This is a genomic window from Citrobacter sp. RHBSTW-00570 (assembly GCF_013739755.1).
Taxonomy (GTDB): domain Bacteria; phylum Pseudomonadota; class Gammaproteobacteria; order Enterobacterales; family Enterobacteriaceae; genus Citrobacter; species Citrobacter braakii.
On record NZ_CP056399.1, the window covers coordinates 2,587,827 to 3,049,199 of the forward strand.

The 461,373-nt window shown below is 51.0% G+C and carries 434 protein-coding genes, 2 tRNA genes, 1 other RNA gene, 10 pseudogenes and 1 other annotated feature (2 of these 448 running past the window's edge); of the genes and pseudogenes, 239 read left to right on the forward strand and 208 right to left on the reverse strand.

Annotation, left to right across the window (positions count from 1 at the left end; all coding sequences use genetic code 11):
- Together HV237_RS12280 and HV237_RS12285 are read left to right on the forward strand one after the other, a co-directional pair.
- Positions 1-1,856 carry the 3' portion of a DEAD/DEAH box helicase gene (locus HV237_RS12280; RefSeq protein ID WP_181541555.1) on the forward strand. It extends 1,678 nt beyond the left edge of the window, so 1,856 of the gene's 3,534 nt are visible here — the last part of the coding sequence; its start codon lies off the left edge, out of view; its stop codon occupies positions 1,854-1,856.
- Between the two features lie 129 nt (positions 1,857-1,985).
- Positions 1,986-2,174 (forward strand): annotated as a pseudogene (locus HV237_RS12285) (IS3 family transposase); the annotation flags it as partial.
- A 261-nt stretch (positions 2,175-2,435) separates the two neighbouring features.
- Here HV237_RS12285 and HV237_RS12290 read toward each other — a convergent pair.
- On the reverse strand, positions 2,436-2,732 hold the full coding sequence (locus HV237_RS12290) for a helix-turn-helix transcriptional regulator (RefSeq protein WP_001542733.1): 297 nt from the start codon (positions 2,730-2,732) through the stop codon (positions 2,436-2,438).
- 370 nt (positions 2,733-3,102) lie between these two features.
- Between HV237_RS12290 and HV237_RS12295 the strand changes: the two genes are divergently transcribed.
- The 6 genes from HV237_RS12295 to HV237_RS12320 all read left to right on the forward strand — a co-directional run bounded on the left by HV237_RS12295 (position 3,103) and on the right by HV237_RS12320 (position 9,771).
- Positions 3,103-3,800 (forward strand): IS1-like element IS1B family transposase gene (locus tag HV237_RS12295; RefSeq protein ID WP_249415294.1). Its coding sequence is split into 2 segments (ribosomal slippage): positions 3,103-3,352 and positions 3,352-3,800, totalling 699 coding nucleotides; the frame shifts between segments, so codons are not numbered across the junction.
- A gap of 339 nt (positions 3,801-4,139) precedes the next feature.
- Positions 4,140-4,748: a type 3 fimbria major subunit MrkA gene (gene mrkA / locus HV237_RS12300; RefSeq protein ID WP_000756958.1), complete on the forward strand. Its 609-nt coding sequence runs from the start codon at positions 4,140-4,142 to the stop codon at positions 4,746-4,748.
- A gap of 193 nt (positions 4,749-4,941) precedes the next feature.
- Entirely contained in the window at positions 4,942-5,643 is a 702-nt protein-coding gene (locus HV237_RS12305; protein WP_000820820.1) for a molecular chaperone, read from the forward strand.
- An 11-nt stretch (positions 5,644-5,654) separates the two neighbouring features.
- Positions 5,655-8,141 (forward strand): fimbria/pilus outer membrane usher protein, encoded by a 2,487-nt coding sequence (locus tag HV237_RS12310; RefSeq protein ID WP_000813719.1) that lies wholly within the window; start codon positions 5,655-5,657, stop codon positions 8,139-8,141.
- Entirely contained in the window at positions 8,132-9,106 is a 975-nt protein-coding gene (locus HV237_RS12315; protein ID WP_000055502.1) for a fimbrial protein, read from the forward strand. The genes HV237_RS12310 and HV237_RS12315 overlap by 10 nt, the downstream gene beginning before the upstream one ends.
- 14 nt (positions 9,107-9,120) lie before the next feature.
- Entirely contained in the window at positions 9,121-9,771 is a 651-nt protein-coding gene (locus HV237_RS12320; protein WP_001283944.1) for a type 1 fimbrial protein, read from the forward strand.
- 61 nt (positions 9,772-9,832) lie between these two features.
- On the opposite strand, the gene HV237_RS12325 is transcribed toward HV237_RS12320, so the two are convergent.
- The 6 genes and pseudogenes from HV237_RS12325 to HV237_RS12350 form a co-directional block, all read right to left on the reverse strand.
- Positions 9,833-10,549, reverse strand: a complete 717-nt coding sequence (locus HV237_RS12325; protein ID WP_000994520.1) for an EAL domain-containing protein — start codon at positions 10,547-10,549, stop codon at positions 9,833-9,835.
- A gap of 141 nt (positions 10,550-10,690) precedes the next feature.
- Positions 10,691-11,275 (reverse strand): helix-turn-helix transcriptional regulator, encoded by a 585-nt coding sequence (locus HV237_RS12330; protein WP_000799244.1) that lies wholly within the window; start codon positions 11,273-11,275, stop codon positions 10,691-10,693.
- A gap of 117 nt (positions 11,276-11,392) precedes the next feature.
- On the reverse strand, positions 11,393-12,103 hold the full coding sequence (locus tag HV237_RS12335; protein WP_001289134.1) for a PilZ domain-containing protein: 711 nt from the start codon (positions 12,101-12,103) through the stop codon (positions 11,393-11,395).
- Between the two features lie 317 nt (positions 12,104-12,420).
- Entirely contained in the window at positions 12,421-13,344 is a 924-nt protein-coding gene (locus HV237_RS12340) for an IS5-like element IS903B family transposase (RefSeq protein WP_001118619.1), read from the reverse strand.
- A 342-nt stretch (positions 13,345-13,686) separates the two neighbouring features.
- Entirely contained in the window at positions 13,687-14,163 is a 477-nt protein-coding gene (locus tag HV237_RS12345; protein ID WP_000043177.1) for a Dps family protein, read from the reverse strand.
- A gap of 123 nt (positions 14,164-14,286) precedes the next feature.
- A pseudogene (locus HV237_RS12350) lies at positions 14,287-15,234 on the reverse strand (transposase); the annotation flags it as partial.
- Between the two features lie 65 nt (positions 15,235-15,299).
- Here HV237_RS12350 and HV237_RS12355 point away from each other — a divergent pair.
- Complete coding sequence (locus HV237_RS12355; protein ID WP_001067855.1) at positions 15,300-16,004, forward strand: IS6-like element IS26 family transposase; 705 nt, start codon at positions 15,300-15,302, stop codon at positions 16,002-16,004.
- Positions 16,005-16,330: 326 nt separating this feature from the next.
- Complete coding sequence (locus HV237_RS12360; protein ID WP_001752509.1) at positions 16,331-16,831, forward strand: non-heme ferritin-like protein; 501 nt, start codon at positions 16,331-16,333, stop codon at positions 16,829-16,831.
- Between the two features lie 316 nt (positions 16,832-17,147).
- Here HV237_RS12360 and HV237_RS12365 read toward each other — a convergent pair whose 3' ends face one another.
- From HV237_RS12365 to HV237_RS12395, 7 genes and pseudogenes are all read right to left on the reverse strand, one after another.
- Positions 17,148-18,128 (reverse strand): IS5-like element ISKpn26 family transposase, encoded by a 981-nt coding sequence (locus HV237_RS12365; protein WP_000019452.1) that lies wholly within the window; start codon positions 18,126-18,128, stop codon positions 17,148-17,150.
- A gap of 277 nt (positions 18,129-18,405) precedes the next feature.
- Positions 18,406-18,687, reverse strand: a complete 282-nt coding sequence (locus HV237_RS12370; protein WP_000780222.1) for a helix-turn-helix transcriptional regulator — start codon at positions 18,685-18,687, stop codon at positions 18,406-18,408.
- Entirely contained in the window at positions 18,668-18,997 is a 330-nt protein-coding gene (locus HV237_RS12375; RefSeq protein WP_000493286.1) for a type II toxin-antitoxin system RelE/ParE family toxin, read from the reverse strand. Before HV237_RS12375 ends, HV237_RS12370 begins: the two co-directional genes overlap by 20 nt.
- 1,045 nt (positions 18,998-20,042) lie before the next feature.
- Positions 20,043-21,064: pseudogene (locus HV237_RS12380) on the reverse strand (IS110 family transposase).
- Between the two features lie 221 nt (positions 21,065-21,285).
- Entirely contained in the window at positions 21,286-21,621 is a 336-nt protein-coding gene (locus HV237_RS12385) for a protein secretion chaperonin CsaA (protein ID WP_047359273.1), read from the reverse strand.
- A pseudogene (locus HV237_RS12390) lies at positions 21,618-21,833 on the reverse strand (EamA family transporter); the annotation flags it as partial. The gene HV237_RS12385 and the pseudogene HV237_RS12390, both read right to left, overlap by 4 nt.
- Before the next feature lie 277 nt (positions 21,834-22,110).
- On the reverse strand, positions 22,111-23,115 hold the full coding sequence (locus HV237_RS12395) for an IS110-like element IS4321 family transposase (protein ID WP_117273198.1): 1,005 nt from the start codon (positions 23,113-23,115) through the stop codon (positions 22,111-22,113).
- A gap of 187 nt (positions 23,116-23,302) precedes the next feature.
- Here HV237_RS12395 and HV237_RS12400 point away from each other — a divergent pair, with 187 nt between their 5' ends.
- The 13 genes and pseudogenes from HV237_RS12400 to HV237_RS12460 all read left to right on the forward strand — a co-directional run bounded on the left by HV237_RS12400 (position 23,303) and on the right by HV237_RS12460 (position 34,347).
- A complete protein-coding gene (locus tag HV237_RS12400; protein ID WP_004393990.1) occupies positions 23,303-23,911 on the forward strand; it encodes a TetR/AcrR family transcriptional regulator in 609 nt (202 codons plus the stop codon).
- Positions 23,908-25,059, forward strand: a complete 1,152-nt coding sequence (locus tag HV237_RS12405) for an efflux RND transporter periplasmic adaptor subunit (protein ID WP_022652304.1) — start codon at positions 23,908-23,910, stop codon at positions 25,057-25,059. Before HV237_RS12400 ends, HV237_RS12405 begins: the two co-directional genes overlap by 4 nt.
- Positions 25,056-26,261: an ABC transporter permease gene (locus tag HV237_RS12410; RefSeq protein ID WP_022652303.1), complete on the forward strand. Its 1,206-nt coding sequence runs from the start codon at positions 25,056-25,058 to the stop codon at positions 26,259-26,261. The genes HV237_RS12405 and HV237_RS12410 overlap by 4 nt, the downstream gene beginning before the upstream one ends.
- Before the next feature lies 1 nt (position 26,262).
- Positions 26,263-26,973, forward strand: coding sequence for an ABC transporter ATP-binding protein (locus tag HV237_RS12415; RefSeq protein ID WP_022652302.1), 711 nt, complete (start codon positions 26,263-26,265; stop codon positions 26,971-26,973).
- A gap of 28 nt (positions 26,974-27,001) precedes the next feature.
- Positions 27,002-27,475, forward strand: coding sequence for a cytochrome c (locus HV237_RS12420; RefSeq protein ID WP_016236502.1), 474 nt, complete (start codon positions 27,002-27,004; stop codon positions 27,473-27,475).
- Positions 27,462-28,949 (forward strand): efflux transporter outer membrane subunit, encoded by a 1,488-nt coding sequence (locus tag HV237_RS12425; protein ID WP_011784757.1) that lies wholly within the window; start codon positions 27,462-27,464, stop codon positions 28,947-28,949. The genes HV237_RS12420 and HV237_RS12425 overlap by 14 nt, the downstream gene beginning before the upstream one ends.
- Before the next feature lie 129 nt (positions 28,950-29,078).
- Positions 29,079-29,636 (forward strand): recombinase family protein, encoded by a 558-nt coding sequence (locus tag HV237_RS12430; RefSeq protein WP_001162010.1) that lies wholly within the window; start codon positions 29,079-29,081, stop codon positions 29,634-29,636.
- Between the two features lie 2 nt (positions 29,637-29,638).
- Positions 29,639-30,673 (forward strand): annotated as a pseudogene (locus HV237_RS12435) (DUF4158 domain-containing protein); the annotation flags it as partial.
- 264 nt (positions 30,674-30,937) lie between these two features.
- Positions 30,938-31,942 carry an IS110-like element IS4321 family transposase gene (locus HV237_RS12440; protein ID WP_117273198.1) on the forward strand — a complete coding sequence of 335 codons (1,005 nt, stop codon included), beginning with the start codon at positions 30,938-30,940 and terminating at the stop codon, positions 31,940-31,942.
- A 459-nt stretch (positions 31,943-32,401) separates the two neighbouring features.
- Complete coding sequence (locus HV237_RS12445) at positions 32,402-32,722, forward strand: DUF134 domain-containing protein (protein WP_047359284.1); 321 nt, start codon at positions 32,402-32,404, stop codon at positions 32,720-32,722.
- Positions 32,697-33,158, forward strand: a complete 462-nt coding sequence (locus HV237_RS12450; protein WP_000626969.1) for a NifB/NifX family molybdenum-iron cluster-binding protein — start codon at positions 32,697-32,699, stop codon at positions 33,156-33,158. Before HV237_RS12445 ends, HV237_RS12450 begins: the two co-directional genes overlap by 26 nt.
- A 337-nt stretch (positions 33,159-33,495) precedes the next feature.
- Positions 33,496-33,756 (forward strand): hotdog domain-containing protein, encoded by a 261-nt coding sequence (locus tag HV237_RS26035; RefSeq protein WP_017901299.1) that lies wholly within the window; start codon positions 33,496-33,498, stop codon positions 33,754-33,756.
- Between the two features lie 114 nt (positions 33,757-33,870).
- Positions 33,871-34,347 (forward strand): Dps family protein, encoded by a 477-nt coding sequence (locus tag HV237_RS12460; protein WP_000043177.1) that lies wholly within the window; start codon positions 33,871-33,873, stop codon positions 34,345-34,347.
- Between the two features lie 304 nt (positions 34,348-34,651).
- Here the strand turns inward: HV237_RS12460 and HV237_RS12465 are convergent, their stop codons facing one another.
- Positions 34,652-35,002: a metalloregulator ArsR/SmtB family transcription factor gene (locus tag HV237_RS12465; protein WP_000928911.1), complete on the reverse strand. Its 351-nt coding sequence runs from the start codon at positions 35,000-35,002 to the stop codon at positions 34,652-34,654.
- Positions 35,003-35,163: 161 nt separating this feature from the next.
- Between HV237_RS12465 and HV237_RS12470 the strand changes: the two genes are divergently transcribed.
- A complete protein-coding gene (locus HV237_RS12470; RefSeq protein ID WP_000706606.1) occupies positions 35,164-36,822 on the forward strand; it encodes an FAD-dependent oxidoreductase in 1,659 nt (552 codons plus the stop codon).
- 245 nt (positions 36,823-37,067) lie between these two features.
- Positions 37,068-37,532, forward strand: coding sequence for an isoprenylcysteine carboxylmethyltransferase family protein (locus HV237_RS12475; RefSeq protein ID WP_181541556.1), 465 nt, complete (start codon positions 37,068-37,070; stop codon positions 37,530-37,532).
- A 336-nt stretch (positions 37,533-37,868) separates the two neighbouring features.
- Here the strand turns inward: HV237_RS12475 and HV237_RS12480 are convergent, their stop codons facing one another.
- The 3 genes from HV237_RS12480 to HV237_RS12495 form a co-directional block, all read right to left on the reverse strand.
- Positions 37,869-39,404: an IS66 family transposase gene (locus HV237_RS12480; RefSeq protein ID WP_001000409.1), complete on the reverse strand. Its 1,536-nt coding sequence runs from the start codon at positions 39,402-39,404 to the stop codon at positions 37,869-37,871.
- A 49-nt stretch (positions 39,405-39,453) separates the two neighbouring features.
- Positions 39,454-39,801, reverse strand: a complete 348-nt coding sequence (tnpB, locus tag HV237_RS12485) for an IS66 family insertion sequence element accessory protein TnpB (protein ID WP_000609174.1) — start codon at positions 39,799-39,801, stop codon at positions 39,454-39,456.
- 410 nt (positions 39,802-40,211) lie between these two features.
- Positions 40,212-41,237 carry an IS5-like element ISKpn26 family transposase gene (locus HV237_RS12495; RefSeq protein WP_181541557.1) on the reverse strand — a complete coding sequence of 342 codons (1,026 nt, stop codon included), beginning with the start codon at positions 41,235-41,237 and terminating at the stop codon, positions 40,212-40,214.
- A gap of 53 nt (positions 41,238-41,290) precedes the next feature.
- Between HV237_RS12495 and HV237_RS12500 the strand changes: the two genes are divergently transcribed.
- From HV237_RS12500 to HV237_RS12535, 8 genes and pseudogenes are all read left to right on the forward strand, one after another.
- On the forward strand, positions 41,291-41,605 hold the full coding sequence (locus HV237_RS12500) for a succinylglutamate desuccinylase/aspartoacylase family protein (protein ID WP_044351355.1): 315 nt from the start codon (positions 41,291-41,293) through the stop codon (positions 41,603-41,605).
- Positions 41,602-42,543, forward strand: coding sequence for a pyridoxal-phosphate dependent enzyme (locus HV237_RS12505; protein ID WP_044351353.1), 942 nt, complete (start codon positions 41,602-41,604; stop codon positions 42,541-42,543). The genes HV237_RS12500 and HV237_RS12505 overlap by 4 nt, the downstream gene beginning before the upstream one ends.
- A gap of 422 nt (positions 42,544-42,965) precedes the next feature.
- The gene (locus tag HV237_RS12510) at positions 42,966-44,132 is read left to right on the forward strand and encodes an iron-containing alcohol dehydrogenase (protein ID WP_024223630.1); all 1,167 of its coding nucleotides are present in this window, start codon (positions 42,966-42,968) and stop codon (positions 44,130-44,132) included.
- A 552-nt stretch (positions 44,133-44,684) separates the two neighbouring features.
- Entirely contained in the window at positions 44,685-46,208 is a 1,524-nt protein-coding gene (locus HV237_RS12515) for a type I restriction-modification system subunit M (protein ID WP_000998254.1), read from the forward strand.
- Complete coding sequence (locus tag HV237_RS12520) at positions 46,198-47,382, forward strand: restriction endonuclease subunit S (RefSeq protein ID WP_000248952.1); 1,185 nt, start codon at positions 46,198-46,200, stop codon at positions 47,380-47,382. Before HV237_RS12515 ends, HV237_RS12520 begins: the two co-directional genes overlap by 11 nt.
- Entirely contained in the window at positions 47,379-48,062 is a 684-nt protein-coding gene (locus HV237_RS12525; RefSeq protein WP_000779017.1) for a YecA family protein, read from the forward strand. The genes HV237_RS12520 and HV237_RS12525 overlap by 4 nt, the downstream gene beginning before the upstream one ends.
- Before the next feature lie 52 nt (positions 48,063-48,114).
- Positions 48,115-51,399 (forward strand): annotated as a pseudogene (locus tag HV237_RS12530) (type I restriction endonuclease subunit R).
- Positions 51,396-52,151, forward strand: a complete 756-nt coding sequence (locus HV237_RS12535; protein WP_001291050.1) for a SprT family zinc-dependent metalloprotease — start codon at positions 51,396-51,398, stop codon at positions 52,149-52,151. The pseudogene HV237_RS12530 and the gene HV237_RS12535 overlap by 4 nt, the downstream one beginning before the upstream one ends.
- A gap of 308 nt (positions 52,152-52,459) precedes the next feature.
- On the opposite strand, the gene HV237_RS12540 is transcribed toward HV237_RS12535, so the two are convergent.
- Positions 52,460-53,020: a hypothetical protein gene (locus HV237_RS12540; protein ID WP_001088752.1), complete on the reverse strand. Its 561-nt coding sequence runs from the start codon at positions 53,018-53,020 to the stop codon at positions 52,460-52,462.
- 96 nt (positions 53,021-53,116) lie between these two features.
- On the opposite strand from HV237_RS12540, the gene HV237_RS12545 reads away from it, so the two are divergent.
- Positions 53,117-53,449, forward strand: a complete 333-nt coding sequence (locus HV237_RS12545) for a helix-turn-helix transcriptional regulator (protein WP_001542728.1) — start codon at positions 53,117-53,119, stop codon at positions 53,447-53,449.
- 173 nt (positions 53,450-53,622) lie between these two features.
- Here HV237_RS12545 and HV237_RS12550 read toward each other — a convergent pair whose 3' ends face one another.
- The 4 genes from HV237_RS12550 to HV237_RS12565 are packed head-to-tail and all read right to left on the reverse strand — an operon-like array spanning position 53,623 to position 59,707.
- Positions 53,623-54,126 (reverse strand): hypothetical protein, encoded by a 504-nt coding sequence (locus tag HV237_RS12550; RefSeq protein WP_001140767.1) that lies wholly within the window; start codon positions 54,124-54,126, stop codon positions 53,623-53,625.
- Entirely contained in the window at positions 54,119-56,656 is a 2,538-nt protein-coding gene (locus HV237_RS12555) for a hypothetical protein (protein ID WP_000211440.1), read from the reverse strand. The genes HV237_RS12550 and HV237_RS12555 overlap by 8 nt, the downstream gene beginning before the upstream one ends.
- The gene (locus tag HV237_RS12560) at positions 56,653-58,323 is read right to left on the reverse strand and encodes an integrase (protein WP_000169430.1); all 1,671 of its coding nucleotides are present in this window, start codon (positions 58,321-58,323) and stop codon (positions 56,653-56,655) included. Before HV237_RS12560 ends, HV237_RS12555 begins: the two co-directional genes overlap by 4 nt.
- The gene (locus HV237_RS12565) at positions 58,286-59,707 is read right to left on the reverse strand and encodes a site-specific integrase (protein ID WP_223438329.1); all 1,422 of its coding nucleotides are present in this window, start codon (positions 59,705-59,707) and stop codon (positions 58,286-58,288) included. Before HV237_RS12565 ends, HV237_RS12560 begins: the two co-directional genes overlap by 38 nt.
- 366 nt (positions 59,708-60,073) lie before the next feature.
- Between HV237_RS12565 and HV237_RS12570 the strand changes: the two genes are divergently transcribed.
- Positions 60,074-61,477: an ISNCY-like element ISKpn21 family transposase gene (locus HV237_RS12570; protein WP_001567368.1), complete on the forward strand. Its 1,404-nt coding sequence runs from the start codon at positions 60,074-60,076 to the stop codon at positions 61,475-61,477.
- A gap of 28 nt (positions 61,478-61,505) precedes the next feature.
- Here HV237_RS12570 and HV237_RS12575 read toward each other — a convergent pair whose 3' ends face one another.
- Entirely contained in the window at positions 61,506-62,138 is a 633-nt protein-coding gene (locus tag HV237_RS12575) for a hypothetical protein (protein WP_001567369.1), read from the reverse strand.
- A 266-nt stretch (positions 62,139-62,404) separates the two neighbouring features.
- On the opposite strand from HV237_RS12575, the gene HV237_RS12580 reads away from it, so the two are divergent.
- The 8 genes from HV237_RS12580 (at position 62,405) to HV237_RS12615 (ending at position 70,047) form a co-directional block, all read left to right on the forward strand.
- Positions 62,405-62,809: a hypothetical protein gene (locus tag HV237_RS12580; protein ID WP_045269655.1), complete on the forward strand. Its 405-nt coding sequence runs from the start codon at positions 62,405-62,407 to the stop codon at positions 62,807-62,809.
- Positions 62,806-63,141, forward strand: a complete 336-nt coding sequence (locus HV237_RS12585; RefSeq protein WP_071701183.1) for a hypothetical protein — start codon at positions 62,806-62,808, stop codon at positions 63,139-63,141. The genes HV237_RS12580 and HV237_RS12585 overlap by 4 nt, the downstream gene beginning before the upstream one ends.
- Before the next feature lie 16 nt (positions 63,142-63,157).
- A complete protein-coding gene (locus tag HV237_RS12590; RefSeq protein ID WP_045269654.1) occupies positions 63,158-63,517 on the forward strand; it encodes a hypothetical protein in 360 nt (119 codons plus the stop codon).
- Positions 63,518-64,299: 782 nt separating this feature from the next.
- Positions 64,300-65,232 (forward strand): hypothetical protein, encoded by a 933-nt coding sequence (locus HV237_RS12595; RefSeq protein ID WP_047359281.1) that lies wholly within the window; start codon positions 64,300-64,302, stop codon positions 65,230-65,232.
- A 336-nt stretch (positions 65,233-65,568) separates the two neighbouring features.
- Entirely contained in the window at positions 65,569-66,645 is a 1,077-nt protein-coding gene (locus HV237_RS12600; RefSeq protein ID WP_161799729.1) for a cell envelope integrity TolA C-terminal domain-containing protein, read from the forward strand.
- Between the two features lie 774 nt (positions 66,646-67,419).
- Positions 67,420-68,355 (forward strand): hypothetical protein, encoded by a 936-nt coding sequence (locus HV237_RS12605; protein WP_047359049.1) that lies wholly within the window; start codon positions 67,420-67,422, stop codon positions 68,353-68,355.
- 424 nt (positions 68,356-68,779) lie between these two features.
- Entirely contained in the window at positions 68,780-69,538 is a 759-nt protein-coding gene (tam, locus tag HV237_RS12610; RefSeq protein WP_016157955.1) for a trans-aconitate 2-methyltransferase, read from the forward strand.
- A 131-nt stretch (positions 69,539-69,669) separates the two neighbouring features.
- The gene (locus HV237_RS12615; RefSeq protein ID WP_016153082.1) at positions 69,670-70,047 is read left to right on the forward strand and encodes a GFA family protein; all 378 of its coding nucleotides are present in this window, start codon (positions 69,670-69,672) and stop codon (positions 70,045-70,047) included.
- Here the strand turns inward: HV237_RS12615 and HV237_RS12620 are convergent.
- The 6 genes from HV237_RS12620 to sad form a co-directional block, all read right to left on the reverse strand.
- Positions 70,044-70,958: a bestrophin family protein gene (locus tag HV237_RS12620; RefSeq protein ID WP_016153081.1), complete on the reverse strand. Its 915-nt coding sequence runs from the start codon at positions 70,956-70,958 to the stop codon at positions 70,044-70,046. The genes HV237_RS12615 and HV237_RS12620 overlap by 4 nt on opposite strands.
- 208 nt (positions 70,959-71,166) lie before the next feature.
- Positions 71,167-72,618 carry a tagaturonate reductase gene (locus HV237_RS12625; protein WP_016156489.1) on the reverse strand — a complete coding sequence of 484 codons (1,452 nt, stop codon included), beginning with the start codon at positions 72,616-72,618 and terminating at the stop codon, positions 71,167-71,169.
- 106 nt (positions 72,619-72,724) lie between these two features.
- A complete protein-coding gene (locus HV237_RS12630; protein WP_047359048.1) occupies positions 72,725-73,252 on the reverse strand; it encodes a GNAT family N-acetyltransferase in 528 nt (175 codons plus the stop codon).
- Positions 73,253-73,333: 81 nt separating this feature from the next.
- Complete coding sequence (locus HV237_RS12635) at positions 73,334-73,693, reverse strand: DUF4186 domain-containing protein (protein ID WP_047359047.1); 360 nt, start codon at positions 73,691-73,693, stop codon at positions 73,334-73,336.
- Positions 73,693-74,619: a glutaminase B gene (glsB, locus tag HV237_RS12640; RefSeq protein WP_016153077.1), complete on the reverse strand. Its 927-nt coding sequence runs from the start codon at positions 74,617-74,619 to the stop codon at positions 73,693-73,695. Before glsB ends, HV237_RS12635 begins: the two co-directional genes overlap by 1 nt.
- 176 nt (positions 74,620-74,795) lie before the next feature.
- Positions 74,796-76,184 (reverse strand): succinate-semialdehyde dehydrogenase, encoded by a 1,389-nt coding sequence (gene sad / locus HV237_RS12645; protein ID WP_047359046.1) that lies wholly within the window; start codon positions 76,182-76,184, stop codon positions 74,796-74,798.
- 102 nt (positions 76,185-76,286) lie between these two features.
- On the opposite strand from sad, the gene HV237_RS12650 reads away from it, so the two are divergent.
- Together HV237_RS12650 and HV237_RS12655 are read left to right on the forward strand one after the other, a co-directional pair.
- The gene (locus HV237_RS12650; RefSeq protein ID WP_047359045.1) at positions 76,287-77,162 is read left to right on the forward strand and encodes a LysR family transcriptional regulator; all 876 of its coding nucleotides are present in this window, start codon (positions 76,287-76,289) and stop codon (positions 77,160-77,162) included.
- Between the two features lie 221 nt (positions 77,163-77,383).
- Positions 77,384-78,580 (forward strand): sugar transporter, encoded by a 1,197-nt coding sequence (locus HV237_RS12655; RefSeq protein WP_047359044.1) that lies wholly within the window; start codon positions 77,384-77,386, stop codon positions 78,578-78,580.
- Positions 78,581-78,615: 35 nt separating this feature from the next.
- Here HV237_RS12655 and HV237_RS12660 read toward each other — a convergent pair whose 3' ends face one another.
- On the reverse strand, positions 78,616-79,281 hold the full coding sequence (locus HV237_RS12660) for a MarC family NAAT transporter (protein WP_016153073.1): 666 nt from the start codon (positions 79,279-79,281) through the stop codon (positions 78,616-78,618).
- Positions 79,282-79,538: 257 nt separating this feature from the next.
- Between HV237_RS12660 and marR the strand changes: the two genes are divergently transcribed.
- The 3 genes from marR to marB are packed head-to-tail and all read left to right on the forward strand — an operon-like array spanning position 79,539 to position 80,624.
- Positions 79,539-79,973, forward strand: a complete 435-nt coding sequence (gene marR, locus HV237_RS12665; protein ID WP_016153072.1) for a multiple antibiotic resistance transcriptional regulator MarR — start codon at positions 79,539-79,541, stop codon at positions 79,971-79,973.
- Positions 79,974-79,991: 18 nt separating this feature from the next.
- Positions 79,992-80,375 (forward strand): MDR efflux pump AcrAB transcriptional activator MarA, encoded by a 384-nt coding sequence (gene marA, locus HV237_RS12670; RefSeq protein WP_003032424.1) that lies wholly within the window; start codon positions 79,992-79,994, stop codon positions 80,373-80,375.
- A 30-nt stretch (positions 80,376-80,405) separates the two neighbouring features.
- Positions 80,406-80,624 (forward strand): multiple antibiotic resistance protein MarB, encoded by a 219-nt coding sequence (marB, locus tag HV237_RS12675; RefSeq protein WP_016153071.1) that lies wholly within the window; start codon positions 80,406-80,408, stop codon positions 80,622-80,624.
- Positions 80,625-80,655: 31 nt separating this feature from the next.
- Here marB and eamA read toward each other — a convergent pair whose 3' ends face one another.
- Positions 80,656-81,555, reverse strand: coding sequence for an O-acetylserine/cysteine exporter (eamA, locus tag HV237_RS12680; RefSeq protein ID WP_047359043.1), 900 nt, complete (start codon positions 81,553-81,555; stop codon positions 80,656-80,658).
- Positions 81,556-81,753: 198 nt separating this feature from the next.
- Between eamA and ydeE the strand changes: the two genes are divergently transcribed.
- Positions 81,754-82,941, forward strand: a complete 1,188-nt coding sequence (gene ydeE / locus HV237_RS12685; RefSeq protein ID WP_047359042.1) for an efflux MFS transporter YdeE — start codon at positions 81,754-81,756, stop codon at positions 82,939-82,941.
- Positions 82,942-82,981: 40 nt separating this feature from the next.
- Here the strand turns inward: ydeE and urtE are convergent, their stop codons facing one another.
- The 5 genes from urtE to urtA are packed head-to-tail and all read right to left on the reverse strand — an operon-like array spanning position 82,982 to position 88,449.
- Positions 82,982-83,680, reverse strand: coding sequence for an urea ABC transporter ATP-binding subunit UrtE (gene urtE, locus HV237_RS12690; RefSeq protein ID WP_047359041.1), 699 nt, complete (start codon positions 83,678-83,680; stop codon positions 82,982-82,984).
- 9 nt (positions 83,681-83,689) lie between these two features.
- Positions 83,690-84,487: an urea ABC transporter ATP-binding protein UrtD gene (urtD, locus tag HV237_RS12695; RefSeq protein ID WP_047359040.1), complete on the reverse strand. Its 798-nt coding sequence runs from the start codon at positions 84,485-84,487 to the stop codon at positions 83,690-83,692.
- On the reverse strand, positions 84,487-85,560 hold the full coding sequence (gene urtC, locus HV237_RS12700; RefSeq protein WP_016156480.1) for an urea ABC transporter permease subunit UrtC: 1,074 nt from the start codon (positions 85,558-85,560) through the stop codon (positions 84,487-84,489). The genes urtD and urtC overlap by 1 nt, the downstream gene beginning before the upstream one ends.
- Complete coding sequence (gene urtB, locus HV237_RS12705) at positions 85,560-87,134, reverse strand: urea ABC transporter permease subunit UrtB (protein WP_047359039.1); 1,575 nt, start codon at positions 87,132-87,134, stop codon at positions 85,560-85,562. Before urtB ends, urtC begins: the two co-directional genes overlap by 1 nt.
- Positions 87,135-87,177: 43 nt before the next feature.
- On the reverse strand, positions 87,178-88,449 hold the full coding sequence (gene urtA / locus HV237_RS12710; RefSeq protein ID WP_016156478.1) for an urea ABC transporter substrate-binding protein: 1,272 nt from the start codon (positions 88,447-88,449) through the stop codon (positions 87,178-87,180).
- Between the two features lie 486 nt (positions 88,450-88,935).
- Here urtA and mgtS point away from each other — a divergent pair, with 486 nt between their 5' ends.
- Entirely contained in the window at positions 88,936-89,031 is a 96-nt protein-coding gene (mgtS, locus tag HV237_RS12715; protein WP_003032406.1) for a protein MgtS, read from the forward strand.
- 740 nt (positions 89,032-89,771) lie between these two features.
- On the opposite strand, the gene dcp is transcribed toward mgtS, so the two are convergent.
- Complete coding sequence (dcp, locus tag HV237_RS12720) at positions 89,772-91,817, reverse strand: peptidyl-dipeptidase Dcp (RefSeq protein WP_047359038.1); 2,046 nt, start codon at positions 91,815-91,817, stop codon at positions 89,772-89,774.
- Between the two features lie 137 nt (positions 91,818-91,954).
- On the opposite strand from dcp, the gene ydfG reads away from it, so the two are divergent.
- The 3 genes from ydfG (at position 91,955) to ydfZ (ending at position 93,866) form a co-directional block, all read left to right on the forward strand.
- Complete coding sequence (gene ydfG / locus HV237_RS12725; RefSeq protein WP_016153061.1) at positions 91,955-92,701, forward strand: bifunctional NADP-dependent 3-hydroxy acid dehydrogenase/3-hydroxypropionate dehydrogenase YdfG; 747 nt, start codon at positions 91,955-91,957, stop codon at positions 92,699-92,701.
- A gap of 86 nt (positions 92,702-92,787) precedes the next feature.
- Complete coding sequence (locus HV237_RS12730) at positions 92,788-93,474, forward strand: GntR family transcriptional regulator (protein WP_016153060.1); 687 nt, start codon at positions 92,788-92,790, stop codon at positions 93,472-93,474.
- A gap of 188 nt (positions 93,475-93,662) precedes the next feature.
- Positions 93,663-93,866 (forward strand): putative selenium delivery protein YdfZ, encoded by a 204-nt coding sequence (gene ydfZ, locus HV237_RS12735; RefSeq protein WP_003032393.1) that lies wholly within the window; start codon positions 93,663-93,665, stop codon positions 93,864-93,866.
- Between the two features lie 74 nt (positions 93,867-93,940).
- Here the strand turns inward: ydfZ and HV237_RS12740 are convergent, their stop codons facing one another.
- The 5 genes from HV237_RS12740 to HV237_RS12760 form a co-directional block, all read right to left on the reverse strand.
- On the reverse strand, positions 93,941-95,407 hold the full coding sequence (locus HV237_RS12740; protein WP_047359037.1) for a fructuronate reductase: 1,467 nt from the start codon (positions 95,405-95,407) through the stop codon (positions 93,941-93,943).
- 165 nt (positions 95,408-95,572) lie between these two features.
- Positions 95,573-96,952 (reverse strand): MFS transporter, encoded by a 1,380-nt coding sequence (locus tag HV237_RS12745; protein ID WP_047359036.1) that lies wholly within the window; start codon positions 96,950-96,952, stop codon positions 95,573-95,575.
- Between the two features lie 53 nt (positions 96,953-97,005).
- Complete coding sequence (locus tag HV237_RS12750) at positions 97,006-98,025, reverse strand: Zn-dependent oxidoreductase (RefSeq protein WP_094761168.1); 1,020 nt, start codon at positions 98,023-98,025, stop codon at positions 97,006-97,008.
- Between the two features lie 13 nt (positions 98,026-98,038).
- Positions 98,039-99,253 carry a starvation-sensing protein RspA gene (gene rspA, locus HV237_RS12755; protein ID WP_047358404.1) on the reverse strand — a complete coding sequence of 405 codons (1,215 nt, stop codon included), beginning with the start codon at positions 99,251-99,253 and terminating at the stop codon, positions 98,039-98,041.
- 107 nt (positions 99,254-99,360) lie between these two features.
- On the reverse strand, positions 99,361-99,687 hold the full coding sequence (locus tag HV237_RS12760; RefSeq protein WP_016153055.1) for a YnfA family protein: 327 nt from the start codon (positions 99,685-99,687) through the stop codon (positions 99,361-99,363).
- Positions 99,688-99,840: 153 nt separating this feature from the next.
- On the opposite strand from HV237_RS12760, the gene HV237_RS12765 reads away from it, so the two are divergent.
- Together HV237_RS12765 and speG are read left to right on the forward strand one after the other, a co-directional pair.
- Positions 99,841-100,182: a DUF1283 family protein gene (locus tag HV237_RS12765; RefSeq protein WP_016153054.1), complete on the forward strand. Its 342-nt coding sequence runs from the start codon at positions 99,841-99,843 to the stop codon at positions 100,180-100,182.
- A gap of 35 nt (positions 100,183-100,217) precedes the next feature.
- Positions 100,218-100,778 carry a spermidine N1-acetyltransferase gene (gene speG / locus HV237_RS12770; RefSeq protein ID WP_006684613.1) on the forward strand — a complete coding sequence of 187 codons (561 nt, stop codon included), beginning with the start codon at positions 100,218-100,220 and terminating at the stop codon, positions 100,776-100,778.
- A 7-nt stretch (positions 100,779-100,785) separates the two neighbouring features.
- On the opposite strand, the gene HV237_RS12775 is transcribed toward speG, so the two are convergent.
- Complete coding sequence (locus tag HV237_RS12775; protein ID WP_029139534.1) at positions 100,786-101,496, reverse strand: YnfC family lipoprotein; 711 nt, start codon at positions 101,494-101,496, stop codon at positions 100,786-100,788.
- 102 nt (positions 101,497-101,598) lie between these two features.
- Between HV237_RS12775 and HV237_RS12780 the strand changes: the two genes are divergently transcribed.
- From HV237_RS12780 to clcB, 6 genes and pseudogenes are all read left to right on the forward strand, one after another.
- Positions 101,599-101,907, forward strand: coding sequence for a DUF1161 domain-containing protein (locus HV237_RS12780; protein WP_085951053.1), 309 nt, complete (start codon positions 101,599-101,601; stop codon positions 101,905-101,907).
- A gap of 148 nt (positions 101,908-102,055) precedes the next feature.
- Positions 102,056-104,493 (forward strand): annotated as a pseudogene (gene ynfE, locus HV237_RS12785) (selenate/tellurate reductase subunit YnfE).
- Between the two features lie 10 nt (positions 104,494-104,503).
- Positions 104,504-105,121: a DMSO/selenate family reductase complex B subunit gene (locus HV237_RS12790; RefSeq protein WP_047358406.1), complete on the forward strand. Its 618-nt coding sequence runs from the start codon at positions 104,504-104,506 to the stop codon at positions 105,119-105,121.
- Between the two features lies 1 nt (position 105,122).
- Complete coding sequence (locus HV237_RS12795; RefSeq protein WP_047358407.1) at positions 105,123-105,977, forward strand: dimethyl sulfoxide reductase anchor subunit family protein; 855 nt, start codon at positions 105,123-105,125, stop codon at positions 105,975-105,977.
- Between the two features lie 42 nt (positions 105,978-106,019).
- Positions 106,020-106,634, forward strand: coding sequence for a Tat proofreading chaperone DmsD (gene dmsD / locus HV237_RS12800; RefSeq protein ID WP_047358408.1), 615 nt, complete (start codon positions 106,020-106,022; stop codon positions 106,632-106,634).
- 119 nt (positions 106,635-106,753) lie between these two features.
- Positions 106,754-108,043 carry a voltage-gated ClC-type chloride channel ClcB gene (clcB, locus tag HV237_RS12805; RefSeq protein WP_047358409.1) on the forward strand — a complete coding sequence of 430 codons (1,290 nt, stop codon included), beginning with the start codon at positions 106,754-106,756 and terminating at the stop codon, positions 108,041-108,043.
- On the opposite strand, the gene bioD is transcribed toward clcB, so the two are convergent.
- From bioD to HV237_RS12820, 3 genes are all read right to left on the reverse strand, one after another.
- Positions 107,999-108,694 carry a dethiobiotin synthase gene (gene bioD / locus HV237_RS12810; RefSeq protein WP_016153046.1) on the reverse strand — a complete coding sequence of 232 codons (696 nt, stop codon included), beginning with the start codon at positions 108,692-108,694 and terminating at the stop codon, positions 107,999-108,001. The genes clcB and bioD overlap by 45 nt on opposite strands.
- 125 nt (positions 108,695-108,819) lie before the next feature.
- Positions 108,820-110,040 (reverse strand): sugar metabolism global transcriptional regulator Mlc, encoded by a 1,221-nt coding sequence (gene mlc / locus HV237_RS12815; RefSeq protein WP_016153045.1) that lies wholly within the window; start codon positions 110,038-110,040, stop codon positions 108,820-108,822.
- Between the two features lie 118 nt (positions 110,041-110,158).
- On the reverse strand, positions 110,159-111,067 hold the full coding sequence (locus HV237_RS12820) for a LysR family transcriptional regulator (protein ID WP_047358410.1): 909 nt from the start codon (positions 111,065-111,067) through the stop codon (positions 110,159-110,161).
- A 107-nt stretch (positions 111,068-111,174) separates the two neighbouring features.
- Here HV237_RS12820 and HV237_RS12825 point away from each other — a divergent pair, with 107 nt between their 5' ends.
- Positions 111,175-112,428, forward strand: a complete 1,254-nt coding sequence (locus HV237_RS12825; RefSeq protein WP_016153043.1) for an MFS transporter — start codon at positions 111,175-111,177, stop codon at positions 112,426-112,428.
- A gap of 33 nt (positions 112,429-112,461) precedes the next feature.
- On the opposite strand, the gene HV237_RS12830 is transcribed toward HV237_RS12825, so the two are convergent.
- From HV237_RS12830 to HV237_RS12840, 3 genes are all read right to left on the reverse strand, one after another.
- Positions 112,462-113,148: a CPBP family intramembrane glutamic endopeptidase gene (locus HV237_RS12830; protein WP_047358411.1), complete on the reverse strand. Its 687-nt coding sequence runs from the start codon at positions 113,146-113,148 to the stop codon at positions 112,462-112,464.
- A gap of 152 nt (positions 113,149-113,300) precedes the next feature.
- Complete coding sequence (locus HV237_RS12835; protein WP_047358412.1) at positions 113,301-114,791, reverse strand: ATP-binding protein; 1,491 nt, start codon at positions 114,789-114,791, stop codon at positions 113,301-113,303.
- Positions 114,788-115,510, reverse strand: coding sequence for a response regulator transcription factor (locus HV237_RS12840; protein WP_016153040.1), 723 nt, complete (start codon positions 115,508-115,510; stop codon positions 114,788-114,790). The genes HV237_RS12835 and HV237_RS12840 overlap by 4 nt, the downstream gene beginning before the upstream one ends.
- Positions 115,511-115,699: 189 nt before the next feature.
- Here HV237_RS12840 and msrP point away from each other — a divergent pair, with 189 nt between their 5' ends.
- From msrP to HV237_RS12865, 5 genes are all read left to right on the forward strand, one after another.
- A complete protein-coding gene (msrP, locus tag HV237_RS12845) occupies positions 115,700-116,704 on the forward strand; it encodes a protein-methionine-sulfoxide reductase catalytic subunit MsrP (RefSeq protein WP_019076759.1) in 1,005 nt (334 codons plus the stop codon).
- A complete protein-coding gene (msrQ, locus tag HV237_RS12850; RefSeq protein ID WP_047358413.1) occupies positions 116,705-117,331 on the forward strand; it encodes a protein-methionine-sulfoxide reductase heme-binding subunit MsrQ in 627 nt (208 codons plus the stop codon).
- Positions 117,332-117,377: 46 nt separating this feature from the next.
- Positions 117,378-118,865 carry a carboxypeptidase M32 gene (locus HV237_RS12855; protein WP_131379298.1) on the forward strand — a complete coding sequence of 496 codons (1,488 nt, stop codon included), beginning with the start codon at positions 117,378-117,380 and terminating at the stop codon, positions 118,863-118,865.
- Positions 118,866-119,002: 137 nt separating this feature from the next.
- Positions 119,003-119,323 carry an acid resistance repetitive basic protein Asr gene (gene asr / locus HV237_RS12860; protein ID WP_047358415.1) on the forward strand — a complete coding sequence of 107 codons (321 nt, stop codon included), beginning with the start codon at positions 119,003-119,005 and terminating at the stop codon, positions 119,321-119,323.
- 270 nt (positions 119,324-119,593) lie between these two features.
- Positions 119,594-120,415, forward strand: a complete 822-nt coding sequence (locus HV237_RS12865) for a serine protease (protein WP_047358416.1) — start codon at positions 119,594-119,596, stop codon at positions 120,413-120,415.
- Positions 120,416-120,449: 34 nt separating this feature from the next.
- Here HV237_RS12865 and mdtI read toward each other — a convergent pair whose 3' ends face one another.
- Entirely contained in the window at positions 120,450-120,779 is a 330-nt protein-coding gene (gene mdtI, locus HV237_RS12870) for a multidrug/spermidine efflux SMR transporter subunit MdtI (protein WP_016153035.1), read from the reverse strand.
- Positions 120,766-121,131 carry a multidrug/spermidine efflux SMR transporter subunit MdtJ gene (gene mdtJ, locus HV237_RS12875; RefSeq protein ID WP_161623250.1) on the reverse strand — a complete coding sequence of 122 codons (366 nt, stop codon included), beginning with the start codon at positions 121,129-121,131 and terminating at the stop codon, positions 120,766-120,768. The genes mdtI and mdtJ overlap by 14 nt, the downstream gene beginning before the upstream one ends.
- 416 nt (positions 121,132-121,547) lie before the next feature.
- On the opposite strand from mdtJ, the gene HV237_RS12880 reads away from it, so the two are divergent.
- Positions 121,548-122,582: an AI-2E family transporter gene (locus HV237_RS12880; RefSeq protein WP_047358417.1), complete on the forward strand. Its 1,035-nt coding sequence runs from the start codon at positions 121,548-121,550 to the stop codon at positions 122,580-122,582.
- A 25-nt stretch (positions 122,583-122,607) separates the two neighbouring features.
- Here the strand turns inward: HV237_RS12880 and HV237_RS12885 are convergent, their stop codons facing one another.
- The 3 genes from HV237_RS12885 to pntA form a co-directional block, all read right to left on the reverse strand.
- Positions 122,608-123,804: a multidrug effflux MFS transporter gene (locus HV237_RS12885; RefSeq protein WP_047358418.1), complete on the reverse strand. Its 1,197-nt coding sequence runs from the start codon at positions 123,802-123,804 to the stop codon at positions 122,608-122,610.
- 159 nt (positions 123,805-123,963) lie between these two features.
- A complete protein-coding gene (gene pntB / locus HV237_RS12890) occupies positions 123,964-125,352 on the reverse strand; it encodes a Re/Si-specific NAD(P)(+) transhydrogenase subunit beta (protein WP_016153031.1) in 1,389 nt (462 codons plus the stop codon).
- 10 nt (positions 125,353-125,362) lie between these two features.
- Positions 125,363-126,892, reverse strand: a complete 1,530-nt coding sequence (gene pntA, locus HV237_RS12895; protein ID WP_029139532.1) for a Re/Si-specific NAD(P)(+) transhydrogenase subunit alpha — start codon at positions 126,890-126,892, stop codon at positions 125,363-125,365.
- Between the two features lie 525 nt (positions 126,893-127,417).
- On the opposite strand from pntA, the gene ydgH reads away from it, so the two are divergent.
- The 3 genes from ydgH to folM all read left to right on the forward strand — a co-directional run bounded on the left by ydgH (position 127,418) and on the right by folM (position 130,748).
- Positions 127,418-128,362, forward strand: coding sequence for a DUF1471 family protein YdgH (gene ydgH, locus HV237_RS12900; protein WP_016156455.1), 945 nt, complete (start codon positions 127,418-127,420; stop codon positions 128,360-128,362).
- Positions 128,363-128,606: 244 nt separating this feature from the next.
- Positions 128,607-129,989, forward strand: a complete 1,383-nt coding sequence (locus tag HV237_RS12905) for an amino acid permease (RefSeq protein WP_016153028.1) — start codon at positions 128,607-128,609, stop codon at positions 129,987-129,989.
- Positions 129,990-130,025: 36 nt separating this feature from the next.
- Complete coding sequence (gene folM / locus HV237_RS12910; protein WP_047358419.1) at positions 130,026-130,748, forward strand: dihydromonapterin reductase; 723 nt, start codon at positions 130,026-130,028, stop codon at positions 130,746-130,748.
- Here the strand turns inward: folM and HV237_RS12915 are convergent.
- Positions 130,745-131,080: a GlpM family protein gene (locus HV237_RS12915; protein ID WP_016153026.1), complete on the reverse strand. Its 336-nt coding sequence runs from the start codon at positions 131,078-131,080 to the stop codon at positions 130,745-130,747. The two genes, folM and HV237_RS12915, sit on opposite strands and share 4 nt — an antisense overlap.
- 117 nt (positions 131,081-131,197) lie before the next feature.
- Here HV237_RS12915 and rstA point away from each other — a divergent pair, with 117 nt between their 5' ends.
- Positions 131,198-131,941 carry a two-component system response regulator RstA gene (rstA, locus tag HV237_RS12920; RefSeq protein ID WP_016153025.1) on the forward strand — a complete coding sequence of 248 codons (744 nt, stop codon included), beginning with the start codon at positions 131,198-131,200 and terminating at the stop codon, positions 131,939-131,941.
- Positions 131,942-132,089: 148 nt separating this feature from the next.
- Here the strand turns inward: rstA and HV237_RS12925 are convergent, their stop codons facing one another.
- Together HV237_RS12925 and HV237_RS12930 are read right to left on the reverse strand one after the other, a co-directional pair.
- Complete coding sequence (locus HV237_RS12925) at positions 132,090-133,118, reverse strand: HoxN/HupN/NixA family nickel/cobalt transporter (RefSeq protein ID WP_047358420.1); 1,029 nt, start codon at positions 133,116-133,118, stop codon at positions 132,090-132,092.
- Positions 133,119-133,238: 120 nt separating this feature from the next.
- Positions 133,239-134,078, reverse strand: coding sequence for an aminoglycoside phosphotransferase family protein (locus HV237_RS12930; protein WP_047358421.1), 840 nt, complete (start codon positions 134,076-134,078; stop codon positions 133,239-133,241).
- A 192-nt stretch (positions 134,079-134,270) separates the two neighbouring features.
- On the opposite strand from HV237_RS12930, the gene HV237_RS12935 reads away from it, so the two are divergent.
- Positions 134,271-135,062 carry an MBL fold metallo-hydrolase gene (locus tag HV237_RS12935; RefSeq protein ID WP_047358422.1) on the forward strand — a complete coding sequence of 264 codons (792 nt, stop codon included), beginning with the start codon at positions 134,271-134,273 and terminating at the stop codon, positions 135,060-135,062.
- A 22-nt stretch (positions 135,063-135,084) separates the two neighbouring features.
- Here HV237_RS12935 and HV237_RS12940 read toward each other — a convergent pair whose 3' ends face one another.
- A complete protein-coding gene (locus tag HV237_RS12940) occupies positions 135,085-135,429 on the reverse strand; it encodes a DUF1294 domain-containing protein (protein WP_049041453.1) in 345 nt (114 codons plus the stop codon).
- A 65-nt stretch (positions 135,430-135,494) separates the two neighbouring features.
- Here HV237_RS12940 and rstB point away from each other — a divergent pair, with 65 nt between their 5' ends.
- Both rstB and tus read left to right on the forward strand, forming a co-directional pair.
- The gene (gene rstB / locus HV237_RS12945) at positions 135,495-136,796 is read left to right on the forward strand and encodes a two-component system sensor histidine kinase RstB (protein ID WP_016153020.1); all 1,302 of its coding nucleotides are present in this window, start codon (positions 135,495-135,497) and stop codon (positions 136,794-136,796) included.
- Positions 136,797-136,869: 73 nt separating this feature from the next.
- Complete coding sequence (gene tus, locus HV237_RS12950) at positions 136,870-137,799, forward strand: DNA replication terminus site-binding protein (RefSeq protein ID WP_046276336.1); 930 nt, start codon at positions 136,870-136,872, stop codon at positions 137,797-137,799.
- Here the strand turns inward: tus and fumC are convergent.
- Entirely contained in the window at positions 137,796-139,199 is a 1,404-nt protein-coding gene (gene fumC / locus HV237_RS12955) for a class II fumarate hydratase (RefSeq protein WP_047358424.1), read from the reverse strand. The genes tus and fumC overlap by 4 nt on opposite strands.
- A gap of 142 nt (positions 139,200-139,341) precedes the next feature.
- On the reverse strand, positions 139,342-140,988 hold the full coding sequence (gene fumB / locus HV237_RS12960) for a class I fumarate hydratase (RefSeq protein ID WP_047358425.1): 1,647 nt from the start codon (positions 140,986-140,988) through the stop codon (positions 139,342-139,344).
- A 262-nt stretch (positions 140,989-141,250) separates the two neighbouring features.
- On the opposite strand from fumB, the gene manA reads away from it, so the two are divergent.
- Positions 141,251-142,426, forward strand: a complete 1,176-nt coding sequence (gene manA, locus HV237_RS12965; RefSeq protein ID WP_047358426.1) for a mannose-6-phosphate isomerase — start codon at positions 141,251-141,253, stop codon at positions 142,424-142,426.
- 106 nt (positions 142,427-142,532) lie between these two features.
- Positions 142,533-144,041: a YdgA family protein gene (locus tag HV237_RS12970; protein ID WP_047358447.1), complete on the forward strand. Its 1,509-nt coding sequence runs from the start codon at positions 142,533-142,535 to the stop codon at positions 144,039-144,041.
- A gap of 45 nt (positions 144,042-144,086) precedes the next feature.
- Here HV237_RS12970 and HV237_RS12975 read toward each other — a convergent pair whose 3' ends face one another.
- The gene (locus HV237_RS12975; protein WP_016153014.1) at positions 144,087-145,115 is read right to left on the reverse strand and encodes a Mal regulon transcriptional regulator MalI; all 1,029 of its coding nucleotides are present in this window, start codon (positions 145,113-145,115) and stop codon (positions 144,087-144,089) included.
- Between the two features lie 169 nt (positions 145,116-145,284).
- On the opposite strand from HV237_RS12975, the gene malX reads away from it, so the two are divergent.
- The 3 genes from malX (at position 145,285) to add (ending at position 149,162) form a co-directional block, all read left to right on the forward strand.
- Positions 145,285-146,877, forward strand: coding sequence for a maltose/glucose-specific PTS transporter subunit IIBC (gene malX / locus HV237_RS12980; protein WP_016153013.1), 1,593 nt, complete (start codon positions 145,285-145,287; stop codon positions 146,875-146,877).
- 10 nt (positions 146,878-146,887) lie between these two features.
- The gene (locus HV237_RS12985) at positions 146,888-148,060 is read left to right on the forward strand and encodes a MalY/PatB family protein (RefSeq protein ID WP_047358427.1); all 1,173 of its coding nucleotides are present in this window, start codon (positions 146,888-146,890) and stop codon (positions 148,058-148,060) included.
- A gap of 100 nt (positions 148,061-148,160) precedes the next feature.
- Positions 148,161-149,162 (forward strand): adenosine deaminase, encoded by a 1,002-nt coding sequence (gene add / locus HV237_RS12990; RefSeq protein WP_047358428.1) that lies wholly within the window; start codon positions 148,161-148,163, stop codon positions 149,160-149,162.
- Positions 149,163-149,214: 52 nt separating this feature from the next.
- Here the strand turns inward: add and HV237_RS12995 are convergent, their stop codons facing one another.
- On the reverse strand, positions 149,215-150,255 hold the full coding sequence (locus HV237_RS12995; RefSeq protein ID WP_016153010.1) for an oxidoreductase: 1,041 nt from the start codon (positions 150,253-150,255) through the stop codon (positions 149,215-149,217).
- 241 nt (positions 150,256-150,496) lie between these two features.
- On the opposite strand from HV237_RS12995, the gene blr reads away from it, so the two are divergent.
- The 12 genes from blr (at position 150,497) to gstA (ending at position 160,945) form a co-directional block, all read left to right on the forward strand.
- A complete protein-coding gene (blr, locus tag HV237_RS13000) occupies positions 150,497-150,622 on the forward strand; it encodes a division septum protein Blr (RefSeq protein WP_019076739.1) in 126 nt (41 codons plus the stop codon).
- A 293-nt stretch (positions 150,623-150,915) separates the two neighbouring features.
- A complete protein-coding gene (gene ydgT, locus HV237_RS13005; protein ID WP_003832804.1) occupies positions 150,916-151,131 on the forward strand; it encodes a transcription modulator YdgT in 216 nt (71 codons plus the stop codon).
- Between the two features lie 91 nt (positions 151,132-151,222).
- Complete coding sequence (locus tag HV237_RS13010; protein WP_016153009.1) at positions 151,223-151,663, forward strand: DUF2569 domain-containing protein; 441 nt, start codon at positions 151,223-151,225, stop codon at positions 151,661-151,663.
- A 76-nt stretch (positions 151,664-151,739) separates the two neighbouring features.
- The gene (gene rsxA / locus HV237_RS13015) at positions 151,740-152,321 is read left to right on the forward strand and encodes an electron transport complex subunit RsxA (protein WP_003029144.1); all 582 of its coding nucleotides are present in this window, start codon (positions 151,740-151,742) and stop codon (positions 152,319-152,321) included.
- Complete coding sequence (gene rsxB, locus HV237_RS13020) at positions 152,321-152,899, forward strand: electron transport complex subunit RsxB (RefSeq protein WP_006684670.1); 579 nt, start codon at positions 152,321-152,323, stop codon at positions 152,897-152,899. Before rsxA ends, rsxB begins: the two co-directional genes overlap by 1 nt.
- Positions 152,892-155,102 (forward strand): electron transport complex subunit RsxC, encoded by a 2,211-nt coding sequence (gene rsxC / locus HV237_RS13025; RefSeq protein ID WP_181541558.1) that lies wholly within the window; start codon positions 152,892-152,894, stop codon positions 155,100-155,102. Before rsxB ends, rsxC begins: the two co-directional genes overlap by 8 nt.
- Positions 155,103-156,155 (forward strand): electron transport complex subunit RsxD, encoded by a 1,053-nt coding sequence (rsxD, locus tag HV237_RS13030; protein WP_047358430.1) that lies wholly within the window; start codon positions 155,103-155,105, stop codon positions 156,153-156,155.
- Positions 156,156-156,164: 9 nt separating this feature from the next.
- Positions 156,165-156,785, forward strand: a complete 621-nt coding sequence (gene rsxG, locus HV237_RS13035) for an electron transport complex subunit RsxG (protein WP_047358431.1) — start codon at positions 156,165-156,167, stop codon at positions 156,783-156,785.
- A 3-nt stretch (positions 156,786-156,788) separates the two neighbouring features.
- Positions 156,789-157,481 (forward strand): electron transport complex subunit E, encoded by a 693-nt coding sequence (locus HV237_RS13040; protein ID WP_016153005.1) that lies wholly within the window; start codon positions 156,789-156,791, stop codon positions 157,479-157,481.
- On the forward strand, positions 157,481-158,116 hold the full coding sequence (nth, locus tag HV237_RS13045; RefSeq protein WP_016153004.1) for an endonuclease III: 636 nt from the start codon (positions 157,481-157,483) through the stop codon (positions 158,114-158,116). Before HV237_RS13040 ends, nth begins: the two co-directional genes overlap by 1 nt.
- A 613-nt stretch (positions 158,117-158,729) precedes the next feature.
- Positions 158,730-160,235 (forward strand): dipeptide/tripeptide permease DtpA, encoded by a 1,506-nt coding sequence (gene dtpA, locus HV237_RS13050; protein ID WP_016153003.1) that lies wholly within the window; start codon positions 158,730-158,732, stop codon positions 160,233-160,235.
- Positions 160,236-160,339: 104 nt separating this feature from the next.
- Positions 160,340-160,945, forward strand: coding sequence for a glutathione transferase GstA (gene gstA / locus HV237_RS13055; RefSeq protein ID WP_016153002.1), 606 nt, complete (start codon positions 160,340-160,342; stop codon positions 160,943-160,945).
- A gap of 83 nt (positions 160,946-161,028) precedes the next feature.
- Here gstA and pdxY read toward each other — a convergent pair whose 3' ends face one another.
- The 5 genes from pdxY to anmK all read right to left on the reverse strand — a co-directional run bounded on the left by pdxY (position 161,029) and on the right by anmK (position 165,608).
- Complete coding sequence (pdxY, locus tag HV237_RS13060) at positions 161,029-161,889, reverse strand: pyridoxal kinase PdxY (RefSeq protein ID WP_047358432.1); 861 nt, start codon at positions 161,887-161,889, stop codon at positions 161,029-161,031.
- A 64-nt stretch (positions 161,890-161,953) separates the two neighbouring features.
- Positions 161,954-163,228, reverse strand: coding sequence for a tyrosine--tRNA ligase (tyrS, locus tag HV237_RS13065; RefSeq protein ID WP_003836431.1), 1,275 nt, complete (start codon positions 163,226-163,228; stop codon positions 161,954-161,956).
- A gap of 126 nt (positions 163,229-163,354) precedes the next feature.
- The gene (gene pdxH / locus HV237_RS13070; RefSeq protein ID WP_047358433.1) at positions 163,355-164,011 is read right to left on the reverse strand and encodes a pyridoxamine 5'-phosphate oxidase; all 657 of its coding nucleotides are present in this window, start codon (positions 164,009-164,011) and stop codon (positions 163,355-163,357) included.
- Between the two features lie 58 nt (positions 164,012-164,069).
- Positions 164,070-164,399: a C-type lysozyme inhibitor gene (gene mliC, locus HV237_RS13075; protein WP_085951051.1), complete on the reverse strand. Its 330-nt coding sequence runs from the start codon at positions 164,397-164,399 to the stop codon at positions 164,070-164,072.
- An 87-nt stretch (positions 164,400-164,486) separates the two neighbouring features.
- Positions 164,487-165,608: an anhydro-N-acetylmuramic acid kinase gene (gene anmK, locus HV237_RS13080; RefSeq protein ID WP_016152999.1), complete on the reverse strand. Its 1,122-nt coding sequence runs from the start codon at positions 165,606-165,608 to the stop codon at positions 164,487-164,489.
- Positions 165,609-165,882: 274 nt separating this feature from the next.
- On the opposite strand from anmK, the gene slyB reads away from it, so the two are divergent.
- The gene (gene slyB, locus HV237_RS13085) at positions 165,883-166,350 is read left to right on the forward strand and encodes an outer membrane lipoprotein SlyB (protein ID WP_046276343.1); all 468 of its coding nucleotides are present in this window, start codon (positions 165,883-165,885) and stop codon (positions 166,348-166,350) included.
- 47 nt (positions 166,351-166,397) lie between these two features.
- On the opposite strand, the gene slyA is transcribed toward slyB, so the two are convergent.
- Positions 166,398-166,838: a transcriptional regulator SlyA gene (slyA, locus tag HV237_RS13090; protein ID WP_019076732.1), complete on the reverse strand. Its 441-nt coding sequence runs from the start codon at positions 166,836-166,838 to the stop codon at positions 166,398-166,400.
- A 192-nt stretch (positions 166,839-167,030) separates the two neighbouring features.
- On the opposite strand from slyA, the gene HV237_RS13095 reads away from it, so the two are divergent.
- The 3 genes and pseudogenes from HV237_RS13095 (at position 167,031) to HV237_RS13105 (ending at position 170,170) form a co-directional block, all read left to right on the forward strand.
- Positions 167,031-167,267 (forward strand): DUF1656 domain-containing protein, encoded by a 237-nt coding sequence (locus HV237_RS13095; protein ID WP_016152997.1) that lies wholly within the window; start codon positions 167,031-167,033, stop codon positions 167,265-167,267.
- 2 nt (positions 167,268-167,269) lie between these two features.
- Positions 167,270-168,133: an HlyD family secretion protein gene (locus HV237_RS13100; RefSeq protein ID WP_016156431.1), complete on the forward strand. Its 864-nt coding sequence runs from the start codon at positions 167,270-167,272 to the stop codon at positions 168,131-168,133.
- Positions 168,130-170,170 (forward strand): annotated as a pseudogene (locus tag HV237_RS13105) (FUSC family protein). Before HV237_RS13100 ends, HV237_RS13105 begins: the two are co-directional and overlap by 4 nt.
- Here HV237_RS13105 and sodC read toward each other — a convergent pair.
- The 3 genes from sodC to HV237_RS13120 all read right to left on the reverse strand — a co-directional run bounded on the left by sodC (position 170,146) and on the right by HV237_RS13120 (position 171,937).
- Entirely contained in the window at positions 170,146-170,670 is a 525-nt protein-coding gene (gene sodC, locus HV237_RS13110; RefSeq protein ID WP_016152994.1) for a superoxide dismutase [Cu-Zn] SodC, read from the reverse strand. The pseudogene HV237_RS13105 and the gene sodC overlap by 25 nt on opposite strands.
- An 81-nt stretch (positions 170,671-170,751) precedes the next feature.
- Positions 170,752-171,648 carry an aldo/keto reductase family oxidoreductase gene (locus HV237_RS13115; protein ID WP_047358435.1) on the reverse strand — a complete coding sequence of 299 codons (897 nt, stop codon included), beginning with the start codon at positions 171,646-171,648 and terminating at the stop codon, positions 170,752-170,754.
- A 49-nt stretch (positions 171,649-171,697) separates the two neighbouring features.
- A complete protein-coding gene (locus HV237_RS13120; RefSeq protein WP_016156428.1) occupies positions 171,698-171,937 on the reverse strand; it encodes a DUF1289 domain-containing protein in 240 nt (79 codons plus the stop codon).
- Positions 171,938-172,038: 101 nt separating this feature from the next.
- Between HV237_RS13120 and HV237_RS13125 the strand changes: the two genes are divergently transcribed.
- From HV237_RS13125 to rnt, 4 genes are all read left to right on the forward strand, one after another.
- Complete coding sequence (locus tag HV237_RS13125; RefSeq protein WP_047358436.1) at positions 172,039-172,638, forward strand: TetR/AcrR family transcriptional regulator; 600 nt, start codon at positions 172,039-172,041, stop codon at positions 172,636-172,638.
- Between the two features lie 54 nt (positions 172,639-172,692).
- The gene (locus HV237_RS13130) at positions 172,693-173,790 is read left to right on the forward strand and encodes an alkene reductase (protein ID WP_047358437.1); all 1,098 of its coding nucleotides are present in this window, start codon (positions 172,693-172,695) and stop codon (positions 173,788-173,790) included.
- 97 nt (positions 173,791-173,887) lie between these two features.
- Complete coding sequence (gloA, locus tag HV237_RS13135) at positions 173,888-174,295, forward strand: lactoylglutathione lyase (protein ID WP_003029198.1); 408 nt, start codon at positions 173,888-173,890, stop codon at positions 174,293-174,295.
- Positions 174,296-174,389: 94 nt separating this feature from the next.
- Positions 174,390-175,037, forward strand: coding sequence for a ribonuclease T (gene rnt, locus HV237_RS13140; protein WP_016152990.1), 648 nt, complete (start codon positions 174,390-174,392; stop codon positions 175,035-175,037).
- 54 nt (positions 175,038-175,091) lie between these two features.
- On the opposite strand, the gene grxD is transcribed toward rnt, so the two are convergent.
- Positions 175,092-175,439: a monothiol glutaredoxin 4 gene (gene grxD / locus HV237_RS13145; RefSeq protein WP_003832760.1), complete on the reverse strand. Its 348-nt coding sequence runs from the start codon at positions 175,437-175,439 to the stop codon at positions 175,092-175,094.
- 333 nt (positions 175,440-175,772) lie between these two features.
- On the opposite strand from grxD, the gene HV237_RS13150 reads away from it, so the two are divergent.
- Positions 175,773-176,603: a C40 family peptidase gene (locus tag HV237_RS13150; RefSeq protein WP_019076728.1), complete on the forward strand. Its 831-nt coding sequence runs from the start codon at positions 175,773-175,775 to the stop codon at positions 176,601-176,603.
- Positions 176,604-176,730: 127 nt separating this feature from the next.
- Positions 176,731-177,312, forward strand: coding sequence for a superoxide dismutase [Fe] (gene sodB / locus HV237_RS13155; protein WP_047358438.1), 582 nt, complete (start codon positions 176,731-176,733; stop codon positions 177,310-177,312).
- Positions 177,313-177,352: 40 nt separating this feature from the next.
- Here the strand turns inward: sodB and HV237_RS13160 are convergent, their stop codons facing one another.
- Both HV237_RS13160 and cydH read right to left on the reverse strand, forming a co-directional pair.
- A complete protein-coding gene (locus HV237_RS13160) occupies positions 177,353-178,522 on the reverse strand; it encodes an MFS transporter (RefSeq protein WP_046276347.1) in 1,170 nt (389 codons plus the stop codon).
- A 176-nt stretch (positions 178,523-178,698) separates the two neighbouring features.
- Complete coding sequence (gene cydH, locus HV237_RS13165) at positions 178,699-178,788, reverse strand: cytochrome bd-I accessory subunit CydH (protein ID WP_003029209.1); 90 nt, start codon at positions 178,786-178,788, stop codon at positions 178,699-178,701.
- A 297-nt stretch (positions 178,789-179,085) separates the two neighbouring features.
- Here cydH and purR point away from each other — a divergent pair, with 297 nt between their 5' ends.
- The gene (gene purR / locus HV237_RS13170; RefSeq protein ID WP_003832757.1) at positions 179,086-180,111 is read left to right on the forward strand and encodes an HTH-type transcriptional repressor PurR; all 1,026 of its coding nucleotides are present in this window, start codon (positions 179,086-179,088) and stop codon (positions 180,109-180,111) included.
- On the opposite strand, the gene punR is transcribed toward purR, so the two are convergent.
- Positions 180,108-181,040, reverse strand: coding sequence for a DNA-binding transcriptional activator PunR (gene punR, locus HV237_RS13175; RefSeq protein ID WP_046276348.1), 933 nt, complete (start codon positions 181,038-181,040; stop codon positions 180,108-180,110). The genes purR and punR overlap by 4 nt on opposite strands.
- 113 nt (positions 181,041-181,153) lie before the next feature.
- Between punR and punC the strand changes: the two genes are divergently transcribed.
- Positions 181,154-182,359, forward strand: a complete 1,206-nt coding sequence (punC, locus tag HV237_RS13180; protein WP_016156423.1) for a purine nucleoside transporter PunC — start codon at positions 181,154-181,156, stop codon at positions 182,357-182,359.
- A gap of 290 nt (positions 182,360-182,649) precedes the next feature.
- Positions 182,650-183,798 carry a cyclopropane fatty acyl phospholipid synthase gene (gene cfa / locus HV237_RS13185; protein ID WP_047358439.1) on the forward strand — a complete coding sequence of 383 codons (1,149 nt, stop codon included), beginning with the start codon at positions 182,650-182,652 and terminating at the stop codon, positions 183,796-183,798.
- A gap of 41 nt (positions 183,799-183,839) precedes the next feature.
- Here cfa and HV237_RS13190 read toward each other — a convergent pair whose 3' ends face one another.
- Positions 183,840-184,487: a riboflavin synthase gene (locus HV237_RS13190; RefSeq protein ID WP_016152982.1), complete on the reverse strand. Its 648-nt coding sequence runs from the start codon at positions 184,485-184,487 to the stop codon at positions 183,840-183,842.
- 217 nt (positions 184,488-184,704) lie between these two features.
- Between HV237_RS13190 and mdtK the strand changes: the two genes are divergently transcribed.
- Positions 184,705-186,078: a multidrug efflux MATE transporter MdtK gene (gene mdtK / locus HV237_RS13195; protein ID WP_016152981.1), complete on the forward strand. Its 1,374-nt coding sequence runs from the start codon at positions 184,705-184,707 to the stop codon at positions 186,076-186,078.
- Positions 186,079-186,116: 38 nt separating this feature from the next.
- On the opposite strand, the gene HV237_RS13200 is transcribed toward mdtK, so the two are convergent.
- On the reverse strand, positions 186,117-186,815 hold the full coding sequence (locus HV237_RS13200; RefSeq protein ID WP_047358440.1) for an RluA family pseudouridine synthase: 699 nt from the start codon (positions 186,813-186,815) through the stop codon (positions 186,117-186,119).
- Between the two features lie 133 nt (positions 186,816-186,948).
- On the opposite strand from HV237_RS13200, the gene HV237_RS13205 reads away from it, so the two are divergent.
- From HV237_RS13205 to HV237_RS13225, 5 genes are all read left to right on the forward strand, one after another.
- Complete coding sequence (locus HV237_RS13205; protein ID WP_047358441.1) at positions 186,949-187,740, forward strand: PhzF family phenazine biosynthesis protein; 792 nt, start codon at positions 186,949-186,951, stop codon at positions 187,738-187,740.
- A gap of 36 nt (positions 187,741-187,776) precedes the next feature.
- A complete protein-coding gene (locus HV237_RS13210; protein ID WP_016152978.1) occupies positions 187,777-188,085 on the forward strand; it encodes a monooxygenase in 309 nt (102 codons plus the stop codon).
- A gap of 245 nt (positions 188,086-188,330) precedes the next feature.
- Positions 188,331-188,726: a RidA family protein gene (locus tag HV237_RS13215; protein WP_047358442.1), complete on the forward strand. Its 396-nt coding sequence runs from the start codon at positions 188,331-188,333 to the stop codon at positions 188,724-188,726.
- A gap of 27 nt (positions 188,727-188,753) precedes the next feature.
- Positions 188,754-189,722, forward strand: a complete 969-nt coding sequence (locus tag HV237_RS13220) for a threo-3-hydroxy-L-aspartate ammonia-lyase (RefSeq protein WP_016156418.1) — start codon at positions 188,754-188,756, stop codon at positions 189,720-189,722.
- Between the two features lie 124 nt (positions 189,723-189,846).
- A complete protein-coding gene (locus tag HV237_RS13225; RefSeq protein WP_016152975.1) occupies positions 189,847-190,488 on the forward strand; it encodes a PAS domain-containing protein in 642 nt (213 codons plus the stop codon).
- Positions 190,489-190,494: 6 nt separating this feature from the next.
- Here HV237_RS13225 and HV237_RS26315 read toward each other — a convergent pair whose 3' ends face one another.
- Positions 190,495-190,626 carry a hypothetical protein gene (locus tag HV237_RS26315; protein ID WP_255467552.1) on the reverse strand — a complete coding sequence of 44 codons (132 nt, stop codon included), beginning with the start codon at positions 190,624-190,626 and terminating at the stop codon, positions 190,495-190,497.
- Positions 190,627-191,030: 404 nt separating this feature from the next.
- Here HV237_RS26315 and HV237_RS13235 point away from each other — a divergent pair, with 404 nt between their 5' ends.
- Positions 191,031-191,525 carry a molybdopterin-dependent oxidoreductase gene (locus tag HV237_RS13235; protein WP_181541559.1) on the forward strand — a complete coding sequence of 165 codons (495 nt, stop codon included), beginning with the start codon at positions 191,031-191,033 and terminating at the stop codon, positions 191,523-191,525.
- A gap of 17 nt (positions 191,526-191,542) precedes the next feature.
- A complete protein-coding gene (locus HV237_RS13240; protein ID WP_047358443.1) occupies positions 191,543-193,471 on the forward strand; it encodes a bifunctional diguanylate cyclase/phosphodiesterase in 1,929 nt (642 codons plus the stop codon).
- A 154-nt stretch (positions 193,472-193,625) separates the two neighbouring features.
- On the opposite strand, the gene HV237_RS13245 is transcribed toward HV237_RS13240, so the two are convergent.
- Positions 193,626-194,585: a DUF523 and DUF1722 domain-containing protein gene (locus HV237_RS13245; RefSeq protein ID WP_047358444.1), complete on the reverse strand. Its 960-nt coding sequence runs from the start codon at positions 194,583-194,585 to the stop codon at positions 193,626-193,628.
- 203 nt (positions 194,586-194,788) lie between these two features.
- Here HV237_RS13245 and HV237_RS13250 point away from each other — a divergent pair, with 203 nt between their 5' ends.
- From HV237_RS13250 to HV237_RS13270, 5 genes are all read left to right on the forward strand, one after another.
- Positions 194,789-195,898: an AI-2E family transporter gene (locus tag HV237_RS13250; RefSeq protein WP_016156415.1), complete on the forward strand. Its 1,110-nt coding sequence runs from the start codon at positions 194,789-194,791 to the stop codon at positions 195,896-195,898.
- Positions 195,899-196,017: 119 nt separating this feature from the next.
- Entirely contained in the window at positions 196,018-197,802 is a 1,785-nt protein-coding gene (locus HV237_RS13255) for a diguanylate cyclase (RefSeq protein WP_019076715.1), read from the forward strand.
- 218 nt (positions 197,803-198,020) lie between these two features.
- Positions 198,021-199,025, forward strand: a complete 1,005-nt coding sequence (gene trpS, locus HV237_RS13260; RefSeq protein WP_016156413.1) for a tryptophan--tRNA ligase — start codon at positions 198,021-198,023, stop codon at positions 199,023-199,025.
- 348 nt (positions 199,026-199,373) lie between these two features.
- Positions 199,374-199,535: a hypothetical protein gene (locus HV237_RS13265; RefSeq protein WP_016152967.1), complete on the forward strand. Its 162-nt coding sequence runs from the start codon at positions 199,374-199,376 to the stop codon at positions 199,533-199,535.
- Between the two features lie 290 nt (positions 199,536-199,825).
- The gene (locus HV237_RS13270; RefSeq protein ID WP_047358445.1) at positions 199,826-200,578 is read left to right on the forward strand and encodes an SDR family oxidoreductase; all 753 of its coding nucleotides are present in this window, start codon (positions 199,826-199,828) and stop codon (positions 200,576-200,578) included.
- A gap of 917 nt (positions 200,579-201,495) precedes the next feature.
- Here HV237_RS13270 and HV237_RS13280 read toward each other — a convergent pair.
- Positions 201,496-202,368: a LysR family transcriptional regulator gene (locus HV237_RS13280; RefSeq protein ID WP_016152964.1), complete on the reverse strand. Its 873-nt coding sequence runs from the start codon at positions 202,366-202,368 to the stop codon at positions 201,496-201,498.
- Between the two features lie 108 nt (positions 202,369-202,476).
- On the opposite strand from HV237_RS13280, the gene HV237_RS13285 reads away from it, so the two are divergent.
- The 12 genes from HV237_RS13285 to HV237_RS13340 all read left to right on the forward strand — a co-directional run bounded on the left by HV237_RS13285 (position 202,477) and on the right by HV237_RS13340 (position 214,856).
- Positions 202,477-203,667 carry an MFS transporter gene (locus HV237_RS13285; protein WP_046276354.1) on the forward strand — a complete coding sequence of 397 codons (1,191 nt, stop codon included), beginning with the start codon at positions 202,477-202,479 and terminating at the stop codon, positions 203,665-203,667.
- A complete protein-coding gene (locus tag HV237_RS13290) occupies positions 203,664-205,526 on the forward strand; it encodes an FAD/NAD(P)-binding domain-containing protein (protein ID WP_049040505.1) in 1,863 nt (620 codons plus the stop codon). The genes HV237_RS13285 and HV237_RS13290 overlap by 4 nt, the downstream gene beginning before the upstream one ends.
- The gene (locus HV237_RS13295; protein WP_047358839.1) at positions 205,516-206,856 is read left to right on the forward strand and encodes a hypothetical protein; all 1,341 of its coding nucleotides are present in this window, start codon (positions 205,516-205,518) and stop codon (positions 206,854-206,856) included. The genes HV237_RS13290 and HV237_RS13295 overlap by 11 nt, the downstream gene beginning before the upstream one ends.
- A 14-nt stretch (positions 206,857-206,870) precedes the next feature.
- Positions 206,871-207,074: a 4-oxalocrotonate tautomerase family protein gene (locus HV237_RS13300; RefSeq protein WP_047358840.1), complete on the forward strand. Its 204-nt coding sequence runs from the start codon at positions 206,871-206,873 to the stop codon at positions 207,072-207,074.
- A gap of 146 nt (positions 207,075-207,220) precedes the next feature.
- Positions 207,221-207,850, forward strand: a complete 630-nt coding sequence (locus HV237_RS13305) for a 2OG-Fe dioxygenase family protein (RefSeq protein WP_047358841.1) — start codon at positions 207,221-207,223, stop codon at positions 207,848-207,850.
- A gap of 8 nt (positions 207,851-207,858) precedes the next feature.
- The gene (locus HV237_RS13310; protein WP_047358842.1) at positions 207,859-209,091 is read left to right on the forward strand and encodes an ATP-grasp domain-containing protein; all 1,233 of its coding nucleotides are present in this window, start codon (positions 207,859-207,861) and stop codon (positions 209,089-209,091) included.
- A gap of 35 nt (positions 209,092-209,126) precedes the next feature.
- The gene (locus HV237_RS13315; RefSeq protein WP_016152957.1) at positions 209,127-210,182 is read left to right on the forward strand and encodes an AbrB family transcriptional regulator; all 1,056 of its coding nucleotides are present in this window, start codon (positions 209,127-209,129) and stop codon (positions 210,180-210,182) included.
- A gap of 822 nt (positions 210,183-211,004) precedes the next feature.
- Positions 211,005-211,355: a RidA family protein gene (locus HV237_RS13320; protein WP_047358843.1), complete on the forward strand. Its 351-nt coding sequence runs from the start codon at positions 211,005-211,007 to the stop codon at positions 211,353-211,355.
- Positions 211,356-211,380: 25 nt separating this feature from the next.
- Positions 211,381-212,037 carry a PAS domain-containing protein gene (locus tag HV237_RS13325; RefSeq protein ID WP_047358844.1) on the forward strand — a complete coding sequence of 219 codons (657 nt, stop codon included), beginning with the start codon at positions 211,381-211,383 and terminating at the stop codon, positions 212,035-212,037.
- Positions 212,024-212,830, forward strand: coding sequence for a PhzF family phenazine biosynthesis protein (locus tag HV237_RS13330; RefSeq protein WP_047358845.1), 807 nt, complete (start codon positions 212,024-212,026; stop codon positions 212,828-212,830). The genes HV237_RS13325 and HV237_RS13330 overlap by 14 nt, the downstream gene beginning before the upstream one ends.
- 85 nt (positions 212,831-212,915) lie before the next feature.
- Positions 212,916-214,085, forward strand: a complete 1,170-nt coding sequence (gene brnQ, locus HV237_RS13335) for a branched-chain amino acid transport system II carrier protein (RefSeq protein ID WP_047358846.1) — start codon at positions 212,916-212,918, stop codon at positions 214,083-214,085.
- Positions 214,086-214,343: 258 nt separating this feature from the next.
- Complete coding sequence (locus tag HV237_RS13340; RefSeq protein ID WP_047358847.1) at positions 214,344-214,856, forward strand: GNAT family N-acetyltransferase; 513 nt, start codon at positions 214,344-214,346, stop codon at positions 214,854-214,856.
- A 51-nt stretch (positions 214,857-214,907) separates the two neighbouring features.
- Here the strand turns inward: HV237_RS13340 and HV237_RS13345 are convergent, their stop codons facing one another.
- A complete protein-coding gene (locus HV237_RS13345) occupies positions 214,908-215,798 on the reverse strand; it encodes a LysR family transcriptional regulator (RefSeq protein ID WP_047358848.1) in 891 nt (296 codons plus the stop codon).
- 172 nt (positions 215,799-215,970) lie between these two features.
- On the opposite strand from HV237_RS13345, the gene HV237_RS13350 reads away from it, so the two are divergent.
- Both HV237_RS13350 and HV237_RS13355 read left to right on the forward strand, forming a co-directional pair.
- On the forward strand, positions 215,971-217,107 hold the full coding sequence (locus tag HV237_RS13350; protein ID WP_047358849.1) for an alpha/beta hydrolase: 1,137 nt from the start codon (positions 215,971-215,973) through the stop codon (positions 217,105-217,107).
- 141 nt (positions 217,108-217,248) lie between these two features.
- Positions 217,249-218,442, forward strand: coding sequence for an MFS transporter (locus tag HV237_RS13355; RefSeq protein ID WP_047358850.1), 1,194 nt, complete (start codon positions 217,249-217,251; stop codon positions 218,440-218,442).
- A 98-nt stretch (positions 218,443-218,540) separates the two neighbouring features.
- On the opposite strand, the gene HV237_RS13360 is transcribed toward HV237_RS13355, so the two are convergent.
- Complete coding sequence (locus HV237_RS13360) at positions 218,541-219,011, reverse strand: GNAT family N-acetyltransferase (RefSeq protein WP_019076706.1); 471 nt, start codon at positions 219,009-219,011, stop codon at positions 218,541-218,543.
- A gap of 248 nt (positions 219,012-219,259) precedes the next feature.
- Between HV237_RS13360 and HV237_RS13365 the strand changes: the two genes are divergently transcribed.
- From HV237_RS13365 to HV237_RS13390, 6 genes are all read left to right on the forward strand, one after another.
- On the forward strand, positions 219,260-220,240 hold the full coding sequence (locus tag HV237_RS13365; RefSeq protein WP_047358851.1) for a helix-turn-helix domain-containing protein: 981 nt from the start codon (positions 219,260-219,262) through the stop codon (positions 220,238-220,240).
- Positions 220,241-220,318: 78 nt separating this feature from the next.
- The gene (gene gap, locus HV237_RS13370) at positions 220,319-221,329 is read left to right on the forward strand and encodes a type I glyceraldehyde-3-phosphate dehydrogenase (protein WP_046274911.1); all 1,011 of its coding nucleotides are present in this window, start codon (positions 220,319-220,321) and stop codon (positions 221,327-221,329) included.
- A 267-nt stretch (positions 221,330-221,596) separates the two neighbouring features.
- Positions 221,597-222,079, forward strand: a complete 483-nt coding sequence (locus tag HV237_RS13375) for a glutathione peroxidase (RefSeq protein ID WP_016152944.1) — start codon at positions 221,597-221,599, stop codon at positions 222,077-222,079.
- Positions 222,080-222,278: 199 nt separating this feature from the next.
- A tRNA-Val gene (locus HV237_RS13380) sits at positions 222,279-222,355 on the forward strand.
- Between the two features lie 4 nt (positions 222,356-222,359).
- Positions 222,360-222,436, forward strand: a tRNA-Val gene (locus HV237_RS13385).
- A 201-nt stretch (positions 222,437-222,637) separates the two neighbouring features.
- The gene (locus HV237_RS13390) at positions 222,638-223,360 is read left to right on the forward strand and encodes a substrate-binding domain-containing protein (protein WP_047358852.1); all 723 of its coding nucleotides are present in this window, start codon (positions 222,638-222,640) and stop codon (positions 223,358-223,360) included.
- Here HV237_RS13390 and HV237_RS13395 read toward each other — a convergent pair.
- From HV237_RS13395 to puuE, 4 genes are all read right to left on the reverse strand, one after another.
- The gene (locus HV237_RS13395; RefSeq protein ID WP_047358853.1) at positions 223,347-224,099 is read right to left on the reverse strand and encodes an ABC transporter ATP-binding protein; all 753 of its coding nucleotides are present in this window, start codon (positions 224,097-224,099) and stop codon (positions 223,347-223,349) included. The two genes, HV237_RS13390 and HV237_RS13395, sit on opposite strands and share 14 nt — an antisense overlap.
- On the reverse strand, positions 224,096-225,100 hold the full coding sequence (locus tag HV237_RS13400; RefSeq protein ID WP_047358854.1) for an iron ABC transporter permease: 1,005 nt from the start codon (positions 225,098-225,100) through the stop codon (positions 224,096-224,098). Before HV237_RS13400 ends, HV237_RS13395 begins: the two co-directional genes overlap by 4 nt.
- Positions 225,087-226,142 carry an ABC transporter substrate-binding protein gene (locus HV237_RS13405; protein ID WP_047358855.1) on the reverse strand — a complete coding sequence of 352 codons (1,056 nt, stop codon included), beginning with the start codon at positions 226,140-226,142 and terminating at the stop codon, positions 225,087-225,089. The genes HV237_RS13400 and HV237_RS13405 overlap by 14 nt, the downstream gene beginning before the upstream one ends.
- A 175-nt stretch (positions 226,143-226,317) precedes the next feature.
- Positions 226,318-227,580, reverse strand: coding sequence for a 4-aminobutyrate transaminase (gene puuE / locus HV237_RS13410; protein ID WP_016152939.1), 1,263 nt, complete (start codon positions 227,578-227,580; stop codon positions 226,318-226,320).
- A gap of 106 nt (positions 227,581-227,686) precedes the next feature.
- Between puuE and HV237_RS13415 the strand changes: the two genes are divergently transcribed.
- Entirely contained in the window at positions 227,687-229,162 is a 1,476-nt protein-coding gene (locus HV237_RS13415) for a PLP-dependent aminotransferase family protein (protein ID WP_047358856.1), read from the forward strand.
- A gap of 47 nt (positions 229,163-229,209) precedes the next feature.
- Here the strand turns inward: HV237_RS13415 and HV237_RS13420 are convergent, their stop codons facing one another.
- The 4 genes from HV237_RS13420 to HV237_RS13435 all read right to left on the reverse strand — a co-directional run bounded on the left by HV237_RS13420 (position 229,210) and on the right by HV237_RS13435 (position 234,315).
- Positions 229,210-230,418, reverse strand: coding sequence for a cytochrome c (locus tag HV237_RS13420; protein ID WP_047358857.1), 1,209 nt, complete (start codon positions 230,416-230,418; stop codon positions 229,210-229,212).
- 3 nt (positions 230,419-230,421) lie between these two features.
- Entirely contained in the window at positions 230,422-232,314 is a 1,893-nt protein-coding gene (locus HV237_RS13425; protein ID WP_016156387.1) for an NAD(P)/FAD-dependent oxidoreductase, read from the reverse strand.
- 88 nt (positions 232,315-232,402) lie between these two features.
- On the reverse strand, positions 232,403-232,876 hold the full coding sequence (locus HV237_RS13430; protein WP_052733163.1) for an ester cyclase: 474 nt from the start codon (positions 232,874-232,876) through the stop codon (positions 232,403-232,405).
- Positions 232,877-232,887: 11 nt separating this feature from the next.
- Positions 232,888-234,315, reverse strand: a complete 1,428-nt coding sequence (locus HV237_RS13435) for a gamma-aminobutyraldehyde dehydrogenase (RefSeq protein ID WP_047358858.1) — start codon at positions 234,313-234,315, stop codon at positions 232,888-232,890.
- Positions 234,316-234,630: 315 nt separating this feature from the next.
- On the opposite strand from HV237_RS13435, the gene HV237_RS13440 reads away from it, so the two are divergent.
- Together HV237_RS13440 and HV237_RS13445 are read left to right on the forward strand one after the other, a co-directional pair.
- Entirely contained in the window at positions 234,631-235,356 is a 726-nt protein-coding gene (locus HV237_RS13440; protein WP_047358859.1) for a GntR family transcriptional regulator, read from the forward strand.
- Positions 235,357-235,380: 24 nt separating this feature from the next.
- Complete coding sequence (locus tag HV237_RS13445) at positions 235,381-236,079, forward strand: cache domain-containing protein (protein WP_047358860.1); 699 nt, start codon at positions 235,381-235,383, stop codon at positions 236,077-236,079.
- Positions 236,080-236,100: 21 nt separating this feature from the next.
- On the opposite strand, the gene HV237_RS13450 is transcribed toward HV237_RS13445, so the two are convergent.
- Positions 236,101-237,582, reverse strand: a complete 1,482-nt coding sequence (locus HV237_RS13450) for an APC family permease (protein WP_016152931.1) — start codon at positions 237,580-237,582, stop codon at positions 236,101-236,103.
- A 331-nt stretch (positions 237,583-237,913) separates the two neighbouring features.
- Between HV237_RS13450 and HV237_RS13455 the strand changes: the two genes are divergently transcribed.
- The 5 genes from HV237_RS13455 to HV237_RS13475 all read left to right on the forward strand — a co-directional run bounded on the left by HV237_RS13455 (position 237,914) and on the right by HV237_RS13475 (position 241,364).
- Positions 237,914-238,054 (forward strand): hypothetical protein, encoded by a 141-nt coding sequence (locus tag HV237_RS13455; protein ID WP_016152930.1) that lies wholly within the window; start codon positions 237,914-237,916, stop codon positions 238,052-238,054.
- Positions 238,055-238,258: 204 nt separating this feature from the next.
- Positions 238,259-239,092: an ABC transporter substrate-binding protein gene (locus HV237_RS13460; RefSeq protein ID WP_016156383.1), complete on the forward strand. Its 834-nt coding sequence runs from the start codon at positions 238,259-238,261 to the stop codon at positions 239,090-239,092.
- A gap of 1 nt (position 239,093) precedes the next feature.
- Complete coding sequence (locus tag HV237_RS13465; protein WP_016156382.1) at positions 239,094-239,912, forward strand: amino acid ABC transporter ATP-binding protein; 819 nt, start codon at positions 239,094-239,096, stop codon at positions 239,910-239,912.
- On the forward strand, positions 239,912-240,697 hold the full coding sequence (locus HV237_RS13470; RefSeq protein WP_016152927.1) for an amino acid ABC transporter permease: 786 nt from the start codon (positions 239,912-239,914) through the stop codon (positions 240,695-240,697). Before HV237_RS13465 ends, HV237_RS13470 begins: the two co-directional genes overlap by 1 nt.
- Complete coding sequence (locus HV237_RS13475; protein ID WP_016156380.1) at positions 240,687-241,364, forward strand: ABC transporter permease subunit; 678 nt, start codon at positions 240,687-240,689, stop codon at positions 241,362-241,364. Before HV237_RS13470 ends, HV237_RS13475 begins: the two co-directional genes overlap by 11 nt.
- Positions 241,365-241,373: 9 nt before the next feature.
- Here the strand turns inward: HV237_RS13475 and ydhT are convergent, their stop codons facing one another.
- From ydhT to ttrS, 9 genes are all read right to left on the reverse strand, one after another.
- On the reverse strand, positions 241,374-242,186 hold the full coding sequence (gene ydhT / locus HV237_RS13480) for a protein YdhT (protein WP_016156379.1): 813 nt from the start codon (positions 242,184-242,186) through the stop codon (positions 241,374-241,376).
- A gap of 3 nt (positions 242,187-242,189) precedes the next feature.
- Positions 242,190-242,975, reverse strand: a complete 786-nt coding sequence (gene phsC / locus HV237_RS13485) for a thiosulfate reductase cytochrome B subunit (protein WP_019076690.1) — start codon at positions 242,973-242,975, stop codon at positions 242,190-242,192.
- Entirely contained in the window at positions 242,972-243,640 is a 669-nt protein-coding gene (locus HV237_RS13490) for a 4Fe-4S dicluster domain-containing protein (protein WP_016152923.1), read from the reverse strand. Before HV237_RS13490 ends, phsC begins: the two co-directional genes overlap by 4 nt.
- A gap of 64 nt (positions 243,641-243,704) precedes the next feature.
- Complete coding sequence (locus HV237_RS13495) at positions 243,705-244,370, reverse strand: YdhW family putative oxidoreductase system protein (protein WP_016156378.1); 666 nt, start codon at positions 244,368-244,370, stop codon at positions 243,705-243,707.
- A gap of 10 nt (positions 244,371-244,380) precedes the next feature.
- Positions 244,381-246,483, reverse strand: a complete 2,103-nt coding sequence (locus HV237_RS13500) for an aldehyde ferredoxin oxidoreductase (protein WP_047358861.1) — start codon at positions 246,481-246,483, stop codon at positions 244,381-244,383.
- A 118-nt stretch (positions 246,484-246,601) separates the two neighbouring features.
- Complete coding sequence (locus tag HV237_RS13505) at positions 246,602-247,228, reverse strand: ferredoxin-like protein (RefSeq protein WP_016152920.1); 627 nt, start codon at positions 247,226-247,228, stop codon at positions 246,602-246,604.
- Positions 247,229-247,710: 482 nt separating this feature from the next.
- On the reverse strand, positions 247,711-247,920 hold the full coding sequence (gene fumD, locus HV237_RS13510) for a fumarate hydratase FumD (RefSeq protein WP_003029345.1): 210 nt from the start codon (positions 247,918-247,920) through the stop codon (positions 247,711-247,713).
- Between the two features lie 92 nt (positions 247,921-248,012).
- A complete protein-coding gene (gene ttrR / locus HV237_RS13515; RefSeq protein ID WP_016156376.1) occupies positions 248,013-248,597 on the reverse strand; it encodes a tetrathionate respiration response regulator TtrR in 585 nt (194 codons plus the stop codon).
- Positions 248,572-250,305: a tetrathionate respiration histidine kinase TtrS gene (ttrS, locus tag HV237_RS13520; protein WP_240489689.1), complete on the reverse strand. Its 1,734-nt coding sequence runs from the start codon at positions 250,303-250,305 to the stop codon at positions 248,572-248,574. Before ttrS ends, ttrR begins: the two co-directional genes overlap by 26 nt.
- 227 nt (positions 250,306-250,532) lie before the next feature.
- Here ttrS and ttrB point away from each other — a divergent pair, with 227 nt between their 5' ends.
- Genes ttrB through ttrA form a run of 3 tightly spaced genes read left to right on the forward strand, consistent with a single transcriptional unit; the run spans position 250,533 to position 255,354 of the window.
- Positions 250,533-251,267, forward strand: a complete 735-nt coding sequence (ttrB, locus tag HV237_RS13525; RefSeq protein WP_019076686.1) for a tetrathionate reductase subunit TtrB — start codon at positions 250,533-250,535, stop codon at positions 251,265-251,267.
- Positions 251,268-252,290: a tetrathionate reductase subunit TtrC gene (gene ttrC, locus HV237_RS13530; RefSeq protein ID WP_047358863.1), complete on the forward strand. Its 1,023-nt coding sequence runs from the start codon at positions 251,268-251,270 to the stop codon at positions 252,288-252,290. It abuts the gene before it with no gap.
- Positions 252,283-255,354, forward strand: coding sequence for a tetrathionate reductase subunit TtrA (gene ttrA / locus HV237_RS13535; protein WP_047358864.1), 3,072 nt, complete (start codon positions 252,283-252,285; stop codon positions 255,352-255,354). Before ttrC ends, ttrA begins: the two co-directional genes overlap by 8 nt.
- A gap of 74 nt (positions 255,355-255,428) precedes the next feature.
- On the opposite strand, the gene HV237_RS13540 is transcribed toward ttrA, so the two are convergent.
- From HV237_RS13540 to HV237_RS13550, 3 genes are read right to left on the reverse strand one after another with little or no spacing between them, the layout of a single operon-like run.
- Positions 255,429-256,241 carry a MetQ/NlpA family ABC transporter substrate-binding protein gene (locus HV237_RS13540; RefSeq protein ID WP_003029358.1) on the reverse strand — a complete coding sequence of 271 codons (813 nt, stop codon included), beginning with the start codon at positions 256,239-256,241 and terminating at the stop codon, positions 255,429-255,431.
- A 21-nt stretch (positions 256,242-256,262) separates the two neighbouring features.
- Entirely contained in the window at positions 256,263-256,931 is a 669-nt protein-coding gene (locus tag HV237_RS13545; protein WP_016152914.1) for a methionine ABC transporter permease, read from the reverse strand.
- Positions 256,924-257,946: an ATP-binding cassette domain-containing protein gene (locus tag HV237_RS13550; protein WP_016152913.1), complete on the reverse strand. Its 1,023-nt coding sequence runs from the start codon at positions 257,944-257,946 to the stop codon at positions 256,924-256,926. Before HV237_RS13550 ends, HV237_RS13545 begins: the two co-directional genes overlap by 8 nt.
- 986 nt (positions 257,947-258,932) lie before the next feature.
- On the opposite strand from HV237_RS13550, the gene HV237_RS26200 reads away from it, so the two are divergent.
- The 3 genes from HV237_RS26200 (at position 258,933) to lpp (ending at position 261,093) form a co-directional block, all read left to right on the forward strand.
- Positions 258,933-259,127: a hypothetical protein gene (locus HV237_RS26200; protein ID WP_242637968.1), complete on the forward strand. Its 195-nt coding sequence runs from the start codon at positions 258,933-258,935 to the stop codon at positions 259,125-259,127.
- A 7-nt stretch (positions 259,128-259,134) separates the two neighbouring features.
- Positions 259,135-260,547, forward strand: coding sequence for a pyruvate kinase PykF (gene pykF / locus HV237_RS13555; protein WP_016152912.1), 1,413 nt, complete (start codon positions 259,135-259,137; stop codon positions 260,545-260,547).
- Positions 260,548-260,856: 309 nt separating this feature from the next.
- Positions 260,857-261,093 carry a murein lipoprotein Lpp gene (lpp, locus tag HV237_RS13560; RefSeq protein ID WP_003029373.1) on the forward strand — a complete coding sequence of 79 codons (237 nt, stop codon included), beginning with the start codon at positions 260,857-260,859 and terminating at the stop codon, positions 261,091-261,093.
- Positions 261,094-261,160: 67 nt separating this feature from the next.
- Here the strand turns inward: lpp and HV237_RS13565 are convergent, their stop codons facing one another.
- The 8 genes from HV237_RS13565 to HV237_RS13600 form a co-directional block, all read right to left on the reverse strand.
- The gene (locus HV237_RS13565) at positions 261,161-262,165 is read right to left on the reverse strand and encodes a L,D-transpeptidase family protein (RefSeq protein WP_016152911.1); all 1,005 of its coding nucleotides are present in this window, start codon (positions 262,163-262,165) and stop codon (positions 261,161-261,163) included.
- A gap of 117 nt (positions 262,166-262,282) precedes the next feature.
- Entirely contained in the window at positions 262,283-262,699 is a 417-nt protein-coding gene (gene sufE / locus HV237_RS13570; RefSeq protein ID WP_016152910.1) for a cysteine desulfuration protein SufE, read from the reverse strand.
- A 12-nt stretch (positions 262,700-262,711) separates the two neighbouring features.
- A complete protein-coding gene (gene sufS / locus HV237_RS13575) occupies positions 262,712-263,932 on the reverse strand; it encodes a cysteine desulfurase SufS (protein ID WP_047358865.1) in 1,221 nt (406 codons plus the stop codon).
- Complete coding sequence (gene sufD / locus HV237_RS13580) at positions 263,929-265,200, reverse strand: Fe-S cluster assembly protein SufD (protein WP_047358866.1); 1,272 nt, start codon at positions 265,198-265,200, stop codon at positions 263,929-263,931. The genes sufS and sufD overlap by 4 nt, the downstream gene beginning before the upstream one ends.
- Positions 265,175-265,921 (reverse strand): Fe-S cluster assembly ATPase SufC, encoded by a 747-nt coding sequence (gene sufC, locus HV237_RS13585; protein ID WP_047358867.1) that lies wholly within the window; start codon positions 265,919-265,921, stop codon positions 265,175-265,177. The genes sufD and sufC overlap by 26 nt, the downstream gene beginning before the upstream one ends.
- Positions 265,922-265,937: 16 nt before the next feature.
- Complete coding sequence (gene sufB / locus HV237_RS13590) at positions 265,938-267,425, reverse strand: Fe-S cluster assembly protein SufB (RefSeq protein ID WP_016152906.1); 1,488 nt, start codon at positions 267,423-267,425, stop codon at positions 265,938-265,940.
- A gap of 8 nt (positions 267,426-267,433) precedes the next feature.
- A complete protein-coding gene (gene sufA / locus HV237_RS13595; RefSeq protein ID WP_016152905.1) occupies positions 267,434-267,802 on the reverse strand; it encodes a Fe-S cluster assembly scaffold SufA in 369 nt (122 codons plus the stop codon).
- Positions 267,803-268,571: 769 nt separating this feature from the next.
- Positions 268,572-269,459: a LysR family transcriptional regulator gene (locus HV237_RS13600; protein WP_029139523.1), complete on the reverse strand. Its 888-nt coding sequence runs from the start codon at positions 269,457-269,459 to the stop codon at positions 268,572-268,574.
- A gap of 122 nt (positions 269,460-269,581) precedes the next feature.
- On the opposite strand from HV237_RS13600, the gene HV237_RS13605 reads away from it, so the two are divergent.
- The gene (locus HV237_RS13605) at positions 269,582-270,433 is read left to right on the forward strand and encodes a Vmh family MBL fold metallo-hydrolase (protein WP_047358868.1); all 852 of its coding nucleotides are present in this window, start codon (positions 269,582-269,584) and stop codon (positions 270,431-270,433) included.
- Positions 270,434-270,500: 67 nt separating this feature from the next.
- Here the strand turns inward: HV237_RS13605 and HV237_RS13610 are convergent, their stop codons facing one another.
- The 3 genes from HV237_RS13610 to HV237_RS13620 form a co-directional block, all read right to left on the reverse strand.
- Positions 270,501-270,689 (reverse strand): YdiH family protein, encoded by a 189-nt coding sequence (locus HV237_RS13610; protein WP_029139522.1) that lies wholly within the window; start codon positions 270,687-270,689, stop codon positions 270,501-270,503.
- 77 nt (positions 270,690-270,766) lie between these two features.
- Positions 270,767-271,177: a 1,4-dihydroxy-2-naphthoyl-CoA hydrolase gene (menI, locus tag HV237_RS13615; protein WP_016152900.1), complete on the reverse strand. Its 411-nt coding sequence runs from the start codon at positions 271,175-271,177 to the stop codon at positions 270,767-270,769.
- Entirely contained in the window at positions 271,174-274,230 is a 3,057-nt protein-coding gene (locus tag HV237_RS13620) for an FAD-binding and (Fe-S)-binding domain-containing protein (RefSeq protein ID WP_047358869.1), read from the reverse strand. The genes menI and HV237_RS13620 overlap by 4 nt, the downstream gene beginning before the upstream one ends.
- Before the next feature lie 213 nt (positions 274,231-274,443).
- On the opposite strand from HV237_RS13620, the gene ydiK reads away from it, so the two are divergent.
- The 9 genes from ydiK to HV237_RS13665 all read left to right on the forward strand — a co-directional run bounded on the left by ydiK (position 274,444) and on the right by HV237_RS13665 (position 283,705).
- Positions 274,444-275,553, forward strand: a complete 1,110-nt coding sequence (gene ydiK, locus HV237_RS13625) for an AI-2E family transporter YdiK (protein WP_016156362.1) — start codon at positions 274,444-274,446, stop codon at positions 275,551-275,553.
- Between the two features lie 184 nt (positions 275,554-275,737).
- Positions 275,738-275,845, forward strand: an RNA gene (gene rprA, locus HV237_RS13630) — antisense sRNA RprA.
- A gap of 158 nt (positions 275,846-276,003) precedes the next feature.
- Positions 276,004-276,360 carry a YdiL family protein gene (locus HV237_RS13635; protein WP_019076677.1) on the forward strand — a complete coding sequence of 119 codons (357 nt, stop codon included), beginning with the start codon at positions 276,004-276,006 and terminating at the stop codon, positions 276,358-276,360.
- A gap of 48 nt (positions 276,361-276,408) precedes the next feature.
- A complete protein-coding gene (locus tag HV237_RS13640; protein ID WP_047358870.1) occupies positions 276,409-277,629 on the forward strand; it encodes an MFS transporter in 1,221 nt (406 codons plus the stop codon).
- Between the two features lie 240 nt (positions 277,630-277,869).
- Complete coding sequence (locus tag HV237_RS13645; RefSeq protein WP_047358871.1) at positions 277,870-279,105, forward strand: MFS transporter; 1,236 nt, start codon at positions 277,870-277,872, stop codon at positions 279,103-279,105.
- A gap of 21 nt (positions 279,106-279,126) precedes the next feature.
- Complete coding sequence (ydiB, locus tag HV237_RS13650) at positions 279,127-279,993, forward strand: quinate/shikimate dehydrogenase (protein ID WP_016156358.1); 867 nt, start codon at positions 279,127-279,129, stop codon at positions 279,991-279,993.
- A 36-nt stretch (positions 279,994-280,029) separates the two neighbouring features.
- On the forward strand, positions 280,030-280,788 hold the full coding sequence (gene aroD, locus HV237_RS13655) for a type I 3-dehydroquinate dehydratase (protein ID WP_047358872.1): 759 nt from the start codon (positions 280,030-280,032) through the stop codon (positions 280,786-280,788).
- Between the two features lie 156 nt (positions 280,789-280,944).
- Positions 280,945-282,540 carry an acyl CoA:acetate/3-ketoacid CoA transferase gene (locus HV237_RS13660; protein ID WP_047358873.1) on the forward strand — a complete coding sequence of 532 codons (1,596 nt, stop codon included), beginning with the start codon at positions 280,945-280,947 and terminating at the stop codon, positions 282,538-282,540.
- 13 nt (positions 282,541-282,553) lie between these two features.
- Positions 282,554-283,705, forward strand: coding sequence for an acyl-CoA dehydrogenase (locus tag HV237_RS13665; protein ID WP_003836610.1), 1,152 nt, complete (start codon positions 282,554-282,556; stop codon positions 283,703-283,705).
- A 54-nt stretch (positions 283,706-283,759) separates the two neighbouring features.
- Here the strand turns inward: HV237_RS13665 and HV237_RS13670 are convergent, their stop codons facing one another.
- On the reverse strand, positions 283,760-284,650 hold the full coding sequence (locus HV237_RS13670; RefSeq protein WP_016156354.1) for an AraC family transcriptional regulator: 891 nt from the start codon (positions 284,648-284,650) through the stop codon (positions 283,760-283,762).
- Positions 284,651-285,155: 505 nt separating this feature from the next.
- On the opposite strand from HV237_RS13670, the gene HV237_RS13675 reads away from it, so the two are divergent.
- The 5 genes from HV237_RS13675 to fadK all read left to right on the forward strand — a co-directional run bounded on the left by HV237_RS13675 (position 285,156) and on the right by fadK (position 290,239).
- Positions 285,156-285,920, forward strand: coding sequence for an electron transfer flavoprotein (locus HV237_RS13675; protein WP_047358874.1), 765 nt, complete (start codon positions 285,156-285,158; stop codon positions 285,918-285,920).
- A gap of 21 nt (positions 285,921-285,941) precedes the next feature.
- Positions 285,942-286,877 carry an electron transfer flavoprotein subunit alpha gene (locus tag HV237_RS13680; RefSeq protein WP_046275856.1) on the forward strand — a complete coding sequence of 312 codons (936 nt, stop codon included), beginning with the start codon at positions 285,942-285,944 and terminating at the stop codon, positions 286,875-286,877.
- Positions 286,878-286,930: 53 nt separating this feature from the next.
- Positions 286,931-288,220, forward strand: coding sequence for an FAD-dependent oxidoreductase (locus HV237_RS13685; protein ID WP_181541560.1), 1,290 nt, complete (start codon positions 286,931-286,933; stop codon positions 288,218-288,220).
- Positions 288,217-288,510 carry a ferredoxin gene (locus tag HV237_RS13690; RefSeq protein WP_016152887.1) on the forward strand — a complete coding sequence of 98 codons (294 nt, stop codon included), beginning with the start codon at positions 288,217-288,219 and terminating at the stop codon, positions 288,508-288,510. Before HV237_RS13685 ends, HV237_RS13690 begins: the two co-directional genes overlap by 4 nt.
- Positions 288,511-288,592: 82 nt before the next feature.
- Positions 288,593-290,239, forward strand: coding sequence for a medium-chain fatty-acid--CoA ligase (gene fadK, locus HV237_RS13695; RefSeq protein ID WP_047358876.1), 1,647 nt, complete (start codon positions 288,593-288,595; stop codon positions 290,237-290,239).
- Between the two features lie 94 nt (positions 290,240-290,333).
- On the opposite strand, the gene ppsA is transcribed toward fadK, so the two are convergent.
- On the reverse strand, positions 290,334-292,712 hold the full coding sequence (gene ppsA, locus HV237_RS13700) for a phosphoenolpyruvate synthase (protein ID WP_016152885.1): 2,379 nt from the start codon (positions 292,710-292,712) through the stop codon (positions 290,334-290,336).
- A 328-nt stretch (positions 292,713-293,040) separates the two neighbouring features.
- Here ppsA and ppsR point away from each other — a divergent pair, with 328 nt between their 5' ends.
- The 8 genes from ppsR to HV237_RS13740 all read left to right on the forward strand — a co-directional run bounded on the left by ppsR (position 293,041) and on the right by HV237_RS13740 (position 301,123).
- Positions 293,041-293,874, forward strand: coding sequence for a posphoenolpyruvate synthetase regulatory kinase/phosphorylase PpsR (gene ppsR / locus HV237_RS13705; RefSeq protein ID WP_016152884.1), 834 nt, complete (start codon positions 293,041-293,043; stop codon positions 293,872-293,874).
- Positions 293,875-294,000: 126 nt separating this feature from the next.
- Positions 294,001-295,047 (forward strand): 3-deoxy-7-phosphoheptulonate synthase AroH, encoded by a 1,047-nt coding sequence (gene aroH, locus HV237_RS13710; RefSeq protein WP_016152883.1) that lies wholly within the window; start codon positions 294,001-294,003, stop codon positions 295,045-295,047.
- Between the two features lie 124 nt (positions 295,048-295,171).
- Positions 295,172-295,402 (forward strand): hemin uptake protein HemP, encoded by a 231-nt coding sequence (gene hemP / locus HV237_RS13715; RefSeq protein WP_072034386.1) that lies wholly within the window; start codon positions 295,172-295,174, stop codon positions 295,400-295,402.
- A gap of 74 nt (positions 295,403-295,476) precedes the next feature.
- A complete protein-coding gene (locus tag HV237_RS13720) occupies positions 295,477-297,462 on the forward strand; it encodes a TonB-dependent hemoglobin/transferrin/lactoferrin family receptor (RefSeq protein ID WP_019076664.1) in 1,986 nt (661 codons plus the stop codon).
- A gap of 47 nt (positions 297,463-297,509) precedes the next feature.
- Positions 297,510-298,541 carry a hematinate-forming heme oxygenase ChuS gene (chuS, locus tag HV237_RS13725; RefSeq protein WP_016152880.1) on the forward strand — a complete coding sequence of 344 codons (1,032 nt, stop codon included), beginning with the start codon at positions 297,510-297,512 and terminating at the stop codon, positions 298,539-298,541.
- On the forward strand, positions 298,538-299,359 hold the full coding sequence (locus HV237_RS13730; protein ID WP_047358877.1) for a hemin ABC transporter substrate-binding protein: 822 nt from the start codon (positions 298,538-298,540) through the stop codon (positions 299,357-299,359). Before chuS ends, HV237_RS13730 begins: the two co-directional genes overlap by 4 nt.
- Positions 299,359-300,351 carry an iron ABC transporter permease gene (locus tag HV237_RS13735; RefSeq protein WP_032947022.1) on the forward strand — a complete coding sequence of 331 codons (993 nt, stop codon included), beginning with the start codon at positions 299,359-299,361 and terminating at the stop codon, positions 300,349-300,351. The genes HV237_RS13730 and HV237_RS13735 overlap by 1 nt, the downstream gene beginning before the upstream one ends.
- Positions 300,344-301,123, forward strand: coding sequence for a heme ABC transporter ATP-binding protein (locus HV237_RS13740; RefSeq protein WP_047358878.1), 780 nt, complete (start codon positions 300,344-300,346; stop codon positions 301,121-301,123). Before HV237_RS13735 ends, HV237_RS13740 begins: the two co-directional genes overlap by 8 nt.
- On the opposite strand, the gene selO is transcribed toward HV237_RS13740, so the two are convergent.
- The 6 genes from selO to btuC all read right to left on the reverse strand — a co-directional run bounded on the left by selO (position 301,120) and on the right by btuC (position 306,540).
- Positions 301,120-302,562 carry a protein adenylyltransferase SelO gene (gene selO / locus HV237_RS13745; RefSeq protein ID WP_047358879.1) on the reverse strand — a complete coding sequence of 481 codons (1,443 nt, stop codon included), beginning with the start codon at positions 302,560-302,562 and terminating at the stop codon, positions 301,120-301,122. The two genes, HV237_RS13740 and selO, sit on opposite strands and share 4 nt — an antisense overlap.
- Positions 302,563-302,623: 61 nt before the next feature.
- Complete coding sequence (locus HV237_RS13750) at positions 302,624-303,337, reverse strand: EAL domain-containing protein (protein ID WP_047358880.1); 714 nt, start codon at positions 303,335-303,337, stop codon at positions 302,624-302,626.
- A 319-nt stretch (positions 303,338-303,656) separates the two neighbouring features.
- A complete protein-coding gene (locus HV237_RS13755) occupies positions 303,657-304,121 on the reverse strand; it encodes an NlpC/P60 family protein (protein ID WP_003832591.1) in 465 nt (154 codons plus the stop codon).
- Positions 304,122-304,198: 77 nt separating this feature from the next.
- Positions 304,199-304,948, reverse strand: coding sequence for a vitamin B12 ABC transporter ATP-binding protein BtuD (gene btuD, locus HV237_RS13760; RefSeq protein WP_047358881.1), 750 nt, complete (start codon positions 304,946-304,948; stop codon positions 304,199-304,201).
- Positions 304,948-305,499, reverse strand: coding sequence for a glutathione peroxidase (locus HV237_RS13765; protein WP_016156341.1), 552 nt, complete (start codon positions 305,497-305,499; stop codon positions 304,948-304,950). Before HV237_RS13765 ends, btuD begins: the two co-directional genes overlap by 1 nt.
- Positions 305,500-305,559: 60 nt before the next feature.
- Positions 305,560-306,540, reverse strand: a complete 981-nt coding sequence (btuC, locus tag HV237_RS13770; RefSeq protein WP_032931198.1) for a vitamin B12 ABC transporter permease BtuC — start codon at positions 306,538-306,540, stop codon at positions 305,560-305,562.
- Positions 306,541-306,844: 304 nt separating this feature from the next.
- Between btuC and HV237_RS13775 the strand changes: the two genes are divergently transcribed.
- The 5 genes from HV237_RS13775 to HV237_RS13795 all read left to right on the forward strand — a co-directional run bounded on the left by HV237_RS13775 (position 306,845) and on the right by HV237_RS13795 (position 311,280).
- Entirely contained in the window at positions 306,845-307,003 is a 159-nt protein-coding gene (locus tag HV237_RS13775; protein WP_047358882.1) for a DUF1427 family protein, read from the forward strand.
- Between the two features lie 83 nt (positions 307,004-307,086).
- Complete coding sequence (locus tag HV237_RS13780) at positions 307,087-308,301, forward strand: PfkB family carbohydrate kinase (RefSeq protein ID WP_047358883.1); 1,215 nt, start codon at positions 307,087-307,089, stop codon at positions 308,299-308,301.
- 31 nt (positions 308,302-308,332) lie between these two features.
- Entirely contained in the window at positions 308,333-309,067 is a 735-nt protein-coding gene (locus HV237_RS13785; protein WP_016152869.1) for an outer membrane protein OmpK, read from the forward strand.
- Between the two features lie 17 nt (positions 309,068-309,084).
- Complete coding sequence (locus HV237_RS13790; RefSeq protein WP_016156339.1) at positions 309,085-310,047, forward strand: nucleoside hydrolase; 963 nt, start codon at positions 309,085-309,087, stop codon at positions 310,045-310,047.
- Between the two features lie 3 nt (positions 310,048-310,050).
- Entirely contained in the window at positions 310,051-311,280 is a 1,230-nt protein-coding gene (locus HV237_RS13795; RefSeq protein ID WP_047358884.1) for a NupC/NupG family nucleoside CNT transporter, read from the forward strand.
- Between the two features lie 40 nt (positions 311,281-311,320).
- Here the strand turns inward: HV237_RS13795 and ihfA are convergent, their stop codons facing one another.
- The 8 genes from ihfA to thrS form a co-directional block, all read right to left on the reverse strand.
- Complete coding sequence (gene ihfA / locus HV237_RS13800) at positions 311,321-311,620, reverse strand: integration host factor subunit alpha (protein ID WP_003030571.1); 300 nt, start codon at positions 311,618-311,620, stop codon at positions 311,321-311,323.
- Between the two features lie 4 nt (positions 311,621-311,624).
- Positions 311,625-314,012: a phenylalanine--tRNA ligase subunit beta gene (pheT, locus tag HV237_RS13805; protein WP_047358885.1), complete on the reverse strand. Its 2,388-nt coding sequence runs from the start codon at positions 314,010-314,012 to the stop codon at positions 311,625-311,627.
- 15 nt (positions 314,013-314,027) lie between these two features.
- Positions 314,028-315,011: a phenylalanine--tRNA ligase subunit alpha gene (gene pheS, locus HV237_RS13810; RefSeq protein WP_016152865.1), complete on the reverse strand. Its 984-nt coding sequence runs from the start codon at positions 315,009-315,011 to the stop codon at positions 314,028-314,030.
- Between the two features lie 167 nt (positions 315,012-315,178).
- Positions 315,179-315,303: a sequence feature (Phe leader region), on the reverse strand.
- Positions 315,254-315,298, reverse strand: a complete 45-nt coding sequence (pheM, locus tag HV237_RS26045) for a pheST operon leader peptide PheM (RefSeq protein ID WP_001386830.1) — start codon at positions 315,296-315,298, stop codon at positions 315,254-315,256. Its footprint overlaps the feature before it by 45 nt.
- A gap of 120 nt (positions 315,304-315,423) precedes the next feature.
- Positions 315,424-315,780, reverse strand: a complete 357-nt coding sequence (gene rplT, locus HV237_RS13820) for a 50S ribosomal protein L20 (protein WP_003030578.1) — start codon at positions 315,778-315,780, stop codon at positions 315,424-315,426.
- Positions 315,781-315,834: 54 nt separating this feature from the next.
- Positions 315,835-316,032, reverse strand: a complete 198-nt coding sequence (rpmI, locus tag HV237_RS13825) for a 50S ribosomal protein L35 (protein ID WP_003030583.1) — start codon at positions 316,030-316,032, stop codon at positions 315,835-315,837.
- 96 nt (positions 316,033-316,128) lie between these two features.
- On the reverse strand, positions 316,129-316,671 hold the full coding sequence (gene infC / locus HV237_RS13830) for a translation initiation factor IF-3 (RefSeq protein WP_048997935.1): 543 nt from the start codon (positions 316,669-316,671) through the stop codon (positions 316,129-316,131).
- Between the two features lie 3 nt (positions 316,672-316,674).
- Positions 316,675-318,603, reverse strand: a complete 1,929-nt coding sequence (thrS, locus tag HV237_RS13835) for a threonine--tRNA ligase (protein WP_016152864.1) — start codon at positions 318,601-318,603, stop codon at positions 316,675-316,677.
- Between the two features lie 304 nt (positions 318,604-318,907).
- On the opposite strand from thrS, the gene yniD reads away from it, so the two are divergent.
- Positions 318,908-319,015, forward strand: a complete 108-nt coding sequence (gene yniD, locus HV237_RS13840) for a small membrane protein YniD (protein WP_003030590.1) — start codon at positions 318,908-318,910, stop codon at positions 319,013-319,015.
- Positions 319,016-319,182: 167 nt separating this feature from the next.
- Here the strand turns inward: yniD and HV237_RS13845 are convergent, their stop codons facing one another.
- Positions 319,183-319,941, reverse strand: a complete 759-nt coding sequence (locus HV237_RS13845) for a YdiY family protein (RefSeq protein ID WP_016152863.1) — start codon at positions 319,939-319,941, stop codon at positions 319,183-319,185.
- A gap of 287 nt (positions 319,942-320,228) precedes the next feature.
- Here HV237_RS13845 and pfkB point away from each other — a divergent pair, with 287 nt between their 5' ends.
- The gene (pfkB, locus tag HV237_RS13850; protein WP_016156336.1) at positions 320,229-321,158 is read left to right on the forward strand and encodes a 6-phosphofructokinase II; all 930 of its coding nucleotides are present in this window, start codon (positions 320,229-320,231) and stop codon (positions 321,156-321,158) included.
- Positions 321,159-321,427: 269 nt separating this feature from the next.
- Complete coding sequence (locus HV237_RS13855; protein ID WP_016152861.1) at positions 321,428-322,288, forward strand: fructosamine kinase family protein; 861 nt, start codon at positions 321,428-321,430, stop codon at positions 322,286-322,288.
- Between the two features lie 64 nt (positions 322,289-322,352).
- Here HV237_RS13855 and HV237_RS13860 read toward each other — a convergent pair whose 3' ends face one another.
- The gene (locus HV237_RS13860; protein WP_019076635.1) at positions 322,353-322,889 is read right to left on the reverse strand and encodes a YniB family protein; all 537 of its coding nucleotides are present in this window, start codon (positions 322,887-322,889) and stop codon (positions 322,353-322,355) included.
- Between the two features lie 168 nt (positions 322,890-323,057).
- On the opposite strand from HV237_RS13860, the gene hxpB reads away from it, so the two are divergent.
- The 4 genes and pseudogenes from hxpB to tcyP all read left to right on the forward strand — a co-directional run bounded on the left by hxpB (position 323,058) and on the right by tcyP (position 326,089).
- Positions 323,058-323,726, forward strand: a complete 669-nt coding sequence (gene hxpB, locus HV237_RS13865; RefSeq protein WP_047358886.1) for a hexitol phosphatase HxpB — start codon at positions 323,058-323,060, stop codon at positions 323,724-323,726.
- 30 nt (positions 323,727-323,756) lie between these two features.
- Positions 323,757-323,879 (forward strand): annotated as a pseudogene (locus HV237_RS13870) (SDR family oxidoreductase); the annotation flags it as partial.
- 83 nt (positions 323,880-323,962) lie between these two features.
- Positions 323,963-324,562, forward strand: coding sequence for a metal-dependent hydrolase (locus HV237_RS13875; protein ID WP_087050648.1), 600 nt, complete (start codon positions 323,963-323,965; stop codon positions 324,560-324,562).
- A 135-nt stretch (positions 324,563-324,697) separates the two neighbouring features.
- Positions 324,698-326,089 carry a cystine/sulfocysteine:cation symporter gene (tcyP, locus tag HV237_RS13880; protein WP_019078417.1) on the forward strand — a complete coding sequence of 464 codons (1,392 nt, stop codon included), beginning with the start codon at positions 324,698-324,700 and terminating at the stop codon, positions 326,087-326,089.
- Positions 326,090-326,155: 66 nt separating this feature from the next.
- Here tcyP and cedA read toward each other — a convergent pair whose 3' ends face one another.
- Positions 326,156-326,398 carry a cell division activator CedA gene (gene cedA / locus HV237_RS13885; RefSeq protein ID WP_029139771.1) on the reverse strand — a complete coding sequence of 81 codons (243 nt, stop codon included), beginning with the start codon at positions 326,396-326,398 and terminating at the stop codon, positions 326,156-326,158.
- Between the two features lie 212 nt (positions 326,399-326,610).
- Here cedA and katE point away from each other — a divergent pair, with 212 nt between their 5' ends.
- Positions 326,611-328,869, forward strand: a complete 2,259-nt coding sequence (gene katE / locus HV237_RS13890) for a catalase HPII (RefSeq protein WP_047358887.1) — start codon at positions 326,611-326,613, stop codon at positions 328,867-328,869.
- A 108-nt stretch (positions 328,870-328,977) separates the two neighbouring features.
- Here katE and tnpA (HV237_RS13895) read toward each other — a convergent pair whose 3' ends face one another.
- From tnpA (HV237_RS13895) to osmE, 8 genes are all read right to left on the reverse strand, one after another.
- Complete coding sequence (gene tnpA, locus HV237_RS13895) at positions 328,978-329,436, reverse strand: IS200/IS605 family transposase (protein WP_079778750.1); 459 nt, start codon at positions 329,434-329,436, stop codon at positions 328,978-328,980.
- A gap of 180 nt (positions 329,437-329,616) precedes the next feature.
- Positions 329,617-330,375 (reverse strand): chitin disaccharide deacetylase, encoded by a 759-nt coding sequence (chbG, locus tag HV237_RS13900; RefSeq protein WP_047358618.1) that lies wholly within the window; start codon positions 330,373-330,375, stop codon positions 329,617-329,619.
- A gap of 12 nt (positions 330,376-330,387) precedes the next feature.
- Positions 330,388-331,743 (reverse strand): 6-phospho-beta-glucosidase, encoded by a 1,356-nt coding sequence (locus HV237_RS13905; protein ID WP_016152854.1) that lies wholly within the window; start codon positions 331,741-331,743, stop codon positions 330,388-330,390.
- A gap of 124 nt (positions 331,744-331,867) precedes the next feature.
- Complete coding sequence (gene chbR / locus HV237_RS13910) at positions 331,868-332,710, reverse strand: transcriptional regulator ChbR (protein ID WP_085951046.1); 843 nt, start codon at positions 332,708-332,710, stop codon at positions 331,868-331,870.
- A gap of 10 nt (positions 332,711-332,720) precedes the next feature.
- Positions 332,721-333,068 carry a PTS N,N'-diacetylchitobiose transporter subunit IIA gene (gene chbA / locus HV237_RS13915; RefSeq protein ID WP_003030618.1) on the reverse strand — a complete coding sequence of 116 codons (348 nt, stop codon included), beginning with the start codon at positions 333,066-333,068 and terminating at the stop codon, positions 332,721-332,723.
- Positions 333,069-333,123: 55 nt separating this feature from the next.
- Positions 333,124-334,482, reverse strand: coding sequence for a PTS N,N'-diacetylchitobiose transporter subunit IIC (chbC, locus tag HV237_RS13920; protein WP_003030619.1), 1,359 nt, complete (start codon positions 334,480-334,482; stop codon positions 333,124-333,126).
- 86 nt (positions 334,483-334,568) lie between these two features.
- Complete coding sequence (gene chbB, locus HV237_RS13925; RefSeq protein WP_003832547.1) at positions 334,569-334,889, reverse strand: PTS N,N'-diacetylchitobiose transporter subunit IIB; 321 nt, start codon at positions 334,887-334,889, stop codon at positions 334,569-334,571.
- Positions 334,890-335,186: 297 nt separating this feature from the next.
- Positions 335,187-335,528: an osmotically-inducible lipoprotein OsmE gene (gene osmE, locus HV237_RS13930; RefSeq protein WP_003030621.1), complete on the reverse strand. Its 342-nt coding sequence runs from the start codon at positions 335,526-335,528 to the stop codon at positions 335,187-335,189.
- A 210-nt stretch (positions 335,529-335,738) separates the two neighbouring features.
- On the opposite strand from osmE, the gene nadE reads away from it, so the two are divergent.
- Both nadE and cho read left to right on the forward strand, forming a co-directional pair.
- Positions 335,739-336,569 (forward strand): ammonia-dependent NAD(+) synthetase, encoded by an 831-nt coding sequence (gene nadE, locus HV237_RS13935; RefSeq protein ID WP_046275873.1) that lies wholly within the window; start codon positions 335,739-335,741, stop codon positions 336,567-336,569.
- A 133-nt stretch (positions 336,570-336,702) separates the two neighbouring features.
- Positions 336,703-337,590 carry an excinuclease Cho gene (cho, locus tag HV237_RS13940; protein WP_047358616.1) on the forward strand — a complete coding sequence of 296 codons (888 nt, stop codon included), beginning with the start codon at positions 336,703-336,705 and terminating at the stop codon, positions 337,588-337,590.
- On the opposite strand, the gene ves is transcribed toward cho, so the two are convergent.
- From ves to HV237_RS13975, 7 genes are all read right to left on the reverse strand, one after another.
- Entirely contained in the window at positions 337,550-338,125 is a 576-nt protein-coding gene (gene ves, locus HV237_RS13945; RefSeq protein WP_016152850.1) for an environmental stress-induced protein Ves, read from the reverse strand. The genes cho and ves overlap by 41 nt on opposite strands.
- Positions 338,126-338,476: 351 nt before the next feature.
- A complete protein-coding gene (gene spy / locus HV237_RS13950; RefSeq protein WP_003030629.1) occupies positions 338,477-338,962 on the reverse strand; it encodes an ATP-independent periplasmic protein-refolding chaperone Spy in 486 nt (161 codons plus the stop codon).
- Between the two features lie 349 nt (positions 338,963-339,311).
- On the reverse strand, positions 339,312-340,277 hold the full coding sequence (gene astE / locus HV237_RS13955; protein ID WP_047358615.1) for a succinylglutamate desuccinylase: 966 nt from the start codon (positions 340,275-340,277) through the stop codon (positions 339,312-339,314).
- Entirely contained in the window at positions 340,270-341,613 is a 1,344-nt protein-coding gene (astB, locus tag HV237_RS13960) for an N-succinylarginine dihydrolase (protein WP_047358614.1), read from the reverse strand. The genes astE and astB overlap by 8 nt, the downstream gene beginning before the upstream one ends.
- On the reverse strand, positions 341,610-343,088 hold the full coding sequence (gene astD, locus HV237_RS13965) for a succinylglutamate-semialdehyde dehydrogenase (RefSeq protein ID WP_047358613.1): 1,479 nt from the start codon (positions 343,086-343,088) through the stop codon (positions 341,610-341,612). Before astD ends, astB begins: the two co-directional genes overlap by 4 nt.
- Positions 343,085-344,119, reverse strand: coding sequence for an arginine N-succinyltransferase (gene astA, locus HV237_RS13970; protein ID WP_016152846.1), 1,035 nt, complete (start codon positions 344,117-344,119; stop codon positions 343,085-343,087). The genes astD and astA overlap by 4 nt, the downstream gene beginning before the upstream one ends.
- Positions 344,116-345,336, reverse strand: coding sequence for an aspartate aminotransferase family protein (locus tag HV237_RS13975; protein ID WP_047358612.1), 1,221 nt, complete (start codon positions 345,334-345,336; stop codon positions 344,116-344,118). The genes astA and HV237_RS13975 overlap by 4 nt, the downstream gene beginning before the upstream one ends.
- 444 nt (positions 345,337-345,780) lie before the next feature.
- Here HV237_RS13975 and xthA point away from each other — a divergent pair, with 444 nt between their 5' ends.
- From xthA to HV237_RS14010, 7 genes are all read left to right on the forward strand, one after another.
- The gene (gene xthA / locus HV237_RS13980; protein WP_016152844.1) at positions 345,781-346,587 is read left to right on the forward strand and encodes an exodeoxyribonuclease III; all 807 of its coding nucleotides are present in this window, start codon (positions 345,781-345,783) and stop codon (positions 346,585-346,587) included.
- A gap of 223 nt (positions 346,588-346,810) precedes the next feature.
- Positions 346,811-347,467: a TVP38/TMEM64 family protein gene (locus tag HV237_RS13985; RefSeq protein ID WP_167593144.1), complete on the forward strand. Its 657-nt coding sequence runs from the start codon at positions 346,811-346,813 to the stop codon at positions 347,465-347,467.
- A complete protein-coding gene (locus HV237_RS13990) occupies positions 347,467-348,174 on the forward strand; it encodes a TVP38/TMEM64 family protein (RefSeq protein ID WP_135107969.1) in 708 nt (235 codons plus the stop codon). The genes HV237_RS13985 and HV237_RS13990 overlap by 1 nt, the downstream gene beginning before the upstream one ends.
- Positions 348,175-348,207: 33 nt before the next feature.
- A complete protein-coding gene (locus tag HV237_RS13995; protein WP_047358610.1) occupies positions 348,208-349,377 on the forward strand; it encodes an ABC transporter substrate-binding protein in 1,170 nt (389 codons plus the stop codon).
- The gene (locus HV237_RS14000) at positions 349,350-350,885 is read left to right on the forward strand and encodes a thiamine ABC transporter permease (RefSeq protein WP_047358609.1); all 1,536 of its coding nucleotides are present in this window, start codon (positions 349,350-349,352) and stop codon (positions 350,883-350,885) included. Before HV237_RS13995 ends, HV237_RS14000 begins: the two co-directional genes overlap by 28 nt.
- Positions 350,885-351,517 carry an ATP-binding cassette domain-containing protein gene (locus HV237_RS14005; protein WP_047358608.1) on the forward strand — a complete coding sequence of 211 codons (633 nt, stop codon included), beginning with the start codon at positions 350,885-350,887 and terminating at the stop codon, positions 351,515-351,517. The genes HV237_RS14000 and HV237_RS14005 overlap by 1 nt, the downstream gene beginning before the upstream one ends.
- A gap of 86 nt (positions 351,518-351,603) precedes the next feature.
- On the forward strand, positions 351,604-352,911 hold the full coding sequence (locus HV237_RS14010) for a sulfurtransferase (RefSeq protein ID WP_181541561.1): 1,308 nt from the start codon (positions 351,604-351,606) through the stop codon (positions 352,909-352,911).
- 100 nt (positions 352,912-353,011) lie between these two features.
- On the opposite strand, the gene HV237_RS14015 is transcribed toward HV237_RS14010, so the two are convergent.
- Both HV237_RS14015 and HV237_RS14020 read right to left on the reverse strand, forming a co-directional pair.
- The gene (locus HV237_RS14015; protein WP_047358607.1) at positions 353,012-353,635 is read right to left on the reverse strand and encodes a CDP-alcohol phosphatidyltransferase family protein; all 624 of its coding nucleotides are present in this window, start codon (positions 353,633-353,635) and stop codon (positions 353,012-353,014) included.
- Positions 353,628-354,197 carry a carboxymuconolactone decarboxylase family protein gene (locus HV237_RS14020; protein ID WP_047358606.1) on the reverse strand — a complete coding sequence of 190 codons (570 nt, stop codon included), beginning with the start codon at positions 354,195-354,197 and terminating at the stop codon, positions 353,628-353,630. Before HV237_RS14020 ends, HV237_RS14015 begins: the two co-directional genes overlap by 8 nt.
- Before the next feature lie 79 nt (positions 354,198-354,276).
- Here HV237_RS14020 and HV237_RS14025 point away from each other — a divergent pair, with 79 nt between their 5' ends.
- On the forward strand, positions 354,277-354,690 hold the full coding sequence (locus HV237_RS14025; RefSeq protein ID WP_047358605.1) for a pyrimidine (deoxy)nucleoside triphosphate diphosphatase: 414 nt from the start codon (positions 354,277-354,279) through the stop codon (positions 354,688-354,690).
- Here the strand turns inward: HV237_RS14025 and HV237_RS14030 are convergent.
- Complete coding sequence (locus tag HV237_RS14030; protein ID WP_047358604.1) at positions 354,650-354,925, reverse strand: YnjH family protein; 276 nt, start codon at positions 354,923-354,925, stop codon at positions 354,650-354,652. The two genes, HV237_RS14025 and HV237_RS14030, sit on opposite strands and share 41 nt — an antisense overlap.
- A gap of 237 nt (positions 354,926-355,162) precedes the next feature.
- On the opposite strand from HV237_RS14030, the gene gdhA reads away from it, so the two are divergent.
- On the forward strand, positions 355,163-356,506 hold the full coding sequence (gdhA, locus tag HV237_RS14035; protein WP_016152833.1) for an NADP-specific glutamate dehydrogenase: 1,344 nt from the start codon (positions 355,163-355,165) through the stop codon (positions 356,504-356,506).
- A gap of 63 nt (positions 356,507-356,569) precedes the next feature.
- Here gdhA and topB read toward each other — a convergent pair whose 3' ends face one another.
- The 3 genes from topB to HV237_RS14050 all read right to left on the reverse strand — a co-directional run bounded on the left by topB (position 356,570) and on the right by HV237_RS14050 (position 360,232).
- Entirely contained in the window at positions 356,570-358,516 is a 1,947-nt protein-coding gene (gene topB / locus HV237_RS14040) for a DNA topoisomerase III (RefSeq protein ID WP_019076618.1), read from the reverse strand.
- 4 nt (positions 358,517-358,520) lie between these two features.
- Positions 358,521-359,564 (reverse strand): selenide, water dikinase SelD, encoded by a 1,044-nt coding sequence (gene selD, locus HV237_RS14045; protein WP_016152831.1) that lies wholly within the window; start codon positions 359,562-359,564, stop codon positions 358,521-358,523.
- A gap of 116 nt (positions 359,565-359,680) precedes the next feature.
- Positions 359,681-360,232, reverse strand: a complete 552-nt coding sequence (locus tag HV237_RS14050) for an NAD(P)H nitroreductase (protein WP_047358603.1) — start codon at positions 360,230-360,232, stop codon at positions 359,681-359,683.
- Between the two features lie 175 nt (positions 360,233-360,407).
- Here HV237_RS14050 and sppA point away from each other — a divergent pair, with 175 nt between their 5' ends.
- The 3 genes from sppA to pncA are packed head-to-tail and all read left to right on the forward strand — an operon-like array spanning position 360,408 to position 363,989.
- Entirely contained in the window at positions 360,408-362,264 is a 1,857-nt protein-coding gene (gene sppA, locus HV237_RS14055) for a signal peptide peptidase SppA (protein ID WP_016152829.1), read from the forward strand.
- Positions 362,265-362,319: 55 nt separating this feature from the next.
- Positions 362,320-363,336, forward strand: a complete 1,017-nt coding sequence (gene ansA / locus HV237_RS14060) for an asparaginase (RefSeq protein ID WP_016156311.1) — start codon at positions 362,320-362,322, stop codon at positions 363,334-363,336.
- Between the two features lie 8 nt (positions 363,337-363,344).
- Positions 363,345-363,989 (forward strand): bifunctional nicotinamidase/pyrazinamidase, encoded by a 645-nt coding sequence (gene pncA / locus HV237_RS14065; protein ID WP_135107967.1) that lies wholly within the window; start codon positions 363,345-363,347, stop codon positions 363,987-363,989.
- A gap of 38 nt (positions 363,990-364,027) precedes the next feature.
- On the opposite strand, the gene HV237_RS14070 is transcribed toward pncA, so the two are convergent.
- The 8 genes from HV237_RS14070 to HV237_RS14105 form a co-directional block, all read right to left on the reverse strand.
- The gene (locus tag HV237_RS14070) at positions 364,028-365,386 is read right to left on the reverse strand and encodes an MFS transporter (protein ID WP_016152826.1); all 1,359 of its coding nucleotides are present in this window, start codon (positions 365,384-365,386) and stop codon (positions 364,028-364,030) included.
- A gap of 140 nt (positions 365,387-365,526) precedes the next feature.
- Positions 365,527-366,285, reverse strand: a complete 759-nt coding sequence (locus HV237_RS14075; RefSeq protein WP_016152825.1) for a DeoR/GlpR family DNA-binding transcription regulator — start codon at positions 366,283-366,285, stop codon at positions 365,527-365,529.
- Between the two features lie 136 nt (positions 366,286-366,421).
- A complete protein-coding gene (locus HV237_RS14080) occupies positions 366,422-367,405 on the reverse strand; it encodes an aldo/keto reductase (RefSeq protein ID WP_016152824.1) in 984 nt (327 codons plus the stop codon).
- Between the two features lie 9 nt (positions 367,406-367,414).
- On the reverse strand, positions 367,415-368,362 hold the full coding sequence (locus HV237_RS14085; protein ID WP_047358601.1) for a sugar kinase: 948 nt from the start codon (positions 368,360-368,362) through the stop codon (positions 367,415-367,417).
- A 4-nt stretch (positions 368,363-368,366) separates the two neighbouring features.
- On the reverse strand, positions 368,367-369,203 hold the full coding sequence (locus HV237_RS14090) for a ketose-bisphosphate aldolase (RefSeq protein ID WP_016152822.1): 837 nt from the start codon (positions 369,201-369,203) through the stop codon (positions 368,367-368,369).
- A 24-nt stretch (positions 369,204-369,227) separates the two neighbouring features.
- On the reverse strand, positions 369,228-370,271 hold the full coding sequence (locus HV237_RS14095) for an NAD(P)-dependent alcohol dehydrogenase (protein WP_047358600.1): 1,044 nt from the start codon (positions 370,269-370,271) through the stop codon (positions 369,228-369,230).
- 17 nt (positions 370,272-370,288) lie between these two features.
- Positions 370,289-371,668, reverse strand: coding sequence for an MFS transporter (locus HV237_RS14100; protein ID WP_016152820.1), 1,380 nt, complete (start codon positions 371,666-371,668; stop codon positions 370,289-370,291).
- Positions 371,669-371,695: 27 nt separating this feature from the next.
- Complete coding sequence (locus tag HV237_RS14105) at positions 371,696-372,772, reverse strand: zinc-binding dehydrogenase (RefSeq protein WP_047358599.1); 1,077 nt, start codon at positions 372,770-372,772, stop codon at positions 371,696-371,698.
- 294 nt (positions 372,773-373,066) lie between these two features.
- Here HV237_RS14105 and HV237_RS14110 point away from each other — a divergent pair, with 294 nt between their 5' ends.
- Both HV237_RS14110 and yajD read left to right on the forward strand, forming a co-directional pair.
- Complete coding sequence (locus tag HV237_RS14110) at positions 373,067-374,320, forward strand: glycoside hydrolase family 18 protein (RefSeq protein ID WP_181541562.1); 1,254 nt, start codon at positions 373,067-373,069, stop codon at positions 374,318-374,320.
- Positions 374,321-374,413: 93 nt separating this feature from the next.
- A complete protein-coding gene (yajD, locus tag HV237_RS14115; protein ID WP_003832478.1) occupies positions 374,414-374,758 on the forward strand; it encodes an HNH nuclease YajD in 345 nt (114 codons plus the stop codon).
- Positions 374,759-374,802: 44 nt separating this feature from the next.
- Here yajD and HV237_RS14120 read toward each other — a convergent pair whose 3' ends face one another.
- Both HV237_RS14120 and msrB read right to left on the reverse strand, forming a co-directional pair.
- Positions 374,803-375,078 carry a YeaC family protein gene (locus HV237_RS14120; RefSeq protein ID WP_016152817.1) on the reverse strand — a complete coding sequence of 92 codons (276 nt, stop codon included), beginning with the start codon at positions 375,076-375,078 and terminating at the stop codon, positions 374,803-374,805.
- 42 nt (positions 375,079-375,120) lie between these two features.
- Entirely contained in the window at positions 375,121-375,534 is a 414-nt protein-coding gene (msrB, locus tag HV237_RS14125; RefSeq protein WP_016152816.1) for a peptide-methionine (R)-S-oxide reductase MsrB, read from the reverse strand.
- Positions 375,535-375,875: 341 nt separating this feature from the next.
- Here msrB and gapA point away from each other — a divergent pair, with 341 nt between their 5' ends.
- A complete protein-coding gene (gapA, locus tag HV237_RS14130) occupies positions 375,876-376,871 on the forward strand; it encodes a glyceraldehyde-3-phosphate dehydrogenase (protein ID WP_003030697.1) in 996 nt (331 codons plus the stop codon).
- Positions 376,872-377,070: 199 nt separating this feature from the next.
- Entirely contained in the window at positions 377,071-377,955 is an 885-nt protein-coding gene (locus HV237_RS14135; protein ID WP_047358597.1) for a D-hexose-6-phosphate mutarotase, read from the forward strand.
- A gap of 95 nt (positions 377,956-378,050) precedes the next feature.
- On the opposite strand, the gene HV237_RS14140 is transcribed toward HV237_RS14135, so the two are convergent.
- The 4 genes from HV237_RS14140 to HV237_RS14155 form a co-directional block, all read right to left on the reverse strand.
- On the reverse strand, positions 378,051-378,905 hold the full coding sequence (locus HV237_RS14140) for an aldo/keto reductase (RefSeq protein WP_047358596.1): 855 nt from the start codon (positions 378,903-378,905) through the stop codon (positions 378,051-378,053).
- 178 nt (positions 378,906-379,083) lie between these two features.
- Positions 379,084-379,437, reverse strand: coding sequence for a hypothetical protein (locus tag HV237_RS14145; RefSeq protein ID WP_047358595.1), 354 nt, complete (start codon positions 379,435-379,437; stop codon positions 379,084-379,086).
- A gap of 10 nt (positions 379,438-379,447) precedes the next feature.
- A complete protein-coding gene (locus HV237_RS14150; RefSeq protein ID WP_019076610.1) occupies positions 379,448-379,690 on the reverse strand; it encodes a hypothetical protein in 243 nt (80 codons plus the stop codon).
- A 578-nt stretch (positions 379,691-380,268) separates the two neighbouring features.
- The gene (locus HV237_RS14155; protein WP_016152811.1) at positions 380,269-381,015 is read right to left on the reverse strand and encodes a MipA/OmpV family protein; all 747 of its coding nucleotides are present in this window, start codon (positions 381,013-381,015) and stop codon (positions 380,269-380,271) included.
- Positions 381,016-381,449: 434 nt separating this feature from the next.
- Between HV237_RS14155 and yeaG the strand changes: the two genes are divergently transcribed.
- On the forward strand, positions 381,450-383,384 hold the full coding sequence (gene yeaG / locus HV237_RS14160; protein ID WP_016152810.1) for a protein kinase YeaG: 1,935 nt from the start codon (positions 381,450-381,452) through the stop codon (positions 383,382-383,384).
- 123 nt (positions 383,385-383,507) lie between these two features.
- Complete coding sequence (locus HV237_RS14165) at positions 383,508-384,791, forward strand: YeaH/YhbH family protein (RefSeq protein ID WP_016152809.1); 1,284 nt, start codon at positions 383,508-383,510, stop codon at positions 384,789-384,791.
- Between the two features lie 75 nt (positions 384,792-384,866).
- Here HV237_RS14165 and HV237_RS14170 read toward each other — a convergent pair whose 3' ends face one another.
- The 3 genes from HV237_RS14170 to HV237_RS14180 are packed head-to-tail and all read right to left on the reverse strand — an operon-like array spanning position 384,867 to position 386,736.
- Positions 384,867-385,505 carry a CatB-related O-acetyltransferase gene (locus tag HV237_RS14170; protein WP_016156305.1) on the reverse strand — a complete coding sequence of 213 codons (639 nt, stop codon included), beginning with the start codon at positions 385,503-385,505 and terminating at the stop codon, positions 384,867-384,869.
- 35 nt (positions 385,506-385,540) lie between these two features.
- Entirely contained in the window at positions 385,541-385,951 is a 411-nt protein-coding gene (locus HV237_RS14175) for a hemerythrin domain-containing protein (RefSeq protein WP_016156304.1), read from the reverse strand.
- Between the two features lie 14 nt (positions 385,952-385,965).
- Complete coding sequence (locus HV237_RS14180) at positions 385,966-386,736, reverse strand: class I SAM-dependent methyltransferase (protein ID WP_047358594.1); 771 nt, start codon at positions 386,734-386,736, stop codon at positions 385,966-385,968.
- A gap of 165 nt (positions 386,737-386,901) precedes the next feature.
- Here HV237_RS14180 and dgcJ point away from each other — a divergent pair, with 165 nt between their 5' ends.
- The 3 genes from dgcJ (at position 386,902) to HV237_RS14195 (ending at position 389,525) form a co-directional block, all read left to right on the forward strand.
- Positions 386,902-388,392: a diguanylate cyclase DgcJ gene (dgcJ, locus tag HV237_RS14185; RefSeq protein WP_047358593.1), complete on the forward strand. Its 1,491-nt coding sequence runs from the start codon at positions 386,902-386,904 to the stop codon at positions 388,390-388,392.
- A gap of 44 nt (positions 388,393-388,436) precedes the next feature.
- A complete protein-coding gene (locus HV237_RS14190) occupies positions 388,437-388,940 on the forward strand; it encodes a YbaK/prolyl-tRNA synthetase associated domain-containing protein (RefSeq protein WP_046275927.1) in 504 nt (167 codons plus the stop codon).
- Between the two features lie 138 nt (positions 388,941-389,078).
- Positions 389,079-389,525 carry a DUF441 domain-containing protein gene (locus HV237_RS14195; RefSeq protein ID WP_016152803.1) on the forward strand — a complete coding sequence of 149 codons (447 nt, stop codon included), beginning with the start codon at positions 389,079-389,081 and terminating at the stop codon, positions 389,523-389,525.
- On the opposite strand, the gene HV237_RS14200 is transcribed toward HV237_RS14195, so the two are convergent.
- Positions 389,482-390,300: a helix-turn-helix transcriptional regulator gene (locus HV237_RS14200; protein ID WP_047358592.1), complete on the reverse strand. Its 819-nt coding sequence runs from the start codon at positions 390,298-390,300 to the stop codon at positions 389,482-389,484. The two genes, HV237_RS14195 and HV237_RS14200, sit on opposite strands and share 44 nt — an antisense overlap.
- Positions 390,301-390,399: 99 nt before the next feature.
- Between HV237_RS14200 and HV237_RS14205 the strand changes: the two genes are divergently transcribed.
- A complete protein-coding gene (locus tag HV237_RS14205) occupies positions 390,400-391,587 on the forward strand; it encodes a CynX/NimT family MFS transporter (RefSeq protein ID WP_047358591.1) in 1,188 nt (395 codons plus the stop codon).
- 37 nt (positions 391,588-391,624) lie between these two features.
- On the opposite strand, the gene HV237_RS14210 is transcribed toward HV237_RS14205, so the two are convergent.
- The gene (locus tag HV237_RS14210) at positions 391,625-392,332 is read right to left on the reverse strand and encodes a CTP synthase (RefSeq protein WP_047358590.1); all 708 of its coding nucleotides are present in this window, start codon (positions 392,330-392,332) and stop codon (positions 391,625-391,627) included.
- A gap of 198 nt (positions 392,333-392,530) precedes the next feature.
- Between HV237_RS14210 and HV237_RS14215 the strand changes: the two genes are divergently transcribed.
- Positions 392,531-392,878, forward strand: a complete 348-nt coding sequence (locus HV237_RS14215; RefSeq protein WP_016152799.1) for a DUF488 domain-containing protein — start codon at positions 392,531-392,533, stop codon at positions 392,876-392,878.
- 7 nt (positions 392,879-392,885) lie between these two features.
- Here HV237_RS14215 and HV237_RS14220 read toward each other — a convergent pair whose 3' ends face one another.
- The gene (locus HV237_RS14220; protein ID WP_047358589.1) at positions 392,886-393,134 is read right to left on the reverse strand and encodes a DUF333 domain-containing protein; all 249 of its coding nucleotides are present in this window, start codon (positions 393,132-393,134) and stop codon (positions 392,886-392,888) included.
- A 186-nt stretch (positions 393,135-393,320) separates the two neighbouring features.
- Between HV237_RS14220 and HV237_RS14225 the strand changes: the two genes are divergently transcribed.
- Genes HV237_RS14225 through yoaJ form a run of 3 tightly spaced genes read left to right on the forward strand, consistent with a single transcriptional unit; the run spans position 393,321 to position 394,569 of the window.
- Entirely contained in the window at positions 393,321-394,346 is a 1,026-nt protein-coding gene (locus HV237_RS14225; RefSeq protein ID WP_047358588.1) for a sensor domain-containing diguanylate cyclase, read from the forward strand.
- 47 nt (positions 394,347-394,393) lie between these two features.
- The gene (locus tag HV237_RS14230; protein ID WP_032941789.1) at positions 394,394-394,492 is read left to right on the forward strand and encodes a YoaK family small membrane protein; all 99 of its coding nucleotides are present in this window, start codon (positions 394,394-394,396) and stop codon (positions 394,490-394,492) included.
- A gap of 2 nt (positions 394,493-394,494) precedes the next feature.
- The gene (gene yoaJ, locus HV237_RS14235; RefSeq protein WP_101700011.1) at positions 394,495-394,569 is read left to right on the forward strand and encodes a protein YoaJ; all 75 of its coding nucleotides are present in this window, start codon (positions 394,495-394,497) and stop codon (positions 394,567-394,569) included.
- Positions 394,570-394,618: 49 nt separating this feature from the next.
- Here the strand turns inward: yoaJ and HV237_RS14240 are convergent, their stop codons facing one another.
- Positions 394,619-394,867 carry a GlsB/YeaQ/YmgE family stress response membrane protein gene (locus HV237_RS14240; protein WP_016152796.1) on the reverse strand — a complete coding sequence of 83 codons (249 nt, stop codon included), beginning with the start codon at positions 394,865-394,867 and terminating at the stop codon, positions 394,619-394,621.
- 359 nt (positions 394,868-395,226) lie between these two features.
- On the opposite strand from HV237_RS14240, the gene fdhF reads away from it, so the two are divergent.
- Positions 395,227-397,374 (forward strand): formate dehydrogenase subunit alpha, encoded by a 2,148-nt coding sequence (gene fdhF / locus HV237_RS14245; protein WP_047358587.1) that lies wholly within the window; start codon positions 395,227-395,229, stop codon positions 397,372-397,374.
- A gap of 49 nt (positions 397,375-397,423) precedes the next feature.
- Here the strand turns inward: fdhF and HV237_RS14250 are convergent, their stop codons facing one another.
- From HV237_RS14250 to HV237_RS14295, 10 genes are all read right to left on the reverse strand, one after another.
- Positions 397,424-398,071 (reverse strand): hypothetical protein, encoded by a 648-nt coding sequence (locus tag HV237_RS14250; protein ID WP_016156293.1) that lies wholly within the window; start codon positions 398,069-398,071, stop codon positions 397,424-397,426.
- A gap of 215 nt (positions 398,072-398,286) precedes the next feature.
- Positions 398,287-398,469 (reverse strand): DUF1869 domain-containing protein, encoded by a 183-nt coding sequence (locus tag HV237_RS14255; RefSeq protein WP_003832433.1) that lies wholly within the window; start codon positions 398,467-398,469, stop codon positions 398,287-398,289.
- A 3-nt stretch (positions 398,470-398,472) separates the two neighbouring features.
- Positions 398,473-398,835 (reverse strand): DUF1971 domain-containing protein YeaR, encoded by a 363-nt coding sequence (gene yeaR / locus HV237_RS14260; protein WP_005120376.1) that lies wholly within the window; start codon positions 398,833-398,835, stop codon positions 398,473-398,475.
- A 173-nt stretch (positions 398,836-399,008) separates the two neighbouring features.
- Entirely contained in the window at positions 399,009-399,647 is a 639-nt protein-coding gene (gene leuE / locus HV237_RS14265) for a leucine efflux protein LeuE (protein WP_047358620.1), read from the reverse strand.
- Between the two features lie 140 nt (positions 399,648-399,787).
- Positions 399,788-400,399 carry a metal-binding protein ZinT gene (zinT, locus tag HV237_RS14270; RefSeq protein WP_230330239.1) on the reverse strand — a complete coding sequence of 204 codons (612 nt, stop codon included), beginning with the start codon at positions 400,397-400,399 and terminating at the stop codon, positions 399,788-399,790.
- 124 nt (positions 400,400-400,523) lie between these two features.
- On the reverse strand, positions 400,524-401,114 hold the full coding sequence (locus HV237_RS14275) for an ATP-binding cassette domain-containing protein (RefSeq protein WP_047358586.1): 591 nt from the start codon (positions 401,112-401,114) through the stop codon (positions 400,524-400,526).
- On the reverse strand, positions 401,098-401,892 hold the full coding sequence (locus HV237_RS14280; protein WP_047358585.1) for an ATP-binding cassette domain-containing protein: 795 nt from the start codon (positions 401,890-401,892) through the stop codon (positions 401,098-401,100). The genes HV237_RS14275 and HV237_RS14280 overlap by 17 nt, the downstream gene beginning before the upstream one ends.
- Positions 401,886-402,698 carry an ABC transporter permease gene (locus tag HV237_RS14285; RefSeq protein ID WP_047358584.1) on the reverse strand — a complete coding sequence of 271 codons (813 nt, stop codon included), beginning with the start codon at positions 402,696-402,698 and terminating at the stop codon, positions 401,886-401,888. The genes HV237_RS14280 and HV237_RS14285 overlap by 7 nt, the downstream gene beginning before the upstream one ends.
- Positions 402,688-403,662, reverse strand: a complete 975-nt coding sequence (locus HV237_RS14290) for an ABC transporter permease (protein ID WP_016156289.1) — start codon at positions 403,660-403,662, stop codon at positions 402,688-402,690. Before HV237_RS14290 ends, HV237_RS14285 begins: the two co-directional genes overlap by 11 nt.
- The gene (locus HV237_RS14295; protein ID WP_047358583.1) at positions 403,662-405,248 is read right to left on the reverse strand and encodes an ABC transporter substrate-binding protein; all 1,587 of its coding nucleotides are present in this window, start codon (positions 405,246-405,248) and stop codon (positions 403,662-403,664) included. The genes HV237_RS14290 and HV237_RS14295 overlap by 1 nt, the downstream gene beginning before the upstream one ends.
- Before the next feature lie 432 nt (positions 405,249-405,680).
- Between HV237_RS14295 and HV237_RS14300 the strand changes: the two genes are divergently transcribed.
- Positions 405,681-407,768, forward strand: coding sequence for a TonB-dependent receptor (locus HV237_RS14300; protein WP_181541563.1), 2,088 nt, complete (start codon positions 405,681-405,683; stop codon positions 407,766-407,768).
- A 285-nt stretch (positions 407,769-408,053) separates the two neighbouring features.
- Here the strand turns inward: HV237_RS14300 and htpX are convergent, their stop codons facing one another.
- The 4 genes from htpX to HV237_RS14320 all read right to left on the reverse strand — a co-directional run bounded on the left by htpX (position 408,054) and on the right by HV237_RS14320 (position 412,476).
- Complete coding sequence (htpX, locus tag HV237_RS14305) at positions 408,054-408,935, reverse strand: protease HtpX (protein ID WP_003034964.1); 882 nt, start codon at positions 408,933-408,935, stop codon at positions 408,054-408,056.
- 192 nt (positions 408,936-409,127) lie between these two features.
- The gene (gene prc, locus HV237_RS14310) at positions 409,128-411,176 is read right to left on the reverse strand and encodes a carboxy terminal-processing peptidase (protein WP_029139508.1); all 2,049 of its coding nucleotides are present in this window, start codon (positions 411,174-411,176) and stop codon (positions 409,128-409,130) included.
- Positions 411,177-411,195: 19 nt separating this feature from the next.
- The gene (gene proQ / locus HV237_RS14315) at positions 411,196-411,882 is read right to left on the reverse strand and encodes an RNA chaperone ProQ (protein WP_003833781.1); all 687 of its coding nucleotides are present in this window, start codon (positions 411,880-411,882) and stop codon (positions 411,196-411,198) included.
- Positions 411,883-411,978: 96 nt separating this feature from the next.
- On the reverse strand, positions 411,979-412,476 hold the full coding sequence (locus HV237_RS14320) for a GAF domain-containing protein (RefSeq protein WP_016152783.1): 498 nt from the start codon (positions 412,474-412,476) through the stop codon (positions 411,979-411,981).
- Positions 412,477-412,604: 128 nt separating this feature from the next.
- Between HV237_RS14320 and yebS the strand changes: the two genes are divergently transcribed.
- The 5 genes from yebS (at position 412,605) to HV237_RS14345 (ending at position 418,626) form a co-directional block, all read left to right on the forward strand.
- Positions 412,605-413,888 carry a membrane integrity lipid transport subunit YebS gene (yebS, locus tag HV237_RS14325; protein WP_016152782.1) on the forward strand — a complete coding sequence of 428 codons (1,284 nt, stop codon included), beginning with the start codon at positions 412,605-412,607 and terminating at the stop codon, positions 413,886-413,888.
- Positions 413,857-416,490 (forward strand): PqiB family protein, encoded by a 2,634-nt coding sequence (locus HV237_RS14330; RefSeq protein ID WP_019076590.1) that lies wholly within the window; start codon positions 413,857-413,859, stop codon positions 416,488-416,490. The genes yebS and HV237_RS14330 overlap by 32 nt, the downstream gene beginning before the upstream one ends.
- 116 nt (positions 416,491-416,606) lie before the next feature.
- A complete protein-coding gene (rsmF, locus tag HV237_RS14335) occupies positions 416,607-417,995 on the forward strand; it encodes a 16S rRNA (cytosine(1407)-C(5))-methyltransferase RsmF (RefSeq protein ID WP_047358619.1) in 1,389 nt (462 codons plus the stop codon).
- A 100-nt stretch (positions 417,996-418,095) separates the two neighbouring features.
- The gene (locus HV237_RS14340; protein ID WP_029139506.1) at positions 418,096-418,332 is read left to right on the forward strand and encodes a YebV family protein; all 237 of its coding nucleotides are present in this window, start codon (positions 418,096-418,098) and stop codon (positions 418,330-418,332) included.
- A 102-nt stretch (positions 418,333-418,434) separates the two neighbouring features.
- A complete protein-coding gene (locus tag HV237_RS14345) occupies positions 418,435-418,626 on the forward strand; it encodes a YebW family protein (protein WP_016152779.1) in 192 nt (63 codons plus the stop codon).
- Here HV237_RS14345 and pphA read toward each other — a convergent pair whose 3' ends face one another.
- The 5 genes from pphA to yobA form a co-directional block, all read right to left on the reverse strand.
- Positions 418,627-419,268: a protein-serine/threonine phosphatase gene (pphA, locus tag HV237_RS14350; protein WP_047358581.1), complete on the reverse strand. Its 642-nt coding sequence runs from the start codon at positions 419,266-419,268 to the stop codon at positions 418,627-418,629.
- 77 nt (positions 419,269-419,345) lie between these two features.
- The gene (locus HV237_RS14355; protein WP_047358580.1) at positions 419,346-420,626 is read right to left on the reverse strand and encodes a hypothetical protein; all 1,281 of its coding nucleotides are present in this window, start codon (positions 420,624-420,626) and stop codon (positions 419,346-419,348) included.
- A 581-nt stretch (positions 420,627-421,207) separates the two neighbouring features.
- The gene (locus HV237_RS14360; RefSeq protein ID WP_003833793.1) at positions 421,208-421,546 is read right to left on the reverse strand and encodes a YebY family protein; all 339 of its coding nucleotides are present in this window, start codon (positions 421,544-421,546) and stop codon (positions 421,208-421,210) included.
- A 20-nt stretch (positions 421,547-421,566) separates the two neighbouring features.
- The gene (copD, locus tag HV237_RS14365) at positions 421,567-422,439 is read right to left on the reverse strand and encodes a copper homeostasis membrane protein CopD (RefSeq protein ID WP_046276427.1); all 873 of its coding nucleotides are present in this window, start codon (positions 422,437-422,439) and stop codon (positions 421,567-421,569) included.
- A gap of 3 nt (positions 422,440-422,442) precedes the next feature.
- Complete coding sequence (gene yobA / locus HV237_RS14370) at positions 422,443-422,817, reverse strand: CopC domain-containing protein YobA (RefSeq protein ID WP_046276426.1); 375 nt, start codon at positions 422,815-422,817, stop codon at positions 422,443-422,445.
- Between the two features lie 143 nt (positions 422,818-422,960).
- Between yobA and HV237_RS14375 the strand changes: the two genes are divergently transcribed.
- The 3 genes from HV237_RS14375 to exoX all read left to right on the forward strand — a co-directional run bounded on the left by HV237_RS14375 (position 422,961) and on the right by exoX (position 424,640).
- Positions 422,961-423,191 carry a DNA polymerase III subunit theta gene (locus HV237_RS14375; protein WP_003034925.1) on the forward strand — a complete coding sequence of 77 codons (231 nt, stop codon included), beginning with the start codon at positions 422,961-422,963 and terminating at the stop codon, positions 423,189-423,191.
- Between the two features lie 106 nt (positions 423,192-423,297).
- Positions 423,298-423,954, forward strand: a complete 657-nt coding sequence (locus tag HV237_RS14380) for a carbon-nitrogen hydrolase family protein (protein WP_016156222.1) — start codon at positions 423,298-423,300, stop codon at positions 423,952-423,954.
- A gap of 23 nt (positions 423,955-423,977) precedes the next feature.
- Complete coding sequence (exoX, locus tag HV237_RS14385; protein ID WP_016152773.1) at positions 423,978-424,640, forward strand: exodeoxyribonuclease X; 663 nt, start codon at positions 423,978-423,980, stop codon at positions 424,638-424,640.
- Here the strand turns inward: exoX and ptrB are convergent.
- From ptrB to yebG, 4 genes are all read right to left on the reverse strand, one after another.
- Positions 424,622-426,697: an oligopeptidase B gene (gene ptrB / locus HV237_RS14390; RefSeq protein ID WP_181541564.1), complete on the reverse strand. Its 2,076-nt coding sequence runs from the start codon at positions 426,695-426,697 to the stop codon at positions 424,622-424,624. The genes exoX and ptrB overlap by 19 nt on opposite strands.
- 86 nt (positions 426,698-426,783) lie before the next feature.
- The gene (locus HV237_RS14395; RefSeq protein WP_016156220.1) at positions 426,784-427,443 is read right to left on the reverse strand and encodes a tellurite resistance TerB family protein; all 660 of its coding nucleotides are present in this window, start codon (positions 427,441-427,443) and stop codon (positions 426,784-426,786) included.
- Between the two features lie 100 nt (positions 427,444-427,543).
- Positions 427,544-427,897, reverse strand: coding sequence for a protein YebF (yebF, locus tag HV237_RS14400; RefSeq protein WP_016152770.1), 354 nt, complete (start codon positions 427,895-427,897; stop codon positions 427,544-427,546).
- A 121-nt stretch (positions 427,898-428,018) separates the two neighbouring features.
- A complete protein-coding gene (gene yebG / locus HV237_RS14405) occupies positions 428,019-428,309 on the reverse strand; it encodes a DNA damage-inducible protein YebG (RefSeq protein ID WP_003833810.1) in 291 nt (96 codons plus the stop codon).
- Positions 428,310-428,441: 132 nt separating this feature from the next.
- Here yebG and purT point away from each other — a divergent pair, with 132 nt between their 5' ends.
- Positions 428,442-429,620 carry a formate-dependent phosphoribosylglycinamide formyltransferase gene (gene purT, locus HV237_RS14410; protein ID WP_047358578.1) on the forward strand — a complete coding sequence of 393 codons (1,179 nt, stop codon included), beginning with the start codon at positions 428,442-428,444 and terminating at the stop codon, positions 429,618-429,620.
- Between the two features lie 66 nt (positions 429,621-429,686).
- Here purT and kdgA read toward each other — a convergent pair whose 3' ends face one another.
- From kdgA to zwf, 3 genes are all read right to left on the reverse strand, one after another.
- Entirely contained in the window at positions 429,687-430,328 is a 642-nt protein-coding gene (gene kdgA, locus HV237_RS14415; protein WP_047358577.1) for a bifunctional 4-hydroxy-2-oxoglutarate aldolase/2-dehydro-3-deoxy-phosphogluconate aldolase, read from the reverse strand.
- A gap of 34 nt (positions 430,329-430,362) precedes the next feature.
- Positions 430,363-432,174 carry a phosphogluconate dehydratase gene (edd, locus tag HV237_RS14420; RefSeq protein ID WP_047358576.1) on the reverse strand — a complete coding sequence of 604 codons (1,812 nt, stop codon included), beginning with the start codon at positions 432,172-432,174 and terminating at the stop codon, positions 430,363-430,365.
- A 232-nt stretch (positions 432,175-432,406) separates the two neighbouring features.
- Complete coding sequence (zwf, locus tag HV237_RS14425) at positions 432,407-433,882, reverse strand: glucose-6-phosphate dehydrogenase (RefSeq protein WP_003034896.1); 1,476 nt, start codon at positions 433,880-433,882, stop codon at positions 432,407-432,409.
- 368 nt (positions 433,883-434,250) lie between these two features.
- Between zwf and HV237_RS14430 the strand changes: the two genes are divergently transcribed.
- Together HV237_RS14430 and pyk are read left to right on the forward strand one after the other, a co-directional pair.
- Positions 434,251-435,120 (forward strand): MurR/RpiR family transcriptional regulator, encoded by an 870-nt coding sequence (locus HV237_RS14430; RefSeq protein WP_019076523.1) that lies wholly within the window; start codon positions 434,251-434,253, stop codon positions 435,118-435,120.
- A gap of 118 nt (positions 435,121-435,238) precedes the next feature.
- Entirely contained in the window at positions 435,239-436,681 is a 1,443-nt protein-coding gene (gene pyk, locus HV237_RS14435) for a pyruvate kinase (protein ID WP_016152765.1), read from the forward strand.
- 45 nt (positions 436,682-436,726) lie between these two features.
- Here pyk and lpxM read toward each other — a convergent pair whose 3' ends face one another.
- From lpxM to znuA, 4 genes are all read right to left on the reverse strand, one after another.
- Positions 436,727-437,698, reverse strand: coding sequence for a lauroyl-Kdo(2)-lipid IV(A) myristoyltransferase (lpxM, locus tag HV237_RS14440; RefSeq protein WP_047358574.1), 972 nt, complete (start codon positions 437,696-437,698; stop codon positions 436,727-436,729).
- Positions 437,699-437,882: 184 nt separating this feature from the next.
- Positions 437,883-438,341 carry an IS200/IS605 family transposase gene (gene tnpA / locus HV237_RS14445; RefSeq protein WP_079778750.1) on the reverse strand — a complete coding sequence of 153 codons (459 nt, stop codon included), beginning with the start codon at positions 438,339-438,341 and terminating at the stop codon, positions 437,883-437,885.
- 187 nt (positions 438,342-438,528) lie between these two features.
- Entirely contained in the window at positions 438,529-439,848 is a 1,320-nt protein-coding gene (gene mepM / locus HV237_RS14450) for a murein DD-endopeptidase MepM (protein ID WP_047359311.1), read from the reverse strand.
- A gap of 15 nt (positions 439,849-439,863) precedes the next feature.
- Complete coding sequence (znuA, locus tag HV237_RS14455; protein WP_019076521.1) at positions 439,864-440,808, reverse strand: zinc ABC transporter substrate-binding protein ZnuA; 945 nt, start codon at positions 440,806-440,808, stop codon at positions 439,864-439,866.
- A 78-nt stretch (positions 440,809-440,886) separates the two neighbouring features.
- Here znuA and znuC point away from each other — a divergent pair, with 78 nt between their 5' ends.
- The 7 genes and pseudogenes from znuC to roxA all read left to right on the forward strand — a co-directional run bounded on the left by znuC (position 440,887) and on the right by roxA (position 448,254).
- A complete protein-coding gene (znuC, locus tag HV237_RS14460) occupies positions 440,887-441,642 on the forward strand; it encodes a zinc ABC transporter ATP-binding protein ZnuC (protein WP_016152761.1) in 756 nt (251 codons plus the stop codon).
- Complete coding sequence (znuB, locus tag HV237_RS14465) at positions 441,639-442,424, forward strand: zinc ABC transporter permease subunit ZnuB (RefSeq protein WP_016152760.1); 786 nt, start codon at positions 441,639-441,641, stop codon at positions 442,422-442,424. Before znuC ends, znuB begins: the two co-directional genes overlap by 4 nt.
- 703 nt (positions 442,425-443,127) lie before the next feature.
- Positions 443,128-443,986 (forward strand): annotated as a pseudogene (yibB, locus tag HV237_RS14470) (protein YibB).
- Between the two features lie 213 nt (positions 443,987-444,199).
- Complete coding sequence (locus tag HV237_RS26205; protein ID WP_048338898.1) at positions 444,200-444,511, forward strand: DUF3596 domain-containing protein; 312 nt, start codon at positions 444,200-444,202, stop codon at positions 444,509-444,511.
- A gap of 394 nt (positions 444,512-444,905) precedes the next feature.
- On the forward strand, positions 444,906-445,580 hold the full coding sequence (gene phoP / locus HV237_RS14480) for a two-component system response regulator PhoP (protein WP_047359312.1): 675 nt from the start codon (positions 444,906-444,908) through the stop codon (positions 445,578-445,580).
- Positions 445,577-447,040: a two-component system sensor histidine kinase PhoQ gene (gene phoQ / locus HV237_RS14485; RefSeq protein WP_047359313.1), complete on the forward strand. Its 1,464-nt coding sequence runs from the start codon at positions 445,577-445,579 to the stop codon at positions 447,038-447,040. The genes phoP and phoQ overlap by 4 nt, the downstream gene beginning before the upstream one ends.
- Before the next feature lie 92 nt (positions 447,041-447,132).
- Positions 447,133-448,254 (forward strand): [50S ribosomal protein L16]-arginine 3-hydroxylase, encoded by a 1,122-nt coding sequence (gene roxA, locus HV237_RS14490; protein WP_016152697.1) that lies wholly within the window; start codon positions 447,133-447,135, stop codon positions 448,252-448,254.
- Positions 448,255-448,358: 104 nt separating this feature from the next.
- On the opposite strand, the gene pepT is transcribed toward roxA, so the two are convergent.
- The gene (pepT, locus tag HV237_RS14495; protein ID WP_016152696.1) at positions 448,359-449,585 is read right to left on the reverse strand and encodes a peptidase T; all 1,227 of its coding nucleotides are present in this window, start codon (positions 449,583-449,585) and stop codon (positions 448,359-448,361) included.
- A 250-nt stretch (positions 449,586-449,835) separates the two neighbouring features.
- Between pepT and potA the strand changes: the two genes are divergently transcribed.
- From potA to HV237_RS14510, 3 genes are all read left to right on the forward strand, one after another.
- Positions 449,836-450,972 (forward strand): spermidine/putrescine ABC transporter ATP-binding protein PotA, encoded by a 1,137-nt coding sequence (gene potA / locus HV237_RS14500; RefSeq protein WP_016152695.1) that lies wholly within the window; start codon positions 449,836-449,838, stop codon positions 450,970-450,972.
- Positions 450,956-451,819 (forward strand): spermidine/putrescine ABC transporter permease PotB, encoded by an 864-nt coding sequence (potB, locus tag HV237_RS14505; RefSeq protein WP_016150058.1) that lies wholly within the window; start codon positions 450,956-450,958, stop codon positions 451,817-451,819. Before potA ends, potB begins: the two co-directional genes overlap by 17 nt.
- A gap of 832 nt (positions 451,820-452,651) precedes the next feature.
- On the forward strand, positions 452,652-452,885 hold the full coding sequence (locus tag HV237_RS14510) for a hypothetical protein (protein ID WP_029139493.1): 234 nt from the start codon (positions 452,652-452,654) through the stop codon (positions 452,883-452,885).
- Positions 452,886-452,904: 19 nt separating this feature from the next.
- Here the strand turns inward: HV237_RS14510 and HV237_RS14515 are convergent, their stop codons facing one another.
- On the reverse strand, positions 452,905-461,373 hold the 3' portion of the coding sequence (locus tag HV237_RS14515) for a glucoamylase family protein (protein ID WP_181541565.1). Its footprint extends 114 nt past the window's final position; the window shows 8,469 of its 8,583 coding nt (coding positions 115-8,583); its start codon lies off the right edge, out of view; its stop codon occupies positions 452,905-452,907.

A 461,373-nucleotide genomic window follows, 5' to 3' on the forward strand; every position in this document is an offset into this window, starting at 1 on the left:
CCGCATGGCGTCTAGTCAGAGATGGTCAGACAGTGTTGATCTATTGCCCAGAGCGTCGCAGCGTCGAACCATTTGCCAAGGTCATCGTTGACTTGCACTCGCGCGGTGCACTCGAGTCTTTGCTAACAGTCGAATTGACCACTTTGCAGATCGCTATAGCACTCGGTGAGGAATGGCTTGGGACAGACAGCTATATTCTGAAATGCCTTCGGCTTGGTGTGGCTCTTCACCATGGTGCCTTGCCGACAGCTTATCGCAAGGAAATCGAGCGCCTTCTGCGAGAAGGTATACTCAAGGTCACGATCTCATCGCCGACTCTGGCGCAGGGACTCAATCTCTCGGCGACAGCGGTCGTCATGCACTCGCTCTACCGGCACGGTGAAATGATCAAGGTTTCGGAATTCAAGAATGTCATCGGCCGAGCAGGCCGTGCTTATATTGATGTAGAAGGCCTTGTTCTCTATCCCATCTTTGAAGATGTGAATAACAGGAAGCACAACAAATGGGTCAATCTGATAGAAGACCACGGTGCTCGTGAGATGGAAAGCGGGCTCATCCAGCTCATCTTCTCGCTGCTGAGCCGCATGCACTCTCACATTGGCGGTGATCTCGACCATTTGATCGACTATGTTGTCAATAATGCTGCTGCGTGGGTCTTCCCAGAGGTTGCCGGTGAAAAGGTTGATGAGCGAGAGCAGGCGCTGAAAGAGTGGGATCGCCATATGGCGACACTAGATACCGCCATTCTCAGTCTCATTGGTGAGGCCGATGTACCCGATGACCAGATCGAGACCGCTCTCGACAGTATTCTCCAATCTTCACTCTGGCAACGCCGCCTGCTGCGTGTTAACGACGAATCACGGGCTGCCTATCGCACCGCGCTGTTTACTCGGAGCCGTTATATCTGGGCGAATTCGACTGCCGTCACACGGCGTGGTTATTTTCTGGCTGGGCTTGGCCTTGAAGCTGGACGTGCGCTGGATGCAATTGCACCGGAGACGAACAATCTGCTCATGCAAGCTAATGCAGCCTTGGTTGTATCAGATCATGAGGCTGCAATCACTGCGATCACAGATATCGCCGAACGCGTGTTCACCTTTTATCCGTTTGAACCAGACACGCTCCCGGCGAATTGGCGTGAAATCCTCAGAGGTTGGCTGCTTGGGCATCCGTTGGCAATGATGATCGCCGGAGAGGAGGTAGACGCATTGCAATTTATTGAGGGCGGTCTGGGCTATCGTCTTCCTTGGGCTATGGAGGCGTTGCGGGTACGTGCCGCCGCCAACGGTGATACCGTTGGCATGCCAGCACTAGCGTTGGAAGATTATGAACTCGGCCTTGCTGTTCCAGCTGTCGAAACGGGGACGATGAACCGCTCAGCCTCAATACTGATCCAGGCGGGTTTTAATTCACGACAGGCGGCCATCAAAGCCGTCACCGATACGGCTGCTAACTTCACGAACGGGGCGGAATTGCGCGATTGGTTGCGTTCACCTGGTCTCGCTGTCTATTCGGCACAACCAAACTGGCCAACGGCCGAAGCTCGGACTATATGGCTCGAATTCATCCAGGAATTTGCTCCGTCAGACAACCTTTCTTGGGCGCGGCGAGATTATCTTGGAAACGTCAATTGGTTCGATGTTCCGGCGCCTTCCGGAACTCCAGTCGGTCTCTTTCATTGGAACGGACAACCGCTAGTGCTTGCACCAGATGGGCACGCGATTGGTCTGCTACAACACCCTCTTAACCTTAATCGGCGAGGACTTGTGCGAGCGACGGTCGCTATGAATAACGGCCAGATCAATCTGAGCTATCTCGGCCCTGATGATTTGTGGGTAGTTGCGAAGCCACATTAAGATATACTGCTATAAAGGAATTAGCTGGGGATCCCTGTGGTAGATCACTGTTTTCACCATATGTTCAAACACGTTAGGATTTAAATTTTAAACCACGCCACCCATAACCGCGCTATCATGCCATTTTGCGGCAACTGCTGGGATAATGCGGTGGCCGAATCGTTCTTCAGTTCGCTGAAAAAAGAACGGTTCAGGAAACACATATATATAACATGTGATATGGCCCGGGAGTATATCTTCGATTACATTGAAATGTTCTACAACTGGGCCCGACGCCACAGTCATCTCGGCGGCGTCAGTCCTGAGGCCTTCGAATAGGCCTCGTCGTGAAGACACAATTTATCTACGGGCGTGGGGGTAGCCCAATGGACCGAGAATTCTGAATACTGACGTGGCGGATAACAGCCATGTGGCGTTCCTTCGAAATTCACGAAAGTTGCATTTACATCGAAGTTACAGGAATTATGACACACACTTTCTGATTTAAATGTGATGCAATAGGTATCAAGGTTTGATTGAAGAAACATTTAGATGAGGTCCTAAAGCTTCTTCACCCATCGTTTTGCATACGCGCAACTATCACCAATCTTCACTCCTTGCCGGTAAATCAAACTCTTTTTCTACAAATTTTGAAGTTCTTGCATCCGTTAAAATAGGCGCAGAATTAAGGGACATCTCCACTCCTAAAATATTTAACACTTTGTAGAGTCGCTGAAAACTTGCCTTTGAAGGATTTGCCTCAAGACGAGCGTAAGTCTGCTGAGTCACACCCAATCTGGCAGATAATTCTCTTTGAGTTAATCCTTTCGATTTACGAAAACCAATTAAAAGCGGGCGTAACTGACTGAGAAGTTTAACTGGAAATGCAGTATCCATAAGTAGGTGACCATGTTGATTAGTTTAAAATATGTTCAATAATTGTAAAAAAACAGCCTGTAGGGAGTTTTTTTACTTTACAGCTTATAAGGTGTAATGATGAACTCGTTGTTTAATGAGTAGCAGTGCAGATTGAAAGGTTGCATATGGGGTCGGCTGGGATTATATTTATTACGGACTAGCATATAGTGGTACGTGCTGTTAATGATCATTTTTATGATGATTTATCAGTGCATGAGATGGAGAGGGCAAGGCTTTGCCCTCTCTTCTTCATGGTTCCATTTAGCTTCAAATAGTTATAAACACTCATTGCTTGGTGATGCTGCCAACTTACTGATTTAGTGTATGATGGTGTTTTTGAGGTGCTCCAGTGGCTTCTGTTTCTATCAGCTGTCCCTCCTGTTCAGCTACTGACGGGGTGGTGCGTAACGGCAAAAGCACTGCCGGACATCAGCGCTATCTCTGCTCTCACTGCCGTAAAACATGGCAACTGCAGTTCACTTACACCGCTTCTCAACCCGGTACGCACCAGAAAATCATTGATATGACCATGAATGGCGTTGGATGCCGGGCAACCGCCCGCATTATGGGCGTTGGCCTCAACACGATTTTCCGCCATTTAAAAAACTCAGGCCGCAGTCGGTAACCTCGCGCATACAGCCGGGCAGTGACGTCATCGTCTGCGCGGAAATGGACGAACAGTGGGGATACGTCGGGGCTAAATCGCGCCAGCGCTGGCTGTTTTACGCGTATGACAGGCTCCGGAAGACGGTTGTTGCGCACGTATTCGGTGAACGCACTATGGCGACGCTGGGGCGTCTTATGAGCCTGCTGTCACCCTTTGACGTGGTGATATGGATGACGGATGGCTGGCCACTGTATGAATCCCGCCTGAAGGGAAAGCTGCACGTAATCAGCAAGCGATATACGCAGCGAATTGAGCGGCATAACCTGAATCTGAGGCAGCACCTGGCACGGCTGGGACGGAAGTCGCTGTCGTTCTCAAAATCGGTGGAGCTGCATGACAAAGTCATCGGGCATTATCTGAACATAAAACACTATCAATAAGTTGGAGTCATTACCTATGTTATGTTTGACAAAAGTCAACATGTCTTTGATGGAATTGCTGATTGTTTTTTGTTTATTAATAGGCGCTAATCCATAAAACAGTCTCAATCAAGTTGTAAAAGAATGTATATTTAATTTCGAAATAGCATTCTTTGACGCCGACAGCCTCGACGAATTATTTCATTGAATTCGTTCCTGACGCCTTAAATATTGCGGCCTCCGGTCAGTCGAAGTTTCTATTAACAGTTGCACAAGTGAGCATCGCAAATCGCTTCTGACTTTTGTGCGTATTAACTGTTTGCTCATTGATACTTAATTCACTCTGACAAGGAAATGGCAATGAAAAAGGTTCTTCTCTCTGCTGCAATGGCAACTGCGTTTTTTGGTATGGCTGCGGCAAATGCTGCTGATACCAATGTAGGCGGCGGTCAGGTTAATTTCTTCGGTAAAGTTACCGACGTATCTTGTACTGTTTCCGTAAACGGCCAGGGCAGCGATGCGAACGTTTATCTGTCACCAGTGACTTTAACGGAAGTTAAAGCTGCCGCGGCGGATACCTATCTGAAACCGAAATCTTTCACCATCGATGTTTCTGACTGCCAGGCGGCTGATGGCACCAAACAGGATGATGTGAGCAAACTGGGTGTGAACTGGACCGGCGGTAACCTGCTGTCGGGCGCAACCGCTAAACAGCAGGGCTACCTGGCTAACACCGAAGCCGCCGGCGCGCAGAATATCCAGCTGGTTCTCTCCACCGATAACGCCACCGCGCTGACCAACAAAATCATCCCGGGCGACAGCACCCAGCCTAAAGCGGCCGGTGATGCCTCTGCCGTTCAGGATGGCGCGCGCTTCACTTACTACGTCGGCTATGCGACCAGCACCCCGACCACGGTTACCACCGGTGTGGTTAACAGCTACGCGACTTACGAAATTACTTATCAGTAATATCGACTGAGAGATAAAGCCGTCTCGCGCCGGGGCGGTCTATACCCGTCATACTTCGAATGGCACAGGCGTTGGCGACGTTTGCTCACCCCAGTCACTCTCTGGCCGCCTTTCTGCAATTCGAATTATTCAGGGTATACAACAATAATAAAGCGGCCACTGCTGCCGCTTATTTTTTTATTCTGAGGTCAGCATGAAGCGTATTGCCCTTTTTTTCTGTTTCATTTTTAGTTTTGCGGCCCATGCCAATAATATTATTGTTAACGGTACCCGCTTTATTTATCCAGGAAATGAAAAAGAAATAACGGTGCAGCTCTCTAACACCGCCGACCGTCCGGCGCTGGCGCAAGCCTGGCTGGATAACGGTAATGCCGACGCGACGCCGGATACCATTACGACCCCCTTTATTATCACGCCGCCTATTTCCCGCGTTGATGCGAAAAGCGGTCAAACCCTGCGTATTAAGCTCGGCAGTAATGCAGGGCTGGCTAAAGATAAAGAGACGCTGTGGTGGCTGAACCTTCTGGAAATACCGCCGGTTGAGGCCAGCCAGAAAAACGAAGGGCAAAATATTCTGCAGCTGGCGATTCGTTCGCGCTTTAAGTTTATTTATCGCCCTGCCGGGCTAGGCAATCGCGACGCTGCGGCAGAAAAACTGGCGCTCTCCGCTAACGGCAGCAGCCTGTCCGTCAGTAACCCAACGCCCTTTTATATCACCGTAAGCCGTATCTCCCGTAACGGCGGCAAAGCGCTCAACAGCAAAACGGTCATGTTTGCCCCGCAGTCCAGCCAGACCATCGCCCTCTCTTCAGCGGTGAGCAAAGGCGAGACCCTGACCGTTAACAACATTAATGATTATGGTGCAGATGTCGCAGTGAAAGTTACCGTCAAATAAGGGAAACGATCATGAAGCAGAGGTCAATCTGCCCGGGAAGATTAAGCACGGCTATTGCGGTTGCGCTGTGCTGCTTTCCGCCATTTTCCAGCGGACAGGAAAACCCGGGAACGATCTATCAATTTAACGATGGTTTTATCGTCGGCAGTCGCGAAAAGGTCGACCTGTCGCGCTTCTCGACCAGCGCTATCAGCGAGGGCGTCTACTCCCTTGATGTCTATACCAACGGCGAATGGAAAGGGCGCTACGACCTGAAAATCACCGCCGGTAAAGACGGCAAAATGGGCGTCTGCTATACCAAAGCGATGCTGATGCAGTATGGGATTTCGCCGGATAAATTAAATCCGCAGCTCAGCGAAAAAGAGGGCTTCTGCGGACGCCTGCAGGAGTGGCGTCACGAAGATAACGTCAAAGACACGCTGATTCAGTCCTCCCTGAGACTGGATATTGCCGTACCGCAAATCTACGAAGATCAGCGCCTGAAAAACTTTGTCAGCCCGCAATTCTGGGATAAAGGCGTTGCGGCGCTGAATTTAGGCTGGATGGCCAACGCCTGGAACAGCCATATCTCCTCGGCCAACGGTTCCGATAACAGCAGCGCGTATCTTGGCGTTAACGCGGGCCTGTCGTGGGACGGCTGGCTGCTCAAGCATATCGGTAATCTGAACTGGCAGCAGCAGCAGGGGAAAGCGCACTGGAACAGCAACCAGACCTATCTGCAGCGGCCGATTCCGCAGATTAACTCGATAGTCAGCGGCGGGCAGATTTTTACCAACGGCGAGTTCTTTGACACCATCGGCCTGCGCGGGGTTAACCTGGCGACCGATGACAATATGTTTCCCGACGGCATGCGCTCCTACGCCCCTGAAATTCGCGGCGTGGCGCAAAGCAACGCCCTGGTGACGGTGCGCCAGGGCAGCAATATTATCTATCAGACCACGGTGCCGCCGGGGCCGTTTACCCTGCAGGATGTCTATCCTTCCGGCTACGGTAGCGACCTTGAAGTGTCGGTTAAAGAGGGCGATGGTTCGGTCGAGGTATTCAGCGTACCTTACGCCTCGGTAGCGCAGCTGCTGCGTCCGGGGATGACCCGCTACGCGCTCTCCGCCGGTAAAGTCGACGATAGTTCGCTGCGTAATAAACCGATGCTCTACCAGGGAACCTGGCAGCATGGTTTAAATAACCTGTTTACCGGCTATACCGGCGTCACCGGATTTGATGACTATCAGGCGTTCCTGCTGGGGACCGGGATGAACACCGGCATCGGCGCGCTCTCCTTCGACGTGACTCACTCGCGGCTGAAGAGCGATACCCTTGACGAGCACGGTCAAAGCTATCGCGCCACCTTTAACCGCATGTTTACCGAAACCCAGACCAGCATCGTGCTGGCGGCGTATCGCTACTCCACCAATGGCTACTACAACCTGAACGACGCCCTCTACGCCGTCGATCAGGAGAAGAACTACAACAGCAACTACACCGTGTGGCGCCAGAAAAACGGGATGACCTTTACCGTCAACCAGAACCTGCCGGACGGCTGGGGCGGTTTTTATCTGAGCGGTCGGGTGGCGGATTACTGGAACCGTTCGGGGACGGAAAAGCAGTATCAGTTTAGTTACAACAACATGTACGGTCGGCTCTCGTGGTCGGTCAGCGCCCAGCGCGTCTATACCCCGGATAGTTCCGGCCACCGCCGCGACGATCGCGTGTCTCTCAACTTTAGCTACCCGCTGTGGTTCGGTGAAAACCGCACCGCTAACCTGACATCGAATACCGCGTTTAACAATTCGCGTTTCGCCAGCTCGCAGATTGGCGTCAACGGTTCGCTGGATAGCGAAAACAACCTTAACTACGGCGTGTCGACGACCACCGCCACTGGCGGCCAGCACGATGTGGCGCTGAACGGCAGTTACCGTACCCCGTGGACGACGCTGAACGGCAGCTATAGCCAGGGCGAAGGCTATCGCCAGAGCGGCGTGGGCGCCAGCGGGACGCTAATCGCGCATCAGCACGGCGTCGTATTCTCGCCGGAAACCGGCACTACTATGGCGCTGATCGAAGCGAAAGATGCCGCGGGCGCGATGTTGCCCGGTTCGCCGGGTACCCGCATCGACAGCAACGGCTACGCCATTCTGCCGTATCTGCGGCCTTACCGGATAAATTCCGTTGAAATTGACCCGAAAGGCAGCAATGACGATGTCGCCTTCGGCAGTACCGTGGCGCAGGTGGTGCCGTGGGAAGGGAGCGTGGTCAAGGTCTCCTTCGATACCACGCTGCAGAACAACATCACTCTGCGGGCGCGCCAGGCTAATGGCCTGCCGTTACCGTTTGCCGCCACGATATTCGGTCCGTCCGGGAAAGAGATCGGCGTGGTGGGGCAGGGCAGCATGATGTTTATCAGCGACGCCAGCGCGCCGAAGGCCACGGTTAAGTGGAGCGGCGGACAGTGCTCGGTGGAATTAAGTCAGGAAAAAACAAAGGAAACGCTATGTCGCTAATGAAAAAACTGACGCTTTTTATTGGCTTAATGGCGCTGGGGACAACGTCAGCATGGGCATCATGTTGGCAATCTAATAGTGCCTATGAAATTAATATGGCTATGGGGCGCGTGGTTGTTAGCCCGGACTTACCAGTAGGGAGTGTCATTGCAACTAAAACATGGACAATGCCGGATAATAATACGATTTATGTTACATGTGATAGAATTACTACTCTGAAATCAGATGCGAAAATTGTTGCTGCTGGTTTGGTTCAGGGGGCCAATAAAGTCTATTCAACTGCAATTCCTGGAATTGGTTTACGTTTCTCACGTAAAGGGGAGATCAGTATGATCTACCCTGATAGTTATACCACGACAGGTTCCTCCTTTAGACTCGCAGGTTCAACATTCACATTAGATATAATTAAGACCAGTACCACAACAGGGAGTGGAACCTTAGCCAGTGGGCCGTATACAGAGTACGGACCAGGATTTACAATCCTTAAAACCAGCCTTAATGCTGATGCCATTACAATTGTTTCACCTTCTTGTACCATTTTAGGTGGCAAAAATATGAATGTCGATATAGGCACGATTAAACGAGCTGATTTAAAAGGGGTGGGGACCTGGGCTGGCGGTACACCATTTGATATTAAACTGGAGTGTAGTGGGGGAGTCAGTGTCAGTGGTTATGCAAATATTAACACCTCATTTTCTGGAACATTAGCTACAAATACATCAGCGAATCAAGGTGTTCTACTAAACGAAAAGACCGGAAATTCTGCTGCTAAGGGCGTTGGTGTGCAGGTTATAAAGGACAACACTCCTCTGGAATTCAACAAAAAATATAATATTGGTACATTACAAAACCAGGAAACTCGTTATATCACCCTGCCTCTCCATGCGCGCTTCTATCAATATGCGCCGACTACCAGTACCGGTGAAGTGGAGTCGCACCTGGTCTTTAACCTGACGTACGATTAATGCGGGAGGCGGGTATGAGTGATTCAGCAAAGTATAAAAATAGCACACGACTCATTCAGTTGGCCCTGATAAGCGGGACGCTTATTGCCTCCTCGGCGTGGGGATTCGAGACGAATTACGATCGTGGGCGGGTTGATTTTGCCGGACGGGTGACAGACATCTCCTGTAGCGTGGCGCTTAACGGCGGCAATAATGCAGGGAGTGGAAGCGTCTGGCTGGCGCCGGTCAGCCTGGCAGAAGTACACGATCGCGGGGCGGGGGCATTTATGAAACCACAGCCTTTCACGCTGGAACTCTCAAACTGCCAGCTTCGTCATGATGGCGGCGCGGCGGATAAAGATGAAGTTCGGATGGTGAATGTGCGCTGGATTGATGGGTTTATGGTTAATTCCGTCAGCAATGAAAACGCTGGTTATCTGGCGAATACGCGCGCGGATGGGGCCAGCCATATTTTCCTGGCGCTGTCGACTAACGACAATAATACTCTGGACAAGAGCAATAAAATTGTCCCGGCTGACCCGCAGCAAAACCGGGTGCCTCTGGTCGAAAAGGCGGTGGATGGCGGGATATTTACTTATTACATTGGCTACGTTACGCCAGCGCCGGAAAAAGCGACCAGCGGTCCGTTGACCAGCTGGGCGACCTGGGAGTTAGTTTATAATTGAGTGATTGATTGACTTTATTGCGCGAATGTTAATATTGATGCCGGAATGCTCCGGCATTTTTTTAAACCTTGATATCTTCTTTGACCAGTTGTTCAATACTGACTTCCTTCCAGTAGTGTCCCTGAATAGCAAACCACTCCATGCCCTGTAACCATTTCTTGTGCGCTTCGCTTTCTACGCCTTCAATAATCACATTATGGTGGTTACGGGAAAGAAAGGTGATCAGCGCATCCATCAATGGTCGGCCAGAATCTTTTTGCATTAAATGCCAGAAGAAGTCTTTATCGATTTTGACATAATCAAAATGGTAGCCTCGAATCGCGCTAATACCCGCATTGCCTGAGCCAAAATCATCGAGCCAGAGCGTCGTACTTCGCGGATCGCTCCAGGTTGCAAGAGCATTGTTCAATAATTTATTCGAGTTTTCTGTTACCTCAAAGTGAACGCAGCCAATGTGGCCAACGAGGTTTTTAATCTCTGGTCTTAGCAATATGTTGAGTATATGGTCATCAACATTGATTGTTGCAGAGATGCCGTTTTTATTAAACCACTGTTTATGTTTTTCAATAAGCGCCAGTTGCTCCATGAATATGCTCTCGCGCAATCCCGTATTGGCATAGCGGAAGAAGTTTTCTGGAGAGATAGACAGGCTATCGAAACGACTCAGGCACTCTACGGCGACGAGCGTACCTTTTGGGGAAAACATCTTTTGAAAGACATAACGAACGGATATATCGCTACGTGATAAATTATGATTGGAAAACAGAGTCGCGTTCATTATCTCTCGTCAAAAATCAGGTCGGAGGTAAAGAGAAGATAACTTTATTATAGGTCAGGTTTATGTCTATGGGAATGATTATTAAAGGCAGATTACCAATGAATTATCGGTTTTTGATTAGTCGCCCACATATTTTTGGCTTTAGCACCGATACATATTGACTATCCTTTTATTCATTATCCGTGAGTTATTCATCCCCAGTTTCTTCATAATATGTACCTTATGACTGTGTACCGTTTTGTGATCAATATCGAGGAGTAATGCGATTCTTTTATTGTTGTTACAGGCAATGATTAGCTCCAGAACCTGAAGCTCCCTAGCGGTTAGCTTACGCCGGGTACATAACCGCTGGCAGCCATCGGCGGTCAAAGGTCTGTTGATGATGGCTGAGAAATCTGATAAAGAAGATTTTTCATTCAAAATCAATATATTATCAATATAAAGCAGCTCCCGGAACAGTCTGGAGAGGTCACTTTTTACAATTAAAACCAGCAAAGCGCAGTGCGTAAGACGCTTGCGCAGGGTATTAAGCAATGCGACCGTTGTGGCTGCAGAGATATCCTTATGGATAGTGTTGACAATAATGGTAGTGGTTGATGGCGCGCTGGTCCCCTTAACAATATCCTGGAAGTTAAGAGTGGTGATGTTTTTTTTGTTATCAATCATATAATCATGGATTGAGTGCCCGATGATATTGTCGTCAGTATAAAGTAATGTGTTTTTCAATGTGTTAAATTTTCCTGTTGACTATCGTTATCAAAAAATGTCTTGTGTGCTATTGAATTAATAGTGTTTTAGATTAAAGTGGTTGTGTTTTATTGAAATTATATTTCATCAAATGAATTAAACTAGGCTTCGCCTGTTTATTATTTTTCTATCAATTATCAATTTGACAATTATTTTTTCTATCTTCTCTTTTTTTTCTTCACTTTCGTAATAAAACATGCAAGATACTCTGAAGCTTGTTGCATCACATTGTTTGCGATTATTTTCCTCGGATATATGTTTTATCTTTAAATTAACAAGGATTTGTCCGTACTCCCCAAGATTTAACACTGAATTTTCAAGTTTATTTCCATTTCTAATAAAACTATGCAAAGGTTCCAGGGATATAAACGAGCAACCACCTTCAGATATATCATTCAAGTGATATTTATAAATAGTGCCACTTCTGTATCTTCCAGAGCAATAAAACTGGCTTTCGTACCCAACGTTAATTCTTGGTGATGTCCTTCGTTGTAGTATTGATAATGATTCAGGGATAATGAAGCATAGAAGATTGTTTGAATTGCTTTTGTCAGTGATTCGATTGTTGGTTGTGAATTCTATTTTTCCTAATGGGCTGTGGATGATAAAATAAAAAATGCTCTCTTTAGGAAGGCCTGGATGAGAGGTAGATGGTTTTATATAGAAAAAATTTCCTTCTATTTTTTTTAGGGTTGACTGGTGTTTTATATCATTACAATAGAAGTACAATTTAGATTGAATCCTGAGTTCATCTCTCAGAATTGCAATGATTTCATATCTGGAATTTTTAGAAACTCCTTCAGACATATTGACTCCCTAATCCAAAAATAGACAGAATTTTAATTTATTATCCCATGTTTGAATCGTATTTTTCTTAAAAAAAATGCCATTACAGCCTATTGTTTGATGTAAAAAAATAGGCTAATCCTATTGATCGATAGTTGACACTGTCGAATTTTCTTTATAGGTATTTGGAATGAATAATCTTTTAATATAAACATCCCTGGTCTACCAATAGTGATGATAGCGGACAGTGATGTAGTCCCTTAAACAGACAGTAGTTGTATCGGCTTTGTTGAATAAATCAGATTTCGGGTAAGTCTCCCCCGTAGCGGGTTGTGTTTTCAGGCAATACGCACGCTTTCAGGCATACCTGCTTTCGTCATTTTGTTCAGCGCTCGTACCAGGGCCATAGCCTCTGCAACCTGACCATCGTAGTCACGCAGTGTCAGTGAACCCCCGAACAGCTGTTTTACCCGGTACATCGCCGTTTCCGCTATCGAGCGACGGTTGTAATCTGTTGTCCATTTCCACCGCGCATTACTCCCGGTCATTCGCTGATTAGCCACTGCACGGTTACGGTCTGCATATTCACCGGGCCAGTAACCCGCACCTTTTCGGGGAGGGATAAGCGCGCTGATTTTCTTACGCCGCAGTTCATCGTGACATAGCCGGGTATCGTAAGCGCCATCGGCGGCGGCTGACCTGATTTTCCGGTGGGTTTGCCGGATTAACCCGGGGAAGGCCTCTGAGTCCGTAACGTTGTTCAGCGACAGGTCAGCGCAGATGATTTCATGTGTTTTACTGTCAACGGCGAGATGCAGCTTACGCCAGATACGGCGGCGTTCCTGGCCATGCTTTTTGACTTTCCACTCGCCTTCACCGAAGACCTTCAGCCCGGTGGAATCAATTACCAGGTGTGCGATTTCACCCCGGGTGGGCGTTTTGAAACTGACATTAACCGACTTTGCCCGCCTGCTGACACAGCTGTAATCCGGGCAGCGTAGCGGAACGTTCATCAGAGAAAAAATGGAATCAATAAAGCCCTGCGCAGCGCGCAGGGTCAGCCTGAATACGCGTTTAATGACCAGCACAGTCGTGATGGCAAGGTCAGAATAGCGCTGAGGTCTGCCTCGTGAAGAAGGTGTTGCTGACTCATACCAGGCCTGAATAGCTTCATCATCCAGCCAGAAAGTTATGGAGCCACGGTTGATGAGGGCTTTATTGTAGGTGGGCCAGTTGGTGATTTTGAACTTTTGCTTTGCCACGGAACGGTCTGCGTTGTCGGGAAGATACGTGATCTGATCCTTCAACTCAGCAAAAGTTCGATTTATTCAACAAAGCCTCATTAACCCTGTTCAGGCTGTGAAATGCCAGACCGGAACCTGCGATACCTTAACGGGAAAACAACAGTGGTCCGGATATACCAGCCGATGATGCCCGTCACGGACTGTATTTCTCGTTCACGCATTCACTGATTAACCCACTGATTCAATGGTGTTTAATACTGTGACGGTCAGAAAAAACAGCCACAGGAACACGGATGATTCTGCACTGTCAGTAATAGCCTGTGGCTGACAAACCGTTTTTTCTGCTGCCACGGGGTGACATTATTCAAGCAGGCTACGCAACATCCAGGCAGTTTTCTCATGTAACTGGATACGTTGTGTAAGCAGATCTGCTGTGGCTTCATCATTCGCATTATTAACGAGCGGGAACAGGGAGCGTGCAGTTTTAACCACGGTCTCCTGGCCCTGGACAAGATTTTCAATCATGTTTTTTGCTGCCGGAATATCCTTATCTTCATTAACCGCTGTTAAACGTGAAAATTCATGATATGTGCCGGGCGCGAAGCATCCGAGCGAGCGTATACGTTCAGCGATATCATCAACGGCAGTGGCCAGCTCATTGTATTGATTTTCAAACATTAAATGTAAGCTGTTAAACATGGGGCCAGTTACATTCCAGTGATAGTAATGTGTTTTTATATACAGGGTATAGGTGTCAGCAAGAAGCCGGGACAGGCCGTCTGCAATCTCCACCCGGGATGATTCAGCAATACCAATATCAATGATTTGTTTACTCATAACTACCTCTTACACGGTTTCAGTGGAATATACGATATGCGATTATTCTTTCCGGTCTGAGCAAAACACGCCTCAAATTTTTATAATAACGGGGTTTGAGGGCCAATGGAACGAAAACGTACGCTAAGAAGTTAATTCATTGTTTAAATTGAAATTTAGTTCTCTCAGTTCCCCCTTCAAAATATCCTCCGGTAGCGTAAACGTATAATGCCCCAGCATATTGATATGCCCGTGCATCAGTGGGGACAACCGGGCGATATCTTCAACCCCGATTTCTTCTCCATTACTGCGTATCCAGCTCAGGGCTTCCTGCATATAAAGTGTGTTCCACAGTACCACTGCGTTAGTGACCAGGCCCAGTGCCCCCAGCTGATCTTCCTGACCTTCACGATAGCGCTTTCTGATCTCACCGCGCTGCCCGTAGCAGATCGCCCTCGCCACAGCATGGCGGCCTTCCCCCCGGTTTAGCTGCGTCAGGATCCGCCGACGATAATCCTCATCATCAATATAATTAAGAAGGTACAGCGTCTTGTTGACGCGCCCCACTTCCATGATCGCCTGTGCCAGCCCTGATGGGCGCGAGCTTTTCAGCAAAGAGCGAATGAGTTCTGAAGCATGAATGGTGCCCAGTTTCAGCGAACCGGCGGTTCGCATCATCTCATCCCACTGATCCTCGGCTTTCGACAGATCGGCACAACCACGTGCCAGTTCGTCCAGTGCACCGTAATTTGCCGATTTATCCACTCGCCAGAATACCGCTTCACCGGCATCGGCAAGCCGGGGGGAAAACTGGTATCCCAGCAGCCAGAAGAGGCCAAAAATAATATCGCTGGTACCGGCTGTGTCTGTCATGATCCCAACCGGATTCAGCCCTGTCTGCTGCTCCAGAAGGCCTTCCAGCACAAAAATGGAATCTCGTAATGTGCCGGGGACAACGATGCCGTGGAATCCAGAGTACTGATCAGAGACGAAGTTGTACCAGGTGATGCCACGTCCGGAACCAAAATATTTTCTGTTAGGTCCTGAATTGACGGTTTTCACCGGCGTGACAAAGCGCATGCCATCAGCTGAAGGGCACTGTTGCAAATAGTCGGTGGTGATAAACTTATCATCCCCTTTTGCTGATGGAGCTGCACATGAACCCATTCAAAGGCCGGCATTTTCAGCGTGACATCATTCTGTGGGCCGTACGCTGGTACTGCAAATACGGCATCAGTTACCGTGAGCTGCAGGAGATGCTGGCTGAACGCGGAGTGAATGTCGATCACTCCACGATTTACCGCTGGGTTCAGCGTTATGCGCCTGAAATGGAAAAACGGCTGCGCTGGTACTGGCGTAACCCTTCCGATCTTTGCCCGTGGCACATGGATGAAACCTACGTGAAGGTCAATGGCCGCTGGGCGTATCTGTACCGGGCCGTCGACAGCCGGGGCCGCACTGTCGATTTTTATCTCTCCTCCCGTCGTAACAGCAAAGCTGCATACCGGTTTCTGGGTAAAATCCTCAACAACGTGAAGAAGTGGCAGATCCCGCGATTCATCAACACGGATAAAGCGCCCGCCTATGGTCGCGCGCTTGCTCTGCTCAAACGCGAAGGCCGGTGCCCGTCTGACGTTGAACACCGACAGATTAAGTACCGGAACAACGTGATTGAATGCGATCATGGCAAACTGAAACGGATAATCGGCGCCACGCTGGGATTTAAATCCATGAAGACGGCTTACGCCACCATCAAAGGTATTGAGGTGATGCGTGCACTACGCAAAGGCCAGGCCTCAGCATTTTATTATGGTGATCCCCTGGGCGAAATGCGCCTGGTAAGCAGAGTTTTTGAAATGTAAGGCCTTTGAATAAGACAAAACGCTGCCTCATCGCTAACTTTGCAACAGTGCCCCTAATCGTGTTCAGCAGAATAGCCGGAGGAAGTTTCCTACTGTCGATAAGAAAGGATTGGCACAGGGAGTGTGAATATCGAAACACCATCACAGAATAATGCCAGATAGAAATGCGATAGTAGGGTTGGATATTTAAATAAGGAGCATCCCGACTTAAAATGAATATGACTGCGTAACCAGGCGCAATAAAAAAAGCGAAAGAATCGCTTTTATTCTGGTTGTTTTTTCGAAGAGTGACCGTTTTCTGAGATGACAAGAAATAAGGAAGTCCTATGATCGCTAGCGGAATAGTTCAAAAACTGAATGCGCAAATGAATCAGGAGTTTTATACCTCAAATTTGTATCTTCAGCTCAGCCAGAGGTGCAGCGAGAATAGCCTTAATGGCACCGCACTATTTTTGCGTCATCAGGCGCAAAATACGGTGACGCAAATGATGCGCATGTACGAATACATCAAACAGAGCGGCGCCACGCCGGTGTTACAGGAGCAACACGCCCGGTGCGGTGAATTTTCCACGCTGGAAGATCTGTTTGAGCAGACGGTAAGCGATTACCAGAAGCGCATTAATGCGCTGACCTCTTTGACGGAAGACGCCCAGGCAGCAAACGATAAGTCAGCGATTAACTTCCTGAAGCGATACAGAAAAGAGGAAATCGTGGACGGGACGCTGTTGCAAATCATTCTGGATGAAGTCCGCAGCGCTAAAAAAGCGGGCATCAACATGCAGCAAACCGACCACTATCTGGTTGGCGTGATCGATCGCTATCACTAAATCAATTTCGCAGTACGAGGAGGTTTTACGCCTCCTCAGAAAATCTGTTTTACATCAGAAACAGAGGTTTATGCCAGTGAACATTTGATACCCAACACGTCATAGTGATTTTTTAACTTAGCGTTTTTATATCGTGCCAAAAATGTCTCTGCTTGTGTCTTTATATTAAGGAAGGTGCGAATAAGCAGGTCATTTCTTCCCAAGCTGACTCGCTGATTAAAATTTCGCGGATCTGGGCCGATTTTTTTCCCGCAAACACATCGAATCAGCCTATTTAGGCTATTTTTTCCACCATTTCTGGCGTTATTTCCGGTTTTTACTGAGATCTCTCCCACTGACGTATCATTTGGTCCACCCGAAACAGGTTGGCCAGGGTGAATAACATCGCCAGTTGGTTATCGTTTTTCAGCAGCCCCTTGTATCTGGCTTTCACGAAGCCGAACTGCCGCTTGATGATGCGAAACGGGTGCTCCACCCTGGCACGGATGCTGGCTTTCATGTATTCGATGTTGATGGCCGTTTTGTTCTTGCGCGGATGCTGCTTCAAGGTTTTTACCCTGCCGGGACGCTCGGCGATCAGCCAGTCCACATCCACCTCGGCCAGCTCCTCGCGCTGTGGCGCTCCTTGGTAGCCGGCATCGGCTGAGACAAATTGCTCCTCTCCATGAAGCAGATTACCCGGCTGATTGAGGTCATGCTCGTTGGCCGCGGTGGTGACCAGGCTGTGGGTCAGGCCACTCTTGGCATCGACACCAATGTGGGCCTTCATGCCAAAGTGCCACTGATTGCCTTTCTTGGTCTGATGCATCTCCGGATCGCGTTGCTGCTCATTGTTCTTGGTAGAGCTGGGTGCCTCAATGATGGTGGCATCCACCAAAGTGCCTTGGGTCATCATGACGCCTGCTTCGGCCAGCCAGCGATTGATGGTCTTGAACAATTGACGGGCCAGTTGATGCTGCTCGAGCAGGTGGCGGAAATTCATGATGGTGGTGCGATCCGGCAGGGCGCTATCCAGGGATAATCGGGCAAACAGGCGCATGGAGGCGATTTCGTACAGGGCATCTTCCATGGCACCGTCGCTCAGGTTGTACCAATGCTGCATGCAGTGAATACGCAGCATGGTCTCCAGCGGATAGGGCCGTCGGCCATTGCCCGCTTTGGGATAAAACGGCTCGATGACAGCGGTCATATTCTGCCATGGCAGAATCTGCTCCATGCGGGAGAGGAAAATCTCTTTTCGGGTCTGACGGCGCTTAGTGCTGAATTCACTATCGGCGAAGGTGAGTTGATGGCTCATGATGTCCCTCTGGGATGCGCTCCGGATGAATATGATGATCTCATATCAGGAACTTGTTCGCACCTTCCCTAAGTCACCGGCGGCTTGCCTGCCACACATTGAACATTACAGACCAATTAGCACTTTGTCACCGGGGAAAGATGTAAAGATTATGTATAAATAGATTGGCTTAGAAGTGACATTTCAACTTTGGAGAAACAGGTGACATTTTAAACTTGCTTTAACAAAATTTTGGGACTGACCGAAACAAAAAGGCCAGCCCCGGAGGGCTGGCTATTCAGTACAGGGCAATGACAGGTTTCTTGATGCCGCAGGCGTGAGCGTAGCGGGTCAGTGTGTCGATGCTGGCTTTGGTGATGTTGTTTTCCAGGCGAGAAATAACCGGAGGTGTAACCCCCATGCGTTCAGCAACCTGCGCTTTTGTCAGGTTGTCATGCTTGCGCCATTCAGCAAGCAGCTCCCTGAGCTTTTCCTTACGTTCTTCTTCCTGCCATGCAGCGCGATATTCATCGTCCTGCATCCACTCGTTATGCAGTTCTTTATGGCTTACCAGTTTCATTAAGTACCTCCGCTAACCGCTTTTTGGCGAGATCGATTTCTTTCGCTGGCGTTTTCTGTGACTTCTTGATGAAAACACGGAGCATGATGATGGTATTGCCTTTGTGGTATACCCAGATTCCCCTGGCTATGTCCGTCCCCATCGTGCGGATCTCAAAAAGTCCATCGCCCAGGGGCTTCGTGTCCGGCTCCCGCAGTAATCGGGCGTCATACTCCAGTTTGCCGATGAGACGGTCAAACTTCACCCTGATTTTTACGGGTAATGCTGTGGCTTCTTCCCTGGCTTCCGGGTGATAAACAACGCTAAACATGTGACCTCCCATTTCTATTAATATTAACCTATAGGCTAATTTCAGACAAGGTAGAATTAACCTATAAGCTAATTTTGTTGGCAGTTATCGTGGCTACCCGGTCACTACCCTGTTAGCGTGAGTTTTCGTTCCACTGAGGAACGGGGATTTATGCGCGTTAGCGCATGTAAGGCGGCAGGATGAAATGACAGGTAGCACCGAGGGTTAGCCGCCGATACCAGTGAGGGATCGAAAGGGATCGCCTATCCATCCCTTCACCTTGCAAAGCCATATTCCGCTAAAAGCGGCTCAGAGGCTTTTGTGCGCGGTCGGAGTGGTCACAACAAGGCGAAGCCGCAGTTGGGGCGTATCTCCGCGTTAGCGGGTCGTAAGAGCCGCTTACGAGCGTGTAAGCTAATTCTTCAGCGATATTTGCTGACGTATCCGGCGTGGCCGGATTTGTCCAATCCCTCGATGGCTAACAGGCGAGCTGTTAGCCATCGAGGGATTCCGTTCTGAATGCCCCGCGCTTTAGCGTGGGGAGCTACTTTTGAGGCGCTCGCGCCGATGCTGTTCGGTTATCCACTTTTTAAAGGGGATAACAGTAATGTCTTTTATTTTTTGGTTTATCTTTTAATACGTAAGTAATTAAAAGATAAACCAAAAGAGTATTTGCGCCATCTCGTTTGCACTTCATTATCACTTACCCACAAGCTATACAGCAGTTGTGGTGGGTCTACGCCGGAACCGCCGAAAAATCCGTCATTCCTGTAGGCGGGATGGGTTGGATTTCGAAAATTATTGTACTATAAGGGCTTCCCCGGCGTGTCAACGCCGGTGTTTATGGTTTCTGTCTGCTCTTCAGTAAAAATAAAGGGGAGAGACTGCGGTACTATAAACGGCCATGATGAATCGTCATCGATTCGGACCCTGATGAAAGACGCGCGTGAGGTTCTTGTTCGTTAAGCGGATACGTATATCCTGTACAATAGCCAGATAGGCCTCACGGGGTCTAACCCTTTATCATCAACGAATTGCAGGTCAGATGGTTATTTTGTTTCGTGCTTTAGCTGGCTGAGTACAGCCTGAAATCATCACCGTAATGCAATGATGCCAGCACAGCCTTGCGTTTTTGGCGGCGATGGCTACAACGGCACGCCAGTATCCTCTGCGATCGACCAGTGAACAGACCCAACGACTGAATAAATCAGTCCTTTTCTCGGCACCAATCAGAACCGAACGAGCCCCCTGAACCAGTAGCGTTCGCAGATACGAATCGCCAGCTTTAGTTATCCTGCCAAGCTTTGATTTCCCACCACTGCTGTACTGCGATGGCGTTAGTCCCAGCCAGGCTGCCAGTTGTCGCCCATTTTTAAAATCGTGTGCATTACCGATACTGGCGACCAGCGCACAGGCCGTTGTGGGACCAATCCCTTTCAGTTCCATCAATCGCTGGCTGCGGTGATCTGTTTTTGCCATGCGGGACAAAATCCGGTCATATTCAGTAATATTATCTTCAATACGATCAATGTGTTCCAGCAGGTCATTAACACATTGTTGAACCTGAAGTGGCAAAGAACTCTTCTGCTCAGAAACCATGTGACGCAGGGCATCTGTACTTTGTGGGGCGATGACACCGAATTCCGATATCAAACCTCTCAATCGGTTATATGTTGCTGTTTTCTCTTCGATAAAACCCTGTCTGATACGGTGTAGGCATTGCATCGCCTGCTGGCTCTCATCCTTCACTGGTACAAACCGCATATGCGGGCGACGAACTGCTTCACAGATAGCCTGAGCATCAGCTGCATCATTTTTGCCTGATTTACCGGCCATGCGGTAAGGAGATACAAATTTAGCAGCCATCAGCCGTGGTTCATGACCATATTGCCGAAACAACCTTGCCCAGTAGTGAGCCCCGGAGCATGCCTCCATCCCGATAACACAGGGAGGTAAACTGGCAATCAGCTCAGGAAGGGCAGCACGCGATACTTTGGGTTTAACCAGAACAGTTTTACCGTGTTGGTCAACGCAGTGAACAGCGAACACATTTTTAGCAAGATCGATACCGACAGTCGTGATGGTCATAACGAATCCCTCCGGGGCTATGTTTACCCCATGATTGCACAAGAGTTAATCAGGCGCATATCCAGGGGAAGTCCCTTCCATTCGTTAAGGTTATTTTTTGTACCTCTGAGCTATGTGAAGCTTGACCACTTTGACAGGCAGCTTTGAGCGATAAGCAGACATATTCACTGAAATTTTTAGGAAGCATTTTCTTGCCCATACGTGGCTTTATCTGCCGATTTTCAGAAAACGCATTCACCGTTATTGACGCGCTTTTCTGTCGTCAGCGGGATCGTCCCGCCTGAACCATCAGACACACCAAGTACCAGCACCTCTGACTTTTCAGGTCCCATCTTCATGGTACCCAGATTGACGATGCAGATTACCTGCGTTTCCTGCAGGTCTTCTGCTGCATAGTTAGTATACGCACCGCATGACACCCTTGTTCCCAGTTCTGGTCCTAGGTCAATAGTCATGCGCCAGGTGGGCTTTGATGTTTTACTCTCCTCAACCCTGATGATGGTACCGGCACGCATATCGAGAGCCGAAAATGAGTCAAATGACGCTTTATCTTTCATAATTCTTTCCTTTTTGCGATTTCAAAGTTTTCTTTCCGTTGCCGGAACAGACTGAAACGTAACTTTCCAGCCGGAACGGTGATGAGCCCCAGACACGCAACTATCAGTCCGACGCCTGCCCATCCGGAAGGCGGCAGCCTTTCACCGACGAGCACAACGGCCAGCAGTGCGGCTATAACCGGCTCCAGCAGACTGATCGTGGTTGCCATACTGGGGACGTCTCAGAAAACGGAATCTATGGTCACTCCCGTTTTTGCAACACCGATTTTGACGACAAGTTGGCTTGCTTGAATCTATCCGGCGTCTGAATGGGATTTTATTCCCGCGCCTTGATGAGTTCCGCGCCTGATGAACCTCCAGAAAATATACGGCTTCAATGAGCCTTTCCGTTTTACAGGTTCCTCAACAGGCCGGTGGGCCGTTAGTATCATCAATATCAGTATTCGCAAAACCAGATCAGTAATTCTTTAAACCGGTGTATTTCTGCCGTTATGCTACATAAGTTTGCTGTCGTGCCGTTAGGGCCCAGGCTATTCTGGCCAGCTTGTTTGCCAGAGCACAAGTGACGACAAAGTTGCTTTTCCGGCACAGTAAATCCCTGACCCAATCGGCCAATTTGCCAGACTGGTGTTCCAGTTTTTGTATGAATACCCTGGCACATTGAACCAACAAAGTTCGGATCTTTTTATTACCTCGCTTACTAATTCCCAGCAATGTCGTCCTACCTCCCGTGCTGTACTGCCGAGGTACAAGCCCTGTTGCCGCCGCAAAGTCACGGCTGCTGGCGTACTGCTTCCCGTCGCCAATCTCAGTTGAAATAGTACTCGCTGTCAGTGTTCCGACGCAGGGAATGCTCAGCAAGCGCTGTCCAACCTCATCTTCGTCCAACTTTCGTTTCAACTGGGATTCCAAATCTTTAATCTGCTCAACAAGATAGTGATAATGCTGTTGTAATTTCAGCAATAACTGGCTGAGGTAAAGAGGCAAACTATTATCCTCAAGAATGGTACTCAGTCGGCTAATAACGGCAGCTCCTCGGGGAACGCTAATGCCAAATTCCAGCAGAAAAGCATGCATTTGATTGGTTGTTTTTACCTTATCCTGAACCAGGGATTCACGGACACGATGCAGAGCCCGCATTGCCTGCTGAGATTCCGTTCTGGGCTGCACAAAACGCATAGACGGACGCGATGCAGCTTCACAAATAGCTTCGGCGTCGACAAAGTCGTTTTTATTGCTTTTAACGAACGGGCGGACAAATTGTGGTGATATCAGCTTTGGGGAATGCCCCAACTCTTCCAACCTGCGTGCCATAAAGTGAGAACCGCCACAGGCTTCCATTGCGATGGTTGTAGCGGGGCATGTCGCCAAAAATTCGATCAACTTTGGCCGGGTAAATTTTTTACGGTAAACAGCCTTCCCGCGACGATCCTGGCAATGAATATGGAAAGAGTTTTTACCCAGATCGATACCAATGAGCGCAATGTTTTCCATGATAGTTCTCCGAATGAAAGCCTGTCCTCAGCATAGTACCGGGAAGGAGGGAGTGACCATCTCATTAAATAAAGCACGTTAAGCCCATTGCAGACTCTAGATATTGACGAGTACGTCGGGTTTTCTCTTGTTTGAGTTGCCTCTTGTGGTAAGATAGTAATCAATTACTATCTTACAAGGAGTGCTCGTGGACACCCATCCAAAGCATCTGCCGGCCGATGAACGTCGTGCCGTAACTGTCGAGTCCGTCGTGGCGCTTGCCGGTTCACAAAACCCAAGCGAGATAACCACTGCGGCTATCGCTAAACACATGAACTTGACCCAGGGTGCGCTGTTTCGGCACTTCCCGAACAAGGAAGCCATTTGGCAGGCGGTCATGGAGTGGGTAGCAGAGCGCCTATTAGCCAGAATCGATCGATCCGCACAAGGAATCGAGTCGCCCTTGGCAGCCATGGAGGCGATGTTCATGAGTCATATCGAATTCGTAGCTGAGCACCCAGGCGTGCCAAGAATGATGTTTGGTGAGCTTCAGCGTGCCGAATCGACACCGGCCAAGCGCATGGTGCAAACCTTGATTCAGCGCTACGGCGAACGTTTGCATCGTCTCATCGAGAAAGGCAAGGCCAGCGGCGAGTTGTCTCCCTCGCTTGACAACGAGGCGGCGGCAACGCTGTTCATTGGCACGATCCAGGGCTTGGTCATGCAATCGCTGTTGGCGGGTGATGTGGGACGTATGCACCGCGATGCGCCGCGCGTCTTTGCAATTTATCGGCGTGGCATAAGGAGTGCGCAATGAAAAAGTTACCCTTGCAAGGCCGCACCCTGGCACTGCTTGCCGTCATCATTCCTTTGCTGGTGCTTTTTATTTATGTCGGTCTGCGATCAGGGCCGCTCGCCCCGGTCGCTGTGACGGTGGCAAGCGTGGAATCACAGGCTATCACACCGGCGCTGTTCGGCATCGGCACGGTGGAGGCGCGCTACACCTACAAGATCGGACCGACGTTTGCCGGGCGCGTCAAACGCCTGGAGGTGCATGTAGGCGACCAGGTCAAGGCCGGACAGGTGCTCGGCGAGATGGAGCCGGTCGACCTTGATGATCGGGTGCGCTCACAGGAGTCTGTATTCAAGCGGGCGGAAGCGGCTTTGCGCGAGGCAGAAGCCCGGCAAGCCTACGCGCAAACCCAGGCGCGCCGCTATGAGCAATTGTTTGCGGTGCGCTCGACCAGCGAGGAAATCGTCACCACCAAGCGGCAGGAACTGCAGATCGCCGATGCCGCCCTATCCGCCGCTCGGGAAGATATTGCCCGGGCACGCTCCGACCGCGAAGCACTCGTCGCGCAGCGGAGCAATCTGCGCCTGATCGCGCCGGTCGACGGTGTAGTCGCCGTGCGCGATGCCGATCCCGGCACGACCATCGTCGCGGGCCAGGCCGTGGTGGAAGTGATCGACCCCAAGAGTTTGTGGATCAATGTGCGCTTCGACCAGATCAGCGCATCGGGGCTGGCTGGGGGGCTGCCGGCTCATATCGTCCTGCGTTCGCGTGGTGGCCAGACCTTGAAAGGTCGCGTGCTGCGGGTGGAACCCAAGGCCGACGCGGTAACCGAGGAAACGCTTGCCAAGGTGACATTCGATAACAAACCAGAACCTTTGCCACCAGTGGGTGAACTGGCCGAAGTCACGGTTGACTTGCCGGCGCTTCCGGCCGCTCCACTGATCCCCAACGCTGCCGTCCAGCGTGAAGGCGATAAAGTTGGTGTCTGGCAAATCGTGGATGGTGATCTGCATTTCTCCCCGGTCAAGCTCGGCACTTCCGACCTCAATGGTTACGTGCAGGTGCGCGAAGGGCTCAAGAATGGGGACCAGGTTGTGACCTATAGCGAAAAGGCACTGACGGCGCGCAGCCGCATCCATGTGGTCGAGCATATCCCGGGAGTTTCACGATGATCAGCCTGGCCGGCCGCGACATTCTCCATGCCTGGGGGAAATTCGTCTTCACCGGCATCGGTCTGGGTCTGCTGATCGGCGTCACCCTAGTCATGGCTGGGGTGTACCGAGGCATGGTGGACGACGGCAAGGCGTTGCTCGACAACAGTGGCGCTGACCTTTGGGTGGTGCAAAAGGATACTCTGGGTCCTTATGCGGAGTCGTCCAGCCTCAACGATGACGTGTATCGCGCCATTCTCGCCATGCCGGGAGTCTCACAGGCAGCGAACGCGACCTACCTGACCATGCAGGTACGCAAGGGCGAGAGTGATGTACGCACCATGGTGGTCGGCATCGCGCCCGGTGCGTTGGGGGCTACACCCGGATGGCCTCCTTATCTCGTCGCTGGACGCCAGATCACGCGCGGTCACTACGAGGCTGTGGCCGACATCGCCACCGGCTTCAAACTGGGAGATCGTCTTGCCATTCGCCGCAATCATTACACCGTCGTGGGGCTGACACGGCGCATGGTGTCGTCCAGCGGCGACCCGATGGTATTCATTCCGCTCAAAGATGCCCAGGAGGCCCAGTTCCTCAAGGACAACGATGCCATCTGGCAAAGCCGGCGTCGCACCGAAGCCAACCCGGTCTTCAATCGACCCGGTGATCCAGGTTTGCTGGATGCCGTGATTGCTTCACAGAGCAGCAACGCGTTCGTCAATGCCGTGCTGGTCACTCTGAAACCTGGTCATGCGCCGGACGAGGTTGCCGAATCCATCCAGCGCTGGAAGCGTTTGACGGTCTACACCCGGGCACAGATGGAAGACATCCTCGTCGGCAAGCTGATCGCCACCTCGGCCAAGCAGATCGGCATGTTCCTTGTGATTCTGGCCATCGTTAGCGCGGCCATCGTTGCCTTCATCATCTATTCGCTGACGATGGACAAAATCCGTGAGATCGCGGTGTTGAAGCTCATCGGCACACGCAACCGAACCATCGCCGCGATGATCATGCAGCAGGCGCTCGCCCTGGGCGTGATTGGCTTCGTGGTCGGCAAGATCACAGCCACCTTTTCAGCACCGGCTTTTCCAAAATATGTCCTGCTCACGCCAATGGATTCTGTCGCCGGTTTTTTTGCCGTGCTCGTGATCTGCGTTCTAGCTAGCCTCGTCGCCATTCGCATAGCACTCAAGGTTGATCCGGCCGAAGCCATTGGAGGTTGAGATGAGTAGCAAAGGGATACACATCGAAAGTTTAAGCAAGCGGTATGGCGATGGTGACACCGCTGTCTTTGCCTTGAGAGACGTGAATATGCATGTTGCGCCTGGTGAAGTGGTGGGACTGATCGGCCCTTCCGGGTCCGGCAAGAGCACGCTGCTCAAGTGTCTGGGTGCGGTGATCGAACCGACCGCCGGTCGCATGACGCTGGGCGATGAAGTGATCTACGCCGATGGCTGGAAAGTCCGCGACCTGCGCGCCTTACGGCGTGACAAGATCGGTTTCGTTTTCCAGGCGCCGTACCTGATTCCGTTTCTCGATGTCACCGACAACGTGGCGCTGCTGCCGATGCTTGCAGGCGTCGCGAATGGAGAGTCGCGCGCGAAGGCACTGGAATTGCTCACAGCGCTTGATGTGCAACACCGAGCTCGCGCAATGCCCTCGCAACTCTCCGGTGGCGAGCAGCAACGGGTCGCCATCGCGCGCGGACTGGTCAATCGTCCGCCGGTGATCCTGGCCGATGAACCCACTGCGCCGCTGGATTCCGAGCGCGCCATGGCTGTAATCCGCATCCTCAACGACATGGCCCGGAAGTTCGAGACCGCCATCATCGTCGTCACCCATGACGAAAAGATCATCCCCACATTCAAGCGCATCTACCACATCCGCGACGGCGTGACCCATGAGGAAGCTGGCGAAGGGCGGGAGTTCGAATGAGAGAACGATTGAATTACAGGAGAATTTCATGACCCACCGCAAACACAGCCACGCATTTGGAACTATCACCCTGACCGTTACGGCCTGCCTGCTTTTATGGGGTTTTCAGTTGCCAGCTTGGGCTGGTGACGCTACCCAGGTTGAGCCACTGGCGCTACGCAAGATCATGCAGGAACTCGGGCGCAACATGCAGGCTATTACCGGTGCGATTTCGCAGGAGGAATGGGTTCAGGTCGTTCAGCTCGCCCCAAAAGTTGCTGCACACCCCGAGCCACCGCTTACTGAAAAAATGCGCATCCTTGCTTACCTCGGCGCTGATGCGACCAAGTTCAGAAACTTTGACGCGCAGACTCACGAGGCGGCGCTGGCCATGAAGCTGGCTGCTGCGAGCAGCGACGGCAAGGCGGTGACCCAATCATTCGCCCACGTGCAGGAAAGCTGCTTGGGCTGCCACCAAGCTTTCCGTAAACCTTTCGTGGAGCATTTTTATGGAGCACGCTAAAACATGCCAGCGCCCCATCAGCCTCGAAAGACGGCTTGCGGCAACTTACCTGGTAGCTGGTCTGGTCACCGCCGGTCTGGCCGGCTGCGCCGCCGGCCCTGATTTTCAGCGTCCCACCGCACCCGATGTGGCTCGCTACACTGCAACACCGGTAGCTGATAGAACCGTGTCCGCTCCCACGCAGTTCGGCGAAACACAACGTCTAGTCGAAGGGCTTCCGATCGAAACGCAATGGTGGCAAAGCTTGGGTTCATCCGCACTCGACGGACTGATAAACGAAGCTTTCCATGTCAGCCCGACGCTGGCGAGCATCAGCGCCAATTTGCGACAGGCGCAGGAGCTTCTTGCCGCACAGGCGGGCTCGACGCAATATCCACAGGTAGATGTCGCACTGGGATCTCAGCGCCAGCAAATGAGTCCCAGTAGCCAAGGGTTGAGCGGAGACGCACGTCAATTCAGCCTCTACAACGCCAGCGTTGGCGTGCATTACAACCTCGATCTGGCTGGCGGCAACCGGCGCGCACTCGAAGCCTTGGCTGCTCGCGCCGACTACCGTCGCTTCGAACTGAATGCTGCGCGCCTGGCCCTTGCCGGCAACATGGCAACCGCTGCCATTACCCGAGCACGCCTCGCCGCGCAACTAGAAGCCACTACTGCCATTTTGCGCGTGCAGGATGAGCAACTGCGCCTGGCCCATGAACGCGTGCGTATCGGTCAGGCCTCACCTGATGAAGCGTTGAGCCTACAAGCTCAGGCGGAGCAAACGCGGGCAGAACTGCCTGCGCTGCGTAAACAACTGCAACAAACCGAACATCTACTGGCGGTGCTAGCCGGTCGTGCCCCAGGCACGGGTGGCATCCCGGCCTTCACTCTGGCCGATTTCACTCTACCCGTCGAGATGCCGCTCGTCGTGCCCTCAGAACTGGTGCGCCGCCGACCGGATATCCAGGCGTCAGAGGCGCTGTTGCATGCGGCCAATGCAGACTATGGTGTGGCTGTCGCCAAGCTCTACCCACAGATCAACCTGAGCGCCAACCTTGGTTCTCAGGCGCTGACCACCGGTGCCCTGTTCGGTGGTGGCTCGGCAGTGTGGGGCCTGGTTGCGCAGCTCACCCAGCCTCTTTTTAATCCAGGGCTACCCGCTGAAAAAAGAGCGGCGCTCGCCGCTTTTGATGCCGCCGTAGCCAATTACCAGAGCGTCGTATTGGAGTCTTTGCGTAACGTCGCCGACACCCTGCGCGCGGTGGAAAGCGATGCACAAACTTTGACTGCCCTCGCTGCCGCTGATATGGCTGCACAGGCCTCCTTGCAGTCGGTCGAGCGGCAATACCGGCTGGGCGCGGCCAGCTACCTGCAACTGCTCATCGCGCAGCAACAGGCACAGTCAATCCGGATCAATATGGTTGCGGTCCAGGCACAACGCCTAGTCGATAGTGTTGCTTTATATCAGGCCCTGGGAGGTGGTGTCAGTTAAGACTAACCCTAACCTGATGTCAGATGTTGAGCACAAACAACGTCAGAGTAGGGTATTAATTTATATTTATTGACACATTCAGCCAAGGGTAATAGATTTCATCCTGACATTTTTACCTTTGGAGGCATCTTGCAAGGTCAACGTATCGGCTACGTTCGCGTCAGCAGCTTCGACCAGAATCCTGATCGACAACTGGAACAAATAGAAGTCGGCAAGGTATTCACCGATAAGGCTTCAGGCAAGGACACACAACGTCCCGAACTTGAAAGGCTGCTGGCCTTCGTCCGCGAGGGCGACACCGTGGTGGTGCATAGCATGGACAGGTTGGCACGCAACCTTGATGACCTGCGCCGCATCGTCCAAGGGCTGACACAACGGGGCGTGCGCATGGAGTTCGTCAAAGAAGGGCTAACGTTCACCGGCGAGGACTCACCGATGGCCAATCTGATGCTGTCGGTCATGGGAGCCTTTGCTGAGTTCGAGCGCGCTCTGATCCGCGAACGTCAGCGCGAGGGAATCGTGCTGGCTAAGCAGCGCGGGGCCTACCGGGGACGAAAGAAATCGCTGAACAGCGAACAAATTGCAGAGTTGAAACGGCGAGTTGCGGCAGGCGACCAGAAAACCTTGGTGGCCCGTGACTTCGGCATCAGCCGCGAAACCTTGTACCAGTACCTGCGGGAAGACTGACCATGCCACGCCGCTCAATCCTGTCCGCCACCGAGCGCGAAAGTCTGCTGACACTGCCAGATGCCAAAGACGAACTGATACGGCACTACACGTTCAACGAAACCGACCTGTCGGTGATCCGTCAGCGTCGCGGCGCCGCGAATCGATTGGGCTTCGCCGTGCAGCTTTGCTACTTGCGATTCCCTGGCATCTTCTTGGGCGTCGATGATCCTCCATTTCTGCCCCTGCTGCGCATGGTGGCCGCACAACTCAAGGTGCCGGTGGAAAGCTGGAACCATTACGGCCAGCGCGAGCAGACACGGCGGGAGCACTTGGTCGAGCTGCAAACGGTGTTTGGATTCAAGCCCTTCACCATGAGTCATTACCGGCAAGCCGTGCATACATTGACCGAACTGGCCTTGCAAACAGACAAAGGCATTGTGCTGGCCAGCACCCTTGTTGAAAACCTGCGGCGGCAGAGCATCATCCTACCCGCCATGAATGCCATCGAGCGCGCAAGCGCCGAGGCCATTACCCGTGCCAACCGAAGCATCCATGCGGCATTGGCCGATTCCTTGATACCTGTCCATCGCCAGTGCCTGGACGAACTGCTCAAGCGCAAGGATGGTAGCAAAATGACGTGGCTAGCGTGGCTGCGCCAATCGCCCGCCAAGCCAAACTCGCGCCACATGCTTGAACACATCGAACGCCTCAAAGCCTGGCAGGCGCTTGACCTACCTGCTGGCATCGAACGGCAGGTACACCAAAACCGCTTGCTCAAGATCGCCCGCGAAGGCGGCCAGATGACGCCCGCCGACCTGGCCAAGTTCGAGTCGCAGCGGCGTTACGCCACCTTGGTAGCACTGGCCATCGAGGGCATGGCCACCGTCACTGATGAAATCATCGACCTTCACGACCGTATCATCGGCAAGCTGTTCAATGCGGCCAAGAACAAGCATCAACAGCAGTTCCAGGCTTCCGGCAAGGCGATCAACGACAAGGTGCGGATGTATGGGCGCATCGAGCGCACGCTGTTCATTCTGGATTGGCTGCAAAGCGTGGAGCTGCGCCGCCGCGTCCATGCGGGGCTGAATAAGGGCGAGGCGCTGGACGACACGTTGCTGCAATATCTGTCCCCGCTGGGGTGGGAGCATATCAACCTGACCGGCGATTACCTATGGCGCAGCAGTGCCAAGGTCGGTGCGGGGAAGTTCAGGCCATTGCGACCGCTGCCACCGGCTTAGCGTGCTTTATTTAATGAGATGGTCACTCCCTCCTTCCCGGTACTATGCTGAGGACAGGCTTTCATTCGGAGAACTATCATGGAAAACATTGCGCTCATTGGTATCGATCTGGGTAAAAACTCTTTCCATATTCATTGCCAGGATCGTCGCGGGAAGGCTGTTTACCGTAAAAAATTTACCCGGCCAAAGTTGATCGAATTTTTGGCGACATGCCCCGCTACAACCATCGCAATGGAAGCCTGTGGCGGTTCTCACTTTATGGCACGCAGGTTGGAAGAGTTGGGGCATTCCCCAAAGCTGATATCACCACAATTTGTCCGCCCGTTCGTTAAAAGCAATAAAAACGACTTTGTCGACGCCGAAGCTATTTGTGAAGCTGCATCGCGTCCGTCTATGCGTTTTGTGCAGCCCAGAACGGAATCTCAGCAGGCAATGCGGGCTCTGCATCGTGTCCGTGAATCCCTGGTTCAGGATAAGGTAAAAACAACCAATCAAATGCATGCTTTTCTGCTGGAATTTGGCATTAGCGTTCCCCGAGGAGCTGCCGTTATTAGCCGACTGAGTACCATTCTTGAGGATAATAGTTTGCCTCTTTACCTCAGCCAGTTATTGCTGAAATTACAACAGCATTATCACTATCTTGTTGAGCAGATTAAAGATTTGGAATCCCAGTTGAAACGAAAGTTGGACGAAGATGAGGTTGGACAGCGCTTGCTGAGCATTCCCTGCGTCGGAACACTGACAGCGAGTACTATTTCAACTGAGATTGGCGACGGGAAGCAGTACGCCAGCAGCCGTGACTTTGCGGCGGCAACAGGGCTTGTACCTCGGCAGTACAGCACGGGAGGTAGGACGACATTGCTGGGAATTAGTAAGCGAGGTAATAAAAAGATCCGAACTTTGTTGGTTCAATGTGCCAGGGTATTCATACAAAAACTGGAACACCAGTCTGGCAAATTGGCCGATTGGGTCAGGGATTTACTGTGCCGGAAAAGCAACTTTGTCGTCACTTGTGCTCTGGCAAACAAGCTGGCCAGAATAGCCTGGGCCCTAACGGCACGACAGCAAACTTATGTAGCATAACGGCAGAAATACACCGGTTTAAAGAATTACTGATCTGGTTTTGCGAATACTGATATTGATGATACTAACGGCCCACCGGCCTGTTGAGGAACCTGTAAAACGGAAAGGCTCATTGAAGCCGTATATTTTCTGGAGGTTCATCAGGCGCGGAACTCATCAAGGCGCGGGAATAAAATCCCATTCAGACGCCGGATAGATTCAAGCAAGCCAACTTGTCGTCAAAATCGGTGTTGCAAAAACGGGAGTGACCATAGATTCCGTTTTCTGAGACGACCCCCTTATGGCAGCACTTTAAATTGAGTCTCATACAGTATCTGTTTTCTTTCTCTTCATCTCTCATGACCTGCTGCCCACTTACAGACTCCAGGGTAAAGCAAAAAATTCTCCACCGGTGAGCAGAGTATATTGCATATGCCAGTTTATGAGTGTATATATAGCATATGCCAATAAGGAGCCTTCATGCCAAGACCCAGAATTCCCCGTAACATCTGTGGCCGCCCTGCGGATACCTGTTTTAAGCCCAATGCGCTACCGATGAGCCAGCTTGAACATGTTCATTTAAAAGAAGATGAGTTTGAAGCGTTACGGCTGGTCGATTTACTGGGCATGCAACAGCAGGAAGCGGCTGTTGCAATGGGGGTTTCAAGGCAGACACTGGCCAATGTCCTGAAAGCAGCCCGTTTTAAGGTTGTGGACTGTCTCACTCAGGGCAAGGCCTTAATAATGCACTCTGAAAGGGAAGGAGTTACACAAGATGATCACAGCCATTCCAGTGAATGACGACCGGGTAGCAAATCATTTTACCAAAGCGAGTCACCTTGTCCTGGTGGATGAGCGCGGTGTGGAGCTCAGCCGGACAGAAAATCCCGCGCTGGGCGCAGATTGTTCAGGTAAACGGAAGCTGGTTGACCTGCTGGTTCAACAGCAAGTCAGCCGCGTTGTGGTCCGTAACATCGGGGAACGGATGCTGGGTAAATTACTGGGGCATCAGATCGCGGTGTACCAGACTGACTGTGGTCGTCGTTTGTTCACTGAACTGTGTGATCCGGATACCCGTGTTCTGACTGAACTGAATAAGCCGGAGCAGGGACGCCAGTCCTTTCATCATGAGGCGAAAGGGAAAAAATGCTGTCACTCTGACGGGAACACAGCAGAAAATGCGTGCCAGGGTGGGCGTCAGCATCATCACGGAAACGGGCGCTGTTGCCATTCATGAGTTTATTTCATCACGGGCGGTGATTTTTATCAGACCCGTATTGTGTATAAACCAGGAGCCGGAATGTGTGGAGGAGGCAGTAATGATGCCGGGGGAGCCCCTCAGCTGACTGAATTCCGGATGCCTCCCGTCAGTACAACCGGACGCTGAGCAGAAACAGATGAATTGTTATCTTGATGCCAGAAAGGCCCATACCTGTTGTATGGTCTGTAGTTCCCGCGACAACAACCCTGATACGGTGAACTTAATGTTTTCAGAGCACCCGGATGGCTCTGTATGTGCGGACTACACGGCCAATCACAGGCATCAGGGGTATACGGGTCTTTTACATGGCGGAATGACGAGTACCCTGCTGGATGCAGCAATGACTCATTGTTTGTTCATGCAGGGTGTGCAAGCCCTGACGGCTGAACTGACGGTAAGATTCATTTCACCCGTTTGTACCGGAGACAAACTGATGGTATGTGCCAGACTGCTTGGGCAACGCAGGGGGATTTACCTGCTTGAAGCATGGCTGACAAAAGGACAGCAGACAGTGGCACGTGCCACGGCGAAATTCATTGTTCCGTCGCAGGATATTGCTCTGGCGCATCGCTAGTGTGACAGACGACAGGTGTACCTGGTTATTATAAAAATTTGAGGCGTGTTTTGCTCAGACCGGAAAGAATAATCGCATATCGTATATTCCACTGAAACCGTGTAAGAGGTAGTTATGAGTAAACAAATCATTGATATTGGTATTGCTGAATCATCCCGGGTGGAGATTGCAGACGGCCTGTCCCGGCTTCTTGCTGACACCTATACCCTGTATATAAAAACACATTACTATCACTGGAATGTAACTGGCCCCATGTTTAACAGCTTACATTTAATGTTTGAAAATCAATACAATGAGCTGGCCACTGCCGTTGATGATATCGCTGAACGTATACGCTCGCTCGGATGCTTCGCGCCCGGCACATATCATGAATTTTCACGTTTAACAGCGGTTAATGAAGATAAGGATATTCCGGCAGCAAAAAACATGATTGAAAATCTTGTCCAGGGCCAGGAGACCGTGGTTAAAACTGCACGCTCCCTGTTCCCGCTCGTTAATAATGCGAATGATGAAGCCACAGCAGATCTGCTTACACAACGTATCCAGTTACATGAGAAAACTGCCTGGATGTTGCGTAGCCTGCTTGAATAATGTCACCCCGTGGCAGCAGAAAAAACGGTTTGTCAGCCACAGGCTATTACTGACAGTGCAGAATCATCCGTGTTCCTGTGGCTGTTTTTTCTGACCGTCACAGTATTAAACACCATTGAATCAGTGGGTTAATCAGTGAATGCGTGAACGAGAAATACAGTCCGTGACGGGCATCATCGGCTGGTATATCCGGACCACTGTTGTTTTCCCGTTAAGGTATCGCAGGTTCCGGTCTGGCATTTCACAGCCTGAACAGGGTTAATGATGCATGGATAAAACGGTTTACGGGGAAAGCAGGATCATATTATTCGTTGTTATGGCTTCCTTTACCGGTGCCTGCCTGCGGGCAGTAGAGATCATATAAGGTATTTAACAACGTCATGATACGGTTATCCTCAATACGGTAATATACCATTTTACCTGCCCGTCGGGTCTCGACCAGCTTCAGGCGGCGCATTACACCCAGCTGCTGGGACAGGGTCGGCTGAGTGATACCGACCGCCGCTTCCAGCCCGGCCACATTCGCTTCCCCCAGGCTTAACTGACACATCAACAGCAACCGGTCGCTGTTGGCCAGTCCCCGTAAGACATCTGCTGCCCTCAGGGCCGCATTCTTCATATCTGTCTGACGTTTTGTGTCTTCATTCATGAGCATTGCTGATTTCTCATACTATGTGTTTTTATATAATATAATTTAGTATACTAACGGTATCGTAATTTTGCCATCGTGTTCGTCAGGTCTGCAGCGTCCTGCCGGCCCGGGGAAACGATTATATCTGGCAGGCATTTTTGCCCCGGGTGAACAGAGAGGATGTAATGAAAATAGTGATTGTTGGTGGTGTTGCCGGCGGGGCATCCGCTGCAGCCAGAGCTCGTCGGTTATCAGAGGATGTCAGTATTGTTGTGTTTGAACGGGGAAGCGATGTCTCTTTCGCCAACTGTGGATTACCTTATCATATAGGCGGAAAAATTCCTTTAAGGCAGTCACTGATTCTGAAAACCCCGGAGGATTTTAAATCCCGCTTTAACATAGACGTCCGTATCTGTCATGAAGTGACGTCAGTGGATCCGGTTAATAAAACGGTGACGGTTAAAAATCTGACCTCAGGGGAGGTCTATAGCGAAGAATGGGATCGTCTGCTCCTCAGTACCGGCGCCGCTCCGGTTGTCCCTCCTTTGCCCGGGCTACAGGAAGAGGGTGTCTTTACGCTGCGAAATCTTACTGACATGGATGCTATCCTGGGGTGGATTGAGCAACATCACGTAGCTCACACCACGCTTGTCGGGGGGGGATTTATCGGACTTGAAGTGATGGAGGCTCTGAGCGAACGGGGGATCAGTGTGACCCTGCTGGAGATGGGGGAACAGGTTATGGCTCCGGTTGATCCTGAAATGGCATCTGCCCTGCATCAGGAAATCCGGAGTCATGGCGTGGATCTGCGTCTCAGAACGGCGCTCACCGAGGTACTGCGGACAGAGACGGGATTCCGCGTTGCACTGTCTGAGGGTGGGTTTCTGCAGACCGACATGGTTATTCTCGCCATCGGGGTAAAACCTGAGAACAGCCTTGCCACAGGAGCCGGGCTCGCAGTGGGTAAACGGGGAGGCATAAGCGTCAATGCCTGTATGCAGACCAGTATCCCTGACATCTACGCCGTGGGGGATGCCGTTGAAACTCCAGACTTTGTCTTTCAGGAACCCGCTAATTTTCCTCTGGCAGGGCCCGCCAACCGCCAGGGACGCATTGCTGCTGATAACATGCTAGATCGTCACAGCCTTTACCATGGCAGTCAGGGGACATCCATTTGTAAGGTATTTTCGCTGAGTATTGGCAGCGTCGGTGCGAATGAAAAGCAGCTGAAAGTTCATGGCACCCGATACGAGAAGGTTTACGTCCATGCCGCTGATCATGCCGGTTACTACCCGGGGGCAACGATGATCAGTCTGAAACTGCTGTTCAGCCCCGATACCGGTAAAATTCTCGGGGCTCAGGCATCAGGGAAAAAAGGGGTTGATAAACGCATCGATGTCCTGTCTGTCGCACAGCGCGCGGGGCTTACCGTCAACGATCTCGAACATCTTGAGCTGACTTATGCTCCACCTTTTAACAGTGCAAGGGACGTCGTTAACCAGGCTGGTATGGTGGCGACAAATGTAATGAAAGGAGATACGGTCATATGTCATGTCAGCGATGTGTTACAACGGGAACCGGGCAGTTATTGTTTACTTGATATTCGCTCTCCTGCCGAACTGAAACAATTTGGCGAATATCCTGACGCGCTATCCATTCCACTGGATTCCCTGCGGGAGAATCTTGAAAAAGTGCCTAAAGATAAAGAGATTTTTATAGGGTGCCAGAGTGGCCTGCGCGGGCATGTGGCATACCGTATTCTTCAGGCCCACGGCTTCAGGACATATAATCTGAGTGGTGGCTTTATAACCTGGCAGGCGGTAACGGAGTCAATAAGTAAATAAGAGATGAGGTGCCATACACATGGCACCCTGAATCGCCACAGGTTTAACAGTGAAGTGGTCTGCTGAATTTGTTCACCTGAACAGAGGTGTGGACTGACCCCGCACCGTTATAAGGACAGTTATGAAAAAAATAACTTTTCAGATCAGGCATATAATGTCAGATTCATGGTCACTATAGGAATGGCAAGGACTGGATTTTCATTTTGCAGCCATCAGGCTGCTTAGTTCAGAGATAGGTCTGTGTAATGCGTAACTTCGTGACTCGATTGAGAGTATGGTTTCCGCCCCCACTCATCTTATTGCTGTTTTTCGTCACTGATGTGTTGACTGCAATCCCGCGTTTTACCTTCGACATCGTGAATATAGTGCTAAGCGTGTTGCTGACCGGTGTTTGTATTACCATGATACTGCACACCGCTTGGCAGATGAGCACGAACGGCACGACGCTTAATCCGCTTCATCCGGATAGAACCACCAAGCTGGTAACTGTCAGTTGTTACGCATGGAGTCGAAACCCTATTTACCTTGGAATGAGCGGGCTCCAGTTATCCGTTGCTCTCTGCTTTGGCAGCCTGGTGGGGATACTTGCTGTACCGTTGTTTATGTTTGTAGTAGCCAGATTACATATCCATGTTGAAGAGGTACAGCTTCGAAAACGTTTCGGGTTGGAATGGGAACGCTATACCCAACGGGTTCGTCGCTGGTTATAGCAACCCCGTGGTGTTGCAGGAGACAAATAACGTCGAAATCATAAAGAAAAGAATTCATCATCCTTGAGCTTTTATATCGTAATCGTAAACCAAGTGCCGTATGTAGCCATTGAGCCAGTGCTGGTACCTTAGGGAAGGTGCGAATAAGCAGGTCATTTCTTCCCAAGCTGACTCGCTGATTAAAATTTCGCGGATCTGGGCCGATTTTTTTCCCGCAAACACATCGAATCAGCCTATTTAGGCTATTTTTTCCACCATTTCTGGCGTTATTTCCGGTTTTTACTGAGATCTCTCCGTAAGCGTGCAGTGAGAACCGTATTGACGAAGTGAAGCTGGTCAGGCAGGCAGAGTAACCCGCCACGGGAGCAGAGCACCCACCCGGTTCACAGGCCAGTCGGCGATGACATCAAGTACATAATGCAGATAGCGTTCCGGATCCACGCCGTTTAATTTGCACGTCCCGATAAGACTGTACAGTGACGCACCGCGCTCACCACCATGATCCGAGCCGAAGAACAGCCAGTTTTTTCTCCCCAGACTGACCCGTCGTAGGGCGTTTTCGGCAATGTTATTATCCACCTCCACCCAGCCATCTTCTGCATAGCGGATCAGCGCCGGCCACTGGTTCAGCGCATACCCGAACGCCTTCGCCAGTTCTGAGTGCCTTGAGAGGGTTTTCTGTTTCTCCCGCAGCCACCCCTCCAGTGACGCCAGCAGCGGCAGCACTTTTTGGTGCCGGACTGCCTGCCGTTCCTCTGCTCTTTTACCTCTGATCTCCGACTCGATGGCATACAGCTCGCCGATCCGTTTCAGCGCCTCCTCCGTCAGGACTGACGGGGTACGGACGTGAACATCGTGGATTTTTCGGCGGGCATGGGCCCAGCACGCGGCTTCCTTTATATGGCCGTCGCGGTAGAGCTCGTTGAACCCGGCGTAGGCATCAGCCTGCAGTACGCCACTGAAGCCTGCAAGATGGGTCTGAGGGTGGATACCTTTTCTGTCCGGGCTGTAAGCGAACCACACTGCGGGGGCCAGCGCTGATCCGGCGTTGCGGTCGTCTCGAACGTACGTCCATAAGCGCCCGGTCTTCGTCTTCTTATTGCCCGGCAACAGCACCGGGACAGGCGTATCGTCAGCATGGAGTTTGCCGTCGGTCAGGACATAGTGCTGAAGGGCTTCATCCAGCGGTGCCAGCAGACGACAACACGCATCCACCCAGCCCGACAGTACAGAACGACTCAACACTACACCCTGGCGGGCATAGATCTCCGACTGGCGATACAGCGGTGTGTGCTCTGCATACTTTGAGGTCAGCACTCGGGCCAGCAGCCCCGGTCCGGCGATCCCCCGTTCGATGGGGCGCGAAGGAGCCGGGGCCTGAACGATGCGATCGCACCGACGGCAGGCATGCTTTTCACGGACTGTCCGGATAACCCGGAAGGCGCTGCGCATCAGCTCCAGCTGTTCGGCGGCATCCTCACCCAGGTAACTCAGCGAACCACCGCACTCCGGGCAACACGGCTCAGTCGGCAGCAGCCGCTTCTCATCCCGTGGGAGTGACTCAGGGAACGGTTTGCGGGTGCGGGTCTGACGCAGCGGGCGCTGCACTGCCGGGTCATCCACCCGGCCGGTCAGCGTATCGCTTTCCTGCTGCAGCAGGTTCAGGTCAGCTTCCATTTGCGCGATACGGCGGGATACCTTTTCGGAACGACTGCCGAAGTTCATCCGGCGCAGCTTATCCAGTTGCGCCTGCAGATGGTCTATTTCGCGTTCCCGGTTGCTCAGCTTTTCCTGCAGGGCGTGGATCAACGCTTCCTGTTCGGCCAGGCGCTGTTTCAGCAGAAGGATGTCGTCAGAAGAGGTATCGTTCATAAGCCTGTATTTTACCAGGCTTATTCTGCGACAACCAGGATAAAGAGCGCTACAACATGGTCAGGGATGTCAGTAACCGCTTTGGCTGTCGCCAGTCGATACCTTCCATCAGCATCGCCAGTTGCGCCGGCGTCAGGAACACTTTGCCATCGCGGGCTGAGGGCCAGGCGAAGCGACCACGTTCCAGTCGCTTTGTCAGCAGGCACAGACCATCGCCGGTGGACCAGAGCAGTTTTACCTGACTGCCGCTGCGTCCCCGGAAGATGAAGACGTGGCCGGACATCGGGTCATCTTTCAGCGCGGTCTGCACCTTTGCGGCGAGGCCATTGAAGCCGTTGCGCATATCGGTGATACCGGCAACCAGCCAGATTTTTGTGCCTGCGGGAAGATTTATCATACCGGCCCCCGCATCAGTTCGCGCAGGACAGTGCTCATGAGTTCAGCAGAGGGATGAGTCAGTGTTATTTCTCCTCCCCGACATTTTATGTGGCAGGTAGCGGGAGGAGAGCAGGATGGTAGTTCGAAGGTTGGGAGAGAAGAGCCCGCCTGAAGCTGCACGGGTATCAGGGCAGGAAGCGACGATGAGTTTTTTCGGGGCCGACAGACCCGCCCTTCACGCTGCCAGAGCCTTATCCATTTAAAGAGCAGGTTATCATTGACGTCATGTTTCCGGGCCAGTGCGGCAATACTGCCTTCTTCTTCAAGAGCCAGCCTGACCAGTTCCATTTTGAATTCAGGGGAATAGTGTTTCCGGGGAAGTCTTTCTTTAGCGCGCATGAGGTGTCCACCTGCAAAATAAGTGGGTGCTTAAGTTACAGGATCCTGGATTCGGGACCAGACGGTACTCAGACGACGCTTACATCTCTCCCACTGACGTATCATTTGGTCCACCCGAAACAGGTTGGCCAGGGTGAATAACATCGCCAGTTGGTTATCGTTTTTCAGCAGCCCCTTGTATCTGGCTTTCACGAAGCCGAACTGCCGCTTGATGATGCGAAACGGGTGCTCCACCCTGGCACGGATGCTGGCTTTCATGTATTCGATGTTGATGGCCGTTTTGTTCTTGCGCGGATGCTGCTTCAAGGTTTTTACCTTGCCGGGACGCTCGGCGATCAGCCAGTCCACATCCACCTCGGCCAGCTCCTCGCGCTGTGGCGCTCCTTGGTAGCCGGCATCGGCTGAGACAAATTGCTCCTCTCCATGAAGCAGATTACCCGGCTGATTGAGGTCATGCTCGTTGGCCGCGGTGGTGACCAGGCTGTGGGTCAGGCCACTCTTGGCATCGACACCAATGTGGGCCTTCATGCCAAAGTGCCACTGATTGCCTTTCTTGGTCTGATGCATCTCCGGATCGCGTTGCTGCTCTTTGTTCTTGGTAGAGCTGGGTGCCTCAATGATGGTGGCATCCACCAAAGTGCCTTGGGTCATCATGACGCCTGCTTCGGCCAGCCAGCGATTGATGGTCTTGAACAATTGACGGGCCAGTTGATGCTGCTCGAGCAGGTGGCGGAAATTCATGATGGTGGTGCGATCCGGCAGGGCGCTATCCAGGGATAATCGGGCAAACAGGCGCATGGAGGCGATTTCGTACAGGGCATCTTCCATGGCACCGTCGCTCAGGTTGTACCAATGCTGCATGCAGTGAATACGCAGCATGGTCTCCAGCGGATAGGGCCGTCGGCCATTGCCCGCCTTGGGATAAAACGGCTCGATGACAGCGGTCATATTCTGCCATGGCAGAATCTGCTCCATGCGGGAGAGGAAAATCTCTTTTCGGGTCTGACGGCGCTTAGTGCTGAATTCACTATCGGCGAAGGTGAGTTGATGGCTCATGATGTCCCTCTGGGATGCGCTCCGGATGAATATGATGATCTCATATCAGGAACTTGTTCGCACCTTCCTTAATCAATACCGCGTCACAGCCTGCCGATCCTTCATTACAGGTCTTCATTCCTGCCGGTGGCAATCTTCTTTCGCCCGGCGATGGATGGTTTGAACCCGTGGTGGAAATCGGTGATGAAGTACAAGCAGGTGATCTGGCTGGATGGCTTCACCGCCTCTCAGAACCAGAAGCCATACCGCAGGCTATACATTTTAAGGTCAAGGGACGGGTCTATTCTCAGCGCACTTTTGGTGCTACGTCTCAGGGCAACAGTCTTGCGGTTTTGGTACAAAACCTGTCGAATAAGGAACGCTCATGAATCAGGATATCACCCTGTCGGACTATCAGGCTTCTCTGGATCGAGTACGACCGTGGGTGCGCAAAACGCCGCTTGTTGAAACGGCACCCTGGCAGCCCGTGCCGGGAATTGAGCTCAGACTGAAAGCTGAATGTTGTCAGGTAACCGGCTCGTTTAAAGCCCGAGGTGCATTTAACCGTGTCCTCAATCTCCCACTCTCAGTTCGTCAGCAGGGGTTAGCCACTGCGTCAGGGGGAAATTTCGGTGCGGCAGTCGCTTACGTAGGGCAGCAACTCAGCATACCCGCAGATGTCTTTGTGATGAATACCAGCACGGATCTGACGCGAAAGCGTATTGAAAGTTACGGAGCAAAACTGACTGTCGAAGGCGACTTCTGGGATCAAAGCTGGGATGCTGCCGGCGTTCGAGTAAAGGAAACGGGGGGCGCATTACTTCACCCCTATGCTGACAGAGATGTCGTCATTGGTCAGGGAACCATCGTGCTGGAAATTCTGGAGCAATGGCCAGAGGTTGACACACTGGTCGTTTCAATCGGCGGTGGCGGACTTATCGCTGGGGTGGCACAGGCAGCCAAGCTGCTTAAACCTGACATTCGTATCATTGGTGTTGAAGCAGCGGGATGCCCGATGATGTGGACCAGCCGTCAGCAGCAAAAAATCGTAAAACTGGAGAATGTAAAAACGATTGTTCCCATCCTTGCGGCACGTTCAACAGAAGCGATTAATTTTGCATTGACGGAGCAGTATGTAGACGAGATTGTCCTCGTCCCTGAAGACCAGGTAGAAGCGTCAGCACGGGAAGTATGGGCGTCGACAGGGCTGGCAATTGAATTGGGCGCGGCTACGGCTGTTGCGGCCGTAACAAGAAGATGCTTCGTCACAAACCCCGATGAGAAAATCGCTGTTGTTTTGTGTGGGAGTGGGACTAACGGTATGTGATCCGGGTCGTTAACGGATAAGACAGTTTTCTCATCTGTAGCGTAACAGGCGGTGTTGTAGGCAGGATGCCATACCGCCTTGGCGATGCGCATATGCAGTAACGGCCTCTCCATTTCAATACGTTGTAGCTTTTTATTTAACTCACGTACTCCACTCACCAAAAGCAACGTGATTGCGAATGCAACGCAGCCTAGTTGTGAATGCAATGTCACTTATTGTTAAAAAAGATCATTCTTTTTGTGTGGTTGATCACGGTTCTTTATGAGGTATCCCTTACACTGCCAGCAGATGTTCAGCCTGCGCTTTTGCTATTTTCGCCATGGCATCATTCTATTTTGCTGTGATGAAGCTGTTTCCATGACCAGGATTCAGGAGCCTAAATGGACATTCTTATAGCCATTATGACGAAATAGGGGAAAACGATGTCAACATATTATTTTTTGCCCACACGGAATGTCTTTGGTGAGGGAAGTGTGCAAGAAGCCGGTGTTCTTGCGAAAACATTAAATGTCAAAAAAATACTGATTGTGACGGATGCATTTCTCGCCAAAAGTGGTATGGCAGATAAAGTGGCGGCGATTTATCAGCAGGTAGGCATTGGGGTACATATATTTGGCGGCGCAGAACCTAACCCAACCGATAGAAATGTGGAAGAGGGGATTAAATCCTATCGTGAGAATGAGTGTAATGCCATTGTGTCTCTCGGCGGTGGTTCTTCTCATGACTGTGCGAAAGGGATTGGTTTGATCGCTGCCAACGGAGGGAGTATCCGTGATTTTGAAGGTATTGATAAATCAATCAACAACATGATCCCACTGATGGCCATTAATACCACCGCAGGCACCGCGTCTGAAATTACGCGCTTCTGTATTATTACCGATACCGAACGCAAGGTGAAAATGGCGATTGTTGATTGGCGCGTGACGCCACAAATCTCCATTAATGACCCCGAGTTGATGGTGGGTATGCCGCCGTCGCTTACTGCGGCGACAGGTATGGATGCATTAACCCATGCGATAGAAGCCTATGTTTCCACCATGGCGAATCCGTTGACAGATGCGGCGGCATTAAAAGCCATTAAAATGATCACGCAATATTTGCCGAAAGCAGTTGCTAACGGTGAATATATGAAGGCCAGAGATAATATGGCCTATGCGCAATATCTGGCCGGTATTGCCTTCAATAATGCGTCGTTAGGTTATGTGCACGCGATGGCGCACCAATTAGGCGGCTTTTATAATTTACCGCATGGCGTATGTAATGCCATTCTGCTGCCGTATGTAGAATCATTTAATTTAATTGGCAACTTAAATCGGTTCAGGGATATCGCTGAAGCAATGGGGGAAAATGTCGCGGGTCTATCGACAGATGAAGCGGCGCTCAAAGCGATTAGCGCTATCCAGCGTTTGGGTAAACAAGTCGGGATCCCGAAAGATCTCAAGAGCCTGGGCGTTAAACCGGAAGACTTTGCTGTGATGGCTGAAAATGCGAAGAAAGATGTGTGCCAACTGACGAATCCACGAAAAGCGACGAAAGAGCAGGTTATCGAACTCTATCGTCAGGCGTATGAAGGTGAGGCGATTGTGTAATCTGCCGCCATAACGTCGATTAGTGTGAGATGATGGTTGCAACAGGGGCATTTTGCCCCTGAGGTTGCTGACAAGGTGCAGCGCGCGGCGATAATGGATGGCTCTTATGTTGTGTAAGAGTTCAGTTCATAAACCATATGGTACATATTTCATTGCTTTGAAAGATATTTTTAATAGAAAGATGAAATCACTTCAAGAGTACTTCATGAACTAACAGGAAATGCACCTCTTATGAGTATTTCCTGACAGCTTAATCTTGGACCATTCCCAATGTAATAAAAGGTTGTAAAATGCGTTTTAGCGTCACTGGGGTAGGGTGTATTGATATCACGGGGAGCAGGTCAATCCAGTACCAAGCCGCGCGTTAGTGTTTGTTTCATCAACCAGTCCACCACATTACGGGAAAAAAGAGTCCTATTCCCCTCAGGAAAAATCCACTTCGAACGATGCGGCTTTGACGTGCCTGAAGACGCACCTTAAGGTATTATCTGCACCAAATTTTCTACGATGAATACAACACATCGTATGGTTTTCTTCATACCAGGATGATTCATGAACGACAAAATCAGTCAGGACACGATCAACAAAGCCCTGTGGGCCGCGTGCGATACGTTCCGTGGTACCATCAGTGCTGATACTTACAAAGACTTTATCCTTACCATGCTGTTCCTCAAGTACATTTCGGATGTCTGGCAGGATCACTATGACGAATACAAAGAACAGTATGGCGATGCGCCGGAGCTGATTGAAGCGATGATGGCTAACGAGCGTTTTGTGCTGCCGAAAAGTGCCAGCTTTTATACTCTTTACGAGCGTCGCTATGAGCCGGGAAACGGCGAGCGTATTGATCAGGCACTACACGCTATTGAAGAAGCCAACGGCACCAAACTGAAAGATGCCGGGAAAAGCGTCTTTCAGGATATTTCGTTTAACACTGACCGCTTGGGTGAAGAAAAACAGAAGAACACCATCCTGCGTCAGCTGCTGGAAGACTTTGCCGGTGAAGATCTTAACCTGAAGCCAAGCCGTGTAGGTACGCTGGACGTTATCGGTAATGCCTACGAATATCTGATTAAAAACTTTGCCGCCAGCGGTGGGCAGAAAGCCGGGGAATTTTATACCCCGCCGGAAGTCTCGGACCTGATTGCTGAACTACTTGATCCACAACCGGGTGATACCATCTGCGATCCGGCCTGTGGTTCTGGTTCGTTGTTAATGAAGTGCGGGCGTAAGATTGTATCCGGGCATGACAGCCGTAACTATGCTTTGTTCGGTCAGGAAGCGATTGGCTCCACGTGGTCGCTGGCGAAAATGAACATGTTCCTGCATGGCGAGGACAACCATAAAATCGAGTGGGGCGATACCATTCGTAACCCGAAGCTGCTCGATAAAAATGGCGATCTGATGCTGTTTGATATCGTGACCGCTAACCCGCCGTTTAGTCTGGATAAGTGGGGCCATGATGAGGCCGAGAACGATAAGTTTGGTCGCTTCCGTCGTGGTGTACCGCCGAAGACCAAAGGCGATTACGCCTTTATCTCACATATGATAGAAACCCTGAAACCGGGAACGGGTCGTATGGGGGTGGTCGTGCCACACGGTGTGCTGTTCCGTGGCTCCAGCGAAGGTAAGATTCGCCAGAAACTGATTGATGAAAATCTGCTGGATGCGGTGATTGGTTTGCCTGAAAAACTGTTCTACGGTACGGGGATTCCGGCCGCGATTCTGATTTTTAAGAAGCAGAAAGTGGATGACAAGGTGCTGTTTATCGATGCCAGCCGTGAATATAAGGCGGGCAAAAACCAGAACCAGCTCAGCGCAGAAAATATCCAGAAGATCGTTAACACCTATCGTGAAGGCGATAACGTCGAGAAATATGCCTATCTCGCCAGCCTGAAGGAGATTCAGGATAACGATTACAACCTCAATATTCCGCGCTATGTCGATACTTTTGAAGAAGAAGACGAGATTGATTTGCTGGCCGTGCGTTCTGAGCGTGAGCAATTGAAGGTGGAACTGGCGAAACTGGAAACGGAGATGGCGGGTTATCTGAAGGAGTTGGGTTATGGTGCCTAAGGGGTGGATGCTTCTCCAAGTGTCAGATATCTGTAAGTTACAAAATGGTAATAGTTTTAAGCCACATGAGTGGGATACAAAAGGTCTTCCTATCATTCGAATTCAAAATCTAAATGGAAGCGGTAATTATAACTATTTTTCAGGTGTTCCTCAGGATAAATGGTTAGTTGAACCAGGGCAGTTACTATTTTCTTGGGCAGGTACAAAAGGTGTATCCTTCGGTCCTTTCATTTGGAATGGGCCAAAAGGTGTTTTGAATCAGCATATCTACAAGGTATTTGCAAATGAAAATGTTCATGAACACTGGCTGTATTTAGCTTTATTGCATATAACTCAAAAAATTGAAGCGCAGGCTCATGGTTTCAAATCAACATTATTACATGTTCAAAAAAAAGACATTGATAATCAATTTGTGCTTACCCCGCCTGTTGCTGAACAAAAGAAAATATCCCAAATCCTGTCAACCTGGAATAAGGCGATTTCGGTGACGGAAAAGCTTCTCGCCAACAGCCAGCAGCAGAAAAAAGCCCTGATTCAGCAATTGCTTACCGGGAAGAAACGGTTGCTGGATGAGAATGGGGTGAGGTTTAGTGGGGAGTGGTGTACGTGCACTTTGTCTGAAGTAGCACATATTATTATGGGATCATCACCTAAATCCGAAGCCTACAACGATAATGGCTTAGGTTTGCCATTAATACAGGGTAATGCCGATATAAAGTGCCGAGTTTCATGTCCCAGAGTTTATACGTCTGACATTACGAAAGAATGTACTCCTGGAGATATTCTTCTAAGTGTCAGGGCACCTGTAGGTACTGTTGCACTTTCTCAACATAAAGCATGTATAGGGCGTGGTATATCGGCTATAAAATCCAAGAGAAAAATGAGTCAATCATTTCTTTATCAATGGTTTCTTTGGTTTGAACCAAAATGGTGTTACCTATCACAAGGTAGCACATTTGAATCAATTAATAGTGATGATATAAAGACATTAAAATTATCAGTGCCCAATTTTGAAGAACAACAAAAAATTGCCGCCGTTCTGTCCGCTGCCGACACCGAAATCTCCACACTTGAGAAAAAACTCGCCTGCCTGAAAAACGAGAAGAAAGCCTTGATGCAGCAACTGCTGACCGGGAAACGTCGGGTGAAAGTGGATGAGGCGGTTGCCGTATGAAACTGACGAAAAGCGGTCCACTGACTGACCGGGAAATCGACTGGCTGGAAGAAATATTAATGAAGTATGGAATGGATGATTCTGTACTCTGTTTCTCTGAGCTGGATGGATTGCTGACGGCGATTTTATCAGGTCCAAATATGGTTTCACCCAATATCTGGCTGAGTGCTATTTGGGGAAGAGGCGATTATCATCCGAAATGGTCATCTGAGAGAGAGATGGAGCGTTTTGTCAGTCTGTGTTTTCAGCATATGAACGATATCGCTGGTTGCCTTTATGACGCCCCTGAACTGTTTGAGCCGATTTTCAATGAGCGTGAGGTAAAGGGGGAAAAATATACCATTGTGGAAGAGTGGTGTTTTGGTTATATGAAAGGAAAGTCACTGGATGACTGGTCTGGTCTTCCCGGTGAGTTACGGCCTTCTCTGGAAGTGATCGCTCTTCATGGCGTGGAGAAGAATTTTCCTGTACTTGAGAAAATGACCGGAGAGCAGTTTGAGAAAAGTATTTCCCTTATTCAGCCTGCTGCACTGGCACTTTATCAGTACTGGTTGTCAGTGAGAATGTCAGAGGCATCATCCCGGCCTGTTCCAGTGAAGAGGGCAGAAAACATGCCCGGGCGAAATGACCCGTGTCCGTGTGGCAGCGGTAAAAAATTTAAGAAGTGCTGTCTGCATTGATGAATCTTCATGTGACCAGTAGCGAGTAGCGCCAGAAAGAAAAGGATTAATGATGAACCAGACGTACACGCCAAAATTCCAGGAAGAATACAGCGCCAAAATTCCGGCACTGACGTTACTGACCAGCCTCGGCTGGACGTTTTTATCCCCGAAACAGATTATGGATTACCGGGGCTATAAACAGGATGAGGTGGTGCTGCGTCCGGTTCTGCGTGAAGAGCTTTCGAAGCGTTCCTTTATGGCGGGTGGCAAAATCTGCCAGTTATCGGAAAAGGCGCTGGATAACCTGATATCGCAGGTCTGTTCTCCGGCGCTGAATGAAGGACTGCTGAAAGCCAATGAGCGGATGTATAACCATCTGCTCTACGGTATCGCCGTCACGGAGTTTGTCGATGGCAAGAAGGTGAACCCCACCATTGCGCTGATTGACTGGGAACATCCGGAAAATAACCAGTTTCACTTTACCGAAGAATTTACGGTATTGCGGTCAGGCGGTGTCGAAACCCGCAGACCGGATATTGTCTGCTTTGTGAATGGTATCCCGCTGGCAGTCATTGAAGCGAAAAGCCCGGCAGGTCACGGTAAGAAAGGGCCAACCATTGACGAAGGGATATCTCAGAGTATCCGCAACCAGTTCAACGATGAAATCCCGCAGCTGTTTGCCTATAGCCAGCTATTGCTTTCGATTAACGGGCATGACGGTCGCTACGGTACCTGCCATACGCCAATGAAATTCTGGGCGGCATGGCGGGAAGAAGATATTACGGATGCGCAGATGTATGCTCTGCGCAACCATCCGTTATCGACTGAACAGATTCATGCGTTATTTGATCATCGTCCGTCAGCCGATCTCAACTGGTATCAGCAGTTAATCGCCGGGGGTGAACTGGCCGTTAGTGGACAGGACAAACTGCTCATCAGTCTGCTTTCGCCGGAACGTCTGCTGGAGATGACGCGCTTTTTCACCCTGTTTGATAAAAAGACCGGGAAGATTGTCGCCCGCTATCAGCAGGTGTTCGGCATTAAAAGACTACTGGAACGCATCAGTACCCGTAGATCAGACGGCGGCAGGGAAGGTGGTGTCATCTGGCATACCACGGGTTCCGGTAAATCTTATACCATGGTGTTCCTCAGTAAGGCGCTGATTCTTCATGACAGCCTGAAGCAGTGTCGTATTGTGGTGGTGACGGACCGTATCGATCTTGAAGAACAGCTCAGCGGTACCTTTGCTTCCGGCGGCGAGTTGGTCGGGAAAAAAGACAAAGCCAATGCAATGGCGACATCCGGGCAGATGTTGGCGGAACAGATTGGCTCCGGTAAAGAACGTATTATCTTCACCCTGATCCAGAAATTTAATTCAGCGACAAAACTTCCTGAATGCGTCAATACCAGCCCCGACATCATCGTACTGATTGATGAAGGACACCGCAGCCAGGGTGGCGAAAACCATGTGCGTATGAAACTGGCCCTGCCGAATGCTGCTTTTGTGGCATTTACCGGTACACCTTTGCTGAAAGAAGATAAGACCACCAATAAATTCGGGCCGATTGTCCACGCTTATACCATGCAGCGAGCGGTAGAAGATCAGGCGGTGACGCCTCTGCTTTACGAGGAACGTATTCCTGATCTTGAGGTAAACGACCGGGCAATAGATGCATGGTTTGATCGTATTACCGATGGGTTAAGCGAAGCGCAAAAAGCCGACCTTAAGCGTAAATATGCCCGTAAGGGTGAGGTTTATAGTGCAGATGACCGCATCCGGCTGATTGCATTAGATATCGCCATGCACTTCTCGAAGAATATTGATGAGGGGCTGAAAGGCCAACTTGCCTGCGACAGCAAGATTTCCGCCATCAAATATAAAAAGTATCTTGATGAAGCCGGGTTGTTTGAGTCAGCTGTCGTTATCAGCCCGCCGGATACCCGGGAAGGGAACACCGAGGTGGATGAAAGCAAACTGCCGGAAGTGACGAAATGGTGAAAGGATAATGTCGGCACGCAGGATGAGTCTGTGTATACCCGTAATATCATTAGCCGCTTCGATACCGATGATAAGCTTAAATTGTTGATCGTCGTTGATAAATTGCTCACCGGGTTTGATGAACCGAAGAATACCGTGCTGTATATCGACAAACCTCTTAAGTCCCATAATCTTATCCAGGCGATTGCCCGGGTGAACCGACTGCATCCACTGAAAAAGTTTGGTCTGCTGATTGATTATCGCGGCATTTTGGCTGAACTGGACACGACTATCGGTAAATATCAGGATCTTGCCTCCCGAACTCAGGGAGGATATGACATCAAGGATATTGATGGGCTGTACAGCGCCATGAGCTCTGAATACAAGCGTCTGCCGCATCTGTATAACCAGTTGTGGGCCATATTTGCCGGTGTTAAAAACAAGAATGATACTGAGCAGTTACGTGCAGTTCTGGTGCCTAAAATGGAAGAACGTGACGGAGAGATGGTCGATATCCATCAGAAAACCCGTGATGATTTCTTCGAGGTGTTAACGGCCTTTGCCGGATGCCTGAAAGTAGCGCTGCAGTCCGCCACCTTCTTCACCGACAAGAGCTTTACGGAACAAGACCGAAATATCTATAAAGAAACCGTAAAACAGATGTCCAGCCTGCGCCAGTGGGCGATGCAGGTCAGTGGTGAGCAGGTCAATTATGACGACTACGCTGAACAGGTGAAAAAACTGCTGAATAAGCATGTTACTGGTGTCGCGGTTCGTGAACCGGATGGCGTATATGAAGTGGGCAAGATGGGTAAAACTGAAAAGCCGGAAGAGTGGGATAACAACAAAACCCGCAATGAGACCGACATCATTAAAACCCGCGTCACGAAGATGATTGAACATGAACTGTGCGACGATCCCTATGCTCAGGAGGCATTCTCAAAACTCCTGCGTATGGTTATTGAAGAGACTGAAAAACTGTTCGACCATCCGCTGAAGCAATATCTCCTTTTCCGCGAGTTTGAGGCGCAGGTGGAAGCCCGCAAACTCAGCGACATCCCGGATGCGCTGGCCGTAAACAAACATGCGCAGGCATACTACGGAGTATTTAAAAAAGAGCTACCTGAGGTTTTCGCGGTAAACGATGATCAGGTTCAGCATAAATGGACGAAGCTGGCTTTCGAAGTGGACACTATTATTGTCAAAGCGGTTGCGGAAAATTCCCTCAATCCTCAGGATATCGAGAAAGCCGTTAAGACAAGCCTGTTGCCGCGACTGTTTACTGCCTGTCGAGAGATCGGTGCTGGAATGAACCAGGTAAACCGTATCGTTGAAACCATCATACAGATCCTGCGCGTTGGTTTGATGAAATCATGAGTGAGAAAAAGTCACTATCTATGAATGCTGTACGTTTTGTTTATGGTGATGAAACCATCGTGGTTCAGTGTGTACCACGGCAGGTTGTTAAAGGCAGGATACTTATCAAGGTTCATCCGGACTGCCGGGTAGTCGCATCTGTACCACCCGGAACGCCGGAGCTGGATGTGATATCTGCGCTGAAAAAGCGAGGGCGCTGGATATACCAGCAACTACGCGACTTCAGGGAGCAACAAACGCATATCGTTCCGCGTCAGTATGTGAGTGGCGAAAGCCATTACTATCTTGGCAAACAATACCAGTTGAAAGTAACAGAAGATGCTGCTGTTACGCAAAAAGTGAAAATGTTGCGGGGCCGTCTGGAAGTCACCGTCAGACACAAATCCGCTGAACGCGTTAAGGCGGTGCTGGTTGAGTGGTATCGGGAACGCGCCAGAGATGTGTTTCAACGCAGACTGGATTTACTGATACCGCAAACCTTATGGGTAAGTGAGCGTCCTCCGATACGTTTACGAGCCATGCAGACGCAATGGGGAAACTGTTCTGCAAAAGGCTGCCTGACACTTAACCCGTGGCTGGTAAAGGCTTCCTCGGAATGCATCGACTATGTATTGCTCCATGAGTTATGCCATGTCGCTGAGCACAATCACAGCGAGAAATTTTACCGGCTGATGGGGCAGGTTATGCCGGGTTGGGAAAAGGTAAAAAAACGCCTGGACGGGATAGCCGGGATGCTGTTGGCTGATATGTAGTTATTCAGGACGGGTCACCGATAATAAAAAAGCCCTTTACCGAATGTTTGCTTTGCTTCATCCCGAGCGGAATTTTACAAACCTATAACCAACTATCATTTCGGTAACTAATAAACAGAGAGTACTGAACTTCATTAAGGAGTTGCATCCGGGACTGGCTGACATTATATTTATATACGTCTAGCATATAGGGGTGTCGCTGTTAATCTCATTTTAATGAGGCTTGTCAGTGCATGAAGGGAGAGGGCGGGCTCGGCTTTGCCCTCTCTTTTTCATGACTCCATTTATCTTCAAATACTTGTTAAAATTCATTGCGTTACTGCAAGAGATTGATTAATAATTCCAATTAATGTATTTATTTTTTCATTTATCTTGATGTGTTTTTTCTCTTGTTCAAGAGAAAGCTTCCTGAATTCATTTTCCCTGCTCGGCACAGCAACTATCAATTCTTCATAAATCTCCTTTGCTCCTGATACTTTCGCCAACTCACTGCTGTATTTTTCAATAAGAGACTTTATTTGGATATTTACATTTCTGTGTTCATGGTTGGTAGCACTTGAAACAAGTTGACAGGAAGACTTTGGGGTTGCCTCAATTAATTCCACGCATTCTGTTGCGATATTAAATTCTGATGTGACTGAGTATAAATATTGATACACGCCTGTTTTTCTTACTTTGTTTAATAATCCTTTTCTAACCAGGGATTGAATTTGGTTATAAGCAAAAGCTTTTGCCTTTAAATAATTTTTCGGAAGTGAAAATCGCTCGATAAGAATTTTTGCTACTTCGTTACTGGTGAAGTTATCTTTGCCAATTAAGATGATTGCAGAAAATATGTACGACTCAGGGTTGGTTACTCGACTATTCATATGACAAAACAAGGCTGTTAACTTAGGATTGCTAAGTATACAACAATGACAGATACTTAGACAATCTAAGCATTCGAGGCCAATGAAGATGAATCAGTGTCTGAAAAAAATCCAATACCAGAACGACTTAAGGAAGCGAGATGCAGGGCGGGTTTATCACAGCGCTCTCTGGGTCTCCTTGTTGGCTTTGATCCCGCATCGGCTAGCAGTCGTATGAATCATTATGAGAAAGGACGCCATGTCCCCGATATTGATACGCTTCGACGAATGGCGGCAGAGTTAAACGTACCGTTGAACTATTTTTTTTGTGATGATCAGACAACAGCAGAACTTGCATTACTCATCTCCCGAATGACAGAGGAAGAGCGAAGTAACCTTATCGAAGCACTCAAAACGTCTTCAGGTGTAAAACATGGTGGTAACAACTGATGTTCTACAAAAGGCTATTGATCTTTTAGAAGGTAATAAAGTGCAGCATTAAACTGGTGTAAAGAGCCAAATCGCCATTAGAATGGAAGACTCCCTTCGACATAAAGGACATAGAAGAGGGAGTATTGATAATTAGCGCGCTAATTTTACGAATAGAGTAGGGCGTTTACTCATTAGCTCATTCTTGAATTTCTTTTGCGCTCAGCAAGTTCTCGAATGAGATCGTCTGCAAGCATGTCCTCAACTTTGATAGGAGTTGCGTTGTCGATATACTCAATGATGTCGGCGAGCGCCAGTACATTTCGTTCATATTTAGCTTTCAATGCTATAATTTCAGCATCAAGACGATTTGCCTTACTTATATAAGCAGCGCCGGTTCGCCCCATAGCCAATTTAGCCTTTTCATCTGTTGTCAACTCTCGTTTACCATCTTCATAGTTGTTATGCTGGCGAAGCCTGTAATTATTGATGATAATTTTTCGAGAGGTGAGGGTACTAATGCCACCTTTAACTATTCCTTTGGCTTTAAGACGGGCATGTAACGTGGATGGCTGAATTGGGGATTTTTCCAGTCCCTCTTGCACCATGGCTTGTAGCTCGGCTTTGATGTAAGCATCAAGTTCCTTACCCTGAATGACTTTATCGTCTGCATTGCGACTGCGTGGGGTCTTAGCCATTATTATTTCTCTCTATACGTTTCTGTTCAATAAAGAAAAGATCAGCTAGGGTTTTTGGGGTTTTGCCAATTAGCATTTGTTTATTAATTCGCTCAATAACTTTATATAATGGGTTGTTCAGATCATCAGAAAACAGGGAAACCAGTTTTTTCTCGCCTTGAACCTTTATAGCATCAGCTTCAAGAGCCTCGAGCACGATGAGAGCTTCTTCCTGTTCTTTTAAAGCCAGCATGAAGCCTGGATTCACTATAGTCAACTTACGGAGTTGAATGATTTCTTTTCGCTTGTTTGATAAACGTCGTGATGCTTCTTCCGCTTCGCCAAGACGACCTGTAAGAGTGAAGTAGCCACAAGGTAGACCAGACTGACACTTAAGCGCATGAGGACAACCCCAGCGAGCTACATCTCTCGTACAGGCTCCAAATCCAAGAGGATGCAGTTTTGCATGGCGTTGAAGCAGTGATTTCGCCTTATCAGCCAAATTTTGTTGTACTAACTTGTCATGTGCACGTTTTAGTTCAGGCAGAAACTTATCGGACATTGTGCCAGTTATATAGTCCACAACCTCAGCAGTTGTTTCACCAAAAGTCTGCATGTTCTGCTTCAGATTATGCTCGGTATTGAGCTCAGGATTTATCATTAGTGAGGTTGTTAATTTAACGTTTCCAACACCTGTGTTTTTTACCGTCTTGGAAGACCGTGATAGAGCTGCCATTCTGCGGCTAACCTCAGTTCTGGGGGAGGGTAGGTTGACCGGAATGCAGGGCTTCTGCTGCGTAGTAAAGAGTGATAGCTGGAAACTCTTCGTGAGAGCTTGATTGTTCTCATCATAAGCCTTTTCCAGCATATTGATTGCTAGAGAAGCGGTCTGATAGGACTGTGATTCGGCCTGATGCTGATAGTGTTTATTCTGGGTGATATCAACACGCCCCATTAGGATGGCCTGAATATGATCCGTCACTCCAGCGATTGCCAAGAATGTATTTATGTTATGTCTCGGTACATGCTTTTTGATAATGACACGGGACCCATCATCTTCAAAAAGATTAAAGTGATCAAAGATAGATTTTCGGTTTTGTGTTCCGCCTAACCAAGCTTCTATTGAGTTTTCATCAAGTGGGAAAATATGTTGCAATGAAACAAAATCTTTACCAATTCCAAATGCACCTTCCGGCATGATGAACATCAGGTCTTCATAATTGAAGTGTTCCCAGTCACCATTGTTTTTGGCTGAAATTATGCACTGGTGCCCAGGCTCAAAGTTTTTTGCTTGAGCGTAACGCTGATAGACATAATCATTCAACTGTTCTTTAGTGAAGTACCAGCTGTTCTTCTGTTTATGAACGGGTATTACCTTAGGTTTATGTCCGCTAAAGTTCGCAATGGAATTCCGAATACTCTTTCCAAGATCATTCCTGGAGCCACCAGAACCACTAAACATGATGTCTTCAAGATAATTTTGCTCAATCCATTCATCAGGAAAATCAGCGATCTTACCTGGGAGCATATTAGTGAAATTAGAATCTCTGAAGCCCTGAATCGTTTTACGGAACCCAGAGGTCAATTCTCGAACAGATTTATAAATCATCTCAACGACAGAATAAGTGCTTGGCGCCAGCCAATGGATCCGCCATCCAGCCTTTTTTGCACCAAGATACTCAATACCCAACCTGTAAGTAGGCCAGTCTTGATCTATTGCGTGCTGACGTTTATCTTTATCCGTAATTTCTCGCTTAACCAAAGAAGTCATTTTCAGCAACATTATTTCCTGGAAACGGAAACCGCAAATAATTGTGAGTAACAACATATTGTAAAAGATACGCTGATAACTATTCTCAGCTAAAGCGATCAACTCAATAACACACATAAATGCACGGATTGATATGAGTCTTTCATCATCAGTTTGATCAGGGGTGGCTTCTTGCGCTTTCTTCCTTTCTTTAGTGCTGTTAGAACCATTTCGATAAGGATACTTATTTTTGACTTCAATATTAACTAAGAAAAGATCATATTGACGTAGTAAAGCAATGGCCTTTACTGCAATATCGCAATAGTCACTGACATTATCAGGACTGTCAGAATTCTCATGATGCCGCTCCATCGCTGCATGAATAATATCGGAAGTCAGATACATTGGATGCGTTTGACCTGTTTTATTTACCATTTCCCAATACCAGCGCTTCATGACCTGTAATGGTTTGTCTAGTGTAGAACCTGATGGTAATCCGCCAATGATACACACCAGATGCATGTGATAAGCTCGCATAAAATCCTGAAATTCCGAAGAAATATTCATTTGTGAGAGCCCCTTAATACGACTAGAAACTTCGTCCCACTTAAAGCCGCGATCTTTTGTTTCTTTAAGCCATGCAACACCTTTCTCACCAAAACGCCAGGAACCGGCATTCCACTCCAGTTGTCCAACAGCATTGTAGGCAACAAGACGCTCTTCAAATTTTGCTTTATATTTCTCTATATAAATAAGAAGATTATCCGCCTGTTTATTACGTATTGTTATTTGTGTAGTCATCGATTAAATAGTCCTCCGGCCTTTGCCATTTCAATGCGAGCCATAACCTGATTTACATGCTCTTTCCGCCGCACTAATTCCTTGAGAAGTGGATGATTTAAAATGCCAGCATCATCGGCAACATCACGAACATTTTGGATTTCATCATTCAGCGAAAGAAATACTTTTTTGTGGTTTCCATCTATAAATGGTTTGAAATACAGGCAACCGTAACATCCACGACCCTGTGCAAAGGGGCAAATGTCTTCTTCATAATTACATCCACCGAGATGGTAATGAAGTTGCCCACCAATTGACCCTGCAACATTGCGACCTTCCCATTCGCTGCTGTGAACTAAATTCCCAGTCAACATGAGTGCCATCATGTTCTTAAACACAGGGTTGCGACCCAAAGCTGCCTCACGAATATCAGCCAGCTCAGGGGTGGCTGCAATGTATCGATCTGCAACAACATAAGAGGATTGTCCCAATATATAAGCTATCTCAGGAGCACTGGCACCACTCATTGCCATTGAGTGACCAACGTTGTGACGAAAGAGGCTTGCGGTATATACAGGTAGTTGATAATCATCGTTTTTTACTGCCTCCTGAATCTCTTGTGGTGAAAATCTGAAAAGCATTTTCTTTAATGACGCTTCCACCATCTTCATTGAAGATACTATGATGGAAAACATCGGGTCGGTATCACCAATTCCAACTAGGTACTTATACAGTAAGATTAACTTTCCAAGTTCTTCCGGAATTGCAACTCGAACTCGATCGATAGTTAGTTTTGACTTTTTGGCATATGGCACAAGTACTGAATAACGCATCCCGTACTTATTCTCGGTATCAACGATAAAATCGCCTCCGGAAAGTTTACCGATCTGTACAGGTCTGGCCCCAATGTAATAAACTATGCCAATAATAATGCAGTCCCGTAATGTATCAATTTTAATGGTTTTCCTTACAGTTTCCAGATGAATGTTTTTATTTTCTTCAACATCAATTTTTGGACATAGCTTAGATGCCCAACGTTGAATGCCATTTTCTATCATTAGGCATACTTCTTCTGGTATAACGAGGTCTAGGTTTTGGTAGCGAGCCCAGTTATTGTTCCTAGGGCGTGGCACTTCCAGCAATAGATCTTCCAGCTCATCACTGTCATCCTTACTTTCGAAGAATCCATTACGATCAAGTTTTCGTAATGCATAGAGGGTGTAATAGAACTGACTGCTGTCTGAGTGATTTCGCTCAGTCTTCGCAACTAGCATTTGCATTTTTTCAATAAGGCTTTCGCGAGTGATAACCTCAATTTGTTTGAAAGTTGTTGCGACAAACTGAGCAAATTTATCAGCAACACTTGCCGAGTTCTCATTAATGTACGCGATCGTTAAGTATTTCAAGAGCTTGAGTGAAACTGGTGATAAATCACAAAAGTATTTACCAGTAGAGAATAATATAGCCAAATTATTACCTGAGAATCTGTAACGCCAATCATCATGTAGATATAAATATCGGTCATCAAATTCTGTTGCACTTATTAAAAACAATCGTTTAGGGAGCTGAATATTTTCAATCCATTCAAGCTGTTCTTTTGTAAAGTGAAGGGGATGGGTTTTAAAAAAACCACCCCCGGTGATACCGCTCTCAGTTGAATAGATCTTTGAATGTGAAGTCTTCGTCATAAACATTATCTTCTAGCAAGTTGGAGGTTTTTCTTTGCGAAATGTTTGTTTCTGGGGAAGCTAAATGCATATCTGAATGTTTCGTACGCTTATAGTTGCTCTGGTTACTCACCACTTCAATAAACCGCTTGGCATATCTTAATGGAACTTTACTGGTCAGTGACCAGCCGCCTAAAGCACGAAGTTGTTCAATAGCTGGTTCAAGTACTCCATTCATCCTTGCTCGAATACCATAGTCTTGCGCCAGTATTAGTGATTCACTCAGGAGACTATTGTAAATAAACTCAAGAGTGATATTAGCCCAAGTATGCCGCCCAACGTGTGGTGTTATATTAACCATATTATTAATATTTTTATTACTTTTCGTACGATAATGAGGGAATAGGGCAATGAATGCCGGATCAATTTTTTCCTTATAAAATGTTCGAATTGCATCGTAAGTTAATGGAGTTAACCTACCTGAGCCTTTAATAAAAACAAACTCATGGTCAACAATTTTTTTCTCTTCAAATAATGGGGACCGATATTGCTCCATATAAATGGTAAACATAATGAAGTCATCTTCGGTTAGTTCGATTTGTCGCTGTGAATGCTCAGTCTTGAGTGAAGGTTGTTGTTTCCTTGGGTCAACTACATCATCTGGTAGATTTTGTACAATCAGGATGAAACGAATGTTACCTCGTGAGTCTGGAAGGGTTGGCCCCACGCAATCCTTCATCAACAATTGAACTTCACCAACACGTAAGCCATAGTTAAACATTAACCGGTGAATAAGGTAGTTACGGTATTGTTGAAATCCTGAATCGAATGGGTTTTGGGGATTAACCACGGCCGTGAATAGTTCGCCGGTCTCGATATCTGAAAATTCAGGAGTGGAGGGGATTAACATGTTCGTTAGTTCGATACTTTGCTGGCTGGTGATACTTTTGTATCGGTGAGCTGGTTCGTTCCTGGATACTTCAACTCTATTGAAGACCTTAATTCTGGCAGCGAGATCTCTATGGTTCGCCTGGTTAATCTGGTGAGCTTCAGTAGGTGACATATCTTGGTATGCCAGATTCATATATCTATAGTTGAGATACTTAAGGAATCGGCCAACGTTTCTGACGTGGTTACCATAGGTGGACTTGTTGGTTCTGGAGAGTGCCGAATGTAAAAACCCGTTAGAGATTATGTCGGTCTCGTCACTCAGGTGCTGCTTCCCGAGCAGATAAGTAAAGAAGCCATCAAGCTCCCTGATAAAACAGGAGATATTGTAGCCAGACCGATAGAAATCGTAGTCAAATGTTTGTTTATGCTTCTTATAGTAATAGACGTAAAAGAAACGCAGCGAACACAAAATGTTTTCTTGAGTCCCTAGGCTTTTCTTGCTCAGTTCATTCATTCCATAAATTGTGGCGAACATGACCGGTAGGGTAGTCACATCATCAACTATGAGATGAGTTCTCTGGTTGTTCCTCGATAAATGTAAGATGGTATATGCCATGAACTTAGCGGATGCCCCGTAATTTTTGTGTTATGAAGTCATCGTAAGTCCACAACTAAACTTTGGCAACTGACTGATTCATCGGTAAGTTCCTGAAAGAGAGGGACTCATGAACTTAAGAGCAAACCCACCATATTTAACATAATATACATTATGCGCACCAATGTTGTAATGGCTCAATAGTAATGTCCGCCTGTGGCTCAATTCAGATGTCCGCGCTATGGTAAGCTTCACTGGTCCGTTTAAACTACCGGGAGGCATATCATGAGCGCAGAAAGCTCAGGAGTGTTTACTTTGAAAGAGATCAACCGGATCAAGATTATACAGGACGTCATTGAACGTCGCATCACAACGCGCCGTGCGGCCGAGCACCTCGGTATCAGCGACAGGCAATGCCGCAGACTTCTTGCCCGTTACCGTGAAGGCGGACCGCTTGGTATGGCCAGCAGACGATGTGGCATGCGTGGTAACCGCCAGTTGCCACCCGGGCTCGCAGATCAGGCTCTGGAACTGATCAAGACGCGTTATGCTGATTTCGGTCCGACTCTGGCGCGTGAAAAGCTCGAAGAACTCCACGGACTGTTTCTTGGCAAAGAAACTGTCCGGCGCATCATGGTGCGGGCTGGCTTATGGGTTCCCCGTAAACAACGTGCCGCAAGGATCCCTCAACCACGGTACCGGCGTCCGTGTACTGGTGAGCTGATACAAATAGATGGCTGTGATCACGACTGGTTTGAAGGCCGTGGCCCGGCCTGCACCGCGCTGGTCTATGTTGATGATGCAACCAGCAAACTGATGGAACTGTTGTTTGTTAAATCGGAGTCCACGTTTTCTTACTTCGAAGCCACGCGGCGCTATATCGATAAGCATGGTAAACCGCTGGCACTGTACAGCGATAAAGCCGGTGTTTTTCGTGTTAACAATAAACACGCCACAGGCGGAGACGGGCATACTCAGTTTGGGCGAGCCATGCATGAACTGAACATCCAGACTATCTGTGCAGAAACCAGTCCCGCCAAAGGGCGTGTAGAACGAGCTCACCTCACTTTACAGGATCGTCTGGTCAAAGAGCTGCGGTTACAGGGCATTTGTTCAATGGAGGCTGCAAATGACTTCGCTGAGGCCTATATGGCTGACTATAACCGCCGTTTTGGCAAAGTACCGCGACATGATTTTGACGTACACCGTGCTGTAGAACATGATGAGGACCTGGGGCTTATTTTCACTGTTCGTGAAAAACGTAAAGTCTCAAAATCGTTGACGATACAATATGATAAAATGTTGTACCTGATTGAAGACAGCGAACTGAGTCGCCGTGCAATAGGTAAATATATCGATGTGTATCACTATCCTGATGGCAGAAAAGAGCTGCGCCTGAACGGTACGCTACTTCCCTACTCTACCTACGACCGACTGTCAGAAATCGACCAGGGCGCGATTGTCGATAACAAGCGTCTTGGCCGAACCCTGGAGTTTATCAGTCTGGTGCAGAGCAAGCGGGATAACACGCGCTCTCAGTCAATTCCCGCTGGAGATGGCCCTTCCCGACGACGGCCAAAGCAGGAAGGGAAGAAATCCCAGCGCTCACTGGATAATGATGACATGCTCGAAGCACTCAAACAGCTTCAGTCACGTTCAGAGGACATTTTTGGTAAAAGAGCCCGCTGATGGTACTCACTGGCCGGACAGTGGTTGCTCACCAGTTGATATTGTCCGGCCAGACCCATGATGTATTATTCATTTCGTTCAGCATCTTTATGTCCTGCTTTTCACGGGCATACTTACCCCATAATGAATGAAAAGAACGAACAATACTGATTAACTGCTTTTTTCTTTGCTCCGGAGATAGGCTGATAAAATAGCAGCACCTGCTGTCAATATTATCCTCAATGAAATTAAAATCAGAGTCTGATGCATATTTTACTGTTAGCATAATATCATTCGACGTTGTTCTCTCAGACTCTGTTAATGCTGATTCTATCAGGTATTCAAAGGCATACATGACAGACAGCTGGTTTTTGTCTGTCTGAATATAACCCATTGAGTTTCTGAGTATTGAGGACTGTACCAGGACCAGAGGCCATAAAAGCTCAACACCATAAAGCTTATATGTATCATGTTGATCATACTGATGTTGCTCAACACGACGATTACCTTCCCGTGCTTTACGAATATCATAGGCAAGGGATAACATAAATCCGTCTTTAACTTTAATCAGTGGGCTTTCATCCACGATGTAATGAATGAGTTCATGTAATTCATTCAGGGCTTCTGAATCTCCCCACAGTATAAAACCTGCATTGTTCGGCGTTAACTCGTATCGAAGCATGGGCTCAATCATCCTGTTGTTTCAGTCGGAGGAAAGTCTATCAGTAAAGAGAATGAGAGATCAAAGTGGTCATTTTAATTGAGCTGGATAACGGACATTTCAATTGAGCCTTGACAAATGTGGAATCAGACAGAATCCAGCACTTTATGGTCATCCTTGGTCTGCTGTGTTGTATGTGCTCTCTGCTGCGCATAACGATTGAAATGTCTTGCGGCCTTCACTGGGATTATCGGGCGTCCTGATAATTTTCTTAGGACCTGATTCGAATGAAACGATTGATACCAATCCTTACCTTTGCCGCCAGTATGACCATTCCGGTTACTGCAATGGCAGACAATATTGTTTGTCATGATGGCTGGAGCATTGAGCGACACGTTACCGGTAGTGCCAGTAGTGGATTCATGAGCTACATGAAAGACGCTGGCGTCATAAAGTTACTGCATCACGGCAAGCTCATCTCACAAAAACGTATTCAGGATATTCAGCAATCGGTGTATCAGACCAGTGGCGCTCCACTTGTTAACTACGAGTTTGATGTTGATGAAAACAGTTTCTATATCCTTGCTCTGGATATGAGCACTCAGGGTGCATCAGGTGGTGAACCGGATATCAAGCTTTGGGGTACTGATGCAATGGGAATTGATTGTATTTTACAGGGAGGTGCTGAATGAAAAATTCAACCACCCTTCCCTTATTGATATCAATCGCCGGTTTGTTATTTGCAAATCAGTCACTGGCGATTACGCAATCACAGATGCAGATGAGAGTGACTGCTACATGTGATTCTTACGCAAATTTTTCCAGAATTGCCAACCCGGATGTTATTTATGGCGCATGTATAACCGGAGCCAGGGACGCAATACAGCATCGCAATTCCGCCTGTGAGAAGAAAATAAAGAAATTTAATAAACAGACGGAAAACTTACGAGGAATGGAACGAGCCGAGCATATTGAAGTTACTCAGGCATATCGCGCCGGATGCAACACTGGAAAACAAAACTAAAAAGGAATACAAAAAAATGAACAGTTCATTTTTGACAAAACATCTTTCAAAATTAACGCTCGCTATCAATCTTACAATAACCATACTGATTTGGCTCTATTTTATTGGAACTGACAACCCGTCATGGTATTCGATACTTCAGGGGTATGCTTTCATCAGCTTTGATACGGCAAAAATCATTATCACCGTTGTCTGTGCTGCATGGATAATCAAAAGCATTACATCCTATGAGCTAAAAACAGTTCTGTTTACTCAGGCGGACATTCAGAAGGAAATACTCAAAGAGCTTCAGTTATTAAGAAATGGAAAGCAAATGAATAATGCCGATGCCATGAAAGATGATTTCAGGATAGACTTTGATAAAGTAGATTGCTGATATTTCTCTGATGCTGACATGTAAGGGTCTTCATTTTGGTGGAGATTCTTATTTTTTTATTCTGATTCTTTGTTAACTCAAGCCGTATGGCTCTCCTGCGGAGGGCTTAATATTGGGATAATATTGAGAGGTTCAGAGTAAGTACAGAAAACCGATTAAGAATAAATATATCATAATAAGGGTTTAACCCCGGTTGGCGATTTGGCGATGGTAGCATGGATATTTGAATCTGTAAATTGATTATATTTATTTTTATTTTACCACCCTATCGGGTGATTCCGGCACAGCACATCAGCATAACCAGAAGCATATAACGCGCTACAGGCCATCAGGGGAATGCAGTCGGTGCAAAGCCATACTTCAGCCCTGAAACAGCCCACAATCACGCCAGTGCAACCTCCGGTCACAATCTGCACTAATTTCATTTAACTGTATAAATGAACAGTGGTGCATATGCCGGAATCCTGCCATCAGACAGACTCTGCACACCCTGCCCTGACCCGTATTTACAGTGCCTGTAGCGCATTCTGAGCGCACCAGTGCATGATAAGGCAGGGTGCTGAGCCTGCTTTGTGACAACCTCAGATTACTGCTGACAGAACGACACGATACCTGTCACATTGCATTGTCTGTATTATTTTAAATTTTATTTTTTTGAATGGATTCTTAAATTTAATTCCTGACCTCCACCCGGAGTGCTGGCCTGACAGAAGTTAAAGGGGAAAAACAGGACCCGACCCGATTCTTTTTCTCCCTCCAATTCTTTACTCAGGAAATATTAAATGACGCTTTTTCGAAACAAGAGATACCACCAGAACTACAACCATAACACGTTATTTCCCGGTGCTGTATTTACCACGAAGCATAATGGTGAATGCTCTGTTCTTGGTCGCTCCGAAGATAAATCAAGACGCGGATATTATGTTGTGCAATTTAAAGACAGCGGCATAATCAAAGAGGCCTACGGTACGCATATTAAATCAGGTGCAGTCTCAGATGACGCGTTCCCGTCCTCAGAAGATGAACGAATAACACTGTTGATGAAGCCCCGTTATTATGATGTGGGATATATTGGAAATGGAAAGCATTCCACAATTGAAAACACCCGAAGCCATCAGAGAACAAGAGCGTTCATTCTCTGGCATAATATGTTGGCAAGGTGCTACATGACAGTTAAAGGGAAACAATATTTTAAAGGATATAAGGGAGTGACGGTTTGCGAAAGATGGCATAACTTCCAGCATTTCTGCGATGACCTTCCAAAACTTAATGGCTATGCCCGCTGGAAAAATAACCCCGGAGAATATGAGTTGGATAAAGATTTTTCACATCGTCGTTTCTATTCCCCGGACACAGTTTCTTTCATCAGTACAATGGAGAATGCAAAGGAAGCAGCATTACGACGCTCAGCAATGAAGATACTGAGCCAGCATTATCACGAAGTGAATAAAATACGAAATGAAATAGTTATGGATACGGAGGATGAACTTAAGAAAAACAATATTGTTTATGAAATTGCATATAACGGGAATACTAAAATCATTATCTCAGAAACACCCTATGGTACGGTGGCATTCTATCCCCTGACCAGAAAGATTCAGCGAAACAGTTACATGACGGAGGGTGATACACAGATTTATGTATCCTACCTGAACTGGCTCAGGCTTCAGTGGGAAATCAGGAATCCCTTCATTAACTGCATTGCTGTAAAATGATGATAATGCTATAAATAGCTGCACTATATACTTAACAAATAAACATCAGGGCAATCTGTAAAATCTGAGTTTCAGTGATGTTGCTGCATCAGAGACGATATTAACTGTCTGAAAGTTCATCGCTGAAGGCTAAATGTCTGCACTTCATGCAGCCATTTAACATGTTCAATACATTATGCGCACTAACGTAGACAAAGGCTGAATCTGATGTTTTATGGTCATCCTTGTTCTGCTGTGTTGTATGTGCTCTCTGCTGCGCATAACGATTGAAATGTCTTGCGGCCTTCACTGGGATTATCGGACTCCCTGATAGTTTATCTGATGGACCAAATTCAAATGAAACGATTTCTTGTTTTTATTGCAGCAACAACGAGCTTAATGCTACTTACACCTGCATGTTGGGCGAAAGCTGATTCATTAGGTATCAACAAGGATTGTGAAAGTCACCCCGTTAGTGATTATGGCATGACATCAATTACCGCATTCAGTCAATATCAGGCTGAGTCGAAAAAAATTACCGACGCCATGACATCATTCTGCAACAAAGGAAAATCTATGGGTGATATGGGATTTGGGGCTGCATCTGACCAGTCAGAAACAGAATCAAGGCAATGGTCAAATGCTAATCTACCCGGCCAAAGTGATGAACAAAAAGCATTCAGAGATACCACTGCTCACCTGCTCTATTACGCCATGCTTAACGGTTTTTCCGGGTTTGATTATCCGAAGGCGCCAGAACAAAATAATGCACCACCTGTGACAGGTTTTTCGCCTTATGAAACCTGTAATGCAATATCTTCAGATGCAGCAGAATATTCAACATCCCAACTTCCTCCAAATGTAAAAATATCATTATCGGAATGGAAGCAAATTAAAAGTGAATTTGAAATGGTTTGTCTTGCCGGGGTCATGAATGGCAATGGTCAAAAACCTGTCGATAAAAAACTAATGGCTGGTCTTAATGATATTGCCAGAGATGTTTATCTACAGTCATATAAAATCGGTTCAACACATCCCAAACTTAGCTCACCTGAGCAAAATGATGCAGTAAGGGAGAAAAAGAACGCGACCGAGAGAGCGGTAAAAGAGAAAAGGAATGCAGCAATAATCCAACAAAATAGGAAAGACAGAGAAAAACAAATGGTGATGAATCATCAGGTGCAGCAGTCGGTAGCTTCTCTGCGCAATGCTGTAATGCAAAGAATGAATCATACAACCGACTTTTCCGGAAAGAAATGTTCGGTAAAGGTCTGGCTGTCTCAAAAAGGCGAAGTGCTGTCAGCAGAGGATGAATCTGGTGATGCAGGACTTTGCTCCGCAGCGTTGCAGGCAACTAAGGGGGTTAAGATAAATTCAATGAGCGATGATGTATATAACGTACTGCGCAATGTTACTCTGAACTTCGACCTGTAACATGCACCTTATTGGCCTTCACTTCCGTGGAGGCTCTTTATTCTTTTATATTTACTCTTTGTTAACTCAAGCCGTATGGCTCTCCTGCGGAGGGCTTAATATTGGAATAATATTGAGAGATTCAGAGTAAGTACAGAAAACCGATTAAGAATGAAGATATCAGAATAAGAGATTAACCCCGGTTGGCGATTTGGCGATGGTAGCATGGATATTGAATTACGTAAATATATTATATTTATTTTTTTATCTCTCCACCCTATCGGGTAATTCCGGCGCAGCACATCAGCATAATCTGATTCATATAACGCATCACGAGCCATTAAAGGGCTACAGCCAGTACAAAACCATGCTTTAGCCCTAAAACAGCCCATAATCGCCCCCACGCAACCTCTGGTCACAATTTATACCAATTTCATTTAACTGTATAAATGAACAGCGCCGTATATGCCGGAATCCTGCCATCAGACAGGCTCAGCACACCCTGCCCTGACCCGTATTTACAGTGCCTGTAGCGCATTCTGAGCGCACTGGTGCATGATAAGGCATGAATGCCACGCCCACTCAGTGACAGTCGCAGAGCGGCACTGGTAGAGTGCTACGATACCTGTCACATTGCATTGTCTGTATTATTTTTAATTTTTATTTTTTGAATGGATTCTTTAATTTAATTCCTGACCTCCACCCGGAGTGCTGGCCTGACAGAAGGTAAAGGAAAAAGCAGGACCCGACCCGATTCTTTTTTCTCCCTTCCCTTCGTCACTCAGGAAATGTCAAATGACTTACTTTCGAAATAAGAAATATCACCAGAACTACAGCCATAACACTTTGTTTCCCGGCGCTGTATTTACCACAAAGCATAATGGTGAATGCTCCATTCTTGGTCGTTCTGAAGATAAATCAAGGCGTGGATATTATGTTGTGGAATTTAAGGATAGTGGCATAGTTAAGGAGGTTTATGGTTCGCATATTAAATCGGGTGCAGTCTCAGATGATGTTTTTCCATCTTCAGAAGAAGAACGCACAACATTACTTATGAAACCTCGTTACTATAATGTGGGATATATTGGAAATGGAAAACATTCCACCATTGAGAACACCAGAAGTCACCAGAGAACAAGGAGGTTTATTCTCTGGCATAACATGCTGGCAAGATGTTATATGACGAACAAAGGAAAACAATATTTTAAAGGCTATAAAGGTGTGACTGTTTGTGAAAGATGGCATAATTTCCAGAACTTCTGCAATGACCTCCCTGCTCTTCATGGTTATGCCCTGTGGAAAAATAACCCCGGAGAATATGAACTGGATAAGGACTATTCCCATCGACGAATTTACTCTCCCGATACAGTTTCGTTTATCAGCACGTCTGATAATGCGCATGAGGCCAGATTAAGGGCGTCTGCAATGAGGATTCCCGGTGACAGATATCATGAAATAAATAAAATGCGAGATGAATTATTACAGGAGGCTGAAGATGTAATAAAGGAAAACAAAATAGAATATAGCGTTGTTCTTAACGGTAATATGCGGGTGATTATTGCTGAGACACCTTATGGAACGGTAGCATTCTACCCACTGACGTATAAAATCCAGCGAAATGGTTACATGACTGAAGGTGATGCTTCAGTTTACGTTTGTTACCTTCACTGGCTCAGGTGTCAGTGGGAAAGCAGGAACCCTTTCATAGACTGCATTGCCGTAATCTCATGAAGATGCTATAAAACACACGTATAACTAATGATTTATAATCATCTGATAGTTCCCGCGATGAAGGCTAAATGCCCGCACTTCGTGCAGTCATTTAACATGTTCAATACATTATGCGCACTAGTGTTGAGTAAGGTAGAATCTGATGCTTTATGGTAATCCTTGTGCTGCTCGATAATGATGGTCAAACCTCTTTTCAAATGCCGTTACCAGCGCTAACCATTTTCGACCTGTGCCACATCACTCACTGAACATCAAAACTGATAACTGTAGTTCACGCAGGCAAACCACAGACATGCCAATCTGTCTTCCTGGCATATTTCTGCCCTTATCCTTCATTATCATATAATCTTCTAAATGAAATGGCTCACCGGCAAGGACTTATGCGGTCCTTTCTGCCTTTTTCTCTCATACTGGAGATTCATTCATGGCTGACTGGAACCCTTCGCTTTATCTGCAATATGAAACTGAACGTTCAAGACCCGCAGCGGAATTACTCAACAGAGTGGCGTTAGAGAGTGTTCGTTCAGTTGTTGATCTTGGCTGTGGTCCGGGAAACAGCACGGCATTACTGCATCAGCGCTGGCCTTCGGCTGTAATAACCGGGGTTGATTCCTCACCCGCCATGCTGAATGAAGCGCGCAACGCATTACCGCAATGCCATTTTATTGAAGCGGATATCAGTCAGTTCCAGCCCGAGCATCCTGTGGATCTGCTTTACGCAAATGCGTCTTTACAATGGGTACCCGATCACTATGAACTATTGCCGAACCTGGTATCGCTGCTGGGTCGCAACGGCGTTCTGGCCGTACAAATGCCGGATAACTGGCTGGAACCCACGCATGTTCTGATGCGCGAAGTGGCTTATGAACAGGGTTTCCCGGACCGGGGTCGTGCGCCACTTCCTGGCGTACATGCCTACTATGATATTTTGACCGAAACTGGCTGTGAGGTGGATATCTGGCGCACCACGTATTATCACATTATGGATTCTCATCAAGCAATTATCGACTGGGTAAGTTCTACAGGCCTGCGCCCCTGGTTACAGGATTTGAGAGAAAGTGAGCAACGTCAGTATCTGGCGCGCTACCACGAACTACTTCAGGAGCAATATCCACTGCAGGAAAATGGCAAAATTTTACTGGCATTTCCCCGATTGTTTATTGTTGCGCGACGCAATAATTAAGCATTTATCATCAGATAGATCACAGGAATAGAGGATCGCCTATGAGCGCCCTCGCCTTTTTAACATAAGGATCTAGTGACAATGCGAGGCATCTGCTAGTGTCTTGCCACGTGTTTCCGACGGGAGTTGTTATGTCTAAAGTCTACATTGGTGGGTGTCTTTGTGGTTCGATCCGCTTCACGGCCAGCAGTCCTAATAATTCCCATACCTGTTCCTGCGATATATGCCGGAAACATACGGGCGCACCGACCGTCGTCTGGATTGAGTTTGATGCAGAAAATGTAGAATGGACGGGAAAAGCCGGAAAACCGACAACCTGGCGCTCATCAGAAACGAGTTGTCGAGCCTTTTGCCCTCAGTGCGGCAGTTCCGTGGGCGCTATTGATGATGCCCCGGTAATTGCACTTTTAGCCGGGGCTTTTGATGACCCTAACGATGAAGACCTGGCGCCAGAGTTTCATTCGTTTTCCGATATGCAGCCAGCCTGGTGGCAAAACGAACGTAACTAAGTTAGTTGGTAATGCTTATCAGGCATGTGTTTTGCTGGCACATTTGTTTCATCGTTCATCTGCAGCAAATCGATTTCGATCGCATTGCAAATCGCATCCAGCGGCAGGTCATTGTTCTCTGTGCCAAACGGATCTTCAAGCTCTTCTGCAAGCGTGTCGAGCGAGATAAAAGTATAGGAAATAAGCACCGAGATAAACGGTGTCATGTAGTGCAGATCCACCACTAACGCGAATGGCAGCATGATACAAAACAGGTATACCGTGCGATGAAGGATCAAAGTATAAGCAAACGGGACCGGCGTATTCGCAATCCGCTCACAACCAGCCAGTACCGCAGACATATCGTTTAACCTATTGTTTAAACTATGAAATAATATGTCTGACAGTTGACCATTACGCCTGCGCACGGCCAACCACTCTCCCATCAACAACAAAATGCGGTTTGCTGGAGATTGTGAGGCAAATACCGTCTGCAGATCTTTCTCGCTGAGGTACTTCGCCAACGGCTCTGCCTGTGGCTTTCGACGTAAAGTCATGCGTAAACAGTGGGCAAACGCGATTTGCAGACGAACAAACTGCCCTAATTCGGCGTCGTCCGGTAAGGTGGTTTTTACCTCACGCAGTAGCGATCGGGAAGCAATCATCAACTGCCCCCACAGGTGTCGGGCCTCAACGTAACGTGAGTAACAGGCGTTATTGCGAAAACCTAAAAAGATTGCAATCGCCACGCCGAGAATGCTGAATGGCGCCAGGGTGAATTTGATTCCCAGCATCGTATACCACGGAAGCATGATAATAACGGCGATGGAGAGCAGGAAGTTCAGCAGCAGTCGTGAAAAGATTTTGGATAATACCGACCCATGCCAGACAAATATCAGGCGTAGCCAGTGTTGTTGGGGGCGAACGATCATGGTTTTCTTCGGGAAAATGTGAAATCCATCACATTAGACGCGATCATGATCAATGTTGCAAGTTAATCGCAACATTAACTAAACAACTTTTGCTCTGCCAGAACCACCGCGCACCGGAGTTACAGAACGGTGTAGTTATTAATAAACAATAGTATGTTGTAACTAAGGAATGTTCTATAAAAAACCCGGCCTGAGCCGGGTTGTCTTCTTAGCATAATGGCTTAACGGCTTCACGCATGCCTTTTGCCAGAATGGTATCCAGATCGGCTGAAACCTGCTCCACGAGTCCGGAAACCTGAGTCAGGTCCTGTTCCCAGTGTTCTTTAACACCCAGTACCGACTTGACTAACTCTTCGGTGCTTATCTGGCGGTCATGATGCTGGGACCACAGCTGTTGAAAACGTGCCACCCAGTGCGCATCATCCTGGACCGGATAAGCCTCACCGTTACGCTCTCCACGATAGAAAGCAATCAGCGCGGCAAGCGCAAACGTCAGGCGCGCCGGCAGTTTACCGCTGGCCTGTTGTCCTGCCAGCAGCTGCGGCAAAATACGGGTACGGAATTTAGTCATGCCGTTCAGGGCAATCGACAGCAACTGATGCTTGATGTACGGATTGCAGAATCGACCGGTCACCGCACTGGCGAAAGACGCCAGCTCATCGCGGGGTAAATCCAGTACCGGAATGATCTCTTCATAAATCGCTTTTTCAACGAAGGCGCAAATCTCTGCGTCATTCATCGCCTCACCCACGGTGTCCAGCCCTGCCTGCCAGGCAACGGGAACCAGTGCGGTGTGTGCGCCGTTGAGAATCGCCACTTTCCGTTCTTTGTACGGTTTGATGTCATCAACAATCAGGACATTGAGCGGATACTTATCCAGACGCAGTTCTGCAGCTAATGACTTCGGTCCCTGAATAACGAACAGATAGAAGTGTTCTGCAGTGTCGAGGAAGGCATCGTGATAGCCCAACTCAGCTTCCAGTTTCTCCACTTCGTCACGCGGATAACCGGTAACAATGCGGTCCACCAGCGTGGAGCAAAATGCGTTGGCCTGATCCAGCCACTGAATAAATGCCTCCGGCAGCGCCCACTCCTGAGCGTAGCGCAGGACCAGTTCACGCAGCGCATCACCATTGTAATCAATCAGTTCGCAAGGAATGATAATCCAGCCTTTATCCGACGCGCCATTAAAATGGCTGAAGCGTTCGAACAACAGTCGGGTCAGTTTAGCCGGATAACTCACCGCCGGTGCATCCTCAAACTTATCGCCCGCGTGGTAGCTGATGCCCGCTTCAGTCGTGTTGGAGAACACAAAACGCATATCTGGGTTATGCGCCAACTTCAGGAACTCATCGTATTCGCTATAGACGCTGATTTCTCGGTTAACCGAACGGATCAAACGGGCATCGCTTACGGCCTCGCCCTTCTCATTCAAACCACGAATGATGGTGGTATAGAGACCATCCTGCGTACTCAGCGATGGCGGGAAGGTACTTTCGATGGGACGAACAATGACTACACCAGCGTTCAGATCGGTATGTTCGTTCAGCAAATCGACTTGCCAGTCAACAAAGGCGCGCAGGAAATTTCCTTCACCAAACTGAATAATGCGTTCAGGATACTGAGCACCGGGGAAATCGCGACGATTTAGTGTTTGCACAATGGGTTCCCTTTTTAATTAGTCATACAACCTGATTGAATTGGTCCAATAGGTTAGCAAACTTTAATACATTGAAACCCTGTTTTGATCAATCCCCGGCGACAAATTAGAGAGTTTTGTAGAAAAGTGTGGTCCCGGTCAGCTTCCCGTCAGGCATTTTTGCATAGTCCGGTATCACCCCTACTTTTTGCCATCCACAATTGTGGTAGAACAACTCAGCGCTGCTGCCCGTCGCTGTATCAAGCACCAGCAGCGTTTTCCCTTGCTGACGCGCGCAGTTTTCGAGTTCGTTCATCAACGTCCGGGCAACACCACCGCGCCGCGCTGAGGGGTGAACCAGCAGCTTGGCGACATCAGCACGATGAGGTTGGTTTTCGGGTTGATCGATAATGAGCTGGACGGTACCGACAAGCACCCCCTGTGCGTTCTGTGTACCCAGAACAATCCTTTCTCCACGGTCAACGCTTTGCGCGACGCTCATCCAGAAAGGCCGTGATTTATCACCACTAAAAGGGAGCATAAAGCTGACAGAGGCGCCATCATTGACGCATGTTTCAAGGATGTCGCTGAATTCATCGATTCTCGACAGAATCTGGGCCGCACTCAGCACAAAGCAGGGTTTACAGGAAGCCATTTTTTTCTCCTTAGAATGACCCCTTCATACTGCTTTTAACAATTGCACAACACAAGGAGTCATATCATAGGATTATGTTATCTATGGCTTGTTCATCTGGATCACTAGCCAGTGATAGATAACCGTGACAACGTAACGCTGCTGTTCATCGTTTAACGCCACACCCTGAGGGATATCATGCCATTTCGCCAGACATCCCCGACAACAGGTCGCCGTAGCATGTTGAGCGATAAATACCGGATGCCCGCGCATGGGTGTCTGCTTACCGTCATTGGCAGGAAACGCGGGCGCCAGCCGTTTGGCAATAAAATCCGTGGCATGTTGTTCGATAACCGGCGCGCCTTTATCCAGACAATACTGCCTTTCTTTCTGGCCAAGGCGAAACCGCGAGCGAAACGTTGATTTCGCCAGCCGGGCAAAAAGAGGATCGAGCGAGTTCATCAGTAAACCGAGCGCCCCAGTTGTTGCGTTAATTGCTCCAGCACGGCGATACCCGCCAGCGAATTTCCCGCCGCATCCAGTTCCGGACTCCAGACGGCAATCGCCATCTCGTGAGGCACGATAGCCACGATACCGCCCCCCACACCAGATTTCGCCGGTAAGCCCACTCGCCAGGCAAATTCCCCTGCGTTCTGATACATGCCACTGGTCGCCATCAGCGCGTTGATCTGCCGGGCCTGCATAGGCGTCACCACGGGCTCTGCAAGATGAAAAGCATGTCCCTGATTCGCCAGAAAGACGAACGTGCGGGCCAGCTCCACACAGCTCATTTTCAGTGCGCAGTAGTGAAAGTAATTTTGCAAAACGGTGGTCACGTCATGGTGAAAATTGCCAAAGGACTTCATTAACCAGGCAATAGCCGCGTTACGCGCCGAGTGCTCAAACTCAGAACGCGCCACCGTCGCATCATAGGCGATATCCGAAACGCCGCTTAACGCCCGTACCACTTCCAGCATCCGTTGACGCGGTGCGCTCAGACGTCCTTGCAGCATATCGCAAACCACCAGCGCCCCGGCGTTGATAAAGGGATTGCGTGGGATCCCTTGCTCCATTTCCAGCTGCACCAGGGAATTAAAAGGATGCCCGGAAGGATCCTTGCCGACGCGTTGCCAGATCTCATCTTCCTGATAGTGACGCATCGCCACGACCAGACTGAGCACCTTTGAAATTGACTGAATAGAAAAACGCTCTTGCGCATCCCCCGCCTGATAGTGCTGTCCATCGACGGTGCAAATAGCAATACCCAGTTTTGAACCGTCGACAGAAGCTAAGGCAGGAATGTAATCAGCGACTTTACCCTGACCAATCAGCGGACGAACCTGCTGCACAATGGTCTCTAAAATTGAATTGTCCATGGCCCTGGCCACAACATGCTCCTTGCTCGCAGGTATGAAAGGCCTGCGAGTATAACAGAGCTGAATACGCAGCGTCAGGCCGGAAGGCGGAATCTGGCCACGGTCTGCATGAGCGGGTGAGATTCATGACGTAGACAGAAACATTGCAGAATTTAAGGCCGGTGCCCCCGTCGGAGGCACCCACACCATCAGAGGCGGTTTTTCCAGACGGTCTGTACATTACAAAACTCATGCAGACCAAAGTGTGAAAGCTCGCGGCCAAAACCACTTTTCTTCACGCCGCCAAATGCAACGCGGGCATCGCTGGCGCTGTAACCATTGATAAATACCCCCCCACACTCCAGGCGTGACGCCATCTTCTGCGCCAGAGCGTCATCCGCGGTGAACACCGTGGCTGATAAGCCGAAATCACTGTCATTAGCCAGCGCTAAGGCATGTTCCGCATTCTTTGCAACGGTAATCGCTGCAACCGGGCCAAACAGCTCCTGACGAAAAGCCGTCATCTCCGGAGTGACATCACCCAGAACCGTCACGGCATAGTAATTGCCCTGACCCGCGATTTTTTCCCCGCCGAGAAGTAACCGCGCGCCTTCGGCAAGGGAGGCTTCGACCTGCTGATGCAGCTCATCGCGCAGATCAAATCTTGCCATCGGACCCAGATCGTTTTCTTCGTTCAGCGGGTCGCCCATTTTGAGCGCGCTCGCGGCCGCCACAAAACGAGCCGTAAATTCTGCCGCAATTCCTTCTTCGATAATAAAGCGCTTTGCTGCCGCACAAACCTGCCCGGTATTCTGATAACGACCGGCGACCGCCGCCTTAACGGCCAGATCGAGGTCAGCATCATTAAGAACAATAAACGGATCGGACCCCCCCAGTTCAAGCACGCATTTTTTCAGCGCCGCACCCGCCTGAGCACCAATCGCCGCACCGGCTCGAACGCTGCCCGTCACCGTTACCGCCGCGATACGCGGGTCATTGATCATCTGACTTACCCCGGCGTTATCGGCATTCACCCAACCATAAACACCCGCGGGAACGCCCGCATCAGCAAAAACCTGCGCGATAATCGCAGCACAGCCGGTTACGTTTGGTGCATGCTTTAACAGATAGACATTTCCGGCCAGCAGAATTGGAACGGCGCCGCGAAGTACCTGCCAGAGCGGGAAGTTCCACGGCATGATCGCCAGAATAGTTCCAACGGGGCGATACTCAATCACCGCCTGGTTGTTCTCCACCAGCGTAGGTTCCGGGTTGAGCATCGCCGGTCCATGTTCGGCGTACCAGTCACACAATGCGGCTGATTTGGCAACTTCACCACGCGCCTGCTTGATGGGTTTCCCCATTTCACGTGAGATACACTGCGCCATCTCTTCGGCGCGATGACGCAGAGCCTGCCCGATATGACGCAGCGTTTGCGCACGGTGCTCAACGGCAGTGTGTTTCCATTCGCGGTAGCCATTCGCGGCAAGGCTCAGCGCATGTGCAATCTCTTCAGTACTGGCCCACGGCATTGCCGCCAACCTTTCACCGTTGGTAGGGTTAACGGAAATCGCATGTGTTGCTGCTGTGATAGTCATAAGTGCCTCTCTTTATCGCAGGGTATGGTCATATCATGCGCATATTTACTCTTTCTGAAAAATGAATAATATTAACCACACCATTCACGAACAGAGAATATTATGGATCTGACGCAACTGGAAATGTTCAACGCCGTCGCGGAGACAGGCAGTATTACGCAGGCCGCCGCGAAGGTGCATCGCGTGCCATCCAATCTGACCACCCGTATTCGCCAGCTTGAAGCCGACCTTGGCGTCGATCTGTTTATTCGTGAAAATCAGCGTTTGCGGCTTTCCCCGTCCGGGCACAATTTTTTACGCTACAGCCAGCGGATCCTCGCCCTGGTTGACGAGGCGAGAATGGTCGTCGCCGGCGATGAACCGCAGGGGTTGTTCTCTCTTGGCTCGCTCGAGAGTACTGCCGCTGTGCGGATCCCTGCCACGCTGGCTGAATACAATCAGCGTTACCCCAAAATTCAGTTTGCGCTGGCGACAGGTCCTTCAGGCACGATGCTGGACGGCGTGCTCGACGGGACGCTGAACGCCGCCTTTGTCGACGGCCCAATTACTCATCCAGGTCTTGAAGGAATGCCGGTCTACCTTGAAGAGATGATGATAGTCACTCCGCACGGTCATCCCCCTATCCAGCGGGCCAGCGACGTTAACGGTTGCAGCATTTACGCCTTTCGCGCCAACTGTTCCTATCGTCGCCATTTTGAAAGCTGGTTTCATGCCGATCGCGCAATGCCTGGCACCATTCATGAAATGGAGTCGTATCACGGCATGCTGGCTTGCGTCATTGCCGGTGCGGGTATCGCGCTGATCCCGCGTTCGATGCTGGAGAGCATGCCAGGACACCATCAGGTCCACGCCTGGCCGCTAAGCGAAAACTGGCGCTGGCTGAATACGTGGCTGGTCTGGCGCAGAGGGGCAATGACGAGGCAACTGGAAGCGTTTATTGAGGTATTGAACCCTCAGTTGTCGAATAGCACGGAATAATTCGCGATTCTCAAACAACGCCATCAATAGCGTTCCGGGTGAATTCTCACGCCCGGAATTTCATTAATAATGAAACAGTTAAAATTACGCGAAATGTTCGGCAGTCAATTTTGCCACCCAGTCAATGAAATGAGATCTGTATCACGAAATGATTGTATTTTAGCCAGCAAAAGTTTTAAGATCGTGGCCTTACCTTTTCGCAGCTAATCCACCTAATTGATATGACAACAGACACTGTTTCCCGCAAGGTCGCGTGGCTTCGGGTAGTTACGCTTGCCATTGCCGGTTTTATTTTCAATACCACTGAGTTTGTCCCTGTCGGTTTGTTATCCGACATCGCACAAAGTTTTAATATGCAGACCGCTCAGGTCGGGATCATGCTGACGATCTACGCCTGGGTTGTCGCCCTGATGTCGCTGCCTTTCATGCTGCTTACCAGCCAGGTAGAACGCCGCAAACTTCTGATCTGCCTGTTTGTCGTTTTTATCGCCAGCCACGTTCTCTCTTTCCTGGCATGGAATTTTACCGTGCTGGTAATCAGTCGTATCGGTATTGCTTTTGCCCACGCTATTTTCTGGTCGATCACCGCATCTCTGGCGATTCGCCTGGCTCCAGCCGGGAAACGCGCGCAGGCTCTCAGCCTGATTGCGACCGGTACCGCGCTGGCGATGGTGTTGGGCCTGCCTATCGGGCGCATCGTTGGCCAGTATTTTGGCTGGCGTACTACCTTCTTCGCCATCGGTATGGGGGCGTTAGTCACCCTACTTTGCTTGATTAAGCTCCTACCAAAATTACCCAGTGAGCATTCCGGTTCATTAAAAAGCCTGCCGGTTTTATTCCGCCGTCCGGCATTGATGAGCTTGTATCTGCTGACGGTGATTGTGGTCACCGCGCATTACACGGCCTACAGCTATATCGAACCGTTTGTACAGACCGTCGCCGGACTGAGCGCAAACTTTGCCACCGTGCTGCTGCTGGTTCTGGGTGGCGCGGGGATTGTCGGTAGCGTCATTTTTGGCAAACTGGGTAATCAACATGCTTCCGTATTGATTAGTAGCGCCATTGCCCTGCTGACGGTGTGCCTGGTGCTGTTACTGCCCGCAGCGGACAGCGAAATGCATCTGGCCGTCCTGAGTATATTCTGGGGCATAGCCATTATGTTGATAGGCCTGGGTATGCAGGTGAAAGTGCTGGCGCTGGCCCCGGATGCCACCGACGTCGCAATGGCCCTTTTCTCAGGTATCTTTAATATCGGGATAGGCGCTGGCGCGCTGGTGGGAAATCAGGTGAGTCTGCACTGGTCAATGTCTACGATTGGTTACGTAGGTGCAGTGCCTGCGGTTGTGGCGTTCATATGGTCGGTGATTATCTTCCTTAAATGGCCAGTATCACTGGAAGAGCAGCCTCAGCATTCATAAAAGCGTGCCCGGTAGACAATACCGGGCACGTTGTTTTAAGCGTAAGTTTTAATGATTTCCAGCACGCCGTTAATAATAAACTGCACGCCCATACATACCAGCAGGAAGCCCATCAGACGGGAGATCGCCTCAATACCGCCTTTGCCGACCAGGCGCATAATTCCGCCAGAACTGCGTAAACAGCCCCACAGGATAACCCCGACCACCGCAAAAATAATCGGCGGTGCGACCATTATCACCCAGTCCGGAAACTCAGCCCCATGACGCACGGTGGACGCCGAGCTGATGATCATTGCAATCGTACCCGGACCCGCGGTGCTTGGCATGGCCAGCGGAACAAATGCAATATTGGCAGTCGGTTCATCTTCCAGTTCTTCTGATTTGCTTCTCGCTTCCGGAGAGTCATGTGCCTTCTGCTGTGGAAACAACATTCGAAAGCCGATAAACGCAACGATTAACCCACCCGCGATACGTAACCCGGGAATCGAAATCCCGAAGGTATTCATCACCAGTTGTCCGGCATAATACGCCACCATCATGATGGCAAACACGTAAACGGACGCCATGAGTGACTGACGGTTACGCTCTGCGCTGTTCATGTTGCCGGCAAGGCCGAGGAACAACGCCACGGTGGTTAACGGGTTTGCCAACGGTAACAGGACTACCAGCCCCAGTCCTATTGCTTTAAACAAGTCCATCATAATGTCATCTTTCCTGTGCGTTAATCGTCAACGGCAAGTATACGGTGAAATCCGGGAGATAAGCCATTTTCGCGGTGTAAGGATTCATTTTTCATCCGCACGTATAAGCCATAATTTTCAAACCGTTAAAATTCCACTCGCCAGAAATTGAGTCTGATGATTTAGCAAAACGTGGCATTTGCTGACCCATTCATTTGACTTATATTTGCCTAAGCAATAATATCAGCCGTGACTAACTACTTGCCAGGGCAACCATTGTGAAAAGCACCAGTGATCTGTTTAACGAAATCATCCCACTGGGTCGTTTGATCTACATGGTTAATCAGAAAAAAGATCGTTTACTAAACGACTATCTGTCACCGCTGGATATCACGGCATCGCAGTTCAAGGTGCTCTGCTCTATCCGTTGCGCGGTGTGTATTACCCCTGTCGAATTGAAAAAAGTGCTGTCTGTCGATCTCGGCGCCCTGACGCGGATGCTGGACAGGCTGGCCTGTAAAGGCTGGATAGAAAGGCTTCCGAATCCACATGACAAGCGAGGCGTGCTGGTGAAACTCACCGAGCATGGCGCGGCAATTTGCGAGCAGTGTCATCAATTAGTAGGGCAAGACCTGCACCAGGAACTAACAAAAAACTTAACGGTGGATGAAGTGACCACGCTTGAGCATTTGCTTAAGAAAATCCTGCCGTAAACAGAAAGAGGTATGACGATGTCCAGACGCAATACTGACACAATCACTATTCATAGCATTTTGGACTGGATCGAAAATAACCTTGAATCGCCGCTCTCGCTGGAAAAGGTGTCAGAGCGTTCAGGTTACTCCAAATGGCACCTGCAACGGATGTTTAAAAAAGAAACCGGTCATTCACTGGGTCAATACATCCGTAGCCGTAAAATGACTGAAATAGCGCAAAAATTAAAAGAGAGTAACGAGCCGATCCTTTATCTGGCGGAGCGTTACGGCTTTGAGTCCCAGCAAACGCTGACCCGGACATTCAAAAACTATTTTGATGTTCCGCCGCATAAATACCGTATGACGAATATGCACGGCGAATCACGCTATTTGCTGCCACTCAATCAATGTAATTGCTAATCGCCAGTTAACGACGTAACCGAGGAAATCATGAAACTTCTGTCTTATGCGATGCTGGCCCTGCTGTATGTTGTTTCGGGCCAGAGCATGGCGGAACAGACCGCGCAGCCTGCCACACAAAACAGTCGTGACGCGATGATTATGCCGCCTGCGCACGATCGGTCCCCGTTCGATTTTAATCATATGGGTGCAGGCAGCGACAAATCCGACGAATTAGGTGTGCCTTATTACAATATGCGCAACCTGTAATTTTTTTGCCCCGTCACTGCGGGGCTTTTTTTTACCCTCTCGCCTGCGCAGTCTTACGCAACCGAAAGCCAAACACATTGATGTACAATCCAGCCATGATCAGCAGCGCACCGAGCAGTTGTAATCCGGTAAGCATTTCATCCAGCAGCACGGCCGCGCTCGCCAGTCCAACAACCGGCACCAACAGCGACAACGGCGCGACACGCCAGGTTTCATAACGCCCGAGTAAAGATCCCCAGATGCCATAACCCACAATGGTCGCCACAAACGCCAGATAAACCAGTGACAGAATGGTGGTCATATCTATCGTCACCAGACTTTGGATAATTTGCGTTGGACCATCGAGAAGTATTGAGGCGAGAAAGAATGGGACAACAGGAATCAACGCACTCCATACCACCAATGACATCACCGCCGGGCGTGACGTATGCTGCATGATTTTTTTATTAAAGATATTACCGCTGGCCCAGCTTAGTGCCGCCGCCAGCGTCAGCATAAAACCGAGCATGCCGACATGCTGTCCGTTCAGACTGGCCTCAATCAGCACCAGCACGCCAAATATGGCCAGCGCAATCCCTACCCGTTGTTTACCTTGCAGACGTTCACCAAAGGCGAATGCCCCCAGAATGATGGTGAAAAACGCCTGAGCCTGTAATACCAGAGAAGCTAACCCGGCAGGCATACCGAATTTGATGGCGCTAAAGAGAAACGCGAACTGCCCAAAACTGATGGTCAGCCCATAGCCGAGCAGCAGTGAAAGCGGAATTTTCGGCCGGGCAACGAAGAAAATCGCCGGAAATGCCACCAGTAAAAAACGCAACCCAGCCAGCATTAAGGGTGGCATATTGTGTAGCCCCACTTTGATGACGACAAAGTTCAGCCCCCAAACCACAACGACCAGTAACGCTAATAACCCGTCTTTACGCGACATACCACCGCCCCTGCGAATATTAAATTTTTGTAAACAAATTAAAGTAACGGAAATCGTTGTGCCGTAACAGATCATTAATTCAGGTAGGCCACACAGGGCATTTTCGGACAACTTATTGAGTGTACATCACACTTTTAGCATGCTATTTGTTTCTGATATCTAAATAAAACATAACAACATGCATTGTCGGGCAGGAAAATGAATATCTCTCTGAGAAGGTCCACTCTCGCGTTACTCGCGTCATCATTGTTATTAACGATTGGGCGTGGCGCCACGCTGCCCTTTATGACGATCTACCTCAGCCGACAGTACAATCTGAGCGTCGACCTGATCGGTTATGCGATGACGGTCGCACTGACCATTGGCGTCGTGTTCAGCCTTGGCTTTGGTATTCTGGCCGACAAGTTTGATAAAAAACGCTATATGCTGCTGGCTATCTGCGGCTTTGCCTCTGGCTTTATTGCTATTCCACTGGTGCATAACGTAGTGGTAGTGGTTTTGCTCTTTGCCCTGATCAACTGCGCCTACTCCGTCTTCGCCACGGTGCTGAAAGCCTGGTTTGCCGATAATCTCTCGGCGACCAACAAGACTAAAATTTTCTCGCTTAACTATACCGTGCTGAACATCGGCTGGACCGTAGGCCCACCGCTGGGCACGCTACTGGTGATGCAAAGCATTAACCTGCCATTCTGGCTCGCTGCTGCATGTTCAGCACTCCCTCTGGTATTTATCCAGACCTGGGTAAAACGTTCACCAGCAGCATCAGAAGGTTTGAACGCCGCAGTTTGGTCCCCCTCGGTACTGCTGCGCGACAGAGCATTATTCTGGTTTACGCTGTCAGCATTTTTGGCGTCATTCGTTGGTGGTGCCTTTGCGTCCTGTATTTCGCAATACGTTATGGTGGTTGCAGACGGCGATTTTGCCGAGAAAGTGGTGGCAGTCGTCCTGCCTGTTAACGCCGCCATTGTGGTATCACTGCAATATGCCCTCGGGCGCAGGCTCACCGCCACCAATATCCGCCCGCTAATGACTGTAGGCACGCTGTTCTTTGTGGTCGGTCTGGTTGGCTTCACCTTCTCCGGCAACAACCTGGTGTTATGGGGCATTTCTGCGGCCTTTTTCACTATCGGTGAGGTCATTTACGCGCCGGGTGAATACATGCTCATCGACAACATCGCGCCTGCAGGAATGAAAGCCAGCTATTTTTCCGCCCAGTCGTTAGGCTGGTTGGGCGCAGCGGTAAACCCATTAGTCAGCGGCGTCATTTTAACCACATTGCCGCCGTGGTCGCTGTTTGTGGCGCTGATGGTGGCGATCGTTCTTGCCTGGGCGCTAATGATAAAAGGTATGCGCGCCAAACCCTGGGGCCAGACGGCGGTCTGCTAATGATGATCGCGACAGAGCCAAAGCCGCTCTGTCGCGAATCTCAAATGGCGACCAGCCCTCGAACGCCTTCGGATTCCATATTTTTACCGTCACCGCTTTGAATAATGCTGCCTCGCGACATGAGTAAGTATTTGTCGGCCAGTTGCTGCGCAAAATCATAGAACTGCTCCACCAGCAAAATGGCCATGTCACCCCGGTGCGCCAGTTGAGAAATCACCTGCCCAATTTCTTTAATCACTGACGGCTGGATCCCCTCCGTGGGCTCATCGAGGATCAACAACTGCGGGCGACTGGCCAGCGCTCGTCCAATCGCCAGTTGCTGCTGTTGCCCGCCGGACAAATCTCCGCCCCGCCGATGTTTCATCTCCTGTAGAACCGGAAAGAGCGCATAGATATCATCCGGCACACGTCTGGCCTCCTGTGCTGAAAAACGGGAAAGGCCGAGCAGCAGGTTCTCTTCTACCGTCAGACGCGGAAAAATATCGCGCCCCTGTGGTACATACGCCACCCCGGCCCTGACCCGCTGATGCGGCTTCCAGTGAGTGACATTTTTCTCCTGCCAGAGCACACTCCCGCTGCGGGCAGGAATAAGCCCCATCAGGCACTTCAGAAGCGTCGTTTTCCCCACGCCGTTACGCCCCAGCAGACATGTCACCTCGCCGATACGCGCCTCAAAGTTCACACTTCGCAGAATATGGCTGCCACCATAATATTGATTCAGTTCTTTCACCTGCAGCATCTGTGCTCCTTAACGCCCGAGATAAACTTCAATAACCTGCTCGTTGGCCTGCACTTCGCGCAGACTTCCCTGAGCCAGAACGCGTCCCTGGTGTAAGACCGTGACGCGATCGGCAATGGTTTCGACAAATCCCATATCGTGCTCAACAACCATCAGCGAGTGCTTCCCGGCAAGCTTACGAAACAGTTCCGCAGTGTATTCCGTCTCCGCATCCGTCATGCCCGCCGCGGGTTCATCCAGCAGCAGTAAATGCGGCTCCTGTACCAACAGCATGCCAATTTCGAGAAACTGTTTTTGCCCGTGAGAAAGCAGCCCGGCGCGGCGGGCCCGCTCGTTGCCCAGCCGCAAAAGCGCCAGTATTTCATCTATACGATCCCGTTGTTCGCCGGTGAGGTGCGCCCGTAAAGAGCTCCAGACAGATTTATCGCTTTTCAGCGCCAGCTCCAGATTCTCCTCCACCGTTAACGCTTCAAATACCGTGGGTTTCTGAAACTTCCGTCCAACTCCCTGACGTGCAATGGCGATGGGGTCCAGCGTTGTTAAATCGGTCGACTGATCGTATATCGCCCGACCACTTTGCGGCCTGGTTTTGCCGGTAATAACATCCATTAGCGTCGTTTTTCCGGCACCGTTGGGACCAATGATGCAACGCAGCTCCCCAACGCCAATATTGAGCGTGAGATCCGTTAACGCCTGGAAACCATCGAAGTTAACGTTAATTTTTTCCAACTGGAGCACCGGGTCCGTTTGGTTGCGAAACCGATCGCCTGGCATCTGGCGAGTAAAAAGCCCTTCATCTGGCTGCATTATTTGTCTCCCTTGCGAAACAGACCCATCACACCACGAGGTAAAAACAGCGTAACGCCAATAAAGATCAGGCCAAGAAACAGCTGCCAGTATTCCGGCATAATGACGGTAAACAGGCTTTTAGCGCCGTTCACCAGTACGGCGCCAAATACCGGGCCAATCAGGGTTCCACGCCCGCCAAGGGCAACCCAAATCGCCGCTTCTATCGAGTTGGTCGGCGACATTTCGCTGGGGTTAATGATTCCCACCTGCGGAACATACAACGCCCCCGCCAGGCCGCACAGCACGGCGGAAAGCGTCCACACCAGCAGCTTGAAACCTTTCGGATCGTAACCACAGAACATCAGACGGTTCTCGGCGTCGCGCACGGCGGTGAGAATTCGACCAAACTTACTGCGGGCCAGCGCCAGTCCCAGCCATATTGCCAGCACCAGCAGCATGACCGTCGCCAGAAACAGCGCGATACGGGTTGAGGTCGCGGTCACCGGAAATCCCAGAATGGTGGTAAAACCGGTAAAACCGTTATTTCCCCCAAAGCCGGTTTCGTTGCGGAAAAACAGTAACATTCCGGCGAAAGTCAGGGCCTGAGTCATGATGGAGAAATAGACCCCTTTGATTTTTGAACGGAAGGCAAACCAGCCAAATACCAGCGCCAGCAGGCCCGGCACCAGCACAACCAGCAACATCGCCCAGATAAAATGTTGCGTTCCCCACCAAAACCAGGGCAGCTCGGTCCACGACAGAAACGACATAAAGGCCGGTAATCCTTCGCCGGAAGCCTGGCGCATCAGGTACATTCCCATCGCATATCCCCCCAGCGCAAAGAAAATACCGTGACCCAGCGAGAGCATTCCCGCATAGCCCCACACCAGATCCAGCGCCACCGCCACAATGGCATAGCAGAGAATTTTCCCGGCCAGAGTCAATGTCCACACCGATATGGCCAGCGGATGATCCGCAGGTAACAGCGCCAGAAACGGCAGAATAATCAGCGTCAGCAGTAAACCCAGCCCCAGGATGCGTGTCGCGCGCGGCGCTTTACGCGCCAGCGTTAATGTCATTGGCATCGTCATCAGTCAATAACCCTCCCTTTCAACGCGAACAGCCCCTGAGGACGTTTCTGAATAAACAAAATAATCAGCACCAGAATCATAATCTTACCGAGAACAGCTCCCACCTGAGGCTCAAGAATTTTGTTGAAAATCCCAAGCCCAAACGCAGCGGCTACACTCCCCGCGAGTTGTCCCACGCCGCCCAGCACCACCACCAGAAACGAATCGATAATGTAGCTTTGCCCCAGCTCCGGTCCTACGTTGCCTAACTGCGAGAGCGCTACCCCCCCCAGTCCGGCAATCCCTGAACCAAGGCCAAAGGCCAGCATATCCACTCGTCCGGTAGGTACGCCGCAGCAGGCCGCCATATTGCGATTTTGCGTCACCGCACGTACGCGCAGTCCGAGACGGGTTTTATTCAACAACAGCCAGGTGAAGAACAGCACCAGAATGGCAAAGCCAAGCACCACAATTCGGTTCCACGGCAAAATCAGATTGGCATAAACCTGAATGCCCCCGGAAAGCCATTCCGGATTTGCGACTTCAAGGTTTTGCGCGCCGAAGGACATACGCACTAACTGGATAAGCATCAGACTGATCCCCCACGTTGCCAGCAGGGTTTCGAGCGGACGCCCGTATAAATGGCGGATCACTCCGCGCTCGAGTAGCATTCCAACCCCAGCGGTAAGCAAAAAGGCGACCGGAAGCGCAATAACCGGATACCAGGCCAACCATTGCGGGAAAAACTGGCCCATCAGCTGTTGCACCATCCAGGTACCGTAAGCGCCGAGCATTAACATCTCACCATGCGCCATATTAATGACGCCAAGTAAGCCGTAGGTTATCGCCAGACCCAATGCCGCCAGCAGCAAAATGGAGCCCAGCGACAATCCCATAAATGCCTGTCCAAGAAGATCGCCAACCTTCATGCGATGCGCGATGGCATTCAGGCTTTCGTCAGCGGCAGCACGAACGCGGGCATCAGGTTCATGTTCAGCATGGGTGAATGGCTGCAGGCGCGCCTGGGTTTCAGGATCGTTCGACGCCCCTAGCAGTTCGATTGCCTGACGTCTGATCTCAGGCGAAGTACTGGTCAGTTGCAGGTTTGCCAGTGCAATAGCCAGTAAAGATTTCACGCCAGCATCGGGCTCCTGGGCCAGTCGTTGCTGCAAAAACGGCAGCATCCCCGGCTGGGCCTCACGCTGTAATGTACGCGCTGCCCCGCTCCTTTGCGTGACACTGTCACTTAATAGCTGGTGGACGGCCAAGGTTCCGGCAACCAGATTACGCAGGCGGTTAGTCAGGCGGATTTTTTTTAGCTCGCCGTTCGGACCTGCCGCCGTTCCTAGCGGTTGTACGTGCGACCCGTTCATGATGAACGCGTTTTTCGCGTTATCTGTCAGCAGGTTCTCGTCACTCAGCGCTTTGAGCACCGGCAAGCGTTGAACATCGGGTTTTACCGACCATTGTTCTAGCAAGGCGGCCTGCTGAGTCCGGTTGGCGGCGGTAAAGGTATCGGCATCTGCGGCCTGCGCTATCCACGGCAAAAGCCACGTCAGCAACAACACACCACGAATAAAGCGCATGGCTTTCATGAGCATTCTCCAAAGCGTTGCCCTCCCGCTGGAGGGCGTAAGATCAGTTGCTGGCGGTTTTAACGGGCTGTTCAGATTTTTTATCATTACCGGCGATATACGGACTCCAGGGCTGGGCGCGAACCGGCGCTTCGGTTTGCCACACCACGTTAAACTGGCCGTTGCCTTCAATCTCGCCAATCATGACGGGTTTATGCAGGTGATGGTTGGTCGCATCCATGGTCAGGGTAAATCCTGATGGTGCCGCGAATGATTGTCCTGCCATAGCCGCCCGGACTTTATCCACATCGGTAGTTCCGGCTTTTTCTACTGCCTGCGCCCACATATGCAGGCCAACATAAGTGGCTTCCATAGGGTCGTTGGTCACCACCGAATCAGCATTCGGCAGCTTATGTGCTTTGGCATACGCCCGGTAATCCGCGACGAACTTCTTGTTGGCCGCATTATCTACGGACTCAAAGTAGTTCCACGCAGCCAGGTTGCCCACCAGCGGTTTAGTATCGATACCGCGCAACTCCTCCTCACCCACAGAGAATGCCACCACCGGAACATCCGTGGCTTTCAGGCCCTGGTTCGCTAACTCTTTATAGAATGGAACGTTAGAATCCCCGTTGATGGTCGATACCACCGCCGTTTTTCCCCCTGCGGCGAATTTTTTAATACTGGCAACAATGGTCTGGTAATCGCTGTGTCCGAATGGGGTATACACCTCTTCGATGTCTTTATCGGCCACGCCTTTCGAATGCAAAAAGGCGCGTAAAATTTTGTTAGTCGTACGCGGATAGACATAGTCCGTACCCAGCAGGTAGAAGCGCTTAGCGCTGCCGCCGTCCTCACTCATCAGATACTCAACCGCCGGGATCGCCTGCTGGTTAGGCGCAGCGCCGGTATAGAAGACGTTAGGCGACATCTCCTCACCTTCATATTGCACCGGGTAAAACAGCAGACCGTTCAATTCTTCAAATACCGGTAAAACCGATTTACGCGAAACCGATGTCCAGCAGCCGAAAACCGCCGCTACCTTGTCCTGGCTCAGTAACTGACGTGCTTTTTCAGCAAATAACGGCCAGTTCGAAGCCGGGTCAACCACCACCGGTTCCAGCTTTTTGCCCAATACACCGCCCTGCGCATTGATTTCATTAATAGTCATCAACGCCACATCTTTCAGCGGCGTTTCGGAAATAGCCATGGTGCCGGATAACGAATGCATGATGCCAACCTTAATAGTGTCGGCCGCCTGAACGCTAAAACTCATTCCCATTGCGACAACAGAGGCGGAAAGCGCAAAAGCTTTTAAAAATGTACGACGCTGCATAGTTTCACTCCTGAAATTAGTCTTGTTGAAAGCTCCGGTGCAGCCGGGCAGACAAAACGGTGCAAATTAAGGGTATTCAGAAGTGATAAGGCAAAAACGATGCCAGATATTTAAACATCATATAAAATCAATGAATTAGAATTTTAGGCACAAAAATCAGTATTAATTTTTGCCGCCAGAAGGATTAATCGCGTGAAACATTGAACCACAATGAGACAACTCTGCATTATAAACGTGCAACAATCTGTGTCTGTCACACACGGTCATAACGGCGTGCCCCGGTATAAAAACATGGTTATTTGTTCGCAGATAACCGTCCCTTGTCACTATTATTTATTTTTCCAGACGTAATCACGTCAAAATTTTACTTTTCCGCCGAAATAATCACACAGTTCAGCCTTTGTTTAAGATTGAATTGCTACTATAGTCATAAGCGAGGTGAACTTAAGGTAAGAGAGGAAACTCACAAATAAAGGAGCATTTACTATGCTGGGTAATATGAATATTTTTATGGCTGTTCTGGGAATTATTTTATTTTCCGGTTTCCTGGCCGCGTATTTTAGCCACAGATGGGATGATTGATGAACGGAGATAGTCCTGAACCGACCCGGCCCCTTGCTGCGTAGCTGCACAAGGGGCCATTTTTTTACCTGAATTCCCCCTCCCGGCACCTTTTCCCTGATGTACAGATAAAAAAAAACCGCCGGATAAACCAGCGGTAAATGCTTGCATGGATAGATTTGTGTTTTGCTTTTATACGCTACCTGGCAATTCCCTGCGAAGATAACGGATAGTTGGCTAATCTATCATCGACAACCCCAATGAACGTTAAACGAAACGTAACTACCTTCTATAAGACATGTTGGCCGCTAATGAGATTCTTGCAAACCGTACAGTAATCCATGTTATCGCAATGGTTATAAAATGAGCTATTTATTGCTTCATAGTGTATGGTAAGCACCCCATCACAAGGACAATCAATATGTCGATACTCAAAGATATTAAGATGCGTACTTTACGACCAGTGAAAAGTACCTGTCCTCACTGCTGCCGCCAGTCAATGCACAGCCTGTCGAGAATAAAAAACAACATAACGTTAGTCTGCCCCAACTGCGGCAATACCTACCTTCCTTCCCAAAGCAAACCAGTCAAGTAACGTAAGAACAGGAAAACAATGCCGACCTTTCACCAGCAGCACTCCCTACCCGAGCGTCTCTATGAGATGCAAGGCATCAATACCCAACAACGATTCATTTTGCTGAAGAAAAAATCCAGCTAACAACCGGGCACCACGCCCGGTTCAATTTTCTGACTGACCTGGCTTAAGCGCTCAAGCCACGATGTTCCAGCATGGGTTCCATGCGCGGATCACGCCCGCTCCACTGGCGATAAAGTTCAGTTAAATCAGTGCTGTTTCCGCGGGACAAAATTGCTTCGCGGAATTTCTGTCCGTTTTCACGGGTTAATCCGCCCTGCTCTACGAACCACTGGTAGCCGTCATCGGCCAGCATTTGCGTCCACAGATAGGCATAATAACCTGCGGCATAACCGCCACCGAAGATATGGGCAAAATAACTGCTGCGATAACGCGGCGGCACGGCCTTGAGATCCAAACCTTCCGCCGCCAGCGCCTGCTGTTCAAATTGATCGACCGGATGAGATGACTCGCTCAACTCCAGAGAGTGCCAGCGCATATCCAGCAATGCAGCGCTGAGCAGTTCGGTCATGTCGTAACCTTTGTTAAACAGACTGGCTCGCTGCATTTTATCCCGCAATGCCTGCGGCATTTGCTCCCCGGTATCAACATGTCGGGCAAAACGGGCAAAGACCTGAGGATGGCTCGCCCAGTGTTCGTTGATCTGTGAAGGAAACTCGACAGAATCACGCGGAGTGTTGGTCCCAGAAAGCGTGGCATAACGCTGAGTGGCGAACAGACCGTGCAATGTATGTCCAAATTCATGAAATAGCGTAATAACATCATCCCACAGCAGCAATGCAGGCTGATCCTGCGCAGGTTTTTGATAATTACAGACGTTGTAAATAACCGGTCTGGTTTCGTTAAGCAGCGATTGCTCGACAAAATTGCCCATCCAGGCTCCGCCGCTTTTTGATTCCCGGGCAAAGAAATCACCGTAAAATAGCGCCAACCCTACGCCATCATGATCGAATATTTCCCATACCCGAACATCCGGGTGATAAACCGGAATATCGAATCGTTCAACGAATTTGATGCCAAAGAGTTGATTGGCCGTCCAGAAAACGCCCTCGTTCAGCACCGAATCCAGGGCAAAGTAAGGTTTGAGCTGTGCCTCATCAAGGTCATATTTCTCACGACGGACCTGCTCGGCATAAAACGACCAGTCCCAGGCCTCGGCGCTAAACGACTCGTGTTCTTGAAAGATAACGTTCTGGATTTCAGCCTGCTCATCCAACGCCCGCGCCCGCGCGGCTGGAACAATAGATCGCATAAATGTCAGTGCCGCTTCCGGCGTTTTTGCCATCTGGTCGGCAATTTTCCAGGCTGCGTAATTGGCAAAACCAAGCAGTTGCGCCTGCTGCATCCGGATTGCTACCAGTCGCTGAATAATAGCTCGCGTGTCGTTGCCATCATCATTTTCAGCCCGCGTCCATGCGCGGGTGAACAGTTTTTCGCGGGTCTGACGATCGCGTAAAACCGCAAGCGCCGGTTGCTGTGTTGTGTTTAATAGCGGGATAACCCAACGCGCTTCAAGCCCTTTCGCCCTTGCAGCTTCGGCAGCAACGGCAATTTCTTCTGTGCTCAGCCCCTCCAGATGCCGGATATCATCCACCACCATAGCACCTGACGTGTTTGCTGCCAGCAACCGTTGATTGAACTGGCTGGTCAACGTGGCTGACTCCGTATTGAGCGCTTTAAGTTTAGCTTTATCGGTCTCGTTCAGACGGGCGCCGGCCAGTACAAAACGCTGATACACGACCTCCAGCAGACGTATTGATTCGCTATCCAGACTTAGCGTACCACGCCGTTGCCAGACAGCTTCGACACGGGCGAAAAGCGCGCCATTGAGATAAATATCATTGGCAAGGTTCGCCAGCTCTGCGGAAAACTCTTCGTCAAGGCGCTGTAGTTCATCGTTGGTGTGCGCCGCCGTCATCGCGAAGAAAACGCTGGTCACGCGCGTGAGCAGCCCCCCGCTTTGTTCAAGCGCCAGCAACGTGTTAGCAAAATCAGGAACCTGTGAGTTTTGCACAATAGCGTCGATCTCGGCGCGTTTTTGCCGCACGCCTTCATCAAACGCTGGACGATAATGCTGCACGTCGATCTGATCAAACTGCGGTGCCTGATACGGCAATGTGCTGTGGTGTAAAAATGGATTCGTTAACGACATCTTTCACTCCTGAAAACGATTTGTTTACCAGAGTAGACTTCCCGGGAATCGACCGCAATCGCGTTAAGCAGGAATAGCTCTGAACGGAAATGACGTGCTATGGTAGTACTACATAAAAAGCGTTGAGGAACAGTGAGATGATCGTTTTAGTAACCGGAGCAACCGCAGGTTTTGGTGAGTGCATTACGCGTCGTTTTATTGAGAATGGGCATAAAGTTATTGCCACCGGACGCCGCCAGGAGCGCCTGCAGGAACTCAAAGATGAGCTGGGTGACCGCCTCTATACCGCGCAACTGGACGTACGTAATCGTGCATCAATTGAAGAGATGCTGAACGCCTTACCCGCTGAATGGCGCGATATTGATGTTCTGGTCAACAATGCGGGTCTGGCGCTGGGCCTTGAGCCAGCCCACAAGGCCAGCGTTGAAGACTGGGAAAATATGATCGACACCAACAACAAAGGCCTGGTTTATATGACCCGTGCCGTTCTGCCAGGCATGGTTGAGCGCAACCGCGGTCATATTATCAATATCGGTTCTACCGCGGGAAGTTGGCCATACGCTGGTGGGAACGTCTACGGTGCGACCAAAGCGTTTGTTCGCCAGTTTAGCCTGAATTTACGTACTGACTTACACGGCACTGCGATTCGCGTTACCGACATTGAACCTGGTCTGGTTGGCGGTACGGAATTCTCTAACGTACGTTTCAAAGGCGATGATGCTAAAGCTGAAAAAGCCTACGAAAATACCACTGCGCTGACCCCGCAAGATGTTACAGAAGCGGTATGGTGGGTGGCGTCCTTACCCGCTCATGTCAACATTAACACCCTTGAAATGATGCCTGTCACACAGTCTTTTGCCGGACTGAGTATTCATCGGAGCTAATTTCTCTGCCCGGCCTTGCGCCGGGTATAGATAGCCTGAAATAAGTGATAAGATCTCCGGGTTAACTCTCTAAAAAGTAAGAATGAATGACCGTAGAAACGCAGCTAAACCCTACACAACCGGTAAATCAACAGATTTACCGTATTCTTCGTCGTGATATCGTGCACTGTCTGATTGCACCCGGTACGCCGCTGTCGGAAAAAGAGGTTTCCGTACGCTTTAATGTGTCACGCCAGCCGGTACGAGAAGCATTCATCAAACTGGCAGAGAACGGTCTGATTCAGATCCGCCCGCAGCGTGGCAGCTACGTAAACAAAATTTCGCTGTCGCAGGTGCAGAACGGCTGTTTTGTTCGCCAGGCAATTGAATGTGCCGTGGTCCGCCGCGCCGCATCACTGATCACCGATAAACAGTGCTATCAGCTCGAACAAAATCTGCATCAGCAGCGCATCGCGATTGATCGAAAACAAATCAATGATTTCTTCCAGCTAGATGACGAATTTCATCAGAAACTGGCTTTAATCGCTGAGTGCCAGCTCGCCTGGGACACCGTTGAGAATATTAAGGCCACGATTGACCGCGTTCGCTATATGAGCCTGGATCATATCTCTCCGCCTGAAATGCTGCTGCGTCAGCATCACGATATTTTTACCGCACTTGAGAAACATGATGGCGATGCCGTAGAGCGCGCAATGATGCTGCATCTCCAGGAAATTGGTGAGTCCGTTCAGCTAATCCGTCAGGAAAATAGCGACTGGTTCAGCGAAGATTAATATTACGCTCACCTCACACCGAGGTGAGTTTCTCCTGCCTTCCCCTCTCCCGCACATCTGCATAAAAAAAGCTGTGATTTTGATCGAAAACAAAAAAAATCATTAACGAGAAGCGTATTTATATTGCGCCCGTTACGTGGGACTAGAGCCCACGGGCTTTGACAGTAAGTTGGAAAGGAGAAAACACCATGAAAACATACGATCGTAACCGTAACGCAATCACCACTGGCAGCCGCGTCATGATTAGCGACACCGGACTTACAGGCCGCATTACAGCGATAGATACCGATGGTCTGACCGCTGAGCAAATTCGCCGCGGGAAAACAGTGGAAATCGAAGGGTGTGAAGGTAAATATGCCCCCCTCGAACTGATTCGTTTGGGCATGAACTAATTGGTGTGAATGCCAGAAAACATTGCGCCATCTGGCCTGTTTATAGCCAGATGGCGACTTAAATGATGTTCTCGTTACTTCAGTTTTGCAGCATACTTCGCAACGGTTGCTTTCGCCCCTTCAGCCAGTAAAGCAAGATAGGCTTGTGTGACCTGGTTCTTGAACAATTCTACCTGCGGCAGTTCACGACCAAAAATAGCATCGATCGCCAGCAGCGCCTGGACACGATCTTCGCCCTCGTTACTGCTATGCACCGCTTTCTGGATCACCGGTAACAGCGGATCGCTGATTTCAATCGCCTGGCCCTGATCATCCACACCGCCGACGTAACGCATCCAGCCAGCCACGCCCAGCGCCAGCAGTTCAAAGTGGCTACCGTGCACAATGTGCCAGCGAACGGAGTCCAGCATACGCTGCGGCAGTTTTTGACTGCCGTCCATCGCGATCTGCCAGGTACGATGACGCAGTGCCGGGTTGCTGTAGCGCTCAATTAACAGATCGGCATAGTGCGGAAGATCCACACCTTTCACTGTTAACGTGGGCGCTTGTTCCTGCAACATCAGCGCGCGCGCGGCGAGGCGATAATTTTCATCGCCCATGCAATCGTTAATGTGCTGATATCCCGCCAGATACCCCAGATAAGCAAGGAAAGAGTGGCTGCCGTTGAGCATACGCAGTTTCATCTCTTCAAACGGAATGACATCAGCAACCAGCTCCGCTCCCGCCTTCTCCCAATCAGGGCGGCCAGCGACAAAGTTATCTTCAATAACCCACTGACGGAACGGTTCACATGCCACGCCTGCCGGGTCGCGTACGCCGGTAATGTGTTCAATTTTGTCCAGCGTATCCTGGGTAACTGCAGGGACAATGCGGTCAACCATTGTCGACGGGAATGTGACATGTTGTTCGATCCACGCAGCCAGTTCCGCATCCACCGCCCGGGCATACGCGGTGACAACATTGCGCATCACATGACCGTTTTCTGGCATGTTGTCGCAGGACATCACGGTAAAAGCGGCTAAACCCGCAGCTTTGCGACGTGCAAGCGCCTCAACCACAACGCCTGGCGCAGTTTTTGGCTGTTTTGGATTTTGTAGATCGGCGGCAATCATCGGGTTGTCTAACATCAATTGACCGGTCGCCGGAGAATGGCAATACCCTTTCTCGGTAATGGTCAGGGAAACAATCGCAACCTGCGGTTCACTCATCGCAGCCAGCACGCTTTCCAGCCCATCAACCTGCGCATGCAGCGCATTTTTCACCACGCCCACGACTCTTGCAGTCCAAGCATCTGCGGACATTTCTGCAACGGTATACAGGTTATCTTGCTGTTTCAGATCGGCAATCTGCTGCTCGCCGCCAATCAGGTTCACTTCGCAATAGCCCCAGTCACTGCCGTGATCTGCAGCGAGAATGTCAGCGTAAACCCCCTGATGTGCGCGGTGAAATGCGCCAAACCCCAGATGAACAATACGCGGGACCAGTTTTGTACGATCGTAGTCGGGAACTGCAGCCTTTGCCGTTAAGAGCTTGTTTTGCATGGTATGACCTACTTATCAATGAAATCAGGATTGATTCAGAGTAACGCCTGTATGGTTGTATGTTTTGATTTGCATTAAGCTTTTTATGATTGGTATGACATCACTTAAAGCTGTGTACCAGCATAAACGGAGAACGAACGCCTCCGTTCATGCTGCGGCTGTGGATTAGCTTGTCTGGGTCGCTGAACAACGCATCTTATCGGCTTTACTCACCTCAGCAGCATCCTCAAGCGCACTCAGATCGCGGTCTTTCACCTCTGGCATCAGCAGCGCGGAAACCAAACCGATCAGTGAGTAGGCAATGATCATCACCAGAATTGGCCACCAGGAATTAGTCATGTTACAGAAGATACCAGCCAGAACCGGACCAAAACCAACGGCAACCAGCCCACCCGCCTCTTTTGAAATCGCCATGCGTGTGAATCGGTTACGGGCACCGAACATTTCAGCCATGGTAATATTTTCGAGAGCAAATAATCCCAATACGGCAAAGTTATGAATAACAATCAGTGCCGTCATAATAACGCCCGGACTATACGTTTTATCCACGACGATTGAGAGCATTGGGTAAGCCAGAATAATTGCCGAAATATTCAGAATAATATAAGGCAACCGGCGACCAAACTTATCAGACAACCAGCCGAGCAGCGGTATCGTAATAAATCCTAGTACCGAACTAATCATTAAAGCATCGGTGGGTATTGATTTATCAAATAACAACGTCTGCACTAAATACCCAGCAAGGAAGGTTTGGATTAACCCAGAGTTACCCGCCTGTCCAAACCGTAAACCGGTTGCCAGCCAGAAGGATTTACTGGTAAACATCGCCCCTAGTGTATTTTCCGACGAATTATTTAATGCAGGAGAATTTTCCTCGTCATTAACTTTCTCAAATACCGGACTTTCTTTGAGGTTCATACGTAACCAGATGGCAAAAATCATTACCACGACACTTGCCAGGAACGGAATTCGCCAGCCCCAGGCTAACAGTTCTTCCCGGTCAAGAGCAAAGAACATCACCGCCCAGATAGCAGTTGCACTAAGGGTTCCACAGTTTGTCCCCATGGCGACAAGCGAGGAAATGATGCCGCGTTTGCCTTTTGGCGCATACTCAGCAAGCATAGTCCCTGCGCCCGAGATTTCAGCCCCCGCGCCAAGCCCTTGTACGATACGCAGCGTCACCAGCAATACGGGAGCAAAGATACCGATTTGCGCATACGTTGGCAGTACGCCGATTAATGTTGTGCAGATCCCCATCATGGTGATGGTAATAAACAGCACCTTTTTACGCCCAATGCTGTCTCCCATTTTGCCAAATATAAATGCTCCGACGATACGAGCAATATATCCTGCACCATAGGTACCCATTGCTAAAATGAGCGCCATCGCTGCAGACTGTTCCGGGAAAAATATCTCATGGAATACCAGCGCGGCACCCAGAGAATATAATTGGAAATCCATAAATTCGAGCGCAGTACCTAACCATCCGGATACGGCGGCTCTGACCAGATCCTTCGTTGATCTTTCGTGTTTTTCTTGATTCATATTGGCTATCTCTAAGAGGTAAGATGCGTACCACTTACTCGCAGTTATTTATATTATTCAGTGAATGTGAGTAAAACTTTGCAGCAGTGCTGCTGATCTTTCTCAAACAATTCAATTGCGTCGGTAACGTGGTGATAGTCAAAAGTATGGGTAATAAGTTGGTTAGGATCGATAAGTCCGTTGACTAACCAATCAATAACAACCGGGAATTTGTTCGCATTTAATCTTGAGGAATAAATTGAAAGTTCTTTCCCGGTAATGCCTTGTTGAACAATCTGACAAGGATCGCTGGAGAAGCCCATCAGAACAATCCGCGCGGCTGGCGATGCCAGCGTGATAGCCTCCTGTAAAATAGATGGATGACAAGCTGCATCCACGATGATGGTCGGTTTTAGCCCTTTTTCCGTCAGGAAATCTTGCAACGATTGCTGACTATTATTGACTGCCCAGTCTGCACCGCACTGCTTCGCCATGCTAAGGCGTTCATCGATTCTGTCAGCAATCACCACTGTTTTTACTTTATAGACACGTTTAAGCGCCTGTACGGTGGTCAGCCCCATAGGACCCGCGCCATAAATCAGCGCAATATCGTTTTCTGTTGGATTTATTTGCCCGGTTACGTTTGCGGCGATGGTAAAAGGCTCAACCATAACAGCATGCTCATCAGGAACGGCATCGGGGATCGTCCAGGCATTTTTCTCTGGCACGACAGCGTACTCGCTAAAACCACCATCGCGATGCACGCCCAGCACCACCAGCGATGTGCAAACGTTAGGTTTACCAATTGAACAGGGATAACAATGTCCGCAACTGATAACCGGATCAACGGATACTCGCTCGCCCATTCGCGAACGGTCAACACCTTCACCTACCGCATCAATCACGCCAAAAAACTCGTGGCCAATCACGCGTGGGTATTTTGCAAATGGATTGTGTCCGCGATAAATATGGCTGTCAGAACCACAAATTCCCGCCAGTTTCACCCTAACCCTGACTTCGCCTGCAGAGGGTTCTGGTACCGGTAGCTCGGCAATATTCAGCGTATTCGGTTTTTCAATCACAATACTTTTCATAGCAAATCACTCCTTACCAGTTCCATAACGTGCCATCTTCCAGACGAGCAACAGGCAGATATGCAGGGTCATACGGATATTTCGCCGCCAGCTTTTCATCAAACTCGATCCCAAGACCTGGTTTGTCTCCAGGATGCATATAGCCGTTATCAAAGGTCCAGTTGTGCGGGAACACTTCCAACATTTGCTCGGAATACCCCATATATTCCTGTACGCCGAAGTTCGGCACCCATAGATCAAAGTGCAACGCGGCGGCCATGCATACTGGAGACAGATCGGAAGGTCCATGCGAACCGGTACGTACCTGATACAGCGACGCGAAATCGGCAATTCGACGCATGCCAGTGATACCGCCCGCATGGGTGATGGTGGTGCGGATATAGTCGATCAATTGCTCTTCGATAAGCTGTTTGCAGTCCCAGATACTGTTGAAAACTTCCCCTACCGCAATCGGCGTGACCGTATGCTGGCGGATCAGGCGGAAGCATTCCTGGTTTTCAGCCGGGGTTGGGTCTTCCATCCAGAACAGACGGTATTGCTCGATGCTTTTGCCGAAACGGGCCGCTTCAATTGGCGTCATACGGTGGTGCATATCGTGCAGAAGATGTTCGTTGAAACCAAACTTGTCGCGCACGGCTTCAAACAGTGTTGGTGTGAAATCGAGGTACTTCTCCGTTGACCATAACTGCTCTTCTGGCCACTGCCCTTTGGTGGCGGGTTCGTAGGCCAGTCCTTTGCCTTTAGACATACCGTAAGTGGTTTTCATACCCGGCACGCCGCACTGCACGCGAATTGCTTTAAAGCCCATCTCTTTATGGCGCGCATAATCTTCGAGTACGTCATCAACGGTATGGCCTGTGGTGTGACAGTAAACCATAACGCCTTCACGAGATGCACCGCCGAGCAGCTGGTACAACGGCATATTCGCCGCTTTCGCTTTGATGTCCCACAATGCCATATCCACCGCGGAAATCGCCGACATGGTGACCGGACCACGACGCCAGTACGCGCCTTTGTAGAAAAACTGCCAGATATCCTCAATTCGGTGCGCATCGCGACCAATCAACTGCGGACAAACATGATCTTTCAGATAGGACGCTACGGATAACTCGCGTCCGTTTAACGTGGCATCTCCCAGCCCAGTGATCCCATCGTCTGTGGTAATTTTCAACGTGACAAAATTACGCCCCGGACAGGTGACAAACACTTCAGCCCCAACAATCTTCATTTCTTATTCCTTGCATTTGTTCTTGTGATGCAGGAAATTTACCCAACTGAGCTACTACCATACAAGTATGAAGATCAAAAAAACGCTGATTGATCACAAAAAAGGCGCTATGCGCGCCCCCATCCAGCCACAATAATCAGCATGCCGCACAATGCCACCAGCGCGCCTGACCAGTCGTACAGGCTAAGTTTTACGCCGTCAACAATACGTAGCCAAAGCAGCGCTGTCACCACGTAAACTCCACCATAGGCCGCGTACACACGCCCGCTTGCTGCCGGATGCAGCGTCAGTAACCAGACGAATAAGGCCAGTGACATCCCGGCGGGTATCAGCAGCCAGGCCGTAGCCCCTCGCTTAAGCCAGAGCCAGGGTAAAAAGCAGCCAATGATTTCGCATAACGCGGTGATGAAAAAAAGGAATGTGGTCTTAAGCATTGATGTTATTCAGTTACCTTCGGTTTAACCATGATACGACAGAATGTCGTTAGCGTATCCATCTCCGCTGAGTGGGTATGCCCGCAAGCCAGAATAGTGTAGAATTTAGCCCTGTTTTATTGTTTTTTCCCTTTCCCATAAAAGGAATTCACCATGAATATTACACTGACCAAACGCCTGTGCCTGACGGCTATGCTGACGCTGGCTGCGGCTGTGTACACCTCTTCCGCATTTGCTGAAACCAGTAAACTGATCATTGAATCCGGGGACAGTGCGCAAAGTCGTCAACAGGCAGCAATGGAAAAGGAACAATGGAACGATACGCGTCAGCTACGCCAGAAGGTCAACAAGCGTGCAGAGAAAGAGTGGGACAAAACCGACGCTGCTTTCGATAGCCGTGATAAATGCGAACAGAGCGCTAATATTAATGCGTACTGGGAGCCCAACACCCTGCGCTGCCTCGACCGACGCACTGGCCGCACCGTTGCCCCATAATGATTGCACTTTGAAAGATATTGAAAGGATACGATATGACTAGCGCCCTCAGTGTTAAGCTGCGCCCGCTGGAGCGTGAAGATTTACGATTTGTCCATCAGCTTGATAACAACGCCAGCGTAATGCGTTACTGGTTTGAAGAACCTTACGAAGCATTTGTTGAGCTGTCAGATCTGTATGACAAGCATATCCACGACCAAAGCGAACGTCGCTTTGTTGTGGAATGCGACGGTGAAAAAGCCGGACTGGTGGAGCTGGTTGAAATTAACCATGTGCACCGCCGGGCAGAATTCCAGATCATTATTTCGCCGGAATATCAGGGCAAAGGTTTGGCTTCCCGGGCTGCTAAGCTGGCGATGGATTACGGCTTTACCGTACTTAACTTATATAAGCTGTATCTGATCGTTGATAAAGAGAACGAAAAAGCCATCCACATCTACCGTAAACTCGGCTTTATGGTCGAAGGCGAGCTGATTCATGAATTCTTTATCAACGGTCAATACCGCAACACTATCCGCATGTGTATCTTCCAGCAGCAGTATCTTGCAGAACATAAAACGTCAGGTCCCAACCTGCTGCAACCTACCGCTCAATAAAGACTGACTAATAGTAATCGATGGTGTTTTCAATCGAGTAATGGTGTTCAACTGCCGGCTTCACGCTCTCGTCAACGATAACAAGCTGGCAGTTGACCGGATTAGCATAGTCATCATACTTGCACGTTTGTTTTACATTACCTAACGGATGGTTATTGAGCAGACTTACCGCGGTGTAATCCAGCTTCTTCAACGGGTCAACCGACGGTTTGGCATCAACCTGCAAGGTATTGTCCTTATTGACGGTGGTTTTACCCAGCGGGTAGCCTTCCGCATCATAGCGATATTGCACCTTCATCTCTTTTCCCGTGGCGGAAACGACAAAACCGTTATCGTCGGTATCCCATACCACGCCCGCCGCAGGCAGTTCTGCTAACTGACATTTACCCTGTAAGCGGATCCGTTTTTCCAGCGTTTTGGCGTCCCGGTAATAGTTAGCATCCAGGACCAGCGCCATGCCGGTATTGCTTTCAATATCATGCAATTCAAGCGTATCGAAGCACCCTTCCTGTGAGAGCGTACCGACAACGCGCTTGGTGACTTCACCTTTGTCATTAAGCAGCGTCTGGCTGAAATCTTTTACTGGCCCGCGCAGCGGATCGAAATCAAATTCATTGGAAAAACTGGCCATTTCCGGCGTAAAGGAATCCAGGCCTTTGGCGTTATCACACCCGGCCAACACGACGCACAGGAAACCTAATAAGATCTTTTTCTTCACATTTTTCACCGGGATAAGAAGATAATTCTCAATCATATTAGCAAATACAGTTATTTACACCAGAAATGCTAATCTTAGTCCAGGTCGATCATAAAGGAGCTGATGATGAAATACATAACAGGAATTGCCGCGCTCTTACTGGCCGTCGCGTCCCCGCAGGTTTTGGCGGCGCCGGCGTCATGTGAACGCGTGAAAAGCGATATCGAACAGCGCATCATTAATAATGGCGTTGCTGAATCCAGCTTTACGCTGAACATTGTTCCCAACGATCAGGCCGATCAGCCTGATTCACTGGTCGTGGGACATTGTGCAAACGATACGCACAAAATTCTCTATACCCGAACCAACAGTGGCAACGCCCCTGCCAATAGCACCCCTGCCCAGGACGGGCACGTCGCCGAACCGCAATAAATCACGCCCTCCGTACGCGGAGGGTCACTCCAGTTTGATATGCATTAAGATGACATACCCATAAGTGGGTAAACTCAAACCATTATTAGCATGCTATTAATTTCGTTATAGGAATTAATATATAGCGATAACTATAATGGGGTGAGTAATGTCAAAAACTGAGCAATATGGAGGCATTAGCCGCAGGACGTTAGTGAAATCCTCGGCAATCGGTTCGCTGGCGCTTGCCGCGGGTGGGCTGTCGTTACCTTTCGGAATGCGCACTGCCGCCGCAGCGGTACAGCAGGCGATACAACCCGTTGAAGAAAAAGTGGTTTGGGGCGCTTGTTCCGTAAACTGCGGCAGCCGTTGTGCCCTGCAACTCCACGTCAAAGATAATGAAGTCGTTTGGGTGGAGTCCGATACGACCGGGGACGATATTTATGGTCAACACCAGGTTCGCGCCTGTTTGCGTGGGCGCTCAATCCGTCGACGGATCAATCATCCGGATCGCCTGAATTACCCCATGAAGCGCGTGGGCAAACGCGGTGAAGGTAAATTTGAGCGTATAACCTGGCAGGAAGCACTGGACACCATCAGTGCCAGTTTGAAAAATACCGTGCACAAATACGGTAACGAGGCCGTGTATATCAACTACACCTCTGGCATTGTAGGCGGCAACATTACTCGCTCCTCCCCTTATGCCTCGCTGGTCGCTCGCCTGATGAACTGCTATGGCGGATTCCTGAGTCATTACGGCACCTACAGTACCGCACAAATCGCGGCGGCAATGCCTTATACCTACGGTTCAAACGAAGGCAACAGCACCTCCGATATCGAAAACACGAAGCTGGTGGTGATGTTCGGCAATAATCCCGCCGAAACGCGTATGAGCGGAGGTGGAATAACTTACTTCCTGGAACAAGCCAGGGAGCGCTCTAATGCCCGGATGATCGTCATCGACCCGCGTTATACCGATACCGCAGCGGGTCGTGAAGATGAATGGATCCCTATTCGTCCAGGCACCGATGCTGCATTAGTAGCCGGAATCGCCTGGGTCCTGATTCACGAAGATCTCGTTGACCAGACGTTTCTGGATACATACTGCATTGGTTACGACGAGAAAACCCTGCCCGCCGACGCACCCGCTAATGGGCACTACAAAGCCTATATTTTGGGCAACGGCGATGACGGTATCGCTAAAACTCCCCAGTGGGCCTCACATGTTACCGGGATCCCAGCCGAGCGCATTATCAAACTGGCTCGGGAAATCGGCAGTACCAAACCCGCATATATTTGTCAGGGCTGGGGTCCGCAACGCCAGGCTAACGGCGAGCTGACCTCACGCGCAATCGCGATGCTGCCGATCCTGACCGGCAACGTTGGCATCAACGGCGGCAATAGCGGTGCACGAGAATCAACCTACACCATCACGATTGAGCGTATGCCGCTGCCAGAAAATCCCATTAAGACCCAGATATCCTGCTTTAGCTGGACCGACGCAATCGTCCGGGGCCCGGAAATGACCGCTACCCGCGATGGCGTACGTGGGAAAGATAAGCTCGACGTGCCGATTAAATTTATCTGGAACTACGCGGGCAACACCATCACCAATCAGCACTCAGATATCAATAAAACGCATGAGATCCTTCAGGACGACACGAAATGCGAAATGATTGTGGTAATCGAAAACTTCATGACCTCTTCGGCCAAATATGCCGATATTCTGCTGCCTGATTTAATGACCGTCGAACAGGAAGACATCATTCCTAACGATTATGCAGGCAACATGGGTTACCTCATTTTTATTCAACCCGCGACGTCGCCTAAGTTCGAGCGCAAACCGATCTACTGGATAATGAGTGAAGTCGCAAAACGTCTTGGCGATGATGTCTATCAACGGTTTACTGAAGGCCGTACCCAGGAGCAGTGGCTTCAATATCTGTATGCAAAAATGCTGGCTAAAGACCCCGCGCTCCCGACTTATGACGAGCTGAAAAAAATGGGGATCTATAAACGCAAAGATCCTAACGGACACTTTGTCGCCTATAGAAAATTCCGCGAGGATCCACAGGCCAACCCGCTCAAAACACCGTCTGGCAAGATTGAAATTTACTCCAGCCGACTGGCGAAAATTGCCAGTACATGGGAACTGCAAAAGGACGAGGTAATCAGTCCGCTTCCCGTTTATGCGTCCACTTTTGAAGGGTGGGATGACCCGAAACGCAGTTCATTCCCGCTGCAGATGTTTGGTTTCCACTACAAATCCCGACCCACTCCAGCTACGGCAATATCGATGTTCTCCAGGCATCCTGTCGTCAGGAAGTATGGATCAATCCCATCGATGCCCAAAAACGGGGGATTGCAAATGGCGATATGGTGCGAGTCTTTAACGATCGCGGTGAACTGCGTATCCCGGCAAAAGTAACGCCACGAATTTTGCCCGGAGTAAGCGCAATGGGTCAGGGTGCATGGCACGATGCCGATATGGCTGGCGATAAGATTGACCATGGCGCCTGCGTCAATACGCTGACAACTCAGCGCCCGTCGCCGCTGGCAAAAGGCAACCCACAGCATACTAACCTGGTCGAGATCGAGAAGGCATAAGGACTAACCCATGACAACTCAGTATGGATTTTTTATTGATTCCAGCCGTTGCACGGGGTGTAAAACCTGCGAGCTGGCCTGCAAAGATTACAAGGATCTCACTCCCGACGTCAGTTTCCGGCGTATTTACGAATACGCTGGAGGCGACTGGCTGGAAGATAACGGCGTCTGGCAACAGAATGTCTTCGCCTATTACCTCTCCATTGCCTGTAACCACTGCGAAGATCCGGCCTGCACCAAGGTTTGCCCCAGCGGCGCTATGCATAAGCGTGAAGATGGTTTTGTGGTGGTGGATGAAGACGTATGCATAGGCTGTCGCTACTGCCACATGGCCTGCCCGTACGGCGCACCACAGTACAATGCCGCCAAAGGTCATATGACCAAGTGCGATGGCTGTCATGACCGCGTAGCCGACGGCAAAAAGCCCATCTGCGTCGAATCCTGTCCGCTGCGCGCGCTGGACTTTGGTCCAATTGATGAGCTGCGCAAAAAGCACGGTGAACTGGCGGCGGTCGCTCCGCTGCCAGGTGCGCACTTCACCAAACCGAGTATTGTGATCAAACCCAACGCCAATAGCCGCCCGACCGGGGATACCACGGGTTATCTGGCGAATCCGCAGGAGGTGTAACATGGGCAATGGATGGCATGAATGGCCGCTGGTCCTGTTTACGGTGCTGGGCCAGTGCGTGGCCGGGGCGCTGATAGTGAGTGGTTATGGCTGGCTGACCGCTAAAGAAGAGGTGGCAAAACAACGTATCGTGCGCAGCATGTTTTTTCTGTGGCTGGTAATGGGCATCGCCTTTCTCGCCTCGGTAATGCACCTGGGTTCGCCACTGCGCGCCTTTAACTCGCTGAACAGAGTTGGCGCATCTGCGCTGAGTAACGAAATCGCCAGTGGTTCACTGTTTTTCGCCGTCGGTGGCCTGTGGTGGCTGGTGGCGTTTCTCGGTAAAATGCCCGCAGCGTTAGGTAAAATCTGGCTGCTGGTGGGCATGCTGCTGGGTCTGGTATTTGTGCTGGCGATGACCAGCGTCTACCAGATAGACACTGTCCCGACCTGGTATAACGGCTACACTACGGTGGCATTTTTTATGACGATGTTGCTGAGCGGACCGCTGTTTGCCGCCCTGCTGCTGCGTGCTGCGGGTGTTTCCTCTGGCACCGCCAGATTCGCCTACGTGAGCGTTTTGGCCCTACTGGTGATCGTGGCGGTTATTGTTCTGCAGGGGCTGTCTCTCGGCGGGATCCACAGTTCGGTACAATCCGCCAGCGCGCTGGTTCCCGACTACGGAAGCTTGCAGGTCTGGCGCATCATTCTGCTGGCCGCCGGTCTGGGCTGCTGGATATGCCCGCTGATCCGTCGTAAAGCACCATCCGTCGGCGGCCTGGCGCTGGGCTTAGTGTTAGTCCTCGCCGGTGAAATCATTGGCCGCGGATTGTTTTACGGTTTACATATGACAGTCGGAATGGCTGTTGCAGGTTAACTTTCGGGTGCGGGGCAACCCGCACTGTTCAGGATTGTTTGCATGACCCATTTTTCGCAAGGTGACAACTTTTCTACCGCGGCGCGTGTACTCGGCGCACTGTTTTACTATGCGCCAGATAGCGCGGAAGCCTCTGCATTAGTCAGTGCGTTAAGAGCCGATGGCTGGCAGGCGCAGTGGCCGCTCGATCAGGCAATGCTTTTCCCGCTGGCTGCACGGCTACAAGCCGAGGTCGATGAGCCTCTCCCGCAGGCCTGGCAACGCCTGTTTGTCGGTCCATATGCGCTACCCTCTCCGCCCTGGGGATCTGTCTGGCTGGATCGCGAAAACGTGTTGTTTGGCGACTCTACGCTGGCACTTCGTCAGTGGATGCGGGACAACGGCATCCAGTTTGCCATGCAGCAAAATGAGCCAGAAGATCACTTTGGTTCACTGCTGTTGCTGACGGCCTGGCTTGCTGAAAATGAACGCCACGCCGAGTGCGAACAACTGCTGGCCTGGCATCTGTTCCCGTGGTCATCCCGCTTCCTTGATGTGTTTATCGAAAAAGCTGATCATCCGTTTTACCAGGCGCTGGGGGAGCTGGCCCGTATGACGCTGGCGCAATGGCAGTCGCAGTTACTGATCCCGATAGCCGATAAGCCACTTTTTCGTTAGTTTCACCACAGGCAGGATGTGTCCTGCCTGTGTAGCATTCCGTTGCGCACGCTGAGCTTTTGCTTCTGTTGCCAAATAGCCGCAAAATAAAGCGTCTGAAATTTCCTGTCTGGCCACTCATGCATCATTTACATGCTTATCCTGACCTGCGCGCCATGTTCCGCCGCCTGCTGATTGCTGCGCTGATTGGTATCCTTGCTGCGTTGGCTGTCGCAGGATTTCGCCACGCCATGCTCCTTCTTGAATGGTTGTTCCTGAGCAATGACACAGGGAGTCTGGTCAACGCGGCAACAAACCTTTCCCCTGTAAGACGCATGCTGACACCTGCGTTAGGAGGGCTGGCGGCGGGTTTGCTGCTTTGGGGATGGCAAACGTTCAACCGGTTACGCCCGCAGGCTCCCACTGATTACATGGAAGCCTTGCAAACTAACGGACAATTTGACGTCAGTGCAAGCCTGGTGAAATCGCTGGCCTCGTTACTGGTCGTCTCCAGCGGGAGTGCCATCGGGCGCGAAGGTGCCATGATTTTACTGGCAGCGCTGGCGGCCTCCTGCTTTGCTCAACGCTTCACCCCGCGCACGGAATGGAAGTTATGGATTGCCTGCGGAGCCGCTGCGGGTATGGCCGGAGCGTATCATGCCCCACTGGCGGGCAGTCTATTTATTGCTGAAGTGTTGTTTGGCACGTTGATCCTCGCGTCACTGGGACCGGTGGTGGTATCCGCCGTCGTCGCCTTGCTCACCACCAATATGCTGAGCGCCAGCAATGCGCTGCTGTATGCCGTGCACTTCACACGGGAACTGCATGCGCTGGAATACGTCATGATCATCAGTACCGGTCTGGCTGCCGGCGTTTGCGGACCGCTATTCATGTGGTTGATGACCGCCAGCCATAATGGTTTTTTGCGCTTAAAACTCTCGCCCCCGTGGCAACTGGCGCTCGGCGGGCTGATCGTTGGCCTGCTGTCATTGCTCACGCCTGCGGTCTGGGGTAACGGCTACAGCGTGGTGCAGTCATATTTACTCTCCCCACCGCTGCTGGCCGTGGTGAGCGGGATCTTCATCTGCAAATTACTGGCGGTGCTTGCCAGCAGTGGTTCCGGTGCGCCTGGCGGTGTGTTTACGCCAACGCTGTTTGTCGGTCTTTCGGTGGGTATGCTGCTGGGACGAGTGTGGGGATTATGGCTTCCGGGTCCGGATGAGATTGCCATTCTGCTGGGATTAACGGGGATGGCCACGCTGCTGGCAGCGACCACGCATGCGCCAATAATGTCGACACTGATGGTTTGTGAAATGACCGGGGAGTATCGTCTGCTCCCCGGATTGCTGATTGCCTGTGTGGTGGCGTCTGTGCTGTCGCGAACGTTACGCCAGGACTCTATCTACCGACAACACGCTGCCGAGCATTGACAGACGGATGTACTGAGACAGCTCGCGCTGCTCTGCACGAGGCAGATAAGGCAGTTCACCGATCAGCGGTGCGGGTAATTTTTTGCCCAGCACATCAATGATTTCCGCATAATGCGCCAGCCCCGGGTTGATTCGGTTCGCGACCCAGCCAATCAAAGGCAGTCCGTCGCTGGCAATCGCCTGTGCGGTGAGGATGGCATGATTAATACAACCTTCCTGGATACCCACCACCATCAGCACCGGCAGTTGTTCCTGCACCACCCATTCAGATAACGGACGCAGATCGTTCATCAGGCTCCGCCAGCCTCCGGTACCTTCCACGACAACGTGATCCACTTTTTCGCTGAGGCTTGCGAGGCCGTTGGATAACAGGGTGTAATTGACCGGACCACTATGCGCTACGCTGCTTTCATCCTCACTCAACGCAATCGGGTTGACCGCCTCGTAGGGCAGTTCGATAGTGGACACGCTTTGCAGCACCAGCGCATCTTTGTTGCGCAGACCTTCAGGTGTCTCTTTGCTTCCTTTGGCCACGGGTTTGTAGCCCGCAACGCTTTTACCCCCTGACGCTAACGCTTGTAGTAATGCGCGGGAAACCACGGTCTTCCCAACAGAAGTGTCTGTACCTGTAATAAAGAAACGCTTCAGCATCACTAACTCCACCGTTATGCTTTGAAAATATAAGTCAGGAAAATAATACAGTGGAGAAAGTCTAAGGTATGACGACGAGAATCGGCTTGAGATAGCGCAATTTTTCGTACAACAGTTAAAAAATGTTAACCCTGTAATAGACGAATCAACAAAGAACCGTTATACATCGCGTCCTTCACGAGCGCCGCCCCTGCCATCGTCCCTTGATTGGTGAACTGCGTACTTTCGACGACAATATGCTGACTGTAGGCCGGGAGCGCTTGCTGACGAATGCTGTCAGCAATAGTGGGAAACAAAATATCCGCCGCTTTACTGAGCGGAGAACCAATCAATATCTTTTGCGGGTTGAACAAATTCACCATGATGGCCAGAATGCGTCCGACATGGGTCCCGACGCCGCTAATGATATCTTTCGCCAATAAATCCCCCTGCATCGCCGCCAGACACAGCGCGTCTACCGTTAACGGTTGCCCGTGTAGAGAAGAACTCATTGACTGCTTCAAGCGTACCTGTGCCAGTTCGAGCACGCTGTCGACGCTGGCGATCGTTTCCAGGCAACCATGGTTGCCGCAATAACAGCGTTTGCCGTAGGGGTCCACCTGGGTATGACCAATTTCCACCAGGCTACTGCTGCCGGCATGCAGTAGATGACCGTCGGTGATTACTCCGGCCCCCACGTTATGATCGATAACCACCTGAATGACGTCGCGTGCGCCGCGCGATGCGCCAAAAAGCGCCTCGGCCATAGTCCAGGCGCTGATATCATGCTGAATATAGACCGGCACGCCGGTATGATTTTCAAGCGCTTCACCCAGCGGCATCTCTTTGACATCGTCGTAGAATGGCATGCGATGAACGATACCGTTTTCAGTATCAATAATGCCGGGTAAGGTAATGGCGATGGAGGTTAAGCGCTCCAGCTTTTGCTGGTGGCGGATGAAAAACTGATCGACCTGGGTAATAACGCGTTCCAGCAATGGTGTTTCACTGACCAGCGCCATTTCAAGACAATCTTCAACCACCAGTTTGCTGCTCAGATCGCGCAGCGCCAGAAAGATCTCGCCGCGACTGATACGAATGGATAAATAGTGCCAGGCTTCCGTTTCCACAACCAGCCCAACGGCCGGACGTCCTCGGCTGCCCGCTTCCTTGATTTCCAACTCTTGCACCAGGTGCGCTTCGAGCATTTCGCGGACAATTTTAGTAATACTGGCAGGCGCCAATTGTGCCAGGCGAGAGAGATCAATACGCGATACCGGACCCAGCTGATCAATCAGGCGATAAACCGCGCCCGCATTGGTCTGCTTAATTTGATCGATATGCCCAGGCTGACTATCAGCAACCACCACTTACTCCCTTTATTTTCGCGCTCCGAAATAATCTGCGGGCTATGGTGAAGCACTTCAATGGCTTCCGTCAACTTTTTACTTAGCCTTGTGATTTACTGCACATTTTCGCCCATTTTTAAACTAAATTAATCGCCTGAACGGCCGCCAGCAGTTGCTCGCGAAAGCGTTGCGCGGCGTGACTTTGCTCATGATGTTTTGGCCACACTAGCCACATTTCCGAAACGGCATCGTCTTCCGCTATCGGGATCCAACACATTTCATACAATTGCACCCGTTTAAAGGAAGCGGGAAGAATGGAAACGCCTAATCCTGCGGCCACCAGCCCGATGATAGTCATCGCCTCGCCAACCTCCTGAGTGATAGTCGGCTTCAGTCCATAGCGACGCATGAGGCCAAGAATATCGTCATACAACCCCGTCCCCACATGCGGATCAAAAAAGACAAATGGCTCATTGGCCAACTCCGCCAATGTGACCACCGGCTTTTGCGCCAGAGGATGCGCGCGCGGGATCATCGCCATCAGCGGCTCATGCAGAATGATTTCACGCTCCAGCGTTTCCGGAAGCTGCGTGTTGCGCAGAAGTCCCAAATCCAGCGTTCCTTCATTGAGCGGGGCAATTTGCTCGCGCGTGTTCATTTCACGGGTTTGCATATGTACAGCGGGGTAGCTCTGGCGAAAGAGGGATAACGTATCTGAAACCGCTTTGATAAACGGTGCCGATGACGTAAAGCCGATACGCAATTCCCCCGCTTCACCCAGATGCAGACGCTCAGCCCTGGCAGCGGCCTCATTAACCAGCCCCAGGATCTGCCGACTGTCTGCCAGAAACTGCTTTCCGGCTGAGGTCAGCGCCACGCTGCGGTTAGTGCGCGCCAAAAGTCGGGCGCCGACCTGCTGCTCGAGGATCTGGATTTGCTGGCTCAGCGGCGGTTGCGAAATATTCAGCCGTGCCGCCGCCCGGCCAAAATGCAATTCTTCGGCAACCGCTACAAAGTAACGTAAATGACGCAGCTCGATATTCATATTTTTAAGATATCATTTGAGATTATTAATATATTAGACAGAATAATGCGATTTTCATACTCTTAAAGCTAGTCATGTAGAGGTAATTGATTGAGCAAGGATTTCAAGTGAGCCGTACAACCACTGTCGATACCGCGCCGACAAGCGATGTTGATGAACAGAGAGTTACCCCGCCGGATAGTTTTATCAAACGCGGAACATCCCCATTTATGCGCGTCACGCTGGCGCTGTTTTCGGCCGGGCTGGCGACATTTGCTCTCCTCTATTGCGTGCAACCCATACTGCCAGTGCTCTCGCACGAGTTTGGGGTCTCTCCCGCCAGCAGCAGTATTTCGCTTTCCATCTCAACGGCGATGCTCGCGATCGGTTTACTGTTTACCGGTCCACTTTCCGATGCGATAGGCCGCAAGCCGGTGATGGTTACCGCCCTGCTGCTCGCGTCCTGTTGTACGTTGCTTTCGACGATGATGACCAGCTGGCACGGTATTTTAATCATGCGTGCGCTGATAGGTCTTTCGCTCAGCGGCGTGGCGGCAGTGGGAATGACCTATCTGAGCGAGGAAATACATCCCAGCTTCGTCGCCTTCTCAATGGGCTTATATATCAGCGGTAACTCGATTGGTGGTATGAGTGGCCGTTTAATAAGCGGCGTGTTTACCGACTTTTTTAACTGGCGTATCGCGCTGGCGGCGATCGGTTGTTTTGCCCTCGCCTCCGCGCTGATGTTCTGGAAAATCTTGCCGGAATCTCGTCATTTCAGACCAACGTCGCTGCGACCGAAAACGCTGTTTATCAACTTTCGTTTGCACTGGCGCGACAGAGGGTTGCCGCTGCTGTTTGCGGAAGGTTTTTTACTGATGGGGTCGTTTGTCACGCTGTTTAATTACATCGGCTACCGTCTGATGCTCTCGCCGTGGGAACTCAGCCAGGCGGTTGTCGGTCTGTTGTCCGTGGCCTATCTGACCGGGACCTGGAGCTCACCGAAAGCGGGGTCGATGACCACCCGCTATGGACGTGGTCCGGTAATGCTCTTTTCAACCGGCGTGATGCTAGTTGGACTGTTGATGACCCTGTTCACGTCGCTGTGGCTGATCTTCGCCGGGATGCTGCTCTTTTCAGCCGGGTTCTTTGCCGCGCACTCTGTGGCAAGCAGTTGGATTGGACCACGGGCAAAACGCGCTAAAGGCCAGGCATCTTCCCTGTATCTGTTCAGCTATTATCTGGGTTCCAGTATTGCCGGTACGCTGGGTGGCGTATTCTGGCACAGCTACGGCTGGAACGGCGTGGGCGGATTTATCGCCCTGATGCTGGTGCTGGCGTTGCTGGTCGGTGCACGTCTGCACCATCGTCTGCACGTATAATCCACGATGCCCGGGTTCCGGGCATCGCCTTCATCAACCAGGCTGTAACGTCTGAGCACCCATTTGCAGGGCAATAACCGTCCCGTTCATCGCTATATGCAGCATAACCGGCATCAGCAGGCCATTGCTTTTCAGTCTGGCGATGATCAAAACCTGCGACACAAGAAACAGCATCAGCAACGTGCGCAGATCCACATACTGGGTATGCATGATGGCAAAAATGACCGATACCACCACCGACGACAGCCAGGTTTTATTATTGAACCAATACTGGAATGCGTTGAATAAACAGCCCCTGAAAACAATCTCTTCATATACTGGCGCAATAAATATCAGGGTCAGAGTGGATAACCACAGCGCGTAGCTGTTTAGGGATATCTGGCTGGTTACCCACGCTTCGGTTTGTCTGAGGCCCAGAAACCATGGCAGGATAAGCTGAATAAACAGCAGCGCCACGAACAAAATGACAAACCATCTGGCGTTGAAAATTCCCTTTCCCAGCCCCTCTCTTTTTCTAAAGAAGAAGTAATACAGCGGGACCAGCACAACAAATTCCAGCGCAAACAGCAGCGGAAAAAGTAGCCCTTTGGCAAGCAGAACCTGGCTGGCGGGGAAAAACAACGGAAGAAACGTGAGGCCAAACATCAGCAAAAACATGGTAAAACAGCCAGCAACCGCTTTGGTCCTGACGATATACAGGTTGTCGGCATCCTGTGACATACGATCTCCTTGCGCTTATCAAAGATAACTTGATGAATTATCAATATATGATAAAAATTCTCATTATCACTGGCAACCTACCAACTTTTACGCAATGCCCACGGTTTACAACGCGTAGAGCGTTACAGACTCTTTTCAGCGGAACATTCTCATCAGCTACTCAGTGGGGAATCCGCCAGCGGCAACGAAAAACGGAAACAGGCCCCTGCCGTTGAATTAATCAGGCGGATATCTCCCCCATGCAGTTCGAGCATTCTGCGCACGATCAGTAAGCCCAGACCACCACGCTCAGCCCGCTGCTCACGGGGTAGTAACGCCGTCGGGCGCTGAAATAATACTTCGCGAACAGCCTCTTCGACGCCAGGCCCGCTGTCCTGCACTTCTGCTAACAAGCGGTCTTCATCACGCCAGACTTTTAGCCACACTTCGCCCCCGTCAGGCGTATGACGGATAGCGTTATCCAGCAAATTAGTGACGATTCTTTCCATCATCGATAAATCGGCATTCACCAGCGGTAACGGACCAATTACGTCAAGGTGCAACTGCAAATGACGCGTGGCAACGGGTAGATCAAATTTCTGTGCCACATCCTGGATCAGCTCGCCAATAGCAAAACGTTCACGCTGTGGTTTTATGCCGCCATGCTCAAGTCTCGCCAGCTCAAAAAGCTGTTGTGACAGATGGCGAACCTTATGCCCCTGGCGCAGTGCAATGCTTAGATAATGCCGGTTTTCCTCCGGCGTCATCGTATCGGCTTTCAGCGACAGCATTTCCAGATACCCCAGCAGTGAAGTGAGCGGCGTACGTAAATCGTGCGAAATATTGGCGATAAACTCTCTGCGCTGACGATCGCTGTCAGCTAATAAATCCCATTGGTGGGCAATTTTCTGTGCTAACTCAATAAATGCATTGTTCAGCAACGCAATTTCATTCGCCGGAGCTAAATCGGGCTTTTTCTGCGCCAGCTGTTTGATGACGCTAATGCTGTCCTGCTCCAGATTAACCACCTGTCCGGTCAGCCTTTTCACCGGATTCGTCACCCATCTCCACACCAGGTACCCCGCGATTGCACCGGCTAATAAAACCAGTATTAACGTCCCGGTCACGGTGTTCCAAAGCGTTTTTTGCCAGGCGGCGTTCGCCAATATATTGAGATCTTCGCCCTGGAGAATAATGTATAAATAGCCATGCAGCTTGCCGTTAAATAAAACTGGCGCAGCGCTGAATACCTTTTGCTGGCTGCTGCGCGGATCATTGCCATAAACGGGCAGCTCGTCCGAATTAAGGAAAACCTGAATCGGCTGTACGCTAATTATGTGGCGCTGAATATGCCCAGGCGGAGCAGCATCGGCGAGGATTTCACCTGACGGTGAAACCAGATACAGCTCTACGCTAGGGTTGAGCGTCATCAGGTGATTAAACAGTCCTTTTAAGGTCTGCCGATTAACCTGCCCGCTGGCATCAATAAGCGACTCACTTTTGACAATCTTGCTCGCCAATTCCAGCGAGAGCCTTTGCACCATGGCGTCGCCATACTGTTTACTGCTGCGGATCTGGACAACGCTGACCGCAACCGCACAAATCAACATAATAGCGGTAAAGACCAGGGTCAGACGCTGGCTCAGCGACAATCGATAAATCATGGTTGATGCTCCGCGTTAACCGCAGCAAGCTTATAGCCCCGTCCCCACACGGTAAGAATAATTTCCGGCTCCGCAGCATCTTTTTCAATTTTGGTGCGCAGGCGATTAATATGACTGTTCACCGTATGCTCATATCCTTCGTGCTGGTAGCCCCACACCTGGTCTAACAACGCCTGACGCGAGAAGACCTCCCCGGGATGGCGGGCGAAAAAATAGAGCAGATCGAATTCACGCGGCGTTAAATCGAGGGATTTACCCTGCAGGCGGACTTCCCGGGCTAATGGATCAATCTCCACACCATGGACGGTGATAATCCCCGCCTCCATACGCAGGTTCTGACTCATCGCCTCCTGACGGCGAAACAACGCCTTCACCCGGGCCATCAATTCCAGCACCGAGAAAGGTTTGGCTAAATAATCATCGGCGCCCATTTCCAGCCCCAGTACACGGTGAGTTTCACTGGTGCGAGCGCTGATAATAATGACAGGTAGATAGAAGCTCATTTGCCGAATGCGACGACATATCTCCAGACCGTCCACGCCCGGCAGCATTAAATCGAGGATAACGGCATCCCAGACGTGCTTCTCCAGTAGCTCGACCGCACGTGCCCCATCAGCCTCATGAATAATTTCGTACCCCTCATCCTTCAGGCTAAGTTGCAAAAGTGAGGCAATATCGCTGTCATCTTCCACCAAAAATATCTTTTTTGCGCCTGCCATCAGTGTCATCCCCCTCTCGTCATGCTGAAAGCTTACCTCAGGCAAGGGGCGGAAGTTATCACAAAATTTTTAACTTTTCGTGAGGATCCAGGGATACGCATGCGTCCAGTATGTCGTTATAGATAGGTCAGGCATCAACAGGGAAACGTCGATTTGTTTTCCTTAACATGAAAATAAAAAGGAAAAGTTATGCAGAAAAAACATCCACTTCGGGAAGCTGATGTTACCGCCGAGTCCGTTTTTTTTATGCAACGACGACAGATCCTCAAAGCTCTTGGGATAGGTGCGGCGGCGGCTTCGTTCTCTTCCCCGACACAGGCCGGTCTGCTGAATTGGTTTAAAGGCAACGATCGCCCGTCTGCACCAGCGGGCAAACCGCTCGAGTTCACAAAACCAGAGATCTGGCAAAACAATCTGCCCTTGACGCCGGAAGACAAGGTAACGGGCTACAACAATTTCTACGAATTTGGTCTGGATAAAGCCGATCCTGCCGCGAATGCCGGTAGCCTGAAAACCGATCCCTGGACGTTAACCATCAGCGGTGAAGTGAACAAACCTTTAACGTTGGATCATGATGCGCTGACGACTCGTTTTCCATTAGAAGAGCGTATTTACCGGATGCGCTGCGTTGAGGCGTGGTCGATGGTTGTACCGTGGGTCGGCTTTCCTTTGCATAAATTATTGGCGCTGGTTGAGCCCACCAGCCACGCCAAATACGTCGCCTTTGAAACACGCTACGCGCCTGATGAAATGCCCGGCCAGAAAGATCGCTTCATTGGTGGCGGGTTAAAGTATCCCTATGTTGAAGGTTTACGTCTGGACGAGGCCATGCACCCGCTTACCCTTCTGACCGTGGGCGTGTATGGCAAAGCGTTGCCGCCGCAAAACGGAGCGCCAATACGCCTGACCGTACCCTGGAAGTACGGCTTCAAGGGCATTAAATCGATAGTCAGTATTAAGCTGACGCGTGAACAGCCGCCGACGACCTGGAATATGTCGGCACCTAACGAATACGGTTTTTACGCCAACGTAAATCCGCAAGTCGATCACCCCCGCTGGTCTCAGGCCACAGAGCGTTTTATCGGTTCGGGTGGCATTCTCGATGTTCAGCGACAGCCCACGTTGCCTTTTAATGGTTATGCCGATGAGGTGGCTTCTTTATATCAGGGCATGGATCTACGGGAGTATTTTTAAGTGAGGTTAACCGCAAAACAGATAACCGGCCTGAAAGTACTGCTGCATTTCGCCGGTTTTTTACCCCTGCTATGGCTCTTCTGGGCCGCACAGCGTGGTGAGTTGGGGGCCGACCCGGGTAAAGATATCCAACACTTTACGGGCATCACCGCGCTGAAGTTTCTGCTTGCTACCCTGCTGGTGTCACCGCTTGCCCGCTACGCAAAGCAGCCGTTGTTGTATCGCACCCGTCGATTATTAGGGTTATGGTGTTTTGCATGGGCCACGCTGCATATGACCAGCTATGCGCTGCTGGAGTTGGGTATACAAAATCTGGGATTATTGGGACGTGAACTGGTTTCACGCCCATGGCTAACGTTGGGCATGACTGGTTGGATAATCTTATTTCTGCTGACGCTGACCTCCACGCAAGCCGCGCAACGTAAAATGGGCAAACGCTGGCAAACATTGCACAACTACGTATACCTGGCGGCCGTTTTGCTTCCGCTGCATTATCTGTGGTCGGTAAAAGTGTTATCACCGCTCCCCATTATTTATGCCCTCTATTTTCTCGTGCTACTGGCTTTTCGCTATAAAAAGCTGTTACGCAAAGTCGCGTACAAAGGTGTGTTTATGAAAAGTGAATGAATCACGGTAAACTTCTCATCACACCTAAACAGAACGAGAACAAAAAATGAGTAACAATGATAATTACCATCAGCTCACCCGCACGTTCCAGCGGCTCTCTCGCTTCTCCCACCTCTCGGCAATCGCCAGTTGGGACATGTTTACCATGATGCCATCTGGCGGCAGCAAAGCTCGCGGCGAAGCACTGGCCGAGCTGAGCGTGCTTGAGCACCAGTTGTTAACCGACCCGAAGGTGGCAACGTGGATCGCCGCAGCCCAACAGGAAGACCTTAACGATGTTGAGCAAGCCAACCTGCGCGAAATGTCGCGACTGCATCATCAGGCATCCTTACTACCTGAATCGTTGGTAGAAGCGAAATCACTCGCGGGTAGCCGCTGCGAGCATGCCTGGCGCAGCCAGCGACCAGCGAATGACTGGGAGGGATTTTCCGAAAACCTGAAAGAGGTCGTGAAGCACAGTCGTGAAGAAGCCCGGCTGCGTGCCGAAGCCACAGGCTGTTCGCCTTATGACGCGCTACTGGACATATTCGAACCAGGGATGACCAGTGCCCAATTGGATGTCCTGTTTGCAGACGTTAAAAGCTGGCTACCGGATCTGCTCAACAAAGTGGTGGCAAAGCAGTCTCAGCAGTCGCTCATCGCCCCGGTTGGTCCTTTCCCAACCGCAATCCAGCGAGAGTTGGGCCTTGAAACGATGGCGCAGTTGGGATTCGATTTTACGGCTGGTCGACTGGATATCAGTGCGCACCCCTTCTGTGGTGGCGTACCTGAAGATGTGCGTATCACCACCCGCTATGATGAAAACGAATTACTTAGCGCGCTGTTTGGCGTGATCCATGAAACCGGTCACGCCCGCTATGAGCAAAATCTGCCGCACAGTTGGTCAGGACAACCTATCGCCCTGGCACGCTCAACCGCCATTCATGAGTCCCAGAGTCTGTTCTTTGAGATGCAACTGGGGCGCAGTAAAGCATTTCTGACGCGGTTAATTCCTGCTGTGACGCGCCACTTTGGCGATCAGGCTGCGTTTGAAGAAAGCAATTTCATCGCCTGGAACCAGCAGGTTAAACCCGGTTTTATCCGTGTTGATGCCGACGAGGTGAGCTATCCTGCTCACGTTATCCTGCGTTATGAAATCGAACGCGCGCTCATTAATGGCGATATTGAAGTGGATGATATCCCGGCATTGTGGAATGAGAAAATGCAGTCCTGGCTGGGGCTGTCAACCATCGGCAACTATCGTAACGGTTGTATGCAGGATATTCACTGGACCGATGGCGGCTTTGGCTACTTCCCTTCTTATACTTTAGGCGCCATGTATGCGGCGCAGTTATTCAGTGCCGCTAAGCGCGCATTGCCTGATTTAGAGCAGTCTATTGCGCAAGGTGAGTTTGGTGCCCTGTTTGACTGGTTACGTCAGAATATCTGGCAGCATGGCAGCCGTTTCACCACTGAACAACTTGTTACCCAGGCCACCGGAGAGCCGCTCAGCAGCCGTTATTTCCGCGCTCATCTGGAAGCCCGCTATTTGTAATCTCATACCGTGAGTCATTGTACATATCGTTACAAGCCGAAACCAATGACTCACGGAAGCCCTGTGATTACAGCGATATAGTTATTTCAACGGCCCCGCAGTGGGGTTGAATGAAAAACCAAATCGAGGGTATGAGAATGAAAAAAGTATTAGCTCTGGTTGTTGCCGCTGCTATGGGTCTGTCTTCTGCTGCATTTGCTGCTGAAACAACTGCTACCACCGCTCCGGCTGCTGCTGCAACCACCAAAGCAGCTCCGGCAAAAACCACTCATCATAAAAAACAGCACAAAGCAGCGCCGCAGAAAGCACAGGCAGCTAAGAAACACACCAAAAAAGCAGCGACCAAACCCGCTGCAGAACAAAAAGCACCAGAGCAGAAAGCTCAGGCAGCAAAAAAACACACCAAAAAAGCCGTAAAACACGACACCGCTAAACCCGCTGCTCAACCAGCTGCATAACACATTTGTAGTTACTATGGCGTCCCCCACGCCATAGCATACGGCGCTAAATCGACCTGATTTAGCGCCGCCTTTTGGAGGGTAAAATGGTGTCACATTACCGCTTTGAGTTCATTCTTATTACCCTGATAATTTGCGCCCTCATTGCCATGCATTTTTATCTATCCTGAGTGTAGTTATCTGATTTTACTCCCACTTTCCCGCCGTCCCGTCTATAGTATTAACTGAGGGTTTGCTGTTAAAAATCATAATTCCCCACCAGAGTGTGATATGCATAAAACCATTGCTGTGTTACTGGGTTCAATTTGTTTACTTCCTGTCGTTGCGCATGCGGACCAGCCTGCAACGGCCAGCGCTGAAGCAGAAAACGTAAAAACGCTGTTTTTTGGTCATGACGATCGCATAAAAGTGACTGACCCAACGCAATCTCCATGGGACGCTATCGGGCAACTGGAAACCGCCAGCGGTAACCTGTGTACTGCCACGCTCATTTCACCACGACTGGCACTGACTGCCGGACACTGCTTACTCGCCCCCCCGAAAGGCAAGCCGGATAAAGCCGTGGCATTACGCTTCGTGTCGAAAAAGGGTGTCTGGCGCTACGAGATCCACGGCATTGAAGAACGGGTAGATCCCTCGCTCGGAAAACGTTTAAAAGCCGATGGCGATGGCTGGATTGTGCCGCCTTCCGCGGCCCCGTGGGATTTTGGTCTGGTGGTGCTGCGTTACCCACCTTCTGGCATCACACCGCTGCCATTATTTGAAGGTGATAAAGCGGCATTAACCGCGGCGCTGAAAACCGCAGATCGTAAAGTTACGCAGTCGGGTTACCCGGAAGATCATCTCGATGACTTGTACACGCATCAGGATTGCGTGGTGACCGGTTGGGCGCAGAATACCGTTTTGTCGCACCAGTGCGACACACTCCCGGGCGACAGCGGTTCACCATTGATGTTGAAGACAGATACTGGCTGGCAGTTGATTGGCGTACAAAGCTCCGCTCCGGCGGCGAAAGATCGCTGGCGGGCCGATAATCGCGCCATATCCGTGACCGGTTTTCGCGATAAGCTGGATGAGTTGGCGAACGAATAACCTATGCTGCCCGTAGTAACGGGCAGCACTGAGATCAGGCAAGTTTAATCATCACCATTCCGGCAAGCAGCAGCGCCAAACCGATCCAGCCTTTATGATTCAGGCGCTGACCAAACAATACCCAACCTGCCGCTAACGTCGCAGCAATCCCAAAGCCGCCCCACAAGGCGTAGGCAACAGAAAGGTCGATACCTTTTACCGCCTGGGACAGCGCGCTAAAGGCCGCTAACACGGCTGCCAGCGACAGCACGCCATAAGTCTTGCGGCGAAACCCATCAGAAAATTTCAAAAAGACGTTAGCGACGATTTCGAGCACAATGGCTATGCCAAGCCATGCGCCGTGAACCCACTCAAACTGCTGCATGGCTCACCTCTCTGCCCGCCTTTGTCGGTTTTCGTGTACCGGATTTAATCAGCACAATACCTAACACCAGCGAGACCAGTCCAGCCACCTTCATCGTGGACAAGGTTTCGTCAAATAACAGCACGCTGAACAGCGTAATAAATAAAATACCGATACCTTCCCATAAGGCATAGGCCACACCAAGGGCAATTTTTTTAACGGCAAAACTGAGAAAAATATACGATAAGGCAATCATTACCAGCATTAAAATAAAGCCCGAATTACCATGGCCGACACTTGCCCATTTCATTGACAGCGTACCAGTAATTTCAGCCGCGATGGCCAGACCTAATAATATCCAGTAAAACATAATGCTTCTCCTGCTTGAGAATATAGTCCTTTGGGCCTACTGCATGCAGTAAACCAAAAAATAAAATTAGTTAGCTCAGCGCACAGCGCCAGCTCAGGCAGAAGAAGGGACTAAAGCGCGTTGCGCCAGTGTTGCTCACCCGCAAGCAAGAAAGTGGAGGAGGTACGAAGAAGTGAAGGTAAACGCAAAAACATCCTGAACATATTGTCCATAATATTACAATTATCCGCAGTGTTGCTTCTCATCATCGCGGATGATAATTGTCCTCGGTAGTTAAACACAGATGATTTGTACCATAGCTTCAATGCGAACTCAAAGTCTTTTCACTTCTTTACCTGCCCCATTTGATTTTTGTTATAACGGCTCGACGCAAATCACATTATTATTCAGATTCAAAAATGAAAAATGCAGGAATACACATGGCGAAACCGATCATCACGCTTAACGGCCTAAAAATAGTCATTATGCTGGGCATGCTGGTTATCATTCTGAGCGGCATCCGCGTTGCCGCAGATATCATCGTCCCATTTATTCTGGCGTTATTTATTGCCGTCGTGCTTAACCCCGTGGTGCAGCGGATGGTCAAACTTCGCATACCGCGCGTAATAGCGGTATCATTGCTCATTATTATTATTGTGATGCTAATGGTGTTGCTATTAGCGTATTTAGGTACATCCTTAAATGAGCTTGCGCGAACGCTGCCGCAGTATCGCTCTTCACTGGTTATCCCACTCAAAAACCTTGAGCCGTGGTTACAGCGCGCAGGGATCGGCGTTTCCGTAGATGAACTCGTCAAATATATCGACCCGAATGCAGCAATGACGCTGGTGACCAATTTACTGGCGCAGTTGTCTAATGCCATGTCATCGATATTTTTACTGCTGTTGACGGTGGTTTTTATGCTGCTGGAAGTACCGCAGTTACCCAACAAACTCAAACAAATGATGAGTCGTCCCATTGAGGGAATGGCGGCGATTCAACGCGCCATAGACAGCGTTTCCCACTATCTGGTGCTCAAAACGGCGATCAGCATTGTGACCGGGTTGGTGGCCTGGGGCATGCTCGCCGCACTCGACGTGCGTTTCGCTTTTGTCTGGGGACTGCTGGCCTTTGCGCTCAACTATATTCCTAATATCGGTTCGGTGCTGGCCGCCATTCCCCCTATTGCTCAGGTGCTGGTATTTAGCGGCCTTTATGACGCCCTGGTGGTTTTCGCAGGTTATCTGGTCATTAACCTGGTGTTCGGGAATATCCTCGAACCGCGGATTATGGGACGTGGACTTGGGTTGTCTACGCTGGTGGTGTTTCTGTCGTTAATCTTCTGGGGCTGGTTACTGGGGCCTGTCGGGATGCTGCTTTCTGTACCGCTGACCATCATCGTGAAAATCGCGCTTGAGCAAACCAACGGCGGTCAAAGCATTGCCGTGTTGCTGAGCGATCTCAATAAAGAGTGAATTCGCCCCGCCATTGCGGGCATTTTTATCGTTTAGCCCGTAGCGCCAGAACGGCGCTACACAACGTAAATAACGCAATTATCCAGGCCATAGTCCATGGCGTTCCGTCGCTGAAGGCGGCCAGCAGCAATGACGAGATAATGCCGCTACCGTATTGTAACGCGCCAATCAGCGCGGAGGCTGAACCGGCGATGCTCGGTACTGCGTCCAGCGCAGCAGCGGTTGAAGTAGCAGCGATAATGCCATTCATTGAGAAAAACAGAAAAACGGTGATGATAATGGCTTCAACGCCACCTGACTCCAGCTTAACCAGCACCGCAAGCGCCACTGCAGCCAGCGCCGCCAGCATCGTCGCATACTTTAGCAGTTGCTCCAGAGAATGCCGTTGCACCAGACGACGGTTTACTACGCTCATGACCATGACTCCGACAATATTGAGCGCAAACAGCCAGCCGTATTGCTGTGGTTCAACATGGTAATAGCTAATATAAACAAACGGCGAACCGGTAATAAACGCATACGCGGCAACGTAATAACACGTCAGGCTCAGGGTGTAGCGCATAAAACGTCCATTGGCGAATAACGAACGATAATTACGAAATGCGCCAGCTAAAGAAGCTTTCACCCGTTTCTCTTCCGGCAATGTTTCCGGCAGCCAGTTTAAGGAGATAAACATCAGCGCCCCTATCACCGCCAGCAGCCAAAAAACAGAGTGCCAGGTGCTCAGGCGAATAATTTGTCCGCCAATCAACGGTCCTGCTATTGGCGCAATCGCCATGACCAGCACCAGAGTTGAAAGCATTTGCGCCGCGCGAGTACGTGCAAAGAGATCGCGGATCATCGCCCGCGCCAGCATAGGTCCGGTACAGGCTCCAAGCGCCTGAAAAACTCGCCAGAAAACAATTTGCGTAATACTCGTGGACATCGCACATCCTGCGGAGCCGATGATAAAAAGCACCATGCCAATTAACAGCGGTTTACGCCGTCCCAGATGATCGCTTATCGGCCCCCAAATCAATTGCGCAATGGCGAAACCTACCAAAAAACCGGTGATCGTCAGTTCTACATTGCCATGTAAATCCTCTGCCATTGTCGGCATTGCCGGAAGATAAATGTCGGTGGAAAGCGAGGCAAAGGCCATCAGGCCACTGAGGATCAGAATAAAAGTAAGACCAGTCTGGCTTGCTATAGCCGCCGACGAGGCATGTTTACGTGTACTCATAGCGCCCTGTTATGTTCTAAAAAGTCAGGAAGCAGTATATACACGGCGTTTTACGGTGATTAGACGGTTAAAACCGTATGGGTTTATGAGCGGTAATCATGAATAGCGGAGTATTAAAAAGACGGCCTCCGCAGAGGCCGTCTTGGTTTGCGCTGACGATTACAGCGCTTTCAGGATCGCATCCACGCTGGCTTTGGCATCGCCAAACAGCATATGGGTGTTTTCTTTAAAGAACAGCGGGTTCTGCACGCCAGCATAGCCGGTGTTCATAGAACGTTTGAACACGATAACGTTCTGCGCTTTCCATACTTCCAGCACCGGCATACCGGCGATTGGGCTACGCGGATCGTCCTGCGCCGCCGGGTTTACCGTATCGTTGGCGCCAATCACCAGCACGGTATCGGTATCGGCGAAATCATCATTGATTTCATCCATTTCCAGCACGATGTCATAGGGTACTTTGGCTTCCGCCAGCAGTACGTTCATATGACCTGGCAAGCGCCCTGCTACCGGGTGAATACCAAAGCGTACCTTGATGCCGCGGGCGCGCAGTTTCTCGGTGATTTCAGCAACCGGATATTGCGCCTGTGCCACGGCCATGCCATAGCCCGGGGTGATTATCACGGAGTGCGAGTTCTTCAGCATTTCTGCCGTGTCTTCCGCATTAATCTCACGATGCTCACCGACTTCTTCATCAGACCCCGTAGAAGAACCGTCAGAACCAAAGCCACCGGCAATCACGCTGATAAACGAACGGTTCATCGCCTTACACATGATGTAAGACAGGATCGCACCGGAAGAACCGACCAGCGCACCGGTGACGATCAGCAGATCGTTGCTGAGCATAAAGCCCGCCGCCGCCGCCGCCCATCCTGAATAGGAGTTAAGCATTGAAACGACGACCGGCATATCCGCACCGCCGATGGACGCCACCAGATGCCAGCCAAAAGCTAACGCAATAATGGTCATCACCAGCAGCGCCAGAACCTGCAGACCCACGCTTTCGGTACGAACAAACACCACCAGCAGCAGGAAAGAAACAACCAGCGCCGCCAGGTTCATTTTGTGACGATTCGGCAGCATCAGCGGTTTAGAGGAGATCTTACCGCGCAGTTTGCCAAACGCCACCACGGAACCGGTAAAGGTCACCGCACCGATGAAGATACCAAGGAACACTTCCGTCAGGTGAATGTTCACCAGAATCGGTTCCAGGCCCGTGTCGTGATACAGGTAGCTGTTGAAACCCACCAGTACCGCCGCCAGACCGACGAAGCTGTGCAGAATCGCCACCAGCTCCGGCATCTCGGTCATCTCGACTTTCTTCGCCAGACGAATACCAATCGCGCCGCCGATGATCATCGCCACCAGGATCCACGCAACGTTGCCGGTCTCCGGGCCAAAAATCGTGGCAATCAGCGCAATCGCCATCCCGGCGATACCGTAGTTGTTACCCTGTTGAGAGGTTTCGTGTTTCGAAAGCCCCGCCAGGCTGAAAATAAACAGGATCGCGGCAACAATGTATGCAGCTGTAACTAATCCTCCAGACATATGTTACCCCTTAGTTTTTCCGGAACATTTTCAGCATGCGCTGAGTCACGGTGAAGCCACCGAAAATATTAATGCTGGCAATAAGCACCGCGATAAAGCTCAGGAAACTCACCCAGCCACCCTGGCCAATTTGCAATAACGCCCCGACAACGATGATCCCGGAGATAGCGTTTGTCACAGACATCAGCGGAGTGTGTAGTGCGTGCGACACATTCCAGACCACGTAGTAACCCACTACACAGGAAAGCGCAAACACCGTAAAGTGACCCAGGAACTCTTTCGGCGCGACATCAGCGAGCCAGCCAAACAGTATGACGACCAGCGCCATCAACGCATATTTGCGCCACGGTGAGGCCGGTTTTTTCTCTTCTTTCGGCGCGGGCGCGGCTTTTGGCGCAGCCTGCGGCTGAGCAGAAACCTGGATCGGCGGCGCAGGCCAGGTGATTTCACCCTCGCGAACCACCGTAACGCCACGTACGACCACGTCGTCAAAATCGACGGTGATATTGCCGTCTTTCTCTTTGCACAACAGCTTGAGCAGGTTAACGAGGTTCGTGCCATAAAGCTGGGAAGACTGCGTCGGCAGTCGGCCTGGCAGATCGGTATAACCGATAACCTTCACCCCGTTCTCGGTGGTGGTCACCTGGTTGGGCACGGTATATTCGCAGTTACCGCCGTTTTGCGCGGCGAGATCGACAATCACGCTGCCCGCCTTCATCGAATCGACCATTTCACGGGTGATCAGTTTCGGTGCCGGTTTGCCCGGAATCAACGCGGTGGTAACGATAATATCAACGTCTTTCGCCTGTGCGGCGAAGAGCGCCATTTCAGCTTTGATGAACGCTTCGGACATCACCTTGGCGTAACCGTCGCCGCTGCCGGCCTCTTCTTTAAAGTCCAGTTCGAGGAACTCAGCGCCCATACTCTGAACTTGTTCTTTCACTTCCGGACGAGTGTCAAAAGCACGAACGATAGCGCCCAGGCTGTTTGCCGCACCGATAGCTGCCAGACCAGCCACACCCGCACCAATCACCATGACCTTGGCAGGTGGAACCTTGCCCGCGGCGGTGATCTGGCCGGTGAAGAAGCGGCCAAATTCATGAGCGGCTTCAACAATGGCACGATACCCGGCGATATTCGCCATCGAGCTTAAGGCATCAAGCGACTGCGCGCGCGAAATACGCGGCACGGAGTCCATCGCCATAACCGTCACGTTGCGCTCTGCCAGCTTCTGCAACAGCTCAGGGTTTTGCGCGGGCCAAAGAAAACTCACCAGCGTCGTGCCCGGGTTGAGCAACGGGATTTCCGCCTCTTCCGGCGCGTTGACCTTCAGGATGATCTCTGACTGCCAGACGGCATTTCCGTCAACAATTTCTGCGCCTGCTTGTACAAACGCCTTATCGTCAAAACTTGCCAGTTGACCTGCACCGCTTTCAACCGCGACGCTGAAACCCAACTTAAGCAGCTGCTCAACCGTCTTCGGCGTAGCTGCGACGCGGGTTTCATTGGTTAACCGTTCTCTTGGTATGCCAATTCGCATAATGTTCCCTTCCATCTGTATTTGTGATGATGGTTTATCAATGTTCGCACGAGGCATGCGCGCACTCTCGAAAGAGGTCAGTGTTACCCCAATAAAATAAAACAGTAACAAACTCTGTATAACCTACTGAAAATGACGCCTGTGATCTAGCGCCAAAAAACAGTATTTATTATGAAATTCGCGAAATAGAGATGAATCGAACCGCTGGCAGATAAAATACCCTAAAAATAGCCCACAAAGGCCGATAATTCGCTCAAGCGAAGCGGCAAAACATGATTACGTGCCTGCCAAATACAATTGATTAACATTAAATTAACTTATGAAATTCAACTGCTTTATCAGTTTTGGTCGCCAAATGCCGAAATTTTCGACATATCACAAAATGTTATCTGTGTTGTTACGTCACGTGGCACGATGAGTGAAAATTGACGCAGACACTGACACAATTTAAATGCAATAATCAGCGACGTTTCTAGTCAATAACAATACCAGTACCTGGTTTGCGCAAGGCGAAGGATTATTTTTATGAAGCTTAAGAACACTCTCCTGGCGTCCGCACTTATTTCTGCGACTGCTTTTTCTGTAAATGCAGCGACAGAATTGACGCCGGAGCAAGCGGCTGCCCTGAAACCCTATGACCGCATTGTGGTTACCGGTCGTTTTAATGCTATCGGTGACGCGGTGACCGCCGTATCACGCCGTGCAGATAAAGACGGTGCAGCCTCCTTTTATGTTGTTGATACCTCAGATTTTGGCAGCGGCGGTAACTGGCGCGTTGTAGCCGACATCTATAAAGCCGATGCTGAAAAAGCGGAAGCGTCCAAAAACCGTGTCATTAACGGCGTTATGGAATTACCGAAAGATCAGGCCGTTCTGATAGAACCATTCGATACCGTTACGGTGCAGGGTTTCTACCGCAGCCAGCCTGAAGTGAACGATGCCATCACCAAAGCAGCGAAAGAGAAAGGCGCTTACTCCTTCTACATCGTGCGCCAGGTCGATGCCAACCAGGGCGGCAACCAGCGTATTACCGCATTCATCTATAAAGCTGATGCGAAAAAACGCGTAGTACAAAGCCCTGATGCGATCCCAGCAGATTCAGATGCCGGACGTGCCGCATTAGCCGCCGGTGGCGAAGCCGCGAAGAAAGTTGAGATCCCAGGCGTTGCGACTACCGCGTCTCCGAGCGCTGAAGTCGGTCGTTTCTTCGAAACGCAATCCACCAAAGGTGGGCGTTACACTGTCACGCTGCCGGATGGAACCAAAGTTGAAGAACTGAACAAAGCAACCGCCGCTATGATGGTGCCGTTCGACAGCATCAAGTTCACCGGTAACTATGGCAACATGACTGAAATCTCTTACCAGGTTGCCAAACGCGCAGCGAAGAAAGGCGCTAAGTATTATCACATCACCCGCCAGTGGTCTGAACGTGGTAATAACATGACCATCAGCGCTGACCTGTATAAGTAATACTCAGTACCTTATCAGGTCTACAGCCTTGTAGACCTGATAATTTCCCGCCATCCTCCCCTCTGACCAAACAAAAACAGCAGTATTAAGACTACTTTTCACACTATTAGTCACAAATCTCTCTATCCCCATTGCATGCGTTCTCTTCTCTCCGTAAAATCCCGCGCCTTAGTGGCTTTCACCATTTTTATGCGGTTTGCCAAAATAATTATTCTCTCACTCTCGTTTTTGTCACTGGATACAAATGGAAAAGAAATTGGGTCTGAGCGCACTCACCGCGCTGGTTTTAAGCTCAATGCTCGGCGCTGGTGTTTTCAGCCTGCCACAAAATATGGCGGCGGTAGCAAGCCCGGCTGCATTACTGATTGGTTGGGCGATTACCGGTGCGGGTATCCTTTTGCTCGCCTTTGCCATGCTGATTCTGACGCGTATCCGTCCTGAACTGGATGGCGGCATATTTACCTATGCACGTGAAGGTTTCGGTGAGCTGATTGGCTTTTGCTCCGCGTGGGGATACTGGCTGTGTGCTGTTATCGCTAACGTTTCGTATCTGGTGATTGTTTTCTCTGCGCTCAGCTTCTTTACCGACACGCCGGAGTTACGTCTGTTTGGCGACGGTAATACCTGGCAGTCGATTGTTGGCGCATCGGTGCTGTTGTGGGTGGTCCATTTTCTGGTGCTGCGTGGTGTGCAAACGGCAGCCAGTATTAACCTGGTGGCGACGCTGGCGAAATTACTGCCGCTTGGTCTGTTTATCGTGCTGGCGTTTATGCTGTTTAAGCTCGACACCTTTACCCTCGATTTTACCGGCGTAGCGTTGGGCGTTCCCGTCTGGGAGCAGGTAAAAAACACCATGCTCATCACCCTGTGGGTTTTCATCGGTGTGGAAGGCGCGGTGGTGGTTTCAGCTCGTGCCAGAAACAAACGCGATGTCGGACGCGCTACGCTGCTGGCGGTACTCGCCGCGCTGGGCGTTTACCTGCTTGTCACCCTGCTGTCTCTGGGCGTTGTCGCGCGTCCCGAACTGGCGGAGATCCGCAACCCGTCAATGGCCGGTCTGATGGTGAAAATGATGGGGCCATGGGGTGAAATTATTATTGCCGCAGGTCTGATTGTCTCCGTGTGCGGTGCTTATTTAAGCTGGACGATTATGGCGGCGGAAGTGCCGTTCCTCGCCTCCACGCACAAAGCGTTTCCACGCATTTTTGCGCGGCAGAACGCGCAAGGCGCGCCATCGGCGTCGCTGTGGCTGACCAACATCTGCGTACAGATTTGCCTGGTGCTGATCTGGCTCACAGGCTCCGACTACAATACGTTATTAACCATCGCCTCAGAAATGATTCTGGTGCCCTATTTACTGGTCGGCGCATTTCTGCTGAAAATTGCCACTCGTCCAATTCATAAGGCTGTCGGTATCGGAGCGAGTATTTATGGCATATGGTTATTGTATGCGTCAGGTCCGATGCACCTGCTGCTGTCTGTGGTGCTGTATGCGCCAGGGCTGCTGGTCTTCCTTTATGCCCGTAAAACACACGCGCATGAAAACGTATTAAAACGCCAGGAAATGGCGCTGATCGGCCTGCTGCTTGTTGCTGCTGTTCCGGCGACCTGGATGTTGATGGGGTAACATTGTCCCCATCGTTCGCGACACATGGAGATTACGATGGGTAAAAAACCCCCTTTGCCAATTCTTATCACCGGAGGAGGTCGACGTATCGGCCTCGCCGTCGCATGGCACTTTATTAATCAAAAACAGCCAGTTATCGTTAGCTACCGCACGCATTATCCGGCTATTGATGGCCTGCGAGATGCGGGCGTGCTGTGTATCCAGGCTGATTTTTCCACCGATGAAGGCGTACTGGCCTTTGCGGATGAGGTCAAAGCACAGACGGATGGCCTGCGCGGTATTGTGCATAATGCCAGTGCCTGGCTTGCAGAAAAGCCCGGTGCGCCGTTAACCAAAGTGCTGTCGGCCATGATGCAGATTCACGTCAATACCCCCTACCTGCTCAACCACGCGCTGGAAGGATTGCTGCGCGGGCATGGACACGCGGCCAGCGATATTATCCATTTTACGGATTATGTTGTGGAGCGTGGCAGCGATAAGCACATTGCTTATGCAGCCAGCAAAGCGGCGCTGGACAACATGACCCGCTCGTTCGCGCGCAAACTGGCACCGGAAGTAAAAGTGAACGCCATCGCCCCCTCGCTAATCCTGTTTAACGAGGGTGACGATGCAGAGTATCGTCAGCAGGCATTGAACAAATCACTGATGAAAACAGCGCCGGGTGAAAAAGAGGTCATTGATTTAATTGACTATCTGTTGAACAGCTGTTTTGTCACCGGGCGTAGTTTTGCCCTTGATGGCGGACGTCATCTGCGTTAGTGCAGTTTAATCCAACAAAAAATAAGCAACCATGCGCTCAGGCCCCAGCACACCACTGAACCGCCGAGCGCAACGGGTAAGCGCATAAATCCGGTGAAATACCACAGCGAAACGAGGTAGACAAAATAGGGAATAATCGACCACATGCTGAAGACAATGGTTGTACGCAACGCTTCGATCCCACGTTCACTGGCCACGATATAGTGGGCAATCAACGCAAAGGTCGGGAACAACGGAATTAATCCGGCAATATAGTAGTTCTTTGTTTTCGCCAGCACACCAATCAACACCACCACCAGCGCACCGAGCGCCGCTTTTATAACGAGTCCCATCACTCTGCCTTAACACATCAATAACATCAGCCCCTAGCATAACGGAAGCGTTCTTGTTTAGAAAAGATTAATGGAAGGAAAAACCGGGGCGGTGTATGTTGGCGTTTTATATTCAAAATGAATGATATGAACACCATCGTATTTGTTGAAGATGATCCCGAAGTTGGCTCGCTGATTGCAGCCTATCTGGCCCGGCATGATATTGAGGTTATCGTTGAGCCTCGAGGTGATTTGGCCGAGGAGAAAATCCTGCAAGTTCAACCCGATTTGGTTTTATTAGATATCATGCTGCCGGGCAAAGATGGGATGACTATCTGCCGCGATTTGCGTGGACGCTGGCAGGGTCCTATTGTCCTGCTCACCTCGCTGGACAGCGATATGAACCATATTCTGGCGCTGGAAATGGGTGCCTGTGACTATATTCTGAAGACAACGCCGCCAGCAGTGCTGCTTGCTCGCCTGCGTCTGCATCTGCGCCAGAATGAACACTCAGTCCAGTCTAAAGGCATTCAGGCGGCAACCATCACGCCGCACACGACGCTGCGCTTTGGCACACTCACTATCGACCCAACCAATCGTTCCGTGCTGCTCGGCGGCGAGCAAGTCTCTCTTTCCACCGCAGATTTTGAATTACTGTGGGAGCTGGCAACCCATGCCGGGCAAATTATGGACCGCGATGCGCTGCTGAAGAACCTGCGCGGCGTAAGTTATGACGGCATGGATCGCAGCGTTGATGTCGCGATTTCCCGGTTACGCAAAAAACTGCTCGATAACGCGACTGAACCCTATCGAATCAAAACGGTGCGCAACAAAGGTTATCTGTTCGCACCGCACGCCTGGGACGATGAACCTCAAATGTAATCCCTCCGGGCCGACCATTATACGTTACACCGTCACTTTTAATATCATCCAGATTTGGGTGATGAAGATGGTGAGTATCATCACCGCGAATTAGTCAGCCCTCAAGTAAGATCCAAGCCTTCCCTTTCACGGAAGGCTTTCTTTTGTGTCAACTAAACGTCAGCCCGTCGTATTTTTTCCAACGGTAATTTATTGCAGAAATAATCCAGCAGCCGATAAAGACGCCAATAATCGCAAACCCGACATTCCCCATATGGTCACTCAACTCGCTGACGGTATCCCACACCCCCCCCTGAAGCGAAAATGCGTCAGAGAGAAGCCCCAGCGCCTCCAGCCCGCCAATAAAAAACGCAACAATTACCGAGGTCCCGGTGATGGTCATATTGTAATAGAGCTTACGCTGCGGCTTATTGAATGCCCATCCGTAGGCCTCAACCATCAGGATACTGTCAAGGCAGTCAATCAGCGCCATGCCGCAGGTAAACAGCGCCGGGAACACGAGAATTGACCACACCGACATGCCACTGGACGCGCTTGAAGCAGAAATTCCGAGCAGAGAAATTTCAGTAGCGGTATCAAAACCCAGGCCAAACAAAAAGCCGACAAAATACATATGCCAGTCTTTGCCTACCAGCCGAAACGCCGAGCGGAAAAGCCAGTTCAGCGGGCCTGAAACTGTCATTTCCTCTGTGGTGCCATCGTAAGTACCGGTGCGTTTTAGATGACGAAAAGCCTTCCAGACATGACAGAATATAACGAGATTAATGGTAGCCAGAATCAGCAGAAATACGGCAGAGACCGTGGTACCTATCAGACCGCCGACATTCTGAAACCATGCCATGTGTTGCTTAAACACGCTGGTGGTCAACGCAATGCCAATGCTTGCCAGTACCACAATGGTGGAATGCCCCAGGGAAAACCAGGCTCCCGTCGTCAGGGCGCGTTTTTTCTGCTGCATAAGTTTGCGCGTAGCGCTATCTATCGCGGCGATATGATCGGCATCAACAGCATGGCGCAAACCATAGCACCATGCGATCAGACTAAGCGCCAGTAACGACGTGTTGTTGCTAAACACGGTGAAAGCCCACAGCCACGCCACGATGTTTGCCCCGATGAGTAAGACCATCAACAAAATAATGTTCGGGCGTTTTTTTAATAAAAAAAACAATGCGTTCATTGCTCACAGCCTGTCAAATTTTCGCTAAACAACACACCACACCGCCGTTCACTGATTGATTAATAAAACATTTATCAGGCTAATGATAACTCTAAAGAATTACCAGCCCAGTGTCATAGATCAAAATTGATTCCCCCCAAAAGCGAGTTCCGCGCTCGCTAACTCTGCGATGCGCAGGGGTATCGTGGCGCAGTCTCCTTCTTGCAGAAACCAGGCAGACGACAACCCACACCAGGCAATAATCCACATCAGCAAACGCTGCCGTTCAATCTTCGCGATTTCAGACACAATATTTACCCGTTGTGCGAATCTTTCTGGCTCAATGGCGACAGGTTTGGTGGGATCGGCAAGATCGGGATTAGTAAAAATATTGGCGTAATCAAAGCCACGCTCGCCCACCAGCCCTTTAGGATCGATAACCAGCCATCCTTTCGTTCCGAAATCAAGAATATTGCCGTGGTGTAAGTCACCGTGCAATACGACTTCATTCTGGGGAGAGGAGAGCAATACGTTTGCCACCTCTGCACAATGCGTCAGGATGCCGCCATGCTTTTTCGCGGCAGGAGCCAGACAGCGAAACCAATAAAGCAGCGGTGTTAACGCAGGCGTTGACGCATTCCGGGGGAGATGGAGTCGACTGGCTGCATGGCAAATAATGCGACAGGCCTGCGCATCATTGCCAGACCAGGACATGTCCGCTAAAGACCCCGCCCCTGTTGCACGTTCTAACAGAATCGCCCCTGCTGCATGAGCAAGCACTTTCGCAGCACCATTCCCGTTCCACCAGACCATTAGTTCGCAGCCGTTTCGTTCACTGTCATCGTCGGTGAGTTTGAGTATGGCTTTCTGACCATCTTTGGTCACCACGGGCAAAAGCTGTGATGTGTGCGTCTCAAGCGGTTGGCCATCAGGAGTAAGTCCCCAACGGCTGAGCCAGGAGTTGAACAGACTATTTTCCAAACATTATCCTCATTTTTTTCGCCGGAAATGCCCCTCGACAGGGACGGTGTAGACATTATTCCTGCTTTCTGCTGGTTGGGCCACAACGACCCACGCCCACCATTCCTGGCTTATCGTGTAGAGCACTAAAGGGCACACCCTTGCGTATCGGTGTGCCATGCTGACTGTGTTTTTTCAATAGAGGAAGACACGATGATCACGTTATGCAAAGCCTGTGGAACATCCTATGAGGTGGCAGACGCCCTTCCTGAACATTGCGATATCTGCCAGGACGAACGTCAGTATGTTCCCGCGACCGGGCAGGAATGGGTCGATTTTGCCGCACTTTGTGCTTCGCACACAAATAAGTGGCGGCAACATGACAGCACCCTCCTCAGCATCAGCACCGTTCCTGGTTTTGCAATTGATCAACGGGCGTTTATTCTGCGTACTCCGGAAGGCAATATTTTATGGGACTGCATTGCCACGCTCGACGACGCCACAAAAATGCTAATAACGTCCCTGGGCGGGCTTAAGGCCATCGCGATTTCGCATCCTCATTACTACACCACCATGCAAGACTGGGCTGACGAATTTAACGCTCCCATTTATCTCCATGCCAACGACCGCAAGTGGGTAATGCGCGACAGCCCGTGGATTAAATTTTGGGATGGCGACACCCTGGAACTGACACGCGACGTCAGTGTGATACGCCTCGGCGGACACTTTGCTGGCGGCTGCGTTCTGCACTGGGCGCGAGATGAAGGCGTGGTGCTTTCCGGCGATATCGTTCAGGTCACCCCTGGGGCGCATGCCGTCTCCTTTATGTGGAGCTACCCCAATATGTTGCCACTGCCAGCCGCAACGGTCAGCGACATTACCCACCGCCTGAGTACGGTGAAATTTAAGCAACTCTATGGCGCGTTTGAAGGGAAAGACATAACGAAAAATGCCGATGACATCGTGCAGCGCTCAGGTGAAAAGTACGTTTCCTGTCTCAAGTAAGCAGGCTGCCTGTCACTGACGTTCACCAGGATGAAATGGGATAGAAATGATAGGCCGCTCCGATGACAGACACATTCACTATCACACTGATAATGAAGTAGGTTTTGAATGGCTGTTTTTGTGTTTTATGGCGAAAGAGTTGTTGAGCGGCTATCGCGCCCCCCCACCCGCCAACAACGCCAAACAGCAGCAAAGTGGACTCTGGTACTCGGCGCCAGGCCCTGCGCGCTGCCATTTTATCCGCACCGTACATTGCCAACGTCAGTATGTTGGCGAGCAAAAACCATATAACAAAGGGATGCGAGGTGAAAATGCAGCCTAACGCTGCGAAAATAAGTAGTAAATAACAACAGCGATTGAAATTCATATTTTTATATCACAGCAATTTTGAGAGTATCGGTGAGCATTATATTATGTATTCGGTGATTTTTTATGAAGAAGCTGTTTGTACAGTTTTATCTCCTGCTGTTTGTCTGCTTTCTGGTGATGACCCTGCTGGTCGGCCTGGTCTATAAATTCACCGCAGAGCGCGCAGGCAGACAATCGCTTGACGATTTAATGAAAAGCTCGTTATACCTGATGCGCAGCGAGCTTCGCGAGATCCCGCCACGTGACTGGGGTAAAACGCTGAAGGAGATGGATTTGAACCTCTCCTTTGACCTGCGCGTTGAACCGCTAAATAAGTACACGCTGGACGTTCAAACAATGCAACGTTTGCGCGAAGGCGATATCGTGGCGCTTGACGATCAATACACATTTATTCAACGGATCCCACGCAGCCATTACGTGCTGGCCGTCGGCCCACTTCCCTATCTCTATTTTCTTCATCAAATGCGCTTGCTGGACATCGCGTTGATGGCATTTATTGCCATCTCGCTGGCCTTTCCGGTACTTATCTGGATGCGTCCGCACTGGCAGGAAATGCTGCGACTGGAAGCTGCTGCACAGCGTTTTGGGGAAGGACATCTGGGCGAACGCCTCCATTTTGACAGCGGTTCCAGCTTTGAGCGATTGGGTATCGCGTTTAACCAGATGGCAGACAATATCAATGCGCTAATCGCCAGTAAGAAACAACTTATCGATGGCATTGCCCATGAGCTTCGTACCCCACTGGTACGCTTACGTTACCGGCTGGAAATGAGTGATAACCTCACCGCGCAGGAATCCCAGGCGCTGAATCGCGATATTGGCCAACTGGAAGGGTTAATCGAAGAATTACTGACCTATGCCCGGCTGGACCGTCCGCAAAATGAACTGAAGCTCAGCGTACCGGATCTGGCCGTTTGGCTGACAACCCATCTGGAGGATGTGCAAAGCGTAAACCCTGAGCGTGCGGTGCGCTTACGCCATCTTAATATTGGCGACTACGGCGCGCTGGATATGCGCCTGATGGAGCGCGTACTGGATAATCTACTGAATAACGCCCTGCGCTATTGCCAGTCTACGGTGCAAGCGAGCCTGTTATTGAATGGCAATCAGGCGACGCTGGTTGTGGAAGATGACGGTCCCGGAATTGCTCCAGACGCGCGCGAACAGGTTTTTGAACCGTTTGTACGCCTTGACCCCAGCCGTGACCGGGCGACCGGTGGTTGCGGGCTTGGGCTAGCCATTGTTCACTCGATCGCATTGGCTATGGGCGGTACGGTCGTCTGTGATGAAAGTGAACTCGGCGGCGCCCGCTTTTGTTTCAGTTGGCCCGTCTGGCATAACATTCCTGAAATTTCAGCTGCCTGACCCATTCGGCTCGGTGGTCAAATGGTGGAGGTTGTGCTATAAAAAAGTATGTTGTAACTAAAATGGTAAATCTATGGCCCGTTACGATCTCGTCGACCGCCTGAACGGCACCTTCCGCCAGATGGAGCAAGAGCTGGCGCTTCTGAACGACAATCTGTTGCAGCAGACGCTGCTGATTGCACGCGTCTTCTCGTTACCGGAAGTGGCCAAAGAGGCAGAGCATGCCCCACTGCAGAACATTGATGTTAAGCAGCATTTAGGTAAAGAGGCTGAAACGCTGGCGCTACGCCACTATCGTCATCTGTTTATCCAGCAACAGTCCGAGAATCGTAGCAGCAAAGCGGCCGTCCGCCTGCCAGGCGTACTGTGTTATCAGGTAGATAACGCAGCTCAGCGCGCTCTGGAAGAGCATATACAGCGTATTAACCAGCTAAAAACCACCTTCGAGCGCATTGTCACGGTGGAATCAGGGCTGGCACCGGCAGCGCGTTTTGAATGGGTGCATCGCCACCTGCCGGGACTGATTACACTGAATGCCTATCGTACGCTCACCCTTGTCAGAGAGCCTGCCACCCTGCGATTTGGCTGGGCCAACAAACACATTATTAAAAATCTGAAACGCGATGAAGTACTACAGCAACTGGAAAAAAGCCTGACGTCGCCGCGCAGCGTACATCCCTGGACGCGGGAAGAGTGGCAGGCGAAGCTTGAACGGGAATATCAGGATGTCGCCGCCCTGGGCCAGCAGGCGCGCCTGAAGATTAAACGGCCGGTAAAAGTGCAGCCCATCGCCCGCGTCTGGTACAAAGGAGAACAAAAGCAGGTGCAATATGCCTGCCCGACGCCCTTGATCGCGTTGCTCAACAATGAAAACGGCATGACCGTACCAGATATCGGCGAGTTACTGAATTATGATGCCGACAATGTTCAGCATCGTTTTAAACCTCAGGCGCAGCCGTTGAGATTGATTATTCCCCGGCTGCACCTGTACGTTGCGGATTAACTGCCTGGCCGCATACTGCCAACCATCAGTTCCGGGCGTACCCAGCTGTCAAACTCCGCTTCGGTTAGATACCCCAGCGCCAGGGCGGAGGCTTTTAACGTCAGCCCCTCTTTGTGCGCCTTTTTGGCAATTTCAGCGGCTTTATCATAACCGATATGGGTATTGAGCGCGGTCACCAGCATTAGTGACTCGTTGAGCAGTTGATCAATTCGTTCACGATTGGGCTCGATCCCTGTCGCGCAGTGCTCGTTAAAGCTTTCCATACCGTCAGCCAGCAGACGCACCGACTGCAGGAAATTGTGGATGACCATCGGTCGGTAAACGTTGAGCTCAAAATTACCTGACGCTCCGCCCATGTTGATGGCGACATCGTTGCCCATTACCTGACAGCAAAGCATGGTCAGCGCTTCACACTGGGTAGGATTGACCTTACCCGGCATAATGGAGCTGCCCGGTTCATTTTCTGGAATCGAAATTTCGCCAATCCCGCAACGCGGACCGGATGCCAGCCAGCGCACATCGTTGGCGATTTTCATCAGCGATGCCGCCAGCCCTTTTAGCGCGCCGTGGGCGTGAACCAGAGCATCGCAGGTGGCTAGCGCTTCAAATTTATTCGGTGCGGTAACGAACGGCGCACAGGTAATGTCCCGCAATTCATCCGCGACCCGACGGGCATATTCCGGATGTGTGTTCAGTCCGGTCCCTACCGCGGTTCCCCCCAGCGCCAGTTCCGCCACGTGGGGTAAGCTGTTTTCAATGTGTCTGAGGTTATGTTCAAGCATTGCCACCCAGCCGGAAATCTCCTGGCCAAGCGTAAGCGGGGTTGCATCTTGCAGATGTGTACGACCAATTTTGACGATATCCGCGAAAGCGTGTGATTTATCACTGAGCGTTTTGGTTAAGACATTTAACTGCGGGATCAGTGAGTTACGCAGCGCCAGCAGCGCGGCAACGTGCATTGCGGTCGGGAACACATCATTCGAGCTTTGGCTTTTATTAACATCATCGTTGGGGTGAACTTTCCGTTCCATCCCCCGCATGCCGCCCAGCAACTCGCTGGCCCGGTTTGCCAGCACCTCGTTCATGTTCATATTGCTTTGTGTTCCTGACCCGGTTTGCCAGATGGCCAGCGGAAACTCATCGCGGTGTTTATCCGCCAACACCTCATCTGCGGCCTGCATAATAGCCTTGGCTTTATCCTCCGCCAGCAGCCCGAGATCCTGGTTAACCTTTGCTGCGGCGCGTTTCGTCAGCGCCAGCGCATGGATCAGCGAGACCGGCATTTTCTCCGTAGAGATACGAAAATGCTCCAGCGAACGTTGGGTTTGCGCGCCCCAAAGCTTATCGGCTGGAACATCAATCGCCCCCATTGAATCATTCTCGCGGCGTACCGTTACCATTACCTGCTCCTTACATTAACAATTGATTAGGTTATGTTTCGACATTGCCCCTTTGCATCGGTCTTATGAGTATTAACGAGGATTAATCTGTCGTTTGGTGGTTCGTGCGGTAAAAAAAAACCGCCCCGAAGGGCGGCTGACGTTACTTAACGCAGCGTGCGCACTGCGACGTCTGAATCTGTTTGAAGAAATCGTTGCCTTTGTCATCCACCAGGATAAACGCCGGGAAATCTTCCACTTCAATTTTCCAGATGGCTTCCATCCCCAGTTCAGGGTATTCCACACACTCCAGACTCTTGATACTGCCCTGGGCCAGCACCGCTGCCGGGCCGCCGATGCTGCCTAAGTAGAAGCCGCCATGCTTATGACAGGCATCGGTCACCTGCTGGCTGCGGTTGCCTTTTGCCAGCATGATCATGCTGCCACCTGCGGACTGAAGCTGGTCAACATACGAATCCATACGCCCTGCCGTGGTTGGTCCAAGCGAACCAGAGGCATAGCCTTCCGGCGTTTTTGCCGGGCCAGCGTAATAGATCGGATGATCTTTAACATACTGCGGCAAACTTTCGCCGTTATCCAGCCGTTCTTTCAGTTTCGCATGCGCAATATCACGGCCAACAATGATGGTACCGTTAAGCGACAGACGTGTAGAAACCGGGTACTGCGACAGCTGAGCCAGGATCTCTTTCATCGGACGATTGAGGTCAACCCGTACCGCTTCGCCTTCTCCCGCCTGGCGCAACTCTTCTGGTATAAATTTGCCAGGATTATGCTCCAGTTTTTCGATCCAGATACCTTCTCGGTTGATCTTAGCTTTGATATTTCGATCGGCTGAGCAAGAAACGCCCATACCAACTGGACACGACGCACCGTGACGCGGCAGGCGGATCACGCGGATATCATGAGCGAAGTACTTCCCGCCAAACTGCGCGCCCAGCCCCAGATTCTGTGCCTCAATCAGCAGCTCTTTTTCCAGCTCCACATCGCGGAATGCCTGACCATGTTCGTTACCTTCGGTCGGCAGCTCATCGTAATATTTAGCCGACGCCAGTTTCACCGTTTTCAGCGTGGCTTCCGCTGACGTTCCACCGATCACAAACGCAATGTGATACGGCGGGCAAGCCGCTGTTCCCAGCGTTCGCATTTTCTCAACCAGGTAATTTTTTAATTTGCCCGGCGTGAGCAGCGCTTTGGTTTCCTGGTACAGATAGGTTTTGTTCGCCGAACCACCGCCTTTGGCAATACACAGGAATTTGTATTCATCGCCATCGACGGTATACAAATCTATCTGTGCCGGCAGGTTGGTACCGGTGTTCACCTCTTTATACATATCCAGCGCGGCGTTTTGTGAATAGCGCAGGTTGTCTTCGATGTAGGTGTTATACACACCGCGCGCCAGCGCAGCTTCATCACCGCCGCCGGTCCAGACGCGCTGACCTTTTTTACCCACGATAATCGCGGTGCCGGTGTCCTGACAGGTCGGCAAAATACCTTTTGCCGCAATATCAGAGTTACGCAGGAATTGCAGGGCCACATATTTGTCGTTTTCGCTGGCCTCCGGGTCACGCAGAATGTCGGCCACCTGCTGCTGATGCGCAGGACGCAGCATAAACGAGGCATCATGGAAGGCCTGACGAGCCAGCAGCGTTAAGGCTTGCGGCGCGACTTTAACAATCTCCTGCCCTTCAAATTCGGCAACGGAGACATGGTCACTGGTCAGCAGATAGTATTCGGTATCATCCTTTTTGAGGGGGAAAGGATGCTGATAATGAAAGGGTTTGTTTGACATTGTGCTCTCACTTACTGCTCGGTCTGGTTATTCTCTGGGCAGATGTTCCATTGCCCTGCTTCCCTGCCGCAGGTCCGGTTGTAGAAGGAAAGGCTTTCTGCAACCGGAATTACTCAGGGTATTAAAAGCGAGTCACCATATCCTACACAATTTTTTAACAAAAACTGAGACAAGTACGACTTTTTACATGTGCAGGTTACTTCGCTCAGGGTTTCTTGGTTTAATAGCCGTAGAAAATTCCACATTGAAACAGGGCTTGAGAATGCAAAAACTCATCAACTCAGTGCAGAACTACGCCTGGGGAAGTAAAACTGCGTTAACGGAACTTTATGGGATTGCCAACCCCACTCAGCAACCGATGGCTGAGCTGTGGATGGGCGCGCATCCGAAAAGCAGTTCGCAGGTTCTGGACGCTGACGGCCAGACGGTCGCTCTGCGTGATGTCATCGAACACGATAAATCCGCACTGTTAGGCGATGCCGTTGCGAAACGCTTTGGTGAACTGCCTTTCCTGTTTAAAGTGCTGTGCGCCGCGCAACCTCTTTCGATTCAGGTTCATCCTAACAAGCACAACTCTGAAATCGGATTTGCCAAAGAAAACGCGGCGGGGATCCCGATGGATGCCGCCGAGCGCAATTACAAAGATCCTAACCACAAACCGGAACTGGTTTTTGCTTTGACACCGTTCCTGGCGATGAACGCATTCCGCGAGTTCTCTGAGATTGTCGCATTGTTACAACCGGTGTCCGCCGCGCATCCGGCTATTGCGCATTTCCTGCAGGAACCGAGCGCGGAACGTCTGAGCTATCTTTTCGCCAGCTTGCTGAATATGCAGGATGTGGAGAAATCTCATGCGCTGGCGATCCTGAAATCGGCGCTGAACAGCCAGCAGGGTGAACCGTGGCAAACCATTCGCCTGATCGCCGATTTCTATCCGAATGACAGCGGGCTCTTCTCCCCGCTGCTGCTCAATGTGGTGAAACTCAATCCTGGCGAAGCGATGTTCTTATTTGCCGAAACCCCACACGCCTACCTGCAAGGTGTGGCGCTGGAGGTAATGGCTAACTCGGACAACGTGCTGCGCGCTGGACTGACGCCAAAATACATTGATATCCCGGAGCTGGTCGCCAACGTTAAGTTTGTCGCCAAGCCAGCCAATCAACTGCTGACCACGCCAGTTAAGACTGACAGCGAACTGGACTTCCCCATTCCGGTCGACGATTTCGCGTTCTCCTTGCATGAACTGACCGCCAATGGCGCAGATATCAACCAGCAAAGTGCGGCCATTTTGTTCTGCATCGAAGGTGAAGCCGTGCTGAGCAAGGGCGAGCAGCGTCTGGTGCTGCAGCCGGGTGAGTCGGCCTTTATTAGCGCGAATGAATCGCCGGTAAACGTCAGCGGCACGGGCCGTTTAGCTCGGGTTTATAACAAGCTGTAGCAAGATACTGATATTTTTAACAACTCTTGCTAAGCTGTAGTGAGTTAAAGACATGTCACTCCTCCAGGCGTCTTCAAACGCCTGGTTTTATTTTATGGATATCAAAATGAAAAAATCGCTGGTAGCTGCGGGTGTGGTGGTTGCACTGGGTATCGTCTGGACGGGCGGCGCCTGGTACACAGGAAAGAAACTCGAAACGCATCTCGCCGAGATGGTGACGCAGGCAAACGATCAGTTAAAACGCTACTCCCCAGAGGCGGGCATTGAACTGAGTTATCAAAACTACCAGCGCGGCGTGTTCAATAGCCAACTGCAGTTGGTGGTGAAACCTGTTGCCGGGCAGGCAGATTCCTGGCTGAAACCGGGACAAAGCATCGTCCTGAATGAAACCGTGGATCACGGCCCTCTCCCGCTGGCTCAGCTGAAATCACTGAATCTTGTTCCGGCAATGGCCTCCGTGAAAACGACGCTGGTCAATAACGACGTGACGAAACCGCTGTTTGATATTGCCAAAGGTGAGACGCCATTCATCATTAATTCCCGTATTGGCTACAGTGGGGATACCCGTTCCGATCTCTCCCTCAAACCGCTGAACTACGAGAAAGGCGACGAAAAAGTGGCCTTTAGCGGCGGGGAGTTCCAGTTTACGGCAGATAAGGATGGTAATGCGGTGTCGCTGACTGGCGAGGCGCAAAGTGGCCTGGTTAATGCCGTCAATGAGTATGATCAGAAAGTACAAGTTACTTTCAATAACCTGAAAACTGAAGGTTCCAGCAGTATCGCAAGCTTTGGTGAGCGCATCGGCGATCAGAAATTGTCCCTCGAAAAACTGTCGATTTCAGTCGAGGGCAAAGAGCTGGCGGTGCTGGAAGGCATGGGTATCGATGGCAAATCCGATCTGATTAACGATGGCAAAACCGTCAACAGCCAGTTGGATTACACCCTGAACAGCCTTAAATTGCAGGGCCAGGATATGGGGAGCGGTAAGCTGACGTTGAAAGTTGGCCAGATTGACGGTGAAGCGCTGCACCAGTTCAGCCAGCAGTACAGCGCCCAAACCAAAGCGCTGATGGCGCAGATTGATGTGGTCCAAAATCCTGAGCTTTATCAGCAGAAAGTCACCGAAGCCTTCTTTAATGCGCTACCGATTTTGATGAAAGGCGAACCGGTTGTCACCATTGCTCCACTGAGCTGGAAGAATGCAAAAGGTGAAACCACATTTAATCTGTCGCTGCTGCTAAAAGATCCGACCGCAAACACGGTGGAGCCGCAAACGCTGGCCCAGGAAGTGGATCGTTCCGTCAAATCGCTGGATGCGAAACTGACCATCCCTGTCGATATGGCGACTGAGTTCATGACGCAAATTGCCAAACTGGAAGGATATCAGCAGGAAGAAGCGGCTGGTCTGGCGAAGCAACAGGTTAATGGCCTGGCGGCGATGGGGCAGATGTTCCGCATTACGACTTTGCAGGACAACGTTATCGGCACCAGCCTGCAATACGCAAACGGCCAGGTGACGCTGAACGGACAAAAAATGCCGCTGGATGAGTTTGTTGGTATGTTCGGTATGCCTTCTCTTACACAGCCGGACGCCCCTGCCATCCCGCAACAATAATCACTCGTCGGTGACAGGCCCGATAACAGTGTTTATCGGGCTTTTTTATTTTGCCGCCACCAGACGAGCGGAAAGCGTCAGATTGCGTGAATGACCTTCATCGTGGGCAATGCGTTGTAGCATACGTTCAGCAAGGGTGTATCCCATTTCACGCGCAGGCGAACAGGCCCAGGTAATCGGGATATCGTCCAACGCGTTTTCCGCCACATCAGCGAATCCGGCCAACGATATTTGCTGTTCGAAATAGCGATCGACACCAATTTCACCACTCTGACGTCCTGCTCTCATCAGGCCAAACCAGGCGCCTATGGCGATTATTTCGTTGTAGCACACCACCGCGCTGATCGTGGGATTGCGGCGTAACAGCGCCGTTACCTCTTCTGCGGCCTGCTTCTGGCTGGATGAGCACTCCAGCACCCAGTCGCTATGAAACGGTAAACCATATTTTAGTAACGTTGCACAATAACCGCCGACGCGCTCTGCGCGAGTCAATGAAGAACTCTGCCCGCCCAGCCAGGCAATACGCTGGTGTCCGTGGCGGATAAGATGTTCAACCAGTAACTGTGCAGCCTGCATGTTATCGGGCCTGACGGTGTCTGCGTCATCCATGTAGCTGGCGCGTGATGCAAATACCACCGGGATCCCTTTATCAGCGGCCAACTGTTGCAGCGCATCACTGCTGCCAGCGGCCCCGGCAATGACCACGCCATCCACCCCTTGGTTGAGTAGCATCGCGAAACGCTGCGCCAGCTGCTCCCCATCTTTACCGCCGTGCAGTAAGAAGACCATGCGCCCCTGCGCTTCCAACGCTTCCGTCAGACCCGCCGTCAGCTCGGCGTAAAACGGCGTTGAAAGATCACGTACAATCAAACCAACTACTCCGCTCTGCCCGCCGCGCAGCGCTGATGCCTGGCGGTTACGCACAAACCCCAGTTGCTCAATAGCAGCATTCACCCGCTCCCCGGTCGCTGATGAAATTCGCCCTTTTCCACTGAGCACCAATGAGACGGTGCTGACCGAAACCCCCGCAGCCAGCGCAACATCATGGATGGTTATTTTTTTGGCTATAGCCATAAAAACAGAAAACTCCCTGATAACGTGACGGATAAAACGTTTTATCAATCACTTATATTTATACCCCCTATTATCGTTCGATAATGTGATTTATACCGCACTAAAATTAGGTAAAACGTTTTATCTTCTCGCCATCATTAGTCAGCTAGCCTTTACAAGGAGTCGTTTGATGACGGCGAGAACCACACCAAAAATAACGTTATGGGAATTTTTCCAGCAGTTGGGCAAAACCTTTATGCTGCCTGTAGCGCTGCTTTCATTTTGCGGGATCATGTTGGGGATCGGCAGCTCGTTGAGCAGCCATGATGTCTTAACGCTGATCCCGGCGTTGGGGAATCCGGTGCTTCAGGCCATCTTTACCTGGATGAGTAAAGTTGGCTCATTTGCGTTTAGCTTCCTGCCAGTCATGTTCTGTATTGCCATTCCTCTGGGCCTGGCGCGCGAGAACAAAGGCGTTGCGGCGTTTGCCGGTTTTGTCGGTTATGCGGTCATGAACCTCGCCGTCAATTTCTGGTTAACCGCCAAAGGTATCTTACCCACCACAGATGCGGCGATCCTGAAAGCCAACAACGTGCAAAACATTCTGGGGATCCAGTCGATCGACACCGGGATCCTCGGTGCCGTTATTGCCGGGATCATTGTCTGGATGCTGCATGAACGCTTCCACAACATTCGTCTGCCGGATGCGCTGGCGTTTTTCGGTGGTACGCGCTTTGTGCCTATCATCTCCTCGGTGGTGATGGGATTGGTCGGGCTGGTCATTCCCCTGATTTGGCCGGTTTTCGCCATGGGCATTACCGGACTCGGTCACATCATCAATAGCGCGGGGGAATTTGGTCCTATGCTGTTTGGTACCGGTGAACGTCTGTTGCTGCCTTTTGGCCTGCACCATATTCTGGTGGCACTCATTCGCTTCACCGAAGCTGGCGGCACACAGGAAGTCTGCGGCCATAGCGTGAGCGGCGCACTGACTATTTTCCAGGCTCAACTGAGCTGCCCGACAACGCAAGGTTTCTCTGAAAGCGCAACACGCTTCCTGTCCCAGGGTAAAATGCCGGCGTTCCTCGGCGGTTTACCGGGTGCAGCATTAGCCATGTACCACTGCGCACGTCCTGAAAATCGTCATAAAATTAAAGGGTTATTAATTTCTGGTCTGATTGCCTGTGTCATCGGCGGTACAACTGAACCACTCGAGTTCTTATTCCTGTTCGTCGCTCCGGTTCTGTATGTAATCCACGCCCTGCTAACCGGTCTTGGCTTCACCGTGATGGCAGTGCTTGGCGTCACTATCGGTAACACTGACGGTAACCTGATTGACTTCGTGGTGTTCGGCATCCTGCACGGATTGTCCACCAAGTGGTACCTGGTCCCTGTTGTCGCGGCTATCTGGTTTGCGGTGTACTACGTGATCTTCCGCTTCGCCATCACGCGTTTCAATTTGAAGACGCCGGGCCGTGAAGTCGAAATTGCCAGCAATATCGAAAAAGTAATGGCCGGAGCGCCTGGTAAATCAGGTTACAACGTCCCTGCTATTCTGGCGGCGCTGGGCGGCGCGGAAAACATTGTCAGCCTGGATAATTGCATCACCCGTCTGCGCTTGTCAGTGAAAGATATGTCGCTTGTTAACGTACAGGCTCTGAAGGACAATCGTGCCATTGGCGTAGTACAACTCAATCAGCATAACCTTCAGGTCGTTATCGGTCCGCAGGTCCAGTCAGTGAAAGACGAGATCGCGGTTCTGATGAACACCGTACAGGCTTAAGGACAACAATATGTTTGATTTTTCAAAGGTTGTGGACAGGCACGGTACCTGGTGTACTCAGTGGGATTACGTTGCCGACCGTTTTGGTTCAGCCGACCTGCTGCCATTCACCATCTCCGATATGGATTTTGCCACCGCACCTTGCATTCTGGAGGCGCTGACTCAGCGCCTGTCACATGGCGTGTTGGGTTACAGCCGCTGGAAAAACGATGAGTTTCTGGCGGCGATAAGCCATTGGTTTCTTTCGCGACATAACACTCAAATAGATCCTCAGTCGCTGGTATATGGCCCCTCGGTCATCTATATGGTGTCGGAGTTGATCCGCCAATGGTCATCCGTGGGCGATGCGGTGGTTATCCATACTCCGGCTTACGATGCGTTTTACAAAGCGATTGAAGGTAATCAGCGCCAGGTACACGCAGTCGGACTGGAAAAACGCGCCGACGGCTGGTTTTGCGACATGGTTGCGCTGGAGAAAGCCCTGTCTCGACCTGAAAGCAAAATTCTTCTGCTTTGCAGCCCACAAAACCCAACGGGCAAAGTGTGGACGCGCGACGAGCTGGAAACCATGGCAGAACTGTGTCAGCGCCATGGTGTAAAAGTCATCTCCGATGAGATTCATATGGATATGGTATGGTCAGACCGGCCGCACATCCCGTGGAGTAACGTCGCGCGTGGCAGTTGGGCACTGCTCACTTCCGGCTCAAAGAGTTTTAATATTCCGGCATTAACCGGGGCTTACGGACTCATTGAAGATGCTCAAAGCCGCAACGATTACCTCAGCGCGTTAAAAGGCCGCGATGGTCTTTCCTCGCCTGCGGTGCTGGCGCTTAGCGCACATATTGCCGCTTATCAACAGGGTGCAAGTTGGCTTGATGCGCTGCGCGATTATCTTGCCAGCAATCTGCATTACGTTGCGCGTGAGCTTAATGCCGCATTCCCCGAACTCAACTGGCAGATTCCGCAATCCACCTATCTGGCATGGATTGACCTGCGTCCGCTCAATATTGATGACCATGCCTTGCAGGATGTTCTCATCCACCAGCAGAAAGTGGCTATCATGCCGGGATACACCTACGGAGAAGAAGGTCGCGGTTTTGTACGCCTCAATGCCGGATGCCCAAGATCCAAGCTTGAGAAAGGCGTTCAGGGGCTGATTAACGCCATCCGTTCTGTACGTTAATTAAGTTTGCGCAATGAAATTATTCATTGCGCAACATAGCTTTTTATCCCGATTTTTTCATATAATACGACGCACTTTACCTAAATACACGAGTGCGACCATGATTGATACTTCCCTCCCCCTGACCGACGTCCATCGCCACCTTGATGGTAACATCCGTGCCCAAACGATCCTGGAACTGGGTCGTCAGTTCAATTTAACGCTTCCGGCACAAACGCTGGAAATGCTGATCCCTCATGTGCAAGTCACATCAACTGAGCCGGATTTAGTGAGCTTTTTATCCAAGCTCGACTGGGGCGTGAAGGTACTGGCCTCGCTGGATGCGTGTCGCCGCGTGGCATTTGAGAATATTGAGGATGCAGCACGTAACGGTCTGCACTATGTAGAATTACGTTTTTCACCCGGCTATATGGCGATGGCGCATCAGCTCCCGGTTGCGGGCGTGGTTGAAGCCGTCATTGCCGGCGTACGCGAGGGCTGCAAGACCTTTGGCGTCGAAGCTCGCTTAATTGGCATTATGAGCCGTACCTTCGGCGAAGCCGCCTGCCTGCAGGAACTGGATGCGCTGTTAGTCCACCGAGACCATATTACGGCACTGGATCTGGCGGGTGACGAACTGGGTTTCCCGGGCAGTCTGTTCCTGTCGCATTTCAATCAGGCGCGCGACGCCGGCTGGCGTATTACCGTGCATGCGGGCGAAGCCGCGGGACCAGAAAGTATCTGGCAGGCTATTAAAGAGCTGGGCGCAGAACGTATTGGTCACGGCGTAAAAGCCGTTGAAGATCGTGCATTGATGGATTACCTCGCCGAACACCGTATCGGCATCGAATCCTGCCTGACATCGAACATTCAGACCAGCACCGTAGCCTCTCTGGCAACCCACCCACTGAAAACATTCCTTGAGCATGGCGTTTTAGCCAGTTTGAATACGGACGATCCGGCGGTACAGGGTGTGGATATTATTCACGAGTACACCATTGCCGCGCCAGCGGCAGGACTCACGCGCGAACAGATCCGTCAGGCGCAAATCAACGGCCTGGAAATGGCATTTCTGAGTAACGAAGAAAAACGTGCCCTGCGCGAGAAAGTCGCCGCAGCGTGACGGTTAAAGTGCCGGATGAGATGCTGAGCATCACCATCCGGCATTTGCCTAATCAGGCAAGGCACAGCGTCGAGCGATGTTTCGCCGATTCAAGACCCAGCTCAATCAGCTCCATGATTTGAATAGCTTGTCTCGCCGGTACCGGGTTTTCACCGTGACCATTTAGCGCATCACGAATGCCAGCATAGTACGCCGGGTAATTACCCGGTACAGTCAGCCAGGTCTCTTCAACCTGCTCTTCGCCTTCTATTCGCGTCAACACGCCATCGCGCATGTCGTAACCCCAGTCTTCCTGAGGAAGTCGCTCGCCATTTTTCAGGCGCTCTTCCTGCGGGTCAAGACCATACTTCACATAGCTGCCACGCGATCCGTGCACGATATAACGGGCCGACTCAGCGGCAGCGAGCATGGTACCGTGCAGAATCACACGACGCTGCGGATAAGTCAGGATGGCATGGAAGTAATCCGTCGCTTGCGCACCTGGGCGGAGCTGAGCCAGGTCTACCGTCATGCTGACGGGCAAACCAAACAGGTTAATCGCCTGATCCAGAAGATGCGGTGCTAAATCATACCAGATGCCGCTTCCCGGCCCCCCCTGTTCACGCCAGCGATCACGAACCTGCGGGCGGAATCGATCGAAATGGGATTCGAAATACGCCACCTCCCCCAAAACGCCATCCGCCAGCAGGGCTTTCAACGTCAGAAAATCACTATCCCAGCGGCGGTTATGGAAAACGGACAGCACGCGACCAAGGCTGCGCGCCAACGCATCCAGTTCGCGTGCTTGTGACAGTGTCACGGTAAAAGGCTTATCAACAACCACATGTTTGCCCGCTTCCAGCGCAGCCTTCGCTAACGGGAAGTGAGTGTCGTTAGGCGTGGGGATCACAATCAGGTCGATATTCGGATCGTTAAAAAGGTGTTTAGGCTCAGCAACAACCGCCACCGTTGGCCAGTCTGCCTTCACTTTTGCTTCATCACTACTGGAAACCGCAGCCAGTTCGAGGCCCGGTGTGCCCACAATCAGGGGGGCATGGAAGGTTTTACTGGCGTAACCATAGCCAATTAGCCCAACGCGGATGTTGTCACTCATGTTATAGCCTCTCAATTCAGGACTGACCTATTTCACACCATACCCTGCAACGTCTCAATAGTTTAATAACCATTGCGCTACAAAGGTTGTTTATTAACTTAAGTCAAACATATGCCACTTATGCTTAACTTGCAGCGAAAAAGAGGGAGAAATCGTTCCCAATTATCTTGCTGTATTATTGAGAGATTAGTAACATTTGCAGCCTGTGTTTATGGATAAATCAAAGCAAATGTCATCAGTAATGAATCGTCTTATTGAATTAGCAGGTTGGATTGTTCTCACCGTCTCTGTGATCCTGCTGGGTGTTGCCAATCATATTGACAATTACCAGCCACCGGAGCCCGTTGCTGCTGTGCAGAAGAAATAAGCATCTGCAGTCCCTTATAACCCGGCAATTAACATCGAGTAACGGCAGGGGTTGGCTGCAAAAGATCGAATTTTGTCAAAAAAAGAGAATAATGCCGCATCCCACTCCGGTGCATATTGCCTGCTGTAGCGAAGCGCGTTACCCTTACCGCAGGTGCGCATAGCGCCTGCTTTTCCACAGGTATGAACACTCTTCTCACATTTGCGCGTCAATCCGCTTTTACCTGTGCATGTTGTTTATTATTTATATTTACTACTCCGTTGGTATTATTTTATTAATATGGATTTCCATTTATGACTGTTCAGGATTACTTATTAAAATTCCGCAAAATCAGTTCACTCGAAAGTCTGGAAAAACTGTTCGACCATCTTAACTACACGCTCACCGACGATAGCGACATTATCAATATGTATCGCGCTGCAGACCATCGCCGTGCGGAGCTTATCTCAGGAGGTCGTCTGTTTGATGTTGGTCAGGTACCCAAATCAGTCTGGCATTACGTGCAATAAAGAAGAAAGTAGCGCTCAACGTTAAAAGCTTTATAATAATTGCCCCAAAATGAATGGCATGTTTGATTGCGCGCGTAAACCTGGAGAAGAGATGACTACCACACCGGCACAACGTATCGGGGGCTGGCTACTTGGGCCACTGGCCTGGCTGTTAGTCGCATTGTTGAGCGCTTCGCTGGCGTTATTACTTTATGTCACTGCGCTGGCTACACCGCAAACCTTCCAAACGCTGGGTGCGCAAAGTACGGCAAATTTGCTGTTATGGGGCGTCTCTTTTATTACCGCGATTGCCATGTGGTATTACACGCTGTGGCTGACGATTGCGTTTTTCAAACGCAGAGCCTGTGTGCCTAAGCATTATATTCTATGGCTGCTGATCTCCGTGTTACTGGCGATTAAAGCGTTTGCGTTTTCACCGGTTCCGGACGCCTTTGCCGTGCGCCAACTGCTGTTCCCATTGCTGGCTGCAGCACTGCTGGTGCCCTATTTCAAACGCTCGCAACGCGTTAAATCGACGTTTGTGAATCCGTAATAACCCTACAGTTAACCTGTTGTCGCCTGTTGTAGATTGTCAGATAATAGGCGGCTTTTTTATTTCAGGCCGAAAAATGACTGATTACCTGCTGCTGTTTGTCGGAACTGTACTGGTCAATAACTTTGTACTGGTCAAGTTTCTGGGGCTCTGCCCGTTTATGGGCGTTTCCAAAAAACTGGAAACCGCAATGGGTATGGGCCTTGCCACGACGTTTGTCATGACACTGGCATCCATCTGCGCATGGCTGATTGACACCTGGATCCTCATTCCACTCAATCTCATCTATCTGCGCACGTTGGCTTTTATTCTGGTCATCGCCGTCGTCGTGCAATTTACCGAGATGGTTGTACGCAAAACCAGCCCTGCACTTTACCGCCTGTTGGGGATCTTCCTACCGCTGATCACCACTAACTGCGCGGTATTAGGCGTGGCGTTACTGAATATCAATCTCGGTCATAACTTTTTACAGTCGGCGCTATACGGTTTTTCCGCCGCCGTCGGCTTCTCGCTGGTGATGGTACTGTTCGCCGCCATCCGCGAACGCCTCGCCGTGGCGGACGTGCCTGCTCCGTTTCGCGGTAATGCGATTGCGCTGATTACCGCTGGTTTAATGTCATTGGCCTTTATGGGCTTTAGTGGTTTGGTGAAGTTGTAATGAATGCTATCTGGATTGCCGTTGCCGCAGTGAGTCTACTGGGTCTGGCGTTCGGCGCTATTTTGGGTTACGCCTCACGACGTTTTGCCGTCGAAGATGATCCTGTCGTGGAGAAAATTGATGAAATTCTCCCGCAAAGCCAGTGTGGACAATGCGGCTATCCGGGCTGTCATCCTTACGCTGAAGCGATCGGCTCTCAGGGCGAAAAAATCAACCGTTGCGCACCCGGAGGCGAAGCGGTGATGTTAAAAATTGCCGCCCTGCTGAACGTCGACCCGCAGCCGATTGATGGTGATGAACACGATGTTACCCCCGTGCGTATGCTGGCGGTCATTGATGAAAATAACTGTATCGGTTGTACAAAGTGCATTCAGGCCTGCCCGGTTGATGCGATCGTGGGCGCGACCCGCGCCATGCACACGGTGATGAGCGATCTCTGCACCGGGTGCAACCTGTGCGTTGACCCGTGCCCGACGCAATGTATCGAATTACGCCCGGTGGCCGAGACACCTGATAGCTGGAAATGGGATTTAAACACCATCCCTGTGCGCATCATTCCCGTGGAACAACATGTTTAAGTTATTCTCTGCATTCAGAAAAAACAAAATCTGGGACTTTGATGGCGGCATTCATCCACCAGAAATGAAGACCCAGTCGAACGGTACGCCGCTGCGACAGGTTCCGCTGGCGCCACGCTTTGTTATTCCGCTGAAACAACATATTGGCGCGGAGGGTGAGCTGTGCGTAAACGTTGGCGACACCGTGCTGCGTGGTCAGGCGTTAACCCTTGGGCGTGGTAAAATGCTTCCGGTACATGCGCCAACGTCAGGCACCGTTGTTGCTATTGCCCCGCATTCTACTGCACATCCATCGGCATTAGCTGAGCTGAGCGTTATTATTGACGCCGATGGCGAAGATCGCTGGATTGAGCGAGACGGCTGGGCCGATTACCGTTCCCGCAGCCGGGAAGAGCTGATCGCACGTATTCACCAGTTCGGCGTCGCCGGACTGGGTGGCGCGGGTTTTCCCACCGGCGTTAAGCTGCAGGGCGGCGGAGATAAAATTGAAACGCTGATCATTAACGCTGCTGAATGCGAGCCATACATTACGGCTGATGACCGCCTGATGCAGGACTGCGCGGCGCAGGTCGTCGAAGGTATCCGCATCCTGGCGCATATTCTTCAGCCACGCGAAATTCTACTGGGCATTGAAGATAACAAGCCACAGGCAATTTCCATGCTGCGCGCGGTGCTGGCTGATTCACACGATATCAGCTTACGCGTGATCCCCACCAAGTACCCGTCAGGCGGGGCCAAGCAGTTAACGCAAATCCTGACCGGCAAGCAGGTTCCGCACGGGGGACGCTCTTCAGATATCGGCGTGCTGATGCAAAACGTTGGAACCGCCTACGCGATTAAACGTGCGGTGATTGACGGAGAACCGATTACCGAGCGTGTCGTGACGCTGACCGGCGAAGCCGTCAGCCGTCCGGGCAACGTCTGGGCGCGTTTAGGCACGCCGGTTCGTCATCTGCTCAACGACGCGGGCTTCTGCCCTTCCGCCGACCAGATGGTGATTATGGGCGGGCCGCTGATGGGCTTTACGCTGCCTTGGCTGGATGTACCGGTGGTGAAGATAACCAACTGTCTTCTGGCGCCCTCTGCCAGTGAAATGGGAGAAACGCCGGAAGAGAAAGGCTGCATTCGCTGTAGCGCATGCGCCGATGCCTGTCCGGCCGATCTCCTGCCGCAACAGCTTTATTGGTTCAGTAAAGGGCAGCAGCACGACAAAGCAACGGCGCACAATATCGCGGACTGCATTGAATGCGGTGCCTGCGCCTGGGTATGCCCAAGCAATATTCCACTGGTGCAGTATTTCCGTCAGGAAAAAGCCGAGATTTATGCCATTAGTCAGGAAGAAAAACGTGCCGCTGAAGCGAAAGCGCGATTTGAAGCCCGACAGGCGCGACTCGAACGTGAAAAAGCAGCACGTCTTGAACGTCACAAAAGCGCTGCCGTTCAGCCTGCGGCTAAAGATCATGATGCCATTGCCGCCGCGCTGGCTCGCGTAAAAGAAAAGCAGGCTCAGGCAATGCAGCCGGTGGTCATTCAGGCTGGCGAAAAACCTGACAATAGTGCCGTGATTGCCGCACGCGAGGCGCGTAAGGCGCAAGCTCGCGCAACCCGGATGGAAAACCCTCCCCAAGCTGGAGGCAGCAGCACAGAGGTCGACCCGCGTAAAGCTGCAGTGGAAGCGGCAATCGCTCGTGCCAAAGCCCGCAAGCTTGAGCAGGAAACCGTAACGGAAACAGCCGAACCGGTGGATCCGCGTAAAGCCGCCGTGGAAGCGGCTATCGCTCGCGCCAAAGCCCGCAAACTCGAGCAGGAAACCGTAACGGAAACAGCCAAACCGGTGGATCCGCGTAAAGCTGCAGTGGAAGCGGCAATCGCTCGCGCCAAAGCCCGCAAGCTTGAGCAGGAAACCGTAACGGAAACAGCCGAACCGGTGGATCCGCGTAAAGCCGCCGTGGAAGCGGCTATCGCCCGCGCCAAAGCCCGCAAGCTTGAGCAGCAGACGGTTACGGAAACAGCCGAACCGGTGGATCCGCGTAAAGCCGCCGTGGAAGCGGCTATCGCCCGCGCCAAAGCTCGCAAGCTCGAGCAGCAGGCGGTTACGGAAACAGTCGAACCGGCGGATCCGCGTAAAGCCGCCGTCGCGGCCGCTATTGCACGCGCTCAGGCAAAGAAAGCCGCCCAGCAGCAGGTTGTAAACGAGGAATAAATGGTATTCAGAATAGCAAGCTCCCCTTATACCCATAACCAGCGCCAGACATCGCGTATCATGATGCTGGTATTACTGGCTGCATTGCCGGGGATCGCCGCTCAGCTGTGGTTCTTTGGCTGGGGTACGTTGTTCCAGATAGTTCTGGCCGCCATCAGCGCTATCGCCGCCGAAGCGGGCGTGCTTAAACTGCGCAAACAACCCATTGCCGCGATTTTAAAAGACAACTCCGCATTGCTCACCGGGTTACTGCTGGCCGTGAGTATTCCCCCGCTCGCCCCCTGGTGGATGGTAGTTTTAGGCACGGTATTCGCCGTTATCATTGCTAAACAGCTGTATGGCGGCCTCGGTCAGAACCCGTTTAACCCCGCCATGATTGGTTACGTGGTGCTGCTTATCTCATTCCCGGTACAGATGACAAGCTGGCTGCCGCCGCATGAAATTGCGGCGACTGTGCCTGGTTTTTTTGACGCCCTGAACGTTATCTTTAGCGGACATACCGCCAGCGGCGGGGATATGAACACGCTGCGTATGGGTATTGATGGTATCAGTCAGGCAACACCTCTCGATACCTTTAAGACTTCGCTGCATGCGGGACGTACTGTTGAGCAGGTGATGCAATACCCAATCTACAACGGCATGTTTGCAGGTGCTGGCTGGCAGTGGGTTAACCTTGCCTGGCTGGTGGGCGGCATCGTGTTGCTATGGCAGAAAGCGATTCGCTGGCATATCCCGGTTAGCTTCCTGCTGTCGCTCGCCGTTTGTGCCACTTTAGGCTGGATTTTCTCGCCAGATTCGCTGGCCTCGCCTCAGTTGCACCTACTTTCCGGCGCGACCATGCTGGGTGCATTTTTTATTCTTACCGATCCCGTTACAGCATCAACAACCAACCGTGGCCGCCTGATTTTTGGCGCACTTGCGGGCCTGTTAGTGTGGTTGATTCGCAGTTTTGGCGGTTATCCTGATGGCGTGGCTTTTGCCGTATTGCTGGCAAATATCACGGTTCCCCTGATTGATTATTACACCCGCCCTCGCGTGTACGGACATCGCTAAGGACTCCCTATGCTGAAAACGATTCGTAAACACGGTATTACTCTGGCGCTGTTTGCAGCGGGCTCGACGGGGTTAACCGCGGCAATCAATCAATTAACCAAGTCCACCATTGATGAACAGGCCGCGCTGCAGCAAAAAACGCTGTTCGATCAGGTTCTGCCAGGCGATCGCTACAATAATAACTTGTCCGAAAGTTGTTATCTGGTCGATGCGCAGGCGTTGGGTAAAGGCACTCACCGAGTGTATATTGCCCGCCAGGACGATCGTCCCGTTGCAGCAATTCTTGAAGCTACGGCGCCAGATGGTTATTCCGGGGCTATTCAACTGCTGGTTGGTGTCGATTTTTCGGGTACCGTGTTGGGTACGCGGGTGACCGAACATCATGAAACGCCAGGGCTGGGTGATAAAATCGAACTGCGACTGTCCGACTGGATCACACACTTTAGCGGCAAAACGATCGCTGCGGGTAACGACGCTCACTGGGCGGTGAAAAAAGACGGCGGCGACTTTGACCAGTTTACTGGCGCAACCATTACGCCACGTGCGGTAGTTAATGCAGTAAAACGCGCCGGTTTGTATGCGCAGACGCTGCCCGCGAAACTTCCTCAACTTAGCGCCTGTGGAGAATAAACCATGAGCGAAATTAAAGACGTTATTGTCCAAGGGTTATGGAAAAATAACTCCGCGCTTGTGCAGTTACTCGGGATGTGTCCGCTGTTGGCCGTTACCTCGACCGCCACTAACGCGCTGGGCCTGGGACTCGCGACTACGCTCGTCCTGACGCTGACGAACCTGACGATTTCAGCCCTTCGTCGCTGGACACCGCCTGAAATTCGTATTCCGATTTATGTCATGATCATCGCCTCCGTGGTGAGCGCGGTGCAAATGTTGATCAATGCCTACGCTTTTGGCCTGTATCAGTCTCTGGGCATCTTTATCCCACTGATTGTGACCAACTGTATTGTTGTTGGCCGCGCTGAAGCCTTCGCAGCCAAAAAAGGCCCTGCGCTATCCGCACTCGATGGCTTTTCCATCGGCATGGGAGCAACTGGCGCCATGTTTGTTCTGGGCTCGCTACGTGAAATAATTGGTAACGGTACACTCTTTGATGGCGCAGACGGTTTGTTGGGTAGCTGGGCCAAAGTATTGCGCGTTGAGATCTTCCATACCGATACGCCGTTTCTGCTGGCCATGCTGCCACCAGGCGCGTTTATTGGCCTGGGTCTGATGCTGGCTGTTAAGTATCTGATTGATGAGAAAATGAAGAAACGTCGTGCCGAGGCGGCTGTCACGGACAGTCCGGCCGGTGAAACAGGGAATGTGTAATGAACAAAGCAAAACGGCTGGAAATACTGACGCGCCTGCGTGAGAACAATCCGCATCCGACAACCGAGCTAAATTTTACATCGCCGTTCGAACTGCTGATTTCAGTCTTGCTCTCCGCGCAGGCCACCGATGTCAGCGTCAATAAAGCGACGGCTAAGCTCTACCCCATCGCCAATACGCCAGCCGCGATGCTGGAGCTTGGCGTTGAAGGGGTTAAGTCCTACATCAAGACAATCGGTTTATTTAACAGCAAAGCGGAGAACGTGATTAAAACCTGCCGCATTCTGCTGGAGCAACATAATGGTGAAGTGCCTGAAGACCGGGCCGCATTAGAAGCCCTGCCCGGGGTTGGGCGAAAGACGGCTAATGTGGTGTTAAATACCGCCTTTGGCTGGCCCACTATTGCCGTAGACACCCATATTTTTCGCGTTTGTAATCGTACCCAGTTCGCACCGGGTAAAAACGTAGAGCAGGTTGAAGAGAAGCTGCTGAAAGTCGTACCCAGTGAATTTAAAGTCGATTGCCATCACTGGTTAATTCTTCATGGCCGCTACACCTGTATAGCCAGAAAGCCGCGCTGCGGTTCCTGCATTATCGAAGATCTTTGCGAATTCAAAGAGAAAGTCGATATCTGATGCTGCCGGGGCATACTGCTTGCCCCTCGCTAACATAACGATTAGTTATGCACTCCCCTGAGTTTATTTTCCCGACAATGATGCCGTTCAACCGCGCATATCTAATGCAATATTCTTGTTAATTAACACCTGAGCAGGTTAATCGTTTTTTTAGTAAAAGAAATTTCTATCTATACGTGATCCAGATCATCCAGATAACACAATGTTAAAAAATATTTATTTTTTAGTTAAAGTGACAATCAGATGACCTAACTGAACAGTTTCTAAACAAAACATTACACTGGCTATTTTTCAGATAATGGCCTATATCACTGGATTCAAGCGCAAATAGCAGAACATATCGCCACATTGCGGTTTTTACCCTGATTAAACAGTGTAAAAATCTGCCATTTTTCAAATGAAGAAATTTAACGCTAGATAACATTTCACAGTCCCGACGATTTCACCAGTCATGATATATGTAACAGATTATTACAAACCACTTGTCTGAATGGTCAAGATAGTGAACATTACTTGCCGTTTCCCCTCCCACTATAACAATCGGACGGATGAACTTGACTCATCACGTGCCTGAACACCCCCGTTGATATGGGATGTAAAAAAAGAGGTAAAAGTGTCTACTGCAAACAATAAACCAACAGAAAGCGTGAGTTTAAACGCCTTCAAACAACCAAAAGCGTTCTATCTCATTTTCTCTATTGAGCTGTGGGAGCGTTTTGGTTATTACGGCCTGCAAGGAATTATGGCCGTCTACCTGGTTAAACAACTGGGTATGTCAGAAGCGGATTCCATCACCCTTTTCTCGTCCTTTAGCGCCCTGGTGTACGGTCTGGTTGCCATTGGCGGCTGGTTAGGTGATAAAGTTCTGGGTACAAAACGTGTCATTATGCTGGGTGCCGTTGTCCTGGCCATCGGTTATGCGTTGGTAGCATGGTCTGGTCACGATGCGGGTATCGTTTATATGGGCATGGCGGCCATCGCGGTCGGTAACGGCCTGTTTAAAGCAAACCCATCATCCCTGCTCTCTACCTGCTATGCCAAAGATGACCCGCGTCTTGATGGTGCATTTACCATGTACTACATGTCCGTCAACATCGGTTCATTCTTCTCTATGCTGGCAACACCGTGGTTGGCTGCGCATTACGGCTGGAGCACCGCGTTCGCTCTGAGCGTCGTGGGTATGCTGATTACCGTTGTTAACTTCGCATTCTGTCAGCGCTGGGTTAAACAGTACGGTTCTAAACCTGACTTTGAGCCGATCAACTTCCGTAACCTGTTGCTGACTATTGTTGGCGTCGTGGTGCTGATCGCGATTGCAACCTGGTTGCTGCACAACCAGCAGATCGCACGTATGGTTCTGGGCGTCATTGCTCTGGGTATCGTGTTTATCTTCGGTAAAGAAGCATTCACCATGCACGGTGCTGCGCGTCGTAAAATGATCGTCGCCTTCATTCTGATGCTGGAAGCGATTATCTTCTTCGTGCTGTACAGCCAGATGCCGACCTCACTGAACTTCTTCGCGATTCGTAACGTTGAGCACTCTATTCTTGGCATTGCTTTCGAACCTGAGCAGTACCAGGCACTGAACCCGTTCTGGATCATCATTGGTAGCCCAATCCTCGCCGCTATCTATAACAAGATGGGCGATACCCTGCCGATGCCAACCAAGTTTGCGATTGGTATGGTGCTGTGTTCCGGTGCGTTCCTGATCCTGCCTCTGGGTGCTAAATTCGCTACCGATGCGGGCATCGTTTCCGTTAACTGGCTGATCATCTGCTACGGTCTGCAAAGTATCGGTGAACTGATGATCTCCGGTCTGGGTCTGGCAATGGTGGCTCAGCTGGTTCCGCAACGCCTGATGGGCTTCATCATGGGTAGCTGGTTCCTGACCACTGCCGGTGCAAACATCATCGGTGGTTACGTAGCCAACATGATGGCTGTACCAGAGAACGTCACTGACCCGCTGATGTCCCTTGAAGTCTACGGTCGTGTGTTCCTGCAGATTGGTGTTGCTACGGCTGTTATCGCTGTTCTGATGCTGCTGACGGCACCGAAACTGAATCGTATGACTCAGGACGATGACGTCAATGAGAAAGCCTCTAAGGCCGCGACAGCGTAATTCTCAGGGAAACTCTTTTTCAGGCCGCTAACTGGTGTTAGCGGCTTTTTTTTTGCCTGAGCTAGCACTACCATACGATATACCTCAGCCAAAAGGAGTTACCGATGAAACTGTTCTACAAACCGGGCGCTTGTTCTCTTGCTTCCCACATCACACTTCGTGAGAGCGGTAAAGATTTCACGCTGGATGGTGTTGATCTGATGAAGAAGCGTCTGGAAAACGGCGATGATTTTTTCGCGGTAAACCCAAAAGGGCAAGTTCCCGCGCTGCTGCTGGATGACGGTACGCTACTGACCGAAGGCGTCGCCATCATGCAATACCTGGCGGACACCGTTCCAGACCGTCAACTCCTTGCCCCGACCAGCAGCCTCTCCCGTTACAAAACCATTGAATGGCTTAACTACATTGCGACAGAACTGCATAAAGGCTTTACCCCACTGTTCCGTCCCGATACGCCGGAAGACTTCAAGCCAACCGTTCGCGCGCTGCTGGAGAAAAAAATGCAGTATGTGAACGACGCGCTGCAAGATAACCAATGGATCTGCGGTTCGCGCTTCAGCATTGCGGACGCCTATCTGTTCACCGTGCTGCGTTGGGCGTATGCGGTTAAGCTGAATATGGCAGGGTTAAGTAATATCGATGCGTATATGGCGCGTATGGCTGAACGTCCGGCGGTTGCTGCGGCGTTGAAAGCAGAAGGGTTAAATTAATTGTTGTTGCCGGGAAGCGCTTGCGCTTACCCGGCCTACAGCCAAACGCAGGCCCGATAAGCGTGAGCGCCATCGGGCATTGGTTACAGCTGCGTCGCGCTGAAGTAGTGTTCAGGCTTCGCGATACAATCCTGCGCAGCCACGACCTGCAGCTCATACTCGTGCATTTTTTTGGTGGCAATCATCACTTCGTACACCGCCGCCGTCACGTGCTCCAGCGCCTGCTGTAAAGACGCGCCCTGCAGCAGTTTAACCAACAATAAGCCGCTGGTGACATCACCTACGCCAACCGGTTGACGTGCGCCAAAATCGACTAACGGTCGGCTGATATGCCACGCCTGTTCAGCAGTAACTAACAGCATCTCGAAACGATCTGCGCTGATACCCGCGCGAGCCAGATGCTTCACCAGCACAATCTCTGGTCCCTGGGCGATGAGCTCACGCGCTGCCGCCACGGCCTCATTGACATTGTTTACCGCATGCTCGCACAGAATTTCGAGCTCAACTAAATTCGGGGCGATAATATCGCTGGCCGGAAGCGCATGGCGTACATGAAACTCCGCTACGCCCGGCGCGACGATACACCCTTTTTCTGGATGGCCCATCACCGGGTCACAAAAATATTTCGCCTGCGGATTGGCCGCTTTTACTTTGCGTACAATACCCAGAATATGCTCGCCCTGTTCAGCCGAGCCAAGATAGCCGCTCAGTACTGCGTCACAAGTCTGGAGTTTATCGATATCGGCAATGCCCTGGACAACGTCAGTCAGATGACTCGGCGGCATAACGCAACCGGTCCATTTGCCGTACTGTGTGTGGTTAGAAAACTGAACGGTATTCAGCGGCCAGACATTTGCGCCAAGACGACGCATTGGAAATTCTGCTGCACTGTTGCCCGCATGACCAAAAACAACGTGGGACTGGATGGCGAGGATATTCTTCATTTTACTTACCACAACCCTGAAAAAATAAAGGGGCGTAGTTTCCCACGCCCCTGCTAACTAAATCTTACTTCCAGCAAATCAGACAATAGTTCTTCTTGCCACGGCGCAGTAAGGTGTAGCGCCCGAACAGGATATCACTCTCCTGGAAGAAATATTCCGGATCGGATTGCTTCTCACCGTTGATGGTCACCGCATTAGACGCGATAGTCTTACGTGCCTGGCCGCGAGAAGGTTGCAGCTCGGAGTCCACCAGCGCCTGCATCAGATCGGCACCTTTGTCCATCTCGATCATCGGCACGCCATCCTGCGCCAGCTGTTCGAAATCCGCTTCGCTCAAATCGCTCAGATTACCGTTGAACAAGCTTTCGGTAATACGTTTTGCCGCTACCAGCCCTTCTTCGCCGTGAACCAGACGCGTTACTTGCTCAGCCAGAACATACTGGGCGCGCGGCGCTTTACCGCTATTTTTATCTTCTTCTTCCAGCGCATTGATCTCTTCAATGTCCATGAAAGTAAAGAATTTCAGGAAGCGATAAACATCCGCATCGGCGGTGTTAATCCAGAACTGGTAGAATTTGTACGGACTGGTTTTCTTCGGATCCAGCCACACAGCGCCGCCTTCCGTCTTACCGAATTTCGTACCGTCAGCTTTAGTGATCAACGGAACGGTCAGACCAAACACCTGGTTCTGGTGCAGGCGACGGGTCAAATCGATACCCGAAGTAATGTTGCCCCACTGGTCAGAACCGCCAATCTGCAGCGCAACACCGTGCAGTTTGTTCAGGCAGGCAAAGTCATAACCCTGCAGCAGGTTGTAAGAAAACTCGGTAAAAGAGATCCCCTGATCGTCACGGTTCAGACGCTGCTTCACCGCTTCTTTGTTGATCATCTGGTTAACGGAGAAGTGTTTGCCGATATCACGCAGGAAAGTCAGTACATTCATACTGCCAAACCAGTCATAGTTGTTCGCAGCAATCGCCGAGTTGTCGCCACAGTCGAAATCGAGGAACGGCGCAACCTGTTTGCGGATTTTATCCACCCACTCCTGCACGGTGTCTTCGGTATTCAGTTTACGCTCGGCGGCTTTAAAGCTCGGGTCACCAATCAGACCGGTTGCGCCGCCCACCAGTGCGACAGGCTTATGGCCTGCCTGCTGGAAGCGTTTCAGGCATAACAATGGAACCAGATGCCCCAAATGCAAGCTGTCAGCGGTAGGATCGAAGCCGCAATAGAGCGCGATCGGGCCTTGCGCCAGTCGCTCTGCTAACGCTTCCTCGTCCGTCACCTGGGCCACCAGCCCCCGCTCTTGCAATTGTTTAATCAAGTTACTGCTTGCCATCAAAATCTCCATGTATAAAACGACTGCACCTTAGCCGGTACACGACTTTTCGCCTGATGCGAAAGAAACATAGAATAAAGCGCCGGATTGTTCAGCACCAGCGCTTAAAACAAGAATTTTGCATCTTTAGGGGGCCAGGCGATCAATTTTCCACGCGTTATCTTCGCGTTGGTATAAAAAACGATCGTGCAGACGGTTTTCGCCACCCTGCCAGAACTCCATCTGCTCAATACTTACGCGAAAGCCTCCCCAGAAACTGGGCAGTGGAACTTCTCCTTGCTGAAACTTCTGCTTCAGTTCGAGGAATTTGCTTTCCAGAATACCGCGCGCGGAGATCCGACTGGATTGCTTAGAGACCCAGGCGCCAATCTGGCTATCACGTGGGCGACTGTGGAAGTATTTCACCACTTCCAGCGTGGAAAGGCGCTCAGCCTTGCCGATCACCATCACCTGCCGTTCCAGCGTATGCCAGGGAAACAGGAGGCTGATGCGTGGGTTTTTCTCAATCTGATGTGCCTTACGGCTACCGAGGTTGGTATAGAACACCAGCCCTTTGTCATCATAATGTTTGAGCAACACGATACGCTGATAAGGCTGACCGTTTTCATCGACGGTAGCAACGACCATCGCTGTGGGATCGGCCAGTTTGGCGTCACAGGCTTGCCCCAGCCAGCGCTCGAACAGCGCAAGGGGTTCGGAGGGAAGATCGCGGCGGCGGAGACCGCCTTTCGTGTATTCACGGCGCAAATGCGCGATTTGCTGCAATTCGTCGTTATCAGACATGATGTTGGCTACGGATTGTCAGTGGGTGACGCTATTGTGCGCCGCCCAGGTGAAAATCTCAACGCTTCGGGTTCTGTAACTGACAGTTATTTAGCACAATTCTGTCTCGTTTATAGACCGTTGCCTCGTCGCCTTTAGACCAGAAGACGTAAATACCATCGGTATAGCGAGCACCTGATGCCGACACGCCCTGTTTGAGGTTCAATAGCTGATTATCATAAACAAAACTCGCCATCTGACGGGTATTGTTCAGCTTCACGGTAAGCGGTTTTTCGTCACAGCGGTATTCGAGCGTATCCGTTTGCATACGCTCGACAAATTGGTTGTACACGCTGCACCCGCTAAGCAGTACCGGCAGACACACTAACAACAGTTTTTTCATAGCCATATCCTGAAGACTTTCCTGGTCCTGGAGGGTAATGGCACCCTCCCTAATATCCCTAGTTTATCGACATATGGAGCTGAATAATTTCAGTTAACTCTGAGTTCGTGGGTTAGCGGGATAAATCGCCCCTAAAACGCTCGGTTCTGATGCGCCGGTCACGGAAGGCAGATTTCCCGGTAATCCCGCCAGCGTTCGCCACGCCAGCCAGGCAAAAGCCAGGGCCTCCATATCATCGCCGCTGATCCCAGCCTCATCGGTTGAGGTGACCTCTGTCCCTGGCAATAACGCCGCCAGACGCATCATCAGCAGCGGATTACGGCTGCCGCCGCCGCATACCATTAGCCGTTCACAGCCTCCGCTTAGCAAGACCTGCTCGGAAATGGTCACGGCCGTCAGTTCGGCAAGCGTCGCCTGCACATCCCGCGGGCTTATTCCCGGGAACTGCGCCATATGACGTTCTATCCAGCCATAATTGAAATACTCGCGGCCAGTGCTTTTCGGCGCAGGCGCAGAAAAATAAGGATCGTTAAGCATATTTTGCAGTAAAGGCAGGATCACCGTTCCCGATGTGGCCCACTGCGCATCTTTGTCGTAGGGTTGGCCGCATTGCCGCCAGATCCAGGCATCCATCAGCATATTGCCCGGCCCGGTGTCGTAACCGCGAACGGGTTGCTGTGGGATAAGCAGAGACAGATTGGCAATTCCGCCGATGTTTAGCACCATCCGCCGCTCCGTTGGATGAGCCAACAGCGCCTGATGAAAAGCGGGAACCAACGGCGCGCCCTGCCCGCCGAGAGCGATATCGCGGCGACGAAAATCGCCGATCACCGTTATCCCGGTACGCGCAACGATTTGATTGTTGTCGCCAATTTGCAGCGTGTGCGGCGCGATTCCCGTCGGTTCATGCCACACGGTTTGCCCATGACAGCCAATCGCAACGATCTCCTGCGGTTTCAATTTTTCCTGTGCCAACAGTGCATTCACCGCCTCGGCAAACAGATAACCGAGCTGTGCGTCGAGTTGGCCAAACTGCGATAGCGTAAGCTGCTGCCCCTGGCAGATATCCAGGATCGCCTGCTTTATATGGAGAGGGATAGGCCAGGTCAGACTCGCCTGTTGCGCAACCATCGTTTCATCTATTGTCGCCAGCACAACATCGACGCCATCAAGGCTGGTTCCAGACATTACACCGATAAAACGGCCCGATTTCATATGTCATCCTTTTAAGCAAATTAGCCTTGACACTCAACCATAAAGTGCCGACTAATGCCATGCTTCCTTAATGATTTTTGAGGGCTAATCATTACAATGGACGCTTTATTACATCAATTATATGAATGATTCGTTTATACTCGGTATATCCGATTTCGGTTAAGATTTTCATATTGTTCCAGTAGAACATGTGACCTTAGGCTCACAAGTGCCATATAATTTAGCCATGAAGGGTGCTTTATTAGCGTTTCGTGGTGTTAAAGGAGATTTGTAAATGATTAAACGTGTGCTGATTGTTGCATTAATGGGTGTGTCTTTGGCGGGCTGCGTTAACAATGATAGCCTTTCAGGCGACGTATACACCGCATCCGAAGCGAAACAAGTTCAGAACGTTACCTACGGTACAATTGTTCATGTTCGTCCGGTGCAAATCCAGGGTGGTGATGACGCAAACGTGATTGGCGCCATTGGTGGTGCGGTACTCGGCGGGTTCCTGGGTAACACCGTCGGCGGCGGTACGGGTCGTTCATTAGCCACGGCGGCTGGCGCAGTTGCCGGTGGCGTAGCGGGTCAAGGCGTACAAGGTGCGATGAATAAAACCCAGGGTGTAGAACTGGAAATCCGTAAGGACGACGGTAATACCATCATGGTGGTTCAGAAACAGGGTGCAACCAAGTTCTCAGCTGGCCAGCGCGTTGTTATGGCTAACAACGGCAGCCAGGTTACCGTGTCTCCACGCTAATCGAATTCACGTGTGGTCAGGCTCTGGCCACACGTCATCTTATCGTTTCAGCCCTGTGACTGCAGTTCAATAATATTGTGTTCCAGTCTGGCGACCAGTTTAATCAGCAGATCAATTTCCTCAGCTGAAATCCCTTCCAAAATTTCTCCACGCGTCTTGTTGATAACCGCTTCCATATCTGCAATCAGCGGCTCTGCTTTTTCTGTCAGTTTAATTCTCTTTGCCCGACGATCGCTGGCGCAAGTCTGTCGTGAAATGAGTCCCTTTTCTTCCAGCTGGTCAAGCGTGCGTACCAACGAAGGCTGCTCGATGCCAATCGCTTTAGCCAACTGAATCTGCGATTGATCAGGCGGCAATTGATGAATGTTGTGCAGCGTAACCCAATGCGTCTGCGTCAACTCCAGAGGTTTCAGGCGATGGTCAATCAGAGCACGCCAAATGCGCACCAACCGTGCCAGATCAGAACCTAATGGCGATTCCAATTTCATCTCCTTATAATTAGCTTGCTAAGTTATTATGCTGATTTTAGAATAGTGTGCAGCATTTGTATTCCCAAAACAAATGTATTGCCAAATTTGCTTACCGGCTGACATTTTTTCAGACATTATGCGTTACAGAGACTCATTGTCTCTTTTTTGCTAAACCTATAGCAATGCTCTCTTCCGCCAAGGATTTTGCCCGTGAAGTTTATGTTTAATGCAACAGGATTGCCCCTACAAGATTTAATGATCGGAGCATCTGTCTACTTCCCTCCTGTTTTCAAGGCGTTTGTAGCAGGATTTATTCTCTGGCTGATTGTTCATCGCCTCCTGCGCGACTGGATTTACTCCGGCGAAATCTGGCATCCCCTGTTAATGGATCTGTCACTCTTTACGCTTTGCGTATGTCTGGCCTTTGTAATGCTGATTGTGTGGTGATTATGTCGCTTAAAACCATTAAATACTTCTCCACCATTATAGTCGCTGCCATCGCAGTTTTCGCCGGATGGTGGATGTGGAATTACTATATGCAATCGCCCTGGACACGTGATGGCAAAGTGCGAGCTGAGCAGGTCAGCATCACGCCGCAGGTCTCAGGCAGCATTAGCGAACTCAATATAAAAGATAACCAGTTTGTTAACAAAGGCGATGTCCTTTTTATCATCGACAAGACGCCGTTTCACATTGCTGAACTGAATGCGCAAGCGCAGCTGGCGAAGGCACAGTCCGATCTGGCGAAAGCCAATAACGAAGCCAACCGCCGCCGTCATTTATCGCAAAATTATATCTCAGCCGAAGATCTGGATACTGCTAACCTCAACGTGAAAGCCATGCAGGCCAGCGTTGAAGCAGCCGAGGCCAGCCTGCGCCAGGCACAGTGGCAACTGACGCAGACTGTGGTCAAAGCGCCCGTAGCGGGCTGGGTCACCAACCTTTCAACTCGTACTGGAGACTACGCCTCAACCGGTAAGCCCCTGTTTGCCCTTGTCGACAGCCACTCTTTCTATGTGATGGGGTATTTTGAAGAAACCAAATTGCGCCACATTCGTGAAGGTGCGCCTGCGGTTATCACGCTCTACAGCGGCAACATAAAGTTACAGGGTCACGTATCCAGTATTGGTCGCGCCATCTACGACCAAAGTGTGGAAAGCGATTCCGGTCTGATTCCCGACATCAAACCCAATGTGCCGTGGGTGCGTCTGGCCCAACGCGTTCCGGTCCGCATCGAATTCGACGCTCTGCCGCAGAATGTCACCCTAGTTTCTGGTACGACCTGCAGCGTGTCTATCGGCCAGCGTAAATGAAACTGTCCCACCTGATGCCAGGCCATTGGCCGTGGTTTAAAGCCACGGTAGCGCAGTGGCGTTATGCGTTGCGAAATACCATTGCGATGTGTCTGGCGTTAACGTTCGCCTATTACCTGAATCTGGATGAGCCCTACTGGGCGATGACCTCGGCGGCAGTGGTCAGCTTTCCCACCGTCGGCGGGGTTATCAGCAAAAGTCTGGGTCGTGTTGCGGGTAGCTTACTGGGCGCCACCGCCGCGTTGATTATTGCCGGTCATACCCTCAATGAGCCGTGGTTGTTTTTGCTGAGCATGTCAGTGTGGATCGGTTTTTGTACCTGGGCATGCGCGCATTTCACCAATAACGTCGCCTATGCCTTTCAACTGGCCGGTTATACGGCGGCGATCATTGCTTTTCCCATGGTCAATACCATAGAGATTACGCAGTTGTGGGATATCGCTCAGGCCCGCGTATGCGAGGTCATCGTCGGTATCCTGTGCGGCGGCATGATGATGATGATCCTGCCCAGCACCTCCGATGGCACCACGTTGCTTACCGCGCTGAAAAACATGCATTCGCGTTTACTGGAGCATGCCAGCTTACTCTGGCAACCGGAGACAACAGATGCGATTCGCACAGCCCATGAAGGTGTTATCGGTCAGATTCTGACCATGAACCTGCTGCGCATTCAGGCGTTCTGGAGTCACTACCGTTTTCGCCGTCAAAATGCGTTGCTCAATTCGCTGTTGCATCAGCAGTTACGTATGACCAGCGTGATATCCAGTCTGCGCAGGATGCTACTGAACTGGCCCAATCCCCCGGCTAATACCCGGCAAATCATCGAACAACTGCTCAGCGAGCTGGTCAAATCCAATACCGACACCTACACCGTCGCGCGTATTATCGCCCCCCTGCGTCCCCTCGATGCGCGCGACTATCGGCACGTCGCCTTCTGGCAACGACTGCGTTATTTTTGTCGGCTGTACTTACGCAGCAGTCATTATCTGCATTTACTGGAAAATGGCGTTACCGCCGAGCGTATTACTATCGCCCGCACGCCAGGACTTGCCCGTCATACCGATAATGCGGAAGCCCTCTGGAGCGGATTGCGTACGTTCTGTACCCTGATGCTTATCGGCGCATGGAGCATTGGCGCGCAATGGGAATCAGGCTCTGGCGCACTAACGCTCGCGGCCATCAGCAGCGTGCTCTATTCCGCCGTAGCCACGCCGTTCAAGTCACTTTCTTTGCTGATGCGCACGCTGGTTCTGCTGTCGCTGTTTAGCTTTGTGGTTAAGTTTGGCCTGATGGTGCAAATCTCTGACCTCTGGCAATTCATTCTGTTTCTCTTCCCGTTGCTCGCTACCATGCAACTCCTGAAGCTGCAAATGCCAGCGCTGGCGGGTCTTTGGGGACAGCTAATCGTGTTTATGGGATCGTTTATCGCGGTGACTAATCCGCCGGTTTATGATTTTGCTGATTTCCTGAATGACAATATGGCGAAAATAACCGGCGTGGCGCTATCGTGGCTGGCATTCGCCATTCTACGGCCCGGATCGGATGCGCGGAAAGGTCGCCGCCATATTCGCGCCCTGCGCCGGGATTTTGTCGATCAGCTCAGCCGACATCCCTCGCTCAGTGAAAACGAATTTGAGTCGCTGACCTATCACCACGTCAGCCAGCTCAGCAACAGTCAGGATGCACTGGCGCGACGCTGGCTATTGCGTTGGGGGGTTGTCTTGCTGAACTGCTCGCACGTGGTGTGGCAACTGCGCACCTGGGAGGTGCGTTCAGATCCTCTGGCTCGCGTCAGAGACGTGTGTATTTCGCTGCTTCGCGACGTAATGAGTGAGCGCGGCGTCCAGCAACGACCGCTGAATGCCACGCTGAGTGAGCTACAGCGTATTTGCGACACGCTCGCCCACCATCATCAACCTGCGGCGCAAGAACTGTCGGCGCTTATCTGGCGACTACACTGCTCGCTTTCTCAGCTCGAACAGGCGCCTCCGCCGGGTACGCTAGGCAATTGATTATTTGATAACGCCACAAGCGTAGCGCGCTCCGCCACCGCCAAGCGGTTTTGGTTGATCGGACATATTATCGCCACCGACATGGATCATCAGCGCTTTGCCTTTAACCTCATCGAGCGTTTTCAGCCGCGGCGCAATGACCGGTGTTGTGGCGTTACCGTCGTTATTCACCACCAGCAGCGGCAGGTCGCCCATGTGGCCTGCGCCTTCCGGACCTTCGTGCTTGCCGGTTTGGTGCGGATCATAATGGCCTCCAGCCGATTCCGCGGCTGAGGCTTTTCCTTCTTTAATCGCCGGTTGGCAACTGCCATTCGCATGCACATGGAAGCCATGTTCACCCGGCGGTAGCGCTTTCAGATCGGGCGTAAACTCCAGCCCTTTCCCGGTTTCAACAATAGTGACCGTACCAATCGCCTGGCCGACGCCTTGCGACGTTACCAGATTCATCGTCACTTTTTCTTCACTGGCAGCCTGCGCACCTGCACAGGCGAGTAGAGTAATAATGGCCAAACTCAAACGCTTCATAAGACCTCCGTCCAAAAGGTGTCTGATTGATAAGTGTAAACCAGTGACACAAATTTGAACGGAGAAGCGTCAAAAACGCGATTACGGTACGTCGTAACCCAGCGCGGCTTTGCGAATACGGAACCACTGCTGGCGAGACATGTTCAATGACTCAGACTCAACGGCAGCACGTACACGCTCTATCTTCCCTGAGCCAATAATCGGCAGCGGCTGAGACGGCAGACGTAAAATCCAGGCGTACACCACCTGCTCAATGAACTGCGCGTTTAACTCTTCTGCGATTGTGGCAAGTTCATTACGTAATGGCTGGAACGCATCGTCATTAAACAGACGACCACCGCCGAGGCAGGACCAGGCCATCGGACGAATGCGTAGTTGTTGCAGTTGATCTAAAGTACCATCCAGCAGGAGCGGCTGATGTACCGGTGAGATCTCAACCTGGTTAGTCGCCAGCGTGAACGGCAGACGCGATTGCAGCAGTGAGAACTGTGCCGGGGTGAAGTTAGATACGCCAAAGTGACGCACTTTTCCGCTATGGTGCAATTTTTTGAACGCGTCGGCGACGTCGTCCGCATCCATGAGCGGATCGGGACGGTGGATGAGCAGCAAATCAATATGATCGGTCGCCAGTAACTTCAACGATGCTTCCGCACTGGCAATAATATGCGCGCTGTCGGTGATGTAATGACCCAGCGCATTTTCCGTGCGCGCCGTCGTGGCGATCCCGCACTTGGTAACAATCTGCATTTTTTCACGCAGATGCGGGGCCAGCTTCAGTGCCTCACCAAACGCCGCTTCACACTGGTATCCGCCGTAAATATCGGCGTGATCGACGGTGGTAACACCCAGATCCAGATGTTCTTCAATAAAGCTGACTAGCTGGCGCGCGGACATATTCCAGTCCATCAGGCGCCAATACCCCATTACAAAGCGAGAAAATTCCGGACCTTGCGGCGCAATAGTAATACGCTGAACCATAGCAGCTTCCTTATAAGTGAATGTGCATCGAGTATACGCAATTACGCTTTTAAAAGAGTGAAGGTTGTTGCGGTTCTTCCGAAGGGTTGGCTTTGTTTGCTCGTAATTTACGCATCAGGCGCTGACGACAAAGCCGTAGCACTTCCTGCTTTTCGGCATCGCTCATCTTTTGCCAGTTAAAACGCTCATCCCGACTGCGAAAACAGCCACGGCAAAAACCGCGCTCGTCAGACTGACATATTCCACGGCATGGGCTCTGGACGGGGAAAAACTCCAGCTGTTCGGCCACATCCCCTCCTTTCGTAAGATTGATATACCTATTGAAGACGTTAACTGAATTTCTCGCAAGCGCTATTGCATTAGACCGACTGGTCTATTACACTCCTTTCCATGAACAAAATCACTGAACACGATACACGCGAACATCTGCTGGCGACTGGCGAACTGCTGTGCATGCAGCGCGGTTTCACCGGTATGGGCTTAAGCGAACTACTGAAAACCGCTGAAGTCCCCAAAGGTTCGTTTTATCACTATTTTCGCTCTAAAGAAGCGTTCGGTGTTGCGATGCTGGAACGCCACTATGCGGCCTATCATCAGCGACTGGCTACGCACTTTGATACGGGGGCAGGAAACTATCGCGACCGTATTCTGGCCTACTATCAGGAAACTCTGAACCAGTTTAGCCAGCACGGCATTATCAGCGGTTGTTTAACCGTAAAACTGTCTGCCGAAGTGTGCGATCTGTCAGAAGATATGCGCACGGCGATGGATAAAGGCGCGCGGCACATTATTGCGCTGTTAGCGCAGGCGCTGGAGAAAGGTCAGGCAAATCATTGTCTGTCCTTTGTTGGCGAGCCGTTACAACAGGCGCAGGTATTGTATGCTCTGTGGCTGGGCGCCAACCTGCAGGCCAAGATTTCTCGTAGCGCCACCCCGCTGGAAAATGCGCTGGTGCACGTTAAAACCATCATTACTACGCCTGCCGTTTAACAGGCGTTTTTATTTCTTTTATTACTAGACGACCGGTCTATTCAGGAGTGCCATATGTCATCTGAAAAACTTTTTTCCCCACTGAAAGTGGGTGCTATTACGGCAGCAAACCGCGTATTCATGGCGCCACTGACGCGTCTGCGCAGCATTGAGCCTGGCGACATCCCTACTCCGCTGATGGCCGAGTATTACCGTCAACGCGCCAGCGCGGGTCTTATCATCAGTGAAGCTACACAGATTTCCGCGCAGGCGAAAGGCTATGCGGGGGCACCCGGCTTACACAGCGAAGCGCAAATTGCCGCATGGAAAAAAATCACCGCTGCCGTACATGCGGAGCAAGGTCATATTGCGGTCCAGCTGTGGCATACCGGGCGCATCTCTCACGCCAGTCTGCAGCCCAACGGTCAGGCACCGGTCGCACCTTCCGCGATTAGCGCCGGTACCCGGACCTCGCTGCGTGATGAAAATGGTCTGGCAACGCGTGCGGATACCTCAATGCCGCGTGCGCTGGAAACGGAAGAAATTCCCGGCATCGTTAATGACTTCCGTCAGGCGATTGCCAACGCGCGCGAAGCGGGTTTCGACATGGTTGAACTGCACTCCGCTCACGGCTATCTGCTGCACCAGTTCCTGTCGCCAACGTCTAACCAGCGTACCGATCAATACGGCGGCAGCATCGAAAATCGTGCACGTCTGGTGCTGGAAGTTGTCGATGCCGGTATTAAAGAATGGGGTGCCGATCGCATCGGTATTCGCGTCTCCCCGATTGGCTCATTCCAGAACGTTGACAACGGCCCGAACGAAGAAGCCGATGCGCTGTATCTGATTGAACAACTGGGCAAGCGCGGAATCGCTTACCTGCATATGTCTGAGCCGGACTGGGCTGGCGGCGAGCCGTATTCCGATGCGTTTCGCGAAAAAGTTCGTGCGCGTTTCCACGGTCCGATCATTGGTGCGGGTGCCTACACACCTGAAAAAGCAGAAGCACTGATCGAGAAGGGCCTGATCGACGCCGTTGCTTTTGGTCGCGCCTATATCGCTAACCCGGATCTGGTTGCGCGCCTGCAGCGTAAAGCGGAGCTGAATCCGCAACGTGCCGAAAGCTTCTACGGCGGCGGCGCGGAAGGTTACACCGATTATCCTACCCTCTAACGTCACAAACTCCGTTCTGCCATTGATAGCGGCGTAACAACGCCGCTATACTAAAACAACATTTTGAATGTATTAGCCATTTTCGAAGGGGAAAAAGATGCGTTTACTTCATACCATGCTGCGCGTGGGTGACCTGCAGCGTTCCATCGAGTTTTATACCAACGTGCTGGGCATGAAGCTGCTGCGAACCAGCGAAAACCCTGAATACAAATACTCCCTGGCCTTTGTCGGCTACGGTCCTGAAACCAGCGAAGCCGTGATCGAACTGACCTATAACTGGGGTGTCGACAAGTATGAGCTGGGCACTGCCTACGGCCATATCGCCCTGAGCGTAGACAACGCGGCCGAAGCCTGTGAACGTATTCGTCAGAATGGCGGTAACGTCACGCGTGAAGCCGGTCCGGTAAAAGGCGGCACCACCGTAATTGCGTTCGTTGAAGATCCAGACGGTTACAAAATTGAACTGATCGAAGAGAAAGACGCCGGGCGCGGCCTGGGCGACTAACCTCCCCACGGGCGCAGATCGTCTGTGCCCGTAGTTTTATACTCATCATTTTGCCATAATACGCGCTGCAATTTTCCCGTATTAAGAGACCCAGATGTCCGATAACGCTCAACTTTCCGGTCTGTGTGACCGTTTTCGTGGTTTTTATCCTGTCGTCATTGATGTCGAAACCGCAGGGTTCAATGCCAAAACCGATGCGCTGCTTGAGATCGCAGCCATCACACTGAAAATGGATGAACAAGGCTGGCTGATGCCGGACACGACGTTACATTTCCACGTAGAGCCATTTGAAGGCGCGAATTTGCAGCCGGAAGCCCTCGCCTTTAACGGAATTGACCCTAACAATCCGCTACGCGGCGCGGTCAGCGAATATGACGCTCTGCATGCCATCTTTAAAATGGTGCGTAAAGGGATTAAAGACAGCGGCTGCAATCGGGCGATCATGGTGGCGCATAACGCTACGTTCGACCACAGTTTTATGATGGCCGCTGCAGAACGCGCCTCGCTCAAACGTAATCCATTTCATCCGTTCGTCACCTTTGATACTGCGGCCTTAAGCGGCCTGTCTCTGGGGCAAACTGTGTTATCGAAAGCGTGCCTGGCGGCAGGAATGGAATTTGACGGGACTCAGGCGCACTCGGCGCTGTATGACACCGAACGGACGGCCGTGCTGTTTTGCGAAATTGTTAACCGCTGGAAACGTCTCGGCGGCTGGCCTCTTCCCGTGCCTGAAGAGGCATAACGGACCGATAAAAAAAGCGACCATCACGAGGTCGCTTTTTTATTTACGCTGATATTATTCAGCGTCCGGCTCTTCGGTTTTGTATTTCGCCGCTGTTTCTTTAATCAGCTGCTGCAACTCACCGCGCTGGTACATTTCGATCAAAATGTCACAGCCGCCAACCAGCTCGCCATCAACCCACAGCTGCGGGAAGGTTGGCCAGTTTGCGTATTTCGGCAGCTCGGCGCGAATATCCGGGTTCTGCAGAATATCAACATAAGCAAAGCGTTCACCACAGGCGGACAGCGCCTGCACAGCCTGAGCGGAGAAACCGCAGCTTGGCAGTTTAGGGGAACCTTTCATGTATAGGAGAATCGGGTTTTCAGCGATCTGGCGCTGGATTTTTTCGATAGTGGTGCTCATTATCTTGCTTCCTTAAACTTCTTTTACGGCAGTAGTCTGACATTGTAGCGGGTCAGACAGGCAACGGAAAATAACATTTTCATTACGCGTTATTATTTTATCCCCTGACGCCAAAAGTTGCATTCACAATCTCATTTATCCCCTTAAAGCCTGTGGATTTGATTATTCGTTCACCAACGCCAACTTTAATTGCTGATTTTTTTTGCGGTCGGTTACGAAACGTAGTTTTAAACAAAAAAGCTATTAACTTTCCCTCTTTCTATAGATTAGAATCATCAAGTTTTGAAAATCACACGCAGGCATGATAGACCTGCCTTACCAGAGGATTGCTCAGTGGCGCGGATAAACCGAATCTCGATCACGCTCTGTGCTTTACTTTTTACTACACTGCCCTTTACGCCCATGGCTCATGCTTCCAAGCAGGCCAGGACGACACCTACCCATTCCCACACCATCAAAACGGTAGATAAAAAGAAAAGCGCAACAACCAGCCAAAAAACAACAAAGACCAGCAAAAAAACGGCGACAAAAACCACCAGCAAAACCAGCACCAAAACCGCTTCCTCTTCTAAACATCGCACTGCCGCTCCGGCAAAGTCGACTAAAACGGCAAACCGTCGTGGTAAAAACACCGCAGCACAAACCGCTGCCGTTACCTGGACTGAAAAATGCACGCCGCGCAAAGGTCATAAGCCGCGCTGTGTAAAAGTGAAAACCACCGCACCAACGACGCTGGCTGACGCGCATAAAGTGAAAGTGCAGAAAGCCACTAAAACCGCCATGTCCACGCTGATGAACCAAATCGGCAAGCCTTATCGCTGGGGCGGCACCTCACCAAGAACCGGGTTTGACTGCAGCGGTCTGGTCTATTACGCCTATAAAGATCTGGTGAAATTCCGCATTCCACGCACTGCGAACGAAATGTATCATCTGCGCGATGCCGCGCCGATTGAACGTGGCGAACTGAAAAATGGCGACCTGGTATTTTTCCGTACCCAGGGGCGTGGAACTGCCGATCACGTTGGCGTTTATGTTGGCAACGGTAAGTTTATTCAGTCACCGCGCAGCGGCCAGGAAATTCAAATCACCTCTCTGAGTGAAGATTACTGGCAGCGCCACTATGTGGGCGCTCGTCGGGTAATGACGCCAAAAACAATTCGTTAAAAACTTACCCTACAGTACATGCTGTAGGGTAAGTTCTTCTTTTGCATAACCTTTCAATTTGCTACCCTATCCTTACTCACAATGAGGCTATTGTGTGTACTCAATATAAATAATAAGGAGAGAAGCAATGTCGTTTGAATTACCTGCATTACCGTATGCCAAAGATGCTCTGGCACCGCACATTTCTGCCGAAACGCTGGAATATCACTATGGCAAACACCATCAAACTTACGTGACTAATCTGAACAACCTGATTAAAGGCACGGCGTTTGAAGGCAAATCACTGGAAGAGATCGTACGTAGCTCTGAAGGCGGTGTATTCAATAACGCAGCACAGGTATGGAACCACACGTTCTACTGGAACTGCCTGGCACCGAACGCAGGTGGCGAACCTACCGGTAAACTGGCCGAAGCAATTGCCGCCTCCTTTGGCAGCTTTGCGGTTTTCAAAGCGCAGTTCACCGATGCCGCTATTAAAAACTTCGGTTCTGGCTGGACCTGGCTGGTAAAAGGAACGGATGGCAAACTGGCTATCGTTTCCACCTCCAATGCAGGTACACCGCTGACCACCGACGCGACGCCGCTGATGACCGTTGACGTATGGGAACACGCCTACTACATCGATTATCGCAATGCCCGTCCTGGCTACCTGGAAAACTTCTGGGCGCTGGTGAACTGGGAATTTGTTGCGAAGAACTTCGCAGCATAAAAAAGATGACGCAGAAGGAGAACCCTTCTGCGTTTTAGCATTAATTCGCGGTAGTGAAAGCCTCTTCAGGCTGTTTGCGCGCCGAGATAAAGACCAGCAGCAGCGCAAGCCCCGCCACAATTGCCCCCATCACCGGAACAAAGCTGTAGCCCAACCCACCGGAAATCACCGCCCCACCGGCTGCGGCACCCAGAGCATTCCCCAGATTAAACGCGCCAATGTTGACTGACGATGATAATCCAGGCGCTTCGCTGGCAACGCGCATCACGCGCATCTGCAACGGCGGAACGACCGCAAACGTCGCTGCCCCCCAGACCACCATACTAACTGCCGCACCCAGCTCATTACGCGCCAGGAAAGGAATGGCCAGCATAATAACCATCAGCAGCAGTAAAAAGCCTTTCAGCGTACCGTTGACGGAACGGTCAGCCAGTTTGCCACCAAGATAGTTACCGATAGAGAAGCCAACGCCAATCAGCACCAGCATACCGGTCACAAACGCCGGTGTGGCATGTGTGATTGTATGTAACACTGGTGAGATATAGGTATAAAGCGTGAACATCGCCCCGGCTCCCAGAACTGTCGTCAGCAGCGCCGACAGCACCTGCGGACGCATAAGTACCGCCAGTTCGCTACGGACATCCGGGCGCTCTCCCGCCCCACCTTTGGGTAATGAGAAGAACAGGCTGACCATGGCGATGACGCCCAGACCCGCCGTTGCCATAAACGACATACGCCAGCCGATGGTTTCACCAAGCCAGGTCGCCGCAGGAACGCCGCCAATATTGGCAATGGTCAACCCCATAAACATGGTTGCCACGGCGCTGGCCTGCTTATGTTTGGGTACTACGCTTGCAGCGACAACGGAGCCAAGACCAAAAAATGCCCCATGGTTCAGACTGGTCAAAATACGCGATAACATCAGGGTGGTGTAATCCGGCGAAATAGCCGAAAGCACGTTGCCCAGCGTGAAAATTGCCATCAGGAATATCAACGCATTACGTCGCGCACGATGGGACAGCAGTAATGTCATCAGCGGAGCACCCACCATTACCCCAACCGCATACGCGCTGATTAACATTCCGGCCGCGGGAATCGAGACATCCACACCTTTGGCAATGACGGGCAATAATCCCATTGGCGAAAATTCAGTGGTGCCAATGCCAAACGCGCCGATCGCCAGCGCCAGTAAAGGATAATTGAGTTTCATATTTCGACTCCGTAACGTCGAGCCGGGGCGCGACATAAAATAAGAGTCAAAAGCATGACATTGATCGCAAAATTAATAAAGTTAACAAAATTGCAAAAGACTTTTGCTTATTCGCAAACAATCGACGGGAAAGGCAAGCAGAAAGGATGAGGGAGAGCGAACTCCCTCGGGGGAAATCAATGCAGCGCTGCGGTCAGGCCACCCGCGACGATCAAACCCAGAACAATAATGGTAGTCACTAACGAAAATTTCAGATCGGTGCTCATCAAGTTTTCTCCTTTTTATTCCCACACAAAAAGTGATATTGCGCATTTTTACACACTTGAAAGCAAAAATCTCTCACGATTTATATTGATAACTGCTTTTAACTCTTCCCCTTTTCGTTAAGATCAGACAAAATTCCACGCTTACTTGATTAGCGTACCGGCCATTGACCCCTTCCTGACGTTCCGTGTCGTTTTCCCGGCGTGCCGCAACCCTTACGTTGCGCTAAGGGTGTGTTAAGGCAAACGTTTACCTGGAGTATTCTCAGGAGCTTAGGATATGGTCTGGAGTGAGATGTAATGGCAACAATTAAAGATGTAGCGAAGCGAGCAAACGTTTCCACTACAACCGTATCACACGTAATTAACAAGACCCGTTTTGTCGCGGAAGAAACGCGTAATGCTGTCTGGGCGGCGATCAAAGAGCTGCACTATTCTCCGAGCGCCGTGGCGCGCAGCCTGAAGGTGAATCACACCAAGTCTATTGGCTTGCTGGCCACCAGCAGCGAAGCGGCCTATTTCGCTGAAATTATCGAAGCCGTTGAGAAAAACTGTTTCCAGAAAGGCTATACCCTGATTCTTGGTAACGCATGGAACAGCCTCGAAAAACAGCAGGCTTATCTGTCAATGATGGCGCAAAAGCGCGTTGATGGTCTGCTGGTGATGTGTTCTGAGTATCCGGAGTCGCTGCTTTCGATGCTCGAAGAGTACCGCCATATTCCGATGGTCGTCATGGACTGGGGCGAAGCTAAAGCCGACTTTACCGATACGGTCATTGATAACGCCTTCGAAGGCGGTTACATGGCGGGTCGGTATCTGGTAGAACGCGGTCATCGTGAGATTGGCGTGATCCCAGGCCCAATGGAGCGTAATACCGGAGCCGGGCGTCTGGCAGGCTTTATGAAAGCGATGGAAGAAGCGCTGATTAAAGTTCCTGAAAACTGGATTGTGCAGGGCGATTTTGAGCCTGAATCCGGCTATCGCGCCATGCAGCAAATTCTGTCACAGTCACATCGTCCGACCGCCGTCTTCTGCGGTGGCGATATCATGGCGATGGGTGCGCTGTGCGCCGCTGACGAGATGGGACTGCGCGTACCGCAGGATGTTTCGCTCATCGGTTACGACAACGTGCGCAACGCCCGCTTCTTCACGCCGGCTCTGACGACCATTCACCAGCCTAAAGATTCACTGGGGGAAACGGCCTTCAACATGCTGTTAGACCGTATCGTGAATAAACGTGAAGAGTCGCAGTCTATCGAGGTTCATCCGCGCCTGGTAGAACGCCGCTCCGTTGCCGACGGCCCGTTCCGCGATTACCGTCGTTAAGACTGTGGTGCGGGAGCCTCATCGGGCTCCCGCAGCCATTCCTTATTCAGCGTTTCACTATCCCCTAAATAGTCCAGCAGCCAGCTCAATGCCGGCGACGTATCGTTCTGTTGCCATGTTAGGCAGCATGCGGCATCAGGAAATGGATTCTCCAGCTTTAGCGCGACCCATTTGCCGCTATCGATCCACGGTTTGGCAAAATGCGTCGGTACCATGCCCACGCACAAACCTGCCGATAAACAGGTCGCAGAAGATTCCCAGTCAGGCACCACGACGCGCTTTTGGTTATCCAGCAGCCAGGTAATACGCTTAGGAAGCGTACGCGACGTGTCTTCACGCACCAGCGACGGCCAGTTGCGCAACGTGTCGTCGCTTAGCGGTCCGGGCATTGACGCCAACGGATGATGGCTTGCCACCACGCAGCTCCAGCTCAGCATTCCCATGTCGCGGAAGGTATAGCGCCCCCCCACCGGAATCGCCTGCGTGGCGCCGATTGCCAGCTCAACGCGCCCATCGGACAGCGCATCCCAGACACCGTTAAACACCTCCTGGAAAACCAGCAGTTCCACATCATCAAAATGACGATAGAAATCCACGATCATCTGTCGGGTACGATCCGGGCGGACAATGTTATCTACCGCGATCGCCAACTGCCCGCGCCAGCCGTTGGCAATTTGCTGACATTGCTGGCGGGTGATCTGCATTTTTTTGATAACAGAGCGGCCTTCCTTGAGAAACCATGCACCGGCAGGCGTCAATTCCACGTCCCGATGGCGTCGCTCAAAAAGCGGCACCGCCAGCCACTCTTCCAGTTGACGCACGGTGTAGCTTACCGCCGAGGGTACGCGGTGCAACTCCTGCGCGGCCGAACTAAAGCTACCGTTACGCGCAACCGCATCCACAACTTCAAGTGAATATTCCGACCACATGTTCTGCCTACAAAAAATTTGAAATCAGTAAGCAAATATTAGCGTTTCACAGCAAGAATTACACTCACTACACTCAGCGGCATTGTACTACTGCTAAAAAAAGAGAAATGATGATGCAACCTGGGAAAGGATTTTTAGTCTGGCTGGCGGGTCTTAGCGTACTCGGCTTTCTGGCAACGGATATGTATCTGCCCGCCTTTGCCGCAATTCAGTCCGATCTGCAGACGCCTGCATCTGCCGTCAGCGCCAGCCTTAGCTTATTCTTAGCGGGTTTTGCCGTCGCGCAACTTCTGTGGGGGCCGCTCTCTGACCATTATGGTCGCAAGCCTGTTTTGCTGCTGGGTTTATCCATCTTCGCGCTGGGCAGTTTGGGCATGCTGTGGGTTGAAAATGCCACCGGTCTGCTGGTACTGCGCTTTGTTCAGGCCGTTGGCGTTTGTGCGGCATCGGTTATCTGGCAGGCGCTGGTCACCGATTATTATCCTTCACAAAAAGTAAACCGCATCTTTGCCACCATTATGCCATTGGTCGGGTTATCCCCGGCATTAGCGCCGTTATTAGGCAGTTGGATCCTGGTACATTTTTCCTGGCAGGCCATTTTCGCCACCCTGTTTGCCATTACCCTGATCCTGATGCTTCCGGCTCTGCGCTTAAAACCAACAGCTAAAGCACGCGACGACAGCCAGGATAAACTGACTTTCGCTACCCTGTTGCGCTCAAAAGTTTACCGCGGAAACGTGCTGATTTATGCCGCCTGCTCCGCGAGCTTCTTCGCTTGGCTGACGGGTTCCCCGTTCATCCTCAGCGAAATGGGCTACAGTCCGGCGGTGATTGGCCTGAGTTATGTTCCGCAAACCATCGCTTTCTTAATTGGTGGTTACGGCTGCCGCGCTGCGCTGCAAAAATGGCAGGGCCGTCAGTTGCTGCCCTGGTTACTCATTCTGTATGCCTTTAGCGTAGTGGCCACCTGGGCAACCGGCTTTATTCACCATGTTGCGCTGGCTGAAATCCTCATCCCATTCTGCGTTATGGCGATTGCCAATGGAGCAATCTACCCAATTGTTGTGGCTCAGGCGTTACGTCCTTTCCCACAAGCTACGGGACGCGCAGCGGCATTGCAGAACACACTGCAACTGGGTTTATGCTTCCTGGCAAGCCTTGTGGTTTCCTGGTTGATCGCCACCCCGCTGCTCACCACCACCAGCGTGATGCTGACAACGGTGCTGCTGGCGGCCGCGGGTTACAAAATGCAGTCGCAGAAGGCTAACGCCCCGCACACAGATGATCGGGCGCAAATTGCCCACGGTGAGTCTCACTAGTAATCATCTTTGATAATTAATTAGCCTGCTAATGTTTATTGGTTGAATCATCAAAAATTCAGGCCTATACTGATTTCCGGTTGTTAAAAAAACGATAATTGTTATGTGTTAACGGGGACAAGAACGTTCCCGTTTTCCCATGGATGGTCTTTTCGGCAAGGGTTCCTCCCTTCCTCTGTTCTACGTCGGATTATAGATTCGCGGATTAATTCCGTGAGAGTTCTCACAAAGCCCAAAAAAGCGTCTACGCTATTTTAAGGTTCTGATCACCGACCAGTGATGGAGAAGCTATGAGTTCATCGTGTATAGAAGACGTCAGCGTATCGGATGATGACTGGTACCGCATCACCAATGAATTATTGAGCCGTGCAGGTATTACCATTAATGGTCCGGCACCGGCAGATATTCGCGTAACGAACCCCGATTTTTTCAAACGCGTATTGCAGGAAGGATCGTTAGGGTTGGGTGAAAGTTATATGGATGGCTGGTGGGAATGCGACCGGCTGGACATGTTTTTTTGTAAAGTCCTGCGCGCCGGTCTTGAAAATCAACTCCCCCGCCACTTTAAAGACACGCTCCGTATCGCCACGGCTCGCCTGTTCAATTTACAGACCAAAAAACGTGCGTGGGTCGTCGGCAAAGAACACTACGATTTGGGCAACGATCTCTTTACCCGCATGCTGGACCCTTATATGCAGTATTCCTGCGCCTACTGGAAAGATGCCGATACCCTGGAATCTGCCCAACAGGCGAAGCTAAAAATGATTGCCGAAAAACTGCAGTTGAAGCCAGGCATGCGGGTGCTCGATATTGGCTGCGGCTGGGGCGGCTTATCCCAGTTTATGGCGTCACAATATGGCGTTAGCGTGGTGGGCGTGACCGTTTCGGCAGAACAGCAGAAAATGGCGCAGGCGCGTTGTGCGGGGCTGGATGTCACAATTTTGCTGCAGGATTATCGCGACCTTAACGACAAATTTGATCGCATTGTCTCCGTCGGCATGTTTGAGCATGTGGGGCCGAAGAACTACGCGACTTATTTTGAAGTGGTTGATCGTAATTTAAAACCCGACGGCCTCTTTTTGCTGCATAGCATCGGCTCTAAAAAGACCGACAATAACGTTGATCCGTGGATCAATAAATATATCTTCCCGAACGGCTGTTTACCGTCAGTTCGCCAGATCGCCAACGCCAGCGAGCCGCATTTTGTGATGGAAGACTGGCATAATTTTGGCGCGGATTACGATACAACGTTGATGGCATGGCACGAGCGTTTCATGAGATCCTGGCCTGAAATCGCCGATAACTATACCGAACGCTTTAAACGGATGTTCAGCTATTACCTGAACGCCTGCGCCGGTGCGTTTCGTGCTCGCGACATCCAGCTGTGGCAGGTGGTATTTTCCCGCGGCGTTGAACACGGCCTGCGCGTTCCCCGCTAATCGTTATCACCCCCGTGCCAACGGGGGTTTTACCTTCAGGCTTAGGCTCCCGCCTCACCCGTTACATTACTGATGGCGCTTTCACGCGCCGCCAGTACGCGCTCAACGGTATCAACCACCGCCTGGGTTTGAGGATCGATTTCGATATTGACCCGCGCGCCTAACTTTTTCTTACCCAGCGTCGTACGTTCCAGCGTTTCCGGGATCAAATGCACACAGAAACGCGTCGGTGTCACCTCACCGACCGTCAGACTGATGCCATCAATTCCGATAAATCCTTTGTACAAGATGTATTTCATCAGCGACGGATCCTGAACTTTAAACCACACCTGGCGGTTGTTCTCCGAGGTCAGAATTTTCGACACTTCGGCGGTCGTCATAATATGGCCCGACATTAAATGTCCGCCAATTTCATCACTGAATTTTGCCGCACGCTCAACGTTGACCAAATCCCCAACCTTCAGGTCACCCAGATTGGTGATACGCAGCGTTTCTTTCATCAGATCAAAGCTTATCTGGTTACCGTTGATTTCGGTTACCGTCAGGCAGCACCCATTGTGGGCAACCGATGCGCCGGTCTCCAGCGCATCCAACATATATTCAGGTAACTCCACAACATGCGTACGAAAATTTGGTTTTTCATCAATGGACACCAATTTCGCGGTGCCCTGCACAATACCCGTAAACATACTTCTAACTCCTGAACTGAATTAAGACATCTCTGCACAGCACAATAGCAGGTGGAAATTCAGGTTGCCAGCGATGCGCCGCTACTGCCTGTTTTTTCACTGGAGAATTACGTATTCCTCGCTACAATAGACTGAAATTTCCCCTGCTTTTTCTCCTTGCTGCCATATAAGGCGGCTTTTTTAGTCTCTCAAATAACAACAATATAGTGGTGTACACGTGCAAAAGTATGTAAGTGAAGCGCGTCAGTTATTAGCTCTGGCAATTCCGGTGATTCTTGCGCAAATCGCTCAAACCGCAATGGGATTCGTTGATACCGTCATGGCGGGCGGATACAGCGCCACGGACATGGCGGCCGTCGCCATTGGCACATCTATTTGGTTGCCGGCCATTTTGTTTGGTCACGGTCTGCTGCTGGCCTTGACGCCAGTGATTGCGCAACTCAATGGTTCAGGGCGCCGCGATCGTATAGCCCATCAAATACGTCAGGGTTTCTGGCTGGCGGGCAGCGTCTCCATTCTGATTATGATCGTGCTCTGGAACGCGGGATACATTATTCGCTCCATGCATAACATCGACCCGGCACTGGCGGATAAAGCCGTCGGCTACCTACGTGCGTTGCTGTGGGGCGCGCCGGGGTATTTGTTCTTCCAGGTAGCCCGTAACCAGTGTGAAGGTCTGGCCAAAACCAAACCGGCGATGGTGATGGGATTTCTCGGCCTGCTGGTGAACATTCCTGTTAACTATGTTTTCATTTATGGGCATTTTGGCATGCCGGAGCTAGGCGGCGTGGGCTGCGGCGTGGCAACGGCGGCGGTTTACTGGGTGATGTTTATCGCCATGCTGTCATACGTTAAACGCGCACGCTCGATGCGTGATATCCGTAATGAGCGTGGTTTCCAGAAACCGGACACCGCCGTAATGAAGCGCCTGGTACAGCTGGGTTTACCTATCGCGCTGGCGTTATTTTTCGAAGTGACGCTGTTTGCTGTGGTGGCGCTGCTGGTTTCCCCGCTGGGGATTGTCGACGTGGCCGGACACCAGATCGCGCTCAACTTCAGCTCGTTAATGTTCGTCCTGCCGATGTCTCTGGCTGCAGCCGTCACCATTCGAGTCGGTTATCGTCTGGGCCAGGGTTCCACGCTGGATGCGCAAACCGCAGCCAGAACAGGTCTGGGCGTCGGCGTCTGCATGGCGGTTGTGACGGCGATTTTCACCGTGACATTCCGTGAGCACATTGCCCTGCTCTACAACAATAACCCGGAAGTTGTCGCTCTGGCAGCGCAGCTCATGTTACTGGCCGCGGTGTATCAAATATCGGACTCTATCCAGGTTATTGGCAGCGGTATCCTACGTGGTTATAAAGATACGCGTTCCATTTTCTTTATTACCTTTACGGCATACTGGGTACTGGGTCTGCCGAGCGGTTATATTCTGGCGCTGACCGATCTGGTGGTTGACCGGATGGGACCGGCAGGATTCTGGATGGGCTTTATTATCGGCCTGACCTCTGCGGCAGTGTTGATGATGCTGCGGATGCGTTTTCTGCAGCGCCAGCCGTCAGCGGTTATTTTACAACGCGCCGCACGATAATCCCCAAATAGCCGCCATCTGGCGGCTTTTTTATATCCTCAAAACGGGCTGGCGTTTTGGGCCGTCATCCATTCCTGACTGACCGGATGCCTGAAATGCAGTTCACTGGCATGCAGCATCAGTCTCGACGTCCGTTCGGTGCCTGGCAGCAGACGCCCACCATATAAATCGCACCCCAAAATGGGATGCCCCAACTGCTGACAGTGGATCCGCAACTGGTGGGTACGCCCGGTTTCAGGTGTCAGCCGTACCCGCGTCAAAGCGAGTAATGTCCCATCTTGCTGGCGATGATGAAAACGCTCAATAACCTGATAGCGCGAGCGCGCGGGTTTACCGTTAATGGCGCAAATCGACATCAGTGGAAACAGCGCCGGATCCTTGGCAATCGCTGCGTCTATAACGCCTTCATCGTTTTTCAGATGCCCGCACAACAACGCACTATACACCTTGCTTACCGCGCGCTGACTGAATTGCTGGCAAAGCGCGGCGTTGATAGCCTTGTTACGGGCAATCACCATCAGCCCTGACGTCCCAAAATCAAGCCGATGTACCAGCGTACAGCCGGGATAAATTTGTACCAGCCGGTGATGTACCGAATCGAAATTCTGCGGGTTTTTCCCCGACAAGCTAAGCAGTCCGGTGGGTTTATTGATAAGCACCAGATGCTCGTCCTGATAGAGGATCGCTATCTCCTCATGACAAGGCGGGGCAATAAAGGTATCGAGGATCGTAGACATGAGCGGCCAGGATGAAGTGTGGAAACGGATGATAGCGAATTTTTACCACACTAGCGAATCAGGGCGCTTAACCAATGACAATCATTGCATGATAGAGTGTGGGATATCCTGAGTGCGATGAGAGGGTTACACCGTGCAACAAATCGATTTCTACATGGTAGATGCCTTTACCACTACGACGTTTGGCGGTAATGCCGCAGCAGTATGCCCGCTCGATGACTGGTTGCCTGATGAAATATTATTAAAAATGTCGCAGCAGCATAACCAGTCGGAAACCGCTTTTTTTGTCGCCAATGAGAATGGCTTCGAGCTGCGTTGGTTTACCACGCAAGGCGAAATTAATCTGTGTGGGCACGCCACGCTTGCCGCCGCACATGTCATCTTTGAACATCTGGATTTCCCGGAAGCGACCATCCATTTTGCCACCCGTTTTGTGGGGCCACTGACGGTCACGCGCAGCGGTGATTGGCTGACGCTTGATTTTCCTGCCTGGCAAAGCGAACCTGCCGAACCGCCCGCCTTACTGCTGGAAACATTGGGCATCACCGAATATAAAGAAGTGCGCGTCGCGCGCGATTACATGGTCGTGATGGAGAATCAACAGCAGGTTGAGGCTGTGCGCCCGAATATCCATGCCATGATTCCCCTCGGGAAAATGGTATGTATCACCGCGCCGGGTGACGGGGAATACGATTTCGTCAGCCGTTTCTTCTGCCCGGGTGAAGCAGTCGCAGAAGACCCGGTTACCGGTTCGACGCATAGCATGCTGATTCCTTACTGGGCTGCAAAACTGAATAAAACGCAGATGCTGGCGCGCCAGGTCTCTGAACGCGGCGGCGATTTACGCTGCCAACTGGCAGGAACGCGTGTTTATATTGGTGGACAAGCAGTAACTTATCTGACGGGTAAAGTGCTGTTACGCTAGCAGCCTTACCCGAATTAACCAATCCATGGAGGATTTATGGCGAACAAACTCGTGCAGATACACTTTGATTTTCCTGGTCCATTTGGCGCTGAGATGTCACATCAGCTTGTTGAACTGGCAGAATCCATCAACCAGGAGCCGGGTTTCATCTGGAAAATCTGGACCGAGAACGCAGCAAACCACGAAGCGGGTGGCATCTACCTGTTTCAGGATGAAGACAGCGCTCTGGCCTATATCAAAAAACACACGGCCCGCCTGAAGCACCTGGGAGTGGAAGACGTGACGTGCAAAATCTTCGATATCAATGAACCGTTAAGTAAGATTAACCACGGCCATATCGGCTAATTTTTGGCTTTAACGCCCCGCCCCGGGGCGCTTCTTCACTCCCTTGCTTTACCCTCATCAAAAGCGTTCCCCCTCTTTCACCGCGCCAGGATAGCTATATAACGTGGGTCACGTTTGCCATAGTTCACAAAATCATCATCTGTGAAAACTATCACTAGCCGAACGCGGTTTGAAAGCGTATAAAATAATACAAACAGTATTATTTTATACAAAATGAATTACCACTAACTACAGGAGATTCTCTTATGTCCGTGGACATTACATTGAACTCATCTGCAGGAGGTTTTCCGCCTGCAGGTCATTACTCGCACAGTACAACGGCTGGCGGATTCGTCTTCATTTCTGGTCAGTTGCCGGTCACAAGTGATGGCGAAAAAAAAACCAAGGCCTCTTTTGAAGAGCAGACGCGGCTGGTACTGCAGAATATTGATGCCTGCCTGGCTGGCGCTGGGGTTTCTCGACAGCACCTGGTGTCAGTACGCGTCTATGTAACAGATATCAACCAATGGCCAACGTTTAACAAAATCTATGGGGAGTGGATCGGTGATTTCCGGCCCTCCCGCGCGGTAGCGGGCGTTGCAGAACTTCATTATGGTTTCGCGCTGGAAGTTGAAGCTATAGCCCTGGCCCCACAAGCATGACGTTTAACGACATACAGGTGAACAACAATGACTGAGATGACACTGCCTGATTATAACGATGTTGCCGCCGCGGCAGAGCGCATCGCCGACTATGCCAACAAAACGCCGGTGATGACCTCCCGAACGGTTAATGACGAATTTGGTGCTGAAGTTTTCTTCAAGTGCGAAAACTTCCAGAGAATGGGCGCGTTTAAATTTCGCGGAGCCATGAATGCGTTACGCCAGTTCACGCCAGAACAACGCGCTGCGGGCGTCGTCACCTTTTCGTCCGGCAACCATGCGCAGGCCATTGCCCTGTCGGCAAAATTGTTGGGGATCCCGGCGACGATTATCATGCCGCATGATGCCCCGGCGGCTAAAGTTGCAGCCACAAAAGGCTATGGTGGAAATGTGGTGATTTACGATCGCTATACCGAAGATCGTGAAAAAATCGGGCGGGAGCTGGCAGAGAAACAAGGATTGACGCTGATCCCGCCATACGACCATCCGCACGTGATTGCGGGCCAGGGTACCGCCACAAAAGAGCTGATTGAAGAAGTGGGTCAGCTAGACGTTCTTTTCGTGTGTCTGGGCGGTGGCGGCCTGCTTTCGGGCTCCTCACTGGCAGCCAGACATCTGTCACCTGACTGCATCATCTATGGTGTCGAGCCGGAGGCAGGAAACGATGGTCAACAATCGTTTCGCAGCGGAAAGATTGTTCATATCGATACGCCGAAAACCATTGCTGACGGTGCTCAGACCCAACATCTCGGGAATATTACGTTTCCGATTATCCAGCGAAATGTGCACGATATTCTGACTGTCTCAGACGATGAATTAGTCGCCTCGATGAAATTTATCGCTGAGCGAATGAAAATTGTCGTGGAGCCGACTGGCTGTCTGGGTTTTGCCGCCGCCAGAGCGCGCAAAGCTGAACTTCGCGGCAAAAAAATCGGCATTATCATCAGCGGTGGGAACGTGGATATCAGCCGCTACAGTGAATTCCTTGCCGGGTAATCAAGAAGGTATCTGCCATGCGGATACCTTATTACCGTCTGAACACTCGCGTCTGGAAAAGCGAACCCTGCTCACTGTAAACTGCCCGCAATCATGGCAACAGGCATCACCGCAGGAGACTGGCATGCCAAAAACCGATAACAACTCACTTCTCAGCCAAATTGACACTATCGCCAGGGGCTTGAGCGAGACCTTCTCTCCGTTTTGCGAAGTGGTGGTTCATGATCTCAAAAATCCTGAACATGCCATTTTATCCATCCATAATAACCTGTCCGGGCGTGAACCCGGTCAACCGGCAACAGAACTGGGTCTGGCGCGAATCGCATCGCCTGAATTTCCCAGCATTATTGCCAACTACAGCAACCAGTTTGCCGATGGCCGCCCGGTGAAAAGTACCTCCATCGGCATCAAGGATGACGAAGGCAAATACGTAGCAGCACTCTGTCTGAACGTGGATATGACGCTGTTTCGTGGCATGCAGAGTGCCCTTGCGCGTTTTACTGAAACCGCGGACTCTCCCATTAAGGAACATATCGATCCCGGCAGTAACGAAGTCATCCGCCAGCGTATCGATGACTTTGCCGCTAAATGCGCAACGACGGCCCGCGCCCTGAAACCTGAAGACCGTAAACGACTGATTCAACAATTACGCAAAGACGGTTTGCTGAACGTACGAAAATCTATGGACACAGTGGCGCAGCATCTGGGCGTCTCCAGAGCAACCGCGTATCTGTATGCCCGCCAGTCGGCTCAGGCTGGCGAATAAACCCGGTTATGCGGCGCTCAGCAAGGTATATCCGCCTGGCTCAGGCAGCAAGCCAGTGCGGCTATTCCCCCAATCGCGGTGCATCCAGCCATTGATAAGTTCATTAAGTTGCTGACGATCCTGTAGGTGGTTTTGCATATTTTTGAATTCCTGATAATTGACTATTTTTGAACGTCTGCTACGCCTGTGTAATCTAATCCCGGGAATAGGCAAAAGTTCGATTTATTCAACAAGGTTACCCGCCGATAAAACAACGATTCCCTGTCGCTGCACAAAAAAAATAAACCTTTATGATCGTGTGATTTTTTAACAACCACAGAGTGGGTGTTTTTTGTACAGGCACAACAAAAATCACCGTCCGTTAATAACAGACTTCGCCTGATTTAATAAATATTCATAACCATTAAGCATGGCAACCCATTGATTTAAATGAATTAAAAAACAAATAACTTCACATCATCAATAATAGACAGGCGGAATATATAAATAGCGTGATATCTAAATTATAATTCTTTTACATCCGGCTGATTGGTGAGGTTAGAATGCGGTTAATAGTCATGTTGGTAAGCGTTGTGCTCTCCACCCAGCTTTGGGCGGGTGAACTTTCCAGGCCCACCGGTAAAGTTCTTTTAACGTTATCCGGTAATATTGAAAATACAAATGAAGACGGGAAAGCGGTTTTTGATACCGCCAGCCTTGAGAAGCTGGGCATGGTAAGTTTTCAGACCACCTCCCCCTGGTATAATGGACGTATGACCTTTACGGGTATTCCACTACAAAAACTCATGGATTATGTTGGGGCGAGCGGCTCCGTTGTAAAGGTTACTGCGCTTAATGACTACACCACCGTTATCCCTCTCAGTGATTTCAAAAAATACAATGCCATCCTTGCTTTAAAAATCAACGGAAAATATATGCGCATCCGTGATAAAGGCCCATTATTCATTGTGTACCCCTATGACAGCATGCCGGAACTAAATAATCAGATTTATTATTCAAGGTCTGCATGGCAGGTCAGTAGTATGGATATTGAGTAAGCGTTCAGAGGAACATCATGAACAGAATACTGGCTGGCATCATCTTTTTTCTTTTTATATCGACCGGATATATCTCTTTCCTCGTGCATGAAAGGCAACAAGAGCTACAGAAACTGACTCACTACACCGATTCCTGGTCTGCCGCTCAGTTGGTATCTCAATATTACCGATTTGAATCGTTGCTTGGTCTTTACACTATCGATGATACGATGAATCTTGATGATGTACGCATGCGTCTCGACATTATGCTCAGCCAGAGTGATTTGATAAAAGAAGGTGATTTGGGGCGCTACATAGAAAGCAACATTGCCCACCGTGAGCTAGCGGTAACACTTGAAAATACCCTTAGTTATCTGGATGATAATCTCGAGAAAATGAACCGTCCAGCACTCCAGGCGTATCTGAAAAAAATGCATACCCTGGATGCACAACTTGGCCGTCTTTCATCCGGCGCATTAAACAAAGATGTTAACTCGATTAATAACGCCAACCAAAAAATTCAAACGCTGTACTATATTTACTCAACGACATCTGTACTGCTAATAATACTGAGTGCGATTCTGGGCGTGCTCATTTTTTATCAAAACAGAAATATTCTGCGGGCGCACCTTCAGGTCAAGAGTCTTGCCGAAGAACTGCAAAAATCGAAGGAAAAGCTACAAATTCAGAATGCCAAGCTGGAATATGACGTCTACCATGACTCGCTCACCGAGATGAATAACCGCCAGCTATTCTGGAGCGATTTAAATAAAACAATCGAAATGGCAGAGAAAAATAACGATGCTGTGACGGTGATGTTGTTTGATTTAGATCGATTCAAAGAGGTCAATGATACGTATGGTCATGATGCCGGTGATATGTTACTGCGCCAGATATCCGATCGTCTGATTTCGACAAGCCTTACGTCGGATACGCTGTATCGCTTAGGCGGGGATGAGTTTGCGTTTCTCTCAAGTGGCCTGACAGAAAGTCGGGCCGTTTCGCGAGCCCAGAAAATATGTGAGTTTATCAGCCAGCCCTACACCATTTACAACACAATTATCAACATAACCACCTGTGTTGGCATTGTTATCTCAGAAAATGAGCGCCGCTCCGACTATCTTTATAAATTTGCCGATCTGGCCCTTTATGAAGCCAAAAATGAAGGCTCTGGCAAGATAAAAGTCTTCCGGCAACGAATGTTAGAAAAATTGCAAGAAAGCAGAACGCTTGAGCATGATATGGCATTAGCAATAGTGAACAAAGAGTTCGTGGTGTATTACCAGCCTATTGTCGATTCTTTCAGTCAGAAAATATACAGCTATGAGGCGCTAATTCGTTGGGTCCATCCTCTCAAGGGCCTCTTGTCGCCGGATAGCTTTATTCCTGTTGCTGAAAAAACAGGGATGATTAATGAGATGGGGAAAGCGGTGCTGGAAATTGCCTGCAGGGAAGCCGCGGGTTGGGCGGTTCCGGCTAAAATTTCAGTCAATGTCTCCCCTGTCCAGCTAAGCAGCAAGGCCTTTGCAGGAATCGTGTTAACCATTCTGAAAGAAACTGGACTTCCACCTGACCGCCTCGAACTGGAAGTGACTGAATCCTCTCTCTTTACCGAGAGTGCTACGCCGATAAATACGCTTAATAAGCTCCGGGCCCTGGGGGTAAAAATCTCCATCGATGATTTTGGTACCGGATACTCTTCTCTTTCGCGCCTCAGCAGACTTGCCTTCGATAAAATCAAAATAGACAAGTCCTTTGTGCATTCGATATCTACGCAGGAAGACGCCCTGACTATCATCAAACTGATCACGGGCATGGCGAAATCTCTCAATATGAAGGCTGTTGCAGAAGGTGTTGAAACGCAGGAGCAACTGGCAAGACTTCAGGCTCTGGGCTGCGATTTCGCGCAAGGATATCTGTTTGGCAAACCTCAGCCTTGTATCGATGAAGAAATCAGAAACGGTTAAATCGCGGTCGGCACATTTGCCCGTGGGTGCAGGGCCGCATTTTCTCATCGATTACACACCGTGAAAGTTATCCCTGCTTAAACGCATCAGAAAACGGCAGGGATAACCTTCGCGAACAACGGATATTTCTGCCCCAGATTTACTCGCCATCAGGCTAATTAATCATTAACCGTAGGGCTAAATCCTTCGGATAAGGATCAAAATAGTTCTGGGTAAGCAAATAGCTGTCTGGGTATTCAGCAAGGTAGTGCTTGAGCAGAGTCAGTGGCGCCAATATTGGCAGCAGTCCGCCGCTATAGTTGAGGATAACGTCACGCAACTCTCCGCGCTGGCGGGTGTTCAACCGATCGCGGAAGTAGCCCTGAATATGCATCAGTACGTTGGTATGATTTTTCCGTGAGGCGGGCTTTTTGAGGATCGCCATTAGCTTTTCGCGATATACCACGAAAAAAGCGTCCAAATCATCCCATTGATGGAGCGAGGCCACGAAAGGGCCAATATCCCGGTAACCCGCCTGGTGATGAGCCAAAAGCTGGAGCTTATAGCGGCTGTGGAAGTTGAGTAAACCGTGGCGAGTAAGACCAGAGGCTCGCAGCATATTAAGCTCATGTAACGCAAACACTCGCTCAACAAAATTCTCCCTCAGCACCGGATCGTGCAAGCGGCCATCTTCTTCGACCGGCAACCACGGGTAGGTTTCCATTAAGGTGCCGGTAAACAGACCGGTTCCCTCTTTTCGCCCGCGATTTCCCTTTTCGTCATACAGCCTCACTCTCTCCATTCCGCAGCTCGGTGATTTAGCACAGACGATAAAACCCGACAGACCGCCAAGCCCATTGATATATGAAGCGGTGAAATCGGACATTTTATCGGTGACATCCTCACCAGGCGCATGGCTAAAACACATGCGGATATTCCCCAGGGCGGTTTGAACCAAACGCAACGCGGGGCGTGGTACAGGCAAACCGATGGACATCTCCGGGCAGACAGGTTTAAAAGTCACCCACTGAGCCAGCTCGTCCATCACAAACCCCATCCGTTTATGCCCGCCGTCGAATCGCACGGCTGAGCCGGTTAAACATCCACTAATCCCGATGACAGGTTGAGTGTTCATAACGCCCCCTCTTTTTTTGACGCCCTTTTTCGGGAAGAAAAGTATGACTGTTTCAGTAATAAATCATAGCGTACGTTATTTATCTGTCGCAGGCTCCCTACGAAAAACAGGTTAACCAATTTAAGTAAATATGCGCAGCGAAAGTTGGTAATTCCCCTGAACGGTTCTATAGTCGGGACTGCTTCTCATTACAGGGTTCACTAATGCGATTTAACGGACTGACTAAAGGTTTCTTCATTTTCATACTTGCCCTCGTGACCTGGGCGTTCTTCGATGTGTTGTCTCCCTATTTCTCTGCCATTTTGTGGGCCGCAATCTTAACCACCATCTTTAACCCGGTGAAAAACAGACTGCGCAGCGCGCTTGGCGAACGTAACGGGCTGGCGTCACTGCTCACCATCGGCATCATCTGTCTGATTGTTTTTATCCCACTGATGGTGATCTTCTCCTCGTTGGCTATTGAGCTGAACGTGGTGTATGCCAAATTACAACAAAACGACACTCAGTTCCCGGAAGTGGTCACCGCCATTATTTCGTATCTTCCTGACTGGGCCAGAGGATTCCTCGCAGAACATAATCTGGATAACGTCGCGCAGATCCAGAAAAAACTGTCCGACGTTGTACTGCAGGGTGGACAGTACCTCGCCGGCAGCGCGTTCCTGATTGGTAAGGGGACATTCGGCTTTGCTATTAGCTTTGGCATCATGCTGTATCTGCTGTTTTTCTTACTGAAGGACGGGCCGTACCTGGTGCGCCAGATTCTGGACTCATTACCGCTTTCTGATTTTGCCAAACAGCACCTGTTTGCCAAATTCGTCGGCGTGACGCGGGCAACGGTCAAGGGCACAGCGGTCGTGGCGTTGGTTCAGGGTATTCTTGGCGGCATCGCGTTTGCAATTGTCGACATCGACGGCAGCGTCCTGTGGGGCGCGCTGATGGCGTTTCTCTCCCTCGTGCCCGCGGTCGGCTCAGCGATCGTCTGGGTACCTGCGGCAATATTCCTCTTCGCCACGCACCAGCTGTGGCAAGGGCTGTTTATCGTTGGCTTCTTCGTGATTATCGTCGGGCTGGTGGACAATATCCTGCGCCCGCTGCTGGTGGGTAAAGACACCAAAATGCCGGATTATCTGATTCTGATTTCCACTCTCGGCGGAATGGAGATCTACGGCATTAACGGCTTTGTGATTGGCCCCCTGATTGCCGCACTGTTCATTACCTGCTGGAACCTGTTTTCCGGGCGCGATCATGAAGGTAACGTGGAAGGAATCGACGAAGCCTTTATGGAAGAAGGAAAAAATCCTCCAGATTTATGATGGCAGGACGATAACAGAAGGCGGTCCTGAGACCGCCTTTTTTATTTTCACGCAAAATCATACGTTTCCTATAATTTCAATCATGCTTATTCATTAATCGTCGCAGAAGGAACTAATCAGTGCGAATTGCCACAATCACCAACTGGGCCTACAGCGCGACGGTGTGTCTGACCATTGCCTCCGGCGTTGTCATGTTGATGGCCTCCAGCGCCGATAACACCGAACGCCAGGTGGTGGAGCAGCGTTATCAATTCGATCAACTGACCGAAGAAGTCGAGCTCGATGCCTGGTCGCTGTCCAGTCTGGCACGCGAATATGTTATTGCAAAAGACCCGGAAGCGCTTAACGCCTACCGCCAGAAAGAAGCGTCGCTGAAAGCCGTTGAACAGCGACTGTCGAAACTAAAAGACATTGGGGCGACGGATGAAGAGCTGGCGCTATTGCATGAAGGGCTACAGATTGTTGATGCCCTGCAGGATGAGCAAGCTGCGGCGCTTGCCAGCGTCGCGCGCGGAGAAGAGTCGCAGGCCATCGCCCTGCTGTATGGCAAATCCTATGAACAGGAACTGGAGCGAGCCCAGGACCGGATAGATCATTTCCGTCAGTTACTCGACAGCCGCGTACGCAACACCATTGAAGATGCCACTCAGACTTCGCGCACGCTACGTACGGCTTCGGAAGTGATGGTCGGGCTGACGGCTCTGCTATTTTTGTTCGTTCTCGGCTTTATTTTAAAACGCCGCGTACTGCGTCCCGTGGTGCGTTTGAGCGATGTGGTTAACCGTCTGGCGTCGCAGGATTACGCCGTTGAGACACCCAGCTTTAATCAGATCGACGAAATCGGCGATATGGCGCAGGCGATCCGCATTTTTCGCGAGAACGGCCTGGCACGTCAGCGACTGGAGAAAGAACGAGACGCCGACTGGGCAATCCGCGAGCTGCTCGCACGTATGACTCAACGTTTGCAAGGCTGCGAGAATTTTGCCGATGTCATTAATGTGGCAGAGCTGTTTGCGCCGAATGTTGCTCCCGGTATTGCCGGGCGACTTTACATACTGGATCGAGAGCCCTGGCAGATGCGCTGCGTTGCGCAATGGCTTTCACCGCAGGGCAAAGCGGATGCTTTCCACCCGGACGAATGCTGGGCAGTGCGCCGCGGTCAGAGCCATCCACCGGTGCAAGGCGAACCCGATATCGCCTGCTACCATCTACCGGAATCATGCCAGCAGCATACCCTGTGCGTGCCACTGATTGCCCAGGGTGAAGCCATCGGCCTGCTCTCATTCCAGAACCTCAGCAATGATTCCGCTCCCTCTCGCGCGTATCTTGAACTGATGGCGGAAGCACTCGGTCTGGCGTTAGCCAACCAGCGCCTGCGTGATGCGCTGCTGGAGAAAGCACTCTACGACCCGCTAACCGGCCTGCGCAACCGTCACCATCTGGAAGATACGCTGCGCACCCAGATGAGCCAGGCAGTGCGTAACAAAGAGCCAATCAGTTGCCTGATGATCGATATCGATCATTTCAAAAATATTAACGACCGCTTTGGCCATGAGGCGGGCGATAGCGTGATAAAAAGTATCGCCACCACTATTCAGCGCGTTGTACATGATAGCGGCATGGCCTTCCGCTACGGCGGTGAAGAGTTTCTGGTGTTGCTGGCCAATACGGATGAGCAGGCCGCCAACCGCTTTGCGACAGATATTTATAATGGTGTACGCGAACTGTCGCTGCGCTTTGGACTCTCAGAGATTGGTCACGTTGATGTCTCTATCGGCGTTGCCAGCTATCCGCAGCACGCCCAGAGCGACAATCTTCTGCGCGCCGCAGACGTGGCGTTGTATCGCGCGAAAGAGTTAGGCCGTTCGCGCATCGTGAGCTTTGGCATGCTGGAAGCGAGCTAAGATACGCCAGTACGCCGCGCATTGCTTTACCTCTGAGCCAGGCGGTGATATGTTGACTGGATGAACACAAAACACAATATCACCGCGTTTAATCACAACCTGTGGTGGCTGCCTTCTTAAAGGCGGTCAGAATGTGTTTTCCCCATTTTAAATAACCGCCGAAAGGCGGTTATTTGCATTTAAAGACCCCTTTCGGTTTTTTGATTAAGGAGTCTTACATGAACAACAAAACTATCATCCTCACTGGCGATCGTCCCACTGGCCCGCTGCATCTCGGCCACTATGTTGGCTCTCTGCGCCAGCGCGCCACGCTGCAACATGATTATCAGCAGTTTATATTGGTTGCTGACCTGCAAGGGCTAACCGATAACGGCAGCACACCACAAAAGATCCGCAACAATATTCCCGAAGTACTGGCTGATTACCTCGCCGCAGGAATCGACCCGTCACTCACCACCATTTGTCTGCAGTCGGCCCTGCCCGCCCTCGCTGAGCTGACCGCGCTTTATATGAACATTGTTACCGTGGCTCGCGTGGAGCGAAATCCTACGGTCAAAAACGAAATTGCGCAGAAAGGATTTGCCCGCTCGTTACCGGTTGGCTTTCTGGTTTATCCCATCAGCCAGGCGGCAGATATTACCGCCTTCAAAGCCGAGGTGGTTCCCGTCGGCGACGATCAGTTGCCCATGATCGAACAGACCAATGAGATCGTGCATAAGATGAATAGTCTGTTACCGACCTCTGTCTTGTCGCATTGTAAAGCGCTACTGAGTGAGACCAGCCGTCTTCCAGGGATCGACGGTAATGCCAAAATGTCAAAATCGCTCGGCAACACTCTACTCCTGTCCGCCAGCGAAGAGGCCATTCATCATGCGGTCAGCGCAATGTACACCGATCCCAATCATCTAAAAGTGTCCGATCCGGGGCAGATTGACGGCAATATGGTATTTACTTACCTCGATGCTTTTCATCCGGATAAAGCGAAAGTGGCGGAGATGAAAGCACATTATCAGCGCGGCGGGCTGGGTGACCGGACATGCAAAAACGAGCTGGAGATGTGCTTGCAGGAGCTTATCGCCCCGATGCGCGAGCGGCGGGCAACCTACATCCAGGATAAAGGTATGCTGATGGCGATGCTCAAAAAAGGAAGCGAAGAGGCGCACGAGGTCACGCAGCAGACATTAAAAGAAGTAAAGCAAGGGCTGGGTTTGCCGGTGTTCTGAACTCAAAGTACTACTGGTTCGATAAATAAAGATAGCTCCCGACGAATGACAATCGCCGGGAGTGGCGCAGCTATGCGTTGACGCGTAAAGATAACCTCTGTCACAGAGGCTAATTAATTCGCTGTTTAATAATCCGCGCAATACGATATGTCGTTTTTTATGCAGTGCTATTTCTACCCGGCCCTTCAATTATTTCAGCTAATCATTATGAATTACCCATTACATGTACGGGTTCGAAATCCTCACCTTGCCTGAGATATGATTATTTGTTAAATTAACCGCATTAGCGTTAAATACATTGAGCATTACACAGACGCTATTTATACAATAATGAATGATGGAGTTAAAATGAAGTATGCGTTTGCATTAATGTTGAGTATGGTATTGTCAGGTTGTACCGCAAATGATTGGGTGGATGCTGCAAGTGGGATAATGCAGGCAAAAGACCAACACGATAAAGACGCAAGAAACAATCGCATCAAAGAAGCCAACAGGGCTGCAGGCTACTGATATCTAAATGATTAATACATCCATCTTCTTGTCTTTATAAACAGAAGATGAATGGTATTTTAAGCAAATTTACTGACTAAATAGCACAATTAAAATTGGTGTATAGCGCATACATATCCTTGCAGAGAATATAATAATCTAACGCTCAGTCCGCTCCGCGCCAGATGCTGGCTTTGCAAGTCCCCTATCCCTATTCCTCATGTAAAAATGACACTAATTGAAAGATGCCAATCCACCTCCTCATGTATATCTATATCCACACATAGTCATAAAGAAAAGGATGGATGAAGATGCTAAGAGGTAAAAGAGCTGTAATTACGGGTGGAGGCGGAGGATTTGGTCAGGCGCTGTGCGTGTGGCTGGCGCGAGAAGGCGTCGAGGTGGATTTTTGCGCGCGGCGTGCTGATGATATTCAAAAAACTTGCAGTATCATCGCGGCTGAAGGCGGGATTGCAAAAGGATATATCTGTGATTTAACCCAGCCTGAATCCCTTTCGCAGTTTTCTTCACAGTTGTTAACTTCAGACAAGCCCATCGACATTTTAATCCTTAATGCCGCCCAGTGGCTGTCAGGAACGTTAGACGATCAACCAGACGCAGAAATTATCAATACCGTCAGTTCAGGCCTGACAGGTGCGATTTTACTGACTCATGCATTGTTGCCTGGGTTAAGACGTTCAGAAAGCGCGGATGTCGTCTCAATAATATCTTCATGTGGGATTCCGAATTTTACGGATTCAATTGCGCATCCCGCTTTTTTTGCCAGCAAACACGGGCTTAGCGGATTCACATCTAAACTGTCACACCAGTTGTCCGAAGAAAATATACGTGTGACCGGGTTGTATCCACCGGATTTCGAACTTACAGGGTTAGATACGTTTGTCGATAGTCAATCCAGAATGGGGGAACGTTTATTAAATGGACGCTCAGTCTGGGAAACAATTCGTTTTGTGCTCTCTCAACCGCGTAGTTGCCATATAGGTAGTATCTACTTTCAAGGTCCAACTCGCGAGAAACTGAGTTCCAGGGGCTGGCGTTGCTAACTCCCCCAAGATAATAATCATTGGAGCTCTTCTCAAGTACAGAGCGTTTAACTGTTTTGTTAAAGCCTGAACAATAGTACTTTTCCCGCTTTCTGGCAGGAAGCTGAAAATGATTAGAATAGTTTGGCTGTGAAATGATGAAATCCAAAAGTAATAAAACACATTAGCCCCTGACTTGAGGGATTTTGCGCCTCTATTACCACAAGCGATATGACAAGCGTCGAAAAGTATTACTGCCAGTCTTACTCGTGGCAGTCCTTGGGTCTGTCAGCGTAGCCGTTCCATGCCAAAATCGGTCATAGCTGACCTGGTGGGAGCGAACTTGCAAAATGAAACATTTAAAAAAATATAGAAGTCTAACCCGTCAAACAATCAGATTGATGCTCAAAAGGATCTCAAGCAGATCCTTATGATTTTTCTGATCGTTATGTCCTACCACTCACCATACGGATAGGTTTTACCTTTGATGAAATCACGCATAAAGGGATCGTAGCCGTTAGCCTCGATGTAACTGAAATCAATTTTGTTAGGAACATTTTTGCATATCAACATGTTATTCCCCGTCAGGGTAAATTGCCGTGCAGGATGCTGGAGCACAACAGGATCGCCGTTATATGGGCATTGAAGTCGATGATGCGTTAGAGATCTCTGAATCGATTGAAGTCTAAGGTTGTCAGGACTGCAACAGCAGCTCTGTGGCAATGGCAGACTGGCAACGAACGAATCAGAGAGCAGATGCCGTTCTTACTACAAAACAGTGGTCAAATTTCTTGACCAATCCCAGGAAAGAAATCTTCAGCAACTCTATTAAATTGCATTAGTCAATCCTGAAACTGAAAGCCTGCATCGATAATAGATCCATATAGAGTATTTACCAGCCCAAAAGCCCTAACGGCACAATATGGTTGTGGAATACCTCAGTGGGATGAAACAAAGGAAACAAAGCAATTCAATACCCGGCTAACCTCACGATTTTTAAGCCATATCATCATAGTATTGACATTACCAATGTGAGGAGTAATAGAGTGGCACCGTATGGGGAAGCTCGTTTCATACTGTTTGACGACGCTCTCAGGCAATAATGCAATGCCCATTCCGGCACTTACGCAACCAAGTATTGCCTGAAAAGAACCAAACTCCAGCGGGTCGTCATAATCGACATTTTGTAGCCGTAACCATTGCCCAAGCCGGGAACGATAATTACATCCTTTCACAAAGACGAGCGGCCTTGTCACCTCCAGATCGGCTCCCGTCACGACATCACCATGCTCTGCGGCCGTAACCAGAACCAGGGTTTCCTGACACAGCACCTGCGTTTGTAGCCTTGAATTGTCTACGTGCAACGCCTTGTGGTCAGCGACGAAGGCAATTTCAAGTTCACTATTCTGGATCTGACGAACTAACACATCTGTCGGTGACGTTTTTAAGTTTAATTCTACGGAGGGCATTTCACGGTGGAAGTTTGCCAGCAAAGCAGGAAGTCGGACGGCGGCAGTGGTTTCCATTGCGCCAATGCGCAGAGGGCCAGCCGCTTTCGTTCCCTGCATAGACAACTCGGCTTCGTCTAAAAGCGCGAGGATTTTGTTAGCGTAACGCAGAAGCAGTTCACCTTCAGGGGTGATGTGAAGACGATTCTTCTCGCGAACAAACAACGAAACATCCAGGCTGGACTCCAGTTGCTTGAGCCGCGTCGTGACGTTTGAAGAAACGCAGTGCAGATTACGGGCTGCTGCGGTGATAGAGCCGGTTTCCGCGACGGTTTTAAACAAATTTAATGAGGTACTGTTCATCGTGTCTGTCACTCAAAGTGAAGGTTTTCGTCATTTTTATTAACTTTTTATTATCATTTCTTTATGTAACATAACAATCAAATCTGATTGACATATTGAGCCTGAAAAATGGATCTTGATCACAATGTTATTGGCCATCGCCAGTTGAGCACGGCTGTCTTCGGTATGATTGTTTTAACGCTGGGGATGGGAATTGGTCGGTTTTTATATACTCCGATGCTGCCGGTCATGTTGCATGAAGGCATTTTTAATTTTTCGCAATTATCGTTAATCGCAAGCGCGAATTACGCCGGATACCTGGTTGGCAGCCTCCTGTTCTCGTTTGGTATTTTTGGTGGCCTGAAGAATATCAAAACGATGTTAATTTGTGCTGCATTAGTCACCGGCCTGCTTATTTTTGCGATGGCAGTAGTCACGCACCCTGATATAGTAATTGTTATTCGATTTTTCGCCGGTGTTGCCAGCGCAGGCATGATGATATTCGGGTCGATGCTTATGCTACAGCATACCCATAATCCGTTTGTCATTGCTTCTTTGTTTGCCGGCGTCGGGGTGGGTATTTTTATAGGCAATGAATATGTTATAGCCGGTATCGCATATGCATTAAATTCAAAGCTACTATGGATCGGCGCGTCAATCATTTCAGCTGTACTCTTCATCGCGCTGATTATCTTGCTGCCTGCAAATAAACACGTTCTACCTCCTCAGAAAAAAGCTTCGTCATCCGAGCCGAACATCCAGTGGTGGAATTTAGCATTGTTATATGGACTGGCAGGCTTCGGTTATATCATTGTAGCTACTTATCTCCCTTTAATGGCCCGGGGAGTGGGTAATGAATTTCTGGCCAACCATATCTGGTCTATTGTTGGCCTTGCCGTTATCCCAGGATGCTATGGTTGGTTATGGGCTGCACGCAAGTGGAGCATATTGTCCTGCCTGAGTGTTAACTTAATTGTGCAGGCGAGCTGCGTTGTGATGGCCTCGTTTATCCATTCCCCGCTTTTATTGACCTTGAGTTGTATTGGCTTTGGTGCAACTTTCATGGGAACCAGTTCTCTCGTTATGCCACTCGCGAAAAAGATTTCTGCACCACAGAAAATTAATCTTCTGGGTCTGGTGACGTTAACATATGGCATTGGGCAAATTGCCGGACCATTAATCGTGAGTGCGTTTCAGAACAATAAAAACGGGATGACTATTTCAATATTATCTGGCGCTTGTGCGTTATTTATCGCAGCAGGGATTAGCTATGTTCAACACAGCAAAGTTAAATACTCTCAAAGTTGGAGCAAAGAATGAAAAAGACAACCGTTGCTATTATAGGAATGGGGCCTCGGGGGCTTAGTATTCTGGAAAGGATTTGTGCTCAGCATGCACAACGTAAACAGAATGAACATATTAATATTGTTATCGTTGATAAAAATGCGATGGGTGTAGGTGCGCACAGTTTATCGCAGCCCGACCATTTATTGGTTAACACCGTTGCTTGCCAGATAACATTATTTGGTGATGCGACGGTAAAAAATGCCGGATCTTTCCGTTCAGGGCCATGTTTTCATCAGTGGGCTAATGAGCAGGGCTATAAAAATGTTGATGGCCGTTATTTAAAAGACGTGGCTGGCAAACCAATTGACGCCAACGATTATTTACCTCGTCGATTATTAGGTGAATACTTAAATTGGTTTTATCACGAAATTATCAAAAGTTTGCCTGACAATATCTCGGTTACACAGATAAATCAGCAGGCCAACAACATTCTGATTCAGGACGATGCGAAGTCTATTATTGTCTTGGAAGACAGTCAGCGTGTGGTGGCCGATTACGTCTATTTAACCACTGGTCACAGCGACAACGCCAAAACGTTTGACGATCATCTTGTTGAACGATTTATTGCCAATAATTATAAGAAAAATGAACGCCTGGACTACTATTCGACTCCTTATCCAATAAATAATTTGAATAAAATAACAGCGGAATCAAATGTGATTGTTCAGGGTATTGGTCTGACTGCCTATGATGTCATTTCGCAACTCACTATCGGCAGGGGTGGAAAATTTAGCCGGGAAGATGGTGAGCTTCGCTATCATCCTTCCGGAAAAGAACCGGGTATTTTTATCTATTCACGTAAGGCTCTACCTTTTAGCAGTCGCGGCGCGAATCAAAAAGGCGTTTCTGGGCAGTACTCCCCACGCTTCTTAACGGCAATGGCTATCAGAGAATTGCGGTTGAAAAATGTGTTTGAGAAAGGATCTTCAAAAATCGATTTTCTTGAACAAGTTTTCCCCTTACTGCATAAAGAAATGTGTTATGCCTATCGTTCAACCCTAAATGGGCAGTGGTTAGATGCTGGCTCTTATGAACCGAGCGCTGAAGACATCGCGGTAATTGACAGTGTGCTTTATCCACATCAATCGCAGGAACATCTGAGTTTAAAGGATTATACTCAATGGTTTATGTATTTCCTGCGTAAAGATCTCCAGGAGTCTGAGGAGGGCAATGTCCATGGCCCGATCAAAGCGGCGACAGACATTATTCGTGATGTCAGGGATATTTTACGAGAAGCGATTGATAATTCAGGGCTTGAATCGCGGTCACATCAGTATTTCCTTGAGCATTTTAATCCTATTTTTAACCGCATTGCCGTTGGCCCGCCGAAGTTAAGAAATGAACAACTATTAGCATTAATGGAAGCGAATGTGGTGAGTCTGGCCGGTGGTAAAGATTCAAGGTTAGTATTGAACGACTGCGAAGGAAAATTCGAAGTTCACTCACCTTTTAAAGAAGAGAGTACTGAGATTCAGGCTGATGTTTTAATCAAGGCGAAAATTGCCAGTTTTTCGCCACTACATGACGCTTCACCGTTAATCAGAAATATGACAGCCAATGGTATTGTTCGTCCATTTATGAATGAGGGGTATCACCCGGGTGGGCTGGATATCGATCAATGCCAGCATCCTATTAATCGCATGGGGGAAGCGCAGACGGCTTTTTGGGTGCTGGGCAATCCTGCGGAAGGCGCGAATTTTTACACCTACGTCCTGCCACGTCCGCTGGTTAATTCAAGATTCCTGGTTGATGCAGGCCGTTGTGTCGCAGATATGTATCATCAAATGATGGTGCGGCAGGCTCAGCCAGAGGTAGCGATAAATGCAGACTGAGCAAATCCAGGCCCGTGGCAAGGCGTGGCAATCATTGCAACCTGCGTTAGCGATAACATCATTGCTGGTATTTCTGTTCGCTTGTGCGTTGACGGATAAACATGCGGCGATGTCGGCTATTGCGGGAGTTACCGCCGTGCTCTACTTCGCATCGACATTTGCTTTCTGGTCAAAAAAATCATCCGCCAGAAGTGGTGTGATTATTTTTCTCTGCTCGATGATGTTTCTTCTTGCTACAAACAACCTGAAAGGCATTGCGCCCCCTGCAATTTTTTCGCGATATTTTGATGTGATTTTACTGCTTGTTGGTATTGCCTTATTACGACAAGTCATGGCCTCTCTTAATTTTACAGCTGTTCTGGGAGGATATTTTTCGCGTAGAAAAACATCGAACATGACTTTTGGGGTTACGTTATTGACGGCGTTCTTAACATGGCCAATGAGTCTGGGGGCAATATCATTGCTGCTCGATGGCCTCAAGTCAGTTATTGGGCCAAGATTCAACCTGGCAAAGATTATTACGCGCACCGTATGCATTACGATGGTACTGATGCCAACCACCATCGGCGCTGCTGCCGTTTGGGCGGCAATGCCTGACGTACCGCATCTTAAGGCGATGCTGGTGGGTATCCCTCTCTTTTTATTCAGTATCTTGTTCAACCAAAGCGCAAAAGTGACGGTAATCGCTGAAAACGAGACGGTGACACCCAGCCGTGATGGGATGCGGTATATCCTGCTATGTGTAGGTCTGTTCTGGGGAGTATTCATTTTTTCATTAACGGTACTGAATCTTAATTCACTGCAAAGTATTGCCTTTACAGCAGTTGTGCTCTTTGTTGTCGATCATCTGGTTAAAAAGGATAAACCCTGGGCTGAGCAATTAACTGAATCAGCACAGAATATATCCGGTGAGGTATTGCTGCTTTTAAGCTGTAGTGTGTTGACCTCAGTTTGTTGGCTGCTTTTTTCCCATGTACCTGAGGGTATCACTGCTTATGTTGGCGGGCTGACAACGTTGCAGATCTACGCGATTATTTTGTTCATCGTACCGCTTTTTGGTTTATTAGGTATCCATCCACTGATTATCTTTAGTATCGCATGGTCGATATTTTCTGATTATCTTACGGGGGGGATGGTTGATTATCAGATATGGATTTGCTTATTTATTGCAACTCAGCTTATTTCTCCCGTATCGATCAATGCTATTTTCGCCGCAAACAGTCTGAATGTATCACCCAGTAACACCAGTTTTAAAATGCACTACGGTTATGTTCTATCGTTTAATCTCTTTGCACTTGTTTATCTTGGTGCAATGTCAAAAATCATCTAATAAAAGGAGTTCATATGCCCTACGTAAATATTAAAATTACTAATGAAGGTGCTACCGATCAGCAAAAGAAAAAATTAATGGAGGGAGTGACACAACTATTGGTTGATGTCCTGAATAAAAACCCCAGCACAACCATCGTGGTCATTGATGAAGTGGTGACTGATAACTGGGGAATTGGTGGCGTGCCAGTGACGGAGTTACGTAAAAAAAGCAAGTAGAGTTATTTAAAAAGTAAGGAGCCTGCCTCCTTACTTTTGCCCATAGATTATCAGTATAAAAGAGCCTGCAATATTATTTATTGTTGGATATGCATTTCATATCTTATAAGTAGACTGCTCAAACTACCGTATTAAGGACGTTATCTATGCACGCCTATCATCATATTCGACTGGGGAAGACTTCAGCGAAAGTCAAAAATAGTTTTGATGAATTACTACCCGATCCATGGCTTAAGGCTGAAGATGGTATTTTTCGGTTCAGAAGTTACATGCAGGCCAGGGCCGGACGTGAAAAGTATTTTGATCTGTGCGCAGTGGGTGAGTTTTTTCAAGCGGAAAAACTGAACAATTACGCTGGCGGTATTGCAAGAAAATACCCAGAAATAAAACAAGACGTTGCTGAAGAAGTGATGAATCTGGTGTTTCGAAAGCTTTTACCATTGCTTCCAGACACGACTTACAATATTGGCATTCATCAAATAAGAATAACGACAGATGACCGAAGGCCTGGATATCCCGCTCCAGAGGGTATTCATAAAGATGGTTTTAAGTACATTGCAATCTATTGCAGCGAAATTGAGAATGTGACTGGTGGAGAAACCACGCTTATTCCTAATCATGATGGGGGCAGTGATGCCTCTACGTTCAAACTGCATGCGGGCGATGCAGTAATATTCAATGATGTGAATTATCAGCATTATACCGCGGCAGTGGTTCCTTTGTTGCCAGGAAAAGGTTATCGGGATGTATTTGTCATTACATTTGATATTGAATGAGAAAAACAATGAATATCTTGCTGTGTCCACCAAAAATTATTTTTCAGCACTCACGTGAAGAGTGGCAGTCATTGCAATCAGAGGCCCCGGTTCTGATTGCAACGTGCGCAAGCCAGATCGATAATATTCTTGATCATATGGGGGCAGGTTTTTCTTTCCTTTTTTATGAAAACTTTAATGATAATCCCTTCGTGGAAATGGATATTTACCACTACGCCCAGGACAATAAAGCAACGGGTATCTTTTACCTCGCCGAAATCGATGTTCTGAGGGCCGCGCGAATCAGCGATCGTCTGGGTTTGACACACGACCGTGAAAAAAAGGCCATGTTCTTCCGTGATAAATTTATGATGAAATCGCTTGTTCAGTCTCATCAGTTACCGGTTCCTGCTATGGCACGCGTCGACAGTGCGACTGCGATGGCGCGATTCATTGCCGAACAGGGATATCCCTGCGTCATCAAACCTAATGATGGGCGTGGATCACAGGGCGTGGTGGTTCTTAAAAATGAAGGCCAGCTTTATAAATATCTGGCGCAGGTTAAGCCGCCAGAGTATCACAATCTGCTCATTGAAAAATTTATCGAAGGCGAAGCTTATCAAATTAATGCGTTGTATTTAAAAGGAAAGGCGATATTTGTTTCTGCATCTCGTGCAACCGTCTCCTGCCTGGATTTTCTATCCGGGAAAACATTAGGTCTGGTTATGGAAGATGACACGCCGCTGCATCGTAAACTGATTGCCTACACCAAATATCTTGCTGAAGAGGTTTTTCCAACGGAAGAAAACGCATTGCTTCACCTTGAGGTTTTTGTTGATAAAGATAACAACATTATTTTTGGCGAGCTTGCTTGCCGATTAGGTGGCTGCTTTGTCAATGAAGAATTAGGGGCCGCTTTTGGTCTTGATCCTCGAATGACCTGGCTTAAAGCCAGTTTATGCGAAATCTATCCGCAGGATTTATCGCAAAGACAACCCGTTTTACGGGTTGGCCAATTAAATGTGCCGCCTGCACAGGGCACGCTCCTCTCTATTGCGGAAAAATGTCCATTGCCTTTTGTGGTTAAATATCGGGCAACAGGTGTCGTCGGCCGCCAATATGACGCGATGAAATTAACAAATGGCGAGATCGTGAGTGCTATTGTTCAAGCGGAGTCCAGCCGGGAAATACACGAACGTCTTGATGCATTGACCCAATGGGTTGCTGAAAATACCCTTTGGGTTAACGAAACCGTTCACTGAGTATTTAACACTCACGGTAGCCAGGAGAAAGGTGTATGAAATTATTGTTAGGTTTTGCTCTTTGTATCCTGGCTGGGTTGGGTTTTACCTATTGCAACGTTCCGTTAGGTATGATGTTTGGCCCACTTATTACCGTGCTGGTGTTAAAACGTACCGGTCTTTCTGTGCCAGTACTGCCGGGCAGCCTGACGGTGATTCAACTCTCTCTTGGTACGTCAATTGGTCTTTTATTTCGCGATTTTTCTTTTGGGGCGCAAGGAAATATCGCATTTTTACTGGTGTTGTTATTAGTATGCTTATCCCTGCAATTCACCGCATGCTACTTGTGGTGTATTCACCGATTACGCTGGAGTAAGGAAGAGGCGTTATTGGGCGCCGTTCCGGGGGCAATGGCAGCGGTATTAGCGCTAGCGTCCCATGTTAAAACGCCGCCGCAAAAAATTATCATTTCGCACTCGCTACGGCTCATCACATTGACCTTATTTGCCGGATATATTACCGGCGGTGCGCAAACCCATATGGCCATGCCGCCTGTATTGTTTGCAACGACTAATGTGCTCTGGCTATTGGGTATTGTCTTTGCGGGCTATGTGTTGGGCAAATGCCTTGAACGCTTCCACTTTCCTGCGCCCTTTATGATCACGTCGTTGCTTTGTGCAGCACTCCTGCACCCTTTGTCATCTCAGACTGTGTTTTTTCCCGATATTTTCAATCAGTTCAGTATGATCCTGATGGGCATATTACTGGGGCATCATTTTATTGCGTTTACGTTGACTGCATTTTTGCGTCATCTTTGGTCTTCAATACAGCTCATTGCTATTGGACTGGGTGTGACGGTCATGATGGCATTTACAGCGGCGCATCTTCTGGATTATCCATTTTATGTATTGATGCTCTCCTGGGTTCCCGGGAGCGTGGAATCAATGTCCTTTGCGGCACTGGCGCTTAACGCGAATGCGAGTTTTGTGATGGCAAGCCATATTATACGCATGTTGCTCATCCAAACGATCCCTGCAATAGTTATCTACCGCAAAAGAGAGGTTATAGAAGGTAATAGCGCTAAAACCAGTAAGCCGACGAGGCCGCTGTAGGGGGTTATGACCTCCGTTATGAGCATAACGTTCGTTGCGAATTTTATACAGCTCATCATGAACAGCCCGTAGGTGGACAGGGAGATCATTCCGCGGGAGAACGCAAGTGCCATTGCTTTTGGCGAACAAACGTGCGTAGCTGACCACAAAAGCGGTTGTTAACATCTCCTGTTCCATCATCGATTCAGTAGTGATTTCAAACTTGGTCGTACGAAGCCGACGATAAATGTAACTAAGGCTTGTTGTAGTAGGTATTACCTTTATAAGTCTAATCAGACTTTCAATCTCTTTATCGCAACCGCTAATAATCTCCGCCCCTTTCTTCATTATTTGTTCAAAAGGCGCTCTTAGATTAGCTGGTAATTTGCTAAAAAATTCTTCAGAGACGCTGTAATAGTCGTTGCCTTCAAAAATAGGAGGTGGTGACATAGCCATCTGGGTAAACCCTGTGTTGAGAAATTGCACCATTTTCAAACTAACTGGCGGTGTAAGTATTCCTGCAAAACGAATCATTCACTTTTATAGAGCTTCCGACTGACTGCTTTTGTGCTTACGAGACTAACTTCCGCTCCTCGCCCACTACGGACATTCGCTCAGTTAGCTTATCCGATCAGTACCAGAAACAGACGAGCTTGTTCTTACAGAACTTAAACGCGGGTCAGAACATGTCCCATCACGTCAACAAAGCATCTGTCGATGCTCAGCTAGTGGAGATGCAGGAATACCACAAAATCAACAAATGTTTAAAATAATAACTTTGTTTAATTTAAAATAAAGTCATGTTACCGTGCTACTACACTTTCTTTAGGGCAAATCTGACACATGTCTATCGTACGCTACCCCTCGACCAAGCCTTTTCCCTTTTCAGACGCCGTGCAGGTGAACGGGTTTGTTTTTCTTTCAGGCCATGTCGCCATGAGCCCCGAAGGTGAACCGTTGTATGGATCTGTCACCCAGCAGACCCGGCATATCATGCACGCCATCCGGGAAACTCTGGCGCGGGCGCATACGACGCTGAACCACATTGTGAAAGTCCAGGTTTGGTTAAGCAGCATGGAGCACTTTAGCGAATTCAATGTTGCTTACAGCGCGTTCTTCCCGGAAGGTTTCCCCGCAAGGAGCGTCGTCACCAGCCACCTTGCATTTGATTTAGACGTCGAAATAGAAGTCTAGGCCGTTGTCTGATGGAGAGAGCAAAATGAAAGACGAACGTGAACGTTTAATCACTATTTTGACGGCTTCGCTTGAGGCATTGAGAACCACGCTTCCCTTAAACACAGAAGCGGTTCTGCATGACCTTACCCGCCCCGAATCGTCCGTGATAAACATCATTAATGGACACGTCAGCGGCAGGAAACCCGGTGATGCGCTGTTGTCCGGCCCGGAAAATGACACGGGATTTTTAGGTTTACTGGATGCTTCGCAGCGTGTTCCCAGTCAGGTATTCAGTGGATATACCACCACCACTCTCTCTGGCACCACGTTGAATAGCGCATCGACGATTTATTACAGCAAGGACGGCGTGCCGTTAGTGGCTTTTTGCATTAACGTCGATATGGATGTGGTATCAAAACTCAAACGCGACCTGGACTATTTACTCCATCCGGCCGCCGCGGCTGAAACGCCGGAAAATCCGCTAGGTGATATTCAGGATAAATCTCTGGATGACGTTATTTCGAAATTCAGACCCACGGGTTCAGAAAATAAAATTGATTTCAGAAAACGGGTTATTTCTGAAATACATGCTCAGGGCTTTTTCAAGATTAAAGGCAGCGTTAATCATGTCGCTAAAGCGCTGGGCGTCACCCGATACACCGTTTACAACTATCTGGATAAATTAAATGACAAAGTCTGACACCACAGTAATTCCTTTTTATCAGGTTGATGCTTTCACCTCTCAACCTTTTGGCGGCAACCCGGCGGGCGTTTGTCCGTTAACTGCGTGGCTGCCTGACGCTGTTCTGCAAGCCATCGCCACGGAGAATAATCTTTCTGAAACCGCGTTTTTTGTGCCGTTCGAGGAGGGTTATCAACTGCGCTGGTGTACGCCTGCGGTTGAAGTGGATTTGTGCGGTCATGCCACTCTCGCTGCATCCTGGGTGCTGTTCAACAAGCTTGGCTACCAACAAGAAACTATCAGCTTCCACACCCGCAGCGGCCTGTTGACGGTGAGTAAGAACGGGGACGAACTCTGCATGGACTTCCCGGCTAAATCGGCCATAAAGATTGATACTCCTGATGGGCTGCTGGCAGCCCTCGGCATTACCGACGGTGTTATCGGGGTGTGGAAATCGGACGATCTGATTGTACTGGTCGATGACAAAACCATCATCGACGGGCTTAATCCTGACTTCAACAAGCTGGCGGTATTCGACACCCGCGGCGTGATCGTGACCGCCGCTGATAACCAGTTTGATTTTGTGTCCCGTTGGTTCGGCCCGCAGGTCGGCGTGAACGAAGATCCCGTCACCGGGTCGGCACACACTTTCCTCGCCCCGTTCTGGGCGGCGCGTACGGGTAAAAATGTCCTGACCGCTCAACAAGGCGGGAAGCGTAAAGGGGCGTTGCGCTGCGTGGTTCGGGATGACGGGCGCGTGGAATTGCATGGCTTCGCTCGTATGACCATCGAAGGAATATTCCAGTTGTAATGACGATGTATGACCGGAACGGTAACCAGGCATATAATGACCACGCCTTCCAAAGCATGATGTTTATATAAAATAAGAGTTAATAATGACAGCAAACACCAGACTTTCATTGCCAGAGACAATGGCTCTTGGCGGGATGACCCTTGCGCTTTTTTTGGGTGCAGGCAATATTATATTCCCGCCGCTGGTCGGCATGCAGGCTGGCGCAAACGCCTTTAATGCAGGCTTTGGCTTTATCATCACAGCGGTTCTGTTCCCGGCGCTGGCGATTATTTCCCTTGCCATTAATGGCGGTGATATCGCGGAATTAACGAAACCCTTAGGCAAATGGCCGAGCCTGATTTTTATTGGCATTTGCTTTTTAACGCTGGGGGTTTTATTTGGTACGCCACGCACCGCGACGATTAGCTACGAGGTCATCACCGATGGCGCAGCTAGTTCCCTGATGCAGAAGATTATATTTTCCGCCGCGTTCTTTGGCCTTGCTGGCGCGACGCTGGCTAAACCCGGAAAACTGCTGGAAATCGTCGGTTTCTTCCTTTCGCCCATTAAAATTAGTGCCCTGATTTTTATCGGCATATGTGCCTGGTTACATCCGATTGGTGACCTCACGACCGCCACAACCGCGTATCAAACTCGCGCATTCGATACAGGGTTTGTCAACGGTTATCAGACCCTGGATGTGATCAGTGCGCTGTGCTTTGGCGCCATTATCACCCACACGCTTAAGCAGCGCGGGATCCACCATCCGCGGGGCATCTTCACCCATTCCACCGCCGCAGCCTTTATCGCCGCTGCAGGTCTGAACGTGATTTATATCTGCTATCTGTCGATGGGGTCCCACAGCCCGGTGCGGGGCGCAACGAACGGTATGCAGGTGATGAGCGCCTATGTCGAGACTGTTTTTGGCGTTTATGGCCGGGTGTTGTTGGCGGCGATCATTACCCTCGCCTGTCTGGTCACGGCCATTGGTCTGACGACCGGAACGGCGCGCTATTTCAACCAGACGACCGGTGCGTCTTATGGGCTGCTGGTGACGCTCTCCCTGATGGTGTCAGCAGCACTTGCCGTGCTGGGACTGAATTCCCTCACCGCAATGGCGGTTCCCGTGCTGTGCGCCATTTACCCGGCTGCGCTGGTCGTGATCGCGCTGGGCATCGTTAGAAAATGGACAGAAGTGCCGACGAATCTGTATCAGTTGCTTTTCTATAGCGCCCTGGCAGTGGGAATAATGAGCTTGTTTGTAAAATCCTGAATGAACAGCCGCAAGTTCGGAAGATGTCTTTTCATTTTCGCTCAAAGCAGACCAGGCAATCAGTTGGCCTGTCTGCTTCGAGCCAGAAGCTAACATCGATAAAAAATAACTTAATGGTCGAGCTCCACCAACTTCAGACCTTAGATTGCGTATTCAAAGTTTGAGGGTAAGACAGTCACAACGGACATGTAGACTTAACAGGCCGTATATATTACAAATTTAAGATCATTTTTCTCTCATAAAGTAAGGGCCTCTCCCATGTCTTTAATCATACGACAAGCAACATCAGCCGATTCGGGATTACTAAATGAGCTTGGCTACCGCTTCTATACTGCGCACTTTAAGCATATGTGGAAGTCAGAATCAGAATTTGATAATTATTTGGAGGGTGAATATTCACTTCCCGTTATTGAGCAGAGTATTAATGATAAAAACATTAGCTGGTATATAGTTGAAATCGAGCAGCCGATTGGTTTTGTGAAGCTGACATGGCAAGCAACTATCCCGAATACAGACATCAGCGGTGTTTTACTTAATAAACTCTACCTTGCCCCAACCAAAACGAATCAGCATTACGGTCAACTAATGTTTAATAAAGTCATAGATCTTGCCCGAAGTCAGGGGAAAAAATATTTATGGCTGGAGGTTCTTGAACAAAATGAACGTGCTCAAAAATTCTATAAAAAGCAGGGAATGAAACACATCAGCGACATCATTTTCGAAACAAATTCACAGAGGAGCATACTCAAGTTAATGGGGATGTGTATATAAGGCCCGCTCCTCGCTCAGATCAGTTACCCTGACACGTGTGCAGCCTGGCCTTCATTCATAAATTCTCAGTGTATCGATAACTGCTCGCAGAGCGGGAGACACATTGCGGTGCGGATAATAGAGAAATGAGCCTTCCAGGCGTTGACTGTAGCGTTGTAAAACTCTGATGAGCGAACCCTCTTCTAAATCATCGGACACCAGTTCTTCCGGAACATAAGCCAGCCCCAGCCCCAGTCTGGCGGCTTTGGCTTCCATATAACTGTCAGCAAAAGCCCATTGTCCCTGCGGCTGATGAGTTATTTTTTTACCATCCTGTTGAAGCTCCCATGTATAGAGGCTTCCATCGCCAAATTGATAAGCGATGCAGGGATGAACCGCCAAATCTGCCGGGACTTGTGGAAAGCCATAGCGGCGAAAGTGTTCTGGCGTACCAACAATGGCCATCTCCATGTCGGGGGAAATACGGACCGCTATCATGCCACCGCCAACTTCCGGTCCGAGACGTACACCGGCATCGAATCTTTCCGCAATAATATCGACAAACCGACTTTCGCTGATGAGTTCCAGTCGGATGTCAGGATAGCGTTGCTTAAACACCGCAAGCTTTGGCAGGAGCAGTTTATCAATAGCGTGCTGACTGGCATTAATCCGTACCGTACCTGACGGGGACTGGCGATAATGGGCCAGCGTGGCAAGCCCCATATCTAAAGCGTCGAATCCTGACTCAATGGTCCGGTAGAGTTGTTCGCCGGCATGGGTGAGCGATAGCCTACGCGTAGTGCGAGCCAGAAGCTGAACGCCCAGTCTTTCTTCAAGTTCGCGTAAAGAACGGCTTATACCTGATTGTGCCAGGCCGAGTCGTTGCGCCGCAGCGGTAAAACTCCCTTCCCGCACCACCTGCATGAACAGGTATAAATCATTATAGTTTTCCCGTTTCGCCATCACGTTTCCCTCGCTATCGCATCACCATTTAGAACAATATGGTATTAATTCTAGCAATTTTACCCCTCTAATAAGCACTATTACTGCTCACTATAATGCTCACATTGCAACAAAGCACAGCAGTGTTGTCCGTATGAAACCTGTATCTATCACGTTATATGAGGGGATTTTGATGACTGCCTTCACCAAAAAACTGACAGCCGCGATACCAGCCATGCTGCTCTGCGCATCATTAAGTGGAGTTACAACGATGAGTTATGCCAATACAACCAATCCGAACGCGCCAGTTTCAATGGTCGAGACATGGGATAAAACCTTCGCTAAAAGTACGAAAGTTAATCACCGTAAAGTGACCTTTCAGAACCGCTTCGGGATCACCCTGGTCGGTGATCTCTACATTCCAAAGGATCGCGGCGAGCGCAAACTGGCTGCCATTGCCATCAGCGGGCCTTTCGGCGCGGTGAAAGAGCAGTCCAGCGGTCTGTATGCGCAGACGTTGGCTGAGCAGGGATTTGTTACCTTGGCTTTTGACCCTTCATATACGGGGGAAAGCGGTGGCTATCCACGTAACGTTGCCTCTCCGGATATCAACACCGAGGATTTCAGCGCGGCTGTTGATTTCCTTGGCCTGCAAAATGAGGTTGATCGAAATCGTATCGGATTACTGGGTATCTGCGGATGGGGCGGGATGGCCTTAAACGACGCCGCGATGGATACCCGCGTGAAAGCGGTGGCGACCAGCGTGATGTATGACATGAGCCGTGCGATGGGGCATGGCGTAGGTGATGGTAAAGACCGTTATACCACTGCGGATCGTCGCGCCGTATTACAGTATCTGAACGCACAGCGCTGGGAAGATGCGAAGAACGGAGCTTTCGCGCCCGGCGGGCATGACATTTATGTTGATGAAAAGGGGAACGTCAGTACGTCGAAACGTATTCTGCCAGAAACGTTACCCGCAAATCCCAATCCGGTTCTGAAAGAATTCTTTGATTATTATCGCATGCCGCGTGGTTTCCATGCGCGTTCGGTCAACTCAACTGGGGCCTGGAATGCGACGATGCCGCTGTCATTTATGAATATGCCGCTGCTGAGCTACGCCAATGAAGTCACTATCCCCACGCTTATCGTGACCGGCGAAAAAGCCCATTCACGCTATTTTGCTGAAGATGCCTTTAGGGCGATCGGCAGCAATAAGAAAGAGCTGGTGATTGTCCCGGGGGCAAATCATGTTGATCTGTACGACAACGTTGCGGGTAAGATTCCGTTTGCTAAATTTGAGCAGTTTTTCAATACCAACCTAAGATAACCGCCCCAAGCCGCCTGATATTTGCAGGCGGCTGTAAATCGCCTGCAGATCATTTTCATCCATGTTTTGACGTGATTTCCTGAATGACGTCTGTCCGGACTGCGCCTGAACCTGGCCGATTCGATATTAAGAGATCTGATAATGTCCACAGTAAGACTAAAACCGCATTACGAAAAAAAGCATGCGCATTGGGGGGGCGTGTTTGCCATGACGCTGTGCGTGTTTGTGGTGATCGCTTCCGAGTTTATGCCGGTCAGCCTGCTTACGCTTATTGCCAGTGATTTACACATTACCGAAGGCCTAGCTGGCCAGGGAATTGCAATCTCTGGCGCGCTGGCGGTCATTACCAGCCTGACTATCTCCCATATTGCCGGAGATCTGAACCGAAAACATCTCCTGCAGGGGCTGACGGTTTTAATGGCCATATCGGGGATAGTCGTCGCCCTGGCACCCAGCTACCCGGTTTATATCCTGGGGAGGGCCCTGCTTGGGGTGGTCATTGGTGGATTCTGGTCCATGTCTGCTGCAACCGCCATTCGGCTCGTTCCGCAGCATCAGGTTCCCCGCGCGCTGGCGATTTTTAACGGTGGGAACGCGCTGGCTACCGTTGTAGCGGCACCGCTTGGCAGCTATCTGGGGACGACCGTGGGCTGGCGAGGGGCTTTTTTATGCCTCGTTCCCCTGGCTATAGCCGCATTCATCTGGCAGTGGGTCAGCCTGCCATCGATGGAAAGCGATAAAAAACAAAAATCCCAGAGATCTATGCATCGTCTGTTCCGCATCACCATTGTCCCTGCGGGACTTCTGGCCTGCGGATTCTTCTTCATGGGGCAATTTGCCTTATTTACCTACGTGCGCCCCTTTCTTGAGACCGTAACCCGCGTAGGCCCTTCTGGTCTCTCTCTGATTTTGCTCGCAATAGGCGTGGCTGGTTTTGTCGGCACACTGGCCGTATCAATATTCCTGAACACAAGTTTTTATCAGACTTTAATCATGATCCCCCTGCTTATGGCAGCAACTGCCGGGGCGTTACTACTGGTTGGACACAGCATCTGGGCTGTTGCCGTATTGCTCAGCCTGTGGGGACTACTAGCAACGGCTGCGCCAACGGGATGGTGGACATGGATAGCGCGGGCACTACCCGAAGATGCAGAGGCGGGTGGTGGCTTAATGGTTGCGGTGATCCAGCTATCAATTGCCCTGGGTTCAACGGCAGGTGGGTTGGTATTCGACACTCTGGGATGGCGCAGTACTTTTGGCTTGAGTGGTTTCTTACTTCTGGCGGCGGCAGCAATGACGATTGTCACATCCCGTCAAAACAGCAAAGCAAACTAGAACTATCCATTCATTTCTGGCGTGCTCTCTGTCATGGCATACGGCAGAGAGCCGAGTGTCCGCCCTCGCTGATCGCGGGCTTTTAGCCCAGTTATCTTCTATTTTTTCACCAAATATTTTCGCATCAGTGCATTTTGTAATGTCACTCCGCGACAGGCAGGAAACCCACGTTCCACAACATGAAAGCCGTGTCGTAGAAAGAACGCCTCCGCAGCCTTACTGACATTTGAAGTCAGTTCGCCAATTCCACGTTGTCTGGCTTCTTCATGAATGCGATTCATCAGTAGTGTCCCTACTCCCTGTCTCGGGTAGGTTCCCGAGACAAAGAAATGGTCAATGTACCCATTTGGCTGAACATCTGCATATCCAGCTATTTCACCATCCACTTCAACAACAAAGGGGCGTAATTCCTTCATATGATTGGCCCATTGTTCCGGGTCGATATCCGTTGGGGCCCACGCATCTATTTGTTCCTGTGTGTAGTAATGTGATGCGAGGGTATGTACAGAAGATAAAAAGACGCTGAATAACGAAATTTCATCTCCATTACTAAACCTTCTGATTTTCATAAGACCTCGTCAGGAGAGTGACTTGTAGAACAATACCATTTTTGGTGTAGCAGAGCGTCAGCACCTCGTGGTGAGTTTAATGGGTCAATGCAACGCTATTCTTAATCAAGGGAGATGCTCAGGCAACGCCGTTGAGTCAACATCAAACCATCGGCCTGTGGCGGTAATGTCGCTACGCCACGGGTAAGGCTTTTTCCAGTTGAGTATGTAATATTGACTTATTGTGTAAAAAGATTACTTTTCAGGACATGAAGAAGATACTCATTATTGTTCCCGATGGCGGTATGCTGTTTGAGTCCGCCGGTATTGCCGACATTCTGATGCAGGCCAACCGCCTGCATCCCAAAGGCGCTACGGAGACGTGTTACCAGGTTCAGTTAGCGACAACGCAACCGCATCAGGTGATCCATGGTCAGTCCGGCCTAAATCTACTGGCAGATCACCGCCTGCATGAGATAGATCCTCGCGAACCTCTCGATACCATCATCATCACTGGCAGAGGTCAAAACCCGCAGGAAGGGATTGCGGTGGTTGACTGGCTACGCCTTGCCGCTCCCCACGCCCGCCGCATTGCATCCATTTGCGGCGGCGCGATGCTGCTGGCAGAAACCGGGCTGCTGGACGGCAGACGAGCCACCACCCACTGGAAGCTACTGGAAACCATGCAGGCAGAATTCCCAAAGGTGCGCGTCGAAAGCGGTCCGCTCTATATCCAGGACGAACACATCTGGACATCAGGTGGCGTCAGTTCCGGCTTTGACCTGACGTTAGCGTTAGTTGAAGAGGATTACGGCTTCAGTCTGGCGCGCGACGTCGCTCAGGATTTCGTCATGTACCTGCGCCGTCCCGGGGGACAACTCCAGTTTAGCCGCTACAACCTTCAGCAGACCAGTACCCTGGGCCCGATTAACGGTCTGCTCGCCTGGCTGCTTGAGAACCTCACCGCCGATCTGAGTGTGGATAAACTGGCGGAAAAAGTCGCCATGAGCCCACGTAATTTCACCCGCGTGTTTACCCGAGAAACGGGCGTATCACCGGCACGCTACGTGGCCGAAGCCCGTCTGGCCGCTGCCCGACAGCGTCTGGAGCAGACCAACGAGACACTGGAGCGTATCGCCGAACAAACAGGATTTGGCAGCAGCATTAACCTGCGACGGCTGTTTGAAAAACAGCTTCACCTGACGCCTGGTGAATATCGCCAGCGCTTTCACTGTCGTAAAATGGCGTAAAGTGATCCTTTTTTGTCATTTACGCCAACTCGTGACCGGCCTAAATTGACTCCAGAGACAACAGATAAGGAGTTCATCATGGTAAAGGTCGGTATTAACGGTTTTGGCCGTATCGGACGTAACGTACTGCGTGCTGCACTGGGTAACCCGGAGATCCAGATCGTGGCAATCAACGATCTGACAGACAGTAAAACGCTGGCGCATCTGCTGAAATACGACTCGCTGCTCGGTAAACTCGACGCCGACGTCACCGCCGGTGAGGGGCAGTTGGTGGTTAACGGTAAATCCATCACCGTGTTCAGTGAACGCGATCCAGCCAACATCCCATGGCGTCAGCGTGAAGTCGATATTGTCATTGAAGCAACCGGCTTCTTCACTGAACGTGACAAGGCGGCGGTGCATATCCACAGCGGTGGCGCAAAACGAGTGATTATCTCCGCCCCTGGTAAGAACGATGATTTAACCATCGTGATGGGCGTTAACGATCACCTCTACTCTGCGGATAAACACTTTGTCGTCAGCAACGGTAGCTGCACCACTAACGGTCTGGCACCTGCCGCACAGGTTTTGCACCAACATTTCGGCATTAAGCATGGTTTGATGAATACCACCCACGCCTATACCAACAGCCAGGCGCTGCACGACCAGCCGGAAAAAGATCTTCGTGGTGCCCGCGCCGCTGCATTGTCGATTGTGCCCTACTCCAGCGGTGCCGCGAAGGCGCTTGGCAAAGTCATCCCGGAGCTGGATGGTCGCTTAACCGGTTACTCGCTGCGCGTACCGGTTCCGGTGGTGTCCATTGTCGACCTGACCGTAACGCTTGAGCGGGATGTTACAGCAGAGGAGGTCAATAATGCGTTTCGTGACGCCGCCGCGACAGGGCCACTGAAAGGGATCCTCGGCTACAGCGATGAACCGCTTGTCTCAAGCGATTACCAGGGTGACCCGCGCTCATCCATCATCGACGGCCTGTCAACGCTGGTGATTGGCGGCAATATGGTCAAAATTCTGGCGTGGTACGACAACGAATGGGGATTCTCTAATCGCCTCGTCGACCTGGCACTGCTAATGGCAAAGCACGAACGTTAATCCCCTGCTCTCACACTCTCTCTAAATCCACGCCAGGCGTGGATTTTTTTATATCTGTCACGTGTTTGTCGCAGTGACAATCGCGCACAACGTCACGCCCCCCATTTTTAGTCGTCACCTAACGATGCTGCTGGGGTGACGCGTTTAAAAAAATTAGCGATAACCCGACAAAATAATAAATCGGCATCACTTTAACGGTCAGTTTATTAATCAGACAGTTGCGACCATAATAAAATGAGTAATGCGATCTTATTTGAGGATTCCGGCATGATCACCTTTTATCAACTTACAGCCACCCGTCTGCATGGTGAGCCCGTCTCTATGGCCGACTATGCTGGCAAACTGGTTCTGGTGGTCAATACTGCCAGCCATTGTGGCTTCACGCCGCAATATGCAGGCCTCGAAGCGCTTTACAAGAAGTACGCCGCGCAGGGTCTGGTGGTGCTTGGTTTCCCCTGCAACCAGTTCGGTAATCAGGAGCCCGGCGGGGCCGACGAAATCTCGCAAACCTGTCACATCAACTACGGTGTGAGCTTCCCGATATTTGAGAAAGTGGAAGTCAACGGTGCGGCTACGCATCCGGTGTTTCGTTACCTGAAAAACGAATTACCCGGCGTGCTGGGTGGGCGTATCAAGTGGAATTTCACTAAGTTCCTGATCGGGCGTGACGGCAAACCGCTCAAGCGTTTTGCGCCGTTCACTACCCCTGAGAAAATAGAAACCGCGATCCTTGCTGCGCTTAAAGTCTGAGCGCACCTGTCATTCAAACCGTCCCCATTATGCCCCAGCGCACTGTCTGAATAAAAAACACGCTGCAAAATCAACAAAATATAATCAACTTGCTTAATTACTCTGCAATCGCGTGAGTTCAGGAAGAAAAATGCTATTTCCCTCTTGCCTCATTCGGTCTGTGCCGCTAATATTCGTCCCCGTTGTCACCTACAACGTTGCGTTCATAGCTCAGTTGGTTAGAGCACCACCTTGACATGGTGGGGGTCGTTGGTTCGAGTCCAATTGAACGCACCATCTTGCGTCCGTAGCTCAGTTGGTTAGAGCACCACCTTGACATGGTGGGGGTCGGTGGTTCGAGTCCACTCGGACGCACCAAATTATTTCTATGATTTGGTGCTATTTCCCTTCGCTACACCTCATAATTTCTTTTTAATGCCTCCTGTTCGTAACCTTAAGCTTAATCATTACTCCGTATGATGCTGGCACAAAGCGATGCGCCAAAGCCTTCTAAACTCTATGCTCAGCGCGTATCATTTATCCTCTTCGCAAACCCTTTTTCGCCAGAGATCGGATACCATGCCCTCTTCCATTCTTCTGTTTGCCGCGGGCAGTTTACGCCTGGCATTTGCCCCTTTAATAAGCCAGTTCTCGCGCCATAGTGGAATAGACGTGAAGGTGGAATATGGTCCGGCCGGTTTATTACGTGAGCGTATTGAAGCCGGTGAACCGTGTGCGCTCTTTGCCTCAGCCAATCGGGAGCACCCGCAACGCCTGCTGGCTTTGCAAAAAGCTGTCCTCACGCAAACCTTTAGCTGGAATCAACTGAGTCTGGTCAGCAACCGAAACGGCGCCTGGCTGGATTTGCTCCGCGACCCAACGCTACGAATAGGTACATCCACGCCCGTCTGCGATCCTTCCGGAGACTATACCTGGGCATTTTTCGACAATATGGATGTACTGGAGCCAGGACTCGGACAACAGCTTCGGGCGCGCGCCATCCCGCTGGTTGGTGGGCGTGATACGGTGAAAATCCCGTCTGGTGAACTGGCGAGCGCCTGGATCCTTCGCCAGGGACTGGCCGATCTGTTTATCGGCTACGCGCATTACGCGAATACGCTGCGCGCCCAACCCGACGTGCATTATGTAGCTATCCCTGATGAGCACAATATTCGCTGCGAATACCAACTGGCGGTGCTCGACGCATCCAACGAGGTGATGGCGCTGGTTAAATTCATGCTCTCCAACGGCGGTCAGGCGTTTCTTACCGCCGCCGGGTTCTTACCTCTTAACGACGAATAGTAAACAGCGGTGCGATAAACGGCGTCGGGTGGTTCTCTACACTGAGTTTTCGCAGCGGTAAGCCATAGGCCAGGAACAGATTCTCTTCCGTCACAATGCTGTCTGTTGGCCCTGCCCGCCATTTTCCTTCGGGGAGCAGCAGCAAAGTATGGGTGGCTATTTGTAACGCATGCAGCGGATCGTGGGTCGAAAAAAGAATGCTGCATCCCTGTAGATGGGCCAGATCGCTGATGAGCTGAAGCACCACCTGTTGATTGGCGAGATCCAGCGCGGAGCACGGCTCATCAAGCAGCAGCGTCTGACACTCCGTCACCAGCGCCCGGGCTATCATCACCAGTTGCTGTTGCCCCCCGGAAAGTGAGCTAAACGAGTGGGAAGCAAGCTGGGCAATATTTAACTGCTCCAGCGCCTGGGTCGCTCTTTGTTGATCCTGCTGGCTGGGTTGCGCAAAAAGCTTCACGTGCTGTGCCCGCCCCATCAGCACCACGTCGCTCACCGTATAAGGAAATGGCAGGTGGCAATGCTGCGCCACAATCCCTATCCCGCCGTCAATTTCAATGCTGCCGTCCAAAGCTGGCAGCGTGCCGGTTAGCGTATCGAGCAGCGTACTTTTACCCATGCCGTTACGTCCCAGCACAGCCCAGATCTCACCTTTCTGACAACTGAATGTAAGCGGCTCAAATAGCGGCACGCGATACCCATAGGTAAGCGTATTTACACGCAATGCGGCAGGTTTCATGATGTCCCCCGGCGGCTGGAGCGGATGAGTAAAAAAGCAAACAGCGGCGCGCCGAATAATGCGGTGATGATCCCAAGCGGTATCTCCGCGTGCATCAGGGTACGGGCAATATCATCCACCACAATCATAAAACCGCCTCCCATCCAGAAGGCGCACGGCAGCAGACGACGATGATCAACCCCCACCAGCAAACGCGCCAGATGCGGAATAACCAACCCAACCCAGGCGATACTGCCGCTGACCGCTACCTGAGCGGCGACTAAACAAGCGCAGCACAGCAAAACGCTGCGTCGCAGAGGAACTACCGCGACGCCTAGCGAACGGGCATCTTTATCATTGAGTGATAACAGGTTTATCCGCCAGCGTAGCTGGTACAAAACTGTCGCAGCGATACCGACTGGAATCGCCAACAGCAGAACTTTATGCCAGTTAGCCGTCGCAAAGCTGCCGAGCAGCCAGAACACGATATTGGGTAACGTTTCTTCGGTATCAGCCTGATACTGAATCAGGCTTACCAGCGCGGCAAAAAAACCACTCAAAATGATACCCGACAGGATCAGCACCAGCGTATTCTCCAGCCCCTGCAGCGCAGCAATGGCATACACCAGGACCAGCGCCGTCAGACCGAAGAAAAACGTTGAACCCATCATCAACCACGGCGACAGGCCGAGCAGAATAGCCAGCGTTCCGCCAAAAGCGGCCCCGGACGTCACGCCAATAATATGCGGGTCGACCAGCGGATTATGAAATACCCCTTGCAGCGTCGCGCCACATAACCCCAACGCCCCACCCGCCAGCAGCGCCATCAGAATTCGCGGTAGCCTGACCGTCCAGATAACCTGACCGGCAATCCCTTCAGCGTCGCTATAGTGCATCAGGTGATAAAAGACTTCGCTTAACGACAGCGGATATTGTCCGAGGCACAACGAACCAAGGCCCAGCAACAGGACCGTTGCGATTAAGAGTGGTTGCTGGGGTAAAATGTGGTTACTTAACTGCATCAGGCTGCCAGTTCACACCATAAAAACGCTGATAGTAGTCTTGCGCCTGCGCATCAACATCCACGTCTTTGTAGGCGTCCGGGTACAGTTTTTTGGCCATCCACAGCTCACCAATAGCTAACGCTTCAGGCATCGGATAGCCCCAGGCTTTGGCGTACTCAGGCATCAACCAGACGCGATGATTTTTCACCGCATCAATCCCCTGCCAGTTAGGATCGTTTTGGATCTCCGTTACCACCTGCGGGTAGCGATCCTGAACAAAAATTACCTGCGGGTTCCACGCCAATACCTGTTCCAGCGCAACCTGACGGGCGCCTTTCACACTGGCAGCCGCCACGTTTAGCCCACCCGCGTGCTGCATCATGAGTCCCGTGTACTTCCCGGAGCCGTAAGTCATCAGGTCGGGGTTAGCCATATAAATACGGACTTTTTGCGCATCCGGGATTTTTGCGACCGGCGCATTGAATTTTGCCCGCGCCGCAAAAACGTAGTCGATCAACGTCTCAGCTTGCGGTTTGCGCCCCACGACGTCCGCAATCAGGCGAATCCCCTGCTTTAACCCTTCGTTGTAGACCTGCTCTTCATCGGCCATGGTCGGGTTCATTTTATTCTGTTGCCCGGCTGCATCCTTGCGCAATGAGATTGCCACGACCGGAATACCGGCGTTCTGAATCTGCTGGATCATCTCCGCAGGCGCATAGTTGGCGACAAAAACCACCTGTGGATGAATCGCCAGTAGGCTTTCAATATTCACGCTGGTGAGATCGCCTGGCGTCGGCAATGTGGCAATTGTCGGCATAAAGCGCGCAAACTCAGGCCCGAGCTGTTTTTTCCAGCTCGACATCACGCCAATAATGTCCTGCTGAGCATTAAGCTGGACCAGAATATTCAGCGTCTGGTGTTGCAGCACGACCACTTTGTCGACGTGGTCCGGAATCGTGACCTGACGACCAAGCTGGTCGGTGATCGTACGGTCGGCCTGGGCAGAAAACGCAAACAACATGCTGGCGCATACCAGCACAAAAGAGCGGAAAGTTAACATGGGATACCATCTGGATAGCGGAGTAAAAACGATGTGTATTAAATTATATAACGATATAACAGGCAACCCATTCGCGATAAATACCGCACGACACACGAGGAAGATCAATTTATGCCGACAAAAAAGCCGACGGTGATGACCACCGTCGGCTGTGGGTAACACTATGACTAACGGATTATTTGGTTGCCGCTTTAATGATATCGAGCGCTTTGGCGAACTGATCCTGCGGGATCGTCAGCGGATAAAGGAAACGAATAACGTTGCCATACTGACCGCAGGTCAGCAGCAGTAATCCTTGCTCAAGGGCTTTCTTCTGCACGCGTTGTGCGGCGGCTGCGTTGGGTTCTCCCGTCGCTGCATCACAGAATTCAGCGGCGATCATAGAGCCTAAGCCGCGCACTTCGGCCAGTTCAGGACACCCGGTTTGCGCGTCAGTCAGAGTGGCGCGCAGTTGTTCGCCAAGAGCTGCCGCACGCTGGCACAGCTGTTCATCACGAATGATATCCAGCACCGCATGAGCTGCCGCAATTGACAGCGGGTTTCCGGCGTAGGTTCCGCCCAGACCACCCGGCGCAGGCGCATCCATAATTTCAGCTTTGCCCACGACGCCAGACAGCGGCATGCCGCCTGCAAGGCTTTTTGCCATAGTCATCAGGTCAGCTTTGTCAGCGTAGTGGTCCATCGCAAACAACTGGCCCGTACGGGCAAACCCGCTTTGCACCTCATCGGCGATCATCACGATGCCATGCTCGTCGCAAATACGGCGGATGGCAGCCACAAACTCCGGCGGCGCCACCACGAAGCCCCCTTCACCCTGGACGGGTTCGAAAATGATCGCCGCGACCTGGGTGGGATCGATATCGGCTTTAAACAGGCGTTCAATCGCTTTGATGGAGTCCGCCGTAGAAATCCCCTGCAACTCGCAAGGATACGGTGCGTGGTAAACCGAGCCAGGGAACGGGCCGAACCCTTTTTTATACGGCGCCACCTTGCCGGTTAACGCCATCGTCATGTAGGTACGCCCATGAAAACCGCCGCCAAAAGCAATAACGCCAGGACGGCCGGTATGTGCGCGCGCAATTTTCACCGCATTTTCGACCGCTTCAGCCCCGGTAGTGAAGAATGTGGTTTTGCGCTTGCCGTCGATTGGCGCAACGGCGTTGATTTTCTCAGCCAAAGACACATAGCTTTCGTACGGGACAATCTGATAAGCCGTATGGGTAAAAGCCTGCAGTTGCGCTTCGACTGCCTGCACCAGGCGAGGATGACGGTGTCCGGTGTTCAGCACGGCAATCCCGGCGGCAAAATCAATGTACTGATTGCCTTCGATATCGGTAATTGTGCTGTTTTCTGCTGACTGGGCATAAAAATCACACATTACACCCACGCCACGCGGGGTGGCATCCAGACGACGTTGTTGCAGGTTTTTATTGTTCATTCTCTACACCTTGTCCATTAATACATTTAGGTTGAATTACCCTTTAAATTTAGACTCCATCTGGTACTTTAATCGAGAGCCAAATCGTTTTATTTTAAGGATCCAAATGCGTTCACTTGCCGGAGATGTGATCAAGCAGGCATTTAGCCAGCAGACCGATGAAAAGCTGCATCGTCGCCTGTATGCCGCCATCTGCAGTTGCATCCTCGAAGGTAGCCTGAAACCGGCTACCCGAATGCCTCCGTCGCGTGACCTGGCAGGCGAACTGACGCTATCGCGCAATACCGTCCTGCGGGTTTACGAGCAATTGCAGGCCGAAGGTTATATTTCCGCGCGCACCAGCAGCGGCACATTTGTCACCGACAGCGTGCTGGACAATCTTGACCTGCGTCCCCACAAAGAGCCCGTTGCCGCCACACTGGAGGATCACACCCGCTTATCTGCCCGCTGCCTTGAGCTGCTGGGCCATGCCAGCGCCAACCCTCGTCAATGGGGCGCATTTATTCCAGGCGTGCCTGATGTGGAGCATTTCCCTCACCGGGTGCTCAAAAAAATTCAGGATCGGCTGGCGAGGCGCTTGCGCCCGGAGTTTCTCACGTACGATGCCGCAGGCGGCGTGACTGAGCTGAAAGAAGCGCTGGCAGACTATCTGCGCACCGCACGCGGGGTGCGGTGTTCACCGGCGCAAATTCTGATTACTGAAGGTATTCACCAGGCGCTGGATCTGGTGACCCGGACGCTATGCAACCCGGGGGATAACGCCTGGATTGAGGAGCCGGGCTACTGGGGAATCAAAAATATTCTGCGCATCAATGCGGTTACCTTTTCGGCGATCCCGGTTGATGAACAAGGTATGGTGCCGCCGGAGGCTGGCGAATCCGCGCCAAAGCTGATTTTTGTGACACCGTCACATCAATATCCGCTCGGTTCGGTAATGAGCCTCAACCGCCGTCGGGCACTTCTCTTTCGCGCACGTGAAACGCGAAGCTGGATAGTGGAAGATGACTACGACAGCGAATTTCGCTTTTCCGGCCAGCCAATTCCATCATTGCAGGGACTGGAAGAAGAGACGCCGGTCATCTATATCGGGACATTCAGTAAAACACTCTATCCCGCACTGCGGCTCGGGTATGTGGTACTGCCCAAACCGCTCGCCGCGCCGCTGAAGAAGGTTCATAACGACCTCTATCGTGGTGGACATTTGCTGATTCAGGCAGCGCTGGCGGAGTTTATCCGCGAGGGTTACTACGCGGCGCACATTCGTAAAATGCGCCAGTTGTACAGTCGTCGCCGCCAGACGTTGGTGGAGCTTATCAGTCGCCAGTTGGGCGAGCAGTATCTTGGCTCCTTCAGCAGCAACGCCGGGCTGCACATGATTCTACAGTTGCCCGTCGGGAGCGATGACGTTGTCATTGCCCAACAGGCGAATGCGCAAGGGCTGCTGGTGCGCCCGCTGTCTCGCTATTACGTGAATGAAGAGAAACGCAGCGGCCTGCTGCTGGGATTTGCCAGTATTGCAGAGCATGAAATGGCGTCGGCGTTTACCCGACTGGTGGGTATTATCAGAGTAAACGCCGTTTAAGCACTGCCGGATGGCACTGCAAGCACCTTGTCCATCCGACATGCTGTTTAATGTGACGCTTTTTTAATCCCTGCCAGGTCCTCCTGGCTTACTTCGCCGTTCCCTTCTCCCCAACTTTTACGCACGTAATTAATCACGTCGCGCATTTCGTTGTCGCTTAACATGCCACCGTAAGCCGGCATCTTAAAGGAGACGCTGCCACGCGTTGTCGGTGTTTCTGCGCCGTGGGCAATCACTCTGAATAGCGGCGTCGGGTCATCAACCATCACCAGCGGATTGTTGATCAAAGAAGGTGCGTTATCATCCGTACCTTTCCCCTCCAGACCGTGACAGGTGGAGCAGTAGCGGTTATAGGTCACTTTGCCCGCCTCGGGTGAATTCGACCAGGACACCGTAGTTGCCGCTGCGCGCACCGTTTCAGGCTTCACGCTTTTCAGGCTCAGCAAATATTGCGCGATCGCCGTGGCATCGTCATCGGTCAGGTACTGTGTACTCTGCGTAACGACTTCAGCCATCGAACCTGAAACCGCGGCATGCTTGCTTTTACCGGTCAGCAACAGCGATTTTAATTCCTGCTCAGACATTCCCGTGCCGCGCAGCGAAGGCGCATACCAGCCGTCGATCATCGCGCCGCTCAGGTACTCGGCATCAGCATTGGTATACGCTTTTTCGTTCATCGCCATGCCTCTCGGGGTATGGCAAGAACCGCAATGTCCGGGACCTTCCACCAGATAAGCGCCCCGTTTTACCAACGCAGCGTTGTCATCCGTTTTTGCACGTTCTACAGCCGTCACTGGCGCGTCGGTAAACAGCCAGTTCCAGATATGCAGCGGCCAGCGGGCGGAGAGTAGCCACGGAATGGCATTCTCTTTATTGGGCTGCGCAGAGGGGGTGACATCATGCATAAAATAGCGATACAACGCCTGTACATCGTCATCAGAAAGTTTTGCGTAAGAGGGATAAGGCATGGCCGGATAGAGCGGATGACCATCTTTAGCAATTCCCTGACGTACGGCCTTGTCAAAATCCTCGTATGAGTAATTACCAATACCCTGGGTCTTGTCTGGGGTAATGTTGGTCGAATAAATATCCCCTACCGGAGTAGGAAACTTTTTGCCACCCGCCATCGCCGCGCCCCCTTCGGTGGTATGACAGGCCACACAGTCAGAGATACGGGCGATATATTCGCCATTAGATTCCGCTGCACTCACAGAGGCGGTAAACAAACAGGCGGCAAGAACGGTTACATTACGCATAGATCACCCCATATCCTTGAGTTCATTAACCGCACGCCATGCCTGGTCGATGGCCGTATGGGCATAAGCGCCCCAGTCAGAATCGGAATTAGCGATGGCAATGCGACCAACTGGCTGACGCGCCCGCTCGATAATTTCTGGCATTTTATCCATATCATCGAACAACGCGTTGGCGTAATACGCATAGCCATGCGCCCAGCGGTTAACCGTAATGGCGGAGATATCGCGTTGATTATCAAAGCCCGTTGAGCCAAACATTTCCTGCAACTGGGAGCGAATCATCTCCTCATGCGTCGCAAATGTGGTCCCCAGTAAATACGCTCGCCCCAGACGGAACTGTTCTCTGGCCGACAGATTACTGCCCGGATAAGTAGGCACATAGACCATGTGAATGACCATCGGATCGTCCGGTGAGGCCGGGTGTTGATACCCGCCGATGCTGACCGGATAGTCGAGCTTAATCCGGCTGTATGGTGCCGCCGGAGAGTAAAATTCATGCACGCCAAGCTGTTTGAACGCCTGCCAGTTTTTGACCACCACGTTGGTGTACACCAGCGGTGCCTTCACGTTCAGTTTGAGATCCGCCTGCTGCTGTTCCGGCATCTCAGGCACCAGATACGGGATCATCATGTTATAGCCCGCCATGATGGTGTTTTTACCGCGCACGCGATGCATTTTGCCGTCACGCAGATAGGTCACCACCACGCCATCCTTTGTGTTGGCCGCATTAATCACCGTGCTATTCAGACGCAAGCGCGTGGTGTTTTCCGGCAGATCCAGCTTTTCGTAATGCAGTCTGGCCAGGACAGAGTCTTCCATCGTGTTACCCGGTAGCGCATCCGGCAGCATATACCTGACTAACAGTCGGGCCAGCCCGGCGTTACCGTCAGGGAAATGGTAAACATACGGCTCTTCGAGGTCTGCCAGCGACTCGCCGTCCAACGGCGGTATTCCCAGCGCCTCCATGCCGGGTAATGCGCACGCTCTGGCATCGCTACAGGAAATGCCTTCAATGCCGATGGCAAAGAAGTCATTAGAACGCTGCTGAAAATAGAGCAGCGCCATTTTGCTCAAACCAACTTTTGTGGCCAAAAATTCACTGTAGCTGTGGGTATCCAGCCATTCCATTTTCTCATCGACCGTCATGCCCGGAAGATAGTCGCCAGGATGGACGTGCAGGTCGATCAACGCCTTTCGGTCGTGCTCACTTAGCGGAAAATCATTGATAAAGTCTTCAATTTTACGGCCATTTAGCCTGTTCGGCGGGATATCATCAGATACCGCGCGCCCCGGATCGCCGCTGACGATTTTTGTCTCGCCAAAATTCTTTTTGTCGAAGAAAACACCGCGACTGAGCTGCCAGTCGGGGTAGAAGTTTACGTCAAAACTCTCTTTTAACCGCGTGACGCTGACGCCCACGGTTTCCATCAGTTTTTGCACCTCAGGGCTGAAATTGTGCGCGGGCGACTGGAATGCTTCGCTACCGCCATAGCCGAGTAATTTCTTACCTGAGCTCGTAAATTCGTTACGTTTGGCGTGTCCGCCAAAATCGTCATGGTTATCGAGGATCAGGATCCGGCTATTTTGCCCGGCAAGCTGGCGCCAGAAACAACCGGCAGCCAGCCCGCTAATACCGCCGCCCACAATCACCAGATCGTACTCTTCCTCAACGGGCAGAGCGTTTAAATCAAAATGTTTATGCTCGCGGCCTACTGCATGCGCCATTTCAAACGATCCAGGATGATTACCCCGCAGCCCCGTCAGCCCTGGCGGATAATAATTTCCATCTATAAATGCGTTTCCCTTTCCTGCCGCCCTGACCCATTCCAGCGGGGTAAGCCCCGCCGCAATAGTCACCGCGACGCCGTTGAGAAAATCACGTCTGGTAATTGCCATTAACTTTTTTCCTTATTGCTACACACTGCCCTAAATACGACACAAATAAGAGATGTCCCCCTTCATAGTAATAAAGGGGTATAGCCGACTATTTCCCTGGCTTTAACTCTTCATCCAGTTTTTTAGAATCATAATAATCACCCTGCCAGGTGATTTTACCTGCTTTAACATGAATATAGCTGACACCTTCAAATTTTATCGGATTATTTGTCGGCGGACTCCCTGCCCATTCACCACTATTTTTGCCAGAAAATTCCCAACGAAACGCCACGGTATCTTCGTCGTAAACGGGTTTGCCGACCATTTTCCAGCTCAGGTCTGGCACCGCCTTAATAAAGGCACCGATAACGTCTTTTTCAGCTTTTTCTCTGCCATTTATCGGTTCGCCAGCGGCGGCATCATAATAGACTGCGTCATCAGCAAGATATTGCGCGGCTCGCGAAGCATCGTGTGCATTCCAGGCCGCCATGTACTCTTTAACGGTATTCAGCGATGTGCTTTCTGCCAGGCTATAGCCCGAGAACATCACGAATGAAAGCACCGCTATGTTTAATGTTTTCATCGACATCCTCTCTATTCAGAAATGTCACACATGATATGTTTCACCCGAGTATATTCTTCGAGCGAATAGGATGAGAGATCTTTGCCATAACCCGATTTTTTGAACCCGCCGTGCGGCATTTCGGCGCACAGAGGAATGTGATTGTTAATCCACACGGTGCCAAAATCGAGGTCAATGCTGAAGCGCTGTGCGCGACCATGGTTACTGGTCCAGACGCTGGCGGCCAGACCATATTCCACATCATTCGCTTTGTGTAGACCCTCTTCATCAGTCGAAAACGGCTGAATAGTCATTACCGGTCCAAATACTTCATGCTGAATAGCTTCGTCATGTTGATGCAATCTGGAGACGATCGTCGGCTCAAAATAGAATCCCGGACCCGGCCCGGCACGCCCACCAGTTTCAATTTTTGCATGTGCCGGTAAACGCGCAATAAAGCCTTTCACCTGCTCCAGTTGGTTTTTACTGTTCAATGCGCCATATAGCGCAGCCTGATCCGCTGGCGGTCCAAATTTAATACTCTTCGTTTTCTGAACCAGCTTTTCCAGGAATTCAGCGTAGATGGATTGTTCGACCAGAATACGCGTAGCCGCCGTGCAATCCTGGCCGGCATTGAAGAAGCCTGCCGTGGTGATCGTCGCGATCGCCTTGTCCATATCTGCATCAGCAAACACCACCGCAGGCGCTTTCCCGCCCAATTCCAGATGCGCCTTGGTCAGGTTCGCCGCTGCCGAAGCCGCAACCTGTAGGCCCGCTCGGACCGAACCGGTAATCGAAACCAGTGAGGCCTTCGGGTTTGAAACCACCAGCGAACCGGTGCTGGCTTTACCTAATACGACGTTAAACGCCCCTCTTGGGAACAACGGCGCGGCCAGTTCAGCCAACAGCAGCGTGCTGACCGGCGTGGTGTCGCTGGGTTTTAATACGACCGTATTGCCTGCTGCCAGCGCTGGCGCAATCTTCCATACCGCCATCATGAACGGGTAGTTCCATGGCGTGACTTGTCCAACGATACCCAGCGGTTCACGGCGGATAGTCGAGGTAAACCCAGCGGAATATTCCCCTGCCGCTTTCCCTTCAAGACAGCGCGCCGCACCGGCAAAAAAGCGGATGGCATCGCAGGATGCCGCGATCTCTTCCTTCTCAATAAAATGGCGAAGCTGACCGGTCTCCTGACTCTGCGCGTTCACCAGCCGCTCAACGTTTCGTTCAATCTCATCTGCCAGTTGCAATAACGCCTTTTGCCGCTGTGCCGGCGTCGATTTTCGCCAGATGCTAAACGCCGCCTCCGCCGCCGAGTAGGCCTGCTCCACCTCTTCCGCATTGGCGTTGGGTGATAATGCGTACGTTTCGCCGTCGACCGGACTCACCAGTTCGAAGGTATCTTCGCTACGACCTGCTACATATTGCCCATTAATAAAATGCTTCAGGGTTTTCATGTCTGTCTCCTGCCCGTTAATACATAAAGAATCTTATGTAATATATATATTGTAAAAGATTTTCAAATGCGCAACATTGACACTATGATAAGCCTCGCATTTTTAACTTAATTTTTACATTTTCGGGATAAGGCTTTTCATCGTGAGCCGAGGCTTTATGCTCAGCTCATCATGAGGTTATCGGGACACACATCCGCTTGTGCAGTGACGTTGCGCATAGGCATGTAAAATAACTCGGCCATTCTTACCTTCCTTGCCTGACGGGCATGTGTTAAAAATGGTCGTTGTTTCAGGGAATTGAGTGCAGAAAAGATTATGATTACTCACGCGGTCATATTTGCGCCTATCGGGCAGGTCAGTCGTTCAGACCAGATAGTGCAGCGCCTGTCAAACGCCATTATCACGGGGTTGCTGGAGCCAAAAGAACAGCTCCCCAACGAAACTGATTTGGCAAAGATGATGGGTGTCTCACATATCACTATCAGAGAAGCGCTAAACACGCTTCGGGCTAATAATCTTATCCATACGGTTCGTGGTCGAAATGGCGGGAGCTTCGTTTGCGAAAATATTGATGGCAAAAACAGCGCCCTGCATCCGTTCAAAGCGATCAGTACGGATTATCTTTCTGACCTGGGCGAAATGCATTGCGCCATTATCAGCCATAGCGCAAGGCTGGCTTCCAGACGGATGACCGGCGCGGATATCGCCAAATTTCGCGAGTTTGTTGAGGTGCTCAACAAGGCAAACTCACCTGAGCTGATGACCCAGGCCGACATGCGCTGTCTACTGGCGATAGCTGCCAGTTCACATTCGGCGCGACTGGCCAATCAGGAGCTGCAGGTCCAGGCTGAATGGGCATCGCTGGTGGCGATACTTTATCGCGCAGACAACATTCATGCCGAAATTATTGCGCTTTACTCGGCACTGGCCGATGCGCTGGCAGCTCACAACGAGGCAGAATCCGTGCAGCTTGCCACACGGATCATCGACACGTTTACCTATTACCTTATTGAAAAAAAGCTGAAATATAACTCGAACTGACAATCAGTGAAGGCAGGACAGACAATGAGCTCTTCGACATCCTTAAGCGCATTAATTCGTAAGATTGATGATATTACCGCCTCTACCGTAGATTCTACCGTTGCGCTGGCGAGGAGCATCCATGAGGCGATTTCCGGGGTGCAAAAGGCCTCAGCAGAAGTTGTCCTCGATCCATCGGTGAGATCTACCGTTCAGCAACACATCAAGCGCACCCTCAGTAACAATCATTACTGTTCAGGGGCCGGGTTCGCCAGCCATATTGAGAGCACTGCCACCACAAAAGAGTATTGGCTGCTGGAATGGTGGTATAAGAAAGATAATGGTTTGAGTCAGGCGCACCTCGATTTAGATCAGGCCACCCAGCAACGCCTGGATTTCAGAACCTTCGAGTGGTTTAAGCACTCACCTCCGGCAGGAAAAGCCTATATCCACGGCCCCTACGTCGACTATATCTGCAATATTTCCTACACCCTGACCTCGGCAGTGCCGATCTACTACAACGATCAGTTTCTTGGCGTTGCCGCCGTCGATCTGCTGGTCAGTCAGATTGAGGCCGAACTGCTCTCCTGCGCTCATCCTGACTATGTCATTCTGACCAATCTGGAAAACAGAATTATCTTTTCCAGCTGGCCACGTTTTCGCGTGGGTGAATTACTCTCTCCCGCAAACAGTACCATTGTTTATCAGAGCGACTACTTTATCCTTTATCACTATCAAAACTAAGGGCCCGAAGGCCCTTAGTGTTTAGTTATCCTGCCCCATATTCAGCTTGTTAGCGTAGGCAATGGCGTCGTTTTCCGGTGCCGCAGAGCGACCAAACGGTCGGGTCAGGAACATATAGATAAGCCCGGAGCCAACGACAATCGCCAGGCCGAACAGTACCGTCCAACGGTCGATGAAATCGCTGCTGTCTGCCGGTTGCGCCAACAACCAGATCCCACACAATCCATAGGCTAGCGCCAGCACGTTCACAATCACGCCCCAACCGCCAATGGTCCACTCCCCAGCCGGTTTCCAGCCTTTCAGGCGCTGGCGCAGTGCGGCAAGCACAACCATCTGGAACGAGATATAAATACCGATGACGGCAAACGCGGTAATACGCGACAGATTGTCTGGCTGGAAATAGACCCAAACGCAAATGATGACTGGCAGCAGACAGCTAACAACCATCGCATTATCCGGAACGCCATTTTTAGAGATCTTTGACATCCACTCACTTCCCGGCAGCATTCTGTCACGGGAGAAAGAAAAGATAAGGCGGCTTAACGCAGCCTGCAGAGACAAAATGCACGACAGCATCGCCACAATCGCGACGATGATAAAGATAGTTGCGCCGGTTTCACCAAGTGCTTCATTTAGGATGGCCGGAATCGGGTCAGATGTTTTGCCATTCACGATACTGACCAGATTTGGTGAAGCCAGGAGGTATCCCATGACGGAAATAATCGCCGAAATCGCACCAAATACGATGCTCAAAATCATCGCAACCGGGATCTTTTTACTTGGATTCTGTACCTCTTCCGCAACGTTACCGCAGGCCTCAAAGCCAAAGAACATAAACAGCCCCATCAGCGCGGCAGACATAAATGCGGTGGAATAGCTGCCGTCATGCGCCAGCACGCCCATCGAATCAAAAATTACGGAGAATGGCTGCGAACGGTGGAATATCAGCAGATAAATTCCCAGCGCAATCACGCTAACGATTTCACACCAGAAGCCAATTTTTGCGACCCGAGCCAGATTTTTAGTCCCGGACATATTAACAGCCATCATCAAAAGCAGCAGCAGGACGGAAGTCGCCAACATAGTGGCTGGCGTCTGACCATAGTGGAAGAGCGACTCAACAAATGTTGAAGTATATTCCGCGATTGACGTAATGGTGACCACCAGTGCCCACAGGTAAATCCAGGCAGCGATCCACGCATATTTCTTGCCCCATAACCTTCTGGCCCACGGATAAAGCCCGCCGGTTATCGGATACTGGGAAGCCACCTCACCAAACACCAACGCCACTAAAAGTTGTCCACATGCGACGATTAAAATCCACCAGACTGCGGGCGGCCCCGCCAGCGTTACGGCCAGTGCAAACAGCGAATAGACGGCGGTAAGCGGCGAAAGGTAGGTAAAACCCAACGCAAAGTTTGAAATTAGACCGATCGAGCGATTGAACTGTTCTTTGCCATCTTTTTGAAAATTATCGTTTTTCTTATCAGGTGTCTGTTCCATATAGCTTTCTCTTTTGTGGAATAGTCGCAGGGTTGAACAATTAATGTATAAAAGATATTAAGTTATATGTATAGTGATTTTGTCGCTAATTTGTTAAAAATGATCGCGCATCACGTTAATGAAAAGGTGGGAGTAGAACAGTCGAGGGCACAAGCATTTTTCGGTATTTACGCTTCACGGTTCTTTAGCAATTGCGAACGGTTAGCCAATTGGCTGATAAACAGGCACCCCGAATTGAGTTCGACGCTAAGTAGCAAGAATCGCTGCTGTTAAGCAACATTTTTGCAATATAATAATGTGATGTTAAACGCTGAACCTGAGCAGGTGAATGATGGAAATTGATCTCGATAATCTGGTCTTTGATGGACTGGAAGAAGCGCAAGAGCGTAATGCTGAACGTCTGGAAGATGCAGACAAGAAAGCGCAGGACATTATTGCTGATAATGACTGCGGCGACGCCTGTAAAATCTGATTTCCAAACCGGCGCAATGCCGGTTTTTTTACCGCCAGACTATGCCCCTACTCTTATCTACATTTCCCATTACGTTTACCCATTGTTAACACCGTTTTCACTAATAACATTTTGTAAATAGATAAGAATTTTTTCTTATTTTGTCCTGAACGTAAGTTATGGGAGCGTAAAAAGCACAAACCAAAAACGACAGGGATTTACATCATGATGGCAACGAAAACTTACCGCGCTAAAAAAACACTGCTGGCACTTGGCGTGCTGCTGGCCACCGGCATTGCCGCCTCGCAGGCTCAGGCTGACCAACTGGCCGATATCAAAGCCGCAGGTGTAGTAAAAGTTGCGACATTCGACGCGAATCCGCCGTTTGGCTCCATCGATGCAAAAACGCATAAGATTGTCGGCTATGACGTTGATTTTGCTGAAGCGCTGGCGAAATCCCTCGGCGTAAAACTGGAACTGGTAGCGACTAATCCGGCAAACCGCATTCCGTTATTACAATCCGGTAAAGCCGATTTAATCGTGGCGGATATCACGATTACGCCTGAGCGGGCGCAGGTCATTGACTTCTCCGTCCCCTATTTTGTTACCGGGCAGCAGTTCCTGGTACCGGCCAAATCCCCGGACCAGCTCGATGCATACAGCAAAGCGCGAATCGGTGCGGTGAAAGGCACTACCGGTGAGCAGGCGCTACATCAGCGCTTCCCGCAGTCACGTGTGCTGGCCTACGACGATATTCCACTGGCGTTAACCGCGCTACGCAATGGCAATGTTCAGGCCATCACCCAAGACAGTACGATTCTGGCCGGTCTATTAAGCGGTGCGCCGGATAAAGCAGATTTCAAAATTCTGCCTGATCTGTTGAGCAAAGAAGAGATCGGCGTGGGAGTGAAAAAAGGTGAGCCAGCGCTGTTAAAAGCCGTCAATGATGAGCTTTTGAGGCTGGAATCTACCGGGCAGGCGGCAAAAATTTATGATGTCTGGTTTGGCCCTGAAACCAAAAACCCGCAACCCCGCGCCTTTAAAATAGAAGCGAAGTAATATGCTCTCAGCCCTGTTTCATCGTTGTGCAGTTTCCGCGGCGGATTTTAACCATTTGCGCCAGGCAAGCGTCGAACTGCGCAATGTCATCAAACAGTTTGACACTCACACCGTACTTAACGGCGTCAGCCTGTCAGTTGAACCCGGTGAAGTGGTGACTATTCTGGGCCCTTCTGGCTCGGGAAAATCCACGCTTATACGCCTTATCAATCAGCTTGAGTCGCTCAGCGGTGGCGAGATTTTCATTGATGACAAACCAATTAGTCAGTTGCGCGGGGCAGCATTACGCCAGTTACGCAGCCGTATCGGTTTCGTTTTTCAGCAATTCAATCTCTATTCGCATCTGACAGCGCATCAGAACATCTCGCTGGCGCTGGAATATGTTCACGGCTGGAACAAGGCGGCAGCCGCGCGTCGGGCACTCGAATTGCTGGATCAGGTGGGACTGGCAGAAAAAGCGAGCGCCTATGCCGCACAGTTGTCCGGTGGGCAGCAACAGCGCGTGGCCATCGCCCGCGCGCTGGCCTCATCGCCACAAATCCTTCTGTTTGATGAACCCACCTCCGCGCTGGATCCAGAAATGATCGGCGAGGTATTACAGGTGATGAAAAACCTGGCCCACAGCGGTATCACCATGATCGTCGTGACCCATGAAATGCATTTTGCCCGTGAGATTGCCGATCGCGTGGTATTCATCGATGGCGGAGAAATTCTTGAAGTGGCCGCGCCGGAGGATTTTTTCACCCGGCCACAGCACCCGAGAACCCAGCGTTTCCTGAAAAAAGTGCTCGACCCGCTACACCAGGAGTCATCGCTATAATGCTTGCAATGGACTGGCAGGGAGTGCTGAGCGGGCAACCTCTGCAATGGATAATTTCCGGTTTTCTCACCACGCTCTGGGTGACACTGGCAGGTGTCGTACTCGCCACGCTCATTGCCATCTTCCTACTCGGCCTGCGTCTGACGGGCCATCGCTTCAACAAAGCGGTGGTCAGTGTATGGGTTTCGGTGTTTCGCAACACGCCTTTACTGGTGCAACTGATGTTCTGGTATTTTGCCGCATGGAACTGGCTGCCCCGCAACGTCATTACTTTCATCAATGCAGAGCATCCCTGGTCTATTCTGCCAGGCGATGTCTGGTGGTTAACACCAGAGTTTATCTGTTCAGCATGGGGGCTGGGCGTATTTACCTCGGCATTTTTGGTCGAGGAGATCGCCTCTGGTTTACAGGCGGTTTCTGCCGGACAACGTGAGGCTGCCGTGGCGCAGGGTTTTTCATCCTGGGCGACGTTTCGTCACATTCTGCTTCCTCAGGGACTGGCGAACGCCTGGCAACCCATTGTTGGGCAATACCTTAACCTGATGAAACTTTCCTCGCTTGCCAGCGGTATTGGATTTGCTGAGCTCACCTACCAGGTGCGGCAAATTGAGAGCTACAACGCGCACGCGCTGGAAGCCTTTGCTGTTGGCACTGCGCTCTATCTGTTCACCGGCATCGTTCTGGGTATGCTGCTTACGCGTCTTGGCCCACGACCTGCATCGGGTAAATCGTCCAAGGTTAAAACGCGTATCTTCAGCGTCAGGAGCATACTGCATGATCGCTAATATTTCGGTCATTACCGACAATCTTGATTATCTCCTGTGGGGACGCGTGGCCCAGGGACAACCCGGCGGCGTTCTGCTCACTTTGTTGATGGCTCTCGGCGCGGCGCTGCTGGCCTTGCCTGGTGGGATAGTTCTTGCCTGCTGCGCCTGGCGTTTTCCAGGCACGGTTCGCAACGGGTTGTTTATCTGGGCGGAGTTTATTCGCGGCATTCCGCTAATCTTTGTGATTTTCTGGATGTGGTATTTGCTACCCATGCTAACCGGAAGCGATCTCCCTGGAGCCGTTACCGTGACGCTGGCGCTGGCATGGTTCACCGCCGCCTCGGTCATGCACTCAGTGTATGCAGGAATTAGCGCGCTGCCTGGCGGGCAATATGATGCTGCCGTGGTTCAGGGTTTTCGCCCGTATCAGGCCCTGTGGCTTATCTTATTGCCGCAGGTGCTGCGTAACGTACTGCCATCGCTGACGGGGATTTTTATTGGATTACTGAAGGACACGTCGCTGGCGTTTATCGTTAACGTGCCGGAACTCACAACGGTTGCGGGTCAGGTTAACAGCCGGGTACAAATCTATCCGGCAGCCATTTTTATCTTTACCGGACTGGTCTATTACCTGCTGTGCCTGAGCCTGGAGAAAATCACCCAACGCCGCTTCGCGTTAAAATGAGATCACGGCTCAACATTCCACAAACTGGTGGTCTTCGTTGAGCCGATATTTCACGCCCGCCCGGATGTTATTTTCCCCCTCAACGGCAAGCGCAAAACGCATTCTCTCGCCATCGTGATAGGCCAGCGCCGCGCAGCCGCCGGGACCGAGTATTATCGAATCGACAACACCGGTACTGGCAACAACGGCGTTCTCTCCGCTGGCAATAATGTGGATGTTGTCGGCGCAGTTGGCGATTTTAGACTCTGCGCCAAAACAGGCCAACTGAGTTAAATCACCACCGCAGGCAATCCGATTTCTGTCGCCGAGCGAACTGATGCGTACGCGCATGCCGGTACTGGCGATACGCGTCCCGTCACCCACGCTACTGATACGTGCCGAATTTCCCGCAACCGCAATTCGCCCGCGATCGCCTGAACTGCCGATATGCGCGTTATAGCCTACGCTACCAATACGTGCGCTGTAACCTGCGCTGGCGATCTGTGCGGCATACCCGGCGCTGGTGATTTTAACGTTATCGCCTGCACAACTGAATCGGGCATTATCTTCCGCACTCGCCAGCGGAGGGCTGATTTCCCCCGCCGTTTGCACACGGGAAATATTCCCCATCGCGCGAATATCCTGCTGGGCAAAACTCGCCTCTTCCCGCCATTTTGACCAGCCGTATTCCACCAGACTATTTGCCCAGTCTGTATACCCTTCCCGCTGGAGCGCACGATGGACATCAGCATAGCTTCCGCCAGTTGGAAACGCGCGTAGAAACCAGCGATACATTACGGGCCCAACGCGCCAGGCCCGTAAGTCACTTCGCGTAATCATCATCGCTTAATGCCGGTGATAGCCATCCACCATACACTTGAAAGTTTCGCCCGGCGTACGACCTGTCGTGCAGAGATAAAGATGCCCAAAAATAAAAAACAGACTGATTATTGCCAGCGCGAAGTGCGCCTGGAGCAACCAGTAACGCACGCCGGGGAACAGGTCACCGACAACCGTCGGATAGAGCGATAACAACCCTGAGATCAGCAGCAGTGGCAGTAAGCCATACATCACGCCAACATAGGCCGCCTGCTGTAGCGGGTTGAATTTACAACGCTTTGATGCCGGGAATGGGTGTGACTCGCCCTGCATAATGCCAAACAGGTAAAAACGCGTTTGTCTTTGCGCTCGTCCGATCCAGCCCTGACGTTGAATAATATAGTGATGCCCGTTGCCGCCAATCAGATTGATCAGGACAAAGCCAATCCAGCAGGCGAGCAGCAAAAAGCCGCAGACCTCATGCACGGTAAGCAGGCTTTTCATCACCGACGCACTGACGACGGAGAAGTGATTGACCAGGCCACTGACCAGAAGTAGCAGAAATAGCAGCGCATTCGACCAGTGCCACAAACGAACGGCCTTCGAGTATAAATAGACTTTCTCACCATGCCCTGCCGACGCTTTATGCGCGGCCCGAAAGCGCAGCATGGCGTGTAGCGCCAGCACCAGCCACATCCCCACCAGCATTAACCCGGCGATGACCAACCACACAGGCCAGTAGTCCGGTGAAAACAGGGGAACATACTGCGCAAGCTGGGCGTGAAACTGTTCGGCATTCTGCGACGCGTTCATACATTTTCCTTTTTAATCAAATGTTGACCGAACCGACGATACAGATGGGGTTTCCCGGCGCCTGCAAGTTGATGCTCGTAATACTTATTTTCTCTCAACCAGGTCTGAATTTCCGGGCTATCTTCGCGACCAAAAATCAGCGCATGTTCCGGGCAGGCGTTAACACAGATCGGCGGGAAACCTTTCGCCAGACGAGATTCAGCGCAGAAGTCGCATTTATCCGCCACTTTGGTCTGCGGGTTGAGATAGCGCACCTGATAAGGACACGCGCCAATACAGTAACTGCAGCCGATACAGGAAGACGTGTCTACCCGCACAATGCCGTTGTCATCTCGCCATGAGGCGCCGGTCGGACACACCTCAATACAGGGGGCATCATCACAGTGCTGGCAGGACTGACGGAAGTAGTGATACAGCGTTTCGTTGTCGTTGTCCGAAACCGGAATATGAGCTATCGACAAACGGCTACCCTGCGCAGGAACATGGTTGGTTTTCCTGCATGCGCGGGCGCAGATATTACATCCGTTACACAGTGATTCATCGTGAATCATGACGTAATGTACGTCTTTAGAACTCCTGGTACTCGCTAACAGATTTTGACCTGGGCCAGTGAAAAAAATCACCGTCCCCATGCCAATGACAAATTTTCGTCGGGTGAAGGACATCGGGTTATCCTCTAATACTGTGACAGTGGTCGTCCACACGTTCCATGACATCAACCTGAATAATTCAGGGGTTCTGATACTGCTCAACCTCAAGCCATTCGCACAGGCCGTACGCTTTGCCATAACTCATAAAACGTTCGCTGAACAAATAAGGCTCCGCATTTGACGATTCCACAGTCCGTATATCTGCATAATCAGGATGCGTTTCCATGGCCGTGAGCGCAGCGGCAATCTGTTGAGACTCAAAGCGATACGGCGGTTGCGTCAACATGGCGACCTTATAAGGGCGAGGATACGTTCGACAGTCGAAGCGTACCGCCTCGGCAATCGCACGGCAGATGTCGTTTTCCACCACCTGCACACACATGTCGGCGTAATTTGCCGTCATGGTTTGCGTCGAATAGAAATATGCTTCTTCCGCACCCTGCACACAGGTGATATCCGCACCATTCGCGTCCTGGCCCAGCACATCCAGCAGCGCGGAAAGATCGGTTTCAGGAACCGAATAAGGCGGCAGCAAAAAGACACTGCGCGCCACCAGTTGCCCCGATGCTGAATGCTGGCGGATAAAATCTGCCACAATCAACTCCGGGCTGGCTGGTTCCTGAACCTGGGGCGCATTCATCTGTTCTACAGGCGGGTGAAACGCCTGCAGCCACTGTCTCTTTCGGCTATCCACTTCGTCAGGAAACGCCTCAACGGGGGTCAGAACGTCGCTCACGTTAGTCATCTCGCATTCCTTACGCCGGCAACAGATCTTGTGCAGCCAAATCAGCGGCCACATCTTCAAGTCCGAGTCGGTTCAGGGTTTCACGCGTTGGGCAACCCAGCTCTGGATCCCAGCCCATTTCCTGATAGAACATCGTCAGCGACTGACGCATATCTTCCCGGTCCATCTTGTCGGTCCCTTCAGTGAAGACCGGGATCTTCGGATCTTTATCAAACACCCAGGAGCAGATGAGATCGTGCTCATTGCGCATATCTTTGGTTTGCATCAATTTGACCGTATAGGCACGGTGCAGGGTAAAGATGCGTTCAGCGGCCAGGTCCAGACTCGCCTGCGTGGTTTCATCGCCGGTGACCGCCTGGAAGAATTTTGCTTCCAGATCCAAATCGCCGCGATAGTTACGGCTCTTGAGTGGTGAAACCGTCATCGGCCACACCCAGTTGCACAGCGTAACCGCGTTATGCAGGCAGACTTTCAGCAGCGTCCATTTGGCATATTTGATCTTGGCGGCATTGATTGGGGTGTAGTTTTTGGTTTCGTCGTATGCATCCTGCGAACCAAACAGCTCGCCCGCCACTTCGCGCTGTAATTTCAGCGGTAAACCGGAACCGATGAAGTTGATATGGGTATGCGCCATACAGTCACGGTTAAACATACAGTTGGTGATAGCCCCCACCTGTGCAGAGGCCTCGTTTGCATGGTGGACAGGAAAACCAAACGGCGACCACAGTTTATTTTTGGCATAACCCCAGTACTCTTCGCCCAAATCCCAGCGTTCAGCAATGGCATACGATCCGTCCGCAAGATGGCTGAGTTCCCCCACGCGATGCGCCAACCGGTAGTAAAAATCTTTAATAAAATGAGGATCGCCCGCTTCCAGCTGATCCCAGCGGATCTCCGCATACTCTTCAGTTGGCAATACGCGCTTAAAGACGCCTTTCGAATAGCAGTAAGTAAAATCACGGTGCAACTGCCCGTAGTTACACCAGATGCCATAATCGTCAAACAGGTTCAGGCCAATCAGATTTCCCACCACGCGCCCATCGTCTTTATCGTCGAAATCTTTCGGGCCATTGGGGAAAATGGTGGTGTGGACAAAGTTCGCCACGCAGGTGTTACCGCCAGTACTTGGCACGCCAAAATCTTTCACCCGCGGGACATTGAGCTGCGACATACAGCGAATGGGGCATGAATGGCAGCCGCTCATTTTGACCGTGTATTTCTCAGCGGCTGGCCCCAGATCGAATACGGATTTATAGGTACGGAAACCCACGGTATTCTGGTTACCCGGCGGGATTTCCCCTGTTTCGATTGGTCCCCCTTCTGCCGCGCCCCAGAACAGTCCCTTACGGGCCGTCCAGCGCGAGTTTGGCGAAGAGTATTCTGCCCAGGCCTGCGGGGTGCTTGGCACAACGTGGTTGTTGTTGGCACCGATGAGCTCGGTCATCATGTAATCATTGAGCCGCTTCATCTCTTTACGATCGGCAATATTGACCCCTTTGGTCCCTTCTACCGCAATGGCCTTCAGGTTTTTCGACCCCATTACCGCGCCAGTACCGGCGCCTCCGCTGTGGTTGCGACTGTTGATCATGCAGGAGAGCGGCACCAGATTTTCACCCGCCTGACCAATAGCGGCGACGCAGGTTTCCGGGCTGGTAATACGGCAAATCTCTTCGGTTGTGGCGCGCGTTCCCTTACCCCACAGGAAATCGGCTTTTTCGATGCTGACCTTTTCATCTTTGATGTTGATCCAGACAGGCGTCGCGGACTTGCCTTCGATAATAATGGCGTCGTAACCAGCGAATTTCATTTGCGCAGCGAAGAAGCCGCCCATATGAGCATCCACCACTAAATTGCCTTTGGTAAAAGTCGATAAGGAGGTGATATTGACGCGGGAGCTACAAGGGGCACCAGAGCCCGTTAATGGCCCGGTGGCGAAAACCAGTTTATTCCCTTCATCGAAAGGCATGGTGCCTGGCGGGACTTCGTCGTACATAATTTTATAACCAAAGCCCATCCCGCCGACAAATTTTTTAAATTTACTGGAATCTTCAAGGGTGATATTCCCCGTGGTGAGATTGACCCGTAAAATATTACCTGTCCAACCATTAGCCATCATGTTTTCCTTTGCAAGAAGGTTTAATAGATATACCCGCCATCCTTCAGGCAGTTTTTTTGCAAAACTGCGATATTTTTGGCAATTAATGACGCGTATCAGGCATACCTGCTATCTATCAAACAGTAATATCTTTCCACTCGATAATTTTTAATGCCCCAGTCGGACAAGCATTGGCGCACTCCCCACATAACACACATTTTGAGGATTTTTTTGTTTCGGTATTCACGGTCGCCATCATCCACGGGCAGGCGGTGGTACAAGCGCTGCAGCCAATACAACGTTTATGATCCACCGCAATACAGCCGTCTTCCTGTTTCCAGGTAATAGCGCCAATGGGGCAGACCTTCATGCATTGCGGATCTTTGCACTGACGGCAGGTATCAGCGGTATAGTTTAAATCGCCATAAAGTCCGCCACCGGACCCGACGCCATCATCGCCAAAGAAGAAGTTGCGATGGATTTTTATACGGGAAAAGAAAGTCCCCACGGCACCATCGTTATAATTGGTACAGGAAATTTCACAGCGGTGGCAGCCAGTACAGCGCGCTCGCTGGGTCACCAGCACCCCTTTCGGCGTATTGATAAGCCCCACGGTACCGCTGTCGATATCTTCCTGCTTACAGCCAAAAAGTGATAACAGTGCAGGGGCGATGGTTAATCCCGCCAAACCTTTTCCTGATATCCGCAGAAATTCAAGCCGCGTTAAACCACAATCTAAAAATGGACGATCAACCTGATTCATTTATTTCGCATCCTCTTCGCAAACGCTGTGTTAGCAACACCTCCAGGCTAAATTAAACCCGTGCAGCTCAAGCCATTTCGGGCGGTTAATGTTGCCAACAACACGTAAATTTTTGCCCTAACCTGATCGCGTAAAATGACGGTGGTTAAACTGAATGAATCTAATCCTTTAGGGTTAGGCGTAAAGATAATGTGGTTATTCAGCGCTCATAGTTTTGATCGTCATCAATTAAAAAACGGAAGGGAAATAATTAATGTGGAGTGAGATTTATTATCATTAAGATAAGTTGAAATAATATTTCACATGCTTTGCAAATATTTGTGACTCTACTCGCATATATATTTTAATATATCATTCGGAATATAACTCAATATACAGCGAAGGTTACTCTTCTAATTGCAGCACTAAATTATATATATTGATAAATTAACGTGACGAGAATAAAAGGACGGCGAACGAGACCACCATCCTCTTTTTGTGGATTAACCGGCTAATGCTTTAATGACGGTCTCAATAGCCTGTTTTTCTAACTCGCTGCGCTTCACACGCTGGTTGGCGAGGGTGGTTCTCAGTACTCCCGCAATGACGATATGCTTAGGCTCTTGTCCCAGATCGCGCATTTCCAGCACTACTTTACCGACTACTCTGCACATTTCACGGTACAACTCATCGTCTTTGGTCTGATTTCCCATTTTTTCCCGCTCGTCATTAACTCAAACCAACAGCATATATCAGTCTGACGGATTAGACAAAATTCAATGAAAATCAAATAAATGTCATAAATTTACTGAATCCTCTGCAGTCGATTAACCAGTTCAGCAAGACTCCCCGCCTGCATTTTTTCCATCACCCGGGCCCGATGAACCTCAACCGTGCGCACGGCAATATTCATGGCATCAGCAATTTCCCGATTCATTAACCCTTTTGCTACCAGTTGCGCCAGCTCTCGCTCCTTTGGCGTAAGCTGCTGATAGCAAACCACGATCTCTTGTCGCGAAAAGGCGGCGTGAGAGATCTGCACTGCATGCTCTAACGCCGCTTGCAGAGGCGCGGCGGAAACCGGCTTTTGCAAAAAATCGACCGCACCGCGTTTCATTTGCTCAACCGCCATCGGCACATCGCCATGCCCGGTGAGAAATACCACCGCCAGCGTACTCTCACGCTGGCGCATAGCTTCATGCACAGCATGCCCATCCAGTACAGGCATACGCATATCCAGCAAAAGTACGCCCACCTGGTGCAGATTTGCCTCGGTGAGGAATGTTTCGCCTTGCTCCCAGCAACACACCTCATATCCCAGACTTTCCAGTAAAAACGCGCAAGCCTGAGTGACGGCAATATCGTCATCCAGCAGATGAATGATTGCCACGACGGCCTCCCTCCGGGTTTTGCTTAAAATGTAATGTCACCACCACGCCCGCTTTTTCATCTGGAGCCTGATGATTTTTGATCTCAATGTCTCCGTTTGCGTAGCGCACCAGCCGCTGACAAATGGCTAACCCCAGCCCCATGCCCTCTTTACGGGTGGTCATAAACGGCTGAAAAGCCTGGTACAGCTGCACCTCATCAATACCTCCGGCGTTATCCTGCACCTGAATACTCACATCACCATCCTCACGCTGAGCGCAAAACCACACGGTGGTTGCCCCCGCCTGGGCGGCGTTGAGAACCACATTGGCCAGTACCTGTTCGAGGAGAACACTCGGCAACGTTAATGTTAACGCCTTACCGATCTGCGTTTGCAGCGCTACCGCCGGAAATTGCTGGGGCATGCGTAATAATTGCCAGACGTGATGGATAGCATCGTGAACGTTAACAACTTGCCAGTCATCGGTCATCACCGGATTGCCCTGTGCCTGGCTGACCCACTGGCGAAGATTATGCAGCGTATCAGCCCCCCGCTGCGCCTGGGTATCAATGTGCTCCAGCGCGGGCAGCAGCGGATGCTGTTGATCCTGATTACGCAGGCGGATCAGACAGCCCTGCGCATAATGACGGATAGCCGATAGCGGCTGATTGAGCTCGTGGGCAAAACCCGACGTCATCTCGCCAAGCACGCTCATTTGGCGAGCGGTTTCCAGCTCCTGTTCCTGTTTGCGCAACAATACGTTGTTTCGCTCCAATTGCCTGCCGCGTCGGCGGACCAGCAACATCACCCAGATGTAATTGAGCGTCAGCAACAACAGTACGAGAGCCGCGGCCCCCATCGCCAGCCGATGTTGAATAAACCAGCTTTTGACATCCAGCCACAACTGGCGCTGCTGCGGATGCTGGCGGACATCGCGCAGCAACGCTTCCACCTCGCGGGTCGAGGCGGGCGCCCCCCAGCGAAACGTCGCGTTTTGCGGCGCATTGAACAGGGCCCGCGTGACGCGATCGGCCAGCTCGTCGCTTACCGCAGGCAGTGCCGCAAATGACCAGTCAGGATAGAGCGGCGTACTGGTTAAACAGGGAATCGACGTTGGATGGTTAAGTACGGCCGTAAAATCTGTTTTACGAATAAGCCCTTCTTCGTCCATTTTTTCCAACAGGCACACCGGTACAATCACCGCCTGCACGGCTTTTTCGCGTAATAAATAGAGTAAGGCATCGGCGGGAAATCCGGTAAACGTCAGACGCAAATCGCGCTCCGGGCGCAGCCCGGCATCGCTGAGCGCTTTATATCCCAGCAAATAGCCGCCAAATGCCTGAGCGTCAATGGCACCCACCGTTTTGCCGATCAGATCGTGTGCGGAGGTTATCCCGCTATCGCGCCTGACGAGGATCGCGCTGCCAATCACATTACTGGTGGCTTTCCCCCCGCGAGTAGAACGGAGTGACGCCAGCCAGCGTAGCGCAGCGCGGCTGTTTAGTTGAACAAATTGCGCCGGATTAGTGACCACAAATTGTACCGTTCCACGATTCACCGCCTCCTGCATCTGCCGCAGGTCCAGCGGTTGAATATGAAACTGTTCGCCGGGAATTTGCTGATTCAACAGGGTTTCCAGCGGCTGCCAGTGATTACGCGTGGAGACATCCCCACGCATCGCCAAAACGCCAATGTTCCATGTCTGGGCCCTGACCACACCGCTTAGCATCCATAGCGACACCAGCACCGTCAGACATTTTGCTACGTTGCGTCCCACTCAATTATCCCTGTCAATTATGTTGTTTTAGATCAACAACAAGCCGGGTATGTGGTTAACCACAATAGAGTACCCCCCGTCACGATTTTTACACTGTAAATCATCAAGATTCTTTATTCATCACACGCAAACCAACGGCGTGACCAATGTTTCGTTGTTGCATCGTGACGGGAGAAAATATGGACAGCAGTAAACGGCAGTTTCTCCAGCAACTGGGCGTCCTGACCGCTGGCGCATCACTGGTACCCTTGGCTCAGGCGCAATTTCCCTTCTCGCCTGAACGCCATGAAGGCTCACTTCAGCATCGCTACGCCATGCTGGTTGACCTGCGACGCTGTATCGGCTGCCAGGCCTGTACTGTCAGTTGCGCCATTGAAAACCAGACGCCGCAGGGTGAATTTCGCACCCTCGTTAACCAGTACCAGGTGCAGATTGAAGGTCAGCAGAGCGTCACCAACGTCCTGCTGCCGCGGCTGTGCAACCATTGTGATAATCCTCCCTGCGTGCCCGTTTGCCCGGTACAGGCTACCTTCCAACGCGAAGACGGCATTGTGGTGGTCGACAACACGCGCTGCGTGGGCTGCGCCTACTGCGTGCAGGCCTGCCCTTATGATGCGCGGTTCATCAACCATGAAACACAAACCGCCGATAAATGTACCTTTTGCGTTCATCGCCTCGAAGCTGGCCTGCTCCCGGCCTGCGTGGAATCCTGCGTCGGCGGCGCGCGCATCATAGGCGATATCAAAGATCCGCACAGCCGGATTTCTCAAATGCTGCGTGAACACCATGACGCCATCAAAGTCCTGAAACCGGAAAACGGGACATCACCGCACGTGTTCTATCTGGGTCTGGACGAAGCGTTTGTAACCCCGTTGATGGGACGTGCTCAACCCGCTCTCTGGCAGGAGGTTTAAATGAACCATTCACTGGTTATTGAAGAGGTTCTGGCCCATCCCCAGGACGTAAGCTGGTTACCCTGGGCCGTACAATATTTCTTTTTCATCGGCATTGCCGCCTGCGCCGCGCTGTTCGCCTGCGTACTTCACTGGCGTAAACAAGAGATGCTGGAACTGGAAAACCTGACGCTGTTAATCGCCCTGACCTGCGCGATTACCGCACCGCTGGCGCTGACCGCTGACTTACACCAAACCGCCCGCGTCTGGCATTTCTACGCCTGGCCGACGCCGTGGTCCTGGATGCCCTGGGGCGCGCTGTTTTTACCGCTCTTTACCGGCTTCTTAGGTCTGTGGTTTCTGGCGCAGCATGTTAAACGGTTAACGCTTAAAAGTTACAGCGTCACTAAGTGGCTGGCGATAGGTAGCGCCTTGTCAGCCATCGGGTTGCTGGTATACACCGGCCGCGAAGTGTCGGTCGTGCAGGCGCGTCCTGTCTGGTTCAGCTACGCCTTTCCGGTTGCGATGTTCCTCAGCGCGCTGCAAACGTTTCTCGCCCTGCTCATCGCCGCGACAAAACGCGAGGGAACATTGACCCGCAAACTGGCGTGGGGGCAGGCAGTCACCCTGATGGTACTGGCTTTGGTCGTGGTGATATGGGTGAGCGGCAATACGCTTTCCGGTTCGGCTATTCGCCAATGGCTGAACGTTGCCCCGTTAGCACGACACTACGCCATCGGTTGGGTTGCGCTATGGCTTGTTTCGCTTGTCCTGTGCGGGCTGGTGCTCCGTAACCCCTTATCGCTGCCGCTGCGCATATTACTTGCATTTAGCGCGATGGCGCTGTGCTGGCTGATGCGCTGGACATTACTTATCCAGGTGCAGACCGTACCGAAATTTAACGCGCTGTTTAATCCTTATACCCTGCCCGGTGGTACCGATGGCTGGCTGGCCATTGTGGGCACCTTCGGCCTGTGGATAGCACTGATCATTATTGTTCGTGAAGCCCTGAACGCGATCGCAAGGAGAATGCAACATGGCTAATTTAACCCGTCGTCAGTGGCTTAAAGTAGGCCTTGCCGTAGGTGGTATGGTGACTTTTGGCCTGAGTTATCGGGATGTGGCAAAGCGCGCGATAGACGGTTTGCTGGACGGCTCCTCGGGCAAAATTACCCGAGACCGCATCTTTGGTAACGCCCTCATCCCCGAAGCCAATGCCCAGCCGCGCTGGCAGCAGAACCCGCAGCAGGTTATCTCAATGACGCAGTGCTTCGGCTGCTGGACGCAGTGTGGCGTGCGGGTGCGCGTTGACAGCGAACAAGGCAAGGTGTTGCGCATTGCGGGCAACCCCTATCACCCATTGTCTCACGAGCACCATATTGACGCCTCCGTCCCCTTTACCACCGCAATGGAACAACTGGCGGGCGAAACGGGTCTTGACGCGCGTTCCACGGCCTGCGCCCGTGGCGCAACCTTACTTGAAGGTTTATACAGCCCGTTACGCATTCTCCAGCCCATGAAACGTGTCGGCAAACGCGGTGAGGGAAAATGGCAGCGCATCAGCTTCGAACAGCTGATCAAAGAGGTGGTGGAAGGCGGCGACTTGTTTGGTGAAGGCCACGTTGACGGCTTGCGGGCAATCCATGACACCAACACACCGCTTGATGCCAGGCATCCCGGCTTTGGCCCTAAATCCAATCAACTGCTGGTCACCAATACCAGCGATGAAGGACGTGATACATTTTTGCGCCGCTTTGCATTAAATAGTTTTGGCAGTAAAAACTTCGGCGCTCATGGCGCTTACTGTGGTCTGGCATACCGTGCCGGTTCCGGTGCGTTAATGGGCGATCTGGATAAAAATACCCATGTGAAGCCCGACTGGGACAATGTCAAATTCGCGCTATTTATGGGAACGTCTCCGGCGCAATCCGGTAACCCGTTTAAGCGCCAGGCTCGCCAACTGGCCAGCGCCCGTTTACGCGACGACTTCCGTTACGTGGTGGTGGCACCGGCCCTGCCATTGACCACGGTGCAGGCTGACAATCGCGGCCACTGGCAGCCTGTACGACCGGGAAGTGACTCCGCGCTGGCGATGGGGATGATCCGTTGGATTATCGAAAAACAGCGTTATAACGCCGATTATCTCACCATTCCCGGCGTACAGGCCATGCAGCAGGCCGGAGAAAAAAGTTGGACTAACGCCACGCATCTGGTGATTACCGATGAGCTTCCAACCCTTGCCGGACAGCATTTAACCCTCGCGCACCTGAGTGCAAACGCCGCCCAGGAGCCGGTGGTCATTAACGAGGCCGGCGAAATTGTCGCCGCCAGCAGTTGCCCACGCGCGCAGCTGTTCGTCACCCGCCAGGTCACGCTGGCAGACGGTCAGACGGTGACGGTAAAAAGCAGCTTCCAGTGTCTGAAAGAGTCCGCCGGGAAACTAACGCTGACGCAGTACAGCCAGCAATGCGGCGTGTCTGAAGCTGACATTGGCGCCCTGGCCGACGCGTTTACCCGCCATGGCCGCCAGGCAGCGGTGATTACGCACGGTGGAATGATGGCAGGCAATGGATTTTATAACGCCTGGGCGGTGATGATGCTCAATGCGCTGATTGGCAATCTCAGTCTTGAAGGCGGCGTATTTGTCGGCGGCGGCAAGTTCAATGGCGCCACCGACGGTCCGCGCTATAACATGGACAGCTTCGCCGGGAAGGTAAAACCAAAAGGATTAAGCATCGCGCGCAGTAAAACTGCTTATGAGTCTTCCGAAGAGTATCGCAATAAGGTGGCCGCCGGACAATCGCCCTTCCCGGCCAAAGCCCCGTGGTATCCGTTTGTCGCAGGCCAGCTTACCGAACTCCTCGTCTCGGCGCTGGAAGGCTACCCTTATCCACTGAAAGCCTGGATCTCCAACATGACTAACCCGTTCTACGGCATCGCAGGGTTGCGCGGCGTGGCGGAAGAAAAGCTCAAGGATCCTGCGCGTCTGCCGCTGTTTATCGCTATTGACGCCTTTATGAACGAAACCACGGCGCTGGCTGATTACATCGTGCCGGATACCCACAACTTCGAAAGTTGGGGATTCAGCGCCCCGTGGGCCGGCGTTGCCAGTAAAGCCACCACCGCGCGTTGGCCGGTAGTGACAGCGGCAACCAGCAGTACCGCTGATGGTCAACCCGCCTCGATGGAATCTTTCTGTATCGCAGTGGCAAAACGTATCGGGCTCCCCGGATTTGGTGACAATGCGATTACCGATCCGCAGGGCAATCACTATCCGTTGAATCGTGCGGAAGATTACTACCTGCGACTCGCCGCCAATATTGCGTTTATGGGCAAAGCACCGGTCGCTGAAGCGCAACCGGAAGACCTGGCGCTGACTGGGGTACAGCGGATCGTGCCTGTGATGACCCAAACGCTGAAAGCCGATGAAATCAGCCGGGTGGCATTTATCTACTCCCGCGGTGGGCGTTTTGCGCCGGACAACAGCGGGCGGGTTGAGAATCGGATAGGCAATGCGTGGGAAAAACCGCTACAAATCTGGAATGCGGACGTCGCCGCGCACCGCCATGCAATTACCGGCGAGCGCTACAGCGGCTGCCCGGCCTGGTATCCTTCACGCCTGTCAGATGGGCGTGCGGTCGAGGAGTTGTTCCCGGAACAAGAGTGGCCGCTGAAACTGATTTCTTTTAAATCCAATACCATGTCCAGCGCCACGGCGGTGATCCCACGTTTGCATCATCTGAAGCCGGTTAATCTGGTGGCGCTTAATCCGCAGGATGGTCAACGATATGGTTTAGCGCACGGCGATATGGTGCGTATCACCACGCCTGGCGGTCAGGCGCAGGCGCAGATAAGCCTGCTTAATGGCGTGATGCCGGGCGTGATCGCCATTGAACACGGTTATGGGCATAAAGAAATGGGCGCGGCGCAGCATACGCTCGACGGCAAGCCGATGGCGTTTGACGCACAAATAAGGTCGGGGATTAATCTCAACGATTTGGGCTTTGCGGATCCTACCCGGCAGGTAGCCAATACCTGGCTTGACTGGGTGTCAGGTGCAGCGGTGCGCCAGGGTTTACCAGCGAGGATTGAGCGAGTGAAACTCTAGCGCCGGATGGCCACGCCAACGCGTTTTATCCGGCCTACAGAACGTCGTAGGCCGGATAAGGCAACGCCCGCGGATCAGTTATTTACCGGGATCACCGCACCTTTATATTTGGTGCGGATCCAGTCCTGGATCTCTTTTGAGTGCAGGACATCAACCAGCGCCACGATATCTTTTTTCTTCTCGTCGCCACGATGCACGGTAATGATGTTGGCATACGGGTTGTTTTCACCACTTTCGACGGCGATAGGATCTTTCACCGGATCCAGCCCGGCGTCGATGGCGTAGTTGGCGTTAATCACCACCGCATCGCCTTCGTCGTTGTTATACATCTGCGGTAACAGCGCGGCTTCCACGTTAGGCAGAAACTTCAGTTTTTTCGGGTTCTCGACGATATCGCTAATGCGCGCGGTGACTTTATCCACGCCCGGCTTCAGCTTGATTACGCCCTCTTTTTCGAAAATCGACAGAATACGGCCTTCCTCAGATACCGCATCGCGCATGATGACCTTGCCGCCTTCCGGCAGATCTTTAAGCGATTTCACTTTTTTCGAATAGATCCCAATTGGCTCGATGTGAATCGCTCCGGCGCTGACGAAATCGTAGGTTTTATCGCCCGCATGATCTTTAATCACGCTGTTCAGGTACGGAATATGCTGGAAGTAGTTAGCGTCAATCTCACGGCCAGCCAGCGCGGTGTTGGGCAGAATGTAATCCTGGAACGGTTTAATCTCTAAATCGATCCCCTGCTTCGCCAGAATAGGCTTAGCCTGCTCAAGGATCTCCGCGTGCGGCACGTTTGAGGCGCCAACGGTCAGAGTATCGGCCCAGGAGGCAAAGCTCAGGGCGCTTAAGGTTGCTGCGGCGAGTAACGTCAGTGATTTTTTCATGATAATGGTTTCCGTATTTTATTAGCGTTTATCTAACAGAGAGGTGATCACATCGCCGCAAAGCTGGATGATGAAGACAATGAGCAAAATCGTCACCGTCGCCACCAGCGTGACGTCGCTGTGGTTGCGCTGGAATCCTTCCAGATAGGCCAAATTCCCTAAACCACCGGCACCAATCACCCCTGCCATCGCGCTGTAGCTGACCAGCGCAATCAGCGTCACGGTGATCCCGGACACCAGAGCAGGAGAGGATTCCGGCAGTAAAACCCGAAAAATAAGCGTGCTTAGCCGTGCGCCCATCGAACGCGTCGCTTCAATAACGCCTTTGTCGACTTCACGCAGGGCAATTTCGACCAGACGCGCATAAAACGGTGCGGCCCCTACGATCAGCGCAGGCAACGCGGCATTAGCGCCGAGAATGGTGCCAACCATCGCTTTGGTAAACGGGATCAGCAGCACGATCAGAATGATGAACGGGATGGAACGAAAGATATTCACCACCAGCGAAATAACGCTATAAACCGCGCGATTGTGAAACAGTCCGCCGCGTGCGGTCAGGAACAGCGCCAGACCAAGTGCAACGCCCAGGACAAAGGTCGCCGCGCCAGAAAGGACCGTCATGTAGAGCGTTTCCTGGGTTGCTGCCAGCAGTTGCTCCCACTTCAGATGAGGAAACAGTTCTTCAGCCATGGTTGATCACCTCGCCTTCAATGTCGCTCTGGCGCAGATCGGCCAAAATATTGTTCAATTGTTCCTCAGAAGCCACAACGTGCACCCAAAGCTGACCAAACACACCGTGCGCGGTTTGCGTCATCTTGCCGTGTAAAATGTTAAACGGCAGGCCATAGCGCAGGGTCAATTCGCCAACCACCGGCCGATGCGTACGTTGCCCGGTAAACGTTAGCTTGATCACCACACCGCCCAGCTCGCTGGCCAACTGTGGGTTAAACTCGTCTTCCTCGGTGTACTGACTCACCTGACGAACAAACTGTCGGGTGATCGGCTGCTGCGGATGGGTAAAGACGTTGAGCACGTCGCCTTCCTCAACGACCCTGCCGTTTTCCATTACCGCGACGCGATCGCAGATTTTTCGTACCACGTGCATTTCATGCGTGATCAGCACAATGGTTAATTTGAAGCGGCGATTAATATCGAGCAGCAAATCGAGGATCTGATCGGTAGTTTGCGGATCCAGCGCCGAAGTGGCTTCGTCACACAGCAGAACGTCAGGATTGTTCGCCAACGCACGGGCAATTCCTACCCGTTGTTTTTGCCCACCGCTCAGCTGAGACGGATACGCATTTTCACGACCGCTTAGCCCCACCAGCGAAATCAGTTCAGCAACTCGCGCTTTAATTGATGCTTTTGGCGCTCCAGCAATTTGCATAGAGAACGCAATATTTTCACTAACCGTTCGTGACCACAGCAAATTGAAGTGTTGAAACACCATGCTGATTTTCAGTCGCGCCTGACGTAAAGATTCCCCACGGGCGGCAGAGATATCGTGGCCGTTAATCGTTACGCTGCCTGAAGTCGGTTTTTCCAGACCATTAAGTAAGCGTATTAAGGTGCTTTTCCCCGCCCCGCTGTAACCAATAATTCCGTAAATCTGTCCCTGTTCAACCGTCAGGTTGACGTTATCGACAGCGGTAATGGCAAGCCGACCTGGTGTAAACACTTTCGAAATATTTTTCAGGACAATCATGTCGTTTAGGTATCCGCTGCTGCTTATTGTTCTGCTGCTAGCGCTTTTGGCTGTTTAGCAGTATAGATGTCCAAACGAGTGTAATCAGTGAGATTGGCTTTTAAAATGAATTAAAACGCATTTGATATAACTTTTAGAAATATGTTGGTTTGGTCGGCGTTATACACAAAAAGTCAGGGATTGGGATGTAATGCTTGTCAGTTAAGCATTAAGGAGAACATATGATTTCGGCTCAGGGTTCCGTTCACCTCAGTGGTATCAATTCTATGAGGCTCAGATACCCGTGAACGTGCAAGAGAGGCTCACCGCCGCCTCCCTTGCAACCCTGCGGGCAGACCCGGTCAGCCGTCAACGCCTCATCGATTTTCAGCCGGACCGGGGTCATCGCTGCAACGCACTGACTTCCAGTTAACTCTGTTTTGCTGTTCAGATAAAAAACGCAGGTGGCCAGGTGTGGGCTGGTCCGGCTGAAAATTGCCGACGTGTTTCCGTAAGGCCGGGAGAACCCGCAGGGATGCGGGTTCAGGGCGCGTTTTGCAGGGAGGCTACCTCGCGCCCGGCCCGGTAGCCTGGAGGAATAAACGGAGGGGACCGCGGAGAGGCAATTTTCCCGCCGGGAGCCGGGATTGTTAAGGGTACGGCGATAGTACCCTTAACACGTTCACAGGAATCGGTGTTTCAGAGAAACGATGAACATGAGGTGAACGGAACCCTTTCTCTGTGATGGGATGTTCATTACCTCCGCCAACACATGTTGATGCTTTCTGAAACTAAGGTGTTAGCTGAACGGGATTGGGATGACAATTACACCTTGTTGCGCAACAAATGCTGCTGCGAACAACCTCTTTATCCATACCTGGAAACAAATTAATGAATATTTTCTGTAAAACTGCACAGAAGTGTTTTGAAACGCTGTTTCCATTTTCCTTTTTGATAATTTTCAGCGTATAATGCGCGCCAATTGTCTCTTGAATGGTTTCAGCACATTGACCTGTAAAACTCAACGACTACAAAACTCACCATCCCGTTGGGCTGAAACACAAGCACACATTCCTCTGCACGCTCTTTCGATGTCACCTATCCTTAGAGCGAGGCATCACAACTTTCGTAACTCAGGTTTAGCTTCCCGTCCGTGCGCGGCGGGAGCCAGATTTCCATATCCTTCTCAACTTAAAGACTAAGACTGTCATGAAAAAGACGAAAATTGTTTGCACCATCGGTCCGAAAACCGAATCCGAAGAGATGTTAACCAAAATGCTGGACGCGGGCATGAACGTCATGCGTCTGAACTTCTCCCACGGGGACTATGAAGAACACGGTCAGCGCATCAAGAATTTGCGCAACGTCATGAGCAAAACCGGCAAGAAAGCCGCAATCCTGCTCGACACCAAAGGTCCGGAAATCCGTACCATCAAACTGGAAGGCGGTAACGACGTTTCCCTGAAAGCGGGCCAAACCTTCACCTTCACCACCGACAAATCTGTCGTCGGCAACAACGAAATCGTTGCTGTTACTTATGAAGGCTTCACTAAAGATCTGTCCGTCGGCAATACCGTTCTGGTTGACGATGGTCTGATCGGCATGGAAGTTACCGCTATCGAAGGTAACAAAGTTATCTGTAAAGTGCTGAACAACGGCGATCTGGGCGAAAACAAAGGTGTTAACCTGCCGGGCGTTTCCATCGCGCTGCCAGCACTGGCTGAAAAAGACAAACAGGACCTGATCTTCGGTTGCGAGCAAGGCGTTGACTTCGTTGCAGCATCCTTTATCCGTAAACGTTCTGACGTCGTTGAAATCCGTGAGCACCTGAAAGCGCACGGCGGCGAAAACATCCAGATAATTTCCAAAATCGAAAACCAGGAAGGCCTGAACAACTTCGACGAAATCCTCGAAGCATCTGACGGCATCATGGTTGCTCGTGGCGACATGGGCGTTGAGATCCCGGTTGAAGAAGTTATCTTCGCGCAGAAGATGATCATCGAAAAATGTATCCGTGCACGTAAAGTCGTTATCACTGCGACCCAGATGCTGGACTCCATGATCAAAAACCCGCGTCCGACCCGCGCTGAAGCCGGTGACGTAGCGAACGCCATCCTCGACGGTACCGATGCAGTAATGCTGTCTGGCGAGTCTGCAAAAGGTAAATACCCGCTGGAAGCGGTCACCATCATGGCAACCATCTGTGAGCGTACCGACCGCGTGATGACCAGCCGTCTGGACTTCAACAACGACAGCCGCAAACTGCGCATCACCGAAGCCGTTTGCCGTGGCGCGGTTGAAACTGCAGAAAAACTGGATGCTCCGCTGATCGTTGTAGCAACTCAGGGCGGTAAATCTGCTCGCGCAGTACGTAAATACTTCCCGGATGCCACCATCCTGGCGCTGACCACCAACGAAACTACCGCGCGTCAGCTGGTGCTGAGCAAAGGTGTTGTTGCACAGGTAGTTAAAGAAATCAGCTCTACCGATGATTTCTATCGTCTGGGTAAAGAAGTCGCTCTGGAAAGCGGTCTGGCTCAGAAAGGTGACGTTGTGGTGATGGTTTCCGGTGCACTGGTTCCGAGCGGCACGACCAACACGGCATCCGTTCACGTGCTGTAATAATTCCAACGCGAATTAATTTGCTTAAAAAAGCGCCCTGGTGGCGCTTTTTTTATTTTATCGATAGCTACAATTAATAAAAAATCAAATCGGATTTCACTATCTAATCCGTGATTATCTAAGATGAATCCGATGGAAGCTTTCTGTTTTCACTCGGGTTTTTAGCCGTTTTTGCACAATTCGATGCTTCTTTGAGCGAACGATCAAAAATAAGTGCATTCCCATCAAAAAAATATTCTCAACATAAAAAACTTTGTGTAATACTTGTAACGCTACATGGAGATTAACTCAATCTAGAGGGTATTAATAATGAATCGTACTAAACTGGTACTGGGCGCGGTAATCCTGGGTTCTACTCTGCTGGCAGGTTGCTCCAGCAACGCTAAAATCGATCAGCTGTCTTCTGACGTTCAGACTCTGAACGCTAAAGTTGACCAGCTGAGCAACGACGTGAACGCAATGCGTTCCGACGTTCAGGCTGCTAAAGATGACGCAGCTCGCGCTAACCAGCGTCTGGACAACGCAGCTACTAAATACCGCAAGTAATAGTATCTGTGTAATAAAAATGGCGCACATTGTGCGCCATTTTTTTGCTCTGAATTTCCCTTCCCTGTTATTGCGTAGCACGCACCTCTGCATCCTCTCCCGGCACGCCATTCTGTGCAGACTTCACTTCCGCGCCATTGCTTACGACCGACGCTTGCCCGGCCGTTACGGTGACCGGATAGCCCGCACGACGATACAAGGCTCTTTCCACCAAACTGTTATCCACGGCTTTATTGTCTTTAAACTGGGTAAAACCGGCTGGCAGCACATACGGCATGGTCTGGACGTTTTGCTCCTCTTCCGGCGACAGCGGTCGATGCACCTCGACATAGCGCATTCCGTTCGGCTCTATCGAATATTTTATCGGCTCATTAATCACCCGAACCGGCGTTCCTGTCCGGACCTGAGCAAACAGTGCTTTGATATCCGGCGCATTCATGCGAATACACCCAGAACTTACGCGCAGCCCCACGCTGTCCGGCGCACTGGTGCCATGGATCAGATATTCACCGTTTCCATGCGCCAGACGCAGTGCAAAGCGTCCTAACGGGTTATTTGGCCCGGCAGGCACTACCGGCGGTAATGTTATGCCGCGCTCCAAAGAGCGTTTACGGATGCCTGCTGTAGGGGTCCAGGTCGGATTCGGGATTTTCTGCCCAACCCGGGTTTCCATTACCGGCGTTTCCAGCCCCTGCAAACCGATACCAATTGGGAAAACCTGAACAATATTCTCTCCCGGCGGGAAGTAATACAGACGCAGTTCCGCCAGATTCACAATAATGCCTTCTCGGGGTGCATCCGGTAGCAGTAGTTGCGAGGGAATAGTAATTAGCGTTCCGGGTTTAGGTACGGGGGCAATCGTATTATTGGCTTCAAGGATCAGCATCGCGGCGGTATCAAACTTACGGGCAATCGCCTGTAGGTTTTTATCGCCTTCCTGCACGGTGTAAGTTTGATTTTGCCCAACAAGACGGCTGTTCGCCTGAGGCAAAGGATAATCGACCGCCCATGCGGCCTGAATAGCGCTGTAAGCGCCGATTAGCATTAACGTAATAACAGACGCGCGTTTCATACTCACCCCCCTGGCGTTCCTGCCGGACGGCGTCGAGCGCCCGATCCGGCCTACGAGTCACTGCGTTGCACTACCTCACTCTTTCACGTCGAGCTGAAATTGACGTGTTTTATCAGTTTAGCTAAGAGTTGCGGCTTTGGTGCGAATAGCCCGAATCATCGCCTCCAGCCCTTGTGAACGAGACGGTGTGAGATGCTGTGCGAGCGCCATTTTTTCAAACCACGGACGCACATCAAAATTCACAATATCCTGGGCCGTCATGCGGTCATATAAAATGAATACGACAGCGATAAGCCCTTTCACAATTGCCGCATCGCTGTCGCCCTGTAATTCAATAATTCCTTCAGCATTCTGACGCATGACAATCCATACCTGACTTTGACAGCCCTGGATGCTATTTTCCGTATTACGATCGTCGTCGTTTAATTCCGGCAAACGCTGACCCAGTTCAATAATGTACAGGTATTTCTCTTCCCAATTAGCGCAACGCAGAAAATTACGCAACAACTTTTCTTTATCCGGTAGCGCAGCCATAACGCCTCCCTGTTATCCCAGTAAGTGATGAATACGCTTGAGGCCCGTTACCAGGCGATCCACTTCTTCGTGGGTGTTGTACATGGCAATCGACGCCCGGCACATCGCAGGAACGTTATAGTAGGCCATCAGCGGCATAGCGCAGTGATGCCCTGTCCGCACGGCGATGCCATAGTTATCAAGAAAACTCCCGACATCATAGGCATGATGTTTGCCGAGGTTAAACGCAATCACCCCCAGACGATTATCCGGCCCGTAGAGCGTCAAATCAGGCACATCCGCCAGCTGTTCCAGCGCATAGCGCATCAGGAATTGTTCATATTCGCTGATTTCAGTAAGCCCCAGCGCGGATACATATTCAATAGCCGCGCCGAGTCCAATAATCCCCCCGGTGTTTGGCGTTCCGGCTTCAAACCGCCAGGGGGCTTTGGCCCACGTCGTTCCCTGGCTCAGGCTCACCGTCGCAATCATCGATCCACCGCCTTCCCACGGCGGCATCTCCTGCAGCAACGACTCTCTGGCATACAGAACGCCAATACCGGTTGGCCCGTAGAGCTTGTGCCCAGAGAAAACATAGAAGTCGCAATCCAGCGCCTGCACATCAACCTGATGATGCATAACTGCCTGTGCGCCATCCACCAGCACTTTCGCGCCGTATTGATGCGCCAGCTCAATCATCTCAACCAATGGGTTTTCCGTGCCCAGCACGTTAGACACATGGGTAATCGCCAGCAGTTTCGTGCGATCGTCAAACAGCGTCGGCAGCGTTTCCAGTTGCAACGTCCCCTCTGTATTGAGCGGAATAACGCGCAGTTCTGCACCTACGCGGGCGCACAACATCTGCCAGGGCACAATATTGGCGTGGTGCTCCATTTCGCTGATGATAATGTTATCGCCCACCCGCACATTGCTGCCGCCCCAGCTGTTAGCTACCAGGTTAATACCTTCCGTTGTGCCGCGAACAAACACCAGTTCTTCAGCTGAACGGGCGTTGATAAACAGCGAGGCGAGCTTGCGTACATTCTCCATTTTTTCCGTGGCCTGCGCGCTCAGCGTATGGATCCCGCGGTGGACCGCGGCATAGCCGTGACGGTAAAACTCGGCTTCGGCATCAATCACCTGGTTGGGCTTTTGCGCGCTGGCGGCGCTATCCAGATACGCCAACGGTAAACCGTTCACTTCACGCGTCAGGACCGGAAAATCAGCCCGCACTTTTTCAATGGGAAATGTCATGCTACGCCTCCCGGCAAGCGTTGGGCGATCCGTGCCAGGACCTGTTGTTTCAGCGTTTCCTCGCCCAGGGCTTCAGTCAGCTCAGCGGCAAACGCATAGAGAATCATTTGTTGGGCATCCTGCTGGCCGATCCCGCGCGAACGCAGATAGAACATCTGCTCGTCATCGATCCGCCCTACCGTCGCCCCGTGGCTGCATTTCACGTCGTCGGCATAAATTTCAAGCTGCGGTTTGGTATCCACTTCCGCCAGTTTTCCGAGCAGCAAATTATTGTTGGTCATCTGACCGTCGGTTTTAATGGCGTGCTGAGCGACGTTGATCAGGCCATTGAATACCGCCCGCCCCTTATCGCTGACAATCGTTTTATGCTGTTGTCGACTGTTGCAATATCCCTTGTTGTGCGCAAGCCAGGTGCGGGTATCGCAGACTTCATTTTTCACCGGCATCGCCAGGCTGTTAAGCCGAAGCGTGGTGTTTTCGCCGTTAAGCTGGGTGCTGGTGTTATGGCGCAACACCGCATCACCGAGTAAAAAGCTGTGGCTGGCGGCCGTGGCATCAGCGCCCAACTGAATATCATTATGCGCGAAGTGGTGGCTGAGCGGATTCTCAAACGCCAGTTTGATGTGGCGCAAGTGTGCGTTTGCCGCGACGTTCATCGTTAATCGTGCACCGGTAAAATGGCGATATTCGCTGAGGCTGACATACTGTTCAATGACGGTGGCTTCTGCTCCTTCTGCCAGGTCCAGATGGTGGCGATAGTGCGCCGTATTCACCTCATCGCCCGCCAGCCCCTGGGTAATGTGCAGCAGCAGCAACGGTTTTGCCGGTCGCTGGTTACGCCTCACCTGAATGTGCGTTACGCTGCGGGAGAGGCTTTCGGTCAGGTGCAGAAAGACTTCCGGTTGGATAGCCGCCGGTAGCGACTGGCGCACATCATCAACGGTAATGTTAAACCCGCTACCTTCTGCGCTGTCGCTGAGCGTTGGACAGAATTGCCCGTCAACAAACACCAGGCGGACAGCATCAATAGCTGGCGCTAACGCTTCACACTGGGCGGACGTTATCTCAGTGACATGACTGACAAACTGGCTGTTGGTTAATCCTTCCAGCGGCGTGTATTTCCAGTCCTCATGCTTACGCGTTGGCAGTCCCAGACGCAGCATCTGCTGTAGGTGCTGTTGGGCGTGGTGCGAGCGCGTCTCCCCTTGCGTTTCAAACAGATGATGCCACTGTTGCAGCACGTTACTGCTGTTCGCTAAGCCAGCCATAACCTTGCTCCTCCAGTTGTTTGACCAGCGTGAAATCGCCGGATTTCACAATTCGCCCCTGGTAGAGAACGTGCACATAATCGGGTTTGATGTAATCCAGGATGCGCTGATAGTGGGTGACGATAATGAATGAACGTTGCCCGTCGCGCAGCGAGTTCACGCCATCCGCAACGACTTTCAGCGCGTCGATATCCAGCCCGGAGTCCGACTCATCAAGAATGCACAGCTGAGGTTCCAGCACCGCCATTTGCAAAATGTCATTACGCTTTTTCTCACCACCGGAGAAACCAACGTTGACCGAACGCGTTAGCAAATCTTCCGGCATCTTCAATAACGCGATTTTCTCTTCCATTAGATCCTGGAAGTCAAACCTGTCCAGCGACTCTTCGCCACGGTAGCTGCGCACTGCATTCAGTGCCGTTTGCAGGAAAAACTGATTACTGACGCCGGGGATTTCTACCGGATACTGAAATGCCATAAAGATCCCTTCACCGGCCCGGTCTTCGGGTGACAGTTCCAGTAAATCCTTACCGTTGAATTCTACCGTCCCGCCGGTGACTTCGTAGTCATCGCGCCCGGCGAGCGTTGAGGAAAGCGTACTTTTCCCGGAACCGTTCGGCCCCATAATGGCGTGTACCTCTCCGGGGCCAATATCCAGGCTCAGCCCACGCAGGATCGCCTTATCTTCCACACTGACCTGTAAATTTTTAATGCTTAACATGTGCTTTCCTTAAATTTTAACCGACGCTGTGTTCAAGACTTATGGCGAGAAGTTTTTGCGCTTCCACGGCAAATTCCAGCGGCAGTTCAGAGAACACGTCTTTACAGAAACCATTGACGATCATCGAAATGGCATCCTCTTCGCTGATGCCGCGCTGTAAACAGTAAAACAGTTGGTCTTCACCAATGCGCGAGGTCGTGGCTTCATGCTCAAGCTGGGCGCTGTTGTTACGACACTCCACATACGGGAAGGTGTGCGCTCCACAATCCGCGCCAATCAGCATCGAGTCGCATTGGGTATAGTTGCGGGCGTTGGTTGCGGTCGGCATGATCTTCACTAAGCCGCGATAGCTGTTTTGACTGTGTCCCGCGGAGATCCCTTTCGAGATAATGGTCGATTTGGTGTTCTTGCCGATGTGGATCATCTTGGTGCCGGTATCGGCCTGCTGATAACCACTGGTCAGCGCGACGGAGTAGAATTCGCCGATAGAGTTGTCGCCGCGCAGAATACAGCTTGGGTATTTCCAGGTAATGGCCGAGCCGGTTTCCGACTGCGTCCACGACATTTTGCTGTTTTCGCCTTCGCACAGAGCGCGCTTGGTGACGAAGTTCAAAATGCCGCCGGTGTTACCATCACCAGGGAACCAGTTTTGTACCGTCGAGTATTTCACTTCGGCATCTTTGTGGATGATGACTTCTACCACCGCGGCATGCAGTTGGTAGCTATCGCGTACCGGGGCTGAACAGCCTTCGATATAGCTGACGTAACTGCCCTCATCCGCAACCAGAATGGTGCGTTCAAACTGACCGGTTTTTTCCGCATTTATACGGAAATAGGTCGACAGTTCCATTGGGCAACGTACACCTTTCGGGACATAAATAAACGTGCCGTCGGAGGCCACCGCCGCATTTAGCGCCGCAAAGAAATTGTCATTACCCGGTACAACCGTACCCAGATATTGTTTTACCAGCTCAGGGTGATCGTGAATCGCCTCACCAAACGAACAGAAAATAATGCCCTGTTCCGCCAGTTTATCGCGATAAGTTGTCGCCACCGACACCGAGTCAAAAATGGCATCAACCGCCACCTCTTTGCCTTCGCGGACCGGCACGCCAAGCTGCTCAAATGCGTCCTCAACTTCTTTACTTAAAAACGCATTCGCCCCCGTTTGCTGCACCGCGCCCGGCTCAGACGCGCAGGTTTCATCGCAATTACCGCAGGACGGCGCGGAGTAATAACTGTACTCCTGGTAGTTCAGCTTATCGTAATGCGCTTTTAGCCAGTGCGGCTCTTCCATGGTTAGCCACGCTTTAAAGGCATTCAGGCGAAATTCCAGCATCCAGTCGGGTTCATTACGTTTTGCCGAAATCGCGCGCACGACATCTTCGTTGATCCCTTTTGCCAGCTCATCGGTTTGTAGATGGGTGAAGAAGCCCTCTTTGTAATTAAGGTGCCCGCCAGCCCAGGTGTTGACATCGTCAGTTGCTTCAGTATTACGAGACATAGTACCGCCTATACCCCAAAACTTTCGCCACAGCCGCATTCGTTCTGGGCTTTCGGGTTATGAAATTTAAATAGCTGATTTAATCCTTCGCGCACGAAATCGACTTCTGTGCCGTCGATGAACGGCATCGCCTGTAACGGTACATAAAGTCTGGCCCCCTCCGTTTCAAACAGCAGATCGTCTTTTTCCGCCTGGCGAACGGTGTCCAGCACGTAGCCAAATCCCGCGCATCCCGTTTGCTTCACGCCTAAACGCACGCCTAACATGTCGGGTTGCTTTGCCACCAGCTCGCGGATGTGCGCCGCAGCCGCTGGCGTTAACGTCAGACCACGCCAGGCAAAATCGTCCGGGTTAAATGTTCCTGAATGCAATTCCATAGGGTTACCTCGAGTCACTAGCTTTCAAGCTATAACAACATGTTAGTGATAATGATTATCACTTCAACCCCTCAACAGCAGGGGCATTCGGGTTAATCGCCCTTTTTGACCCCTTTTACTAAGCATAGACCCTGCTGCGTGGGTTAACAGGGATGGATTTTTTTGTTCAATGCATTGATTAATAATGGATTAAATAATTTCAATCGGCGAGACAGGTCGATAATCAAAAGATGTATAGAAAATGACTATTTCTGTGATAGAAGGGGTAACTTCCTCTGTCAGGCTATACCTAACCAGGGAGTTATCAGAGATGAGATTCGCAGAGCGGTGAACGGACAAAAGTTAACGGCTGGCTAACCACCCATTGCCATTTTTCACTCGCCCGTAGGCAGGGGTTATATTATTTTCAAGCTGATACGGTGACCAGAACAGCGCACACAGTAATGATTTACCAAAGCGTCTGTTCTGTATTCTCTGTGCTATATAAAGCGGTTATGATTCTTTAAACTTAAATGTCACCACGGCTATTTTTTGACAACATCGGTCTGCAGACTCACGGCAAGTAGGTACAATCCCGTTCGGGCACTACGTGAAGACAACAAAAAACCCTTAAGGCTGCTTGCTGGCAGGCTTAAGGGTTCCGGCCCCATCCGGCGCTTATCTCCGGCACTCACGATGGCTTAGCTCTTGAAGGGGCGATAAGAATAATCTCACTTCCGGATATGTTTTGTTTAACACAAATTGCGATTTGACTATTTTATAAGCGTATTCAATCAATTATTAGGCGCTGTTTTTCACTGAGCGCGTCCAGCAACAGGCGCAGTCCTGCAGGCTGATGCTCCCGCGAAAGATATAAACCATAAATTGGCAGGCTTTTTGGTTGAAGCTCGGGCAAGAGTCTAACCAGCTTTCCCTGTGCCAGCCCTTCCCGCGCCTCCAGTTCCGGCACCAGCGCAATGCCCGTTCCCGCCAACGCCGACTCACAGAGCAACGAAGAGATCCCGGCGCTCAAATTGCCTTTAATCGCAACAGCGGCAGCCCGCCCCTGGGCATCCAGAAAGTGCCAGGATTTTCCGGCAAACCCGCTGTAGTACAGACAATTATGCCGCGTAAGGTCGTCGATAGTCTCAGGAGTGCCATGTTGATGCAGGTACTCTACAGACGCGCACAGTACCGATTTACAGTCGCCAAGGCGACGGGCGATAGTTCCAGGTTCAGGGTTTTCCGTTATACGGATCGCCACATCAATGCGTTCTCCAACGAGGCTTACCGGTTGATTATTGATCTCCACCTCGATACGCAGTTGCGGATACTTCGTCAGAAACGCGGGCAGTACCGGCGCTAAAATATGCATAGCTGTAAAATGCGCACAGGCCACACGTAGCGTGCCAGAGGGAGTTTGCGCGGCGCTGGCGGCACCAATATCCAGCGAAAGCTGCGCCAGAGAACGCGTTTTCACTAATGCCTCTTCACCCGCTGGCGTGATTGTCAGACGGCGCGACGAGCGATGGATAAGCCTTGCACCCGCCCATTTCTCCATCTCGTCGAGGTAACGACTGACCATCGGACGGGAAAGCCCCAGCGCACGCGCGGCGGCGCTCAGACTGCCCAAATCACAGATATGGTTGAATACCGTTGCCGCCATCACTCTGTCCATTGCATCCCATCCGATCGTTTTATGAAACTCAGCATGTCCTAATAAGGGAATTCTAACAGATCCGAATTTCCTTAAAATACAGGAACTATCAAAAGACAATTTCCTGCACAAGGATACCTGGCATGAAAGTTAAAACGCTGGCCCTGCTGTTACCTCTGTTCGCCTCTTCATCCTTTGCCGCGACGCTACAGTTGGACGTCTACAATCCACAGGACAAGGCTATTTTCCCGGTCTCTTCAACGCTGGTTTCAGGACCGAAAGAAGCAATATTGTTTGACGCACAGTTCAGTACTAAAGATGGTGAACAGCTGGTGCAGATGATTCGCGCCAGCGGTAAAACGCTAAAGGCCATCGTGATCACCTCCGGCGATCCGGATTTCTATTTCGGACTGCAGCCTATCGTCAAAGCCTTCCCACAGGTAAAAGTCCTGGCAACACCGCACGTAGTAGACCATATCCGTGCCACCAAAGAGGCCAAACTGCAATTCTGGGGTCCGCAAATGAAGGATGGTGCGCCAACATCGCTCACCGTTCCGCAAGCAACAACGCAAACGCATTTCACGGTTGATGGTGAAACGCTGGAGCTGCGCCACCCTAATGATTATGCAGCCTATGTCTGGATCCCGGCGAACCGTGCCATTATTGGCGGTACCGGCGTGGCGTCTGGTATACACGTCTGGACGGCGGATACGCAATCTGCAGAACAGCGTAGCGCGTGGCGTAGCGTATTGGGCGAAATGCAGAAGTTACAACCCACCCAGGTGGTCCCGGGGCATTACATCGGCGAACGCCCTGCGGGCGATAAAGCGATTCGCTTCACACAGGACTATCTGCAATCGTTTGAGCAGGCGTTAGGGGCGAAGAAAGGTTCGGATTATGTGATTAAAACCATCACCGCGGCATGGCCAGGTCTTGCAGACGCAAGTTCTCTGGAGCTAAGTGCGAAGGTTAATACTGGTGAGATGAAGTGGTGATTGAGATTTAACGCAAAAAATAACCCCGAACGCGTGTCGGGGTTTCATTACGATAAGCATACCGGAATCAATGAACGCCCATGCGCCAGGCAAAATAGATCTCTTCTTTTAGTTCAGTCGAAGAAAGCGTCAATAAATCCGCGAACTCCAGCTCTAACTGTTTCAGTCTTTTCAGGTACTGAGCTGGTGAAAGATCGGTTTTATCACGACGTAAAAACTCTATTGCCAGTTGGGCCGGGTCTAATTGGGTAGACATATCATCCTCGCTTGTGTTCAAAACCTGCACAGTATAACACCATTCCCTGTGCAGATAATGACCAAAAGCAATATGCATCACAAAATTGCTGTCGTCAGACGCGACGTGCAGCACAATCGTCCCTGCTCATCGAAGATTTCGATTTGCCATACCTGATGACGGGAGCCGGTATGCACCGCGCGACATACCCCTCTGACGCGCCCTTCCCGCGCCGAGCGAATATGGTTGGCGTTGACCTCCAGGCCCACCACTTTCTGCTCACCCTGAGTACACAGGTAGCCAGCCACCGAACCAATGCTCTCAGCCAGCACTACAGACGCGCCGCCGTGCAGCAAACCAAATGGTTGTTTAGTACGGTGGTCTACCGGCATTGTGGCTTCCAGCGTGTCATCGCCAATGTGCACAAAACGAATATCAAGCAGCCCAACCATATTTCCTTCACCCATGGCGTTGAGCGCTTCGAGTGTGACTTCACGTTTCCAGATCATCCTATAATCTCCAGCAGTGCCTGTAATGGATGGCGAACGCCCGTGCCTTCAACGCGTTTAACCTGACTGCGACAGGAGTATCCGGTAGCCAGACAACGGTTACGCGGCAATCGTTGCATTGCCTGGTGCCATGATAGCTCATAGATCCCCAGTGAGTTCTGATGATTCTTCACTTCGTGGCCATAGGTGCCCGCCATACCACAGCACCCTACGCTGATGTTCTCCAGCTTTGCACCAAAGCGGGCAAAAATAGCCGCCCACTGAGCAGGCGCGCCCGGCAGGGCCGTCACTTCGGTACAGTGTCCAAAGAAGTACCACGGTTCACCGCCCACAGCGACTGGCGGCTGTGACTCCACAACTGTCGATAACCATTCGTTGGCGAGTAACACATGGAAATCGCCCCGCTGTTCCCCGAGCGCCAGTTTGTATTCATCGCGATAGCAAAGCACCAGCGCCGGATCGACACCCACCATCGGAATATTCAGCTTCGCCACCCGATTGAGAAACTCAGATGTTTTCTTTGCGGTTTTAGCAAAACGGTTTAAAAAGCCCTTAATATGCTGGGCCTTGCCGTTTGGCGAGAACGGCAGCAGTACCGGCTGCAAACCCAGCTTTTCAACCAGACGTATAAAATCAGCCACCACCTGTGCATCGTAATAGCTGGTGAACGGATCCTGCACCACCAGCACCGTACGGGCTTTTTGCTCAAGGCTGAGTAATTCGAGCTGTTCCAGCGTCATATTGGCGGAACGATGGCCAACCAACTGACGTTGAAGCGACGGCGCAGACAGCAGCGGTAAGTCGACCATGCCGATGTGCTTTTTAGCCAGATTACGCACCAGCGGCTGGTTGATGAAGAAGTTAAACGTGTTGGGCGCCCGCGCCATTAAAGGCGCATAGCTCTCAACGGTCGCCACCATGTGATCGCGCAACGGCCGCAGATAACGCGTGTGATACAACTGCAGGAAGCGTGAGCGGAACTCCGGCACATCGATTTTAATCGGACACTGTGTGGAACAGGCTTTACACGCCAGACAACCCGACATTGCCTCTTTCACTTCGTGCGAGAAATCGTATTCGCCTTTGCGCGCATGCCAGCTATTGCGGGTACGGGCAATCAGCGTACGTAAACTGGCACGTTTTTCCGGTAGCTCTTTTTCCAGCTGTAGCGGGTCAATCCCGCGATCTGCCAACAGACGCAGCCATTCACGCACCAGCGTAGCTCGCCCTTTCGGTGAATGGATACGGTTGAGGCTGATTTTCATCGACGGACACATCGGGCTTTTCGCATCAAAGTTAAAGCATAACCCGTTGCCGTTACACTCCATCGCCCCACGCCACTCCTGGCGTACGGCCAGCGGGATCTGACGGTCATACGTTCCGCGCTTCACCGCGTCCACTTTCATCATCGGCGCATCAACATCCTCCGGTGGACAGATTTTGCCCGGATTGAGCCGGTTTTGCGGATCAAACACCGATTTCACTTTACGCAGTTCGCGATACAATTCCTCACCGAAGAACGCCGGGCTATATTCTGCACGAAAACCTTTCCCGTGCTCGCCCCACAGCAGACCGCCATATTTTGCCGTCAGCGCGACAACATCGTCAGAAATGCGTTTCATCAGCACTTCCTGCTGCGGGTCGCACATATCCAGCGCCGGTCTGACGTGCAGCACGCCTGCATCTACGTGACCAAACATGCCGTAACTCAGGCCGTGGCTATCGAGCAGCGCGCGGAACTCGGCAATATAGTCAGCCAGATGTTCCGGCGGAACGCAGGTATCTTCAGCAAACGGAATCGGCTTCGCGGCCCCTTTCGCATTCCCCAGCAGACCGACGGCTTTTTTACGCATCGCGTAAATGCGTTCGACGCCTGCCAGCTCGGTACATAGCTGCCAGCCTATAACGCCCGCTTCCTGACGCGCGATTAAGCCATCCAGCCGTTCGCACAGTGCGCTGACTTGCGAATCAATCAATGCTTCATCGTCACCGGCAAACTCCACAATATTCAGACCCAGCATCTCTTTATCCGCCACATCGGTAATCAATTCACTTACCGAGTGCCAGACAATATCTTCCCGTGCCAGGTTAAGCACTTTGGAGTCGACGGTTTCTACCGACAGCGCGCGCGCTTCCACCATCACCGGGGCATTACGCAATGCCGAGTCGAAAGAGTCGTACTTAACGTTAACCAGTTGTCTGACTTTGGGTAGCGGCGTGATATCGAGACGGGCTTCGGTGATAAACGCCAGCGTACCTTCAGAGCCAGTAAGAATGCGGGTTAAATCAAATTCGGTCATCTCATCGTTAAAGACGTGCCGCAGATCGTAACCAGTCAGGAAGCGATTAAGTTTCGGGAATTTATCAATGATCAGCTGTCGGTTGTCGCGGCAACGCTCATAAACCGTCTTGTAGATGCGGCCAATAGTGGTGTTGCTATTACCCAGCGTTTGGGCAAGTTCGACCGGCATTGGCTGGGTATCAAGAATATCGCCGCCCATCAGCACCGCGCGGATACCCAGCACGTGATCGGAGGTTTTACCGTAAACCAACGAGCCTTGTCCGGATGCGTCGGTATTGATCATCCCACCCAGCGTTGCCCGGTTACTGGTGGATAACTCGGGGGCAAAGAAATAGCCGTAAGGCTTCAGAAACTGGTTGAGCTGGTCTTTTATCACCCCGGCTTCAACCCGCACCCAACCTTCCTGCACATTGATTTCAATGATGCGGCTCATATAGCGGGACATATCAACAATAATGCCCTGATTCAGCGCCTGACCGTTGGTCCCGGTGCCGCCACCGCGTGGGGTAAAAATCAACGAAGAGAAAAGAGGTTCCGCCGCCAGACGAGCAATGAGCGCCACATCTGCGGTTGAACGAGGGAATACGACAGCATCAGGAAGCAGCTGATAAATACTGTTATCCGTCGACATTGTCAGACGATCGGCATAGCTCGTTGCCGTATCGCCCGTAAATCCTTGCTGCTCCAGTGCCTGCAAAAAATTGAGCACCAGTTGAACGACACCTGGCGCCTGAGAAATTTGTGGAATCATTATAGTGACCCTTTCCTGCGGTCTGTGTTGTGAATTTAATCGTTTGCGTGTTGCTTTGTTTGTTGTATCACATTTTTTTCTAATACGCTCAGCAGATTTACAGGCAGAATCCGCCTGTTAAAAACCGCTGAAATTGCTCATCATTACAGGGTGTCATTTAAGTGTTCACGTCGCGTCAACGTTCTGGCGCAAAGACAAAGGTGAAAAGTAATTATGGTAAATTTCCGCCAGCCCAAGGATATTGCACAAGTGCTGCTATCGGCGCTGTTTTTAGCCGTCATGATTGTGGCCTGTCTTTGGATTGTTCAGCCCTTTATCCTCGGTTTTGCATGGGCGGGGACGGTGGTCATTGCGACCTGGCCGATCCTGCTACGCTTACAAAAATTGCTCTGGGGCCGTCGCTCGCTGGCCGTGCTGGTGATGACCCTGCTGCTGGTGCTGTTGTTCATCATTCCTATCGCGCTACTGGTCAATAGCATTGTTGATGGCAGCGGACCATTGATCCATGCCGTAACCGCAGGCGATATGACCCTGCCGGATCTGGCGTGGCTGAACAGTATTCCGTTGGTCGGCGCAAAATTGTATGCCGCGTGGCACAGTCTGCTGGATATGGGCGGCGCGGCCATCATGGCCAAGGTTCGTCCTTATATCGGCACGACGACGACCTGGTTTGTTGGCCAGGCTGCACATCTTGGCCGCTTTATGATGCACTGTGGTCTGATGCTGCTGTTCAGCGCCCTGCTGTACTGGCGCGGTGAACAGGTGGCGTTAGGTATTCGCCACTTCGCTTGTCGCCTGGCATCCAAACGTGGCGATGCCGCCATTCTGCTGGCAGCACAAGCCATTCGCGCCGTCGCATTAGGCGTTGTGGTCACCGCGCTGGTGCAGGCAGTGCTCGGTGGTATTGGTCTGGCGGTAACCGGCGTGCCGTACGCCACGCTGCTGGCGGTATTGATGATCCTGTCTTGTCTGGTGCAACTGGGACCATTGCCGGTGCTGGTCCCGGCCATTATCTGGCTGTACTGGACGGGCGATTCAACCTGGGGCACGGTGCTGCTGGTGTGGAGCGGCGTGGTCGGAACGCTGGATAACGTTATTCGCCCGATGCTGATTCGCATGGGGGCCGATTTGCCGCTGATCCTGATTCTCTCAGGGGTCATCGGCGGACTGATTGCCTTCGGCATGATTGGTCTGTTTATCGGCCCGGTGGTACTGGCCGTGTCCTGGCGTCTGTTCTCCGCCTGGGTAAACGAAGCCCCTGCGCCAGGTAGCGATCCCGACGAAATCCTCGAAGAAATTGCTGAAATCGAACGCAATAAGTAATCCCACGTCAGGCGGCACCGCCGCCTGATTGTTTAACATTGCTAATCAATTCCGCCCACTTACTGAATAAGACCCAACGTTATCCTTCTTTAAATACTCATTTGCTTCGCAAATTATTTACAGTTTTTAAACTATTGAGATGAATCTGATCGACGTAAAAAATCAGTATGCCTACTATTAGCCCATGGCTTTAGATCAACACATTGATTTATAAGCATGGAAATCCCCTGAGTGAAACAACGAATTGCTGTGTGTAGTCTTTGCCCATCTCCCACGATGGGCTTTTTTTTGTCCTTCGCGCGCCTCGCCACCACCCTTACCGCACCACAGCTCCGCTCTTCCCCGTTGATAAACAAATAATATTGCACAAGATACTGTGACTCTCTTCAAGCCGAAATATCCACAGCAATGTTATTACTATTCCACCGTCTTTTATGAGGTGATCAAATAATGAACGCATTAGAACTCCAGGCTATCCGCCATATTTTTGCTATGACGGTAGAAGAAAGCGCTATGTATATCTCGCGGGATCACAATGTTGCCGCCTGGCAACAATGGGAGAATGGTGAAAGGGAAATCCCGGAAGACATCACGCGCATTTGTGCAGAAATGAAAGCCAGACGAAAGTTAAGAATTAACGCCATTATCGAAAAAATAAATAACCGTATCGGTAATAACACCATGCGTTTCTTTCCCGATCTGAACTCTTTTCAGGCGGTTTATCAGCACGATGATTTTCTCGACTGGAAAATCTATCAATCGGCCGCTGTTGAACTGTATGCCCACGACCTTGAGCGTTTGTGTTAAGAGACCGCAGCGCCACACTCATTTAGCCTTTTCGCTGAGTAACATATTATGAAAAATACCTATTTCTCCACTGCGATAGGGCTGTACTTTAATTACCTGGTACACGGCATGGGGGTCATTCTGATGAGCCTCAATATGTCTTCACTGGAACAACAGTGGCACACCGATGCCGCAGGCGTCTCAATTGTTATTTCCTCACTCGGCATTGGCCGTTTAAGCGTGTTATTGGTGGCGGGCATGCTTTCCGATCGCTATGGCCGTAGACCGTTTATTATTTTCGGTATGGTCTGCTACCTGCTGTTCTTTGTAGGCATCATCAATACTCACAGCATTTATATTGCCTATGCTTTTGGATTTTTAGCCGGAATGGCAAACAGTTTTCTTGACGCCGGAACTTACCCCAGCCTGATGGAGGCGTTTCCCCGCTCTCCCGGCACGGCTAATATCTTAATTAAAGCGTTTGTTTCCATCGGTCAGTTTCTGCTGCCGATGATTATCAGTCTGCTGGTGTGGGCAGAACTTTGGTTTGGCTGGTCCTTCCTTGTGGCGGCCGCGGTAATGCTAATCAATGGCATATTTTTGTTTCGCTGTCGATTCCCGGCCCATCCTGGGCATCAAGCCCCCCTCAAGGCATTACCCGTTGAACAGAAAAGCATACAATCTGAACATCGTTGTTCTCTTCTCGATCTCGCCAGTTACACTCTGTACGGCTACATCGCCATGGCGACATTTTATCTGATAAGCCAGTGGTTGGCACAGTACGGACAGTTTGTCGCTGGGATGTCCTACACCTTATCGATCAAGCTGTTAAGCATTTACACCTGCGGTTCTCTACTGTGTGTGTTGATCACCGCGCCACTGGCACGAAAGACGGGGCGCGCAACCTCTCTGTTAATGCTGTACACCTTTATCTCATTTATCGCCTTGCTGATGGTTTGCCTGCATCCGTCGATCTACATGGTGATCGTCTTCGCATTTGTCATCGGTTTCTCTTCAGCCGGAGGCGTTGTACAAATCGGTTTAACGCTGATGGCCGCACGCTTTCCCGATGCGAAGGGCAAAGCCACCGGGATTTACTACAGCGCGGGCAGCATTGCGACCTTCACCATCCCACTGATAACGGCAAGACTCTCGCAGACCAGCATTGCTCACATCATGTGGTTTGATACCGGCATAGCCGCGGTAGGCTTCCTGTTATCATTGTTTATTGGCTATCGCAGCCGTATCACGACAAAGCAGCAACTAAACATGGCGACGGTCGTAAAATAACGCGGATGCAATATTGTTCTCCCCCGCTGCAAAATAATTGGTCGCGGTTTTAAAACTTCAGCAAAATGTTGGTTGAAAGAATTAAGTTTCACAGTTGAGCATGCAACATACCTGGTAACTTAAACGCCATGCTATGTAGGCACAATATCAGCACCCCGGTATATTAATCACAAGGTCGCCGCAATTTAAACAATATCGACGAGCACAGAACAATTTTAAAATCCGCAAGGAGTTGTGAACATGTCTCAAAATAAGACCTTTAATACGCCATTTCTTTTGGCGATAATCTGTATTTATTTAAGTTATTTTTTACACGGCATTAGCGTCATTACACTGGCGCAAAACATGAGTTCTCTTGCAGAAAAATTCTCCACCGACAATGCTGGGATAGCCTATTTAATTTCCGGCATTGGTCTTGGTCGCCTGGTGAGTATTTTATTCTTTGGCGTGCTCTCAGATAAATTTGGTAGACGGGCTATCATTCTGTTAGGTGCTATTCTGTACATGCTGTTTTTCTTCGGCATTCCCGCCAGCCCGAATCTGATGATTGCCTTTATTCTCGCTGTTTGTGTCGGCGTCGCTAACTCGGCCCTGGATACAGGGGGCTATCCGGCATTGATGGAATGCTTCCCTAAGGCATCTGGGTCAGCGGTTATCCTGGTTAAAGCGATGGTCTCATTCGGGCAGATGATCTACCCCATCGTCGTCAGCACCATGCTGCTCAACCATATCTGGTACGGCTATGCGGTCATTATCCCGGGGATACTGTTCGTCATCATAACGTTGATGCTGCTCAAAAGCCGCTTCCCCAGCCAGATGGTGGATGCGGGCATTGCAAAAGAGCTACCACAGATGAACAGTAAACCGCTGCTCTGGCTGGAAGGCGTAGCCTCCGTTATGTTTGGGGTGGCCGCATTTTCGACCTTTTACGTCATCGTAGTCTGGATGCCGAAATACGCGATGGCATTTGCCGGCATGGCAGAAGCCGACGCGCTGAAAACCATCTCTTACTACAGTATGGGATCGCTGGTCTGCGTGTTTATTTTTGCTGCACTGCTCAAGAAAATGGTTCGACCCATTTGGGCGAATGTATTTAACGCCGGGCTGGCAACCCTCACCGCAGCGGTTATCTATTTATATCCATCCCCATTGGTGTGTAACGCCGGTTCATTTCTTATCGGGTTTTCTGCCGCAGGCGGTATTTTACAGCTCGGCGTTTCGGTGATGTCAGAGTTTTTCCCCAGGAGCAAAGCCAAGGTCACCAGTATTTATATGATGATGGGGGGCGTAGCCAACTTTATTATCCCATTAATCACCGGATACCTTTCAAACATTGGCCTGCAGTACATCATTTTGCTGGACCTCGCATTTGCTTTGCTGGCCTTCATCACCGCCATCATCGTCTTTATTCGTTACTACCGCGTATTTGATATTCCCAAAAATGATGTGCGGTTGGGCGAACGTTATTTTCAATAAATTGCTTAGAAGGAGTATCAAATGGACGTAACTGCAAAATATGAACTGATTGGTCTGATGGCCTACCCTATCAGACACAGCCTGTCGCCTGAAATGCAAAATAAGGCATTAGAAAAAGCGGGATTACCTTTTACCTACATGGCATTTGAAGTCGATAACTCCACGTTTGCTAATGCGATTGCCGGGCTGAAGGCCTTAAAAATGCGCGGTACCGGAGTCTCAATGCCCAACAAGCAACTGGCATGTGAATATGTTGATGAATTAACGCCTGCAGCCAAACTGGTCGGCGCGATTAATACTATCGTCAATGATGATGGTTACCTGCGCGGCTACAATACTGATGGTACAGGTCATATTCGTGCCATCAAGGAAAGCGGTTTCGATATCAGGGGTAAAACCATGGTACTGTTGGGCGCAGGCGGCGCGTCAACGGCCATTGGCGCCCAGGCGGCGATTGAAGGCATCAAAGAAATCAAACTCTTTAACCGTCAAGATGAGTTCTTTGCCAAAGCACAGGAATTCGCCAAACGTGTTAATGAAAATACCGACTGCGTGGTCACCGTTATCGATCTCGACGATCGACAGGCTTTTGCGGACGCACTGGCCAGCGCGGATATTCTGACCAACGGTACGAAAGTGGGAATGAAGCCGCTGGAGAACGAATCTCTGGTGACCGACGTTTCCCTGCTACGCCCGGATCTGCTGGTGACTGAATGCGTCTACAACCCGCATATGACCAAATTATTGCAACAGGCACAACTTGCCGGTTGCAAAACGATTGATGGTTACGGCATGTTGTTATGGCAAGGGGCTGAACAGTTCAAACTCTGGACCGGGAAAGATTTCCCTCTTGAGTATGTGAAACAGGTTATGGGTTTTGCAGCCTGATGGGCAAGCATTTGTAAAATATTTAAAGGGTAATCGATGAAAACCGTAACCGTAAAAAACCTCGTCATTGGCGAGGGTGCGCCGAAGATCATTGTCTCACTGATGGGTAAAGACATCGCAACGGTAAAAAGCGAAGCGCTGGCCTATCGCGAGGCGGATTTCGACATTCTGGAATGGCGCGTTGACCATTTCACCGAGGTGTCCTCCGTTGATGCCGTACTGGAAGCTGCACGCGCCATCCGCGAGGTGATAGCTGACAAACCGCTGCTGTTCACCTTCCGTAGTGCCAAAGAAGGTGGTGAACAGGCGCTGGCTGTCGAAAACTATATTGCGCTAAACCGTGCGGCGATAGATAGCGGTCTGGTCGATATGATCGATCTGGAGCTTTTCACCGGTGACGAACTGATTAAAGCCACCGTCGAATATGCACATGCAAAAAATGTCGCCGTCATTATGTCGAATCATGATTTCCATAAGACGCCAGCGGCACAAGAGATTGTCCTGCGCCTGCGTAAAATGCAGGAGCTTGGCGCTGATATCCCGAAAATCGCCCTGATGCCGCAAAACAAAACGGATGTATTGACCCTGCTTGGCGCCACGCTGGAAATGCAGGAACGCTATGCCGATCGCCCGATCATTACTATGTCGATGGCCAAAACAGGGGTGATTTCACGTCTGTCCGGTGAGGTTTTCGGTTCAGCGGCAACCTTTGGCGCGGTGAAAAAAGCCTCTGCCCCTGGGCAAATTTCGGTCACCGACCTACGTACCGTTTTGACCATATTGCATCAGGCGTAATAGTACCGTTTATCCATATTAATATCAGTAATGCCCTGCCCCAGATATTCGCTTAATCACGAATATCGGGCAGATGGCCGGACATTATTAAATAACTCACATTATTATTGTCGAATATAGCGACAGGTAGTCGCACGCATATAATCTGGAGTTCACATGAAATTATCAAGACCAAAACGCATTGATGGTCGGGTCCCCGTATTATCCGCAGTGGATGCCATTAATTATATTCCTGATGAGGCAACGCTCTGTGTATTAGGCGCAGGCGGCGGTATTCTCGAAGCAACAACATTAATTAACGCGCTGGCTGAAAAATATAAAAACTCACACTCTCCCCGAAACTTATCATTGATTAGCCCAACGGGATTAGGTGACCGTGCTGACCGTGGAATTAGCCCGTTAGCACAAGAAGGTTTAGTCAAATGGGCATTATGCGGCCACTGGGGACAATCACCACGAATTTCCGACCTCGCTGAGCAGAATAAAATTGCCGCCTATAACTATCCTCAGGGCGTATTAACCCAGACCCTGCGTGCCTCGGCAGCCCACCAGCCGGGTATTCTGAGTGAGATCGGTATCGGAACATTTGTCGATCCCCGCCAACAGGGCGGAAAGCTGAATGAAGTGACCACCGAAGATCTGATCAAGCTGGTGGAAATTGATAACAAAGAGTACCTCTATTACAAAGCCATTGCGCCAAACATCGCCTTTATTCGCGCCACCACCTGCGACAGCGAAGGTTACGCCACGTTTGAAGATGAAGTTATGTATCTCGACGCGCTGGTGATTGCTCAGGCCGTTCACAACAACGGCGGTATCGTCATGATGCAGGTGCAAAAAATGGTGAAGAAAGCCACACTGCACCCAAAAGCCGTGCGTATTCCGGGCTATCTGGTCGATATTGTGGTCATCGATCCCGATCAAACTCAATTGTACGGCGGTGCGCCGGTTAACCGCTTTATCTCGGGCGATTTTGTCCTTGATGACAGCCAGCAGACTGCCCTGCCGCTCAATCAGCGTAAACTGGTGGCCCGACGCGCCCTGTTCGAAATGCGTAAAGGCGCGGTCGGCAACGTTGGCGTGGGTATCGCCGATGGTATTGGTCTCGTTGCTCGCGAAGAAGGCTGCGCTGACGACTTTATTCTGACGGTCGAGACCGGCCCGATTGGCGGAATTACCTCCCAGGGCATCGCTTTTGGCGCCAACGTCAACACCCGCGCGATTCTGGATATGACCTCCCAGTTTGACTTCTACCACGGCGGTGGGCTGGATGTATGCTATTTAAGCTTCGCCGAAGTGGATCGCCACGGCAACGTCGGCGTACATAAATTCAATGGCAAAATTATGGGGACCGGCGGTTTTATCGATATTAGCGCCACCTCGAAGAAAATAATATTTTGCGGCACCTTAACTGCCGGAAGCCTGAAAACGGAAGTTGCCAATGGCAAATTAAATATCGTGCAGGAAGGCCGGGTGAAAAAATTCGTCAACGAATTACCTGAAGTCACTTTCAGCGGAAAAATTGCACTCGAGCGCGGACTGGATGTGCGTTACATCACCGAGCGTGCTGTATTTACGTTAAAAGAAGATGGTCTTCATTTAGTCGAAATTGCGCCAGGAGTCTCTTTGCAGGAAGACATTCTGGACAAAATGGATTTCCCTCCGGTTATTTCTCCGGAACTGAAACTGATGGACGAAAGATTATTTATCGATGCTTCGATGGGTTTTATATTGCCCGATGCCGCCAATTAAAAGGAGTACCCTGATGGATTTTTCATTAACTGAAGAACAAGAGCTGCTGCTTGCCAGCATTCGCGAACTGATTACCAGCAATTTCCCGGAGGAATATTTCCGTACCTGCGATCAGACGGCTACCTATCCGAAAGAGTTTATGCGCGCCCTTGCGGACAACGGTATTTCAATGCTGGGCGTTCCGGAAGAGTTCGGCGGTATCCCGGCAGATTACGTCACGCAGATGCTGGCACTGATGGAAGTTTCCAAATGCGGCGCACCCGCTTTTTTAATCACGAACGGTCAGTGTATTCACAGTATGCGTCGTTTTGGATCCGCCGAGCAGTTACGTAAAACGGCAGAAAGCACCATGGAAACGGGCGATCCGGCTTATGCGCTGGCATTAACCGAACCGGGAGCAGGTTCAGACAATAACAGCGCTACCACCAGCTACACCCGCAAGAACGGCAAGGTATATCTCAACGGGCAAAAAACCTTTATCACCGGCGCTAAAGAGTATCCTTATATGCTGGTACTGGCTCGCGATCCGGAGCCGAAAGATCCGAAGAAAGCCTTTACGCTGTGGTGGGTGGATTCGAAGAAACCCGGCATTAAGGTTAATCCGCTGCATAAAATCGGCTGGCACATGCTCAGCACCTGCGAAGTCTATCTTGATGATGTTGAAGTAGACGAAAGCGATATGGTTGGCGAAGAAGGCATGGGGTTCCTCAACGTCATGTACAACTTTGAGATGGAACGGCTGATCAACGCCGCGCGTAGTACCGGTTTCGCCGAGTGCGCCTTCGAAGATGCCGCTCGTTATGCTAACCAGCGTATCGCATTTGGTAAACCGATTGGCCATAACCAGATGATCCAGGAAAAACTGGCGCTGATGGCGATTAAAATTGAAAACATGCGCAATATGGTGTTGAAAGTGGCCTGGCAGGCCGATCAGGAACAGTCGCTGCGGACCAGCGCGGCGTTGGCAAAACTGTATTGCGCCCGCACGGCAATGGAAGTGATTGATGACGCCATTCAGATCATGGGCGGGCTGGGTTACACCGATGAAGCGCGCGTTTCCCGATTCTGGCGCGATGTTCGCTGCGAGCGCATTGGCGGCGGCACCGACGAAATTATGATTTACGTCGCCGGACGCCAAATCCTGAAAGATTACCAGAATAAGTAAGCGGTAATTCGTGCCGGATAGCGCACAAGCGTTTTCCGGCACGATCCAGGATAATCAGACCTCTGGGATCAAGCATTCCTGCTCAACCAGATTATTTTTAAACTGCTTGCGATAATCACTGGGGGTACAACCCACATGCCGCTGAAAGAGTTTGGCAAAGTGATCGACATTTTCATACCCTACCCGCCAGGAGATTTCCGCTAACGAAGCTTCCGTATTCGTCAGGGCAAATTTCGCCTCAGTCATTCGTCGCTGAATCACATAATTGATCGGCGAAATTCGATACTCCTTAGTAAATTCATGGCAGATATAACTCACGCTGGCCCGGAATTTTTTGGATAACTGATCGAGAGTAATTTTTTCACGGAAGTTATTATTTAAATAAACCAGCACATCTTTAATTAAGACATCTTTTTTAATATAACCTTGCTCAGAACGATAGGCATTTTTAAAGTTTTCGTAAAATAAAACGGTTAAAGCATAAGCAAAAGCGTCGTAGGCTGAAGATGTCAGGTTATTTTTGCTCTGAGGGAGCATAACCCCCAACTCATTAAAGATACTCTTAATAACCTCCTTCCCCTGAGTAACGCTAATCACCGGACACGAGTGCATCTGCAATAGCTGATTATCCTGCCAGCCGTTGAAACGAAACCCGTAGAGCGCGCAGGTGTAAGTCGTTGCAGGCGCGCTACTATCCGAAGCAACCGCATGGAGTCGCCCTTGCTCTATCACCACGATATCCCCGGCATGCGCGACATACAGCGACGAATCGATAATTAATCTTGCGACCCCTTTTTTGACATAAATAAGCTCTGTTTCATTATCGTGAACGTGATGACCCGACTCCCAGTTAGGGTCATCACTGATGACGAATCGCGAGAATCTCGGGGTTTTTCCCTGTTCAAAAAGGGTCTCCACGGCATTATCAAAGCAGCGTTGATACATGACAACCTCCACCTAAAGGCAGCAATTTTGGGATTATTAATATCAGAAAATAAAAACGATAATGACGTTATACAACGTTATTCCTTCCCGGCGAAACAAAATTATTTGCGCCGTCTGCAAGATGACACCTTTTGCTTTGGTACATTGCTGCCATTGATTATTTGCGTTTTATAATAATCAAAAAGAATAAATGTTATTAAGTCTGCATTAATAATTTACATATAAGAAACAAATTCAGTGCAGAGGCGATTAAAAACATGACGCATTTCGCAATTATTTTCACTGTCTTTGTGTTCCCGTTTTTTCCTCTGGGACGCACCGTCTGATTATTGCTGATAAACCAGGCATTCCCGGGACGTTTTTTTTGCAAGATTGTTGGCAATGAAAACAGATTTCCCCGTCGAAAACAGCCCTCCCTCTGTCGCACACTATTTTCAGTCAATTTTCCCTACTGTCGATAATGACGCACCACGTCATCATCCACACGAGAATCACTGGAGATGCCATGAAAATAATAACCTGCTTTAAGTTGGTGCCTGAAGAACAGGACATTGTTGTTACCCCACAGCGCTCGCTTAACTTTGACCGGGCCGATGCCAAAATCAGCCAGTTTGACTTAAATGCGATAGAGGCCGCAGCGCAGCTTAGCGCGGAGGGTGATGAAATCGTCGCCTTAACGGTGGGCGGGTCGCTACTACAAAACTCCAAAGTGCGTAAAGACGTGCTGTCCCGCGGGCCGGACAGTTTGTATATGGTGCAGGATGCACAACTGGAGCATTCATTACCCCGGGATACCGCTCAGGCGCTGGCCTGTGCGGCCAACAATATGGATTTCGACCTGATGCTGTTCGGTGAAGGATCGGGGGATATCTACGCGCAGCAGGTCGGCTTACTGGTTGGCGAACTATTACAGCTCCCGGTGATTAATGCCGTCAGCAGCATCCAACGTAACGGCGATCGCCTTGTGGTTGAGCGCACGCTTGAAGATGAAGTCGAAGTAATTGATCTGCCGCTCCCCGCCGTACTGTGCGTGACGTCGGATATCAACACACCGCGTATTCCCTCGATGAAGGCGATTCTGGGCGCGGGTAAAAAACCGGTCACCCCGTGGCAAGCCAGCGATATTGGTTGGATACCTGCATCACCGTTAGCGGAACTGGTGAGCCTTACCGTGCCGCCGCAAACAGAACGTCAGCACATCATTCTGGAAAATGACTCAGCAGAAGCCATTGCCGAACTGGCTGAACACCTGAAAAAAGCCCTGAACTAAGCCCAACGGAGAGAAATCATCATGAGTAAATTAGCCAACGTCTGGGTGTTCAGCGATAACGTAGAACGCTATGCAGAATTAATGGCCGGCGCTCGCCTGTGGGGTGAGCAGGTACACCTTATCGTACAAGGCAGCGACCAGGCCAATCAGTTGCAAGCCCTGGGCGCCGATAAGATAGTCGTGCTCGAAGCAACCTCCGGTTTACAGCGTGTTGAAAATTACGCTGAGACCATCGCCGCCCTGATGCAGGAACACGCCGGGCTGCTGCTGATGTCCGCGACTAAACGAGCCAAATCCCTTGGCGCACGCTTAAGCATTCAGCTCAACGCAGCGATGGTGAACGACGCCACATCGGTAACGCTGGATGCAGGCATTTTGTTCGCCGAACACCGGATGTATGGTGGTCTGGCATTTGGCAAAGAAAAAATCAAAAGTACGCTGGCGATTATCACGCTTGCTCCAGGCCAGCTTGAACCGGTCGCGGAAAACGCCTCACACAACTGCCCGGTTGTCTCAGCAACGTACATCGCGCCGCACCATGAAGTGATGTGCCTGGAGCGTCGCGCCAAATCCGTGAGCAGCGTGGATCTCAGCAAAGCCAAGCGCGTGGTGGGTGTGGGTCGCGGCCTGGTGGCGCAAAACGATCTGGAAATGGTGCGCCAACTGGCATCGGTGCTGGGTGCTGAAGTGGGTTGTTCACGACCGATTGCCGAAGGCGAAAACTGGATGGAACGCGAACGCTACATTGGCGTTTCTGGCGTGTTATTGAAATCAGACCTGTATCTCACGCTGGGCATCTCAGGACAAATTCAGCATATGGTCGGCGGTAACGGCGCGAAAGTCATTGTCGCCATCAACAAAGATAAAAAAGCCCCTATTTTCAATTACGCCGATTACGGTCTGGTGGGCGACATCTACAAAGTGGTTCCGGCCCTTATCGACCATCTCAGCCGCTAATCCCGTTAACGCACATCTCCCGCTGCCCTCGCGGCGGGAAAGGAGCATAAAGCATGTCAGATGAAAAATTTGATGCCATTGTGGTCGGTGCTGGTGTAGCGGGTACAATGGCAGGCTACGTTATGGCCCGGGCCGGACTGGACGTACTGGTCATTGAGCGCGGCAACAGTGCGGGCAGTAAAAATATGACCGGCGGGAGACTCTACGCGCATAGCCTTGAGCGCATCATGCCCGGATTCGCGCAGGAAGCGCCTCTCGAACGTAAAGTCACCCGCGAAAAAATCTCCTTCCTGACCGAAGAGAGCGCCGTTACCCTCGACTTCCATCGTGAAAAAGACAACGCGCCAGCGCAGGACTCTTATACCGTTTTGCGCAACCGGCTTGACCCATGGCTAATGGAAAAAGCGGAACAGGCTGGCGTGCAGTTCATCCCCGGCGTGCGCGTCGACGCGCTAATTCGCAAAGGCAATAAGGTCACCGGAGTGCAAGCCGGGGACGATATCCTCGAAGCCAATATTGTCATCCTTGCCGATGGCGTTAATTCTATGCTGGGACGGTCGCTGGGGATGGTTCCCCCCTCTTCTGCGCAGCACTATGCCGTTGGCGTAAAAGAGCTGATCGGCTTACCGTCAGCGGTGATTGCGGATCGGTTCAATCTGTCAGGCAACGAAGGTGCAGCCTGGCTGTTCGCAGGCTCACCGTCTGATGGGCTCATGGGAGGCGGATTTCTGTATACCAACCAGGATTCCATCTCTCTGGGCCTGGTGTGTGGTCTGGGGGATATTGCCCATGCCACGAAAAGCATTCCGCAAATGCTGGAAGACTTTAAGCGACACCCGACTATTCGTCCGCTGATTGCCGGCGGTGAACTGCTGGAATATTCCGCACATATGGTACCGGAAGGCGGTCTGGCAATGGTTCCGAAACTGGTTGATGACGGGGTAATGATCGTCGGCGATGCCGCTGGTTTCTGTCTGAATCTGGGTTATACCGTGCGCGGTATGGATTTGGCGATAGCTTCCGCAGAAACCGCCGCCCAAACAGCCATTGCAGCAAAAGAGCGCCAGGATTACTCGGCCAGTGGCCTGATGGATTACAAACGCGCCCTCGAACAGGGCTGTGTGATGCGTGATTTGCAGCATTTTCGCAAGATCCCGGCGCTGATGGAAAACCCGCGCCTGTTCACCCAGTATCCCCGCATGGTGGCCGATATCATGAACGATATGTTTACCGTTGACGGAAGCCCAAATCAGCCCGTTCGCAAGATGATCATGTCCCATGCCAGGCAGATTGGGCTGATGAACTTACTGAAAGACGGCATCAAGGGGGCCACCGCACTATGAATCAGGACACTAACGTTAACGTCGACGTCAAACTGGGCGTCAATAAATTTAATGTTGATGAAGGCCACCCACACATCATTCTGGCTGAACATCCCGACCTTAATGAATTTCGCAAGTTGCTGAAAGCCTGCCCCGCCGGACTGTATAAACAGGATGAGAGTGGAAATATTCATTTTGATTCCGCAGGCTGCCTGGAGTGCGGCACCTGCCGGGTGCTGTGCGGTGACACGATCCTCACACAATGGGAATACCCGCTCGGAACATTTGGCGTTGATTTCCGCTACGGCTAATGGATTTTGCATGTTGTACGCCGGATTGGCCGCGCCGGCCATCCGGTCAGATGTATGCCGAAATAATCCTGGGAATAACTTCATGAGTATCACACTTACGTTTAACGCCGAACGTCGCCAGGCCTGGCGACAACTGGGTTTATGGGGAGATGCTTCGCTTGGCGATTACTGGCACCAAACCGCCAGAGCCATGCCGGATAAAATCGCCGTGGTTGATAATCATGGCGCTTCATATACCTACGCTGCACTCGACGATGCTGCCAGCAGTCTGGCAACCTGGTTTGTAGCCTGCGGGATCCAACCCGGCGATCGCATTGCCTTTCAGTTGCCTGGCTGGTGCGAGTTCACCATTATCTATCTGGCCTGCCTGAAAACCGGGGCCGTTTCCGTACCACTGCTGCCTGCCTGGCGCGAAGCGGAACTGGTGTGGGTACTGAACAAATGTAAAGCGAAGATTTTTTTCGCTCCGACGTTGTTTAAACAGACCCGACCGGTTGATCTGATCCTCCCCTTGCAAAACCAGTTGCCGCATCTGCAACAGATTGTCGCCGTAGATAAACTGGCACCGGCCACCGCCTCGCTGGCATTCAGCCAACTGCTTCAGGCTCCGCCATTAACCCAGGTTATTAACGTTCACGCCGATGAACTGGCTGCCGTGCTGTTTACCTCCGGGACCGAGGGAATGCCGAAAGGCGTAATGTTAACCCACAACAATATCCTTGCCAGCGAACGCGCCTACAGTGCCCGTCTCAATCTCACCTGGCAGGATGTGTTTTTGATGCCCGCCCCACTGGGACACGCTACCGGTTTTTTGCATGGCGTTACCGCGCCGTTTTTAATCGGCGCACGCAGCGTATTGTTGGATATATTCACCCCAACCGCCTGTCTTGAACTGCTCGAGCAACAACGCTGTACCTGCGTGCTCGGTGCAACCCCCTTCGTCTACGACATGTTGTGTAGTCTGGAAAAACGGCCCAGTGATCTCACATCACTACGTTTTTTCTTATGCGGTGGCACCACCATTCCGCAAAAAATTGCCCGTGACTGCCAACAGCGCGGCATTAAATTGTTAAGCATCTATGGTTCGACGGAGAGCTCGCCGCATGCGCTGGTCAATCTCGACGATTCACTTTCACGCATAATGAATACCGATGGATATGCCGCCGCAGGCGTGGAAATTAAAGTCGTCGATGAAGCGCGCAATACGTTGCCTGCAGGGTGCGAAGGTGAAGAGGCGTCGCGTGGCCCCAATGTTTTTATGGGCTACCTCGATGAACCTGAACTGACCGCCTGCGCGCTGGACAAAGATGGCTGGTATTACAGTGGCGACTTATGCCGCATGGACGAAGCGGGATACATCAAAATTACCGGGCGTAAAAAAGATATTATTGTGCGCGGCGGGGAAAACATCAGCAGCCGCGAAGTGGAGGATATTTTATTGCAGCATCCGCGCATTCATGATGCCTGCGTTGTCGCGATGCCAGACGATCGGTTAGGTGAACGATCGTGCGCTTATGTGGTACTGAAACCGCCGCATCATTCGCTGTCGCTGGAATCAGTGGTGGCCTTTTTTAGTCGCAAACGGGTGGCAAAGTATAAATATCCGGAACACATCGTCATTGTCGAAACGTTACCGCGCACGGCGTCCGGCAAGGTACAAAAATACCAGTTGCGTCAGGATATCATTCAGCGTTTAAGCGTGGAGAGTGTGGAAAGCGTTGAAGGGTAAAGTACCAGATAGCGATGCTAAACCTCTAATCCGGCCTACGTTGCATACTAACCGTAGGCCGGATAAGGCATTTACACTACCATCCGGCATGATGTTACTTCTTCAGTTCAGCCAGGCTCAGCCAGGTCTGCACGACGGTGTCCGGGTTCAGCGACAGACTGTCGATCCCCTCTTCCATCAGCCAGGCAGCGAAGTCTTCGTGATCGGATGGACCCTGACCGCAAATACCCACGTATTTGCCCTGTTTCTTGGCTGCACGAATCGCCATCGACAGCAGCGCTTTCACCGCGTCGTTACGCTCGTCAAACAGTTCAGAAACCACACCAGAGTCACGGTCCAGTCCCAACGCCAGCTGCGTCATGTCGTTTGAACCGATGGAGAAACCGTCAAAGTACTCAAGGAACTGTTCGGCCAGCAAGGCGTTGGACGGGATCTCGCACATCATGATGATCTTCAGTCCGTTCTCACCGCGTTTCAGCCCCTGACGCGCCAGCTCTTCCACTACCGCTTTCGCCTGGGCAACGGTACGTACAAACGGTACCATCACTTCTACGTTAGTCAGGCCCATATCGTTACGGACACGTTTCACTGCGTCACATTCCAGCGCGAAACAGTCGCGGAAGCTATCAGCAATGTAACGGCCCGCCCCGCGGAAGCCCAGCATCGGGTTCTCTTCATGCGGCTCATAACGCTCACCGCCGACGAGGTTGGCATATTCGTTGGACTTAAAGTCTGACATACGCACGATAACGCGTTTTGGATAGAACGCCGCACCCAGCGTGGCGATCCCTTCCGTCAGACGACCAACGTAGAATTCACGCGGGGAATCAAAACCTTTCATCATGCCGCGGATTTCGTTTTGCAGCTCAGGCGTCTGGTCATCGAACTCCAGCAACGCACGCGGGTGTACGCCAATCATGCGGTTGATGATAAATTCCAGACGCGCCAGGCCGACACCTTCGTTTGGCAGACAGGCGAAGTCGAAAGCCCGGTCCGGGTTACCCACGTTCATCATCACCTTCAACGGCAGATCCGGCATGGTCTCCACGCTGGAACTCTTCACGCTGAAGTCGAGCATCTCAGCATAAACATAACCGGTATCACCCTCGGCGCAGGAGACTGTGACTTTCTCACCGTCCTTCATACGCTCGGTGGCATCACCACAGCCAACCACGGCCGGGATCCCCAGTTCACGGGCAATGATCGCCGCGTGGCAGGTACGACCGCCACGGTTGGTGACAATCGCCGCCGCTTTCTTCATGATCGGTTCCCAGTCCGGGTCGGTCATGTCGGTAACCAGGACGTCGCCAGGTTCGATACGGTTCATTTCGCTGATGTCCTGAATGACTTTGACCGGACCCGCGCCAATGCGGTGACCGATAGCACGACCTTCAGCAATAATTTTACCCTGAGCATGCAGCGTATAACGCTCCATCACCTGGCCGCGCGAGCGCACAGTTTCCGGACGCGCCTGCACAATGAACAGTTTGCCGGTATGACCGTCTTTCGCCCATTCGATGTCCATCGGACGACCGTAGTGCTTCTCGATCTGTACCGCCTGCTTCGCCAGCTCCTGCACTTCTGCGTTGGTCAGGGAGAAAATGTCGCGCTGCTCCTGCGGTACATCTTCAATCGTCACCTGCTTGCCGTGTTCCTGGGTTGGCGCGTAGACCATACGGATTTTTTTCGAACCCATTGTGCGACGGACGATCGCCGGACGGTTTGCCGCCAGAGTCGGTTTGTGCACGTAGAATTCATCCGGGTTAACGGCACCCTGCACAACCATCTCGCCGAGGCCCCATGCGGAAGTGATGAACACCACCTGATCGAAACCGGATTCGGTATCGATGGAGAACATTACGCCGGAAGACGCGAGGTCTGAGCGCACCATCCGCTGAACGCCAGCAGAGAGCGCCACGCCACGATGGTCATAACCCTGGTGAACGCGATAAGAGATTGCTCGGTCGTTAAACAGCGAGGCAAAGACGTGTTTGATAGCAACCAGTACGGCATCAAATCCCTGGACGTTGAGGAAGGTTTCCTGCTGACCGGCAAATGACGCATCTGGCATATCTTCTGCGGTGGCGGAAGAGCGCACGGCAAAAGAGGCATGGGCATCGTCTGCTGACAGCTGCGCGTAGGCATCGCGGACGGCATTTTCCAGCTCCGGCTGGAAAGGAGTGTCGATAATCCACTGGCGGATCTGTGCGCCGGCTTTCGCAAGCTCGGTGACATCGTCAATATCCGTTTTATCCAGCAGCTCATAAATGCGCTGGTTTACACCGCTCTGGTCCAGAAACTGGTTAAACGCATCGGCGGTCGTTGCAAAACCATTCGGCACGGAAACACCCATACCGGAAAGGTTAGTAATCATTTCACCCAGGGAGGCATTTTTGCCCCCAACTCTGTCTACATCATTCATGCCGAGTTGGTTATACCAAAGCACCAGCGGTGACGAGCCATTGTTGGACATCGAACAATCCTTATATATGAACGAGGTTAGGAAACTCAATTTTGCGTAATTATCTTTGCATATTTACTTCAGCGAAAAAAACGGTGAATCGTTCAAGCAACTTTATTTTTTATTTTTTCAGATTGTTTCCGCATTTGCGCAAACCCGCGAGCCACAGGGGATCACCACAAAAACTACCGGTATAAACATTTGTTCCGAAAAATGAAATGTACTTTTCAGTAAATATAAAAATACCGTTTCATTTTACAAAATAGATGCAGCAATATTCGCTTCTGGCGAATTTTAATTTATGCTTTCAGAGAATTATGTCAGCCCCAGGATGAGCAAAATGGATAATGCTGTTGATCGTCACGTATTTTATATTTCTGATGGTACGGCCATCACCGCCGAGGTATTGGGCCACGCGGTAATGTCGCAATTTCCGGTTACGATCAGCAGCATTACGCTGCCGTTTGTAGAAAATGAGAGTCGTGCGCGAGCGGTTAAAGACCAGATTGACGCGATCTATCAACAAACTGGCGTGCGCCCTCTGGTGTTTTACTCTATCGTTTTGCCGGAAATTCGCTCGATCATTTTGCAAAGCGAAGGATTTTGTCAGGATATCGTGCAGGCGTTGGTTGCCCCACTGCAGCAAGAGATGAAGCTCGACCCTACGCCGATCGCCCATCGTACCCACGGCCTGAACCCCGGCAACCTTAACAAGTACGACGCGCGCATTGCCGCCATTGATTACACCCTCGCCCATGACGACGGTATTTCGTTGCGCAACCTCGATCAGGCGCAGGTGATCCTGCTTGGCGTTTCCCGTTGCGGTAAAACCCCGACCAGTTTGTATCTGGCCATGCAGTTTGGCATTCGCGCGGCCAACTACCCCTTTATTGCCGATGATATGGATAATCTGGTGCTGCCAGCGTCCCTGAAGCCGTTACAGCATAAATTGTTCGGCCTGACCATCGACCCTGAGCGCCTGGCGGCCATCCGCGAAGAGCGCCGGGAAAACAGCCGTTACGCCTCGATGCGCCAGTGCCGGATGGAGGTTGCTGAGGTGGAAGCGCTATACCGGAAAAACCAGATCCCATGGCTGAACAGTACCAATTATTCGGTAGAAGAGATTGCTACCAAGATCCTCGACATCATGGGGCTGAATCGCCGCATGTACTAGAATGCTAGTGCATTGGTTCGATTTTTTGTTATTATGCTCGCCACCAGGCAGGATGAGTATGATATTGTGATATACATCACTTCCCGGTAGTCCTGCCGTTGAAGCAACAAATTTCTGAGACAAGTAATGAACAGAACCGATGAACTCCGTACTGCGCGTATTGACAACCTGGTCACTCCAGCAGAGCTTGCGCAACGGCATCCTGTTTCGTCCTCCGTCGCCCGTCATGTTACGGACTCCCGACGCCGGATAGAAAAAATATTAAATGGTGAAGACGCTCGTTTACTGGTGATCGTAGGTCCCTGCTCGATTCACGATCTTGATGCCGCCATGGAATACGCGACGCGTTTACAGGCGCTGCGCGAAAAACATCAGGCGCGTCTGGAAATCGTGATGCGCACTTATTTTGAAAAACCGCGCACCGTAGTGGGCTGGAAAGGTTTAATTTCCGACCCGGATTTAAACGGCAGCTACCGCGTGAACCACGGCATTGAACTGGCGCGCAAACTGCTGTTGCAGGTCAATGAACTGGGCGTACCCACGGCAACAGAATTCCTCGACATGGTGACCGGTCAGTTTATTGCCGATTTAATCAGTTGGGGTGCCATTGGCGCACGCACCACCGAAAGCCAGATCCACCGTGAAATGGCCTCTGCGCTTTCCTGCCCGGTCGGCTTTAAAAACGGTACGGATGGCAATACGCGTATTGCCGTCGATGCGATTCGCGCCTCCCGTGCCAGCCACATGTTCCTCTCACCTGATAAAACCGGCCAGATGACCATTTATCAGACCAGCGGTAATCCTTACGGGCATATCATCATGCGCGGCGGTAAAAAGCCGAATTATTATGCTGAAGATATTGCCGCCGCCTGCGATACTCTGCACGAATTTTCCCTGCCTGAACATCTGGTGGTCGATTTTAGCCATGGCAATTGCCAGAAGCAGCATCGTCGTCAGTTGGACGTTTGTGATGATGTGTGCCAGCAAATTCGCAATGGTTCGACGGCGATTGCCGGGATTATGGCGGAGAGTTTCCTGCGTGAAGGTACGCAAAAAATCGTTAGCGGCCAGCCGCTGGTTTACGGCCAGTCCATTACCGACCCGTGCCTGAACTGGGAAGATACTGAACTACTGGTTGAAAAACTCGCCTCTGCGGTTGATAGCCGTTTTTAATGCTGTTCGCCGGGTAACATCACGTTGCCCGGTGCTAATCCTTTGTTTTCCCCCTCCTTATTGTACAAAATCTATTCTCGTCACAATTATTTCACAAAAAGGCTTGCCGCAATTTTGCAGTTTGATGATAATGATTATCATTGTTAAATTGATTGTTATTTTTAAACACTATTCACGTATGGATAACACAACAACGCCCGCAAAAGAAAAAACACCGCCTGCCGTCGCGCCAAACGAGCGCCGAATTGACAGTAAAAGTCTGCTGGGCAAAGAGGGGCGCGTGATCATAGAACACGATGGTCAGCTCTATCTGCTGCGCCAGACACAAGCCGGAAAACTCATTCTGACCAAATAAACACCACTTTTCGCCAGCCACCCAGGTAGTACCCAGGCAGCCAGCGCTTTTCGATTTCCTAATGGAGAGTTGCTATGCCACACCTGCACACTGCATCCCTGCGCCCTTCGCTCTTGGCGCTGGCGATTATCAGTAACCTGCCCGCCGTCGCGTATGCGGCGGTAGAAGATATGACCGTCACCGCCACCGGCAATGCCCGAAGTGCTTTTGAAGCACCGATGATGGTCAGCGTGATTGATGCCACCGCGCCGGAAAACCAGACCGCCAGCTCAGCAGCCGACCTGTTGCGTACGGTTCCGGGCCTGACCCTTGACGGCACCGGTCGCACTAACGGCCAGGACGTGAATCTGCGCGGCTACGATCGACGTGGCGTTCTGGTGCTGGTTGATGGCGTTCGTCAGGGAACCGACACCGGACACCTGAACAGTACCTTCCTCGATCCGGCGCTGATCAAACGCATCGAGGTCGTCCGTGGCCCTTCTGCTCTGCTGTACGGTAGTGGCGCGTTAGGTGGTGTGATCGCCTATGACACTGCGGATGCCAAAGATCTGCTGGAGGCCGGACAAAACAGCGGTTATCGCGTGTTCGGCACCGCGGCAACCGGCGATCATAGCCTCGGTATGGGCGCCAGCGCGTTTGGTCGCACCGATACGCTGGACGGACTGCTTGCCTGGTCCAGTCGCGATCGCGGTGATTTGCGCCAGAGCGACGGCACTACGGCGCCAAACGACGAAGCGATTAACAATATGCTGGCGAAAGGCAGCTGGAAAATTGACAGCGCCCAGACGCTGGCCGGCTCGCTGCGTTACTACAACAATGACGCCCGTGAACCTAAAAACCCGCAAACCAGCGCGGCGGATGCCACCAGCAACCCGATGACCGATCGCTCAACCATCCAGCGCGACGCGCAACTGACCTACTCGATTGCTCCAGCCGACAATGACTGGTTGAACGCGGATGCCCGCGTCTACTGGTCCGAAGCACGCATTAATGCGCAAAACACGGATAACACCGGCGAGTTTCGCAAACAAACCACCAAAGGCGGCAAAATCGACAACCGCAGCCGCCTGTTTACCGACTCTTTTGCATCTCATTTGCTGACCTACGGCGGGGAATACTATCGTCAGGAACAACAGCCAGGCGGCGCAACCACCGGTTTCCCGGAGGCAAAAATCGATTTCAGCTCCGGTTGGCTACAAGATGAAATCACCCTGCGCGACCTGCCGGTTACGCTGCTGGGCGGTACCCGTTATGACTCTTATCGCGGCAGCAGCGACGGCTATGAAGATGTCGATGCCGATAAATGGTCGTCCCGCGCCGGGCTCACCGTTGCGCCAACCGACTGGCTGATGCTGTTCGGATCATACGCTCAGGCCTTCCGTGCGCCGACCATGGGCGAGATGTATAACGATGCGAAACACTTCTCGATTGGCCGTTTTTACACCAACTACTGGGTCCCGAACCCTAACCTACGCCCGGAAACCAACGAAACGCAGGAATACGGATTTGGCCTGCGCTTTGACGATCTGTTGATGGCGAGCGATGCGCTCGAATTTAAAGCCAGCTATTTCGACACCAAAGCGAAAGATTACATCTCCACCAGCGTCGACTTTGCCGCCGCGACAACCATGTCCTATAACGTACCCAACGCCAAAATCTGGGGCTGGGACGTGATGGCGAAATATTCCGCCGATCTGTTCAGCCTCGACATGGCCTATAACCGTACGCGCGGCAAAGATACAGACACCGGCGAATACATTTCCAGCATTAACCCGGATACCGTCACCAGCAAACTGAACGTACCGGTTGCGCACAGCGGTTTCTCCGTTGGCTGGATAGGTACATTTGCTGACCGTTCAACGCATATCAGCAGCAGCTACACGAAACAGCCCGGTTATGCGGTAAACGATTTCTACGTGAGCTATCAGGGCCAACAAGCGCTGAAAGGCATGACCACCACGCTGGTACTGGGCAACGCCTTCGACAAAGAGTACTGGTCGCCGCAGGGCATTCCGCAGGATGGTCGTAATGGCAAAATTTTCGTGAGTTATCAGTGGTAATCACTTTTCCCCGGTTCGCCGGGGCAGCAATCTGGAAGGAAGAAACAATGAATCATTACACTCGCTGGCTGGAACTGAAGAAAGAAAATCCTGGCAAATACGCACGTGATATTGCGGGATTGATGAATATTAGCGAAGCCGAACTGACCTTCGCGCGCGTCGGTCATGACGCCTGGCGCTTACGTGGCGAAGTGCGTGAAATCCTCGGCGCACTGGAAGCCGTCGGCGAAACCAAATGTATATGCCGCAACGAATATGCGGTGCATGAGCAGGTTGGTGCGTTTACCAATCAGCACCTGAACGGTCATGCCGGACTGGTACTCAATCCGCGCGCCCTCGACCTGCGCCTGTTCCTCAATCAGTGGGCAAGCGTGTTCCATATCAGCGAAACAACCGCCCACGGTGAGCGTCAGAGCATTCAGTTCTTTGACCATCAGGGGGATGCGCTGCTGAAGGTCTATGCCACACAGAATACCCTCATTGAGGAATGGGCTGCGTTGCTGACCCGTTTCATCTTCGCTGAAAACCCGCCTCTGGCGCTGCAACCCGCCCCCCCTTCTGCTCCAGCCACCGTCACGGTCGATGCGCAGACCGTTGATCAAGAGTGGCGAGCCATGACCGATGTACACCAGTTCTTCGGTCTGCTGAAACGCCACGACCTCACCCGCCAACAGGCGTTTAACCTGGTGGGCGACGATCTGGCCTGTAAAGTCGCAAATAGCGCTCTGGCGCAGTTACTCGACACCGCGCGCCAGGATGGCAATGAAATTATGGTCTTTGTGGGTAATCGTGGCTGCGTACAGATTTTTACCGGTGTGATAGAAAAACTGGTGCCGATGAAAGGCTGGCTGAACATATTCAACCCGACATTTACCTTACACCTGCTGGAAGAGAGCGTGGCAGAAACATGGGTAACGCGCAAACCGACCGCCGATGGCCACGTCACCAGCCTGGAACTGTTTGCTGCCGACGGCACGCAAATCGCCCAGTTGTATGGTCAACGAACGGAAGGCGAACCGGAGCAGACGCAATGGCGCGCGCAAATTGACGCACTGACGCCGAAGGGGCTGGCCGCATGAAAAAACTGCTGGTCCTGATTGCGCTACTGCCCATCGTCGCGATGGCTGCGTCCAGGGAACGGGTTGTTGCTCTCGGTGGCGATGTCACCGAGATTGTATACGCACTGGGAGCACAGTCTTCCCTTGTGGCGCGAGACAGCACCAGCCAGTGGCCTGAAGCAGCAAACGCCCTACCTGATGTCGGTTATTTGCGCCAACTCAACGCCGAAGGGATCCTTGCCACCCGCCCTACGCTGGTCCTTGCCAGCGCGCAGGCGCAGCCCTCTCTGGCGCTAAAACAGCTCGAACAGAGCAACGTCAGGGTTGTGACGATCCCGGCAAGCAACGCGCTTAATGTGATTGATGAAAAAATTCGCGTCATCGCCGAAGCCACCCATAGGGAGGCCGATGGCGAAACGCTGCGCACCCGCTTACGTCAGGAACTGGCGGCGTTGCCGTCATCTGAACTTAACAAACGCGTGCTGTTTATTCTCAATCATGGCGGGATGACCGCGATGGCGGCGGGCCAGCAAACCGCAGCCGATGCGGCTATTCGTGCCGCCGGTTTGCGCAACGCAATGCAGGGTGTTAACCGCTATCAGCCGCTGTCGCAGGAAGGTGTCATTGCCAGCCAGCCCGATCTGGTGGTGATTTCACAGGACGGCGTTAAGGCGATGGGGGGCGAAGATAACCTGTGGGCGCTGCCGGGCCTGGCGCAGACGCCTGCCGGACGAAATAAACAGGTATTGCAGGTTGACGATATGGCGCTGCTCGGCTTAAGCGTACGCACCCCGCAGGCCATTTTGCAGCTTCGCGCTAAAGCAGAGCAATTGCCCTGATGTCGCGACGTATCCGTTGTTCTTTATGGACACTCGCACTCATGTTGGTCGTGATGACAATTATGGCTACCGGTTTTGGCGCGTTGCGCCTGCCGGTAAGTCTGCTGTGGCGTGATGGCGATGAGGCACTGCGTCAAATCTGGCTCACCATTCGCCTGCCCCGCGTCCTGCTGGCGCTGGTGATTGGCGGTTCTCTGGCGCTCGCGGGCTGCGTGATGCAGGGCCTGTTTCGCAACCCGCTTGCCGATCCGGGATTACTGGGGATAAGCAGCGGAGCCGCCTGCGCCGTCGCCCTGTGGGTAGTGCTGCCGGTCTCTTTGCCCGCGCTGTTGATGCTGTACGCCCCCATGCTGGCCGCTTTTCTCGGTGCGCTGGCGGCAACGGTGGTTATTTTTATCCTTAGCCAACAGCGCGACGCTTCACTCTCACGTCTGCTGTTGGTCGGTATTGCCATCAACGCGCTGTGCGGGGCGGCGGTTGGCGTTCTGTCGTGGGTCAGTAATGACGCGCAACTGCGCCAGCTGTCGCTATGGGGGATGGGCAGTCTGGGGGCCGCGCAATGGTCCACGCTGCTGGCTGTCACTTCATTGACTGTCCCGACGGTGCTGATCATCTGGCGTCTGGCACCGGCGCTGAACCTGCTGCAGTTAGGTGAGGAAGAGGCGCATTACCTCGGCGTAGATGTGCGTACCGTTCAGCGTGTTTTGCTACTTTGTAGCGCATTGCTGGTTGCCGCAGCCGTGGCGGTAAGCGGCGTAATAGGCTTCATCGGGCTGGTTATCCCGCATCTGATGCGCATGTGGCTCGGCTCAGACCATCGGGCCGTTATCCCAGGTTCCGTGCTGGCGGGCGCATTTTTATTGCTGATAGCCGACACGCTGGCCCGTACGGCGGTTGCGCCTGCGGAAATGCCGGTCGGTTTGCTAACCAGTCTTCTCGGCGCACCGTGGTTTTTATGGCTTATTTTTCGTCAGCGAGGACCGCATGGCTGAACATTTCATCGCTGAAGGGCTTCACTATCGCGTCGCGGGCAGAGCGGTGATTGACGACGTCACTCTTGCTCTCGAAAAAGGTGAACTGGTGGCGCTCATCGGCCCAAATGGTGCGGGGAAATCCACCCTGCTGCGCCTGCTGACCGGTTTTCTGAAACCGGCTACAGGGCGCTGCGTGCTGGCGGGTAAACCGCTGGATGAATGGCATACCCAGACACTGTCGCGGCATCGGGCGGTGATGCGCCAGCAAACACAACTGGGATTTGACTGGCCGGTAGAGGCCGTCATCGCGATGGGGCGTGCGCCCTGGACCCAGCGGTCGGAACCTCGACTTATCGCTCAGGTGATGGAAATGACCGGATGTACACCGCTGGCGGGCCGGCAATACGCTGCGCTTTCCGGCGGCGAACAACAGCGAGTACAGTTAGCCCGTGCACTGGCGCAACTTTGGTGCGACGGCGCGCCTCGCGGCTGGTTATTCCTTGATGAGCCGACCTCTGCGCTGGATCTTTACCACCAGCAGCATCTGTTGCGCTTGCTGAAGACGCTTACCGCTTCACAAGAGCTGCATGTGTGCATTGTGCTTCACGATCTGAATCTCGCCGCACTGTGGGCAGACAGAATAGTGTTGCTGCACAACGGCAGGCTGGTGTCGCAGGGAACGCCAGAGGCCGTGTTACAGGCCGATGACCTGAAGCGCTGGTATGGCGCGCAGGTACACGTTGGCCAGCATCCGGCCAACGGATCCCCGCAGGTGTTTCTGGCCCCTTAGCTTGAACAGCTCACTTCCAGCCGTTTGCCCCAGTCAGGTGGACGGCTGACATAGTCATCATCACGATCGACAAATGGGGTACGCAACGCTTCGTGTAACCGATGCAGCTCGGCGTAATCCCCCTGCTCTGCCTGATTAATCGCCCGTTGCGCCAACCAGTTACGTAATACCATCGCCGGATTAGCCGCCTTCATCTGCGTTTGTCTGACTGCGTCGGCAATGTTGTCTTGCTGCAGGCGTGAGCGATACCGCGTGAACCAATCGTCAAACGCTGCGCGATCGATAAACTCATCGCGCAGCGGGGATTGCGCGCTGTGTTGTTCCGTCTGACTGAGCATGCGAAACGTTCGCGTATAGTCGCTTCTTTCCCGCGCCATCAGGTTAAACAGTTCACTAAGCAGTTCGTTATCGTTTTTTTGCTCGCTAAAGAAGCCAAGCTTTTGTCGCATCCGCTGACCGTAGCGAGTTAACAGCGCCAGTTGATAACTGTCCAGCGCATCATTAAGCGCCTCGACCGGGATAAATGGCGACAGAGTTTGCGCCAGACGTTGCAGGTTCCAAAGCGCCGCGGCCGGTTGATTATCGAAACTGTATCGCCCCTGGTTGTCTGAGTGGTTGCAGATAAAATCGGGCACGTAGTCATCAAGAAAACCGAATGGGCCGTAATCCATCGTCAGTCCCAGAATCGACATGTTGTCCGTGTTCATGACACCATGCGCAAATCCCACCGCCTGCCAGTCCGCGATTAACGTCGCAGTACGCGTGACAACATCGTTAAACCACAACTGATACTTATCGGCTTCTTCCTGCCATTGCGGCCAATAATAGCGAATCGCAAAGTCAGCCAACTGGCGCACTTTTTCCGGCTCGCGGCGATAGTAAAAATGCTCAAAATGGCCAAAGCGCATATGGCTTTGCGCCACGCGAATGAGCATCGCCCCTGATTCTACCGTTTCGCGATACACCGGCGTGTCGCTGGTAACAATCGACAATGCCCGCGTAGTCGGTATTCCCAGGTAATGCATCGCTTCGCTGGCCAGGCTTTCGCGAATTGTCGAGCGCAGTACGGCGCGACCATCCCCCATACGGGAATAAGGCGTAAGTCCGGCGCCTTTCAGGTGCCAGTCACACGTTGAGCCGTCAGCGAGCTGTTGTTCGCCCAACAGGATCCCGCGTCCATCGCCAAGCTGGCCCGCCCAGACGCCAAACTGATGTCCGCTATAAACTTGCGCTAAAGGCGACATCCCGGGAAGCAACGATTCACCGCCCCAAACACCGGCTCCGGTCGGAATATCAAATAGCGTCTCTGGAATAGCTAATTGCTCCGCCAGCGCAGCGTTATGCCAGATCAGGCGCGCGTTTTTCAGGGGAGTGGGTGAAAGTGCTGTATAGGTTGCTGGTAATTCATCACGCCAGCGGGTGGTAAAAGACAGGGTCATAGGGCCTCCTGTCTCTAGTGTAGACTGTTAAAAGCCTGTTAAACACCAGCAAATATAAGGGTTATATCTTCGCGAGCGAAATTATCTGCGAGGGGGGCACAGCAGGCCACAGCGCGCCCTGCATGGCGCTGAATCCCAGAGGCAGTACGCGCGCTAACATCTCGGGTGTATCAATACCGCTAATGATAATTGACTCACTGCTGGGAAATAGCTGTGCCAGGATAGCCCGCATAAAGGGCTCAAACGAAATATGTGTAATCCTTTGTTGAACAAAGTTTTTATCGAGCACGACGCGTTTGAACAGCCCATCAAAAATTGCCCGATTTGATATGCCACCAGCACCATAGTTTGTCAGTACTAATGGAAATCGCGCCGCCAGTGCTGCCAGCGTTGGATTCGCTTTTCCATTATTTAACTCTGGATAGTTTTCATTAATAGCCAGTTCCAGAAATGACAATCGTTCAACTTGTGAAGCAAATTTAGCATCTGATAATAAAGTATTAGCAATTGCCGGCGTTAAATTAATCCAGGCAGAAACCTTTCGTTGAATAAAAAAATGTTGGCACGTTTCGATTAATTCAAGCTTTTCGGTAAATAAGCGACATTGCTCTTCGTCCGACATCCGAGGTAGGACCAGCTCGGTGGGTATACGCACATCCCCCTGCGCACTGGCAAAACTGGTAATGATATCTACGTATTCAAGATCGCCTTTTTCGTTTCTCGCAGGGAGAAAAGAGAACTCTGAATGGTAAAGAGTATCCATTGAAACAATCATCGTGCCAGCCCCTCTGCATAGGTGTTATCCGGCATCCTGTAGCAAAGGATGGAGAAATACGTTATTGCTGATGCAAGTAGAGGCCCTTTCATTTTTCCCTTTATAGCCAGTAAATCGAATCCCTTTTTTTTAGCTTATCCTGATTATAAGCGAATATCCAGCTTTGCACTTTTTAATATCTCGGAATAAATCATATTTTTAGCAAGATACGCTCTTAATGTTCAGGGGTATTGTCCGGCTGGCGGCAGAAATAAGAAGTTACTATCAAATGGAAATGTCGAGGCTGCTCAGCCGTAGGCAGCCTCGTGACTGATGAGGATTAAATACGTCGCGCCTGCCAAAAGTTTTTGCGCCAGTAAACGTTGTCCAGTGACGAGCGCATCACACCACGGCTGGTTGAGGCATGAATAAATTGATTATTGGTATCGTAAATTCCGACATGCAGACCGCTTTCCCCAGACCCGGTTTTAAAGAACACCAGATCGCCGGGCAGCAAATCATCTTTATCAATTTCGGTACCAATCTTTGATTGCGTGCGCGTATCACGCGGAAGTTGCAGATCGAATTTATCGCGCATTGTCATCAATACAAATCCAGAACAATCCACTCCGCTACGGCTCATGCCGCCATAACGATAGGGTGTGCCATGCCAGGTTTGTAGCTGGTCATTAAGCCCGGCGATAACGGCGATAGAATCCGACAAGCGGGCATTTGGCGCAGGAGCACGATGGCTGCTGCAGCCCGCCAAAAACAATGCTGTGATGAAAAGAAGCCAAAAGCGCATTCAGGACGAATCCTCTGAATTATATTTTTATGTCAATTTAGCGTGGAAATTATATGATTTTCAAGAACCCATTTAACTTAAGTGGTTGATATGAGCATTCTGTGGCCTTCAATATCCAAACGACGGAAGTTCACGCCATAAGCCGCAGACAAATTGGCTGGCGTTAGTACCGTATCACGAGCACCACTGGCAAGCAGCTTCCCGCGTTTGAGGAGCCAGGCCTTGTGCGCATGACGTAAGGTGTGATTAAGGTCATGACTGCTCATTACAATCGCGATGCCCTGTAAACACAGCTGACCCAGCATCCGGTCCAGCGCATTTTGTTGCGCCACGTCCAGGCTGTTCATCGGCTCATCCAGCAGTAAAAGCTGGCCGAATGGATTCGCTTGTGGGCAAATCTGCAGGATAACCGCAGCCAGGCGCACGCGCTGCCACTCACCGCCGGAGAGCTGATTCACGCTGCGTCCCAGCTTATCCCCAAGCCCAAGCGCATCGGCGACTTCCTGTAACAGATCGGTGCGTGCTTTATCGGGTTGATGCAGCGTCAGAAAATGCCAGACCGGCATCGCAAACGGCGGGTTTTGCTGTTGCGCAAGATAAGCGCGATATTGCGCCAGCTTTGCTGCCGGCCATTCATCCAATGACACATCACCAAAGGTGATGCTGCCCTTGCCGGCCGTCAGACCCGCCATTCGCGCCAACAGCGTGCTCTTTCCTGCGCCGTTAGGTCCCACTAAATGCAGGATCTCCCCTGCTTTTATCTCACCAGAAAGCGGGCCGAGTCGGGTCGATTCTGCTACGTCCTGTAGCTGCATCAATCGAGACATTAGTTTGCCAGCGCCGTCTTGATGGATTGCACCAAAACAGGATCCTCAGGCGTCATATCAGGTGAAAATCGTTGCAGTACCTGACCATCCCGACCCACTAAAAACTTCTCGAAATTCCACAGAATATCGTCCGGGTAGAGCGGCGCCCGACCTTTACTCGCCATACGCTCATAGAATCCACTATCCGCAGGCGCAACGGCGGTTGGCGCGGCATCAATCAGTTTCTGATACAGCGGATGGCGTCCCTCGCCGTTGACCTCAATTTTGCTGAACATCGGGAAGGTAACGCCCCAGGTGGTACTGCAGTACGTTTTTATTTCCTCTTCACTGCCCGGCTCCTGGCCCAGAAACTGGTTGCAGGGGAACCCAAGAACGGTAAAGCCCTGCTGATGCCAGGCTTTCTGCAGATTCTCCAGTTGCTCATATTGCGGCGTTAGCCCACATTTTGAAGCAACATTAACGATTAACAGCACATTTCCAGCATATGGCTGCAGTGAGGTCACCTCGCCGTCGATGGTCGTCACGTCTGTATCGAGGATAGTGTTTTGCATAGCATCTCCAGAACAACAGGTGGATTTTCAGTTTTTAATCATAGACCGAATCAACGCGTTCTAGCGCGCGGCTTTTAACAATAGCCAGATAAATACCGGTGCGCCCATGGTGGCCGTCACCACGCCAATTGGCAGCTCAGCCGAGGCCAGCACCAGACGCGCGACAACATCAGCCAACAGTAACACGATAGCGCCAGCCAACGCGCAGCCCGGCAGTAACACGCGATGATCGGTTAAACCGCACAGCCGCAGAATATGTGGGATCACAAGCCCAATAAAGCCAATCGCTCCCGCCAGAGCCACGCTTACGCCAACCATCCAGCCCGTGGCGACCACCAGCAGGTTGCGCCAGAACCATAATGGCAATCCCAACTGACGTGCAGAAGTCTCCCCCAGCGCCAGCATATTCATCGGCTGCGACTGACAGCAGATCCACACCAGCACCGGAATCAACGCCACCATGAGCCAGGCCTGATGCCAGTCAACGCCACCAAAGCCCCCCATCATCCAGTACATTAGCTGTCGCAAATCAAAAGAAGTGGAGAAGTAGATGGCCCATGTCATTAGCGCGCTACAGATAATCCCCAGCGCCACCCCCGCCAACAGCAGACGGCTGGTAGACAAATGACGGCGGGCAAAACGGAGCAGAATAAGCGTGATAATCAGCGCCCCAGCGATGGCGCATAAACCCAACGCCCAGCCGGGGAGCTGCCCCTGCCCCAGCAACACCGCCGCGATGAGCCCGACCCCCGCGCCATTAGACACGCCCAGTAATCCAGGCTCTGCGAGCGGGTTTTCAAAGAGAGCTTGCATCACTGCGCCAGATAAGGCCAACGCAGCGCCTACCAGCAAAACGGCGAGGGTACGGGGAAATCGGATTTGCCAGACGAACAGATCACCGCGGGCGCTGAACCAGTCGCCGGGGGCGATCCACTGTTCTCCTGCGCATAAGCTAATCACGAGCATGACCAATAGCAACAGCGATAAAGTGCCTAACCAGTATCGGTCTCGCCGACGTTGTAATTGTGCAAAAGGTTGCATGTTTATACTTTTTTTATGGGTTATCTCATTAATTTTACGATGAAAGCAAAAAACATGGAAGGAAGCTCTACCGCAAATGAGGCAATGGCCCAAAACAGCATGAACCTTAGACTTTTGCATAATGCAATGCTGGTAGCAATACCAGGTAGTAGCTATCATTATTAATATCGTTCCTGAGATTAAATAAATAACCACAACCGGACAAGGTGTCCGGTTGCAGAAGTTTTGTGTGATTGTCTTCTCATCAATACGTAAATATATTGTGTAGTCTTCGTATCATCATAACACCCTCAGGAATTATCTTATGGATATAATTCTTTCGCTTATTGCTGGTGCAATTATTGGTTTCATATTTACATTAATAAAACTCCCCATTCCAGCCCCTACTGTCTGGCCTGGTGTATTTGGTATCATCGGTGTACTTAGTGGCAACCAGATCTTTAACTATTTATTCAGCAAATAAATTCATTCACAAAAAATTAATATATAGACAAAATAAATTCATTACATGGACTTCTCATCACATTCATGAAAAGTGAGGATTAGATGCCCTGTCGTTACAAAAAACAGCGTCTTCGCTATATTTTATCACTACTCAAAAAACAAGGAAGTGTAAAAATATCATCTCTTGTTAAGGTACTTGATGTTACGGAAAGAACACTCCGCCGCGACATCAATGACCTTGTAAAAACAGGACATGTCCGCTCATGCTATGGAGGTGCTGTATATAATCACGACAATGCATTCCCATTATATGAGAACAACTCTCTTTATTTGCACCAAAACATCATCATTAACCAATCAAAGATCGAACGAGAAATATCAATGAACGAAAACAATGGGAAAGTTTACATTCTGGGTTCATTTAATACCGACTTAGTCTATCGGCTTCACCGTTTTCCTATTTCAGGGGAAACCACGCGCGCGCTTTTTTCCTGTTGTTTACCCGGAGGGAAAGGCAGCAACCAGGCGATAGCATCCGCACAAGCCAATGCTCGCACTTATTTTACAGTCAAATTAGGTGAAGATGAGTTTTCAACTAAAGCCCAGCATTTTTTAAATGGCGTAGGATTAGAAAAGCTAACCATCTTTACCAAAAATGATGCACCAACCGGCAGTGCCGTAGTGATGATATCCGAAGAGGCTGGCGATAATGTAATCGTTATTAATCCAGGGGCTAATCAGGAAATAACAAGTGAAGAAATTATATCCTGTTATGACGAGATAGGCACCGCCAATGTTTTTTTGACGCAGATGGAAAACAATCCTGACGCTACAGCTCAAGCTATTAAGTTCGCACATGCCGCCGGGGTGATGACAATCCTGAATCCAGCACCATGGCGCAAGGAAGTGACAGATCTTCTCCGCTGGACACACATCCTGACCCCAAACCTCACAGAAGCAGAGGCGATAATTGGCAAGGCTATTCGTACGCCAGACGATATTCGTCAGGCCGCCGAAACCATGCACCAAATGGGACCACAATATATTCTAATTACGTTAGGCAAAGATGGGTGCTGGTTATTTGATGGTTCTACTCACCAACAGTTCCCGGCATATCCCGCCGTTAATATTGATACATCCGGCGCCGGTGATGCATTTAATGGTGCACTCGCTGCTCGACTTGCATGCGGAGAAAATATTGCTAGCGCAATTCATTACGCCTGTGTATTTGCAGCACTGGCCGTAGAGCGTGAAGGCGCAGCCAATATGCCATCCCATGAACTCGTATTAAAACGATTAGCTTGTACTAAATACTGATATTTACCCACCACCAAAATAGGGATATAAAATGAAAAAAATCGCCTTCGGGGCTTTATTATCGTGCGTAGCTTTTTCCTCATTAGCTGAACAACAATACGGTTGGGGGAATATACATTTTGACTATCAATCCTGGGATGCCGGTGTTAAAGACCTCGAATATGAACAAGCCTTAATTGGTATTGAGGGAGGTATTGGTTTTGATTGGGGTGAAATGTACGGTTTTTATGATTTTGAAAACATTCTAGATGACGAAGGAAATCAGGGGCAGACTGCGAATGGTGAAATTCATACCTACCTCTGGAAAACGGGTGCCAGCCTATTTACAAAAGTCTATAATTCGCAAAGCCCTAATTTTAAAGAGACGAATCAATTTATTGGGCTTGGCTATACCGACCTGAAAGGCGATGGATGGTGGTTTAAACCCTGGATTGCTCGTCAGTACATTACCGCACACAGTAATTTTGGCCCAGCTTATGATATTAATGGACTCAATGGTTTCTCAATTGGATGGAACGCTGGTTATGCTTTCAATCTCCTCAACCAGGACTTCTTACTGTCCAATTGGAATGAAATAGAACTTGACCGTAATGATGACTATACCGCTAACAATCATGGTAGCAATGGTTTAAACGGCGGCCTGAATATTACCTGGAAAATCATGCCTCATATATCCACCACATTAATGTATCGGTACTTTTATAACAAACTTGGTGCGGATGGATATGGCGATATTCTCATTTATCGACTGGCCTACGACTTCTAACTTAAGGAACATTAACGATGTTAAGTATCCACTGGCCTGAATTAACTTCAGCGCAGCGTATTACCTTAATTACGCCACCTAAGTATGGCAAAGTGCCTATCGTTATTGACAGCGATACCTACAATGAAATTGACGATCAGATGGCCATTGCCTGGGCATTCTTACACCCGGAGCGCCTCGATCTGCAAGCTGTTTACGCCGCTCCGTTTACCAACCACTATTTTGGTAAAGAGGGCTCGCACACATATGTTGACGATCCCGCAGTAGGCATGCAACTGAGCGTCGATGAGATCTATCGCGTATTTAACAAACTCCCCCGCCGCGAAAACATACCGCAAATATTCCAGGGTTCAACACGCTATCTGAAAGATAGCAACCAGCCGGAGATGTCAGCAGCAGTACAGGATTTGATTAACCGGGCAAGAACGGCTGAGCAAACATTACATGTACTCGCAATCGCCGCGCCGACCAATATCGCTAACGCACTGCTCCTCGCGCCGGACATCGTCACAAAGATTCATGTCATCTGGCTTGGGGGTAACAGTTATGCCTGGAAAGATAATCATGAATTCAACCTGATGCAGGACATTGCGGCGAGTCGGGTACTTTTTGATAGCGGCGTAGCGCTCACCCAAATCCCCTGCTTTGGCGTGGCTAACACTATGGCCTCATCGGTCCCAGAGATGCAGCACTATTTTGCAGAGACCAGCCGCATTGGTAGCTACTTTGCTGAAATTGCCCCGCGATGCCCCTGGATTGGTTTTGCATCCCGCAAAGTCATTTGGGATATCACTACGGTTGGCTATGTCCTGAATCCTGACTGGTTCACCTGTGAATACCGTACATCCCCTTTGATCAATGACAATCTGAGCTGGAGTTTTGATAACCGCCGTCACGTCATTCAGGTCGCAAAATTTATTGAGCGGGATGCTCTCTTTAAAGATCTTTTCCGTAGCATCATTGATGCCGATGAGGGATAAACCATGCAGATACTCATCGTCATACTTGGCATTGTTGTCCTGTTACTCGTTGCCTGGCTATGTTCAGAAAATCGCAAAGCTATCCGGTTTCGCACCGTTGGCGGCGCCTTTGCAATCCAGGCTCTTTTTGCTGCATTTATCCTGTATGTCCCCTTAGGGGAAAAAATCTTACTCGCCATATCAAACAGTCTGTCAGGCATGCTGAACTATTCGTCGGAAGGGATTAACTTTCTCTTCGGTAATCTCGGACAGTTCAAAATGGGGTTTGTATTTGCCGTGCATGTTCTGCCGATTATCATTTTTATGTCAGCATTGTTCTCCGTGCTGTACTACCTGGGCATCATGCAGTGGATTATCCGTCTCATCGGTACGGGTATCCATAAACTGCTACGCACCAGCCCGGCAGAATCCATGGCTGCAACGGCCAATATTTTTGCGGGCAACACTGACGTCTTCGTCCTGATGAAGCCTTATGCGCCACGCATGACGCGCTCAGAACTGTTTGCCCTCATGACAGGTGGTGTTGCCTCTATCGCAGGCTCAGTGCTGGTTGGCTATGCCAGTATGGGGATCGAAATTCGCTATCTGGTAGCCGCCTCTTTTATGTCAGCGCCAGGCGGTCTGTTAATGGCGAAAATGCTGTTTCCAGAAACGGAACCCGAAAACACTGCCGACGTGTCAGGCGATATGCTTGGTCAAGATGAAAAGCCTATCAACATCGTTGAAGCGGCGACAAATGGCGCGACTATCGGGCTGAAGCTAGCCGCTAACGTGGGGGCAATGCTTCTGGCACTGATTGCATTAATTGCTATGGTGAACGGCTTGTTGGGCTGGTTTTGTGGCTTTTTCGGCTATGGTAACGTCACGCTACAATTTATCTTCAGTTACCTCTTTGCTCCGGTTGCCTGGCTGTTGGGCATTCCCGCTAACGAAGTCTTGCAAATTGGTAGCCTGTTAGGTCAAAAATTGGTGTTGAATGAGTTCGTCGCGTATACCAGCTTTATTCCAATGAAAGACCAACTGTCGGAATATTCGCAGATAATAACGATCATGGCGCTGGCTGGGTTTGCCAATTTGTCCTCTCCTGCCGCATTGATTGGCGTACTGGGGGGGATTGTGCCGGGGAAAAAAAGTTTCATTGCTAAAATGGGGCTTAAAGTGATCCTGGCGGGCACGTTGTCTAACCTGCTGAGTGCAGCACTGACCGGGCTGTTTTTCCTTCTGGCCCACTAAGAAAAAAGGCCGCATTCGCGGCCTTTTTAGTTAGTTCAGATTACTCTTCTTTCGGCGTTGCGTTTTCAACCCGGCTTTTTAACTTCTGTCCGGGTCTGAAGGTCACCACGCGCCGTGCTGTAATGGGAATATCTTCGCCCGTTTTCGGATTACGGCCCGGACGTTGATTCTTATCACGCAGATCGAAGTTACCAAAACCAGAGAGTTTTACCTGCTCACCATTTTCCAGAGCACGACGGATCTCTTCGAAAAACAGCTCGACCAGTTCTTTGGCATCCCGCTTGCTAAGCCCAAGCTTATCAAACAGATATTCTGACATTTCAGCTTTTGTAAGCGCCATAGGTTCAATCCCTCAATGATGCCTGGAATCGCTCTTTTAATGCCTCTACACATTTGGCGACGGTAGCGGCAATCTCCTCTTCTTCAAGTGTACGGCTGGTATCCTGAAGGATCAGGCTGATAGCGAGGCTCTTATAACCCTCCGCAACACCCTTACCGCGGTACACGTCAAACAAGTTTACGCCAACTACCTGATTTACGCCAACTTTCTTACATTCGGATAAAATATCCGCAGCGGGAACGTTTTCTGCCACAACGACCGCGATGTCGCGGCGGTTCGCCGGGAAGCGAGAAACTTCACGCGCCTGAGGCACCACGCGGTCTGCGAGCTTGTTCCACTCCAGTTCAAACACCAGAGTGCGACCGTTCAGATCCAGTTTACGTTCCAGTTCAGGATGAACAACCCCAATGAAACCAATGCGTTCACCTTTCAGATAAATCGCCGCAGACTGCCCCGGATGCAGTGCTGGATTCGCTTCAGCTTTGAACTGAATATCCGCCAGCTTGCCGGTCAGGTCGAGAACCGCTTCCAGATCGCCTTTCAGATCATAGAAATCAACGGTCTCTTTTGCCAGATTCCAGTGTTCATCATGACGGTTACCGCAGATCGCGCCCGCCAGCATCAGATCCTGACGGATCCCGAGATTGGCCTGCGTGTCCGGTACGAAACGTAAACCCGTTTCGAAAATACGCACGCGGTTTTGCTGACGATTCTGGTTGTACACTACCGTAGACAGCAAGCCGGTCCACAGGGATAAACGCATTGCCGACATATCAATCGAGATTGGGCTTGGCAGCAGCAGCGCTTCTTCACCCGGGTGCAGCAGCGCCTGGACTTTCGGGTCGACAAAGCTGTAGGTAATAACTTCCTGGTAGCCTTTGTCATTCAGCATGGTTTTTACGCGTTTCAGCGACAAATCCGCTTCACGATGCGTACCCATGATAAGACCCGCCTGAATTGGCGTATTCGGGATATTGTCATAACCGTATACGCGGGCGACTTCTTCGACCAGGTCTTCTTCGATCTCCATATCGAAACGCCAGCTCGGCGCTACCGCTTTCCACTCATCTTGCCCTTCCGTGACATCACAACCCAGACGGCGCAGAATATCGCTCACCAGCTCATCCGCAATATGGTGTCCGATCAAACGATCCAGTTTGCTACGGCGCAGCGTAATGGTTGCGCGTTTTGGCAGCGAGGCTTCGTTCGTCACGTCAATGATTGGACCCGCTTCGCCGCCGCAGATATCAATCAGCAGGCGCGTAGCACGTTCCATGGCTTTATGTTGCAGCGCCGGATCGACACCACGCTCATAGCGGTGAGAGGCATCGGTGTGCAGACCGTGACGACGTGCGCGACCGGTAATAGACAGCGGGCTGAAGAACGCGCATTCCAGCAGGACGTTTTGCGTTTCATCATTCACACCGGAGTGCTCGCCACCAAAGATGCCGCCCATTGCCAGCGCTTTGTTATGGTCCGCAATCACCAGCGTATCCGCATTCAGCTTCGCTTCACTGCCGTCCAGCAATACCAGGGTTTCACCTTCTTTTGCCATGCGGACAACAATCCCGCCTTCAATGCGGTCTTTGTCGAATGCGTGCATCGGCTGGCCCAATTCGAGCAGCACATAGTTAGTCACGTCAACCACGGCATCGATCGAGCGGATGCCGCAACGACGCAGTTTTTCTTTCATCCACAGCGGGGTTGGCGCTTTAACGTTAATGCCTTTCACCACGCGGCCCAGATAGCGTGGGCAGGCTTCCACTGCGTCGACCTGAATCGGCAGGACGTCGCTAATGGTTGCGGCTACTGGCGCTATTTCCGGCTCAACCAGAGGGGCTTTGTTCAATACAGCTACGTCACGTGCCACACCGATAATGCCTAAGCAGTCGGCGCGGTTCGGAGTGACGCTGATTTCGATAGTATTATCGTCAAGCTTCAGGTATTCACGGATATCGGTACCAATTGGTGCATCGACAGGCAGTTCGATAATACCGTTGTGATCGTCGGAAATGCCCAGCTCGGAGAACGAGCACAGCATGCCTTCAGACGGCTCACCGCGCAGTTTCGCGGCTTTGATTTTGAAATCGCCCGGCAGAACGGCACCAACGGTTGCTACAGCCACTTTCAAACCTTGACGGCAGTTTGGCGCACCGCAGACGATATCCAGCAGGCGGTCGCCGCCGACATTCACCTTGGTGACGCGCAGTTTGTCAGCGTTAGGATGCTGAGCGCACTCAACCACTTCACCCACTACAACGCCGTTGAACGCGCCAGAAACAGGATCCACACCGTCAACTTCCAGACCCGCCATCGTGATTTGGTTTGACAACGCATCGCTATCAATCGCCGGGTTTACCCATTCGCGTAACCACAGTTCACTGAATTTCATTGTTTTATCCTGCCTTTATTTAAACTGTTTGAGGAAACGCAGATCGTTTTCGAAGAAAGAACGCAGATCGGTTACGCCGTAACGCAGCATGGTCAGACGCTCCATACCCATACCGAATGCAAAGCCAGAGTAGATTTCCGGATCGATACCGACGTTACGCAGCACGTTCGGGTGAACCATTCCGCAACCCAATACTTCCAGCCATTTGCCATTTTTACCCATCACATCGACTTCCGCAGAAGGTTCGGTGAACGGGAAGTAGGAAGGACGGAAACGAACCTGCAGGTCTTCTTCAAAGAAGTTGCGCAGGAAATCATGCAGCGTGCCTTTCAGGTTGGTGAAGTTGATGTTGGTATCAACAATCAGCCCTTCCATCTGATGGAACATTGGGGTGTGCGTCTGATCGTAGTCGTTACGATATACGCGGCCCGGAGCGATAATACGGATCGGCGGCTGTTTTTCTTTCATGGTGCGGATCTGCACGCCGGAAGTCTGCGTGCGCAGCAGACGCGTCGCATCAAACCAGAAAGTGTCGTGGTCAGCGCGCGCCGGGTGATGGCCAGGAATATTCAGCGCATCGAAGTTATGATAGTCATCTTCGATTTCCGGACCGGTCGCCACGGTAAAGCCCAGCTCACCAAAGAAACTTTCAATGCGATCGATAGTCCGCGTTACCGGATGCAAACCGCCGTTTTCGATACGACGCCCAGGCAAGGAGATATCGATCGTTTCTTCAGCCAGACGAGCATTCAGCGCGGCATTTTCTAATTCGGCTTTACGCGCGTTCAGCGCTTGCTGAACCTGCTCTTTGGCTTCGTTTATCACCGCACCTGCTGCCGGGCGCTCTTCTGCCGGCAGTTCACGCAGGGTAGTCATCTGAAGGGTCAGGTGCCCTTTCTTGCCCAAATATTCGACGCGGACATTGTCTAACGCGGCAACATCTGAAGCCTGGTTAATGGCGGCCGTTGCACTGGCAACCAGCTCTGCGAGATGTGACATGGTTTTCCTCGTTATGTTGCGATATTCACTAGTCGCTCGTATATACACAAAATCATTCTGGCTGAGTCAAGGCAGCAGTAGAGCGCTAATCCTCAGGAGCGTACACACGTACGAGACTGGGGGAAGCGACTGCAGCCAACGCAGAGGCAGCCTGAAGGATAACGTGTATAAAAAAAGCCTCCACCAGGGAGGCTTTTAGGCGCTGTTTTCCGTTTCTTCTTTCACGCGCAAGCCTCCTGAGTTCAGGTGCTAAAGTAAAAGAAGAAGCGGAAAATAGCAGCATTCATGCTTGCGTTACCTTGTGTGGTAAAAACCGGACAACCTTTATTGAAAAGGCTTACGGATAAATTGTCAACCAATTGATTGCACTACAAATAAAAGAGAGGGAGCCAGGCTCCCTCTTTTCACCGGCTTATGCCAGAGCTGCTTTCGCTTTTTCGACCAGAGCGGTGAACGCTACTTTGTCGAATACTGCGATGTCAGCCAGGATCTTACGGTCGATTTCAACAGAGGCTTTTTTCAGGCCGTTGATGAATTTGCTGTAAGAAATACCGTTCTGACGTGCTGCTGCGTTGATACGCGCAATCCACAGTTGACGGAACTGACGCTTTTTCTGACGACGGTCACGATAAGCGTACTGACCAGCTTTGATAACAGCCTGGAAGGCAACGCGGTATACGCGAGAACGCGCACCGTAGTAGCCTTTAGCTTGTTTCAAAATTTTCTTGTGACGTGCACGGGCAACTACACCACGTTTTACGCGAGCCATATGTGCTCTCCTGTATCTATATTCTTAGTAAAAAATTAATTAAACGTTAACGGCTTATGCGTACGGCAGGCACGCGATAACCAGACCCAGATCGCCTTTAGAAACGAGGCCTTTTGGACGCAGGTGACGTTTACGCTTAGTAGATTTTTTGGTCAGAATATGACGCAGGTTTGCGTGCTTACGCTTAAATCCACCACCACCGGTTTTTTTGAAGCGCTTAGCAGCACCGCGTACGGTCTTAATTTTTGGCATTTTAATAACTTCCACTTCGCATTGTTAATAAACGAAACGTAGGCGAACAACGGCTGTGGAGCCCGCAGGCTCCACAGACATTGCTACTTGAAGGCCTTACTGTTTCTTCTTAGGAGCGAGCACCATGATCATCTGGCGGCCTTCGATCTTCGTAGGGAAGGATTCGACTACTGCCAGTTCACTCAGATCGTCACGGACGCGGTTGAGCACTTCCATACCGATCTGTTGGTGGGCCATCTCACGACCGCGAAAACGCAGCGTGATCTTAGCCTTATCGCCATCTTCCAGAAAGCGTACCAGGCTGCGGAGTTTTACCTGGTAATCGCCATCGTCGGTGCCAGGACGGAATTTAATTTCCTTAACCTGGATAACTTTTTGCTTTTTCTTCTGTTCCTTAGAAGACTTACTCTTTTCATAAAGGAACTTGCCGTAGTCCATAATACGACAAACTGGCGGTTCGGCGTTAGGGCTGATTTCAACTAAATCTACTCCAGCTTCTTCAGCTTTTTCGATCGCTTCTCTCAGACTCACAATACCCAAAGCTTCGCCTTCCAGACCTGTTAAGCGAACTTCCAGGGCGCGAATCTCGCCATTGATACGATTCGGACGTGCCGTTTGAACTCGTTTTCCGCCTTTAATACCTTATTCCTCCAGTTGTTGAAGACTGCGGCTGCGAATCTCTTGTTGCAGCTTCTCAATCACTTCATTTACGTCCAGGCTGCCCAAGTCTTTGCCACGACGGGTGCGCACGGCAACTTTGCCTGCTTCAACCTCTTTGTCGCCACAGACCAACATGTAAGGGACACGACGTAAAGTGTGCTCGCGGATTTTAAAGCCAATCTTCTCATTTCTCAAGTCTGCTTTTACACGAATACCCGCATTTTGTAGTTTCTGCGTTAATTCGTTGACGTATTCAGACTGTGAATCGGTGATGTTCATGACGACAACCTGAACTGGCGCAAGCCAGGTCGGGAAGAAGCCAGCGAACTCTTCGGTCAGGATACCGATGAAACGTTCCATCGACCCAAGAATTGCGCGGTGAATCATAACCGGCACCTGACGCTCGTTGTTTTCGCCAACATAAGAGGCGCTTAAACGGGACGGCAGAGAGAAGTCCAGCTGTACAGTGCCGCACTGCCATGCACGATCGAGGCAGTCATACAGGGTAAATTCAATTTTCGGACCGTAGAATGCGCCCTCACCCAGTTGGTACTCAAACGGGATGTTGTTTTCTTCCAGCGCAACGGCCAGGTCAGCTTCAGCACGGTCCCACATTTCATCGCTACCGATACGTTTTTCGGGGCGAGTGGACAGTTTGACGACGATTTTCTCGAAGCCAAAGGTGCTATACATATCGTAGACCATACGAATGCAAGCGTTAACTTCATCACGGATCTGCTCTTCTGTACAGAAGATATGTGCATCATCCTGAGTGAAGCCACGAACACGCATCAGGCCATGCAGCGCGCCTGACGGCTCATTACGGTGGCAGCTACCAAACTCGGCCATACGCAGCGGCAGATCACGATAGGATTTCAGACCCTGATTGAAGATCTGCACGTGGCCCGGGCAGTTCATGGGCTTAATGCAGTATTCACGGTTCTCAGAGGAGGTCGTGAACATCGCATCTTTGTAGTTATCCCAGTGACCTGTTTTTTCCCACAGCACGCGGTCCATCATGAACGGACCTTTAACTTCCTGATACTGGTATTCTTTCAGTTTTGAGCGAACAAAGACTTCCAGTTCACGGAAGATTGTCCAGCCATCATTGTGCCAGAACACCATACCCGGCGCTTCTTCCTGCATATGATACAGGTCAAGCTGCTTACCGATTTTACGGTGGTCGCGTTTGGCCGCTTCTTCCAGACGTTGCAGGTAGGCACTCAGGGCTTTTTTATCGGCCCACGCAGTACCATAAATACGCTGCAGCATCTTGTTATTGCTGTCGCCACGCCAGTATGCCCCAGCGGTCTTCATCAGTTTGAAGTGATGACAGAAACGCATGTTCGGCACGTGCGGGCCACGGCACATATCGACATATTCTTCATGATGGTACAAGCCAGGCTTGTCATCATGGGCAATGTTTTCATCAAGAATGGAGACTTTATAGGTCTCGCCACGCTTCACGAAGGTTTCACGCGCTTCGTACCAGCTGACTTTCTTCTTAATGACATCGTAGTTTTTCTCAGCGAGCTCGTGCATCCGCTTCTCGAGCGCGTCGACATCTTCCTGGGTTAGCGTACGGTCAAGATCGATATCGTAGTAAAAACCGTTATCAACAACCGGTCCGATCGCCATTTTGGTGTGCGGCCAGAGTTGTTTGATCGCGTGCCCTAACAGGTGCGCACAGGAGTGACGAATGATCTCCAGACCTTCTTCATCCTTCGCGGTGATGATGGAGAGCTTCGCATCATGCTCAATCAGATCGGAAGCATCTACCAGCTCACCGTCAACACGGCCAGCAATAGTGGCTTTCGCCAGACCTGGACCGATGTCCAGCGCAACATCCATGGGGCTTACAGCGTGGTCGTAATGGCGTTGGCTGCCATCAGGAAGAGTAATAACAGGCATGTTATATCCTTATTTGCAGTGGTGACCCACACGTAAGATCACATACAAAGATTCAATATTTAAAATCATCAAAAAGGTGTGGGCTGATTCCCGCTTCACTCTGCGAAATATGTCACTGGTCGCCTTAATGGCTACACTGGACCTACACCCGCTTTTTGATAACACCGTTTGACAGTGTACACGGCATTACGAGCCGATCAAAGCAACAATCAACGCGCACTCTATGATGTAAATCAATTCACTGACACCCTGACGTTTTTGTTACACTTGTATAAAGTCATCTAACCTGAGCAGGAAAAGGACAATGCCAACAAATCGCTTTGCGAAGAAACACTGGAAGATGGTTGTGATACTGCTCGTTATTTGTGCGGCAATGCTGATGCTACGTTGGGCTGCGATGATCTGGGGTTAAAATACTGGCACACGCTGTTCCGGTTCCGTTGTATTTATCAATTAAATCGAATTCGTCTGAAAATAGCGCGTTATTGATAAGTATTAAAAATAAAACACAAATTTAATATTAAATAAATTTAACGTTAATTGAGAAAAGCCAGGCCAATTATTTGACCCGGCTTGTCATTACATACGATAGCCGAGTGACACAGTAGTACGACGATCGGTATGCTCCGGCGCTGTTGCCGGTGGTTCAGAGTTCCAGGTAACGTTGTAAGCCACCTTTAACCCAAAGTGTTCGTTGATGGCAACGTTCAAGGCCGTTTCAGAATTGAGCGTTGTATCGTCAGCACCAAATACCGACACACCTTGCGTAAACTTAGTATTGTCCGTCATCTGCCACGCATAGGCCCCGGACGCATAGCCCAGCGGCTGTGTTTCGGTGGTGCCATCCGTGTGCTCGTCATAGCGCACACCTGGACCGAATTCAAAACGGAAGCTGTGCACTGGTCCGTTGAGGAACTGACGACCATAACCTGCGGTCAGCACGTCACGCTCGCGATAGCCGTTGTAACGGTCGGTCAGCCAGCTTGCCTGCCCAAAGAGATAATCATAGTCGGTCATGTTGTAACGACTACGACCACCTACGGCATATTTCTCCGATGAACGCTCATCATTTGAGGAGGTATTGCTGGCATTTCCCCACAAAGACCACGCCGTAGTTTGACCGTACCAGGTCATGGTGGTGTCTGCAGTTAAAGAAGAACTTTTTGTGTTGCCTGACTGGGCGAGATATCCCGCGTTCAGGTTACCTTCAAAGGGTTTTTTCGCGCTGGAAGGGTCATCCATGACAGTAAAAACGGAATCATCGGCGGCAGCCTGCATTGACGCAAGCAGGCCACCCGTCAGCAGTAACGCTGCGGGCACTGTCTTCAAAAGCTTCATTTATTAAGAGTCCGTACAACAAAAAAAGAGACCATTACGGTCTCGGAAACTTTCATATGGATCAATGACAAAAGACCCTTGAAAGGTAACAAATTATAAAAAGACTCGAATAACATAGCAATAAATTCTTATTTCATTTTTTGAATAAGAGCGTTCCTAAACCGTTTTTTTATTTATATATCTTTAACGCGATTATTTTAAATAAAGATATGAAAAATCATGTTGTTAATTACTTCACTTTCGGGGGGTTAAGTGCCAGACTGAGGACAGCCTAACAGGAGGTAAAGATGGTACGTATCTATACGTTAACACTTGCGCCCTCTCTCGATAGCGCAACAATCACGCCGCAAATCTACCCGGAAGGTAAGCTTCGCTGTACCTCGCCGGTTTTTGAACCCGGCGGCGGCGGCATCAACGTCGCTCGCGCAATTGCCCATCTTGGCGGCACCGCTACGGCCATCTTCCCTGCGGGTGGCGCCACCGGAGAGCATCTTGTTGCTTTGCTCGCCGACGAAAATGTTCCCGTATCCACCGTCGAAGCTAAAGACTGGACCCGACAAAATCTCCATGTCCACGTTGAGTCCAGCGGCGAACAGTATCGCTTCGTCATGCCAGGCGCTGCGCTCACCGATGATGAGTTCTACCAACTTCAGGATCAGGTGCTGGAAATTGAGTCTGGCGCACTGTTGGTTATCAGCGGCAGTTTGCCGCCTGGCGTACAGCTTGAGAAGCTGACCCGGCTCATTACCACAGCACAAAAACAAGGGATTCGCTGTATCGTCGATAGTTCTGGCGAAGCGCTGGCAGCAGCATTAACCATCGGCAATATCGAACTGGTCAAACCCAACCTCAAAGAACTGAGCGCGCTGGTGAATCGCGAACTCACGCAGCCCGATGATGTGCGCAACGCCGCACAAGAAATCGTGCAAAGCGGAAAAGCGCATCGCGTAGTGGTCTCGCTTGGACCACAAGGAGCGCTTGGCGTTGATCGTGAAACCTGTGTCCAGGTGGTTCCGCCACCGGTGAAGAGTCAAAGTACCGTAGGCGCGGGCGACAGTATGGTCGGGGCCATGACGCTTAAACTGGCTGAGAGCGCACCTTTTGCAGATATTGTTCGTTACGGTGTCGCCGCAGGTAGCGCCGCCACCCTGAATCAGGGGACGCGTCTGTGCGCTTTAGACGATACGCAAAAAATATACGCGTATCTGGCTCAGTAATAACGGCTTCCCCTTGTCTAGATACAAGGGGATTTCCCCGTAAAACTGTCGGCATGGGTGTTATACGTCTATGATAAAAAATCACATGATTACAAAGAAGTGAATCATGTGCGACCGGGCGTCTTCACAACGATGCGAGGTGAAGAAGAACGACACACATTAAGTGCCTTTCCAGCGATGACGCGTCCGTGGTGTGCGTCAGTTCGTGTTTTTTAACCGCATTCTTGCGCTAACCTTATGATCTGGCAGACAACATGGGGAGAGACATCATGTGGCAGGCTATCAGTCGTCTTTTAAGCGAGCAATTAGGTGAAGGCGAAATCGAACTGCGTAACGAACTGCCCGGCGGAGAGATCCACGCCGCATGGCATTTACGCTATGCGGGGCGCGATTTTTTCGTCAAATGCGATGAAAGAGAGCTGTTAACCGGCTTTACGGCGGAAGCCGATCAGCTGGAGCTACTTTCTCGCAGTCAAACCGTATCTGTACCGAAAGTCTGGGCGGTAGGCGCAGACAGAGATTACAGCTTTCTGGTGATGGATTTCCTCCCTCCCCGTCCGCTTGATGCGCACAACGCGTTTATCCTCGGCCAACAGTTGGCGCATTTGCATGAATGGAGCGATCAGCCGCAGTTTGGGCTCGACTTCGATAATGCGCTCTCTACCACGCCGCAGCCCAACACCTGGCAACGTCGCTGGTCAACCTTTTTTGCCGAGCAGCGTATTGGCTGGCAGCTGGAACTCGCCGCTGAAAAAGGCATTGCGTTTGGCAATATCGACGCCATTGTCGAGCATGTTCAGCAGCGTCTCTCTTCCCATCAGCCGCAGCCATCTCTTCTGCATGGTGATTTGTGGTCCGGGAACTGCGCCCTCGGCCCGAACGGCCCGTACATCTTTGACCCTGCCTGCTACTGGGGGGACAGAGAGTGTGACCTGGCAATGCTGCCGTTACATACCGATCAGCCGCCGCAACTCTATGACGGTTATCAGTCTGTTTCTCCGCTACCATTGGATTTTCTCGACAGACAGCCTGTCTACCAGCTCTATACGCTGCTGAACAGGGCTATTCTGTTCGGGGGACAGCATCTGGTCGTGGCGCAGAAAGCGCTGGACAGGTTACTGGCGGCTTAGCAAAGTCGCACGTTGCTTATCTGGCCTGGCGTTTCACAACGCGTCAGGCCTGATAGTGCAGCAGTTACAAAAAACCCAGTAATGAAAAGAAGAAGTAGCCAATCACGATAACGATCACCGGCAAAATATAGAGCGGGAAAATTTGTAAAAAGATCGTATGGTGCGGTACCACAATACGCGACTCAAGTTGCTCGCGTGATAACCCTTCACTGCCCTTTGCCTGTTCCAGAATCAACTGGTCCTCAACGCCCTCGCGTAAATAACGCGCCTGACGGCTCATTCTGGCGCCTGAATCCTGCAATGCCAGACCGATAAAAATCAGAATGAAAATCAGCCAAAAAACGAGATTCAGTCCACTTTGAAAATCGGGCGTCGGCGAGTTATACCAAAACACGTTAAGAAAAGGTGTGTTCACACGCATCATGTCGATCATCACGTGTGCAAAATCGAGCATGACCGCGTTAATCCCTTCCTGCTTTTCGCTGTGCGCATACATAAACTTCAGTACTGAAACCAGGGTTGAAATCAGCGCGGGAATGAAAATCACCCATCCCACCAGCCTTTTCAAGATGGCAATGCGTCCAGCTTGTTGATACGTCATGAGTTCCCCTTGATTAAGACGTGTCATTTTGGCCTAAGTTTACCCGTTGATTATCGTTTTCGCCTGATCTTTAAAGGCGGTATACTGCTGAATTAGCCATAATGAACGCTCAGAGCCCGTCCAGGCTGGCTCTTAATCCCTTTTATCACCCGTAAAGGAGAGGTTGTGATGTCAACCCCGCGTCAAATTCTTGCTGCAATTTTCGATATGGATGGATTACTGGTCGATTCTGAACCGCTTTGGGATCAGGCCGAACTGGATGTGATAGCAAGTCTAGGCGTTGATATCTCCCGCCGCCATGACCTTCCCGATACACTTGGCTTACGCATCGACATGGTGGTTGATTTATGGTTTGCACAGCAACCGTGGAACGGTCCCTCACGTCAGGAAGTAACCGAGCGCATCATTACCCGCGCAATTGCGTTAGTTGAAGAAACAAAACCACTGCTGCCGGGCGTGCGTGAGGCCGTGGCATTGTGTAAATCTCAGGGGTTGAAAGTAGGACTGGCATCCGCCTCGCCGCTGCATATGCTGGAAAAAGTGCTAACCATGTTTGATCTGCGCAGCAGCTTCGACGCACTGGCTTCTGCGGAAAAACTGCCCTACAGCAAACCGCACCCGCAGGTTTATCTCGATTGCGCGGCGAAACTGGGCATTGACCCTATAAACTGCGTAGCACTGGAAGACTCGGTGAACGGCATGATTGCTTCGAAAGCCGCCCGTATGTGTTCCATCGTAGTACCTGCGCATGAAAATCAGGACGATCCTCGCTTCGTTCTGGCCGACGTCAAACTGGCCTCGCTCACCGAACTCACTGCCGCTCACCTGCGCGGCTAATCCTGCGACGGGCAATGATCGCATTGCCCGCCTGCCGGACGCTGGGGCACGCCTGATGATCTGAAAGGCCCGGTCGTGTTCCTCGCAAGTGCTGCCTCGGACTATATACATGGCTATACGCAGGCCGTGGATGGCGGTTGGCTGGCGCGGTAAAGGCGCACTTGTGACAAAGGGTTACAACGTCACCTCTTCCGCCTACTGTATAAAACCCCTATACTGTATGAATCGACAGTTTATTGGGTTTTATCATGACGGCGGAAGGTCACCTTCTTTTTTCTATTGCCTGTGCGGTATTTGCCAAGAATGCCGAGCTAACGCCCGTTCTTGCGCAGGGTGACTGGTGGCATATTGTTCCTTCAGCCATTTTGACGTGCTTGCTGCCGGATATCGATCATCCCAAATCCCTGCTGGGGCAGCGTCTGAAGTGGATATCAAAGCCCATTGCCCGGGCATTTGGTCATCGCGGATTTACACATAGCCTGCTGGCGGTTTTTGCCCTGCTGGCCACGTTTTACCTGAAAGTCCCTGATACCTGGATAATTCCAGCGGATGCCTTACAAGGTATGGTTCTCGGTTATCTCAGCCACATTCTGGCCGACATGTTGACCCCGGCGGGCGTCCCCCTGCTTTGGCCCTGCCGCTGGCGTTTTCGTCTGCCTATCCTCGTGCCGCAAAAAGGCAACCAACTGGAGCGGTTTCTGTGCATGGCGCTGTTCGCGTGGGCAATCTGGATGCCGCAGACCGTACAAGAGAACAGTGCGGTGCGCTGGTCATCACAAATGATAAATACGCTGCAAATGCAGTTTAATCGTTTTATAACGCACCAGGTTGACTAATAAATCAGCCAAAAAGTTATTTTTGGCATAAACAATTCCATTTGAATATAAGAGGCAAGTCACAGTTCTGCTAATCTTGCGCCAACAGAATCACCGTCACACGGTGATACGCATAATAAGATCAGGAGAACGGGGATGAACTATCCATTAATCGCGAACATTATCGTGTTCGTAGTGCTGCTGTTCGTGCTGGCGCAAGCCCGTCACAAGCAGTGGAGTCTGGCAAAAAAAGTACTGGTCGGTCTGGTCATGGGTGTGGTGTTTGGCCTCGCCCTGCACACCATTTATGGTTCCGACAGCCAGGTTCTTAAAGATTCAGTACAGTGGTTCAACATTGTCGGCAACGGTTACGTCCAACTGCTGCAGATGATTGTCATGCCGCTGGTGTTTGCGTCTATTCTCAGCGCCGTTGCGCGTCTGCACAACGCCTCTCAGTTAGGTAAAATCAGCTTTCTGACCATCGGTACGCTGCTGTTTACTACGCTGATTGCCGCGCTGGTAGGGGTTCTGGTGACCAACCTGTTCGGCCTGACCGCAGAAGGTCTGGTGCAAGGTGGGGCCGAAACCGCTCGTCTGAACGCGATTGAAACCAACTATGTTGGCAAAGTAGCTGACCTCAGCGTTCCACAGCTGGTGTTGTCGTTTATCCCGAAAAACCCGTTTGCCGATCTGACCGGAGCTAACCCGACGTCAATTATCAGCGTGGTTATCTTCGCGGCATTCCTCGGTGTTGCCGCACTGAAGCTGCTGAAAGATGATGCGCCGAAAGGCGAGCGTGTGCTGGTTGCTATCGATACCCTGCAAAGCTGGGTGATGAAGCTGGTTCGTTTGGTGATGCAGTTGACACCATACGGTGTTCTGGCGCTGATGACCAAAGTGGTTGCGGGCTCCAACCTGCAGGACATCATCAAGCTGGGTAGCTTCGTCGTGGCCTCTTATCTCGGTCTGGGCATTATGTTTGTGGTACACGGGATCCTGTTGGGTGTTAACGGCGTTAGCCCGCTGAAATACTTCCGCAAGGTGTGGCCGGTGCTGACTTTCGCCTTCACCAGCCGTTCCAGCGCAGCCTCAATTCCTCTGAACGTTGAAGCGCAAACCCGTCGTCTGGGCGTGCCTGAATCCATCGCCTCTTTTGCCGCCTCCTTTGGCGCCACCATTGGCCAGAACGGTTGTGCAGGGCTGTACCCGGCAATGCTGGCAGTAATGGTCGCCCCGACCGTCGGGATCAACCCGCTGGACCCGATGTGGATTGCCACGCTGGTTGGTATCGTAACCGTCAGTTCCGCAGGGGTTGCGGGTGTGGGTGGCGGTGCAACGTTTGCCGCGCTGATCGTCCTGCCAGCTATGGGTCTGCCGGTCACGCTGGTTGCGCTGCTGATTTCCGTTGAGCCGCTGATCGATATGGGTCGTACCGCGCTGAACGTGAGCGGTTCTATGACAGCCGGTACGCTGACCAGCCAATGGCTGAAACAGACCGATAAAACAATTCTGGACAGCGACGATAACGCCGAACTGGCGCATCGCTAAGTCTGTTAGACTGAAAAACAAAAAAAACCGCCGGAGTGTCATGCTCCGGCGGTTTTTTTATATCCATTAATCGCTCAGTTCATTTTCCTGGCGAACCTGATTAGCCCAGCGTTGCGCTGATTCCGGGACCGTAAATGCAGGTGAACGCTGAAACGCCTCCCCTATTAAGACAAAAGCGACATATTTTCCGCGCAGTATCCATACGTCACGAAACGCATCCATTTTAACTGCATGCTCTGGTGGGGCTGGCTCCACGCGAGGAACATAGCTAATTACCGGACGATTTTGTTGGCGAAGAGGTTTCATAATCAGTTGCTTCACTAAAGACTAATTCTAAAAATCAGAAAACGGCTATCTTAGCCGATTTTGCCTCCTGACGTCCTGCCTTGCGTGCGCTGTTTGCCTGGTTCATCGCGCTTTACGCCCTCGGTCAGTTCCTGCACCACTGAGCAAGTGGTCTATAGTTAAAGCTTTTGACGGCAACAACGACCTTTAAGCGATGAAAACAGGAGACGAGTTTAATGTCACAGAATGATAAGCACCCACTCCATCACTCAGCGCCGGTTCATGATGCCAGCGAATCCCAGCCAGGACTTGACTCACTGGCGCCAGCAGACGGTTCACATCGGCCAACACCTGAACCCACGCCACCAGGCATGCAGCCCACTACGTCCGGGAGCTTAAAAGCGCCTGACACCAAAAGTGACAAACTCAACGCGCTGGATAGTTTTCGTAAAGGCAGCGAAGATTTTGCTCTGACAACCAATCAGGGAGTGCGCATCGCAGACGATCAGAACTCTCTGCGCGCAGGAAACCGTGGGCCAACTCTGCTGGAAGACTTTATCCTGCGTGAAAAAATCACCCATTTTGATCACGAACGCATCCCGGAGCGGATCGTACATGCCCGAGGTTCGGCCGCTCATGGTTACTTTCAGCCCTATGCCAGTCTCAGCGCGACAACGAAAGCGGACTTTCTGAGTGATGAAAATAAAATCACCCCGGTTTTTGTCCGTTTCTCTACGGTTCAGGGCGGCGCAGGCTCAGCGGATACGGTCAGAGATATTCGAGGATTTGCGACCAAATTTTATACTGAAGAGGGCATTTTCGATCTGGTGGGAAACAACACGCCAGTCTTCTTCATTCAGGATGCCCATAAATTCCCGGATTTCGTCCATGCGGTAAAACCGGAGCCGCATTGGGCTATCCCACAGGGTCAAAGCGCCCACGATACCTTTTGGGATTATGTCTCGTTACAGCCAGAAACGTTGCACAACGTTATATGGGCGATGTCTGACCGGGGTATTCCACGCAGCTATCGCACGATGGAAGGCTTTGGCATTCACACGTTCCGGTTGATAAATGCGCAAGGGAAAGCCACCTTTGTCCGTTTTCACTGGAAACCGCTGGCGGGCAAAGCTTCGCTGGTATGGGATGAAGCGCAAAAACTTACCGGTCGTGATCCCGATTTTCATCGCCGCGATCTGTGGGAAGCTATCGAAGCAGGCGATTATCCGGAATACGAACTGGGGCTGCAGCTCATTCCTGAAGAAGACGAATTCAAGTTCGATTTTGACCTGCTCGACCCGACTAAACTGATCCCGGAAGAGCTGGTTCCGGTACAACGCGTTGGTAAAATGGTGCTGAACCGTAATCCGGATAATTTCTTCGCCGAAAATGAACAAGTCGCTTTTCATCCCGGACACATCGTCCCTGGTATCGATTTTACCAACGATCCCTTGCTGCAAGGCCGCTTGTTTTCTTATACCGATACCCAAATCAGCCGCCTGGGCGGGCCCAACTTCCATGAAATCCCGATTAATCGCCCGACCTGCCCGTACCATAATTTCCAGCGTGACGGCATGCATCGTATAGACATCGATACCAACCCTGCCAACTATGAACCAAATTCCATCAATGATAACTGGCCGCGTGAAACGCCGCCGGGGCCAAAACGCGGTGGATTTGAATCGTATCAGGAACGGATTGAAGGAAACAAAATCCGCGAACGTAGCCCCTCTTTTGGCGAATACTATGCGCACCCTCGCCTGTTTTGGCTAAGTCAGACGCCAATTGAACAGCAGCATATTATCGGCGGATTCAGCTTCGAACTCAGCAAAGTTACGCGCCCCTATATTCGGGAAAGAGTGGTCGAACAGTTAGCCCATATTGATACAGCCCTCGCCGAGGCGGTTGCCGATAATCTCGGTTTTGAGCTAACCGAGGAACAGGCCAAAATCGCCCCACCGGCTAACGTCAATGGTTTGAAAAGTGCGCCGTCACTCAGCTTATATGCGGGTGCGCAAGGTGAGATTAAGGGCCGCGTGGTCGCCATTCTACTTAATGACCAGGTGAAATCAGGCGACCTGCTTGCCATCATGCAAGCCTTACAGGCCAAAGGCGTTCACGCCAAACTGCTCTATTCCCGAATGGGTAATGTGGTTGCCGATGATGGTTCCGTCCTGACAATCGCCGGTACCTTTGCGGGTTCACCATCGCTGACCGTCGATGCGGTTATCGTTCCGTGTGGCAATATCGCAGATATCGCTATGAACGGTGATGCCCGATATTACTTACTCGAAGCGTATAAGCACTTAAAACCTATCGCACTGGCTGGCGATGCGCGTCAGTTTAAAGCAACGTTGAATATCAAAAATGAAGGAGAAGAAGGCGTGGTGGAGGCAGACAGTGCAGACGCACAGTTTATGGATACCCTGCTGACGCTAATGACTGCGCACCGCGTCTGGTCACGCGCCGGAAAAATCGACACGATACCAGCCTAAATAAATATCCTCCGGCATAGCCGGAGGTTTTTCGGATGCGCCTATAAGGCTCTGTTACCAGCCGCGCCCTAACAGGCGCATACGATCTGACATTTGCATCAGACTTCGTTACTTACGGCCCGTAAACGGGCTACCCGCATAAGGGATCGATAACTGCTCACCCATTTTATCTTCTGCAAGCTGGTGCTTTATGTATTCCTGTATCTTCACCGTGTTCTTACCCACCGTATCTACGTAGTATCCCCGGCACCAGAACTCTCTATTCCTGTACTTGAATTTCATATCCCCAAACTGTTCATACAGCATCAGACTGCTTTTCCCTTTCAGATACCCCATAAAGCCGGATACGCTCATTTTGGGTGGGATTTCCACAAGCATATGGATATGATCCGCACAGCATTCCGCTTCCAGGATCCGCACGTTTTTCCACTCACACAGCTTTCTTAAGATGCTGCCTATCGCCCTGCGTTTCTCACCGTAGAATGCTTGTCTCCGGTATTTGGGCGCAAAAACTATGTGATATTTACAGTTCCATCGGGTGTGCGCTAAGCTCTTTTCGTCCCCCATTGGGACCCCCTTTTGATTTCTTGTTAAACATTTGCAGTTGCCAGACCGCAATGTGTTTTAACAAATCAAAAGGGGTTTTAATAACTGGCCCAAAGCTGAAAGCTTTCCGGAACCCCCAGCCTAGCTGGGGGTTTTCTGTGCACAAAAAATGCGGCGCATTATGCGCCGCAAACTCAGGAGTTAGACGTTCAGAAAACTGCCAAGACGATAACCGCGCTCCGCAATAGCATATTTCAGTGACGGAGACGTCAGCACGTCGAGCTCAGTTAAGCGGGGGTAACAGTAGGCACTTTGACGAATAATGTCATCGATAAAGGCCGGATGACACATCACTTCCAGCGAGGACTCTCCCCGGTCTGCTGACGCGTCAAGCGTTTGCAAAAACAGGGCTTCAGAAATCGCTTCGCCATAAAACTCGCTGCTGAATCCCTGGGAAGTCCGTAACGTCTGCGGAAAGTCAGACGCCTGGAATACCGTCTGACGATCGATCCGTAACGCAATCCCCCGTTGGGCAGCAAACCCGGCCACGATAGGGAAAATCTGCGGGAACATATGCACATGGTGATGGCTATCCAGATGCGTTGGCTCCCGCCCGAACAGGTCAAGAAAACGCTGATACTGCGCGGCCAGTTCCTGAGAAATTTCATCCAACGGCAAGGTGTCTTCTTCAGCCATCTGCCAGATCCATTTTCCCAGTAACCCGTCACGAGTAAGGCCTGGCATTGCCGTCAACGGCCTGCCCAGCGTCAGAACAAAATGCATCCCAACGGCAAGTTCAGGAATGTCGCGACTCAGCTGTACCGCATGGTCAATGGCTGCGCCATTAACCAGTGCGGTTGTCGAGGTGACCACGCCATTGCGACAGGCTTCAACAATGCCGTAGTTTTGTCCTTTACTCAGGCCAAAATCATCCGCATTTACAATCAGTACGCGTTCCATAGCCGACCTCAGTTAGTGTTGTTCGCTTTTGAGTTTCTCGATACACCCGGCGAAGTTTGGCAGCCATTTTTCATGCGCCAGAATTAGCTCACGCGCCAGAATCTCGGCATCGCTGTCAGAATGCACCAGCGGGCTTAGGTTCAACGCCAGCAGCACATCATTCAGCTCGCCGCTCAGTGCCGCATTGCTCGCCGCGACTTCAAAGCCTTTAATGGTATAGATAAGGCCGAGCACTTTCTCATCAAAATGGGTAATACGTGGGTGCGGCGTGGCGCCGTTGCGTCCCAGTGTACAGGTCATCTCAACCGCCCAGTCCGCCGGGATATTGTCAACATGCCCATGGTGCGGAACGTTGACATAGTGCTCGGTCTGTTTGTCGTTGTAGATGGCGTTGATCACTTCACAGGCCGCATCGGAGTAATAGGCTCCACCACGCTGTTCAAGCTCTTTCGGTTTCACGTTCAAATCCGGGTTTTTGTAGAGATCAAACAGTTGTTTCTCCACTTTCTGTACCACCTGAGCGCGAGCGCCGCCCTTATAGTATTCACCCATTTCAATCGCCAGCATCTCTTTTGGCTTGAAGTAATAGAGCAAATATGAGCACGGCAGCAGCTTCAGCGAGCGAATCAACCCTTCACTGAACGGCAGGTCGAAGATGTTCTTCACGGTGGAGGCTTTCAGTTGACCTGAAGCCACGCCATCCAACAGTTCATCAAAGCGTGATTTACCATTCACCAGCACGTCTTTAATGAAGACCATATGGTTCAGACCGAACAGATCGATGGATAAGTCATCGCTCTCTTTCAGCGCCAGCACATCGCTAATGAACATTTTCATGCCGACAGGAATATTACATACACCGATGAATTTCTTAAAATTCGTATGGCGATAGACCGCTTCCGTCACCATCCCGGCCGGGTTAGTAAAGTTAATCACCCACGCATTCGGGCACAGTTCTTCCACATCTTTGACAATATCAAAGATAACCGGAATAGTACGCAGACCTTTGAACAACCCACCAGCGCCGTTGGTTTCCTGCCCCAGATACCCGTGGCTCAGCGGAATGCGTTCATCCTTTTCGCGGGCTTTCAGTTGCCCTACGCGCAGCTGGGTGGTAACGAAATCAGCATCTTTCAGCGCTTCACGGCGGTCCAGCGTTTTAAACAACTTCATCGGCACGCCAGCTTTATCGATCATGCGCTGGCAAAGGTCAAAAATAATGTCCAGCTTCTCTTTTCCATCGTCGACATCAACCAGCCACAATTCAGAAACCGGTAATTCATGATAGCGCTTAATAAAGCCTTCAAGTAACTCAGGGGTGTAGCTGCTCCCGCCACCGATAGTGACGACTTTTAATTTCTGGCTCATACTTTCTCCCTTCAGTGTCAAAACACTGACGTGTATTATGCTCAACCCGTTTGTCAGGTATAGCGTGGCTGTCCCGACGCTATTTTGGGCAAGCTATAAAAAATGGGTTATTGGCAAATAATATCTACTGATTAAATTCAGTTAATTTCTTACGATAGCTATTAGGTGTAAATGACGTCAGCTTTTTAAACGTTTTAATAAACAGACTTGGACTACTGTAGCCAGATTCGTAAGCAATATCCGTTACAGAATAGTTAGTCATTTCCAGCTGTTTTTTGGCAAAGTTAATGCGGATTTCATTAATGATCTGCATCGGCGTTTTGCTGTAATAACGCTGGGTTGCGCGGGTCAGATACTCCTGGGATTTCGCGGACAGGTGTACCATGTTTTCCAGCGCATTCTCGCTAAACTGCCGTTTGTCATGCATGGTCTCCACGGTGGTTTTAAGCCACTGCGGAATATCATCCAGCACCTGCTCTTCGCGATGATGGCGCAACCGGTTAATAATATAGAAGGTGACCACTTCTACAAATTCATCCAGCCCACTCTCGCGAAAGTTCAGTGATGCAATAACCGTTTCAATGTAGGTGAGAAACGAATTATTCGCCCGATAGACCTGCGATGCTACGAAACAAAATGGCAGCAGCGGGTGGTAGTGCTGTTCAAAAAAGCGTTTACTGATACCGACGTTCAGGATCCTTGTCGCCCCAAAATCATAAAAACTCTGGTGGTGCGATCCCAATGGAATAAAAACAAAGTCCCCGCGTTCGAGCAATACGCGTTTACCGTTGATTTCCTGATAATAGCGCCCGGTTAAAACCAGGGTAAATTCGTAGTAGTCATGCTGATGCAGCCCGCTGATGCTCTCAGTTTTGTTATAGATGAACACATGGAAATTTTTGCCATTAAACAGCTGCTGTTCATAGACGGTTTTGATTTCCGGTGCGTTAATCTGTAGCTGCATTATGCACTCCTCGCTATTTCAGCTTTTCGTGAAGCTCAATCAGTTCAGTCACCAGCTCACGCGCCAGCATTGATGTCATCAGGTGGTCCTGAGCATGAACCAGCACCAGGCTAACTTTCATTTTACCTTCGCCCTGATCGCCTTCAATCAGTTTCGTTTGCACGAGGTGCGCTTCGTTCAGCGCCAGACGGGACTGGTCCATCATAGCCTTAGCTGACTCGAAATCGCCTTGCTTGGCCATTTTGAGCGCGCCGTACGCCAGGCTACGCGCCTGACCGGAGTTGATGATGAGACCCATCACCACTTCTTCGAGTTCTTCTGCTTCTGACTGCGTGTCGACGATGTTCTCGATATCCAACATACTTTTTTCCTCTGGTTCAGTCCGGCATGACCGTGAAGCCATGCCGGATTAAATTTTAGAATTTCAATGCGTTAGCGATATCTTCTTCGCTTTCTTCTTGATCAATAACGTTCTGCGCTTTGTTGGCTACCACCACGAACGGCAGATAAACCAGCGTGGCGATACCAAGGTTGAACAGCGCAACCAGCAGAGCTGCGACGCTACCGTTGGTGTTAAAGAACGCGCCCAAACCGGTTGGCATGGTCCACGGTGCGATGTTGGTAATCGGTGGAATAATGCCGGAGTAATAAGCTGCCAGCGTAATCGCCGCCAGAATCGGTTGCACCAGAATGAACGGGATAAACATCACCGGGTTCATGATGATCGGCAGACCGAACAGGATAGGTTCGTTAATCTGGAACAGGCCTGACGGCAGTGCCAGTTTAGCAACCTGACGATAATCCGGACGACGCGATGCCAGGAAGATAGCGATAATCAGACCCAGCGTAGCCCCGCTACCCCCGAGGAAAATATAGGAGTCGAGCATCGGTTTCGCCCAGACGTGGAAGGTCTTTCCAGCTTCCAGCGCGGCGTCTACGGAACCAAACTGTTGGTAAATGGAGATGTTTTCCAGCGCCCATGGCGTCATGATACCGCTGTCCAGCGCGGTCAGCGCCAGTGAACCATGAATACCGAAGAACCACAGCAGCGGAACAAAAATCACGTAGGCCCAACCCACTACGCTGCCCAGCGATGCCAGCGGAGTTGAAATGGAATCCATGATGATCTGGTGGAAGTTCGTACCCCAGGTGTTCAATGCCCAGGCGATGATCCCCATAATGGAGAGGATAAGGAAGCCAGGAATCAGCGCAGAGAAAGAGCGCGACACGGATGTCGGTACGCTATCAGGTAATTTAATTACCCAATTGCGACGGACCACAAAGGTGAACATTTCCGCGACCGCGAGGCCGATAATAATACCGGAAATAATATTGGCACCGCCGAGCCAGTTCGCGCCAACGGCATAGGCTTCACCCACGCTATATGGCGTTACGGTCATAAATGCGGCGACGGATAACAGCCCGGCAGCCAGTGAGTCGACTTTGCGTTCTTCTGCCAGCGCCATACCGATAAAGAACGGCGCCATCAATGACATGATACCCAGCGTACCGTTATAGACGTTTCCACCAATGCCTTTCAAACTATTCAGCGTTTCAATAGTTGAAGCATCAAGTCGAATGCCCATTGAATAAAAAAACGACCCCTCCCCAAAGCTCAGGAAAACGTTATTGATTAATACAAACATGGCCCCTGCGAGGGTTAACGGCATTAAACGAATAAAACCGTTTTTGATTGCATTAACGTGTGGCTGCTTTCCAATTTTTACAGCAAAAGGAAGGAGTACCTTTTCAAGTGAAGCAATAGCGTTACTCATAGAAAAATACCCTTAAATACCGCAATTAATAATTACGGTGAATGTTAATGAAATAACTCTTTGACGGGAAAATTAAAATAAAATAATTAATTTGCTGCGGCTTTTTTAATTGCTGCAACCGCAGCCTTAAGCACGCCTAAACCATCGACTTTGCCATACAGCAGCGAGTCAATCACTTCCACAGGCTTGTTGGGTAACAAACGCTGAATTTCGGGCAACATATAAGCAATTTGTGGACCTAATAATACAACATCGGCCACTGGACCTTTTTCTCCGGCCAGCGTTTCAGGAAACGCTTCAATAATAACCGGTACTTCGTATTTTTCGGCCTGAGCACGCATCTTCGAAACCAACAATGAAGTCGACATGCCCGCAGAACAAAACAGATAAATGTGTTTCTTTTCCATTAAAACGATCCTCATGTGCGATTATCTGTCACCAGACACTCCGCAAGCCCTAACCTGCATCCATGCTCTGGGTAACTTGCGTCAGCTAAATTACTTTTTTAGGTGGCTGAAATGAGTATACGGGATTGCACCGGCGGATGGTATTTCCTTGACCAACTAAATTGTCTCTCCTTGACCTGGCGTTATGACCACCCTCACACTTCAGGCAAATAATTCGCGTCAATAATTAAGATCGTGTGACATAAAAAAACCGGCGCAGTGGCCGGTTTTCCCGAGTGCTCAGGCAATAAACAGTTGTTACTTCTTCGCTGCCTGCGGGTCGGTGTCGTACTCTGCGCAGGTCTGGTAGCCAGAGTTAATCACGTGTCCGGTGTCATCTAAAGCAACAAAATAGGTCTCAGCTTTACCATCTCGTTGACCCAGGATGTAGGTCTGACACGTCCCACGCGCATGGATCATACTGACTTCGGAAGACGGTTTACCGGCAATCTGCGCTACCTGCGCCCGGCTCATCCCTTTCTTCACATCTTTCACCACGGGCTGAACAAATTGGTCTTTCGTACGATCGTAGGCCGTACACCCTGCCAGCATAGTCAAAACAGCCGCTGCGCTCAGAATTCCTGTTAGATTCTTGTTCATATTCCGTCCTCTTGTATTTCAGCGTGTTATATAAGCCTGGAGCACAACAACGCATTTTTCAAGCAATCAGAGGATACTTAGGTGGTTTCGGAAAATTCTATTAAAACAAAATGATGCTATATCAGGCTCGCATCCCTTGTCGTTTGGGCCTCAACGCGTTAGCTTTAACACATCATTTTTTTGATCATTTTATTTTTCGGAGGGGGTTAAATGACTCTGCAGCAAGAGATAATCCAGGCGCTTGGCGCAAAACCGCACATCAATGCAGAAGAAGAAATTCGCCGCAGCGTGGATTTCCTGAAATCGTATCTGCAGACCTACCCCTTTCTGAAATCGCTGGTGTTGGGAATTAGCGGCGGACAGGACTCAACACTCGCGGGAAAACTGTGCCAGATGGCGATCACCGAGCTGCGAAAAGAAACGGGTAATGACGCACTGCAGTTTATTGCCGTACGCCTACCGTATGGCGTTCAGGCCGATGAGCAGGACTGCCAGGATGCCATCGCCTTTATTCAACCGGACCGCGTACTGACCGTCAATATTAAGGGCGCGGTGCTGGCCAGCGAGCAGGCCCTGCGTGAAGCGGGTATTGAACTGAGCGATTTTGTGCGTGGCAATGAAAAAGCCCGTGAACGTATGAAGGCACAATACAGTATCGCCGGCATGACCAGCGGCGTTGTCGTGGGTACCGATCATGCTGCAGAAGCCATCACCGGATTTTTCACTAAGTACGGCGATGGCGGTACCGACATTAACCCACTATTTCGTCTGAACAAGCGCCAGGGCAAACAACTGCTCGCCGCGCTGGGGTGCCCGGAGCACTTATATAAGAAAGCACCAACTGCCGACCTCGAGGACGATCGCCCTTCTCTGCCGGATGAAGCCGCACTCGGCGTCACTTACGACAATATCGACGACTATCTGGAAGGAAAAACGCTGGATGCCGACGTCGCGAAAAAAATTGAAGGCTGGTACGTGAAAACTGAGCATAAACGTCGCACCCCGATCACCGTGTTTGATGATTTCTGGAAAAAAGCGTAATCCTTTTCCCTTCAAAATGCCGGGTAGCGCCAGGATTGGCACTATCTGGCATTAGCCTGCTGAATCTCATGCCGCTTTTTTAATCGCCCTCAAACTGCTACACTGGATGAATAACCAGCATCTGGAGTCAACAGTGGTACAGCGTCAATCAGCCCCTCGTCTGACATTTGAGGCAGCGGCAATCTATGAATATCCCGAGCACCTGCGCCCGTTTTTGAGTGCGCTTCCCACCGCGCCAGGCGTCTATCTGTTTCACAGTGATAGCGACACCATGCCGCTTTATATTGGTAAAAGTGTCAATATTCGCAGCCGTGTGCTGGCGCATCTGCGTACCGCAGACGAAGCGAGTATGCTGCGTCAGGCCAGGCGCATTAGCTGGATTTGTACGGCAGGAGAAATTGGCGCCCTGCTGCTGGAAGCGCGGCTTATCAAAGAACAGCAGCCCCTGTTTAACAAACGGCTGCGACGCAATCGCCAGCTGTGTGCCTTGCAGCTTACCGACCGAACGGTTCAGGTGGTTTACGCACGAGATATTGATTTCTCCCACGCCCCCAATCTGTTTGGCCTGTTTGCCAACCGCCGCGCAGCGCTACAGACGCTGCAAAGCCTCGCTGATGAACAACAGCTGTGCTACGGCCTGTTGGGGCTGGAACCCCTGAGCCACGGGCGCGCCTGTTTTCGCTCCGCGCTTAAACGCTGCGCCGGAGCCTGCTGTGGGAAAGAAAGCCCTGAAGCACATTATTTGCGTCTGGTAGAAGCCCTGGAAAGAGTGCGCGTAATCTGCTGGCCGTGGAGCAATGCCATTGCGCTGCAGGAAACCCGCGCTGAAATGACGCAGTACCATATCATCAATAACTGGCTGTGGCTGGGAGCCGTTTCAACGCTGGATGAGGCAGCTACACTGGCGCGAATGCCGGCCGGCTTTGATCAAGATGGCTACAAAATTCTCTGCCGGCCAATTCTGTCTGGTCAATATGACATTATTGAACTGAGTCAGGAGAATGCCCCGGCATCCAGTTAATCTCGCTGAACAGCAGTTTCCCCTCGCGCTCCAGCAGTCGTAACGTGTGTTTACCGTCGTGCCAGCTTGCACCCTGATCGACGGTCAACAGCTTATCACCCAGTTGCCAGGCTCCGCTGATAACAAACACCACGCCGCCGCGCGAACCAAAGGTCGTAAAGGTGCGATCGGCAACTCTGACTTTTGCCTGGCAGACATCCCGTCGGGTCATGATATTAAAATCCATCGACATCTGCCCTTCCGTCAGCTTCGCTTTTACCACCTTGTCACCGGCAAAGGTAAAAGGCTGATGCTGTTTCAGGGTATGCGTGAAGGTGTTCGGCTCTTCCAGCGTCACTTCTCCGCCTTCCAGCAGGGTAATCACGCGTTCTACGCCGGGAAAAAGAGAAAACTCCCCATTCGCTGCGATGGAGGCGATACTCGCCCGCCAGTGAAAATCTCGTGTTGCTGGCGGAAAACAGCAAATCTCACGCGTTTCTCCCGCACCATTTCGCCACAGATTGACCGGCATTTTGCGGATATCAAAGTATTCCATCATCCCTCCAGAAAGGCGCAGCACGGCAGCCCACCGTAAACAGGCAGCCATAAATCATCATTGTTATGTTCACTCTGCAGATTATTGTTATCGGCAGCAGAGTTGATTTGCCTTAGCGATGAACCCGGTGTTTTGCAAAAAAGAACAACGCGCCCTCCAGGTGGAATTTTCGCGGGCTTCAGGAGAATAACGTGTCACAAGCGCGGTGCAAGAGGCAGCAAAGAAAAAACCGCCGATCCTGCCCACCTCGTTAAACGTGTTGTGGACAAGAGCGGCGGTCTTGAGTTTGGTTTCACACTGTGCGGCAATCAGCACACACAGCGTGAATGATATAGTGTAGACGCTGAACGATTACTCAGCAGCTTGCGGCATTTTACCCTTCTGCGCGGCACGTTCTGTCAGACGCTTCTCAAAATTGGCATTAAACTGCTTTTTCTGTTCCGGGGTCAGAATGTTGTAAATCTTGTTCTGGGTTTCCATGTGCGCCAGCATGTTGGCTTTGCGCTGTTCTTCCATCTTCGCAATCTGCGCTTCCGCTTTCGCTTTATCAAAGCTATCGCTGGCGATGATGTCGTGCATTGCGCGGCGCTCTTCCAGCGGCGGACGTTTCATCTGATCGCGCTGACCTTTCATGATCTCGCGAATCTGCTGTTTCTGCGCATCGGTCAGGTTCAGGTCTTTAAACATCATGTCGTGATGCGGGGCAAACTTACCGTTGTGGTGCATCATTGGTTTGGCATCAGCTGGCGCAGCTGTTGTCGTGTCAGCGGCGTGGGCCAGGTTAGCAGCGCCCAGCGCCAGGGTAGAGGCAACAAACAGAGCAGTCAGTTTACGCATAATTTCTATCCTTTCTTTCAGTTATTTTTACGACACTCATGCGACTCTTATGCAATGTGATGTCGTGTTGACGAGATTAACTTTACCGGCTTAAGCGTCAATTAATCAGAGCAACGGTAAAACAATGAAAGTGTAAAAAACAAACTTTCATCAATTATGGAGAAAAAAAGAATAAATTGCGCAGAGTTGCAATAAAAAATTACAACGGGATGATTTTGAAGGGATTATGAAGAACTATACCTCATCCCTGATTATTAAGAAAGCAATTCACCAGGAATAATCCGTAATAAATAAAAACAGCACGTAAAAATAAGCCCTTAGGGATAAACCAAAAGGGCATATATATTTTTCACAATTTTTCGAGCATCAATCCGGCACGTAAACCACAGGCCACGTTTGGATTTGGAAAAAGAACGTATTCAACATCATGGGTGACGGTAAAACGTTCATCACCGTCCTGCGCCAGCAAGGTGCCCTCTGTAAAAGGGGTAAAGTTGAGCGTCTGGTTATCCATGTGAAGAATGAAATCGTCGCTACGCCGCGTGATTTGCGACACCACGCGGTAACGCAGCGGAGATGTTTCTCCCAGTGACATTCGCTCGCCCTTTAGCAGCTTCGCCAGCGCATCTGCCGTCTGCGCAAACTGAGTCAGATCGTTTTGTCCAAACGGCAGCGCTTTACCCAGTTCCAGCGTGCAGGCCAGCGCGCCAAAATGTTCAGCGCTAAAATGGGTGAACGTGCCGCCAGGTGTCTGATGGAAAACCAGCGCCTCCAGCCCTGCCTCTCCCAACCATCCCAAAAAATCTTCGTCCCAGGCAACGTTGCGTTGTGGCAACACGCCAAAGCGCAGATGCTGCGAGCCGCGAATCGCGGTGTGCAGATCCAGATGCCAGCGGACTGGCTCTTTCGCCCGCGAATAAAAATCCTCCAGACACAGCTCAAGCTGATGGGCTCGGTGCGTTTCTTCACTCGCGGCAAAAATCTGCCAACGGCCGCCAAACATACGGTTCAGGTCGCTATGACAATAACGTTGTCCCGCCGCCAGCGCCTGCGGGTTCCCCAGAATCACCAGCAGCCGCCATGTCAGCGTTAGTTCACCGCTAAACAGCCTGGAGAGAATTGAATCAAGTATCTCTACCGGGGCCGTTTCATTGCCGTGGATCCCCGCAGACAGCACCAGCGAATATTCCGCCGGAGTGTCCGGCGTCAGCTCCAGAATCCCATGACCAATCCACTGCCAGGAAAAGCCGCGAGCTGTGCCCTCGGTTGTCTCGGGGGTTATCCCTGCCAGCGTCTGGGCCAGAAAATTATCCATGGCGGGTCCTCTCCTGCTGGAAGGGATACACAGAGCCGAGGTTGAGCAATTGCGTCAACGTATCCAGCGCTTCACGCCCCTCACGCAACAGCTGCGGGTCGGCAAGGTCGGCGGCGGTAAGACGATCGCGATAGTAACGGTCGATCCAATTATTCAGCGTGTTAAACAGATTATCGTTCATGATAACCGCCGGATTTACGGCCTGCAGCTCCTGTGGCGTAAGCACCACTCTCAGGCGCAGACATGCCGGACCGCCGCCGTTGGACATACTTTCACGCAGATCGAATACCTGCAGGTCATTGATCGGATTGTCTTCCTCGAGCAGACGGTTCAAATACCGCCACACGCCCGCATGCTCCCGACACTCCTGCGGCAGGACCAGCATCATCGAACCGTCATCACGGCTCAGTAACTGGCTGTTAAACAGATAGGTAGTCACCGCATCCTGCACCGACACTTCCGCAGCCGGGACTTCCAGCGGGGTAAAACCTGCCACCTGACTGCGTAACTGCTCGAACAACGCCTGCTGTCTGGCAAACGCCAGCTGATGACAAAACAGTACCTGGCGATTCGACACCGCAATCACATCGTTATGAAACACGCCAAGATCGATAACGTCCGGGTTTTGCTGGGCAAAAATACGCTGATGCGGGTTAACCTGATTCAGTCGGGCGACCGCCTCGCTGGCCTCACGGGATTGCCTCGCCGGATAGCGCTTCGGATGGGATGCATTCCCTTCTTCACGACCGTAAACAAACAGCTGTACGCCAGGGTCGCCGTAATCCCCGCCGAGGCGGTTATGGTTTGCCGCACCTTCATCACCGAATAGCGCAACCTGGGGTAACGCACCGTGGACCGTAAAACTATTCTCATCACGGAAAATCGCCCGTAGCAACGCTTCGGTGGTCGGCGCTTCCAGCGAACGGTGAAACTTATTATTCAGATTCGCCACCGTCAGATGCACTTTCCCGTCCAGCGCATCGTCTGAAGGGCAGACCGTTGCCGCATTCGCCACCCACATAGACGATGCGGAGCTGGCGCTGGAGAGCCAGTGAGGCACCTGACGCGCCACGTTCTCCAGTATCTGTTCGTCGCGGCCGGTAAAGCCCAACTGACGCAGCACCGGAATATACGGCCGCTCATGAGGCGGGATCACCGCCTGGGGAAATCCCGCATCCGCCAGCGCTTTCATCTTTAGCAGACCCTGCTTCGCCGCCAGACGCGGGTTCGATACCTGAAAACGATGTTTGGTTGAGGCCTCATTACCAAATGACAGCCCCGCATAGTGGTGGGTCAGCCCCACCAGACCATCAAAATTTACCTCACGGGCTTTCATAGCTTATCCTCGCGAGAAAAATCCAGGCCGGGGCTAAGCGTCGTTGGCAGCGTTAAGGCCGGTGATTCCAGACTTGCCATCGGCCAGGCGCAATAATCTGCGGCATACCACGCGCTGGCGCGATGGTTCCCGGAAGCGCCAACGCCGCCAAACGGCGCTGTACTCGCCGCGCCGGTTAACGGCTTATTCCAGTTGACGATCCCGGCCCGCGCCTCGAGCAGCAGTTGATCAAACTGGTTGCGATCGGGGGAAACCAACCCACACGACAATCCAAAGCGGGTGTTGTTCGCCATACGAATTGCGTCATCAAAGCTGTCATAACGCCAGACGCCAAGCAGCGGTCCAAAGACCTCTTCATCGGGTACGTTCGCCGCCCCGGTCAGTTCTATGATCCCTGGGGTGAGCAGTGACGTTCCGGCTTGCACCAGACGTGGCGCTAACAGCGTCCGGCCCCCTAACGACTCCAGACGCTGCCAGGCATCATAGACATGCCGCGCGGCCTGTTCGGAAATCAGCCCGCCAATAAATGGCTGCGGTTCTGCGTCCCAGTTGCCGGGCATTAAACTCTGGCTGACGTCCACCAGGCGCGTCAGGAACGCATCCCCCTGCGCGCCTTTTTTAACTAACAGGCGACGGGCGCAGGTACAACGCTGTCCGGCGGTGACAAACGCGGATTGAATAGTCAGATGCACTGCGGCATCAATATCTTCCGGGTTCTCAATAATCAGCGGGTTGTTGCCCCCCATCTCCAGAGCGAGGATTTTTTCCGGCTGGCCGGATAGCTGTCGATGCAGTTGATAACCAGTATTGGCACTGCCAGTAAACAGCAGGCCATCGAGATCGTCCTGCGCGCTCAGCGCCTGTCCCGTATCGCGACCGCCCTGCACCAGGTTCAGCACGCCCGGCGGCAATCCCGCCTGCTCCCACAGCTTTGTCACGGCTTCACCGGTCCACGGCGTCAGCTCGCTGGGTTTGAAAATCAATGTGTTGCCTGCCAGCAGTGCCGGAACAATATGACCATTGGGTAAATGGCCAGGGAAGTTATACGGGCCAAAAACCGCCAGCACGCCGTGCGGGCGATGGCGCAACGTCGCTGCGCCATCCGGTAATTCGCTGTGATGCTCTCCGGTACGCGCATGCCAGGCTTTCACGGAGATGGCAATTTTATTGATCATCGCCGTCAGTTCTGTAGCGGCTTCCCAACGGGGTTTGCCGGTTTCCCGGGCGATAATCTGTGTGAGTTCGGCTTTATTGCTTTCCAGCAATGAGGCAAATTTTTCAACAATGGCCTGGCGTGCGCCAAAGGGCTGTTTAGCCCAACCGGCAAAGGCTGCGCGCGCGGCCCGGCACGCCTGCGCTACCTGGGCTGCATCGGCATCATTGCCCTGCCACAGCACATCACCGCTTACGGGATTGGTTTTCACCCGACGCTCGCCCAGCCCCGTCACCCAGTCGCCGTTTATCCATAATGTCATGCTGTTTTCTCCTCTGCACAAAGACGCACAAAACGTACATGGTCGCCCGCGTGACATTTCAGGGCGTCCAGTTGCGCCGCCGTCAGTACCAGACGCTGAGTATCCGGGTCGGCACGAACCAACATGACGCGGAAATTTTGATAATTTTCATTGGCAACCAGACAAGCAGGATAGTCGCCCGGCGCAGGCTGCCCTTCAGCCACCTCCACCAGCCTGCTTTTACGGATAGCCCGTACCCGGTCAATATCACATTCCAGGGTCGGTCCGCCGTCGAAAATATCGACGTAGTTGCGGTAGCGAAATCCTTCTTTCTCCAGCACCGCCCGCGCAGGAGCCGTTTGCGGATGCACCTGACCAATCACGCTTTGCGCTTCGTCAGACAGGAAATGGGTATAAATCGGATGCTTAGGCATCAGTTCAGCAATAAAGGCTTTTTGCCCGGTTCCGCAGAGAAAATCCGCCCGGCTGAACTCCATTGAGAAAAAACGTTTGCCGAGGCTTTGCCAAAACGGAGAGTAGCCGTGCTCATCGATCACGCCGCGCATCTCGGCCACGACCTTCTCATTGAACCGGTCACGAAAGGCCGCCATAAACATAAAGCGCGACTTCGACAACAAATAGCCGTTGCCTTCTTTACGCCAGTCCGGATCGAGAAACAGAGAACAAAGTTCGCTACTGCCCGTGTGATCGTTACTCAGAAACAGCGTCGGCAGCGCGTTATACACGTTCAGCTCTTTCGAGGCGTGCACCAGAGTACCGACCCGGTAGTTGTACCAGGGATCGTTAAGCCCCACCGCCACCTCAATGGCGCAAATCCCTGCCACGGTTCCGCTGGCGCTGTCTTCAAGCACAAACACATATCCCTGCTCACTTTTGGGCAACTCACCGCGCCAGGTTTGTAGCGAACGTTCGATACGCGCCATCAGCGTAGCTTCATTCGCCGGTAGCGAGGTCAACCCGCCGCCGGTCTTACTGGCAAGCTGCATCAGCGCGGTGATATCAGCGCGTTCAATGGGACGAATCACCATCATGATGAACCTCCTGCTTTAATGCGTTCGCAGGCCAGCGCAAAGCGATCCAGTCCGGTGGCGATTTCTTCTTCGCTGACGTTTAACGCTGGCGCAAACCGCACCACATTAGCGCCAGCAATCAGCACCATCACTCCGGCAACCGCCGCTTCTTGCGAGATGAGTTTTGCTTTCCCGGCAAATTCCGCGTTCAGCACACAGCCAATCAGCAGTCCGAGTCCACGAATTTCACTAAACAGTCCAAAACGTTCGTTAATGGCGTTAATACGCTCCACAAACCAGTCGTGGCGCTGTTTCACTCCGTTAAGCACTTCCGGCGTGTTAACAATTTCCAGCAGTTTTCCCGCCACCGCAGTGGCCAGCGGGTTTCCGCCGTAGGTTGTACCGTGCGTACCGACCGTCATCACACTGGCGCAACGCTCTGTCGCCAGCAGTGCGCCGATGGGGAAACCGCCGCCCAGCGCTTTTGCTGTCGTCAGCAGGTCCGGCGTAACGCCGTAGTGCATGTAGGCATACAGTTCGCCGGTACGACCAACCCCGGTCTGAACTTCATCAAAAATCAACAGCGCATTATGGCGATCGCATAATTCACGCAACCCCTGCAAAAAGGCGTTTGTTGCCGGCACTACGCCGCCTTCCCCCTGCACCGGCTCCACAATAACCGCACAGGTGTTGTCATCAATCAGTTGGCTGGCAGAGTCGAGATCGTTATACACCGCATGGCGGATATCCGGCGGCAGCGGCGCGAAGTCCTGTGAATAGGCGGGCTGTCCTCCAGCGCTGACGGTAAACAGCGTGCGACCATGGAAAGCATTTTTAAACGCCACAATGCCGCTCTTCTGGCTACCAAAACGATCGTGGGCATATTTACGTGCCAATTTTAATGCCGCTTCGTTAGCTTCTGCGCCAGAGTTACAGAAGAAAATGCGCTCGGCAAAAGTGGCATCAATCAGCTTTTTCGCCAGGCGCAGCACCGGCTCGTTAGTGTAGCCATTTCCCGTATGCCAGAATTTGCTCGCCTGGTCGTTTAATGCCTCGCGCAATGCCGGATGTGCATGACCCAGCGCATTAACCGCAATGCCTCCCGCGAAATCGATATACTCTTTACCCTGCTGATCCCACAGACGTGAACCTTCGCCACGCACCGGAATAAAAGGGGCCGGAGCGTATACGGGCATCATCCATTCATCAAAATTTTCACGCGTAATTGACAGAGACATAGCGACCTCAACGGTAAATAAAAGGTTATTTATATGTTAATAAATATAGTGTTTGCGGTGTAAATGTAGATTGCAGGCTTCGTGCCAGCCAGCGAAAAAAGTGCATAAACGGAGGGCGGTGACGGAATATCAACGAGTTACAACCTGACGATATTCACTGTATGTGCATATAAAGTGAATATGTTTGCGTACCAGATGACTAAACAGAGGAAAAAACGCAATTTTATTCAGTCGCCAAATATAATTCTGGAATTGTGATCGTATACGAAATTTATCGGAAATTATTGCTCTATTCCGACGCGCTACGCGCCAAAACGGTGCAATTTTTGCTCCATCGTTAACACCATTAGCAATCATTGTTGGAATCAGGTGACAAGAAGCAGTCAGCCTGCAGAAATTCTGCTACCATCCTTGCACTATTCATCTTGCAAAGTGGCAGCGACTATGAAATTTGTCTCTTTTAATATCAACGGCCTGCGTGCCCGTCCCCATCAACTGGCAGCCATTGTCGAAAAACACCAACCGGATGTTATTGGCTTACAGGAGACAAAAGTCCACGACGATATGTTCCCTCTCGAAGAGGTAGCAAAGCTGGGTTATAACGTCTTTTATCACGGTCAGAAAGGCCACTACGGCGTAGCACTATTAACGAAAGAAACGCCGATTGCGGTGCGTCGTGGCTTCCCGGGTGATGACGAAGAAGCGCAGCGTCGTATCATCATGGCGGAAATTCCGTCGCCTCTGGGCAGCATCACGGTGATCAACGGCTATTTCCCGCAGGGCGAAAGCCGTGACCATGAAACCAAGTTCCCGGCCAAAGCCGCGTTTTATCAGAACCTACAAAACTACCTGGAGACTGAACTGAAGCGCGACAATCCGGTATTGATCATGGGCGATATGAATATCAGCCCAACCGACCTCGATATTGGTATTGGCGAAGAGAACCGTAAACGCTGGCTGCGTACCGGCAAATGTTCCTTCCTGCCAGAAGAGCGCGAGTGGATGGAACGTCTGCTGGGCTGGGGTCTGGTAGATACCTACCGTCACGCCTGGCCTGAAAAGAACGACCAGTTCTCGTGGTTTGATTACCGCTCAAAAGGCTTTGATGATAACCGTGGCCTGCGTATCGATCTACTGCTGGCGAGCAAACCGTTGGCGGAGCGCTGCGAAGAAACCGGCATCGACTATGAAATCCGCAGTATGGAAAAGCCGTCCGACCATGCGCCTGTATGGGCTAAATTCCGCGTCTGATCGTCTGTGTATTTTCACTCTCCGGGCCTGGCCTGGAGAGTCTGTTTATTCTGTGCAAAATCAATAAAGCCACGGTAATACATTGTTGCGGCCGGAAATTTATTATATCTTCGCGCGCACTTTTCGCTGACGAAAACGCTACATTGCACTCGGTTTTACAGGAGAACCCCCATGAAAAAGAAGTTCGCATAACGCAGAATACCGGCTGCTAATTGTTGCGGTATTGTTCTGCGTTCTGGCGGGAGTTTTCTATCATTACGGTCTGACCGATCTGATCACCAATTTCCATCATTTACAAGATGTCATCCGCCAAAGAGGCCTGTTCGGCTATACCCTTTATATCCTGCTGTTTATAGTTGCCGCGTTGTGTCTGATCCCTGGCAGCATCCTGGTGATCGTCGGCGGTGTGCTGTTTGGTCCGGTGACAGGGACGCTTATCTCGTTAGTGGCGGCAACCATAGCTTCGGCGCTGTCGTTTATGCTGGCTCGCTGGGTTGGGCGGGAATTACTGTTGAAATACGTTGGCCATACGGCAACGTTTCAGGCTATCGAAAAAGGCATTGCCCATAGTGGAGTAGACTTTCTGATCCTGACCCGGCTCGTGCCACTGTTCCCCTATAACATTCAAAACTATGCCTATGGGCTGACGGCCATTCCGTTCTGGTCATTTACCGTGATATCTGCGCTAACCACCTTGCCCGGCATCTTTATCTATACGCTGATGTCGCACGAACTGGCCAGCGAAGGGATTAGCTGGGCATTTATCGGTAAACTCAGCGTTGCGGGGCTGGCGCTATTCGTCCTCGTTCAGGCCGCCAAAGCCTGGGCGCGGCATAAACATGTCGATCCGGCGCCCGGTCACGAGTACGCGGGTAAATGATCAAGATGAATAAAGCGCGGCGGACACGCTATTACCGTATAAGCTTGCTTGCCCTGCTGCTGCTCGCCCTGATGGCGTGGGCGTGGATACCTGGCGTGAGTGATTTTCTTCACGCCAGCCTGGCGGCATTTACCACGCTCGATCAGCATGCTCTTGAGAACTTCATTCGTTCTTACGGAACCCAGGCGGCGGTCGTGTCGTTCTTCCTGATGATCTTACAGGCCATCGTCGCGCCGCTTCCCGCCTTTGTGATCACCTTTGCCAACGCCTCGCTGTTTGGCGCATTTTGGGGCGGCGTTCTGTCCTGGAGCAGCGCGATGGCAGGCGCGGCGCTGTGCTTTTTTATTGCCCGCGTTTTAGGTCGCAGCGCCGTGGAAAAACTGACCGGAAAAACGGTGCTGAACAACATGGACACTTTTTTCGAGCGCTATGGCAAGCACACAATTCTTGTCTGTCGCCTGTTACCTTTTGTGCCGTTCGACCCGGTAAGCTACGCAGCAGGCCTGACCTCGATTCGTTTTCGCCATTTCTTCATCGCCACCGGCATCGGTCAGTTACCGGCCACTATCGTCTATTCATGGGCTGGTAGCCTGTTAACCGGCGGCACATTTTGGTTTGTTACCGGCCTGTTCATCCTGTTCGCTCTGAGCGTGGTGATTGCCGTTGCCAAAAGCCTTTATCTTGAGCATCAACGGAAAAAGACCTGAGTCTTTCCCCCCATTTTTAGCAAGGGAGATATTATGCGTTACTGCTTATTGTGCCTGAGTTTGCTGCTCTCTCCGCTGGCGGCTTTCGCCGAGGACACCAGTTGGCAGCAAATCAAAAATGACGCCCGCGGTCAGACGGTGTGGTTCAACGCCTGGGGTGGCGACAACGCAGTTAACCAGTATCTCGACTGGGTTAGCGGCGAGATGAAAACGCACTATGCCATTAACCTGAAAATCGTACGCCTGGCGGATGCCGCCGACGCCGTAAAACGTATCCAGACGGAAGCGGCATCCGGGCGAAAAACCGGTGGATCGGTCGATTTGCTGTGGGTGAACGGCGAAAATTTCCGCACGCTGAAAGAAGCCGGGCTGCTACAGACCCAGTGGGCGCAAACGCTGCCTAACTGGCGCTATGTTGATACCCAGAAACCGGTGAACGAAGACTTTTCCATTCCAACGGAGGGGGCTGAATCACCGTGGGGTGGCGCACAGCTTACATTTATTGCCAGGCACGATCTCACCGCGCAGCCGCCGCAATCCCCGCAGGCACTGCTTGAGTTTGCCCAGGCGCACCCTGGCACGGTGACCTATCCGCGTCCGCCAGACTTTACTGGAACAGCTTTTCTTGAACAGTTGTTAATTTCGCTCACCAACAAGCCGCAGGCGCTGAAAATAGCGCCAGATGCGTCCACATTCGCCGACGTTACCGCTCCATTGTGGCATTACCTTGATGCTTTGCATCCTGCCCTGTGGCGCGAAGGTAAAGATTTTCCGCCCACGCCCGCGCGAATGGATGCGCTGCTCAACGGTGGCACCCTGCGTTTATCAATGACCTTTAATCCTGCCCACGCGCAGCAAAAAGTGGTCCGCGGTGAATTACCCAAAAGCAGCTATAGTTTTGGTTTCTCACAGGGCATGCTCGGCAACGTGCATTTTGTCACCATTCCAGCGAATGCGCGTGCCAGCGCCGGAGCGAAAGTTGTGGCAAATTTCCTGCTTTCACCCAAAGCGCAGCTGCGTAAAGCCGACCCGTCAGTCTGGGGAGATCCTTCGGTGCTTGATCCACAAAAATTGCCTGTCGACCAGCGTAATGCGCTGCTGGCGCGGATCCCACAAGGGCTCCCTGCCATGCTACCAGAACCGCATGCTGCATGGGTAAACGCTCTGGAACAAGAATGGCTACGCCGCTACGGTACACATTAATTCTGCTACTCTGGGCCATCATGGCGGGCGTTTATCTGCCGCTGGCGCCAGCGGCTTTTTCTCTGATAACGCCGGCGCTGAGCACCAGACACTGGCTGGCGCTATTTAGCGATCCTCAACTCCCGCAGGCGTTACTGGCAACGCTGGTTTCCGTAAGCCTAGCGGCTGGTGGCGCGCTGATCATCGCCCTGCTGGCGATCCTCGCCTTATGGCCCGGCGCAGGCTGGGCGCGTCTGTGCACGCGTCTTCCGTGGCTGCTGGCGATTCCACATGTTGCCTTCGCCACCAGCGTGCTGCTGGTTTTTGCCGAAGGCGGCATGCTCTGGCAATGGCTCCCGTTTCTCAGCTCCCAGCCTGACCGCTACGGCATTGGGCTTGGCGTGACGCTGGCGGTAAAAGAGAGTGCCTTTTTGTTATGGATCCTCTCAGCTCTGCTGAGTGAAAAACAGCTTTCGCAGCAGGTTATCGTCCTGGATTCGCTGGGTTACAGCCGACTGCAATGCCTGAACTGGCTGGTTCTGCCCTCTCTCGCCCCCGCGTTAGGCAAAGCCATGCTGGCGATTGTCGCCTGGTCGCTCTCGGTAGTGGATGTAGCAATCGTCCTTGGTCCCGGAAACCCACCAACGCTTGCCGTGTTGAGCTGGCAATGGCTCAGTCAGGGCGATGCCGAGCAACAGGCTAAAGGAGCACTCGCCAGCCTGCTGCTGGTACTGCTGCTACTCATCATCGCGCTGGCGGGGTATCTGCTCTGGCGCGCCTGGCAACGCACTATTCCCGCAGTAAACGGGGAACGCCTGCGTTTTTCATCCTGTACAATCGGACGTTCGCTGGTACAACTTTTGCCCTTTGGCGGTGTGGTGTGCGCGCTGGTTCTGGCGCTGATCGCCAGCTATTCGTCGCTAAATAGTGAGGCGCTCTGCACTAGCCTGCAACTGGGGCTTATCTCCAGCGTGCTGGCGCTGCTGATACTTTTTGCCTGGCTGGAATGGGGTCCGCAAACCGGACACCGTTGGGTCTGGCTACCGCTCATTTTGCCTGCGCTGCCGCTGGTAACTGGACAGTATCTGTTGGCGTTATATGCCGGACAGGATGGGCTGATGATAACCATTGTCTGGGGACACCTGCTGTGGGTGATGCCATGGATGCTGTTTGTGCTCAAACCGGCGTGGCAACGCATTGACCCACGATTGATTTTGATTGCGCAAACGCTGGGTTGGACCCGGGGCCGCATATTCTGGCAAGTAAAATGTCCGCAGCTGGCGCGTCCGGCGCTGGTTGCCTTCGCGGTAGGGTTCTCAGTCAGTATCGCCCAGTATATGCCGACGCTGTGGTTAGGCGCCGGGCGCTATCCCACGCTGACCACCGAAGCGGTAGCATTAAGCAGCGGCGGTAGCACCGCCATTCTGGCAACCCAGGCGCTATGGCAGCTTCTGTTACCGCTTATAATTTTCGCACTGGCGGCGTTTCTCGCTGCGTGGATTGGCCGCTTTCGACAAGGACTCCGCTAATGCTCATTGTACAAAGCGTTTCGTTGTACCAGGGTACGACAGCGCTATTGAAGGACGTTAATTTCCAGGTTAATAAAAGTGACATTGTCACCATTATGGGACCTTCCGGCAGCGGTAAGTCTTCGTTATTTTCGTGGATGATCGGGGCGTTGTCTCCTCAGCTTCAGGCGTCAGGCGAACTGTGGCTCAACGAACAGCGCGTAGACACACTGCCTACTGCGCAGCGCCATATTGGCATTCTGTTTCAGGATGCGCTGCTGTTTGACCATTTCAGCGTTGGGCAGAATTTACTGCTGGCCTTACCCGCCAGCGTGCAAGGTCCCGCCAGACGCCATGCGGTGGAAAGCGCCCTCGCACGCGCGGGCCTGGCAGGATTTTATTCACGCGATCCGGCTTCGCTCTCCGGCGGGCAACGCTCGCGTGTCGCCCTGCTTCGCGCGCTGCTGGCGCAACCCCAGGCGCTGTTACTCGATGAACCCTTTAGCAGGCTGGATGCGTCGCTGCGCGATACCTTTCGCCAGTGGGTCTTCACCGAGGTACGTAAACTGGGTATTCCGGTGGTCCAGGTTACCCACGATGCGCAGGACGTTCCGCCAGCAGGTCGCGTATTACAGATGGAAAACTGGGCGTGAATGTGCCGATATGCTGCGTTAACGCAAGGTTTTTACTTAACTGGCGGCACAGAATGTCGTCCTCTTTTTCAACGTCGGGCTATTCGATGAAACGTGTTTCTCAAATGACCGCGCTGGCACTGGCTTTAGGGCTCGCTTGCGCTTCTTCCTGGGCTGCTGAAACAGCACAGACGCTCACCCTCAACCAGTTACAGCAAAAGCAAGGCGCGGCGATCGATACCCGTCAGAGCGCTTTTTACAACGGCTGGCCGCAATCGCTTAATGGCCCTTCAGGACACGAGCCTTCCGCACTGAACCTGTCTGCCGCCTGGCTCGACAAGATGAATGATGAACAACTCAGCGCCTGGGTTAAGGCACATCACCTGAAAACCGACGCGCCGGTGGCATTGTATGGCAGCGATACTGACATGCAGGCCGTCAAATCCCGCCTGCAGAAAGTCGGCTTTAACGCTATCTCAACCCTCAGCGATGCGCTTACGGACCCTGCCCGCCTGCAACGTCTGCCGCACTTCGAACAGTTGGTTTACCCGCAGTGGCTGCACGACCTTCAGCAGGGTAAAGAGGTGATCGCCAAACCGGCCGGTGACTGGAAAGTGATTGAAGCCGCCTGGGGCGCGCCGAAGTTGTATCTGCTCAGCCATATCCCTGGCGCGGGCTACATTGATACCAACGAAGTCGAAAGCGAACCGCTGTGGAATAAAGTGTCCGACGCGCAGCTCAAAGCGATGCTGGCGAAACACGGCATCCGCCACGACACCACGGTGATTTTATACGGCCGCGATGTCTACGCAGCCGCGCGCGTGGCGCAAATTATGCTATATGCAGGTGTAAAAGATGTTCGTCTGCTCGACGGCGGCTGGCAGACCTGGTCTGACTCAGGTTTACCGGTCGAACGCGGTACGGCACCAACGGTGAAGCCTGAACCTGATTTCGGCATGACGATCCCTGCCCAACCGCAACTGATGCTGGATATGGAACAGGCTCGCGGTCTGCTGCATCGCCAGGATGCGTCTTTGGTGAGCATTCGTTCATGGCCGGAATTTATCGGTACGACCAGCGGCTATAGCTACATTAAGCCAAAAGGTGAGATCGCAGGGGCGCGTTGGGGCCATGCAGGCAGCGACTCCACCCACATGGCAGATTTCCATAACCCCGATGGCACCATGCGCAGCGCCGATGACATCGCCGCCATGTGGAAGCAATGGAATATCCTGCCACAGCAACAGGTCTCATTCTATTGTGGTACCGGCTGGCGTGCTTCGGAAACGTTTATGTATGCCCGCGCAATGGGCTGGAAAAACGTCTCCGTCTACGACGGCGGCTGGTATGAGTGGAGCAGCTCTCCGAAAAACCCGGTCACCAGCGGTGAACGGGGTCCAGACGCCAGCAAGTAAGATTGTCATTGTTGCCGGATGCAGCGAGAACTCTTTACCCAGCCTACATAAACCATCGTTGTAGGCCGAATAAGCGAAGCGCATCCGGCAACGCACTACGTTACGCCTGACGCTGGACCGCTTTCAGCGTCAGATATCCGCTCCAGATCCGGGTGAACGTCGTCATCCAGCACAGCGCGCCAAAGACCCACGCCATTACGGCAAAATATTCCGGGAACAGACATCCCAACACAAACAGCAAAATCGTCTCGGTTCCTTCAGTCAGTCCGCCCAGATAATAAAACGATTTATGCGCATAACCGGGGTTATCAATCTGATGCTTTGCCGCCAGCGCGGCGAAGGCCAGAAAGCTGCTGCCGGTGCCAATAAACGCGAACAACAGCCAACCGCCTGCCAGCGCATTTTGCGCCGGCGCAGCAAGAATAAAACCAAACGGCACTAAGGCGTAAAACAGAAAATCGAGCGAGATATCGAGAAATCCTCCCGCGTCCGTTAGCCCTCTGCGCCGTGCCAGCGCCCCATCCAGCCCGTCAAACAGCCGATTGAGCACAATAGCCACCAGCGCCGCCATATACCAGCCTAACGCCAGAAATGGCAACGCCAGCACGCCAATAGCAAAACCGACCAGCGTAAGTCCGTCCGGGGTAATCGCCGGTTGATCAATGATGCCCACGCAGCGATGCAAAAGCGGTTTTAATCGCGGATGAAGATGGCGGTCAAGCATGCGGGCGTCCTTTAAAACTGTCGCACAGTCCCTGGGAGGGAATATCGAGAGCGGCATTAAAACGCGCCGAGAGATTTTGAAACCCAATCAGCGCGGTCATTTCAGTAATGGCGTCATCGGTAAAATACTGCTTCATCAGCGCTTTCAGCGCATCGTCAACCTGTGGTGGCGTTGCGGTGACCGCATCAGCATAGGCCAGCCCTACACGTTCTTCTGCGCTAAATAGCGTTGATTCTTGCCAGTTGGCAACCTGTAAGACTTTATCCAGCGCGCCGCAGCGTTCAGCCAGCCGTAAACTGTTGGCGTCAACGCAGAAAGCGCAGTGGCACACCTGAGAAACGCGAGTCATCAACAGCGCGCGCATCACCGGCGACAGGCGCGCCTTTTTACGCTCCAGAAACCCGACAAACAGCGCCACCAGCCAGAACAGGAACGGCATCCGCCCCCACCAGCGCGTGGGATGCAGCACATCGCCATAATGTTTTTTCTGCGTAGCAACGAGCGGTTGCAAACTGGAAGGGATACGCGTTAACGGTTTTACCCACGACTGAGGATCGTTCAACGGTGGCTCCTGAATACTTTAGATAAAACAAAGATAACGATAGTATGTCATTTTCTGCCGTTAGATATTGATGAATATAATGAAAACCCTCGACGTGGTCGCCGCTATCATTGAACGTGATGGCAAAATTTTACTGGCTCAACGCCCGCAGCATGCGGATCAGTCAGGTATGTGGGAGTTTGCTGGCGGTAAGGTTGAGCCGGGGGAAAGTCAGCCAGAGGCGCTGATCCGTGAACTGCGTGAAGAGTTGGGCATCGAGGCGGTCGTTGGGCGCTACATTGCCAGCCATCAACGCGAGGTTTCAGGCCGACTCATTCACTTACATGCCTGGCATGTACCGTCATATCAGGGGGAGCTGAAAGTGTATGAACATCAGGATATCGTCTGGTGTTCACCCGAAGAGGCGCTGCGTTATCCGCTGGCGCCTGCCGATATCCCGCTATTAGAAGCGTTTATCCTTTTACGCGACGCCAGACCAGCGGATTCGTGCTGATCGTTTTATCATCGCGCTGGCACTGAAGCAAAACGCCGTCCGCTTTAATCACCGCCCCTTCTGAGTAGTTTTGATCCTGATAAATACAGCACTGACTACAGGGTTGCGCCCGCTGACCGCTGGAACTGAACACTTCCGGCGGGACATTCACCTGCACGTCCGGGCGATAAAGCTGATTTGCCAGCGTCGCGCTGGACACCAGTACCAACGCTCCTGCCATGATTATACGGCGCATATTCTTTCCTTTTTGACTGACAGTTATGCTCAGTATAACGGTATAAACCGGCAGAAACTTTAGCCCTTGCCATCATCGCTTTTGGTTATGACCCACGCCGCAATATTAATTTACTTAGCGCGGTTAATTTTTTCTTGCGTCCCGTCACACTGCTGATGTTATAGTCAAAAACTGCAAAACACTTAACACAAAAATCAAAAATATAACCATATCAATACATAAGAGGTACTTATATCTATGGATCAGACACGTTCTCTGGAGTCATTCCTTAACCATGTGCAAAAGCGCGACCCGAATCAGACCGAGTTCGCGCAAGCCGTTCGTGAGGTAATGACGACACTGTGGCCCTTCCTCGAGCAAAACCCGCGTTATCGTCAGATGTCGTTGCTGGAACGTCTGGTTGAACCGGAGCGCGTGATCCAGTTCCGCGTCGTCTGGCTGGACGATCGCAATCAGGTGCAGGTCAACCGCGCGTGGCGCGTGCAGTTTAGCTCCGCCATTGGCCCATACAAAGGCGGGATGCGTTTCCACCCTTCCGTGAACCTGTCGATCCTGAAATTCCTTGGCTTCGAGCAAACATTTAAAAACGCCCTCACCACGCTGCCAATGGGCGGGGGTAAAGGCGGGAGCGATTTCGATCCGAAAGGTAAAAGCGAAGGCGAAATCATGCGTTTCTGCCAGGCGCTGATGACCGAACTGTTCCGCCATTTAGGGCCCGATACCGATGTTCCGGCGGGCGATATCGGCGTAGGCGGTCGTGAAGTCGGCTTTATGGCCGGGATGATGAAAAAACTGTCCAACAACAGCGCCTGCGTCTTTACCGGTAAAGGTCTCTCTTTCGGCGGCAGCCTGATTCGCCCGGAAGCTACCGGCTACGGTCTGGTGTACTTCACCGAAGCGATGCTCAAACGCCATGGCCTGGGCTTTGAAGGCATGCGCGTGGCCGTCTCTGGTTCCGGTAACGTGGCGCAATTCGCCATTGAGAAAGCCATGGAGTTTGGCGCGCGAGTAGTCACCGCCTCCGACTCCAGCGGAACTGTGGTCGACGAAAGCGGATTTACCAAAGAAAAACTGGCGCGTCTGTGCGCGATCAAAGACAGCCGCGACGGCCGCGTGGCGGATTACGCCCGCGAATTTGGCTTGACCTATCTGGAAGGCCAACAGCCGTGGTCGGTTCCGGTTGATATCGCCCTGCCGTGCGCCACCCAGAACGAACTTGATGTCGATGCGGCACGCGTGCTGATCGCCAACGGCGTGAAGGCTGTCGCCGAAGGCGCAAACATGCCTACCACCATCGAGGCCACCGATCTGTTCCTGGAAGCCGGTGTATTGTTCGCGCCGGGTAAAGCGGCCAACGCGGGAGGCGTAGCGACATCCGGTCTGGAAATGGCGCAGAACGCCGCACGTCTGGGCTGGAAAGCGGAGAAAGTGGATGCGCGCCTGCACCACATCATGCTGGATATTCACCATGCCTGCGTCGAGTACGGCGGCGAAAGCAAGCAAACCAACTACGTACGTGGCGCCAACATCGCGGGATTCGTGAAAGTTGCCGACGCGATGTTGGGCCAGGGTGTGATTTAATTCAGATCTGTTGTTCCCGTAGGCTTGATGCGGCACACATGCCTTATCCAGCCTAAGAGCGCATTACAGGCCCGCCTCTTCAGATGGCGGGCTTTTTTTCGCCGTGCGTTTCCGCGGCGCGCTCTTTTTCTTGTCACCACCACTACTACCCGGTGCGGCAATACCACGGAAGCGTCGTACCGGCGTGCTGCGCGCCTGATCGATTAGCTGATACAGCGTCCCCACCAGCGGCTGCATGAAATCCTGATATCGACACTGCTTTTCGCTGATTTGGGTCAGGATAGATTCCCAGTGCGCGGTCATATCCGGACGCGTCGCCATTTCAGGCAGCGAATGAAACAGCGCTTTTCCGGCATCGGTAGAATGAATATAGCGCCCCTTCTTCACCAGGAAACCACGCTTAAACAGCAGCTCGATAATCCCGGCGCGCGTCGCTTCCGTTCCCAGTCCGTCCGTTGCGCGCAGGATCTTTTTCAGATCTTTATCCTGCACAAAGCGCGCGATTCCGGTCATCGCTGACAGCAGCGTGGCATCGGTAAAGTGCCGCGGAGGTTGGGTCTGTCGTTCAACCACTTCGCCTTTTTCGCACAGCAGTTCGTCGTCTTTTGCCACCACCGGCAGCGGCGTCCCGTCGTTATCTTCGTCGCGCTCTTTGTTGCCAAGCAGCGTACGCCATCCGGCCTCCGCCAGAAAACGGGCTTTGGCAACAAACTTACCTTTCGCGATATCCAGCTCAATAACGCACTTCCTGAATACCGCATCCGCGCAAAACTGCATCAGATATTGACGGGCAATCAGATTGTATATCTTCGCTTCATTATCGTTCAGGTTGATGGACGAACTGCGCGCGGTTGGAATGATGGCGTGGTGCGCATCCACTTTTTTATCATCCCAACAGCGGTTTCGCGTATCGGGATTGACCGCCGGTTGCGGAAGCAGATCCGGCGCATGGACGCTAATCGCGTTCAGCACCGCGTGACGTCCGGCAAAGTGTTCTTCCGGCAGATAACGGCTATCCGAACGCGGATAGGTGATCAGTTTATGGGTTTCATACAGCTTCTGGCAGATATCCAGAACGTTTTGCGCACTTAAGCCAAAGCGTTTCGCCGCTTCAATCTGCAACGCCGACAGCGAAAACGGCAGCGGCGCGGATTCTGATTCCCGTTTATCGTTATAGCTGGTGACGATCGCCGGCTGACCGTTAATGCGATTTACCACGTGTTCAGCCAACGTGCGGTTTAGCAAGCGCCCTTCTTCATCCTGATACGGCTCACACGCTTCGCTCGGCTGCCAGATAGCGGTAAACCGCTCATCGGCGGGCGTCACGATATGCGCCTTTACCTCGAAGAAGTCTTTGGCAACGAAGTTTTCAATCTCTTCATCGCGACGCACAACCAGTCCGAGCACCGGCGTTTGCACGCGCCCGACCGAAAGTACGCCCTGATAGCCCGCGTTACGCCCCAGAATGGTATAAGCGCGCGTCATGTTGATACCGTACAGCCAGTCCGCCCGCGCTCGCGCCAGTGCCGACACGCACAGGGGGATGAACTCACTGTTGGCGCGCAGACGCTCAATCGCCCGCTCGACGGCCTGCGGGTTGAGGTCGTTAATCAGGCAGCGTTGCACCTGCTGGCGCTTTTCAGGGGCCAGTTGCAGGTAATCCAGCACTTCATCCACCAGCAGTTGTCCTTCACGATCGGGGTCACCTGCGTGAATGACTTCACTGGCCTCATGCAAAAATCGCTTAATAACGTTGAGCTGTTTGGTCACCGAGGGACGCGGCTGCAGTTGCCACTTTTCCGGGACAATCGGCAGATCAACCAGACTCCAGCGAGCATAACGACTATCATAGGCATCTGGCTGCGCCTGCTCAAGCAGGTGACCAATACACCAGGTCACCACTTGCCCGTTTCCGCATTCGATAAAACCGTCACCTTTGCGATGCGGCTTCGGCAGCACATCGGCGATAGCGCGCGCCAGACTCGGTTTTTCGGCAATAAACAACCGCATCGAGTTAACGGATCTCAACCATGGCGCGACCGCCACGAGCTTCCACTAACTCACCAATCGCAGTGAGGTCGATGCCAAACTGCGCCGCTGCCGCTTTAACTTCGGCTTCAGCTTCCGGCGTTACCGCTAACAGCAGACCACCGGAAGTTTGCGGATCGCAGAGCAAATCGCGAACCGACTGCGGCATTTCACCCATCAGGTGTCCGTAGCTGGCAAAGTTACGCTGGGTACCGCCCGGCACCGCGCCCTGCGCGATGTATTCTTCAACACCTGGCAGCTTAGGAATAGCCTGGTAGACGATCTGCGCCTGAACGCCGGCCCCCTGACACATCTCGCTCAGATGCCCCAGCAGCCCAAAACCGGTAACGTCGGTCATGGCTTTCACGCCGTCGATATCGGCAAATGCCGCCCCGGCAATGTTCATCCGGCACATTACTTCCGTCGCCAGCCCTTTGTGCTCGTCCTTCAGCAGCGATTTTTTCTCTGCGGTGGTCAGGACACCAATACCCAGAGGCTTGGTCAAAAACAGCTTGCATCCCGCCTCGGCGGTGCTGTTTTTCTTCACGCGTTCAGTTGGAACAACGCCGGTTACCGCAAGACCAAAGATAGGCTCAGGGGCATCGATAGAGTGCCCCCCCGCCAGCGCGATACCCGCCTGACGGCAGGCAAAGCGTCCGCCTTCGGTTACTTCGCGGGCGATTTCCGGCGCCAGCTTATCAAGCGGCCAGCCCAGGATAGCAATTGCCATAATCGGTTTGCCGCCCATGGCGAAAATATCGCTGATGGCGTTGGTGGCGGCGATGCGGCCAAAATCAAACGGATTATCGACAATCGGCATAAAGAAATCGGTAGTGCTGATTACGCTGGTGCCGTTACCCAGATCGTATACAGCCGCGTCGTCGCGGGTTTCATTACCCACCAGTAAGTTTGGATCAACAAACTTCGCCTGCTCGCTGTGCAGGATGGTTTCCAGCACTTTTGGGGAAATTTTACAACCGCAACCGGCTCCGTGGCTGTATTGCGTTAAACGAATAGCTTGCTCGCTCATGGACATCTCCTGTCATTGCAATCCGGATATGGTAGCGCTCATTCCATGATGTGGTAAGAGTGACTGTCTGAATTCGGGTGCCTTTGCTCATAATCCAGACAGTTTTGCCGTTGATATCAGAAATAACGGACGAATGCGCTCGGATCGGCAAGGGTAATCGTCGTGGATGCTTTCAACTGTGGTGTGCCCAGATAGAGAAAACCGACGATTTTATCCTGTGGGCGACAGTCAAACGCTTGGCGGACGACCTCACTTTCGGTTAATGCGCCACTGCGCCAGATACCGCCAAAGCCCTGGGCAATGGCAGCCATCTGCATGGCCATCACCGCACAACCGGCAGACATTTCCTGTTCCCATAGCGGAACCTTGTCGTTTGCTTCACATTTCGCTACCACGGTAATAATCAGCGGTGCGCGAAACGGCGCGCTGCGCGCTTTTTCCTGGGCCTTCTCATCGCTGCCAGATGCAATAGCGCCTTTTTCAAGCACGGCGGCAAAGCGTTCACGCCCTTCGCCCTCGATGACAAAGAATTGCCACGGTTGCAGCGTTTTGTGGTCCGGCGCGCGCATTCCCGCACGCAGAATATTTTGCAGTTGTTCTCCTGCCGGGGCCGGTTCGACGAGACGAGAGGCGCTACGACGGGTCATAAGTAATTCGAGTGCATCCATTTGCTTAACTCCAACAATGAAATTTGTTCACAAAATTAACACGTGAGCGGATTTTGTTACAGCACAGGCGGTGATTCCTGCTGACAAGTGCCTGTCGGGTCATTACGATAGCCTCATCTTATCGCCTTTCTCCGGGATTTCGGGGTGGCGTGTTGTTAATTGGTAGGGAGAATACATGCGAACCCTGTGGCGATTTATTGCCGGATTTTTTAAATGGACATGGCGATTACTCAATTTCGTCCGTGAATTTGTGCTTAACCTGTTCTTCATCTTTTTGGTGCTGGTTGGCGTGGGCATCTGGATGCAGGTCAGCAGCAGCAACACCAGCGAACACGCTGAGCGAGGCGCGCTGCTGCTGGATATCTCCGGGGTGATTGTCGATAAGCCTTCGAGCACCAGTCGTTTAAGCGTTATTGGCCGTCAGCTGTTTGGCGCCAGTTCCGATCGTCTGCAGGAAAACTCCCTGTTCGATATCGTGAATACGATTCGCCAGGCAAAAGATGATCGCAACATCACCGGCATCGTGATGGATCTGAAAAATTTTGCCGGGGCAGACCAGCCTTCCATGCAGTATATCGGCAAAGCACTGCGGGAATTCCGCGACAGCGGTAAACCGGTCTTTGCCGTGGGCGATAACTTCAGCCAGGGGCAGTATTACCTCGCCAGTTTTGCTAACAAAATTTACCTCTCTCCGCAGGGTTCCGTTGATCTGCACGGCTTTGCCACCAACGGTCTGTACTACAAGTCCCTGCTCGATAAGCTGAAAGTCTCCACGCACGTGTTCCGCGTCGGGACCTATAAGTCTGCCGTAGAGCCGTTTATCCGCGATGATATGTCTCCTGCCGCGCGTGAAGCCGACAGTCGCTGGATCGGCGAGCTGTGGCAGAACTATCTCGACACGGTCGCCGCCAACCGCCAGATCCCAGCTCAGCAGGTGTTCCCTGGCGCACAGGCGATGCTGGACGGTTTGACGAAGGTCGATGGAGATACGGCGAAATATGCGCTCGACAACAAACTGGTGGATGCACTCGCCTCCAGCGCCGAAGTCGAAAAAATGCTGACCAAACAGTTTGGCTGGAGCAAAGCGGATAAAAACTATCGCGCCGTCAGCTATTACGATTATTCGCTGAAAACACCGGCGGATACCGGAGACAGCATTGGCGTTATCTTTGCGAACGGCGCGATTATGGACGGTGAAGAAACCCCAGGAAATGTGGGGGGCGACACCACTGCCGCACAAATCCGCGAAGCGCGTCTCGATCCGAAAGTGAAAGCTATTGTACTGCGCGTGAACAGTCCTGGCGGCAGCGTCAGCGCCTCGGAAGTCATTCGTGCTGAGCTGGCTGCGGCAAAAGCGGCGGGTAAACCGGTTGTCGTGTCCATGGGCGGCATGGCGGCCTCCGGTGGCTACTGGATCTCCACCCCAGCCAGTTACATTGTGGCGAACCCCAGCACTTTGACCGGTTCAATCGGGATCTTTGGTGTGATCAACACCGTAGAAAACAGCCTGGGTTCCATTGGTGTACATACCGATGGCGTGGCCACTTCCCCGCTGGCGGATATCTCCATCACCAAAGCGTTACCGCCTGAAGTGCAGCAAATGATGCAATTGAGCATTGAAAATGGCTATAAGCGCTTTATCACGCTGGTCGCGGATGCACGTAAGACAACCCCTGAGCAGATTGACAAAATCGCGCAGGGTCACGTCTGGACCGGTCAGGATGCGAAAGCCAACGGACTGGTAGACAGCCTCGGTGATTTTGACGACGCCATCGCGAAAGCGGCTGAGCTTGCCAAGCTGAAACAGTGGCACATTGCGTATTATCAGGATGAACCGACATTCGTCGATATGGTAATGGACAGCATGTCAGGCTCCGTTCGCGCCATGCTGCCCGAAGCTATTCAGGCCATGCTCCCGGCGCCGCTTGCTTCTGCGGCCAGTGCAGTTAAAGCGGAAAGCGATAAGCTGGCCGCGTTTAACGATCCGCAAAACCGATATGCGTTTTGCCTGACCTGCGCCAACGTTCGCTAACAATTGCCCCCTCTTCGGGATGAAGAGGGGTTTTCATTGAGACAGAAGAAAAGTCATGCAAAAGAAATCGATTTACGTTGCCTATACCGGCGGTACCATTGGTATGCAGCGCTCAGAACAGGGTTATATTCCTGTTTCTGGTCATCTCCAGCGTCAACTGGCATTGATGCCTGAATTCCACCGCCCGGAGATGCCAGACTTCACCATCCACGAATACGTCCCGTTGATGGATTCCTCCGACATGACGCCGGAAGACTGGCAGCATATTGCGGAAGACATTAAAGCGCACTACGACGATTACGATGGTTTTGTCATTCTGCATGGCACCGACACCATGGCGTTTACGGCTTCGGCGCTCTCTTTTATGTTGGAGAATCTGGGTAAACCGGTCATTGTGACAGGGTCACAAATTCCGCTGGCAGAGCTACGTTCAGACGGGCAAATCAATCTGCTCAACGCGCTGTACGTTGCGGCAAATTATCCGATCAATGAAGTAACCCTGTTTTTCAACAATCGACTGTTTCGCGGCAATCGTACCACTAAAGCGCACGCCGATGGCTTTGACGCCTTTGCCTCACCCAACCTTGCGCCGCTACTGGAAGCCGGGATCCACATCCGTCGACTGGGAACTCCGCCAGCACCGCACGGCGCAGGTGAACTGATTGTTCATCCTATTACTCCACAACCGATTGGCGTGGTCACCATTTACCCAGGTATCTCCGCTGATGTGGTGCGTAACTTCTTGCGCCAGCCGGTAAAAGCGTTAATTTTGCGCTCCTACGGCGTGGGCAATGCACCGCAAAATAAAGAGTTTCTGCAAGAACTTGAAGATGCGAGCTCGCGTGGCATTGTGGTGGTGAACCTGACCCAGTGTATGTCCGGCAAGGTAAACATGGGTGGCTACGCGACGGGTAACGCCCTCGCCCACGCTGGCGTGATTGGCGGCGCGGATATGACCGTCGAAGCCACACTCACCAAATTGCACTATTTACTCAGTCAGGGACTGGATGTGCAGAGCATTCGTGAAGCTATGACGCAAAATCTGCGCGGCGAGCTCACCCCGGACGAATAAAGGAGTCTATGCCCATGGCCCGAGCCTTACTGTTGGTCGATTTACAAAATGACTTTTGTGCCGGCGGCGCTCTCGCTGTTCCGCAAGTCGACAGCACAATCGAGATTGCCAACCGTCTGATTGACTGGTGCGCCCTACGCGGCGACACGGTTGTTGCCAGTCTGGACTGGCATCCGGCTAATCACGGTAGTTTTGCCAGCCAGCATCAGGTCGCCCCCTACAGTCAGGGACAACTGGATGGTCTGGCGCAAACGTTCTGGCCCGATCATTGCGTGCAAAACAGCGAAGGGGCGGCCCTGCATCCGCTGCTGAACCAGCGTGCGATAGCGAAAACCTTCACCAAGGGCGAGAACCCGCTGGTCGACAGTTACAGTGCGTTTTTTGATAACGGTCGTCGTCAGGCAACCGCGCTGAACGCCTGGCTGCTCGAACACCGTATTGCTGAGCTTATTATCATGGGTCTGGCTAGCGACTATTGCGTTAAATTCACCGTTCTGGATGCGCTCGATCTTGGTTATACCGTCAGCGTTATTACCGACGGCTGCCGTGGCGTCAATATTCAACCCCAGGACAGTGCAGAGGCGTTTATGGAAATGGCCGCAGCGGGCGCAACGCTGTATACGCTTGATGACTGGCTGGAAACCCATCGCTAATTGATGTCGACAGGATCCCCCCCTGTCGGCACGTTATCTCAAGCCAGTGTCGAAATCTCCTCCAGCGAAATTTTGCGTGTTTCGATGCCAAAGCAAAAAAGAATCAGCGCGCACAGCACCAGCATTATGCCTAGCACGATAAAGACCGTAATCGAGCCGTAGCGGGTCAACAAGATAGCGACGCCATAGGGCGTAAATACTGCGACAATTCTTCCCACGGCATTCACAAAGCCCGATCCCCGCAATCTAAGGTGTGTGGGCCACAGTTCGGGGACATATACCGCAGAGGCAAAGCACACGTACATATACAAAAAAAAGATCATCACCAGCCCATAGCTCAAAATAGCCCACTCTTCGGTTTGAATCGAATAGAAATATCCGAGCAGCGCGATAATAATCAACAAGAATGAACCAAACAATCGACGTGGAAAACGATCAATAATCAGTGTGGCAATAAATATCCCAACGGGTGCGCCAATCATAATTATCGCGGTCATAAAAATAGATTTCGTCACATCGATTCCCGAGTTAACAAAAATCGTCGGGATCCATACCGTAATGGTATAGAGCGAAATATTCATCGCGATAAGCACGGTGATTGCCACCAGCGTACAACGCAACATCGGCCCTTTGAACAAGAGCCAAAATGAATCACTTTCCGTGCTTATATCCGCCGTCAGGCAATCGCTATGGCAGGGAGGTAAAGTGATGTTTTTTTCTTTCTGAATTTGCAGTTCCACCTGTAGAAGATGTTTTTCAGCTTCGTTTCTCTTTCCTTTGCCAGCCAGCCAACGAGGAGATTCAATATAATACTTTCCCGACAGATACCATGCTAAGAGCATCGCCATGCCACCGAGTAAAAACATCATCCGCCAGCTTAGAAAGGCGATAATCACAACGCCAATCGCCGCTGAAAGCATCGGCGACCAGTTGCCGACAAACGACAGGCGAGCAGACCACTTCCCACGCACCCCGGGCGGAATAAATTCAGTAAATGAGGCATAGCCCACCATAATCAGCGCACCCATTCCGCTCCCCATTAGGAAGCGGAAAAAGATAAGCCAATACATGTTAGGCACAAACGTTGCCGCACAGGCAGAGACCCCGACGATCAGCAAATTGAAGCGGAACGCTTTGCGTCGACCAAGATAATCACCAATAAAGCCACCGGTTAGTGAGCCAATAAAATAGCCAAACATCAGAGCCGAGGTAAACGCGGCGTTGAGGTAATTATTTGACCAACCGGTACTGACTAATTTTGCCAACACCACATTCCCGGAATAGCTGAGAAAACCGGTGACTAATAAACTAAAACTGATAATGCCGAAAATACGAAAATGAAATCGAGATAAAGGCAAGCGATCTAATCTTGCACCGATAGGGTCACATTGTTCCATCTGGATGCCTCAAATTAAGCTAAATAGAAAGTATGGCGATCGCGGCAGAAAAAATCTCACCGCGCCATCCATCATCATTAGATTCTTATGGCATTTTCCAGGTGCAAACTAAAATAATATCGACACGACCCACGTTAAAATTAATATACGAGTTGAATATTATTTTCTTTGCAAAATGCAATCCACTCTGCACCCGGTGCCTTATTGGTTATTAGGTAATTAATATGGCTAAAGTCCACGAGCTGGACGAACGCTTTACGATCGAACTTCGAATGATCAACCAACAGAGCCACCTCGGTCGCCTGGCGGATCATCGTCTTTTTGATTTCCGCTTCCGCTTCGTTAGAGTCAAGCGCTCCGCTCTGCATATCCAGACCTTTGCAGCTCATCACCAGGATATCAACATGATAGCGGCTGATAATCTCCTTGGTGATCCTTCCCTGAAGCGACAGCGTATTCTTATTTAATTCACCGCCAGTAGAAACAACGTTAATTTCTGACTGTGCAAGTTCATGAAAAGCTTCAGCCGAGTTGGTCAGTAGCGTCAGATCGTTTCTTTCCTTCAACAGTTTCAATAATTCCATCGCGGTACTGCTGGCGTCGGCAGCCATGGTGGTCTTATTTTTAATGAACGGTAATGCATTACGGGCAATGATCTGCTTTTCTTCAAAAAAAGATTTTGCACGCTTATAAAAATGGATATTGTCGGACAACGCGGTTGTATTGAGTACAGCACCGCCATATGTCCGGGTCAAAAAACCTTCATCTTCCAGTTTTTCCAGATCGCGGCGAATCGTTTCTTCAGTCACCTGAAAGATCGAACTTAAATTAGATACCGCTACTTTCTTATCATTCACCACCATTTGCTTAATGGCCTGAATCCTGTCTTTTGCCGCCACGATGACACCTCTGTTTGCTGCAAAGTAATAATAAGACCCAAGTATCTCACAGGCCATGTTTATTTTCAAAATAACATGTCTGAATCACAGATTTTAGTGCTATTTTACACAGAAACAGAGGTGAACCCCATTTGGCTTATTTTGTATCCAACGCCTCAGCCATTCGCCTCATCAATAAAGAATCATCATCGGTCAGGGGAATCGTTAACGCCTGAACATTATCACGGACCTGTTCAGGTGCGGTTGCGCCGCTCAGCAAGGTGATTAAATCGCTTTGCTTTAAAATCCACGCCAGTGCCAGCGCGGGGATTGTGCAGCGGTATTTTTCGCACAACGGCCGCCATTGCTCAAGCATGTCAATCACCCGTAGCATATTGTCTCGTTGGAACCAGACTTTGTTGGCCCGCGCCCCGCCAGGGACATAATCGCGATCAATAGTTCCGGTCAGTAGACCCTGCTCAAGCGGTGAATATACCTGCACCACGATGCCATGCTGCTGACATAACGGCAGCAGTTCAGCTTCCAGTGCCCGGTCAAGGATGCTGTACTTGGCCTGGATGATATCCAGCTCACCGTGTTTGAGATACTCCCTGATATGTTCCGCATCGACGTTAGCCGCACCGATAGAACGAATTTTCCCCTCTTTCTTGAGTGCGTTTAGTGTATCGACGGTTTCCGCAATCGGCGTAAAACAGGGTTCGACCGACTGCCAGTGGGTCATGTAGATATCAATGCTCTCAATACCCAGTCTTTGCAGACTGGCATCCACCTCTTCGCGAATCGACTCGGGTGTGAGATTTTTATACAACTGCCGGTCGCCCACTTTGTTAAACAAACTTCCTGTTCGCTCCCAGACGATGCCGCATTTGGTTTCAACAACGATATCGTTACGCGGCAGTTTTTTCAGCGCCTGCCCGACAATCACTTCACTATTGCCGAAGTTGTAACCTGGCGCGGTATCAATCAAATTAATACCGCAGCGATGCGCCTCAACAATGGTATCAATACAGACCTGCAGATCGAGATCGCCGTTCCACGCCGGACCGCCGCCAATCGCCCATGTGCCTAATCCCATGCGGGAAAGCGTAATATCCGTACTGCCTAAAGGAATCATTTTCATCTGCCGCTATTATCCTTCATATTCATCGAGAAGTTGTTCAACCAGCTTTCTGTTCTTCACACCCGTCGTGGCCCCTACGCTCAAAACCGATATGGCCGCCGTTGCATTAGCAAACAGCGCGCACTCACGCAGTGTTTTGCCTTCAAGCAGCGCGGAAATAAATCCCGAGGCAAAATTGTCTCCCGCGCCGATAGTGTCGATGGCGGTAATTCCCGAAACGGCTGGAACCTCGATTTTCATATCGACACGTTTGATAAAGCAGCCTCTCTTGCCGGTCTTAATCACGACTGTTTTCACGCCGCAGTTCAGGAAACTGTCGGCAATGTCATCCAGCGTCTCTTTCCCGGTGAGCAGTTTGGCCTCCTCAAAATTAGGAAACAGATAATCCACGTAGCTCAATGCCTGTCGAATATCTTTCAGTGTTTCATTAAGCCGCGGTTTTATCATATCCGCACAGATAATTAACCGATGCGCTTTCGCCTGAGCGAAAATTGCCGTCAGTGCATCGCTATCCAGTAACGGGCTATTAAAAATACTCGCCAGCGACAGCAGCTTTGCTTGAGAGAAGCGGTCAAAATCAACATCGCTGATATTCAGCTTCCACAGGCTGCCGTTACGGTTAGTCACGAAAGTACGCTCGCCATCGGCGGTGACTAATCCCACGTTAATAGATGTATCAATTGCGGCATCCTGCTTCAGGCTCTGAATATCTATATTCTCCCGACGACAGTGGTCGAGAATAAAATGACCTGCTGCATCAGCACCTACCCGGCTCATTAACGCTGTACGATGACCGAGACGAGAAATAATAGTCGCTTCATTAATTGCGTCGCCGCCGGTTGTCATCGCTATTCTTTCTAACGGATAAGAATCAACATCAAAAATATTTTTACTCACCGGCTGTAAGGGAATATCAACAATAGCTGCCCCTATACAAATAACCTCGATATTATCCATGTTGTCATTCCGCTTTACCGTCAGAACCAAACAATTTAATTTTCTCCAGCGCGCGCTCTTTTACCGCTTTGCGAACTTCACGTTCAACGTGCAGGAAGGGCTGATTCTGGTTCTCCTGCACTGCCACCATGGCAGCCTGGCACAGTTCGGTATGAATGTTGATTTTAGAGATACCTAATGAAATGGCTTTTTTGATATCCGCATCGCTGATACCCGACGCACCATGCAACACCAGTGGCACGGATACGGCTTCCCGCACGCGTTTAACCACGTCGAAATTCAGTTTCGGCTCTGAGGTATAGACGCCGTGCTGGTTACCAATCGCCACCGCCAGAGAATCGCAGCCGGTACGCTCGACAAATTCCGCCGCCTGGTTCGGATCGGTATAGTGATAACCCGCCAGCGCTTCTTCGTACACCGTTTCATTGCCCACATGGCCCAGCTCAGCTTCGACCGGCACACCCAGCGGATGGAAAAAATCCACGGCCTCTTTTGTCAGACGAATATTCTCTTCGAAATCAAAGGCAGAGGCATCACGCATCAGCGAATTCATACCATGAGTCCAGGCGTTATGGATAATCTCCATGCTACGTCCGTGATCCCAGTGGGTAATAACTGGAACCGAGGCCTTTTTAGCCATTGAAACCATCATGTGCGAAAAATCTTCGAACGAGGTATTACCCACAAAACCAGTACCGAAAGAGATAATCACCGGCGATTTCGATTCTTCCGCCGCATCAATCACCCCCATTAGCATTTCCGCATTCCACACGTTAAAGTGAGCAATCGCATAATGTTTATTTTGGGCATCATTTTCCCAATATTTAATATCTGCCAGCATAGTTATTTCTCCCTTTCCGATAAATTAATGATTTACTTTAATTACGCCTTTAATAATTTCGCTTTTGTTATTCACGGATTCATCAAACGCGCGCTGAACATCTGCATAATCGTAAATATGCGTCACCATCGATTTCACATCGAACCGACCGGAGGATATGGCTTCAATAGTAACCGGATAGCGGTTGGCGTAACGGAAAACGGTCTGAATAGACACTTCACGGTTAATTTTGAGGAAATTAATTGCGGAATCACCAGGTACTGTACCAACGATCATGATTTTCCCGCCGCGCATCACCAGATACGGCGCCTGCTTAACGGTTATGGCTGAACCGGCAGTTTCGAAAACAATGTCCGCGCCCATATCGCCAGAAAACTGCTGGCAGCGGACAATGGTGTCCTCTTTTGCACCGTTTATAACGGTTGTCGCCCCGAGTTGTTCAGCCATCGCCAGACGTTTTTCCAGCACATCAACCACCGCGATCTCGGTTGCGCCCAAACATTTACACGCCTGCAAAGTCATTAAACCAATACACCCCGCCCCAAGAATGACGATTTTCTTACCCGGTTTAACGTCTGCCAGCATTGCAGCATGCATACCCACCGCCGCTGGTTCCACCAGCGCACCTTCCAGGGTGTCCATGTTATCGGGCAATTTGTAAGTGAAACTCTCCGGATGACACAGATAGTGGGTTAGCGCGCCGCGGTAGTTGGGCTGCGTAGCCATAAAATCGACGTCCGGGCAGATATTGTATTTCCCTTCCAGGCAGTAGCGGCATTGACCGCACGGTACACCGGGTTCAATATTCACCCGATCACCCGGTTTAAATTTGGTGACACGGTTCCCTACCGCCACCACCGTACCGGCGCATTCATGCCCCAAACCAATTTCCTGATTAGGATCTTTCGGCGGAATAAAAGGACCTGATTCAAAACCGTGAACATCTGAACCGCAAATACCAACGTATTCAACTTTGATCAGCACTTCATGCTCATTGGGCACCGGAATATCGGCGGCGATGATTTTCATCGTGCCCGGCGTTTTTAATATCGCTTTCGAGTTTTTCATTTTATTTCCCGTCAATATTATTTGCTGGTAACTGCATCAATCCCGAGACTTTCGACAGAGACGCCTTTGGTTTCAATTCCGATGGTAGCAATGGCAATGGCGACAATAATGGAAACCGCACCTAGCAGAACAAACACCCCTGTCACGCCGTAACCATTAAGTAATACTGCGACTGCATAAGGTGCGGCGATACCACTGACACGCCCGACAGCGTTGGCCAGTCCCGAACCGCGAAGTTTCGCTTCGGTCGGCCATATTTCCGGAACGTATACAGCGGAGGCATAACAAACATACATATAAACAAAAGTAATCAGGAAAAAACCGATTAATGTAATTAGCAGCATACTGGTTTGCAGCGAATAGATATAACCAAGAACAGCAATTAACACTAATAACCCCACCCCCATTGTTTTTCTCGGAATTTTATCCATTACCAGCATGGCGATAAAAATCCCAAATGGCGCACCGAACATGCTCATGGTATTTAAGACAATGGAGTCTTTCAGATTAATACCCTGGGTCATAAATATTGTCGGTAGCCAGTTAATTAAGGTGTACTGAACGACGTTCATGGCAATCAGAACAAAAGAACCCAAAATAACCCGCTTCAGCAGTACACCTGTTAATAAGGCGGAGTACGGTACAGAACGAGGTTGTTTACCATCATCCTTTATCACGACTGGCGGAAGAGGCTTACCGGTCTGTCGAATGACACCTTCTTCAATTGCCCGCATCACCTTTTCGGCTTCCTGGTAGCGCCCGCGAGACTCCAGCCAGCGAGGCGACTCAGGGAAACTGCGCCAGGCAATAACAGTTGCTATGAGCGACAGCACCGCAGGAATCAACAGCTGTACGCGCCAGTTCCATTCCGCGCTGATAAGTGGCGTCAGCCCCATCGCGATCAGTGAACAGAGCGGATAAGACCAGTTGCCGATAAACGAGACCCGACTCGACCAGGTACCACGATTTCTGCCAGGCATATATTCGGTAAACCCGGCAAATAAGGTGACCAGCAGCGCGCCTAATCCAACTCCCATCACAAAACGACAGGCGATCAGGAAGGTCATATTGGGTGAAAACGCACCAACGATCATAGAAAAAATATGAATCGCTTCATACAGAATAAATGCATTTTTACGCCCGATCTTATCGCCAATAATTCCCCCACCGAGCGCACCGAGAAACATTCCAGCCGTCGTAATGGCAGAGAATGTGGCGGTGGTGGAATTATCAGTCCAGCCAAGTTCTTTTAATTGCGCGAGAATTAATCCGCCGACGGCATTACTCCAGCAAACCAGTAATCCGAAGGCAACCATGGCAAACATAGACGTATGCCAGCGACAGTCAGGCAGCCTGTCCAACCTCGCGCCGCAGTGTGGTTTTGCTATCTGTTCCATCCGGGAACCTTCCTTTAATAAATGGGGTTATTCATCAAAGTCGTAGGTCATGATGACCTTAATCGCGGTCTTATCGACCATCGCGTCAAAACCTTCTCGCCATTGCGATAAGCCGATACGGTGAGTGATCATCGGTTTGACTTTTATCGCACCGCTAGCGAGCAGGCGAATAGCATTGCGCCAGGAAGTGGAATCGTAGGCCATATGACCAATGATGCTTTTATTCCACGCAGTGATGTCGTTAATAGAAAAATCGAGAGGTTTGAAGCCCATCCCCACGCGGACGACTTCACCGTTAGGACGCAGCATTTCGATAGATTGTTTCAGGGCTATATTGGCACCGGAACATTCGATGACCAGTCCCAGATTGTCTTTCCCGCAGATCTCCTGACAACGTGCGACCACATCTTCGGTTGAACCGTTGACAACAGCCGTGGCCCCCATTTCTTTGGCTATCGGGAAACGTACCGCGACATCGTCTTCCAGCCCAACCATCACGATATTAACGGCCCCCATAATGCGCGCCATTTGTACCGAAAAAAGTCCCAGCGGGCCGGTACCAAAAACCACCACATCCTGACCCGGAAGAAATTTGGATTGCTGGGCGATAGATTTGTAGGCATTGCAGATGGGATCGAGTACAGCCGCCTCTTCATAATCAACGCCTGTTGGGATTTCCCACAGCGCATGACGGTGAATTTTGAGGATCTCCCCAGGGACCAGACAGTATTTCGAAAACCCACCTCCCCAGGTATTGTTATCCAGACCTAAATTCACCTTTTCTGTACAACAAAGAAAATCACCTTGTTCGCAAGACGGACAAACGCCGCAGACGTGCCCGCTGTTGTCAGAAACCACTCGCTGACCGACTTTCCAGTCCTTAACCTTATCGCCAACCTGCACAATTTGGCCGGCAAATTCGTGACCACGAATCGAATTGAACTGGTCGGACCCACTTTCGACATTGTAGTGTTTCATGTCCGCGCCGCAGATAGCTGCCGCCTTGATTTCAATCACTACGTCTTCCGGGCCGCATATCGGTTCCGGGACATCAATCATCTTGTAGCCGCCAAAGCTCTTGCCAAATCTTGCCAGTGCTTTCATTGAATTTTCCTTTGTGTTTAGTTTTGCATCACCTGGCATCATACTTATCCATATAATTTTTGAGGTCAACACAAAATCTTTAAAACACAGATTATGATCTGCATTTCACAACTTAGATCACAAATAAGTGCCAAAATGAATTGAAAGCCAAAGACACAGCAGCCGCTTGGTTAAAATGACGTGAACACCTTCGCATTTTTCCTGTTATGAAACTGTTAACCTGCAGGTGCTGTTTTTTTCGCCACGCCATTTCCGTGGCGTGTTTGCTTGTTTAAATGTCAAAGAGGAACACCGATGAAACCATTGCCTTTGTTGGCAGCATTACCCCTGCTTTGCGCCAGCGTTGTTTCCGCCAGTTCACTGATGTCAGTTGGCTACTTCAATGGTGGCGGCGACGTCACTGCCGGTCCTGGTGGTGACATCAATAAACTGGATGTTCGTCAGATAACCCATCTCAACTATTCGTTTGGCCTTGTCTACAACAACGAAAAAGACGAGACCAATGACGCCTTAAAAGACGCCAGTAAGCTGCATCAGATTTGGCTTTCACCGAAAGTGCAGGATGATTTACTGAAAATTCCACAGCTGCGTAAACAGAATCCGAACCTGAAAGTATTGCTTTCCGTCGGTGGTTGGGGGGCTCGTGGATTCTCCGGCGCGGCAGCAACGAAAGAATCGCGCGCGGTGTTTATTCAGTCTGCTCAGGAGATAATTGCGAAATATGGCCTTGATGGCATCGACCTCGACTGGGAATATCCGGTCAACGGCGCCTGGGGACTGGTCGAAAGTCAACCGGCCGACCGAGCTAACTTTACCGCGCTGTTAAAAGAGCTCCGCGCCGCATTGGGGCATAAAAAACTACTGACTATCGCCGTGGGCGCAAATGCGGAAAGCCCGAAAAGCTGGGTGGATGTGAAAGCCATTGCGCCATCGCTCGACTACATAAACCTGATGACCTATGACATGGCTTACGGTACGCAGTATTTCAACTCGAACCTGTACGATTCGACACAATGGCCGACAGTCGCCGCGGCGGATAAGTACAGCGCTGATTTTGTGGTCAACAACTATCTTGCTGCCGGTCTAAAAGCGAGTCAGATGAACCTGGGCATTGGTTTTTATGGTCGCGTACCGAAACGCGCTGTTGAGCCAGGCATTGACTGGAGCAAACCTGACGCACAGAAAAATCCTGTTACCCAGCCCTATTTCGGGCCCGCGCAAATTGAATTGTTCAAATCACTGGGCGTCGATCTGAGCAAAGATACCTATGTGAAGTACAACGATATCGTGGCGAAATTGATCAACGATCCGCAGAAGCGCTTTAGCCAGCATTGGGATGATGAAGCAAAAGTGCCGTGGCTGTCAGTGCAGTCTGTGGAGGGAAAAGCGCTCTTTGCCCTCTCTTATGAAAACCCGCGCTCGGTAGCGATCAAGGCTGACTATATCAAGAGCAAGGGGCTGGGAGGCGCCATGTTCTGGGAATACGGTGCGGATGACCAAAACCAGTTGGCGAAGCAGCTAGCCGATTCGTTAGGCATCAAACACTGATCCCAACGCCTGACACAATAGGTTATGATTATCGCATTCTGCTGCGCCAGCTTTTGGCGCAGCTTTTCATTTTCTACTAGAGGCATGAGCTTTATGGCTTTTATCCCTAAAAATTACGCCCGTCTGGAAGTCGGTTACCGGGAAAAGGCGCTTAAACTCTTCCCCTGGGTCTGCGGACGTTGTTCCCGTGAGTTCGTGTACTCAAATTTGCGCGAATTGACGGTACACCATATCGATCACGATCACTCCAATAACCCGGAAGATGGTAGTAACTGGGAAATGTTGTGCCTGTACTGCCACGATCACGAACATTCCAAATATACGGAAGCGGACCAGTATGGTTCAACGGTGGTTGCAGGCGAAGATGCGCAGAAAGCGGTGGGCGAAGCGAAATATAATCCGTTCGCCGATCTGAAGGCGATGATGAACAAGAAATAACTTCAACTGCCGGCCCGACATAGATGTTTGCCGGGCCTGAGTAATCAGGATTTAAACGTCGCAATGGGTTCGGGCGTAATACCAAACTCCACTTTCAACTGCTGCTTACTCTTCATCACCATCTCACCATTGGTATCAATCGTCATATGCTGCGCGTCAATATTGTTTCGTGCCTGCCATAACATCACCAGCTGTAAGCAGTTCTCTTTTTGTTCTGCCGTTAGCGCCACGCCATCCGGCCATTTTCCGAGTTCAACGGCAGTTGATAAGCGCTGATAAACTTCCGGCGTCATGCTGTTGATCATCTCATCAAGATTCATGTTAAATCCACTCTCCGTAGAATAATTTGCTGAATCGTTTCTTCAGCCTTTGGTCTGCTCACCGTTTTCACCATCGGTGAAGTTCAAAGAGGCAGAGTTAACGCAGTAACGTTCACCGGTAGGTTGCGGACCATCCGGGAAAACGTGCCCCAGATGCGCATCACAGTTACCACAGCGGATTTCAATGCGCTGCATACCGTGTGAAGTATCTTTAATGTAACGGATAGCCTCTGCGCTGACAGGCTCGTAAAAGCTGGGCCAGCCGCAGCCAGAGTCATATTTTGTCTCGGAACGAAATAGCGGTTTGTCACAGACCAAACAGTGGTAGATGCCGTCACGCTTGTTGTGCAGCAAACGCCCGGTAAATGGCGGTTCTGTCCCGTGATTCTGCGTCACGTAGAACTGCATTTCGGTTAAATTTTTTTTTAGTTCTTCTGGAGAAGGTTGATTAGCCATTTGCTCACATCTCGCTTTATCTAAACTCACATCGCGAGACAGATTCTAACAAAACATTAACACCAGAGTGCGAACTTTTGTTCTAAACTTGATCCGTGCGAAATGGCAGCCTGCAATTCGTGATCACAATCACGTTTTTATCTTGATTGCCCTTTAAAATTCGGGCCGCCGACCCCATGTGGTTTCAAGCCCAAAGGAAGAGTGAGGCGAGTCAGTTGCGCAAAGCTTAAGCAGCAGATTGATTTGTCGCAATGATTGACACGATTCCGCTTGACGCTGCGTAAGGTTTTTGTAATTTTACAGGCAACCTTTTATTCACTAACAAATAGCTGGTGGAATATATGACTATCAAAGTAGGTATCAACGGTTTTGGCCGTATCGGTCGCATTGTTTTCCGTGCTGCTCAAGAACGCTCTGACATCGAGATCGTTGCAATCAACGACCTGTTAGACGCTGACTACATGGCTTACATGCTGAAATATGACTCCACTCACGGCCGTTTCAACGGTACCGTTGAAGTGAAAGACGGTCATCTGATCGTAAACGGTAAAAAAATCCGTGTTACCGCTGAACGTGATCCGGCTAACCTGAAATGGGACGAAGTTGGTGTTGACGTAGTAGCTGAAGCTACTGGCCTGTTCCTGACAGATGAAACCGCTCGTAAGCACATCACTGCTGGCGCGAAAAAAGTGGTTCTGACTGGTCCGTCCAAAGATAACACTCCGATGTTTGTTAAAGGCGCTAACTTTGACAAATACGAAGGTCAGGACATCGTTTCTAACGCTTCCTGCACCACTAACTGCCTGGCTCCGCTGGCTAAAGTTATCAACGACAACTTCGGCATCATCGAAGGTCTGATGACTACTGTTCACGCGACCACCGCTACTCAGAAAACCGTTGATGGCCCGTCTCACAAAGACTGGCGCGGCGGCCGCGGCGCATCCCAGAACATCATCCCGTCCTCTACCGGTGCTGCTAAAGCTGTAGGTAAAGTACTGCCAGAACTGAACGGCAAACTGACTGGTATGGCGTTCCGCGTTCCTACCCCGAACGTATCTGTTGTTGACCTGACCGTTCGTCTGGAAAAAGCTGCTTCTTACGAAGAAATTAAGAAAGCAATCAAAGCTGCTTCCGAAGGCCCGATGAAAGGCGTTCTGGGTTACACCGAAGACGACGTAGTATCTACCGATTTCAACGGTGAAGTTTGCACTTCCGTGTTCGATGCTAAAGCTGGTATCGCACTGAACGACAACTTCGTGAAACTGGTATCCTGGTACGACAACGAAACCGGCTACTCCAACAAAGTTCTGGACCTGATTGCTCACATCTCCAAATAAGTTGAGATGAAACAGTAATCTGTAAGAGCGACTCAGGTCGCTCTTTTTTTTGCCTGAAGATACCCGTCATACTTCAAGTTACCGGTGTGTTGGCAATGCTCTCTCACCCGAATCACTTACTTCTGTAAGCTCATCGGGATCGTTCACTTGCCGCCGTCCTGCAACTCGAATTATTTAGGGTAAAAAAAAGGATTGCATAATGATTAATAAAATTTTTGCACTTCCGGTAATCGAACAAATTACCCCGGTCCTCTCCCGCCGCCAGCTTGATGAACTTGAGATTCTTGTGGTCGATCATCCACAGGTTAAAGCATCTTTCGCACTGCAGGGCGCACATCTTCTTTCCTGGAAACCCAACGGCGAAGAGGAAGTCCTGTGGCTAAGTAACAATACCCCGTTTAAAGCCGGCGTAGCGCTGCGTGGCGGCGTACCAATTTGCTGGCCGTGGTTTGGTCCGGCTGCTCAGCAGGGCCTGCCTTCTCATGGTTTTGCCCGCAACCTGCCATGGACGCTGAAAGCGCACAATGAAGACGACAATGGCGTGGTGCTGACGTTTGAATTGCAAAGCAACGCTGAAACGCGTCAGCTATGGCCGCACGAGTTCTGCCTGCTGGCCCGTTTCAAAGTAGGTGCCACCTGTGAAATGGAACTGGAAGCCCACGGTGAATTTGAAACCACCTCTGCGCTGCATACCTATTTCAACGTCGGTGACATTGCGGCAATAAAAGTCAGTGGACTTGGCGATCGCCTGATCGACAAAGTGAATGATGCTAAAGAAGATGTGCTGGCTGATGGTATCCAGACCTTCCCGGACCGCACCGATCGTGTCTATCTGAATCCGCAAGCGTGCAGCGTTATCCATGATGATGCGCTCAACCGCAATATCGACGTCGTCCATCACCACCATCTGAATGTCGTGGGCTGGAACCCGGGTCCGGCGCTGTCCGTTAGCATGGGCGACATGCCGGATGACGGCTATAAAACGTTTGTTTGCGTAGAGACGGCTTACGCAACCGCGCCGCAGAAAACCCGCGAAGAAAAACCATCACGCCTGGCACAAACTATCCGCGTTGCTAAACGCTAAAATTGTGTCTGTAGCCTGACGGAACTTGCGCCTTATCCGGCCTACCAAACATTGCGTTGGCCGGATAAGAAGCGTGAGCATCGCCATTCGGCAAATCAGGCCATATCCAGCGCCGTTTTACCCTTTGGCGCTGGATATGCCTTATCTAACTGCTTCAGCTCATCAACAGAGAGCGTTATCTCCAGCGCGGCGGCATTTTGTTCGACATGCGCTATGCTTGCCGCTTTTGGAATCGCCATCACGCCCGGCAGACGGATCACCCATGCCAGCAAAATCTGCGCAGCACTAACATTGTGCGCGTGCGCGATGTCGTTCACCACAGAGTGAGAAAGCAAGTCACCGCGCAATCGCCCCGCCTGAGCCAGCGGACTGTAAGCCATAACCGGCATCTGCTGCTGCTGGCACCACGGCAGTAAATCATATTCAATACCGCGCGATGCTAAATGATAAAGCACCTGGTTAGTGGCACATTCCCGCCCACCTGTGACTTGCCATAACGCCTGCATGTCATCGTAATCGAGATTAGAGACGCCCCAGCGGCGGATTTTCCCCTGCGCAATGAGTGCTTCCATGGCATCAACGGTCTCAGCAAATGAAAAACTGCCCGTCCAGTGGAGCAAATAGAGATCCAGATAATCGGTTTTTAGTCGACGCAGGCTCGCCTCACAGGCGGCAATGGCTTTCTGACCACCGGCATTCCAGGGGTATACTTTCGAGACTAAAAAAGCGCTATCACGACGCCCGATTAATGCTTCACCCACTACCTCTTCCGCCGCACCATCTGCATACATTTCGGCGGTATCGATCAACCGCAGACCGAGATCCAGGCCAGCCCGCAGCGCTGAAACCTCTTCCCGGCGTCGGCCAGGATCCTCGCCCATGTACCATGTTCCCTGCCCAATAGCAGGCAGCGATACCTGCTTTGTAAACATCACCTGTTTCGCTGTCATCGCGCCCTCCTGTGTTAATGCACCACAGTAAAGCAAAACAACTGGCATGTGTCCTGTTAGGGTGCACAAATTGCACCTTCTAAGATTGGAAGTTGACCGCTATGGCAACGGCAATAAAAAACCCGGGAACAAACAATGCTCCCGGGCCGAATGACAGAAAATCTTAACTGCACTGCGGTTATTTTAAGCGACCTAAATATTTCCCCTCTTTCATCGCGTTAATTTTCCCGTTTTTATAGACGATGACGGAAATCAAGTCCGCGCTATAAGACTGAGCGTCTGCATTGTTCTCATCATTTGCCGCAGCTTTGCCATTAATATATGCAATACCATCAGCGCCACGTTTAAAGTCTACACCCAGTTTATTCACATGCACGGGTGTGATTTTACTGGCGTGCACCGGAGCATTAGCATCGCTGACCATCGTTTTATGTTCATGCTGTAACTGCTGACGGTAAGCCTCGCTGATGGCATAGGCTGGTGCAGCAGCAGAAGTTGCGACCAGTACAGCGATAATTATTAATTTCTTCATGAGTTACACCTTAATAATTATTGTGTTTGTGGTGATGACTGGAATTAGTATCATTTGAGTTATATACGTTTTGCGCGTTCTCCATAGCTTGTTTTTCAGCTACGGCATTGATTGTCGCCTGACGGTTTTGCTCAGCGATATAGCAGGCATCGCGGCTCACGCCCTTGCTTTCGCAAGCACTCATGCGTGAAGCCTCGGTGGAACATCCCGTCAGAATCCCACCCATCACTGCTATCATGATTAACTTTTTCATTATCTCTACCAGGTTTATTCGCAAGAAAACCACATGACATTTAATATCTGAGCCATGCAGCGTTACTGTCTTTACTTATTAAGTTGGAGTAATATCTGCAATCGCTTATTTAATGTCAATTTTAATTTTTTCAGATAAATACCTAAAAGATGTAAAATAAAAATTAACTTAATGATTTTATTTTTTCAAATGAAAGTTAACTTTCATCGTCTCACAAAAATAATAAAATAGTTATCTTGCTATTTTTAGTGGCGAGAGTTTCACGATAAAATTATACCGTGATTATAAAATAGAATATTATCAATATATTGCGAAACCAGAAATCACTCTCCCAGAACAATAATTCGTGAAACTGTACAGATACTCTTCCATTCACAAACGAATAGATTTCAGTCTCATCAAACAACAGGTTTAATTTTGGTAATTGCGGCAGGAAAAATACGTTAACTATTTGTTGCGACCGATGTAATGCCAAAACAGCACAAAAAATCAAATCACATGTTTTGGATCAATATTCATCTCTGATATGCACAAAAAAGCCCGCATCTCTGCGGGCGAGTGTTTGACACACAGTGGTATCAGAACTTGTAGGTAACACCCGTTGAAATCAGACCCGTCCAGGATTTGTCCACCATCGGGCTGTCTGTCACTTCATCAGACAGGCGGGTATAACGCGCAGTACCGTATACGCTCCAGTTGCCCAGGAAGTTATAGTTTGCGCTGAGCTCCAGATACGGGTTCCAGGAGCTTTCAGGATCGTAGCTACGCAAGCCGCTACGGGCAGATTCATGGCGTGAAACACCATAATAGTATTCATTCTGGTTTTCACTGTTCCACTCGACACCAATCCCCGGAGTCAACGTCAGACCGCCATTGGTATAGCGGTATAACCACGCCAGATCCCATACAATACCATTGCTGTTATCCAGCGTGTCCCCTGCAAGGCTGGTACGCAGGAAACCGTATTGCGTGTTGTGAATGTAAGAAAGGCCAGCCATCATGGTGCTCTTACGTTTATCCAGACTACGCAGACGGTTGTCGTCGCTGTCACCCGGTTTGAAGTACATTGGCGACCAATAGGCCATCACCGACAGCTTATCGGTATCGTCATTCCACAGGTAGTAACCACCGCCCAGACCACGGAACCAGAAGTTATCGCTTTCATAAGTCACAACCGGGACCGGGTAAACGTCACTATCGTAATCTTTGTAAGGGTGCTCAACCACACCAACGCCTGCGCCCAGCGTCAGGTTGCTCTCTGCCTGTGCGACGTTAGCGGAAGTGGCGATAAGCACGCTAAGTGCCAGAAGTTTGAGTTTGGTCACAGTCAATAATTCCTTATTTAAATGTGTAGCGGTCAAAGTTTAACCGTCAATACGCTTCAGCCCAACTATTTTACGGATTCGCCCCAGAATGTAACCCCCTAATTTCTCAGCGAGTGATGACATTTTGCTTGCAGGACAGTGAACACCGCATGAATCCTGCCCCATAGATTTACAAAAGATATGCTTTTTTTGCTGATGAGTTATTGATATGCCATTGAAATTCATTTGCGCACACAGGCAAGTTTTGCAAATGCCATCTACGCTTAATTTTAGAAGGTGTATCACCGAATACGTTGATCTCCTGACCACCACAATGGCATGAGAGTTGCTTATTTCTTCAGCAGCGACGTCGTTCAGTTTACCTCTTCAGGGGCCTCTACTATTCATATGAACGGCTCTTAACATGTGCTAAAAAAACGAAAGGACGGCATACCATGAATATATTCGATCACTATCGCCAGCGTTATGAAGCTGCCAAGGACGAAGAGTTCACGCTGCAGGAGTTTCTTACCACTTGTCGGCAAGATCGCAGCGCTTATGCCAATGCGGCAGAGCGGCTATTAATGGCTATTGGTGAGCCTGTCATGGTCGACACTGCCCACGAACCTCGTCTTTCTCGACTCTTTTCGAATCGGGTGATTGCACGATACCCCGCTTTTGAAGAGTTTTATGGCATGGAAGAGGCCATTGAGCAGATTGTTTCTTATTTGAAGCATGCGGCTCAGGGTCTGGAAGAGAAGAAGCAGATTCTGTATCTGCTGGGGCCTGTGGGAGGGGGGAAATCATCTCTTGCTGAGCGGCTGAAGTCGCTGATGCAGCGAGTACCGATTTATGTCCTGAGCGCCAACGGCGAACGTAGCCCGGTAAACGATCATCCGTTATGCCTGTTTAACCCACAGGAAGATGCGCAGATCCTGGAAAAAGAGTATGGGATCCCGCGTCGTTATCTCGGTACGATCATGTCGCCCTGGGCTGCAAAACGTCTGCATGATTTTGGCGGGGACATTACAAAATTCCGCGTTGTCAAAGTCTGGCCGTCTATTCTGGAGCAGATCGCTATCGCCAAAACGGAGCCTGGTGATGAAAACAACCAGGATATCTCTGCGCTGGTCGGGAAAGTGGATATTCGTAAACTCGAACACCACGCCCAGAACGATCCTGATGCCTACGGTTATTCGGGCGCACTGTGCCGCTCAAACCAGGGGATTATGGAGTTCGTTGAGATGTTTAAAGCACCAATTAAAGTGCTGCATCCTCTGCTGACCGCAACCCAGGAAGGAAACTACAACGGGACAGAAGGTATCTCTGCCCTGCCGTTTAACGGAATTATTCTCGCCCACTCGAACGAGTCCGAATGGGTGACGTTCCGTAATAATAAAAACAATGAGGCGTTCCTTGACCGTGTTTACATCGTCAAAGTGCCTTATTGCCTGCGGATCTCCGAAGAGATCAAAATTTACGAAAAACTGCTTAACCACAGTGAGCTGACCCATGCGCCTTGCGCACCGGGCACGCTGGAAACGCTCTCTCGCTTTACCATTCTTTCTCGCCTGAAAGAGCCTGAGAACTCGAGCATTTACTCGAAGATGCGTGTTTACGATGGGGAAAGCCTGAAAGATACCGATCCAAAAGCGAAGTCCTATCAAGAGTATCGGGATTACGCCGGGGTCGATGAGGGAATGAACGGTCTTTCCACGCGCTTCGCGTTTAAGATCCTCTCACGCGTCTTTAACTTTGACCACGCCGAAGTGGCAGCTAACCCGGTGCATCTGTTCTACGTACTGGAGCAGCAAATCGAGCGCGAACAGTTCCCGCAGGAGCTGGCAGAACGTTACCTTGAGTTCCTGAAAGGCTATCTGATCCCGAAATATGCTGAGTTCATTGGCAAAGAGATCCAGACGGCTTATCTCGAATCCTATTCCGAATATGGACAAAACATTTTCGACCGTTATGTCACTTATGCGGATTTCTGGATTCAGGATCAGGAGTATCGCGACCCGGATACCGGTCAGCTGTTTGACCGCGAGTCGTTGAACTCAGAACTCGAGAAAATTGAGAAACCGGCGGGTATCAGTAACCCCAAAGATTTCCGTAACGAGATCGTCAACTTTGTTCTGCGTGCCAGAGCGAATAACAGCGGTCGCAATCCAAACTGGACCAGTTACGAAAAACTGCGCACGGTCATTGAGAAGAAAATGTTCTCCAATACCGAGGAGCTGCTGCCGGTCATTTCGTTCAACGCCAAAACCTCAACTGACGAGCAGAAAAAACACGACGATTTTGTCGACCGGATGATGGAAAAAGGCTACACGCGTAAGCAGGTACGTTTACTGTGCGAATGGTATTTGCGCGTACGTAAATCGTCTTAAAAAAAGTGCCCGGAGGCGCGTACGCTTGCCGGGCCTACAATACACATCCGTAGGCCGGATATGCTCAGCGCATCCGGCGTTACTGATGTAGCATAAAGTTGGCAAATGCAGTACGGGGGGCTTATGACCTGGTTTATTGACCGGCGTCTTAACGGCAAAAACAAGAGCACGGTAAACCGCCAGCGCTTCTTACGCCGTTATAAATCGCAAATTAAACAGTCGATCTCCGAGGCCATTAACAAGCGTTCGGTGACTGATGTGGATAGCGGCGAATCTGTCTCTATTCCGACTGATGATATTAGCGAACCGATGTTCCATCAGGGGCGTGGCGGCTTGCGCCATCGCGTGCATCCGGGTAACGACCATTTTGTGCAGAACGACCGCATTGAACGCCCGCAGGGCGGCGGCGGTGGTTCAGGAAGCGGACAAGGCCAGGCCAGCCAGGATGGCGAGGGTCAGGATGAGTTCGTCTTCCAGATCTCTAAAGATGAATATCTCGATCTGTTGTTCGAAGATTTAGCACTTCCTAACCTGAAGCAGAATCAGCAGCGTCAATTAACGGAGTACAAAACGCACCGGGCAGGTTTCACCTCTAACGGCGTGCCTGCCAACATTAGCGTGGTGCGCTCCCTGCAAAACTCACTGGCGCGCCGCACAGCGATGACGGCAGGTAAGCGTCGCGAATTGCATGCGCTCGAAGCGGATCTGGAAACCATCGCAAAAAGTGAACCAGCGCAGTTGCTGGAAGAGGAACGGTTACGCAAAGAGATTGCCGAACTACGGGCAAAAATCGAACGCGTGCCGTTTATCGACACCTTTGATTTACGCTACAAGAATTATGAAAAACGGCCCGATCCTTCCAGCCAGGCAGTGATGTTCTGTCTGATGGACGTTTCCGGTTCAATGGATCAGTCGACCAAAGATATGGCCAAGCGTTTTTATATCTTGCTGTATCTGTTCTTGAGTCGGACCTACAAAAACGTGGAAGTGGTTTATATTCGCCACCATACCCAGGCGAAAGAGGTGGATGAGCACGAGTTCTTCTACTCTCAGGAAACCGGGGGAACCATTGTCTCCAGCGCGCTGAAGTTAATGGATGAAGTGGTAAAAGACCGTTACGACCCGGCTCAGTGGAACATCTATGCCGCACAGGCCTCGGACGGTGATAACTGGGCGGATGATTCCCCGTTGTGTCATGAGATTCTGGCGAAAAAACTGCTGCCGATGGTGCGATATTATAGCTATATCGAAATCACCCGTCGCGCGCACCAGACCTTGTGGCGTGAATACGAACATCTGCAATCAACGTTTGAAAACTTTGCGATGCAGCATATCCGCGACCAGGATGATATTTATCCGGTCTTTCGCGAACTGTTTCATAAGCAAAGTACAACCAGCAATAGCTAACCACATACATAAATCAGCCAGAGGTTATCTCCTCTGGTTGATTTTTATGACCTCGCGTTTCAACCACATGTTATGTCATTTAGCATTTTGTCTCAGGCTAGCCACTTCCACTTCGAGCGCGGAAATATCGCCAGAAGACAACAGCGGTTGCATTTTCACGAGCGACTCTTCCGGAAGTTGATACAAATTAAGAGCCAGTATTCGTTCAATATCCCCCACCGGCAGGCGATATTTTATTATTTTTGCCGGATTGCCGCCGACTACCGCATACGGTGGCACATCTTTAGTCACCACAGCACCTGCTGCGACAACAGCGCCTTCCCCGAGCGTAACGCCTGGCATGATCATGGCGCGCATGCCTAACCAGCAACCATCATGCAACACCGTGTCACCCCGAAACTCGTAGGCATCTTTGATCGACGCCATAAAGGGATAAAGACTGATCCAGTCAAGCCGATGCGTACTATTTCCCCCCATCAGAATAACGCTCTCAGCGCCAATGCAGACGAAATTCCCAATAATCAACTTATCCAAATGCCCAAGCGGTTCCCAGTCCCGGCTGATCTCATCACCGAGTAAATACCGCACCACCGAACGTTCGAATCCATGATCCCAGCAGTCACTGTAATAGCTATGCGTACCCTTAATAACTATATTAGGGTTGGTCACTGTCTGATGAAGGTACTCCATTCTCGACCAGTGTTTTTCTGACACTTCGCCATCCTTTTATCATTGTGTTTTAAAACACCCTACATCCTTTCCACCAGCGGATAGAAGTCTTTATTTTCTTTTTGCATACGCTCATACACTTTGCGTAGAACATTGTTGGCATCACGTCTGAATGCCTCATCATTACCTTTTAATTTACTGGCAATATTCCAGCGCCGGGAAAAAACTTCATATTCGCTGACGATATCCGTCATTTCACGTTGAAATTTTGAGCTAACCTGTCTGAGCGTACTATTTCCATCCTGCTCAATATGTGGATAAAGGAACTGATCTTCAGCAAACAAATGTGTTTTTATAATGGCACTCATGCTAACGATCGCAGTTGCAATTTCCTGGGCATTGGATGATACGCCTGCATGGCTCAAGGTACGTAGAAATGATATTTTTTCCAGAATTTCAACATGCTGATTTTTCATTTTATCAATATTCATCCGTTTATCCTTTTTTATTTTCCCTTTACGGAGCAGCAGGCAATGTAGTTTAGCTGGTGACGTTGCGAACGGAAGAAGCGAAACATTTTCAGGAACCGGCGACGATTTTCGCGTGTGCGTAAGCCGTTAAACACAATTTTAACCGCCCCAGTCAGCCCTTCATCACGAATTAATCCTCGCGGCGACATCAGCGACATATCACCATTCTGCTGCAAGACCTGTGCAAACCCACCGTTCAGAAATAAATCGCGCCAGCCTTGGCTGGTCATCGGGCTAACGTTTGATTTCACTACCTCTACAAGCTGGCCCTGCTCGCCCGTGCCCAGTTTTTGTGCGGTGAACATAATGTCGTGAGTTAACAGACGCCCGCCGGGCTTCAATACGCGATAATATTCGGCAATTAACTTCGCCTTCGCTTTATCGGCATACATTGTCAGCATGGCTTCGTTGATCACAACGTCGAAACTGTTATCCGCAAATGGAAGGGTGTTAGCGTTAGCTGCCATAACGTGAATGTGATTTTCCAGACCATTTGCCGCCACGTTATTTCTGGCGTTTGCCAGTGCGGTTTTATCCATATCAATGGCGTATACCGTACAGCCAAAGCGTTGAACTAACTCTATCGCCGTCGTGGCCATGTTACACGCCACTTCCAGCACCTGGCTGTCGGGCGTCAGCTGTGACTGGCTGAACAACCACTCTGTTGCTTCAACGCCCCCCGGACGCAGACGGGTTTTGCCCAAGCTGGCTAAGAACGTATGGCCCGCTTTATCAGTCGCGCTCATCTGCTTGTCTCCTTTCTTATAAGTTGCATTATAAATACAACAATAAGAGTTAAAGGTGAAGCACGCGAATGATTTTTATTACAAAATGCCCTTCCCAGTAGCGTTAGAGCGGATGTATGCCGTGTGATAGACTGAAGTATCAGACTTACAGGGCTGTACATCATTATGCAATTGCATCATAAAGCGCTCAGGCTCTTTATCTCCGTCAGCGTAGTTGTTTTGACGTTTTCTTTTTTGGTTTATGAGCTCATTGCCAGCGATAAAGCAATGAATGCGTACATGCGCTATATCAATGAGAAAGCCGACTCATCGTTTCTCTATGATAAGTATACTAATCAAAGTATTGCAGCCCATCTGATGCGCACATTTTCATCCCCCCAGGTACCCGCTTCTATCGAGCAACAAAAAGCACTTTGCAACGCTTTCGACAGCGTTAACGGCACTCATGGGCTCAACCTCACCCAGCATAACTACCTACCATTACACGGTACGTTGCAAACCCCCACCACAAAATGTAGCGAGAAACTTGAAGACATATTTCTACTGCCCTCTTTTGACCGGGCGGTAAACGTTAATCGTGAGCAGAAAGATTACGGTCATGGTTTAGGTATGCAGGAGTATAAATTTCGATATTACGTCGATCTCAAAAATAACTACGTCTATTTCTTTGATCTGGTCGACTCGCGGAAATTTGCGATACACAACTGGTCGTTTTTGCAAAAAGGAAACCTGGGTATCAACCAGAATGATATTGACGGTATTTTCACTGGCCGCACGGTAATCTCCCGTATTTATGAAGATAACCTGACCGAGAAAAAAGTGATGAGCTTTTTAACACCGGTCTACTATGCCGGTAAGTTAAAAGGCGTGGTGATGGTGGATATTAACAAAGAGAATTTAAAGAATATTTTCTATACCAGCGACCGCCCTCTCGTCTGGCGCTATCTTAACGTGACGCTTTCGGACATCAACTCAGGTAAAGAGATACTCGTTCACCAAAGTGAGAACAACCTGTTTAGCTATGTTCACTACCAGGAGGACATGCCCGGCGGTATACGCATCACCTTATCGCTTGATTTTATGTACTTTATTGTCTCCTCCTGGAAAGTATTCGCCTTCTATCTGCTGGCGACAATACTGTTGCTGAATATGGTCAGAACGCATTTTCGGCTGTATCACAACGTCACGCGTGAAAATATCAGTGACGCGATGACCGGGCTCTACAACCGCAAAATTTTAACGCCGACGCTCGAACAGCGTTTACAGCAGTTGGTAAACGCGGGCACCCTCGTGACCTTTATCGCCATTGATTGCGATAAACTAAAAGTCATTAATGATACGCAGGGGCATAAGGAAGGCGATCGAATTATCACCATTCTGGCTAGAGCCATTCAAACCTCGATTCGCAAAAACGACTATGCCATACGCCTCGGTGGGGATGAGTTTTGCATTATCCTCATCGATTACCCCGCTGAATTAACGCCTCGTCTGCTGGAGAGGATTCGCTATAACTTACAAATTATTGCGCAAGATAGAGCAATCAGCTTCTCCGCAGGGATTTATAATATGCAGCCAAACGACACCATTGATGATGCCTACAAAGCATCCGATGCACAGCTCTACCTGAACAAACAGAAAAAACGCGCGGATGCGTAATCATTTTTCTGACAGGATTTTCATTGTTGTACCAGGAGTAAGTCATGACGGAAGTGAACAAAGGTAACGCAACGCATCAGCGTTTAATTTCGCTGTTGTCAGAACAAGGCGCAACGTATCGCGTGGTAAGCCATGAAGCGGTCGGCAAATGTGAAGCGGTTTCTGAAATTCGCGGTACCGCACTGGGCCAGGGAGCAAAAGCGCTGGTTTGTAAGGTCAAAGGCAACGGCGTTAATCAGCATGTCCTGGCGATTCTTTCTGCCGACCAGCAGGCCGACCTGAGTCTGTTAGCCAGTCATATCGGCGGGTTAAGAGCATCACTTGCCAGCCCGGCGGAAGTCGATGCACTGACAGGTTGCGTATTTGGCGCTATCCCACCGTTTAGCTTCCATCCAAAACTTAAGCTGGTCGCCGATCCGCTATTGTTTGAGCGTTTTAATGAAATTGCGTTCAATGCCGGAGTGCTGGAAAAATCCGTGATCATGGATACCGCAGATTACCTGCGTATCGCGCAACCGGAATTACTCCCGTTCCGCCGCGTACAATAGCCGTCCGAGTCAGGAGTAAAAAACGCAGCATCGTGCATTAGCCCAAAAAAAATCATAATCATTAAAAAAAGCCTGTTCCGTCACGCGTTTACGCGTACAGTAAGCAGGCTTATTTTTTCTTTTGGCAAGGAAACTACGATGTTTGATGTCACTCTGCTGATCCTGCTCGGACTGGCAGCTCTGGGCTTTGTCAGCCACAACACCACTGTCGCTGTTTCAATTCTGGTGCTGATCATTGTTCGTGTTACCCCTCTGAATACGTTCTTTCCATGGATAGAAAAACAGGGCCTGACCGTCGGGATTATAATTCTAACCATTGGCGTCATGGCGCCGATCGCCAGCGGAACGCTCCCCCCCTCCACGCTCATCCACTCCTTTGTGAACTGGAAATCACTGGTCGCTATTGCCATCGGGGTATTCGTCTCCTGGCTTGGCGGGCGCGGTGTCACGCTCATGGGTAGCCAGCCTCAGCTTGTGGCCGGTTTACTGGTGGGTACAGTACTGGGCGTGGCGCTATTTCGCGGTGTGCCGGTGGGACCGCTCATTGCGGCAGGTCTGGTGTCATTGATTGTTGGGAAGCAGTAGCCAGTCCAGCCAGATAACGGCCTGGCGTCTGTCCCAGGCCTTTTTTGAACATGGTGATAAATGCCGTGGTCGAATCGTAACCGAGCATTTGCGCAACCTGTTGCACGTTATGACCATCTATCAGCGCCTGCAGCGCCAGAATCAATTGAAGCTGGTGACGCCAGCGGCGAAAACTCAACCCCGTTTCTTTAACGACCAGACGGGCGAGGTTCCGCTCACTCATCGCAAATACGCTGGCCCACTGTCCCAGCGTCTGCCACTGCGCGGGCTCCCGCGCCATCGTCGCGACCATTCTGCGGATTTTCGGGTGATCGGAAACCGGCAACTGCATTTGCTCCTGCGGCTGCTGCGGGAGTTCATCAAATAACACTTGCGTCAGCCGCTGGGTAGACGGCTCCAGCCGTTGATCATCCGTTTTGGACGCCAGCGCCAGAATGAGTTCCCGACATAATGGGGCGATTTTCAGGGTGCAGCAGCGTTCAGGCATCACTACTGCCTGCGGCTCAATAAACAAAAAGCACAGTTGCGCCCCAACGGTAACGTGATTGCTGTGTGGAATTTCACCGGGGATCCATACCGCATATTGTGGAGGCACCATCCACATGGCATTTTCAACCTCACAGGTGATCGCGCCATGCAAGGCCAGAATCAACTGCCCCTTACGGTGCTGATGCAGCGGACTGAAGAGTTCATCTTCCCGGGCCTGTATACAAAACGCCACCGCCGCATCGTGGTAAAGGTCGGGCTCATACCCATCCAGCCTCAGTCCTAACATAAAAATGTCCGTTTTTAGCGATAAACTGTCATTTTAGCTTGATTCATCCATTGAGTAAAAACGCTAAAGTATCGCCTCGCCTGACGATATGAGAAAAAAATGACAAATATGCCTTCCTCCCGCGGCAAAAACGCAGCCTGGCTGATCGCGGGGATCCTGATGATTGCCACCACGCTGCGCGTCACCTTTACCGGAGCCGCCCCGCTGCTGGATGCAATTCGCACCGACTACGGCCTGAGTACCGCCCAGACGGGACTTCTGACCACCCTGCCGCTGCTGGCCTTCGCACTGGTATCGCCTCTGGCCGCCGCCGTTGCACGCCGTTGGGGTATCGAACGCAGCCTGTTTGCCGCAATGCTACTGATTTGCGCTGGTATTGCGATACGTTCTCTGCCCACGCCAGGTTTCCTGTTTAGCGGCACCGCTATCATTGGTTGCGGAATCGCGCTGGGAAATGTGCTGTTACCTGGGCTGATTAAGCGTGATTTTGCTCAGCATGTGGCAAAACTCACTGGCGCATACTCGCTGACTATGGGCGCAGCGGCGGCACTGGGTTCAGCTATTGTGGTTCCGCTGGCGCTGAACGGGTTTGGCTGGCGCGGTGCGCTGATGGTACTGATGGTCTTTCCGCTGCTGGCGCTGATTATCTGGTTACCCCAATGTCGCCAGACGGCCAATGCCAGTTTGAGCAACTCGCGCGCGTTGCATTCCCGCGCGATCTGGCGCTCGAGCCTCGCCTGGCAGGTGACGCTATTTCTCGGGATCAATTCACTTATCTACTACGTGATCATTGGTTGGCTACCTGCCATTTTAATCAGCCACGGCTACAGCGAAGCGCAGGCCGGTTCGTTGCATGGTTTACTGCAACTGGCAACCGCCGCGCCGGGGTTATTGATCCCTCTCGTCCTGAACAGATTTAAGGATCAGCGCGCCATCGCCGCACTGGTTTCGTTAATGTGCGCCGTCGGCGCAGCCGGATTCGCGGTAATGCCCGGGCAGGCTTTGCTGTGGACCATACTGTTTGGCTTTGGCTCAGGCGCCACAATGATCCTTGGTTTGACCTTTATTGGCCTGCGCGCAAGCTCAGCGCATCAGGCCGCGGCCCTGTCCGGCATGGCACAATCCGTCGGGTATTTACTGGCTGCCTGTGGGCCACCGCTGATGGGTAAGATTCACGACCTCAATGGTAGCTGGCTGATTCCATTAGCTGGGGTCGCCGTGTTAGCAATACTGATGGCAGTGTTTGGTCTGTGCGCGGGGCGTAATCGGGAGATAGCAAGCGCATAAAGCAGCGGGCAGGTTTGAGTATAACCTGCCCGTTTTTTTATCCTCGCGCAGCGCGCAGCATTGCCTGAACTAACGGCACGGGTTTTCCCGCCAGCGCTCCACGTTCATGCTGAAAGAGTGTGCCGACAAAAAAAGGATGCGTCACCAGCTCAATGGCACGGATATCACCCGCCTCATCCCAGCCAGTCACACGAAGATCACCGCTCTCAAGCTCGGCGGCAAAATCTTCCGATACGCCATAGTTGCAGTGATACCCCTCGGAGATAACACCCCGTCCGTAGGCTTTGGCAATCAGCGTATTGGCCCTCAGTTCAATATCATCCGTTTTTTCTACCAGCGAGCAGGTCAACGGTGCGATGACCATCCGCCCCATGGTATCCGTTTCCGCATGGGCAGCATCACTCCAGCCCAGCACGTTGCGGGCATACTCCAGAATCGCATGTTGAAAACCGCCACAGGTCCCGAGGAATGGGATGCTGTTTTCACGCGCGTAGCGTATCGCGATCAGTGCGCCTTCCAGGTGCCGATATGGACTGCCAGGAACGACCCAAATAGCATCATAGCCAATCAGATCTTCACTGCTGCTAATATCAGAGGTGGTTAGCCAGTCATAATCAGCCACTAATTCCAGGACGGCAGCGGCATCATCGATAGCAAGAGGAATGGCCTGATGCGCCACAATATCAGGGCTGTAATCACCCACCAGCGCAATGCGAAGCGTATCTTTAAACGGGGAAATTTCCATTAAGCTTTCCTTATGTCCAGACAATGAGGGACAATATAAGGAGCCTCAGCCTACCGATTTTTTGTTGGTACCACAATCCCTTAAATTGGGAGTCAGGACGGGCAGAATGTTACAATTGTCACGTTTTACGATCTTATTTAACCGTAATAAAGGTGTTGAAATACATCAAAGCAGTGGATTAATGGAGCGGATGAAAAGATGAAAATTCAATGTAAACGCGTGTATGACCCAGCAGAAAAAAATGATGGTTATCGCGTACTGGTCGACAGGCTGTGGCCTCGCGGGGTAAAAAAGACCGACCTTATTTTTAACGAATGGAATAAAGCGCTTACGCCATCATCTGATTTACGCAAGGCGTTCCACGCAGAATTGATTGATTTCACACACTTTTCCGAGCAATATCGCGCTGAACTCGCCCTACAGCAGCAGGAAGGAAAGCGTCTCGCAGAGATTGCCCGACAGCAAACCTTAACGCTACTGTATGCGGCGAAAAACACCCAGCAAAACCACGCGCTGGTGCTGGCTGAATGGATACGTCAATGCTAACCGGATTTCATTTGCCCGTTGTCGGATGCTCTCTGCGCCAGAGCGCCCATTCATCAATCACTTCCCCGCCCGGTAATTTGCAGTCCGACCTTACGCCTTGCGGGGTCTGCACCGCAATCAGCGAGCCGCCCTTTTGTTCGCAATATACCGAAGCCGGATTCGCCAGACCAATCTTCGGCGGTTTGGGGGCTTCGGGCTGAGTGGTACATCCCGCTAACACCAACAAGCCGGGCAAAATTATAGACGCCAGTTTCATATCGACTCCTGTTAAAAACCTTATCCCGGCAGGTTACCCCGACTTTCCATCTATCTCCATGTTTTACTGCCAGCTTTCAATTTAATGTTTAAATTTTGAGCGGGATGGCGTGTTTCATCTTTCATCTTGATGTTCTATCATGCGGGCCACGTTAGCCCAGTCATTACTCAGGAGCATTTACACCTCATGTCGGACATGATCCTTGCCAGAGTCTCACAATCCTTAGCCACGGAGCAGTCAGTTGAGAGCCTGGTTCGGCAACTTCTGGAGATGCTGGAAGTGGTGACTGAGATGGAATCCACCTATTTAACTAAGGTCGATTTAGATGCCCGCCTGCAGCATATTTTGTATGCGCGCAATAGCAAGCAGATGCAGATCCCTGAAGGGCTGGCCGTACCCTGGGATGAGACGCTATGCAAACGCGCCATAGACGAAAACTGTCTGTACAGCGACAACGTCCCCGCTCGCTGGCCGGAGTGTACCGCCGCCCGCGCGCTGGAGATAACCACTTTCCTGAGCACGCCGGTTCATCTTCCCGACGGAACGTTTTACGGTACGCTCTGCGCCACCAGTCGCCACCAGCACGCATTAAGCCAACGTGGCGAACAGGTGTTACATCTGTTTGCAGGCCTGATCGCCCAGTCAATTCAAAAAGAGTCGCTGGTTGCTCAGTTACGCGAAGCGAATGCCGCGCTGATTGCGCACTCTTACACCGATGCTCTGACCGGATTACCGAATCGGCGCGCCATTTTTGAGAATGTTGAGACTCTTTTTTCCCTTGCCCGACATCTCAGGCAGAAGATTATTTTTGCCTATATTGATTTGGATGATTTCAAATTGATCAATGACCGCTTTGGCCACGAGGTTGGCGACCAGTTTCTGATCCAGATTGGTCAGCGTCTGCTTCGCGAATGCGGTGACAATGATATCCTTGGGCGACTGGGTGGTGACGAATTTTTAGTCGTGAGCCTGTCACCGGAAGATGACAGGGATCCGCGGGACCGCCTGCAGCAGGTGAAAAATCAGCTACAACAGCAAATTTGTGGTGACTACCACCTGGGCGACATTCATCTATTTTATCCTGGCGCCAGTCTGGGCGTGGTGGAAATTAATCCGTTGGAGACTGATGTAAACTGCGCGCTTCACCTCGCAGACAGCGCAATGTACAAGGATAAAAAGCGTCAGGATAAAACCACTTTTGTCGTACATTAAGCCCTGCTATGCTAACCCGTCTTTAAATAACTCTGGCAGATAATCGTATGCGACTCGGTATTATTTTCCCCGTCATCATTTTCATTTCCGCTGTCGTTTTCTTATCCTGGTTTTTTATTGGCGGCTACGCTGCGCCGGGAGCATAACGATGAAAAAAACAACGCTTATTATGATTGGCGTGGCTATCATCGTCGTTCTGGGAACAGAATTCGGCTGGTGGTGACCTAAGAAAAAGGCCACATATTAGTGGCCTCTATTGTCTGTATGTTTAATTAGCTTTTGATTTTTCTATAGATAAACAACACCACAATCGCACCGATCACCGCCACGGCGAAACTGCCGAAGTTGAAACCATCGACTTTACCAAAACCAAAGAAGGTGCTGATCCAGCCACCCACTACTGCACCGACAACCCCTAAGATAATGGTCATAAAGAATCCGCCGCCATCTTTACCCGGCATAATCCATTTTGCCAAAATCCCAGCAATAAGACCGAAAACCACCCATGAAATAATGCCCATAATTTCCCTCGCTTATGTTTTTAAATTAACGATTCACTCGTCGTATAAAAGCATAGCATAGCGCTGAAAAATTAAAATTTGTGATCGCTATCACTTCTGTTTTTCATCTTTTTCTGATGTTTCATAAGGTTACACCGCTGACCGGCAGACTAATTTTGTCGCGCCTCGTCATTAATGTCGAATCGTCAGTCATTCTGCTTAACGCTTTGGCCGTCAGCCCCTGCTATTGCTGGGTTTTCACTTCTGGCACACTTTATGCTTAAACAGCCCGTCACTACGACACATCGTAGTCCGCGATGCGTATCGCGTGACTGCGTCTACAATTCGCGCTATTTCAGCATTTAACAGGTCTGTTATTGATGAAAAAAATCACCAGTGTATGCCCATACTGTGGGGCCGGGTGCAAGCTCAAGCTTGTTGTTGAGAATAACAAAATCATCCGCGCTGAGGCCGCAGAGGGTGTAACGAACCAAAATCAGTTATGCCTGAAAGGCTATTATGGTTGGGACTTTCTTAACGACACTCGCCTTCTGACTCCCCGTCTGACCCGCCCGATGATCCGTTATGAAAAAGGTGGAAAATTCACTCCCGTTAGCTGGGATGAAGCCATTCGCTACACCGCAAAACGCTTAACTGAAATCAAAAATACCTATGGCCCTCGTGCCATCATGACCACCGGATCTTCCCGTGGAACTGGGAATGAGACCAACTACGTGATGCAAAAATTCGCACGTGGCGTGCTCCATACCAACAATGTCGATTGCTGTGCCCGCGTCTGTCACGGCCCTTCCGTGGCCGGGTTACAGGAAACGTTAGGCAATGGCGCCATGAGCAATTCCATCAGCGACATTGAAAACTCAAAATGCCTGCTGATCTTTGGTTATAACTGTGCCGATTCACACCCAATTGTGGCCCGCCGGGTAATTAAAGCTCGCCAGAACGGCGCAAAAATCATTGTCTGCGACCCACGCCGGATTGAAACTGCCCGTATCGCTGACCAACATTTGCAGTTGAAAAACGGTTGCAATATGGCGCTGGTCAACGCGTTTGGCCATGTTCTCATCGAGGAGCAACTCTACGATCGCGAGTATGTACAAAAGCATGCGGAAGGACTGGAAACATACTGGGAAACCGTTAAGGAGTATGCGCCTGAAGACGTTGAACATTTAACCGGTGTTCCCGCACAGCAGGTTCGTCAGGCGATGCGTACATTTGCTGCGGCGCCATCGGCCACCGTGATGTGGGGGATGGGCGTCACCCAGTTTGGTCAGGCCGTTGACGTGGTTCGTGGTTTGTCGAGCCTGGCCTTGCTGACCGGAAATCTGGGACGCCCTAACGTCGGTGTTGGCCCGGTGCGCGGGCAAAATAACGTGCAGGGCGCGTGCGATATGGGGGTGCTGCCTAACCAGTTTCCAGGGTATCAGGACGTAACCGATTTCGCCGTCAGGGAGAAATTTGCCGCCGCATGGGGCATTGACGTTAATCAGATGGATGACAAGGTTGGGACCCGCATCACCGAAGTTCCGCATCTGGCTATCGAAGGCAAAATCAAAGCCTACTACATCATGGGAGAAGATCCGCTGCAAACCGAGGCCGATTTGGGTCTGGTCCGCGAAGGATTTAACGCGCTCGATTTTATCGTCGTGCAGGATATCTTCATGACCAAGACGGCGGAAATGGCCGATGTCCTCCTGCCTGCCACCTCATGGGGTGAACACGGTGGCGTCTTTACCTGCGCCGATCGCGGTTTCCAGCGTTTTGAGAAAGCGATTGAACCCACTGGTGATGTAAAGCGTGACTGGGAGATTATCAGCCTGCTGGCCAGCGAAATGGGCTATCCAATGCAGTATCAAAATAACCAGCAAATCTGGGATGAGATGCGCGAGCTGTGTCCACTGTTCTACGGCGTGACCTATGAGAAAATGGGTGAGATGGGTCATGTTCAGTGGCCATGTCCGGATCTCGATAGTCCTGGTACACCCTACCTTTACGCGCACAGCCAGTTTGATACCGCCAATGGCAAAGGCAAACTGTTTGCCGCACCGTGGCGAGCGCCAGCAGAAGTTCCTGATGAACAATATCCGCTGGTTCTGTGTACCGTGCGTGAAGTTGGGCACTACTCCTGCCGTTCGATGACCGGCAACTGCGCAGCGTTGCAAGCACTGGCAGACGAGCCTGGGTATGTGCAAATCAATACCCATGATGCTGAAAAAATGGGTATTCGTCATCGCGATCTGGTATGGGTCAGCTCGCGCCGCGGTAAGGTTATCAGCCGCGCGGATGTCTCCGAGCGCATCAATGTCGGAACGGTCTATATGACCTATCAATGGTGGATTGGCGCGTGTAACGAGTTAACCCAGGACAATCTCGATCCTATTTCGAAAACGCCGGAAACCAAATATTGCGCCGTAAATATTGAGCACATTACCGATCAGGGGTGGGCAGAAAAATATGCCGCACAAACGTATAGCGATATGAAGTCACGTCTATGTGAGGCTATTGCGTAAGTCACCGCCATCATCGCCTGAGTCTGGCTTTCCAGACTCAGGCCTTATCTCATGACTTCGCCAGCTGTGGTTCACTGAAGCGGATGGATGCAGCTTCCTCCTGCTTATCCCGCCGCATAAAGCCGAGGTTCATCAGAAACAATCCCGCCATAAACGGTAGTTCGTACAGTTCTTCAATCAGATCGCCATACTGAGCATTGTGCAGAAAGATGGGAGCCAGCAGACGATGATGCTCTACCGTATCGGAGATCAAAAATGCACAGGTGGTGATCGCTAACAGCCACAGAGGTAGCGGTTCATTGCGAAAGCGACGGGCAATATCCTGGCGTAAGCGCTTCGAAATCAGCACTGGCAGAATAATCATGGCAATCAATACCACTGAGATAGCCCGGAACAGGAGTTTAGGATGCTCAGGAAAATAATCGCGGCCCCAACTTGTGCTTCGGCCCAGTAATACCAGCCACCACGCTGCCGCCCAAAGCCAAAATTGCTTCTCGCCTTCGGGACGTGATAAGGGCCTGATGTAACTGAGTGTAAATATGGCACCAAACAGCAGCCATAGCGCCTGGCCATTTTCAATCCAGCTGACGACAGTACCGTTAAGTAGCGGGAGATGCCAGTTCGCGGCGAACGGGATCGCCACGATGGCTAATCCGAGAATGATTGTGGGTAATGTAAGTCGGGTATTGAGTTTCATAAGCGCGATGTTCTGTTTTATATCTGGTTCGCGATCATAACCCCTGTGAATGATCAACTATTAGCAATCAATGCGAATCTCTTAAGGTATTCTTAAGGAATCCTTTCTGGATATTTCCCTGTTTCGCCCACAAAAAAAACGCACTGCGCCGTCAAAGCGCAGTGCGGTTTTTAGATTAAAAACTAATATATTCAATCAGTAGCAGTGACTAATGCCTACCACCCGCAGACTTCGTGCTCATTTTCGGTATCGTACGAACGCACGGTATTGACCAGATCTTTGACCACTTCAGCTGCCACATCCGGCACCAGTAATGTCATTGGCGCCTCTGTTTCATAATCAACAGAAACACCGTTGCTGTTATTGGTCACTGTTACGGTATAGGTTGCTTTACCCATGATTTACTCCTTGCCGGTGCGCACGACTTTTCGTTGATTTGCACTCTCCATCAGAACTTCCGGGGCAACGAAAAAATCGATATTAAAGTAAGTGTCGTCGGTCATCACTTCGATGTTATGCCATTTTTCCGGTGGAAAAACGCCAAACTGACCGGCTTCAATAATCATCACCTCTACTGGCTCCGGGCTGTGTTCGTCTGCGTATCCGAGATATTTGACCGCCCCCTGCATAACCGAAAGTCGAGGATAAACCCCGGCTCGGGTCCCTTTATCAAGGTGGCGTTCGAAAATTCCGGCAGGCGCCGTTTCTTTGTTCCAGAATGGCGTAGAGCGTGTATGGATATGATTCTGTGGAATTTGAAGCATTTTTCTTCCCTTTTCCAGTCGACAACCAGCGAGTCATATTGAACCGCTGCTGTATACAGGGTACGCCTCAAAATATACATTTAAAATACCATTTATTGGTTACAACCCTACGATTATAAATGAAAAGCAGAGCGCAATATTAAAGGCCCGCCGCAATCAGCGGGCCGATGGCATCACGATTGAAGCGTGGCCAGACGGGCGGCAAAACCAACGAAAATCAGGCCGATAAGGGAATTCCCCACTTTGGCCAGTTTCTTCTTCGTACGGATATATTGCGTCACAAACGCGCCGGAGAAAATAAGGAAGCTCAAATAGAAAAAGCTCACTATCTCAAGCGTAATAGCCAGAATAAAGAATGACAGCCCTGAATGCGGCGCATTGACATCAATAAACTGCACGAAGAATGACACATAAAACAGAATAGCTTTGGGATTGGTCAGGCTCAGGATTAATGCGCGCTTAAAAATAGCGCCAAACGGGACTTCCTCAGGCGCGGCGTCGCTTGCTTTCGATTTCAGTGTTGCATACAGGATCTTCGCGCCAAGATACAGTAAATAGAAAGCGCCAAGATAACGAACGATATTGAACAAAACGGGCGTTGTTTTAATCAATGCGGCAACACCGGCATAGGCCAAAAACATCAACACGGCATCACCAATAAACACACCGCTGGCGGCGAGATAACCCCCCTTTACTCCCCTACCGACGCTGTTTTTCAGCACAAATATCGTATTTGGCCCCGGTACCAGCACGATAAAAACAGCCCCCACCAGATACGTCCAGTAATTCAGAACTCCATACTCTGCGAACACGTTAACCTCTTCCTGAAAAAACACATGCACTTGCTGCGATACAATATGCTAACGAATGCGACAGGTGATGGAAAGAGCAGGTTATTAATTAAAAAAACCCGCCACTGGTGGCGGGTGTGTACAGAGAAGGTTAGCCCGGATTAATGGTGCAGCATCTCATCCACTACTTCTTCGCCCTTCAGCTGATAAGGGTAGTAGGTAGGCCAGTTTTCCATCTCCTCAAGCAAGGCAGCCTGCGAGGTATTTCCCATAAAGATATGGAAGTGGCTCGATTTACGCGGCGCGATAATATGATCGCTGAATTGCACGTATTTAGGCGCTTTGCTGTCAGCGGCTTTACACTCAAACAGATACCGTACACCTTTCTTGCCTGATTTATAGTGCAAGATTTTATACCCGGCATAATCGTATTTGCACGATGCGACCTGATTACCGGTGTGAAATTCCATCACGCCATCTTCGATGCCGATGGTGTCTACATTGGTTGCATAGCCTGTACGGTAATAAGCTTTAATTTGTTCTGCCGTTTTGCTTTTATCTTTCTCCGCTTTCTTTTTGAAAACCGGATCAAGTTCGCCACTGACCAGATACGGATAGACAGATTGCCACATGCCATCCCAGTCGGACAGCGCCCGGTTCTGCACCTGGTTATCATCAAATACCCCTTCCGACGCCTTTTGTTCTGCTTCACTCATCGGCGCACCATGGGAATGATGACCATGGGCCAAAACCTGCCCACTGACCAAAAGCATCCCCAGAGCGATTGTCAGTTTGTTAAAACGAATAGCCAAAATTTCACCCTCAAATCGTTTGCGAGTGAATTGTTATAATATAACGTAACAGTTTAATCAATAGACATTACTGCACGTTATTGCCTCACGCTTCAATGAGTTTTCTGGAGCAGATCTGATCAAGCAGAGCCTGCTGATGGCTGATAATGAGCATACCTAATGGCCGACGCTGGCACTCTTCAAGCAGCAATACCCAGATATCTTTTTGAATGGAAGGATCGAGCTGGGCGGTAATTTCATCGGCAATAAGAAAACGTGTCCGCGGATCCAGCGCGCGAAGTAAAGCAATTCGCGCCAGTTCACCGCCAGAAAGCTGTCCGGGACGGCGGGTTAACCACTCAGGGTTGATGTGAAGACGGGTAAGCAGTTCAGCATCAGGTCGCCAGGCATCATAAACCGCATCGCCGGTGCTACGCCGCGGGTTAAAGGTTAATTCCGGATGCTGTGGCACCAGTTGCACCGGGCAATACTGGTGCATTGGCAGCGGTTGGTCATCAACCAGAATGTCACCCGAGGTCGGTTTTTGCCAGCCCGCCAGTACGCGTCCCAGCGTTGTTTTGCCGGTTCCGCTGGGTGCACAAACCCCAATGCGTTCTCCGGGGCGCAGAGAGAAGTTCAGATTTTGCCATAGCACCTTTCCTCCCTGACAAATCGTCACTTCACGACAGCACAGCATCGCGCTCTCCAAAAAGTTGATTTCTTTCAGGCAGCGCCCGCCATTGGCGTTGCAGATGCTCGCTTATCTCTCCGCGTAACAGCTGTTCCCGGCTGACGTTATCCGACACCCTTCCCTGATGCAGCGCGACAATGCGGTCCGCGTGGCGAGCGGCCAGCGTAAGGTCGTGCGTTACCCATAAAACGCCAGCCCCTTGCTCACATTGCTCACGTAGCTGTTCAAGCAGTTGATTAGCCAGCGGTGCATCAAGCCAGGCGGTAATTTCATCCGCCAGAATATAGCGAGCCTGGCTCAGCGACGCGTGACAGGCCAGAACACGTTTCGCCATCCCCCCCGAAAGCTGGCGTGGGAAGGCATCTAATACGCGACTTTCTAGTTGGCTACGCTGGAGCAATCGTTCAATTTTTCCGGCATTCCAGGCCTGGCCGGAGAGCTGACTTGCCCTGCGCAGATGCTTTTCAATCGAGAGCAGCGGGTTAAGCGCCTGAACGCCTTGCGGGACATAGCTGAAAGTATTACCACGACATTTGCGAATATCATCACTATCCAGCGTTTTCCCCTCCAGGGTGATGGAGCCGTTGCAACGCAAATTGTCCGGTAAGAGATCAAGCAGACATTGCAGCAACAGGCTTTTACCTTCCCCACTTCCCCCAACTAACGCCACCATCTGACCAGGCGCTACGTCGAAAGAGATATCCTGCAACAGCGAAGACCAGTTTCTCGCGCCGTACCAGCGATAACGCGCCACGTCCAGCGAGACCTGTCTTAAACTCAACATGCGTCACCTCGTAACCATAAACGATGCACTGCCCTTGCGAGCTGATCGAATAACATAACCAGACTGAATAGCATCAGCCCGGGAAACAGCACTAACCACCAGTCGCCATGACTGATAAACCTCAGCGCATCAGCCAGCAACAGGCCCAGCGATGGTTCATGCGGCGCCAGCCCAAAACCGAGGAAGCTCAACGCCGCGCTGTGCAACACCGCGTGGGGAAACATCAGCAAGGTTCCCGTTAACCACTGGGGTAACAATGCCGGGAGATAGTGATGCCGCCAGCAGTAAAAATGTCCGTGTCCCAGACGCCAGGTTAACGTCAGATAGTCACTGTGGGCCACGCGCTGCGCTTCGGCACGCAGGATTAGCGCCAGACGCGGCCAGTGGGTCAACGCAACCGCCATAATCACCCCATTTTTTCCGCCGCCCAGCGTGAAACAGATCAATATGAGCAACAGCAGATGCGGCATTGACAGCATGGCATCGGTAATCAGACGCATTAGTACATCCAGACGCGGATGTATACGTGAAACCGCTGCCATCAGTAATGCGATGAAACCGCTGCACAACGCCGCGCCAATACCAATTTGCAGACTGGTTAACGCGCCCTGAAAGCAACGAATCCACAGATCGCGACCGAGGTTATCGGTGCCAAACCAATACAGCGCATCAGGCGGTAAATGACGGGCAAGCAGATTAACGCTCAATGGGTTATCCAGCGTCGCTGCGCCATACACCGCAATGCATAGCAGGCAGCTAAAAGAGAGCAGAAGACGAATCAGCGTCGGCGTCGGATTATAGAGCATCAGGTCGCTCCAGAGCACGGTTCAACACATGGACAAGCCAGGTAGACAACGAGTTGCCAATGAACACCAGTACGGTACTGAACAACACAATCCCCATCAGTAACGGCAGATCGCCGCGCAATCCGGCATCAATAGTGGCCTGTCCCAGTCCCGGATAAGCAAAAACTTTTTCCGCCAGCAGTGCGCCGCCCAGCAATTCTCCCAGCGAGGCAAACTGCAGGCACAGCGCGGGCGTGATAGCATGGCGCAGAACCTGATGACGCAGCAGCGACCAGCCTTTATCTCCCTGAGAACGCGCAAAACGGACAAAATCGCTTTTCATCACGCTGGCGATACTTTCCCGTGTATGAAGTGTAATTTGGCCAAGTCCCAATAAACTAAGCGCGCAAACGGGCAGCACTAAATGGCGCAGACGCTCAGCCAGCGTGGCCATATCGCCACTGTTGCCCGGCTCCCACGCGCAGCAGACCGGAAATACCGGCCAGCGCACGGCAAATAACGCCAGCAGCAGCATGCCAATCCAGAAGGTCGGCAACGACGAAAGCAGATAGCTGAGTCGACAGATTGCTTTATCCGGCCAGCGATTCAGATAACGACCCGCGACAAATCCCATTGCCGTTCCCAGTATACCGGAGAGCAGCCACGCGCCGCCAAGCAAGGCAAACGAAGTTGCAAAGCGCTCCTTGATTACGCTGGCAACCGGTGCATTAAACAACATTGAGTAGCCGAGATCGCCCTGCAATACACGTATAAACCAGTGACCAAAACGCTCCCATAACGGCTGGTCTAATCCCCAGCGAGCAGCGATACGCGCATATTGTTCCGGCGGCACGTGCAGGAGATCGTTGCCGATATAGGCGCGAATCGGATCGACAGGAGAAAAGCTGAGTAGCATAAAAGTGCCAGCCGCAACCAGCACTAATAACACTATCAGCCGTAGAAAATGGCCTACAACAGACTTCATCAACGGCAGGTCCAGGTCCATTCATCCAGATTATTGAGCAGTGACCAGCTACCGTGGATCTCCGGCGCGCCTTTGCCTAAGTCAATACACGGATTTGCCAGATAAGTGTGCTGAATGTTCAGCAGCCATGCCCAGGCGGCATCGCCCTGCACCCCAGCCCCTTGCTTGCCATCCCACTCCACCTGTTGCCAGAAAGGCAACGCTTTTTGCCAGTCCGGAGCATCAATGGCCTGTTTAAGATGTTGTTCAACGACGGGATTGCTGTAATAGCCTGGATTGTAGTATTCCACGCCCGCGGCCTGATTGCTGTAGTGATGGAAAAGCTCCATCGGATCCAGGCTTCCCCAGCCAAACAGCGTCGGATTCGAATGCATATGCCGCTCAACGGTTTCCCAGCTTCCGGATTGCAGCGAGACCTGAATACCCACGGGCTCCAGCATCGCACGTACGGCCTCGGCTAAATCCCGGCGCGTACTGTCACCGCTGGCGTACCACAGAGTCAGGCGAGCCTCTTTACCGTCTTTCACACGTACGCCATCTTTCCCCACCTTCCAGCCGGCTTCTTCCAGAATCATCCGTGCTTTTTCGCTGTCGCCATCTTTGAACGCAACTGACTGTCCCTGCCATGGCAGGCCCTGAACCGCGCTATACGCCGGAATCGCATGACCTTCCATGACCTGATCGGCAAGTTGTTTACGATCGATGGCGTAGTTGATGGCGCGTCTGATGGCGATATCAGCCGTAATATCGTTACCGATCGGATAACCATTGGCGTCTTTTTTACCCGCTGGAACCATCGGGAACACAATGCCACGATTTTCCACGCTGTCGCGTACCCAAAGCTTCAAATTCTGCTGTTGAGGCGCAACCGCCATCGAAGGCGCGATACGCACGAGTCCCAGTTGACCACTGCGCGCTGCGGCATAAGCGTTATCTTCATCAAGGAAGACAAACACCAGCTTACTGAAATCATTTTTCTTACCGGCATACCAGGGGTTCGCCTCCACGATCAGCTGTTGCCCCGGCTGAAAACTCACCAACCGATAAGGGCCCGCGCCAATCGGATTTTTGGCGAATGTTTTTTCGTCATACCGTTTTTCTGGAACAATACCCAAAGAGCCCAGCACGTTCACAAAGGTGCTCTGCGGGCTGCGCAGCGTAATTTCTACCGTGCGGTTATCTTTTAGGCTGGCATGAGTAAAGTTACCCATGTCGATTTTGCCGCCGCTCTTTGCGGCTTTATTATAGGTGAACACCACATCTTCAGCGGTTAGCGGGGAACCATCGGAGAATTTAAGGTCGGGTTTTAACGTCAACGTCCAAGTTTTGCCGTCAGCGCTGGTTTCAACTTTTTCCGTCAGCAGGTTATCCCAGCTCATATCTGCGTTTTGTTTTAATAATGGTGCATGCAAAAGCAAATAGCTGCCATGACTCCAGCCCAGCATCGGGTCAAATCCTTCCGTTGGCTCAGGTCCAATTGCCAGCTTCAACGTCTGCCCCTCTCTCACATTTTGCGCGGCGAGAAGTGGTGAGGTTAATGCGAGAGTCAATGCGCACGTAAGCAGTGCCAGCTTGCCTTTAATCATTATGTTATCCAGATTTGCGTTATTTTTATGCCGCTCAACGATTCATTGCCGTTAAACGGTCTCCTGGGGAAGGGATTATGGCGGACTGAAATGACGAAAAAAATGACGCGGCGCAGAAAAGTATGACGATTTTCTAAAATTATCATACTTTTTTCTGATACTCCTAATTGAGTACCTTCTGAATCAGAGAAAATAGATTAAATGTTAGCCATTCAATTAATGGCAAATTAATTACAACCTAATGATTACAAATGCTAATTATTGGTCATTTCAGCTATTTACTTAGCTAAAATTAATGACAATTTATGTATATTTATTCAAGAAAAACACCAGAAGTGATAAGTTATGTAAACATATAATGATAATTATTTTTATTATCATTCCCATCAATTATCTTACTTCCTTTGAATTTTTAACAAAGGAAGTTTGACTATGCGCTTAAAACCTATTGCTTCTGTTGTTCTGTCCTGTCTAGGATTTTCCAGTCCCCTGGCCTTCGCTGAAGATGTTATGGTGGTAACCGCTTCCGGTTACGAAAAGAAAATCACCAACGCTGCCGCCAGCGTCTCCGTTATTTCACAGCAAGAGTTACAAACCAATAAATATAATGATTTAGGCGAAGCCCTGCGTTCTGTTGAAGGGGTGGATGTTGAAAGCAGCACCGGTAAAACCGGTGGCCTGGAGAGCAGCATCCGTGGCATGCCCGCCAGTTATACCCTGATCCTGATTGACGGTATTCGTCAAAACGGCAGCAGCGATGTGACGCCAAACGGCTTCTCAGCTATGAATACCAGCTTTATGCCTCCACTGGCAGCAATCGATCATATTGAGGTGATCCGGGGCCCGATGTCGACGCTTTACGGCTCCGACGCAATCGGTGGCGTGGTGAATATCATTACCAAAAAAAGCACCGATAAATGGAGCACCTCCATCAATACCGGCGTTAACCTGCAAGAGAGTAATAAATGGGGTAACAGCACGGTCGCCAACTTCTGGTCAAGCGGCCCGTTAATCGCTGGCGTACTGGATATGCAGGTTCGGGGTAGCACCACCCAACGTCAGGGTTCCAGCGTTACCTCCCTGAGCGATACCTCCTCCACCCGCGTACCTTATCCTACCGAGTCAGAAAACTATAACATCGGCACGCGACTCGACTGGAAAACGAATGAAAGCAATACGCTATGGTTAGATCTCGACTCCGCCAGACAGCGCTATGATAACGATGACGGTCAGTTGGGTAACCTGACGGGGGGTTACGATAAAACGCTGCGCTATGAGCGTAACAAAGTCACCCTCGGCCACGATACCGCCTTAACGTTCGGCACATGGAAATCCTCCCTCGGCTGGAATGAAACTGAGAACAAAGGACGACAACTGGTCTCCTCCGCACTCACGCCAGAGAACGCAGGCCGGGCCGGTGACGCACGTGAACTGAAGAACACTAACGTCATTCTGGACTCAGTACTGCTGACGCCATTAGGTGATTCGCACCTCTTAACCCTCGGCGGGGAATATTGGGATGCGCGGATGAAAGACGGTGTGGTGCTGGCCAATACCGGCGAAACGTTCCATCAAAAAACGTGGGCAGCCTATGTAGAAGATGAATGGCATATTCTCGACTCGTTGGCCTTAACCGCAGGGACACGCTACGAGCATAACGATGTCTTTGGCGGTCATCTCAGCCCACGCGCGTATATGGTATGGGACGTATCCGACGAATGGACGCTCAAAGGCGGCGTGACGACAGGTTATAAAGCGCCATCACTGAGCCAGTTACATAACGGGATCAGCGGCGTCACCGCGCAAGGAACCGTGAATACGGTCGGTAATCCGAACCTAAAACCTGAGGAAAGTATCAGCTATGAAACCGGGCTGTATTACGAGAACGACACCGGGCTGAACGCCAACATTACCGGCTTCTATACCGAATACAAAAATAAAATTGTCTCGTATTCTATCGATGATAATACCAACAGCTATACCAACAGCGGCAAGGCAAGGACCGATGGCGTTGAATTTGCCAGCACCTTCCCTCTGTGGTCGGATGTGCTGACTTTATCCCTCAACTACACCTACACCCAGAGCAAGCAAAAAGATGGTGACAATAAAGGCGCGCCGTTAAGCTACACGCCAAAACATATGGCTAACGCTCGCCTGAACTGGCAGGCAACGGAAGATATGAATGCCTGGCTGAGCGCACGTTATCGCGGTAAAGCCCCACGCTTTACCGAAAATTACAACAACCTCAGCGCAGTACAAAAGGCCGTCTATGACGATAAAGGCGCTGATTTAAAAGCCTGGACCGTTCTCGACATGGGGATGTCTTATAAGCTGACCAAAGATCTGACGCTGAATACGGCGGTCAATAACGTGCTGGATAAAGACTTTAGCGAGGTTAAACTTTATCAGGTGGGGCGTAATAGCACCTACGCAGGAGATTACTATCAGACTGCACAATCCACTACCGGATACGTAAACCCGGGCCGTAACTATTGGGTATCATTAAACTACCAGTTCTGATTTAGTTTTTTCCTACCAGACGGGCTGTCAATGATAGCCCGTCTACCACTGGGTTTCATCAAATGCCCGGCACTGTTCTTTTTGCCAGCCAGCGGGGCTCCAATGTTTTTACCAGAGATAAAGCGGCAAGGAATATTTTCGTCCCCGGCAGAGAAAAAATGGCGGAATGAGAGGTAAAGCAGAACTGGGACAGAATAGTCTGGGCGAGACTTTAATCGATAGCTTTAAATAGCCATTATGTTTTATGAGTCACGGAGCAACGGGTGCCCCGTGACAGTCATTAACTTACTTCAAATACTCTCCGCTGCGCAGCGCTTCAATACGTTTATCCAACGGCGGGTGAGTCATAAACAGCTCACTCAACGACTTGGATTTACCGTTGATGCAGAACGCCATCATGCTGGTCGCTTCCTGCGGCTCATAGCTGGTTTTCAGACGCTGCAGCGCGGCGATCATTTTCTCACGCCCCACCAGTTTTGCTGAACCGGCATCCGCATGGAATTCACGATGACGTGAGAACCACATGGTAATAATGCTCGCCAGAATACCAAACACCAGTTCCAGCACCGTCGCCACTGCGAAGTAGATCAATGGGTTGCCGTTACTGCCCTCACCCTCATCGCGGTTTCCGCCCATAAAGCCAGCGGCAATTTGCGCCAGAATACGTGAGATAAAGATAACGAAGGTGTTCACCACACCCTGAATGAGCGTCATGGTAACCATATCGCCATTAGCAATGTGGCTGATTTCATGCGCGATAACGGCTTCGGCTTCGTCCGGGCTCATGTTTTGCAACAGGCCTGTACTCACAGCCACCAGCGAAGCATCCCGGCGCGCACCGGTAGCAAACGCGTTAATATCTGGCGCATGGTAGATTGCAACCTGCGGCATAGCGATCCCAGCCTGGCGAGCCTGATTCGCTACCGTATTCATCAGCCAGCGTTCTCTTTCATTGCGAGGCTGTTCGATCACTTCCCCACCAACGGATTTTAACGCCATCCATTTGGACATCAGCAGCGAAATGAAGGAACCACCAAAACCAAACAGCAGTGCCATGATCAACAAGCCTTGAACGCTGCTTGACTGAATCCCTGTCAGGCTCAATACCAGCCCGAAAACGACCATCACAGCCAGGTTCGTCAGCAGGAAGAGCGCGATTCGCATCATAATTTTCTTTTAACCTCAATTTAACAAAACGCACTATGCGATTACCCATATCGTATGGGTCTTATGGCTATTTTCAAGCATCCATAGGTGCTAAGTCACCAGAAAGACACAACTTTACATTTTATCGTATCACACTGACGTCTTCATGCGTTTGTTAAAAAAACAGGCACAATTTCTTGTGCCTGTTGGAGGTTATTTACTGGTTGCGGGCTGTTCCGCTGGCTTTTCTTTTTCAAGATGCGCCAGGTCAAGCGCTATTTTTACCGTTTCATCCAGGTAGGGATCTGGTTCCTGGTAATCCTTCGGTAAATCGTCCAGTTTTTTCAGCGGCGGCTTACCTTCTCGCTTAAACCGATCGTTGATACGCGCCAGACGCATTGCGTCATCTTCGTTATTCTCTTTCTCACGCTGAGCGTAATTGAGAGAAGCGATGTTGCGTTTATCCTTCATCGCATTGAAACGCGCAATATCCTTCATGATGTACTGGAACTCAGGATCGTTGGCAATACGTGCATTGTGCTCTTTTAACAATTCAGGTCCGAACGGCGTCAGATTCTCTGATTTGGTGTAGGTCGCAGCATCAATGCTATCCCACGGCAGCGCGTTATCTTCAAACTTCTCACCGGTTTCCGTTTCTTCATTACCTGTCGGCATGATGATGTCCGGCGTAACGCCCTTACGCTGTGTACTGCCACCGTTTACACGGTAGAATTTCTGGATCGTATACTGAACAGAACCCAGCGCCGGCCATTCCGGACGCAGCATCTGATCATAAATACGGTTCAGAGAGCGATACTGCTGTACAGTGCCTTTCCCGAAAGTCGGTTCACCAACGATCAGCGCACGACCATAATCCTGCATTGCCGCAGCAAAAATCTCTGATGCCGAAGCACTGAAGCGATCGACTAACACTACCAGCGGGCCTTTGTAGTACACAACGCCGTCGGTATCGCTGTCTTCACGCACTTTACCGTTATTGTCACGAACCTGAACCACCGGGCCGGAAGGAATGAACAGACCGGAGAGCGAAACGGCTTCGGTCAGCGCGCCGCCACCGTTAGTGCGCAGATCGATAATGATGCTGCTGACGTTCTGTTTTTCCAGCTTCTGCAACTGAACTTTGACATCATCCGTCAGGCCAACATAGAAGCCAGGGATATCCAGTACGCCGACTTTTTCTTTGCCAACGGTTTTCACGGACATTTTCACGGCGCGGTCTTCGAGACGAATACGTTCACGCGTTAACGTGACGGTACGCGTCTTAGTACCTTTACCGGCAGGCAGGATTTCAAGGCGAACTTTGCTGCCTTTGGGTCCTTTGATCAGCGCAACAACGTCATCCAGACGCCAGCCAATCACGTCGACCATTCCCTTACCGGTCTGACCCACGCCGACAATACGGTCGCCAACGCTTATTGCTTTGCTCTTGGCTGCCGGGCCGCCCGCCACCATGGAGTTAATGACGGTGTAGTCATCATCCATTTGCAAAACCGCGCCAATACCTTCCAGAGACAGGCTCATTTCAGTATTGAACTGTTCGGTATTGCGTGGAGAGAGATAATTAGTATGCGGATCGATCTCACGGGCGAAAGCCGTCATCGCCAGAGAGAACACATCTTCGCTGTTGGTCTGCGCCAGACGACGAATCGCAAACTTGTAGCGACGCGTCAGCGTTTCACGAATTTCCGCATCGGTTTTGCCGGTCAGCTTCAGGCTGAGTTCGTCAAATTTAACCTTGCCGTCCCACAGCGCGTTAAGCTCTGCTTCGCTCTTCGGCCATGGCGCTTTGCTCCGGTCGAGGTTAAAGGTGTCGGTACCGGTGAAATCCATTGGACGTGCCAGTACGCTTAAAGCGTACTGATAACGTTCAAATCGGCGTTTTTGCGCCAGATTATAGAGATCGTAAAAGACATCCAGCTTGCCGGTACGCAGTTCATCGCCAAGGACCGTTTTCTTTTTTGCATACTGTTCGATATCGCTCGCCAACAGCACGTTGTGGCTGTAGTCGAGCAGATTCAAATAGCGGTCAAAAATTTTTGCCGAAAACGCCTGATCCAGATCGAACTGGCGATAGTGCGAACGCGTAAAACGCGATGTCACACGTTCACTTACCGTCGCATGCTGGGTTTCTTCCTTTAAAACGGGGATTTGATCGGCACGCGTGATATCTTCCACAGCAAGTGCCTGGCCTGCTAATGCAAGCAGACCAGCTAACGCAGTAAGCCTAAAAAAAGTGTTCATGCCAGGCCTGGCCTCCGTTTCAGAACACCAGGTGTTCTGCGCGTACAATCAAAGACATACCCGAATTCAGCTGTACACGGACGCCATCTTTGGTGATTTCTAATACGGTGGCATCCATCGCATTATTACCTGCTTTCACCTTCAGAGACTGCCCTACCGTCAGTACTGAAATATCAGATACCGGGGTATGCTGTTCTTCACGAGGAGCACGCGGTGCTTTTGCTGCTGGTTTCTCAGCGCGAGGTTTACGCTCAGCGCCTTCTTTACGACGCGGTGCAGGACGCGGCTTACGCTCGCGACGCGGTGCGTCTTCTTTTTCACCGGCAGCAGCGGCTGCTTCGCGTTTTTTCGCCTGTTGCTCTGCACGTTGCGCCTGAACGCGGGCTTTAGCTTCTTCCAGCTGTTTGCGAGCATGTTCAACATGCTGCTCATCCAGCTCACCACAGGGGTTGCCGTCGAGATCAACACGCGTTGCGCCCAATTTAACGCCATACAGATAGCGCCAGCTTGAAGTATAGAGACGTAAGGCAGAGCGGAGCTGCGTCTTGCTGAGGTTCATTTCGCCCTCAACACGCTCTACCAGATCCTGAAAAATGCCAATTTTCAGTGGGCGCGCTTCGCCTTCCGCACTAAAACACTGCGGGAAGCGTTCGGCCAGAAACGCGATGACTTCTTTACTGCTATTCAACTTAGGTTGATTTTCCATGAAATTTCCTGATTACAACGGACGTAGCCAACAAGCGCAGGCATGAACAGGCGACATTATAATGACGTCATCAGTAATTGCTACGTTATCCGTTGATTATCCTGCGACGCGCGCAAAGAATTTTTTGTAATCCGTCGTTGCAAGCACGGTTTCAAGCTGTGCCACCAGCGTTCGCAGCCCCTGTTCATCCTCGTCAGTAAAGCGGCCAAACGCCGTGCTATCGATATCCAGCACGCCGATTATCTGATTTTCGACGGTGATTGGCAGGACGATTTCAGCGTTGCTGGCGGCATCACATGCGATGTGTCCGTCAAAAGCATGAACGTCCTCAATGCGCTGAACCTGGTTCTGCGCTACTGCGGTCCCACACACCCCGCGTCCTACCGGGATCCGCACGCAGGCGATTTTTCCCTGGAAAGGCCCCAACACCAGCGTATCGTTTTCGAGCAGATAAAAACCGGCCCAGTTCACTTCTGCAAGACGTTCGTACAACAACGCGCTGGTATTTGCCAGCGTTGCCAGAAAACTGGTTTCACCTGCCATTAATGCCTGAAAGTCACGGTTCAGATCCGTGTATAGCTCTGTTTTGTTCATTATGTAATCACTTAGTTGTCTTACTTAAAGCTGCAGCCTACTAAAATAAACATTAAATGCGTTAATGCTCAAGATCATTCCCGTCATGAGTTAAGATAACATTACTTCAACAATTTGATTCGCGATACATGGCCTTAACGACACCACGCATCACGCCGACTAAAAAAATAGCCATCAGGTCCATTGGTGATGCACTCCCTCGTGCGCATTACCATCGTTGCCCTGAATGTGACCTAATCTTTAGTTTGCCTAAAATGCGTTCGCATCAAAGTGCATTTTGCCCACGCTGTCAGGCAAAAATTCGTGACGGACGCGACTGGTCATTAACACGACTGGCAGCTATGGCTTTCACCATGCTGCTGCTGATGCCCTTTGCCTGGGGAGAACCGCTCCTGCACATCTATTTATTAGGTGTGCGCATTGACGCCAATGTGCTGCAAGGCATCTGGCAAATGACCCGACAAGGCGACCCACTCACCGCATCCTTCGTACTCTTTTGCGTTGCCGGCGCGCCCATCATTCTCGTGACCTCAATCGCTTATCTGTGGTTTGGCAATATTCTTGGGATGAACCTGCGCCCAGTGCTGCTGATGCTGGAAAGGCTCAAAGAATGGGTGATGCTTGATATCTATCTGGTAGGCATTGGCGTCGCATCAATCAAAGTTCAGGACTATGCTTTTTTGCAACCCGGTGTAGGTCTGTTTGCTTTTATTGCGCTGGTGATCCTCAGTGTTTTGACGCTGTCGCACCTTAACGTTGAGCAGCTTTGGGACCGTTTCTACCCGCAAAGACCAGCCCGTCGGCCCGATGAAAAACTCCGCGTCTGCCTCGGCTGCCACTTTACAGGTTATCCGGACGCCCGAGGTCGCTGCCCTCGCTGTCATATCCCGTTGCGCTGGCGCAGGAATCAAAGTATCCAAAAGTGTTGGGCTGCTCTGCTGGCCTCGATCGTCCTGCTTTTGCCTGCTAATCTGCTGCCCATCTCGGTAATTTATGTCAATGGCGGCCGCCAGGAAGACACGATCCTGTCAGGCATAATGTCCCTGGCGAACAGCAACGTTGGCGTAGCGGCGATTGTTTTTATCGCCAGTATTCTGGTGCCATTCACCAAAGTGATTGTGATGTTTACGTTGCTCATCAGCATCCATTTTAGATGTGAGCAAGGATTGCGTACCCGCATCAAACTGCTGCGTATGGTGACCTGGATTGGTCGCTGGTCGATGCTGGATCTCTTTGTTATCGCTTTAACCATGTCGCTGATTAATCGCGATCAGATACTTGCTTTTACTATGGGGCCAGCTGCGTTTTATTTCGGCGCAGCGGTAATATTGACTATTCTTGCTGTGGAATGGCTGGACAGCCGCTTACTTTGGGATGCACATGAGTCAGGAAACGCCCGCTTCGCAGACTGAAGCGCAGATTAAAACTAAACGCCGTATCTCTCCGTTCTGGCTGCTGCCTTTCATCGCGCTGATGATTGCAGGATGGCTTATCTGGGGAAGCTATGAAGATCGCGGCAATACCGTAACCATTGACTTTATGTCTGCTGACGGCATTGTACCGGGCCGTACTCCCGTTCGTTATCAGGGCGTTGAAGTGGGCACCGTGCAAGATATCAACCTCAGCGAAGATCTACGCAAAATTGAAGTGCGCGTCAGCATCAAATCGACCATGAAAGATGCTCTGCGCAAAGATACCCAGTTCTGGTTGGTCACGCCGAAAGCGTCTCTGGCGGGGGTTTCTGGCCTGGATGCGTTGGTTGGCGGCAACTATATCGGCATGATGCCCGGAACCGGCGAGCCGGAAGATCATTTCGTCGCCCTCGATACGCAGCCCAAATATCGTCTGGATAATGGCGATTTGATGCTGCACCTGCGCGCCCCTGACCTCGGGTCGCTCAATAGCGGTTCGCTGGTTTATTTCCGCAAGATTCCGGTGGGCCGGGTGTATGACTACACCATCAACCCAAATCATCAGGGCGTAACCATCGACGTGCTGATCGAACGTCGCTTTACCAACCTGGTGAAAAAAGGCAGCCGTTTCTGGAACGTGTCCGGTGTGAATGCGGATGTCAGCCTCAGCGGAGCGAAGATCAAGCTGGAGAGTCTGGCGGCGCTGGTCAATGGCGCCATTGCTTTTGATTCGCCCGAAGACTCTAAACCCGCGGTGGCCGATGACACGTTTGGTTTGTATCAGGATCTCGCGCACAGCCAGCGGGGAGTGATCGTCAAGCTTGATTTACCCAGCGGCGATGGACTCAAGGCCGGCTCAACGTCGCTGATGTATCAAGGATTAGAAGTCGGGCAACTGACCAAACTGGATTTAAATCCGGGCGGTAAAGTGACCGGCGAAATGACGGTCGATCCCAGCGTCGTAACGCTGCTGCGCGACAATACGCGGATTGAATTACACAGCCCTAAATTATCGTTAAACGATGCCAATATCAGTTCGCTACTGACTGGCAAAACTTTCGAGCTGGTACCTGGCGAGGGCGAGCCGCGTAACCAGTTTGCGGTTATTCCTGCTGAGAAGTCGTTGTTACACGATCCGGGCGTCATGACGCTTACGCTGACCGCGCCGGAGAGTTACGGTATTGATGCCGGTCAGCCGCTGATTCTCCACGGCGTACAGGTCGGTCAGGTGATTGATCGCACGCTCTCTGGCAAAGGTGTTTCATTTACCGTTGCCATCGAACCACAGCATCGCGCCCTGGTGCAAGGTGACAGTAAGTTTGTGGTCAACAGCCGCGTTGACGTCAAGGTCGGGCTTGATGGCGTGGAATTCCTTGGCGCCAGCGCCAGCGAATGGCTCAGCGGCGGCATTCGTATTTTGCCCGGTACCAAGGGTGAAATGAAAAAAAGCTACCCGTTGTATGCCAACCTGGAAAAAGCGATTGAAAACAGCCTGAGCGATCTGCCAACTACCACGCTCAGCCTGAGCGCCGAAACGCTGCCTGATGTGCAGGCCGGTTCGGTGGTCTTATACCGCAAATTCGAGGTCGGTGAAGTGATTAGCGTTCGCCCACGCGCCGATGCGTTTGATATCGATCTGCATATCAAACCGGAATATCGCAACCTGCTGACCAGCAACAGCGTATTCTGGGCCGAAGGCGGGGCAAAGGTTCAGCTTAACGGTAGCGGATTGACCGTACAGGCATCTCCCCTGTCGCGAGCGCTCAAAGGGGCGATTAGCTTCGATAACCTAAGCGGCGCCAGCGCCAGCCAACGAAAAGGCGACAAGCGTATTCTGTATGCTTCCGAAACCGCTGCACGTGCAGTGGGCGGGCAGATAACCCTGCACGCGTTCGATGCCGGTAAACTCGCGGCGGGCATGCCAATTCGCTACCTGGGGATCGATATCGGCCAGATCCAGACGCTTGAGCTGATCACCGCCCGTAACGAAGTTCAGGCAAAAGCAGTTTTGTATCCGGAATACGTGCAGACTTTTGCCCGTAGCGGTACCCGCTTCTCCGTGATCACACCGCAAATCTCAGCGGCAGGCGTCGAGCATCTGGATACGATCTTACAGCCGTATATTAACGTTGAACCAGGACGCGGTAACCCGCGCCGTGATTTTGAACTGCAGGAAGCCACCATTACCGACTCTCGTTACCTCGATGGTCTGAGTATTGTGGTAGAAGCGCCGGAAGCAGGTTCGCTGAATATCGGTACGCCTGTCCTGTTCAGAGGCATTGAAGTGGGGACCGTCACCGGGCTGACGCTGGGCTCGCTTTCTGACCGCGTGATGGTGGCGATGCGCATTAGCCAGCGCTATCAGCATCTGGTGCGGAACAACTCCGTGTTCTGGCTGGCATCCGGATACAATCTCGACTTTGGTTTGACCGGCGGCGTCGTGAAGACCGGTACCTTCAATCAGTTCATTCGCGGCGGAATCGCCTTCGCTACGCCACCGGGTACGCCGCTGGCCCCGAAAGCGCAGGCAGGTAAACACTTCCTGCTGCTCGAAAGCGAACCAAAAGAGTGGCGTGAATGGGGAACCGCCCTGCCACGTTAATCTCTCCCCTTGTTCCGGCGTACATACTCGCGCCGGAGCACTTATGCTACACTGCGCACCTGTTTTTTTGCCGGTGGTACCAAGTGGCTTATTTTCCCGACGCCTTTCTAAACCAAATGCGTGAAGCAATGCCTTCCACGCTCTCATTTGATGATTTTCTCGCTGCCTGCCAGCGTCCGCTTCGTCGCAGCATCCGCGTCAATACGCTGAAAATCTCCGTTGCCGACTTCCTCACTCTGACAGCACCTTACAACTGGTCGCTCACTCCGATACCCTGGTGCGCTGAAGGTTTCTGGATCGAACGCGATGATGAAAAGTCAGTACCGCTCGGCAGTACCGCGGAACATTTAAGCGGCCTGTTTTATATTCAGGAAGCCAGCTCAATGCTGCCGGTCGCCGCGCTGTTTGCCGATGGTAACACTCCGGATCGCGTGATGGATGTCGCGGCAGCCCCCGGCTCCAAAACCACGCAAATTGCCGCAAAAATGAAAAATCAGGGCGCGATTCTGGCAAATGAGTTTTCCGCCAGTCGCGTCAAAGTCCTGCATGCCAATATCAGCCGATGCGGGATAGCCAATGTCGCGCTAACCCATTTTGACGGGCGGGTATTTGGCGCAGCGTTGCCAGAAGCCTTCGATGCCATTTTGCTGGACGCGCCGTGTTCCGGTGAAGGCGTGGTGCGTAAAGATCCCGATGCGCTAAAAAACTGGTCGCCAGAAAGTAATCTGGAAATTGCCGCAACCCAGCGCGAACTTCTCGACAGCGCCTTTCATGCCTTGCGTCCCGGCGGCACGTTGGTTTACTCGACCTGCACGCTGAACCGTGACGAAAATGAAGACATTATGCAGTGGCTGATTGAGACCTACCCGGACGCCGTCGAGTTTTTACCACTGGGCGATTTATTCCCGCAGGCTGAACGCGCCCTGACCCCGGAAGGATTCCTGCATGTGTTCCCGCAGATCTACGATTGTGAAGGTTTTTTCGTCGCGCGTCTGCGCAAAACTGCCGCGATCCCTGCACTACCGACGCCAAAATACAAAGTCGGTAACTTCCCGTTCACCCCGCTTAAAGGACGTGAATCCGCGCTTGTCACTCAGGCCGCTAACGCCTGTGGATTGCAGTGGGAAGACACTCTGCGCCTGTGGCAGCGTGATAAAGAGATTTGGCTATTCCCAACCGAGATTGAACCCCTGATCGGCAAAGTCCGCTTTTCCCGACTCGGCATCAAACTCGCTGAAACGCACAATAAAGGGTACCGCTGGCAGCATGAAGCCGTCATTGCTCTCGCCAGCACAAATCACAGCCATGCGTTTGAACTGACCCTTGCCGAAGCCGAAGAGTGGTACCGCGGACGAGATGTCTACCCGCAGACCGCACCGACCACCGACGATGTGCTGGTTACGTTCCAGCATCAGCCGATTGGCCTGGCGAAACGTATTGGATCGCGATTAAAGAATAGCTACCCGCGCGATCTTGTCCGGGATGGCAAACTCTTTACAGGATAACGCACGTTTTTACTGGCGCTTTTGCTAACGTTGACTACGCTGAAAAATGGACGGCCTAACTGGTCGTACCACAACCAGCAAATAAACGGAGAGCACGATGATGAAAACCAGTGTGCGCATTGGCGCTTTTGAAATCGACGACGCCGAGTTACATGGCGAATCGCCAGGGGACCGAACGTTAACCATTCCATGTAAATCCGATCCGGATTTATGCATGCAACTTGATGCCTGGGATGCCGACACCAGCGTCCCGGCTCTTCTTAACGGAGAACATTCAGTTCTATTTCGCGAGCACTACGATCGTAAGTCAGATGCCTGGATCATGCGCCTTGCCTGATTCAAAAAGAACCCGTCGCCAGACGGGTTATTTCTTGGTTAATTTCCCTCATCTATCAACATCTTCTACACTACAGGTATGGCTTTACCATTTGAGGATGGAATGTTCACGCTGGTTCTTTTTGTGTGCTACCTGGGTGGCGGTTGTGAAGATATCGTTGTTGATGTCTACAAAACTGAGCAGCAGTGCCTGATATCGATGGACGATCAGCGTATTCGTAACGGCGGATGTTTACCCGCGGATGACTACATCGACAGCTTCTGGCGTCCGGCCCAGGAATACAGCGATTTTTGATTATTGCAGTTGCACCAGCGTCAACTCGCCACCAAACACCGCACCGGTATCAATATAGTGCAGATTCTCGTGATCCAGCCGCTGACGCAAAGGCGTATGGCCAAACCAAAAGTGATCCGCGCCGCGAATGCCGTTGCCTTTATTCATCAGCCTTGTGCGATCCCACAGTACCCGCTGTAAATCGACCTCTTTTTGCCACTGATAATTATCATCAGGGTAATCTGCGTGAGCAATAACGTGTATGCCGTTCTGGCAACGCAGCTCCAGAATCCAGGGTAATTGCCGACACGTTTCAAGAGCGGTTGTCGCCGCTGGCTGCTCCGCCTGCGCAAACCACGAACCGCCATTCATAAACCACAGGAATTGCTCCCCGGTTGCCAGCGCGTCCAGCCCCATCTGTTCATGATTCCCTCTGACCGCGATAATCCAGCGTTTACGCAGTAGTTTCAGGCAACGCAAACTGTCAGGTCCGCGGTCGATAACATCCCCCACTGAAACCAGCAGGTCCTGCCACGGATCAAAATGACACAGGCGCAATTTCGCCATCAATAATGAGAAGCAACCGTGGATATCCCCGACCACCCAAACATGTCGCCAGCGCGTCGCTTCCACTCTTTGATAAGCATTGTCAGGCAGTCCCATTTGACCTCCTGTACACAAATATTGCCCTGTTCTAAATTAAACCATAGCAGTAAAAAACAGAGCGACCGAATCATACATCACGGTCCTACGCTATCCGCGCGTCGACGAGGTACTAACGCAACAGCTTCCAGTTCTGCTTCCAGTTCAGCTACTATAGATTGCAGGTCATAAGTGGGTGCATTACGCGCACGAGCTCTTTCTTCTCTTTTCTGTTTACAACACAATTCCTGATAGAAATCATTAACCGCAGGGATATCCCCGGTAATTTTTATCACATCATGTTCATGATAAAACAGAAACGGCGGCCCGCCTTTGGTATCAAATGCAACGGCCTTAAGCGGCGTGAGCTCCATCGCCTCAATAAAACCTTTGTCACAAGTCAATATTCCAGGGAAAAAATATCGCTCATCATTTCCTGTATTGAAGGTAAGTGCTTGCTCTAAATACCGACAATGAGTCAGATCCCAGGCCATACCATGTAATGCCGACCACATATTTTTCGACTTTTTATGTATTTTGTTAAAAAACCTAAATTCTGTCCCTCGTATAAAAAACTCACTCGCTAGAATTAACTCTCTTGTTGCCAAAAAGCATACTTTGGTGTGAGCAAAACTTAATAGTTCGATCAATTTATTTTTGAGCGTTCTGGCAGGCGATTTGATTTGGATGATACTCATCATAAGAACATAAGCGTAAATACTATCGTGCCTGTCTCTTAAGGCACGCCTGAACTCAGAGTCTTTGTTTTTGGTGAGCAGTGAGCTAAAATGTCTGTCGGTATTAAGAAAAAGCTCACCTTGCGATATTTTTGAGGTCAATACTCCGCTGGTTCCTGAATTAACGAGATCAACATCTTTTATAAATTCGTAACCCATCAACTTATCGAATATTTTATGGTGATTCTCTTTCTCATCCAGATTTTTAAGGTTCTCCAGCTCATATAACACAGAGTCTACCTGCGTATTCTGATGAGAAATAAATTTAAATATTTCTTCGATGTCATCATCCAGACCAGAAACTTTACCATTGATATATGGTCTGAGATAACTTAATGCCTGGCTATCAAGAGATATTGAGTAATCTATTTTAAATGTGGAGTGTCCTTTATCGCTGAACATTTCCTCTATGGTTTGAGGATCCATAACGAAAACATTTTCATCATTGAATAAAGAGCGTATAGACGCCCCATGCTTGAATTTCTTGTTAGTTTGAAACCCTGGATATGGCCCTTTAGGCGATGAAAAGACAAATTTATACTCTGGGATTAATAGATAGAAACTGGTGTATAGTTTTAATGCTGCAGAGAGATCTTCAGCATTACCAATCTCCATCACGAGTCTTTCTTTTAACTTTTCCATTTCTTATATCTCGTTATTGAGAAACTAAGTCCATGTATCAGGGGCCAGAACGGCATCAATTGATGGATAATTATACCGCTATTGATACAAGTGAGTCTAAACCTCTGGGCACTAGTGACAACTGAAATGCTGGCACATAAGCCGGCTATACGCCTGGAGATCAGGAAAAAATGGGCATCACGATCTGATCTTTTTCTGCGCAAATGAAGTGTAAATGTTAAAAGCAGTGTGGTATAACGAAGAAATCCCGAATTGTGATATGCGGACAAATTTCGGAAACTTTCGGACATGATGTCCTAAGTGATTGAAATAAAATCCACATAAAAAGAGACCGAATACGATTCCTGTATTCGGTCCAGGGAAATGGCTCTTGGGAGAGAGCCGTGCGCTAAAAGTTGGCATTAATGCAGGCTAAGTTACCCTGCCATTTAAGAATAGATGACAGCGCCAGGTTTTCCAGTCCGCGACTAAAGAGGCCTGAAAAAAAGGACGATTGTCACACATCCAAACGTAAAAACCGCAAGTTCTCCTGAGAGAGCCTTGCGGTTTTTTATTGGAAATCAGAACGCTACATCTGACAATTAGCAGAGCTTTTCTGCACGCTCCACAAACGGTGCGAGGCTCATTTTTTCGCCCGGTTTCGCCGGGTCGTCAATCTGGATAATCTCGATTGGCTTCGCCGTAGTTTTCCCGCTCTCTACCTGCTGTCTGGCAACATCATTCAATGGGTATTGCACCAGCGTACTGGGATTGATGACATACAGCGCGTTACCCGGACGGCAGGTCAGCATCACCTCTTCCCGATTAAACGCCCACTTATCTTTGCCAACCTCAAAACGGCTGACGGTGATGACCTGTGGCGCAGCCAGCGCGGCCCCTGAACTTGCCAGTAGTAATAACGAGATAATGATTTTTTTCATGCGTTTCGCCAATCCATCAATCAGAAAGGTTCGAGGGTTGCAAACAGGCTGACAATCGCCAGCACAACGGCCCCAATTCCCCATTCCAGCTTAGTCATCCAAACAAAATAGAGTGTCATACTGCGGTTATCCTGCCGCATGCGTGGTACCAGAACATACCGATTCACCAGCGCAATCGCCACCATTAGCATCACCAGAGCACCTTTTAACAAAAGCAGTTGCCCGTAAGCCATGTGCCAGGGAACAGAAAAACCGACAATAAACAGCGCATTCATGATACCGGTAAGTAAAACTCCGATAACGAAAAGATGCCCGTAGCGGGAGAAACGCATCATAGTATTGATGGCCTGTTCCCGCCAGCGGCCTTGCGCCATTTGCATACAGTAAAGTACGGGCAGCAAACCACCGAACCAGGCGGCAGCGCATACCAAATGCAAGGCGTGGTTAACCTGCTGGATTGCCCCTGCGATACCGCTATGCAGCGTCGCGTGTCCGACGCCAGCCAGCAAAATAAACTGCGCAATCGTCAGCATTAACAGCAGTCGCGGCATGCTGCGCGGTACTATAATTACCACCACCAGCGTGACCAGTGCGAGGATAATCTGCCATAACCACACGCCGCCAAACTGCGTTTGCAACACGGCGCCCCATATGTCACTAGAAATAACATCCCGCCAGCCTGAGCCCATTAAACCACCCTGGATCGCCAGCATCAGCGTCGCGCTAATAAAGCTCCACGCTGCGGCATGTCGTTGTAGACGCAAAAAACGACGCATCATTAAACGACGAACCGATACGGGAGCCAGCCATGCGCCGTAGAGCGCACAGCCAAACACCAGCATCAACGTGGTAAAATGGATAAACCGTAGTGCAACCCAGGTAAATTCCAGCATCGGTTATTTCACGCTAAAGGTATATTGCCCCTTTGTCTTATGACCATCCACGGAGACGACGTGCCAGTCGACAGTATATTTTCCGGCCTCAAGCGTTTGAGCAAGCGGAATAATCAGTTGTGTTTTGTCCTGTTCACTGCGCGATGCCTTACCCGTTTTGATCTGTTCTTTGTTTGGGCCTGTCAGCGTTGCGCCGCTGAATCCCGGCTCGACACCTTCAGAGAAATTCAGCGTCAACGCCTGAGGAGATACCGCAACATCGGCATTAGCCGCCGGGCTTTGTTTTGTCAGGTGAGCATGAGCCAGGGCGGCGGGAGTTGCCAGAACGCTGGCGAGTACGATGAGAGCGTTGCGAAGCATAGATGCAGATGAAGCCATTTCAACTATTCCTTTTTGTTATGTCTAATCTATAGAGAATAACCTTCTACAATGATCGAGTCGAGAATCATCATTTCGGTCTTGCCATTAATGCACACTCTTAGTAACTTTGCGCGCCGAAAGACAGAGAAAAGGAGAAGCCCATGAACATCAATCTGGCCAAACTTGAGCAAGCTGAAATGGATAAGGTCAATGTTGACCTGGCCGCGGCGGGTGTCGCATTTAAGGAGCGATACAACATGCCGGTTGTTGCCGAAGTCGTTGAGCGTGAACAGCCCGAACATTTACGCGACTGGTTTCGGGAAAGACTGATCGCGCACCGTCTGGCATCCGTTTCCCTTTCACGTTTACCCTACGAGCCTAAAGTTAAATAAAACTTATATTACGTTACGATTCCTTACATGATGCCTGCTACAGTATAAGTATATTCTTAATCTATACTTTAAAGATGGTTGTAGACACTATGAAAAGGAAATCATTATGTCACACTGGAAAATCGCAGCAGCACAGTACGAACCTCTTCAAACCTCAGTTACCGAACATGTCGCACATCACCTGCAATTCATTCAGGCAGCCGCTCAATGCCAATGTGAATTGCTGGTTTTCCCCTCCCTTTCCCTGTTGGGTTGTGTTGATGAGAATGACGCGCTCCCTGCCCCACCCGATGAAGCGTTGTTAGAACCTCTCGCTCATGCAGCCGTGACTTATCGCATGACGATTATTGCGGGGCTATCGGTAGAACATAACAATCGGTTCGTAAAAGGTATCGCGCTTTTCTCTCCCTGGATGACCTCCCCCTTAACGTTTCATCAGAGCCACGGAGCCTGTATCGCCAGACAGCAAAATGCCATCAGCGTTGTGGATAGCCAGCCGGAAGGTATCGATATCGACCCGGCGTACTCGCTATTCACCAGCAGTCAGTCTGTCAGTGAGCCCGAATTGCTCTCCTCCACATCTCGTCTACAGAGTTTCTCGCATAAATTTGCCATCGCGGTATTAATGGCCAATGCGCGTGGCAGCAGCGCGTTATGGGATGAGCAAGGTCGATTGATTGTTCGCGCAGACAGCGGTTCCTTACTCTTAACCGGTCAACGCACGCCACGGGGTTGGCAAGGTGATATCATTCCTTTACGCTAATCGTTTTGGGTCAGGAGCATGGCATGTTGCGCATAATAGATACAGAAACCTGTGGTCTGCAGGGAGGCATTGTTGAGATTGCTTCTGTCGATGTGGTTGACGGAAAAATAGTCAATCCCATGAGCCACCTGGTGCGTCCTGACCGCCCCATCAGCCCTCAGGCGATGGCAATTCATCGCATTACGGAAGCGATGGTGGCCGATAAGCCGTGGATTGAAGATGTCATCCCACAATATTACGGCAGCGAATGGTACGTGGCGCACAATGCAAGTTTTGATCGCCGCGTATTACCCGACATGCCCGGGGAGTGGATTTGCACCATGAAACTCTCCCGTCGTTTGTGGCCAGGAATCAAATACAGCAACATGGCGCTGTATAAATCGCGCAAGCTGAGCGTGCAGACGCCAGCTGGCCTGCATCATCACCGTGCCCTGTACGACTGCTACATCACCGCGGCACTGCTGATCGACATCATACAGACGTCAGGCTGGTCAGCAGAACAGATGGTCGATATTACCGGCCGTCCTGCGTTACTCACTACTTTCACTTTCGGCAAGTATCGCGGAAAACCTGTATCCGAAGTGGCTGAACGCGATCCGGGCTATCTGCGCTGGTTATTTAATAACCTCGACAGTATGAGCCCGGAGCTGCGCTTAACGCTAAAGCACTATCTGGATAACGCCTGAGCAGATGCCTGCCCAGGCAGTGTCCCCTGCGCCAGTCCGATCAAAAACGCGTATTCCAGGGCCACGCCTTCGTATGATTTAAAACGCCCGGATTTTCCGCCATGCCCGGAATCCATATCCGTGCAGAGTAACAGCAGACGATCGTCCGTTTTCAGCTCGCGCAGTTTTGCCACCCATTTTGCCGGTTCCCAGTATTGCACCTGGGAGTCGTGTAATCCCGTCGTAACCAGCAGATGAGGATAATCCTGCGCTGTAACATTGTCATACGGGCTGTAGCTTTTCATGTAGGTGTAATACTCTTCGTCCTGCGGATTCCCCCACTCTTCAAACTCACCGGTCGTCAGGGGAATGGACTCATCCAGCATCGTGGTCACCACATCGACAAAAGGCACCTGCGCAATGACGCCATGGAAGAGTTCCGGGCGCTCATTAATGGCAACACCCATTAACATTCCTCCGGCGCTCCCCCCCATGCCATAACACAGCGAAGGCGCGCCATAACCCATTTTTAGCAGCGCGTCGCAGACGTCGAGGTAGTCATTGAAGGTATTTTTCTTGAGCAGAAACTTACCGTCTTCGTACCACTGCTGTCCTAACTCGCCGCCGCCACGCACATGAGCAATGGCATAAACAAAGCCGCGATCCAGTAAGCTCAAGCGGCTGCTGCTGAAATCGGCGTCCATGCTGGCGCCATACGAGCCATAGCCGTAGACCAGTAACGGGTTTTTCCCTTTCAGGAAATACTTTTGATGGTAAACCAGCGAAACCGGAACCTCGGTGCCATCACGCGCGGTGATCCAGACGTGTTCGCTACGGTAGTTCGCCGCATCAAATCCTGGGACCTCCGTCTGTTTGAGTACGCGACGCTCTCCGGTGTCCATATCCAGTTCAAACAGCGTATCCGGTGTGGTCATGGAGGAATAGCCATAACGCAAACGCGATGTCTCCGGCTCTGGATTATAGGCTAGCCATGTCACATACGCCGGATCATCAAAAGCGATGCCGACCACTTCGCGCGTTTTACGATTAATCTGTCGCAGGCTGGTTAAGCCCCGCTGACGCTCTTCCACCACCAGCCAGTCTGTGAACAGCGTAAAGCCCTCCAACATGACGCTGTCGCGCGGCGGGATCAGCGTCTCCCAGGCTTGTTCATCACGCACACGGGTACGGTACAGGCCGAAATTTTTACCCTGCCGGTTGGAACGCAGATAAAACGTATGCTGATAGTGATCGAGACTGTACTCGTGATCTTTGCGTCGCGCTAAAAAGACTAACGGCTCGGCATCCGCCAGTTCTGCGTCAAGCAGCAAAACCTCACTGGTGGTCGCGCTGGCGATATGAATAACCACATAATGTAACGAGGTCGTTTTATGCAGACTGACATAAAACATGTCATCGGCTTCTTCATACACTAGCTCATCCAGTGATGACGGCGAGCCGACGGTATGCCGCCACACTTGATACGGGAGCAGCGTCGTTGCGTGTTTGCGCACGTAATAGAAGGTTTGCGAGTCATTCGCCCAGACCAGATCCGCTTCAACGTTTTCCAGCACTTCCGGATACCAGTTACCGCTTTGCAGATTGCGAAAACGCACGCCATATTGCCGACGAGAGAGATAATCTTCGGCCAACGCCATGATGGTGTTATCCGGAGATATCGCCAGTCCCCCCAGCGTATAAAACTCACTGTGGGCCGCGCGCTGGTTACCATCCAGCAAGGTGTCCCATTCATCCCACTCTTCACTGAAGGCAGACTGACGCTGATAAATGGCATATTCGCACCCGGGTTCATAAATATGCCGGTAGCGATAACCATTCTTCACATAGGGGGCGGAAGCATCCTGAGGCGGGATACGGTCGATAATCTCTTTCAGGACGCGATCCTGCAATGCCTGCTGCGAGGCCATAATCTGGCGGCCATACGCATTTTCTTGTTGCAGATAATCCAGCACTTCTGGCTGCGAGCGGATGTCATCTCGCAGCCAGTAATAATTATCAACGCGGGTATCGCCATGATTCGTCATGGCGTGGGGGATACGAGAAGCTTTTGGTAGCATGTCATTGTTCTTTTGCTTAAACATCCTATAAGGGTGGCAAAAGACAGCAATGATGCAAGCGAAACATGCGCCTTAACGGTAAGTAATTAACCTGGTAAAGCCTGTTTTTGTTCCTTGAGATCCTGTTCAATGCCTTCACGAACATCCTGCGGGATCTTCAACGCATCGCCCAGCGCGTTCAGATAGCTACGCTCCATAAAGTGGTCGATATCAATCGCTGCACAGCTCAGGAAGTAAATTTCCAGCGCCTCTTCTTCGTTGCGGATCCCTTGTGCCAGGCGCTGAGGATCTAACGGTTGTTCAATGGCGCGTTCGATCAGAACACGGCCCTGCTCTTCCACGCCTGCTTCACGGAGCTGCTGCTCAATGGCGGTACGTTCTTTGGCATCAATATGACCATCGCTTTTCGCCGCAAAAACCAGCGCCAGGATCAGTCGTTCGGTTCGCTCATCCAGCGGCGAGCTTTGTGCACCGAACTGCGGCTCACCCTGATGCGCCGCGCGAACCTTATCCTTGTATTTGTTCCATAACACGGTACCGGCAACCGCACCGCCGCCCACCAGAAGCGCGCTGGTGCCGTATTTACTCAGTAATTTCCGTGAAGATTTGTTGGCAACCAGTAATCCTGCCAGACCGCCTAACGCGCCGGGAACCAGAAGTTTACTCAGCCCTTGCTCACCAGAAGATGACGCGGAAGATCCTTTTTGCCCAAGAAGAGATTGAAGTTGATTCAGCCAGTTAGCCATGTTGCCCTCAAGTACAGACGAATAATCATCAAAGCGTACCCGAGGGGATGTCAGGAAGTGTTCAGGTCATCAAAAGAAGTGCAAATACCTTCTACCTTCGTTACTGCGACTGATACTCCGCCGTTCCGGCTTTGCAGTCGACTTTTACCTGGTAGTGAATATCCGCGCTTTTACCGCGAACCGTGAGGGGAACTGACCATTTCCCATCTTTACCCGTAATATCGGGCGTATTGACCCAGGCGACAGGATCGGCTTGCCCGACGCGTTTTTGATCGTCAGCCCAGCGCGCAATGCGATTTTGCTGATAATCACGTTTCACGCTCGCCGCGATACCGTCAGCATTCAGTCCTTCGCACTTGGGGAACTGAACTTTCTTGCTTTCCATATTTGCCGCAAATACAGATACGCTGGCAGATAACAACAGCAGGCTCAACAACGCTCTTTTTTTATACATTCTTTTCTCCTTAATCTCCCCTTCGTCCTTCAGGTTGCCTGTTGCAACGTGAAAAGACGTCAGGGATTGCACAATGATTCAGGGAAAAGCATGGTACAAAACGTCAGGAGCGCAAGTCGTTTCAGGCAGCCTGAGTATCATCCTCAGCGTGCGCATCGTTTTCGACCGCCTGCGGAGAGGGCAGCTTGCCGTTTTTCAGAATGGCGCTCAGCACATCTTTCTGCTCAGCCAGCCACAGGGAAAGCGCTTCGCGCTGCTCGTCTTCGAGCGCTACCGGCGATTGCTCCAGCCATGTGTCGAGCAAATCTGCTGTATCAAGCATTTTGTCATACGCATCGGCTTCCTTTTTGCTGGTAAACGACATTTTTTCCTCACCTTCCCGAATGACTACGTATTTAACTTCAACCGCCATTTTTGCAGCCTCTTAAATCACCTGTATTTATGTACAGTATATTCTTTTTGCACCTTGAAATCAACCTGGTAATAAAGACAGACGCAAACGTTTTCGTATATACTGCGCCCAGATAAAACAGGGGATTAATTTATGACGTTATTAGGCACAGCGCTGCGTCCCGCAGCAACGCGAGTGATGTTATTAGGTTCAGGTGAACTGGGTAAAGAGGTGGCGATTGAATGCCAACGCCTGGGTGTGGAAGTCATTGCCGTGGATCGTTACCCCGACGCGCCAGCCATGCACGTTGCCCATCGCTCATACGTAATCAACATGCTGGAGGGCGATGCTTTACGCCAGCTCGTCGAGCGTGAAAAACCACATTATATCGTGCCGGAAATAGAGGCGATTGCCACGGATATGCTGGTAAAACTGGAACAAGACGGTCACAACATCGTGCCGTGCGCCCGAGCGACGCAGTTGACCATGAACCGCGAAGGAATCCGTCGTCTCGCCGCCGAAGAATTATCTCTACCGACCTCTTCTTACCGCTTTGCTGACAGCGAAGCCCGCTTTCGCGAGGCCGTCGCCGAAATCGGCTATCCCTGCATCGTGAAGCCGGTAATGAGTTCCTCCGGTAAGGGACAGAGCTTTATTCGTTCCGCCGATCGACTCACTGAAGCCTGGAATTATGCTCAACAAGGCGGCCGAGCAGGTGCCGGACGCGTTATCGTCGAAGGCGTAGTGAATTTTGATTTTGAAATCACCCTGCTTACCGTCAGCGCCGTTGATGGCGTACATTTCTGCGCACCGGTAGGACATCGTCAGGAAGATGGCGATTATCGCGAATCCTGGCAGCCGCAGCAGATGAGTGACCTGGCGCTGGCTCGAGCGCAGGAGATTGCCCGTAAGGTGGTGCTGGCGCTGGGCGGCCACGGTCTGTTTGGGGTAGAGCTATTTGTCTGCGGTGATGAGGTCATTTTCAGCGAAGTTTCCCCTCGCCCTCACGACACGGGTATGGTGACCTTGATTTCGCAGGATCTGTCTGAGTTTGCCCTGCATGTACGCGCATTTCTCGGTCTGCCGGTTGGCGCAATCCGTCAGTATGGGCCTTCTGCTTCCGCCGTTATTCTGCCGCAGCTTACCAGCCAGAATGTCACGTTTGATAACGTACAGGCCGCTGTGGGCACAGGTATGCAAGTCAGATTCTTCGGCAAGCCGGACATCGACGGGAGCCGTCGTATGGGCGTTGTGCTGGCCACAGCGCAGAGTATTGAAGACGCGGTGACACGCGCGAAAGACGCGGCGGCACAGGTGAAAGTCGCAGGATAAAAAACGGGCCAGATGGCCCGTTTCAGACTCGCAGGCTCGGTAATGATTACCGGGCATTTTGCGTTATTACAGCTTCGCGCCTTCTACTGCTTCACGAGCCAGCTTGGTAATGCGTGTGTAATCGCCAGCTTCCAGGGCATCTGCCGGAACCAGCCAGGAACCACCGATGCACAGCACGCTTTTCAGTGCCAGGTAATCACGGTAGTTCGCTGGAGAGATACCGCCGGTTGGGCAGAAACGGACCTGAGAGAACGGACCCGCAATTGCCTGCAGCGCTTTAGTACCGCCGTTGGCTTCCGCCGGGAAGAATTTGAACTCTTTCAAACCGTAGTCCATACCCAGCATCAGTTCAGACACGGTGCTGATGCCTGGGATCAGCGGAATAGTGCCTTCAGTTGCAGCTTTCAGCAGCGGCTCGGTCAGGCCCGGGCTGATAGCAAACTGCGCACCCGCTTCAGTGACTTCAGCCAGCTGTTGTGGATTCAGTACGGTACCCGCACCCACGATAGCGTCGGGAACTTCTTTTGCGATCGCGCGAATGGCATCCATCGCACATGCGGTACGTAAGGTCACTTCCAGAACGCGCACGCCCCCTGCAACCAGCGCTTTTGCCATTGGCACCGCGTGTTCCAGTTTATTAACCACGATAACCGGTACAACCGGGCCCGTGGTCAGGATTGCTTCTGCACTTGTCTTCCAGTTTTTCATCAGAGTTTTCTCTCGCCTGATTACAAAATAAGTCTTAAAAAGTGATACAGGTTGCGCCCTGCTCCGCACCGGACAGCTTTTCACGCAACGCGCTGAACATTTCACGTCCCGTACCCACGCGCGATGCGCTGAGATCAGGAATGTGTGGCTGACGGGAGGCAAGTTCCTCTTCATCCACCAGCAGCGTCAATTCACCTGTCTGTCCATTCACACGAATGATGTCGCCATCGCGTACTTTTGCCAGCAGCCCGCCATCATAGGCTTCCGGGGTTACATGGATTGCTGAAGGCACTTTACCTGAAGCACCTGAAAGTCGTCCATCGGTAACTAACGCAATTTTGAAACAACGGTCCAATAATACACCAAGTGGCGGCATGAGTTTATGTAATTCTGGCATTCCGTTCGCTTTTGGTCCCTGATGGCGTACAACCACCACGCAATCCCGGTCAAGCAGACCGGCATCGAAAGCGGGTAACACATCATGCTGACTTTCAAAGACGACTGCCGGTGCTTCAATAATCTGGTTTTCTACCGGTACCGCCGACGTTTTCATCACCGCACGCCCGAGGTTACCGCTCAGCACTTTGGTGCCGCCGTGGTGGGAGAATGGTTGGTCAAAGGTGGCGATCACGTTGCTGTCCAGAGACTTCACCGCCCCTTCGCGCCAGTCCAGTTCCCCCTCGTTGAGCCACGGTTCCATGGTGTAGCGGGATAAACCGAATCCGGCAACGGTGTTCACATCTTCATGTAGCAGACCCGCATTAAGCAGTTCACGCATTAACACCGGCACGCCACCCGCCGCCTGGAAGTGGTTAATATCTGCCGGACCATTCGGGTACAGACGCGCCATCAGCGGCACGATATCGGACAGATCGGAGAAATCATCCCAGTTAATCAGAATCCCGGCCGCACGCGCCATAGCCACCAGGTGCATCGTATGGTTGGTAGAGCCCCCGGTCGCCAGCAGCGCCACAATACCGTTCACTACCACTTTTTCATCGATCATTTTACCGATCGGCATCCATTCATTGCCATTGCCGGTCAGGCGTGTTACCTGACGGGCTGCAGCCGCGGTCAGCGCTTCACGCAGCGGCGCATCAGGATGTACAAATGAGGAGCCAGGCAGTTGCATACCCATAAACTCCACTACCATCTGGTTAGTGTTCGCCGTGCCGTAGAACGTACAGGTACCCGGAGCGTGATAAGACGCCGCCTCGGATTCAAGAAGCGCCATGCGATCGACTTTACCTTCAGCATACAGCTGACGGATACGCACTTTTTCTTTGTTCGCCAGACCGCTCGCCATCGGACCGGAAGGAATAAAGATTGACGGCAGATGACCAAATGACAGCGCAGCCATTACCAGGCCCGGGACAATTTTGTCGCACACGCCGAGGAACAACGCGCCGTCGAACATGTTGTGGGAAAGGCCCACTGCAGCAGACATCGCAATCACTTCACGACTGAGCAGAGAAAGCTCCATCCCATCTTGTCCCTGGGTCACACCGTCGCACATTGCAGGTACACCGCCAGCAACCTGGCCTACTGCATTGGCTTCATGCAGTGCTTTACGAATGATGGCCGGATAGTGTTCATACGGCTGATGCGCGGAAAGCATGTCGTTATAGGAGGTAATGATCGCGATATTGTTACGCAGCATGCTTTTCAGCGAGGCCTTATCGTCCGGCTGACACGCAGCAAAACCATGCGCCAGGTTACCGCATGCCAGTTGCGAGCGATGAACGGTAGTTGATTTCGCTTGTTCAATACGGGCGAGGTAGGCGGAACGTGTGTCACGAGAACGTTCGACGATACGTTGTGTTACGCGTAACAAATTCGGATTCATAGAGGCTCCTAAAATTTATCTGTCAGAGCGTTGGATCAACAATGTGTTTCAGTTGGGTAAAAATAGCTGAATCGCTTGTTGGCCGTAGCTCAGGGGCAAAATCGTTTCAGGCAGTGTAATAAAAAAAGCCCCGCGGGTGAATCCACGCGGAGCTTAAAAGTGCAAAAATTATTCTACAATCTGTGTTAGATCATGTTACCGGTAAAATAACACCTATGGGCTAGATGATATTTTACTCGAATTCGTTCCAGGAACGACCATCTCGGGTAATCATCGCCACAGAAGCAACCGGGCCCCAGGTCCCTGCCTGATACGGCTTCGGCGCGTCGTTGTCCATCGCCCAGGCTTCGGTAATTGAGTCGACCCACTTCCATGCTTCCTCAACTTCATCACGACGCACAAACAGCGCCTGAATTCCGCGCATTGTTTCGAGCAGCAGGCGCTCATAGGCGTCGGCAAGGTGCGTCTGATTGAAGGTTTCGGAATAGCTCAGATCAAGCTTGGTAATTTGCAGATTATGCTTGTGATCCAGACCCGGCACTTTGTTCAGTACCTGGATATCGACACCTTCATCAGGCTGCAAACGGATGGTCAACTTGTTCTGCGGCAGATCCTGCCAGGATTCTCTGAACAGATTCAGCTCAGGCGTTTTGAAGTAAACCACCACTTCAGAGCACTTCGTCGGTAAACGTTTACCGGTACGCAGGTAGAACGGAACTCCCGCCCAGCGCCAGTTATCGATATCCACACGGATCGCCACAAACGTTTCCGTGTTGCTGCTCTTGTTCGCGCCTTCTTCTTCCAGATACCCCGGCACTTTTTTGCCCTGGGCAAAACCCGCGGTGTACTGACCGCGAACCGTTTTTTCACGTACGTTCGAACGATCGATACGACGCAGCGATTTCAGTACCTTCACTTTTTCATCACGAATGCTGTCGGCGCTCAGATCGGACGGCGGAGACATCGCAATCATGCACAGGATCTGCAGCAGGTGGTTCTGAATCATGTCGCGCATTTGACCTGCCTGGTCAAAATAGCCCCAGCGGCCTTCAATACCCACTTCTTCCGCCACGGTAATTTCTACGTGATCGATAGTGCGGTTATCCCAGTTGTTCACAAACAGGGAGTTGGCAAAACGCAGTGCCAGCAGGTTCAGGACCGTCTCTTTGCCAAGATAGTGGTCGATACGATAAACCTGACACTCTTCGAAATACTCGCCGACCTGATCGTTGATTTCACGGGATGTTGCCAGCGATGTACCCAGCGGTTTTTCCATCACAACACGGGCTGGTTTAGCATTCAGCTTTGCTTCACCCAAGCCTTTGCAGATCGCGCCAAAGGTGCTTGGCGGCATCGCGAAATAGTTAATGGTGGTACGTGATTTTTGATCCAGCATTTCGCCCAGACGGCTAAACGCGGCGGTGTCATTGACGTCCAGATTACAAAACTCCAGACGACCGCTGAGAGTCTCCCACAAACCTTCGTCGATTTTTTCTTTCATGAAGGTTTCGAGCGCTTCACGCACAACCTTGGTATAGGCTGCTTTGTCCCAGTCGGCACGCCCTACCCCAATGATACGGGTTTCCGGGTTAATCTGGCCGGCCTTTTCCAATTGATACAGGGAAGGCAGCAATTTCCGCCGCGCCAGGTCGCCCTTCGCGCCGAAAATGACCAGATCACATGCCTGGGCTGTTTGCGTTACCGCCATGTCATTCTCCTCAATTAAGTGCCTGGTGCTTTTGCCAGACACTGGTTGTAATTTTATTACAGTGCACTGTACTGCTTTTACGTGAATCCGGAAACCGTAAACGCTTATCCAGCCGTGCTGTTACCGCGAACAGTCGCTTTATGGGCGTTTGCCGTCGCAAATTGGACAAAAAAGTCGTCTTTTTTCGTACCCCTGAAGACGTAAGAAAACCCGACTCCGATCATGTAATGAAAAAAAACAACAACTATTCTGTCCATTTTGCCCCGTTGCTGCATTAGCAGGGGTAATATCTATACACGAAATTATGCCCCGATTTCTCCGTATCATTGAAATCGTTTTTGCCCATGACCCATGAGTCTACCTACATCATGAATATGCTGGAAAAAATCCAGTTAAAACTGGAACAGTTGAGCAAGTCAGAGCGTAAAGTCGCCGACATTATTCTTGCCTCTCCCGAGCGGGCAATCCATTCAAGCATCGCCACACTTGCTGTGGAAGCCAATGTCAGCGAACCGACGGTGAACCGTTTCTGTCGCAGCATGGATACCCGCGGCTTCCCTGATTTTAAACTGCATCTGGCGCAAAGTCTGGCAAATGGCACCCCATATGTTAATCGCAATGTGGATGAGGATGACAGCGTAGAATCTTACACGGGGAAAATCTTCGAGTCAGCGATGGCAAGCCTCGACCACGTCCGCCAGTCGCTGGATAACGCAGCGGTAAACCGGGCCGTAGATTTATTAACTCAGGCGAAAAAAATTGCCTTCTTTGGCCTCGGTTCTTCTGCCGCAGTGGCGCATGACGCAATGAATAAATTTTTCCGGTTTAACGTACCGGTAATCTATTCCGACGATATTGTTCTGCAACGCATGAGTTGCATGAATTGTAGCGACGATGACGTCATTGTGCTTATTTCTCATACCGGAAGAACCAAAAGTCTGGTGGAACTGGCGCAGTTGGCGCGGGAAAATGACGCCATGGTTATCGCCCTCACCTCTCCCGGCACGCCACTGGCGCGTGAAGCAACGCTGGCAATTACTCTCGATGTACCGGAAGATACTGACATTTATATGCCCATGGTCTCTCGACTTGCTCAACTGACCGTGATAGATGTGCTGGCTACAGGATTTACTTTGCGCCGTGGGGCAAAATTTAGAGATAACTTGAAGCGTGTCAAGGAAGCGCTCAAGGAATCGCGTTTTGATAAAGAATTACTCATCAAGAGTGATGACCGCTAAAAGCAATAACAATGTTCTACCCTTTTATCATCCGGGTCGTTCATTTACCGTTAATATTTGAGAACGACCGGATTAATGTTCACGCAACACCAAGTTGTTTCAGTCAACGGAGTATTACATGTCCAGAAGGCTTCGCAGAACCAAAATCGTTACCACGTTAGGCCCGGCAACTGACCGCGATAATAACCTTGAAAAGATTATCGCCGCGGGTGCGAACGTCGTACGTATGAACTTTTCTCACGGCTCTCCAGAAGATCACAAACTGCGGGCGGATAAAGTCCGTGAAATTGCCGCAAAACTGGGACGTCATGTAGCTATTTTGGGTGACCTGCAGGGACCTAAAATCCGCGTATCAACCTTTAAAGAAGGTAAAGTATTTCTTAACGTTGGCGACAAGTTCCTGTTAGACGCCAACCTCGGCAAAGGCGAAGGCGACAAAGAAAAAGTCGGTATTGATTATAAAGGACTGCCTGCTGACGTCGTCCCAGGCGATATCCTGCTGCTCGACGACGGTCGCGTACAGCTTAAAGTGCTGGAAGTTCAGGGCATGAAAGTCTTCACCGAAGTTACCGTCGGTGGCCCGCTGTCCAACAATAAGGGCATTAACAAACTGGGCGGCGGTCTCTCTGCTGAAGCCCTGACCGAAAAAGACAAAGCCGACATCGTCACCGCTGCGCAAATCAGCGTTGACTATCTGGCCGTCTCCTTCCCGCGCTGCGGCGAAGATCTGAACTATGCCCGCCGTCTGGCGCGCGACGCTGGCTGCGATGCGAAAATTGTCGCCAAGGTAGAACGTGCAGAAGCCGTCTGCGACCAGAATGCGATGGATGACATCATCCTTGCCTCCGACGTGGTGATGGTGGCGCGTGGCGACCTGGGCGTTGAAATTGGCGATCCTGAGCTGGTAGGTATTCAGAAAGCGTTGATTCGCCGCGCACGTCAGCTGAACCGTGCGGTCATTACCGCCACGCAGATGATGGAGTCGATGATCACCAACCCAATGCCGACCCGTGCGGAAGTGATGGACGTGGCTAACGCCGTCCTCGACGGTACCGATGCCGTTATGCTCTCAGCAGAAACTGCAGCAGGTCAGTACCCAGCTGAAACCGTCGCGGCTATGGCACGCGTCTGTTTGGGTGCTGAGAAGATCCCGAGCATCAATGTTTCTAAACACCGCCTTGACGTGCAGTTTGATAACGTTGAAGAAGCGATTGCCATGTCAGCGATGTATGCCGCTAACCACCTGAAAGGGGTCACCGCTATCATCACAATGACGGAATCCGGTCGTACTGCGCTGATGACTTCACGTATCAGTTCTGGTCTGCCGATTTTCGCGATGTCTCGTCATGAACGTACGCTGAATCTTACTTCCTTGTATCGCGGCGTCACCCCAGTTCACTTTGACAGCGAAACTGACGGCGTCGTTGCCGCCAGTGAAGCAGTGAATCTGCTGCGCGATAAAGGCTATCTGGTTTCCGGCGACCTGGTCATTGTGACGCAAGGCGATGTCATGAGCACCATTGGCTCAACGAATACCACGCGTATTCTGACCGTCGAGTAACGCCCCGTTTGATGTAAAAAAGCCTCTCGTTTGAGAGGCTTTTTTTTATTTCTTCGGATAAAGATCTTTACGCTTATAAGGCTCAATTTCACCCGGTTTACGCGTCTTAAGCAGTTTTAGAATCCAGGTGTATTGCTCGAGATGCGGCGCCACAAAGATTTCCACTTCTTCGTTCATTCGTCTGGCAATGGTGTGGTCATCCGCCGTCAGGATGTCATCCATCGGAGGACGAACCTGAATCGTTAAGCGATGCGTTTTCCCATTGTATACCGGGAACAGCGGCACCACACGGGCGTGACACACCTTCATCAGGCGGCCAATCGCCGGTAACGTGGCTTTATAGGTAGCAAAAAAATCCACAAACTCGCTGTGCTCAGGGCCATGGTCCTGATCCGGCAGGTAGTATCCCCAATATCCCTGACGTACAGACTGAATAAACGGTTTGATGCCATCATTACGCGCATGCAAACGACCACCGAAACGACGGCGTACCGTGTTCCAGACATAATCGAATACCGGATTTCCCTGATTGTGGAACATCGCAGCCATTTTCTGTCCCTGGGAAGCCATCAGCATCGCTGGGATATCTACACCCCAACCATGAGGAACCAGAAAAATCACTTTTTCATCGTTGCGACGCATCTCTTCGATGATTTCCAGCCCCTGCCAGTCAACCCGATGCTGAATTTTTTCCGGGCCGCGTATGGCGAGTTCCGACATCATAACCATCGCCTGAGGTGCAGTCGCAAACATCTCATCGACAATAGCTTCACGCTCAGCTTCGCTGAGCTCAGGAAAGCAGAGGGATAAATTGATCAGTGCTCTGCGACGCGAGCTTTTTCCCAGCCGCCCGACCATTCTTCCAAGCTTTGCCAGAATTGGATCGCGAAATGATGCTGGCGTTAACGAAATGCCTGCTATCGCCGCCACACCCAGCCATGCACCCCAGTAGCGCGGATGGCGAAATGATTTGTGAAACTCGGGGATATATTCAATATTCTTTTTTTTCGTTTCCATGCTCTTCCAGTGTCTGGTGCGGCGAAAAGTAGATCTGCTGATAGTGTAGCGGCGCGCGATGCGCCGTACAAAATAAATAAATATCCTCCGGCATAGCCGGAGGTTTTTCGGATGCGCCTATAAGGCTCTGTTACCAGCCGCGCCCTAACAGGCGCATACGATCTGACATTTGCATCAGACTTCGTTACTTACGGCCCGTAAACGGGCTACCCGCATAAGGGATCGATAACTGCTCACCCATTTTATCTTCTGCAAGCTGGTGCTTTATGTATTCCTGTATCTTCACCGTGTTCTTACCCACCGTATCTACGTAGTATCCCCGGCACCAGAACTCTCTATTCCTGTACTTGAATTTCATATCCCCAAACTGTTCATACAGCATCAGACTGCTTTTCCCTTTCAGATACCCCATAAAGCCGGATACGCTCATTTTGGGTGGGATTTCCACAAGCATATGGATATGATCCGCACAGCATTCCGCTTCCAGGATCCGCACGTTTTTCCACTCACACAGCTTTCTTAAGATGCTGCCTATCGCCCTGCGTTTCTCACCGTAGAATGCTTGTCTCCGGTATTTGGGCGCAAAAACTATGTGATATTTACAGTTCCATCGGGTGTGCGCTAAGCTCTTTTCGTCCCCCATTGGGACCCCCTTTTGATTTCTTGTTAAACATTTGCAGTTGCCAGACCGCAATGTGTTTTAACAAATCAAAAGGGGTTTTAATAACTGGCCCAAAGCTGAAAGCTTTCCGGAACCCCCAGCCTAGCTGGGGGTTTTCTGTGCACAAAAAGCCGGCACGCATAGCGTACCGGCTCTGTCAGCGTGTTAATTAATCGAAACGCAACTGAGGAACAACCTCTTTCACCTGTGCCAGGTAATCGGTACGATCCGAGCCGGTCAGGCCTTCTGTGCGCGGCAGTTTCGCCGTCAGAGGATTCACTGCCTGCTGGTTGATCCAGACTTCGTAGTGCAGATGCGGACCCGTTGAACGCCCGGTATTGCCAGACAGCGCGATACGATCGCCACGTTTCACTTTTTGTCCTGGTTTGACCAACAACTTACGCAGGTGCATATAACGCGTGGTATAGGTGCGACCATGACGAACCGCAACATAGTATCCGGCTGCGCCGCTGCGCTTCGCTACAACCACTTCGCCATCACCCACCGACAGCACCGGCGTCCCCTGCGGCATCGCAAAATCGACACCTTTGTGCGGCGCAACGCGTCCGGTCACCGGGTTCAGACGACGCGGGTTAAAGTTGGAAGAGATGCGGAACTGCTTAGCCGTCGGGAAACGCATAAAGCCTTTCGCCAGTCCGGTACCGTTGCGGTCATAGAACTTACCGTCTTCAGCACGGATTGCGTAATAATCTTTGCCTTCAGAACGCAAGCGTACGCCCAGCAGTTGGCTTTGCTCACGTTTACCGTCCAGCATTTCGCGAGACATCAGTACCGAGAACTCATCGCCTTTTTTCAGTTTGCGGAAATCCATCTGCCACTGCATGGCCTTAATCACTGCGCTGATTTCAGAGCTGGTCAGTCCGGCATCTTTGGCACTGGCGACAAAACTTCCGCCCACGGTGCCTTTGATTCGGCTGTTAATCCAATCGCCCTGCTGCATTTCGCTGCTCATTTTAAAACCTGTCGCGGTGCGATCGTAAGTACGGGTTTCACGACGGGAGACTTCCCAGGTCAGGCGCTGCAAATCACCTTCCGCGCCTAACGTCCAGGAAAGTTGCTGACCAATTTTCAGGTTACGCAGTTGTTTGTCGGAAGCCGCGAGCTGGCTGATGTCACCCATATCGATGCCGTACTGATTCAGAATACTGCTCAGCGTATCGCCCGTGGAGACAACATACTCATGCACGCCGGCTTCACCAGACGTTTTGTCATCCAGTTCGTCCTGTGGGATAGCTTCGTCTTCCTGAGCGGCCTGATCGATAGGTTCGCTGGCCTCAGGCAATAGTGAACGAATCTCGCTTTTTTCCAGCTCGATAGTTTTGACGATAGGTGCAGAATCAGGATGGTAAACATAGGGCCGCCAGACAGCGACGGCCAATGTCAGTACGGTAAGCGACCCCAGCATAACGCGATGGGGCCGCGGCAGATTATTAAATGCCAGAGCGACAGAGCGGGCTATCTGTTGCACGTAATCACTTCCTCATTAATCTCCTTTCAGGCAGCTCGCATACTGGTTGGCTAATTGGTTCAAAAACGCTGAATAGCTTGTTTTACCCAGTTTGATATTCGTTCCGAGCGGATCCAACGTTCCCATTCGAACGGATGTCCCTCTCGCGACGGCTTCAACGACCGCTGGCCTGAACTGTGGCTCAGCAAAAACGCAGGTTGCTTTTTGCTCAACCAACTGTGTTCTTATTTCATGTAAACGCTGCGCACCAGGTTGAATCTCAGGGTTCACGGTAAAGTGACCAAGCGGTGTTAGCCCGTAGTGTTTTTCGTAGTAGCCATAGGCGTCATGAAAAACGAAGTAACCTTTTCCCTTGAGCGGCGCGAGCTCGTTACCTACCTGCTTATCGGTTGCGGCTAATTGTGCCTCAAAATCCTTCAGGTTGGCGTCAAGTTTGGCTCGACTTTGCGGCATAAGTTCCACTAATTTTTCATGGATTGCAACCGCTGAGGCCCGTGCTATCTCTGGGGAAAGCCAAAGATGCATGTTGTAATCGCCGTGATGGTGATGCTCGTCACTTTTTTCACTGCCGGCATCATTATGTCCATGATCGTCATCATCGTCGTCAGCACCTTTCATGAGTAACGGTTTCACGTCATTGAGCTGCGCAATCGTTACCTGTTTTGCGTTAGGAATATTCTTGACTGATTTTTCCATAAACGCTTCCATCTCAGGTCCAATCCAAACGACTAAGTCCGCGCCCTGTAAGCGTTTTACGTCTGAAGGACGTAATGAGTAATCGTGTTCGGAAGCCCCGTCAGGCAGCAGAACCTGGGTGTCAGTAACCCCGTCAGCAATGGCTGAAGCGATAAACCCCAGTGGCTTAAGAGAGGCCACGACAGCGGCATTTGCCGACTGTGTTGCACTACCCCAAAGAGCAGCGGATAATGCTGCGAAAAGAAGCGTATTTTTATGTAACATAATGCGACCAATCATCGTAATGAATGTGAGAATTGTGATATTATAACATTCTATAACTTCTGCAAGACTAAAATTGATATGACGACTTTGGTTTCACTGGAAAATGTCTCGGTCTCTTATGGTCAACGCCGCGTCCTCTCTGACGTATCGCTTGAACTTCGACCCGGTAAAATATTGACGCTTCTCGGCCCAAATGGTGCCGGGAAATCTACGCTGGTGCGCGTTGTATTAGGGCTGGTAGAGGCTGATGAGGGAGTTATCAAGCGTAATGGTCGATTGCGGATTGGCTATGTGCCGCAAAAACTGTACCTCGATACGACGCTTCCGCTGACGGTAAGTCGGTTTATGCGCCTACGTCCCGGCACCAAAAAAGAAGATATCCTTCCGGCACTGAAGCGTGTTCAGGCCGGACATCTGATGAATGCGCCGATGCAAAAACTCTCTGGCGGGGAGACACAACGCGTCCTGTTGGCCCGTGCTTTATTGAATAAACCTCAGCTACTGGTGCTTGATGAGCCAACCCAGGGCGTGGATGTCAATGGGCAGGTCGCACTGTACGATCTTATCGATCAGTTGCGACGTGAACTGGATTGCGCCGTACTAATGGTTTCTCATGACCTGCATCTGGTGATGGCAAAAACCGATGAGGTACTGTGCCTGAACCATCATATTTGTTGTTCTGGTGCGCCGGAAGTGGTTTCCATGCACCCGGAATTCATCTCAATGTTCGGACAACGCGGTGCCGAACAACTCGGAATTTACCGTCATAATCATAATCACCGCCACGATTTACAGGGTCGTATCGTCTTACGCCGGGGAAATGGTCACTCATGATTGAATTGTTATTACCCGGTTGGTTAGCCGGGATCATGCTGGCCTGTGCCGCTGGCCCGCTCGGCTCGTTTGTGGTCTGGCGTCGAATGTCTTATTTCGGTGATACGCTGGCCCACGCTTCGCTACTGGGGGTCGCCTTTGGCCTGCTGCTGGATGTAAACCCTTTCTATGCGGTCATCGTCGTCACCTTGTTGCTGGCAGGCGGTCTGGTATGGCTGGAAAAGCGCCCTCACCTTGCGATCGATACTTTATTGGGCATTATGGCCCACAGTGCGCTGTCATTAGGGCTGGTTGTCGTCAGCCTGATGTCCAACATCCGTGTAGATCTGATGGCCTATCTGTTTGGTGATTTGCTCGCCGTGACGCCAGAAGATCTTATCTCCATCGCCATTGGGGTGGTTATCGTTCTGGCGATTTTGTTCTGGCAGTGGCGCAACCTGCTGTCGATGACCATCAGTCCGGATCTGGCATTTGTGGATGGCGTGAAGCTGCAACGCGTTAAGCTTCTGCTGATGCTGGTCACAGCATTAACTATTGGTGTGGCGATGAAATTTGTCGGGGCGTTAATTATCACCTCGCTGCTTATTATCCCTGCGGCAACCGCCCGTCGCTTTGCCCGTACGCCAGAACAGATGGCAGGGGTTGCCGTTGGTGTGGGAATGATAGCGGTTACAGGCGGGCTGACCTTCTCGGCCTTCTATGACACCCCGGCAGGTCCTTCCGTGGTGCTGTGTGCTGCGCTGCTGTTTATCTTCAGCATGATGAAAAAACAGGCGAGCTAATGCGTATTTTAGCCGGATGGAGGCTATCACCTTATCCGGCTTTTTATTTCATGAACGACCCATCCTGAATAACATTGCCACATACCACTCGATCCAGTCGTTAGCGTGTTTCATCGTCCAGTTCCATTTAACCTTGATCAGTTCCTGGACGAACCACTGTGTGGTGACAGTCTTCCGGGCATTCGGTTCTCCATGTATCTAAGCATGCCAGGCCATTTCAATATCGCTACATCGTGGCATCATTACTCGCACTAACGAACATTAACCTGTGAGACGCAATCATACTCTTGTTTACACCGTGGTTGCAGCAACTCTCATTTCTGCTCACTATCAATTGGCCAGCCTAGTCATCTTTAATGATGTCCGTTATTACTCCAAATATCATGGAAGGAATACTGTTTTATTTAATTCAGCAACCTATGGTTATCATATATTATAAAAAACAGACAGTTGCAAAGTAAATAATACCGCCATGTATTATTTATCATTAAATAATACATTGTGCTAACCTGTTATTTGGTATATCCGTTGAAATCCTCAAAAATTCGATAAGTGCAACCCATTGTTTTTCATTTTAAATATCACATGATGCTTCCCGCCTCATGTTGATACTGATAGAATGCCTCCATATGACAGACATAATAAATATGTATTCAACATTTTAGTAGTTATTGGATAGGTATAAAACACGGGTTGTATGAAAATGAATTCATCTATTACCATAGTTACAGCGTTTTTCGATATAGGACGAGGAGACTGGACGAGTAATAAAGGTTTCTCTCCTCATTTAGAGAGAACATCTGATACCTATATTCAGTATTTTAAAAACCTGTCTGAATTAGATAATGATATGGTCATTTTTACATCCAGTGAACTTAAACCCAAAGTTGAAAAAATTAGACACGGGAAAAACACTGTTGTAGTGGCTTTAGATATTAATAAAAAATTTCGACATATTAAAAAAATAATTTCGCAGATTCAAAAAGATGTCGAATTCATAAGCAAGCTTGAAACTCGCCAGTTGATTAATCCCGAATACTGGTCCCCAGACTATGCACTGGTTTGCAATCTGAAAACATATTTTGTCAACAGAGCTATAGAGTTAAATCTTGTAAATAATGATATGGTTGCATGGGTTGACTTTGGTTACTGCCGTAGTGCAGAAGTAACCAGAGGGTTATCTCGATGGGATTATCCTTTCGACCGAAACAAAGTTAATTTCTTTACAGTTAAAAAAGGCCTGACAGTCAAAACTATCCATCAGGTTTTTGACCACATGATTAACAATCGCTCCTATATTATTGGTGGGGCAATCGTAGCAACACAAAAAAAATGGAAGGAATTTTACAAACTAGTTTGTCTAGTGTCAAATAAAAACCCTCAAAAATAACATAGTTGATGACGATCAGGGTATTTTTATAATGTGCTACCATTACAACCCCCAATTAATAAAACTAAATTACTTGGGTAAGAACCGCTGGTTTAATCTGTTTAAACTATTCGGAAGGAAAGATTTAATTACTTTATCAAGAAGATTAAAAGTCTCTCTAATAGGAAAATAATCTTTAGCTGATGTATGAACAATGCTGATTCTAATCAGTCTCGGCATCGTTTTACATAAGTCTGTAATATAGTCAATGGAGATTCAGGCCAGATGATGTTTTGAGCATCCTCGGGGTTGATTCGGTAAAAATACGATTGGTATCGTTCATTTTAAACGGATCATATTTACCTATCGCGGCATACGTTGCCGCGAAGTCCTTCGGGGCTGGACAGTGAACAGCAGCAACATCAAAAAAGCTGGAAATCTTCGTGCGCTCATAACAAGTGAAATACAGCTCGGTAAGTTCGACTATGCGGAACGTTTCCCGGAATCCAAAGCGCTTAAGAAGTTCATCACAACAAAAAAAATCACCACGTTTAAAGAACTAAGTGATTTTTTTACAGACACCAAAGCCTTAGAGGTATCTGGTGCAACGCTGCTACCGCTTACTTCGGTCGTAAATACGTTACAGCGTGTAATCGCAGAAAATGCCCGTCTGGTAGATATTGAGCATGCCGACATTTTGCATTACCGAAAGGAGTGACTGACCGGGACAATTATTAACCCGGCAATGCCGAATCTGGCCAGACAGGGCCGCGCGCCCTCAACAGTCAATAAACAGAAGGCAGTTTTATCAGAAATGCTTAAGCTCGCAAACCGAAGCCAGTTTATATTGCATGCTCCTTATGAAGGAGTGTCGCGACTCAAGTTATCTAAAAATGGACCCGACCCACTTTTAATTCATGAGTACCAGGTACTGATAGCCGCCCTTCCCCGTAGCCAGGCATTAATCATCATTGTTGCCGTACATACAAGGATGAGGCCAGGCGAGATATGCGCCCTCGCATGGGAAGATATTGTTTAATTTCATAGCGCTGCTTTCAATCTTCATAATCAGCGTTAAACTATTTATACCGTTATTTTAGGGAGAAACGATGATGCGCGTACTGGTTGTCGAGGATAATGCTTTATTACGCCACCACCTCAAGGTTCAGTTACAGGATTTAGGGCATCAGGTGGATGATGCAGAAGATGCGAAGGAAGCGGACTATTATCTGAATGAACATCTGCCGGATATCGCGATCGTTGATTTAGGACTCCCCGATGAAGACGGTTTGTCATTGATCCGCCGTTGGCGTAGCAATGAGGTTTCGTTGCCGATTCTGGTGTTAACCGCGCGTGAAGGCTGGCAGGACAAGGTGGAAGTACTCAGCGCCGGAGCCGACGATTACGTCACAAAACCGTTTCATATCGAAGAGGTGGCAGCGCGCATGCAGGCACTTATGCGTCGCAACAGCGGTCTGGCATCGCAGATTATCTCTCTTCCTCCTTTCCAGGTGGACCTCTCTCGACGCGAGTTATCCGTCAATGATGAAGTTATCAAGCTCACGGCGTTCGAATACACCATTATGGAAACACTTATCCGTAATAACGGCAAAGTGGTCAGTAAAGATTCGCTCATGTTACAGCTTTACCCGGATGCCGAGCTGCGTGAAAGCCACACCATTGATGTTCTGATGGGGCGTCTGCGTAAAAAAATACAGGCGCAATACCCGGATGATGTCATCACCACCGTGCGTGGCCAGGGATATCTGTTTGAACTGCGCGAATGAATAAATTATTGCGTCATTTATTCCCGTTATCACTGCGGTTGCGCTTTTTACTGGCAACCGCGGGCGTGGTATTGGTGCTTTCGCTGGCCTACGGCATGGTTGCCCTGGTGGGTTACAGCGTCAGCTTTGATAAAACAACGTTCCGCCTGCTGCGGGGTGAAAGTAACCTGTTCTATACCCTGGCAAAATGGGAGAACGGTAAGATAAACGTCGAGCTGCCCGAGAATCTCGATATGCAAAGCCCAACAATGTCGCTGATCTATAACGAAGACGGTGAGTTGTTGTGGGCGCAGCGCAATGTTCCCTGGCTGACGCACAGTATCCAACCGGAATGGCTAAAAGCGAACGGTTTTCATGAGATTGAAGCCAATGTAGATGCCACCAGCACCTTACTGGGCGAAGATCATTCCGCTCAGCAGCAGCTAAAAGAAGTCAGAGAAGATGATGACGATGCCGAAATGACCCACTCGGTCGCCGTGAACGTCTACCCCGCCACTGCCAGAATGCCACAGTTGACCATAGTGGTTGTCGATACCATTCCTATTGAGCTAAAGCGCTCGTATATGGTATGGAGTTGGTTTATTTATGTGCTGGTCGCCAATCTGTTGCTGGTCATTCCGCTGTTATGGGTAGCCGCCTGGTGGAGTCTGCGGCCCATCGAATCGCTGGCGCGTGAAGTCCGTGAGCTTGAGGAACATCATCGAGAGATGTTAAACCCCGCCACCACGCGCGAACTGACCAGCCTGGTCCGCAATCTTAATCGACTTTTAAAAAGCGAACGCGAGCGCTACGACAAATACCGTACGACGTTAACAGACCTCACCCATAGCCTGAAAACACCGCTGGCGGTATTACAGAGTACGCTCCGCTCGATGCGTAATGAAAAAATGAACGTAAGCGACGCGGAACCCATCATGCTGGAACAAATCAGCCGTATTTCCCAGCAGATTGGCTATTACCTGCATCGCGCCAGCATGCGTGGCAGCAGCGTGCTGCTTAGCCGCGAACTGCATCCGGTCGCGCCGTTGCTGGATAAACTCACCTCGGCGCTAAATAAGGTGTATCAGCGTAAAGGCGTGAACATAAATCTCGATATCTCACCCGAAATCAGTTTTGTGGGCGAACAGAACGATTTTGTTGAAGTGATGGGCAACGTGCTGGATAACGCATGTAAATATTGTCTGGAGTTTGTCGAGATTTCAGCGCATCTGTCCGAAGATCAGCTACACATTCTGGTTGAAGATGATGGTCCAGGTATTCCGCAAAGCAAACGGGAAGTGGTGTTTGACCGTGGACAACGTGTCGATACGTTACGACCAGGGCAAGGCGTTGGACTGGCGGTGGCGCGAGAAATCACCGAACAGTATGACGGGCAGATTATTGCAGGCGATAGCCTGCTGGGTGGCGCGCGCATGGAAGTTATTTTTGGCCGCCAGCAGCCGGGGCAAAAAGACGAGTAATCGCCGCATGTAATAAATATGTACTGATTTCCCGCTTGCGGTTAAGTATCCGTTATAATCGGTTGCAGATACCAGCCTGCGGGATGCTCATTATGGAATACCAACTCACACTTAACTGGCCCGATTTTCTTGAACGCCACTGGCAGAAACGCCCGGTGGTCTTAAAACGCGGGTTTAACAACTTTATTGATCCACTCTCTCCTGACGAACTGGCTGGACTGGCAATGGAAAGCGAAGTCGACAGCCGACTCGTCAGCCACCAGGACGGTAAATGGCAGGTTAGCCACGGTCCGTTCGAAAGCTATGATCATCTCGGCGAGAACAACTGGTCGCTGCTGGTACAGGCGGTCAATCACTGGCATGAGCCAACCGCCGCGCTGATGCGCCCGTTTCGCGAACTGCCGGACTGGCGGATTGACGATCTGATGATCTCCTTCTCTGTCCCCGGCGGCGGCGTTGGCCCACATCTTGATCAGTACGATGTGTTTATCATTCAGGGAACCGGTCGACGTCGCTGGCGCGTGGGCGAAAAACTGCAGTTGAAGCAGCACTGCCCTCACCCGGACCTGCTGCAGGTCGCCCCGTTTGAAGCCATCATCGATGAAGAGCTGGAACCCGGCGATATCCTGTACATTCCACCAGGATTCCCGCACGAAGGCTATGCGCTGGAAAACGCCATGAACTATTCGGTCGGTTTCCGCGCGCCGAATACTCGCGAACTGATCAGCGGGTTCGCCGATTACGTTTTGCAACGTGAGCTGGGCAGCACGTATTACAGCGATCCTGACCTGCCGCCGCGCGATCATCCGGCTGACGTTCTGCCGCAGGAAATGGACAAGCTGCGTGAAATGATGCTTGGACTGATTAATCAGCCGGAACATTTCCAGCAGTGGTTTGGCGAGTTTATATCTCAGTCTCGTCATGAGCTGGATATTGCTCCACCGGAGCCGCCGTATCAGCCAGACGAAATTTACGATGCCCTGAAGCAAGGGGATGTGTTAGTGCGTCTGGGCGGATTGCGCGTATTGCGCATTGGCGATGACGTCTACGCCAACGGTGAGAAAATTGATTCACCGCATCGCCCTGCCCTGGAAGCACTTGCCAGCCATATTGTTCTGACGGCCGAGAACTTTGAGGATGCGCTGGAAGATCCGTCTTTCCTTGCCATGCTTGCCGCACTGGTTAACAGCGGATACTGGTTCTTCGAAGGATAATACGAACGTTGCCTGATGCGACGCTAGCGCGTCCTATCAGGCCTTTTGGAGTGAAATACTGTAGGCCGGATAAGCAAAGCGCTATCCGGCATCTATCGATAAATTTACTGCTGCTTTGCGGTTAACTCCGCAATACGTACAATCACCCGCACCGCTTTTTCCATTCCTTCCAGAGTTACAAACTCATGTTTACCATGATAGTTGTAGCCTCCGGTGAACAGATTCGGACACGGTAATCCCATAAACGACAGCTGCGCGCCGTCGGTGCCGCCACGAATAGGTTTCAGCACCGGCTCAATATCGCAATCGCGCATCGCCTTCTGGGCGATATCCAGCACATGCGGATGCTCAATCACTTTTTCGCGCATATTGTAGTAGCTGTCTTCAATCACCAGTTCGATATAGCAATCCGGGTGTAACCCTTTGCCGACCTTTTTGGCGATCTCCATGATCTTGCGTTTGCGCGCTTCAAACTGCTTGCGGTCAAAATCACGGATGATGTAGTGCATATCCGCCCGATCGACCGTCCCTTTCATGCTCGCCAGATGATAAAAGCCTTCGTAGCCTTCCGTCGTTTCCGGGCTTTCGTCTGCCGGAACCTCAGCATGAATACGAGCAGCCAGCGACAGCGCATTCACCATCACCCCTTTTGCGGTACCGGGATGGACATTGTTGCCGACAATTTTGATATTAACCGACGCGGCGTTGAAGTTTTCAAATTCCAGCTCTCCCACGCCACCGCCGTCAACGGTATAGGCCCACTGCGCATCAAATGCCGCAACGTCAAAATGCTTCGCCCCTTTACCAACCTCTTCGTCCGGCGTAAAGGCCACGCGGATATCACCGTGCGGAATATCTTTTTGGATGAGCACCGCCAGCGCGGTCATGATTTCCGCCACGCCAGCTTTATCATCCGCGCCCAGCAGCGTTTTACCGTCTGTGGTGATCAGCGTCTGACCCAGAAGTTGATGCAGCACCGGGAACATCACCGGCGACAGAACTTCATCACCAATGCCTAACGCAATATCGCCGCCGCGATAGTTTTCAACGATTTGCGGATTAACGTTTTTACCGCTGAAATCCGGTGAGGTATCCACATGGGAAATAAAGCCGATCGCGGGAATATTGCCAGCAACGTTAGCGGGCAACGTGGCCATCAGCGTCCCCTTTTCGCTCAGTGAAATGTTAACCAGCCCCATCTCTTCGAGCTGTTGTTTGAGCAGTTGTAATAACTTCCACTGTCCTTCGGTGCTGGGTACCTGCCGCACGCCCGATTTTGATTGGGTGTCCAGCGACACGTAGTGTAAAAAACGCTCAAGTAGTTTATCCATGCAGTCACCCTCACTTTTTGTGACAACATTATCAATAAGCAACAAAAGACAAATATTGCGTCAGGTCACTTTTATCCCCGCAAGTGAGAATATTTCGCCCTGACATCCCCTCTGACTATAGGGCTAAGTCAGTAATTCGCAACAAGGATTGGCGATTACCATGGTTTGCCGTAGAATAACGGCCCTCATTAAGAGTCATCAAGGTGGTTAACCACGAACCCCGCAGCGGTCAGCCATCCGTTGCGTTTACATGGGACAGAGTAAAAAATTGAATAAACAACCGCGTTCGCTTTCTCCACTGGTGCAATTAGCGGGAATTCGCAAAAGTTTCGATGGCAAAGAGGTGATTTCCAGCCTAGATTTGACCATCAATAATGGCGAGTTTCTCACGCTGCTTGGCCCCTCTGGCTGCGGTAAAACAACCGTTCTTCGCCTGATTGCCGGTCTGGAAACGGTTGATTCCGGTCATATCATGTTGGACAACCAGGACATCACTCACGTTCCTGCGGAAAACCGCTACGTGAACACCGTCTTCCAAAGCTATGCGTTATTTCCCCACATGACCGTTTTTGAGAATGTGGCCTTTGGCTTACGCATGCAAAAAACGCCCGCAGCCGACATTCCTCCCCGCGTTACCGAAGCTCTGCGCATGGTGCAGCTGGAAGAGTTCGCCCAGCGAAAACCGCATCAACTCTCCGGTGGACAGCAGCAGCGCGTAGCGATTGCCCGAGCGGTGGTCAATAAACCCCGTTTACTCCTGTTAGACGAATCTCTCTCTGCGCTGGACTACAAACTGCGCAAGCAGATGCAGAACGAACTGAAAGCGCTGCAACGTAAGCTTGGTATCACCTTTGTCTTTGTCACTCACGATCAGGAAGAGGCGCTGACCATGTCAGACCGTATCGTGGTGATGCGCGATGGCAAGATTGAGCAGGACGGTACGCCGCGCGAAATCTACGAAGAGCCGAAAAATCTGTTCGTCGCCGGGTTTATCGGTGAGATCAATATGTTTAACGCGACGGTGATAGAACGTCTGGACGAACAGCGCGTTCGTGCTAACGTTGAAGGTCGCGAGTGCAATATTTATGTCAACTTCGCGGTGATTCCCGGGCAGAAGCTGCACGTCCTGTTACGCCCTGAAGATCTGCGCGTTGATGAAATCAACGACGACAATCATATTGAAGGCCTGATCGGCTACGTGCGTGAACGCAACTACAAGGGCATGACGCTGGAGTCGGTTGTGGAACTGGAAAATGGCAAGATGGTGATGGTCAGTGAATTCTTCAACGAAGACGATCCTGACTTTGACCACTCTCTCGACCAGAAAATGGCGATTAACTGGGTAGAAAGCTGGGAGGTCGTACTGGCTGATGAAGAACACAAGTAAATTCCAGAGTGTGGTGATCGTCACCATTGTCGGTTGGCTTGTGTTATTTGTCTTTCTGCCCAACCTGATGATCATCGGCACCAGCTTTTTGACCCGCGACGATGCCAATTTCGTCAAAATGGTCTTTACGCTGGAAAACTATACACGCCTGCTCGATCCGCTCTATTTTGAGGTACTGGTTCACTCCCTCAATATGGCGCTGATTGCCACGCTCGCCTGTCTGGTGCTCGGCTATCCGTTTGCCTGGTTTTTGGTGAAACTGCCGGAAAAAGTGCGTCCATTGCTGCTGTTCCTGCTGATTGTTCCGTTCTGGACCAACTCGCTTATTCGCATCTACGGACTCAAAATATTCCTCAGTACCAAGGGCTACCTCAACGAATTTCTGTTGTGGCTCGGCGTTATCGATACCCCCATTCGCATCATGTTTACCCCCAGCGCGGTGATTATCGGCCTGGTGTACATCCTGCTGCCGTTTATGGTGATGCCGCTCTATTCCAGCATTGAAAAGCTCGATAAACCGCTGCTGGAAGCCGCGCGCGATTTGGGCGCCAGTAAACTTCAGACCTTCACCCGCATCATTATTCCGTTAACGATGCCGGGAATTATCGCCGGATGCCTGCTGGTTATGCTGCCCGCAATGGGGCTGTTTTACGTTTCCGATTTAATGGGCGGGGCGAAAAACCTGCTGATTGGCAACGTGATTAAAGTTCAGTTCCTGAACATCCGCGATTGGCCGTTCGGTGCTGCCACCAGCATTACGCTGACCATCGTCATGGGTCTGATGCTGCTGATCTACTGGCGCGCCTCCCGCTTGCTGAACAAGAAGGTTAGCGACATTGATAGTTAACCGATATTACCTATAAAGTTAAAATGATCATGGCATGCAGTTTACCCTCAAGTAAACTGCATGCCAGGTCACGAACGGGGATAAGATTTGTAAAATCAGAAAGGAATTGTAAACCCGCAAAAATATGCCGTCATGATAAGCATGAATTTATTATCGATATTCAAGAAATTGTCTTCTGGATTCATCATCTTCAAGGTACTCAAATGAGAGAAGGCGAATTTTGGTAAGGTTATAAAACCACTCGCAATCGTTTCGTTGAATAATTTCGCCAGGCTTGAAACATATTCCTGATGCTTCCCGGATAATCGCATATTTACCATTATTAAACCTGGCCCTGTGGATACAGAAAGATTGACCAACCTGCCCATGACAGCTGTTCGAAAGGATATGTCCTTCAATAAAAATAGATTTTTTAGATTTCATCATCATATCCTCTCAAACTGCAGTACAGGAGCAATATTGTCATTTCCCAACATCACTCACGTTAGGTGGCAGAAGCCGATCAGCCGCCGATACACCAGCATTCTGATGGTCTGAACAACAGCCCGCAGGCAGGGCACTCCAGAACCGCATCTTTTCTTAGTTTACCTGCTTTCTGATCGGCTCTGTATGCGCATACCGGGCAGGCAACATGCACCGGTCTTTCTTTAAAGTGCCTGAGTCCTTTTGTATAAGACATAAATAATTCTCTGAGGAACACAGTAATTATTATACGCCTTAATATAAAAATAACTGGCTTAAGTTATGTTAATTTATGATTAAATCAGGATATCAGATATTGAAAATTAAACGTCTGATTTATGATATAATACCCTTCCGTGAGAAATTTATCATGAAATCAGAAGACACCCTTGACTGGTACCCGGCCCAGTTGCCACCAGTGAAAATTATTCTTGGCGAAGCCGTGCTGGCAGTCGGCAAACAGGGCCGACCTATTAATACCCGAACTTTGCTGGAATACCTTCAGGTCATGCAGGACAAGCAAAAAAAACGAGATGACAAAATCGCCATGCAGACAGCGATTGAGGTTCTCAGGGATAATCAGCGCATTAACGGCAGACGTTAATGCGCGTCCGGACTCAGTATCAGTTCTGAATAATCTCAACCGTATGGTTTTGTCCATCATCCCGCAGCGGTATTCTGTCATCAGGGAGGAGAGCACCATCCAGTGTAACGCGATATTCTGCATCGCCGCGTGAGACACTAATCTGATAATGGCTTTCGCCATATTGATAAGCCATAGAAAAAGACGGCCACCCATCCGGCAACCGGGCATGAACCGTAAGATCAGCACCGGAACGTTTTATCCCCAGTAATTCCTCGGTAAGTAAACGCCAGGCCCAGCCTGATGAACCGGTATACCAGCTCCATCCGGCACGTCCGATATGGGGAGCGACGCTGTAGACATCAGCGCTCATGACATAAGGCTCGGCTTTATAAATCCCGACTGAGTTCGCATTCAGAGTATGATTTATCGGGCTGAGCATGGACCAGAGTTGCCAGGCACGTTCGGCATTCCCCATTCGGGCAAATGCCATTACAGCCCAGATAGCGCCATGTGTATACTGCCCTCCGTTTTCCCGCACACCAGGCAGGTAACCCTGTATGTACCCCGGATTTGGACCGTGCCCATCGAAAGGCGGCGTTAATAGTTTTATCAGTCCCCCCTCGCTATTCACAAGGTGCTTATCCAGCGCCTGCATGGCCTTTGCGCACCGTCCCGGGCTAGCGGCCCCGGACAATACTGACCAGCTCTGGGCAATCGCATCAATCCGGCAGTCCTGTGAGGCTTTCGACCCCAAGGGAGTACCATCGTCAAAATATCCACGCCGGTACCATTCGCCATCCCAGGCGTGGGCTTCGAGATTGCTTTGCAGGCGCACAACCTGTGAACGGCACATTGAGGCGACACTTTCATCCAGCCTGCGATCAGCCAGCACCGCAAACCGCTGCAAAATATCGAACAGAAAGAAGCCCAGCCAGACGCTTTCACCCCTGCCTTCGATCCCCACCCGGTTCATGCCGTCATTCCAGTCACCCGCCCCCATCAGCGGCAGACCATGCTCCCCGAACTGTTGTCCATACTTAATGGCTTTGACGCAGTGTAACCAGAGTGTCTCTTCGGTACCGCTGATCACCGGCGTATCATAGGCAGACTCTTCACCAGGCTGAAGCGGACGTCCCTCCAGATAAGGAATACGTGTTTCCAGTACATCCATATCCCCCGTCGTTTCAACATAGTGGCAAACGGCAAGCGGAAGCCACAGATAGTCATCGGAACAGCGCGTGCGCACCCCGTTGCCGTGTGGCGGGTGCCACCAGTGCTGTACATCACCCTCAATAAATTGCCGTGATGCACACAGGATTATCTGTTCTCTCATCCGGTTCGGATCAGCATGACTCAGCGCCAGCGTATCCTGCAGTTGATCGCGAAAACCAAATGCGCCGCCGGACTGGTAGTAACCGCTGCGAGCCATCAGGCGACAGGCTACCGTCTGGTACAATAGCCAGCCATTCACCAGTAAATTTACCGATGTGTCGGGGGTGTTAACCACAATTTTATCAAGCACATTGTGCCAGTGGCTGTGAACCCGGTTCAGCTCCTCGCGGACCGTCTCCTCATTCATATAACGGGCAAGCGTCTCCTGAGCTCGAATATGATTCTCCTCTGCGCCGAGGATAAAAATAAACGTCCTCTGATCGCCATCAATTAATGTAACCGCCGATTGTACTGCCCCGCAGGGATCCAGACCGGCGCCCGTTTTACCTGAAAGCCTGCGTAGCTTCATGACCGACGGGGCGTGCAGAGAACCATTACGACCGATAAACTCCCGGCGGTCCCCGGTCAACGAACAGTCATTACCGCTGACGGCAAAAAAGGCAGTACGACCGCTACCGTTATCACCATAAAAGTTGTTCGCCAGCACTCCGCAGCCGCCAGGCGGTCTGGCCGCATGTGTCACAATGTGAGGGGCTGAGCGAGTTCGTGTTCCTCCGAGCGTCCACTCCACATAGCCGGTGACGGAAAGTTTGCGTGTCCGCCCCGAAGAGTTACTGAGCGTCAGGAGCGCCAGCTTAACCGGCGCCTCTTCGGCAACCAGGACCGTCAGCTCGCTGTCTATACCATTCTCTCGATGGGCAAACACGCTGTAACCGAAACCATGGCGGGTCAGGTAATCACCATGTCCGCGAACAGGTAAAGCCGTCGGTGACCAACACTCACCACTCTCTTCATCGCGCAGATAAAACGCCTCGCCGCTGCGATCGCTCACCGGATCGTTCTCCCACGGTGTCAACCGGTATTCATGTGCATTCTCATACCAGGAGTAGGCCTGTCCCGCCTCTGAAATCACAGTGCCAAAACGGGCATTTGCCAATACGTTTGACCAGGGAGCCGGTGTCTGCGCATCTTCCCGCAGGACAATCTGATATTCCCGACCATCCTGAGAAAATCCACCGTAACCATTGAAATGGCATAACTGACTGATATCGGGACTCCAGTCCGTATGTTGATTACGCTCGCGTACAGCCCGTGGAATGAGTGCTCTGGCCTGAGGTTTAAGGGTATGAGTACGCTGATTAAGCTGCTCATTGATACTGCCTGTGCGGTCATCAAGATAAAGACAGGCCACGCTCATCAAAAGCAACTTATCCTCAGCAGAGAGATGCTCGCCATTACGAACAAAAATACCGCCCGTTTTGTCCAGCAGACTGGCTTCAGACCCGGCATAAATTAAGTCCATAATCTGATTTTGTAAGCCCTGCTGGTAGCCGCCGGGACTGTTATTCAGGATAACCAAATCAACATCCAGCCCTTTCTGTCTCCAGTAACGGTGCGCCTGAATCAGTGTGGTCACTGAGGCAATACTTTCCTCGCTGGTAATACTGAGCAGCACTATCGGCAGATCGCCTGAAATTGCCCAGCCCCACAGACCGGACTGACCACGCCGGTTGCGGCTGATCGCCTGGCCTTCGGCGCGCAGCTCCTGGACAGGGTAAAGCACCGCGCTGGCAAGACGATTAAACAAAGTGGCATCATCTTCACTGGCGTTCATCTGGCGTAATACCACCAGACTGTGAGACCAGGCCAGTTCAAAGACGCGATCAGCGATAGGGTAATCGCGGTATTTTTCCAGCAACGCCAGACTCTGCTGGCGGGTCTCGCTGATGCCATAAATGATATCAATCGTGACCGGCTGCCCCGGCTGCAGGGTGATGGCGTGGCGTATTGCCAGGATCGGATCCAGCACTGACCCCGACGTGTTGCTGAGCGCCCCGCCTGCCTTTATTGCCTGGGCATCAGCAGGGTTTCTGCCACGACCAAGAAATTTTGCCCTGTCTGTTTCAAACGAAACGTTATGACGGTTATCGCCATGCACCACCATCATGTGAAACAGGCAGGGACTCGCTTCACCCGGTGAACGCGGGCGCCGGTGGCAAAGAATAGCGTCACGCTCAGGATCCAGTTCCGTCTGAATAAACAAATTGCTAAATGCCGGGTGTGCCAGATCGCTGGCTTCAGGTGCCAGTACTACTTCGGCATAGGTTGTCAGTTCCAGAGAGCGAGGCTGGCGACCACGATGAATCAGTGTGAGTCGTCGCAACTCAATATCATCCTCCGGGGAGATCACAACCTGAGTTTTGACGCTGAGCCCATCGAAAGTGCGTCTGAATTCAGCACTCGCATCGGTGAATATCACTTCCTCGTCATGCCCGCTGGTGTGGGCTGTCGGTTGCCAGGTATTGCTCGACACATTCCCCGTCTGTATATCGCGGATATAGCAGAATGCTCCCCAGTTATCGCGGGTGGTATCACTGCGCCAGCGCGTGAGCGCAATATTATTCCAGCGACTGTAGCCGCCGCCGCCCGTGGTCAACATCAGATGATAATGGTTGTTGGACAGCAGTTGAATATCCGGGGCCGGCGTGTCCACGCCATAGAAAATACGGGGTTCATAGCGAACGGGTTTGACCCTGCCCTCATGAGATTCAAAATGACGGCGCGGACTGTACAGATCAACTGCATCCGGCACGCGTTCCTGTAACAGCAGGCTCGCTGATCGGAAGACCGTACTGGACATGAAGCGTTCAGTCATCGGGGCGTCAAGTAGCACATGAGCCAGCGCCTGAAACGCCATGCCCTGGTGATGCGCCATCCAGGACTGAACCACCGCATAGAGCTGACCGGTTGCGAGGCGTGAGGGAGTATAGTCCAGCGCTTCATAAAAACCGTATTCACCATGCGCGCCATTTTTTTGCAGCCTGATCAGGTTCTCACAGGCTTTCTGTGGCGAGACCATCAACGCCAGCAGTGTGGCGTAAGGGGCGACAACCATGTCATCAGCAAGCCCCCTGCGCAGGCCGAGACCCGGCACACCAAATGCCTGATATTGATAATTATGCTGAACATCAAAAGCATGATAACCAGACTCTGAAACGCCCCACGGTACTCCGCGTTCTTTCCCCCAATGAATCTGGCGCATAACCGCCGACTGACTCATTTCATCGAGCAGGCTGCCAGGCCAGGTGGGCATTACCAGATTCGGCATCAGGTATTCAAACATTGACCCGCTCCATGACATCAGGGCTGTTTCATTGTCAATGGTGGTGAACAGTCGCCCAAGCGCGTACCAGCTTTTAAGAGGCAGTTGATTAGTGGCAATGGCAAGAAAGCTGGTCAGGCGGATTTCAGACGGCAGAAGATCGTAGTGGCTCTTGTCAGGCATATTCGTGTCACAGTTATAGCCAACACTGAGCAGACTGGTTGCTTCGCTGTACAGAAAGGCGAAATCCATCCGGGCATGCTCATCCAGCCGTTGTTCAAGTTCAGTGATAATATTGAGTCGCATCCGGGCCTGCTCCGTCGCTGACGCCGGGGGGGTTCCTACACCAGTAAATGTTGCGCGGGCAAGCTCGCACAAAGTCGGCAGCGTCTGTTCGTTCCAGGATGCAGGTAACCAACCAAGCAGCAGCGACCACTCATGGCAAAGCTGAACCAGTTGATGCTCCAGATGTCCTGCCCAACGCATCTGAAGAGGAGATCCCTGATGGCATAGCGTGTTCAGGTGATTGCACTGGGTGCGCATATTTTTCAGCTCGCTGAAAAATGTCTGCGGAGAGAGCGACACCGCGCTCAGGCAGTGTTTTCGCAACAACCGCAAGCTGTCAGGCGGGTTCTGCCCCCACTGTTTTTCCAGAATATCCAGCGTATCGTTCAGCCCTGCCAGTATCTGTTGGCGGTTTAAAACTGGCTGATGACGCATGGCGGACAGCCCTGCACGCAGTGTCAACAAATGCCCTGCCATGTTGCCGCTGTCAACGCTTGAGATATAGCGTGGGCTGAGGGGGGCCAGCGTACGAGTGTCATACCAGTTGTAGAGATGGCCCCGGTAGTGCTCCATTTTATCCATTGTGTCGAGCGTGAGCGATACGCGCCGGAGCACTTCCCCGCCGGGCAGGTAGCCAAAGTCCCATGCCGTCAGGTTAGCCATGAGGGAAAGGCCAATATTGGTAGGAGAAGTTCGATGGGCCACCGTCGGCTGCGGTATTTCCTGGTAGTTATCAGGCGGAAGCCAGTTCTCTTTTTCTGTGGCAAAGGTTTCAAAAAACGCCCAGATTTCACGGCTTGTCTGGCGCAACAGCTGTTTTTGTTCCGGATTGGGCGAAAACACCTTACGCGCAGGCTGACGACTCAGCCAGCTCATCAGCAGCGGTGCCGCACACCATAACAAACCGATCGGCAACGCAATCCCCAGCAGTTGTGGAGCAAATTGTCCGGTCAGTATTATCAGCATCACACCACATGCAACATTCAGCCACATCGCCTGATAAAAACGCGCGACAGTGGGTCCGGCCTGATTGCTGTCCTGGCTGTGGCTGACCCACTGGCTGAGGTGACGCCTGCTGAACCCCAATCGCCATAACGTCACGGCGATCGCTTTTAGCGAATATCCGGCTTCATGCGGCAGTATCGCAAAATTAAGGCCGATACCTGACAAACGCTTCAGCGCGCCCGCCCCTACCAGTAACAGATGCGGCTTCAGGCGGCGACGCAGAGGTTTATGCAGCAGGTCATGGGTGATGCAGAGGATGGTTGGCAACAGCCATATCAGCGACAGTACGCCCAGCCAGTAAACCGGATTAGGTACCCCTAGCAGGGTGAAGAACAGCAATACCAGTAATGAGGGGGCGACCAGACTGCGACGCAGATTATCGAGTAATTTCCAGTAAGAAAGCGCGGTCAGCGGATTCCTGGCCCGGGTTCCATCGGCTCTTCTGACACGTGGTTTCAGCCAGTTAAGCAGTTGCCAGTCACCCCGGATCCAGCGTGAACGACGTGCAACATCCGACAGATAATTATTCGGGTACTGTTCATAGAGTAACACCTCACTCAGCAGACCCGAACGTGCATAGCATCCTTCGAGTAGATCATGGCTGAGAACCAGGTTTTCCGGGCAGGTGTTGGCCGTGGCCTGCATAAAAATGTCAACATCGTAAATCCCTTTCCCCACGAACGATCCTTCCCCAAAAAGGTCCTGATAGATATCCGAAGACATCATCGAATAGGGATTATTGCCCGGTATGCTGCTGCGCATGGCGGCGTAACGTCCCTGACCGTTGCGTGGTATCTCCTCCGCAAGGCCGGGTTGTAAAATGCCAAATCCTTTGACAACCCTCTGGCGTACCGGATCATACTCTGGCGTATTCAGCGGATGCGCCATCGTCGCGACCAGTTTGTGCGCCGTATCGCGCGGCAGCACCGTATCACTGTCCAGGGTAATGACGTATTTAATGTGGCCCGGTAAAAGGTTAGCAGGCATGTCTGCAACGCTGACGAATTGTGTCCCCGGATGGCGCAACCAGTTGTTCAGTAACGCCAGTTTTCCCCGCTTGCGTTCATAGCCCATCCACGTTCCTTCCGCGGGGTTCCATTCAGGCTGGCGGTGTAGCAGATAAAAACGTGGGCGGCTGGAGGGATAGCGGCGATTCAGCGCCTGCGTATCGGCGATCGCCTGTCTGAGCAGCATCTGGCTTTCCGGCGAGGGTTCATTTGCAGAATCAGCGAAATCAGTGAGCAGCGCAAACCTGAGATTTTCGTTTTCATTCCCCAGCCAGCAGACTTCAAGACTGGTGAGGAGTTGGCTGAAACTTGCGTGGCTGGTCAGCATGCAGGGGATGACTAACAGAGTGGCGCTGTCAGGGGGAATGCCGGTTGAGAAATCCATCCGCGGCAAGGGGCGAGGAACGCGAAAACGGGTGGTGGCGTCACTGAGTAAATCGCTCATTAACTGAGTTACAGCAATAATCAGAGGGAATATCACCGCGATCAACAGCCAGTCTGCGCCCTGCATGGCTGTTTCGTGCAAAATTGCCGCGGTCGTTGCGGTTGTCAACAACGCCAGGCTTCCAAGCCATGACAGCAGGGTTATTCTGTTGAAACTGTGCCGCAAGCGCATGAGCCTTGAGGTGTCTGCTAACAGATGAATTTCCAGCGCCTGCCGACCTTCGCCTGCGAGATAAAAACCAACATGATGTTCCAGTGTATCGGGAGCACTGTTTCCTGAAAGCGTCAGCACCCTGTCAGCAACGTCAGGCTCGCTGAGACCACTGTCTCTGGCCAGGACCTCAACAACGTGCCGGTAATGATCCCGGGTATTGAAGTGCATCCGAGGATAGATACCGGCAGGATCATTGCGTAATGCCTGTTCGACGACACTTATCGTTTCGGCGAAATCAGCCCAATCCGTTTCACTCAGTAATCGCAGACCCGCGATACTGTTACTGACAGATAGCTGGCTGGCGGCAAGCTGTTGATTGAAATTATGTATGAGAACGTCGGTGGTGATCCCCTGTTCCCGAAGGCACTGATCAACCCAGGTCAGAGGTAACGACAGCGCATTGCCATGCCCCTGCAGGCGCCGCACCAGCTCTGCGACAAACGCACTGGTTAACGTAGGTCGGGAGCGTGCCATATCGGCAACCACCATGATTAAATCGCCAGGGGCATTCTCTGCACATCCGAAAATCTTTGTTATCCACATATCAGCCAGCGTTCTGTCCTGCTGCGCTTTGATCACTTCGATACTGATACGACGAAGATTTTCAATCAGCGCCAGGCGCAGCATTCCCGGTAACGCCCAGACTTCACCTAATGTCAGCGGGGTCACCTGTTGATAGGCGGTGAGATAGCTGGTCAGGCTGGCAGCATCCCAGCGCCCGTCACCGTGAGCAATGGCCTCTGATGCAATATTGTAAATTCGTGGGCAATTCAGCGGCGACATCAGCGACGGGAGACCTTTACCAAAGCTTTTCGGCAAGTGCTGACGGACAGTGCGGATTTGTTCCTCAATCAGATAATAATTGTCCAGCAACCACTCCCCGGCAGGCATGATGCTGGTCTTTTTACCCGCGTTAAGCTCATAACAGCTTTGGGTAATGATGGCCTCATTCTCGCCGAGTCTTTTTAGAAGATAATAAGGATGTTTATCCGGCGATAATTTATGGGTCCGTGCGAGCTTCTGACCGTAGCGTTCCATCTGGGCGGTCGAAAAGAG

Bases quoted from the DNA above. Each gene is read 5' to 3' on its own strand.
- HV237_RS12290 (WP_001542733.1), bottom strand. From the start codon at position 2,732: ATGGATACTGCATTTCCAGTTAAACTTCTCAGTCAGTTACGCCCGCTT.
- mrkA (WP_000756958.1), top strand. From the start codon at position 4,140: ATGAAAAAGGTTCTTCTCTCTGCTGCAATGGCAACTGCGTTTTTTGGT.
- HV237_RS12305 (WP_000820820.1), top strand. From the start codon at position 4,942: ATGAAGCGTATTGCCCTTTTTTTCTGTTTCATTTTTAGTTTTGCGGCC.
- HV237_RS12310 (WP_000813719.1), top strand. From the start codon at position 5,655: ATGAAGCAGAGGTCAATCTGCCCGGGAAGATTAAGCACGGCTATTGCG.
- HV237_RS12315 (WP_000055502.1), top strand. From the start codon at position 8,132: ATGTCGCTAATGAAAAAACTGACGCTTTTTATTGGCTTAATGGCGCTG.
- HV237_RS12320 (WP_001283944.1), top strand. From the start codon at position 9,121: ATGAGTGATTCAGCAAAGTATAAAAATAGCACACGACTCATTCAGTTG.
- HV237_RS12325 (WP_000994520.1), bottom strand. From the start codon at position 10,549: ATGAACGCGACTCTGTTTTCCAATCATAATTTATCACGTAGCGATATA.
- HV237_RS12335 (WP_001289134.1), bottom strand. From the start codon at position 12,103: ATGTCTGAAGGAGTTTCTAAAAATTCCAGATATGAAATCATTGCAATT.
- HV237_RS12345 (WP_000043177.1), bottom strand. From the start codon at position 14,163: ATGAGTAAACAAATCATTGATATTGGTATTGCTGAATCATCCCGGGTG.
- HV237_RS12355 (WP_001067855.1), top strand. From the start codon at position 15,300: ATGAACCCATTCAAAGGCCGGCATTTTCAGCGTGACATCATTCTGTGG.
- HV237_RS12360 (WP_001752509.1), top strand. From the start codon at position 16,331: ATGATCGCTAGCGGAATAGTTCAAAAACTGAATGCGCAAATGAATCAG.
- HV237_RS12365 (WP_000019452.1), bottom strand. From the start codon at position 18,128: ATGAGCCATCAACTCACCTTCGCCGATAGTGAATTCAGCACTAAGCGC.
- HV237_RS12370 (WP_000780222.1), bottom strand. From the start codon at position 18,687: ATGAAACTGGTAAGCCATAAAGAACTGCATAACGAGTGGATGCAGGAC.
- HV237_RS12375 (WP_000493286.1), bottom strand. From the start codon at position 18,997: ATGTTTAGCGTTGTTTATCACCCGGAAGCCAGGGAAGAAGCCACAGCA.
- HV237_RS12385 (WP_047359273.1), bottom strand. From the start codon at position 21,621: ATGAAAGATAAAGCGTCATTTGACTCATTTTCGGCTCTCGATATGCGT.
- HV237_RS12395 (WP_117273198.1), bottom strand. From the start codon at position 23,115: ATGGAAAACATTGCGCTCATTGGTATCGATCTGGGTAAAAACTCTTTC.
- HV237_RS12405 (WP_022652304.1), top strand. From the start codon at position 23,908: ATGAAAAAGTTACCCTTGCAAGGCCGCACCCTGGCACTGCTTGCCGTC.
- HV237_RS12410 (WP_022652303.1), top strand. From the start codon at position 25,056: ATGATCAGCCTGGCCGGCCGCGACATTCTCCATGCCTGGGGGAAATTC.
- HV237_RS12415 (WP_022652302.1), top strand. From the start codon at position 26,263: ATGAGTAGCAAAGGGATACACATCGAAAGTTTAAGCAAGCGGTATGGC.
- HV237_RS12420 (WP_016236502.1), top strand. From the start codon at position 27,002: ATGACCCACCGCAAACACAGCCACGCATTTGGAACTATCACCCTGACC.
- HV237_RS12425 (WP_011784757.1), top strand. From the start codon at position 27,462: ATGGAGCACGCTAAAACATGCCAGCGCCCCATCAGCCTCGAAAGACGG.
- HV237_RS12440 (WP_117273198.1), top strand. From the start codon at position 30,938: ATGGAAAACATTGCGCTCATTGGTATCGATCTGGGTAAAAACTCTTTC.
- HV237_RS12445 (WP_047359284.1), top strand. From the start codon at position 32,402: ATGCCAAGACCCAGAATTCCCCGTAACATCTGTGGCCGCCCTGCGGAT.
- HV237_RS12450 (WP_000626969.1), top strand. From the start codon at position 32,697: ATGATCACAGCCATTCCAGTGAATGACGACCGGGTAGCAAATCATTTT.
- HV237_RS26035 (WP_017901299.1), top strand. From the start codon at position 33,496: ATGACGAGTACCCTGCTGGATGCAGCAATGACTCATTGTTTGTTCATG.
- HV237_RS12460 (WP_000043177.1), top strand. From the start codon at position 33,871: ATGAGTAAACAAATCATTGATATTGGTATTGCTGAATCATCCCGGGTG.
- HV237_RS12465 (WP_000928911.1), bottom strand. From the start codon at position 35,002: ATGCTCATGAATGAAGACACAAAACGTCAGACAGATATGAAGAATGCG.
- HV237_RS12470 (WP_000706606.1), top strand. From the start codon at position 35,164: ATGAAAATAGTGATTGTTGGTGGTGTTGCCGGCGGGGCATCCGCTGCA.
- HV237_RS12475 (WP_181541556.1), top strand. From the start codon at position 37,068: ATGCGTAACTTCGTGACTCGATTGAGAGTATGGTTTCCGCCCCCACTC.
- HV237_RS12480 (WP_001000409.1), bottom strand. From the start codon at position 39,404: ATGAACGATACCTCTTCTGACGACATCCTTCTGCTGAAACAGCGCCTG.
- tnpB (WP_000609174.1), bottom strand. From the start codon at position 39,801: ATGATAAATCTTCCCGCAGGCACAAAAATCTGGCTGGTTGCCGGTATC.
- HV237_RS12495 (WP_181541557.1), bottom strand. From the start codon at position 41,237: ATGAGCCATCAACTCACCTTCGCCGATAGTGAATTCAGCACTAAGCGC.
- HV237_RS12505 (WP_044351353.1), top strand. From the start codon at position 41,602: ATGAATCAGGATATCACCCTGTCGGACTATCAGGCTTCTCTGGATCGA.
- HV237_RS12510 (WP_024223630.1), top strand. From the start codon at position 42,966: ATGTCAACATATTATTTTTTGCCCACACGGAATGTCTTTGGTGAGGGA.
- HV237_RS12515 (WP_000998254.1), top strand. From the start codon at position 44,685: ATGAACGACAAAATCAGTCAGGACACGATCAACAAAGCCCTGTGGGCC.
- HV237_RS12520 (WP_000248952.1), top strand. From the start codon at position 46,198: ATGGTGCCTAAGGGGTGGATGCTTCTCCAAGTGTCAGATATCTGTAAG.
- HV237_RS12525 (WP_000779017.1), top strand. From the start codon at position 47,379: ATGAAACTGACGAAAAGCGGTCCACTGACTGACCGGGAAATCGACTGG.
- HV237_RS12535 (WP_001291050.1), top strand. From the start codon at position 51,396: ATGAGTGAGAAAAAGTCACTATCTATGAATGCTGTACGTTTTGTTTAT.
- HV237_RS12540 (WP_001088752.1), bottom strand. From the start codon at position 53,020: ATGAATAGTCGAGTAACCAACCCTGAGTCGTACATATTTTCTGCAATC.
- HV237_RS12550 (WP_001140767.1), bottom strand. From the start codon at position 54,126: ATGGCTAAGACCCCACGCAGTCGCAATGCAGACGATAAAGTCATTCAG.
- HV237_RS12555 (WP_000211440.1), bottom strand. From the start codon at position 56,656: ATGACTACACAAATAACAATACGTAATAAACAGGCGGATAATCTTCTT.
- HV237_RS12560 (WP_000169430.1), bottom strand. From the start codon at position 58,323: ATGACGAAGACTTCACATTCAAAGATCTATTCAACTGAGAGCGGTATC.
- HV237_RS12565 (WP_223438329.1), bottom strand. From the start codon at position 59,707: ATGAATGAACTGAGCAAGAAAAGCCTAGGGACTCAAGAAAACATTTTG.
- HV237_RS12570 (WP_001567368.1), top strand. From the start codon at position 60,074: ATGAGCGCAGAAAGCTCAGGAGTGTTTACTTTGAAAGAGATCAACCGG.
- HV237_RS12575 (WP_001567369.1), bottom strand. From the start codon at position 62,138: ATGCTTCGATACGAGTTAACGCCGAACAATGCAGGTTTTATACTGTGG.
- HV237_RS12580 (WP_045269655.1), top strand. From the start codon at position 62,405: ATGAAACGATTGATACCAATCCTTACCTTTGCCGCCAGTATGACCATT.
- HV237_RS12585 (WP_071701183.1), top strand. From the start codon at position 62,806: ATGAAAAATTCAACCACCCTTCCCTTATTGATATCAATCGCCGGTTTG.
- HV237_RS12590 (WP_045269654.1), top strand. From the start codon at position 63,158: ATGAACAGTTCATTTTTGACAAAACATCTTTCAAAATTAACGCTCGCT.
- HV237_RS12595 (WP_047359281.1), top strand. From the start codon at position 64,300: ATGACGCTTTTTCGAAACAAGAGATACCACCAGAACTACAACCATAAC.
- HV237_RS12600 (WP_161799729.1), top strand. From the start codon at position 65,569: ATGAAACGATTTCTTGTTTTTATTGCAGCAACAACGAGCTTAATGCTA.
- HV237_RS12605 (WP_047359049.1), top strand. From the start codon at position 67,420: ATGACTTACTTTCGAAATAAGAAATATCACCAGAACTACAGCCATAAC.
- tam (WP_016157955.1), top strand. From the start codon at position 68,780: ATGGCTGACTGGAACCCTTCGCTTTATCTGCAATATGAAACTGAACGT.
- HV237_RS12615 (WP_016153082.1), top strand. From the start codon at position 69,670: ATGTCTAAAGTCTACATTGGTGGGTGTCTTTGTGGTTCGATCCGCTTC.
- HV237_RS12620 (WP_016153081.1), bottom strand. From the start codon at position 70,958: ATGATCGTTCGCCCCCAACAACACTGGCTACGCCTGATATTTGTCTGG.
- HV237_RS12630 (WP_047359048.1), bottom strand. From the start codon at position 73,252: ATGGCTTCCTGTAAACCCTGCTTTGTGCTGAGTGCGGCCCAGATTCTG.
- HV237_RS12635 (WP_047359047.1), bottom strand. From the start codon at position 73,693: ATGAACTCGCTCGATCCTCTTTTTGCCCGGCTGGCGAAATCAACGTTT.
- sad (WP_047359046.1), bottom strand. From the start codon at position 76,184: ATGACTATCACAGCAGCAACACATGCGATTTCCGTTAACCCTACCAAC.
- HV237_RS12650 (WP_047359045.1), top strand. From the start codon at position 76,287: ATGGATCTGACGCAACTGGAAATGTTCAACGCCGTCGCGGAGACAGGC.
- HV237_RS12655 (WP_047359044.1), top strand. From the start codon at position 77,384: ATGACAACAGACACTGTTTCCCGCAAGGTCGCGTGGCTTCGGGTAGTT.
- HV237_RS12660 (WP_016153073.1), bottom strand. From the start codon at position 79,281: ATGATGGACTTGTTTAAAGCAATAGGACTGGGGCTGGTAGTCCTGTTA.
- marA (WP_003032424.1), top strand. From the start codon at position 79,992: ATGTCCAGACGCAATACTGACACAATCACTATTCATAGCATTTTGGAC.
- marB (WP_016153071.1), top strand. From the start codon at position 80,406: ATGAAACTTCTGTCTTATGCGATGCTGGCCCTGCTGTATGTTGTTTCG.
- eamA (WP_047359043.1), bottom strand. From the start codon at position 81,555: ATGTCGCGTAAAGACGGGTTATTAGCGTTACTGGTCGTTGTGGTTTGG.
- ydeE (WP_047359042.1), top strand. From the start codon at position 81,754: ATGAATATCTCTCTGAGAAGGTCCACTCTCGCGTTACTCGCGTCATCA.
- urtE (WP_047359041.1), bottom strand. From the start codon at position 83,680: ATGCTGCAGGTGAAAGAACTGAATCAATATTATGGTGGCAGCCATATT.
- urtD (WP_047359040.1), bottom strand. From the start codon at position 84,487: ATGCAGCCAGATGAAGGGCTTTTTACTCGCCAGATGCCAGGCGATCGG.
- urtC (WP_016156480.1), bottom strand. From the start codon at position 85,560: ATGACGATGCCAATGACATTAACGCTGGCGCGTAAAGCGCCGCGCGCG.
- urtB (WP_047359039.1), bottom strand. From the start codon at position 87,134: ATGAAAGCCATGCGCTTTATTCGTGGTGTGTTGTTGCTGACGTGGCTT.
- urtA (WP_016156478.1), bottom strand. From the start codon at position 88,449: ATGCAGCGTCGTACATTTTTAAAAGCTTTTGCGCTTTCCGCCTCTGTT.
- mgtS (WP_003032406.1), top strand. From the start codon at position 88,936: ATGCTGGGTAATATGAATATTTTTATGGCTGTTCTGGGAATTATTTTA.
- dcp (WP_047359038.1), bottom strand. From the start codon at position 91,817: ATGTCGTTAACGAATCCATTTTTACACCACAGCACATTGCCGTATCAG.
- ydfG (WP_016153061.1), top strand. From the start codon at position 91,955: ATGATCGTTTTAGTAACCGGAGCAACCGCAGGTTTTGGTGAGTGCATT.
- HV237_RS12730 (WP_016153060.1), top strand. From the start codon at position 92,788: ATGACCGTAGAAACGCAGCTAAACCCTACACAACCGGTAAATCAACAG.
- ydfZ (WP_003032393.1), top strand. From the start codon at position 93,663: ATGAAAACATACGATCGTAACCGTAACGCAATCACCACTGGCAGCCGC.
- HV237_RS12740 (WP_047359037.1), bottom strand. From the start codon at position 95,407: ATGCAAAACAAGCTCTTAACGGCAAAGGCTGCAGTTCCCGACTACGAT.
- HV237_RS12745 (WP_047359036.1), bottom strand. From the start codon at position 96,952: ATGAATCAAGAAAAACACGAAAGATCAACGAAGGATCTGGTCAGAGCC.
- HV237_RS12750 (WP_094761168.1), bottom strand. From the start codon at position 98,025: ATGAAAAGTATTGTGATTGAAAAACCGAATACGCTGAATATTGCCGAG.
- rspA (WP_047358404.1), bottom strand. From the start codon at position 99,253: ATGAAGATTGTTGGGGCTGAAGTGTTTGTCACCTGTCCGGGGCGTAAT.
- HV237_RS12760 (WP_016153055.1), bottom strand. From the start codon at position 99,687: ATGCTTAAGACCACATTCCTTTTTTTCATCACCGCGTTATGCGAAATC.
- HV237_RS12765 (WP_016153054.1), top strand. From the start codon at position 99,841: ATGAATATTACACTGACCAAACGCCTGTGCCTGACGGCTATGCTGACG.
- speG (WP_006684613.1), top strand. From the start codon at position 100,218: ATGACTAGCGCCCTCAGTGTTAAGCTGCGCCCGCTGGAGCGTGAAGAT.
- HV237_RS12780 (WP_085951053.1), top strand. From the start codon at position 101,599: ATGATGAAATACATAACAGGAATTGCCGCGCTCTTACTGGCCGTCGCG.
- HV237_RS12790 (WP_047358406.1), top strand. From the start codon at position 104,504: ATGACAACTCAGTATGGATTTTTTATTGATTCCAGCCGTTGCACGGGG.
- HV237_RS12795 (WP_047358407.1), top strand. From the start codon at position 105,123: ATGGGCAATGGATGGCATGAATGGCCGCTGGTCCTGTTTACGGTGCTG.
- dmsD (WP_047358408.1), top strand. From the start codon at position 106,020: ATGACCCATTTTTCGCAAGGTGACAACTTTTCTACCGCGGCGCGTGTA.
- clcB (WP_047358409.1), top strand. From the start codon at position 106,754: ATGCATCATTTACATGCTTATCCTGACCTGCGCGCCATGTTCCGCCGC.
- bioD (WP_016153046.1), bottom strand. From the start codon at position 108,694: ATGCTGAAGCGTTTCTTTATTACAGGTACAGACACTTCTGTTGGGAAG.
- HV237_RS12820 (WP_047358410.1), bottom strand. From the start codon at position 111,067: ATGAATATCGAGCTGCGTCATTTACGTTACTTTGTAGCGGTTGCCGAA.
- HV237_RS12830 (WP_047358411.1), bottom strand. From the start codon at position 113,148: ATGTCACAGGATGCCGACAACCTGTATATCGTCAGGACCAAAGCGGTT.
- HV237_RS12835 (WP_047358412.1), bottom strand. From the start codon at position 114,791: ATGATTTATCGATTGTCGCTGAGCCAGCGTCTGACCCTGGTCTTTACC.
- HV237_RS12840 (WP_016153040.1), bottom strand. From the start codon at position 115,510: ATGGCAGGCGCAAAAAAGATATTTTTGGTGGAAGATGACAGCGATATT.
- msrP (WP_019076759.1), top strand. From the start codon at position 115,700: ATGCAGAAAAAACATCCACTTCGGGAAGCTGATGTTACCGCCGAGTCC.
- HV237_RS12855 (WP_131379298.1), top strand. From the start codon at position 117,378: ATGAGTAACAATGATAATTACCATCAGCTCACCCGCACGTTCCAGCGG.
- asr (WP_047358415.1), top strand. From the start codon at position 119,003: ATGAAAAAAGTATTAGCTCTGGTTGTTGCCGCTGCTATGGGTCTGTCT.
- HV237_RS12865 (WP_047358416.1), top strand. From the start codon at position 119,594: ATGCATAAAACCATTGCTGTGTTACTGGGTTCAATTTGTTTACTTCCT.
- mdtI (WP_016153035.1), bottom strand. From the start codon at position 120,779: ATGCAGCAGTTTGAGTGGGTTCACGGCGCATGGCTTGGCATAGCCATT.
- HV237_RS12880 (WP_047358417.1), top strand. From the start codon at position 121,548: ATGGCGAAACCGATCATCACGCTTAACGGCCTAAAAATAGTCATTATG.
- HV237_RS12885 (WP_047358418.1), bottom strand. From the start codon at position 123,804: ATGAGTACACGTAAACATGCCTCGTCGGCGGCTATAGCAAGCCAGACT.
- pntB (WP_016153031.1), bottom strand. From the start codon at position 125,352: ATGTCTGGAGGATTAGTTACAGCTGCATACATTGTTGCCGCGATCCTG.
- pntA (WP_029139532.1), bottom strand. From the start codon at position 126,892: ATGCGAATTGGCATACCAAGAGAACGGTTAACCAATGAAACCCGCGTC.
- ydgH (WP_016156455.1), top strand. From the start codon at position 127,418: ATGAAGCTTAAGAACACTCTCCTGGCGTCCGCACTTATTTCTGCGACT.
- HV237_RS12905 (WP_016153028.1), top strand. From the start codon at position 128,607: ATGGAAAAGAAATTGGGTCTGAGCGCACTCACCGCGCTGGTTTTAAGC.
- folM (WP_047358419.1), top strand. From the start codon at position 130,026: ATGGGTAAAAAACCCCCTTTGCCAATTCTTATCACCGGAGGAGGTCGA.
- HV237_RS12915 (WP_016153026.1), bottom strand. From the start codon at position 131,080: ATGGGACTCGTTATAAAAGCGGCGCTCGGTGCGCTGGTGGTGGTGTTG.
- rstA (WP_016153025.1), top strand. From the start codon at position 131,198: ATGAATGATATGAACACCATCGTATTTGTTGAAGATGATCCCGAAGTT.
- HV237_RS12925 (WP_047358420.1), bottom strand. From the start codon at position 133,118: ATGAACGCATTGTTTTTTTTATTAAAAAAACGCCCGAACATTATTTTG.
- HV237_RS12935 (WP_047358422.1), top strand. From the start codon at position 134,271: ATGATCACGTTATGCAAAGCCTGTGGAACATCCTATGAGGTGGCAGAC.
- HV237_RS12940 (WP_049041453.1), bottom strand. From the start codon at position 135,429: ATGAATTTCAATCGCTGTTGTTATTTACTACTTATTTTCGCAGCGTTA.
- rstB (WP_016153020.1), top strand. From the start codon at position 135,495: ATGAAGAAGCTGTTTGTACAGTTTTATCTCCTGCTGTTTGTCTGCTTT.
- tus (WP_046276336.1), top strand. From the start codon at position 136,870: ATGGCCCGTTACGATCTCGTCGACCGCCTGAACGGCACCTTCCGCCAG.
- fumC (WP_047358424.1), bottom strand. From the start codon at position 139,199: ATGGTAACGGTACGCCGCGAGAATGATTCAATGGGGGCGATTGATGTT.
- fumB (WP_047358425.1), bottom strand. From the start codon at position 140,988: ATGTCAAACAAACCCTTTCATTATCAGCATCCTTTCCCCCTCAAAAAG.
- manA (WP_047358426.1), top strand. From the start codon at position 141,251: ATGCAAAAACTCATCAACTCAGTGCAGAACTACGCCTGGGGAAGTAAA.
- HV237_RS12970 (WP_047358447.1), top strand. From the start codon at position 142,533: ATGAAAAAATCGCTGGTAGCTGCGGGTGTGGTGGTTGCACTGGGTATC.
- HV237_RS12975 (WP_016153014.1), bottom strand. From the start codon at position 145,115: ATGGCTATAGCCAAAAAAATAACCATCCATGATGTTGCGCTGGCTGCG.
- malX (WP_016153013.1), top strand. From the start codon at position 145,285: ATGACGGCGAGAACCACACCAAAAATAACGTTATGGGAATTTTTCCAG.
- HV237_RS12985 (WP_047358427.1), top strand. From the start codon at position 146,888: ATGTTTGATTTTTCAAAGGTTGTGGACAGGCACGGTACCTGGTGTACT.
- add (WP_047358428.1), top strand. From the start codon at position 148,161: ATGATTGATACTTCCCTCCCCCTGACCGACGTCCATCGCCACCTTGAT.
- HV237_RS12995 (WP_016153010.1), bottom strand. From the start codon at position 150,255: ATGAGTGACAACATCCGCGTTGGGCTAATTGGCTATGGTTACGCCAGT.
- blr (WP_019076739.1), top strand. From the start codon at position 150,497: ATGAATCGTCTTATTGAATTAGCAGGTTGGATTGTTCTCACCGTCTCT.
- ydgT (WP_003832804.1), top strand. From the start codon at position 150,916: ATGACTGTTCAGGATTACTTATTAAAATTCCGCAAAATCAGTTCACTC.
- HV237_RS13010 (WP_016153009.1), top strand. From the start codon at position 151,223: ATGACTACCACACCGGCACAACGTATCGGGGGCTGGCTACTTGGGCCA.
- rsxA (WP_003029144.1), top strand. From the start codon at position 151,740: ATGACTGATTACCTGCTGCTGTTTGTCGGAACTGTACTGGTCAATAAC.
- rsxB (WP_006684670.1), top strand. From the start codon at position 152,321: ATGAATGCTATCTGGATTGCCGTTGCCGCAGTGAGTCTACTGGGTCTG.
- rsxC (WP_181541558.1), top strand. From the start codon at position 152,892: ATGTTTAAGTTATTCTCTGCATTCAGAAAAAACAAAATCTGGGACTTT.
- rsxD (WP_047358430.1), top strand. From the start codon at position 155,103: ATGGTATTCAGAATAGCAAGCTCCCCTTATACCCATAACCAGCGCCAG.
- rsxG (WP_047358431.1), top strand. From the start codon at position 156,165: ATGCTGAAAACGATTCGTAAACACGGTATTACTCTGGCGCTGTTTGCA.
- HV237_RS13040 (WP_016153005.1), top strand. From the start codon at position 156,789: ATGAGCGAAATTAAAGACGTTATTGTCCAAGGGTTATGGAAAAATAAC.
- nth (WP_016153004.1), top strand. From the start codon at position 157,481: ATGAACAAAGCAAAACGGCTGGAAATACTGACGCGCCTGCGTGAGAAC.
- gstA (WP_016153002.1), top strand. From the start codon at position 160,340: ATGAAACTGTTCTACAAACCGGGCGCTTGTTCTCTTGCTTCCCACATC.
- pdxY (WP_047358432.1), bottom strand. From the start codon at position 161,889: ATGAAGAATATCCTCGCCATCCAGTCCCACGTTGTTTTTGGTCATGCG.
- tyrS (WP_003836431.1), bottom strand. From the start codon at position 163,228: ATGGCAAGCAGTAACTTGATTAAACAATTGCAAGAGCGGGGGCTGGTG.
- pdxH (WP_047358433.1), bottom strand. From the start codon at position 164,011: ATGTCTGATAACGACGAATTGCAGCAAATCGCGCATTTGCGCCGTGAA.
- mliC (WP_085951051.1), bottom strand. From the start codon at position 164,399: ATGGCTATGAAAAAACTGTTGTTAGTGTGTCTGCCGGTACTGCTTAGC.
- anmK (WP_016152999.1), bottom strand. From the start codon at position 165,608: ATGAAATCGGGCCGTTTTATCGGTGTAATGTCTGGAACCAGCCTTGAT.
- slyB (WP_046276343.1), top strand. From the start codon at position 165,883: ATGATTAAACGTGTGCTGATTGTTGCATTAATGGGTGTGTCTTTGGCG.
- slyA (WP_019076732.1), bottom strand. From the start codon at position 166,838: ATGAAATTGGAATCGCCATTAGGTTCTGATCTGGCACGGTTGGTGCGC.
- HV237_RS13100 (WP_016156431.1), top strand. From the start codon at position 167,270: ATGTCGCTTAAAACCATTAAATACTTCTCCACCATTATAGTCGCTGCC.
- sodC (WP_016152994.1), bottom strand. From the start codon at position 170,670: ATGAAGCGTTTGAGTTTGGCCATTATTACTCTACTCGCCTGTGCAGGT.
- HV237_RS13115 (WP_047358435.1), bottom strand. From the start codon at position 171,648: ATGGTTCAGCGTATTACTATTGCGCCGCAAGGTCCGGAATTTTCTCGC.
- HV237_RS13125 (WP_047358436.1), top strand. From the start codon at position 172,039: ATGAACAAAATCACTGAACACGATACACGCGAACATCTGCTGGCGACT.
- HV237_RS13130 (WP_047358437.1), top strand. From the start codon at position 172,693: ATGTCATCTGAAAAACTTTTTTCCCCACTGAAAGTGGGTGCTATTACG.
- gloA (WP_003029198.1), top strand. From the start codon at position 173,888: ATGCGTTTACTTCATACCATGCTGCGCGTGGGTGACCTGCAGCGTTCC.
- rnt (WP_016152990.1), top strand. From the start codon at position 174,390: ATGTCCGATAACGCTCAACTTTCCGGTCTGTGTGACCGTTTTCGTGGT.
- grxD (WP_003832760.1), bottom strand. From the start codon at position 175,439: ATGAGCACCACTATCGAAAAAATCCAGCGCCAGATCGCTGAAAACCCG.
- sodB (WP_047358438.1), top strand. From the start codon at position 176,731: ATGTCGTTTGAATTACCTGCATTACCGTATGCCAAAGATGCTCTGGCA.
- HV237_RS13160 (WP_046276347.1), bottom strand. From the start codon at position 178,522: ATGAAACTCAATTATCCTTTACTGGCGCTGGCGATCGGCGCGTTTGGC.
- cydH (WP_003029209.1), bottom strand. From the start codon at position 178,788: ATGAGCACCGATCTGAAATTTTCGTTAGTGACTACCATTATTGTTCTG.
- purR (WP_003832757.1), top strand. From the start codon at position 179,086: ATGGCAACAATTAAAGATGTAGCGAAGCGAGCAAACGTTTCCACTACA.
- punR (WP_046276348.1), bottom strand. From the start codon at position 181,040: ATGTGGTCGGAATATTCACTTGAAGTTGTGGATGCGGTTGCGCGTAAC.
- punC (WP_016156423.1), top strand. From the start codon at position 181,154: ATGCAACCTGGGAAAGGATTTTTAGTCTGGCTGGCGGGTCTTAGCGTA.
- cfa (WP_047358439.1), top strand. From the start codon at position 182,650: ATGAGTTCATCGTGTATAGAAGACGTCAGCGTATCGGATGATGACTGG.
- HV237_RS13190 (WP_016152982.1), bottom strand. From the start codon at position 184,487: ATGTTTACGGGTATTGTGCAGGGCACCGCGAAATTGGTGTCCATTGAT.
- HV237_RS13200 (WP_047358440.1), bottom strand. From the start codon at position 186,815: ATGTCTACGATCCTCGATACCTTTATTGCCCCGCCTTGTCATGAGGAG.
- HV237_RS13210 (WP_016152978.1), top strand. From the start codon at position 187,777: ATGGCGAACAAACTCGTGCAGATACACTTTGATTTTCCTGGTCCATTT.
- HV237_RS13215 (WP_047358442.1), top strand. From the start codon at position 188,331: ATGTCCGTGGACATTACATTGAACTCATCTGCAGGAGGTTTTCCGCCT.
- HV237_RS13220 (WP_016156418.1), top strand. From the start codon at position 188,754: ATGACTGAGATGACACTGCCTGATTATAACGATGTTGCCGCCGCGGCA.
- HV237_RS13225 (WP_016152975.1), top strand. From the start codon at position 189,847: ATGCCAAAAACCGATAACAACTCACTTCTCAGCCAAATTGACACTATC.
- HV237_RS26315 (WP_255467552.1), bottom strand. From the start codon at position 190,626: ATGCAAAACCACCTACAGGATCGTCAGCAACTTAATGAACTTATCAAT.
- HV237_RS13235 (WP_181541559.1), top strand. From the start codon at position 191,031: ATGCGGTTAATAGTCATGTTGGTAAGCGTTGTGCTCTCCACCCAGCTT.
- HV237_RS13240 (WP_047358443.1), top strand. From the start codon at position 191,543: ATGAACAGAATACTGGCTGGCATCATCTTTTTTCTTTTTATATCGACC.
- HV237_RS13245 (WP_047358444.1), bottom strand. From the start codon at position 194,585: ATGAACACTCAACCTGTCATCGGGATTAGTGGATGTTTAACCGGCTCA.
- HV237_RS13250 (WP_016156415.1), top strand. From the start codon at position 194,789: ATGCGATTTAACGGACTGACTAAAGGTTTCTTCATTTTCATACTTGCC.
- trpS (WP_016156413.1), top strand. From the start codon at position 198,021: ATGAACAACAAAACTATCATCCTCACTGGCGATCGTCCCACTGGCCCG.
- HV237_RS13265 (WP_016152967.1), top strand. From the start codon at position 199,374: ATGAAGTATGCGTTTGCATTAATGTTGAGTATGGTATTGTCAGGTTGT.
- HV237_RS13270 (WP_047358445.1), top strand. From the start codon at position 199,826: ATGCTAAGAGGTAAAAGAGCTGTAATTACGGGTGGAGGCGGAGGATTT.
- HV237_RS13280 (WP_016152964.1), bottom strand. From the start codon at position 202,368: ATGAACAGTACCTCATTAAATTTGTTTAAAACCGTCGCGGAAACCGGC.
- HV237_RS13285 (WP_046276354.1), top strand. From the start codon at position 202,477: ATGGATCTTGATCACAATGTTATTGGCCATCGCCAGTTGAGCACGGCT.
- HV237_RS13290 (WP_049040505.1), top strand. From the start codon at position 203,664: ATGAAAAAGACAACCGTTGCTATTATAGGAATGGGGCCTCGGGGGCTT.
- HV237_RS13295 (WP_047358839.1), top strand. From the start codon at position 205,516: ATGCAGACTGAGCAAATCCAGGCCCGTGGCAAGGCGTGGCAATCATTG.
- HV237_RS13300 (WP_047358840.1), top strand. From the start codon at position 206,871: ATGCCCTACGTAAATATTAAAATTACTAATGAAGGTGCTACCGATCAG.
- HV237_RS13305 (WP_047358841.1), top strand. From the start codon at position 207,221: ATGCACGCCTATCATCATATTCGACTGGGGAAGACTTCAGCGAAAGTC.
- HV237_RS13310 (WP_047358842.1), top strand. From the start codon at position 207,859: ATGAATATCTTGCTGTGTCCACCAAAAATTATTTTTCAGCACTCACGT.
- HV237_RS13315 (WP_016152957.1), top strand. From the start codon at position 209,127: ATGAAATTATTGTTAGGTTTTGCTCTTTGTATCCTGGCTGGGTTGGGT.
- HV237_RS13320 (WP_047358843.1), top strand. From the start codon at position 211,005: ATGTCTATCGTACGCTACCCCTCGACCAAGCCTTTTCCCTTTTCAGAC.
- HV237_RS13325 (WP_047358844.1), top strand. From the start codon at position 211,381: ATGAAAGACGAACGTGAACGTTTAATCACTATTTTGACGGCTTCGCTT.
- HV237_RS13330 (WP_047358845.1), top strand. From the start codon at position 212,024: ATGACAAAGTCTGACACCACAGTAATTCCTTTTTATCAGGTTGATGCT.
- brnQ (WP_047358846.1), top strand. From the start codon at position 212,916: ATGACAGCAAACACCAGACTTTCATTGCCAGAGACAATGGCTCTTGGC.
- HV237_RS13340 (WP_047358847.1), top strand. From the start codon at position 214,344: ATGTCTTTAATCATACGACAAGCAACATCAGCCGATTCGGGATTACTA.
- HV237_RS13345 (WP_047358848.1), bottom strand. From the start codon at position 215,798: ATGGCGAAACGGGAAAACTATAATGATTTATACCTGTTCATGCAGGTG.
- HV237_RS13350 (WP_047358849.1), top strand. From the start codon at position 215,971: ATGACTGCCTTCACCAAAAAACTGACAGCCGCGATACCAGCCATGCTG.
- HV237_RS13355 (WP_047358850.1), top strand. From the start codon at position 217,249: ATGTCCACAGTAAGACTAAAACCGCATTACGAAAAAAAGCATGCGCAT.
- HV237_RS13360 (WP_019076706.1), bottom strand. From the start codon at position 219,011: ATGAAAATCAGAAGGTTTAGTAATGGAGATGAAATTTCGTTATTCAGC.
- HV237_RS13365 (WP_047358851.1), top strand. From the start codon at position 219,260: ATGAAGAAGATACTCATTATTGTTCCCGATGGCGGTATGCTGTTTGAG.
- gap (WP_046274911.1), top strand. From the start codon at position 220,319: ATGGTAAAGGTCGGTATTAACGGTTTTGGCCGTATCGGACGTAACGTA.
- HV237_RS13375 (WP_016152944.1), top strand. From the start codon at position 221,597: ATGATCACCTTTTATCAACTTACAGCCACCCGTCTGCATGGTGAGCCC.
- HV237_RS13390 (WP_047358852.1), top strand. From the start codon at position 222,638: ATGCCCTCTTCCATTCTTCTGTTTGCCGCGGGCAGTTTACGCCTGGCA.
- HV237_RS13395 (WP_047358853.1), bottom strand. From the start codon at position 224,099: ATGAAACCTGCCGCATTGCGTGTAAATACGCTTACCTATGGGTATCGC.
- HV237_RS13400 (WP_047358854.1), bottom strand. From the start codon at position 225,100: ATGCAGTTAAGTAACCACATTTTACCCCAGCAACCACTCTTAATCGCA.
- HV237_RS13405 (WP_047358855.1), bottom strand. From the start codon at position 226,142: ATGTTAACTTTCCGCTCTTTTGTGCTGGTATGCGCCAGCATGTTGTTT.
- puuE (WP_016152939.1), bottom strand. From the start codon at position 227,580: ATGAACAATAAAAACCTGCAACAACGTCGTCTGGATGCCACCCCGCGT.
- HV237_RS13415 (WP_047358856.1), top strand. From the start codon at position 227,687: ATGCGTTCACTTGCCGGAGATGTGATCAAGCAGGCATTTAGCCAGCAG.
- HV237_RS13420 (WP_047358857.1), bottom strand. From the start codon at position 230,418: ATGCGTAATGTAACCGTTCTTGCCGCCTGTTTGTTTACCGCCTCTGTG.
- HV237_RS13425 (WP_016156387.1), bottom strand. From the start codon at position 232,314: ATGGCAATTACCAGACGTGATTTTCTCAACGGCGTCGCGGTGACTATT.
- HV237_RS13430 (WP_052733163.1), bottom strand. From the start codon at position 232,876: ATGAAAACATTAAACATAGCGGTGCTTTCATTCGTGATGTTCTCGGGC.
- HV237_RS13435 (WP_047358858.1), bottom strand. From the start codon at position 234,315: ATGAAAACCCTGAAGCATTTTATTAATGGGCAATATGTAGCAGGTCGT.
- HV237_RS13440 (WP_047358859.1), top strand. From the start codon at position 234,631: ATGATTACTCACGCGGTCATATTTGCGCCTATCGGGCAGGTCAGTCGT.
- HV237_RS13445 (WP_047358860.1), top strand. From the start codon at position 235,381: ATGAGCTCTTCGACATCCTTAAGCGCATTAATTCGTAAGATTGATGAT.
- HV237_RS13450 (WP_016152931.1), bottom strand. From the start codon at position 237,582: ATGGAACAGACACCTGATAAGAAAAACGATAATTTTCAAAAAGATGGC.
- HV237_RS13455 (WP_016152930.1), top strand. From the start codon at position 237,914: ATGGAAATTGATCTCGATAATCTGGTCTTTGATGGACTGGAAGAAGCG.
- HV237_RS13460 (WP_016156383.1), top strand. From the start codon at position 238,259: ATGATGGCAACGAAAACTTACCGCGCTAAAAAAACACTGCTGGCACTT.
- HV237_RS13465 (WP_016156382.1), top strand. From the start codon at position 239,094: ATGCTCTCAGCCCTGTTTCATCGTTGTGCAGTTTCCGCGGCGGATTTT.
- HV237_RS13470 (WP_016152927.1), top strand. From the start codon at position 239,912: ATGCTTGCAATGGACTGGCAGGGAGTGCTGAGCGGGCAACCTCTGCAA.
- HV237_RS13475 (WP_016156380.1), top strand. From the start codon at position 240,687: ATGATCGCTAATATTTCGGTCATTACCGACAATCTTGATTATCTCCTG.
- ydhT (WP_016156379.1), bottom strand. From the start codon at position 242,186: ATGATGATTACGCGAAGTGACTTACGGGCCTGGCGCGTTGGGCCCGTA.
- phsC (WP_019076690.1), bottom strand. From the start codon at position 242,975: ATGAACGCGTCGCAGAATGCCGAACAGTTTCACGCCCAGCTTGCGCAG.
- HV237_RS13490 (WP_016152923.1), bottom strand. From the start codon at position 243,640: ATGTCCTTCACCCGACGAAAATTTGTCATTGGCATGGGGACGGTGATT.
- HV237_RS13495 (WP_016156378.1), bottom strand. From the start codon at position 244,370: ATGACTAACGTGAGCGACGTTCTGACCCCCGTTGAGGCGTTTCCTGAC.
- HV237_RS13500 (WP_047358861.1), bottom strand. From the start codon at position 246,483: ATGGCTAATGGTTGGACAGGTAATATTTTACGGGTCAATCTCACCACG.
- HV237_RS13505 (WP_016152920.1), bottom strand. From the start codon at position 247,228: ATGAATCAGGTTGATCGTCCATTTTTAGATTGTGGTTTAACGCGGCTT.
- fumD (WP_003029345.1), bottom strand. From the start codon at position 247,920: ATGGGAAATCAGACCAAAGACGATGAGTTGTACCGTGAAATGTGCAGA.
- ttrS (WP_240489689.1), bottom strand. From the start codon at position 250,305: ATGCTAAGCGGTGTGGTCAGGGCCCAGACATGGAACATTGGCGTTTTG.
- ttrB (WP_019076686.1), top strand. From the start codon at position 250,533: ATGGACAGCAGTAAACGGCAGTTTCTCCAGCAACTGGGCGTCCTGACC.
- ttrC (WP_047358863.1), top strand. From the start codon at position 251,268: ATGAACCATTCACTGGTTATTGAAGAGGTTCTGGCCCATCCCCAGGAC.
- ttrA (WP_047358864.1), top strand. From the start codon at position 252,283: ATGGCTAATTTAACCCGTCGTCAGTGGCTTAAAGTAGGCCTTGCCGTA.
- HV237_RS13540 (WP_003029358.1), bottom strand. From the start codon at position 256,241: ATGAAAAAATCACTGACGTTACTCGCCGCAGCAACCTTAAGCGCCCTG.
- HV237_RS13545 (WP_016152914.1), bottom strand. From the start codon at position 256,931: ATGGCTGAAGAACTGTTTCCTCATCTGAAGTGGGAGCAACTGCTGGCA.
- HV237_RS13550 (WP_016152913.1), bottom strand. From the start codon at position 257,946: ATGATTGTCCTGAAAAATATTTCGAAAGTGTTTACACCAGGTCGGCTT.
- pykF (WP_016152912.1), top strand. From the start codon at position 259,135: ATGAAAAAGACGAAAATTGTTTGCACCATCGGTCCGAAAACCGAATCC.
- lpp (WP_003029373.1), top strand. From the start codon at position 260,857: ATGAATCGTACTAAACTGGTACTGGGCGCGGTAATCCTGGGTTCTACT.
- HV237_RS13565 (WP_016152911.1), bottom strand. From the start codon at position 262,165: ATGAAACGCGCGTCTGTTATTACGTTAATGCTAATCGGCGCTTACAGC.
- sufE (WP_016152910.1), bottom strand. From the start codon at position 262,699: ATGGCTGCGCTACCGGATAAAGAAAAGTTGTTGCGTAATTTTCTGCGT.
- sufS (WP_047358865.1), bottom strand. From the start codon at position 263,932: ATGACATTTCCCATTGAAAAAGTGCGGGCTGATTTTCCGGTCCTGACG.
- sufD (WP_047358866.1), bottom strand. From the start codon at position 265,200: ATGGCTGGCTTAGCGAACAGCAGTAACGTGCTGCAACAGTGGCATCAT.
- sufC (WP_047358867.1), bottom strand. From the start codon at position 265,921: ATGTTAAGCATTAAAAATTTACAGGTCAGTGTGGAAGATAAGGCGATC.
- sufB (WP_016152906.1), bottom strand. From the start codon at position 267,425: ATGTCTCGTAATACTGAAGCAACTGACGATGTCAACACCTGGGCTGGC.
- sufA (WP_016152905.1), bottom strand. From the start codon at position 267,802: ATGGAATTGCATTCAGGAACATTTAACCCGGACGATTTTGCCTGGCGT.
- HV237_RS13600 (WP_029139523.1), bottom strand. From the start codon at position 269,459: ATGGACAGAGTGATGGCGGCAACGGTATTCAACCATATCTGTGATTTG.
- HV237_RS13605 (WP_047358868.1), top strand. From the start codon at position 269,582: ATGAAAGTTAAAACGCTGGCCCTGCTGTTACCTCTGTTCGCCTCTTCA.
- HV237_RS13610 (WP_029139522.1), bottom strand. From the start codon at position 270,689: ATGTCTACCCAATTAGACCCGGCCCAACTGGCAATAGAGTTTTTACGT.
- menI (WP_016152900.1), bottom strand. From the start codon at position 271,177: ATGATCTGGAAACGTGAAGTCACACTCGAAGCGCTCAACGCCATGGGT.
- HV237_RS13620 (WP_047358869.1), bottom strand. From the start codon at position 274,230: ATGATTCCACAAATTTCTCAGGCGCCAGGTGTCGTTCAACTGGTGCTC.
- ydiK (WP_016156362.1), top strand. From the start codon at position 274,444: ATGGTAAATTTCCGCCAGCCCAAGGATATTGCACAAGTGCTGCTATCG.
- HV237_RS13635 (WP_019076677.1), top strand. From the start codon at position 276,004: ATGAACGCATTAGAACTCCAGGCTATCCGCCATATTTTTGCTATGACG.
- HV237_RS13640 (WP_047358870.1), top strand. From the start codon at position 276,409: ATGAAAAATACCTATTTCTCCACTGCGATAGGGCTGTACTTTAATTAC.
- HV237_RS13645 (WP_047358871.1), top strand. From the start codon at position 277,870: ATGTCTCAAAATAAGACCTTTAATACGCCATTTCTTTTGGCGATAATC.
- ydiB (WP_016156358.1), top strand. From the start codon at position 279,127: ATGGACGTAACTGCAAAATATGAACTGATTGGTCTGATGGCCTACCCT.
- aroD (WP_047358872.1), top strand. From the start codon at position 280,030: ATGAAAACCGTAACCGTAAAAAACCTCGTCATTGGCGAGGGTGCGCCG.
- HV237_RS13660 (WP_047358873.1), top strand. From the start codon at position 280,945: ATGAAATTATCAAGACCAAAACGCATTGATGGTCGGGTCCCCGTATTA.
- HV237_RS13665 (WP_003836610.1), top strand. From the start codon at position 282,554: ATGGATTTTTCATTAACTGAAGAACAAGAGCTGCTGCTTGCCAGCATT.
- HV237_RS13670 (WP_016156354.1), bottom strand. From the start codon at position 284,650: ATGTATCAACGCTGCTTTGATAATGCCGTGGAGACCCTTTTTGAACAG.
- HV237_RS13675 (WP_047358874.1), top strand. From the start codon at position 285,156: ATGAAAATAATAACCTGCTTTAAGTTGGTGCCTGAAGAACAGGACATT.
- HV237_RS13680 (WP_046275856.1), top strand. From the start codon at position 285,942: ATGAGTAAATTAGCCAACGTCTGGGTGTTCAGCGATAACGTAGAACGC.
- HV237_RS13685 (WP_181541560.1), top strand. From the start codon at position 286,931: ATGTCAGATGAAAAATTTGATGCCATTGTGGTCGGTGCTGGTGTAGCG.
- HV237_RS13690 (WP_016152887.1), top strand. From the start codon at position 288,217: ATGAATCAGGACACTAACGTTAACGTCGACGTCAAACTGGGCGTCAAT.
- fadK (WP_047358876.1), top strand. From the start codon at position 288,593: ATGAGTATCACACTTACGTTTAACGCCGAACGTCGCCAGGCCTGGCGA.
- ppsA (WP_016152885.1), bottom strand. From the start codon at position 292,712: ATGTCCAACAATGGCTCGTCACCGCTGGTGCTTTGGTATAACCAACTC.
- ppsR (WP_016152884.1), top strand. From the start codon at position 293,041: ATGGATAATGCTGTTGATCGTCACGTATTTTATATTTCTGATGGTACG.
- aroH (WP_016152883.1), top strand. From the start codon at position 294,001: ATGAACAGAACCGATGAACTCCGTACTGCGCGTATTGACAACCTGGTC.
- hemP (WP_072034386.1), top strand. From the start codon at position 295,172: ATGATAATGATTATCATTGTTAAATTGATTGTTATTTTTAAACACTAT.
- HV237_RS13720 (WP_019076664.1), top strand. From the start codon at position 295,477: ATGCCACACCTGCACACTGCATCCCTGCGCCCTTCGCTCTTGGCGCTG.
- chuS (WP_016152880.1), top strand. From the start codon at position 297,510: ATGAATCATTACACTCGCTGGCTGGAACTGAAGAAAGAAAATCCTGGC.
- HV237_RS13730 (WP_047358877.1), top strand. From the start codon at position 298,538: ATGAAAAAACTGCTGGTCCTGATTGCGCTACTGCCCATCGTCGCGATG.
- HV237_RS13735 (WP_032947022.1), top strand. From the start codon at position 299,359: ATGTCGCGACGTATCCGTTGTTCTTTATGGACACTCGCACTCATGTTG.
- HV237_RS13740 (WP_047358878.1), top strand. From the start codon at position 300,344: ATGGCTGAACATTTCATCGCTGAAGGGCTTCACTATCGCGTCGCGGGC.
- selO (WP_047358879.1), bottom strand. From the start codon at position 302,562: ATGACCCTGTCTTTTACCACCCGCTGGCGTGATGAATTACCAGCAACC.
- HV237_RS13750 (WP_047358880.1), bottom strand. From the start codon at position 303,337: ATGATTGTTTCAATGGATACTCTTTACCATTCAGAGTTCTCTTTTCTC.
- HV237_RS13755 (WP_003832591.1), bottom strand. From the start codon at position 304,121: ATGCGCTTTTGGCTTCTTTTCATCACAGCATTGTTTTTGGCGGGCTGC.
- btuD (WP_047358881.1), bottom strand. From the start codon at position 304,948: ATGTCTCGATTGATGCAGCTACAGGACGTAGCAGAATCGACCCGACTC.
- HV237_RS13765 (WP_016156341.1), bottom strand. From the start codon at position 305,499: ATGCAAAACACTATCCTCGATACAGACGTGACGACCATCGACGGCGAG.
- btuC (WP_032931198.1), bottom strand. From the start codon at position 306,540: ATGCAACCTTTTGCACAATTACAACGTCGGCGAGACCGATACTGGTTA.
- HV237_RS13775 (WP_047358882.1), top strand. From the start codon at position 306,845: ATGGATATAATTCTTTCGCTTATTGCTGGTGCAATTATTGGTTTCATA.
- HV237_RS13780 (WP_047358883.1), top strand. From the start codon at position 307,087: ATGCCCTGTCGTTACAAAAAACAGCGTCTTCGCTATATTTTATCACTA.
- HV237_RS13785 (WP_016152869.1), top strand. From the start codon at position 308,333: ATGAAAAAAATCGCCTTCGGGGCTTTATTATCGTGCGTAGCTTTTTCC.
- HV237_RS13790 (WP_016156339.1), top strand. From the start codon at position 309,085: ATGTTAAGTATCCACTGGCCTGAATTAACTTCAGCGCAGCGTATTACC.
- HV237_RS13795 (WP_047358884.1), top strand. From the start codon at position 310,051: ATGCAGATACTCATCGTCATACTTGGCATTGTTGTCCTGTTACTCGTT.
- ihfA (WP_003030571.1), bottom strand. From the start codon at position 311,620: ATGGCGCTTACAAAAGCTGAAATGTCAGAATATCTGTTTGATAAGCTT.
- pheT (WP_047358885.1), bottom strand. From the start codon at position 314,012: ATGAAATTCAGTGAACTGTGGTTACGCGAATGGGTAAACCCGGCGATT.
- pheS (WP_016152865.1), bottom strand. From the start codon at position 315,011: ATGTCACATCTCGCAGAGCTGGTTGCCAGTGCAACGGCCGCCATTAAC.
- rplT (WP_003030578.1), bottom strand. From the start codon at position 315,780: ATGGCTCGCGTAAAACGTGGTGTAGTTGCCCGTGCACGTCACAAGAAA.
- rpmI (WP_003030583.1), bottom strand. From the start codon at position 316,032: ATGCCAAAAATTAAGACCGTACGCGGTGCTGCTAAGCGCTTCAAAAAA.
- thrS (WP_016152864.1), bottom strand. From the start codon at position 318,603: ATGCCTGTTATTACTCTTCCTGATGGCAGCCAACGCCATTACGACCAC.
- yniD (WP_003030590.1), top strand. From the start codon at position 318,908: ATGCCAACAAATCGCTTTGCGAAGAAACACTGGAAGATGGTTGTGATA.
- HV237_RS13845 (WP_016152863.1), bottom strand. From the start codon at position 319,941: ATGAAGCTTTTGAAGACAGTGCCCGCAGCGTTACTGCTGACGGGTGGC.
- pfkB (WP_016156336.1), top strand. From the start codon at position 320,229: ATGGTACGTATCTATACGTTAACACTTGCGCCCTCTCTCGATAGCGCA.
- HV237_RS13855 (WP_016152861.1), top strand. From the start codon at position 321,428: ATGTGGCAGGCTATCAGTCGTCTTTTAAGCGAGCAATTAGGTGAAGGC.
- HV237_RS13860 (WP_019076635.1), bottom strand. From the start codon at position 322,889: ATGACGTATCAACAAGCTGGACGCATTGCCATCTTGAAAAGGCTGGTG.
- hxpB (WP_047358886.1), top strand. From the start codon at position 323,058: ATGTCAACCCCGCGTCAAATTCTTGCTGCAATTTTCGATATGGATGGA.
- tcyP (WP_019078417.1), top strand. From the start codon at position 324,698: ATGAACTATCCATTAATCGCGAACATTATCGTGTTCGTAGTGCTGCTG.
- katE (WP_047358887.1), top strand. From the start codon at position 326,611: ATGTCACAGAATGATAAGCACCCACTCCATCACTCAGCGCCGGTTCAT.
- tnpA (WP_079778750.1), bottom strand. From the start codon at position 329,436: ATGGGGGACGAAAAGAGCTTAGCGCACACCCGATGGAACTGTAAATAT.
- chbG (WP_047358618.1), bottom strand. From the start codon at position 330,375: ATGGAACGCGTACTGATTGTAAATGCGGATGATTTTGGCCTGAGTAAA.
- HV237_RS13905 (WP_016152854.1), bottom strand. From the start codon at position 331,743: ATGAGCCAGAAATTAAAAGTCGTCACTATCGGTGGCGGGAGCAGCTAC.
- chbA (WP_003030618.1), bottom strand. From the start codon at position 333,068: ATGTTGGATATCGAGAACATCGTCGACACGCAGTCAGAAGCAGAAGAA.
- chbC (WP_003030619.1), bottom strand. From the start codon at position 334,482: ATGAGTAACGCTATTGCTTCACTTGAAAAGGTACTCCTTCCTTTTGCT.
- chbB (WP_003832547.1), bottom strand. From the start codon at position 334,889: ATGGAAAAGAAACACATTTATCTGTTTTGTTCTGCGGGCATGTCGACT.
- osmE (WP_003030621.1), bottom strand. From the start codon at position 335,528: ATGAACAAGAATCTAACAGGAATTCTGAGCGCAGCGGCTGTTTTGACT.
- nadE (WP_046275873.1), top strand. From the start codon at position 335,739: ATGACTCTGCAGCAAGAGATAATCCAGGCGCTTGGCGCAAAACCGCAC.
- ves (WP_016152850.1), bottom strand. From the start codon at position 338,125: ATGGAATACTTTGATATCCGCAAAATGCCGGTCAATCTGTGGCGAAAT.
- spy (WP_003030629.1), bottom strand. From the start codon at position 338,962: ATGCGTAAACTGACTGCTCTGTTTGTTGCCTCTACCCTGGCGCTGGGC.
- astE (WP_047358615.1), bottom strand. From the start codon at position 340,277: ATGGATAATTTTCTGGCCCAGACGCTGGCAGGGATAACCCCCGAGACA.
- astB (WP_047358614.1), bottom strand. From the start codon at position 341,613: ATGAAAGCCCGTGAGGTAAATTTTGATGGTCTGGTGGGGCTGACCCAC.
- astD (WP_047358613.1), bottom strand. From the start codon at position 343,088: ATGACATTATGGATAAACGGCGACTGGGTGACGGGGCTGGGCGAGCGT.
- astA (WP_016152846.1), bottom strand. From the start codon at position 344,119: ATGATGGTGATTCGTCCCATTGAACGCGCTGATATCACCGCGCTGATG.
- HV237_RS13975 (WP_047358612.1), bottom strand. From the start codon at position 345,336: ATGTCTCTGTCAATTACGCGTGAAAATTTTGATGAATGGATGATGCCC.
- xthA (WP_016152844.1), top strand. From the start codon at position 345,781: ATGAAATTTGTCTCTTTTAATATCAACGGCCTGCGTGCCCGTCCCCAT.
- HV237_RS13995 (WP_047358610.1), top strand. From the start codon at position 348,208: ATGCGTTACTGCTTATTGTGCCTGAGTTTGCTGCTCTCTCCGCTGGCG.
- HV237_RS14000 (WP_047358609.1), top strand. From the start codon at position 349,350: ATGGCTACGCCGCTACGGTACACATTAATTCTGCTACTCTGGGCCATC.
- HV237_RS14005 (WP_047358608.1), top strand. From the start codon at position 350,885: ATGCTCATTGTACAAAGCGTTTCGTTGTACCAGGGTACGACAGCGCTA.
- HV237_RS14010 (WP_181541561.1), top strand. From the start codon at position 351,604: ATGAAACGTGTTTCTCAAATGACCGCGCTGGCACTGGCTTTAGGGCTC.
- HV237_RS14015 (WP_047358607.1), bottom strand. From the start codon at position 353,635: ATGCTTGACCGCCATCTTCATCCGCGATTAAAACCGCTTTTGCATCGC.
- HV237_RS14025 (WP_047358605.1), top strand. From the start codon at position 354,277: ATGAAAACCCTCGACGTGGTCGCCGCTATCATTGAACGTGATGGCAAA.
- HV237_RS14030 (WP_047358604.1), bottom strand. From the start codon at position 354,925: ATGCGCCGTATAATCATGGCAGGAGCGTTGGTACTGGTGTCCAGCGCG.
- gdhA (WP_016152833.1), top strand. From the start codon at position 355,163: ATGGATCAGACACGTTCTCTGGAGTCATTCCTTAACCATGTGCAAAAG.
- topB (WP_019076618.1), bottom strand. From the start codon at position 358,516: ATGCGGTTGTTTATTGCCGAAAAACCGAGTCTGGCGCGCGCTATCGCC.
- selD (WP_016152831.1), bottom strand. From the start codon at position 359,564: ATGAGCGAGCAAGCTATTCGTTTAACGCAATACAGCCACGGAGCCGGT.
- HV237_RS14050 (WP_047358603.1), bottom strand. From the start codon at position 360,232: ATGGATGCACTCGAATTACTTATGACCCGTCGTAGCGCCTCTCGTCTC.
- sppA (WP_016152829.1), top strand. From the start codon at position 360,408: ATGCGAACCCTGTGGCGATTTATTGCCGGATTTTTTAAATGGACATGG.
- ansA (WP_016156311.1), top strand. From the start codon at position 362,320: ATGCAAAAGAAATCGATTTACGTTGCCTATACCGGCGGTACCATTGGT.
- pncA (WP_135107967.1), top strand. From the start codon at position 363,345: ATGCCCATGGCCCGAGCCTTACTGTTGGTCGATTTACAAAATGACTTT.
- HV237_RS14070 (WP_016152826.1), bottom strand. From the start codon at position 365,386: ATGGAACAATGTGACCCTATCGGTGCAAGATTAGATCGCTTGCCTTTA.
- HV237_RS14080 (WP_016152824.1), bottom strand. From the start codon at position 367,405: ATGAAAATGATTCCTTTAGGCAGTACGGATATTACGCTTTCCCGCATG.
- HV237_RS14085 (WP_047358601.1), bottom strand. From the start codon at position 368,362: ATGGATAATATCGAGGTTATTTGTATAGGGGCAGCTATTGTTGATATT.
- HV237_RS14090 (WP_016152822.1), bottom strand. From the start codon at position 369,203: ATGCTGGCAGATATTAAATATTGGGAAAATGATGCCCAAAATAAACAT.
- HV237_RS14095 (WP_047358600.1), bottom strand. From the start codon at position 370,271: ATGAAAAACTCGAAAGCGATATTAAAAACGCCGGGCACGATGAAAATC.
- HV237_RS14100 (WP_016152820.1), bottom strand. From the start codon at position 371,668: ATGGAACAGATAGCAAAACCACACTGCGGCGCGAGGTTGGACAGGCTG.
- HV237_RS14105 (WP_047358599.1), bottom strand. From the start codon at position 372,772: ATGAAAGCACTGGCAAGATTTGGCAAGAGCTTTGGCGGCTACAAGATG.
- HV237_RS14110 (WP_181541562.1), top strand. From the start codon at position 373,067: ATGAAACCATTGCCTTTGTTGGCAGCATTACCCCTGCTTTGCGCCAGC.
- yajD (WP_003832478.1), top strand. From the start codon at position 374,414: ATGGCTTTTATCCCTAAAAATTACGCCCGTCTGGAAGTCGGTTACCGG.
- HV237_RS14120 (WP_016152817.1), bottom strand. From the start codon at position 375,078: ATGAATCTTGATGAGATGATCAACAGCATGACGCCGGAAGTTTATCAG.
- msrB (WP_016152816.1), bottom strand. From the start codon at position 375,534: ATGGCTAATCAACCTTCTCCAGAAGAACTAAAAAAAAATTTAACCGAA.
- gapA (WP_003030697.1), top strand. From the start codon at position 375,876: ATGACTATCAAAGTAGGTATCAACGGTTTTGGCCGTATCGGTCGCATT.
- HV237_RS14135 (WP_047358597.1), top strand. From the start codon at position 377,071: ATGATTAATAAAATTTTTGCACTTCCGGTAATCGAACAAATTACCCCG.
- HV237_RS14140 (WP_047358596.1), bottom strand. From the start codon at position 378,905: ATGACAGCGAAACAGGTGATGTTTACAAAGCAGGTATCGCTGCCTGCT.
- HV237_RS14145 (WP_047358595.1), bottom strand. From the start codon at position 379,437: ATGAAGAAATTAATAATTATCGCTGTACTGGTCGCAACTTCTGCTGCT.
- HV237_RS14150 (WP_019076610.1), bottom strand. From the start codon at position 379,690: ATGAAAAAGTTAATCATGATAGCAGTGATGGGTGGGATTCTGACGGGA.
- yeaG (WP_016152810.1), top strand. From the start codon at position 381,450: ATGAATATATTCGATCACTATCGCCAGCGTTATGAAGCTGCCAAGGAC.
- HV237_RS14165 (WP_016152809.1), top strand. From the start codon at position 383,508: ATGACCTGGTTTATTGACCGGCGTCTTAACGGCAAAAACAAGAGCACG.
- HV237_RS14175 (WP_016156304.1), bottom strand. From the start codon at position 385,951: ATGAATATTGATAAAATGAAAAATCAGCATGTTGAAATTCTGGAAAAA.
- HV237_RS14180 (WP_047358594.1), bottom strand. From the start codon at position 386,736: ATGAGCGCGACTGATAAAGCGGGCCATACGTTCTTAGCCAGCTTGGGC.
- dgcJ (WP_047358593.1), top strand. From the start codon at position 386,902: ATGCAATTGCATCATAAAGCGCTCAGGCTCTTTATCTCCGTCAGCGTA.
- HV237_RS14190 (WP_046275927.1), top strand. From the start codon at position 388,437: ATGACGGAAGTGAACAAAGGTAACGCAACGCATCAGCGTTTAATTTCG.
- HV237_RS14195 (WP_016152803.1), top strand. From the start codon at position 389,079: ATGTTTGATGTCACTCTGCTGATCCTGCTCGGACTGGCAGCTCTGGGC.
- HV237_RS14200 (WP_047358592.1), bottom strand. From the start codon at position 390,300: ATGTTAGGACTGAGGCTGGATGGGTATGAGCCCGACCTTTACCACGAT.
- HV237_RS14205 (WP_047358591.1), top strand. From the start codon at position 390,400: ATGACAAATATGCCTTCCTCCCGCGGCAAAAACGCAGCCTGGCTGATC.
- HV237_RS14210 (WP_047358590.1), bottom strand. From the start codon at position 392,332: ATGGAAATTTCCCCGTTTAAAGATACGCTTCGCATTGCGCTGGTGGGT.
- HV237_RS14215 (WP_016152799.1), top strand. From the start codon at position 392,531: ATGAAAATTCAATGTAAACGCGTGTATGACCCAGCAGAAAAAAATGAT.
- HV237_RS14220 (WP_047358589.1), bottom strand. From the start codon at position 393,134: ATGAAACTGGCGTCTATAATTTTGCCCGGCTTGTTGGTGTTAGCGGGA.
- HV237_RS14225 (WP_047358588.1), top strand. From the start codon at position 393,321: ATGTCGGACATGATCCTTGCCAGAGTCTCACAATCCTTAGCCACGGAG.
- HV237_RS14230 (WP_032941789.1), top strand. From the start codon at position 394,394: ATGCGACTCGGTATTATTTTCCCCGTCATCATTTTCATTTCCGCTGTC.
- HV237_RS14240 (WP_016152796.1), bottom strand. From the start codon at position 394,867: ATGGGCATTATTTCATGGGTGGTTTTCGGTCTTATTGCTGGGATTTTG.
- fdhF (WP_047358587.1), top strand. From the start codon at position 395,227: ATGAAAAAAATCACCAGTGTATGCCCATACTGTGGGGCCGGGTGCAAG.
- HV237_RS14250 (WP_016156293.1), bottom strand. From the start codon at position 398,071: ATGAAACTCAATACCCGACTTACATTACCCACAATCATTCTCGGATTA.
- HV237_RS14255 (WP_003832433.1), bottom strand. From the start codon at position 398,469: ATGGGTAAAGCAACCTATACCGTAACAGTGACCAATAACAGCAACGGT.
- yeaR (WP_005120376.1), bottom strand. From the start codon at position 398,835: ATGCTTCAAATTCCACAGAATCATATCCATACACGCTCTACGCCATTC.
- zinT (WP_230330239.1), bottom strand. From the start codon at position 400,399: ATGCTTTTGGTCAGTGGGCAGGTTTTGGCCCATGGTCATCATTCCCAT.
- HV237_RS14275 (WP_047358586.1), bottom strand. From the start codon at position 401,114: ATGCTGTGCTGTCGTGAAGTGACGATTTGTCAGGGAGGAAAGGTGCTA.
- HV237_RS14280 (WP_047358585.1), bottom strand. From the start codon at position 401,892: ATGTTGAGTTTAAGACAGGTCTCGCTGGACGTGGCGCGTTATCGCTGG.
- HV237_RS14285 (WP_047358584.1), bottom strand. From the start codon at position 402,698: ATGCTCTATAATCCGACGCCGACGCTGATTCGTCTTCTGCTCTCTTTT.
- HV237_RS14290 (WP_016156289.1), bottom strand. From the start codon at position 403,662: ATGAAGTCTGTTGTAGGCCATTTTCTACGGCTGATAGTGTTATTAGTG.
- HV237_RS14295 (WP_047358583.1), bottom strand. From the start codon at position 405,248: ATGATTAAAGGCAAGCTGGCACTGCTTACGTGCGCATTGACTCTCGCA.
- HV237_RS14300 (WP_181541563.1), top strand. From the start codon at position 405,681: ATGCGCTTAAAACCTATTGCTTCTGTTGTTCTGTCCTGTCTAGGATTT.
- htpX (WP_003034964.1), bottom strand. From the start codon at position 408,935: ATGATGCGAATCGCGCTCTTCCTGCTGACGAACCTGGCTGTGATGGTC.
- prc (WP_029139508.1), bottom strand. From the start codon at position 411,176: ATGAACACTTTTTTTAGGCTTACTGCGTTAGCTGGTCTGCTTGCATTA.
- proQ (WP_003833781.1), bottom strand. From the start codon at position 411,882: ATGGAAAATCAACCTAAGTTGAATAGCAGTAAAGAAGTCATCGCGTTT.
- HV237_RS14320 (WP_016152783.1), bottom strand. From the start codon at position 412,476: ATGAACAAAACAGAGCTATACACGGATCTGAACCGTGACTTTCAGGCA.
- yebS (WP_016152782.1), top strand. From the start codon at position 412,605: ATGGCCTTAACGACACCACGCATCACGCCGACTAAAAAAATAGCCATC.
- HV237_RS14330 (WP_019076590.1), top strand. From the start codon at position 413,857: ATGAGTCAGGAAACGCCCGCTTCGCAGACTGAAGCGCAGATTAAAACT.
- rsmF (WP_047358619.1), top strand. From the start codon at position 416,607: ATGCGTGAAGCAATGCCTTCCACGCTCTCATTTGATGATTTTCTCGCT.
- HV237_RS14340 (WP_029139506.1), top strand. From the start codon at position 418,096: ATGAAAACCAGTGTGCGCATTGGCGCTTTTGAAATCGACGACGCCGAG.
- HV237_RS14345 (WP_016152779.1), top strand. From the start codon at position 418,435: ATGTTCACGCTGGTTCTTTTTGTGTGCTACCTGGGTGGCGGTTGTGAA.
- pphA (WP_047358581.1), bottom strand. From the start codon at position 419,268: ATGGGACTGCCTGACAATGCTTATCAAAGAGTGGAAGCGACGCGCTGG.
- HV237_RS14355 (WP_047358580.1), bottom strand. From the start codon at position 420,626: ATGGAAAAGTTAAAAGAAAGACTCGTGATGGAGATTGGTAATGCTGAA.
- HV237_RS14360 (WP_003833793.1), bottom strand. From the start codon at position 421,546: ATGAAAAAAATCATTATCTCGTTATTACTACTGGCAAGTTCAGGGGCC.
- copD (WP_046276427.1), bottom strand. From the start codon at position 422,439: ATGCTGGAATTTACCTGGGTTGCACTACGGTTTATCCATTTTACCACG.
- yobA (WP_046276426.1), bottom strand. From the start codon at position 422,817: ATGGCTTCATCTGCATCTATGCTTCGCAACGCTCTCATCGTACTCGCC.
- HV237_RS14375 (WP_003034925.1), top strand. From the start codon at position 422,961: ATGAACATCAATCTGGCCAAACTTGAGCAAGCTGAAATGGATAAGGTC.
- HV237_RS14380 (WP_016156222.1), top strand. From the start codon at position 423,298: ATGTCACACTGGAAAATCGCAGCAGCACAGTACGAACCTCTTCAAACC.
- exoX (WP_016152773.1), top strand. From the start codon at position 423,978: ATGTTGCGCATAATAGATACAGAAACCTGTGGTCTGCAGGGAGGCATT.
- ptrB (WP_181541564.1), bottom strand. From the start codon at position 426,697: ATGCTACCAAAAGCTTCTCGTATCCCCCACGCCATGACGAATCATGGC.
- HV237_RS14395 (WP_016156220.1), bottom strand. From the start codon at position 427,443: ATGGCTAACTGGCTGAATCAACTTCAATCTCTTCTTGGGCAAAAAGGA.
- yebF (WP_016152770.1), bottom strand. From the start codon at position 427,897: ATGTATAAAAAAAGAGCGTTGTTGAGCCTGCTGTTGTTATCTGCCAGC.
- yebG (WP_003833810.1), bottom strand. From the start codon at position 428,309: ATGGCGGTTGAAGTTAAATACGTAGTCATTCGGGAAGGTGAGGAAAAA.
- purT (WP_047358578.1), top strand. From the start codon at position 428,442: ATGACGTTATTAGGCACAGCGCTGCGTCCCGCAGCAACGCGAGTGATG.
- kdgA (WP_047358577.1), bottom strand. From the start codon at position 430,328: ATGAAAAACTGGAAGACAAGTGCAGAAGCAATCCTGACCACGGGCCCG.
- edd (WP_047358576.1), bottom strand. From the start codon at position 432,174: ATGAATCCGAATTTGTTACGCGTAACACAACGTATCGTCGAACGTTCT.
- zwf (WP_003034896.1), bottom strand. From the start codon at position 433,882: ATGGCGGTAACGCAAACAGCCCAGGCATGTGATCTGGTCATTTTCGGC.
- HV237_RS14430 (WP_019076523.1), top strand. From the start codon at position 434,251: ATGAATATGCTGGAAAAAATCCAGTTAAAACTGGAACAGTTGAGCAAG.
- pyk (WP_016152765.1), top strand. From the start codon at position 435,239: ATGTCCAGAAGGCTTCGCAGAACCAAAATCGTTACCACGTTAGGCCCG.
- lpxM (WP_047358574.1), bottom strand. From the start codon at position 437,698: ATGGAAACGAAAAAAAAGAATATTGAATATATCCCCGAGTTTCACAAA.
- tnpA (WP_079778750.1), bottom strand. From the start codon at position 438,341: ATGGGGGACGAAAAGAGCTTAGCGCACACCCGATGGAACTGTAAATAT.
- znuA (WP_019076521.1), bottom strand. From the start codon at position 440,808: ATGTTACATAAAAATACGCTTCTTTTCGCAGCATTATCCGCTGCTCTT.
- znuC (WP_016152761.1), top strand. From the start codon at position 440,887: ATGACGACTTTGGTTTCACTGGAAAATGTCTCGGTCTCTTATGGTCAA.
- znuB (WP_016152760.1), top strand. From the start codon at position 441,639: ATGATTGAATTGTTATTACCCGGTTGGTTAGCCGGGATCATGCTGGCC.
- phoP (WP_047359312.1), top strand. From the start codon at position 444,906: ATGCGCGTACTGGTTGTCGAGGATAATGCTTTATTACGCCACCACCTC.
- phoQ (WP_047359313.1), top strand. From the start codon at position 445,577: ATGAATAAATTATTGCGTCATTTATTCCCGTTATCACTGCGGTTGCGC.
- roxA (WP_016152697.1), top strand. From the start codon at position 447,133: ATGGAATACCAACTCACACTTAACTGGCCCGATTTTCTTGAACGCCAC.
- pepT (WP_016152696.1), bottom strand. From the start codon at position 449,585: ATGGATAAACTACTTGAGCGTTTTTTACACTACGTGTCGCTGGACACC.
- potA (WP_016152695.1), top strand. From the start codon at position 449,836: ATGGGACAGAGTAAAAAATTGAATAAACAACCGCGTTCGCTTTCTCCA.
- potB (WP_016150058.1), top strand. From the start codon at position 450,956: ATGAAGAACACAAGTAAATTCCAGAGTGTGGTGATCGTCACCATTGTC.
- HV237_RS14510 (WP_029139493.1), top strand. From the start codon at position 452,652: ATGAAATCAGAAGACACCCTTGACTGGTACCCGGCCCAGTTGCCACCA.